This is a genomic window from Allobosea sp. TBD101 (genome assembly GCF_059817965.1).
The window spans coordinates 3,887,210-4,330,673 of the sequence record NZ_CM187543.1 but is presented as its reverse complement, the minus strand read 5'-3'; the positions used below and the strand labels follow the sequence as shown (position 1 = coordinate 4,330,673).

Annotated in this window: 430 protein-coding genes, 1 tRNA gene, 2 pseudogenes and 1 riboswitch (1 of these 434 only partly in view); of the genes and pseudogenes, 261 read left to right on the top strand and 172 right to left on the bottom strand. The window is 67.2% G+C overall.

The window, feature by feature from the left end:
* Positions 1-192: 192 nt before the first annotated feature.
* The 3 genes from zwf to eda are packed head-to-tail and all read left to right on the top strand — an operon-like array spanning position 193 to position 3,065.
* Positions 193-1,695 carry a glucose-6-phosphate dehydrogenase gene (zwf, locus tag AC6RIC_RS21130; protein ID WP_499733787.1) on the top strand — a complete coding sequence of 501 codons (1,503 nt, stop codon included), beginning with the start codon at positions 193-195 and terminating at the stop codon, positions 1,693-1,695.
* Positions 1,695-2,381 (top strand): 6-phosphogluconolactonase, encoded by a 687-nt coding sequence (locus tag AC6RIC_RS21125; RefSeq protein ID WP_499733786.1) that lies wholly within the window; start codon positions 1,695-1,697, stop codon positions 2,379-2,381. Before zwf ends, AC6RIC_RS21125 begins: the two co-directional genes overlap by 1 nt.
* A 39-nt stretch (positions 2,382-2,420) precedes the next feature.
* A complete protein-coding gene (eda, locus tag AC6RIC_RS21120) occupies positions 2,421-3,065 on the top strand; it encodes a bifunctional 4-hydroxy-2-oxoglutarate aldolase/2-dehydro-3-deoxy-phosphogluconate aldolase (protein ID WP_499733785.1) in 645 nt (214 codons plus the stop codon).
* Positions 3,066-3,405: 340 nt separating this feature from the next.
* Here eda and AC6RIC_RS21115 read toward each other — a convergent pair whose 3' ends face one another.
* Positions 3,406-4,512 carry an NAD(P)/FAD-dependent oxidoreductase gene (locus AC6RIC_RS21115; RefSeq protein ID WP_499733784.1) on the bottom strand — a complete coding sequence of 369 codons (1,107 nt, stop codon included), beginning with the start codon at positions 4,510-4,512 and terminating at the stop codon, positions 3,406-3,408.
* Between the two features lie 11 nt (positions 4,513-4,523).
* Complete coding sequence (locus AC6RIC_RS21110) at positions 4,524-5,696, bottom strand: M20 aminoacylase family protein (RefSeq protein WP_499733783.1); 1,173 nt, start codon at positions 5,694-5,696, stop codon at positions 4,524-4,526.
* Positions 5,697-6,279: 583 nt separating this feature from the next.
* Here AC6RIC_RS21110 and AC6RIC_RS21105 point away from each other — a divergent pair.
* Complete coding sequence (locus AC6RIC_RS21105; protein WP_488847500.1) at positions 6,280-6,672, top strand: hypothetical protein; 393 nt, start codon at positions 6,280-6,282, stop codon at positions 6,670-6,672.
* A gap of 17 nt (positions 6,673-6,689) precedes the next feature.
* Here AC6RIC_RS21105 and AC6RIC_RS21100 read toward each other — a convergent pair whose 3' ends face one another.
* From AC6RIC_RS21100 to AC6RIC_RS21090, 3 genes are all read right to left on the bottom strand, one after another.
* Entirely contained in the window at positions 6,690-7,211 is a 522-nt protein-coding gene (locus AC6RIC_RS21100) for a GNAT family N-acetyltransferase (RefSeq protein WP_499733782.1), read from the bottom strand.
* A gap of 31 nt (positions 7,212-7,242) precedes the next feature.
* Complete coding sequence (locus AC6RIC_RS21095) at positions 7,243-8,226, bottom strand: threonine ammonia-lyase (RefSeq protein ID WP_499733781.1); 984 nt, start codon at positions 8,224-8,226, stop codon at positions 7,243-7,245.
* A 111-nt stretch (positions 8,227-8,337) separates the two neighbouring features.
* Positions 8,338-9,594 (bottom strand): peptide ABC transporter permease, encoded by a 1,257-nt coding sequence (locus tag AC6RIC_RS21090; protein ID WP_499733780.1) that lies wholly within the window; start codon positions 9,592-9,594, stop codon positions 8,338-8,340.
* Positions 9,595-9,786: 192 nt separating this feature from the next.
* Between AC6RIC_RS21090 and AC6RIC_RS21085 the strand changes: the two genes are divergently transcribed.
* Complete coding sequence (locus tag AC6RIC_RS21085; protein WP_499733779.1) at positions 9,787-10,302, top strand: DUF2478 domain-containing protein; 516 nt, start codon at positions 9,787-9,789, stop codon at positions 10,300-10,302.
* 36 nt (positions 10,303-10,338) lie between these two features.
* Complete coding sequence (mobA, locus tag AC6RIC_RS21080) at positions 10,339-10,965, top strand: molybdenum cofactor guanylyltransferase MobA (protein ID WP_499733778.1); 627 nt, start codon at positions 10,339-10,341, stop codon at positions 10,963-10,965.
* A gap of 6 nt (positions 10,966-10,971) precedes the next feature.
* Here the strand turns inward: mobA and AC6RIC_RS21075 are convergent, their stop codons facing one another.
* From AC6RIC_RS21075 to AC6RIC_RS21065, 3 genes are all read right to left on the bottom strand, one after another.
* Positions 10,972-11,373 carry an SRPBCC family protein gene (locus AC6RIC_RS21075; RefSeq protein ID WP_499733777.1) on the bottom strand — a complete coding sequence of 134 codons (402 nt, stop codon included), beginning with the start codon at positions 11,371-11,373 and terminating at the stop codon, positions 10,972-10,974.
* A 234-nt stretch (positions 11,374-11,607) separates the two neighbouring features.
* A complete protein-coding gene (locus AC6RIC_RS21070) occupies positions 11,608-12,723 on the bottom strand; it encodes an Mrp/NBP35 family ATP-binding protein (protein ID WP_499733776.1) in 1,116 nt (371 codons plus the stop codon).
* 32 nt (positions 12,724-12,755) lie between these two features.
* A complete protein-coding gene (locus tag AC6RIC_RS21065) occupies positions 12,756-13,004 on the bottom strand; it encodes a sulfurtransferase TusA family protein (RefSeq protein ID WP_454657969.1) in 249 nt (82 codons plus the stop codon).
* A gap of 151 nt (positions 13,005-13,155) precedes the next feature.
* On the opposite strand from AC6RIC_RS21065, the gene AC6RIC_RS21060 reads away from it, so the two are divergent.
* A complete protein-coding gene (locus AC6RIC_RS21060; RefSeq protein ID WP_499736638.1) occupies positions 13,156-14,397 on the top strand; it encodes a molybdopterin molybdotransferase MoeA in 1,242 nt (413 codons plus the stop codon).
* A 98-nt stretch (positions 14,398-14,495) separates the two neighbouring features.
* On the opposite strand, the gene AC6RIC_RS21055 is transcribed toward AC6RIC_RS21060, so the two are convergent.
* The 3 genes from AC6RIC_RS21055 to AC6RIC_RS21045 all read right to left on the bottom strand — a co-directional run bounded on the left by AC6RIC_RS21055 (position 14,496) and on the right by AC6RIC_RS21045 (position 19,710).
* Positions 14,496-15,266, bottom strand: coding sequence for a TIGR02186 family protein (locus AC6RIC_RS21055; RefSeq protein WP_499733775.1), 771 nt, complete (start codon positions 15,264-15,266; stop codon positions 14,496-14,498).
* Entirely contained in the window at positions 15,263-16,192 is a 930-nt protein-coding gene (locus AC6RIC_RS21050) for a sulfite exporter TauE/SafE family protein (RefSeq protein WP_454657967.1), read from the bottom strand. Before AC6RIC_RS21050 ends, AC6RIC_RS21055 begins: the two co-directional genes overlap by 4 nt.
* Before the next feature lie 182 nt (positions 16,193-16,374).
* Positions 16,375-19,710: a hypothetical protein gene (locus tag AC6RIC_RS21045; protein WP_499733774.1), complete on the bottom strand. Its 3,336-nt coding sequence runs from the start codon at positions 19,708-19,710 to the stop codon at positions 16,375-16,377.
* A 355-nt stretch (positions 19,711-20,065) separates the two neighbouring features.
* Here AC6RIC_RS21045 and AC6RIC_RS21040 point away from each other — a divergent pair, with 355 nt between their 5' ends.
* The 4 genes from AC6RIC_RS21040 (at position 20,066) to AC6RIC_RS21025 (ending at position 26,311) form a co-directional block, all read left to right on the top strand.
* Positions 20,066-20,524, top strand: coding sequence for a MerR family transcriptional regulator (locus AC6RIC_RS21040; protein ID WP_454657965.1), 459 nt, complete (start codon positions 20,066-20,068; stop codon positions 20,522-20,524).
* Positions 20,525-20,736: 212 nt separating this feature from the next.
* Entirely contained in the window at positions 20,737-22,524 is a 1,788-nt protein-coding gene (locus tag AC6RIC_RS21035; RefSeq protein ID WP_499733773.1) for an acyl-CoA dehydrogenase C-terminal domain-containing protein, read from the top strand.
* Between the two features lie 219 nt (positions 22,525-22,743).
* Positions 22,744-23,952, top strand: a complete 1,209-nt coding sequence (locus AC6RIC_RS21030) for an acetyl-CoA C-acetyltransferase (protein WP_499733772.1) — start codon at positions 22,744-22,746, stop codon at positions 23,950-23,952.
* A 157-nt stretch (positions 23,953-24,109) separates the two neighbouring features.
* Positions 24,110-26,311, top strand: a complete 2,202-nt coding sequence (locus AC6RIC_RS21025) for a 3-hydroxyacyl-CoA dehydrogenase NAD-binding domain-containing protein (RefSeq protein ID WP_499733771.1) — start codon at positions 24,110-24,112, stop codon at positions 26,309-26,311.
* A 10-nt stretch (positions 26,312-26,321) separates the two neighbouring features.
* Here the strand turns inward: AC6RIC_RS21025 and AC6RIC_RS21020 are convergent, their stop codons facing one another.
* Positions 26,322-27,224 carry a LysR family transcriptional regulator gene (locus AC6RIC_RS21020; RefSeq protein WP_499733770.1) on the bottom strand — a complete coding sequence of 301 codons (903 nt, stop codon included), beginning with the start codon at positions 27,222-27,224 and terminating at the stop codon, positions 26,322-26,324.
* Positions 27,225-27,339: 115 nt separating this feature from the next.
* On the opposite strand from AC6RIC_RS21020, the gene AC6RIC_RS21015 reads away from it, so the two are divergent.
* Together AC6RIC_RS21015 and AC6RIC_RS21010 are read left to right on the top strand one after the other, a co-directional pair.
* Positions 27,340-28,113 carry an SDR family oxidoreductase gene (locus AC6RIC_RS21015; protein ID WP_499733769.1) on the top strand — a complete coding sequence of 258 codons (774 nt, stop codon included), beginning with the start codon at positions 27,340-27,342 and terminating at the stop codon, positions 28,111-28,113.
* Between the two features lie 79 nt (positions 28,114-28,192).
* Positions 28,193-28,687, top strand: coding sequence for a peptide deformylase (locus AC6RIC_RS21010; RefSeq protein ID WP_499733768.1), 495 nt, complete (start codon positions 28,193-28,195; stop codon positions 28,685-28,687).
* Between the two features lie 12 nt (positions 28,688-28,699).
* Here the strand turns inward: AC6RIC_RS21010 and AC6RIC_RS21005 are convergent, their stop codons facing one another.
* Both AC6RIC_RS21005 and aptA read right to left on the bottom strand, forming a co-directional pair.
* Positions 28,700-29,806 carry a serine hydrolase domain-containing protein gene (locus AC6RIC_RS21005; RefSeq protein WP_499733767.1) on the bottom strand — a complete coding sequence of 369 codons (1,107 nt, stop codon included), beginning with the start codon at positions 29,804-29,806 and terminating at the stop codon, positions 28,700-28,702.
* Between the two features lie 28 nt (positions 29,807-29,834).
* On the bottom strand, positions 29,835-31,175 hold the full coding sequence (gene aptA / locus AC6RIC_RS21000) for an omega-aminotransferase AptA (RefSeq protein ID WP_454657958.1): 1,341 nt from the start codon (positions 31,173-31,175) through the stop codon (positions 29,835-29,837).
* Between the two features lie 503 nt (positions 31,176-31,678).
* Here aptA and AC6RIC_RS20995 point away from each other — a divergent pair.
* From AC6RIC_RS20995 to AC6RIC_RS20985, 3 genes are all read left to right on the top strand, one after another.
* Positions 31,679-33,115: a tetratricopeptide repeat protein gene (locus AC6RIC_RS20995; RefSeq protein ID WP_499733766.1), complete on the top strand. Its 1,437-nt coding sequence runs from the start codon at positions 31,679-31,681 to the stop codon at positions 33,113-33,115.
* Between the two features lie 136 nt (positions 33,116-33,251).
* Positions 33,252-34,736 carry an EAL domain-containing protein gene (locus AC6RIC_RS20990; protein ID WP_499733765.1) on the top strand — a complete coding sequence of 495 codons (1,485 nt, stop codon included), beginning with the start codon at positions 33,252-33,254 and terminating at the stop codon, positions 34,734-34,736.
* 116 nt (positions 34,737-34,852) lie between these two features.
* Complete coding sequence (locus AC6RIC_RS20985) at positions 34,853-35,722, top strand: TIGR01459 family HAD-type hydrolase (RefSeq protein ID WP_499733764.1); 870 nt, start codon at positions 34,853-34,855, stop codon at positions 35,720-35,722.
* A gap of 125 nt (positions 35,723-35,847) precedes the next feature.
* Here AC6RIC_RS20985 and AC6RIC_RS20980 read toward each other — a convergent pair whose 3' ends face one another.
* Positions 35,848-36,234, bottom strand: a complete 387-nt coding sequence (locus AC6RIC_RS20980) for a response regulator (protein ID WP_454657954.1) — start codon at positions 36,232-36,234, stop codon at positions 35,848-35,850.
* A gap of 227 nt (positions 36,235-36,461) precedes the next feature.
* Between AC6RIC_RS20980 and AC6RIC_RS20975 the strand changes: the two genes are divergently transcribed.
* The 10 genes from AC6RIC_RS20975 to AC6RIC_RS20930 all read left to right on the top strand — a co-directional run bounded on the left by AC6RIC_RS20975 (position 36,462) and on the right by AC6RIC_RS20930 (position 48,876).
* Positions 36,462-36,917 carry a MaoC family dehydratase gene (locus AC6RIC_RS20975; protein WP_454657953.1) on the top strand — a complete coding sequence of 152 codons (456 nt, stop codon included), beginning with the start codon at positions 36,462-36,464 and terminating at the stop codon, positions 36,915-36,917.
* Positions 36,918-37,014: 97 nt separating this feature from the next.
* On the top strand, positions 37,015-37,998 hold the full coding sequence (locus AC6RIC_RS20970; RefSeq protein ID WP_499733763.1) for a bifunctional riboflavin kinase/FAD synthetase: 984 nt from the start codon (positions 37,015-37,017) through the stop codon (positions 37,996-37,998).
* 204 nt (positions 37,999-38,202) lie between these two features.
* Positions 38,203-41,235, top strand: a complete 3,033-nt coding sequence (gene ileS / locus AC6RIC_RS20965; protein WP_499733762.1) for an isoleucine--tRNA ligase — start codon at positions 38,203-38,205, stop codon at positions 41,233-41,235.
* Positions 41,235-41,717 carry a signal peptidase II gene (gene lspA, locus AC6RIC_RS20960; protein ID WP_499733761.1) on the top strand — a complete coding sequence of 161 codons (483 nt, stop codon included), beginning with the start codon at positions 41,235-41,237 and terminating at the stop codon, positions 41,715-41,717. Before ileS ends, lspA begins: the two co-directional genes overlap by 1 nt.
* Before the next feature lie 74 nt (positions 41,718-41,791).
* The gene (locus tag AC6RIC_RS20955; protein ID WP_454657949.1) at positions 41,792-42,436 is read left to right on the top strand and encodes a hypothetical protein; all 645 of its coding nucleotides are present in this window, start codon (positions 41,792-41,794) and stop codon (positions 42,434-42,436) included.
* A 129-nt stretch (positions 42,437-42,565) separates the two neighbouring features.
* Positions 42,566-43,855: a M16 family metallopeptidase gene (locus AC6RIC_RS20950; RefSeq protein WP_499733760.1), complete on the top strand. Its 1,290-nt coding sequence runs from the start codon at positions 42,566-42,568 to the stop codon at positions 43,853-43,855.
* A gap of 56 nt (positions 43,856-43,911) precedes the next feature.
* Positions 43,912-45,207, top strand: a complete 1,296-nt coding sequence (locus tag AC6RIC_RS20945; protein WP_499733759.1) for a M16 family metallopeptidase — start codon at positions 43,912-43,914, stop codon at positions 45,205-45,207.
* A gap of 38 nt (positions 45,208-45,245) precedes the next feature.
* Positions 45,246-46,571 carry a phosphoglucose isomerase-related protein gene (locus tag AC6RIC_RS20940; protein ID WP_499733758.1) on the top strand — a complete coding sequence of 442 codons (1,326 nt, stop codon included), beginning with the start codon at positions 45,246-45,248 and terminating at the stop codon, positions 46,569-46,571.
* A 185-nt stretch (positions 46,572-46,756) separates the two neighbouring features.
* Positions 46,757-48,562: a DNA mismatch repair endonuclease MutL gene (gene mutL, locus AC6RIC_RS20935; RefSeq protein ID WP_499733757.1), complete on the top strand. Its 1,806-nt coding sequence runs from the start codon at positions 46,757-46,759 to the stop codon at positions 48,560-48,562.
* A gap of 59 nt (positions 48,563-48,621) precedes the next feature.
* A complete protein-coding gene (locus tag AC6RIC_RS20930; RefSeq protein WP_499733756.1) occupies positions 48,622-48,876 on the top strand; it encodes a hypothetical protein in 255 nt (84 codons plus the stop codon).
* Between the two features lie 38 nt (positions 48,877-48,914).
* Here the strand turns inward: AC6RIC_RS20930 and phhA are convergent, their stop codons facing one another.
* From phhA to AC6RIC_RS20915, 3 genes are all read right to left on the bottom strand, one after another.
* Positions 48,915-49,790 (bottom strand): phenylalanine 4-monooxygenase, encoded by an 876-nt coding sequence (phhA, locus tag AC6RIC_RS20925; protein ID WP_499733755.1) that lies wholly within the window; start codon positions 49,788-49,790, stop codon positions 48,915-48,917.
* A gap of 271 nt (positions 49,791-50,061) precedes the next feature.
* Positions 50,062-50,625: a 16S rRNA (guanine(966)-N(2))-methyltransferase RsmD gene (gene rsmD / locus AC6RIC_RS20920; protein WP_499733754.1), complete on the bottom strand. Its 564-nt coding sequence runs from the start codon at positions 50,623-50,625 to the stop codon at positions 50,062-50,064.
* 3 nt (positions 50,626-50,628) lie between these two features.
* On the bottom strand, positions 50,629-52,785 hold the full coding sequence (locus tag AC6RIC_RS20915; protein ID WP_499733753.1) for a pseudouridine synthase: 2,157 nt from the start codon (positions 52,783-52,785) through the stop codon (positions 50,629-50,631).
* A gap of 123 nt (positions 52,786-52,908) precedes the next feature.
* Here AC6RIC_RS20915 and AC6RIC_RS20910 point away from each other — a divergent pair, with 123 nt between their 5' ends.
* Entirely contained in the window at positions 52,909-53,373 is a 465-nt protein-coding gene (locus AC6RIC_RS20910; RefSeq protein ID WP_499733752.1) for a nucleoside deaminase, read from the top strand.
* Positions 53,374-53,376: 3 nt separating this feature from the next.
* Here AC6RIC_RS20910 and AC6RIC_RS20905 read toward each other — a convergent pair whose 3' ends face one another.
* Positions 53,377-53,628, bottom strand: a complete 252-nt coding sequence (locus tag AC6RIC_RS20905) for a hypothetical protein (RefSeq protein ID WP_499733751.1) — start codon at positions 53,626-53,628, stop codon at positions 53,377-53,379.
* A gap of 100 nt (positions 53,629-53,728) precedes the next feature.
* Entirely contained in the window at positions 53,729-54,472 is a 744-nt protein-coding gene (locus AC6RIC_RS20900; RefSeq protein ID WP_499733750.1) for a sulfite exporter TauE/SafE family protein, read from the bottom strand.
* 105 nt (positions 54,473-54,577) lie between these two features.
* Between AC6RIC_RS20900 and AC6RIC_RS20895 the strand changes: the two genes are divergently transcribed.
* Positions 54,578-55,324, top strand: coding sequence for an ArsR/SmtB family transcription factor (locus tag AC6RIC_RS20895; protein ID WP_499733749.1), 747 nt, complete (start codon positions 54,578-54,580; stop codon positions 55,322-55,324).
* Here the strand turns inward: AC6RIC_RS20895 and AC6RIC_RS20890 are convergent.
* Genes AC6RIC_RS20890 through purD form a run of 3 tightly spaced genes read right to left on the bottom strand, consistent with a single transcriptional unit; the run spans position 55,284 to position 58,405 of the window.
* Positions 55,284-56,156: a patatin-like phospholipase family protein gene (locus AC6RIC_RS20890; RefSeq protein WP_499733748.1), complete on the bottom strand. Its 873-nt coding sequence runs from the start codon at positions 56,154-56,156 to the stop codon at positions 55,284-55,286. The two genes, AC6RIC_RS20895 and AC6RIC_RS20890, sit on opposite strands and share 41 nt — an antisense overlap.
* 23 nt (positions 56,157-56,179) lie before the next feature.
* Positions 56,180-57,094: an alpha/beta fold hydrolase gene (locus AC6RIC_RS20885; protein ID WP_454657937.1), complete on the bottom strand. Its 915-nt coding sequence runs from the start codon at positions 57,092-57,094 to the stop codon at positions 56,180-56,182.
* 33 nt (positions 57,095-57,127) lie between these two features.
* Positions 57,128-58,405 carry a phosphoribosylamine--glycine ligase gene (gene purD, locus AC6RIC_RS20880; RefSeq protein WP_454657936.1) on the bottom strand — a complete coding sequence of 426 codons (1,278 nt, stop codon included), beginning with the start codon at positions 58,403-58,405 and terminating at the stop codon, positions 57,128-57,130.
* 91 nt (positions 58,406-58,496) lie between these two features.
* Between purD and xseA the strand changes: the two genes are divergently transcribed.
* A complete protein-coding gene (xseA, locus tag AC6RIC_RS20875) occupies positions 58,497-60,092 on the top strand; it encodes an exodeoxyribonuclease VII large subunit (protein ID WP_499733747.1) in 1,596 nt (531 codons plus the stop codon).
* A gap of 154 nt (positions 60,093-60,246) precedes the next feature.
* Here xseA and AC6RIC_RS20870 read toward each other — a convergent pair whose 3' ends face one another.
* Complete coding sequence (locus tag AC6RIC_RS20870) at positions 60,247-61,059, bottom strand: dienelactone hydrolase family protein (RefSeq protein WP_499733746.1); 813 nt, start codon at positions 61,057-61,059, stop codon at positions 60,247-60,249.
* A gap of 110 nt (positions 61,060-61,169) precedes the next feature.
* Between AC6RIC_RS20870 and AC6RIC_RS20865 the strand changes: the two genes are divergently transcribed.
* Positions 61,170-61,391 (top strand): DUF2093 domain-containing protein, encoded by a 222-nt coding sequence (locus AC6RIC_RS20865; protein ID WP_454657933.1) that lies wholly within the window; start codon positions 61,170-61,172, stop codon positions 61,389-61,391.
* Between the two features lie 7 nt (positions 61,392-61,398).
* Here AC6RIC_RS20865 and lpxK read toward each other — a convergent pair whose 3' ends face one another.
* The 5 genes from lpxK to AC6RIC_RS20840 form a co-directional block, all read right to left on the bottom strand.
* Positions 61,399-62,406 carry a tetraacyldisaccharide 4'-kinase gene (lpxK, locus tag AC6RIC_RS20860; protein WP_499733745.1) on the bottom strand — a complete coding sequence of 336 codons (1,008 nt, stop codon included), beginning with the start codon at positions 62,404-62,406 and terminating at the stop codon, positions 61,399-61,401.
* Positions 62,406-63,710 carry a 3-deoxy-D-manno-octulosonic acid transferase gene (locus AC6RIC_RS20855; protein ID WP_499733744.1) on the bottom strand — a complete coding sequence of 435 codons (1,305 nt, stop codon included), beginning with the start codon at positions 63,708-63,710 and terminating at the stop codon, positions 62,406-62,408. Before AC6RIC_RS20855 ends, lpxK begins: the two co-directional genes overlap by 1 nt.
* Positions 63,707-64,444, bottom strand: a complete 738-nt coding sequence (locus AC6RIC_RS20850) for a lysophospholipid acyltransferase family protein (RefSeq protein WP_499733743.1) — start codon at positions 64,442-64,444, stop codon at positions 63,707-63,709. Before AC6RIC_RS20850 ends, AC6RIC_RS20855 begins: the two co-directional genes overlap by 4 nt.
* Positions 64,445-64,473: 29 nt before the next feature.
* Positions 64,474-64,716, bottom strand: coding sequence for a DUF4170 domain-containing protein (locus tag AC6RIC_RS20845; protein ID WP_257732430.1), 243 nt, complete (start codon positions 64,714-64,716; stop codon positions 64,474-64,476).
* Positions 64,717-64,806: 90 nt separating this feature from the next.
* Positions 64,807-65,634: a 3'(2'),5'-bisphosphate nucleotidase CysQ gene (locus AC6RIC_RS20840; RefSeq protein ID WP_499733742.1), complete on the bottom strand. Its 828-nt coding sequence runs from the start codon at positions 65,632-65,634 to the stop codon at positions 64,807-64,809.
* A gap of 249 nt (positions 65,635-65,883) precedes the next feature.
* Here AC6RIC_RS20840 and AC6RIC_RS20835 point away from each other — a divergent pair, with 249 nt between their 5' ends.
* Positions 65,884-66,405: a DUF6101 family protein gene (locus tag AC6RIC_RS20835; RefSeq protein ID WP_499733741.1), complete on the top strand. Its 522-nt coding sequence runs from the start codon at positions 65,884-65,886 to the stop codon at positions 66,403-66,405.
* Positions 66,406-66,408: 3 nt separating this feature from the next.
* Here AC6RIC_RS20835 and ubiA read toward each other — a convergent pair whose 3' ends face one another.
* Together ubiA and AC6RIC_RS20825 are read right to left on the bottom strand one after the other, a co-directional pair.
* Entirely contained in the window at positions 66,409-67,389 is a 981-nt protein-coding gene (gene ubiA / locus AC6RIC_RS20830; protein WP_454657927.1) for a 4-hydroxybenzoate octaprenyltransferase, read from the bottom strand.
* A gap of 16 nt (positions 67,390-67,405) precedes the next feature.
* A complete protein-coding gene (locus AC6RIC_RS20825) occupies positions 67,406-67,873 on the bottom strand; it encodes a hypothetical protein (protein WP_454657926.1) in 468 nt (155 codons plus the stop codon).
* Positions 67,874-68,079: 206 nt separating this feature from the next.
* Between AC6RIC_RS20825 and AC6RIC_RS20820 the strand changes: the two genes are divergently transcribed.
* The 3 genes from AC6RIC_RS20820 to AC6RIC_RS20810 all read left to right on the top strand — a co-directional run bounded on the left by AC6RIC_RS20820 (position 68,080) and on the right by AC6RIC_RS20810 (position 70,640).
* The gene (locus AC6RIC_RS20820; RefSeq protein WP_454657925.1) at positions 68,080-68,826 is read left to right on the top strand and encodes a 16S rRNA (uracil(1498)-N(3))-methyltransferase; all 747 of its coding nucleotides are present in this window, start codon (positions 68,080-68,082) and stop codon (positions 68,824-68,826) included.
* Positions 68,827-68,993: 167 nt separating this feature from the next.
* Positions 68,994-70,373 carry a glutamate--cysteine ligase gene (locus tag AC6RIC_RS20815; protein ID WP_499733740.1) on the top strand — a complete coding sequence of 460 codons (1,380 nt, stop codon included), beginning with the start codon at positions 68,994-68,996 and terminating at the stop codon, positions 70,371-70,373.
* Positions 70,374-70,463: 90 nt separating this feature from the next.
* Entirely contained in the window at positions 70,464-70,640 is a 177-nt protein-coding gene (locus AC6RIC_RS20810) for a Flp family type IVb pilin (protein WP_454657923.1), read from the top strand.
* Positions 70,641-70,699: 59 nt separating this feature from the next.
* On the opposite strand, the gene AC6RIC_RS20805 is transcribed toward AC6RIC_RS20810, so the two are convergent.
* Complete coding sequence (locus AC6RIC_RS20805) at positions 70,700-71,581, bottom strand: LysR substrate-binding domain-containing protein (protein ID WP_499733739.1); 882 nt, start codon at positions 71,579-71,581, stop codon at positions 70,700-70,702.
* 177 nt (positions 71,582-71,758) lie between these two features.
* On the opposite strand from AC6RIC_RS20805, the gene AC6RIC_RS20800 reads away from it, so the two are divergent.
* Complete coding sequence (locus AC6RIC_RS20800) at positions 71,759-72,121, top strand: DUF1127 domain-containing protein (protein ID WP_454657921.1); 363 nt, start codon at positions 71,759-71,761, stop codon at positions 72,119-72,121.
* Positions 72,122-72,207: 86 nt separating this feature from the next.
* Here the strand turns inward: AC6RIC_RS20800 and AC6RIC_RS20795 are convergent, their stop codons facing one another.
* The 3 genes from AC6RIC_RS20795 to AC6RIC_RS20785 are packed head-to-tail and all read right to left on the bottom strand — an operon-like array spanning position 72,208 to position 76,393.
* Positions 72,208-73,092: a DUF937 domain-containing protein gene (locus AC6RIC_RS20795; RefSeq protein ID WP_499733738.1), complete on the bottom strand. Its 885-nt coding sequence runs from the start codon at positions 73,090-73,092 to the stop codon at positions 72,208-72,210.
* 35 nt (positions 73,093-73,127) lie between these two features.
* Positions 73,128-74,531 carry an MATE family efflux transporter gene (locus tag AC6RIC_RS20790; protein WP_499733737.1) on the bottom strand — a complete coding sequence of 468 codons (1,404 nt, stop codon included), beginning with the start codon at positions 74,529-74,531 and terminating at the stop codon, positions 73,128-73,130.
* Positions 74,528-76,393 (bottom strand): monovalent cation:proton antiporter-2 (CPA2) family protein, encoded by a 1,866-nt coding sequence (locus AC6RIC_RS20785; protein WP_454657918.1) that lies wholly within the window; start codon positions 76,391-76,393, stop codon positions 74,528-74,530. Before AC6RIC_RS20785 ends, AC6RIC_RS20790 begins: the two co-directional genes overlap by 4 nt.
* Positions 76,394-76,574: 181 nt before the next feature.
* On the opposite strand from AC6RIC_RS20785, the gene ispH reads away from it, so the two are divergent.
* The 4 genes from ispH to AC6RIC_RS20765 all read left to right on the top strand — a co-directional run bounded on the left by ispH (position 76,575) and on the right by AC6RIC_RS20765 (position 79,975).
* Positions 76,575-77,564 carry a 4-hydroxy-3-methylbut-2-enyl diphosphate reductase gene (gene ispH, locus AC6RIC_RS20780; protein ID WP_499733736.1) on the top strand — a complete coding sequence of 330 codons (990 nt, stop codon included), beginning with the start codon at positions 76,575-76,577 and terminating at the stop codon, positions 77,562-77,564.
* A 21-nt stretch (positions 77,565-77,585) separates the two neighbouring features.
* Positions 77,586-78,551, top strand: a complete 966-nt coding sequence (locus AC6RIC_RS20775) for a homoserine kinase (RefSeq protein ID WP_499733735.1) — start codon at positions 77,586-77,588, stop codon at positions 78,549-78,551.
* The gene (gene rnhA, locus AC6RIC_RS20770) at positions 78,548-79,000 is read left to right on the top strand and encodes a ribonuclease HI (RefSeq protein WP_499733734.1); all 453 of its coding nucleotides are present in this window, start codon (positions 78,548-78,550) and stop codon (positions 78,998-79,000) included. Before AC6RIC_RS20775 ends, rnhA begins: the two co-directional genes overlap by 4 nt.
* Positions 79,001-79,072: 72 nt before the next feature.
* Positions 79,073-79,975, top strand: coding sequence for a M23 family metallopeptidase (locus tag AC6RIC_RS20765; RefSeq protein WP_499733733.1), 903 nt, complete (start codon positions 79,073-79,075; stop codon positions 79,973-79,975).
* A gap of 15 nt (positions 79,976-79,990) precedes the next feature.
* On the opposite strand, the gene AC6RIC_RS20760 is transcribed toward AC6RIC_RS20765, so the two are convergent.
* The 3 genes from AC6RIC_RS20760 to AC6RIC_RS20750 all read right to left on the bottom strand — a co-directional run bounded on the left by AC6RIC_RS20760 (position 79,991) and on the right by AC6RIC_RS20750 (position 81,550).
* On the bottom strand, positions 79,991-80,776 hold the full coding sequence (locus AC6RIC_RS20760) for a GNAT family N-acetyltransferase (protein WP_499733732.1): 786 nt from the start codon (positions 80,774-80,776) through the stop codon (positions 79,991-79,993).
* 20 nt (positions 80,777-80,796) lie between these two features.
* The gene (locus AC6RIC_RS20755) at positions 80,797-81,246 is read right to left on the bottom strand and encodes a GNAT family N-acetyltransferase (RefSeq protein WP_499733731.1); all 450 of its coding nucleotides are present in this window, start codon (positions 81,244-81,246) and stop codon (positions 80,797-80,799) included.
* A 73-nt stretch (positions 81,247-81,319) separates the two neighbouring features.
* Positions 81,320-81,550 (bottom strand): hypothetical protein, encoded by a 231-nt coding sequence (locus tag AC6RIC_RS20750; RefSeq protein ID WP_499733730.1) that lies wholly within the window; start codon positions 81,548-81,550, stop codon positions 81,320-81,322.
* A gap of 355 nt (positions 81,551-81,905) precedes the next feature.
* On the opposite strand from AC6RIC_RS20750, the gene AC6RIC_RS20745 reads away from it, so the two are divergent.
* The gene (locus tag AC6RIC_RS20745; protein ID WP_499733729.1) at positions 81,906-82,559 is read left to right on the top strand and encodes a histidine phosphatase family protein; all 654 of its coding nucleotides are present in this window, start codon (positions 81,906-81,908) and stop codon (positions 82,557-82,559) included.
* Between the two features lie 214 nt (positions 82,560-82,773).
* Here AC6RIC_RS20745 and AC6RIC_RS20740 read toward each other — a convergent pair whose 3' ends face one another.
* The gene (locus AC6RIC_RS20740) at positions 82,774-83,259 is read right to left on the bottom strand and encodes a peroxiredoxin (protein ID WP_499733728.1); all 486 of its coding nucleotides are present in this window, start codon (positions 83,257-83,259) and stop codon (positions 82,774-82,776) included.
* Between the two features lie 53 nt (positions 83,260-83,312).
* Positions 83,313-84,176 carry a protein-disulfide reductase DsbD domain-containing protein gene (locus tag AC6RIC_RS20735; RefSeq protein WP_499733727.1) on the bottom strand — a complete coding sequence of 288 codons (864 nt, stop codon included), beginning with the start codon at positions 84,174-84,176 and terminating at the stop codon, positions 83,313-83,315.
* A gap of 255 nt (positions 84,177-84,431) precedes the next feature.
* Between AC6RIC_RS20735 and AC6RIC_RS20730 the strand changes: the two genes are divergently transcribed.
* Positions 84,432-85,052 carry a YqgE/AlgH family protein gene (locus AC6RIC_RS20730; protein ID WP_499733726.1) on the top strand — a complete coding sequence of 207 codons (621 nt, stop codon included), beginning with the start codon at positions 84,432-84,434 and terminating at the stop codon, positions 85,050-85,052.
* A 185-nt stretch (positions 85,053-85,237) separates the two neighbouring features.
* Here the strand turns inward: AC6RIC_RS20730 and AC6RIC_RS20725 are convergent, their stop codons facing one another.
* From AC6RIC_RS20725 to coxB, 12 genes are all read right to left on the bottom strand, one after another.
* Complete coding sequence (locus AC6RIC_RS20725; protein ID WP_454659032.1) at positions 85,238-88,135, bottom strand: EAL domain-containing protein; 2,898 nt, start codon at positions 88,133-88,135, stop codon at positions 85,238-85,240.
* A 116-nt stretch (positions 88,136-88,251) separates the two neighbouring features.
* Positions 88,252-88,851, bottom strand: a complete 600-nt coding sequence (locus AC6RIC_RS20720; RefSeq protein ID WP_454657907.1) for a GNAT family N-acetyltransferase — start codon at positions 88,849-88,851, stop codon at positions 88,252-88,254.
* A 6-nt stretch (positions 88,852-88,857) separates the two neighbouring features.
* Positions 88,858-90,165 carry a M16 family metallopeptidase gene (locus AC6RIC_RS20715; protein ID WP_454659031.1) on the bottom strand — a complete coding sequence of 436 codons (1,308 nt, stop codon included), beginning with the start codon at positions 90,163-90,165 and terminating at the stop codon, positions 88,858-88,860.
* A gap of 29 nt (positions 90,166-90,194) precedes the next feature.
* Positions 90,195-91,610, bottom strand: a complete 1,416-nt coding sequence (gene thrC, locus AC6RIC_RS20710) for a threonine synthase (RefSeq protein ID WP_499733725.1) — start codon at positions 91,608-91,610, stop codon at positions 90,195-90,197.
* Between the two features lie 70 nt (positions 91,611-91,680).
* Complete coding sequence (locus tag AC6RIC_RS20705; RefSeq protein WP_499733724.1) at positions 91,681-92,448, bottom strand: SURF1 family protein; 768 nt, start codon at positions 92,446-92,448, stop codon at positions 91,681-91,683.
* Positions 92,445-92,819: a DUF983 domain-containing protein gene (locus AC6RIC_RS20700; RefSeq protein ID WP_454657904.1), complete on the bottom strand. Its 375-nt coding sequence runs from the start codon at positions 92,817-92,819 to the stop codon at positions 92,445-92,447. Before AC6RIC_RS20700 ends, AC6RIC_RS20705 begins: the two co-directional genes overlap by 4 nt.
* Before the next feature lie 78 nt (positions 92,820-92,897).
* Complete coding sequence (locus tag AC6RIC_RS20695) at positions 92,898-93,758, bottom strand: cytochrome c oxidase subunit 3 (protein ID WP_454657903.1); 861 nt, start codon at positions 93,756-93,758, stop codon at positions 92,898-92,900.
* Positions 93,759-93,812: 54 nt separating this feature from the next.
* Positions 93,813-94,424, bottom strand: a complete 612-nt coding sequence (locus tag AC6RIC_RS20690; RefSeq protein WP_499733723.1) for a cytochrome c oxidase assembly protein — start codon at positions 94,422-94,424, stop codon at positions 93,813-93,815.
* Entirely contained in the window at positions 94,424-94,597 is a 174-nt protein-coding gene (locus tag AC6RIC_RS20685) for a cytochrome c oxidase system small membrane protein (protein ID WP_454657901.1), read from the bottom strand. Before AC6RIC_RS20685 ends, AC6RIC_RS20690 begins: the two co-directional genes overlap by 1 nt.
* Positions 94,594-95,538, bottom strand: coding sequence for a heme o synthase (locus tag AC6RIC_RS20680; protein ID WP_499733722.1), 945 nt, complete (start codon positions 95,536-95,538; stop codon positions 94,594-94,596). The genes AC6RIC_RS20685 and AC6RIC_RS20680 overlap by 4 nt, the downstream gene beginning before the upstream one ends.
* Positions 95,539-95,779: 241 nt before the next feature.
* Positions 95,780-97,402 carry a cytochrome c oxidase subunit I gene (gene ctaD, locus AC6RIC_RS20675; protein WP_454657899.1) on the bottom strand — a complete coding sequence of 541 codons (1,623 nt, stop codon included), beginning with the start codon at positions 97,400-97,402 and terminating at the stop codon, positions 95,780-95,782.
* A 19-nt stretch (positions 97,403-97,421) separates the two neighbouring features.
* Positions 97,422-98,300, bottom strand: a complete 879-nt coding sequence (gene coxB, locus AC6RIC_RS20670; RefSeq protein ID WP_499733721.1) for a cytochrome c oxidase subunit II — start codon at positions 98,298-98,300, stop codon at positions 97,422-97,424.
* A 336-nt stretch (positions 98,301-98,636) separates the two neighbouring features.
* On the opposite strand from coxB, the gene AC6RIC_RS20665 reads away from it, so the two are divergent.
* From AC6RIC_RS20665 to AC6RIC_RS20635, 7 genes are all read left to right on the top strand, one after another.
* Positions 98,637-99,155 carry an invasion associated locus B family protein gene (locus AC6RIC_RS20665; protein WP_377846293.1) on the top strand — a complete coding sequence of 173 codons (519 nt, stop codon included), beginning with the start codon at positions 98,637-98,639 and terminating at the stop codon, positions 99,153-99,155.
* Positions 99,152-99,751, top strand: coding sequence for a hypothetical protein (locus tag AC6RIC_RS20660; protein WP_499733720.1), 600 nt, complete (start codon positions 99,152-99,154; stop codon positions 99,749-99,751). The genes AC6RIC_RS20665 and AC6RIC_RS20660 overlap by 4 nt, the downstream gene beginning before the upstream one ends.
* Positions 99,752-99,827: 76 nt before the next feature.
* Positions 99,828-99,918: riboswitch (glycine riboswitch) on the top strand.
* A 162-nt stretch (positions 99,919-100,080) separates the two neighbouring features.
* Entirely contained in the window at positions 100,081-101,235 is a 1,155-nt protein-coding gene (gcvT, locus tag AC6RIC_RS20655) for a glycine cleavage system aminomethyltransferase GcvT (protein ID WP_499733719.1), read from the top strand.
* Between the two features lie 35 nt (positions 101,236-101,270).
* Entirely contained in the window at positions 101,271-101,645 is a 375-nt protein-coding gene (gene gcvH / locus AC6RIC_RS20650) for a glycine cleavage system protein GcvH (protein ID WP_454657895.1), read from the top strand.
* A 160-nt stretch (positions 101,646-101,805) separates the two neighbouring features.
* Positions 101,806-103,146 carry an aminomethyl-transferring glycine dehydrogenase subunit GcvPA gene (gene gcvPA, locus AC6RIC_RS20645; RefSeq protein ID WP_499733718.1) on the top strand — a complete coding sequence of 447 codons (1,341 nt, stop codon included), beginning with the start codon at positions 101,806-101,808 and terminating at the stop codon, positions 103,144-103,146.
* Complete coding sequence (gene gcvPB, locus AC6RIC_RS20640) at positions 103,146-104,717, top strand: aminomethyl-transferring glycine dehydrogenase subunit GcvPB (protein ID WP_499733717.1); 1,572 nt, start codon at positions 103,146-103,148, stop codon at positions 104,715-104,717. Before gcvPA ends, gcvPB begins: the two co-directional genes overlap by 1 nt.
* A 125-nt stretch (positions 104,718-104,842) precedes the next feature.
* Complete coding sequence (locus AC6RIC_RS20635; protein WP_499733716.1) at positions 104,843-106,102, top strand: L,D-transpeptidase family protein; 1,260 nt, start codon at positions 104,843-104,845, stop codon at positions 106,100-106,102.
* 195 nt (positions 106,103-106,297) lie between these two features.
* Here the strand turns inward: AC6RIC_RS20635 and AC6RIC_RS20630 are convergent, their stop codons facing one another.
* The 9 genes from AC6RIC_RS20630 to AC6RIC_RS20590 all read right to left on the bottom strand — a co-directional run bounded on the left by AC6RIC_RS20630 (position 106,298) and on the right by AC6RIC_RS20590 (position 115,144).
* Complete coding sequence (locus AC6RIC_RS20630) at positions 106,298-107,104, bottom strand: dienelactone hydrolase family protein (RefSeq protein ID WP_499733715.1); 807 nt, start codon at positions 107,102-107,104, stop codon at positions 106,298-106,300.
* Between the two features lie 264 nt (positions 107,105-107,368).
* Complete coding sequence (locus AC6RIC_RS20625; protein ID WP_454657890.1) at positions 107,369-107,845, bottom strand: F0F1 ATP synthase subunit B family protein; 477 nt, start codon at positions 107,843-107,845, stop codon at positions 107,369-107,371.
* An 11-nt stretch (positions 107,846-107,856) separates the two neighbouring features.
* Complete coding sequence (locus AC6RIC_RS20620) at positions 107,857-108,426, bottom strand: F0F1 ATP synthase subunit B family protein (protein ID WP_454657889.1); 570 nt, start codon at positions 108,424-108,426, stop codon at positions 107,857-107,859.
* A gap of 132 nt (positions 108,427-108,558) precedes the next feature.
* Positions 108,559-108,786: a F0F1 ATP synthase subunit C gene (locus AC6RIC_RS20615; protein WP_038360954.1), complete on the bottom strand. Its 228-nt coding sequence runs from the start codon at positions 108,784-108,786 to the stop codon at positions 108,559-108,561.
* A 67-nt stretch (positions 108,787-108,853) separates the two neighbouring features.
* Positions 108,854-109,615 (bottom strand): F0F1 ATP synthase subunit A, encoded by a 762-nt coding sequence (locus AC6RIC_RS20610; RefSeq protein WP_454657888.1) that lies wholly within the window; start codon positions 109,613-109,615, stop codon positions 108,854-108,856.
* A gap of 43 nt (positions 109,616-109,658) precedes the next feature.
* The gene (locus tag AC6RIC_RS20605) at positions 109,659-110,009 is read right to left on the bottom strand and encodes an AtpZ/AtpI family protein (protein WP_265058296.1); all 351 of its coding nucleotides are present in this window, start codon (positions 110,007-110,009) and stop codon (positions 109,659-109,661) included.
* 285 nt (positions 110,010-110,294) lie between these two features.
* Positions 110,295-113,750, bottom strand: coding sequence for a chromosome segregation protein SMC (gene smc, locus AC6RIC_RS20600; protein WP_499733714.1), 3,456 nt, complete (start codon positions 113,748-113,750; stop codon positions 110,295-110,297).
* Positions 113,751-113,933: 183 nt separating this feature from the next.
* Positions 113,934-114,554, bottom strand: coding sequence for a DsbA family protein (locus AC6RIC_RS20595; protein WP_293811876.1), 621 nt, complete (start codon positions 114,552-114,554; stop codon positions 113,934-113,936).
* Between the two features lie 92 nt (positions 114,555-114,646).
* Positions 114,647-115,144: a DUF721 domain-containing protein gene (locus tag AC6RIC_RS20590; protein WP_454657885.1), complete on the bottom strand. Its 498-nt coding sequence runs from the start codon at positions 115,142-115,144 to the stop codon at positions 114,647-114,649.
* A gap of 254 nt (positions 115,145-115,398) precedes the next feature.
* Here AC6RIC_RS20590 and AC6RIC_RS20585 point away from each other — a divergent pair, with 254 nt between their 5' ends.
* Positions 115,399-116,175, top strand: coding sequence for a hypothetical protein (locus tag AC6RIC_RS20585; protein ID WP_499733713.1), 777 nt, complete (start codon positions 115,399-115,401; stop codon positions 116,173-116,175).
* A 224-nt stretch (positions 116,176-116,399) separates the two neighbouring features.
* On the opposite strand, the gene AC6RIC_RS20580 is transcribed toward AC6RIC_RS20585, so the two are convergent.
* Together AC6RIC_RS20580 and AC6RIC_RS20575 are read right to left on the bottom strand one after the other, a co-directional pair.
* Complete coding sequence (locus tag AC6RIC_RS20580) at positions 116,400-117,122, bottom strand: cytochrome c biogenesis CcdA family protein (protein ID WP_499733712.1); 723 nt, start codon at positions 117,120-117,122, stop codon at positions 116,400-116,402.
* Between the two features lie 9 nt (positions 117,123-117,131).
* A complete protein-coding gene (locus tag AC6RIC_RS20575; RefSeq protein WP_499733711.1) occupies positions 117,132-117,524 on the bottom strand; it encodes a thioredoxin family protein in 393 nt (130 codons plus the stop codon).
* A 222-nt stretch (positions 117,525-117,746) separates the two neighbouring features.
* On the opposite strand from AC6RIC_RS20575, the pseudogene mutY reads away from it, so the two are divergent.
* Positions 117,747-118,796: pseudogene (gene mutY, locus AC6RIC_RS20570) on the top strand (A/G-specific adenine glycosylase); the annotation flags it as partial.
* Positions 118,797-118,801: 5 nt separating this feature from the next.
* Here mutY and AC6RIC_RS20565 read toward each other — a convergent pair.
* The 4 genes from AC6RIC_RS20565 to AC6RIC_RS20550 form a co-directional block, all read right to left on the bottom strand.
* Positions 118,802-119,530, bottom strand: coding sequence for a peptidoglycan-binding protein (locus AC6RIC_RS20565; protein ID WP_454657880.1), 729 nt, complete (start codon positions 119,528-119,530; stop codon positions 118,802-118,804).
* Between the two features lie 103 nt (positions 119,531-119,633).
* On the bottom strand, positions 119,634-120,836 hold the full coding sequence (locus AC6RIC_RS20560) for a site-specific DNA-methyltransferase (RefSeq protein ID WP_454657879.1): 1,203 nt from the start codon (positions 120,834-120,836) through the stop codon (positions 119,634-119,636).
* 338 nt (positions 120,837-121,174) lie between these two features.
* Complete coding sequence (gene rnhB, locus AC6RIC_RS20555; RefSeq protein ID WP_454657878.1) at positions 121,175-121,786, bottom strand: ribonuclease HII; 612 nt, start codon at positions 121,784-121,786, stop codon at positions 121,175-121,177.
* Between the two features lie 80 nt (positions 121,787-121,866).
* A complete protein-coding gene (locus AC6RIC_RS20550) occupies positions 121,867-122,973 on the bottom strand; it encodes a PA0069 family radical SAM protein (protein ID WP_499736637.1) in 1,107 nt (368 codons plus the stop codon).
* A gap of 212 nt (positions 122,974-123,185) precedes the next feature.
* Here AC6RIC_RS20550 and AC6RIC_RS20545 point away from each other — a divergent pair, with 212 nt between their 5' ends.
* Positions 123,186-123,671: a hypothetical protein gene (locus tag AC6RIC_RS20545; protein WP_499733710.1), complete on the top strand. Its 486-nt coding sequence runs from the start codon at positions 123,186-123,188 to the stop codon at positions 123,669-123,671.
* A 150-nt stretch (positions 123,672-123,821) separates the two neighbouring features.
* A complete protein-coding gene (locus AC6RIC_RS20540; RefSeq protein WP_454657876.1) occupies positions 123,822-123,947 on the top strand; it encodes a hypothetical protein in 126 nt (41 codons plus the stop codon).
* A 133-nt stretch (positions 123,948-124,080) separates the two neighbouring features.
* On the opposite strand, the gene ypfJ is transcribed toward AC6RIC_RS20540, so the two are convergent.
* The 4 genes from ypfJ to AC6RIC_RS20520 form a co-directional block, all read right to left on the bottom strand.
* Positions 124,081-124,968 (bottom strand): KPN_02809 family neutral zinc metallopeptidase, encoded by an 888-nt coding sequence (gene ypfJ / locus AC6RIC_RS20535; RefSeq protein WP_454657875.1) that lies wholly within the window; start codon positions 124,966-124,968, stop codon positions 124,081-124,083.
* A 107-nt stretch (positions 124,969-125,075) separates the two neighbouring features.
* Positions 125,076-126,080, bottom strand: a complete 1,005-nt coding sequence (gene cydB, locus AC6RIC_RS20530) for a cytochrome d ubiquinol oxidase subunit II (protein WP_454657874.1) — start codon at positions 126,078-126,080, stop codon at positions 125,076-125,078.
* A gap of 11 nt (positions 126,081-126,091) precedes the next feature.
* Positions 126,092-127,522, bottom strand: coding sequence for a cytochrome ubiquinol oxidase subunit I (locus AC6RIC_RS20525; protein ID WP_499733709.1), 1,431 nt, complete (start codon positions 127,520-127,522; stop codon positions 126,092-126,094).
* Between the two features lie 115 nt (positions 127,523-127,637).
* Positions 127,638-128,462, bottom strand: coding sequence for a uracil-DNA glycosylase (locus AC6RIC_RS20520; protein WP_499733708.1), 825 nt, complete (start codon positions 128,460-128,462; stop codon positions 127,638-127,640).
* Positions 128,463-128,633: 171 nt separating this feature from the next.
* On the opposite strand from AC6RIC_RS20520, the gene AC6RIC_RS20515 reads away from it, so the two are divergent.
* From AC6RIC_RS20515 to AC6RIC_RS20505, 3 genes are all read left to right on the top strand, one after another.
* Positions 128,634-130,313 (top strand): electron transfer flavoprotein-ubiquinone oxidoreductase, encoded by a 1,680-nt coding sequence (locus AC6RIC_RS20515; RefSeq protein WP_499733707.1) that lies wholly within the window; start codon positions 128,634-128,636, stop codon positions 130,311-130,313.
* 662 nt (positions 130,314-130,975) lie between these two features.
* A complete protein-coding gene (locus AC6RIC_RS20510) occupies positions 130,976-132,742 on the top strand; it encodes a tetratricopeptide repeat protein (RefSeq protein ID WP_499733706.1) in 1,767 nt (588 codons plus the stop codon).
* 26 nt (positions 132,743-132,768) lie between these two features.
* The gene (locus AC6RIC_RS20505) at positions 132,769-133,644 is read left to right on the top strand and encodes a 4-(cytidine 5'-diphospho)-2-C-methyl-D-erythritol kinase (RefSeq protein WP_499733705.1); all 876 of its coding nucleotides are present in this window, start codon (positions 132,769-132,771) and stop codon (positions 133,642-133,644) included.
* Between the two features lie 19 nt (positions 133,645-133,663).
* On the opposite strand, the gene AC6RIC_RS20500 is transcribed toward AC6RIC_RS20505, so the two are convergent.
* Positions 133,664-134,245, bottom strand: coding sequence for an NUDIX domain-containing protein (locus AC6RIC_RS20500; RefSeq protein WP_499733704.1), 582 nt, complete (start codon positions 134,243-134,245; stop codon positions 133,664-133,666).
* Positions 134,246-134,255: 10 nt separating this feature from the next.
* Positions 134,256-135,272 (bottom strand): polyprenyl synthetase family protein, encoded by a 1,017-nt coding sequence (locus tag AC6RIC_RS20495; protein ID WP_499733703.1) that lies wholly within the window; start codon positions 135,270-135,272, stop codon positions 134,256-134,258.
* Positions 135,273-135,444: 172 nt separating this feature from the next.
* Here AC6RIC_RS20495 and AC6RIC_RS20490 point away from each other — a divergent pair, with 172 nt between their 5' ends.
* On the top strand, positions 135,445-135,669 hold the full coding sequence (locus tag AC6RIC_RS20490) for a putative signal transducing protein (protein ID WP_454657868.1): 225 nt from the start codon (positions 135,445-135,447) through the stop codon (positions 135,667-135,669).
* A complete protein-coding gene (locus tag AC6RIC_RS20485; RefSeq protein WP_499733702.1) occupies positions 135,662-136,447 on the top strand; it encodes a tRNA1(Val) (adenine(37)-N6)-methyltransferase in 786 nt (261 codons plus the stop codon). The genes AC6RIC_RS20490 and AC6RIC_RS20485 overlap by 8 nt, the downstream gene beginning before the upstream one ends.
* On the opposite strand, the gene AC6RIC_RS20480 is transcribed toward AC6RIC_RS20485, so the two are convergent.
* The 3 genes from AC6RIC_RS20480 to AC6RIC_RS20470 form a co-directional block, all read right to left on the bottom strand.
* A complete protein-coding gene (locus tag AC6RIC_RS20480) occupies positions 136,438-136,746 on the bottom strand; it encodes a hypothetical protein (protein WP_499733701.1) in 309 nt (102 codons plus the stop codon). The two genes, AC6RIC_RS20485 and AC6RIC_RS20480, sit on opposite strands and share 10 nt — an antisense overlap.
* 155 nt (positions 136,747-136,901) lie before the next feature.
* On the bottom strand, positions 136,902-137,186 hold the full coding sequence (locus AC6RIC_RS20475; protein WP_499733700.1) for a hypothetical protein: 285 nt from the start codon (positions 137,184-137,186) through the stop codon (positions 136,902-136,904).
* Between the two features lie 118 nt (positions 137,187-137,304).
* Positions 137,305-137,577: a hypothetical protein gene (locus tag AC6RIC_RS20470; RefSeq protein ID WP_454657864.1), complete on the bottom strand. Its 273-nt coding sequence runs from the start codon at positions 137,575-137,577 to the stop codon at positions 137,305-137,307.
* 256 nt (positions 137,578-137,833) lie between these two features.
* Between AC6RIC_RS20470 and AC6RIC_RS20465 the strand changes: the two genes are divergently transcribed.
* The 6 genes from AC6RIC_RS20465 to upp all read left to right on the top strand — a co-directional run bounded on the left by AC6RIC_RS20465 (position 137,834) and on the right by upp (position 144,864).
* A complete protein-coding gene (locus AC6RIC_RS20465) occupies positions 137,834-138,736 on the top strand; it encodes a glycine--tRNA ligase subunit alpha (protein WP_499736636.1) in 903 nt (300 codons plus the stop codon).
* Positions 138,736-141,057, top strand: coding sequence for a glycine--tRNA ligase subunit beta (gene glyS / locus AC6RIC_RS20460; protein ID WP_499733699.1), 2,322 nt, complete (start codon positions 138,736-138,738; stop codon positions 141,055-141,057). Before AC6RIC_RS20465 ends, glyS begins: the two co-directional genes overlap by 1 nt.
* Positions 141,058-141,399: 342 nt before the next feature.
* On the top strand, positions 141,400-141,561 hold the full coding sequence (locus AC6RIC_RS20455; RefSeq protein WP_176168593.1) for a Thivi_2564 family membrane protein: 162 nt from the start codon (positions 141,400-141,402) through the stop codon (positions 141,559-141,561).
* 102 nt (positions 141,562-141,663) lie between these two features.
* On the top strand, positions 141,664-142,926 hold the full coding sequence (locus AC6RIC_RS20450) for a GTP cyclohydrolase II (protein ID WP_499733698.1): 1,263 nt from the start codon (positions 141,664-141,666) through the stop codon (positions 142,924-142,926).
* A gap of 25 nt (positions 142,927-142,951) precedes the next feature.
* Complete coding sequence (locus AC6RIC_RS20445) at positions 142,952-144,169, top strand: URC4/urg3 family protein (RefSeq protein WP_499736635.1); 1,218 nt, start codon at positions 142,952-142,954, stop codon at positions 144,167-144,169.
* A gap of 53 nt (positions 144,170-144,222) precedes the next feature.
* Positions 144,223-144,864 carry a uracil phosphoribosyltransferase gene (upp, locus tag AC6RIC_RS20440; protein WP_257732500.1) on the top strand — a complete coding sequence of 214 codons (642 nt, stop codon included), beginning with the start codon at positions 144,223-144,225 and terminating at the stop codon, positions 144,862-144,864.
* 105 nt (positions 144,865-144,969) lie between these two features.
* Here upp and AC6RIC_RS20435 read toward each other — a convergent pair whose 3' ends face one another.
* The 7 genes from AC6RIC_RS20435 to AC6RIC_RS20405 form a co-directional block, all read right to left on the bottom strand.
* Complete coding sequence (locus tag AC6RIC_RS20435; RefSeq protein WP_377846360.1) at positions 144,970-145,401, bottom strand: DUF1236 domain-containing protein; 432 nt, start codon at positions 145,399-145,401, stop codon at positions 144,970-144,972.
* 242 nt (positions 145,402-145,643) lie between these two features.
* Positions 145,644-146,618, bottom strand: a complete 975-nt coding sequence (locus AC6RIC_RS20430; protein WP_454657859.1) for a tripartite tricarboxylate transporter substrate-binding protein — start codon at positions 146,616-146,618, stop codon at positions 145,644-145,646.
* 65 nt (positions 146,619-146,683) lie between these two features.
* Positions 146,684-148,183 carry a tripartite tricarboxylate transporter permease gene (locus AC6RIC_RS20425; RefSeq protein ID WP_499733697.1) on the bottom strand — a complete coding sequence of 500 codons (1,500 nt, stop codon included), beginning with the start codon at positions 148,181-148,183 and terminating at the stop codon, positions 146,684-146,686.
* Between the two features lie 3 nt (positions 148,184-148,186).
* Entirely contained in the window at positions 148,187-148,705 is a 519-nt protein-coding gene (locus tag AC6RIC_RS20420) for a tripartite tricarboxylate transporter TctB family protein (protein ID WP_454657857.1), read from the bottom strand.
* Positions 148,705-149,688, bottom strand: a complete 984-nt coding sequence (locus AC6RIC_RS20415; RefSeq protein ID WP_454657856.1) for a LysR family transcriptional regulator — start codon at positions 149,686-149,688, stop codon at positions 148,705-148,707. The genes AC6RIC_RS20420 and AC6RIC_RS20415 overlap by 1 nt, the downstream gene beginning before the upstream one ends.
* Before the next feature lie 181 nt (positions 149,689-149,869).
* A complete protein-coding gene (locus AC6RIC_RS20410) occupies positions 149,870-150,805 on the bottom strand; it encodes a DMT family transporter (protein WP_454657855.1) in 936 nt (311 codons plus the stop codon).
* Positions 150,806-150,896: 91 nt separating this feature from the next.
* On the bottom strand, positions 150,897-151,559 hold the full coding sequence (locus AC6RIC_RS20405; RefSeq protein WP_499733696.1) for a glutathione S-transferase family protein: 663 nt from the start codon (positions 151,557-151,559) through the stop codon (positions 150,897-150,899).
* A gap of 331 nt (positions 151,560-151,890) precedes the next feature.
* On the opposite strand from AC6RIC_RS20405, the gene mgtE reads away from it, so the two are divergent.
* Positions 151,891-153,258 carry a magnesium transporter gene (gene mgtE, locus AC6RIC_RS20400; RefSeq protein ID WP_454657853.1) on the top strand — a complete coding sequence of 456 codons (1,368 nt, stop codon included), beginning with the start codon at positions 151,891-151,893 and terminating at the stop codon, positions 153,256-153,258.
* A gap of 60 nt (positions 153,259-153,318) precedes the next feature.
* Here mgtE and AC6RIC_RS20395 read toward each other — a convergent pair whose 3' ends face one another.
* Positions 153,319-156,273 (bottom strand): sensor histidine kinase, encoded by a 2,955-nt coding sequence (locus tag AC6RIC_RS20395; RefSeq protein ID WP_499733695.1) that lies wholly within the window; start codon positions 156,271-156,273, stop codon positions 153,319-153,321.
* Between the two features lie 223 nt (positions 156,274-156,496).
* On the opposite strand from AC6RIC_RS20395, the gene AC6RIC_RS20390 reads away from it, so the two are divergent.
* From AC6RIC_RS20390 to AC6RIC_RS20370, 5 genes are all read left to right on the top strand, one after another.
* Positions 156,497-156,892: a phasin gene (locus tag AC6RIC_RS20390; protein ID WP_454657851.1), complete on the top strand. Its 396-nt coding sequence runs from the start codon at positions 156,497-156,499 to the stop codon at positions 156,890-156,892.
* A gap of 97 nt (positions 156,893-156,989) precedes the next feature.
* Positions 156,990-157,823 carry a phasin family protein gene (locus AC6RIC_RS20385; RefSeq protein ID WP_499733694.1) on the top strand — a complete coding sequence of 278 codons (834 nt, stop codon included), beginning with the start codon at positions 156,990-156,992 and terminating at the stop codon, positions 157,821-157,823.
* A gap of 151 nt (positions 157,824-157,974) precedes the next feature.
* Positions 157,975-158,051 (top strand) — tRNA-His (locus AC6RIC_RS20380).
* A gap of 188 nt (positions 158,052-158,239) precedes the next feature.
* Positions 158,240-158,668, top strand: coding sequence for an Hsp20 family protein (locus AC6RIC_RS20375; RefSeq protein WP_454657849.1), 429 nt, complete (start codon positions 158,240-158,242; stop codon positions 158,666-158,668).
* 111 nt (positions 158,669-158,779) lie between these two features.
* The gene (locus AC6RIC_RS20370; protein ID WP_061965588.1) at positions 158,780-159,046 is read left to right on the top strand and encodes a BQ00720 family protein; all 267 of its coding nucleotides are present in this window, start codon (positions 158,780-158,782) and stop codon (positions 159,044-159,046) included.
* An 18-nt stretch (positions 159,047-159,064) separates the two neighbouring features.
* On the opposite strand, the gene AC6RIC_RS20365 is transcribed toward AC6RIC_RS20370, so the two are convergent.
* Positions 159,065-159,841 carry an alpha/beta hydrolase gene (locus AC6RIC_RS20365; RefSeq protein WP_499733693.1) on the bottom strand — a complete coding sequence of 259 codons (777 nt, stop codon included), beginning with the start codon at positions 159,839-159,841 and terminating at the stop codon, positions 159,065-159,067.
* 106 nt (positions 159,842-159,947) lie between these two features.
* Here AC6RIC_RS20365 and AC6RIC_RS20360 point away from each other — a divergent pair, with 106 nt between their 5' ends.
* Positions 159,948-161,165 carry a glycosyltransferase family 4 protein gene (locus tag AC6RIC_RS20360; protein ID WP_499733692.1) on the top strand — a complete coding sequence of 406 codons (1,218 nt, stop codon included), beginning with the start codon at positions 159,948-159,950 and terminating at the stop codon, positions 161,163-161,165.
* A 91-nt stretch (positions 161,166-161,256) separates the two neighbouring features.
* Positions 161,257-161,826: a translation initiation factor IF-3 gene (gene infC, locus AC6RIC_RS20355; RefSeq protein WP_499733691.1), complete on the top strand. Its 570-nt coding sequence runs from the start codon at positions 161,257-161,259 to the stop codon at positions 161,824-161,826.
* Positions 161,827-161,886: 60 nt separating this feature from the next.
* On the opposite strand, the gene AC6RIC_RS20350 is transcribed toward infC, so the two are convergent.
* Entirely contained in the window at positions 161,887-162,483 is a 597-nt protein-coding gene (locus tag AC6RIC_RS20350) for a TetR/AcrR family transcriptional regulator (RefSeq protein ID WP_499733690.1), read from the bottom strand.
* 105 nt (positions 162,484-162,588) lie between these two features.
* Here AC6RIC_RS20350 and AC6RIC_RS20345 point away from each other — a divergent pair, with 105 nt between their 5' ends.
* The 3 genes from AC6RIC_RS20345 to rplT all read left to right on the top strand — a co-directional run bounded on the left by AC6RIC_RS20345 (position 162,589) and on the right by rplT (position 164,592).
* Positions 162,589-163,797, top strand: coding sequence for an MFS transporter (locus AC6RIC_RS20345; RefSeq protein ID WP_499733689.1), 1,209 nt, complete (start codon positions 162,589-162,591; stop codon positions 163,795-163,797).
* Between the two features lie 191 nt (positions 163,798-163,988).
* Complete coding sequence (rpmI, locus tag AC6RIC_RS20340; RefSeq protein ID WP_047575639.1) at positions 163,989-164,189, top strand: 50S ribosomal protein L35; 201 nt, start codon at positions 163,989-163,991, stop codon at positions 164,187-164,189.
* 28 nt (positions 164,190-164,217) lie between these two features.
* Positions 164,218-164,592, top strand: coding sequence for a 50S ribosomal protein L20 (rplT, locus tag AC6RIC_RS20335; RefSeq protein ID WP_454657843.1), 375 nt, complete (start codon positions 164,218-164,220; stop codon positions 164,590-164,592).
* A 175-nt stretch (positions 164,593-164,767) separates the two neighbouring features.
* Here rplT and AC6RIC_RS20330 read toward each other — a convergent pair whose 3' ends face one another.
* On the bottom strand, positions 164,768-165,487 hold the full coding sequence (locus tag AC6RIC_RS20330) for an LOG family protein (protein WP_454659026.1): 720 nt from the start codon (positions 165,485-165,487) through the stop codon (positions 164,768-164,770).
* Positions 165,488-165,627: 140 nt separating this feature from the next.
* Between AC6RIC_RS20330 and pheS the strand changes: the two genes are divergently transcribed.
* The 8 genes from pheS to AC6RIC_RS20290 all read left to right on the top strand — a co-directional run bounded on the left by pheS (position 165,628) and on the right by AC6RIC_RS20290 (position 174,490).
* Positions 165,628-166,710, top strand: coding sequence for a phenylalanine--tRNA ligase subunit alpha (pheS, locus tag AC6RIC_RS20325; RefSeq protein WP_499733688.1), 1,083 nt, complete (start codon positions 165,628-165,630; stop codon positions 166,708-166,710).
* Positions 166,711-166,738: 28 nt separating this feature from the next.
* Positions 166,739-167,920: a ceramide glucosyltransferase gene (locus AC6RIC_RS20320; RefSeq protein ID WP_499733687.1), complete on the top strand. Its 1,182-nt coding sequence runs from the start codon at positions 166,739-166,741 to the stop codon at positions 167,918-167,920.
* Positions 167,910-168,335 carry an ASCH domain-containing protein gene (locus AC6RIC_RS20315; RefSeq protein WP_499733686.1) on the top strand — a complete coding sequence of 142 codons (426 nt, stop codon included), beginning with the start codon at positions 167,910-167,912 and terminating at the stop codon, positions 168,333-168,335. The genes AC6RIC_RS20320 and AC6RIC_RS20315 overlap by 11 nt, the downstream gene beginning before the upstream one ends.
* Positions 168,332-170,755, top strand: coding sequence for a phenylalanine--tRNA ligase subunit beta (pheT, locus tag AC6RIC_RS20310; protein ID WP_499733685.1), 2,424 nt, complete (start codon positions 168,332-168,334; stop codon positions 170,753-170,755). The genes AC6RIC_RS20315 and pheT overlap by 4 nt, the downstream gene beginning before the upstream one ends.
* A 234-nt stretch (positions 170,756-170,989) precedes the next feature.
* On the top strand, positions 170,990-171,892 hold the full coding sequence (locus AC6RIC_RS20305) for an alpha/beta fold hydrolase (RefSeq protein WP_499733684.1): 903 nt from the start codon (positions 170,990-170,992) through the stop codon (positions 171,890-171,892).
* Positions 171,889-172,965 carry a tartrate dehydrogenase gene (locus AC6RIC_RS20300; RefSeq protein ID WP_499733683.1) on the top strand — a complete coding sequence of 359 codons (1,077 nt, stop codon included), beginning with the start codon at positions 171,889-171,891 and terminating at the stop codon, positions 172,963-172,965. The genes AC6RIC_RS20305 and AC6RIC_RS20300 overlap by 4 nt, the downstream gene beginning before the upstream one ends.
* A 50-nt stretch (positions 172,966-173,015) precedes the next feature.
* Complete coding sequence (locus tag AC6RIC_RS20295) at positions 173,016-173,720, top strand: TerC family protein (RefSeq protein ID WP_499733682.1); 705 nt, start codon at positions 173,016-173,018, stop codon at positions 173,718-173,720.
* A 26-nt stretch (positions 173,721-173,746) separates the two neighbouring features.
* Entirely contained in the window at positions 173,747-174,490 is a 744-nt protein-coding gene (locus AC6RIC_RS20290) for a TerC family protein (protein WP_454657835.1), read from the top strand.
* Here AC6RIC_RS20290 and AC6RIC_RS20285 read toward each other — a convergent pair.
* The gene (locus tag AC6RIC_RS20285; RefSeq protein WP_454657834.1) at positions 174,459-175,109 is read right to left on the bottom strand and encodes a 4'-phosphopantetheinyl transferase family protein; all 651 of its coding nucleotides are present in this window, start codon (positions 175,107-175,109) and stop codon (positions 174,459-174,461) included. The genes AC6RIC_RS20290 and AC6RIC_RS20285 overlap by 32 nt on opposite strands.
* Positions 175,110-175,222: 113 nt before the next feature.
* Here AC6RIC_RS20285 and AC6RIC_RS20280 point away from each other — a divergent pair, with 113 nt between their 5' ends.
* The 4 genes from AC6RIC_RS20280 (at position 175,223) to AC6RIC_RS20265 (ending at position 178,252) form a co-directional block, all read left to right on the top strand.
* Complete coding sequence (locus tag AC6RIC_RS20280; protein WP_499733681.1) at positions 175,223-175,954, top strand: AzlC family ABC transporter permease; 732 nt, start codon at positions 175,223-175,225, stop codon at positions 175,952-175,954.
* Positions 175,941-176,258, top strand: coding sequence for an AzlD family protein (locus tag AC6RIC_RS20275; protein WP_454657832.1), 318 nt, complete (start codon positions 175,941-175,943; stop codon positions 176,256-176,258). Before AC6RIC_RS20280 ends, AC6RIC_RS20275 begins: the two co-directional genes overlap by 14 nt.
* A 126-nt stretch (positions 176,259-176,384) precedes the next feature.
* Entirely contained in the window at positions 176,385-177,257 is an 873-nt protein-coding gene (locus tag AC6RIC_RS20270) for a branched-chain amino acid aminotransferase (RefSeq protein WP_291652406.1), read from the top strand.
* A 17-nt stretch (positions 177,258-177,274) separates the two neighbouring features.
* Positions 177,275-178,252: an NAD(P)H-dependent flavin oxidoreductase gene (locus AC6RIC_RS20265; RefSeq protein ID WP_499733680.1), complete on the top strand. Its 978-nt coding sequence runs from the start codon at positions 177,275-177,277 to the stop codon at positions 178,250-178,252.
* An 82-nt stretch (positions 178,253-178,334) separates the two neighbouring features.
* On the opposite strand, the gene murJ is transcribed toward AC6RIC_RS20265, so the two are convergent.
* Together murJ and AC6RIC_RS20255 are read right to left on the bottom strand one after the other, a co-directional pair.
* Positions 178,335-179,861 (bottom strand): murein biosynthesis integral membrane protein MurJ, encoded by a 1,527-nt coding sequence (gene murJ, locus AC6RIC_RS20260; RefSeq protein ID WP_499733679.1) that lies wholly within the window; start codon positions 179,859-179,861, stop codon positions 178,335-178,337.
* A 9-nt stretch (positions 179,862-179,870) separates the two neighbouring features.
* Complete coding sequence (locus tag AC6RIC_RS20255; RefSeq protein WP_454657829.1) at positions 179,871-180,830, bottom strand: glycosyltransferase family 2 protein; 960 nt, start codon at positions 180,828-180,830, stop codon at positions 179,871-179,873.
* Positions 180,831-181,095: 265 nt separating this feature from the next.
* Between AC6RIC_RS20255 and AC6RIC_RS20250 the strand changes: the two genes are divergently transcribed.
* Both AC6RIC_RS20250 and AC6RIC_RS20245 read left to right on the top strand, forming a co-directional pair.
* Positions 181,096-181,929 carry a ChbG/HpnK family deacetylase gene (locus tag AC6RIC_RS20250; protein ID WP_499733678.1) on the top strand — a complete coding sequence of 278 codons (834 nt, stop codon included), beginning with the start codon at positions 181,096-181,098 and terminating at the stop codon, positions 181,927-181,929.
* Between the two features lie 112 nt (positions 181,930-182,041).
* Positions 182,042-183,727 carry a methyl-accepting chemotaxis protein gene (locus AC6RIC_RS20245; RefSeq protein WP_499733677.1) on the top strand — a complete coding sequence of 562 codons (1,686 nt, stop codon included), beginning with the start codon at positions 182,042-182,044 and terminating at the stop codon, positions 183,725-183,727.
* 218 nt (positions 183,728-183,945) lie between these two features.
* Here AC6RIC_RS20245 and AC6RIC_RS20240 read toward each other — a convergent pair whose 3' ends face one another.
* The gene (locus tag AC6RIC_RS20240) at positions 183,946-184,542 is read right to left on the bottom strand and encodes a superoxide dismutase (RefSeq protein WP_454657826.1); all 597 of its coding nucleotides are present in this window, start codon (positions 184,540-184,542) and stop codon (positions 183,946-183,948) included.
* A 290-nt stretch (positions 184,543-184,832) separates the two neighbouring features.
* On the opposite strand from AC6RIC_RS20240, the gene AC6RIC_RS20235 reads away from it, so the two are divergent.
* Positions 184,833-186,215 (top strand): hypothetical protein, encoded by a 1,383-nt coding sequence (locus AC6RIC_RS20235; RefSeq protein ID WP_499733676.1) that lies wholly within the window; start codon positions 184,833-184,835, stop codon positions 186,213-186,215.
* Here the strand turns inward: AC6RIC_RS20235 and AC6RIC_RS20230 are convergent, their stop codons facing one another.
* Positions 186,216-188,387, bottom strand: a complete 2,172-nt coding sequence (locus AC6RIC_RS20230) for a S9 family peptidase (RefSeq protein WP_499733675.1) — start codon at positions 188,385-188,387, stop codon at positions 186,216-186,218.
* A 331-nt stretch (positions 188,388-188,718) separates the two neighbouring features.
* Between AC6RIC_RS20230 and AC6RIC_RS20225 the strand changes: the two genes are divergently transcribed.
* From AC6RIC_RS20225 to AC6RIC_RS20215, 3 genes are all read left to right on the top strand, one after another.
* A complete protein-coding gene (locus AC6RIC_RS20225) occupies positions 188,719-189,135 on the top strand; it encodes a Ros/MucR family transcriptional regulator (protein ID WP_454657823.1) in 417 nt (138 codons plus the stop codon).
* Positions 189,136-189,338: 203 nt separating this feature from the next.
* Positions 189,339-189,707 carry a helix-turn-helix domain-containing protein gene (locus tag AC6RIC_RS20220; RefSeq protein ID WP_499733674.1) on the top strand — a complete coding sequence of 123 codons (369 nt, stop codon included), beginning with the start codon at positions 189,339-189,341 and terminating at the stop codon, positions 189,705-189,707.
* The gene (locus tag AC6RIC_RS20215) at positions 189,704-190,498 is read left to right on the top strand and encodes a DUF6456 domain-containing protein (RefSeq protein WP_499733673.1); all 795 of its coding nucleotides are present in this window, start codon (positions 189,704-189,706) and stop codon (positions 190,496-190,498) included. Before AC6RIC_RS20220 ends, AC6RIC_RS20215 begins: the two co-directional genes overlap by 4 nt.
* Before the next feature lie 6 nt (positions 190,499-190,504).
* On the opposite strand, the gene AC6RIC_RS20210 is transcribed toward AC6RIC_RS20215, so the two are convergent.
* Together AC6RIC_RS20210 and AC6RIC_RS20205 are read right to left on the bottom strand one after the other, a co-directional pair.
* Positions 190,505-190,933 carry a SufE family protein gene (locus tag AC6RIC_RS20210; protein WP_499733672.1) on the bottom strand — a complete coding sequence of 143 codons (429 nt, stop codon included), beginning with the start codon at positions 190,931-190,933 and terminating at the stop codon, positions 190,505-190,507.
* Positions 190,934-190,973: 40 nt separating this feature from the next.
* Positions 190,974-191,243: a hypothetical protein gene (locus AC6RIC_RS20205; protein WP_499733671.1), complete on the bottom strand. Its 270-nt coding sequence runs from the start codon at positions 191,241-191,243 to the stop codon at positions 190,974-190,976.
* Positions 191,244-191,568: 325 nt separating this feature from the next.
* On the opposite strand from AC6RIC_RS20205, the gene AC6RIC_RS20200 reads away from it, so the two are divergent.
* Genes AC6RIC_RS20200 through AC6RIC_RS20190 form a run of 3 tightly spaced genes read left to right on the top strand, consistent with a single transcriptional unit; the run spans position 191,569 to position 194,301 of the window.
* Positions 191,569-193,377, top strand: a complete 1,809-nt coding sequence (locus tag AC6RIC_RS20200; RefSeq protein ID WP_499733670.1) for a PAS domain-containing sensor histidine kinase — start codon at positions 191,569-191,571, stop codon at positions 193,375-193,377.
* Between the two features lie 15 nt (positions 193,378-193,392).
* The gene (locus AC6RIC_RS20195) at positions 193,393-193,950 is read left to right on the top strand and encodes a hypothetical protein (protein ID WP_499733669.1); all 558 of its coding nucleotides are present in this window, start codon (positions 193,393-193,395) and stop codon (positions 193,948-193,950) included.
* A 15-nt stretch (positions 193,951-193,965) separates the two neighbouring features.
* Entirely contained in the window at positions 193,966-194,301 is a 336-nt protein-coding gene (locus AC6RIC_RS20190) for a DUF1491 family protein (protein WP_454657816.1), read from the top strand.
* A 24-nt stretch (positions 194,302-194,325) separates the two neighbouring features.
* Here the strand turns inward: AC6RIC_RS20190 and AC6RIC_RS20185 are convergent, their stop codons facing one another.
* Positions 194,326-195,459 (bottom strand): DUF2336 domain-containing protein, encoded by a 1,134-nt coding sequence (locus tag AC6RIC_RS20185; protein WP_499733668.1) that lies wholly within the window; start codon positions 195,457-195,459, stop codon positions 194,326-194,328.
* Between the two features lie 168 nt (positions 195,460-195,627).
* Here AC6RIC_RS20185 and AC6RIC_RS20180 point away from each other — a divergent pair, with 168 nt between their 5' ends.
* Entirely contained in the window at positions 195,628-195,837 is a 210-nt protein-coding gene (locus AC6RIC_RS20180) for a hypothetical protein (RefSeq protein WP_454657814.1), read from the top strand.
* Positions 195,834-196,595: a hypothetical protein gene (locus tag AC6RIC_RS20175; protein ID WP_499733667.1), complete on the top strand. Its 762-nt coding sequence runs from the start codon at positions 195,834-195,836 to the stop codon at positions 196,593-196,595. Before AC6RIC_RS20180 ends, AC6RIC_RS20175 begins: the two co-directional genes overlap by 4 nt.
* Positions 196,596-196,746: 151 nt before the next feature.
* On the opposite strand, the gene AC6RIC_RS20170 is transcribed toward AC6RIC_RS20175, so the two are convergent.
* The 3 genes from AC6RIC_RS20170 to AC6RIC_RS20160 form a co-directional block, all read right to left on the bottom strand.
* Complete coding sequence (locus AC6RIC_RS20170) at positions 196,747-197,379, bottom strand: DUF1254 domain-containing protein (RefSeq protein ID WP_499733666.1); 633 nt, start codon at positions 197,377-197,379, stop codon at positions 196,747-196,749.
* Positions 197,376-197,951: a DUF1214 domain-containing protein gene (locus tag AC6RIC_RS20165; protein WP_499733665.1), complete on the bottom strand. Its 576-nt coding sequence runs from the start codon at positions 197,949-197,951 to the stop codon at positions 197,376-197,378. Before AC6RIC_RS20165 ends, AC6RIC_RS20170 begins: the two co-directional genes overlap by 4 nt.
* 204 nt (positions 197,952-198,155) lie before the next feature.
* On the bottom strand, positions 198,156-200,378 hold the full coding sequence (locus AC6RIC_RS20160) for a transglycosylase domain-containing protein (protein ID WP_499733664.1): 2,223 nt from the start codon (positions 200,376-200,378) through the stop codon (positions 198,156-198,158).
* A gap of 239 nt (positions 200,379-200,617) precedes the next feature.
* Here AC6RIC_RS20160 and AC6RIC_RS20155 point away from each other — a divergent pair, with 239 nt between their 5' ends.
* The 7 genes from AC6RIC_RS20155 to AC6RIC_RS20125 all read left to right on the top strand — a co-directional run bounded on the left by AC6RIC_RS20155 (position 200,618) and on the right by AC6RIC_RS20125 (position 207,758).
* Positions 200,618-201,112 (top strand): YcgN family cysteine cluster protein, encoded by a 495-nt coding sequence (locus AC6RIC_RS20155; protein WP_499733663.1) that lies wholly within the window; start codon positions 200,618-200,620, stop codon positions 201,110-201,112.
* A 381-nt stretch (positions 201,113-201,493) separates the two neighbouring features.
* Positions 201,494-204,178: a pyruvate, phosphate dikinase gene (gene ppdK, locus AC6RIC_RS20150; RefSeq protein ID WP_499733662.1), complete on the top strand. Its 2,685-nt coding sequence runs from the start codon at positions 201,494-201,496 to the stop codon at positions 204,176-204,178.
* A gap of 9 nt (positions 204,179-204,187) precedes the next feature.
* Positions 204,188-204,898, top strand: a complete 711-nt coding sequence (locus AC6RIC_RS20145) for an HAD family hydrolase (RefSeq protein ID WP_454657807.1) — start codon at positions 204,188-204,190, stop codon at positions 204,896-204,898.
* A 229-nt stretch (positions 204,899-205,127) separates the two neighbouring features.
* Positions 205,128-205,337 carry a cold-shock protein gene (locus tag AC6RIC_RS20140; protein ID WP_454657806.1) on the top strand — a complete coding sequence of 70 codons (210 nt, stop codon included), beginning with the start codon at positions 205,128-205,130 and terminating at the stop codon, positions 205,335-205,337.
* A 281-nt stretch (positions 205,338-205,618) separates the two neighbouring features.
* Positions 205,619-207,133, top strand: a complete 1,515-nt coding sequence (locus AC6RIC_RS20135) for a DEAD/DEAH box helicase (RefSeq protein ID WP_454657805.1) — start codon at positions 205,619-205,621, stop codon at positions 207,131-207,133.
* An 80-nt stretch (positions 207,134-207,213) separates the two neighbouring features.
* Positions 207,214-207,483: a translation initiation factor IF-1 gene (gene infA / locus AC6RIC_RS20130; RefSeq protein ID WP_061964687.1), complete on the top strand. Its 270-nt coding sequence runs from the start codon at positions 207,214-207,216 to the stop codon at positions 207,481-207,483.
* Between the two features lie 8 nt (positions 207,484-207,491).
* Positions 207,492-207,758, top strand: coding sequence for a hypothetical protein (locus AC6RIC_RS20125; RefSeq protein WP_454657804.1), 267 nt, complete (start codon positions 207,492-207,494; stop codon positions 207,756-207,758).
* A 240-nt stretch (positions 207,759-207,998) separates the two neighbouring features.
* On the opposite strand, the gene AC6RIC_RS20120 is transcribed toward AC6RIC_RS20125, so the two are convergent.
* The 3 genes from AC6RIC_RS20120 to AC6RIC_RS20110 form a co-directional block, all read right to left on the bottom strand.
* Positions 207,999-208,592 (bottom strand): hypothetical protein, encoded by a 594-nt coding sequence (locus AC6RIC_RS20120; RefSeq protein ID WP_454657803.1) that lies wholly within the window; start codon positions 208,590-208,592, stop codon positions 207,999-208,001.
* A gap of 907 nt (positions 208,593-209,499) precedes the next feature.
* Positions 209,500-210,093, bottom strand: coding sequence for a hypothetical protein (locus tag AC6RIC_RS20115; RefSeq protein WP_499733661.1), 594 nt, complete (start codon positions 210,091-210,093; stop codon positions 209,500-209,502).
* Entirely contained in the window at positions 210,090-210,218 is a 129-nt protein-coding gene (locus tag AC6RIC_RS20110) for a hypothetical protein (protein ID WP_499733660.1), read from the bottom strand. The genes AC6RIC_RS20115 and AC6RIC_RS20110 overlap by 4 nt, the downstream gene beginning before the upstream one ends.
* Before the next feature lie 113 nt (positions 210,219-210,331).
* Between AC6RIC_RS20110 and AC6RIC_RS20105 the strand changes: the two genes are divergently transcribed.
* Positions 210,332-210,676 carry a hypothetical protein gene (locus AC6RIC_RS20105; protein WP_499733659.1) on the top strand — a complete coding sequence of 115 codons (345 nt, stop codon included), beginning with the start codon at positions 210,332-210,334 and terminating at the stop codon, positions 210,674-210,676.
* Positions 210,677-210,707: 31 nt separating this feature from the next.
* Here the strand turns inward: AC6RIC_RS20105 and AC6RIC_RS20100 are convergent, their stop codons facing one another.
* Genes AC6RIC_RS20100 through AC6RIC_RS20090 form a run of 3 tightly spaced genes read right to left on the bottom strand, consistent with a single transcriptional unit; the run spans position 210,708 to position 212,076 of the window.
* A complete protein-coding gene (locus tag AC6RIC_RS20100; protein WP_499733658.1) occupies positions 210,708-211,028 on the bottom strand; it encodes a signal recognition particle in 321 nt (106 codons plus the stop codon).
* Positions 211,028-211,372: a hypothetical protein gene (locus AC6RIC_RS20095; RefSeq protein ID WP_499733657.1), complete on the bottom strand. Its 345-nt coding sequence runs from the start codon at positions 211,370-211,372 to the stop codon at positions 211,028-211,030. The genes AC6RIC_RS20100 and AC6RIC_RS20095 overlap by 1 nt, the downstream gene beginning before the upstream one ends.
* 11 nt (positions 211,373-211,383) lie before the next feature.
* Positions 211,384-212,076 (bottom strand): S24 family peptidase, encoded by a 693-nt coding sequence (locus AC6RIC_RS20090; protein ID WP_499733656.1) that lies wholly within the window; start codon positions 212,074-212,076, stop codon positions 211,384-211,386.
* 133 nt (positions 212,077-212,209) lie between these two features.
* Between AC6RIC_RS20090 and AC6RIC_RS20085 the strand changes: the two genes are divergently transcribed.
* The 58 genes from AC6RIC_RS20085 (at position 212,210) to AC6RIC_RS19800 (ending at position 252,237) form a co-directional block, all read left to right on the top strand.
* Entirely contained in the window at positions 212,210-212,458 is a 249-nt protein-coding gene (locus AC6RIC_RS20085; protein WP_499733655.1) for a helix-turn-helix domain-containing protein, read from the top strand.
* Positions 212,455-213,375, top strand: coding sequence for a ParB/RepB/Spo0J family partition protein (locus AC6RIC_RS20080; RefSeq protein WP_499733654.1), 921 nt, complete (start codon positions 212,455-212,457; stop codon positions 213,373-213,375). Before AC6RIC_RS20085 ends, AC6RIC_RS20080 begins: the two co-directional genes overlap by 4 nt.
* Positions 213,372-213,638, top strand: a complete 267-nt coding sequence (locus AC6RIC_RS20075) for a hypothetical protein (protein WP_499733653.1) — start codon at positions 213,372-213,374, stop codon at positions 213,636-213,638. Before AC6RIC_RS20080 ends, AC6RIC_RS20075 begins: the two co-directional genes overlap by 4 nt.
* On the top strand, positions 213,635-215,806 hold the full coding sequence (locus tag AC6RIC_RS20070) for a transposase (RefSeq protein ID WP_499733652.1): 2,172 nt from the start codon (positions 213,635-213,637) through the stop codon (positions 215,804-215,806). The genes AC6RIC_RS20075 and AC6RIC_RS20070 overlap by 4 nt, the downstream gene beginning before the upstream one ends.
* 62 nt (positions 215,807-215,868) lie before the next feature.
* Positions 215,869-216,621: an AAA family ATPase gene (locus tag AC6RIC_RS20065; protein WP_499733651.1), complete on the top strand. Its 753-nt coding sequence runs from the start codon at positions 215,869-215,871 to the stop codon at positions 216,619-216,621.
* Positions 216,618-217,238, top strand: coding sequence for a hypothetical protein (locus tag AC6RIC_RS20060; protein ID WP_499733650.1), 621 nt, complete (start codon positions 216,618-216,620; stop codon positions 217,236-217,238). Before AC6RIC_RS20065 ends, AC6RIC_RS20060 begins: the two co-directional genes overlap by 4 nt.
* Positions 217,235-217,612 carry a transcriptional regulator gene (locus AC6RIC_RS20055; protein ID WP_499733649.1) on the top strand — a complete coding sequence of 126 codons (378 nt, stop codon included), beginning with the start codon at positions 217,235-217,237 and terminating at the stop codon, positions 217,610-217,612. The genes AC6RIC_RS20060 and AC6RIC_RS20055 overlap by 4 nt, the downstream gene beginning before the upstream one ends.
* Positions 217,612-217,830, top strand: coding sequence for a hypothetical protein (locus tag AC6RIC_RS20050; protein ID WP_499733648.1), 219 nt, complete (start codon positions 217,612-217,614; stop codon positions 217,828-217,830). The genes AC6RIC_RS20055 and AC6RIC_RS20050 overlap by 1 nt, the downstream gene beginning before the upstream one ends.
* 2 nt (positions 217,831-217,832) lie before the next feature.
* Entirely contained in the window at positions 217,833-218,255 is a 423-nt protein-coding gene (locus tag AC6RIC_RS20045; RefSeq protein WP_499733647.1) for a hypothetical protein, read from the top strand.
* A complete protein-coding gene (locus AC6RIC_RS20040; protein WP_499733646.1) occupies positions 218,252-218,761 on the top strand; it encodes a helix-turn-helix domain-containing protein in 510 nt (169 codons plus the stop codon). Before AC6RIC_RS20045 ends, AC6RIC_RS20040 begins: the two co-directional genes overlap by 4 nt.
* Positions 218,751-219,584, top strand: a complete 834-nt coding sequence (locus AC6RIC_RS20035) for a DUF3164 family protein (protein WP_499733645.1) — start codon at positions 218,751-218,753, stop codon at positions 219,582-219,584. The genes AC6RIC_RS20040 and AC6RIC_RS20035 overlap by 11 nt, the downstream gene beginning before the upstream one ends.
* A 7-nt stretch (positions 219,585-219,591) precedes the next feature.
* Positions 219,592-220,200: a hypothetical protein gene (locus AC6RIC_RS20030; protein WP_499733644.1), complete on the top strand. Its 609-nt coding sequence runs from the start codon at positions 219,592-219,594 to the stop codon at positions 220,198-220,200.
* A complete protein-coding gene (locus tag AC6RIC_RS20025) occupies positions 220,197-220,448 on the top strand; it encodes a hypothetical protein (RefSeq protein WP_499733643.1) in 252 nt (83 codons plus the stop codon). The genes AC6RIC_RS20030 and AC6RIC_RS20025 overlap by 4 nt, the downstream gene beginning before the upstream one ends.
* A complete protein-coding gene (locus AC6RIC_RS20020) occupies positions 220,445-220,705 on the top strand; it encodes a hypothetical protein (protein ID WP_499733642.1) in 261 nt (86 codons plus the stop codon). The genes AC6RIC_RS20025 and AC6RIC_RS20020 overlap by 4 nt, the downstream gene beginning before the upstream one ends.
* The gene (locus AC6RIC_RS20015; protein ID WP_499733641.1) at positions 220,702-221,526 is read left to right on the top strand and encodes a hypothetical protein; all 825 of its coding nucleotides are present in this window, start codon (positions 220,702-220,704) and stop codon (positions 221,524-221,526) included. Before AC6RIC_RS20020 ends, AC6RIC_RS20015 begins: the two co-directional genes overlap by 4 nt.
* Positions 221,516-221,893: a helix-turn-helix domain-containing protein gene (locus tag AC6RIC_RS20010; protein ID WP_499733640.1), complete on the top strand. Its 378-nt coding sequence runs from the start codon at positions 221,516-221,518 to the stop codon at positions 221,891-221,893. Before AC6RIC_RS20015 ends, AC6RIC_RS20010 begins: the two co-directional genes overlap by 11 nt.
* Positions 221,890-222,198 (top strand): hypothetical protein, encoded by a 309-nt coding sequence (locus AC6RIC_RS20005; protein WP_499733639.1) that lies wholly within the window; start codon positions 221,890-221,892, stop codon positions 222,196-222,198. The genes AC6RIC_RS20010 and AC6RIC_RS20005 overlap by 4 nt, the downstream gene beginning before the upstream one ends.
* Positions 222,195-222,872 (top strand): SAM-dependent DNA methyltransferase, encoded by a 678-nt coding sequence (locus AC6RIC_RS20000; RefSeq protein WP_499733638.1) that lies wholly within the window; start codon positions 222,195-222,197, stop codon positions 222,870-222,872. The genes AC6RIC_RS20005 and AC6RIC_RS20000 overlap by 4 nt, the downstream gene beginning before the upstream one ends.
* Positions 222,873-222,875: 3 nt before the next feature.
* Complete coding sequence (locus AC6RIC_RS19995) at positions 222,876-223,100, top strand: hypothetical protein (RefSeq protein WP_499733637.1); 225 nt, start codon at positions 222,876-222,878, stop codon at positions 223,098-223,100.
* Complete coding sequence (locus AC6RIC_RS19990; RefSeq protein ID WP_499733636.1) at positions 223,097-223,495, top strand: regulatory protein GemA; 399 nt, start codon at positions 223,097-223,099, stop codon at positions 223,493-223,495. The genes AC6RIC_RS19995 and AC6RIC_RS19990 overlap by 4 nt, the downstream gene beginning before the upstream one ends.
* The gene (locus AC6RIC_RS19985) at positions 223,492-223,728 is read left to right on the top strand and encodes a hypothetical protein (protein WP_499733635.1); all 237 of its coding nucleotides are present in this window, start codon (positions 223,492-223,494) and stop codon (positions 223,726-223,728) included. The genes AC6RIC_RS19990 and AC6RIC_RS19985 overlap by 4 nt, the downstream gene beginning before the upstream one ends.
* Positions 223,725-224,099: a hypothetical protein gene (locus AC6RIC_RS19980; RefSeq protein WP_499733634.1), complete on the top strand. Its 375-nt coding sequence runs from the start codon at positions 223,725-223,727 to the stop codon at positions 224,097-224,099. Before AC6RIC_RS19985 ends, AC6RIC_RS19980 begins: the two co-directional genes overlap by 4 nt.
* Before the next feature lie 91 nt (positions 224,100-224,190).
* Positions 224,191-224,415, top strand: coding sequence for a DUF7940 domain-containing protein (locus AC6RIC_RS19975; protein WP_499733633.1), 225 nt, complete (start codon positions 224,191-224,193; stop codon positions 224,413-224,415).
* Positions 224,412-224,894 carry a lysozyme gene (locus AC6RIC_RS19970; RefSeq protein ID WP_499733632.1) on the top strand — a complete coding sequence of 161 codons (483 nt, stop codon included), beginning with the start codon at positions 224,412-224,414 and terminating at the stop codon, positions 224,892-224,894. Before AC6RIC_RS19975 ends, AC6RIC_RS19970 begins: the two co-directional genes overlap by 4 nt.
* On the top strand, positions 224,894-225,277 hold the full coding sequence (locus AC6RIC_RS19965; RefSeq protein ID WP_499733631.1) for a hypothetical protein: 384 nt from the start codon (positions 224,894-224,896) through the stop codon (positions 225,275-225,277). Before AC6RIC_RS19970 ends, AC6RIC_RS19965 begins: the two co-directional genes overlap by 1 nt.
* 7 nt (positions 225,278-225,284) lie before the next feature.
* The gene (locus tag AC6RIC_RS19960; RefSeq protein ID WP_499733630.1) at positions 225,285-225,479 is read left to right on the top strand and encodes a hypothetical protein; all 195 of its coding nucleotides are present in this window, start codon (positions 225,285-225,287) and stop codon (positions 225,477-225,479) included.
* Positions 225,476-225,832, top strand: a complete 357-nt coding sequence (locus tag AC6RIC_RS19955; protein WP_499733629.1) for a DUF2730 family protein — start codon at positions 225,476-225,478, stop codon at positions 225,830-225,832. The genes AC6RIC_RS19960 and AC6RIC_RS19955 overlap by 4 nt, the downstream gene beginning before the upstream one ends.
* On the top strand, positions 225,829-226,128 hold the full coding sequence (locus AC6RIC_RS19950; RefSeq protein WP_499733628.1) for a VpaChn25_0724 family phage protein: 300 nt from the start codon (positions 225,829-225,831) through the stop codon (positions 226,126-226,128). The genes AC6RIC_RS19955 and AC6RIC_RS19950 overlap by 4 nt, the downstream gene beginning before the upstream one ends.
* Before the next feature lie 3 nt (positions 226,129-226,131).
* Positions 226,132-226,701: a phage protein Gp27 family protein gene (locus tag AC6RIC_RS19945; RefSeq protein WP_499733627.1), complete on the top strand. Its 570-nt coding sequence runs from the start codon at positions 226,132-226,134 to the stop codon at positions 226,699-226,701.
* Positions 226,698-228,398, top strand: a complete 1,701-nt coding sequence (locus tag AC6RIC_RS19940) for a hypothetical protein (protein WP_499733626.1) — start codon at positions 226,698-226,700, stop codon at positions 228,396-228,398. The genes AC6RIC_RS19945 and AC6RIC_RS19940 overlap by 4 nt, the downstream gene beginning before the upstream one ends.
* Positions 228,398-230,050, top strand: coding sequence for a DUF935 domain-containing protein (locus AC6RIC_RS19935; RefSeq protein WP_499733625.1), 1,653 nt, complete (start codon positions 228,398-228,400; stop codon positions 230,048-230,050). The genes AC6RIC_RS19940 and AC6RIC_RS19935 overlap by 1 nt, the downstream gene beginning before the upstream one ends.
* A gap of 132 nt (positions 230,051-230,182) precedes the next feature.
* On the top strand, positions 230,183-231,568 hold the full coding sequence (locus AC6RIC_RS19930) for a phage minor head protein (protein ID WP_499733624.1): 1,386 nt from the start codon (positions 230,183-230,185) through the stop codon (positions 231,566-231,568).
* Between the two features lie 16 nt (positions 231,569-231,584).
* Complete coding sequence (locus AC6RIC_RS19925) at positions 231,585-231,713, top strand: hypothetical protein (protein ID WP_499733623.1); 129 nt, start codon at positions 231,585-231,587, stop codon at positions 231,711-231,713.
* 9 nt (positions 231,714-231,722) lie between these two features.
* A complete protein-coding gene (locus AC6RIC_RS19920) occupies positions 231,723-232,262 on the top strand; it encodes a phage virion morphogenesis protein (protein ID WP_499733622.1) in 540 nt (179 codons plus the stop codon).
* Positions 232,263-232,329: 67 nt separating this feature from the next.
* Positions 232,330-233,430, top strand: coding sequence for a phage protease (locus AC6RIC_RS19915; RefSeq protein WP_499733621.1), 1,101 nt, complete (start codon positions 232,330-232,332; stop codon positions 233,428-233,430).
* 35 nt (positions 233,431-233,465) lie between these two features.
* The gene (locus AC6RIC_RS19910; RefSeq protein WP_499733620.1) at positions 233,466-233,879 is read left to right on the top strand and encodes a hypothetical protein; all 414 of its coding nucleotides are present in this window, start codon (positions 233,466-233,468) and stop codon (positions 233,877-233,879) included.
* A gap of 30 nt (positions 233,880-233,909) precedes the next feature.
* Complete coding sequence (locus AC6RIC_RS19905; protein ID WP_499733619.1) at positions 233,910-234,809, top strand: Mu-like prophage major head subunit gpT family protein; 900 nt, start codon at positions 233,910-233,912, stop codon at positions 234,807-234,809.
* A gap of 74 nt (positions 234,810-234,883) precedes the next feature.
* Positions 234,884-235,144 carry an HI1506-related protein gene (locus AC6RIC_RS19900; RefSeq protein ID WP_499733618.1) on the top strand — a complete coding sequence of 87 codons (261 nt, stop codon included), beginning with the start codon at positions 234,884-234,886 and terminating at the stop codon, positions 235,142-235,144.
* Between the two features lie 170 nt (positions 235,145-235,314).
* Positions 235,315-235,740 carry a gp436 family protein gene (locus AC6RIC_RS19895; protein WP_499733617.1) on the top strand — a complete coding sequence of 142 codons (426 nt, stop codon included), beginning with the start codon at positions 235,315-235,317 and terminating at the stop codon, positions 235,738-235,740.
* Entirely contained in the window at positions 235,737-236,312 is a 576-nt protein-coding gene (locus tag AC6RIC_RS19890) for a hypothetical protein (protein WP_499733616.1), read from the top strand. Before AC6RIC_RS19895 ends, AC6RIC_RS19890 begins: the two co-directional genes overlap by 4 nt.
* On the top strand, positions 236,309-236,560 hold the full coding sequence (locus AC6RIC_RS19885) for a DUF2635 domain-containing protein (RefSeq protein ID WP_499733615.1): 252 nt from the start codon (positions 236,309-236,311) through the stop codon (positions 236,558-236,560). The genes AC6RIC_RS19890 and AC6RIC_RS19885 overlap by 4 nt, the downstream gene beginning before the upstream one ends.
* Positions 236,561-236,572: 12 nt before the next feature.
* Positions 236,573-238,033, top strand: a complete 1,461-nt coding sequence (locus AC6RIC_RS19880; protein WP_499733614.1) for a phage tail sheath subtilisin-like domain-containing protein — start codon at positions 236,573-236,575, stop codon at positions 238,031-238,033.
* A 47-nt stretch (positions 238,034-238,080) separates the two neighbouring features.
* Positions 238,081-238,443 carry a phage tail tube protein gene (locus AC6RIC_RS19875; RefSeq protein WP_499733613.1) on the top strand — a complete coding sequence of 121 codons (363 nt, stop codon included), beginning with the start codon at positions 238,081-238,083 and terminating at the stop codon, positions 238,441-238,443.
* Complete coding sequence (locus AC6RIC_RS19870; RefSeq protein WP_499733612.1) at positions 238,440-238,853, top strand: hypothetical protein; 414 nt, start codon at positions 238,440-238,442, stop codon at positions 238,851-238,853. Before AC6RIC_RS19875 ends, AC6RIC_RS19870 begins: the two co-directional genes overlap by 4 nt.
* 161 nt (positions 238,854-239,014) lie before the next feature.
* Positions 239,015-241,036, top strand: a complete 2,022-nt coding sequence (locus AC6RIC_RS19865) for a phage tail tape measure protein (RefSeq protein ID WP_499733611.1) — start codon at positions 239,015-239,017, stop codon at positions 241,034-241,036.
* Between the two features lie 26 nt (positions 241,037-241,062).
* A complete protein-coding gene (locus tag AC6RIC_RS19860) occupies positions 241,063-242,400 on the top strand; it encodes a DNA circularization N-terminal domain-containing protein (RefSeq protein WP_499733610.1) in 1,338 nt (445 codons plus the stop codon).
* A complete protein-coding gene (locus AC6RIC_RS19855) occupies positions 242,397-243,641 on the top strand; it encodes a phage baseplate assembly protein (RefSeq protein WP_499733609.1) in 1,245 nt (414 codons plus the stop codon). The genes AC6RIC_RS19860 and AC6RIC_RS19855 overlap by 4 nt, the downstream gene beginning before the upstream one ends.
* A 7-nt stretch (positions 243,642-243,648) precedes the next feature.
* Complete coding sequence (locus tag AC6RIC_RS19850; protein ID WP_499733608.1) at positions 243,649-244,206, top strand: phage baseplate assembly protein domain-containing protein; 558 nt, start codon at positions 243,649-243,651, stop codon at positions 244,204-244,206.
* A 54-nt stretch (positions 244,207-244,260) separates the two neighbouring features.
* Positions 244,261-244,725: a phage GP46 family protein gene (locus AC6RIC_RS19845; RefSeq protein WP_499733607.1), complete on the top strand. Its 465-nt coding sequence runs from the start codon at positions 244,261-244,263 to the stop codon at positions 244,723-244,725.
* A complete protein-coding gene (locus AC6RIC_RS19840) occupies positions 244,725-245,825 on the top strand; it encodes a baseplate J/gp47 family protein (protein ID WP_499733606.1) in 1,101 nt (366 codons plus the stop codon). Before AC6RIC_RS19845 ends, AC6RIC_RS19840 begins: the two co-directional genes overlap by 1 nt.
* On the top strand, positions 245,822-246,424 hold the full coding sequence (locus AC6RIC_RS19835; protein ID WP_499733605.1) for a putative phage tail protein: 603 nt from the start codon (positions 245,822-245,824) through the stop codon (positions 246,422-246,424). Before AC6RIC_RS19840 ends, AC6RIC_RS19835 begins: the two co-directional genes overlap by 4 nt.
* Before the next feature lie 9 nt (positions 246,425-246,433).
* The gene (locus AC6RIC_RS19830) at positions 246,434-247,399 is read left to right on the top strand and encodes a hypothetical protein (protein WP_499733604.1); all 966 of its coding nucleotides are present in this window, start codon (positions 246,434-246,436) and stop codon (positions 247,397-247,399) included.
* Positions 247,399-247,908, top strand: a complete 510-nt coding sequence (locus AC6RIC_RS19825; protein ID WP_499733603.1) for a DUF4376 domain-containing protein — start codon at positions 247,399-247,401, stop codon at positions 247,906-247,908. The genes AC6RIC_RS19830 and AC6RIC_RS19825 overlap by 1 nt, the downstream gene beginning before the upstream one ends.
* Positions 247,905-248,411: a hypothetical protein gene (locus AC6RIC_RS19820; protein ID WP_499733602.1), complete on the top strand. Its 507-nt coding sequence runs from the start codon at positions 247,905-247,907 to the stop codon at positions 248,409-248,411. The genes AC6RIC_RS19825 and AC6RIC_RS19820 overlap by 4 nt, the downstream gene beginning before the upstream one ends.
* A 2-nt stretch (positions 248,412-248,413) precedes the next feature.
* On the top strand, positions 248,414-248,548 hold the full coding sequence (locus AC6RIC_RS19815) for a hypothetical protein (protein WP_499733601.1): 135 nt from the start codon (positions 248,414-248,416) through the stop codon (positions 248,546-248,548).
* Between the two features lie 10 nt (positions 248,549-248,558).
* Positions 248,559-248,876 (top strand): hypothetical protein, encoded by a 318-nt coding sequence (locus tag AC6RIC_RS19810; RefSeq protein WP_499733600.1) that lies wholly within the window; start codon positions 248,559-248,561, stop codon positions 248,874-248,876.
* Between the two features lie 4 nt (positions 248,877-248,880).
* Entirely contained in the window at positions 248,881-251,427 is a 2,547-nt protein-coding gene (locus AC6RIC_RS19805) for a hypothetical protein (RefSeq protein WP_499733599.1), read from the top strand.
* A gap of 87 nt (positions 251,428-251,514) precedes the next feature.
* Positions 251,515-252,237 (top strand): SOS response-associated peptidase, encoded by a 723-nt coding sequence (locus AC6RIC_RS19800; protein WP_499733598.1) that lies wholly within the window; start codon positions 251,515-251,517, stop codon positions 252,235-252,237.
* A 250-nt stretch (positions 252,238-252,487) separates the two neighbouring features.
* Here AC6RIC_RS19800 and AC6RIC_RS19795 read toward each other — a convergent pair whose 3' ends face one another.
* Positions 252,488-253,699 carry a cell wall hydrolase gene (locus AC6RIC_RS19795; RefSeq protein ID WP_499733597.1) on the bottom strand — a complete coding sequence of 404 codons (1,212 nt, stop codon included), beginning with the start codon at positions 253,697-253,699 and terminating at the stop codon, positions 252,488-252,490.
* Positions 253,700-254,114: 415 nt separating this feature from the next.
* On the opposite strand from AC6RIC_RS19795, the gene AC6RIC_RS19790 reads away from it, so the two are divergent.
* Positions 254,115-255,347: an MFS transporter gene (locus AC6RIC_RS19790; protein ID WP_499733596.1), complete on the top strand. Its 1,233-nt coding sequence runs from the start codon at positions 254,115-254,117 to the stop codon at positions 255,345-255,347.
* A 185-nt stretch (positions 255,348-255,532) separates the two neighbouring features.
* On the opposite strand, the gene AC6RIC_RS19785 is transcribed toward AC6RIC_RS19790, so the two are convergent.
* A complete protein-coding gene (locus AC6RIC_RS19785) occupies positions 255,533-256,432 on the bottom strand; it encodes a LysR family transcriptional regulator (protein ID WP_499733595.1) in 900 nt (299 codons plus the stop codon).
* Between the two features lie 217 nt (positions 256,433-256,649).
* The gene (locus AC6RIC_RS19780; RefSeq protein WP_499733594.1) at positions 256,650-257,630 is read right to left on the bottom strand and encodes an L-threonylcarbamoyladenylate synthase; all 981 of its coding nucleotides are present in this window, start codon (positions 257,628-257,630) and stop codon (positions 256,650-256,652) included.
* A gap of 175 nt (positions 257,631-257,805) precedes the next feature.
* Here AC6RIC_RS19780 and AC6RIC_RS19775 point away from each other — a divergent pair, with 175 nt between their 5' ends.
* On the top strand, positions 257,806-259,581 hold the full coding sequence (locus tag AC6RIC_RS19775; RefSeq protein ID WP_499733593.1) for an acyl-CoA dehydrogenase family protein: 1,776 nt from the start codon (positions 257,806-257,808) through the stop codon (positions 259,579-259,581).
* Between the two features lie 17 nt (positions 259,582-259,598).
* Here AC6RIC_RS19775 and AC6RIC_RS19770 read toward each other — a convergent pair whose 3' ends face one another.
* On the bottom strand, positions 259,599-260,390 hold the full coding sequence (locus AC6RIC_RS19770; protein WP_499733592.1) for a class I SAM-dependent methyltransferase: 792 nt from the start codon (positions 260,388-260,390) through the stop codon (positions 259,599-259,601).
* A gap of 242 nt (positions 260,391-260,632) precedes the next feature.
* On the opposite strand from AC6RIC_RS19770, the gene AC6RIC_RS19765 reads away from it, so the two are divergent.
* The 4 genes from AC6RIC_RS19765 to AC6RIC_RS19750 all read left to right on the top strand — a co-directional run bounded on the left by AC6RIC_RS19765 (position 260,633) and on the right by AC6RIC_RS19750 (position 265,254).
* Positions 260,633-261,505 carry an SDR family NAD(P)-dependent oxidoreductase gene (locus AC6RIC_RS19765; RefSeq protein WP_499733591.1) on the top strand — a complete coding sequence of 291 codons (873 nt, stop codon included), beginning with the start codon at positions 260,633-260,635 and terminating at the stop codon, positions 261,503-261,505.
* Complete coding sequence (locus tag AC6RIC_RS19760) at positions 261,489-262,349, top strand: SDR family oxidoreductase (RefSeq protein ID WP_499733590.1); 861 nt, start codon at positions 261,489-261,491, stop codon at positions 262,347-262,349. Before AC6RIC_RS19765 ends, AC6RIC_RS19760 begins: the two co-directional genes overlap by 17 nt.
* A 103-nt stretch (positions 262,350-262,452) precedes the next feature.
* Positions 262,453-263,442 carry a magnesium transporter CorA family protein gene (locus AC6RIC_RS19755; RefSeq protein WP_454657795.1) on the top strand — a complete coding sequence of 330 codons (990 nt, stop codon included), beginning with the start codon at positions 262,453-262,455 and terminating at the stop codon, positions 263,440-263,442.
* 33 nt (positions 263,443-263,475) lie between these two features.
* A complete protein-coding gene (locus AC6RIC_RS19750) occupies positions 263,476-265,254 on the top strand; it encodes an SLC13 family permease (protein WP_454657794.1) in 1,779 nt (592 codons plus the stop codon).
* A 55-nt stretch (positions 265,255-265,309) separates the two neighbouring features.
* On the opposite strand, the gene AC6RIC_RS19745 is transcribed toward AC6RIC_RS19750, so the two are convergent.
* A complete protein-coding gene (locus tag AC6RIC_RS19745; RefSeq protein ID WP_499733589.1) occupies positions 265,310-266,353 on the bottom strand; it encodes a magnesium and cobalt transport protein CorA in 1,044 nt (347 codons plus the stop codon).
* Between the two features lie 288 nt (positions 266,354-266,641).
* On the opposite strand from AC6RIC_RS19745, the gene AC6RIC_RS19740 reads away from it, so the two are divergent.
* Entirely contained in the window at positions 266,642-268,009 is a 1,368-nt protein-coding gene (locus AC6RIC_RS19740; RefSeq protein ID WP_499733588.1) for a dicarboxylate/amino acid:cation symporter, read from the top strand.
* Positions 268,010-268,037: 28 nt separating this feature from the next.
* Here AC6RIC_RS19740 and AC6RIC_RS19735 read toward each other — a convergent pair whose 3' ends face one another.
* Complete coding sequence (locus AC6RIC_RS19735; RefSeq protein ID WP_499733587.1) at positions 268,038-269,102, bottom strand: cysteine synthase A; 1,065 nt, start codon at positions 269,100-269,102, stop codon at positions 268,038-268,040.
* Positions 269,103-269,243: 141 nt separating this feature from the next.
* Between AC6RIC_RS19735 and AC6RIC_RS19730 the strand changes: the two genes are divergently transcribed.
* From AC6RIC_RS19730 to AC6RIC_RS19710, 5 genes are all read left to right on the top strand, one after another.
* Positions 269,244-270,482 carry a class I SAM-dependent RNA methyltransferase gene (locus AC6RIC_RS19730; protein ID WP_499733586.1) on the top strand — a complete coding sequence of 413 codons (1,239 nt, stop codon included), beginning with the start codon at positions 269,244-269,246 and terminating at the stop codon, positions 270,480-270,482.
* Positions 270,483-270,496: 14 nt separating this feature from the next.
* Positions 270,497-271,909, top strand: coding sequence for an FAD-binding oxidoreductase (locus tag AC6RIC_RS19725; RefSeq protein ID WP_454657789.1), 1,413 nt, complete (start codon positions 270,497-270,499; stop codon positions 271,907-271,909).
* Between the two features lie 169 nt (positions 271,910-272,078).
* Entirely contained in the window at positions 272,079-273,152 is a 1,074-nt protein-coding gene (locus AC6RIC_RS19720; protein ID WP_499733585.1) for an ABC transporter substrate-binding protein, read from the top strand.
* Positions 273,153-273,244: 92 nt separating this feature from the next.
* A complete protein-coding gene (locus AC6RIC_RS19715; RefSeq protein ID WP_499733584.1) occupies positions 273,245-274,045 on the top strand; it encodes an ABC transporter ATP-binding protein in 801 nt (266 codons plus the stop codon).
* Between the two features lie 25 nt (positions 274,046-274,070).
* Positions 274,071-274,847 carry an ABC transporter permease gene (locus AC6RIC_RS19710; RefSeq protein WP_499733583.1) on the top strand — a complete coding sequence of 259 codons (777 nt, stop codon included), beginning with the start codon at positions 274,071-274,073 and terminating at the stop codon, positions 274,845-274,847.
* Between the two features lie 135 nt (positions 274,848-274,982).
* Here AC6RIC_RS19710 and AC6RIC_RS19705 read toward each other — a convergent pair whose 3' ends face one another.
* Both AC6RIC_RS19705 and AC6RIC_RS19700 read right to left on the bottom strand, forming a co-directional pair.
* Entirely contained in the window at positions 274,983-276,578 is a 1,596-nt protein-coding gene (locus AC6RIC_RS19705) for a gamma-glutamyltransferase family protein (RefSeq protein WP_499733582.1), read from the bottom strand.
* A 51-nt stretch (positions 276,579-276,629) separates the two neighbouring features.
* Positions 276,630-277,397: an SOS response-associated peptidase gene (locus AC6RIC_RS19700; RefSeq protein ID WP_499733581.1), complete on the bottom strand. Its 768-nt coding sequence runs from the start codon at positions 277,395-277,397 to the stop codon at positions 276,630-276,632.
* A gap of 87 nt (positions 277,398-277,484) precedes the next feature.
* Between AC6RIC_RS19700 and AC6RIC_RS19695 the strand changes: the two genes are divergently transcribed.
* Complete coding sequence (locus AC6RIC_RS19695; protein ID WP_499733580.1) at positions 277,485-277,985, top strand: hypothetical protein; 501 nt, start codon at positions 277,485-277,487, stop codon at positions 277,983-277,985.
* Positions 277,986-278,015: 30 nt separating this feature from the next.
* Here the strand turns inward: AC6RIC_RS19695 and AC6RIC_RS19690 are convergent, their stop codons facing one another.
* Positions 278,016-278,738 (bottom strand): TlyA family RNA methyltransferase, encoded by a 723-nt coding sequence (locus AC6RIC_RS19690; RefSeq protein ID WP_499733579.1) that lies wholly within the window; start codon positions 278,736-278,738, stop codon positions 278,016-278,018.
* Positions 278,739-278,748: 10 nt separating this feature from the next.
* Positions 278,749-280,659 carry a 1-deoxy-D-xylulose-5-phosphate synthase gene (gene dxs / locus AC6RIC_RS19685; protein WP_499733578.1) on the bottom strand — a complete coding sequence of 637 codons (1,911 nt, stop codon included), beginning with the start codon at positions 280,657-280,659 and terminating at the stop codon, positions 278,749-278,751.
* A 181-nt stretch (positions 280,660-280,840) separates the two neighbouring features.
* Between dxs and AC6RIC_RS19680 the strand changes: the two genes are divergently transcribed.
* Positions 280,841-282,070 carry an MFS transporter gene (locus tag AC6RIC_RS19680; protein ID WP_499733577.1) on the top strand — a complete coding sequence of 410 codons (1,230 nt, stop codon included), beginning with the start codon at positions 280,841-280,843 and terminating at the stop codon, positions 282,068-282,070.
* A gap of 10 nt (positions 282,071-282,080) precedes the next feature.
* Here the strand turns inward: AC6RIC_RS19680 and AC6RIC_RS19675 are convergent, their stop codons facing one another.
* The 4 genes from AC6RIC_RS19675 to AC6RIC_RS19660 form a co-directional block, all read right to left on the bottom strand.
* On the bottom strand, positions 282,081-283,001 hold the full coding sequence (locus AC6RIC_RS19675) for a pirin family protein (protein WP_488849424.1): 921 nt from the start codon (positions 282,999-283,001) through the stop codon (positions 282,081-282,083).
* 167 nt (positions 283,002-283,168) lie between these two features.
* Positions 283,169-283,372, bottom strand: a complete 204-nt coding sequence (locus tag AC6RIC_RS19670) for an exodeoxyribonuclease VII small subunit (RefSeq protein ID WP_499736634.1) — start codon at positions 283,370-283,372, stop codon at positions 283,169-283,171.
* Between the two features lie 130 nt (positions 283,373-283,502).
* Entirely contained in the window at positions 283,503-283,967 is a 465-nt protein-coding gene (locus tag AC6RIC_RS19665) for an Lrp/AsnC family transcriptional regulator (protein WP_173049670.1), read from the bottom strand.
* Between the two features lie 414 nt (positions 283,968-284,381).
* Entirely contained in the window at positions 284,382-284,894 is a 513-nt protein-coding gene (locus AC6RIC_RS19660; protein ID WP_499733576.1) for a tyrosine phosphatase family protein, read from the bottom strand.
* 297 nt (positions 284,895-285,191) lie between these two features.
* Between AC6RIC_RS19660 and AC6RIC_RS19655 the strand changes: the two genes are divergently transcribed.
* Positions 285,192-285,485 (top strand): hypothetical protein, encoded by a 294-nt coding sequence (locus AC6RIC_RS19655; RefSeq protein WP_499733575.1) that lies wholly within the window; start codon positions 285,192-285,194, stop codon positions 285,483-285,485.
* A gap of 3 nt (positions 285,486-285,488) precedes the next feature.
* On the opposite strand, the gene AC6RIC_RS19650 is transcribed toward AC6RIC_RS19655, so the two are convergent.
* A complete protein-coding gene (locus AC6RIC_RS19650; protein ID WP_499733574.1) occupies positions 285,489-289,061 on the bottom strand; it encodes a hybrid sensor histidine kinase/response regulator in 3,573 nt (1,190 codons plus the stop codon).
* A 272-nt stretch (positions 289,062-289,333) separates the two neighbouring features.
* On the opposite strand from AC6RIC_RS19650, the gene mscL reads away from it, so the two are divergent.
* From mscL to AC6RIC_RS19630, 4 genes are all read left to right on the top strand, one after another.
* Complete coding sequence (gene mscL, locus AC6RIC_RS19645) at positions 289,334-289,753, top strand: large conductance mechanosensitive channel protein MscL (RefSeq protein WP_499733573.1); 420 nt, start codon at positions 289,334-289,336, stop codon at positions 289,751-289,753.
* Between the two features lie 124 nt (positions 289,754-289,877).
* On the top strand, positions 289,878-291,071 hold the full coding sequence (locus AC6RIC_RS19640) for a pyridoxal phosphate-dependent aminotransferase (RefSeq protein ID WP_454657774.1): 1,194 nt from the start codon (positions 289,878-289,880) through the stop codon (positions 291,069-291,071).
* A gap of 119 nt (positions 291,072-291,190) precedes the next feature.
* Positions 291,191-292,252, top strand: coding sequence for an AbrB family transcriptional regulator (locus AC6RIC_RS19635; protein WP_499733572.1), 1,062 nt, complete (start codon positions 291,191-291,193; stop codon positions 292,250-292,252).
* Between the two features lie 135 nt (positions 292,253-292,387).
* On the top strand, positions 292,388-293,770 hold the full coding sequence (locus tag AC6RIC_RS19630) for a protoporphyrinogen/coproporphyrinogen oxidase (RefSeq protein WP_499733571.1): 1,383 nt from the start codon (positions 292,388-292,390) through the stop codon (positions 293,768-293,770).
* Here AC6RIC_RS19630 and AC6RIC_RS19625 read toward each other — a convergent pair.
* Positions 293,754-294,689, bottom strand: a complete 936-nt coding sequence (locus AC6RIC_RS19625; protein ID WP_499733570.1) for an SMP-30/gluconolactonase/LRE family protein — start codon at positions 294,687-294,689, stop codon at positions 293,754-293,756. The two genes, AC6RIC_RS19630 and AC6RIC_RS19625, sit on opposite strands and share 17 nt — an antisense overlap.
* A gap of 59 nt (positions 294,690-294,748) precedes the next feature.
* On the bottom strand, positions 294,749-295,654 hold the full coding sequence (locus AC6RIC_RS19620; RefSeq protein ID WP_499733569.1) for a LysR family transcriptional regulator: 906 nt from the start codon (positions 295,652-295,654) through the stop codon (positions 294,749-294,751).
* A 137-nt stretch (positions 295,655-295,791) separates the two neighbouring features.
* On the opposite strand from AC6RIC_RS19620, the gene AC6RIC_RS19615 reads away from it, so the two are divergent.
* The 9 genes from AC6RIC_RS19615 (at position 295,792) to AC6RIC_RS19575 (ending at position 305,518) form a co-directional block, all read left to right on the top strand.
* Entirely contained in the window at positions 295,792-297,228 is a 1,437-nt protein-coding gene (locus AC6RIC_RS19615) for an FAD-linked oxidase C-terminal domain-containing protein (protein WP_499733568.1), read from the top strand.
* Positions 297,229-297,286: 58 nt separating this feature from the next.
* Positions 297,287-297,571 carry a GIY-YIG nuclease family protein gene (locus tag AC6RIC_RS19610; protein WP_454657768.1) on the top strand — a complete coding sequence of 95 codons (285 nt, stop codon included), beginning with the start codon at positions 297,287-297,289 and terminating at the stop codon, positions 297,569-297,571.
* 69 nt (positions 297,572-297,640) lie between these two features.
* Complete coding sequence (locus AC6RIC_RS19605) at positions 297,641-298,828, top strand: FAD-binding protein (RefSeq protein ID WP_499733567.1); 1,188 nt, start codon at positions 297,641-297,643, stop codon at positions 298,826-298,828.
* On the top strand, positions 298,828-299,463 hold the full coding sequence (locus tag AC6RIC_RS19600) for a DUF2585 domain-containing protein (RefSeq protein WP_454657766.1): 636 nt from the start codon (positions 298,828-298,830) through the stop codon (positions 299,461-299,463). Before AC6RIC_RS19605 ends, AC6RIC_RS19600 begins: the two co-directional genes overlap by 1 nt.
* Before the next feature lie 4 nt (positions 299,464-299,467).
* Entirely contained in the window at positions 299,468-300,841 is a 1,374-nt protein-coding gene (glcF, locus tag AC6RIC_RS19595; RefSeq protein ID WP_499733566.1) for a glycolate oxidase subunit GlcF, read from the top strand.
* A gap of 71 nt (positions 300,842-300,912) precedes the next feature.
* A complete protein-coding gene (gene hisS / locus AC6RIC_RS19590) occupies positions 300,913-302,487 on the top strand; it encodes a histidine--tRNA ligase (protein ID WP_499733565.1) in 1,575 nt (524 codons plus the stop codon).
* Between the two features lie 315 nt (positions 302,488-302,802).
* Entirely contained in the window at positions 302,803-303,915 is a 1,113-nt protein-coding gene (locus AC6RIC_RS19585; protein WP_499733564.1) for an ATP phosphoribosyltransferase regulatory subunit, read from the top strand.
* A 5-nt stretch (positions 303,916-303,920) separates the two neighbouring features.
* Entirely contained in the window at positions 303,921-304,898 is a 978-nt protein-coding gene (gene hisG, locus AC6RIC_RS19580) for an ATP phosphoribosyltransferase (RefSeq protein ID WP_499736633.1), read from the top strand.
* Between the two features lie 134 nt (positions 304,899-305,032).
* Positions 305,033-305,518, top strand: a complete 486-nt coding sequence (locus AC6RIC_RS19575; protein WP_499733563.1) for an META domain-containing protein — start codon at positions 305,033-305,035, stop codon at positions 305,516-305,518.
* 157 nt (positions 305,519-305,675) lie between these two features.
* Here AC6RIC_RS19575 and AC6RIC_RS19570 read toward each other — a convergent pair whose 3' ends face one another.
* From AC6RIC_RS19570 to groES, 5 genes are all read right to left on the bottom strand, one after another.
* Positions 305,676-307,769, bottom strand: a complete 2,094-nt coding sequence (locus AC6RIC_RS19570) for an ABC transporter ATP-binding protein/permease (RefSeq protein WP_499733562.1) — start codon at positions 307,767-307,769, stop codon at positions 305,676-305,678.
* A gap of 376 nt (positions 307,770-308,145) precedes the next feature.
* A complete protein-coding gene (locus AC6RIC_RS19565; protein ID WP_499733561.1) occupies positions 308,146-309,258 on the bottom strand; it encodes a branched-chain amino acid ABC transporter substrate-binding protein in 1,113 nt (370 codons plus the stop codon).
* Positions 309,259-309,433: 175 nt separating this feature from the next.
* Positions 309,434-310,348, bottom strand: coding sequence for a phosphate/phosphite/phosphonate ABC transporter substrate-binding protein (gene phnD / locus AC6RIC_RS19560; RefSeq protein WP_499733560.1), 915 nt, complete (start codon positions 310,346-310,348; stop codon positions 309,434-309,436).
* A gap of 150 nt (positions 310,349-310,498) precedes the next feature.
* Positions 310,499-312,136 carry a chaperonin GroEL gene (groL, locus tag AC6RIC_RS19555; RefSeq protein ID WP_454657758.1) on the bottom strand — a complete coding sequence of 546 codons (1,638 nt, stop codon included), beginning with the start codon at positions 312,134-312,136 and terminating at the stop codon, positions 310,499-310,501.
* A 54-nt stretch (positions 312,137-312,190) separates the two neighbouring features.
* Complete coding sequence (gene groES, locus AC6RIC_RS19550; RefSeq protein ID WP_047576256.1) at positions 312,191-312,478, bottom strand: co-chaperone GroES; 288 nt, start codon at positions 312,476-312,478, stop codon at positions 312,191-312,193.
* 229 nt (positions 312,479-312,707) lie between these two features.
* Between groES and AC6RIC_RS19545 the strand changes: the two genes are divergently transcribed.
* The 3 genes from AC6RIC_RS19545 (at position 312,708) to AC6RIC_RS19535 (ending at position 314,206) form a co-directional block, all read left to right on the top strand.
* Entirely contained in the window at positions 312,708-313,163 is a 456-nt protein-coding gene (locus AC6RIC_RS19545; RefSeq protein WP_454657757.1) for a MarR family winged helix-turn-helix transcriptional regulator, read from the top strand.
* A gap of 69 nt (positions 313,164-313,232) precedes the next feature.
* Entirely contained in the window at positions 313,233-313,715 is a 483-nt protein-coding gene (locus AC6RIC_RS19540; protein WP_454657756.1) for a PaaI family thioesterase, read from the top strand.
* 62 nt (positions 313,716-313,777) lie between these two features.
* Positions 313,778-314,206, top strand: coding sequence for a DUF1801 domain-containing protein (locus AC6RIC_RS19535; protein ID WP_454657755.1), 429 nt, complete (start codon positions 313,778-313,780; stop codon positions 314,204-314,206).
* Here the strand turns inward: AC6RIC_RS19535 and AC6RIC_RS19530 are convergent.
* Both AC6RIC_RS19530 and AC6RIC_RS19525 read right to left on the bottom strand, forming a co-directional pair.
* On the bottom strand, positions 314,193-315,035 hold the full coding sequence (locus tag AC6RIC_RS19530; RefSeq protein WP_488849411.1) for a DMT family transporter: 843 nt from the start codon (positions 315,033-315,035) through the stop codon (positions 314,193-314,195). The two genes, AC6RIC_RS19535 and AC6RIC_RS19530, sit on opposite strands and share 14 nt — an antisense overlap.
* On the bottom strand, positions 315,032-315,520 hold the full coding sequence (locus AC6RIC_RS19525) for a GNAT family N-acetyltransferase (RefSeq protein ID WP_454657753.1): 489 nt from the start codon (positions 315,518-315,520) through the stop codon (positions 315,032-315,034). Before AC6RIC_RS19525 ends, AC6RIC_RS19530 begins: the two co-directional genes overlap by 4 nt.
* A 223-nt stretch (positions 315,521-315,743) precedes the next feature.
* Here AC6RIC_RS19525 and AC6RIC_RS19520 point away from each other — a divergent pair, with 223 nt between their 5' ends.
* Positions 315,744-317,174: a lipopolysaccharide biosynthesis protein gene (locus AC6RIC_RS19520; RefSeq protein ID WP_499733559.1), complete on the top strand. Its 1,431-nt coding sequence runs from the start codon at positions 315,744-315,746 to the stop codon at positions 317,172-317,174.
* Between the two features lie 171 nt (positions 317,175-317,345).
* Complete coding sequence (locus AC6RIC_RS19515; protein ID WP_454657751.1) at positions 317,346-318,164, top strand: L,D-transpeptidase; 819 nt, start codon at positions 317,346-317,348, stop codon at positions 318,162-318,164.
* Positions 318,165-318,258: 94 nt separating this feature from the next.
* Here AC6RIC_RS19515 and AC6RIC_RS19510 read toward each other — a convergent pair whose 3' ends face one another.
* From AC6RIC_RS19510 to AC6RIC_RS19500, 3 genes are all read right to left on the bottom strand, one after another.
* On the bottom strand, positions 318,259-319,056 hold the full coding sequence (locus tag AC6RIC_RS19510) for a DUF2076 domain-containing protein (RefSeq protein WP_499733558.1): 798 nt from the start codon (positions 319,054-319,056) through the stop codon (positions 318,259-318,261).
* 154 nt (positions 319,057-319,210) lie between these two features.
* A complete protein-coding gene (locus tag AC6RIC_RS19505) occupies positions 319,211-319,972 on the bottom strand; it encodes a L,D-transpeptidase (RefSeq protein WP_499733557.1) in 762 nt (253 codons plus the stop codon).
* Between the two features lie 194 nt (positions 319,973-320,166).
* Positions 320,167-321,573, bottom strand: coding sequence for an MATE family efflux transporter (locus AC6RIC_RS19500; RefSeq protein WP_499733556.1), 1,407 nt, complete (start codon positions 321,571-321,573; stop codon positions 320,167-320,169).
* Positions 321,574-321,717: 144 nt separating this feature from the next.
* Here AC6RIC_RS19500 and AC6RIC_RS19495 point away from each other — a divergent pair, with 144 nt between their 5' ends.
* From AC6RIC_RS19495 to AC6RIC_RS19450, 10 genes are all read left to right on the top strand, one after another.
* Positions 321,718-322,947, top strand: a complete 1,230-nt coding sequence (locus tag AC6RIC_RS19495; protein ID WP_499733555.1) for a M20 family metallo-hydrolase — start codon at positions 321,718-321,720, stop codon at positions 322,945-322,947.
* A gap of 11 nt (positions 322,948-322,958) precedes the next feature.
* Entirely contained in the window at positions 322,959-324,371 is a 1,413-nt protein-coding gene (locus tag AC6RIC_RS19490) for an amidase (RefSeq protein ID WP_499733554.1), read from the top strand.
* A 216-nt stretch (positions 324,372-324,587) separates the two neighbouring features.
* Positions 324,588-326,183: an ABC transporter substrate-binding protein gene (locus AC6RIC_RS19485; protein ID WP_454657745.1), complete on the top strand. Its 1,596-nt coding sequence runs from the start codon at positions 324,588-324,590 to the stop codon at positions 326,181-326,183.
* Between the two features lie 134 nt (positions 326,184-326,317).
* Positions 326,318-327,259: an ABC transporter permease gene (locus AC6RIC_RS19480; RefSeq protein WP_454657744.1), complete on the top strand. Its 942-nt coding sequence runs from the start codon at positions 326,318-326,320 to the stop codon at positions 327,257-327,259.
* A 50-nt stretch (positions 327,260-327,309) separates the two neighbouring features.
* Positions 327,310-328,152: an ABC transporter permease gene (locus AC6RIC_RS19475; protein WP_454659022.1), complete on the top strand. Its 843-nt coding sequence runs from the start codon at positions 327,310-327,312 to the stop codon at positions 328,150-328,152.
* A 113-nt stretch (positions 328,153-328,265) separates the two neighbouring features.
* The gene (locus AC6RIC_RS19470) at positions 328,266-329,201 is read left to right on the top strand and encodes an N-carbamoyl-D-amino-acid hydrolase (protein ID WP_454657743.1); all 936 of its coding nucleotides are present in this window, start codon (positions 328,266-328,268) and stop codon (positions 329,199-329,201) included.
* A 22-nt stretch (positions 329,202-329,223) separates the two neighbouring features.
* Positions 329,224-330,387 (top strand): amidohydrolase/deacetylase family metallohydrolase, encoded by a 1,164-nt coding sequence (locus AC6RIC_RS19465; protein ID WP_499733553.1) that lies wholly within the window; start codon positions 329,224-329,226, stop codon positions 330,385-330,387.
* Between the two features lie 6 nt (positions 330,388-330,393).
* Complete coding sequence (locus tag AC6RIC_RS19460) at positions 330,394-330,903, top strand: GNAT family N-acetyltransferase (RefSeq protein ID WP_454657741.1); 510 nt, start codon at positions 330,394-330,396, stop codon at positions 330,901-330,903.
* Positions 330,904-330,952: 49 nt separating this feature from the next.
* Entirely contained in the window at positions 330,953-331,411 is a 459-nt protein-coding gene (locus AC6RIC_RS19455) for a RidA family protein (protein ID WP_454657740.1), read from the top strand.
* Positions 331,408-332,529 (top strand): alanine racemase, encoded by a 1,122-nt coding sequence (locus tag AC6RIC_RS19450; protein ID WP_499733552.1) that lies wholly within the window; start codon positions 331,408-331,410, stop codon positions 332,527-332,529. The genes AC6RIC_RS19455 and AC6RIC_RS19450 overlap by 4 nt, the downstream gene beginning before the upstream one ends.
* A gap of 109 nt (positions 332,530-332,638) precedes the next feature.
* On the opposite strand, the gene AC6RIC_RS19445 is transcribed toward AC6RIC_RS19450, so the two are convergent.
* From AC6RIC_RS19445 to AC6RIC_RS19420, 6 genes are all read right to left on the bottom strand, one after another.
* Positions 332,639-333,253 (bottom strand): hypothetical protein, encoded by a 615-nt coding sequence (locus tag AC6RIC_RS19445; protein WP_454657738.1) that lies wholly within the window; start codon positions 333,251-333,253, stop codon positions 332,639-332,641.
* An 83-nt stretch (positions 333,254-333,336) separates the two neighbouring features.
* Positions 333,337-334,065, bottom strand: a complete 729-nt coding sequence (locus AC6RIC_RS19440) for a DUF1028 domain-containing protein (protein WP_499733551.1) — start codon at positions 334,063-334,065, stop codon at positions 333,337-333,339.
* A 12-nt stretch (positions 334,066-334,077) separates the two neighbouring features.
* Positions 334,078-335,877 carry a gamma-glutamyltransferase family protein gene (locus AC6RIC_RS19435; protein WP_499733550.1) on the bottom strand — a complete coding sequence of 600 codons (1,800 nt, stop codon included), beginning with the start codon at positions 335,875-335,877 and terminating at the stop codon, positions 334,078-334,080.
* A 17-nt stretch (positions 335,878-335,894) separates the two neighbouring features.
* Positions 335,895-336,776 carry an ABC transporter permease gene (locus AC6RIC_RS19430; protein WP_499733549.1) on the bottom strand — a complete coding sequence of 294 codons (882 nt, stop codon included), beginning with the start codon at positions 336,774-336,776 and terminating at the stop codon, positions 335,895-335,897.
* Complete coding sequence (locus tag AC6RIC_RS19425; protein WP_454657734.1) at positions 336,776-337,720, bottom strand: ABC transporter permease; 945 nt, start codon at positions 337,718-337,720, stop codon at positions 336,776-336,778. Before AC6RIC_RS19425 ends, AC6RIC_RS19430 begins: the two co-directional genes overlap by 1 nt.
* Positions 337,721-337,865: 145 nt before the next feature.
* Positions 337,866-339,371 carry an ABC transporter substrate-binding protein gene (locus AC6RIC_RS19420; RefSeq protein WP_454657733.1) on the bottom strand — a complete coding sequence of 502 codons (1,506 nt, stop codon included), beginning with the start codon at positions 339,369-339,371 and terminating at the stop codon, positions 337,866-337,868.
* A 295-nt stretch (positions 339,372-339,666) separates the two neighbouring features.
* Here AC6RIC_RS19420 and otnK point away from each other — a divergent pair, with 295 nt between their 5' ends.
* The 3 genes from otnK (at position 339,667) to AC6RIC_RS19405 (ending at position 344,045) form a co-directional block, all read left to right on the top strand.
* Entirely contained in the window at positions 339,667-340,938 is a 1,272-nt protein-coding gene (gene otnK, locus AC6RIC_RS19415; protein WP_499733548.1) for a 3-oxo-tetronate kinase, read from the top strand.
* Between the two features lie 58 nt (positions 340,939-340,996).
* Positions 340,997-342,331 carry a malonyl-CoA decarboxylase gene (locus tag AC6RIC_RS19410; protein ID WP_499733547.1) on the top strand — a complete coding sequence of 445 codons (1,335 nt, stop codon included), beginning with the start codon at positions 340,997-340,999 and terminating at the stop codon, positions 342,329-342,331.
* Between the two features lie 220 nt (positions 342,332-342,551).
* Entirely contained in the window at positions 342,552-344,045 is a 1,494-nt protein-coding gene (locus AC6RIC_RS19405) for a malonate--CoA ligase (RefSeq protein ID WP_499736632.1), read from the top strand.
* Between the two features lie 143 nt (positions 344,046-344,188).
* On the opposite strand, the gene AC6RIC_RS19400 is transcribed toward AC6RIC_RS19405, so the two are convergent.
* Positions 344,189-344,953 carry an MBL fold metallo-hydrolase gene (locus AC6RIC_RS19400; protein WP_454657729.1) on the bottom strand — a complete coding sequence of 255 codons (765 nt, stop codon included), beginning with the start codon at positions 344,951-344,953 and terminating at the stop codon, positions 344,189-344,191.
* A 393-nt stretch (positions 344,954-345,346) separates the two neighbouring features.
* A complete protein-coding gene (locus AC6RIC_RS19395; protein WP_499733546.1) occupies positions 345,347-345,940 on the bottom strand; it encodes an NADPH-dependent FMN reductase in 594 nt (197 codons plus the stop codon).
* Positions 345,941-346,017: 77 nt separating this feature from the next.
* Between AC6RIC_RS19395 and soxR the strand changes: the two genes are divergently transcribed.
* On the top strand, positions 346,018-346,473 hold the full coding sequence (gene soxR / locus AC6RIC_RS19390) for a redox-sensitive transcriptional activator SoxR (RefSeq protein ID WP_454657727.1): 456 nt from the start codon (positions 346,018-346,020) through the stop codon (positions 346,471-346,473).
* 157 nt (positions 346,474-346,630) lie between these two features.
* Here the strand turns inward: soxR and AC6RIC_RS19385 are convergent, their stop codons facing one another.
* Positions 346,631-347,431, bottom strand: coding sequence for a creatininase family protein (locus AC6RIC_RS19385; RefSeq protein ID WP_499733545.1), 801 nt, complete (start codon positions 347,429-347,431; stop codon positions 346,631-346,633).
* A gap of 148 nt (positions 347,432-347,579) precedes the next feature.
* Here AC6RIC_RS19385 and AC6RIC_RS19380 point away from each other — a divergent pair, with 148 nt between their 5' ends.
* The 3 genes from AC6RIC_RS19380 (at position 347,580) to AC6RIC_RS19370 (ending at position 350,466) form a co-directional block, all read left to right on the top strand.
* On the top strand, positions 347,580-348,611 hold the full coding sequence (locus tag AC6RIC_RS19380) for an ABC transporter substrate-binding protein (RefSeq protein ID WP_499733544.1): 1,032 nt from the start codon (positions 347,580-347,582) through the stop codon (positions 348,609-348,611).
* 161 nt (positions 348,612-348,772) lie between these two features.
* Positions 348,773-349,594, top strand: a complete 822-nt coding sequence (locus AC6RIC_RS19375; RefSeq protein WP_499733543.1) for an ABC transporter ATP-binding protein — start codon at positions 348,773-348,775, stop codon at positions 349,592-349,594.
* Between the two features lie 59 nt (positions 349,595-349,653).
* A complete protein-coding gene (locus tag AC6RIC_RS19370; protein WP_499736631.1) occupies positions 349,654-350,466 on the top strand; it encodes an ABC transporter permease in 813 nt (270 codons plus the stop codon).
* Positions 350,467-350,484: 18 nt separating this feature from the next.
* On the opposite strand, the gene AC6RIC_RS19365 is transcribed toward AC6RIC_RS19370, so the two are convergent.
* Positions 350,485-351,327 (bottom strand): hypothetical protein, encoded by an 843-nt coding sequence (locus AC6RIC_RS19365; RefSeq protein ID WP_499733542.1) that lies wholly within the window; start codon positions 351,325-351,327, stop codon positions 350,485-350,487.
* A 312-nt stretch (positions 351,328-351,639) separates the two neighbouring features.
* Between AC6RIC_RS19365 and AC6RIC_RS19360 the strand changes: the two genes are divergently transcribed.
* The 5 genes from AC6RIC_RS19360 (at position 351,640) to AC6RIC_RS19340 (ending at position 356,277) form a co-directional block, all read left to right on the top strand.
* On the top strand, positions 351,640-352,785 hold the full coding sequence (locus AC6RIC_RS19360; RefSeq protein WP_454657722.1) for an MlaE family lipid ABC transporter permease subunit: 1,146 nt from the start codon (positions 351,640-351,642) through the stop codon (positions 352,783-352,785).
* Positions 352,786-352,787: 2 nt separating this feature from the next.
* Entirely contained in the window at positions 352,788-353,621 is an 834-nt protein-coding gene (locus AC6RIC_RS19355; protein WP_499733541.1) for an ABC transporter ATP-binding protein, read from the top strand.
* A 3-nt stretch (positions 353,622-353,624) separates the two neighbouring features.
* Positions 353,625-354,767 (top strand): MlaD family protein, encoded by a 1,143-nt coding sequence (locus tag AC6RIC_RS19350; RefSeq protein WP_454657720.1) that lies wholly within the window; start codon positions 353,625-353,627, stop codon positions 354,765-354,767.
* Between the two features lie 3 nt (positions 354,768-354,770).
* Positions 354,771-355,370 (top strand): ABC-type transport auxiliary lipoprotein family protein, encoded by a 600-nt coding sequence (locus tag AC6RIC_RS19345; RefSeq protein WP_454657719.1) that lies wholly within the window; start codon positions 354,771-354,773, stop codon positions 355,368-355,370.
* A 193-nt stretch (positions 355,371-355,563) separates the two neighbouring features.
* Positions 355,564-356,277: a DNA helicase gene (locus tag AC6RIC_RS19340; RefSeq protein ID WP_499733540.1), complete on the top strand. Its 714-nt coding sequence runs from the start codon at positions 355,564-355,566 to the stop codon at positions 356,275-356,277.
* Between the two features lie 247 nt (positions 356,278-356,524).
* On the opposite strand, the gene AC6RIC_RS19335 is transcribed toward AC6RIC_RS19340, so the two are convergent.
* The gene (locus AC6RIC_RS19335; protein ID WP_499733539.1) at positions 356,525-362,620 is read right to left on the bottom strand and encodes an apolipoprotein A-IV repeat region-like domain-containing protein; all 6,096 of its coding nucleotides are present in this window, start codon (positions 362,618-362,620) and stop codon (positions 356,525-356,527) included.
* A 262-nt stretch (positions 362,621-362,882) separates the two neighbouring features.
* Between AC6RIC_RS19335 and AC6RIC_RS19330 the strand changes: the two genes are divergently transcribed.
* The 3 genes from AC6RIC_RS19330 to AC6RIC_RS19320 all read left to right on the top strand — a co-directional run bounded on the left by AC6RIC_RS19330 (position 362,883) and on the right by AC6RIC_RS19320 (position 364,224).
* A complete protein-coding gene (locus tag AC6RIC_RS19330) occupies positions 362,883-363,221 on the top strand; it encodes an Hpt domain-containing protein (RefSeq protein ID WP_499733538.1) in 339 nt (112 codons plus the stop codon).
* An 85-nt stretch (positions 363,222-363,306) separates the two neighbouring features.
* Positions 363,307-363,627 (top strand): 2Fe-2S iron-sulfur cluster-binding protein, encoded by a 321-nt coding sequence (locus AC6RIC_RS19325; RefSeq protein WP_454657715.1) that lies wholly within the window; start codon positions 363,307-363,309, stop codon positions 363,625-363,627.
* A 174-nt stretch (positions 363,628-363,801) separates the two neighbouring features.
* Positions 363,802-364,224, top strand: a complete 423-nt coding sequence (locus AC6RIC_RS19320) for a universal stress protein (protein ID WP_454657714.1) — start codon at positions 363,802-363,804, stop codon at positions 364,222-364,224.
* Positions 364,225-364,227: 3 nt separating this feature from the next.
* Here the strand turns inward: AC6RIC_RS19320 and AC6RIC_RS19315 are convergent, their stop codons facing one another.
* The 10 genes from AC6RIC_RS19315 to xdhA all read right to left on the bottom strand — a co-directional run bounded on the left by AC6RIC_RS19315 (position 364,228) and on the right by xdhA (position 376,140).
* Positions 364,228-364,821, bottom strand: coding sequence for a hypothetical protein (locus tag AC6RIC_RS19315; protein WP_499733537.1), 594 nt, complete (start codon positions 364,819-364,821; stop codon positions 364,228-364,230).
* Positions 364,822-364,832: 11 nt separating this feature from the next.
* Complete coding sequence (locus AC6RIC_RS19310; RefSeq protein ID WP_454657712.1) at positions 364,833-366,008, bottom strand: vWA domain-containing protein; 1,176 nt, start codon at positions 366,006-366,008, stop codon at positions 364,833-364,835.
* Between the two features lie 83 nt (positions 366,009-366,091).
* Entirely contained in the window at positions 366,092-366,364 is a 273-nt protein-coding gene (locus AC6RIC_RS19305; RefSeq protein ID WP_055730639.1) for an HU family DNA-binding protein, read from the bottom strand.
* 320 nt (positions 366,365-366,684) lie between these two features.
* Entirely contained in the window at positions 366,685-367,764 is a 1,080-nt protein-coding gene (locus tag AC6RIC_RS19300) for a BMP family ABC transporter substrate-binding protein (protein WP_454657711.1), read from the bottom strand.
* A 30-nt stretch (positions 367,765-367,794) separates the two neighbouring features.
* Complete coding sequence (locus AC6RIC_RS19295; RefSeq protein WP_499733536.1) at positions 367,795-368,718, bottom strand: ABC transporter permease; 924 nt, start codon at positions 368,716-368,718, stop codon at positions 367,795-367,797.
* Positions 368,719-368,890: 172 nt separating this feature from the next.
* Positions 368,891-369,955, bottom strand: coding sequence for an ABC transporter permease (locus tag AC6RIC_RS19290; RefSeq protein WP_499733535.1), 1,065 nt, complete (start codon positions 369,953-369,955; stop codon positions 368,891-368,893).
* Positions 369,948-371,492 carry an ABC transporter ATP-binding protein gene (locus tag AC6RIC_RS19285; RefSeq protein ID WP_454657708.1) on the bottom strand — a complete coding sequence of 515 codons (1,545 nt, stop codon included), beginning with the start codon at positions 371,490-371,492 and terminating at the stop codon, positions 369,948-369,950. Before AC6RIC_RS19285 ends, AC6RIC_RS19290 begins: the two co-directional genes overlap by 8 nt.
* Complete coding sequence (gene xdhC, locus AC6RIC_RS19280; RefSeq protein ID WP_499733534.1) at positions 371,476-372,318, bottom strand: xanthine dehydrogenase accessory protein XdhC; 843 nt, start codon at positions 372,316-372,318, stop codon at positions 371,476-371,478. Before xdhC ends, AC6RIC_RS19285 begins: the two co-directional genes overlap by 17 nt.
* Positions 372,315-374,657 (bottom strand): xanthine dehydrogenase molybdopterin binding subunit, encoded by a 2,343-nt coding sequence (gene xdhB / locus AC6RIC_RS19275; protein ID WP_499733533.1) that lies wholly within the window; start codon positions 374,655-374,657, stop codon positions 372,315-372,317. The genes xdhC and xdhB overlap by 4 nt, the downstream gene beginning before the upstream one ends.
* On the bottom strand, positions 374,650-376,140 hold the full coding sequence (gene xdhA, locus AC6RIC_RS19270; RefSeq protein ID WP_499733532.1) for a xanthine dehydrogenase small subunit: 1,491 nt from the start codon (positions 376,138-376,140) through the stop codon (positions 374,650-374,652). Before xdhA ends, xdhB begins: the two co-directional genes overlap by 8 nt.
* A gap of 117 nt (positions 376,141-376,257) precedes the next feature.
* Between xdhA and guaD the strand changes: the two genes are divergently transcribed.
* Complete coding sequence (guaD, locus tag AC6RIC_RS19265) at positions 376,258-377,562, top strand: guanine deaminase (protein ID WP_499733531.1); 1,305 nt, start codon at positions 376,258-376,260, stop codon at positions 377,560-377,562.
* A gap of 134 nt (positions 377,563-377,696) precedes the next feature.
* Here the strand turns inward: guaD and AC6RIC_RS19260 are convergent, their stop codons facing one another.
* The 5 genes from AC6RIC_RS19260 to AC6RIC_RS19240 all read right to left on the bottom strand — a co-directional run bounded on the left by AC6RIC_RS19260 (position 377,697) and on the right by AC6RIC_RS19240 (position 384,040).
* Complete coding sequence (locus AC6RIC_RS19260) at positions 377,697-378,554, bottom strand: D-amino-acid transaminase (protein WP_499733530.1); 858 nt, start codon at positions 378,552-378,554, stop codon at positions 377,697-377,699.
* A 120-nt stretch (positions 378,555-378,674) separates the two neighbouring features.
* Complete coding sequence (locus AC6RIC_RS19255) at positions 378,675-380,270, bottom strand: peptide ABC transporter substrate-binding protein (RefSeq protein WP_348704757.1); 1,596 nt, start codon at positions 380,268-380,270, stop codon at positions 378,675-378,677.
* A gap of 140 nt (positions 380,271-380,410) precedes the next feature.
* Positions 380,411-382,711, bottom strand: a complete 2,301-nt coding sequence (locus tag AC6RIC_RS19250; RefSeq protein ID WP_499733529.1) for an NADP-dependent malic enzyme — start codon at positions 382,709-382,711, stop codon at positions 380,411-380,413.
* A 215-nt stretch (positions 382,712-382,926) separates the two neighbouring features.
* Positions 382,927-383,163, bottom strand: a complete 237-nt coding sequence (locus AC6RIC_RS19245; RefSeq protein WP_038361355.1) for an Lrp/AsnC ligand binding domain-containing protein — start codon at positions 383,161-383,163, stop codon at positions 382,927-382,929.
* A 52-nt stretch (positions 383,164-383,215) separates the two neighbouring features.
* On the bottom strand, positions 383,216-384,040 hold the full coding sequence (locus AC6RIC_RS19240; protein WP_499733528.1) for an alpha/beta hydrolase: 825 nt from the start codon (positions 384,038-384,040) through the stop codon (positions 383,216-383,218).
* A gap of 140 nt (positions 384,041-384,180) precedes the next feature.
* On the opposite strand from AC6RIC_RS19240, the gene AC6RIC_RS19235 reads away from it, so the two are divergent.
* Positions 384,181-385,176, top strand: a complete 996-nt coding sequence (locus AC6RIC_RS19235) for an asparaginase (protein ID WP_499733527.1) — start codon at positions 384,181-384,183, stop codon at positions 385,174-385,176.
* A gap of 7 nt (positions 385,177-385,183) precedes the next feature.
* Here AC6RIC_RS19235 and AC6RIC_RS19230 read toward each other — a convergent pair whose 3' ends face one another.
* The gene (locus AC6RIC_RS19230) at positions 385,184-386,554 is read right to left on the bottom strand and encodes a TIGR03808 family TAT-translocated repetitive protein (protein WP_499733526.1); all 1,371 of its coding nucleotides are present in this window, start codon (positions 386,552-386,554) and stop codon (positions 385,184-385,186) included.
* An 85-nt stretch (positions 386,555-386,639) separates the two neighbouring features.
* The gene (gene meaB, locus AC6RIC_RS19225; protein ID WP_499733525.1) at positions 386,640-387,626 is read right to left on the bottom strand and encodes a methylmalonyl Co-A mutase-associated GTPase MeaB; all 987 of its coding nucleotides are present in this window, start codon (positions 387,624-387,626) and stop codon (positions 386,640-386,642) included.
* A gap of 132 nt (positions 387,627-387,758) precedes the next feature.
* On the opposite strand from meaB, the gene AC6RIC_RS19220 reads away from it, so the two are divergent.
* The 3 genes from AC6RIC_RS19220 to AC6RIC_RS19210 all read left to right on the top strand — a co-directional run bounded on the left by AC6RIC_RS19220 (position 387,759) and on the right by AC6RIC_RS19210 (position 390,947).
* Positions 387,759-388,910 (top strand): alpha/beta hydrolase, encoded by a 1,152-nt coding sequence (locus tag AC6RIC_RS19220; RefSeq protein WP_454657697.1) that lies wholly within the window; start codon positions 387,759-387,761, stop codon positions 388,908-388,910.
* Positions 388,911-389,044: 134 nt separating this feature from the next.
* Positions 389,045-390,049, top strand: coding sequence for an alpha/beta hydrolase (locus tag AC6RIC_RS19215; RefSeq protein WP_454657696.1), 1,005 nt, complete (start codon positions 389,045-389,047; stop codon positions 390,047-390,049).
* Between the two features lie 13 nt (positions 390,050-390,062).
* Positions 390,063-390,947, top strand: coding sequence for an alpha/beta hydrolase family protein (locus AC6RIC_RS19210; RefSeq protein WP_499733524.1), 885 nt, complete (start codon positions 390,063-390,065; stop codon positions 390,945-390,947).
* Between the two features lie 6 nt (positions 390,948-390,953).
* Here the strand turns inward: AC6RIC_RS19210 and AC6RIC_RS19205 are convergent, their stop codons facing one another.
* On the bottom strand, positions 390,954-391,424 hold the full coding sequence (locus tag AC6RIC_RS19205; protein ID WP_377846710.1) for an Lrp/AsnC family transcriptional regulator: 471 nt from the start codon (positions 391,422-391,424) through the stop codon (positions 390,954-390,956).
* Between the two features lie 133 nt (positions 391,425-391,557).
* On the opposite strand from AC6RIC_RS19205, the gene AC6RIC_RS19200 reads away from it, so the two are divergent.
* Positions 391,558-392,841: a cystathionine gamma-synthase family protein gene (locus AC6RIC_RS19200; protein ID WP_499733523.1), complete on the top strand. Its 1,284-nt coding sequence runs from the start codon at positions 391,558-391,560 to the stop codon at positions 392,839-392,841.
* Positions 392,842-392,854: 13 nt separating this feature from the next.
* Here the strand turns inward: AC6RIC_RS19200 and AC6RIC_RS19195 are convergent, their stop codons facing one another.
* Positions 392,855-393,592 (bottom strand): DUF3750 domain-containing protein, encoded by a 738-nt coding sequence (locus tag AC6RIC_RS19195; protein ID WP_499733522.1) that lies wholly within the window; start codon positions 393,590-393,592, stop codon positions 392,855-392,857.
* 164 nt (positions 393,593-393,756) lie between these two features.
* Between AC6RIC_RS19195 and AC6RIC_RS19190 the strand changes: the two genes are divergently transcribed.
* The 5 genes from AC6RIC_RS19190 to AC6RIC_RS19170 all read left to right on the top strand — a co-directional run bounded on the left by AC6RIC_RS19190 (position 393,757) and on the right by AC6RIC_RS19170 (position 398,101).
* Positions 393,757-394,869, top strand: coding sequence for a polyamine ABC transporter substrate-binding protein (locus tag AC6RIC_RS19190; protein ID WP_454657692.1), 1,113 nt, complete (start codon positions 393,757-393,759; stop codon positions 394,867-394,869).
* 26 nt (positions 394,870-394,895) lie between these two features.
* Positions 394,896-396,050 carry an ABC transporter ATP-binding protein gene (locus AC6RIC_RS19185; RefSeq protein ID WP_499736630.1) on the top strand — a complete coding sequence of 385 codons (1,155 nt, stop codon included), beginning with the start codon at positions 394,896-394,898 and terminating at the stop codon, positions 396,048-396,050.
* Positions 396,047-396,949 carry an ABC transporter permease gene (locus tag AC6RIC_RS19180; RefSeq protein ID WP_499733521.1) on the top strand — a complete coding sequence of 301 codons (903 nt, stop codon included), beginning with the start codon at positions 396,047-396,049 and terminating at the stop codon, positions 396,947-396,949. Before AC6RIC_RS19185 ends, AC6RIC_RS19180 begins: the two co-directional genes overlap by 4 nt.
* Positions 396,946-397,734: an ABC transporter permease gene (locus AC6RIC_RS19175; protein ID WP_454657690.1), complete on the top strand. Its 789-nt coding sequence runs from the start codon at positions 396,946-396,948 to the stop codon at positions 397,732-397,734. Before AC6RIC_RS19180 ends, AC6RIC_RS19175 begins: the two co-directional genes overlap by 4 nt.
* 97 nt (positions 397,735-397,831) lie before the next feature.
* The gene (locus AC6RIC_RS19170; protein WP_454657689.1) at positions 397,832-398,101 is read left to right on the top strand and encodes a hypothetical protein; all 270 of its coding nucleotides are present in this window, start codon (positions 397,832-397,834) and stop codon (positions 398,099-398,101) included.
* 62 nt (positions 398,102-398,163) lie between these two features.
* Here the strand turns inward: AC6RIC_RS19170 and scpA are convergent, their stop codons facing one another.
* From scpA to AC6RIC_RS19150, 4 genes are all read right to left on the bottom strand, one after another.
* Positions 398,164-400,329 (bottom strand): methylmalonyl-CoA mutase, encoded by a 2,166-nt coding sequence (gene scpA / locus AC6RIC_RS19165; protein ID WP_499733520.1) that lies wholly within the window; start codon positions 400,327-400,329, stop codon positions 398,164-398,166.
* Complete coding sequence (gene thiD / locus AC6RIC_RS19160) at positions 400,326-401,150, bottom strand: bifunctional hydroxymethylpyrimidine kinase/phosphomethylpyrimidine kinase (protein ID WP_499733519.1); 825 nt, start codon at positions 401,148-401,150, stop codon at positions 400,326-400,328. The genes scpA and thiD overlap by 4 nt, the downstream gene beginning before the upstream one ends.
* 14 nt (positions 401,151-401,164) lie before the next feature.
* Entirely contained in the window at positions 401,165-403,138 is a 1,974-nt protein-coding gene (locus AC6RIC_RS19155; protein ID WP_499733518.1) for a methylmalonyl-CoA mutase family protein, read from the bottom strand.
* A 166-nt stretch (positions 403,139-403,304) separates the two neighbouring features.
* Positions 403,305-403,691, bottom strand: coding sequence for a DUF2267 domain-containing protein (locus AC6RIC_RS19150; RefSeq protein ID WP_499733517.1), 387 nt, complete (start codon positions 403,689-403,691; stop codon positions 403,305-403,307).
* Positions 403,692-403,850: 159 nt separating this feature from the next.
* Here AC6RIC_RS19150 and AC6RIC_RS19145 point away from each other — a divergent pair, with 159 nt between their 5' ends.
* Complete coding sequence (locus AC6RIC_RS19145) at positions 403,851-405,392, top strand: helicase HerA-like domain-containing protein (RefSeq protein ID WP_499733516.1); 1,542 nt, start codon at positions 403,851-403,853, stop codon at positions 405,390-405,392.
* Between the two features lie 248 nt (positions 405,393-405,640).
* Here AC6RIC_RS19145 and AC6RIC_RS19140 read toward each other — a convergent pair whose 3' ends face one another.
* Positions 405,641-406,984, bottom strand: coding sequence for an Nramp family divalent metal transporter (locus AC6RIC_RS19140; RefSeq protein WP_499733515.1), 1,344 nt, complete (start codon positions 406,982-406,984; stop codon positions 405,641-405,643).
* Positions 406,985-407,176: 192 nt separating this feature from the next.
* Between AC6RIC_RS19140 and AC6RIC_RS19135 the strand changes: the two genes are divergently transcribed.
* The 5 genes from AC6RIC_RS19135 (at position 407,177) to chrA (ending at position 412,090) form a co-directional block, all read left to right on the top strand.
* Positions 407,177-408,559 carry a M20/M25/M40 family metallo-hydrolase gene (locus tag AC6RIC_RS19135; protein ID WP_499733514.1) on the top strand — a complete coding sequence of 461 codons (1,383 nt, stop codon included), beginning with the start codon at positions 407,177-407,179 and terminating at the stop codon, positions 408,557-408,559.
* Positions 408,556-409,137 (top strand): LOG family protein, encoded by a 582-nt coding sequence (locus AC6RIC_RS19130; RefSeq protein ID WP_499733513.1) that lies wholly within the window; start codon positions 408,556-408,558, stop codon positions 409,135-409,137. Before AC6RIC_RS19135 ends, AC6RIC_RS19130 begins: the two co-directional genes overlap by 4 nt.
* 157 nt (positions 409,138-409,294) lie before the next feature.
* Positions 409,295-409,696 carry a hypothetical protein gene (locus tag AC6RIC_RS19125; protein ID WP_454657679.1) on the top strand — a complete coding sequence of 134 codons (402 nt, stop codon included), beginning with the start codon at positions 409,295-409,297 and terminating at the stop codon, positions 409,694-409,696.
* The gene (locus AC6RIC_RS19120; protein ID WP_499733512.1) at positions 409,674-410,825 is read left to right on the top strand and encodes a DNA-packaging protein; all 1,152 of its coding nucleotides are present in this window, start codon (positions 409,674-409,676) and stop codon (positions 410,823-410,825) included. The genes AC6RIC_RS19125 and AC6RIC_RS19120 overlap by 23 nt, the downstream gene beginning before the upstream one ends.
* A 26-nt stretch (positions 410,826-410,851) precedes the next feature.
* A complete protein-coding gene (gene chrA / locus AC6RIC_RS19115) occupies positions 410,852-412,090 on the top strand; it encodes a chromate efflux transporter (protein WP_499736629.1) in 1,239 nt (412 codons plus the stop codon).
* A 323-nt stretch (positions 412,091-412,413) separates the two neighbouring features.
* Here chrA and arsB read toward each other — a convergent pair whose 3' ends face one another.
* A complete protein-coding gene (arsB, locus tag AC6RIC_RS19110; RefSeq protein ID WP_499736628.1) occupies positions 412,414-413,439 on the bottom strand; it encodes an ACR3 family arsenite efflux transporter in 1,026 nt (341 codons plus the stop codon).
* Between arsB and AC6RIC_RS19105 the strand changes: the two are divergent.
* Positions 413,413-413,580 (top strand): annotated as a pseudogene (locus AC6RIC_RS19105) (phage major capsid protein); the annotation flags it as partial. The gene arsB and the pseudogene AC6RIC_RS19105 overlap by 27 nt on opposite strands.
* Before the next feature lie 131 nt (positions 413,581-413,711).
* Here AC6RIC_RS19105 and AC6RIC_RS19100 read toward each other — a convergent pair.
* A complete protein-coding gene (locus AC6RIC_RS19100) occupies positions 413,712-414,557 on the bottom strand; it encodes a S1 family peptidase (protein WP_499733511.1) in 846 nt (281 codons plus the stop codon).
* A 63-nt stretch (positions 414,558-414,620) separates the two neighbouring features.
* On the bottom strand, positions 414,621-415,397 hold the full coding sequence (locus AC6RIC_RS19095) for a S1 family peptidase (protein ID WP_499733510.1): 777 nt from the start codon (positions 415,395-415,397) through the stop codon (positions 414,621-414,623).
* A 114-nt stretch (positions 415,398-415,511) separates the two neighbouring features.
* Between AC6RIC_RS19095 and AC6RIC_RS19090 the strand changes: the two genes are divergently transcribed.
* The 22 genes from AC6RIC_RS19090 (at position 415,512) to AC6RIC_RS18985 (ending at position 437,534) form a co-directional block, all read left to right on the top strand.
* Positions 415,512-416,081: a head-tail connector protein gene (locus AC6RIC_RS19090; protein ID WP_499733509.1), complete on the top strand. Its 570-nt coding sequence runs from the start codon at positions 415,512-415,514 to the stop codon at positions 416,079-416,081.
* Positions 416,082-416,417, top strand: a complete 336-nt coding sequence (locus tag AC6RIC_RS19085; RefSeq protein ID WP_499733508.1) for a phage head closure protein — start codon at positions 416,082-416,084, stop codon at positions 416,415-416,417. It begins immediately after the preceding gene.
* Entirely contained in the window at positions 416,414-416,824 is a 411-nt protein-coding gene (locus AC6RIC_RS19080; RefSeq protein ID WP_499733507.1) for a DUF3168 domain-containing protein, read from the top strand. The genes AC6RIC_RS19085 and AC6RIC_RS19080 overlap by 4 nt, the downstream gene beginning before the upstream one ends.
* A gap of 19 nt (positions 416,825-416,843) precedes the next feature.
* Complete coding sequence (locus AC6RIC_RS19075; protein WP_499733506.1) at positions 416,844-417,254, top strand: phage major tail protein, TP901-1 family; 411 nt, start codon at positions 416,844-416,846, stop codon at positions 417,252-417,254.
* Between the two features lie 10 nt (positions 417,255-417,264).
* Complete coding sequence (locus tag AC6RIC_RS19070; RefSeq protein WP_499733505.1) at positions 417,265-417,609, top strand: gene transfer agent family protein; 345 nt, start codon at positions 417,265-417,267, stop codon at positions 417,607-417,609.
* 32 nt (positions 417,610-417,641) lie between these two features.
* Entirely contained in the window at positions 417,642-417,806 is a 165-nt protein-coding gene (locus tag AC6RIC_RS19065; RefSeq protein ID WP_499733504.1) for a phage tail assembly chaperone, read from the top strand.
* 36 nt (positions 417,807-417,842) lie between these two features.
* The gene (locus AC6RIC_RS19060) at positions 417,843-418,439 is read left to right on the top strand and encodes a phage tail tape measure protein (RefSeq protein WP_454657665.1); all 597 of its coding nucleotides are present in this window, start codon (positions 417,843-417,845) and stop codon (positions 418,437-418,439) included.
* An 11-nt stretch (positions 418,440-418,450) separates the two neighbouring features.
* Entirely contained in the window at positions 418,451-419,089 is a 639-nt protein-coding gene (locus tag AC6RIC_RS19055) for a phage distal tail protein, Rcc01695 family (RefSeq protein WP_499733503.1), read from the top strand.
* A 9-nt stretch (positions 419,090-419,098) separates the two neighbouring features.
* Entirely contained in the window at positions 419,099-419,980 is an 882-nt protein-coding gene (locus AC6RIC_RS19050; protein WP_499733502.1) for a phage/gene transfer agent baseplate hub protein, read from the top strand.
* The gene (locus tag AC6RIC_RS19045) at positions 419,977-420,408 is read left to right on the top strand and encodes an NlpC/P60 family protein (RefSeq protein ID WP_499733501.1); all 432 of its coding nucleotides are present in this window, start codon (positions 419,977-419,979) and stop codon (positions 420,406-420,408) included. The genes AC6RIC_RS19050 and AC6RIC_RS19045 overlap by 4 nt, the downstream gene beginning before the upstream one ends.
* Positions 420,408-424,331, top strand: coding sequence for a baseplate multidomain protein megatron (locus AC6RIC_RS19040; RefSeq protein WP_499733500.1), 3,924 nt, complete (start codon positions 420,408-420,410; stop codon positions 424,329-424,331). The genes AC6RIC_RS19045 and AC6RIC_RS19040 overlap by 1 nt, the downstream gene beginning before the upstream one ends.
* A gap of 63 nt (positions 424,332-424,394) precedes the next feature.
* Positions 424,395-424,718, top strand: coding sequence for a PepSY domain-containing protein (locus AC6RIC_RS19035; RefSeq protein WP_454657660.1), 324 nt, complete (start codon positions 424,395-424,397; stop codon positions 424,716-424,718).
* Positions 424,719-424,756: 38 nt separating this feature from the next.
* The gene (locus tag AC6RIC_RS19030) at positions 424,757-425,425 is read left to right on the top strand and encodes a response regulator transcription factor (RefSeq protein WP_499733499.1); all 669 of its coding nucleotides are present in this window, start codon (positions 424,757-424,759) and stop codon (positions 425,423-425,425) included.
* A gap of 9 nt (positions 425,426-425,434) precedes the next feature.
* Positions 425,435-426,817, top strand: coding sequence for an ATP-binding protein (locus tag AC6RIC_RS19025; protein ID WP_499733498.1), 1,383 nt, complete (start codon positions 425,435-425,437; stop codon positions 426,815-426,817).
* A gap of 67 nt (positions 426,818-426,884) precedes the next feature.
* The gene (gene ccmI, locus AC6RIC_RS19020) at positions 426,885-427,988 is read left to right on the top strand and encodes a c-type cytochrome biogenesis protein CcmI (RefSeq protein WP_499733497.1); all 1,104 of its coding nucleotides are present in this window, start codon (positions 426,885-426,887) and stop codon (positions 427,986-427,988) included.
* Positions 427,985-428,500 (top strand): cytochrome c maturation protein CcmE, encoded by a 516-nt coding sequence (ccmE, locus tag AC6RIC_RS19015; RefSeq protein ID WP_499733496.1) that lies wholly within the window; start codon positions 427,985-427,987, stop codon positions 428,498-428,500. Before ccmI ends, ccmE begins: the two co-directional genes overlap by 4 nt.
* Before the next feature lie 7 nt (positions 428,501-428,507).
* Positions 428,508-430,484 carry a heme lyase CcmF/NrfE family subunit gene (locus AC6RIC_RS19010; protein WP_499733495.1) on the top strand — a complete coding sequence of 659 codons (1,977 nt, stop codon included), beginning with the start codon at positions 428,508-428,510 and terminating at the stop codon, positions 430,482-430,484.
* Between the two features lie 4 nt (positions 430,485-430,488).
* A complete protein-coding gene (locus tag AC6RIC_RS19005) occupies positions 430,489-430,959 on the top strand; it encodes a cytochrome c-type biogenesis protein (protein WP_499733494.1) in 471 nt (156 codons plus the stop codon).
* 114 nt (positions 430,960-431,073) lie between these two features.
* Positions 431,074-432,246, top strand: a complete 1,173-nt coding sequence (locus AC6RIC_RS19000; protein WP_499733493.1) for a Do family serine endopeptidase — start codon at positions 431,074-431,076, stop codon at positions 432,244-432,246.
* Positions 432,247-432,369: 123 nt separating this feature from the next.
* Positions 432,370-433,050, top strand: coding sequence for a winged helix-turn-helix domain-containing protein (locus AC6RIC_RS18995; RefSeq protein ID WP_499733492.1), 681 nt, complete (start codon positions 432,370-432,372; stop codon positions 433,048-433,050).
* Positions 433,051-433,105: 55 nt separating this feature from the next.
* On the top strand, positions 433,106-434,563 hold the full coding sequence (locus AC6RIC_RS18990) for a sensor histidine kinase (protein WP_499736627.1): 1,458 nt from the start codon (positions 433,106-433,108) through the stop codon (positions 434,561-434,563).
* 16 nt (positions 434,564-434,579) lie between these two features.
* Positions 434,580-437,534 carry a bifunctional [glutamine synthetase] adenylyltransferase/[glutamine synthetase]-adenylyl-L-tyrosine phosphorylase gene (locus AC6RIC_RS18985; protein WP_499733491.1) on the top strand — a complete coding sequence of 985 codons (2,955 nt, stop codon included), beginning with the start codon at positions 434,580-434,582 and terminating at the stop codon, positions 437,532-437,534.
* Between the two features lie 3 nt (positions 437,535-437,537).
* On the opposite strand, the gene AC6RIC_RS18980 is transcribed toward AC6RIC_RS18985, so the two are convergent.
* The 3 genes from AC6RIC_RS18980 to AC6RIC_RS18970 all read right to left on the bottom strand — a co-directional run.
* On the bottom strand, positions 437,538-439,643 hold the full coding sequence (locus tag AC6RIC_RS18980) for a PAS domain-containing sensor histidine kinase (protein ID WP_499733490.1): 2,106 nt from the start codon (positions 439,641-439,643) through the stop codon (positions 437,538-437,540).
* Between the two features lie 584 nt (positions 439,644-440,227).
* Entirely contained in the window at positions 440,228-442,873 is a 2,646-nt protein-coding gene (pepN, locus tag AC6RIC_RS18975; RefSeq protein WP_499733489.1) for an aminopeptidase N, read from the bottom strand.
* Positions 442,874-443,044: 171 nt separating this feature from the next.
* A protein-coding gene (locus AC6RIC_RS18970) for a cation diffusion facilitator family transporter (RefSeq protein ID WP_499733488.1) crosses the window boundary here: on the bottom strand, positions 443,045-443,464 show its end. The gene runs 1,026 nt beyond the window's last position; the window shows 420 of its 1,446 coding nt (coding positions 1,027-1,446); its start codon lies beyond the right edge, outside the window — the gene reads right to left on this strand; its stop codon occupies positions 443,045-443,047.

The window sequence follows — 443,464 nt, the reverse complement described above, 5'->3', positions numbered from 1 at the left end:
CACTCTGGCCGCAGCCTTTCGGTACAGTGTATCCCGGTTGGCCGCTCCGTCATTGCGAGCGTAGCGAAGCAATCCAGGGGACTGGGTTGAACGGCTGCGGCCCAGTCCCCTGGATTGCTTCGTCGCTTGCGCTTCTCGCAATGACGGGCACCGCATTGCGAACCGGCACCGCCTGACGGAGTTGTGAGACCTATGGACGCCATCGTGGACAACGCGCTTCGGCCCGAGACCATTCCCGAGCGGACGCCGGTCCCGCCCTTCGATCTCGTGATCTTCGGCGCGAGCGGCGATCTCGCGCTGCGCAAGCTCTTTCCGGCGCTCGCCCAACGCAACCGCGAGGGCGTCCTGCCTGGCGAGAGCCGCATCCTCGCCATCGTCCGCAAGGAAGAGGATGTCGAGGGCCTGCCGAAGCAGATCGCCAAGCGCCTTGACGAGGAGGGCATCCCGAAGGATCAGGTCGAGCCCTTCCTGCGCCGCCTGACCATGGTGATGCTCGATGCGGTGAAGCCCGAGACCTATGGCGCGCTGAAGCAGGCCTTGGGAGAGAGCGAGCGCGTCCGCTCCTTCTACCTCTCGACCCCGCCCGATCTCTTCATTCCGATCTGCGAGAATCTCGCCAAGGCCGAGATCCTGACGCCGACCTCGCGCGTCATCCTGGAGAAGCCGCTTGGCCGCGACCTCGCCTCGGCGCGGGCGATCAACGATGCCGTCGCCCGTATCCTGCCGGAAAGCCGCACCTACCGGATCGACCATTATCTCGGCAAGGAGACGGTGCAGAACCTGCTCGTCCTGCGCTTCGCCAACACGCTGTTCGAGCGCTCCTGGTCGAGCCGCGACATCGACCATGTCCAGATCACCGTGGCCGAGACGGTCGGGCTGGAGCAGCGCGCCGGCTATTACGACAAGTCCGGGCATATGCGCGACATGGTCCAGAACCATCTCATGCAATTGCTGACCCTCTTCGCCATCGAGCCGCCGAACATGCTGGAGGCCGGTGCCGTCCGCGAGGAGAAGATCAAGGTGCTGAAGGCCCTGCGCCCCATCGTCGGGCCGGATGTCCAGCGCTACACGGTGCGCGGCCAGTACGGCGCCGGGCAGATCGACGGCCAGCGCGTGCGCGGCTATTCCGAGGAACTCGGCCACGGCTCGAACACCGAGACCTTCGTCGCCATCCGCTGCGAGGTCGACAACTGGCGCTGGGCCGGCGTGCCGATCTATCTGCGCACCGGCAAGCGCATGGCGCAGCGCTATTCCGAGATCGCCGTCACCTTCAAGCCGGTGCCGCATTCGATCTTCGGCGGCGGCTCCTGCGACCGGCTCGACGCCAACCGCCTCTTCATCCGCCTGCAGCCGAACGACGGTGTCCAGCTCCAGTTGATGATGAAGGTGCCGGGCTCCGGCCGGCTCAAGATCGTGCCGCGCCAGCTCGACCTGCGCTATTCCACCGCCTTCGACGAGCGCACGCCCGACGCCTATGAGCGCCTGCTGACCGACGTCATCCGCGGCGACCAGACGCTGTTCATGCACCGCGACGAGGTCGAGCAGGCCTGGACCTGGGTCGATCCGATCATCGCCGGCTGGCAGGACTACTATCCGCATCCGCATCGCTACGCCGCCGGCTCCTGGGGGCCGTCGCAGGCGATCGGCCTGATCGAGCGCGACGGCCGCTCCTGGGCCGATCCGGATCTGGTCTGATGGCCGGCCCGCTCGCCTGGCACCGCTTCGCCACACTCGCCGATGCATCGGAGGCTCTGGCGGAGGCAGTCGCGGTCCGGCTGAAGGAGCTGCTTGCGGGGCAGGGCAGGGCGCTTCTCGCCGTGCCCGGCGGCACGACTCCGGCGGGCTTCCTCGCCGCGCTCGGCCGGCATGATCTGGCCTGGGAACAGGTCACGCTGCTGCCGACCGACGAGCGTTTCGTCGCGGCCGACGATGCCGCCTCGAACGAGCGCATGATCCGGGCGCAGTTCGCGCCGCTGATCGCGGGGCGTGCGAGCTTCCTGTCCTTCCACGAGCATGGCAGCGATATCGAGGCCGCCGCCGCTCTGCTCGGCGCGAAGCTCGCGGAACTGCCGCCTATCGACCTGCTCGTCAGCGGCATGGGCGCGGACGGGCATGTCGCCTCGCTCTTCCCGGGCGCGGAGGCGACGTTTAACGCCGTGCCTGACAGCGGCATCGTCGTCGCCCGCCCACCGGGGTTGCCGCCGCGCCTGTCGCTCTCGCCCGCCCGCCTGCTCGGTGCCGGCTGGGCGAGCCTGCTCGTCTCCGGCGCCGTCAAGGAGGCGGTGCTCAAGGCCGCTCCAGGGCGCGCACAGCAGCCGCTGCCGGTCGATCTTCTGCTCGGCAGCGCGCGAGGGCTCGACGTCTACTGGGCGAAGGAGTAGAGCCGGATTTCCTGCTCAAATCGATTGAAAGACGAGACCATGGACGAGACTGCCGCGATTGCCCGGTTGAAGAGCTGCGGCGTGATCCCCGTCGTGGTGATCGAGGACGCCTCGCGCGCCGTCGATCTCGCTCATGCATTGGTTGCCGGTGGTATCGATGTCGTCGAGGTCACGCTGCGCCGCCCGGCCGCGATGGAAGCCCTCGCGGCCATCGCGAAATCGGTGCCGAAGGCTTTGGCGGTTGCCGGTACCGTCGTGACACCGGCCCAGGCCCAGCAGGTCAAGGATGCCGGCGCGCAGGCTGTGGTCAGCCCCGGCTTCAGCGAGAGCGTCGACGAGGCCCTGCGCAAGGCGGGCCTGCCCTGGCTGCCGGGCGTGGCGACCGCTTCGGATTGCATGCGCGCCGTTGCGGCTGGCCGCACCACCGCGAAATTCTTCCCGGCCGAGCAGGCCGGCGGCCCGCCGGCCTTGAAGGCGCTGTCCGGCCCGTTCCCGCAAATGACCTTCTGCCCGACCGGCGGTGTAGGCCTCAAGAATCTCGGTGATTATCTCGCCTTGCCGCAGGTCATCTGCGTCGGTGGCTCGTGGCTGGTCCCGGCCGATGCGATCGCCGCGGGTGACTGGAAGCGGATCGAGACGCTGGCGCGCGAGGCGAAGGAGGCGTTCCAGAAGGCGCGGGCGTAAGGGCGGGAAAAGAAGGGTGTCATCCCGTGCGCGCTGCAGCGTGTAACGCTGCTGCGCAGACACGGGACCGCGTGACGAGAAGGTGCCTCTTCCTGAGGACGGTCCCGCATCTGCGCAGCAGCACTACGTGCCGCAGCGCGTGCGGGATGACACCTTTACGCCGCAGGCTTCTCAAGAGCTTTCCTATGAGGCCCGCCGCCGGGTCATCCCGTGCGCGCTGCAGCGTGTAACGCTGCTGCGCAGACACGGGACCGCGTGACGAGAAGGCGCCTTTTCCTGATGACGGTCCCGCATCTGCGCAGCAGCACTGCGTGCCGCAGCGCGTGCGGGAAGACACCCTTCACGCCGCGAGCTTCTCCCGTACTATCTCCGCAATCGCGAGCGAGCTTGTGAGTCCCGGACTCTCGATGCCAAGCAGGTTGACCAGTTCCGCCACCCCATGCACCTCCGGCCCGTCGATGCGGAAATCCGGCATCGGCTCGGTCGGCCCGTGCAGCTTCGGCCGGATGCCGGCATAGTCCGCGACCAGCGCAGCATCCGGCAGTCCCGGCCAGTACGTCCGGATCGCCGCGTAGAATTTCTTCGCCCGCGCCGGATCGACGACCAGGTCCTGGTCGCTCTCGACCCATTCGACATCAGGCCCGAACTTCACCCGCCCGCCCATGTCGATCGTGGCGTGGATGCCCAGCCCCGCCGCCTCCGGCACGGGATAGACCAGATGGCTGAAGGGCTGCTTGCCCGTCAGCGCGAAATAATTGCCCTTGGCATAGTGCTGCACCGGCACATGCGCGGCCGGGAAGCCGTCGAGCAGGCCGAGCAGCTTCGGCGCGCCATGGCCGGCCGAATTGACCACGGTCCGAACGCTATAGGTCGCCGGATCGTCGCCGCCGAAATCGACGCTGAAGCCTTCCGCTTCGCGGCGCCAGCCGGTGATCGGCGTGTTCAGCGCAAGCGAACCGCCGGCCGCTTCGCATTCGCCGAGCAGCGACAGCATCAGCGCATGGCTGTCGACGACGCCCGTCTCGGGCGAGAGCAGCGCGATCTCGCAGCGCACCTCCGGCTCCATTGCCTTGGCCTCGGCGCCGGAGAGCCAGCGCAGCGTGTCGACGCCGGACGCCTTGGCGCGGGTCATGATCGTCTCCAGCGCCGGCTTCTGGGCTTCCGAGGTGGCGACGATCAGCTTGCCGCAAGCCTTGTGCGGCAGACTGCGCTCTTGCAGGTAGCGATAGAGCAGCTCACGGCCCGCGACACAGACGCGGGCCTTCAGGGAGCCGGGCGGATAATAGATCCCGGCATGGATGACCTCGGAATTGCGCGCCGAGGTCTGGGTGCCGATGCCCTCGGCAGCCTCGGCGATGACGACCTCGCGTCCGGCCAGCGCCAGCTCGCGGGCAACCGCGAGGCCGACGACGCCGGCCCCGATCACCAGACAATCGATGTCGCTCATCGCCTCAGCCGTCAACCGCGCTGCGGCATGGCGATCTCGATGAGGCTCGCCCAGTAGTTCACGCCCACCGGGATCGCCGCATCGTTGAACTCGTAGGCTGGGTTATGCAGGCCTGCCGAGTCGCCGTTGCCGATATTGATGAAGGCGCCGGGACGCTCCTCCAGCATGTAGGAGAAGTCTTCCGAGCCCATGGTCGGCGGCACCTCGGTGTTGATTGCATCCGAGCCGAAGGCCTCCTTCGTCACGCTGGTGGCGAAATCGGTCTGGCCGGAATGGTTGAAGGTCACCGGATAGCCGCGGCGATAATTGAGCTGGTACTTCATGCCGAAGGCCTTCATCACGCCCTCGACGATCTCGGTGATGCGCTTCTCGGCGAGATCGCGGGTCTCCGGCGTCAGCGTGCGCACCGAGCCCTTGATCTCCGCGGTCTGCGGAATGACGTTGAAGGCCTCGCCGGCATTGAGCGCCGTCACCGAGACGACGATCGAGTCGAGCGGGTCGGCATTGCGCGAGGCAACCGTCTGCAGCGCGGTCACGAGCGCGCAGGACGCGACGATCGGGTCGTTGACGCGATGCGGCGCGGCCGCATGGCCGCCGAGGCCCTCGATCTTGATGTGGAGCTGGTCGGCCGCGGCCATCGCAGGACCCTTGCGGATCTCGAACTTGCCGACCGGCACGCCCGGCTTGTTGTGCATGCCGTAGACTTCCTGGATGCCGAAGCGGGTGATCAGACCGTCGTCGATCATCGCCTTGGCGCCGGCGCCGCCCTCTTCGGCCGGCTGGAAGATCAGCACGGCGGTGCCGTCGAAGTCGCGGGTCTCGGTCAGGTATTTGGCGGCGCCGAGCAGCATGGCGGTATGGCCGTCATGGCCGCAGGCATGCATCTTGCCGGGCACGGTCGAGCGGTGCGGGAGATTGGTCTCCTCGTGGATCGGCAGCGCGTCCATGTCGGCCCGCATGGCGATGACCCGGCCGGAATCCTGGCCCTTGCCCTTGATGACGCCGACGACGCCGGTCTGGCCGACGCCGGTGGCGACTTCATCGACGCCCCATTCGCGCAGCTTGTCGGCGACGAGGCCGGCGGTCCGATGGACGTCGTACATCAGCTCGGGGTGGCGATGGATGTCGCGGCGGATCGCGGTGATTTCCGGGGTGAGCGCCGCGATGATGTCGGTCTTGGGCATCGTATCCTCTGAGATGGAATGGGGCGACCGCGCAGAAAGCGGGTGCCGTCGCACAGGCTAGCCCAGCCGCGCCCTGCCTGTCCAAGCCGGTGGCGCGCAGGGGATGGGCCTCGGCGGAATGGCGGGCGGGCGCGAAGGCCGATCCACCGGGGCATCCCGTGCGCGCTGCGGCATTCCATGCCGCTGCGCAGACACGGGACCGTTCTCAGGAAAGGGTGCCTTTTTGAGAGGCTGCGCGTAGAGGCGCCTCCTCGTCATGCGGTCCCGTGTCTGCGGAGCACCGCTGCGCGCTGCACCGCGCACGGGATGACAGCTCCCTTTCCCGGCGCCGTTCCAGGCCACCAGCCAGGGGGCATTGACGGCATGACCAAGAGCCATGAGCGATCTGGGTAGCGTTAGTACAATAACTCGAAAATGCACCAGCCACGATTTGGCCTTGCTTCACGATTAGAGACAGCGGCATCCGTTCGGGCCATCGAGCTTATCTGGCCTGATCCTTTCCAATTCCCCATTACATGTTTGGTAGATGATGCGTCGCTTGTCGTTGCTTGCGTTACTATGCGGTTTCTTGCCTGCTGCTGCCATGGCCGATGGTACGCCCGAGAAAATATCCTTTCAGCCGCAGGTCAAAGGCCTCGGTTGCCTGAAGCCCGAAACCAAGGCGATGATCGCCGAACTCGTCGCGAAGATCGGTCCGATCCAGATCACCTCGACCTGCGGCGGCCGCCATGCCCGGAACTCGCAGCACTACAGCGGCCGGGCGATCGATTTCCGGCCGATGGCGACGTCGTCGCGCAAGGCCGCGGCCGCGGCGCGCGCGATCGACAATGTCGGCGGTGTCGGCACTTATTCCAACGGTCTGGTCCATGCCGATGTCGGCCAGCGCGAGGCATCCTGGTACGGCCACAAGCGCAGCCGTTACGCCTCCGCCAGCAAGCGCAGCCGTTATGCGAGGCTCGCCCGCAACAGCAACTGACGAAACCCGCGCGCTCTCTAGCGGGGCGCGGTCGTGAGCCTGTGCCGATAGACCAGATCATTCGGATCGGGTCTGTCGGCCACGAGATCGCGGACCGCGCCGAGCCGCTCCGCCACGGCGACCGAGGCTGCGTTGTCCGGCGCGATATAACTCACCAGTTCGGAGACCTCGAGTGCCTGCGCGGCCCAGTCGCGTAAGGAGCGGGCGGCCTCGGTGGCGTAACCCTGCCCCTCGTTGCCCTCGTAGAGCAGCCAGCCCAGCTCCTTCTCCGGGAAGAGCGGGCCGTGGCTGATGCCGACCTGGCCGATGCAGAGGCCGTCCGTGCGCCGGTCGATCATCAGCCCGCCATGGCCGAACAAGCTCCAGCAGGCGATGTCATGGCAGAACAGGCCCCAGGCTTGTTTTCGTGACAGTGGCCCGCCGAACCCGCCGGAGCGGGGCGAGGCCAGGAGGGCGGCATAGGCTGGAAAATCCGCCTCTGTCATGGGGCGCAGCGCGAGGCGCTGCGTTTGCAGCGTCGGGATCGATCGGTCGTTCATGGCCGGTTCCGGAATGGCAGCGGGATCGGCGTCAGACGCCGAAGCTCGTGCGCCAGCTCGCGATATCCTCGAGCGCGACATTCGAGCCGCAGAGTACGAGGCAGACGCGCTCGCCCTGCTGGAAGCTGTCCTTGCGCGCCAACGCGGCGGCGACCACGCAGGCCGCTGCCGGCTCCAGCAGCACCCGCCCGTTCTGGAGCACCCAGACGAGCTCGCGGACGGCGTCCGCGTCGGGCACCACGATGATGTCCTCGAGGAACTGCCGTGCCGCTGCCATGGTGCGCTTCGTCGCGAAAGGAGCGCCGAGCGTGCGGGCGATCGAGGTCGGGCGGATCGCGACAGGTTCGCCGGCCGCCAGCGCCTGCGTCATCGTTGTGGCGCCCTCGGTCTCGACGCCGTGCAGGCGCACGGCCGGATCAAGGCCCTTGAGCGCCGTGCCGACACCGGCCGAAAAGCCGCCGCCGCCGACCGAGATGAAGACATGGTCGAGCCGTCCGCCAGCGTCGGCCGCCAGTTCAAGGCCGAGCGTGCCGTGCCCGGCGATGATGGCCGGGTCGTCATAGGAATGGACATGCGTCATGCCTTGCGTGGCATAATCCTCTGCCTTGGCGAAGGCGGCGAGGGAACCCTCGCAGAGCTCGACTTGCCCGCCGGCCTCTTCCGTCAGACGGATATTCAGCGCCGGCGTCGCCTTCGGCATCAGCACCAGCGCCCGCGTCCCGACGGCCTTCGCAACGAGCGACACGGCGATGGCATGGTTTCCGCCGGAGACGGTGACGACACCGCGCTTCAGTTCGACCTCGCCCAGCCCCATCAGCTTGTTGTAGCAGCCGCGAACCTTGAAGGAGCCTCCGAGCTGCAGGCTCTCGACCTTCACCCAGGTCTCGACGCCAAGCCGCGCCGAAAGCCCCGCGCTGTAGTAGGTCGGCGTGCGGCGGACCTTGCCGGCAATGCGCGCCGCGGCGGCCTGGACGTCGGCAAGGGTGACGTCGAATGCGGTGACGTCGAATGTCATGGGGCTCTGGTCCTCTGCCGGGGCGATTCCGATCCGGCGGCACGAGAGCGCGGCGGATGCCCGCCCGTCAAGCGTCGACGAACCCCGTGAGGGCGTGGCTGAAAGCTGCCGTCAGGGAGCGGGCGGCGGGCTCGCCTTCGGTCGCGTATGGTTGACCGGGCGCGTCGGCAGCGGCACGGCGGGCCGGTCGGTGCGATACTGGCCCCGCGCGATGGCGCCGAACAGCAGCATCACGGCGGTCAGCGTCATCAGCCACCACGGCAGCAGCGGCGCGAAGCCGAAGACGCTGAGCGCGAAGGCGGTGGTGAAGGCGGCGACGCCGCCGGCGGCGAGCGCCCCGGTCATGCGGCCGGCAGCGCGGATCGCGAAATAGAGGCAGGCGGCCGCGGCAGCAGCGCCGACCAGCCCGAGCTCATACCAGGTTTCGAACAGCAGCGTCGCCGGAGCGGGCTGCGGCAAGGTCCCGCTCATCTGCCCGCGGACCACGGTGTCGAGGCCGTGCCCGGTGATCAGCTCGATCGGCGATTGCCGGATCACGTCGGCCCAGATCGACAGCATCTGCGCGAAATCATCGGCGCTGTCGGGCAGGATCGTGACGAGCGGCGCCATCAGGAAGGGCAGGACCGGCGCGAACAGCATCAGCCCGGCGACGATCGCCGCGATGATCTGCGCCGCGCGCTCGGGGTTGGCCGTGACCGCGCCGAAGGCGACGGCGCCGAAGATCATCGCCAGAGTCTCGCCATCCTCGAACCGCGTCAGCGCCAGCAGCGTCACGACGAGCGCCAGCCCGAGCGCGCTGAGACCGCGTTCGCGCGACAGCAGCCAGGCCAGCGCCGGCCAGGCCATGATCAGAATGATCGAAACGCCGCGCTCGACGGCGCCGGGCGGCGTCTCGGCATGGCGCAGCGCCGCGACCGCGATCAGCCCGAGCGCGAAAATGCCGGCGCTGCCGGTACCCAGCGCGACGAGGTTGAGGTTCGAGGAGCGCATCCGCTCGGGCAGGGCGGAAAGGCCGACGAAGCCGAGCACGGCTGCGAGCAGCAGATTGGCGGCCTTCTCGGCGGCCGCTGCCGGGAACGGACTCCAGACCAGCGACAGGAAGGCCCATCCGATCAGGCCGATCAGGATCAGGCCGGGGCGGCTGACCAGAAGCGCCCGGAGCATGCCCACGAATCTGCGGGGGTCCTCGATCAGGGTCGCGATGATCAGCAGCACGACGCCGATCGGCACCAGCACGACGGCGGCCCGGCGTGAGACCAGCGCGGCCAGCGGCAGGACGAGCGCCAGCGTGCCGAAGCCGATGCGCCGCAGCAGCAGCGCGGCATCGGTGGCCGGGTCGAGCGGAGCTTGGGCGTTGTTGCGGATCATGCGTTCCGGCGGGTCCTGACAGCCTCTCGGCCTGCCCGGCCGCCCGGGATGAGCCGCCGTCACCCTAGCGGGCGCAAGCGCCCGCGACTGTAGGTGCGGCGCAACACTGTCGCGACATCTCTCCGGCGGGATCGCGGGGGGCGTGGCATCGTCGCCTCTGGTCGAGCGGCGGCGTTCGTGAGAGAAACCGGCATGACCATGCTGGCAGCCATCCCCTTTGCGAGCGGCTTTCCGATCGATGTCTTCATGCACGGCCTCGTCGGCCGGCTGAAGCGGCAGGGCCTGCGCCTCGGCGGCGTGGTCCAGCATAACGATGCCACCTGCGACGACCGCTGCATGGCGATGTCGCTGGAGGACGTCGCCAGCGGCCGGCGCTTCCCGATCAGCCAGGATCTCGGCGCCGGCGCCTCGGGCTGCCATCTCGATGCGGCCGGATTGGCCGCCGCCGCCGTTGCCTTCTCCGATGCACTGGCCGGAGGCGTCGATCTCGTGATCGTCAACCGCTTCGGCAAGCAGGAGGCTTTGGGCGAGGGCCTGCGCCAGGAGATCGCCGGCGCGCTGCTCGCCGGCTTGCCGCTCCTGATCGCCGTGCGCAGCGATTTCCTGCCCGCCTGGCGCGCATTCGCCGGCGACGACTGGCTCGAACTGCCGCCCGACGAGGAGGCCGTCGAGCACTGGGCGCAGGCAGTGACGGCCGTCGCGGCCTGAGGCCCGTGGGGTGATCTTCCCGGGCAGGGTGTCGGAATGACAGGGCGCGCGGAAACGCCGACCATCGGCCTGATCCTTGCGGGCGGCCTCGCCCGGCGGATGGGCGGCGGCGACAAGGCGCTGAAGCCGCTCGCCGGCCGGCCGATCCTTGCTCATGTCGTCGATCGCCTGCGCGGCCAATGCGATGGGCTCCTGCTCAATGCCAACGGCGATCCGGCTCGTCTGGCCGCATTCGGCCTGCCGGTCGTCGCCGATACGGTGCCGGATTTCGCCGGACCGCTCGCAGGTGTTCTGGCCGGGCTCGACTGGATCGCCGCGCATCGGCCGCAAACCTTTTGGCTGCTGAGCGTCGCGGCCGATACGCCCTTCATTCCGGGTGATCTCGCTGCACGATTGCATCATGTGCGCGTTGCCGCCGGCACGCCGCTCGCCTGCGCTGCCTCGGCTGGGCGGCAACACCACGCCATCGGTCTCTGGCCGGTCGCGTTGCGGGAGGATCTGCGCGAGGCATTGGCCGCGGGCGAGCGCAGGCTCGGCCGCTGGGCGCAAGGTCATGGCGTTGCCGTTGCCGAGTGGCCGGCAGAGCCGATCGATCCCTTCTTCAACGTCAACACGCCGGAGGACCTCGCCGAAGCTGAGCGCCTCGCGACGGGCGCGAACTGACGGCGCCTATCCCTCCAGCAGCGCCTTCAGCGTCGCGAGATCGCGGCTGACCATGGCGGCATCGCGCGCCATCTCGTCGTCTGACATGCCGTCGCGCTGGAACAGCGTGAAGACGAGCTCCGCCCCGTCGCCATTGGCAACGACCCGCATCGGATTGTGCATGGCCGGGCCGTGCTCGGGGATGACGGCATGGTCGAGCACGCCATGATTGTTCGGCTCGCTGAACAGGATGCGCATCGGCCCCATCGGCGTCTCGGCGCGCCAGGTCATGCCCTCGACCGGCACGAAGCTGTGGCCGAGGCCCTCGGCCCAGCGCGGGAAGTTCACGGGGTCGGCGAGGAAGGCGTAGACCTCCTCGACCGGGCGATCGATACCGATCCCGATATGGCGGGCACGATGGACGGCCATGTCTTTCGTCCTTTTCACATCAAAACGCGGGTCATCCCGGCCGAAGCGAAACGAAGAGCCGGGATCCACGCCTGAACCTTTGCCGGAAGCACTCCGGCATGGATCCCGGATCGGCGCCGCCATAGGCGGCTTGTCCGGGATGACCGCGCGGTTCCACGCAAAGTCGATAAATGATGAGAACAAAATAGGAACATTTATGGCGGCCTGTCAAGCCGCCCGTGCCGCGGTGCCGCTTTACTCGATCACGATGCGCGGCGCTGCCCGGACCGCGCCCCCGAGGCTGGCCTGCACCTGCCGCGCCAGCGCGACATAGGCCTTGGCATGGGCGCTCGACGGATCGCTCGCGACGATCGGCCGGCCGCCGTCCGAGGTCTCGCGGATCGGCATGGCCAGCGGGATCTCGCCGAGGAAGGGGATGCCGAGCCGCTCGGCCTCGTGACGGGCGCCGCCATGGGCGAAGATGTCGGAGCGATGTCCGCAGGCCGGGCAGGTGAAATAGCTCATGTTCTCGACGAGGCCGAGGATCGGCACCGCGACCTTCCTGAACATGGCGACGCCGCGGCGTGCGTCGAGCAAGGCGAGGTCCTGCGGCGTCGAGACGATGACGGCGCCGGCGAGCGGCACCTGCTGGGCCATGGTGAGCTGGGCGTCGCCGGTGCCCGGCGGCATGTCGACGACCAGCACGTCGAGCTCGCCCCAGGCGACCTCGCGCAGCATCTGGGTGATCGCCGAGATCACCATCGGCCCGCGCCATATCATCGGTGTTTCCTCATCGACGAGGAAACCGATCGACATCACCTTGAGGCCATAGGCTTCCATCGGCGCGAGCGTCCGGCCCGAGACGATCTGTGGCTTGCCGGTGATGCCGAAGATCTTCGGCATGGACGGCCCGTAGATGTCGGAATCGAGCACGCCGACCTTGAGGCCGAGCGTCGCGAGCGCCACCGCGAGATTGGCTGCGGTCGTCGACTTGCCGACGCCGCCCTTGCCGCTGGCCACCGCGATGATCTGCTTCACACCCGGCACGCCGGCAGGCTTCGGCGCGCCGCCCGGTCCGGGGCGCTGCGCCTGCTGGCGCGCCTGCATGCCGGCGGAGGGGGCGGCCTTGTCGGCGGTCAGCCCCACCAGAACCTGCGTCACGCCCGGCAGGCCGCCGACGGCGCTCTCGGCCGCCTTGCGCACCGGCTCCATCGCTGCGGCTTCCGTCGCGTCGATGCCGATGGCGAAGATCACCTTGCCGCCATCGACGAGGATGTCGCCGATGCGGCCGGAGGCGGCGAGGGATTGCCCGCTCGCCGGCAGCTTCACCAGTTCGAGCGCCCGCAGGACATCGGCTTGGGAGACGGTCACGTCGTTGGACTCCGTTGGCTGGTCTGTCGCGGCTAAGCCGCCTTGCGGATATGGAAGACGAGGGCGCCGTCCGCATCCCCCTGTTGCTCGATGATGTCGCCGGTTTCGCGGACGAGATTCGGCAGGTCGATGGCGGCCATTGGATCCGTGCAGTGCACGATGAGCAAGCTGCCGGCCGGTGCGGCAATCAGCGCCTTGCGCACGCGCAGCACCGGGAGCGGGCATTTCAGGCCGCGCAGGTCGAGCGGAATGGTGTCCAGGGTCGTGCCCGTCGTCGTCATGCTGCTTCATAGGACGGCAGTTCGGGAGCGGGCAACCGCCGCCGTGCCGCAGGGTGCTTGACCCCGTCTGCGGTGGCGACGATGAAGAATGATCGATCGGGAGGAAACGGGCGGCGATGCGCTCAGGCAGCCGAAGCAGGCGGGGACCGTGATGGCGCGGCTGGGCGGTGGCCGGACCGATTCCGGGCTCGTCACGCTTGATGCAGCGGCGGCCGATGCGGCCTCGCGCGTGCATCCGGTCGCCGGCACGGTCGAACTGCCGCTCGCCGAGGCCGACGGTCGTGTGCTGGCGCAAGCGCTGATCGCGCCGCGCGATCTCCCGCCCTTCGCCAATTCCGCGGTGGATGGCTATGCCATCCGCTTCGCCGATCTCGCGGCTGGAGCGGCGACCAGCGTGCCGGTGCTGGGCAGGACGATGGCCGGTGAGGTCCCCGCGAGATTGGAGAGAGGCGCCTGGCGCATCTTTACCGGCGCTCCGGTTCCCGCGGGCGCCGATACCATCGTGATGCAGGAGGATGTCGTCGCAAGCGATGGCGCGGTTATCCTGCCGGCGGGAATCAAGCGCGGCGCCAATCTGCGCCTGGCGGGCGAGGATGTCGCGCGCGGGCGGGAGGTGCTGCCGGCCGGCCGGCGCCTGCGCCCGCAGGATCTCGGGCTGCTGGCGGCGCTCGGGCTGGCTGACGTCACCGCGCGCCGCCGCCCGCGCGTCGCGCTGTTTTCCACCGGCGATGAACTCATCGAGCCCGGCCAGCCGCTTGGCCCCGGCGCGATCTACGACGCCAACCGGGCGATGTTGCGCGCGATGCTGACGCGTGCCGGTGCCGAGGTCGCCGATCTCGGCATCCTGCGCGACGAGGCAACGGGCCTCGAGCGGCGGCTGCGCGAGGCGGCGGCCGATTGCGATCTCGTCATCACCTCCGGCGGCGTCTCGGTCGGCGAGGCCGATCATGTCAGGGATGCTGTGCTCGCTTGCGGCGCGCTCGATCTCTGGCGGGTCGCGATCAAGCCGGGCAAGCCGATCGCGATCGGCAGCGTCGCCGGGACGCCCTTCGTCGGACTACCCGGCAATCCCGTCGCGGTCTTCGTCGGCTTCGCCTTCGTCGCCCGCCCGCTACTGGCCCGGCTCGCTGGCGAAACCTATGCTCCACCGACAGCCCGGCCGGTCCGGTTGGGCTTCGCCTGTGCCAGGAAGTCGGGCCGTCGCGAGTTCCTGCGGGTGTCGCTGGAGCAGGATGCCGAAGGCGGGATCATCGCGCGCAAGCATCCCGGCGAGGGAGCCGGCTCGCTCGCCTCGCTCGCGCAATCCGATGGGCTTGTCGTGTTGGCCGAGGACGTCGCGCGGGTCGAGGTGGGCGATTCTGCGCCCTTCCTGCCCTATGCGGAATTGCTCTAGAGCATTTTCGAGCGAAGTGGACACCGGTTCGCGTGAAGAAAATGCTATAAAACAAATACCTAGAGTAATTTCATGATTCGAAGAATTACGAAATTACTCTAGTCGCGCCGGAAGATCACGCTCGCCCCCCAGCCGAGGAACAGCGCCAGCAGCACCGTGGCAAGACCGTACAGGACGGCCCAGTCATAGGCGCCCTGAGCCAAGCGTTGCTCGATGCCGGTCTTGATCACCTCGAAATTGGTCTGCTGGCGCGCCAGCGGAACGCCGCCGGAATAGAGCACGATGTCGACGGTGTAGGAGCCGGTCGGGGCTGTCGCGGGGATGTCGACGGGCGCGCTGAACAGCGCGCTCGACAGGAAGGTGACGCCGCGCTCCTCGTAGCCGTAGAGGTCCTTGCTCTGCATGATCCGGACAAGGCTTTCGCGGAAGCGCCGCGCGCCGGGATCGAGATCGACCCAGCTGCCGGAGGGCCGTTCGGCATTGACGAGGCCGATCCGGTCGCGCTGCGCCGTCTCGTTGCTCATCATCTCTGCGATCGGCCGGTTGGTGGCGACATGCAGGAACACCGGGTTCTCGGGAAAGCGCCGTTGCGTCCGGTTGATCCAGATCGGGCCGAACTGCTCCTTTTCGCGCACCAGCAGCATGCGCCTGGGGCCGCGCACCGTGACGATGATGTCGTAGGGATCGCCGCGCGCGACCGTCCGTCCATCGCGCTCGACCAGTCCGAACACGGTGAGCTGGCTGCCGGTATAGTTCGAGGTGATCTGGATCTGGTGGCTCGACATCGCCGCGATCAGTGTTTCGGCGCGGGCGGCGCCGGTTGCGATACCGATCGCGAGAGCGGCGAGGAGTGCGGCGAGCCACCTCATCGTCCGCTCTCCGGCACGACCACCGAGAAGGGCTCGCTCGGCGGGATGAACAGCTCGATGGCGAAGCGCAGACCGACCGACAGGATCAGCAGCGCCAGCAGCAGGCGGAAGGATTCGACATTGAGGTTGCGCGCCGCCCGCCCGCCGAACTGCGCGCCGATCACGCCGCCGACCAGCAGCAGCACGGCCAGCACGATATCGACCGACTGGTTGGTGACGGCGTGGAGCACGGTCGCGCCGGTCATCGTCACCAGGATCTGGAACAGCGAGGTGCCGACCACCACGGCCGGCGGAATCCGGAAGAAGTAGATCAGGCCGGGCACGAGAATGAAGCCGCCGCCGACGCCGAGGACCGCGCCGATGAAGCCGATCACGATGGCGAGCAGGGCGATCGGGATCACGCTGCAATAGAGGCCTGAGCGATAGAAGCGCTGGCGGAAGGGCAGGCCCATCCACCAGGGATGCATGCCGCCGCGCCGCTTCAGCCGGGCCGGCTTGCCGGCCCGGACGCGCAGCATCGCGCGCAGCGCGTCGTAGAGCATCAGCCCGCCGATGATCGAGAACAGCGTGACATAGGACAGCGTGATGACGAGCTCGAGCTGGCCGAGCCGGCGCATGGCGTTGAAGAACAGCACGCCGAGCACGGTGCCGAGGATGCCGCCGCTGACCAGCACGCCGCCGAGCTTGAGGTCCAGCGCCTTGCGCCGGAGATAGGTGAGGACGCCGGTCATCGAGGAGCCCGCGACCTGCGCCGCGACCGTCGCGACGGCGACCGCCGGCGGGATGTCGAGGAAGATCAGCAGCGGCGTCAGCAGGAAGCCGCCGCCGACGCCGAATAGGCCGGAGATGAAGCCCACCGCGCCACTCAGGCCGAGAACCATCAGGACGCTGATCGGCAGCTCGGCGATCGGCAGGTAAATCTGCACGCTTACCCCTCGCAAGGCTGGCGCATGGACATGGACCTGCGCCTGATGGGTCCCAGACTACGCTGTCCGGGTTAAGACGAATTTCCGAAAGGAAAAGGCGGGCCGCTTCCGGCCCGCCTCAGGAAACGATCGTTCTTCCTGCCGCGTCAACACGTCGAAAGCATGACGTTGCGCAACGCGGCTCAGGTCCGGGACGGTTTGCCGGGCTTCGGCGCCGCTGCGGTCGGCTGGGGGTCCCAGCCCTTGGCGGGTGGCGTCACCTCGTTCGAGGCGGCGTCGAGCGTCTTGGGCTTCCAGCTCGCCGCCAGCCCCTTGGCCGCGGCGAGGTCCTCCGGCTTCAGGCGCTGGGCCACCTCGTCGCGCTTGCGGCCGGCATCCTCGTCGCCCTGGCCGGCCGCGACCGAGAACCAGAGGAAGGACTGGGCGAGATCGGTCGGGGCGCCGAGGCCGCGTCCGAGCAGAACGGCGAGATTGTACTGGCTGTCGCGGACGCCGAGCTCGGCGGCGCGGCGGAACCATTCGGTGGCCATGGCATAGTCCGGCTTGCCGGAAGCGCCTTCGGCATGGAGCACCGCGAGGTTATGCATGGCCTTGGCGTTGCCGCGCTCGGCGGCGCGTTGGTACCAGATCCGGGCGAGCGACAGGTCGCGCTGCGTGCCGATGCCCTTCTCGAACATGTTGCCGACGCGGAACTGGGCAGGCGCGAGGCCGGCGACCGCCGCACGCTCGAACAGGCGCAGCGCCAGCTTCGGGTCGCGCTGGTTGGCCGGGCCGTCGGCGGCCTTGGTCGCCAGCTCGTAGACGGCACGGGCATCGCCGTCCTGAGCCGCCTTGCGCAGGCCGGCACTGCCGAACCCGGCCGGCAGGTCGCCGATCCCGGTGACGAGCTGGGTCTGCTCGGCCGGTGCCGGCGGAGCCGCTTCAGTGGCTGCCGGAGTGGCGGGCGCGGCCGAAGCGGTGATGGATCGCTCGGGCGCGGCGTTGCTGGCGGGGGGCTGCGCATCCTGCGGGGCGGTGGGCAGCGCCGAGGACTGGTCCTTGGCGGGAGCCTGTGCCGGCGCGGCCGGTGCCTCGGGCTGGGCGGCGGGCGGCGTGATCAGGCTGCGCGCTTCGCTGTTGGCGGTCTTGGCGCCGCCGCCGCGCAACTGGGTCGTCACGAGATGTGCGGTGCCCATGGCGAGGATCAGCGCGGCGAGGCCGAGCAACAGGGGGCGCTTGCGCTTCTCCAGAATCTCCTTGAGGCGGCCGGGGCTCTTCGCCGACGGCTCCACGGCGGGCGAGGGCGTCGCGGCGGCGGCTTCGCTCGCGGCCTTGGCCGAGCGCCGCGCGGCGGCGATCAGGCTCTGGCGGACCGATTGCGGGTCCTGCGCACCGCCGATCGCAGTCTCGGGGCGCGGGCGTCCGGAGCCGGGCTCCAGCGGGATGTCGAAGGCCGTGCTCGCCGGCAAGGTCGGCTCGGTGCGGGCGGGCTCGCTTGCCGGAGCGCCGAAGCGGTCCTGCGCGGCGGCGCCGAGCGAGATGTTCGAGCCGTCGCGAGCCGGAACGGGATTGGAGCGGACGACGCCATCCCCGGAGCGCATCGCTGCGGCCAGCCCGTTCGTCTGGGGGCGCCGCTCGCCCTGCAATTCGGCTTCGAGGCTCGCGAGTCGCGACATGATCGCCTCGAGCGAGCCGTGGACGGCGCCGAGCGCGTTCCGCGTCTGGCTGTCGGACGAGACATGGGTGTCGCGCAGGCCCGTGACCAGGCTCGACAATTCGGCGATGCCCTGGCCGGACGCCGTGCTGGCGGCCTGAGTGAGAGCGGCGCGTTCGGCCGCCGTTTCCTCGCGCATGGTGCGCAGGTGCACGACGAGATCCTGCAGCGTGCGCTCCATGCCGTTTTCGGCGGAACGGGTCGCGGACGCCTCGTCGAGACGGCTGGCGATGCCGGAGATCTGCCGTTCGAGGGCATCGAAGGATTCGGCGTTCGCGCCGGGCGCGCCGGCCTCGTCGATCTTATCGGCGAGGTGGCGCAGCATCTGCTCGATCGGGTTGAGGTCGACCGAAGCCGGGCCCTCTCCGACCATCCGGGTCAGTTGGCTCGAGGCCGCGAGGCTCTCGATCCGGCCGGAAAGAGCCTCGATCTGCCGGGTGACGGCCGACGGCCCCTGTTCGGCCAGGACCTCGATCTGCTGCTGCAGCGAGTCGATGCGGCTGGCGAGGTAGTCGCTCTGCCGCGTCCCATGGGCCTCGTCGAGCTTCTGGGAGGCGATCGCGTCGAACTTGTGCGAGAGGGCGTCGATCTGGGTGCCCAGCGACGTCAGCAGGCTGGCGCCGGGGAAGTCGCCGCGCTGCGACAGTACGGCGCCGCGCACGTCGTCGATCGCGCTCGCCAGGCTGCGCAACTCGCTCATGTCGGGCTGGACGTCGCGCAGCCGGCCGATCTCGAAACCGAGCGTGGCGACCTGCTGGGAGAGGTCGTCGAGCTTGTGGTCCTGCGCGCCGGCGCCGAGCAGGTCGCGCAGTTCCGCGATGTCGCGCCGGACAGGGTCGAGATTGCTGACCTGGCCGCCGCGGGTCGCGAGCGCATCGACCTTGGCGGCGAGATGCGCGATTTCGAGCTGGAAGCGCTGATAGCTCTCGCCTGCCCGGTCCTGCGACAGCCGCGAGACTTCCGCCTCGATGCGGGTGAGGGGCTTGAGCAGGGGTTCGAACTGGTCGCGCCGATCGAGCCGGTCGAGGCGATCGGCCAGGAGACCGATCTTGGCCTCGATGGCGCTGGTGTCGACACGCACCGGGGCGGCAGGCCGCTGCGGTTGCGGCGGGCGGCGGCCGTCATAGGAGAGGCGCGAGCCGATCTCGCGCAAATCCTCGCGCAAGGCCGAGATGCGCTCGGGCGCGACCGCAGTCGGGCGGGCGGCCACGGCCTCGTCGGTATCGAGGAAGCGCTGGCGCGTGCGGATATCGGTGACGGCGGCGGCCAGCCCCTCGCGGCTGAAGGCGAGGCGGGGCGCCTGCTCGGCGCGGACCTGCTGGGCCTCGAGATCGCGGCGCTCGATCTCGGCGATGCGCTCGCCCATCGTCTTGATCGCGTCGGCGATGACGTTGGTGGCGCGCTCCTGCCGCTCGGCGGAGCCGCGCTCGCTCGACGACAGGCGGTCCTCGGTCTTCTCGATCCAGCGGGTGATCGAATCCAGCGCGCCAGCGGTCCGGGCATTGGCTTCGCGGGTCATGCTTTCGAGCGCGGCCGCCTGGCCGACGAGGCTGTCGATAGCCTCGCGTGACGGGGCTGGGGTGGGAGGGGCCTGACGCGGCGCTGTGTCGGTCCGGCCCTGTGACAGGCGGGCCAGCCGCTCGGACAGCGCGGCTATGTCGAGCTGCTCCGGTGCGGACGGAGCAGGGCCCACGTCGCTCTCGTCGCGAATCTTGTGGTCGAGCCATTCGCCCAGCGTCATGCCCGCCCGGCGGGCTGCCGCCTTTGCCGCATCGCGCGTCCGGGGATCGACGCCCTTCACGCTCCAGGGCAAGCTATTGGCCATGATCTCGCTCGCCTAAGGGGACCTTGTCTGCGGCAAGCGAGGCCCCCTGATGCCGTCGCCTTCCGCGCGAACCTCGGCTGATCGTGAAGATACCGTTGACGAAGCCACGAGGCCGATGCGCGTTCCCGACATTTGGCCGGCATGGTAAACAGCAGGTTAATAACCGGGGTCCCGATCGTTAATTTTCTCCGAATGCCCCATGGGAGGACGCCTTTCCGGGGCATGTAACGGTAACTTACCCCGCCAGGGCGACGTATTACCTGACGCTGCGGGAGGACCTTGCCTATCACTTGGGTATCGGTCGATGCCGTCAGAAGGTCGGCGATTCGATCCCATCGCAAGGATTGCAGCTTTCATGTCACGCCAAAGCTTGGCTATGGCGGGTTCCTCGATTCATGAAACCCGCTCCGCCGCCGCCTCTGCCGACGCCGACCAGACCGGCGATTTCACCATCAGCGACCTCGCCCGCGATTTCGGCGTGACGCTGCGCACGCTGCGCTTCTATGAAGCGCGCGGCCTTATCGCGCCGAGCCGCTCCGGGATGACGCGCATCTATTCGGCGCGCGACCGGGCCCGGCTCGCCCTGATCCTCAAGGGCAAGCAGCTCGGTTTCACGCTCGTCGAGATCCGCGCCATGCTCGCCAACGAGGACAAGAAGGGCGGGGCCGGCGATAAGGCGGCCTCCGTCGGCGGCCTTCAGCTCAGCCGCGAGCAGATCGTCGAGCAGCTTGAGCTGCTGCGCAGCCAGCGCGCCGAGATCGAGAGCGCGATCACCGAGCTCGAAGCCTCGCTTTCGCGGCTCGGCAAGGCCTGAGCGGCGGTTTTCCGGCGCAAGCTCAAGCGCGTCATCCCCAAAGCCCCGGCTCCGCCGGGGCTTTTTTTATGGCCGCGTCACGCTCCCGCCATCCCGAGGACCACAAAGTCGCAACGTTGCAGTTGCAACTTCGCTCAAATTGTTTATATATGAACTATCTTGATGCGGCGGCAGGGTTCAAGCGCCGCCTTTGCGACGAGAGGGAGGATCCGATGCCGGTCTACAAGGCGCCCGTCGACGACACGCTTTTCCTGCTCAACGACGTCTTCAACATCGAGCGCTACAACAACCTGCCGGGCTTCGCCGATGCGTCTGGGGACGTGATCGAGGCCGTGCTCGGCGAGGGCGCGAAGCTCTGCGAGGAAGTCCTCCAGCCGATCAATTATTCCGGCGACCAGGAAGGCTGCACCCGCCATCCCGACGGCAGCGTGACCACCCCGAAGGGTTTCAAGGAGGCCTATCAGGCCTATGCCGGCGGCGGCTGGATCGGCCTTGCCATGGACCCGGAATATGGCGGTCAGGGCCTGCCCTACACGCTCGGCGCCGTGATGAACGAATACGCCTCGGCTGCGAACATGGCTTTCGCCATGTATCCGGGCCTGACCATGGGCGCGATCGCCGCGCTCTACGTCCATGGCTCCGACGAGATCAAGCAGACCTACCTGCCGAAGATGATCGACGGCACCTGGTCGGGCACCATGAACCTGACCGAGCCGCATTGCGGCACCGATCTCGGCCTGCTCAAGACCAAGGCCGTGCCGAACGGTGACGGCTCCTACGCCATCTCCGGCACCAAGATCTTCATCTCTGCCGGCGAGCAGGACATCACCGAGAACATCGTCCACCTCGTGCTCGCCCGCATCGAGGGCGCGCCGGCCGGCGTGAAAGGCATTTCGCTCTTCGTCGTGCCGCGCAACAAGTTAAGCGGGGATGGCTCTGTCGGAGAGAACAACCACGTGTCCTGCGGCTCGATCGAGCACAAGATGGGCATCCACGGCAACGCGACCTGCGTCATGAACTATGACGGCGCCCAGGGCTGGCTGGTCGGAGCCGAGAACAAGGGCCTCAACGCCATGTTCGTGATGATGAATGAGGCTCGCCTCGGCGTCGCGATCCAGGGACTCGCCCAGTCCGAGGTCGCCTATCAGAACGCTGTCGCCTATGCGAAGGAGCGCCTGCAAGGCCGCGCGCTGACCGGCGCCAAGGAGCCGGCCAAGCCGGCCGACCCGATCATCGTCCACCCGGATGTGCGCCGCACGCTGATGTCGATCAAGGCCTTCAACGAGGCGGCCCGTGCCTTCGTGCTCTGGAACGCGCTGAAGTCCGACATCGCCCATCGCTCCGGCGATGCGGCCGAGCGCCAGGCGGCCGACGACCAGCTCGGCCTGATGACCCCGGTGCTCAAGGGCGTGCTCACCGATGTCGGCTTCGACAACGCGGTGAAGGCGCAGCAGATGTTCGGCGGCCACGGTTACATCGCCGAGACCGGCGTCGAGCAGTTCGTTCGGGATGCCCGCATCGCCATGATCTACGAGGGCGCCAATGGCGTGCAGGCGATGGATCTCGTCGGCCGCAAGCTCGGCCGCGACGGCGGCCGCGGCATCATGGCCTTCTTCAACGAGGTCGGCGGCTTCCTGAAGGAGAATGCCGAGGACGAAGCGCTGAAGCCGCTGCTCGGGCCGCTCCAGGTCTCGCTCGGTCATCTCCAGCAGGCGGCGATGTGGTTCATGAACAACGCCCTCGCCAAGCCAGACAATGCCGGCGCGGGCGCCTCCGATTTCATGCATCTGCTCGGTCTCGTCTCGCTCGGCTACATGTGGGTGAAGATGGCCAAGGCGGCGCAGGAGAAGCTCAAGGCCGGTGCCGACGAGCGCATGAGTGGCAAGCTCGTCACGGCCCGCTTCTTCATGGAGCGCACCTTGCCGGAAACCGCAGCCCATCTGGCGCGGATCACCTCCGGCGCGGACACCACCATGGCGCTCAGCGTCGAGCAGTTCTGACGGATTTTCCGAGCTGAACCCGTCATCCCGGACAAGCCGCGAAGCGGCGGCGATCCGGGATCCATCATCGAGCTCCGGCGCCCTTCGATGGATCCCGGATCTCCGCTTCGCTCCGTCCGGGATGACGGCGCGTTTCTTTCGATTACTCTGGGTTCGAAGCGGCTCAGTCTGACGCCGAGTGAAGAGCCGAAAACGACCGGCCACTCCGGGAGGAGCAACATGGCAGACGCATTCATCTACGATCACGTCCGGACGCCGCGCGGCAAGGGCAAGGCTGATGGCTCGCTTCACGAAGTCACGGCGATCGAGCTCGGCACCCAGGCCTTGCGCGCGATCAAGGACCGCAACGATCTCGATCCGCTCCTCGTCGAGGACGTGGTGATGGGTTGCGTAGACCCGGTCGGCGAGGCCGGCGCCGATATCGCCCGCACCGTCGCGCTCAAGGCCGGCTACGGCAAGGAAGTTCCGGGCGTCCAGATCAACCGCTTCTGCGCCTCGGGCCTCGACGCGGTGAACCTCGCCGCGGCACAGGTCATGTCCGGCCAGAAGGAGATGGCGATCGGCGGTGGAGTCGAGTCGATGTCGCGCGTCGGCATGGGCGCCTCGGGCTTCGGCATCGCTGTCGACCCCAGCGTCGCCATCGACACCTATTTCATGCCGCAGGGCGTCGCGGCCGATCTTATCGCGACCAAATACGGCTTCTCCCGCGACGATGTCGACGCCTTCGCGGTGCGCTCGCATCAGCGCGCCGCCAAGGCCTGGACCGAAGGCCGCTTCAAGAACTCGGTGATCCCCGTCACCGACGTCAACGGCCTCGTCATCCTCGACCGCGACGAGACGATCCGTCCCGGCACCGACATGCAGACGCTGGCCGCGCTCAAGGCCTCCTTCGTCCAGATGGGCGAGATGGGCGGCTTCGATGCCGTCGCGACCTCGGCGCACCCGGATGTCGAGTTCGTCAACCACGTCCACCATGCCGGCAATTCGTCGGGCATCGTCGATGGCGCGGCCGCCGTGCTCGTCGGCTCCAAGAAGGCCGGCAAGGTGGCCGGCCTGAAGCCGCGCGCCCGCATCAAGGCCTTCGCGACCGTCGGCTCCGACCTGGCGTTGATGCTGACCGGCCCGGTCGACGTCACCGAGCGCGTGCTGAAGAAGGCCGGCATGTCGATTGGGGATATCGACCTGTTCGAATTGAACGAGGCCTTCTCCTCGGTCGTGCTGCGCTACCAGCAGGCGCTCGACATCGACGACGCCATCCTGAACGTCAACGGCGGCGCCATCGCCATGGGCCACCCACTCGGCGCGACCGGCGCGATGGTGCTGGGTACCGTGCTCGACGAGCTGGAGCGGCAGGACAAGCAGACCGCTTTGGTGACGCTTTGCGTCGCCGTCGGCATGGGCGTCGCCACCATCATCGAGCGGGTGTGACAGGCGTCATCCCGTGCGCGCTGCGGCACGCAGTGCCGCTGCGCAGACACGGGACCGCGTGACGAGAGAACGCCCGAACACTGCCTTTTCCTGATGACGATCCCGGATCGCCGCGATGCGGCGTCCGGGATGACCCGACCCACCGGAGGGAACGTCCATGAACCTCACCAATTTCCGCTTCGAGACCGACGCCGACGGCATTGCCGTCGCGACCTGGGACATGCCGGGCCGCTCGATGAACGTCATCACCCCGCAGGTGATGGAAGAGCTCAACCAGATCGTCGACAAGGTCGCGGGCGATGAAGCCATCAAGGGCTGCGTCATCACCTCCGGCAAGGAGAGCTTCTCCGGCGGCGCCGACCTCACCATGCTCCAGGGCCTGCGCGATCTCTATGTGACGCTCGCCAAGGAGAAGGGCGAGGCGGTCGCGATGCAGAGCTTCTTCGACGAGAGCCGCAAGCTCAGCCAACTCTACCGCAAGCTCGAGACCTGCGGGAAACCCTTCGCCGCGGCGATCCATGGCGTCTGCCTCGGCGGCGCTTTCGAGCTCTCGCTCGCCTGCCAGTACCGCGTCGTCTCTGACGATGCCTCGACCCGCGTCGGCCTGCCCGAGATCAAGGTCGGGCTGTTTCCGGGCGCCGGCGGCACCCAGCGCGTGGCGCGCCTGATGCAGACCGGCGACGCGCTCCAGATGATGTTCAAGGGCGAGCAGGTGAAGGCATTGCCGGCGCGCAATTCCGGCCTCGTCCATGTCGTCGCTCCGCGTGCCGACATCGTCCAGAACGCCAAGGACTGGCTCAAGGCCAACCCGCAGGCGACTCAAGCCTGGGACCAGAAGGGCTTCAAGCTGCCCTCCAACAAGGTGCATTCGCCGGCCGGCATGCAGATCTGGCCGCCGGCCAGCGCGATCTATCGCCGCGAGACCAACGACAACTACCCGGCCGCACGCGCCATCCTCTGCGCGGTCTATGAGGGCTTGCAGCTCCCGATCGATCTCGGCCTCAAGGTCGAGAGCCGCTACTTCGCAAAAATTCTGCGGACGAAGGAGGCGGCCTCGATGATCCGCTCGCTCTTCGTCTCGATGCAGGAGCTCAACAAGGGCGCCCGCCGCCCGGCTGACGTGCCGCCGTCCAAGCTCAAGAAGGTCGGCGTCATCGGTGCCGGCTTCATGGGCGCCGGCATCGCCTATGTCACCGCCAATGCCGGCCTTGAGGTCGTGCTCGTCGACCGCGACATCGAGGCGGCTGAGAAGGGCAAGGCGTACTCGCACAAGCTGGTCTCCGACCAGATCATGAAGGGCCGCGCCAAGACCGCCGACCGCGACGCGCTGCTCGGCCGCATCAAGGCCTCGGCTGACTATGCCGATCTCAAGGGCTGCGACCTGATCGTCGAGGCGGTCTTCGAGGACCCGAAGGTCAAGGCCGAGGTCATCGCCAAGGTCGAGGCCGTGGTCGGTCCTCGCACCATCTTCGGCTCCAACACCTCGACGCTGCCGATCACCGGCCTCGCCGAGAACAGCCAGCGGCCGAGGAATTTCATCGGCATCCATTTCTTCTCGCCGGTCGAGAAGATGCTGCTGGTCGAGGTCATCATGGCCAAGAAGACCGGCAAGAAGGCGCTCGCCATGGCGCTGGACTTCGTCCGCGCCATCAAGAAGACGCCGATCGTCGTCAACGACGTCAGGGGCTTTTATGCCAATCGCTGCGTCGGCAACTACATCCGCGAAGGCCACCTCATGCTGATGGAGGGCGTGCCGCCGGCGATGATCGAGGCCGCCGGCAAGCAGGCCGGCATGCCGGTCGGCCCGCTCTCGCTCAATGACGAGGTTGCGGTCGATCTCGCCTACAAGGTGCTGAAGGCGACCCAGGCCCAGCTCGGCGAGGGCGCGGTCGATCCGGCGCAGGAGAAGCTGCTCGCCGACATGGTCGAGAAGCACGGCCGCCTTGGCCGCAAGAACAGGAAGGGCTTCTACGATTATCCGGAAGCCGGGCCGAAGCGGCTCTGGCCGGGTCTCGCCGAGCTCGTCGGCAAGCGGCTCGACCCCGAGAGCGTCGACATGGAGGAGCTGAAGCATCGCCTCCTGGTGACGCAGGCGCTCGAAGCCGCGAAGACCTATGAGGAAGGCGTCGTCACCGATCCGCGCGAGGCCGATGTCGGCTCGATCATTGGCTTCGGCTTCGCGCCTTACTCGGGCGGCACGCTGTCCTATATCGACAATATGGGCGCGGCCGGTTTCGTGAAGCTTTGCGAGAAGCTGGCCAAAGCCCATGGCGAGCGCTTCAAGCCGAACCGCCTGCTGAAGCGCATGGCCAAGACCGGCGAGAGCTTCTACGGCACAGCCGAGAAGAGGGTGGCCTGAGCCTTCCGGCTCACGCCGCTAATCTCGTGCGCAATAGCGCCACGAGCCAGTCCGCGAAGACCTGCAGCCGGCGCGACAGGTGCCGGCGGTGGGGATAGAGCAATGTCATCGGCATCGGCGCAGCCTGGTGCCGGGGCATCACCTCGACGAGCTCGCCCGCCGCGAGATGCTCGGCGACATCATAGGCTGGAATCTGGATCAGCCCGAGCCCGGCGAGGCAGCAGGCGATGTACGCCTCTGCGCTGTTGACGGTGACGCGGCCGGGCAGCGCGCGGCTGTAAACCGCGCCATCCTCCAGCCATTCCCAGGGTTCGATCCGCCCCGTCGACGGCGAGGCGTAGTTGACGGCCTTGTGTCCGTCGAGTTCGCCGGGATGTCCGGGCGTGCCATGGGCGGCGAGGTAGCTGGGAGTTGCGACATTGATCAGCGGCAATTCCCCGACCGCACGCGCGATCAGTCCTGAATCGCTCAAGGGACCGACGCGCAGCACGCAGTCGATGCCGTCCTCGATCAGGTTGCTTGCCCGGTCGGTGACGCTGAGGTCGATATCGATCTCGGGATAGCGGGCGAGGAAATCCGGCAGGGCCGGCGCGATGATCAGGCGCCCGATCCGGCCGGGCACATCGATCCTCAGGCGCCCGGCAGGGCTCGCCGTGCCATGACGGAACAGCGCCTCGGTTTCCTCGACATCGGCGACAAGCCTTGCGCAATGCTCGTAGAAGGCTGCGCCATCTTGCGTCGCCGAGACCCGCCGCGTCGTCCGGTGGAGAAGCCGCGTGCCGATCCGTTGTTCGAGGGTGGCGACCGCCGCCGAGACCGAGGAACGCGGCAGTCCGAGCGCCTTGGCAGCCTGGGTGAAACTCTCGCATTCGACGACGCGGGCATAGATGCGGAAGAGGTCGATGCGGTCCAAATCGGCGCTCCATATTGTTCGCGATTCTTGACCAGTGATGTCCTGATCAAAATCTTTATGGCCGATTTCGGGACGATATGTTGTGGCCATCGATTGCAGCGAACAGGAGCATGCGATGGCCGATCACGGCATCAAGGGTAAGACGGTCCTGATCGCCGGTGGCGCCAAGAATCTCGGCGGTCTGCTGGCGAAGGACCTGGCGGTGCAGGGCGCGAAGGCCGTCGCCATCCACTACAACAGTGCTCCGGCCAAGGCCGAGGCCGAGCAGACCCTCGCGGCGATCAAGGCTGCCGGTGCGGCGGCCCATGCCTTCCAGGCTGACCTGACCTCGGCGGCTGCGATGGAGAAGCTCTTTACCGACGCCAAGGCGGCGATGGGCTCGATCGACATTGCGGTCAACACGGTCGGCAAGGTGCTGAAGAAGCCGATGGTCGAAATCAGCGAGGCCGAGTTCGACGAGATGAGCGCGGTCAATTCGAAGACGGCGTTCTTCTTCCTCAAGGAGGCCGGGAAGCATGTCAGCGACAACGGCAAGGTCTGCACGCTGGTGACCTCGCTGCTCGGTGCCTACACGCCGTTCTATGCCAGCTATGCCGGCACCAAGGCCCCGGTCGAGCATTACACCCGCGCCGCCTCCAAGGAATTCGGCGCCCGCGGCATCTCGGTCACCGCGATCGGCCCCGGCCCGATGGATACGCCGTTCTTCTATCCCGCCGAAGGCGCCGATGCGGTCGCCTATCATAAGACGGCGGCGGCACTCTCGCCCTTTTCGAAGACCGGACTGACCGACATCGAGGATATCGTCCCCTGGGTCCGCTTCCTTGTCTCCGATGGCTGGTGGATGACGGGCCAGACCATCCTGGTGAATGGCGGCTACACGACGAAGTGAGAATGCCGCGCTGGGGTCGGGACCCGTGTTCCGTTAGGAAGCGGGAACCGAACAGGGATAGCGAAGACCGAGCCTACGTATGCCTCCACGTCCGATCCTGAGTTTTCCCGATCCGCGTCTGCGCGTGGCGGCGGCGCCCGTCATGCGCTTCGACGCCGATCTGCGCGAGCTTGCGGCCGATCTGCTCGACACGATGCGCGGCGCGCCCGGCATCGGCATCACCGCGCCGCATGTCGGTGTGTCGCTGCGGCTGGTCGTGCTGGAGCTGACGCCCGGCGACGTCCGGACCTATGCCAATCCGGTGCTGGACGGCGTCTCGCGGGAGACCATCCGCCATGTCGAGGGCAGCGTCTCGATGCCGGGCGTCACCGACGAACTGGAGCGCCACGCCCATGTCCGGGTGCGCTACCACGATCTCGACGGGGTGGAGCATGTCGAGGAGGCGAACGGCCTGCTGGCTGTCTGCCATCAGCACGAGATCGACCAGCTCGACGGCGTCTTCTGGATCGACCGCCTGTCGCGGCTCAAGCGCGACAGGCTGATCGCCCGCTACAACAAGCTCCGGCGCGTCTGAACGGCACGCCGCCTATTGGGCGAGGGCGCCGAAGACGAACTCGCTCGCCACGCGCAGCGGCAGCCGCGAATTGCCGGGGAGATTGTAGTTCCCCGCCGTCACGGCGATGACGATCTGCTGCTTGGGCGCGATGATGAGGCGTTGCCCGCCATTGCCTTCGGCGCCGTACCAGGCATTTCCGGCACGGTCGCGGCCGAGATACCATTGATAGCCGTAGCCGGTCCCGTCCTGTCGCTGCGCGCGCTGGGTGAGGGCCTGCTCCACCCAGTCGGCCGGTATGATCTGCCGGCCGCCATGGCTGCCCTTGTCGAGCAGAAGCTGCCCGATCGCGGCAAGGTCGCGCGGACGCAGGCGCAGGCCCGAGGCCGCGGCTTCCTCCTTCCCATCCATGCCGTTCGTCCAGACGAAATTGCCGATTCCGAGCGGCGCGAACAGGCGGCTCGAAGCATAGGCGCCGAGGCGCTGGCCGGAGCCCTTGGCGACGAGGTGGCCCAGCAGGGCCGTGGCGCCGCCGCTATAGGTCCAGGCCTCGCCGGGCGGGCGGGTAATCGGCTGCTCGAGGATGAAGCGGTAACGATCGGCCGCCCGCTCCATCGCGATCTCGCTGTTGCGCGGATCGGTGTAGGGCAGGCTCTCGTCCCAGGCGAGGCCCATGCTCATGGTCAGCACATGCTCGATCTTGATGCGCTGCCGGTCCGCATCGGCAGCGAGATCGCGATAATCCGGGAAGCTCGCCAGCACCGGCGCGTCCGGCTTCGGAACGTGTCCCTCGCCGAGCGCGATGCCGTAGATCAGCCCGACGATGCTCTTCGAGACCGAGCGGAGATCGTGGAGCTCGTCGGCGTTGAAGGCGACGGTGCCACGGCTGTCGCCCCAGATCTCGTCCGGACCGGTGAAGTAGTGCTCCATCGCGATCTTGCCGTGCCGGAGCACGACCAGCCCATGAAGCCCCTTCAGTTCGCCGTCGGCGAAGGCTTTCTCAAGGCGCTCGCTCGCATCGGGTTTGAAGCCCGCCTCGGTGAGAGACAGGGATTGCCATTGGCGAGCCGGCGCTTGCGCCGCGGCCGAGCGCGCCACGAGGGCCGCGCTCGCACCGGCAAGGAACGTGCGTCGATCCATGTCCAACAAATCCCAGCCTATCGCTGCCTCAGTTCGCGACCGCCCGGATCGCCCGGCGCAGCTTGTCGATCAGCTCTTCGATCTGGCTCTCCGAGATGATCAGCGGGGGCGAGAAGGCGATGGTGTCGGCGGCTGTCCGCACCATCAGGCCTTCTTCGCGGAAGAGGCGGTCCATCGCCTCGAAGGCTCGCTTGCCGACGCCATCGGCGCGCGGCGCGAGATCGACGGCGCCGACAATGCCGAGCGTGCGGATGTCGACGACGTTCGGTTCGCCCTTCAGGCTCATCACCGCGTCGGCCCAGGCGCCTTCCATCGCGCGCGCCCGCTCGAACAGGCCTTCGTCGCGGTAGATGTCGAGCGTCGCCAGGCAGGCGGCGGCCGCCAGCGGATGGCCCGAATAGGTGTAGCCGTGGAACAGCTCGATCACGTTGTCCGGCCCGCCCATGAAGGCGTCGTAGATGTGCTTGCGCACGATGACGCCGCCCATCGGTACCGTGCCGGAGGTCACGCCCTTGGCAAAGGTGATCATGTCCGGGATCACGCCGTAGCGCTCGGCGGCGAAGGCGAAGCCGAGGCGCCCGAAGCCGGTGATGACCTCGTCGAAGATCAGGAGGATGTTGTGCTTGTCGCAGATCTCGCGCAGGCGCTTGAGATAGCCCTTCGGCGGCGGCAGCGCGCCGGTGGAGCCCGCCATCGGCTCGACGATCACCGCGGCGATGGTCGAGGCGTCGTGCAGCGCGACGATGCGCTCGAGATCATCGGCGAAATGCGCGCCGTATTCCGGCTCGCCCTTGCTGAAGGCCTGCTTCTCGCGGTCATAGGTATGGGCGAGATGGTCGACGCCGGTGAGCAGCGAGCCGAAGAACTTGCGGTTGTTCGACATGCCGCCGACCGAGATGCCGCCGAAGCCGACGCCATGATAGCCGCGCTCGCGGCCGATCAGGCGGGTCTTGGCGGCCTTGCCGGTGACGTTCCAGTAGGCCAGCGCGATCTTGAGCGCGGAATCGCCGGCTTCCGAGCCCGAGCCCGCGAAGAAGACATGGTCGAGATCGCCCGGCGCCAGCGCCGCGATGCGGGCGGCTGCGGCGAAGACCTTGGGGTGGCCGTACTGGAAGGAGGGGGCGTAGTCGAGGTCTCGCGCCTGGGCCTGAATCGCCTGGATGATCGGTTCGCGGGCATGGCCGGCATTGCAGCACCACAGGCCCGCCGTGCCGTCCATGACCGGCTTGTTGTCGGGCGTGTAGTAGAACATGCCCTCGGCGCGCGCGACCATGCGCGGGTTCTTCTTGAACGACCGGTTGGCCGTGAACGGCATCCAGTAGGCTTCGAGATCGTTCGGCGTGGCGATGGCGGAGGATGCGGACGTCATTCGAAACCCCTGTGGATTAACCTTGGTTGAAGCTAGCAGGAGCAAGCCGCCTGTAAATCGCCATCATGGCCGAGGATGGCTGCGCCCAGCGGATGACGGCACGAACCTGCTTGTGGATGACGTTAGGTCGCCGATGGCGTACAATCCCCGCTTGAGGGGCACAATGAGAATGGACCCCGATGACGGAAGGCGTAGATGATCCTGGACGGCTGGATGTACGGGCCGCGGCGATCATTCGCGCGGGTCTCGACCGTGTCCTGGTTTCGGATGCCTTTCGGGCCGCTCCCCAGCTTTCGGCCTTTCTGAGCTTCGTCGTCGAGCGCACGGTCGAGGGGCGCGCGGCCGAGCTGAAGGGCTATACGATCGCGGTTGAGGGGCTCGGTCGCCCCGCCGATTTCAACCCGCAGCTCGATCCCATCGTTCGCGTCGAGGCCGGGCGGCTGCGGCGGGCCCTGGCACAGTACTATGCGGGCGACGGCCGCGGCGATCCCGTGCAGATATCGATGCCGGTCGGCGGCTATGTCCCGGTTTTCACCTGGTTCGGCGGGGAGGGGAACCGGGTTGCGACCGAATTCACCGATGAGGCGCCTGAACCGGACCGGCGCACGGCCCGCCGCTGGACACACCTGACCCTCGCCGCGCTCGCGCTGGGGCTGCTCGCGCTGGGTTGGTGGTATCTGGGGCCGGCGCGCGAGCCGATCCGGCCCGCGGCGGTGAAGCCTGCCGCGAGCGAGCAAGCTGCCGGCGCGCGGTCCGACGCCTTGGCGGGGCCTTCCCTGCTGCGCGTCGCGATTGCGATTCCCGATCGGCCTTCGGATCCCAGGCTGGCCGATGTCCTGCGCCGCTTCTCGGCATTGCTCGTCGATGCCATGGCCCGGTTCGACGATCTCGTGACGATCAAGACATTGCCGCCCGAAGCTGTTCTTTCGGACGAGGTCGACTACCTCCTGGAGATCGACGCCCAGGGCACCGACGGCGAGGCGGAAGGGCTGGGTCGCCTGCGCTCCGTGCGGGACGGGCGCATCGTCTGGACCGCGTCGTCGAGCCGGACGTCGCTGGCCGCGCTCCAGGAAGGTGATCTCGCCGAGATGGCGCGCCGGCTGGCGACGCGGCTGACGGAGCCTTTTGGCATCATTCCCGCCGACGCGCGCCAGTCCGCTCCGTCTCCCGCTATCCGCTGCATCCTGAAGGCTTTCGACGCGCGCCGTGTGATGCTGCCGGAGCTGCATCAGGCCGCGCGGCTTTGCCTTGCCCAGTTGGTGGAGCAGGATCCGGGTTTCTACCCGGGCTGGGCCCATCTTGCGATCATAACGCTCGGCGAGCACGGCACGGCCGCCGCCCCGCAGGGCGATGGTCCGCACAGCGACACTGACGCCTCGCGGCCTCCGCTCGACCGTTCTCTTGCGGCGGCGCTGACGGCTATCCGCCTCGCGCCCTCCGGAGCGCGGGCCTATCAGGCCATGATGAAGGTGCTGCTGCTGCGCGGCGCAACCGACGAGGCAATCCAGATGGGCCGCGAGGCGCAGGCCCGCAATCCCTATGATCCGGATATTCTGGCGGATGTCGGCGCGCTTTATGTCCGGCTCGATCGCCCGCTCGAAGGGCTCCCCCTGCTGGAGCGTGCGACGTCGCTGAGTGTCGCCCACTCGCCGCGCTACGACTTCTATGCATTCCTCGGCGCTTATCTGATCGGTGCGGGAAAGGCGTCTGAGAGCCATGCCGCAATGCTGGCCACGGATACGAGCCAGCTCAGCCTGCTCGGTCAGGCGCTCAAGGCGGCGGCTGACAACGATCCGGAGAAGCAGGCGAAGGCGATCGCTCAGCTCATCGAGAAAGCCCCGCTTTTCGGGCAGGATCCGCGCGCTTTCCTGCAGCGGAGAGCATTCGCCCCGTCGGTGATCGACAAGATTCTCTCCGCGCTCGGCCTGAGCAAGCCATAAGTCCCGCTGGGGTCGAGGGGCGGGTGTGGCGGGAATGAGGCGCGTCGCTCGCATAACCGCGCCGGCAAGGTTAATCTGCCGGCTGTTACCGTGATTCGTTCCCATTCCGATTCCCTGACATAGCGCGAGCGCTGCCGTGGCACCTGCCCGCCTGAAAGCCCTGCCTCCTCTTGCCGGCGCCGTGACCGGTCTGTCGGCCGGCGCTGCGGTCGCGATCCTGCTTCCCGGTGGACTTGGCGCGGCGCTCGGCCTGCTCGCGTCCGGAGCCGGGCTCATGCTGGCGATGCGGGCCTTCGAACACCGCGGCCTTGCCCGGCACGAGCAGGCCATGGCGGGTCTCGGCGAGGTCAAGGTCCGGCTCGCCACCAACGCCATTCGCCTGGATGCCCTGTCGCAGCGTGTCCAGCAGATGCCGATGCGCGACGCCGATGCCGCGCCTGCGCGCGCTGCGATTCATGAGCTGACGGCCGAGGTAGGCCTGCTCGGCGACCTGATTCATCAGGTCGCGACGACACTGGCCGACCATGAGACAGTCCTGGCCCGCCTGCCGGAACCTGCCGCTGGACTGCCCGCGCCGGTGCCCGAGGTGGTGCTCGATCCGGAAGCGGCACGCCGGGAGCGAGCCGAAAAGCTTGCCGCCGAACGGGCCGCTGCCGCCGCTGCGGCGCGGGAGGAAGCGGAAGCCGAACGTGCTGCCTTGATCGGCAAGGCCCTCGGCGAGGGTGCGCTCGAAGTCCATCTGCAGCCGATCGTCTCGCTGCCGCAGCGCCGGACCTGCGGCTATGAGGCGCTGGTGCGCCTGCGGCTGGACGAGAACACGCTGCTGCTGCCGCACGAATTCATCGAGACCGTCGAGACGCGGGGCTTCGGGCCGACGCTTGATGCGCTCGTCCTGACGCGGGCGCTGGCGATCGCCCGCCATCTCGGCGCGAAGGACGGCGGCATCTTCGTCTCCTGCAATTTCAGCAATGCGACCTGGAACTCGTCGCGCGCGCTGGCGGCCCTGACCCGCATCCTCGACAAGTACCGCGAGCATACGGGGCATCTGGTCATCGAGATGCCGCAGGCGGTGTTCCGCGCGCTTGACCCGACCAGTCTCGGCCTGCTCGGCGCCATGTCGGCGAACGGGGTGCGTTTCGCGCTCGATCAACTCGTCGACCTGCGCCTCGATCCGAGCGCCCTGTTCGATCGCGGCGTCCGCTATGTGAAGGCGCCGGCCGCGCTGCTGCAGGCCCATCTCGACGGCCGGATCCAGAGCGATATCGACGCGGGCGATCTCGCCACCCTGCTTGCACGCGTCTCGATCACCCTCGTCGCGGACCAGGTCGAGGACAATCCCGCAGCAGCCGACATGATCGAGCTCGGCGCCGCGATGGGGCAGGGGCAGGCCTTCTCGCCGCCGCGTCCGGTCAAGCCCGAAGTCTTCGCCGAGCCGGAACCCGCGCCTGCGCCACTGCCGGCGCCGGCCGCGCCCTCCCGGCCGCCGGAGAGCATCGTCGATCGGTTGCTCGGCCAGGATCGGGTTGCACAATCTCCAGCCGCCGTTTCCGAGCCGGCCCCGCAGGATGCGCGCCCGGAACGGCTGCCGTTCAGGGCCGTGCTGCGCCGCGCCAGCGCCTGACGCACGGCCGTTTCCTGCGCTCTCCGGTTCCGCTTCCGGCGAAACCCGTCTAGATCAGACCTTGTCGAGGGGCGAAGCTCGCCCGTCGCTGACAATCATCGCCGGAGATCGAGACAGTGTCGCCATCGGGGATCGCTTCCACCATTCCGCTTTCGGGTTTTTCCGAGGTCGCGGACCGCTTCGATCTCTGCCTGTGCGACGTCTGGGGCGTGGTCCATAACGGCGTTGCCGCCTATCGCGACGCGGTCGCGGCGCTGATGCGGATGCGTGAGCGCGGCATCAGCGTCGTCCTCGTCACCAATGCCCCGCGCCCGGCCGATGTCATCGTCGGCCAGCTCGATGGCTTCGCCGTGCCGCGCGAGGCCTGGGATGCGATCGTCACCTCCGGCGATGTCTGCCGCTCGCTGATTCGCGAGCGGGCGGGCGAGCCGATGTTCCGCCTCGGCCCCGATCGCGACCTGCCGCTGATCGCCGGGCTCGACGTGCGCGAAGTCTCCCCCGACGAAGCGGCCTATGTGCTCTGCACCGGCCTGTTCGACGACGAGAAGGACACGGCCGCGACCTATGCCGATCTGCTTGCCGGCTTCGCCGCGCGCGGGCTGCCGCTGATCTGTGCCAATCCCGACCTCGTGGTCGAGCGTGGCGGGCGCATCATTCCCTGCGCCGGTTCGGTCGCGCTCGCCTATGAGGAGATCGGGGGGCGGGCGATCTATGCCGGCAAGCCGCATCGGCCGATCTACGAGGCGGCAGTGGCGGCCGCTGAAAAGGCCCGGGGAGCCGCGATCTCCCGCGACAGGATCTGCGCGATCGGCGATGCGATCCGGACCGATATCGCCGGTGCCGACGCCTTCGGCGCGGCCGGCATCATGGTGCTGGCCGGCATCCATGCCCAGGATCTGATGGAAGCGTCATGGGAAGAGCGTCACGGCTGGTTCGGCCGGCAGACGCATCGCCCGGCCTATGCGATGCCGCATCTGGTCTGGTGAGGCCGATAAGGCGGTAAGCTGGCCGTCATTTTCGGGCGAAGCGAAGCGTAGACCCGAGAAGCACCTTCAGGATAGGACGTCCTCTCGTCCTGAGATGCTCGGACCAAGCCCGAACATGGCGGTGCTTACGCTGCCGCGCAGACCGACTCGATCTTGGTCTTCAGCGTCTGCGCGTTGAACGGCTTGACGATGTAGTTGCTGACGCCGGCCTTCTTCGCCGCGACGACGTTCTCGGTCTTCGATTCCGCTGTGACGATGATGAAGGGCGTTTCCGCCAGCGCCGTCTCCTCGCGAACCTTCTGGAGCAGCTCGAAGCCGCTCATCGGCTCCATGTTCCAGTCGGAGATCACGAGGCCGTATTTCTTGTCGCGCATCTTCGAGATGGCGGCCGTGCCGTCCGAAGCATCGTCGACGTTCTCGAAGCCGAGCTGCTTCAGCAGGTTGCGGATGATGCGGACCATCGTCTGGTAGTCGTCGACGACGAGGATCGGCATGGACGGGTCGAGAGCCATTCTGATGCTCCAGGCATGACGGTTGCGGTGCTGGAAGATACCAGCGCCGTGCCGCTCGCCTGAGTAGATAGCTGCCGCGCCTTGCGAAGCGGTTAATCCGATTGCGAACTAACGTAAGGGCAGGTTGGTGCGCCGCACCAAAGTCCAATTGCGCTGATGTTGCGGTTGCGAGATGCTTAACTCGATTGCAGACAGGAGGGCACAGGCCCACGGGCCGCGCGGGACCCATGACAGTTCAGCCGATATCTGGCGGGCTCTACACCGTCCACGCTTTCGAGGATCTGGCCATCGGCCGCAGCGAAAGCCTGATGCGGACCGTCATGGAGCGTGACGTCGCGCTCTTCGCCGAACTCTCGGGCGACGCCAACCCGATCCATCTCTGCGACCATTTCGCCGCCGGGACCAAGTTCGGCCAGCGAATCGCCCATGGCATGCTGACGGCGAGCCTCATATCCGCCTTGCTCGGCACGCGGTTGCCGGGGCCGGGCGCCGTCTATCTCTCGCAGACCCTGACCTTCCTGGCTCCGGTCAAGATCGGCGATGTCGTCACAGCCCGCGTCGAGGTCGTCGAGCTGGTGGCCGAGCGCCGCCGGGTGCGCTTCTTCTGCGAATGCCTCGTCGACGGCAAGGCGGTGATGGAGGGCGAGGCCTGGGTCGCCATGCCGCCGAAGCCGCGCGGCTGAGGCCTTTTCGCGATCCGGCGACCTTGACGCCCCGCCGGCCTTCGCCGCAAAGACGGTCAACGCCCGTGTTTCAAGGGCAGGTGGACGTTCCCGATTGATGCCATCCCAAGCCGATGAGCCTGACCGCCCCGAGCCGACGGCCGTGGTCCTCGACCTCGACAAGCCCGTTCCCGAAGCCTTGCGCGGCGCCGTCCTGGCGCTTGGCAATTTCGATGGCGTCCATCGCGGCCATGCTGAGCTGGCGCATCGCGCCGCGTCCCTCGCCGGCGAGCTCGGGAGCCGCCCGGCCGCCTTCACCTTCGAGCCGCATCCGCGCAGCGTCTTCCGGCCCGATGAGCCGGTCTTCAGGCTAACCGCGCCGCAGCTCAAGCTCGAAGGGTTGACGGAGGCAGGCTTTGCTCAGGTTTTCGTCCTGCCCTTCGACCGCGACATCGCGGCGATCCCCGCCGAAAGCTTCGTCGATGACCTGCTGATCGGCAGGCTCGGTGCCACCGGCCTCGTCTGCGGCTACGACTTTCATTTCGGCAAGGGCCGGACCGGCTCGCCCGAGATGCTGCAGGCCCACGGCCTCGCCGCCGGCATTCCGGTCGCGGTGGTGCCGCCTTTCAGCTGGAAGGGCGAGCCAGTCTCCTCGACGCTGATCCGCACGGCGCTGGAAACCGGCGATGTCGCGCACGCTGCCGAATTCCTTGGCCGGCCCTGGCTGGTGCGCGGGCTGATCGCCCATGGCGACAAGCGCGGGCGCGAACTCGGCTATCCCACGGCCAACATGCAGCTCGCTCGCGACTGCAGGCTGCGCCATGGCATCTACGCGGTCCGGATGAAGATCGACGGCATCTGGCATGACGGTGTCGCGAGCTTCGGCCGCCGCCCGACCTTCGACGATGGCGCGCCGCGGCTGGAAACCTTCGTCTTCGATTTCTCCGGCGATCTCTATGGCCAGCGCGTCGACGTCGCCTTAGTCGACTGGCTGCGCGGCGAGGAGAAGTTCGATACGCTCGAGGCCCTGATCGCCCAGATGGACGCCGACAGCGCCCGCGCACGCGACATTCTGGCGAAGACGCCGGCCTTCCTTCCTTGAGCCGCGCCTGCTAGAAGCCCTCCATGCCCGCAGAACGCGCCATGCTGATCGATTTTTCCCGGCGAATTACGGGCCCGGCTGCCGCCTCGCGCTAGACAAGCGCGGGCGCTTGCGCAGTCCGGGTTGAAGACCGCTTTTCCCGTTTCAAGAGTGGACGCCCGAGGCCCCTGACCGGCTCGCCGTCCCGACTGTCCGAGCCGGATGATGACCGACAAGACCAACACCGCCAAAGCCTCCGAGACCGCTGCCGACGGCGTCGACTATTCCCAGACGCTCTTCCTGCCCCAGACCGAGTTCCCGATGCGGGCCGGCCTGCCGCAGCGCGAGCCGGAGCTGCTCGCCCGCTGGGCCAAGATGGATCTCTACCGCAAACTGCGCGAAGCGGGGCAGGGGCGCGACAGATTCGTGCTCCACGATGGCCCTCCCTATGCCAACGGCAACATCCATATCGGCCATGCGCTGAACAAGGTGCTGAAGGACCTCGTCACGCGCTCGCAGCAGATGCTGGGCTATGATTCCAACTATGTCCCAGGCTGGGACTGCCACGGCCTGCCGATCGAATGGAAGATCGAGGAGCAGTACCGCGCCAAGGGGCTGAACAAGGACGACGTACCGGTCGTCGAGTTCCGTAGGGAGTGCCGCGCCTTCGCCGAGCACTGGGTCGATGTCCAGCGCGAGGAGTTCAAGCGCTTGGGCGTCGAGGGCGACTGGGCCAATCCCTACCTGACCATGGCCTACCCGGCCGAGGCGCAGATCGCCCGCGAGATCATGAAATTCGCCGAAACCGGCCAGCTCTATCGCGGCTCCAAGCCGGTGATGTGGTCGGTGGTCGAGAAGACCGCGCTGGCCGAGGCCGAGGTCGAGTACGAGGAGCATGTCAGCGACACGATCTTCGTGGCTTTTCCGGTGAAGATGGTCTTGGGTCTCGGGCCGGTTGCGGATCAGCTTCTAAATGCTTCTGTCGTCATCTGGACGACGACGCCTTGGACGATCCCCGGCAATCGCGCTATCGCCTATAGCCACAAAGTCGCCTATGGCCTCTACAAGGTAACGGCTGCGCCCGAGAGCAACTGGGCCAAGACCGGCGCGACTTATGTCCTTGCCAAAAACCTCGCTGAAAGCGTTTTCAAGGCAGCAAAGGTCGATGGCTTCGAGCTGGTTGCAGACCTAGATCCCACGGAACTCTTTCCGGTCGAGTGCGCCCATCCGCTGCGCGGCCGCGGCTACGATTTCGTCGTTCCCCTTCTCGACGGCGACCATGTCACGGATGATGCCGGTACCGGCTTCGTCCACACGGCGCCGAGTCATGGCCGCGAGGACTTTGACGTCTGGATGGCCAATGGCCGCCAGCTCACCGAGCGCGGCATCGAGACCCGCATCCCCTACACCGTCGACGCCGATGGCCGCTTCACCAAGGAAGCGCCGGGCTTCGAGGGCGCGCAGGTCATCACCGACAAGGGCGACAAGGGCAACGCCAATGACGTCGTGATCAAGGCGCTGGTCGAGGCCGGCAACATCATCGCGCGCGGCCGCCTGAAGCATCAGTATCCGCATTCCTGGCGCTCGAAGAAGCCGGTGATCTTCCGCAACACGCCGCAATGGTTCATCGCCATGGACAAGCCGATCGGCGAGGCCGGCGCGCCGGATGCGGCCGATCCGCAGCCGGTCGCGGGCGGCAATACCGACACGCTGCGCAACCGCGCGCTGAAGGCGATCAAGGAAACCGAGTGGGTGCCCGCCGCCGGCGAGAACCGCATCACCGGCATGATCGCCAATCGGCCGGACTGGGTCGTCTCGCGCCAGCGCGCCTGGGGCGTGCCGATCACCGTCTTCGTCCAGAAGGAAACGAAGGACATCCTGGTCGATGACCGCGTGAACGCGGCCATCGCCGAGGCCTTCGAGGCCGAGGGCGCGGATGCCTGGTTCACCGATCTCGACGGTGCCCGCTTCCTCAAGCCCTTCGGCTATGATCCGGCGCAGTACGAGCGCGTCACCGACGTGCTCGACGTCTGGTTCGATTCCGGCTCGACCCATGCCTTCACGCTGGAGAAGCGCGCCGACCTGCGCGCCCGCCGCCGTGGCGATGGCGGCAAGGACCGCGTGATGTATCTCGAAGGCTCGGACCAGCATCGCGGCTGGTTCCATTCGAGCCTGCTCGAGAGCTGCGGCACGCGCGGCCGGGCGCCCTACGACATCGTCCTCACCCATGGCTTCTGCCTGGACGAGAAGGGCGAGAAGATGTCGAAGTCGAAGGGCAACGTCACCGCTCCGCAGGACATCATCAAGGATAGCGGCGCCGATATCCTGCGCCTCTGGGTCGCGGCCGCCGATTATTCCGACGACCTGCGCATCGGCAAGGAAATCCTCAAGACCTTCGTCGAGACCTATCGCAAGCTGCGCAACACCATGCGCTGGATGCTCGGCACGCTCGCCCATTTCAGCGAAGATGTCCGCGTCTCCGATCAGCAGACCATGCCGGAGCTGGAGCGGCTGATGCTGCACCGCCTCGCCGAGATCGGGCCGCAGGTCGAGGAAGCCTATCGCACCTATGACTACAAGAAGGTCGTGTTCCTGCTCTCGCAGTTCATGAACACCGAGCTCTCGGCCTTCTATTTCGACGTGCGCAAGGACGCGCTCTACTGCGATCCGCTGTCGAGCCATGTCCGCAAGAGCGCGCTCACCGTCGTCGACCATCTCTTCCGCTGCCTGACGACCTGGCTCGCGCCGATCCTGGTCTTCACCGCCGAGGAAGCCTGGCTCGATCGTTACCCCGACCAGAAGGCGGGCGAGGGCTCGGTCCATCTCGAGCGCTTCGTCACGGCCAAGGCGAGCTGGCTCGATCCGGAGTTGGCCGAGCGCTGGGCCAAGATCCGCCGCGTGCGCCGCGTCGTCACCGGCGCGCTCGAGCTGGAGCGCGCGGCCAAGCGCCTGGGCTCCTCGCTGGAGGCGGCGCCGCAGGTCTTCGTCTCGGACGCCGACCTCTACGCGGCCCTGTCCGGCGCCGATCTCGCCGAGATCAGCATCACCTCGGGCATCCGCGTCGAAAGCGGCGAGGGGCCGGCCGATGCCTTCCGCCTCGCCGACGTGCCGGGCGTCGCGGTCGTGCCGCATCGCGCGGCCGGCATCAAATGCGCCCGGTCCTGGAAGTATTTTGATCCGGCGACGGCCGACAAGGCTTATCCCCAGGTCACGCCGCGCGATGCGAAGGCGTTGAAGGAGCTGGGAGTGCGCGCCTGATGACGTCCGCCCGTCGCCTCGGCCTCGTCGTCGTCCTGGTCGTCTTCATCGCCGATCAGCTCCTGAAGTCGTGGCTGCTCTACAGCGTCGGGCTGGCCGAGAACGGGCCGTACGATCTGACGTCCTTCCTGACGATCGTACTGGCCTGGAATCGCGGCATCTCCTACGGCCTGTTCCAGCAGGGCACCGATCTCGGCCGCTGGTTCCTCGTCGTCATCTCCTTTGTCGCGGCGATCTGGCTCTGGCGCTGGATGTGGCGCGAGCCACGGGTTTTCAGCGTGCTCAGCCTCGCGCTGATCATCGGCGGGGCGCTCGGCAATGGCGTCGATCGCGCCGTCTATGGCGCGGTCGTTGACTTCGTCCATTTCCACTGGGGCAGCTTCAGCTGGTATATCTTCAACATCGCCGACGTTGCGATCGTTGTCGGAGTGCTCGGCCTGCTATATGAGTCCTTCCGCCCAAGCGTGGAAAAAGCAGCTTAACGACGGTTTCGCCATTGTTTTGCCGTTCGTCTGGGGTTTGAGACGGGGCGAGATTGTCCGAAGGGAGTTTTGACATGGCCAAACGCATCCGCGTGGCTCATCTGCTCATCGCCGGCGGGCTTGTGCTCGGGGCGTCACCGGCCTTCGCGCAGGAAGGCTCGCTCATCTACAACTTCATGCAGGGCGTCTTCGGCAAGGGCGAGGGGGCCGACATCGACTATCGCGCCCGCGCTCCGCTGGTTGTCCCGCCGAATTCGACGCTGCCGCGCCCGCAGCAGGCGGCCAGCGAGCGCAACGCCGCCTGGCCGAACGATCCGGATGTCCAGCGCCGCAAGGATGCGGCCAATCCGGCGCCTTACGTGGAACCTCACGGCCTCCGGAACAACGCCCGCCTGTCGGCTGAGGAGATTCGCCAAGGTCGGACGACGCGTCAGTCGAGGGGACCTCTGTTTAGCGAAGACGACAGCAACTACAACAACATCATCAAGCCGATCGTGGTCGGTCGCGAGATGGCCGCGCGTCAGGCCAAGGTCGACGAGAACGCCGCCGCCTATGGCTCCGAGCCGCCGCGTCGCACGCTCGCGGAGCCGCCGGCAGGCTATCGTCGCCCGGCTGCGACGGCCGCCGTCGGCCCGGGTGCGCGTGGTCCGGTTGAAGATACGCAGGATCCCGGCATCCGCGAGTTCGCGGCCGGGCGTGGGCCGGTGATGCGGCCGTAGGCCGCCATCGGCGAGAGCGTGATCGTCTGCTGCGATCGCCCCTTGCCGAAGCAGGGTCGCCCGACCAAGTTGTCATGAAGGGCGGGCGCGTCGCGCTCGCCCTTTTTTCGATCAAGGAGACGGCATCAGGTGAACATCCATGCGCACCGGACCGACCAGGCGGAGCCGGTCGAATCCTTCCGGTTGGCCAATGGCCTCGATGTCGTGGTGGTCAGGGACCGGCGTGCCCCGGTCGTCACCCACATGGTCTGGTACCGCAACGGTTCGGCTGACGATCCGGCCGGCAAGTCGGGCATCGCGCATTTCCTCGAGCACCTGATGTTCAAGGGCACGAAAGCTTGGCCGGCCGGCGAGTTCTCCAAGATCGTCGCGGGTTACGGCGGTCAGGAGAACGCCTTCACCTCCTTCGACTACACCGCCTATTTCCAGCGCGTGCCGAAGGAGCATCTGCGCGCGATGATGGATTACGAGGCCGACCGGATGACCGGCCTCTCCTTCGACGAGAGCGTGGTCGCCCCCGAGCGCGACGTGGTGCTGGAGGAGCGGCGCATGCGCGTCGATTCCGATCCCGCCGCTCAGCTCGGCGAGGAATTCTCGGCGACGCTGTTCTTCCACCATCCCTACGGCACGCCGATCATCGGCTGGGAGCACGAGATCGAGCGCCTGAGCCGGGATGATGCCTTCGCTTATTACCAGCGCTTCTACACGCCCGAGAACGCGATCCTCGTCGTCGCCGGCGATACCGATGCCGCCGAGGTCCGCCGTCTCGCCGAGGAGACCTATGGCAGGATCGCGGCCCGCGGCGCGGCGCCCATCCGCTCCCGCCCGATCGAGCCGGAACCCCGCGCTTCGCGCCGCGTGCAGCTCAACGACCCGCGCGTGCAGCAGCCCTCTTTGCGGCGCGGCTGGCTGAGCCCGACCTATACGAGCGGCGAGCGCGACGAGGTGTTGGCGCTCGAACTCGTCGCCGAGATCCTCGGCGGGGGCACGACCTCGCGGCTCTATCGCAAGCTCTGCGTCGAGGACGAGCTGGCAGCCGGCGCCAGCGCCTATTTCATGGGCTCGATGGTCGACCGCGCCGCTTTCCAGATCTCTGCCAGCCCGCGCCCCGGCGTCGAGATGGCGGCAATGGAGGCAGGGCTGGATGCGGCGCTTGCCACCTTCCTGGCGGAAGGGCCGAGCGAACTGGAGCTGGCCCGTGCCCGTACCCGGCTGGTGGCGGAGACGGTCTTCGCCCGAGACAACCAGTCCTCGCTCGCCCGCATCTTCGGGGCAGCTCTGGCCGTGGGCGAGACCGTCGAGGACGTGCTCGCCTGGCCTGAGCGCATTGAGGCCATCGGCCGTGATGCCGTGATCGAGGCTGCGCGCCGCTATCTCAAGCCTGATCGCAGCGTCACCGGCCTGCTGCTGCCGGCCTGACGACGCCGTCTCTCGTTCGAACGGGCGGGCCTCGCGTCCCGCCGACAGGAAGCGACATGAACGCCCCGATTCCGACGCCGAAGCTCAACACGGCCGGCCCCGCCATCGCCGTCCAGACCGTCCGCTCGCCCGGCGGGGTCGAGGCTTGGCTGGTCGAAGAGCACAGCCTGCCGCTGATCGCGATCGATTTCGCCTTCGACGGCGGCGCCAGCCGCGATCCCGAGAATGCCGCCGGCAGCGCCTATCTGATCTCCGGCCTGCTCGACGAGGGCGCTGGCGATCTCGACGCCGAGGCCTTTCAGGGCCGCATGGCCGACCACGCCATCAGCCTCGGCTTCGACGCCCGCCGCGACGATTTCCACGGCTATCTCCAGACGCTCTCCACGCATCGCGACACGGCTTTCGACCTGCTCGGGCTGGCGCTCAACCAGCCGCGCTTCGATGCCGACGCCGTCGCCCGCGTCCGGGCCCAGATCATCGCCGGTTTGCAGCGCCAGGCGAAGAATCCCGAGGTGATGTGCCGCAACGCGCTCTATGCCGCCGCCTTCCCCGGGCATGCCTATAGCCGGCCCGAGAAGGGCGATATCGACAGCGTTTCCAGGCTGGAAGCTCCTGCGCTGAAGGCGCTGCGGCCCACGCTGATGGACCGTGCGGGCCTCAAGATCGTCGTGGTCGGGGATATCACCGCGGCCGAACTGGCCGGGCGGTTGGATGCACTCTTCGGTGAATTGCCCGTGGGCGAAGCGCGCCCGCGCCCCGCTCAGCCCCTGCCGATTCAGGGCCTCGGCCAGACCCATGTCATCGATCTCGACGTGCCGCAGACCGTGCTGCGCTTCGTCGGTCCCGGCCTGATGTGGGACGATCCGGATTTCATCGCCGCGAGCGTGCTCAACCACATCCTCGGCGGTTCGGCCTTCACCTCGCGCCTGTTCATGGAGGTGCGCGAGAAGCGCGGGCTTGCCTATGGCGTTTCCTCCAGCCTGATGCCGCTGCGCGAGAGCGCGATGCTGGTCGGCGGCACCGCCACCCGCAACGACCGCGCCGCGGAATCGATGAAGGTCATCCGTGAGGAGATGCTGAAGCTGGCCGAGGAAGGCCCGACCGAGCACGAGGTCGAGGAAGCCAAGCGCTACATCATCGGCTCCTATCCGCTGCGCTTCGACACCTCGCCGAAGATCGCGGGCGAATTGCTGGCTCTCGCGCTGCGCGGCGACACCCCGGATTTCCTCGCCCGCCGCAACGGCCTCTTCGCGGCGGTGACGCTCGCCGATGTCAGGCGCGTCGCGCAGCGCTTGTTCGGCAACTCCGAACTGCTCGTGCAGGCGGTTGGCAGGCCCGTCGCCCTGGTCTGAAATAGCCTTCGTCTTCTCGTCGATACGGATAGGTCTACATGCTCCAGCAAAGCTTCGATCTCGCGCTCGAGTCCAAGGTCGGCAAGGGTGGCATTCCCGATGCGGCCTTCGAGACGGCGCTGGCCGATCTCAAGCCCGCGCTGGCGAAGTTGCAGGCGCAGGCGAAGGACGGTTCGCTCCCGCTGCTGAAGCTGCCGAGCGACACCGCTGATCTCGGTCCCGTGAAGGCCGCTGCCGAGCGGTTGAAATCCGGCGGCACGACCGACGTGCTGGTGCTCGGCACCGGCGGTTCCAGCCTCGGCGGCCAGACCTTGGCGCAGCTCACCGGCTACGGCATTGCCGGTCTCTCGCAGTTCGCCTCCGGCGTGCGCGTCCATTTCATCGATAATCTCGACCCGGCGACCTATGCGGCGCTGCTCGCCAAGCTGCCGCTCAAGACGACCAAGTTCGTCGCCATTTCCAAATCGGGCGGCACCGGCGAGACGCTGCTGCAATCGATAGCCGCGATCGAGGCCTTGCGCGGCGCGCATCTCTCGGATCAGCAGATCGGCGCGCATTTCGAAGGGCTTTCCGAGCCGGCCAAGCCCGGAAAGCTGCATCCCCTGCGCGCGCTGCTCGAACCCTTCGGCACGCCTTTCCTCGAGCATCATACCGATGTCGGTGGCCGCTATTCCGTCCTGACTAATTGCGGCCTGCTGCCGGCCGCCGTGCTCGGTCTCGACATCGAGGCGCTCCGGCTCGGCGCCGGTCGCGCGGTGGCGCCGCTCTTCACCGGCAAGGATGTCCGCGAGACGCCGGCTGCGGTCGGCGCTGCGCTTCATCTTGCCGCGATGCGCTCGGGCAAGAACATCGCCGTGCTGATGCCCTATGCCGACAAGCTTGCTTTGCTCACTCGCTGGTGGATGCAGCTTTGGGCCGAGAGCCTCGGCAAGGACGGGCAGGGCACGCAGCCCGTCGGCGCGCTCGGCCCCGTCGACCAGCATTCGCAGCAGCAGCTCTATCTCGCCGGCCCCAAGGACAAGTTCTTCACGGTCATCACCACCAGCGTGAAGGGCAAGGGCCCGCAGATCGACGCCGCCCTGGCGGAGAAGATCGGCCAGGCCGATTTCGCCGGCAAGACGATCGGCGACCTCGTCGCGGCGCAAGGCATCGCCATGATCGACACCTTCGCCAAGAACGGCTGCGCGGTCCGCCGCTTCCATGTCGAGCGCATCGACGAGACCAGCCATGGCGAGATGCTGATGCATTTCATGCTGGAGACGATCCTGACCGGCTACGCCATGGGCGTGGATCCGTTCGACCAGCCGGCGGTGGAAGAGGCGAAGCTCCTGGCCAAGCGCTATCTTGCCGAAGGGCGGGCTTGAGTCGCAGGCGCGCCCGTTGTCATTCCGGGGCGGCTCGCAGAGCCGAACCCGGAACCCACGACTGGGCGAGCCCTTTCCAGGCTACCTGGGTCGTCTTGCCCAGCCGTGGGTTCCGGGTTCTTCGCTGACGCGAAGCCCCGGAATGACAAAGGTTGAGCGCTCCGCACCGTAACGACGAAGAAGCCATGACCGTCCGCCGCCTCGATCCCGTCCTGGTCGACCGCATCGCCGCTGGCGAGGTGATCGAGCGGCCGGCTGCCGCCGTGAAGGAGCTGGTCGAGAACGCGATCGATGCCGGCGCGCGATCGATCGCCGTCACCATCCAGGGCGGTGGACGCGAACTGATCCGCGTCGTCGATGACGGCGCCGGCATGACGCCGGAAGACCTCGAACTCGCCGTCGACCGCCATGCCACCTCGAAGCTCCCCGACGGCGATCTCTTCGCCATCGAAACGCTGGGCTTCCGCGGCGAGGCCTTGCCCTCGATCGGCTCGGTCGCAAGGCTCTCGATCGCGACGCGCCGGCGCGATGCCGCGCAAGGCTCGGGCCTCGTGGTCGAGGCCGGCGAGAAAGGCGTCGTCCGCCCCGTTGCCGCCGCGCCCGGCACGCGCATCGAGGTCAGCGACCTCTTCATCTTCACCCCGGCCCGCCTGAAATTCCTGAAGAGTGACCGGGCCGAGGCACAGGCCGTCTCCGAGATGCTTCGGCGCCTCGCCATCGCCCATCCGGAAATTCGCTTCTCGCTCGAAGGCGAGCATATCAGCGCCTTCGACTGGCCGGCCGAGCCGATCGGGGAGGAGGGTCTGCTGCGCCGTCTCGGCCGCGCGCTCGGCCGCGACTTTCCCGAGAACGCGCTGCGCATTGAAGCCGAGCGCGAGGGTTTCGGAATCTCCGGCTTCGCCGGTCTGCCGACCTTCCATCGCGGCACCTCGGCCGGCGTGCATCTTTCCGTCAACGGCCGGCCGGTGCGCGACAAGCTGCTGCTCTCAGCCGTGCGCGGCGCCTATGCCGATGTCGTCCCCTCGGACCGGCATCCCGTGCTCTTCCTCGATATCGGCTGCGATCCGCGCTCGGTCGACGTCAACGTCCACCCGGCCAAGAGCGAGGTGCGCTTCCGCGATCCCGCTCTGGTCCGCGGCCTCGTCGTCACCGGCCTGAAGGCGGCGCTCGCCGCCGCCGGCCACCGCGCGACTACGACGGGCGGCGCCCGCACGCTCGACGCCTTCCGCGCCGTGCTCTCGATGGGCGGCAGCAGCAACGCGATCCCGCGCCCCTCTTTCCCGCAGGCGTCCGCCTGGAGTGCTCCTTCCCCGATCCCGACGAGCTCCCCGCAATCCGGCTTCTCCGATTTCGCCGCGCCGTCCGCCGATGCCCGCGCGCATCTGGCCGAGCCCTCGGCCGATGCACTCGACCGGCCGCTCGGCGCCGCCCGCGCTCAGGTCCACGAAACCTATATCGTCGCCCAGACCCGCGAAGGCGTCGTCATCGTCGACCAGCACGCCGCCCATGAGCGCCTCGTCTATGAGCGCCTCAAGGCCGAGCGCGCCCGTAACGGCATCGCCCGCCAGCCGCTGCTGCTGCCCGAGGTGGTCGAGCTCGACCCCGTCGATGCCGACCGCCTGATCGCGGCGGGTAGCGAGCTCGAAGGCCTCGGCCTCGTGCTTGAATCCTTCGGCCCCGGCGCGGTTCTGGTGCGCGAGGCGCCGAGCCAGCTCGCCGGCGGCAATCTCCAGCGCCTCGTCCGCGATGTCGCCGATGCGCTCGCCGAACATGGCACGGCGGGTTCGCTGGAGCGCCGGCTCGACCATGTGCTCGCGACGATGGCCTGCCACAACTCGGTCCGCGCCGGCCGTCGCATGCGCCCCGAGGAGATGGACGCGCTGCTGCGCGAGATGGAGATCACGCCGAATTCCGGCCAGTGCAACCACGGCCGGCCGACCTATGTCGAATTGAAGCTCTCGGATATCGAGCGATTGTTCGGGAGAAGGTGAAGGAGGGGCGTCCGCTTTCGACCCATTGCGGAACCTCACGTGCAGATTAGGTAGCCCCTATGGATCATTGGAGCCAGTTCACACAATCTGCTGCCCGCGCGCTGATGAACCTCCAGCGCCGTGAAATCAGCATGGAGGAGGCGTACCGGTTCTTCGAGGCCAATTCCGCCTTGATCGCTGATGATGACGCTGTCCAGTCCATCATGAATGCAATCAGCGAGATCGACGGATTTCCGCGATGGTACGATGAGCTCTCGGAGCTTCTTGCCAGCCAGCCTACGCGAGATGCACTGGTGGTATGGTTGAAGGGCTAAGTCCGCTTCCGACCCAAGCCGGCAGCTCGGCTTCAATCTCACTTCAGCTTCGTCTTCGTTGTCGGGAAATCGCGCCAGAAATGGCCGCTGCCTTTCCGGACGACCGCGTCCTGCGGCAGGATCTCGAAGGGCGTGTGGGCCGGCTGGGCACGGAGTTCGTCGAAGCGGGTCGCGAAATCGCTGCGCCTGAGCAGGTCGAACAGCTGCTCGAAGCGGTCGATGACGAAATAGCTCGCCTGGAAATCGTCGATGTAATAGCCGGTGCGCAGCACGCGCTCGAGATCGAAGGCCAAGTGGTGGGCGGAGGGGTCGTCCACCACATATGTCGCCTCACCGAAGGACGAGACGATGCCGGCGCCGTAGATGCGGATGCCTTCGGGCTTGCGGATCAGCCCGAATTCGATGGTGTACCAGTTGAGGCGGGCGAGGAACTTCACCCCCTTGGTCTCGACCGCGACAAGCCCGATACGGCCATATTCGTTCATGTAGTCGGCATAGGCGGGGTTGGTCAGCAGCGGCACGTGGCCGAAGACATCATGGAAGATGTCGGGCTCCTCCAGATAGTCGAGCTGCTCGCGGCTGCGGATGAAGGTGCCTGCCGGAAACTGGCGGTTGGCCAGCATCTGGAAGAAGGGACGCGACGGGATGAGCCCCGGAACCGCCACGACCTCCCAACCGGTCAGCCGCCGCAGCCGTTCGTTCATGCGCGCGAAATCCGGCACGCCTTCGGGGCCTATGCCGAGCGCTGCAAGACCGTCGAGATATTCCTGGCAGACATGGCCCCTGAGGGTCCGCTGCTGACGCTCGAACAGCACGCGCCAGATGGCGTGGTCCTCGGGGGTGTAGCGCTCCCAGCCCTGGTCGATGATGCAGTCTTCGACGGTCTGCGCGTTCAGAAGAGCATGTCCGGACATCGCTTTCGCTCCTGAGAGCTGGCCCCGGCTCCAGCAACGAGGCTCCGTATCGCCATAACGTCCGACATGGGCTCGCAGATCCGGCAGCGCCGCAATTGAAGCTACAATACCCCCTTGGCGGCTGGGCGCGAAGCGCGCCCCCGGTCAGCCCCTGCGATGGCGCTTTTTTGAAAACGAAGTTGCCACGCCCCTTGAAGCGTGGCCGGGTTCGGAAGGTCTGCCTGCGGTCAGGCGCAGAACTGTCAGCCGGCCTGCCGTGCCGTATTGGGGCCTATTCCTTGACCCGTAGCACGATCACCTGCGTCTCGCCGTAACTCCGCCGCTCCAGCTCCTCGAAGCCCTCCGGCAGGCTGATCTCGGCATCCGCCGCCTCTTCCAGCACGATCAGCGCATCCGGCGCCAGCCAGCCGCCCTCGCGGGCCGAGACCAGCGCCTTTTCGCCCAGTCCCTTGCGATAGGGCGGGTCGCAGAAGACGAGGCCGAACGGCGCCATGCCGGTGATCGGGCCGAGCTTGGTCGCGTCGCGGCGGAAGATGCGGCTGAAGCCGGCGAGCCCGAGCGCCATCTGGTTCTCGCGGATGATGCCGCGCGCCTCGCTGCCGTCATCGACCATGAGCGCGAAGCCCGCGCCGCGCGACAAGGCCTCGAAGCCGAGCGCGCCCGTGCCGGCGAAGAGATCGAGCACGCGCGCGCCCTCGACCGCCTCGCCATAGGCATGGGCAAGCACGTTGAACAGGGATTCGCGCAGCCGGTCCGAGGTCGGCCGGATGCTGCCGATCCCCGGCTTCGGGCCGGCCAGAGGCCGGCCGCGCAGGCGTCCGCCGACGATCCGCATCGCTTAGCCGCGGTTGCCGCCACCGGGGCGGGGACCTTTGCCGCCGCCGCCGGGGCGCGGGCCTCGGCCGCCCGGACGCCCGCCGCCCGGCTTGCCGCCGAAGGGCCGTCCGCCGCCTGCCGGCCGCTCGGATGAACGGCCTCCGAAGCTCTTGCCACCCGGCTTGTCGCCGAAGCTGCGGCCACGAGGCCGGTCATCGCCCGGCCGGTCCGAAGACCGTCCGCCGAAGCTTTTGCCCCCGAAGCCCTTGCCGGCAGGCTTGTCACCGAAACTCCGGCCGCGCGGCCTCTCTTCGGATGAACGCTCGCGGAAGGCGCGGGCAGGGCGCTCAGCGCCGTCCCGAGGCGGGCGGTCAGGACGCTCGCCGCGCGGCGCGCGATCCTCCCACGGCCGGTCGCCGCCGCGGTCGCGTCCGTCGTCCTCGCGGCGCGGACGCCGCGCCGGCCGTTCATCGCCACCGGTGCGCGTGAGCGGGCGCGACGTACGCGCCTCGTCGCCGCCACGCTCTTCGCGACCGCGCTCCTGGCGCGGCATGCGGTCGGGCCTGCGCTTGCTCTCACGGGCGGGCGCGGCGCGCTCCTCCGCCACCGGCGCGCTGACGCGCTCGACCAGCACCCGCCGGCCCTTCGGGTCGGCGATCGGCGTGTCGCGGCGGCGCTTCACGTCGCCGGTGGCCTCGCGTTCCTGCCGCTCCAGCTTCGGGTCGGCGCCGCGGCGTGGCGGGGCCTTGCGTTCGCGCTGCGGCTCGGTCTCGGCATCGCGCCAGACCGTGCGGGTCCAAGGCTTGTCGCCGCGCAATTCGCGCACCGCCTCGCGGCGGGTCTCATGCTCATCCTCGGCCGGTTCGCGGCGGCGGCGCGGGCGGTCGTCGCCGCCCGGGGCCGGGCGCGGTGCGGCGGGCAGGGCGTCGCGACGCGGCGATTCGAAATCGGCACCGGCCTTGGCCGCGAGCTCGGTGCCGAGCTGGTCCTGCAGCACGCGCGAGCGAATCTCATCGACCTCCCCCTCTTCGAGCTCGCCGAGCTGGAACGGGCCGAAGGAGATGCGGATCAGCCGGTTCACCGTCAGCCCGAGATGCTCGAGCACGGTCTTGACCTCGCGGTTCTTGCCCTCGCGCAGATCGACGGTCAGCCAGGTGTTGAAGCCCTGCTGGCGCTCGAAGCGCGCGATCACCGGCCCGTAATGGACGTCATCGATGGTGACGCCGTCCTTCACCGTGTCGAGCACGTCCTGCGTCACCTCGCCGAAGGCGCGGACGCGGTAGCGGCGCAGCCAGCCGGTTTCCGGCAGCTCCAGCACCCGCGCCAGCCCGCCGTCATTGGTGAGCAGCAGCAGGCCTTCGGTGTTGATGTCGAGCCGGCCGATGGTCAGCACGCGCGGCAGGTCCTCCGGCAGCACGTCGAAGACGGTCGGCCGGCCTTCCGGGTCGAAATTGGTCGTCACCACGCCGCGGGGCTTGTGGTAAAGCCACAGCCTTGTGCGCTCGCGGGCCGGCAAGGGCTCGCCGTCGATCAGCACGATATCGGTCGGCTTCACGTCGCGGGCCGGGCTGTCCAGCACAGTGCCGTTCACGCTGACGCGGCCTTCCGCGATCATCGCCTCGCTGTCGCGGCGCGAGGCGACGCCGGCGCGCGCCATCACCTTGGCGATCCGCTCCGGTTCGTCGGCCGTGATCAGCTTGCGCTCGGGCGCATCCTCGCGTGGGCGGCGCGGACGATCGTCATGCCCTTCGAAACGCGGCCCGCGCGGACGCGAAAAGCGCTTCTCGCCGTCGCGGCCCTCGCCACGCGGCGGCCGGTCGCCCTGCGGCCTGTCGCGGCCGGCGAAGGGACGGTCGCCGGTGCGGCGCGGACGCTCCTCGCCCGAACGCTCGCGGAAGCCGCGACCTTCGCCCTCGGCCCTGGCGCGGACCGGGCGGTCGCCATCGAAGCGGCGCGGGCGCGGAGCCTCGCCCTCGGCAGGGCGCTCGAAGCGGCGGGCCGGGCGGTCATCGCCGCCCGAACGGCTGCGGAACGGCTTGCGTTCGCCATCGCGCGCGGGGCCGCGACCTTCGCCGCCTGAGCGGCCACCGAAGCCTTTGCCACCGGAGCCGGGTCCACGGCCGCCGGCGCCGCCGCCCTTGCGTGGGCCGCGGCCTCTGTTGTTGTCGTCGTCTTTCATGGTTGCTCCTGAGCCGGCCGGGCACAACCGCTTTGCGGGAAAGGCCTGGCTCGCTTATTCGCTATAACCGGCGCTTGTAGCAGAGGCTTTCCCTCGCTGCGAGCGCCAAAGCTGGGGTTCTTGATGTCGAAACCGCAATCACCCTCCGCGCTTGACGCGATGGCGCTCGCCTTCGACGAGGCGAAGGCGGCTGCCTTGCGTGGCGAGGTCCCGGTCGGCGCTGTGATCGTGCGTGAAGGAACGGTCCTCGGCCGCGCCGGCAACCGCACGCTGGAACTGAAGGACCCAACGGCGCATGCCGAAATGCTGGCGCTTCGGCTCGCCTGCGAGGTGATCGGCAGCGAGCGCCTGATCGGCTGCGATCTCTACGTCACGCTCGAGCCCTGCCCGATGTGCGCGGCGGCGATCTCGTTTTCCCGGATCAGGCGGCTCTATTTCGGAGCGGGCGATCCGAAGGGCGGCGCGGTCGAGAACGGCGTCAGGCTCTACGAGAGCCCGACCTGCCACCATGCGCCGGAGGTTTATGGTGGCCTGCGCGAGACCGAGGCCGCGGGGCTGCTCCGGGATTTCTTCCGCGAGCGGCGCTGACGCTCAGGTATCCGACGAGGCGATGCCGAACTTGGCTGCCAGCTGCGCGCGGTCCATGCAGGAGACGTCATAGGTCACCTGCCGGCCCTTGAATTCAGGGCGCTTGCCGAATTCCCTGGTCATCGTCCGGGCGACATCGTCGATTCGCGCCTCGCAAGCTTGCACCGTGGTGAAGCCCATTTCGCTGATGCGGCTGGTCGCGCAATGCGCCTCGCCCGCGACGCAGGCCATGATGACCATGGTGAAGGCATCCATGCTGGCGCTCCTGCTGCTGCCGCTCGAGGCTGCGCCCGTATGGTTAGTGCTTGGTTAAACTTGTGAGCCGGCCCCGCTTTGCCAAGCAAGGGCCGGACCATCAGCCGAGGCTGCGCCAGCAGAGATAGGCACCCAGCGCCAGCAAGCCGGCGAAGAAGCAGATCTTGAAGGTGGCCGGCGAGATGCGGCTGCGGATGAACTGCCCGCCGCCCATGCCGATCAGCGCCGGGACGAGCGCCAGCAGCGATTGCCAGGCGACCGTGCCGTTGAGCGCCCCGGCACCGATCAGGCCGAAGGAGAGCGCCAGCGTCGAGACGATGAAGGAGATGCCGAGCGCCTGCACCAGCTCGTCCTTGTCGAAGCCGAGCGCCTGCAGATAGGGCACGGCCGGCAGAACGAAGACGCCTGTGGCCGCCGTGACGACACCCGTCGTGAAGCCGATAACGGGGCCGAGCCAACCTTCCCAGCGTGCGGGAACGCGCAGCTTTGCAGCCTTCAGGCCGACAAGGGCGTAGAGCACGAGTGCCAAGCCCAACCAGAGCGTGGCGTTGCCGTCCTTCTGTTGCTGCAGCAGGCCGGCGCCAGCCCAGGTACCCAGGCAGATGGTCGCGAGCATCGGCCAGAGCCGATGCAGGGTCGAATGCAGTTTCGGCCCGGTCGCGATCTGCCAGCCATTGGTGACGAGATTGGGCACGACCAGCAGTGCCGCGGCTTGTGCCGGGGCCATCACGACGCCGAGGATGCCGACCGCGATGGTCGGCAAGCCCAGTCCGATGACGCCCTTGACGAAGCCGGCGAGCACGAAGGTCGCGGTGACGAAGAGGAGGAGGGTCGTGTTGTCCATGTCTTGCTTGTGGCATCGCTGACGGCGGCTGTCGCGGCCCGATGCTACGGCCGTCGCCGTAGCGTTCCCGCTTGCGATGCGAAGGCGATGGAGCATCATGCGGCCATGAGCATGCAAGGTCCCTATCTCGCGGAGATCGCCCACCTGATGGGCGACCCGGCCCGCGCCAACATGCTGCACGCGCTGATGGACGGCCGCGCGCTGACGGCGAAGGAACTCGCCTGGATCGCCGGCGTCGCGCCGCAGACCGCGAGCGGCCATCTCGCCAAGCTGATGCAGGGCAAGCTGATCGACGTCGCCGTGCAGGGGCGCCATCGCTATTACCGGCTGGCCGGTCCGGAGGTCGCGACGGCGCTGGAAGGCCTGATGGTGCTCGCCAATCTCGACGGCACCAGCCGGCGCCTGCCTTCGCGCGTCGGCGCGGAACTGAGTCAGGCCCGCACCTGCTACGACCATTTCGCCGGAAGGCTCGGTATCGGCATCCATGATGCGTTGATGGCGGGCGGCCATCTCGCCGCGAGCGAGGGCGGCTATGCGCTGACGGCCTCGGGCAAGGCGATCTTCAGGGCGCTGGGGCTCGATCCCGACGCCACGGCCAGGAGCCGCCGCGCCGCCTTGCGTCCCTGCCTCGACTGGAGCGAGCGCCGGCCGCATCTCGCCGGCCATCTCGCGGCCTCGCTTGCTTGCCGCTGCTTCGAGATGGATTGGGTCCGCCGCCGCAAGGATGGCCGCGCCGTGATCCTGACCGAGGCAGGGCGAGGGGTGTTGGAAGCCGTGCTTCCCGGCTTCCGCTGCGATGCTCCGGAGCCGGTCAGCCCTGCGCTTCGAGAGCCCGTTCCAGCGCTCGCTTGACCTCGTCCTTGGTCGGCTCGGATGCCGCGAGGATCGCCTTGGCCTTGAAGAAGTCCAGCCCACCGATGCGGTCGGCGCCGGCCCGGATCAGGACATCCGGCGGCTCCTGCTCGATCAGGCGCTGGACCAGCGTCCGCGTCAGGATCTGCGAGGCGCCGACGAGCGCCTCCATCGCCCCGGGAATGCGCGCCTCGCCGGGCTCGGTCATGGGCGCGCTGACATCGACCGCGACCACGATGCGACCGGGCGCCAGCAACTTCCGATAGGGCAGGGGATCGATGGCGCCGCCATCGATCAGCACGCGCCCACCGAGCGCGACCGGCCGGATCAGCCCCGGAATAGCAAGCGAGGCAGCAACCGCCGGCGTCAGTGGCCCGTCATGCAGCGTGACTTCGCTGTGGCGATGGTAGTCCGCGGCAACCGCTGTGAACGGGATCGTCAGCTCCTCGAAGTGATCGGGCACAGCTTCCGGCCAGAACAGGTCGAGCAGCCTTTCGCCGTCGATGAGCACGGGATTGCCGAGGCCACGCACGAGGTCGGCGAGTTTGCCGACGCGGCAGTCGAGCAGGCGCGCGATCACCCTTGCCCGGTCGCGGAAGGTCGCCAGCACATGCTCGCGCAGCTCCCGGCCGGAGAGCCCGGCGGCATAGGCCGCGCCGATGATGGCGCCGATCGAGCAGCCGGATATTCGCGCGGGCTTGAGGCCGAGCTCGTCGAACGCCTCGAGCACTGCGATATGGCTGAGACCCCGTGCTCCACCTGCTCCAAGCACGAGTGCAATCTCGGGCGCACTTCCGCTTGGCGGCGCTTCGGAGGGGCGGGAACGTGGCATGCCGATTGTTCCCCTGGACCGGCTCAGGCCGCAGCCCGCGCCAGGAACGGCTTAAGCGCCGCGAGCGTCGCCTGTGGGTTCTCCTCCGGCAGGAAATGGCCGCTGTCTATCGCCTGCCCTTCGGCCTGTGGCGCGAAAGTCTGGTGCCAGATGGCGAGCGGGCTTGCGCCCTTGGCCGGGATGCCGGCCTCGCCCCAGAGCACGAGCGTCGGACAGAGGATGCGCTTGCCCGCCGCGAGATCGGCCTTGTCGTGTTCGATATCGATGGTGGCGCCGGCGCGATAATCCTCGCAGGCGGCATGGCTGCGCGAGGGATCGCTGAAGGATTCCGCGTAGGATTGCATCGCCAGCGGGTCGAACAGGTCGAGAGTCTTCGCCCGGCTCCAGCTCGCGATGGTGCGGTCGAGCCAGCCGACCGGATCGGCCTTGAGCAGGTTCTCCGGGATCGGCTCGGGCTGGGCCAGGAAGGTCCAGTGATAGACCTGCATGGCGCGCGCCGCGTTCATGCCCTCCCACATCGAGACGGTCGGCAGGATGTCGAGCAGGACGAGACGCTCGACGCGGCCGGGATGGTCGAGCGCGAGGCGATAGGCGACGCGCGCGCCGCGATCATGGCCGATCACGCCGAAGCGGATATGGCCGAGCGCCTGCATCACCGCGACGATATCCTCGCCCATGCCGCGCTTGGTATAGGTCTCCCGGCCGCCATCGCCATGCGGCGCCGCCGACCAGCCATAGCCGCGCAGGTCGGGGCAGACGACGGTGTGCGTCTTGGCCAGCTCCGGCGCCAGCCGGTGCCATTCGGCATGGGTCTGCGGAAAGCCGTGGATCAGCACCAGCGGCGGGCCCTCGCCGCCGACGCGCGCGAAGACCTTGCCGACCGGCCCGTCGATCCAGTGCGCCTTGAAGCCGGGGAAGAGACTATCGATGTTCGCCATGCGCGGCAGCATAGCCCCCGTCACAGCGCTGTGTCAGCCTTGCTCGCGCTTGACCGCCTGCCAGCCGATGTCGCGGCGGCAGAAGCCGCCGGGCCAGTCGATCTTGTCGACGGCCTCATAGGCACGCTTCTGCGCCTCGCCGACACTCTTGCCGAGCGCGACCACGTTCAGCACGCGCCCGCCATTGGCGACGAGATCGCCATTCTTGAGTTTCGTGCCGGCGTGGAAGACGAGGACCTCATCCAGCGCCTCGGCCTTCTCGACGTCGCGGATGACGCTGCCGGTCTCCGGCTTGGCGGGATAGCCTTTGGCCGCGAGCACCACGGTCAGCGCCGCCTCGTCGCGCCAGCGCAGATCGACCTGGTCGAGCACGCCGTCGCAGGCGGCGAGCAGCGCCGGCACGATGTCGCTCTTCAGGCGCGGCATCAGCACCTCGCATTCGGGATCGCCGAAGCGTGTGTTGTACTCGATCAGCTTCGGCCCCTGCGCCGTGATCATCAGCCCGGCGAAGAGCACGCCCTGGAACGGCGTGCCGCGCTTCGCCATGCCGGCCAGTGTCGGCCGGATGATCTCGGCCATGACGCGCTCGGTCAGAGCGGGCGTCATCACGGGGGCCGGCGAATAGGCGCCCATGCCGCCGGTATTCGGGCCGGTATCGCCGTCGCCGACGCGCTTGTGGTCCTGTGCCGAGGCGAGCGCCAGCGCATGTGCGCCGTCGCAGAGCGCGAAGAAGCTCGCTTCCTCGCCGATCATCCATTCCTCGACCACGACCTCGGCCCCGGCCGCGCCGAAGCTGCCCGAGAACATCATGTCGATGGCTTCGTTCGCCTGATCCAGCGTCTCGGCCATGATCACGCCCTTGCCGGCGGCGAGGCCGTCGGCCTTGATCACGATCGGCGCGCCCTGCGTGGCGACGTAAGTCTTGGCGGAAGCCGCGTCGCTGAAGCGGCCGAAGCCGGCGGTCGGGATATTGAACTCGGCGCAGAGTTCCTTGGTGAAGCCCTTCGACCCCTCGAGCTGGGCGGCAGCCTTGGACGGGCCGAAGACCTTGATGCCCGCTGCCCTGAGATCGTCGGCGATGCCGGCGACGAGCGGCCCTTCCGGTCCGACGACCACGAGGTCGATGCCCTGCAACCGGCAGAAGGCGACGACGGCGGCATGGTCGGCGATATCGACCACGACATTCTCGCCGCAATGGGCGGTGCCGGGATTGCCCGGCGCGATGAACAGCGCGTCGCAGAGCGGCGAGGCCGAAATTGCCCAGGCGAGCGCATGCTCGCGGCCGCCCGAACCGATCAGAAGAATTTTCATGGCGCTCTCCGCTCCGTCACGGGCGCAATAGCGGCACCTAGCGCCATGGGCAACGCTTCTGCTGTCTCTTTCATCCCGCTATGGTCCGGCCATGACCAGCGAATCGCAGCAGACGACCGGCAATGCGCCCGAATGGAGCGTCTCGGACCTCTCCGGTGCGCTGAAGCGTACCATCGAGGACAATTTCGGCTTCGTGCGCGTGCGCGGCGAGATTTCCGGCTATCGTGGCCCGGTCGCCTCCGGCCATGTCTATTTCTCGCTGAAGGACACCAACGCCAAGATCGACGCGGTGATCTGGAAGGGCGTATTCGGCCGCCTCAAGACGCGCCCGCAGGAAGGGCTGGAGGTCGTCGCCACCGGCAAGATCACCACCTTCGCCGGCAAGTCGAGCTACCAGATCGTCATCGATTCGTTGGAGCTGGCCGGTGCCGGCGCGCTGATGGCGCTGCTGGAGGAGCGCCGCAAGCGGCTCGCGGCAGAGGGCCTTTTCGCCGAGGAGCGCAAGCAGCTCATCCCCTATCTGCCTTCGGTCATCGGTGTGGTGACCTCGCCGACCGGCGCGGTCATCCGCGACATCCTGCACCGCCTTGAGGATCGCTTCCCGCGCCATGTCCTGGTCTGGCCGGTGCGTGTGCAGGGCGAGACCAGCGCGGCCGAGGTCGCCAATGCCATCGCCGGCTTCAACGCTCTGCCGGTGGGAGGGCGCATTCCCCGGCCGGATGTAATCATCGTCGCGCGCGGCGGCGGCTCGCTCGAAGACCTGATGAGCTTCAACGAGGAGATCGTGGTCCGTGCCGCCGCAGCCTCGGAAATCCCGCTTGTCTCCGCCGTCGGCCACGAGACCGACTGGACGCTGATCGACCACGCCGCCGACCTGCGTGCGCCCACGCCGACGGGTGCCGCCGAGAAGGTCGTGCCGGTACGCGCCGAGTTGATGGGCTTCATTGCCGATCTCGCACGTCGCCATGCGGGGGCGATGCTCCGCCTGTCGGACCGCCGCCGCAGCGACTTGAGGGCTCTCGCCCGCGCCTTGCCGGGGCCGGAAGCCGTTCTGTCCGGCCCGCGTCAGCGGTTGGACCTCGCGGCAACGAGGCTGGCGCCAGCCCTTGCCCGCAATGCGCGCACGCATGAGCAGCAACTGCAGGCCCTGTCTCGCCGGCTGGACGCGCGCTCGCCGCGCGTTGCACTCGCCCGGTTGCGGGCACAGCTCGACAGCTTCGGGCGGGCGCTTGCCGCCGCGCGGGGCAATGCCGTGTCCGGCGAGCGCACCCGGATCGCCAACGCCCGAGACCGTCTAGCGACGCTGGAAACACGTGCTCGCAACGCTTTTGGCCAGAGCCTGGTCCAGCGCGGCGAACGCGCCGTCGGCTTGGCTCAGCGGGCTGAGCGAGCCTTCGGCCAGACCTTGCATCGGCGCGCTGACCGGCTCGCCTCGCTCTGGACGCTGATCCGCTCGCTCGGGCCGGAGGCGGTGCTGTCGCGCGGTTATGCCCTGATCCGCGACGAGGCCGGCGCATTGGTGCGCAGCGTCGAGGTCGCCCAGCCGGGCAGGGCGCTTTCGGTGCAACTGGCCGATGGCAGCTTCGGCGTCACCGTTTCGGGCGGCGAAGCCGGCGGAGCGAAGCCGTCAGCGCCGCGCCCCTTGCGCAAGGCGCCGGTGCCGGGATCGCAGGGCGATCTGTTCTAGAACCTGCTTGTTTTCCGCGCAAACAAGGCGTCATCCCGGGCTTGACCCGGGATACATGCTGGAGCGGACCCGATTGAGGTTCAGGAATGGATCCCGGATCTTCGCTTCGCTGCGTCCGGGATGACCCGCGTCGGTCAACGAAAGCCTATCGACTTCAAGGAGCGGTCAGGAAGGCCTTGACCCGCTTCAGCGCGTCCTCGCGTGCCGCCATATTGGTGCCGACCGTTGCCTTGCCGGTGCCGCTGGCGGAATAGGCGATATTCTCGCGTTCTCTTACCTCGAGGCGCGGATGGTCGAAATCGTGAAGGGCGCCGGGATAGAGCACGAGGCCGACCTGCTCGCCGCGTCCTTGAGCCGCCTTGGCGAGATGGCTGCAGGGCGCGGCCGGGGTCCAGTCGTCGGCATCACCCATCAGGATCAGCAGCGGGATGCGGGCGGAGAAGCTCGGCGATTCCGACTGGCTGCGGCAGCTCGGATAGAAGGCCGCGGCGCGCTTGAAATCCGGCTTGCCATCTGTCGGGGCCTGCTCCTTGCGGATCGCGGTCAGCACGGTCAGGCCGCCGCTCGACCAGCCGAGCAGGGCGATCGAGTCAGGCTTGATGTTGCCGCGCTGCTGCAGCCAGATCCGGGCCGCCGCGGCATCGGCGACGCGCTCGCGCCCGGCCCGCACCGTCAGGTCCTTCACGCCGCATTGCGAGCCGAGCCCGCGCGAGCCGTAGCTGTCCGGCATCAGCACGGCGAAGCCGGCGGCGGCGAGGCGCTCGCCCCAATCGGCATGCCGCATCGAGAGTTGGCCTTGAGCGCGCCACAAGCCGCCGCAACCATGCAGGGCGATCACCGCCGGGAAAGGCCCCTGGCCGGCCGGCAGATAGAAGAGACCCGTCAGCGTTCCCTGCTCGGAGGGAATGGCCACGCGCTCGTAGCCACCGGCGCGAGCAGCCGGTGTTGCGAGCAGCGCAAGGCTCATCAGGCACGCCATGAGGCGCAGGAGACTGGACATCGCCGACCAGAGGGTTATCACAAACCTCGGAGTATCCTGGCTTTCCGTTTCCCGATCAATGATTTGATGCAATTTTGATGAATATCAGCGAGCGTCTCCCGCCTCATGGCCCCGAAGCCGTCGTCGACTACCGCGCCGGCGACTTCCATGTCGTCAAACCGGGCGCCTTCGTGCGCTGCGCCGTGACGGGCGCGCCGATCCGTCTCGACGATCTCCGCTACTGGTCGATCGAATGGCAGGAAGCCTATTCATCGTCGGAAGCCGCGCTGCTCAGGCTGCGCCGCGCCGGCCGCGCCTGACGACAACTCAGCTCGCCTTGCCGAGGGCGGCAAGCAGGTCGCTGATCGCGGCCGGCTCCGCGAAAGCCAGCGTAACCGGCACCACGACCAGCACGTCGCGCGCATTCCCGGGCCAGAGCGGCGCGAGCTTGGTCCAGTCCTTCTCCGTCGTCGCGATCAACGCAGCGTGTTCCCGGGCGATCGCGAGCGCAGTCGCGACATCGCTTTCCAGATAGGCGTGGTGATCGCCATGGGCCTGTTCGGCCGCGATGATCGCCCCAGCATCCCGCAAGGTCGCAGCGAATTTTTCCGGCCGCCCGATCCCTGACAGCGCCACGACCTTCCCCCCGCGCAAGCGCTCGACGGCGGTAGCGGCGGGCTTGAGGGCGGCTGCGAGAACCGGCTTCTTCGCCGCTCGCGCGACGGCGGCGACGCGTTCTCCTGCATCCCCGCCACCGATCACGATGACGGCGTCTGCCTCGCTCATCTGCTCTGCAAGCGGAGCACGCAGCGGTCCGGCAGGAAGGCACAGGCCGTTGCCGGCTCCGCTCGACCCGTCGACCACCGCGAGTTTGAGATGCTTGACCAGCGACGGGTTCTGCAGCCCGTCATCCATCACGACGACGCTGGCGCCAAGCCCTCGCGCCAGCCTCGCGCCGGCCACCCGGTCGCGGGCGATGACCGTGCGGACATGGCGCGCCATCAGCAGCGGCTCGTCGCCGGTATCGGCCGCGCGATGCCGGTCGGGATCGACCTCGACCGGCCCGGCGAGCCGGCCGCCATAGCCGCGCATCAGCACGAAGGGCTTTTCGCCCCGTGCGTCCAGCAGGCGGGCGATGGTGATCGCCGTCGGCGTCTTGCCGGCGCCGCCGGCGATGAAGTTGCCGACGCAGATCACCGGAAGGCCGGCTTCGGTTCCGGGCTGCCGCATCCGCTGCAAGGTGATCCGGCCGTAGAGGAAGCCGAGCGGCTGGAGCAACCGGGCGAGCAGCGTTGGTGTCTCCCGCCACCAGAAGCGCGGGGCGCGCCGCAGCATCAGGGCGCGCTCTCGCGCTGGCCGATCGCGACCCGCATCAACAGGGGCTCGATTGCATGGAGCGTGCGGTTCAGCGCGCCGCCGAGTTCGGTCGCGGTCTGCGCGGCAGCGCGCGCCGCCTGCCGGGCCTCGGCCGGGTTGTTCAGCCAGCGATGGGCCGCCCCGGCCAGCGCCTGCGCATCGGCGACCGCGCGCGAGCCGCCGTCGCGGTCGAAGGCGGCGAAGATCTCAGCATTGTTATGGACATGCGGCCCGTGCAGCAGGGCGCAACCGAGCTTCGCCGGCTCGATCGGGTTATGCCCGCCAATGCCTTCGACCAGCGAGCCGCCGAGGAAGGCGACCTGCGACAAACGGTAGAACAGCCCGAGCTCGTTGACGGTATCCGCGACATAGAGATCGACATCGCGCTCGGGGCTGCCCCCAGTCGCGCGGCGCGAGACGGCGACGTCGTTCGCTTCCGCCAGCGCCTCGATCTCCGGGCCGCGTTGCGGGTGGCGCGGTGCGATGATGGTGAGCAGCTTCGGCAGATAGGGCTTGATCGCGAGATGGGCGGCGAGCACCAGCTCGTCCTCGCCGGGATGCGTGCTGGCGGCGATCCAGACCGGGCGGCCGGTCGTCTGGCCGTCGAGGATGGCGAGCGTGTCGGGGTCGGCCGGCGGGGCCGGCACGTCGAATTTCAAGTTGCCGCTGACGCTGACGCGCGGCGCGCCGAGCTGGGCCAGGCGCTCGGCATCGCCCTGCGACTGCGCGAGGCAGGCCTCGAAGCAGGAGAGCAGGAAGCGCGAGGTCTTCGGCATCTTGTACCAGCGCGCGAAGGAGCGCTCCGACATCCGGCCATTGACCATCACGACGGGGATATCGCGGCGCTGCGCCTCGATCAGCAAATTCGGCCAGATCTCGGATTCGCAGATCAGGCACAGGTCCGGGCGCCAGTGATCCATGAAGCGGCGCATGTAGCGGGGAACGTCGAGCGGGATGTATTGGTGGATCACGCCGCCCGGCAGCCTGGCCGCCATCAGCTTCGCCGAGGTGACGGTACCCGAGGTCACCAGCACAGCGAAGCCGCGCTTCTGCAGTTTGGCGATCAGGGGCAGCAGGGTCACGGTCTCGCCGACGCTGGCGCCGTGCAGCCAGACCAGCGGCTTGTTCGGCCGCTTGACACCCGCGTGGCCGCGCCGTTCGGCAAGCCGCGTGGCATCCTCCTTGCCGCGCCGCTGGCGCCAGAGCAGGAGCCCGGCTGCCGCGGGCTCCAGCAGGGAGGTCGCGTAGCGATAGCTGCGGAGGATCGCGCCCTTGCCACTCATGCCGGTGCCCCGGCAGTCAGCTGCTTTTCACGCAGGCCGGCGCCCGGATCGCTGCTGCCGACCAGCGCATAGCCGCGGGCATGGACGTCGTCGAGGCTGGCCTGAACCGCGAGGCGCGCCGCCTCCTGCGCCGCCTCGTCGGCGTCGCGCGCGACCAGGATCGGCTCGCCGACGACGATGGCGCAGCGCCCGAAGGGCAGGCCGATCGAGGCACGGTCCCAGCTGTTGAAATCGATGCGGCGGCTGGTGACCACGGCGACCGCGCGGATCGGCCGCCCGGAAGCCCGGGCCAAAGCGATGATGCCGGGGCCGACGATACGGGCGCGTTTCGGCACATCGGCCGTCAGCACCATGGTGTCGCCCGCCGCGAGCCTGCGGACCATCGCGAGGAAGGCGGCGGCGCCCCCCTTCTCGCGAACTTTCTTGCCGAGCGCGCCCGAGCCGCGGATCGCGCCGATGCCGAGCTCGCGTAGCGCCACGGCATTGAAGCCGCCATCGCCATGGCGCGAGACCAGCGAGCAGGCCGGCATCCAGTCCGGCCGGGCGAAGGGGATCATGATGTGCTGGCCGTGCCACATCGCGAAGATCAGCGGCAGGTCAGGCCGGACATGGTCGTAGATATCGGCAGGCTCGAAGACGATCCGGTTCGTGCGCTGCACGAGGCGCAGATAGCCGGCCAGCAGGCGACCGAGCGTTTCCTGCGCCACGCGTGTCTTGAGGATCGAAAAACCCATGGGTCCTGTCGTTCTAAGCCTGTCTTGGCTCAGCTCTTGGCGGTCTCGGGGTCGAGCAGCCGGTGAAGATGGACGATGAAATAGCGCGTCTGCGCCTGGTCGACGGTCTGCTGCGCCTTGGCCTTCCAGGCGGTGTGGGCCGTGGCATAGTTCGGGAAGACGCCGACGATGTCGAGCTTCGCCAGATCCTTGAAGGTAATGCCGTCGAGCGAGGCGAGTTCGCCACCCAGCACGAGGTGAAGAAGCTGTTTCTGTTCCGGTTCCGCGCTCATCGAACTCTCCTGCAGGGGCTGCTTGGCGCCCCCATAAGCCATCCCGGCGGTCCATGCGAGCGGGCCGCGCGGAAGCGTTGAAAAAAATCGTCAGACGGGCTGCGTCCGTCCGTCGCGCAGCCGCTCGATCGCGCCCTGCAAAGGCGTGGCAAGCCTGCCGTTGCTGGCCGCGAGCATGCCATGGACCGGCATCGCGCGATTGTACACGACCGGGCTCCCCTCGCCGTCGGTGAGCCGCCCGCCGGCCTCGCTCAGCACGAGATCGGCCGCAGCCAGATCCCAGTCACGGGCATCGGGCGAGATCAGGCCGGCATCGATGGTGCCGTCGGCGATGCGCGTCAGGCGCAGCGCCAGCGAGGGAATCCGGCCGACCGCCTCGAAGCTCTCGAACTGCGCAAGCGCATCGAGCATCGGCTTGGGGCCGGCGATGCGAGCGCCGGCCAGCGTGTTCGCGGATGAGGTCTGGATGATCTCGCCGTTGAGCGTCGCGCCGCCGCTGGCGAGCGCGTGGTAGGTGGCCTGGCAGGCCGGCGCATGGACGATGCCGAGGACGGGCGCGCCCTGGTCGAGCAGCGCGACGCAGACGGCCCAGTCCGGCGAGCCCTGCATGAAGGCGCGCGTGCCGTCGATCGGATCGACGACCCAGACGAAGCGGTGCGACAGCCGCTGCGCATCGTCGACCGTTTCCTCGGACAGCCAGGCGGCTTCCGGCAGCAGCTCGGACAACCGGATCCGCAGAAAGGTGTCGACGCCGATATCCGCTTCGGTGACGGGCGATCCGCCGCTCTTCGACCAGGTCCGCGCGGCCGTCGTCGCGCCCGGCCGGAACAGCTCCAGGGCGATCGTGCCGGCTTCCAGGCAGCTTTCACCGACGGCCTTCAGCAGCTCGGCCGCGATCGGTAGCGTGATGGCGTTCATGGCTTTCCTATCGGCCGTGAAAGTCGCTGTTTCAAGCCGAAAATGCGGCCACTGATCGAAAGATTCCGTCAAGCATCCGGCGGGAAAGGGCTCGTTTCGGGCCCGATCGGGGCGAAAACACCTTCCTTTAACCCAACCCTTTAAGCGCTCGGACACGGCTGGCGGCCATCCTCGCAGGGCAAGCACGAGAGCCCCGGCATCGACAGAGGGCTCCGTTGCAGCAGGGATTAGAGAGAGGCGTTATAACCGATGGCCAGCGTCACGCAGGCTGCCGGAGAGAGCGGTTTTGTGCCTGCTCTCTCCGGTGCTCCGACCACCACAGCGATCGTTTCCCGCAACCCGATGCCGGCCCGTCCGGTCGCTCCGGCGATCGAGCGCATCGGTTCGGTGCGGATTCTGCGCGGCAAGGCCAATTGGCGCGGCGTCGCGCTGCGGCTGGCCAATCCTGCCGGTGACGACGAGCGTTTCGAACTGGCCCTGACCGCCGGCGACGGCCGCTCAATCGTCGTGGCTTCCGTGGATCAGGACGACGCGGTTGCGCTCTGGCGGGATTTCGGCAGGACCAGTGGCCTGCCGCTCTTGCTCGAAGGGGCCGATGGCGTGGTGACGGAGCCCTATCCGCAGCTCGGCCGCGTCGCGCTGGGGGCGGTCCGCATCCGCCGCCGTCACGGCCTGCTCAACGGCCGCCGCCCGCGCTTCCTGACACGCCGCAAGACCGGACGTCTGCCCGAACTGCCGGTGATTGTCAGCGGCGACCGGATGACCGACTGATCCTCAGAATATCGAACGACTCATCGCATCGAGCGCGAACCCGGCCGCCAGCAGCAGGCCGGCGTCGCGATTCGAGCGGAATATCCTGAGTGCTTCGGGCGCTGTCGCGCCGTTGATGCGGGTAACCTGCCGGCCGAGATGCAGGACGAAGGCGGCGAAGCCGAGCCAGGCGGCCGGCCCGCCGCCAACCAGCCAGATCGCGATGCCCGTGAGCACGGCCGCCAGCGCGAAGCAGAGCGCCACGGCCTCGCGCGTATGGTCGCCGAAATAGCGTGCGCTCGAGCGGATGCCGGCGATGACGTCGTCTTCCAGATCCTGCATCGCGTAGATCGTGTCGTAACCGACCGTCCAGGCGATGGAGGCCGCGTAGATCAGGTACGCGGGTGCGTCGAGCCGGCCGAAAACGGCGCTCCAGCCCATCAAGCCGCCCCATGAGAAGGCGAGGCCGAGCACGAATTGCGGCATGTTCGTGATCCGCTTCATGAACGGATAGATCGCGACGATCACGAGCGAGGCGATGCCGAGCACGATCGTGAAGCGGTTGAATTGCAGCAGCACGACCAGACCGAGGAGCGCTTGCGCAACCATGAACAGGGCGGCTGCCTTCGCCGTCACCTGCCCGGACGGCAGAGGCCGGCCGCGTGTGCGCGCCACCTCGGCGTCGAGCTTGCGGTCGATGATGTCGTTGAAGGTGCAGCCCGCGCCGCGCATCAGCACCGCGCCGACAAAGAAGAGCAGGCAGTGCCAGGGATTGGGATAAGGCTGGCCGGCAGCGATGGCGGCAAGTCCCGCCGCCCACCAGCAGGGCATGAGCAGGAGCCACCAGCCGATCGGCCGCTCGATGCGGGCGAGTTTCAGGAACGGTCTGGTCGCGAAGGGAGCCCGCGTGTCGACCCAATGCCCTTTGAGCGCATCGGGCAAAGGTGCGTCAGGAAGCGGGGCGTCGCGCCCCGGCATCGTTCCTGCGGGTGTCGGCTCGGGCATGGCGCCGTGGCGCCGGTTAGAGCGCGCCCTGCGGGACGCGCATCCCGCCGCCGACGCCACTGGTGATGGAATCGGCGCCGCCGAACGGGCTGGAGCCCTGTGCCTGCTGCTGGGCGCGGCGCATCATCTGTGCCTGCTGCTTGACGGCGTTGCAGGCCTGGGTGCGGAAGCCGGCCACCTTCTTGTTGTCGGCCTGCATGCCTTCGATGAAGGTCGCGGGAATCTGGCACCAGTCCTGGTTGGCCGTGGCGAACTTGATCGCGGCGTCGCCGTTGCTGACGAGGCGGCCGAAGGAGCTGCAGGCTTCCTGCGGCGTCATCTTCTTCTTGGCCTTCTGGGCGGCCGACAGCCGCGACACGATCGATTGCCGCTCGGCGAGCAGCTTCTGGATCTGCTCGCAGCCCGAGGCCTGCGCATGTGCGGGGGCAGCCGCCAGGAACGGGGCCACGGCAAGGCCGAGCACCGCGATAACGCCTGAAGCCATCCAACGCCGCATGGTGTCCTTACTCCGGATTGCCGGCCCGCCCGGCCGATCGTTAGATACGTCCTTAACAGCAGGCGCTGTTAACGCCAACGACTCTTGCGAGTCCATGGGTGGCCTTCTGGGGTGCCGCGCCTGCTACATGGGGATTGTGGCGTTTTTCGCGCTGTCCTCACCGCTATCATCGAAGCCTGGAGGCGCCTGCGCTCATGTCCGTTCCCGATTTCGCCCGGCACCGGCTCTTCATCGACCAGCCTCTCGCTGCTGCCGCGATTCTCCCGCTCGAGCGCGAGCAGGCCAACTATCTGCTCAATGTCCTGCGTTTGCGGGCCGAGGGCACGGTGCTCGTCTTCAACGGGCGTGACGGCGAATGGCTGGCGCGCCTCGTGCCGGAAGGGCGCAAGCAGGCGAATCTGGAGCTTGTGCGCCAGACCAGGCCGCAGCCACCGGCATCCGACCTGCATTATCTGTTCGCCCCGTTGAAGCATGCACGGCTGGATTACATGGCGCAGAAGGCGGTGGAGATGGGGGCGGGCGTGCTGCAGCCCGTCCTGACCCGGCGCACTCAGGTTTCGCGATTGAACCTCGACCGGATGCGCGCCAATGCCGTCGAGGCGGCCGAACAATGCGGCATCCTGAGCCTGCCGCAGATCGAGCCGGAGCGGCCGCTCGAAGCCGCGCTCTCGGGCCTGGCGCCGGAACGGGTGCTGATCTTCTGCGATGAAGGCCTGGCGGAGGCGAGCCCGATCTCGGCACTGGCGGAGTGCAAGCCCGCGCCGCTTGCCGTCCTGATCGGACCCGAAGGTGGCTTCGACGAGGCCGAGAGGAACCTGATCCGCGCGCGGCCCAACACGCTGCCGATCTCGCTCGGCCCGCGCATCCTGCGGGCGGACACGGCCGCGGTAGCGGCCCTTGCACTGGTTCAGGCGGTTCTCGGCGACTGGCCTCGCGTCTGACGGAAGGATAGCAGGCCTGTCGCCAGCGCCGGTCGCCTTTGCACGAATGCACGGTTCCGGTCGTTGTGGAGCGCCCGGCGCTCGCCTATGTCTGTGCATCCTCTGCCGGCTTCCTCTGCACCTTCGGTGTCGGGGCCGGTCGTCTTGCCTCATCTGCCGGAGCGCCCATGGCTCGCGACGTGTCCGATTCGACCCCGGTCGATTCCAAGGCCGAACTGATTGCGTGGATCGCCGACGGCGAGAAACCGGCCTCGTCCTTCCGGATCGGCACCGAGCACGAGAAATTCCCGTTCTATCAAAGCGATCTCGCTCCCGTCCCCTATGAGGGGCGCGCCGGCGCCGGCGGCATCCGCGCCTTGCTGGAGGGCATGCAGCAGCGGCTCGGCTGGGAGCCGATCGTCGATGCCGGCCATATCATCGGCTTGGCCGGGCCGGATGGCGGCGGGGCGATCTCGCTGGAGCCGGGCGGACAGTTCGAATTGTCCGGCGCGCCGCTGGAGACGCTTCACGAGACGCAGGCCGAGCTTCAGGCCCATCTCGCCGACGTCAAGGCGGTGGCCGCTCCGTACGGCATCGGCTTCGTCGCGCTCGGCGCCTCGCCGCTCTGGACCCGCGCCGAGACGCCGGTGATGCCGAAGGGCCGCTACAAGATCATGGCGAACTACATGCCGAAGGTCGGCACGAGGGGCCTCGACATGATGTTCCGGACCTGTACCGTCCAGGTCAATCTCGATTTCGCCAGCGAAGCGGACATGGTCCGCAAGCTCAGGGTCTCGCTGGCGCTGCAGCCGCTCTCCACCGCGCTGTTCGCTTCCTCGCCCTTCCTCGAACGCAAGCTCAACGGCTTCCAGTCGATGCGCTCCGAGATCTGGCGCGATACCGACCTCGCCCGCTCCGGCATGCTCGCCTTCGCCTTCGACGAGGGCATGTCCTATGAGGGTTATGTCGACTGGGCGCTCGACGTGCCCATGTATTTCGTCAAGCGCGGCGACACCTATCACGACGTCGCCGGCGCATCTTTCCGCGACCTTTTGGCCGGACGCCTGCCGCAGTTGCCGGGCGAGAAGGCCACGATGTCCGATTGGGCCAACCATCTCTCGACGGTCTTCCCCGAAGTCAGGCTGAAGCGCTTCCTGGAGATGCGCGGCGCCGATGCCGGCCCGCCCGACATGCTCGCCGCGATGCCGGCCTTCTGGGTCGGGTTGCTCTATGATGCGACCGCGCTCGACGCGGCCTGGGACCTCGTCAAGAACTGGAGCGCTGCGGAGCGGCAGGCGCTGCGCGATGCGGTTCCGCGCGAAGGATTGGCCGCGACGATCGGCGGGCGCAAGCTCGGCGAGATCGCCGGCGAAGTGCTGGAACTGTCGCGGGCCGGTCTCGCCCGCCGGGCGCGCCTGAATGCCGCTGGCACGGATGAAAGCGCCTACCTCGCTCCCCTGCACGGGATCGTGGCGCGCGGGCAGACGCTCGCCCAGCATCTTGCGGCGCGCTATCGCGGCGAATGGGGCGGCACCGTCGAGCCGGTCTTCACCGAATTGGCGTTGTAGGCTCGAGCGTCCCGGAAAATCGTGATACCCGCCGCATTGCAGCGGGTAGATTAACGATTTGGCCGCAGTTTGCGGCGATAAACTAGCGGCATGGATCAGCTCCGCACCAGCTTTGCTGTTTTTCTTCGCGACGAACGCGGCGCGACGCTGATCGAGTACGGCTTTGTCGTCAGCCTGATTTCGTTGACGATCATCACGAGCGCCGTGCTCATCGGCGAGTCGGTCGTCCGCTTTTTCAAGTCCATGGCGGCCGGTTTCACGCCCTGAGGCCTGCGGGGCCGGCGCGTGAGCCGCTTCCCTTGCCTCGATGCCGGACCGGCCGGTGCCTATTCCGCCGCCGTCTTGAAGCTCGCGAGATTGTCGAGGCTTTGGATGATGTGCTCGGCCAGCGCATTCGAGAGCACTGACGGGTCGAAGCGGGTCCGCAGCAGCCCGATCTTGCATGAGGGCAAGGTGGCGAAGCCCTCGGACGGGCCGAGGATGCGCATGCCCGGCCTGACCGCGCTCTCCGGCAGGACCGAGATCGCGAGCCCGGCCAGCACGGCTGCGCCGACTGCCGTGGAATTCCAGCTCGCATAGAGCACGCGGAAGCGGCGCCCCTTCGATTCAAGCGCGTCGACCGCGGCCTGCCGCCAGTTGCAGGTCGGCCGCCCGAGCGCGAGCGGCAGCGGGTCCGTCTCATGCACGCTGTGGCGCGCCGAGGTGACCCAGAGCAGCGGCTCGATGCGGATGATCTCGCCCTGGCCGCGGCTCTCGACATGGGTGATGATCGCCAGGTCGATATCGCCGGTCGCGATCCGCTCGGCCAGCATCGGCGTCGGCTCGCAGACCACCGTAACCTCGGCGCGCGGATTCGAATGGGCGAAGCGCGCCAGGATTTCGGGCAGGTAGCGATCGGCATAATCGTCGGGCACGCCAAGGCGGATGCGACCCTTCAGGTCGGCATCGGCGAAGGAGGCGACGCATTCGAGATTGAGCCGCACGATCCGGCGGGCATAGTCGAGCAGGCGCTCGCCATCCTCGGTCAGCTTGGCATGGCGACCGTCGCGGCCGAACAGGGGTCGCCCGACCCGCTCCTCGAGCCGCTTCATCTGCATGGAAACGGCCGATTGCGTCTTGAAGACGATCTCGGCGGCGCGGGTAAAGGAACCGGTATCGGCGATCGCGACGAAGGTCTTGAGCTGATCGGCATCGAGCACATGGGCCATTGGCGATCCCCGTCACTGTCCATCAATATCAGTGTTGCGAGACATCATAACCATTCGTTTGGCTGATGACCAGAGCCTCGCTAAGGTCCGGGTGCACTCCAGATTTCCTGTCAATGGCGCGTCCGGGCGGGATGGAGAGGCTCAGATCCACGTTCCGCACCGCCAGAGGAGGCCGTCATGCTGCTCATGACTATCACTGCGAAGTCGCTCTCGTCCGTTTCGGCCGGCGTCACGCGTGTTGCCACCATCGGAGTGAACGGAACGATTCAACTCGTGCGCGCTCTCGTCCACCGCCGCGAAGTGATGCGTCTTTCCGCCGAGCTCGACGAGCGCGGGCTCAAGGATCTCGGCCTCGTCCGTTCGGATATCGACGGCGCACTGGCCACCTCCTGGCTGGAGGACCCGTCCGCCGTGCTGGCGGAGCGCTCGCGCTCCGCGTCGAGCATTGCCTCTGCGCGGCGGGAACACGCCCTGCGCCATGCCGGGTCGACGTCGATGCTGGCGAAGAAGGCCGATATTGCGGTTGCACGCTGCGCCTGACCCCTTGGCGTCAGCGTCCCTGCGGGCGGGAGCTTCGTGCTTCCGCCCTTTTTCATGTCTTCAGCAGATGAGGAGCTGAATCCGCCTCAGCGGCGGCCCTGTCCGCCGCCGAGCATGGCGTCGAGGATCGATTTCAGTGCGTTCTGATGGTCGTCCTGGATCTGGCGGCCGTGCTCGAACATCTGGTTGAGCGCGTCGAGGCCGATCGAACCCGGTCCGTTGGCCGAGGGTGAGGGCGCGGCCTCCTCGGGCTCGGGTTCCGGTGCGGGCGCGCGCCGCGGCGCGCTGCGTGGAGCGGGGGCAGGCGCGGGTTCGGGTTGCGACGCCATGCCGCCGAACATGCCGCCGAGAATCTGGCCGAGAGCACCGCCGAACGGGTCGGACGGAGACGCCTGCGGACTGGGCTGCGGCTGGCCGGCCTGGCCGAACATGCCCTTGAGGATCGCCTCGAACGGATTGGCCGGCATCTGCGGCTGCGGCGCCGGCTGCATGCCGGGCATCTGGCCGCGCATCATCTCGGCGAACTGGCCGAGGATGCCGCCCAGCCCCTCGTTGCTCGATGTCTTGGACAGGCCACCCATCAGCATCGCCGCGATGACCGGCAGCATCTGCTTCAGGATCGCCTGCGAGACGCCGCTGGTCGCGGCTGCCTGCGCGGCGATCGCCTGGCTGACCTCGCGCGAGCCGAAGAGTTGGCTGAGCACGTCGTTGCCGGCATTCTGGGCGCCGGCCGGAATGCCGTAGCCGCCGGCCTCGAAGAAGCGGGCATAGGGCGAGGCGGTCATCATCTGGGCCAGCGAGCCAAAGGCATAGGGGTCGCGCGTCTGCCGCTGAAGCCCCATCGAGAAGGCCGGCAGCAGGGCATCGAGCGCGGCCTGCGTCTGCTGTAGGCTCAGGCCATATTGCTGGGCAAGGTTCGGCAGCGCCTGGCCGTGCTGGGCCGACTGCATGATATCGAACAGGTTCATCATGGGCGCTTCTCCCCGGCCGGCCTTTGGCTCCGTACCTAGGGCGACGATAGCAGGGTGTCCTTGCCTGGCAAATCGGTTGCGGCCTGGCGCTGCGCGGCCCGCCGCTCCAGCCGGGTGATGCCGCGATAAGCGAAGACGAGCGCCAGCACGCCGAATGCGACGGCGCCGAGCGCCGAGCCGGCCATCGCGCCCTTCGGCCCGGCCAGATGCGCGCCGAGAACGGCAAGCGGCATTGTGCCCAGCGTGGCGCGGCCCCAGCTGAACAGTGTCGACAGGAACGGCATGCCGAGATTGTTGAAGGCGGCATTGGCGACGAAGAGCATGCCGACGAAGATCCACATCGGCCCGGCGATCAGGCAGAAGAACAGCACGAGCTCCGCCGTCAGCCCCGTTGCGTGGAAGGCGGAGACGATGGCGCCGCGAAAGCCGAAGAGCAGCGCCCAGGAAACGAGGACGGAGATGCCGGCGAAGATCGCTGCGTCGGTCAGGCCCCGGCGCATCCGGTCGAAGCGTCCGGCACCCCAGTTCTGGCCGAGGATCGGCCCGACCGCGCCCGACAGCGCGAAGAGCACGCCGAAGGCGACCGGGACCAGCCGGTCCATGATCGCGAGTGCCGCCACGGCTGCATCGCCGAAGCGCGCGACGACGCTGGCGAAGACCGCGTTGGCGATCGGGTTCGAGAGATTTGTCAGGATCGCCGGGCCGGCGATGGAGAAGGTCCGGGCGGCGTCCTGCCGGATGAAGGAGAGACGTGGGCGCTCGATCATGTCGTGGACGACAACGCAGCCGTGGAAGCCGATGGCGCAGATGATGATTCGCGCCAGCACGATGGCGATCGCGGCGCCGTCCGGCCCGAGCCCGAAGCCGAAGATCAGCAGCGGGTCGAGCCCTGCGGTGACGATGCCGCCGCCGAGCGTGACGAACATCGCTCGTTTCGCGTCACCGACCGCGCGCAGGATGCCGGAGAAGCCCATGCCGATCGCCATCAGGATGTTCGACGGCAGCACGATGGTGAGGAAGGAGAGGGCGACGGCATGCGATTGGTCGCGCGCGCCGAGCAGGCTGAGAAGCTTCGGCAGGAACGGCAGCGCCGCGAGCGACAGGACGAGCGCCACCAGCGCCGAAAGAGCCATGGTCGAGGCCGCGATGCGCCGCGCCGCCGGGCGATCGCCCGCGCCGACGCTGCGCGAGGTCAGCGCGGTCACGGCGATCATCAGCCCGACATTCACCGAGACCATCAGGTAGAGCACGATGGTGGCGAAGCCGACGCCGGCCGTCGCCTCCGGGCGGCCGAGCCAGGAGACATAGAGCAGCGACAGGAGGTCGACGACGAAGACCGCCATCAGACCGACCGAGCCCGTCGCGGTCATCACCGCGACATGGCGCATCAATGGGCCTTCGAGGAAGACGGCCTGTGGCCGGGCCGAGGCCTCGCTCATCGTTCGGGTTCTCCGACGCCGCCGACCGCGACCTCCGCCCCGCCGTCCTCGATGACGTGCCGCGTCTCGGCCGTGAGCGGCTTCGACTTGACCTTGGGCGGAACCAGCGGCTCCGGCGAGACGCGCGGCACGCGGTTGATCGCTGCGGTGAGCCCCTCGTGGAACTGGATCTCCATGCGCTGGGCGTCGCGGTCGCGGACATGGTCGATCACGAGATCGGCCTCGTCGCGGGTCAGGCCCAGCGTCTCCAGGGTGACGCGCCCGAAGCCCAGCGCCGATTCGAAGGTCTCGCGCATCTGGAAATCGACATTCGCCTTCATCAGTTCGATCGCATGGATGCGGTCATAGGCCCGCACATGCAGTCGTGCGCTCGGGAACTCGGCCTTGACCATCTCGACGATCCTGAGCGCCGCCTGCCTGTCGTCGACGCAGATGCAGATGACGCGGGCCTTGCCGGCGCCGGCCGCGCGCAGCACGTCGAGCCGCGTGCCGTCGCCATAATAAATCTTGAAGCCGAACTGCGCGGCCGAGCGGATGCGCTCGACATCGGAATCGATCACGGTCACGTCGATATGCTGGAGCAGCAGCGCCTGCGTCACGATCTGGCCGAAGCGGCCGAAGCCGATCACCATCACCGGGCTGTCGCCGACGCCGTCATAGTCCTCGTCCATCGTCGCAGGCTTGATGCGGGCCAGCAGCACCGCGTCGATCAGCTTGGCGACGATCGGGCCGAGCAGCATGCTGATCGCCGCGAGCGCCGTGACCATCGCCGCTTGCTGGGCGGTGAGCAGCCCGTTCGCGAGGCCGAGCGGCAAGAGCACGAAGGCGAATTCGCCGGCCGGCGAGAGCAGGGCGCCGGCCCGGACCGCTTCGAGCCAGGACGAGCAGGACAGCCGCAGGATCGAGGTGACGACCGCGATCTTGAACAGCACCAGCAGTGGCGCGGCGAGCGCCAGCAGCAGCCAGTTGTCGGCGACGAGCTTGAGGTCGAGCGACATGCCGACCGCCATGAAGAACAGGCCGAGCAGCACGCCGCGGAAGGGCTCGATATCGGCCTCCAGCTCATGCCGGAAATGCGAATCGGCCAGCATCACGCCGGCGAGGAAGGCGCCCATCGCCATCGAGAGCCCGACATGTTCCATGAGCAATGCCGCGCCCAGCACGATCAGCAGGGCGGCGGCCGTCATCACGTCCTTCGCGCCGGTATGGGCGAGGATGCGGAAGAACGGGTTCATGACATAGCGCCCGGCCAGCACGATCAGCACGAGTGCGAGGAGTGCAATGCCAAGGCTGGCGAGAGCCATCATCGGGCTGCCGGCTTCTTGTCCGCCCGTGGTCGCAAGCAGCGGCAGCAACGCCAGCACCGGCGCGATCGCCATATCCTGGAACAGCAGGATCGAGAAGGTGCGTCGGCCATAGGTCTCGTTGCCGTCGCCGCGCTCCTCCAGCAATTGCAGCGCGATCGAGGTCGCCGACAGCGCGAGCGCCACGCCGACGGCGACCGCGCCTGCCACCGACAGGCCGAAATACCAGCCGAACAGGCCGATGCCGCCGGCGCTGAGCGCCATCTGCGCGAGGCCGGAGCCGAGGATATCCTTGCGCATCGAATAGAGCCGCGAGGGCTGCAATTCGAGGCCGACGAGGAAGAGCAGCAGCACGACGCCGATCTCGGCCGTGCCGCGGATCGCGTCGGGGTCCTTGATCACGCCGAGGATCGAGGGACCGATCACGATGCCGGCCGCGAGATAGCCCAGCACCGCCGACTGACCGAGCTTGCGGAAGAGCGGAACGGCAATCACCGCCGCAGCGCAGAAGGTCAGGATCGGCGGCAGAAAGCTGACATGCGAGGCGGCGTCGGCCATGCGGAACTCGGGGCTTTGGAAACGGGCTTGGCGGTCCGGCGCGACGCGCGGCGTGGCGGGCCGTGGCTCTATCTAGGCTTTCGACGGCGATCCTGCGAGAGGCAATCGGCATGGCGGCCAAGCCTGCGTTGCTTCGCTTCCTTGACATCGCCCCCATCCCGCCGAAAGAAGACGCTGACCGATGGAGATTTCTTCGCGCGTGACCAAGCCGCCGCTCGACATCCTGCTCTGTGCCCCGCGCGGCTTCTGCGCCGGGGTGGTGCGCGCCATCGACGCCGTCGAGAAGGCGCTGAAGCTGCATGGCGCGCCGGTCTATGTCCGCCACGAGATCGTCCATAACAAATACGTCGTCGAATCCCTGAAGCGGAAGGGCGCGGTCTTCGTCGCCGAGCTCGACGAGGTGCCGGACGAGACGCGGCCGGTGATCTTCTCGGCCCATGGCGTCGCCAAGGCGGTGCCGGCGGCGGCGAAGGCGCGCAATCTCTTCGCCATCGACGCGACCTGCCCGCTGGTGACCAAAGTTCATCGCGAGGCCGAGGTCCATCACAAGCGCGGCCGCCATATCCTGCTTGTCGGCCATGCCGGCCACCCGGAAGTGATCGGCACCATGGGCCAGTTGCCCGAGGGCGCGATCACCCTGATCGAGACGCTTGAAGACGTCGCGACGCTTCAGGCGCCGGAAGGCCAGCCGCTCGCCTATGTCACCCAGACCACGCTCTCGGTCGACGACACCCGCGAGATCGTCGAGGCCTTGCAGGCCCGCTTCCCGGAGCTGATCGCCCCGCACAAGGAAGACATTTGCTACGCCACGACCAACCGCCAGGAGGCGGTGAAGCGCGTCGCGCCGCAGGTCGAGGGGCTGATCGTCGTCGGCTCGCCCAATTCCTCGAACTCGCAGCGCCTGCGCGAGGTCGCCGAGCGCGCCGGCTGCCCGGTCGCGCGGCTCGTGCTGCGCACCGACGAGATCGACTGGTCGGTCTTCGGGAACATCCGCAGCCTCGGCATCACCGCTGGCGCGAGCGCGCCCGAGGTGCTGGTCGAGGAGATCATCGACGCCTTCGCCGCGCGCTACGATGTCCGCGTCGAGACCGTCTCGACCGCCGATGAAAACGTCTTCTTCCCGCTGCCGCGTGAGTTGCGCGGCGAGGCGACGCCGGACGCGGCGGAATAATCCCAGCAGAAGAGTGCAAGCGTGGCCGTCTATACCGAAGTGCCCGATGACGAGCTGGCTGCCTTCGTGGCGCGCTACGGCATCGGCGATCTCCTCTCCGTCAAGGGCATCGCCGAGGGCGTCTCGAACTCGAACTTCCTGCTGCATACGACCAAGGCTTTCTACATCCTAACGCTCTACGAAGAGCGGGTGGACGAGACGGAGCTGCCCTTCTTCATCGGGCTGATGGATCATCTCGCGCGGCGCGGCCTGATCTGCCCGGTCCCGCTGCGCATGGATGATGGCGCGGCCGTCGGCCGTTTGGCCGGTCGCCCGGCGGCGATCGTCACCTTCCTCGACGGCCTCTCCGTCCGGCGCCCGAACGTGACGCATTGCGCCGAGCTCGGGCGCGGACTTGCCCAATTGCACGAGGCCGGCGCCGATTTCGGCATGGAGCGGGTCAATTCACTGTCGGTGCCGGGCTGGCGCCCGCTGGCCGAGCAGGCGGGGGCGGCGGCGGATACGGTTTCTCCGGGGCTGGCGCGGCGCGTCATGGCTGAGGTGGGGGTCCATGAGCGCTCGTGGCCGCAGGATCTGCCGCGCGGCGTGATCCATGCCGATCTCTTTCCGAACAATGTCTTCTTCATCAAGGACAAACTGTCCGGCCTGATCGACTTCTATTTCGCCTGCACCGATGCCTTCGCCTATGATCTGGCGATCTGCCTGAATTCCTGGTGTTTCGAGGCCGATGCCTCGTTCAACCTGACCAAGGGCCAGGCACTGCTCGCCGGCTATGAGAGCGTGCGGCCGCTGACCGCGGCGGAGGTCGAGGCGCTGCCGCAGCTCTGCCGCGGCTCGGCCCTGCGCTTTCTGGTGACGCGACTGGTTGACTGGCTGAACGTGCCGCCGGGCGCGCTGGTCAAGCCGCTCGACCCGCTCGAATACGACCGCAGGCTCGTCTTCCATCAGCGCATCACTGACGCCCGCGAATACGGGTTGAAGCGATGAGCGGCGAGACGGTCGAAGTCTGGACGGACGGCGCCTGTTCCGGGAATCCCGGCCCCGGCGGCTGGGGCGCGATCCTCACCTTCAACGGCGTCGAGAAGGAACTCTCCGGCGGCGAGGCGCAGACCACCAATAACCGCATGGAATTGATGGCGGCGATCGCCGCGCTGGAGGCACTGAAGCGCCCCGTCACGGTCGCGCTCCATACCGACAGCCAGTATCTGCGGCAGGGCATCACCGGCTGGATCCATGGCTGGAAGAAGAACGGCTGGAAGACGGCCGATCGCAAGCCGGTCAAGAACGCCGAACTCTGGCAGCGCCTCGAGGCGGCGCTCGGCCGCCACAAGATCGAGTGGAAATGGGTCAAGGGCCATGCCGGCGACGAGATGAACGAGCGCGCCGACGCCCTGGCGCGGGCGGGGATGGCGCCGTTCAAGAGCGGTGGTCGTTGAGGCCTCGTCGGCGCCCTCGATAGCGAGGCGGTTCGACCTGGCGCTTTCCGGACCGCTGCATAGTTACGGTCGATGATCGCCGTCGTCCTCCTGTTACTGCTTATCTGCCTTGCCGTTCCCGCCGCTTTGGCGTGGAGATTATGGCGTCTCCACGAACCGGGGCGCCTGGCATGGCTGATCGTGCTGGCCGAGACGGCGGTGTTCCTGTCTCTGGTTCTGCTGCTCGGGCGCTGGGACATGGCGGGTATGTGGAGCCGCGTCGTGCTCGTCGGAGCGGTTGGCGCAGCGGCGGTCGTCTCCCTGATGCGCCATGCCAGGCGGCCATGGCAGGCAACTGGGGCATTGCCGGTCTGGCATAGTCACGGTCACAGGCTGGTCTCGCTCGCATTGTCCGGGATGGCGCTCGTTTATGTCGTGAGCGGGCTGATCGCGCGGGATCGGCCGCATGCACTCGCGTTTCCGCTCGATGCTGGGCGCTTTGTCGTGGCCCAGGGCGGCGGTATCGGCATTCTCAACCATCACAGCGGCCATCGCGCCCAGCGCCATGCCGTCGATATCACTGCCCTGGGAGCCTCGGGCTTTCGGGCGTCGGGCCTGTTGCCTCACGACCCTGCGCGCTACGCCATTTTCGGCAAGCCTGTGATCAGCCCTTGTGATGGAACCGTTGCGGCGGCTGTCGACGGCCTGCCCGACCTGTCGCCGCCGCAGGCTGACCGCAACAACCCTGCTGGCAATCACGTCGTGCTGGCCTGCGGCGGGCTGCTGGTCGAGCTCGCTCATCTGCGCAAGGGAAGCGTTGTTGTCGCTGTCGGCAAGCCTGTCCGGATCGGCGATCCCATCGGCGAGGTTGGCAATTCGGGCAACAGCACCGAGCCGCATCTGCACATCCACGCCGTCGACGCGGTTTCCGGGAACGGTATCCAGATGTCCTTCGACGGGGTCGTTCCGGTGCGCAACAGCGTGTGGCAACGCTGAGGGCGGAATCGCCGCTCAAGGGCGTTCGTGCAGGTAATGGGTCAGCCGCAGGAGCGGTTTCATACCGAGCGCCTCGGCCAGCCGGATCGAGGCGGTATTATCCTCGTGGACCTGATAGCGGGCGATCAGCCCGCGCCGCGCCAGTTCGCCCAGTGCCGCGGCGACCACGCACGATCCAAGGCCGCGCCCGCGCTGGTCGGGCCGCGTGACCACGCCGCCGATCTCCCAGACGTTGCCATGGCTCTCGAAGGCGAGGCAGACGGAGAGCGGCTCGTCGCTTGAGCCGATTACGCATGTAAAGGCGCGTCCGCCGGCCAGAAGCGGCGAGAGCCAGTCCCGTTCATGATTCTGCATCCGGTAGAGCGCGTACATGGCGTCCGTGGCGCTGGTTGCGACGACAACTCCTTCACGACCGCTGGTGCGATCTGGCGATGTGAACGACAGGAAGCTGGTCTTGCGCACGAGCGGATAGCGCCGCTGGACGACATCATGCTCGGCCGCGCTGCCGAGCTTGAAGACGATGCCTCCATCGGCCGGAAGCTCGTTCAGCAGAGCTTCCGCCAGCGCGTTATCGTCGCTGCGGATGAGGGCGGCATGGGCGGCCGTCGGATAGGTCTTGCGGTCGTAATCGCTTGCTGCGGTGTCGAGCACGATAAGCGTTGCCATACCGGCCGACGAGAGACGCTGAAACGCCTGCGTATGCCGCGGGAAGGCTTGCAGATGCTTCAGCAGCACGACATTGGCGAGCGGCTCGGCACCGAGCCGCTCGATGATCTCACGCCTGTCCCGGACCGCGATCACGGTCGCTCCGGCCGGGTCTCTCAGCCCAGAGGCTGGCGGTAGACGATGAAGCCCGACTTGTCGGCGACCTTGTCGTAGAGCGCCTGTCCCTGCAGGTTGGATTCATGCGTCTGCCAGTAGACGCGGTAGCAGTTCTTCGCCCGCGCCATTTGGTTCACGGCCTCGATCAGCTTGCGGCCGACGCCGGTGCCGCGCGATTCCGGCACGGTGAACAGGTCCTGCAGATAGCAGATCGGCTTCTCGCTCCAGGTCGTGCGGTGGAGCACCCAGTTGACCATGCCGAGCGGCTTGTCGCCCTCGAAGGCGAGGAAGCCGCCCATCGGCTCCTCTCCGCCGGTCAGGCGCCCGAAGGTGATCGCGTCGATTTCCGGCGGCAGCGTCGCCTTGTAGAAGGTCAGGTATCCCCGCCAGAGCGGCGTCCAGGCCTCCCGGTCGGTCGCGGCAAGCGGGCGAATGGTAATCTCGGCCATCGGTATTCTCCTCCGATCCGGAAGCTAGCCGGGGCTTTGCAGCTTGTCTCATGACAAGCGCAGATCGGATCGATCAGTTGAGCTGGTCCGATGCCAGGAAGCGCTCGACAGCGCTGGCGCTCAGAGCCTGAGCGGGATCCTCCCTCCAAAGATCAAGAATGATGCCTGCCAGGCGGGCTCTCGCCCGCCTCTGCTGCTGGCCGCCGACGGTGTTCACGCTGTTCACCGCCATCCAGGCGGCGTCGAAGGCGCGCGCCAATTTTGCCAGCTCCGCAGGTTCGACAACTACGCCTTGAAACGGCATGTCCTCTCCCCATACGCCAGAGAAGTGGAGCAATTTAAGAGGCAGCGCACTCCCGGCAATGTCAAAAGCTAGGTCGGCTTCCGACCCGCTGCTGCCATCAGTGAATTGCATCACCCGCCAGCAGCGGACCGATCACGCTATTCTCGTTTGAAGGCGAATGAACTTCTTCCATTTCTCGTGCCGCTCCTTCCTGGAGCGCAGTTCTGTCGGTGCGAAAGAACGGTAACATCAGCGCTGGCTGTTGAGAAAATTATTTCCCATTCTCTGCAGTCCAGTCCTTGTAAACGCTGAGAGATTCGGGGGCCGAAAGATGGCCCGGAGGTTGCTGGGGCGAAGGAGCATAGGAGAGCCCAGATTGACCAAACTGCCCGAACTTCTCGTCATTCGACATGCTGAGACTGACTGGAATAGCCGTTCCATGCTGCAAGGTCACCGCGACAGTCCGCTCACGCTCAACGGCGTCAGGCAGGTGCTCGCTGTTGGCGAGACTCTCGCTCCCGAAATCACAACAGCGAGGCCGAAGCACTTCTGGTGCAGCCCTCTCGGAAGAGCTCAGCAGACCGCAGCCATTCTCGCCGGCTTGTGGTCTCTGCCATTCTGTACGTTCGACATGGCTTCAGCTCTCAGGGAGCGTTCCTATGGCGTTTGGGAGGGTATGAAGCAGGATGAGATCGCGGCAAGCCGGCCGGAGGAGCACGCCGCTCACCTGGCCGACCCGTGGAATTCTCGGATGGAAGGCGCTGAAACCAAGACCGAAGTGTACGACCGCCTTTTCGACTGGGTTCGCAACCTCAATGATGGTGTTCTTCATGTGGTCGTGACGCATAGTGGCTGTCTACGGATTTTGCGCGGGATCTACTCCGGAGCAAGCCGGCAACAGATGGACGAGTTTCGCGAGCCACAGACGGCGAGCTTTCTCTTGGGCGCCACTGAGAGGATGATCGAACCGACCGAGGCAACGCTTTCACGTCACGGATGCGAAGGGCTCGGCCGAACGGTCTGGATCTAGCGACGGTTCCAGGGACGAATTGCGCAGCAAAAGCCGGGCTCTGCTTCAATCCGAAGCGGGATGACATGCAAGGCGCGCACGAGGCGAAGAGCCTTCTGTCCATTCCTACCTCAATTGAGACCTTCGCCACGCCAAGCGCTTTGACGCGATAGCCCGACAGAAAAAGCCCGCGCAGCGGCTGCGCGGGCTCCAGTCCGTTTCCGTGCCCTCGGGCTCAGAGCTTGCCGAGCATCGCCTCGGCGCCGGAGGCCTCGGCCTTGCCGGCAGCTTCCTCGACGCTGAGCACCTTCACCACGCCGTCCTCGACCAGCATCGAATAGCGCTGCGAGCGGGTGCCGAGGCCGAAGCCCGAGCCGTCCAGCGAGAGGCCGATTTCCTTGGCGAAATCGGCATTGCCGTCCGAGAGGAACTCGATCACGCCGGCGCCGCCGGTCGCCTTCGACCAGGCATCCATGACGAAGACGTCGTTCACGCCGGTCACCATGATGGCGTCGACGCCCTTGGCCTTGATCTCGGCCGCCTTCTCCAGATAGCCGGGCAGGTGGTTGCGATGGCAGGTCGGGGTGAACGCGCCGGGCACGGCGAAGAGCACCACCTTCTTGCCACTGAACAGGTCGTCCGTCGTGCGCGCGGCCGGGCCGTCGGCGGTCATGACGCGGAACGTCGCCTGGGGAAGCTTGTCACCCACCTTGATGGTCATGAGCCTGTCTCTCCGTGAAGCCTGCGGCCAGAGGGGCCGCTCGGCTTGAGGGATTAGGGCTTTGAGGCGGGGATGTCGAGGTCGAGCCGCGTCTCGATCGGCCGGGGCGTGCCGCGCACGGTGAAGATCAGCGGAACCGGGCCGGCCACGCCCTTCGGCCGCTCGTCGATGCGGATCTGGGCGATGACGGTGCCGTCCGCCTGCGGCGTCAGGCGGGATTTGCCGAAGGACCACATGCCCGAGCCCTCGACGAAGATATCCTCGATCCGGCCCTCCGTCGGCGGTTGCAGGATCAGGCGCAGGCCCGGGTCGACCACGCTGTCATCGAGACCGGCCTCGACGATCGCGATCTTCTCCTTGTGGGCGCCCGGCTTGACTGGGACCGGCACGCGCGCCTCGAAGCTTTCGAGCCGGGGCGAGGACACGGTCGTCACGCCCGGCTCGAGCCACAGGCTCGCCTCGCCCTTGGCGGGAATGCAGATCTTCTCGCAGACCGCATAGTCGAGCTTGAGCACGACGAGGACCGGTCGCGACGGATCGACCGGCTGGACCGAGATCGGGATCACGACCTCGCCGACATAGCCGATGGAATAACCGGCCGAATCCTGGAAGCGCTCCGGCACCGGCCAGCGCACGTCGAGCCCGCCGATATTGGTCGAGCCCGACCAGTCGAAGGCCGGCGGCACGCCGAATTGCCCGGGGCTGCGCCAATAGGTCTTGTAGCCCGGTGACATCACGATCTCGACGCCGACGCGCTGCTTGCCGGTCGATGTCGTCGGCCCGGCGATAAGGCGCAGCTTGGCATGCTCGCTCGCGGACCACGGCGAGGTCGCGGCCTCGTTCGCCACGTCCTGCGCGTGGGCAGCGGGGCCGAGCGCCAGAGGCAGCAGGGCCAGCAGGGGAAGAATGCGGTTCACGGGCCCAGCCTTTACCGATTGCGAGCCTGAAAAGCGAACAAAACCTGTCTTCCTCCGCCCGTCGGCGCCTGAACGATCTCGCGGTAACCTCGCGCAGGAATGGGGCGCAATCGCGATAGCGGCGGCATTGTCCGACGTTGCCCCTCCGGCGCACGCGAACGTGATCCGAAATGCATCGAGGATTGCGGCCCGGGCTTGGGTCTGCGGGAGAGGGGCCAACCCAAGCCTTGCCGATAAGGCCCGACAGCATCTAGCATGGACCTCATGAAGATCGGCTCACAATCGCGCGTCGGCGGCCGCAGCTATCTCGATGGGCAGTGCCTGATCGCGATGCCGGGTATGGCCGATTCACGTTTCAGCCGCAGCGTCGTCTATGTCTGCGCCCATTCCGAGGACGGAGCGATGGGCATCATCGTCAACAAGCCGGCGGGCGATACGAAATTCCCGGAGCTGCTCGTCCAGCTCGACGTGATTCCCTCCGAGGAGGTGATCCGTTTGCCGAGCCGGGCCGAGCGCATGCAGGTGCTGCGCGGCGGGCCGGTCGAAACCAAGCGCGGCTTCGTTCTGCATACCGCCGACTTCTTCCTGGAGTCGGCGACCCTGCCGATCGACGAGGGCATCTGCCTGACCGCGACGCTGGATATCCTGCGTGCCATCGCCACTGGCGAGGGACCGGAGAGCGCGGTGCTGGCGCTGGGTTATGCGGGCTGGGCTGCGGGGCAACTGGAGGCCGAGATCCAGTCGAACGGCTGGCTGCACTGCGCCGCCGATCCCGAGCTGCTCTTCGACGAGAGTGTCGAGACCAAGTACCAGCGGGCGCTCGGCAAGATCGGCATCGACCCGGCATTTCTCTCGCGCGAGGCCGGGCACGCCTGAGGGCGCTCCCCTTGTCATTCCGGGGCGCGCTGCAAGCGCGAACCCGGAACCCACGACGGGGTGAGACATTTGATCCGTGGTTGCCGGCGGCTCACCCGGTCGTGGGTTCCGGGTTCTTCGCTGCGCAAAGCCCCGGAATGACAAGGGTGGAGCCTGGAACCTCTGCGGTCAGGTATCGATAGGCCTCAAGCCGCCTCGGTTGCCGCAGCCGCCGCGCCCATCAGGCGCCGGGCTTCCGCCGCCGTCATCGGCTGGCCGAAGATGTAGCCCTGCGCATATTGGCAGCCGAGCTGGTAGAGCTCGATGGCGTCCGACTCGCTCTCCGCACCCTCGGCGACGACATCCATGTGGAGGTCGGCGGCGAGCTGCACGATCGAGCGCAGGATCACCGGCGGGCGGCCATTGCCCATCTGGCGCACGAAGCTCTGGTCGATCTTGATCGTGTCGAACGGGAAGCGCTGCAGATAGGACAGCGAGGAATAGCCCGTCCCGAAATCGTCGAGCGAGAGGCCGGCGCCGAGATCGCGGATACGCTGCAGCATCTGCGCCGCATATTCCGGGTTCTCCATGACGAGGCTCTCGGTGATCTCGAGCTTGAGCGTGCCCGGCAGCACGCGGCGGCGCCCGAGCACGGTCTTCACGTCATGCAGCAGGTCGTGGCGCAGCAATTGCCGGCTGGAAACGTTGACGCTGGCGAAGATCGGCGGATCGACTTCGAGCGCCGCCTGCCAGGCCTCCAGCTCGCGCGCCGTCTTGTCCATGACATAGACACCGAGATCGACGATCAGCCCGGTTTCCTCGGCGATGGCGAGGAAATCCTGCGGCATCAGCCGGCCTTCGCGCGGATGGTCCCAGCGTACCAGCGCCTCGAAACCGGCGATGGTGCGGTCCTCAAGCCGGACGATCGGCTGGTACATGACCTGGATCTCGTTGCGCTCGATCGCCCGCCGCAGGTCGCTTTCGAGCGCGAGGCGGTCGTTGCGGTCGGTCCGCATCGCCGGCACGAAGACCTCGATCTTGTTGCCGCCCTGGCGCTTGGCATGGGCCATGGCGAGCTCGGCATTCTTCAGCGCGTCTTCCTTGCGCGAGGCCGGGGCCGGGTCGAATAGGGCGAGCCCGATCGAGGGCGTCAGCACGATCTCGCGCTCGGCATAGGTGATCGGGGTCGAGACGGCGCGGCGGACGAGCTCAGCCAAAGCCAGGATGCGCTCGGGATCACGCTCGGAGACGAGGATCATCGCGAAGGTGTCGCCGCCGATGCGGGCGAGCGTGTCCTGTGCCCGGAGCAGGCGCCCGAGGCGACGCGCCAGCGTCAGCAGGATCGAATCGCCGGCCGAGAAGCCGACGGACTCGTTGACCTGCTTGAAGCGGTCGACATCGATGACGAGCACGGTCGGGCGGATATTGTCGTCGGCGCGGGTGAAGCCGAAGATCGCGCCCAGCCGGTCCTGGAACAGCTTCCGGTTGGGCAGGCCGGTCAGGTTGTCATGGACGGCGTCGTGGAGCAGGCGCTCCTGCGCGGTGCGCTGCTCGGTGACATCGGCCAGCGTGCCGATGACGCGGATAACCTCGCCGTCGGAGCCGATCACCGGCCGCGCCTTGACGTTGATCCAGTGATAGGCGCCATTCGCGGAGCGCAGGCGCAGGTCGAGATTGAGCTTGCCGCGGCGCTGCTCCAGCACGGCGTCGAGCGTGACGCGGTAGCGGTCGCGATCGGCGACATGCATGTGCTCCAGCCAGCGCGCGGCCGAGCCTTCGAGCGCGCCCTTGGGCAGGCCGAGCAGCGTCTCGATCTGCGGGGAGACGAAGATCTTGTCGGAGCTGACATCCCAGTCGAAGACAAGGTCGCCCGAGCCGGAGAGCGCGAGCGCCCGGCGTTCCGTGTCGGAGACCAGCCCCTGCGAGATCGCGCCGCCGGCAAAGGCGTGCTGGATGACGGTGAAGCCGATCAGCAGCACGATCAGGACAAGGCCGCCCAACAAGGCAGGCGCCACCAGGTCGCGCTGGAACTGCCCGGTGACGGTGAAGCTCGCGGCAGTCACCCAGACGGCGAGCAGGAACCAGGTCGGGATCAGCATCACCGCGCGCTCGTAGCCATGCGTCGCCAGATGCACGACCAGGATGAAGCCGATCGCCGCCACAGCCGCGATCGAGATGCGCGCGATGCCGGACGCCATCGGCGCGTCGAAGACGGCAAGCCCGATCAGCCCGGCGAGGCCGAGGATCCAGAGCAGCGTCACATGGCCGTAGCGCACGTGCCAGCGCGACAGGTTGAGATAGGCGAAGAGGAATACGAGCAGCGTCGCCGCCAGCACGACCTCGGCACCCGCGCGGTAGATTCGCTCGATCGCCGGGGTCAGCGGGAAGAGCCGCTGGAAGAAGCCGAAATCGAGGCCCGCATAGGCCAGAACCGCCCAGGCCAGCGCCGCCGCCGCCGGGAAGATGACCGCGCCCTTGACGACGAAGATGATGGTCAGGAACAGCGCCAGCAGGCCCGCGATGCCGATGATGATGCCCTTGTAGAGCGTCAGGCCGTTGGTCTTCTGCCGGTAGGCCTCGGCTTCGTAGAGATAGAGCTGCGGCAGGTTCGGCGATTTGAGCTCGGCGACGAAGGTGACCGTCGTGCCGGGGTCGAGCGTGATCAGGAAGACGTCGGCATCGGGGCTGGGCTCGCGATCGGGCGAGAGGCCCTGGCTCGCCGTCACCGCTTCGATGCGCTTGTCGCCGAGATCGGGCCAGATCACGCCGGAGCCGATCAGCCGGTGGAATGGCGCGACCAGCAGGCGGTCGATCTGCTCGTCGGAATCGTTGGTGAGCGCGAAGACGATCCAGTCGGGGCGCGCGCCGGCTTCGCGGGCCTTGACGGCGATACGCCTGACGATGCCGTCCGGTCCCGGCGCGGTCGAGATCTGGATGACGTCGCCGTCGGATTTGTTGCGCTCGACGACATTGGTCAGATCGATCACGGGGGCGTCGACGGGAACGCGGACCGCCTCGACGGCCTGGGCCGGCAGGGCCGCGGCGCAGAACCACAGGACAAGGCCGGCCAGGGCGAGGCCGGCCCGGAAGATGCGCTCGGAAATGGACAAGCTGTGCTCGGCTATCAGGCGGGAAGCGATCGTTCGAAGTTTAACGAAAAGCCCTATCGGCCGCTCATGGCAAGGGCAAGGCGGAGCGGGGCTGTGGTCAACCGCCGCAGTCACGGTCTGCTTCCAGGCAAGGTATCGGTGGAGAGCACGGCATAGAGTAGGTGGTCGGCCCAGTTGCCGTTGATCTTGAGGTAGGCTCGCGCCAGTCCCTCGTGCTGGAAGCCGACACGCTCCAGCAGGCGCCGCGACGGCTCGTTACTGGGCAGGCAGGCGGCCTCGACGCGATGCAATGCGAGGTCGGAGAAGGCGAAGCGCACGGCGCCACGCACCGCTTCCGTCATATGCCCCTTGCCGGCATGGCGTCGGCCCATCCAGTAGCCGAGCGTGCACGCCTGCGCGACGCCGCGCCGGATCAGCCCGAGCGTCAGCCCGCCGATCAGGGTTTCCGTGCCGGTCTCGAAGATGAAGAGCGAATAGGCCTCGTCGGTCGAAATCTCGCGGGCGGCGCGCTTGGCACGCAGGCGGAACGAGGCGCGGGTGAGGTCGTCCTCGTTCCAGGTCGGCTCCCAGGGCGTCAGGAATTCGCGGCTTTCCATGCGCAACAGCGCCCAGGCCGCGTGGTCGCTGGCCTGGGGCGCGCGCAGATAGAGATTCGGCGTCCGGATCAGCGGGCGGCTCGGCAGCTCGCTCGGGAAACGGAAGAGCGCCATCGCCGGTCAGTCCGCCGCCCGGGCCGCATGACGCAGGCGCTTGGCCGGCGGCAGGCCATGGGTCGGGCCCACCGCCGCGATCGTCGGCTGGTGCCCCAGCAAGGAACGGCCGGCGGCGCGCACGTCATCCAGCGTGACCGCATCGAGCCGGGCCGCGAGCTCCTCGCGCGGGATCGCCCGGCCGAAGAGCAGCACCTGCCGCGCCATCTGCTCAAGCTTGCCGCCGGGGCTTTCGAGGGAGGCCAGCAAGCCGACCTTCATCTGGGCGCGGGCGCGGGCGACTTCCGCCTCGCTGACGTCTTCCGCCGCCTGACGCAGGCAACCGAGCGCGACCTCGATCAGTTCGCCCGCATCCTCAGGGGCCGTGCCGGCCCCGATGCCGAAGACGCCGCAATCGGAGAAGGGCCAGTGGAAGGCATCGATCGCGTAGGCCAGGCCGCGCTGCTCTCGCACCTCCTGGAACAGGCGCGACGACAGGCCGCCGCCGAGCACCGAGGCGAAGATCTGCAGCGCGTAATGCGCGCCGCCCTTGAACGGCAGGCCGGGCAGGCCGAGCACGAGATGGATCTGCTCCTCGTCGCTGCCGATGCGGGCCTCGCCGCCGCGATATTCGCCGGCTTCGCGCGGAACCGGCTTGGCGGGAGCAGCCGACAGCTTCGAAAGATGTTCCTTCGCCAGCGCGACCAGCTCGTCATGGTCGACCGCGCCGGAGGCCGCGAGCACCATGTTGCCGGCATGGTAGTTGCGGGCGAGATAGGCGCGGATCGCGTCGGGCGTGAAGCTCTTCACCGTCTTGGCGGTGCCGAGGATCGGCCGGCCGATCGGCTGGTCCGGGAAGGCCGCCTGCAGGAAGCGGTCATAGACGAGGTCGTCGGGCGTATCCTGGACCGCCGAGATCTCCTGCAGGATCACGCCCTTCTCGCGTTTCAATTCCTCCTCGGTCAGCGACGGCGAGGTGATGATGTCGGCAAGGATATCGACGGCGAGGCCGAGGTCCGAGCCGAGCACGCGGGCGGTGTAGCAGGTATATTCGACGGAGGTCGCGGCGTTGAGGTCGCCGCCGACGCTCTCGATCTCCTCGGCGATCTCCAGCGCGCTGCGCCGCGCCGTGCCCTTGAACGCCATATGCTCGAGCAGATGGGCGAGCCCGTGCTCATTCGCCAGCTCGTCGCGCGACCCGGCCCCGATCCAGATGCCGAGCGAGACGGTCGCGGCATGGTCCATGCGCTGCGAGACGATGCGCAGGCCAGACGGCAGCGTGGTCAGGGCGACATCGGGATCGTGAGGCCCGTCCGGCCGCGCGGGCGCTGCCAGCTCGTGCTCGTCCACCGGAGCGGTCGCGCTCACGCTGCCGCCCCGCTCACGGCCCGCGCGTGCTCGCGCACGAAGGTCTCGATCTTGCCGAGGTCGTTCGGCAGCAGCGTCACACGCTCCTTGCGCTCCATCAGGTCGGCGAGATGGGCCGGAAGCGCCGGCTCGATCCCGCTCGCGGCCTTCACCGCGGCCGGGAACTTGGCCGGATGGGCCGTGCCGAGCACGATCATCGGCGTCGCGGGATCGCGCTTCAGCGCCTGCCGCGCCGCGCCGACGCCGATGGCGGTATGCGGATCGAGCAGATAGCCGGCCTCGGTCCAGCTCTTCCTGATCTCGGCCGCGATCTGATCTTCGCTCTGCGCGGCGGCGTCGAACTCGCTGCGGATGCGCTGGAGCGGCTCGCCGGCGATCTCGAAGCGGCCGGATTGCTGCAGCGATTGCATCAGGCGGCGCACGGCAGCACCGTCACGGCCATGCGCTTCGAACAGCAGGCGCTCGAAATTCGAGGAGATCTGGATGTCCATCGAGGGCGAGGTCGTCGCCGCGACGCCGCGCATCTCATAGGCGCCGGTTTCGAGCGTGCGCGCCAGGATATCGTTGCTGTTGGTCGCGATGCCCAGCCGCTCGATCGGCAGGCCCATCTGCTTGGCGACCCAGCCGGCGAGAATGTCGCCGAAATTGCCGGTCGGGACCGTGAACGAGACCTTCCGGCCCGGCCCGCCGAGCGAGACGGCGGCGGTGAAGTAATAGACCACCTGCGCCGCGATGCGCGCCCAGTTGATCGAGTTGACGCCCGAGAGCCCGATCTCATCGCGGAAGGCGTGATGGTTGAACATCGCCTTCACGAGGTTCTGGCAGTCGTCGAACGTACCCTCGACCGCAATGGCATGGACGTTGTCGGCATCGACCGTGGTCATCTGCCGACGCTGCACGTCGGAGACGCGGCCTTGCGGGTAGAGGATGAAGACGTCGACGCTCTTCAGGCCCTTGAAGGCGTCGATGGCAGCGCCACCCGTGTCGCCCGAGGTTGCGCCGACGATGGTCGCGCGCTGGCCGCGCTGGCCGAGGACATGGTCCATCAGGCGGCCGAGCAATTGCATCGCCACGTCCTTGAAGGCGAGCGTCGGGCCGTGGAACAGCTCCAGCACGAAGAGATTGTCGCCGATCTGCGTCAGCGGGCAGACGGCCGGGTGGCGGAAGCCGGCATAGGCCTGGTGGATCATGTCCGAGAGCGCGCCGCTCTCGATATCGCCGTCGGCGAGCGCGCCGAGCACGCGCTCGGCGACCGCGGTGTAGGGCTTTCCGGCGAAGCCGGCGATCTCCGCGGCGGAGAGTTTGGGCCAGCTCTGCGGCAGATAGAGCCCGCCGTCGCGGGCAAGCCCGGTCAGGAGCGCATCGGAAAAGCTCAGCGCCGGGGCTTCACCCCGGGTGGAAACATGCAGCACGATCTTGGCCTCGGTGATCTCAGCCTGATGCTATAGGCCGGTCCGGCGCTTTGGGCAAAACCGTTGGCGCTCAGCCTGCCGCCGTGCCCTTCCGCGTTTGCCAGACCCAGGCCGCAAAGACCCCGAGCAGCGTCAGCGCCAGCCCGAACCAGGTCAGCGCATATTGCAGGTGGTTGTCGGGTATGCGGGCGATCAACTCGCGCACATCGACCCCGGCTGGCGGCGTCATGCCGTCGCCCTCGCGGGCGGCCTCCAGATAGAAGGGCGCGGGCGGCTGGCCGAGCGCGGCCGCGATCGCGGCCGGATCGCGCGTGTAGAATTCGCGGATCGCCGGCAGATCCTGCGGGGTGAAGCTGTTGCGGGCTTCGGGCGCCCGCAGGAAGCCCTTGATCGTGTCAGGGCCGCTCGCCGGGCCGATCTGGCCGAGCCGGCCTTCCGGCACGAAGCCGCGATTGACCAGGATGATACCGCCATCCTCGAGCTTGAACGCCTGGAAGATCCAGCGCCCGAAGCCGGAAAGTTGCCGGCTGCCGGGTGGGCCGGCGGCGATCGTGGTGCGCACGCCGGCGATGCGATCGTCGACATAGCTGCCCTTGGCGACGACATGGGTCAGGTCGAGCGCGGCGGCATCGAGCTTGGCCCAGTCGGCCTTGGGCGGCATCGGCGCAGGGGTCCCGGCGGCCTGTTCCTTGAGGCGGTCGATATAAGCGTGCTTCTCGGTCATGCGCTCGAGCTGCCAGGCACCGAGCGTGCACAGGACCAGCGTGCCGACGATGGTCAGCAGCGTCGGCAGCAGCAATCCGGGTTTGCGGGGAGCAGGGGACGACACGGCGGTCACGATTCGCGCCTGCCTTCCTCGGCCTTGTGGGCATATTGCAGGGCGACGGCGAGGCCCTTCATCGGCCTGAGCAGGCCGAGGCAGAGGATGACGGCCAGTGGCAGCCACAGCAGCATGTGCAGCCAGATCGGCGGCTCATAGGCGATTTCGACATAGAGCGCCGCGCCGAGCACGACAAAGCCGGCGATCAGCATGATGAACACGGCGGGGCCGTCGGCCGAATCGGCGAACTTGTAGTCGAGCCCGCAGGCATTGCAGCGCGGCTTGAGCTTGAGGAAACCGTCGAACAGCGCGCCCTCGCCACAGCGTGGACAGCGGCCTGCCAGACCCGTCGAGTAAGGGGAGGGAAGTTTGGGTTCAGGACCGGCCATTGCAGCCTCCGAAACAGGAAAGGCGGCCTCGCGGCCGCCTTTCAGACGTTGACCGCGAGAGCGCGGTAAGCGGTAGCGTCAGTGTCCGGCGGCAGGCGCGCCCGCGCCCCAGACATAGATCGCGGCGAACAGGAACAGCCAGACCACGTCGACGAAGTGCCAGTACCAGGCGGCGAACTCGAAGCCGAGATGCTGGTCCGGCTTGAAGTGGCCGAGATAGGCTCGGTACAGGCAGATCGCCAGGAAGATCGTGCCGATGATGACGTGGAAGCCGTGGAAGCCCGTCGCCATGAAGAAGGTGGAGCCGTAGATGTTGCCTTTGAAGGCGAACGTGGCGTGCGAATACTCGTAGCCCTGGCAGATCGTGAACAGCACGCCGAGGATGACGGTCAGCCACAGAGCCTGCTTCAGGCCGGCGCGATCGTTGTTGATCAGGGCGTAATGCGCCCAGGTCACGGTCGTGCCCGAGGTCAGCAGGATCAGCGTGTTGAGCAGCGGCAGGTGCCAGGGATCGAAGGTCTCGATGCCCTTCGGCGGCCAATGCCCGCCGGTGAAATCGTAGCGGAGATAGTTGATCTGCTCGCCGGAGAACAGGCTCGCGTCGAAATAGGCCCAGAACCAGGCGACGAAGAACATCACCTCGGAGGCGATGAACATGATCATGCCGTAGCGGTGATGGATCTGGACGACGCGGGTGTGGTGACCCTCGCGCTCGGCCTCGCGCACCACGTCCATCCACCAGGCGAGCATGGTGTAGAGCACGCCGAGCAGGCCGGCGCCGAAGACCAGCGGGCCGAGATGCATGCCGCCGACCGGCATCGCCTTCATCCACATCACCGCGCCGATCGCCATGATCGTCGCGCTGGCGGCGCCGACGAGCGGCCACGGGCTCGGATCGACGAGGTGGTAGTCGTGGTGCTTCGTATGGGCCCCGGCCATCGTATTCAGTCTCCGCGTACGGCTTTTTGTCCGCGCTTGTGGTCTAGCGTGGTTCTACAGTTTCGGATTGCCCGCGTCACCCTTGACGGGGCCGGCCTTGTCCTCCGCGACGGGCTGGCCCGACTTGGAGGCGAAATAGGTGTAGGACAGCGTGATGGCGTGAACCCCGTCGAGCTCGCGATTCCCAGCGATTTCGGGGTCGATATAGAACACCACCGGCGCTTCGAAGCTCTCGCCGGGCTTCAGCGTGTGCTCCGTGAAGCAGAAGCACTGGATCTTGACGAAATAGGCGGCGCCCTTCTCGGGTGCGACATTGTAGGTCGCGATGCCCGTGACGGTGCGGTCCGACCGATTCGTCATCTTGTAGAACACGGTCTGTGTCTCGCCGACCCTGACCTTGATCTCCGAGCTTTCCGCCTCGAATTTCCAGCCCAGGCCCGGCGCGACATTGGCGTCGAAACGCACGGCCATCGTCCGGTCGAGAATCTTGCCGGCGCCGGCCGTGCCGATCATTGGCGTGCCGCCGAAGCCGGTGACCTTGCAGAACAGGTCATAGAGCGGCACCGCCGCGAAGGACGCGCCGAGCATGCCGAAGGCGACGCCGAGGCAAACCAGCGCGGTGCGCGCCGGATTACCCTTGCGCTGCTGGGGAGCGGGCGCCGTCATCACAGCGGCCGGTTCAGGATCGCGGGGCCGGTCTTCACCAGCGTCACGACGAAAAAGAAGACCACGAGCCCGCCGAGCACGAGCGCCAACGCGATCGAGCGGCGGCGGCGTCGTGCCATGTCCTCGGGCGAGAACGGGGCGGGCGCAGGCGGACGGGGCTGTTGCTCGCTCATCCGATCACCTTCGGCAGGGCCCACATCAGCCCGAAACCGTTCTCGACGATCAGCACGGCGAACAGCAGGAAGAGATAGAGGATCGAGAAGCCGAACAGCGACCAGCAGGCTTTGGTCGCGGCCGGGCCTTCGCTGCGCAGCCAGACCTGGACCGACAGCGCGATCATGACGAGGCCGGTCGAGACCGAGACCGCGAGATAGAGCAGGCCGCCGAAGCCCATCAGCGCCGGCAGGACGGCGACCGGCGCCATGATCAGCGAATAGAGCACGATCTGCCGGCGGGTCGCGGCCGGGCCGGCGACATTCGGCATCATCGGGATGCCGGCGCGCGCGTAGTCGCCGGACTTCACCAGCGCCAGCGCCCAGAAATGCGGCGGCGTCCACAGGAAGATGATCGCGAACAGAACAACGGAATGCCAGCCGAAATCGCCGGTCATGACGGCCTCGCCGATCATCGGCGGGAAGGCGCCGGCGGCGCCGCCGATCACGATGTTCTGCGGCGTCCAGCGCTTCAGCCACATCGAATAGACGACGGCGTAGAAGAAGATGGTGAAGGCGAGCATCGCCGCGGCCAGCGCATTGGCGACGAGGCCGAGCACCAGCACCGAGCCGATCGACAGCGTCAGTCCGAAGGCCAGCGCCTCCGCGGGCAGGATCCGGCCCGACGGGATCGGCCGCTTGGCGGTGCGGCTCATCAGCGCGTCGATATCGGCGTCGTACCACATGTTGAGGCAGCCCGACGCGCCGGCGCCGACCGCGATCGCCAGCAGGGCGGCGATGGCGAGGACGGGATGCACCGAGCCCGGCGCGGTGGCCATGCCGGTCAGTGCCGTCACGATGACCAGCGACATCACGCGCGGCTTCAGCAGCGCGAAGAAATCGCGCGCCTCGCCGGTGGAGGCTGTCAGGCCATCGGTGCGGGTTTCGAACGCAGCAGACATCAGTCGAATCGTCTTCGTACTCTTGTGAACGGCGCCCGCGGGCGCAGGGTCTACGCGGCGGTGTTTGCCACCCGTCTCCGGAACGCCCCTCGGGGCGCTCGGGGGAAGGGCGGCGGCGGGCCGGTGAGGCCCGCCGCCTCGAGCATCTGACCGAAAAGTGGATCCCACTTTTCGGAAAAATCGGATGCTCCAGCAATCGGCGAGATCATCGCGCGTCCATCGACGCGCGATGATCGAAGTCTCAGTGGTCCGAGCCGGTGATGCGCGGCAGCGTCTCGAACTGGTGGAACGGCGGCGGCGAGGACAGGGTCCACTCCAGCGTCGTGGCACCTTCGCCCCACGGATTGTCGCCGGCGAGCTGCTTCTTCGTGAAGGCGACGATGACGCCGTAGAAGAAGATCAGCAGGCCGAAGGCGAAGATGTAGGAGCCGATCGACGACCAGAAGTGCCAGCCAGCGAAGGCGTCGGGATAGTCGACATAGTGACGCGGCATGCCGGCCAGGCCGAGGAAGTGCTGCGGGAAGAACAGCAGGTTCGCGCCGACGAAGGCGACCCAGAAGTGCAGCGTGCCGATCCAGTCCGGGATCACGTAGCCGCTCATCTTCGGGAACCAGTAGTAGAAGCCCGCGAAGATGCCGAACACGGCGCCGAGCGACAGCACGTAGTGGAAGTGGGCCACGACGTAGTAGGTCGCATGCAGCGAGCGGTCGACGCCGGCATTCGCCAGCACCACGCCGGTGACGCCGCCGACGGTGAACAGGAAGATGAAGCCCATCGCCCAGACCATCGGCGCGGTGAAGCGGATCGAGCCGCCCCACATCGTCGCGATCCACGAGAAGATCTTGATGCCGGTCGGCACCGCGATGACCATCGTCGCGAACACGAAATAGCGCTGCGTATTGAGCGACAGGCCGGCGGTGTACATGTGGTGCGCCCACACGATGAAGCCGACGACGCCGATCGCGACCATGGCGTAGGCCATGCCGAGATAGCCGAAGATCGGCTTCTTCGAGAAGGTCGAGATGATGTGGCTGACGATGCCGAAGGCCGGCAGAATCATGATGTACACTTCGGGGTGGCCGAAGAACCAGAACAGGTGCTGGTACAGGATCGGATCACCGCCGCCGGCCGGATCATAGAAGGTCGTGCCGAAATTGCGGTCCGTCAGCAGCATGGTGATCGCGCCGGCGAGAACCGGGAGCGAGAGCAGCAGCAGGAAGGCGGTGACCAGCACGCCCCAGGCGAACAGCGGCATGCGGTGCATGGTCATGCCCGGCGCGCGCATGTTCAGGATCGTGGTGATGAAGTTGATCGCGCCGAGGATCGAGGCGGCACCGGCCAGGTGCAGCGACAGGATGCCGAAATCGACCGACGGGCCGGGGTGGCCGGATGTCGAGAACGGCGGATAGACCGTCCAGCCCGTGCCGACGCCCTTCGCACCCGGAGCCCCCTCGACGAACATCGAGATGATCATCAGGATGAAGGCGGCGACCGTCAGCCAGAACGAGATGTTGTTCATGCGCGGGAAGGCCATGTCCGGCGCGCCGATCATCAGCGGCACGAACCAGTTGCCGAAACCGCCGATGACGGCGGGCATGACCATGAAGAAGATCATGATCAGGCCGTGGCCGGTGACGAAGACGTTGTAGCTCTGGCCGTTGGCGAAGATCTGCAGGCCGGGCTGCTGCAGCTCGATGCGCATCATGATCGAGAGGAAGCCGCCGACGAGGCCCGCCATGATCGAGAAGATCAGGTAGAGCGTGCCGATGTCCTTGTGGTTGGTCGACAGGAGCCAACGGCGCCATCCGGTCGGATTGGCGTGATGGGCCTCGTCATGGCCGTGGGCGTGAGCCGCTGTTGCCATTGTTCTTCTCCTCGGCGACTTACTTGGACGCGGCAGCGAACTTGCTGCCCGCGTCTTCGGCATTGGCGAATTTCTGCTTCGCTTCCGCGAGCCAGGCGGCGTAGCGCTCCTGGCTGACGACGCGGACGGCGATCGGCATGTAGGCGTGGTCCTGGCCGCAGATGAACGAGCACTGGCCGTAATAGATGCCTTCGCGCTCGGCCTTGAACCAGGTCTCGTTCAGGCGGCCGGGAATGGCGTCGATCTTGATGCCGAAGGACGGGACCGTGAATTTGTGGATGACGTCGGAGGCGGTCACCTGGACGCGGACGGTCTTGCCGACCGGGACGACGGCCTCGTTGTCGACGGCGAGCAGGCGCGGCGCTTCGGCGGCCTTGATCTTGTTGCTGGCGATCGCCTTGGCGCGATCCTCTTCGTTCAGCATCAGCGAATCGAAGGTGAAGCCGCCGTTCTCCTTGGGATACTCGTAGGTCCAGCGCCACTGGTTGCCGGTGACCTTCAGGGTCATGTCGGCCTGCGGCACCTCGAGCTGCAGCTTGAGCAGGCGGAAGGACGGGATCGCGATCACGACGAGGATGAGGACCGGGATGACGGTCCAGCACACTTCGAGCAGGGCGTTATGCGTGGTCTTGGAGGGGACCGGATTCGCCTTCTCGTTGAAGCGGAAGATGACATAGATCATCAGCGCCAGCACGAAGAGCGTGACGATCGTGATGATGATGTTCAGCCAGTCATGGAACCAGTGGATGAACTCGGCGACGGGCGTCACCGCCCCCTGCAGGTTCAGCTGCCAGGGGGAGGGCATGCCGGTGCCGGCGAGGGCCGGGACAGTCGCCAACGCGGCGACGGCAAGGGCCGTGGCGGCCGCTGTTGCAAAGGTCCTGCTCAGAAATCGCATTGATCCGACATGCTCCTCAATCGACTTGCATGGGAGCCGACCGGCTTGGCCCCACGCATGAAGGGGCGACCGCGAAGTCGCCTCATTCTTCGAGATTGCGATAAATCAAAGATCGCGCTTGCGCCAGTGGCACAATGAAGACTGCCCCCAATGACCGTGCGGCATAATCACGCGAGGCCTTGACGCGCGCGCCGAGCCGCCATGCCGCCTTGACAGGACCCACCCTGCATGGTCCCAACGCGTTTTATGTTGAGAGGCGGCGGGATTCTCTGGCGCGGTCGGCGTTTTGCCTGAATTCTGCGCTTCTGCTGCGGCTTCAAGTCCGGTTTGGAAGGGATGGCAGGGATGATGAGGATCATCGGAGCGCTCGGCGCCCTGGCGCTGGCGCTCATGGGGACGAGCCTCGCCGCCGGCTCCGCTTTCGCGCAGGGCGCGGTGCGCTCCACACATGGCGACTGGCAGATGCGTTGCGAGGTGCCGCCGGGCGCAAAGGCGGAACAATGCGCGCTCGTCCAGAACGTCGCGGCCGAGGATCGTCCCAATCTGACGCTCCTCGTCATCGTGCTGAAGACGGCGGACCAGAAGAGCCGGCTCCTGCGCGTCGTCGCCCCGCTCGGCGTGCTGTTGCCCTCCGGCCTCGGGCTCAAGATCGACGACAAGGATATCGGCCGCGCCGGCTTCGTGCGCTGCCTGACCACCGGTTGCGTGGCGGAGGTCGTCATGGACGACGCCCTGCTCGGCCAGCTCAAGGGCGGCAAAAGCGCGACTTTCATCGTATTCCAGACGCCGGAAGAGGGGGTGGGCGTGCCCGTCTCCCTCAATGGCTTCGGCCCGGGCGTGGAGGCGCTGCCGTGATCGATCAAACTCTTCGTCAGGGACGCTGGCTCGCTTTGCCGCTGTTGTGCCTTGGCCTTGCCGGCTGCGGATCGGGCTCGTCCTCGTCCGCGGGCAACACTGCGCTCAACGTCTTCATGTTCCAGTCCACGACGCCTCCGCCGGCGGATCAGCTGCCGAAGGACAGCGAGGAGGATCCTCTGATCTGCCCTGACGTCATCATCTCCGATGGCGGCGCTGCGATCCGTGCCCAATCCGGGCAGGATTCGAGCGGTCTGCGCTACCAGGTCTCGATCACCAACGTCGCGCGCCAGTGCACGCCGACCGGCAACGGCACCTTCCGCCTCAAGGTCGGCGTCGAGGGCAGGGTGCTGCTCGGCCCGGCCGGCAGTCCCGGCAGCTATGGCGGGACGCTGACGACCACGGTGATGCGCGGGGCCAGCACCATCGGCAAGCGCAGCGCGCGCGTCGGTGCTACGATTCCCTCCGGCCAGAGCGGCGCCGATTTCACCCATGTCGAGGAAGGCATCATGGTGCCGGCCGGCAAGGGCGACATCGAGATCTTCGTCGGCCTGGGCGGCGGCGGGCCTGCCGCGCCGGCGCGCCGGCGTCGCTGACAAAACTGCTTTGCCGTGAAAGACGACGGCGCGCCGATTGACTCAGTCGGCGCGTCTTGTATCTGTGCCCAAGCCGCATATCCCCGCGGGAGAGACCGGGCTTCGAGCCCGGCGCCGAAGGCGCAACCGCCCCGGAAACGCTCAGGCAAAAGGGCCGCTGGGGATTTGGCGCTCTGGAAAGCGGCGGGCAGCGATGCCCGCCCACCGACGGGTGTAACTTGTCCGATCCTTTGGGTCGGGTGGGGAAATCTCTCAGGTGCCGAGACAGAGGGGGCGCGTTCCGGACACTATCGTCCGGGGCTTGCGCTTGACTCTGGGAGGGGCATGCCATGGCTGCCGAGGCCAATACCGATACCGCTGGCGCGAGCGCGCCGCTGAAGACCCCGCTGCACGCGCGCCATGTTGCGCTGGGCGCCCGCATGGTGCCCTTCGCCGGCTACGACATGCCGGTGCAGTATCCGATGGGCATCCTGACCGAGCATAACTGGACGCGCGAGAAGGCCGGGCTCTTCGACGTCTCGCATATGGGCCAGTGCTTCCTGATCGGCCCCGATCACGAGACCACGGCCAGGGCGTTGGAAGCGCTGATCCCCGCCGATATCGTCAACCTCGCCCCCGGCAAGCAGCGCTATTCGCAGCTCCTCAACGAGGAGGGCGGTATCCTCGACGACCTGATGGTGACGCGCTCGATCGATCCCGATGAGGACGGTGCGCTCTATGTCGTCGTCAACGCCGCCTGCAAGGATGCCGACTACGCCCATATCGAGGCACGCCTGCCGGCCAATGTGAAGCTGGTCAAGGCCGAGCATCGCGGCCTGATCGCGCTGCAGGGACCGGGCGCGGCGGCCGCACTTGCCGCGATCGCGCCTGAAGCCGCCGAGATGGGCTTCATGACCTCGCGCACCATGAAGGTCGCCGGCATCAAGGCCAATGTCAGCCGCTCCGGCTATACCGGCGAGGATGGCTACGAGATCTCGGCTGCCGCCGACAGGATCGGCGAGATCTGGGACACGCTGCTGCTCGACGGCAACGTCAAGCCGATCGGCCTCGGCGCCCGCGATTCGCTGCGCCTCGAAGCGGGCCTGTGCCTCTATGGCCATGACATCGACACCACGACCTCGCCGATCGAGGCTGCGCTCAACTGGTCGATCCAGAAGCGCCGCCGCGAGGAGGGTGGTTTCCCCGGCGCCGCGCGCGTTCAGCGCGAGCTGGCGGAAGGCGTCTCGCGCATCCGCGTCGGCCTCAAGCCGGAAGGCCGCGCTCCGGCCCGCGAGGGCACCGAGATCGCGACGCCCGAGGGCGAGGTGATCGGCGTCGTGACCTCCGGCGGCTTCGGCCCGACGCTCAATGGCCCCTGCGCCATGGGCTACGTCGCCAAGGCCCATTCCGCGCCGGGCACGCAGCTCAATCTCATCGTGCGCGGCAAGCCGCTGCCGGCCGTCGTGGCGACGATGCCCTTCGTGCCGAACGGCTACAAGCGCTGAACCCTTTTCCAGACAACTGACGCCAGGAGGAAACCATGGCCGAGACCCGTTACAGCAAGGACCACGAATATATCCGCATCGAGGGTGACGTCGGCACCGTCGGCATCTCCGACTACGCCCAGTCGCAGCTTGGCGACGTCGTCTTCGTCGAGCTGCCGACCGTCGGCAAGGCGCTGACCAAGGGCGGCGAAGCCGCCGTGGTCGAGAGCGTCAAGGCCGCGTCGGAGGTCTACGCCCCGGTTTCCGGCGAGGTCGTCGCGGTCAATGGCGAGCTCGAAGCGGCGCCCGGCACCGTCAACGAGGATCCGGCCGGCAAGGGCTGGTTCCTGAAGATCAAGATCAAGGACGCCGGCGAGCTCGACGCCCTGATGAACGAGGCTGAGTACCAGGACTACGTGAAGTCGCTCTGACGAGGCGTCATCCCGCACGCGCTGCGGCACGAAGTGCTGCGGCGCAGATGCGGGACCGCCCTCAGGATAAGGCGCCTTCTCGTCGCACGGTCCCGTGTCTGCGCAGCGGCATTCCATGCCGCAGCGCGCACGGGATGACACCCCGAAACGGAATCACCCCATGCGCTATCTCCCGCTCACCGATACCGACCGCGAGGACATGCTCGCGCGGATCGGCGTCTCCGATGTCGACGCGCTGTTCAGCGATGTGCCGGCCGGCAAGCTGTTGAAGGCCCCGGTCGACCTGCCCCGCGCCAAGGGCGAGCTCGAGGTCGAGCGCATCCTCGGCAAGATGGCCGGCAAGAACACCGCCGCCTCCGCCGTTCCCTTCTTCGTCGGCGCCGGCGCCTATAAGCACCACGTCCCGGCGACGGTGGATCACCTGATCCAGCGCTCGGAATTCCTGACCAGCTACACGCCCTACCAGCCCGAGATCGCGCAGGGCACGCTGCAATATCTCTTCGAGTTCCAGACCCAGGTCGCCGCGCTGACCGGCATGGAGGTCGCCAACGCCTCGATGTATGACGGCTCGACCGGCACCGGCGAAGCCGTGCTGATGGCGCACCGCGTCACTAAGCGCCGCAAGGCGGTGCTCTCCGGCGGCCTGCATCCGCATTACACCGCGGTCGTCGAGACCCTCTCCGAGATGGCCAATGACGAGGTCGTGGCGCTGAAGCCCGACGTCGCGGCCAATGAGGACATCCTCTCCCAGATCGACGACAGCGTCTCCTGCGTCGTCGTCCAGTCGCCGGACGTGTTCGGCAACCTGCGCGATCTCAAGCCGATCGCCGAGAAGGCCCATGCCCATGGCGCGCTGCTGATCGCAGTCTTCACCGAGGTCGTCTCGCTCGGTGCCGTCGTGCCGCCGGGCGCGCAGGATGCCGACATCGTCGTCGGCGAGGGCCAGTCGATCGGCAATGCGCTGAACTTCGGCGGCCCCTATGTCGGCCTCTTCGCCGCCAAGTCGAAATATATCCGCCAGATGCCGGGCCGGCTCTGCGGCGAGACGGTCGATTCGACCGGCCAGCGAGGCTTCGTGCTGACGCTCTCGACCCGCGAGCAGCATATCCGCCGCGACAAGGCGACCTCGAACATCTGCACCAATTCGGGCCTCTGCGTGCTGGCCTTCACCATCCATATGACGCTGCTCGGCCAGACCGGTCTGGCCCGTCTCGCGGAAGTGAACCACGCCAATGCCGTGAAGCTCGCCGACGCTCTCGCGGGCGTCGAAGGCGTGACCGTGCTCAACGACAGCTTCTTCAACGAGTTCACCGTGAAGCTGAAGAAGCCAGCCGCCGAGGTCGTCGAAGTGCTCGCTGCCAAGGGCATCCTGGCCGGCGTTCCCGTCTCGCGGCTCCTGCCCAAGGCCGGGCTCGACGACCTGCTGATCATCGCCTCGACCGAGGTGAATACCGATGAAGACCGGGCGGCCCTCGTGGCGGCGCTCGTGGAGGTGCTGTGATGTTGAACCGTCAGGGACGTCCCACCCAGGCCGGCGAGGCCGCTCATGCCGAGCACGCCACCTTCACCGGCAACAAGGCACTCCAGCAGGTCGAGCCGCTGATCTTCGAGATCGGCCATCATGAGGCGACCGGCGTCGATATCGACAAGCCGGCGCCGTTCAAGTCGCGCCTCGGCAAGCATGCCCGCCAGGGCGAGATCGGCCTGCCCGGCCTCTCCGAGCCCGAGACGATGCGCCACTTCGTGCGCCTCAGCCAGAAGAACTACGGCATCGATACCGGGCTCTTCCCGCTCGGCTCCTGCACGATGAAGCATAATGCCCGCCTCAACGAGAAGGTGGCGCGTCTGCCGGGCTTCTCCGATGTGCATCCGCTCCAGCCGACCTCGACCGTGCACGGCGCGCTCGACCTGATGCTCGAGCTCGCCCGCTACCTGATGACGCTGACCGGCATGCCGGCCGTGGCGCTGTCGCCGAAGGCCGGCGCCCATGGCGAGGCCTGCGGCATGATGGCGATCAAGGCTGCGATCGCCGCCAAGGGCGAGGGCGCGACCCGTAATGTCGTGCTCGTGCCCGAATCGGCTCACGGCACCAATCCGGCGACGGCGGCCCTGATCGGCTTCTCGGTGAAGGCGGTTCCGGCCCGTCCGGACGGCACCGTCGCGGTCGAGGACGTCAAGGCCCTGCTCGGGCCGGACATCGCCGCGATCATGCTGACCAACCCGAACACCTGCGGCATCTTCGAGCCTCAGATCGTCGAGATCGCCGCGGCGATGCATGAGGCGGGCGCTTATTTCTACTGCGACGGCGCCAACTTCAACGCCATCGTCGGCAAGGCCCGTCCGGGCGATCTCGGCGTCGACGCGATGCACATCAACCTGCACAAGACCTTCTCGACGCCGCATGGCGGCGGCGGTCCGGGTGCCGGCCCGGTCGTGCTCTCCGAGCGCCTGGCGCCCTTCGCGCCGGTGCCCTTCATCCATGTCGAGAACGGCAAGCCGCATCTGATCGAGTCGCGCGGCGAAGCCCCGGCGGGCAACCAGCCCTTCGGCCGCATGACCGCCTTCCACGGCCAGATGGGCATGTATGTCCGTGCGCTCGCCTACATGCTCAGCCACGGTTCGGACGGCATGCGCCAGGCTTCGGAAGATGCGGTGCTGAACGCCAACTACATCCGCGCCGGACTCAGTGACCTGATGTCGCTGCCCTTCCCGGATCACCCGTCGATGCACGAGGTGTTGTTCGACGATGAATGGCTGAAGGGCTCGGGTGTCTCGACGCTCGATTTCGCCAAGGCGATGATCGACGAGGGCTACCATCCGATGACGGTCTATTTCCCGCTCGTCGTCCATGGCGCCATGCTGATCGAGCCGACCGAGTCGGAATCGAAGGCGGCGCTCGACCTCTTCATCGCGACGCTGCGCGACCTCGCCATCGCGGCCAAGGGGAACGACAAGGAGCGCTTCACCAGCGCTCCGCATCACGCTCCGATCCGCCGACTCGACGAGACCCGCGCCGCCCGTTCGCCGGTGCTGAAATGGGAAAAGCCGGCTCCGGCCAAGGCCGCCGAGTAAGGCGTTTTCGGCCATGCTGACGGCATTCGTCAGCATGGTGAAGGACGCTGGCAGCTTCTTAAGCATTCCTTGACCATGTCGCGGAATGATCCCCCGGTGCCGCTCTGTGCGGCCCGGGGGTTTTCATGTCTGCGCGTCCCTCCATCCTCGCTCTTGCGGCAGCTGCTTTGCTGGCCTCGACGGCGCTCGTGCGTGCCAATGAGCCGAGCTATGGCCCCAACACCTATGACCGCACGCTCGAGGCGCTGATCGCCCATGAGGACGTCGCCAATCGCGGCGGCTGGCCCAAGGTGCCGGCGAGCGCCACCTCCCTGAAGCCGGATTCGCAAGGCGCCGATGTCGCCGCGTTGAAGCAGCGCCTGCTCGCCAGCGGCGATCTCGCGCCCGAAGCCGTGGCAGGCGATGTCTATGATGCTAACGTGGTCGAGGCGGTGAAGCGCTTCCAGCGCCGCCATGGCCTGTCGGATCTCGGCACGGTCGGGCGCCTGACCCTGAAGGCGATGAACACGCCGGTCGAATCGCGCCTCAACCAGCTCACCGCGACGCTGGAGCGCCTCAAGGGCAACGGCTTCAACTTCGCCAGCCGCTATGTCGTGGTGAACATCCCCGGCGCCAGCGTCGAGGCAGTCGAGAACGGCACGGTCGCCCAGCGCCATCTCGCCATCGTCGGCCGGCCGGACCGGCCCTCGCCGGTGATCCAGGCCAATATCTCCTCGGTCAATCTGAACCCATATTGGACGGTGCCGATGTCGATCGTGAAGGCCGACATCATCCCGCATATGCGCAAGGATCCGACATTCATCGCGAAGTCGAACATGAAGCTGCTGGGGGCCGAGAACAAGGAAATCGACCCGGCCAGCGTCAATTGGGCGACCCTGAAGAACCCCTATTTCTACGTGCGTCAGGAACCGGGTCCGACGAACTCGCTCGGTCAGATGAAGATCGACATGCCCAACGGCGATGCGGTCTACATGCATGACACGCCGAAGAAGACGCTGTTCCGCAACGATGTGCGCTTCAACTCCTCCGGCTGCGCCCGCATCGAGGGCGTCCGCGACCTCGGAGCCTGGCTGCTCGAAGGCACGGAATGGAACCGCCAGTCGATCGAGGACGAGATCGCCAAGGGCGAGCGCAAGAACATCACGCTGAAGAAGCAGGTTCCGGTCGCCTGGGTCTATCTCACGGGTTGGCAGGGCGCGGACGGGCAGGTCCAGTTCCGCGACGACATCTACGGGCTCGACACGCCGCAGGGCATCGTCACCTCGACGATCCAGCCGCGTAAGCCCAAGCCCAAGACGGCCGTGGTGCCGCCGGCAAGGCCCGCCGCGGCGCGGATGACCGCTTCAGGCAATCCGCCGGCCGCGACGGCGACCGCCAGCAACTGACGCTTTATCGAGCACGACCCTTGTCATTCCGGGGCGCGCCGCAGGCGCGAACCCGGAACCCACGACTGGGTTGGGCATGGCGTGTTCGGTTGCGAGCGGCTCGCCCAGTCGTGGGTTCCGGGTTCTTCGCTCCGCGAAGCCCCGGAATGACAACGGTGGTGCCGACCTGGAAAGCTCTGCAACAATCCGGGCAACCTAAGGCCGCTTCAGGATCGCCATCACCGCGTCGATCGCATCAGTGCGCGCCTTCGGATCGCTGCCGATCGTGACCATGCCGTCGGGCCGCTGCGAATAGGCAGCCTTGCGTTCGCGCAGGGGCAGGCTCGGATGGTCGAAATCATGGTGGGCGCCGGGGAAGCCGACGAAACGGGCTCCACCGTTACGCGCAAGCTCCTCGCAAGGCGCAGCCGGCGTCCAGTCGTCGGCCAGGCCCTGGAAGATCGCGGTATCCGTCTGTGCCTGCCAGCCGCGCTTCAGGATGACGCGGCAGCCGGGATAGAAGGCGATGACATGGCGCAGGCGCTTCGCCTCGGATGCGCCGGCGACGCGCAGCGCCGTCGAGCCGCCATTCGACCAGCCGATCAGGGCGATGCGCTGCTTCATGGCGAAGCCTTGTTTTTCCAGCCAGTCGATGGCGGCGAAGGCATCGTGGGCGCGCCCGGCCGGCGTTAGCGAGCGCTCCCGGTCATTGCACAGCGCCTTGATGCCGCGAGGCCCGAAGCTGTCGACGAGGAGCACGGCAAAACCCGCACTGGTCAGGCGCTGCGACCAGTCGCTCTCGCGGGCGTTGATCTCGCCTGAGCCTCTGTAGAGCCCGGCGCAGCCATGCAGGCCGATCACGACCGGGAAGGGGCCCGTGCCGGCGGGGCGCGCCAGCCAACCCACGAGATCAAGCGAATCGCGTGAGGGAAAGCTCACCTTCTCAAAGGCGTTTGCGGCAGCCGTAGCTGCCACGAAGGGGAGGAGAGCAACGGCGAGCAGGCGGGCGAGGCGACCGATCATCCCAAAACTCCGTAGCTTGCAGGCACGCGATCAGGCTTGCGAAATAGTTCTCGGAACCACGCCGTCATCCCGGGCTTGACCCGGGATCCATCGAAGGGCTCAGGAGCCCTACGAAGGATCCCGGATCTCCGTTTCGCTGCGTCCGGGATGACGTTGTGCTCCGTTCGCGTCAACGGGCCCCGGTGAGGCACTGGCTTCCAGGGCAAATAAAAACGCCGCGTCCTTGCGGGCGCGGCGTCATCATATCGAGCAATCGGCTCCAGCTCAGTTGAGCTTGGCCTTGACCTCGGTCAGCCCGGCCGCGAAGGCGGCGTCGCCGGCCTTGCCGGCCATCTGGCCGCGCAGGATGGTCTCGGCGGCCTTGGTGGCAGCGTCCGCAGCCGCGGCGCGAACCTCGGCCTCGGCCTGGCTCTCGGCCTGGGCGATCTTCTCCTCGGCCGCCTTGGTGCGGCGGGCGACGAAGTCGGCCAGCTTGGCCTCGGCTTCCGCCGCGAGGCGCTTGGCCTCGTCATTGGCGGAGGAGACGATCTCGGCGGCTTCGGCCTCGGCGGCCTTGCGCTTGGCATCGTACTCCGCGAGCAGCTTCTCAGCCTCCTGACGCAGGCGACGGGCTTCCGCCAGCTCCTGCGCGACCTTCTCGCCGCGAGCGTCGAGTGCCTTCACGATCGCGCCCGGCACGCCGAACTTGACCAGAATGGCAAGGAAGATGACGAGCGCGACGCCGACCCAGAAAGTATCCATCTGAACTCTCCTCAGCCGCGCGTCAGGGCCTGGTCGACAGCCGCCGACGCCTCGCTGGCGCTGGGAGCCTGACCGGTCAGCTTGGTGACGATGGCGGCGGCGATATCGCTGCCGAGATCGCGAACGTTGCCCATCGCCTTGGTCTTGGTCTTGGCGATGGTCGCCTCGGCCTGCGCCATCTTGGCGGCAAGCTCAGCCTCGGTGGCGTGACGCTGGGCGTCGCTCGCCTTGGCACCAGCCTCGCGCGCCGTCTGGGCGATGCCCTGGGCGTTCTTGCGGGCCTCGCCGAGGGCCTTCTCATAGGCCTGCGCCATGTCCTCGGCCTTGCCCTGCATCTGCGTGGCCTGATCGAGGTCGCGACCGATCGTCTCGGCGCGCTCTTCCAGGATGGAGCCCAGGCGCGGCAGCGCGACCTTGGACATCAGCCAGTACAGGGCACCGAAGGTGACCGCGAGCCAGAACAGGTTGCTGGCGAAGTGCGTGGGGTCGAAGGGCGGGAAGGAGGCCTTCTCGCCGCTCAGGCCCGGAGTGGCAGCCTGCGCCGCACCCGCCAGCAGAGCAGCGAACGAGGCGACAGCCATCGGCCATCCTTTTCGCGCGAACCCTGAAGATCGAACCGGCATAGCGTGCCTTTCAGCGCTGAAAGATAGGAAACCGTCGCGCGTTTGGCCGGATGGCTCCGACGCGCGACGAGAAAGCGATCGACGAAAGCGTCAGACCACGAAGAGCAGAACGAGCGCGACGACGAACGCGAAGATGCCCAGACCTTCGGCGAGCGCCGCGCCGATGAAGGCGCGCGGGAACTGGCCGTCAGCCGCCGACGGGTTGCGGAGCGCGCCCGAGAGGAAGTTGCCGAAGATGGTGCCGACGCCGATGGCGGCGAGGCCCATGCCGAGCGAGGCGAGGCCGGCGCCGATGAACTTGGCTGCAACAGGATCCATGGTCTTATCTCCAGTGTGGAACTTTATGACAGGGTGGGATGAACTCTCGCGAGCGCTACCCCTGGCCTCAGTGGCCGGGGTGCAGCGCGTCGTTGAGATAGACGCAGGTCAGGATCGCGAAGACATAGGCCTGCAGGAAAGCGACGAGGAACTCCATCGCAGTCAGCGCAACCGCCAGCAGCAGCGGCAGCGGCGCGATGATGGTCGCAGCGCCACCCGCGGCGATGAGCGCGACGACGAAGCCGCCGAAGACCTTGAGCGCGATATGGCCGGCCAGCATGTTGCCGAACAGACGAAGCGACAGCGAAACCGGGCGCGACAGGAAGGACACGATCTCGATCAGCACGATGAAGGGCAGCAGCCAGCCGGGCACGCCTGACGGCACGAACAGGCCGAAGAAGTGGCTGCCATGCTTCACGATGCCGTAGATCACGACGACGCTGATGATGAGCACGGCGAAGGCAGCGGTGACGATGATCTGGCTGGTGACGGTGAACGAGCCGGGGATCATGCCGAGCATGTTGCTCGCCAGCACGAACATGAACAGCGAGAACACGAACGGGAAGAACTTCATGCCTTCCTTGCCCATCACGCCGGTCAGCGTGGAGGCGACGAATTCGTAGGTCATCTCGGCGAGCGACTGCAGGCGGCCGGGAACGACCGCACGCTGGCTCGAGCCGTAGATCATGAGCGCCGAGACGACGGCGAGCACGATCACCATCCACAGCGAGGTGTTGGTGAACGACAGGTTGATGCCGAGCGGCTTCAGCTCAACGAGATTCGTGATGTGGAATTGGTGGATCGGATCGATTCCGCCGCCGGCCGCCATGGTCTCGTTCCTCGTCGCGCGGCCGGGATAGGCCGCCTTTCGATCAATTCGCCTTCGGGCCGCCCTTCGACCCGGAGGTCGGACGCGAACCGAGCCGATAGACGGATCTGAAGCCCGCGATGGCTCCGATCACCAGGAAGGCGATCAGCAGGAACGGGGACGTTCCAAGCCATCGGTCGCCGAGGTACCCGATCAGGGCGCCTGCGATGATGCCACCTGCGAGATCCGTCGCGGCGCGAAAGCCTGAGGACATCGCACCCGCAAGGGCCTTGTCCTCTCCAACCGGGCTCGCGCCCGGCTTTTCGCTCTCTTCCGCCCGCTTGATCGCGGATTTCAGGGAGCCCAGTCTTGCGCGCAACTCCGAGTCTGAGGCGTTTGGGTCGGGTTCGGACATGGCCTTGGTTCTCCGTCTTGATCGCGTTTACGCCGCGATCCCGCGAAAAACCACTATAACCACGACCAAACCCGCGCATCGAGCCGTCGTCAGCACGGCCTCCTTTATTGGCAGCCCCCCGCGCTGTCAAGGCAGGCAGATAATGTCTAACGCATTGGAATATCTATAAATTCTGGCTAAGTGCGACAATCTCGCCGCATTGCGGGAGCGAATGTGGCATTTTTTCAGCGGGGCGCGGCCGTTCCCGGCCAGGTTTTTGGGGATGATCGGGCGGCAGGCGGCCGCTTATCCCGCGTCGCGAATGCGCTCGGCCGTCGCCAGGTCGACCGAGACCATCTGACTGACCCCACGCTCGGCCATGGTCACGCCGAAGAGCCGCTCCATCCGCGCCATGGTGATCGGGTTGTGCGTGATCAGGATGAAGCGGGTCTCGGTGTTGCGGGCCATGTCGACGAGCAGGTCGCAGTAGCGTTCGACATTGGCGTCGTCGAGCGGCGCGTCGACCTCGTCGAGCACGCAGATCGGCGAGGGATTGGTCAGGAACACCGCGAAGATCAGTGCGGTTGCGGTCAGCGCCTGCTCGCCGCCGGAAAGCAGCGTCATCACCTGCGGCTTCTTGCCGGGCGGGCGGGCGATGATCTCCAGCCCGGCATCGAGCGGGTCTTCCGAATCCACCAGCTTGAGCTCGGCCTCGCCGCCGCCGAACAGCACGCCGAACAGCCGCTGGAAATGGCCGTTGACGACGTCGAAGGCGGCGATCAGGCGCTCGCGGCCCTCGCGGTTGAGCGCGCCGATCGCCTGCCGCAGGCGGCGGATCGCCTCGGTGAGGTCGTCGCGCTCGCCCGAAAGCCCTTCGCGCTTGGCCTTCACCTCGGTCAGTTCGTCCTCGGCGCGCAGATTGACGGCGCCGAGCCGCTCGCGCTCGCCCTTGAGATTGGCAAGCCGCCGCTCGATCGCCTCCGGCTCGGGCAGCGCATCGCCCGGCTTGATTCCTGCGATCGTCTGCAAGCCGTCCAGCCCGGTCTCGAGCCCATCCTCGATCTGCCGGATGATGTCACCGAGGCGCTGGCGGGCGGCTTCCAGTCGCGCTTCGGCCGAGGCGCGGCGTTCGCGGGCGCCGGACAGGCCCTCAAGCGCGATGCGCGCCTGCCGGTCGGCCTCCGCCAGTGTGGTTTCGCCGGCAGCCAACCTGTCGGCGGCTTCCCGGCGGGCGCCTTCCGCCTGCTCGATCTCGGCGACGAGGCGCCGCCGCTCGGTCAGGAAGGTATCGGGGGCTTCGAGAAGCGTCTTCTGCTCGGCGCTGGCAGCCTCGATTCGGCGCTGCGTCTCCTCGGCGCTCTGGAGGCTGGCAGTCGTGCGCAGTTGCCAGGCCTTGATATCGGCGGCGATGGCCTCGCGGCGGCGCGCACGCAGATCCGCCTCCCGCGCCAGGGTCTGGACCCGGGCCCGCGCATCGGAGGCGGCGGTGCGCGCCTCGCCGAGCAGCACGCGGGCCTTGAGCAGGGTGTTCTCTAGCTCGGCGGAGGCGGGCAGGGCCGAAAGCCCGGTCTCCTGAGTCGCGGCCTGTTGCGATGTCTCGGACACGGTCTGGCCGAGGCGTTTGATCGCTTCCGCCAGCGTCGAGCGTTTTACCAGCGTCTCGGCTGCCTTGCGCTCGGCAACGGTCAGCTGCTCGCGGGCCTGATCGACGCCGCGTCGTGCCTGCTTCGCAGCCTCGATCGCGGCACTTTCGGCCTGCGCGGCCTGTCTTGCCGCCGCGCTCTCGGCCTCCAGAGACCGGCGCGCGGCCTCAGCAGCCTCTCGCGCCGCTTTCGCCTCGCGTTCGAGATCGGCAAGGCGATTCTTCTCGGAGAGGCGCCGCGCTGCGGGCGAGGGGGCGTCGGCGGCACTGGTGAAGCCGTCCCAGCGCCAGAGATCGCCCGCTTGCGACACCAGGATCTGGCCCTGTTTCAGGGAGCGCCGCAGAACCTCTCCGTCCGCGGGCATGACGACGCCGATCTGTGCCAGCCGCCGTCGCAGGGCCGCCGGTGCCCGTACATGGGCGAGCAGCGGTTCGGAGCCCACGGGCAAGGCAGCATCATCCTGGCCTTCGCCGGTATCGTCCCAGTGGGCCGGGGCGGTTGCTTCGGTCGAAGCGTCGAGATCGTCGCCCAGCGCAGCGCCGAGCGCGATCTCGTAACCCTTGGCGACGCTGACGGCTTCGAGCACCGCCGGCCAGCGGTCGCCTGCGGCCGGAGCAAGCAGCTTGCGCAACGTGCCGATCTCGGTGTCGAGGCGCTGCGCCCGGCGGTCGGCCTCGGCGAGAGGGGCGCGCTGCCCGGCCTCGCGCTCGCGCGCCGAGGCGACGGCATTGCGCGCCGTAACGACATCCGCGTCGGCGGATTTCAGCGCCTTCTCGGCCGCAGCCAGAGCTTCGCGCAGTTTGTCGAGCAGCGTCTTCGCATCGGAGGCATCGAGAACCTCCAGCTCGCGGCGCAGCTTGTCGCGCTCGGCCCCGGCGCGATCCTGCCGCTCGCGCGCTTCTCGTAGCGATCGTTCCAGCGCGCCGCGCCGCGCGGCAAGGTCTGACAGCGCGGCTTGCGCGGCGGCTTGCTCGGTTTCTGCGGCAGCGAGCGCCGCTTCCGCCGCGCGCTGCGCTGCCGTCGCCGCCTCAACGCCCGCTCCGGCGCCATCGCCTTCCCGGGTCAGCGCAGCGTCTTCTTCCGCGAGCCGTGCCAGACTCTCGGACGCATCGCGGCCGATCGTTTCCTGCCGTGACAGATCGGCCTGCAATTCGCTGAGGCGCTTGCCGAGTTCCTCGGTGCGCTGCCGGGCCCGCCTGTTCTCGGCTTCGAGTTCGTCCAGCCCGCGCTTCAATCGTACCAAGGCGGCGGCAGCCGTCGCCTCGCCCTCGCGCAGCGCCGGCAGTTCATGGGCGGCGACGGCCTGCCTTTTGGCGGCCTCGGCCTGGAGGCTGGTCTGGTCGGCGACGCCGCGCGCGGCCTCTTCCAGCACGTGCGCGGCCTGCGCTTCCTGGGCGCGGGCATCGTGCAGGGCGATGACGGCGAGCGTCGCCTCGGCCCGGCGGATATCGGCGGCAAGGCTGCGATAGCGCCCGGCTTGCCGCGCCTGCCGCTGCAGGGCGTCGATCTGCCCGTCGATCTCGCCGAGCACGTCTTCCAGCCGGGTCAGGTTGTCCTCGGCCCCGCGCAGGCGCAGTTCGGCCTCGTGGCGGCGGCTGTGCAGGCCGGCGATGCCGGCAGCGTCCTCGAGGATCCGGCGGCGCGATTGCGGCTTGGCCGAGATGATCTCGCTGATCTGCCCCTGCCGGACGAGGGCCGGCGAGCGTGCGCCGGTCGCCGCGTCGGCGAAGAGGAGCTGCACGTCCTTGGCCCGCACCTCCTTGCCGTTGATGCGATAGGTCGAGCCTTCCTCGCGCTCGATCCGGCGCGTGACCTCCAGCACATCGGCTTCGTTGAAGGCGGCCGGCGCCTTGCGGTCGCTGTTGTCGAGGGTGAGCGAGACCTCGGCCATGTTGCGGGCCGGGCGCTCGTTCGAGCCGCCGAAGATGACGTCGTCCATCCCCGAGCCGCGCATGTTCTTGAACGAGCTTTCGCCCATCACCCAGCGCAGGGCTTCGACGAGATTGGACTTGCCGCAGCCATTGGGACCGACGACGCCGGTCAGCCCCGGCTCGATCGGGAACTCCGTCGGCTCGACGAAAGTCTTGAAACCGGCGAGCTTGAGGCGCGTCAGATGCATGAAGCCACCGCGCAGGCCCGAAATGCCTCAGCCCTCATCCTGAGGAGCAGCCGGTTCGGCTGCGTCTCGAAGGATGCTCCAGAGCGCACTGGAACCATCCTTCGAGACGCCGCTCTGCGGCTCCTCAGGATGAGGGCTGAGACAAATGCCGCGCTTGGAGAGCGCGAGCGGAAAACCGCCGCCTCAATTGCCGAGGAGCGGCTCCAGGATCTTGTCGAATTCGGCGATCGTGAGCGCACCTGACCGCTTCTGCCCGTTGATGAAAAAGGTCGGCGTCGAATCCACGCCAGCCTTGGCCCCGCCATCCTTCACTACCGTGACGGCGTCATAGATATCCTGGCGCTTCAAGCAGGCTTCGAAGGATTCCTGTGTGAAACCGGCCTGCTTCACCAGCGACGAGAGGGCATCGACCGGCTTGTCGGTGAAAGCCCAGTTGCGCTGCTGCGCGAACAGCAGATCGGTCATCGGGACATATTTGTCGTTGCCGTTGCAGCGGGCGAGCATGAAGCCGGCCGTCGCCAGCGGGTCGAGCGGGAACTCGCGCAGGGTGAAGCGCACCTTGCCGGTGTCGATGTACTTCTTCTTGAGCTCCGGCCAGGTCGCGGCGTGGAAGGTCGCGCAATGCGAGCAGGTCAGCGAGGCATATTCGACGATGGTGACCTTGGCATCGGCCGGGCCGAGCCAGACGTCGCCCAGCGGGCCGGCATCGGGCAGCTTGGTCTGGGCCCGCGCGGCGGTGCCGCCGGCGAGCGCGGCAGCGGCGATGCCGGCTGCGCCGGTCAGGAGCTGTCGCCTGTTCGTCATCGTGAGATATCCTCGGAAAGGTCGAAAACGGTTGGAGCTATAGAGGTGATCGCGATTGTGGCAAGAGCGCATCGTGCCGCGTACCGCTCCGCTCACGAAGCCGTGTCGTCGCCTTGCGTTTTCGTGCGCAGCGCCACTGCCCGTCCGAGCCGGGCCAAGGCCTCGCGCAATCCTTCGTCCGCGACGCCTGCGACCTGAGCCTCGACGCGCGCCACGGTTTCTCCATCCAGCTTCGGTACCGGCTTCGCCACGACCGGCGCTGCGACCGGCCCCTGCTTGAGCACGAGCTTGCCGACGGCCCGCCAGCCCAGATGCGTATTGACGCGCTCGACCAGCAGCGGTCCGAGATGCTGCATCTCCAGCGCGAAGGCGCTCTCGACCCGCACCACCATCGTCGCCGGCTCGGAGGCCTCGCCCGGCGCCGGCCGCCGTCGCGGCCAGTCGATCTTGAGCGGTCGCGAACGCGCCGCCAGCCGCTCGCCGACGATCTCCGGCCAGAGCGAGACGATGGCGCGCCCCGCGAAACCCTGTGCGGCGAGCGCGGGCGCGATGCAGTCGTCGATCAGCTCTGCGAGTGGTTTGGCGGACATGGCTGCATTGTGGGCGCGGCGCTTGTGGGCTGCAAGCGGTTGCCTAGGAATGGGCTGCGCAATCGCCACCGGTCGGTGGCGCAGCGCGGTGAGGCGAATTCTGTCTTGAAGACGTTCCACCATACCGAAATGGCCGTCGAACGCGAACGATCCATCAGGATCGCGCCGCCGCGATAGGCCACCCGTAGCAAGACAGAAAGAAGATGATGTCGCTTTTTGCACGTGCCGGCCTGCTAGTGGCCCTTGCATTGACCATGCCGACCGCCGTTGCCGCTCAGGGCACGCGGGCTTTCGACGCCCCCGACGGCTCCTATACGTTCAGCTATCCCCAGAGTTTCACGCTGGATCACGAATTCGCCGATGGAACCGGCGATGTGACGGGTGTGACCGCATCCTCGTCTACGAATGGCGATGTCATCGTGACCTTCCTCGGCCCGCGTGACGCGGGCGATATCAAGGAGGCGAGCGAGGCAACGCGGCCGCAGATCACTGACGAATTCACCAAGGCGATCGCGCGTCTGCCCTCGATCACGCTCAGATCCTCGACCATGACCACGATGCTCGGTGGGCCCGCCGTCGACATGGTCTTCCAGAACGTTCGCATGCCCTTCAGCAAGGAGCGTCCGCAGATCAAGCGCTATGTCTTCACGATCGTGAACGGCAAGGCCTATAATTTCGAATGCATCTACCGGGCGGACAAGGCCGAGCAATTCGCGCCGGCCTGCGATCTCGCCGTCTCGACGGTCCGTTTGCAAGATGCTGCCGCGAAGGCGAAGCCTGCGGGCGCCAAGGATGATGTCGGGACCGCTCCTCCCACCGCCGGGGCCTGCACCAAGGAGGAACTCAACAGGCGTTCCATGCAGGTGATGGAGATCACCTCCAACATGATGATGAAGGATCAGTCGCCGGCGACGATCGAGCGCCTCAGGAAGGCTCATGAGGCGATAAGGGCGGTCGACGAGCGTGCCGGGCAGGCGCCTTCCGCGCGGGATTGCGGGGATATCGACGCGATTATCGCAACGCTGAAGTAGCAGCTCGCGAGGTGGGCGCCCAACCCTTCCACAGCATCGACCTCTCGCGTCAAACCCGCTGCATGGACATTCCTGTTCCCCTGCCTCGCGCCGCCGACCTTCTCGCCTGGTACGACCGACATCGCCGGGCGCTGCCCTGGCGCGCGAATGCGGCCGGCGGCCCGGTCCCTATCGGGTCTGGGCCGCCGGCTCGCAAGAGCTTCCCCGCGGGGGCGAGCCGCATCTCAGAAGCGCGTGGTTAGATTGACCAGCCAGGCCGGCGAGCGACTGACGAGTTCGGCTTCGATCGCCTTGTCGTAGCCGCTGACGATCAAGAGGCCGACGACGATCAGCACGATCCCCAACAGAATCTTCACCGTCTTACCGCCCTGGAGCATCTGCTGCCGCCAGCGCAACATTGCCTGGCGCGACATCAGGCCAAGCGCCATCAGGGGAATAGCCGCGCCGAAGCCGAACGCCGTCATGATCCCGGCGACCTGGCCAAGGCTTTCGCCTTGCGCGGCCAGCACGGACGCGGCTCCCAGCGTCGGGCCGACGCAAGGCGCCCATACGGCTCCAAGGAGCAGCCCGACACCGAACTGCCCGGAGATCCCCTGCGTGGAGAAGCCGGACAGATTACGCTCGGCCCAGTCGCTGACCGGGCCGCCGGCTGCGGCGAGGCGGACCTGAAGTGGCGGAATGGCGAGAACGCCGCCGACCGCGATCATCAGGATGGCTGCAGCGGTCCGGAAGACATCGGCATCGAGACCGAGGCCATAGCCGATCGTCGCGACAAACAGACCGACGGCGACGAAGGACAGAGCTACGCCCGCAGCAAGCGCCAGGGGCCCGAAGCGATGCTCGGTCGCCGCGCTGCCCAGCACGATCGGCAGGAGCGGCAACACGCATGGGGACAGGATCGAAAGAAGACCGGCCAGGAAGGCAAGGCCCAGGCTGCCGAGAACCATTGGACGTCTCTAGAGCGCTTTGACGAGCAGGGTTTCGATCGTCTTTCCGTTCGTGTCGCCGACCGAACGTCCGGCTTCGCGGGAGCCCTTGAAGACGATCAGCGTGCTTTGCATGCGCGCCCCGAACTGTTTGACAACATCCTTCTGGCCGTCGAAATCGACGCGAAACACGACGAGATCCTTGAGCCGCGGATTCTTGCGCAGATCGGAGATGATCGGGGCCTGTGCGCGGCAGGTCGGGCACCAATCGGCATGAATCTCGACGAGGATCGGCTTTCCGGCCTTCTGCGCCTCGCCGAAGGCTCCGGGCGTGTAGGGAATGTTCTCGGCGGCGTGGCTGGGAACAGATGAGACGAGGCCGGCGAAAGCCGCGACGGCGAGGAGATGACGGCGCGAGAGCATGAGCGGTTCCTGTCCTTGTGCTCGTGGGGTACTGCTGTGATTTCGCGACGAAGTGCTCCGAGGTTACGCTGGCGCGAAGCTGTTCACGGCGACGTGAACACAGCGCGTCTCGCCTTGGCCGTCGTGCTTCGTTGAAAGGCGAGGGCGTTGCCGATCCGCGGTGGTCGCGGTTCGCGATGAACAGGTGTGGATCCCGTCCTTGAAGGCTGTAGTTTGAACCTGATGAGCCTGGAAGCCGCCCCTCCCGCCCGCGCCGCCGCCCTTCTCGCCTGGTACGACCGCCATCGCCGGGCGCTGCCATGGCGCGCGAATGCGGGCGAGCGGCCCGATCCCTACCGGGTCTGGGCCTCCGAGATCATGCTGCAGCAGACCACGGTCACGGCGGTGAAGCCCTATTACGAGCGCTTCATGGCCCGCTTCCCGACTGTGAAGGCGCTCGCAGAGGCGCCGTCCGAGGAGGTCATGCAGGCCTGGGCCGGGCTCGGCTACTATTCCCGCGCCCGCAACCTCCATGCCTGCGCCAAGGCGGTGGTGGAGAACCATCGCGGCCGCTTCCCCGATACGGAGGAGGGGCTACGCGACCTGCCGGGCATCGGCGCCTATACGGCCGGCGCCGTCGCGGCGATCGCCTTCGACCGGCCGGCCGCAGCCGTCGACGGCAATGTCGAGCGCGTCATGACCCGGCTCTTCGCCATCGAGGACGAATTGCCCGGCGCCCGGCCCCTGATTCGAGAGCACGTGCTGGCGCTGCTGCCGCACGGCCGGCCGGGCGACTTCGCTCAGGCCCTGATGGATCTCGGCGCCACCATCTGCACGCCGCGCAATCCCGCCTGCAGCCTCTGCCCCTGGCGCGAGCCGTGCCGGGCGCGCATCGCCGGAACGCAGGAGGGTTTTCCCCGCAAGGCGAAGAAGAAGGCCGGCGTCACGCGCTATGGCGCGGCCTTCGTGCTGATCCGGCAGGATGGCGCGATCCTGCTGCGCACGCGGCCGGCCAAGGGCCTGCTCGGGGGCATGGCCGAGGTGCCGACCAGCGAATGGCGCGCCGATTACGAACTCGACGGTGCCGCGCAGGACGCGCCCTTGCCCTTGAGCTGGACGCAGGCGGCAGAGCCGGTCCGCCATGTCTTCACGCATTTCCCGTTGGAACTGACCGTGTTCACCGGCAGCGTTCCGGCTCGCACGCCGGCGCCGGCCGGCATGCGCTTCACTGGGCTCGCCGATCTCGCCAGCGAGCCGTTGCCGAGCCTGATGCTGAAGGTGGTCGAGCGCGCCGGGCTCTACAGCTCGAAGACGCGATAGGTCATCGTCGGCAATTCGACGGACCATTTGAAATAGCCCTTCGAATAGATCTTGCCGCGGTTCGGCGGCCAGGGATCGTGGATGCGCAGCGTCGTGCCGGTGCCGTCCGGATTGCCGTCGCCGCGCATGCCGACGATGACGATCATATGGCCGGGGCTGCCGCGTCCGGCCGTGTACTCGTCGACGCGCCAGAGCATGTCGAACATCAGCGGCCCGCGCGAAACGGCCTGCCTGAGCTGCTCGACCGACCAGGATTGCGGCGCGTTGCAGCGCAGCCCGTGAATGCGGCCATAGCGCTGGCCGGTGACGATCGCCTGGTCGCTTTCGGAGGAGTTCAAGAGCCCGCCATCGGAGGCGATCATATCCGGCGGCGTCTTGGCGATGATGATCGGCACGGTCGATTTCTTCATCATCGCCGTCGAAGTCGCCCAACAGGTCGTGTTGGTCGGCTGCGCGATGAAGGGGACGTTGTGCAGGATCGGCGCGAAGGCCTCGGTATCGTAGAGGCAGGCCTGGGTCGCAGGCCCCGCCTGGCCATCCTCGACCAGCCAGTTCTTGCGCTGGAAGGCGACGACCGCGTTATGTGTGAAGGTGCCGAACTGGCCGTCGGGCACGAGCTTGGGCACCGGCTTGAGCTTGGCGTTCAGCGCTTCCTGGAGCGCCTTGACCTCGGGTCCACGGGAGCCGTTCTTGAGGATCGTCGCCATGTCGCCGCCCCACTATGTCATGCGGGCGAACATGCGCTCGCGGGCGGCGGGCGTGCATCCTCTGAACGAATGACGGGAGGGCCGGGCGCTGGCGCCCGCCGGTTCAGGCAGCCGCCATCTGCGCCCTGATCTCGCCGCGCAGGGCATCGAGGACGGTCAATCCGCCATCGCGCTCGACATGCCAGAAGGTCCAGCCGTTGCAGGCCGGCAGGCCCTGGGCCAGCGCGCCGACCTTGTGGATCGAGCCGACCGCCGGGCCGAGCAGCAGCGTGCCGTCGGCCCGCACCGTGGCCTTGTAGCGGCGCTTCTCGTCGTGGACGGTCTCGCCCGCCTTCACCAGCCCGGCTTCGACCAGGCTGAGGAACGGCACGCGCGGCTCGCTCCGCTTGGAGGGGGCGGTCGAAAACGCTTCCGGCGCCAGCGGCGTCACCGCGGCGATGCGCTCGCGCGCCGCCTTGGCATAGACCGGATCGCGCTCGAGCCCGATGAAATGGCGGCCGAGTGCCTTGGCGACGGCGCCGGTCGTGCCCGTGCCGAAGAACGGGTCGAGGATGACGTCGCCGGGATTCGAGGCCGAGAGCAGCACGCGGGCGAGCAGCGCCTCCGGCTTCTGCGTCGGATGGACCTTCGCGCCGTTGTCGTCCTTCAGGCGTTCGTCGCCGGTGCAGAGGGGCAGATACCAGTCCGAGCGCATCTGCAGGTCGTCATTGCCGCCCTTCAGCGCTTCATAGTGGAAGGTGTATTTCGAGCTTTCGCCACGCGCAGCCCAGATCAGCGTCTCATGCGCGTTGGTGAAGCGCCGGCCGCGGAAATTCGGCATCGGATTGGCCTTGCGCCAGACGATGTCGTTCAGCATCCAGAAGCCGAGATCCTGCAGCGTCGCGCCGACGCGGAAGATGTTGTGGTAGCTGCCGATGACCCACAGCGCTCCGTCCGGCTTCAGGATGCGGCGCGCGGCCGACAGCCAGTCGCGGGTGAAGCGGTCGTAGTCGGAGAAGGAGGCGAACTTGTCCCAGTCGTCGTCGACGGCATCGACGAGGCTGTCGTCGGGCCGGCGCAGATCGCCGCCAAGCTGGAGATTATAGGGAGGATCGGCGAAGATCAGGTCGACGCTTGCCGGCGGCAGCGCGTTCATCGCCGCGACGCAGTCGCCGACGAGGATCTGATCGAGCGGCAGCTCCCGAGGGATGCCGATTTGTTCGGGAAGGCTCTTGGCCTTCATCCGAGCCCCCAGTGCAGGCCGTCCGGTACGCGAAACCTGAATCCGGACGGGAGCACTGGCGGTCCCGGTACGCAGAATACCCATGACGCCAAGACCGTTACGCAACTTCAACGAGGGCGATATTGGTCAGACAGGGTAAAGGTCGGGTTTCTGCTTTGAAAAAAATGCGTGTCATTCTGGGGCTGCAATTTTTGCCTAGCCCATTGTGAATCAAGCGAAATTCGTAAACGGCGGTTAACGTCTGGGGCTGCCGTTAGGGCAGTTTGCGAGGCCCATGTCACCCGCTTTGGTTCCGCGCTCGCCGTCATGCTCGGACTTGACGCGAGCATCTCGTGCAAGAGAGGTGTTGGAGCCTCTTCCGACCGGAGATTCTCGGGTCTGCGCTTCGCTCCGCCCGAGAATGACGCGCGGTGGAACGAGGTTCAGCGGAACCAGACGCCCTTCACCGGCGCGAAGGAATAGCGGTGCTCGGGGCAGGGGCCGTGCGCGGCAATCGCCTTGCGATGCGCAGGCGTGCCGTAGCCGACATGGCTGGAGAAGTCATAGGCGGGGTAGCGCTGGGACAGCCGCGCCATCATCCGATCACGCGTCACCTTGGCGATGATGGACGCCGCCGCGATCGAGGCGATCTGCCCGTCGCCCTGGATGATCGCCTCGCAGGAGCAGGCGAATTGCGGCGGGTCGTTACCGTCGACCAGGATATGCAATGGCGTCAGCGGCAGCGCCGCTACGGCCCGGCGCATCGCGAGCAGCGTCGCCTGGCGGATGTTGATGGCGTCGATCTCGACCGCCGTGACGCTGGCGACGGCGACGGCCAGAGCCCGTTCCATGATTTCGCCGAACAGCTCTTCGCGGATCGCGGCTGGAAGCTTCTTCGAATCGTCGAGTCCATCTGGCACTCGAGCCGGGTCGAGGATCACCGCAGCGGCAACCACGGGGCCCGCAAGCGGCCCGCGCCCGACCTCGTCGATGCCGGCGAGCGGCCACAGGCCTTGGGCGATGGCGGAGGTCTCGCGGCTGAAATCGGCGGGCATGGCGGGGTTATGCAGCAGGTCAGGTCGCCGGGCCAGAGCGGTGGAGGCGTGCTCCACCGCTGAGAGCCATGAACCGTTCCTCAAAACAGGCTCAGCTGCGCTTTCTCCTTCTCAGGCTTCACGAAAAGATCCGTCCGCAACCGGCGGCGCGTCGTGTTGAAGCCGATGCGCTCGGCAGCCATCTCGAAGCGCCGCCCGATCATCCAGGCATAGGGGCCGGAGCCGACCATGCGCTGGCCCCATTGCGAATCGTAATCCTTGCCGCCGCGCGTCGAGCGGATCAGCGACATCACATGCCGGAGCTTGTCGGGATGGTGCGTCAGCAGCCATTCCTGCACGATGTCGCGCACTTCGAGCGGCAGCCGGAGCAGGACGTAGCCGGCAGCCTCGGCGCCCGCCGCCTTCGCTGCGTCGAGGATGCGTTCGATCTCATGCTCGTTGATCGCCGGGATGATCGGCGCGACCAGCACCGTGACCGGAATGCCGGCCTCGGAGAGCTTGCGGATCGTCTCCAGCCGCTTGGCGGGCGAGGCGGCGCGCGGCTCCATGCCGCGTGCGGTCTTGGGATCGAGCGTCGTTACGGAAAGCGCGACCTTGACCAAACCCTTCTCCGCCATCGGCGCGAGAATATCGATGTCGCGCTGCACCAGCGCCGATTTCGTGACGATGCCGACCGGGTGGTTGAACTTCGCCAGCACCTCCAGGATCTGCCGCATGATCCTGAGCTTCTTCTCGATCGGCTGGTAGGCGTCGGTATTGGTACCGATCGCGATCGTGCGCGGTTGGTAGGATGGCGAGGAGAGTTCCTTCTCCAGCAGCGCCGCCGCATCGGGCTTGGCCGTCAGCTTGCTCTCGAAATCGAGCCCCGGCGACAGGCCGAGATAGGCATGGGTCGGCCGGGCGAAGCAGTAGACGCAGCCATGCTCGCAGCCGCGATAGGGGTTGATCGAGCGGTCGAAGGAGATATCGGGCGAGTCGTTGCGCGTGATGATGGTGCGCGCCTTCTCATAGGCGATCTCGGTCGAGAACGGCGGCAGCTCCTCCAGCGAGCCCCAGCCGTCGTCGTCGGCGACGCGTTGCTCGGCCTCGTAGCGGCCGCCCGGATTGATCGTGGCGCCGCGGCCGCGCCGCCTGTCGGGATCGATGCGGTGACCGGCATAGGCCATCGGGTCGGCCGGTGCGACCATGGGCGCCGAGACGCTCAGCTCCCTGTCGGCCCGCCGCAGGGGCTGGGCCGCCGGGAAGGGCCGGGAAGTGGGTCTGGCCTGTGGCATGGTTTTCGAACCGGGTCGCGCACCGGGAATCGGTGCCTTTTGGTCTCATGTAGAGTGAACATATAGAGAACAAAAGGCAAGCGGCGGGATTGTGGCATGCTGCGTTGCGGCATAGGGTTTTGCTCATGCTCACAGCCGTGATCCGCAGCGATGGTTCCCAGCAGGCGCTTGCCGCGACGCTTGCGGTGCTGATTCCGGCGGTCGCCGAGGGCTTTCTCGGCCATGCGGTCATCGTCGACACGACGGGCTCGCCCGAGACCGAGCGGGCGGCCGACGCGACCGGTGCCCGCTATCTGCGTGCCGACAAGAACAGCGCCTGGCGCAATGGCGCCGCCGGGGCCCGCGGCGATCGCCTCGTTCTGTTCGAGGCCGGCGATGTGCCGCAGGCCCATTGGGTCCAGGCGGTGGAGCGCCATTTGCTGCTCGCAGCGGGGAAGCCGGCCCTGATTCCGTCGCGCGGGGTTGCCGCATCGCTGCGCGAGCGGGTCGCCTTCTCTATGGGCGCGCGCGCGCTCGGGGCAGGGCTGGTCATGCCAAAGGCGATGGCGCTGGTCGGCCGTCTAGACCGGGCTCCGGTGCGACTGCCGGTCCAGCGGGAACGGGCGGGCTAGGCCGTTTCGGCAAGCTGCGATGTCCTGGATTCGTTATGCCTGGAATGCATGGCTGGGCGCATTTTTCTCGGAAACTTGTGCGATGCAGCATAAGTTCGTATGTAGACGATTGCCAAAGCACCTCCCTCAGACCCTCGAAAGGAGAGACCCATGCTTGAACGGCACGATCCCTGTTCTGCGTTCGAAGCCGAGCGCGACGAGGACAAGCGCGAGGAACAGCAGGAGGACGAGGATACGTTCTCGCCTCGCGTGCATCAGGAAGGATTCTGGAGCTGAAGGCTCCATGAAAACGAAGCGGAGGGCTGGATTTCAGCCCTCCGCGCCGAATGTTGGAAGTCGCGGGCCCGGTTCGGGCCCGTTCTGTTTCCGGGTCTTGCCGGAATGGCCGCCCGGGACAGCGGGTGTCGCGTCAGACCGGGTTCCGGAACGTATCGCAGCGCTGCATCGAGCCCGACTGGAAGCCGACATTGAACCAGCGCGTGCGCTGCGCCGAGGAGCCGTGCGTGAAGGAATCGGGCACGACCACGCCCCGCGACGCCTGCTGCAGCTTGTCGTCGCCGATCGCCGCAGCCGAGCGCAGCGCTTCCTCGATATCGCCCTGGTCGAGCCGGCCCATGGCCTGGATGTTGTGGGCCCAGACACCGGCGAAGCAGTCGGCCTGCAACTCGATCCGGACCGAGATCGCGTTCGCGTCGCGCTCGGAGGAGCGCTCGCGGAGCTGATTGGCCTTGGGCAGGATGCCGAGCAGGTTCTGAATGTGGTGGCCGACCTCGTGGCCGACGACATAGGCATAGGCGAAGTCGCCGCCGCCGCCGAGCTTGCGCTGCATCTCCTGGAAGAAGGAGGTGTCGAGATAGACCTTCTTGTCGACCGGGCAATAGAACGGCCCCATCGCCGATTGCGCGGTGCCGCAGCCCGAGCGATCGACGCCGGAGAACAGCACGAGCCGGGGGGGCTGATAGCGGGTATTGGCCTGCTGCGGCAGGATCTTCGACCAGACATCCTCGTTCTGCGCCAGAACGGCCGAGACGAAGCGGCCCATCTCGTCCTGTGGCGGGCCGGAGGACCGGCGCGTCTCCTGCGTCTGCGGGCGTCCGCCGATGCCGCCGATCAGTTCGGCGCCGCCGATGAGCAGGCGCGGGTCGATGCCGAGAGCCCAGCCGAGCAGGCCGAGCACCACCATCGTGCCGATGCCGACGCCGCCGCGTCCGCCGGGCATGCCGGCGAAGCCGCCGCCACCACCGCTGCCGCGCCGGTCCTCGAGATTGTCGGACTGGCGGTAATCTTCCCACTGCATGAAGGCATCCCTGGCGAAGCTCCCCCGCAATCTCGCCGGGAGATGCGGGGAACTCAAGTCGTCATTGCAGGCTGCTCCTGAACGCCCGGTGACTGCGGAGGTTCCGCTCAGTGGTAGCCGCTGTCGATCCTGACCTTGCCGCGGAAGGTCCAGTACACGAAGGCGGTATAGAACAGGATCATCGGCAGCAGGAAGGCGACGCCGATCAGCACGAAGATATGGGAGGACGGCGCGGCCGCCGCATCCCAGATCGTCACCGAGGGCGGTACGAGATAGGGGAAGTTCGAGATCGACAGCCCGAGGAAGCAGAGCAGGAAGATCGCGATGGTGAAGGCGAAGGGCGTGAATTCATGCGCGCCGTGGAGCCGCTTCCAGGCCATGTAGCCGCAGAACGCCGTCAGCACCGGGAAGGGCCATAGCAGGGCGAGATTGCCCGGCGTGAACCAGCGCTCGGCGATGCGCGGATGCGCGAGGGGCGTCCACAGCGAAACCAGCGCGGCGAAGCCCATCAGCGCCAGCAGCAACGTCCTGGCCTGCCGGCGTGCCCGCTCCGCGACCGGGCCTTCGGTCTTGAAGATCAGCCAGGTCGCGCCGAGCAGGGCATAGCCCACCACAACGCCGAGGCCGCACATCACGGTGAAGGGCGTCAGCCAGTCGAACGGGCCGCCGGCGAACTGGCCGTTCGCGACCGTGACGCCCTGGATCAGCCCGCCGAGGATCAGCCCCTGCGAGAAGGCGGCGACTGTGGAGCCGAGCCAGAAGGCGAGGTCCCAGCGGTGGTGATGCGGCTTGGCGACCCAGCGGAACTCGAAGGCGACGCCGCGGAAGATCAGCGCCAGCAGCATCAGGATGACCGGGATGTAGAAGGCGGGCATGATGATGGCATAGGCCTGCGGGAAGGCGACCCAGAGCCCGCCGCCGCCCAGCACCAGCCAGGTTTCGTTGCCGTCCCAGAACGGCGCGACCGAATTCATCATCTGGTCGCGCTCGCCCTCGTCCTTCGTCGTCGGGAAGAGGATGGCGATGCCGAGGTCGAAACCGTCGAGCACGACATAGAGCATCACGGCGGTGCCGATCAGCCCGGCCCAGATCACGGGGAGATACCATTCCATGGATTGTCTCCTCAGATCGCGGGCTGGATCTTGTCGTCGCCGGGCTTGCCGTCGCCGAAGATCGCGGCGGCCTCCCCCTGCGCCGCCTTGAGCGGACGCTGCGACGGCTGCTCCGGCGCATCCTCGCCGGATATCTCGTCCGGCCCCTTGTCGATCAGGCGGTTGATCAGCAGGATCCCGGCTGTGAAGACGACGGAATAGACGCAGACGAACAGGGCGAGCGAGATTGCGACCTGGAGCGTCGTGACCGGCGAGACGGCGTCGGCCGAGCGGATGATGCCCGTCGCCAGCCAGGGCTGGCGTCCGACCTCGGTCACGAACCATCCGGAGAGGATGGCGATGAAGCCGGCCGGCCAGGTGTATTGCGCGATCCAGAGCCAGCGCCGCGATTCGAAGACGGTGCCCTTGCGCCAGAGCCAGGCGCCGACCCAGCCGAACAGGATCATCAGCACGCCGATCCCGACCATCGCCCGGAAGGCGAAGAAGGGGATGAGCACGGGCGGGCGATCCTCGACCTTGAAATCCTTCAGGCTCGGGAAAAGCGCGTTCATGCTGCCATGGGTGACGAGGCTGGCGACGCCGGGGATCGAGATCTCGAACCGGTTGAGCTCGGCCTTCTCGTCGGGCCAGGCGAAGAGCACGAGCGCGCCGGGCTTCGACGAATCCCAGTGCGCCTCGATCGCGGCGAGCTTAGCCGGCTGGTAGGTCGCGGTGTCGCGGCCATGGAAATCGCCGATCACGGCCTGGAGCGGCGCGGTCAGGGCGATCATCAGGATCGCCATCCGCACCATCGTCTTGGCCGATTCGGTGCGGTGCCCGGCGAGCAGGTGTCGCGCCCCGGTCGCGAGCACGACGAAGGCAGTCGTCAGATAGGCGGCCGTCATCATATGGGCGAAGCGTAAGGGGAAAGTCGGATTGAAGACGATCTTCATCCAGTCGACGGGATAGGCGATGCCGTCGCGCACTTCATGGCCGGCCGGATACTGCATCCAGCTATTGGCCGAGAGGATCCAGAAGCCCGAGAGCGCCGTGCCGCCCGCGACGATGACGGCGGAAAGGAAATGCAGCCAGGGCGGTACGCGCTTCCAGCCGAACAGCATCACGCCGAGGAAGGAGGCCTCGAGGAAGAAGGCCGAGAGCACCTCGTAGCCGATCAATGGTCCGATGACGTTGCCGACCGCCGTCGAGAACCGGCTCCAGTTGGTGCCGAACTGGTAGGACAGCACGATGCCGGAGACCACGCCCATGGCGAAGGAGACTGCGAAGATCTTGGTCCAGAAGCGCGCGAGCAGATGGAATTTCGCATCGCCCGTCTTCAGCCACAGCCCGAGCAGCGTCGCGATATAGGCCGAAAGCCCGATCGTGAAGGCGGGAAAGACGATGTGGAAGGAAACCGTGAAGGCGAACTGGATGCGTGAGAGCAGGAATGCATCGATGACCATCGCAGAACTCCGTCGGCCGCGCTGCCAAGGCGCTGGGTTCCGCCCAAAGGGGCGCTTCTGGATGTGATCTAATGCAAGTCTGCCTTGTGCTGCGCCTGCGCGCAACGTCGCTGCGTCAATTCTTCCCGTCGAGCGCGGCCTTGAGCGCACGCAGGTCGCGCCAGGCGAGGCGCTTGTCGTGCGGGCGGCGCAGCAGATAGGCTGGGTGCAGGGTCGCGATCGCCCGGATGCGCCGCGCGCCGGTGTCGTATTCCACCCATTTCCCGCGCGAGCGCAGGATGCCGGTGAAGCCTAGCAGGCCTTGCGCCGAGGGGCCGCCAACGCAGACCAGGATGTCGGGATCGGCGAGTTCGATCTGGCGCTGGATGAAGGGCAGGCAGATCGCGACCTCCTGCGGCGTCGGCGTGCGGTTGCCCGGCGGGCGCCATGGCAGCAGGTTGGCGATATAGACGTCATCCTTCCGGCTCAGCCCGATGGCGGCGAGCATCCGGTCGAGCAACTGCCCGGAGCGCCCGACGAAGGGCAGGCCGATTCGGTCCTCGTCGGCGCCCGGCGCCTCGCCGACCATCATCACCCGGCCTTCAGGGTTGCCGTCGGCGAAGACGAGGTTCTTGGCGGTGGCCTTGAGCGCGCAGCCTTCGAACCCGGCCAATGCCGTCTTCAGCTCGTCGAGCGTACGTGCCTCGCGGGCGAGTGCTTTGGCGCTGACCGCCGCATCGTCCGGTGCCGTCGCTGCAGCCGCCATCGGCCGTGCCGGCGCAGCCGGGCGGCCGGGCAGGGCGCGCAGGCGCGGCTGTCCATTGCCCCCAGCGGGAACCGGATCGGCGAAATGGTTGCGCGGCGTCTCGTCGAGCGCCTCGGTCACGCCCATCTCGGCGTACCAGCTCAGCAACTCATAGGGATCGGGCGCGTCGGGGCCGACTGCATCGGACAGGCTCATTGGCGCATACTATACCGTGCAAGGCTGCTTCGCGAGCCGACGCAGTTGCAAAATGGAACGCGCGCTTGGATAGAGGGGTTCCAGACTGGACGAAAGCCGGCATTGAACGACCCGGCAAAATAGTTCATATATAAACTATCATGCGGCGCGGTCGCTGAGGCGGAGGGCAGGATGGATCTCAAGGAAGCGCAGAGCGAACCGCGCGAGAGCATGGACTATGACGTCGTCATCGTCGGTGCCGGCCCCGCGGGCCTGGCCGCCGCGATCCGGCTGAAGCAGCTCGACGAGAACATTTCCGTCGTCGTGGTCGAGAAGGGCGCCGAGGTCGGCGCCCATATCCTCTCCGGCGCGGTCATCGATCCGATCGGCCTCGACCGTTTGTTGCCGGATTGGCGCGAGGACCCCGATCGCCCCCTGACCACCGAGGTCAAGGAGGACATCTTCTATTTCCTGACGCAGCCGAACGGCATCCGCCTGCCGAATTTCGGCATGCCCTCGCTGATGAACAATCACGGCAACTTCGTCGGCTCGCTCGGGCTCGTCGCGAAGTTCCTGGGCGCGCGGGCCGAGGCGCTCGGCGTCGAGATCTATCCGGGCTTCGCCGCTGCCGAACTGCTCTTCAACGAGGACGGCTCTGTCGCCGGCATCGCCACCGGCGACATGGGTATCGCCAAGGACGGCACGGTCTCGGATCGCTTCACCCGCGGCATGGAGCTGCGTGGTCGCTATACGCTCCTGGGCGAGGGCGCGCGCGGTTCGCTCTCCAAGATTGCGATCAGGAAGTTTGCCCTCGATGAGGGTCGCGAGCCCCAGAAATACGGCATCGGCCTGAAGGAACTCTGGCAGGTCAAGCCGGAGAAATTCCACAAGGGCCGCGTCCAGCACTCCTTCGGCTGGCCGCTCGACAACAGCACGGGTGGCGGCTCCTTCCTCTACCATTTCGACGACAACCTGGTCTCGGTCGGCTTCGTCGTCCATCTGAACTACCAGAACCCGACGCTCTCGCCCTTCGACGAGTTCCAGCGCTTCAAGACGCATCCGCTGATCCGCGACACCTTCGAGGGCGCCAAGCGCATCGCCTACGGCTCGCGCGCGATCACCGAGGGCGGCTGGCAGTCCGTGCCGAAGCTGACTTTCCCAGGCGGCGCGCTGATCGGCTGCGCGGCGGGCTTCGTCAACGTGCCCCGCATCAAGGGCAGCCACAACGCCATCCTGTCGGGCATGCTGGCGGCGGAGAAGCTGGTGTCGGCGCTGCAGGCGGGGCGAAAGCATGATGAGGTCGTCGAGATCGAGGCGAGCTGGCGCGGCAGCGCCATCGGTAAGGACCTGAAGCGCGTCCGCAACGTCAAGCCGCTCTGGTCCAAGTTCGGCACCTTCCTGGGCATCGGGCTCGGCGGCATCGACATGTGGCTGAACCAGCTCTTCGGCTGGTCGCCCTTCGGCACGCTGAAGCATGGCAAGCCGGATTTCGCGATGCTGAAGCCACTCTCCGAAGTCACGCCAATCAGCTATCCGAAGCCGGACGGCAAGATCTCCTTCGACAAGCTCTCCTCGGTCTTCCTGTCCTCGACCAATCACGAGGAAGACCAGCCGGCGCATCTGAAGCTGACCGACCCGTCGGTCCCGATCTCGCAGAACCTGCCGCTCTATGGGGAGCCGGCGCGGCTCTACTGCCCGGCGGGCGTCTACGAGGTCGTTTATGAGAACGCCGAGACGAAGAGCAATCCACGCTTCGTGATCAACGCGCAGAACTGCGTCCACTGCAAGACCTGCGACATCAAGGACCCCGCCCAGAACATCACCTGGACGGTGCCGGAAGGCGGCGGCGGGCCCGGCTACGCGAATATGTGATCCTGCTCGGCTTGCCTCCGGTGCGGTCGACGGTCTGGTCGTTCTGAGTGGACGCTGCTCTTGTCATTCCGGGGCTTCGCGGAGCGAAGAACCCGGAACCCACGACTGGGTGAGCCGCCAACAAACGCGAATCGAGTGTCTCACGCGGTCGTGGGTTCCGGGTTCGCACCTACAGTGCGCCCCGGAATGACAATCGGCGTGCATGCCCATCCGCTGAAACAAAAAAGGGCGCGCCGGGAGGCGCGCCCTTTGTCGTCAGGCCTGGGGCCGATCAGCCCTTGCGGACGATCGGGGCGGCCGGCTTGGTCTCGGTCTTGGCGCAGCCGGCGACGAAGCCGCCGAGGAGCGCGACGGCGGCAACGCTCAGAATGATCTTCTTCATTGGAACAGTCCCAGTGGAATCGCTGCAATATCTGCAGACAAGGGCGAATATGGCCTGATATCCCTGCGCAATGGTGGCTGTTTTTCGGTGCCGACCCTTCCGTCATGCGGATTTCGGCGAGTGTTGCGCGGTTGCTACGAAACCGGCGCATTGAGTAGCTGGCCGGCTTGCCCGCCCGCCCGGAAACCGCCATCTTGGCGGCCTACGCGAAGTGATCACGGTCCGCTGGAAAAGTGCGCCCCGAGATGGTGAATCCGCGGACCGAGGGAGAATGGCAGTCGTGACATTTTTGAAGAAGGTGCGTGCCTCCGGCACGGCTGCTGCGCTGTCGCTGTTGATGTTCCTGCCAGCCGTGGCCGCCGCCCAGGGGGCGACGCAACCGCGTGCGGCCGACACGCTTGAGCCAGGTGACAGCCTGGAAGGCAACTATCTCGCGGCCATCGTCGCCGGCGCCTCGCGCGATCTCGGCGCGGCCTCCGTCTATCTGCGCGAAGCGATCAAGGAAGACCCGCAGAACAACGACCTGACCGAGCGCGCCTTCGTCGCCTTCCTGGCCGACGGCGCCATGCCGGACGCCTTCCGGGCCGCCGACAAGCTGATCCAGCAGGACCCGAGCAACGGCCTCGCTCAGCTCGTCATCGGCATCCGCTCGATCAAGCAGAAGAGCTACCAGACCGCGCGCAACCACCTCCAGCGCGGGGGCAGGGGCCGCGCGGCCGATATCACCGCGACGCTGCTCTCGGCATGGTCCTATCTCGGCTCGGGCAATTCCCGCCGCGCGATCGAGACGCTGGAGCGTCTCAAGGGCGAGCCGTCCTACAACCTCTTCCGCGATTATCACGCCGGGTTGATCCTCGATGCCGCCGGCCGCAAGGCCGATGCGGAGAAGCGGCTGAAATCGGCCTACGACGCCGAGAAGACCACGCTCCGGCTGGTCGACCTCTGGGCGCGCTTCCAGGCTCGCAGTGGCGATTTCAACGGCGCCGCCGAAACCTATGCCGCTTTCGACCGCCTGTTGCCGAATCACCCCGTCATCCGCGAGGGCATGGCGCTCGTCGGCAAGAAGGATGCGCCGCCGCGCCAGATTTCGACCCCGCAGCAGGGCGCTGCCGAGGTGCTCTACGGCCTCGCCAGCGCCGGGAACCGCCAGGGCGACGAGGCGGCCGCTCTGCTCTACTTGCGCATGGCGATCTATCTCGACCCCGGCCACGACCTCGCCATCCTGACGCTCGGCGACATCCTGGAGCGCGCCCGCCAGCCGGAGGACGCCGTCGCCGTCTACGACAAGATGCCGGCGACCTCGCCGCTGCGTCCGAATGCCGAGATCCAGGCCGGTCTGGCGCTGGAGAATCTCGGCAAGCCCGAAGAGGCCGTGAAGCATCTCGACAAGGTGATCGCGGAGCGCCCGGACGATGTCGACGCGCTCTCCGCGCTCGGCAACATCTATCGCTCGCGCAAGCAGTTCGCTGAGGCCTCAACGGCCTATGACAGGGCTATCGCAAAGCTTGCTTCGCCCGGCCGTGCCAACTGGGACCTGTTCTATTTCCGTGGCATCGCGCGCGAGCGCACCAACCGCTGGCCTGAGGCCGAGGCTGACCTGCGCAAGGCGCTGGAACTCCTGCCCGATCCGCTCGGCCGCGAGCGCGCGCTGGTGCTCAACTATCTCGGCTATTCGCTGGTCGACAAGCACCTCAAGCTCGACGAGGCGCTCGACATGCTGCGCCGTGCCGTCGAACTGCGCCCGCGCGACGGCTACATCATCGATTCGCTGGGCTGGGCCTATTACCGCCTCGGCCGCTACGAGGATGCCTCGCGCGAGATCGAGCGCGCCTCGGAGCTGCGCCCCTCCGATCCGGTGATCAACGACCATCTCGGCGACGTCTATTGGCGCACCGGCCGCCAGCTCGAGGCGAAGTTCCAGTGGAACCATGCCCGCGATCTCAAGCCCGAGCCCGAGGACCTGGAGAAGATCCTGCGCAAGATCGATCGCGGTCTTGAGGAGCCTTCGGCCAATGCGACCGAAGCCCCGAAGAAGGATGGCGGCTGACGCTGTCGAGTCGCCGGCCTGACGCCGTGGCCCCGCCGCTGACGACGCGCGCCCGCGCCAAGGTCAATCTCGACCTGCGCGTGCTCGGCCGGCGCGCCGACGGTTATCATGAGCTCGAAAGCCTCGTCGCTTTCGCTGGCGTGGGCGATACGCTCTCGCTCGATCCCGGTGCGCCACTCTCCCTCACGCTCGCCGGGCCGCGCGCCGAAGGGCTGTCCGCCGATGACAGCAACCTCGTCCTGCGCGCCGCCCGCGCGCTCGCTGCTGCGCGGCCGGGTCTGCATGTCGGGTGCTTCCATCTCGTCAAGCGCTTGCCGGTCGCCTCCGGGATCGGCGGCGGCTCGGCCGATGCGGCTGCGGCGCTACGCCTGCTCGCGCGCCTGAACGGCATCGCCCCGGCCGATCCGCTCCTGCGGGAGATCGCTGCGGGCGTCGGCGCCGACGTGCCGGTCTGCCTCGATTCGCGGGCGCGGCTGATGGCGGGGATCGGCGAGAAGCTTGGCCCGGTGCTCAGGTTGCCGCCGCTCTTCGCCGTGTTGGCCAATCCGGGCGTCGGTGTCGAGACGGTTCCGGTGTTCCGCGCGCTCGGGCTCAAGGCCGGCGAGACGTTGGCCGACGCGCGCGCGACGGAGCTTGTGGCGCCTGCATCGGCTGCGGAGCTGACGGGATATCTTGCATCGACGACGAACGATCTCGCCGCGCCGGCGCAGCGCGTCGCGCCGGTGATCGACGAGGTTCTGGAGCGTCTCGTGGCGCTGCCGGGTTGCCGGCTGGCGCGGATGTCGGGTTCCGGCGCGACCTGTTACGCGCTGTTCGACGATTGCACGGCCAGCGCTGCCGCGGCGAAGGCGCTGCAGCGCGAGCGCCCGGACTGGTGGATCAAGCCGACGCTGCTGGGGTGAGCCGGGTTTGTCGCGCGCTTCAGCGCGGCGGATCGAAGGCTTGCGGCAGCAGGCCTTGCATCACGAGCAGGCCGATGGCGGCGACCGTGATGGCGTCCCGGATCTGGCCGCTCTGGATCATGGCCATGACTTCGCAGGCCGGAAAGCGGCGGCAGATCAGGCCCTGCTCCTCATGGTCGAGATCGCGGGCCTGTTGGGTGAGCTGCCGGGCCAGGAAGATATGGCACCCCTGGTTCGAATAGCCGTAGCCTTCGAAGAGATAGCCGAGCTTGGCCATGTCAGCGGCTTGAAGACCGGTTTCCTCGCGCAGCTCGCCCTGGGCAACCGTCAGAGGATCGGCTTCCGGGTTCGACTCCCACGAGCCCTGCGGCACTTCCCAGAAGCGCCCTCCGACAGGGTAGCGATATTGCTCGACGAGATGGATGCTGCCATCCGGCTCGACGGGAACGATCGCCACGAAATCGGTCTTCTCGACGACACCGTAGATGCCATGCGAGCCGTCTTGCCGCCGGATGGCGTCCTCGCGCACGCTCATCCAGCGGTTCTGGTAGACGATCCGCGACGATAAGGTCTCGATTTCAGGCTCGTCACCTGATGCCATGCCGGCCCGCTCAGTGCGCCCGCGCGACGCAGAAATCGACGGCGGCGTTGAGCGCCTGTTTCATCGGCGAGGCCGGGAACAGGCCGAGAGCATCCTTGGCCATCCGGGCATAGTGCTCGGCGCGGGCGATGGTGTCGTCGAGCGCCTTGTGCCGGCGCATGATCGTCCGTGCCTCTTCCAGGTCGCCATCGCGAATCTCGCCGTCCTGCAGCGTGCGCTTCCAGAACGCACGCTCGACCTCGTCGCCGCGGCGGAAGGAGAGCACGACCGGCAGGGTGATCTTGCCCTCGCGAAAATCGTCGCCGGTATTCTTGCCGAGCTTGGCCGCGACGCCGCCATAGTCGAGCGCGTCGTCGATGAGCTGGAAGGCGATGCCGAGATTGAGGCCGTAGCTGCGGCAGGCGGCGGCATCGGCCTTGGAGGAGCCGGCGATCACCGGCCCGACCTCGCAGGCGGCGGCGAAGAGCTCGGCCGTCTTGCCGCGGATCACCGAGAGATATTCGTCCTCGGTCGTCTCCGTGTTCTTGGCGACCGAGAGCTGCAGCACCTCGCCTTCGGCGATCACCGAGGCGGCCGTCGACAGAATGTCGAGCGCGCGCAGCGAGCCGACCTCGACCATCATCTTGAAGGCCTGGCCGAGCAGGAAGTCGCCGACCAGCACGCTCGCCTCGTTGCCCCAGAGCATGCGGGCGGCGAGCTTGCCGCGGCGCATGTCGCTCTCGTCGACGACGTCGTCATGCAGCAGCGTCGCGGTGTGCATGAACTCGACGGAGGCCGCGAGCTTGACGTGGCCGTCGCCGGCATAGCCGCAGAGATCGGCCATGGCGAGCGTCAGCATCGGCCGCAAACGCTTGCCGCCCGAGGAGATCAGGTGGTTGGCGACCTCCGGGATCATCGTCACGTCGGACCCGGTGCGCGACAGGATCATCGCGTTGACGCGTTCCATGTCCGCGCGCGTCAGCGCGACCAGCGGCTCGATGCTCGCCTGATTCGATTCCCGTTCCTCGAGGGAGACGACGACGCCCACTGAAAACACTCCGGGTCAGATTCTCGCGCCGGGCGGCGCGCTTGTGCAATGCCACAACCGTCGCATGGGACGCCAGCCCCTGCAAACCGGCGTGACGCCGCACCTTTTCGTGAGCGGGGGCTGAAAGCGCTCGGCTCTTGCGCAGGGTGGGGTGCTTGGGCTCCATGGAGCCATGCACGAACTCATGCGCACCAATGATCTCATCCTGCTCGGAGCCGTCGAGGCCCTGCTGGCTTCGGCCAATCTCGATTGCCTGATCGCCGATCAGCATATCAGCTCGCTCGAGGGCATGATCGGCGCCTTCCCGCGCCGCTTGCTGGTGCGCGAGGCCGATCGCAGGCGCGCGCGTGCATTGCTGATCGAGGCCGGCTACGGCGCAGAACTGCGCGATGAGTGAGATCGAACCGGGCTCGGCGCTGGGCGAGATCGTCGAGGACAGGCTGCTCGATGGTCGTTTGAGGCTGCTTCAGCCGCGCAAGGGGCACCGCGCTGGCAGCGATGCGATTCTGTTGGCGGCGGCCCTGCCGGAATTGGGGCAGCGGGCCTTGCTCGATATTGGGGCCGGCGTCGGCACGATCGGCCTTGCTGCGGCCCTGCTGCAACCGGGCCTCCGCGTCACATTGCTGGAGCGCGATCCGGAGCTTGCAGCCCTGGCTGCACGCAATGCCGGGCTCAACGAGATGGCGGGACGCGTGACGGCCATCGCGGGCGATGTCACGGCGCGGGCCGCGATTCTCTCCGAACTCGGCTTGGCTGCCGCGTCATATGACGCCGTCGCGATGAACCCGCCCTTCTATCCGCCGGGCGGCAGCCGGGCCTCGCCTGTCCTCAATCGCAAGGCGGCCCATGTCGCCGAAGGGGCGCTCGCGCCCTGGCTGCGCACGGCCCGGCGCCTGCTTCGGCCGGGCGGGTATCTCGCGCTGATTCACCGGGTCGAGGCGCTGCCGGAGGTGCTGGCCGGTCTCGAAACCGGTTTCGGCGCGGTCGCGGTCCGCCCGATCCATGCCTTTGCCGACAGACCGGCGATCCGCATCATCGTCACGGCGATCCTGAACAGCAGAAAGCCGGCAACGCTGCTGCCGGCTTTCGTGATCAATGGCGCCGATGGCAGGCTGACCCCGTTCAGCGATGCGGTGCATCGCGGCCGCGAGCGCCTCGCGCCCGATTACCAGTAATAGGGGCGCGGGCCGTAGAAGCGCGGCGGGCCGTAATAGGGCCGCGGGCCGTAGTAGCGCGGCGGACCATAATAGCGCCGCGGCCCGTAATAGCGGGGTCCGTAATAACGCGGCGGCCCGTAATAGCGGCGCGGGCCGTAATAATACTGCGCCTGCTGGACCATGCCTTCGCTCGCGACCGCAGAAGCGGCTGCGATCGGCGCAGCCCCGATCGGGGTGGCGGAGGCGGGAGTGGCGGCGACGCCGGCCACGCCGAGCGCGCCGGCGGTCGCCATGGTGACGATCATTGTCCGAAACATGAAAACCTCCATGAGATGGCGTCGGCAGTCCCTGCCGTCGGATGAAAACGCCGCCCTTGAATTGAACACTAGGACCCCGAACCTGAACGGCAAAGGAGCGCGTCGTTCAGTTTGCCTTCAGCCAATGGCCGCATTGCGGCCATGCTTGGCGCCGCTCAGCGGCAGATGCGCACCGGGCGGACCACCCAGCGCCAGCCGTCCCAGACGCGACGCTCGGACCAGAAGCAGCGCGGGCGATGATAGGAAGGCCGCGCCCGGTAAGGACGGCGCGGTCCGTAGTACTGGGCCAACCGGACGAGGTCCTGCCCTGCCTGGGCGGATTGTCCTGCCGCAGCTGCGACCGGCGCAGCGGCGGGCGATGTCGCCATCAGGGCGCCGCCGCCGAGGACGACGGCCGTTGCTGCTGCGAGGATGGCTGCCCGGAACATCGTCGTCTCCATGGATCGCTCCAGCGGTCCAGCCGCTGGAGGCCCGTCGTCCTTCATCGCCTCAGGCCCTTGGGAGGTGAACGGCGCGATCCCGCGCCGTTCTGTCCGCCTTCAGCGATATGCACTGCCGTCAGCGGCAGACGCGCACGGTCCGCCGGATCCAGCGATAGCCGTTCCAGACGCGGCGGGACTCGGTCCAGCAGCGCGGGCGGTAGTGTGGGCGGCCCGGGCGGTAATGCGGGCGGCCGTAGTGCCAGGCCTGCTGGACGAGGCCGGTCTCGGCGCCGGCGGCAAAGGTCGTGCCGGCGGAAATCGGGGCCGCGGAGGCCGGGGCGCTGCTCATGGCGGCACCGAGCAAGGTTGCGGCGCCGAAGGCGGCGGCAATGATGCGGGTTGTCAACATGGGCTTACTCCTTGGTTTTGCAGCCGCCGGCCCGGCATCAAATGCTCGCCCCGAACATCGCGAACCGTGCGGTTGCCTTTGTCGATATCAGACCGGTTATGAACGAAACCTGTCCGCATCCGGTTCCGGCCCGCGCTTGACCCTGGCGGGTGCGAACCCTAATCACCGCAGCATTCCCTCGTTATCGGAAGGTTGCAGGCACTTGTCCGCCCCCGCGCCACTCTCGCATTCCGCCATCCCGGCTTCCTCCCCGGCGATGGACCCGACCCGCTCCTTCCAGGGGCTGCTGCTGACCTTGCAGCGCTTCTGGGCCGAGCGAGGTTGCGTGGTGCTGCAGCCCTATGACATGGAGGTCGGTGCCGGCACCTCCCATCCCGGCACGATGCTGCGTTCGCTTGGGCCGAAGCCCTGGCGGGCCGCCTATGTCCAGCCCTCGCGCCGGCCCAAGGACGGCCGCTATGGCGAGAACCCCAACCGGCTGCAGCATTATTATCAGTTCCAGGTCATCCTGAAGCCGAACCCGCCGAACCTCCAGGAGCTCTATCTCCAGTCGCTCGAAGCGATCGGCATCGACATGCTCCTGCACGACATCCGCTTCGTCGAGGACGACTGGGAGAACCCGACCCTGGGTGCCTGGGGCCTCGGCTGGGAATGCTGGTGCGACGGCATGGAAGTCAGCCAGTTCACCTATTTCCAGCAGGTGGCCGGCATCGAATGCGCGCCAGTCTCCGGCGAGCTGACCTACGGCCTCGAACGCCTCGCCTGCTATCTGCAGAACGTCGAGAGCATCATGGAGCTCAACTTCAACGGGCTCGAGGGCGACGAGAAGGTCAACTATCGCGATGTCTTCCTGCAGGCCGAACAGGAATATTCCCGCTACAATTTCGAACACGCCGATACCGATGCCCTGTTCAGGCGCTTCGCCGAGGCGGAGGCCGAATGCCGCGCCCTCCTGCAAAAGGGCGAGGCCGGCGACCGGCACCTCATGGTCCAGCCGGCTTACGACCAGTGCCTCAAGGCCGGCCATACCTTCAACCTGCTCGATGCGCGCGGCGTGATCTCGGTCACCGAGCGGCAGAGCTACATCCTGCGCGTGCGCGAGCTCGCCAAGGCCTGCGGCGCGGCCTGGTTGAAGACCGACGGCGGGGGAGCGAACTGATGCCCGATCTTCTGCTCGAACTCTTCTCGGAAGAAATTCCCGCGCGCATGCAGCGCAAGGCGGCCGACGACCTCAGGAAGCTCGTCACCGATGCGCTGGTCGAGCGCGGTCTCGTTTACGAAGGCGCCAAGGCCTTCGCGACGCCGCGCCGGCTGGCGCTGCATATCGCCGGTCTCCCCGTTCGCGGCCGCGACGTGCGCGAGGAGCGCAAGGGTCCGCGCGTCGGCGCGCCCGAAGCCGCCGTGCAGGGCTTCCTCAAGGCTGCCGGGCTGACTTCGCTCGATCAGGCGACCATCGTCAGCGACCCGAAGAAGGGCGACAGCTACGTCGCCATCATCGAGAAGCCCGGCCAGGAGACGGTCGCGGCCATCGCCGAGATCGTCCCGGCCGTGATCCGCGCCTTCCCCTGGCCGAAATCGATGCGCTGGGGCAAGGCCTCGGCCGCTGGCGCCAGCCTGCGCTGGGTCCGCCCGCTGCATTCGATCCTCTGCACCTTCGGCGCCGCCGAGACCGAGGACCCGGAGGTCGTGCCCTTCGAGGTCGACGGCATCGTCTCGGGCAACGTCACCTATGGCCACCGCTTCCATGCGCCCGGCCCGATCACAGTGAAGCGGCTCGACGACTATGTGACCTCGCTCGAGAAGGCGAAGGTCGTGCTCGATGCCGACCGGCGCAAGGAGATCATCCTCACCGACGCCCGCAACCTCGCCTTCGCGCAGGGGCTCGACCTCGTCGAGGACGAGGGCCTGCTGGAGGAGGTCGCCGGCCTCGTCGAATGGCCGGTCGTGCTGATGGGCTCCTTCGAGGAGCGCTTCCTCGACATCCCCGGCGAGGCGATCCGCGCCACCATCCGCGCCAACCAGAAATGCTTCGTGCTGCGCGACCCCGTGACCGGGAATATCGCCAACCGCTTCCTGCTGACCGCGAACCTCGCGGCCAGCGATGGCGGCGTGGCGATCACCGCCGGCAATGGCCGCGTCGTGCGCGCGCGCCTCTCGGACGCCGCCTATTTCTGGCAGACCGATCGCGGCGCGCTGCCTGATCTCGATACCCTCAAGGACAGCGCCGAAAAGCTCGGGCTCGATCTGGCCAAGCCGCTCGACCAGCGCATGGCCAAGCTCGACAAGCTCGGCGTCGTTTTCCACGCCAAGCTCGGCACGCAAGGCGAGCGCGTCCAGCGCATCGCGGCGCTGGCGAGGGAACTGGCGCCGATCGTCGGCGCCGACCCCGAGAAGGCCGAGCGCGCCGCCAAACTCGCCAAGGCCGACCTCCCGACCGAGATGGTCGGCGAGTTCCCGGAACTGCAGGGCCTGATGGGCCGGAAATATGCCGAGCTGCAGGGCGAGGACGCTTCGGTCGCAGCGGCGGTCGAGGAGCACTACAAGCCGGTCGGCCCGTCCGACCGCGTTCCGACCGATCCGGTTTCGGTCGCCGTAGCGCTGGCCGACAAGCTCGACACGCTCGTCGGCTTCTGGGCCATCGACGAGAAGCCGACCGGGAGCAAGGACCCGTACGCGCTGCGCCGCGCGGCGCTGGGCGTGATCCGGCTGGTGGTTGAGAATGGGGTGAAGTTTGAGATTGGGGTCACCGTAGCGCGTCATCTGCGCCGAATGGTCCATGCAGCAAATCTTAAGCAACGCTCCGCTGATTTTCGTCTTGCTGAGCGTCTTTCGCCCAATTTGAAAATGGCTGTAGTGACGGAGCTGATCCATTCGGCGAAACTAGTGAATAAAGAAGTTTCTCAAGAGGAGAAAGATTGGGCGGTTGCAACGCTGCAAGACCTCCTCACATTTTTCCATGACCGTCTAAAGGTCACCTTGCGGGATCAAGGTGCAAGGCATGACCTCGTGGATGCCGTTTTGGGCGATGGAGACGCGATAGGTTCCGACGACCTGCTCCTCATCACCCGCCGCGTCGCCGCGCTCGGCCGCTTCCTCGATACCGAGGACGGCCGGAACCTGCTCGCGGGCTACAAGCGCGCCGCCAATATCCTCAAGGCCGAGGAGAAGAAGGACGGGGAGGGCGCCTTCGCCGACGCTCCGGACCTGCACCTCATCGCCGATGCCGGCCTGATCGAGGAGAAGGCGCTCGCCGTCGCGCTGGCGCAGGCGACGCCGAAGGCCGAGGCTGCGGTCGCTGCCGAGGATTACGAGGGCGCCATGGCCGCGCTCGCCGAAATCCGCCCGGCGGTCGATGCCTTCTTCGACAAGGTCACGGTCAACGATCCCGACCCGGCCCTGCGCGCCAACCGCCTGAAGCTGCTCAACCAGCTCCGCCAGGCGACGCGCGCCGTCGCGGATTTCGACCGCATCGCCGGATAAGGCCAGGATAGCGCGGGGAACCCTCTCACGGAGGGAGAGGGCAGGGTGAGGGGTAGGCCGTTGGACGCTTTGGCCGAGCACTCACCACGGCTGCGGTTGGCCCCGCGCCAGACTGGTCCAAGGGCCTACGCCTCACCCCTCCCCTCTCCTTACAGGAGAGGGGTTTTCTGTTGCGGCTCCCGCGTACTACCTAATAGCCGCCTTGCCCCCTTTCGCCGGAAAACCCGCCTCCGGAACCTATTCCCGCCCTGCGACGTTCTTTCGCCGGGGCTGACAGGCCGCGAATGCGTCGCGGTTGGGCTCCGGGGGGCCGGCTACCGGCCGAGACAAAGGGCTGAAAGCATGGGCATTCTGATTTCGCTGCTGATCACCGTTCTCGTCATCGGCCTCGTGCTCTACCTCGTGCGGATGCTGCCGCTCGACGGGCAGATCAAGAACGTCGTCCAGATCATCGTGATCGTGATCGGCATCATCTCGCTGCTGCGCTATCTCGCTGTTTTCTAAGGCGATTGACGGCGCCATCGCGCTGGTTCAGACTTCATGAGGTCCAGAGGGCCCCGGACGATCCCGTCCCGGGGCCTTCTTCCGTTTCAGGACGTGACCGCGATGAACGCGCCGAACCGCAACGGCCATATCAGGCTGACCTCCCATCCCGAGCCGGGCAGCGCCGCCGCGCGCTTTCCGATCCGATGGGGCGCTCCCACCGCCGCCGAGCGCGGCCCGATCATCGCCTCCACGACCAATCCCGCCGACCGCAACGTCATCGGCGCCCATGGTGGCTCCTATTCGGTCTATCGGGCGCTGGCGATCTCGGCCCGCGCGATGAACCCGCAGCAGCGCCCGGACCTGACCAATACCTACCCGACGGCGGAGATCCTGCCCCAGCCGCAATGGGCAGCCCCGAAGAAGATCGTCTCGCTCGATCCGTTCGGGCACACGGTCGCGCAGGATTTCGGTCGGCTGATCGGCGAGGGCATCGATATCCGCCCCTCGATCGCGATCACCAAGGCCAGGCTCAACCTGCCCGAGATCCTCGCCGCGATGGGTGCGCATCGCCTCGCCGCGGACGGTCATATCCTGCACGCTTCCGGCGATATCAGCGTCACCAAGATCGCGGTCGATCCGGTCTGGTACCTGCCGGGCATCGCCGAGCGCTTCGGCGCGACCGAAAGCGACCTGCGCCGCACGCTCTTCGAGCAGACCGGCGGCATGTATCCCGAGCTGGTGACGCGGCCGGACCTCAAGGTCTTCCTGCCGCCGATCGGCTCGATCACCGCCTATGTCATGGGCGAGGCTTCGCGGCTTGCCGATCCGAAGGCGCGCATCGCCTGCCGCGTCCATGACGAATGCAACGGCTCGGACGTCTTCGGCTCCGATATCTGCACCTGCCGGCCCTATCTCACGCATGGCATCGAGGAATGCGTGAAGGAGGCCCAGAGTGGCGGCGTCGGCCTCATCGTCTACAACCGCAAGGAGGGCCGGGCGCTCGGCGAGGTCACCAAGTTCCTCGTCTACAACGCCCGCAAGCGCCAGGAGGGCGGCGATTCCGCCGCGACCTATTTCGAGCGCACCGAATGCGTCGCCGGCGTGCAGGATGCCCGCTTCCAGCAGCTCATGCCGGATGTGCTGCACTGGCTCGGCGTCACCCATATCGACCGGCTGATGTCGATGTCGAACATGAAATACGATGCCATGGTCGAGAGCGGCATCACCATCGGCGAGCGCGTCGCGATCCCGCCCGAATTGGTCCCGCCCGATGCTTCCGTCGAGATCGAGGCCAAGAAGGCCGCAGGCTATTACTCGCCCGACGGTGCGCCCGGCGACAACGCCCTGAAATCGACGGTCGGCCGCGACCTCGACAAGTTCTGATTCCGTCACGCTTACCGAGTTGATGATGCCCGACCGCGATCCCGAGGCGTTCCGCGCCCTGTTGAAACCCGCTGCCGTACGCGAGCGCGCGCAGGAGATGCTGGAGCTCGGGCTCGCCGGCCAACTCCTCCATTTCAGCGTTCATCCCGAACGGCTCGAAGCCTGCGCCGATTATGTGCTGGAGACGATCCGCGCGAACTATCCGACCCTCGACATCCCCTTCCATGCGCGCTGGCGCCATTTCAGCGTCGATGGCGCGGATCGCTGGCAGAAGCTCGACCAGGCCGCAGGCTTCGCCAATCCCGCCGCGCGCGGCCGCGCCGCCTATGATCTCGCGGTGGTCAGCGTTCTGCTCGATGCGGGTGCCGGTCCCGACTGGCGCTATCGCGACGCCGCGACCGGCCGCGAGATCGGCCGTTCGGAAGGGCTGGCGCTCGCCTCGCTCGACATGTTCGCCGCTGGCCTGTTCTCCAGCGATCCCGCGTCTCCCCTGCAGGCCGATGCAGCTGGCATGAAACGGCTCGATGCGGCGGCGCTGGCGCACGGCTTCCAGGCCGGGCCGGGCAATCCGCTGCTCGCGCTCGAAGGCCGCGCGGCCCTGCTCAACCGCCTTGGCGAGGAACTGGAGCGGCAGGGCTTGTCGCGACCCGGAGCGCTGTTCGATCGCTTCGCTGCGGCGGCCGAGACCGGCACGCTGCGGGCGCCGCATATGCTGGGCGAGGTGCTCGGCACCTTCGGCGGCATCTGGCCGTCGCGCCTGACGCTGGCCGGCGTGGCGCTCGGTGACACCTGGCGTCATCCGCTGATCGCGGCGGGTAAGCCGACCGAGGGGCTGGTACCCTTCCACAAGCTCTCGCAATGGCTGACCTATTCGCTGATCGAGCCGCTGCAATGGGCCGGCATCGCGGTCGTCGATATCGATGAGATGACCGGCCTGCCGGAATACCGCAATGGCGGGCTTTTCCTCGATAGCGGCGTCATCGCATTGAAGGATGAGACGGACCGGACGAAGGCCCACGAGGTCTCGTCGCCACTCGTGGTGGAATGGCGGGCGCTGACCGTCGCCCTGCTCGACGAAGTCGGAGGGCTGATCCGTCAGCGCTTCGGCCGCTCGCGCGAGGAACTCCCGCTCGCCAAGGTGCTCGAAGGCGGGACCTGGGCGGCCGGGCGCCGGATCGCGCGCGAAAAGCGTGTGGATGGCGGCCCGCCCTTGACCATCGTCAGCGATGGCACGGTATTTTGAGGGTAAGCCAAGGTTCGAGAGCCAAGTCCGAGAGATAGAGGGGTAACCGGCGTATGACTTCGAGCCAGGACGGCGTCACCGTCGTCGACCATCCGCTGGTCCAGCACAAGCTCACGCTGATGCGCGAGAAGGATCGCTCGACCAAGAGCTTCCGCCAGCTCCTCAACGAGATCGGCATGCTGCTCTGCTACGAGGTGACGCGCGACCTGCCGACCGAGCTGATCGAGATCGAGACGCCGCTGCAGAAGTCGATGCAGCCGGTCATCTCCGGCAAGAAGATGGTCTTCGCGCCGATCCTGCGCGCCGGCGTCGGCTTCCTCGACGGCATGCTGGAACTCGTGCCCGCAGCCCGCGTCGCCCATATCGGGCTCTATCGCGATCCCGACACGCTCCAGGCCGTCGAGTACTATTTCAAGGCGCCGTCCGACATCGCCGACCGCATGATCGTGGTGATGGACCCGATGCTGGCAACGGCGAACTCCGCCGTCGCGGCGGTCGAGCGCCTGAAGGAGCGCGGCGCCAAGGACCTGCGTTTCGTCTGTCTGCTGGCCTCGCCGGAGGGTATCGCCCGCTTGCGCGGCGCCCATCCCGATGTCCGCATCTGGACGGCGGCGATCGACGAACGCTTGAACGATCACGGCTATATCGTTCCCGGTCTCGGCGATGCCGGCGACCGGATGTTCGGCACGCGCTGAACTCTCCCCGACGCAAAGCGGCCCGCCCCGTTTCCGGAGCGGGCCTGGCCTGAGAGACAGGCGTGTCTGGGGTTGAAAGCGCCGGTCTTTCGGATCGTGGCGGCGTTACTCGATGATCTGCACGATGCGACGCGTCTGCGGCTCGACGATAACCGTGCGGTCATTCACGACCGTATAGCGATAGTTCGAGGCGTTCGGCGCGTAATCGGCCGGCAGCTGATGGTAGACGACGCCCTGCTGCGGCAGCACCGTGCCGACGGCGACCGGCTCGGCATAGGTGTAGGACGGGACGCGCTGCTGGACGACGTAGGTGCGGAACTTCGGCTCGGCCGCATCGCCGACGATCGCGCCGACCACGGCGCCGCCGACACCGCCGACCACCGCGCCGACCGGGCCGCCGACAACCGCGCCACCGACCGCGCCGGCCGCGGCACCGCTGGTCGCACCGCCGACCGCGCCACCCGAGGGCTGGCTCTGGGCGAAGGCGACCGCCGGGGTGATGGCCAGGGCGGCAACAAGAGCAAGCTTCTTGAACATGGTATGTCTCCTTTCGAAGCGAACCTTCGGCGAGGACAACCGCAACGTGTCGGAACAGTTCCCGGAAATCGGGTCACGAGATATTAATGGTCGGAAACAGATCGAAGAAATTCTTTCCGAAACAGAGGTTTGGCAGGTCATGATAATGGCCTGACCTGGCGCTTGCCTTGCGAGATCAATGTCGGAAACGAAAACGGCGGACCCGAAGGCCCGCCGCATTATCGTCTGAACGCGCTGGAAGCTTACTGCTTCGGCGCGGCCGAGAGCGCCGGTGTCAGCTTGTCGGCGTCGCGCTTGATCAGGGCTGCGAAGCCGGCGGGTGTCCTCTCCTCGGCCGTCGGCAGCACGGTGCCGAGATCGAGCAGGCGCTTCTTGGTGCCCTCGTCGTTGAGCGCCTTGTTCAGCGCGTCGACCAGCTTGTCCACGGCCTCCTTCGGCATGCCCTTCGGGCCGGCGATGCCGTTCCAGGCCTCGATCTGGTAGTCGGGCAGGCCGGCTTCCTTGGTGGTGGGCACATCCGGCAGCGCCGGCGAGCGCTGGGCCGAGGCGATGGCATAGGCCTTGATCGTGTTGGCGCGAACCTGCTCGGCGACCGAGACGATCTGGTCGCACATGAAGTCGACCTGGCCGGAGACGAGGTCGTTCAGGGCAGGACCCGTGCCGCGATAGGCGACGGCGTTGATCTTCGGCGTGCCGAGGATGCCCTTGAGCAGGGTACAGGTCGTCCATGAGACCGAGCCGAGGCCGGCATGGGCTTCGTTGAACTTGTCCGGGTTGGCCTTCACGGCGGCGACGAAGGCCTTGAGATCGGGCGCCTCGAGGTTCTTGCGGGCGACGATCAGGATCGGTGTGCCGCCGGCGAGGCCGATCGTCTGCATGCCGTTGATCGGGTCGTATTTCAGGCCGGGATAGGTGGCGGGCGCCGCCGAGAAGGTGCCGAGATGCCCCATCGCGATGGTGTAGCCGTCGGGCGCGGCGGTCACGGCGCGGGTGATGCCGGTGGTGCCGCCGGCGCCGGCGACGTTTTCGATCACGATCTGCTGGCCGAGCGTCTTCGACATGTTGTCGGCGACGATGCGGGCGATGATGTCGGTCGGGCCGCCGGCCGCGAAGGGCACGATCATGGTGATCGGCTTCGTCGGATAGCCCTGCGCCTGTGCGCCACCGGCGAAAGCCAGCGTGGCGGCCGCGGCAAGGCCGAGAACGAGCTTCTTCATGCGTATTCCTCCCTGGGATTAGCTTGAGATGAAACTGGGGGGCTGCCGCCGGGGCGGCAACCCCGTCATTCGGTGAAGACTTCCTCGCGCTTCTTCGAGATCGAGGGCAGAAGCGCGATGACGAGCACAAGCACGGCCACCGCCAGCAGCCCGGCCGAAATCGGCCGCTCGACAAAGGTCCAGAACGAGCCGCGCGAGATGATCAGCGCCTGCCGGAGCTTCTCCTCCATCAGCTTGCCGAGCACGAAGCCGAGCAGCAGCGGCGCCGGTTCGAAGCCGAGCTTGATCAGGAGATAGCCGAACAGGCCGAACAGCGCCGTGAAGGCGACGTCGAGCGGCTGGTTGTTCACCGAGTAGATGCCGATGCAGCAGAAGATCAGGATCGCCGGGAACATCAGCCGGTAGGGCACCTGCAGCAGCCGCACCCAGAGGCCGACCAGCGGCAGGTTGATGATCAGCAGCATCAGGTTACCAACCCACATCGAGGCGATCATGCCCCAGAACAGCTCGGGGTTGCGGGTCATGACCTGCGGGCCGGGGATGATGCCGTGGATCGTCATCGCGCCGACCATCAGCGCCATCACCGCATTCGGCGGAATGCCGAGCGTGAGCAGCGGGATGAAGGCGGTCTGCGCGCCGGCATTATTGGCCGATTCCGGCCCCGCCACGCCCTCGATCGCGCCCTTGCCGAAGCGCGAGGGGTCCTTGGCGATCTTCTTTTCCATGGTGTAGCTGGCGAAGGGGCCGAGCACCGCGCCGTTGCCCGGCAGGATGCCCAGGATGCCGCCGATCGCGGTGCCGCGCAGCACCGGCGCGGTCGCCTGCTTGATATCGTTCCAGTCCGGCAGGAGTCGGCCGATCTTGCCCTTGACGACGTCGCGCGCCTCGGGGCTCTCGAGATTGCGCAGCACCTCGGCGAAGCCGAACACGCCCATCGCCAGCACCGAGAAGTCGATGCCGTCGGAGAGCGAGGCGATGCCGAAGGTCAGGCGCTCCTGCCCGGTTTCGAGGTCGGTGCCGACGGTCGAGAACAGCAGGCCGAGCATGATCATGCAGAAGGCCTTGAGGATCGAGCCGCGCGCCAGCACGACCGCGAAGCACAGGCCCATCACCATCAGCGAGAAATATTCGGCCGGTCCGAACAGCAGCGCCATCTTGGTCAGCGGCGCGCCGAGCGCGGCGATGATCAGGGTCGCGACGCAGCCCGCGAAGAAGGAGCCCATCGCCGCGGTGCCGAGCGCGATGCCGGCGCGGCCCTGCTTGGCCATCTGGTGGCCGTCCAGTGTGGTGACGACCGAGGTCGCCTCGCCGGGAATGTTGACCAGGATCGCCGTGGTCGAGCCGCCGTACTGCGCGCCGTAATAGATGCCGGCGAGCATGATCAGCGCGCCGGTCGGATCGAGCCCGAAGGTGATCGGCAGCAGGATCGAGATCGTCGCGATCGGCCCGACGCCGGGCAGCACGCCGATCAGCGTGCCGACGAGGCAGCCGGCGAAGCAGAGCGCGATGTTCTTCATCGTCAGAGCGACGCCGAAGCCCAGCGCGAGATTGGAGAACATATCCATCGGTCAGATCCCCAGCAGCCAGGGCGCGAGCGGGATCGGCAGCGACAGCGCGTATTTGAACAGCAGGATGCAGCCGGCGGACATCGCGATCGCGAAGATCAGGAGTTCCTTGATCTTGCGGTCGTCCGCGGCGAGACCGGCGAAGAAGATCAGGAGCGGACCGGAGACCAGCAGGCCGAGCGCGGGAACGCGGATCGGGCCGAACTCGAAGCCGCGGATGGTCAGCGCGAACAGGCAGGCGCCGCCGAGCGCGAAGAAGATGCCCTTCCACGACCAGCCCGATAGCTTCTCGCCGTTGTAGCGCAGCGAAGCGAGCGCCAGCATCACGCCGAGCGCGCCGCAGATCACCGCGAAGGCCTTGGGCAGCATGCCGGGTCCGAGCTGGCGCAGCGTGCCGGCCGGCAGCTCCCAGGAGAAGACGAAGGCGCCGAGCGCAATCAGGATCATGAACAGGCCGCCGGCCAGGTCCTGCGACGATCTTATGCGCAGACCCTGCGCCCGCTCCATCTGGTTCAAACTCATCAGGAACCTCCGATTGGCGGCCCGGTGCGGGCGGTTCGTTGCTGCGGTTTCGGTGGGACGAAGGGCAGGACGTGGCGGTCGTCGAGCAGCGTCACGCTTTCCCTGAGGATCGCGAGGAAATCGTCGCGGGAGGGCAGCTTCTGCTGCGGCCGCCAGGAGACGCCGACCAGGGCGCCCGCCGGCGGCGGGTCGAGCATCGCGCCGCGCAGGCGTCGCATCGTCACGCCGGGGAAGGACAAGCGGGAGACCCAGTCCGGTGCGAGCGCCATGCCGAGCCCGGCGGCGACCGCCGACATCATCGCCGGCTTTTCGGTGGCCTCGATCGTCACGTTCGGAACCGCGCCGACGCTCTCGAAATAGGCCATGACCAGATCGTAGGCATAAGGCCGCAGGCGCTTAGAGGGCACGACGAAGGGCTCGCCGACGAGGTCCAGCATGGTCAGGTGCTCGCGGGCGGCGAGTGGATGGTTCTCGTTCAGCACCACGACCGGCCGCTCGACCCGTAGAATCTCGAAGGCACAATCGGTCGGCTTTCGCGGCGGGCGGGTGAGCGCCATGTCGAGCTTGCCGGTTTCCAGCATCTGGATCAGGGCGGTGGTGATCGCCTCGACGAACTTGATCTCGACGCCGGGAAAGCGGGCGCGGAAGGTCACCAGAGCTTCCGGCACGAAGCTCGACGAAGCCGCGTCGATCGCACCGACGCGCAACACCTTGCCGGAGGCAAGCGAGGCCTCGCGCACGGCGCGCGAGGCATGCTCCATCTTGACGAGGATGCCCTTGGCTTCTTCCAGCATGATCAGCCCGGCGCGCGTCATCGCGACCTGCCGGGTGGTGCGGGTCAAAAGGGCGACGCCGAGTTCGTCTTCGAGGGCGCTGATCTGGCGCGATAGCGCAGGAGGCGCAACGCCGAGCCGCTCGGCCGCGCGGCCGAAGTGCAGCTCTTCTGCCACCGCGATGAAGCATCGCAGTTGCCGCACATCCATAAGCCGTCCCCTGTCCCGTGTATCGCTTGCCGCGATATCTCTATCGGTGGCCGTGGCCAATAGCGGTTCCGGCCAAGGTGTCGACCTTACAGAAATTCATAATCTTTAGGCAACAAAGCCTTTCGGCTGAGCACGGGACAAGGCGCTCAGCCGTTGAAGGCTCCGGAGAATGCGTGTGGGGTCAGGAGGTCGGAGCCGGACTCGCCCGCGCAATACGCATGATGCGGCCGTCGATGAGGGCTAGTCCGACGAAGATCGCAGCCATGCCTGCGAAATGGCGCGGCAGCAGATCCTCCCCCAGCAGCCCCGAGCCAAGCAGGATGGCACTGACCGGGATCAGGAAGGTGACCAGCATGACATTGCTCGGCCCGGCGGTGCGCATGATCCGGAAGAACAGGAGATAGGCCAGCGCCGTCGAGATCAGCGCCAGTCCGACGAGAGCGAGAAATGCCGTCTGGGACGGTACCGGCAGCGTCCAGGGCGGATGCATCACGAAGACGATCGGGATCATCATCAGCGTCGAGGCCGAGAGCTGGCCGGTGGCAGCGACCAGCGGCGACACCCCGCGGAAGCGCCGGCCGAGCAGGCCGGAGAAGGCGTAGGAGACCGCGGCGAGGACGCAGGCGATCTGCGCCGCCAGATTGGAGCCGAGCCCGCTGATCGCGTCCGGCCCCATCAGGATGGCGACGCCGATCAGGCCGGCCAGCACGCCGCCGAGTTTCAGCCCGGTCGCTTTCTCGTTGCCGAAGCAGTGCATCACCAGCACCGCGAAGATCGGCGTGGTCGCGTTCAGGATCGAGGCGAGGCCGCTCGCGATCTGCTGCTGGCCCCAGAGAAACAGGCTGAACGGGATCAGGTTGTTGAGGATGCCCATCCCGAAGAAGGCGAGCCAGAGTTCACGCCCCACCGCCATCGACTGCCCGGCGATTCGTACGGCGAGCAGCAGCGCCAGCGCGGCGAGGCCGACGCGCACCTGCACCACGGCGAAGGGCGGCCATTCCGCCACGGTGAGCTTGTTGAAGAAGAACGAGCCTCCCCACAACACCGACAGGATGATCAGCAGGAGCCATTCGAGCAGGCCCATGCGCAGCGCGGGAGCGGGTGTCGGCTGTGTCATGGCGGAAGCTCTGCTCTTTGGCCGGGTCATTCCGCGTCAGTAGGTGGCCGGGCGAGACCCGGCCACCCGTATTCTGTGGAGGCTCTTCCGCTCAGGCGGCCTCGGCGTCGCGCGCCTGCCACATCGCCTGGAAGGCGGGCCGTGCCTGGCAGGCGTCGAGCCAGGCCTTCACCCCCGGATGGGCGTCGAAGAGCTGGGTCGCGGGCTTGGCGTAGCGGAAGATCTCCGCGACGTTGATGTCGGCGACGGTGAAGCGGTTGCCCATCACATAGCCGCCGTTCTCGGCCAGCGTCTTTTCGAGCACGCCGAAGGGGCCGGGCAGGGCGGCGAGAGCAGCCTCGACCAGCTCCGGCTTGCGCTTCTCCGGCGGATAGGCCGCGAGGTGGAACTGCAGGTTGAGCGCGTGGGTCTCGCATTCGGTCGCGGCCCAGAGCGACCACATCACCGCAAGCCCTTCCTCCTGCGCGTCCTTGGGAGCGAGCGGGCCGCCATGCTTGCGCGCGAGATAGAGGTTGATCGCCAGCGATTCGTGCAGCTTGAAGCCGTTGTCGTCGATGCTGGGGATATGGCCGTTCGGGTTGATCTTCAGGAAGTCGGCGCTGCGGGTATGCAGCGGCACGCCGGGCGCGTTCGGGTCCGGCAGGCGATAGGCCTGGATCACCGGCACATGCGTGAAGGCCAGGCCGAGCTCGTTGGCGAGCCAGATGTTGCGCGAGGCGCGCGAGCGGTAACAGCCATAGATGGTCAGGGACATCGGCGGGATCCAGCGAGAGAGTGCGGAACGGAGGACGCGCCCGGCAGAGGCCGGCGCGTCGCGGCGACAATAGGCCGAGCGCCTGGCATCGGCCAATGCCAATCATCGCGGCGCGCGGAGCAAAAAACCGTTTGACGCGCGCGCCTTGCGGGTGCATTGGCCTCCTGCTTCCGGCCTCTGCGGCCGGCTGCTCACAGGAAATCCCGACCCGATGCCCAGCGACAGTCCCAGCCGACAGTCGAAGCCGTCCGCTGCCGCCTCGCGCGCCTGACCGGGTTTCCCGGCTCGCCTGCGATCCGGCCACGACGGCCCGATCGCAAGGAACAGAGCCATGAATGATACCGCCGCCACCACGGACCTCCTTGCCGTGACGCTGGCCCAGACGCTGGCACAGGAACACGTCGCCGACATCGTCGAGACGCTGAACGACCAGGACGACGCGACCATCGCGCATGTCCTGGCCGAACTGCCGTTCGAACGCGCCGTCGAGGTGCTGGATCAGCCCGAACTCACGGCAGCAGCCGACGCCGTGGCGCTGCTGCCGGACCAACGCGCCGGTGCGCTGCTCTCCGCCATGTCGGCGGACCGCGCGGCCGACGTCTTCCAGGAGTTCGACGAGGAGGTTCGACAACGACTGAGCGGCCGCATCGACCGCCAGACCCGGTCCGACCTCAAGAAGCTGCTGGCCTATCCCGAGCACAGCGCGGGCTCGATCATGACGACCGAGTTCGTCAGCGTGCCCTCGAACTGGACGGTGCAGCAGACGCTCGACCATATCCGCCGCGTCGAGCGCTCGCGCGAGACGGTCTACGCGATCTACGTGCTCGATTCGGTGACCCGCAAGCTGGTGCGTGCCGTCTCGCTGCGCCGCCTGATCAGTGGCGATCCGGAGGCGCCGGTCGAGTCGGTCGTGCCCGCGCACAAGCCGATCTGCGTCACCGCCGAGGTCGATCGCGAGGAGGTCGCCCGCCTCATCACCAAGTACGACCTGCTGTCCGTTCCCGTCGTCGATGCGGATGAGCAGATCATCGGCATCGTCACCTTCGACGACGTCATCGACGCGATGATCGCCGAGACCACCGAGGACGTGCAGAAGCTCGGCGGCATGGAGGCGCTGGACCAGCCCTATAACGAGATCGGCTTCGTTGCGATGATCCGCAAGCGCGCCGGCTGGCTCTCGATCCTGCTGGTCGGCGAGATGCTGACGGCCTCCGTCATGCAGTTCTTCGAGGGCGAGCTGGAGAAGGCGCTGGTACTGACGCTCTTCATTCCGCTGATCATGAGCTCGGGCGGCAATTCCGGTTCGCAGGCGACGTCACTGATCATCCGGGCGCTGGCGCTCCGCGAGGTCACGCTGAAGGACTGGTGGCGGATCGCGCTGCGCGAATTGCCGACCGGCCTCACGCTCGGCAGCATTCTCGGCCTGATCGGCGTCGTTCGGATCGTCGCGTGGCAATGGCTCGGCCTCTACGATTACGGGCCGCACTGGATCCTGATCGCGGCGACGGTTGGCGGCGCGCTCGTCGGCATCGTCACCTTCGGCTCACTCGCCGGTTCGATGCTGCCTTTCGCGTTGAAGCGGCTCGGCTTCGATCCCGCCAGCGCCTCGGCGCCCTTCGTCGCGACGCTGGTCGATGTCACCGGCCTGGTGATCTATTTCGGCGTCGCCGCCGCGATCCTGACCGGGACGCTGCTCTGACCAAAAGAAAAAGCCCGGAGCGGTAGCTCCGGGCTTTTTCGGATCAGCATCGCTGTTCGATCAGCTCGCCAGCACGCGCTGCGGCGGGAAGGTGATCTCGACCAGCGTGCCCTCTTTCTTGACGCTGGTGATCGCCATCGCGGCGCGGTTGGCTTCGACCAGCGCCTTGGTCAGCGGCAGGCCGAGCCCGGTGCCGCCGGCACGCCGCGTCGTCGGCACCTGGCGGAAGGGTTCGAGCGCGAGGCGAAGCTCGTCGTCGTCCATGCCGATGCCGGTATCGCGGACCCTGAGGATAGCCTCGCCCTGGTCGCCGAGCGCCGTTGAGATGATGACCTGCCCGCCGGCATCGGTGAACTTCACCGCGTTCGAGAGCAGGTTGATCGCGATCTGGCGGATCGAGCGCTCGTCGGCGACGACGGGCGGCAGCTTCGGCGAGAGCCCCGAGCGCAGCACGACGCGGCCGCGCTGCGCCTCCGGCTGGAGCAGCGACACGGTCGACAGCGCGATCTCGTTCAGGTTGACGCTGACGAAGTCGAGATCGAGCTTGCCGGCCTCGATCTTGGCAAGGTCGAGCAGGTCGTTGACGAGGCTGATGACGTAGCCGCCCGACTGGTGGATGTCGCGCAGGTATTCCTTGTAGCGCTCGTTGGCGATCGGCCCGAAGCGCTCCTCCGCCATCACCTCGGCGAAGCCGATGATCGCGTTGAGCGGCGTGCGGATTTCGTGGCTGATCTTGGCGAGCACGTCGGATTTCTGGGCGCTCGCCGTCTCCGCCGCCTTGCGCGCCTCGACCAGCTCGCCCTCGGTCTTCTTCCAGGCGGTCAGGTCGCGCAGCACGGCGCAGAAGCGCGGCTCGCTGCCATGGGCGATCTGGCCCATCGTCATGAACAGCGCGATCTTGCCGCCCTGCCGCACGCGGCCCTGCACCTCGCGGCCATCGTTGAGCACCGAGGCGACGCCGCCGCCCTTCAGCCCTTCAAGATAGTCGAGCGCCGGCGCATGGCTCTCGCCTGCGAAGAGCAGGGTGAACAATTCGCCGGTGACCTCGCGCTGATCATAGCCGAACAGCGCCTCGGCCGCCTTGTTCAGCGAGAGGATGCGCCCGCGATCGTCGACGGTGACGACGCCGTCCGTCGCGGTGTCGAGCATGGCGGTGAGTTCGCCGATACGGGCATCGCGCGCATCGGCATCGAGCCGGAGCGCCTCGACCCGGGCCGCCGATTCGGCCTCCTCAGCCGCGAACTCGGCCGCAAGCTCGGCTTCCTCGGCCTCTTCCGGCGTCAGCGCCGGCACTTCGCTGCCGTCGCCATTGGGATGGCGGAAGGCCATCAGCGTCGCCGGCTCGTCCTGCCAGCTCACGCTCGACAGCACGGCATCGACATGGACCAGATGGCCGAGGCGGTCGATCAGCGTCATCGTGCCGCCATCGGTGCGCGTGGCCTCCTTGATCAGGCGGCTGACCTTGCCGCCGGCCTTGAGGTCGGCGAGATCGGCATAATCAAGCAGTTCGAGCAGCGTGCGGTTGGCATAGAGCGCCTCGTCGCCGCGATTGACGAGGACGGCGATCGGCAGCCGGTCGAGCACGTCGGCATGGGAGTTGCGCTGCCGGGCGGGGGCAAGGCCTGTGTCCGCCTCCGCGGCCATCTTCGCGGCCGATGCCTCGTCCTTCTCCTTGACCTGCAATGGCGCGACCGGCGGCAGGCGCGGCGCGCTCGGCTCGTCGTCGCCGGCAAGCCGCGCGCCCAGCGCCTTGGCGATCTCGCGGAAGGCGTTGCGCTCGGCCGAGCTCAGATGCGGCTTCGACGGTTCGAGAACCGGCCGGATCGCGGTGAGGTGGCCGTTGCGCAGCGGTACGATCTTGCCGGCCAGCGAATCGGGCTCGGGCGCTTCGGAAACGGGTTCCGCCGAAGCCTCTTCCGGCGGCGGCTCGGGAACGTGCGAGGCGGTTTCTTCCGCGCCCTCGTCATTATCCTCGGGCAGCTCGTCCCTCTCAAGCGTGCTGACGACCGGCGCTTTCGCGTCGATCGGGCCGGGTGAGGCAAAGGCCGTCGAATCTTCGGCGATGGGCGACGCAGCCGGAGGCGTGTCGCTCATGGCGGCGAGATTGGCGGCAGGCAGCAGCGCATCGTCCTGCGCGGTCTCGGCGACAGGCGGAACCTGCTCCGCCTGTCTGTTGGCATCGCCACCCGGCGCCGCAGTTTCCGGGAAGGGGCGGCGCTCGTTGAGCCGGGCGATGCCGAAACCACGGAAGCCGGCAAGCTGGCGCGCGGCATCGAGCACCGGCACGCCCGAGATCTCGACCGGTGCGGCCTCGCCGGGCGAATCGGTGCGCCAGAGCACGCTATGGCTGCTCCAGGTCGTGGCCTTGGCGAATCGCTCGATCAGGCCGCCATCGCTGTCGGCAAGGGTGGTGCCGGGCAGGTCCTGCCAGCGCTGGCCGATCAGCCCGGCCGCCGCCGCTTGCCCGGTCAGGACAGCGATATTGTCGGAGAGCTTGGTCAGCCTGCCCTCGCGGTCACTCTGCCAGAGGAAGCGGACCATGGCCGGCTTGGCGGGGGAGGGCGCCTCTTCGCGGGGCGGCGCCGCAACGGCAGCCGGAGCGGCGATAGGGGCACGTTCGGAAGGAGCTGTCTGAGGAACCGAGACGCCGAGGCGGCGCAGTTCGGAAGCCTGCACGGCGAGCGCCAGCGCAGAGCGTCCATTGGCGAGCGAAACCAGCTTGCTGCCGCAGGTGACCGGCACCGCGGCGAAACTCGCAGTCAGGCGCAGGCGCTCGAGGCGGATACCGTTGACCGAGGCCAGGCCGCCGGCCAGCAGGTTCAGGCGCTGCCGCGTCGGTGCCGGCAGGTTCGTCTGTCCGCCGAGCAGCGCTTGCGCGGCGGCGTTGACCAGATACGGCTGCTCGGTGGCCGGGTCCCAGAGCAGCAGGGCTCCGCCGGCGGCAAAGGCTGCAAGGGCGGCGTCTTCAGCCGCCGCCACGCTCCACTTCGCCCAGTCCTCTCCGGCCTCGTTCATGCCTGCCCGCTCGTTCGATCGCGCCTGTTATGCCTAACAAAGCCTTAATAGACCCCAAACGGCGGCAAATCCATGGAGCCGAAGATCGCTCTCCCGCTTCTCATCGAAACAGCGTTAACATGGCGGCTGTCACCGAATGTCACGTTGTTGTCATTGCGGTGCAACAATGATATTGCAGTGCACAATGATCTAGGGATGGATCGCCACACGACAGGAGGATTCGATGAACGGCAAGCTGCCTTATGAAGTGCCCACAGAAATGCGCGAGTTCGCCGAGCGCAGCGTCGAGCAGGCCCGCAAGGCGTTCGACGGATTCATGGGCGCTGCCCATAAGGCTGTCGACAATGCCCATGGTTCGGCCGAGAGCGCCCGCGCCAACACTCAGGACGCGACCCGCAAGGCCATCGCCTATGCCGAGAACAATGTCGCGGCCGCGTTCGATTTCGCCCAGAAGCTGGTGAAGTCGAAGGACCTGACCGAGGTGATGCAGCATCAGTCCGACTTCCTGAAGTCGCAGGTCGCCGCGCTCCAGGATCAGCTCAAGGACCTCGGCACCGCCGCGCAGGATGCCGCGACCAAGGCCGCCGAGACCGTCAGCAAGGCGACCAAGGGTCGCTGAAGCCTGATCGATCGGGCGCGCCCCGGGGGCGCCACATCATAGTTCGGCCGGGCCACGGAGCCCGGCCTTCGCTGTTTGCCGCCGAAGGAGAGCTGTCATGGTCAAGCCTGCTCCGACCCGGACCAAGTCCAAGGTTCCGGTCAGCCTGTCCCCGGTCAAGGCGCTGACGCCCGCGCCCGCCGCGATGCCGCCATCCGCCGTGGAACCCGAGAAGCCGAAGGCCCCCGCGCAGCCCGTTGCTGCCGCTCCTGCCAAGCCGGCGCCTGTCAAGATTGCGGCCTCTGCGCCGTCGCCGACTCCCGCCGCGGCAGCCGAGCCGGCTCCCGTCAGCAAGCCCGCCCTCGCGAGCGCTCCGAAAAAGGCGGCGCCGGTCAAGGTCCGGGTCGAGAAGCCTGCGACCAAGGTTGCCGGGCCGAAGCTGGCCGCGAAGGTCGCCAAGCCTGCCGTCGCGGTGTCCGGGCCGGTGATCGCCGAAACGAAGCCGGCGCTGGCCAAGCCTGCCGTATCCGAATCGGCTCCCGCCAAGGCCGCCGTCGCCAAGCCGGAGCCTGTTCGGCCCGCGCCGGTCGCCCCGGTTGCGAAGCCGGCGGAGCCCGCGCCGGCCGCCAAGGCGCCGCCGCCGCAGCCCGCCTCCCTCGATTCGCTGCCTCTGCCGCGCCCGCCCGAGGCCGCTGCCGTCGTCACGGCGACGGCGATGAGCCAGGCGCTCACCATGGCGCGCGCCTTCGGTGCCCTGCAGGCCCGCATGCTCGATCATGCCTGTGCCGAGCTGGAGGCGACACTCGGCGATGCGCAGTCGCTCGCGCGCACCCACAGCGCCTCGGAGGCGATCGCCTTGCAGGCCAAGGCGGTGCGCCGCAGCTACGAGTCCTATGCCGAGCACCTGAAGGAGCTGGCGCGCACCGCCAACGCGGCCCTGCGCAAGGACTGATCGAGCGGCCGGATTCGGCGCGCGCGAAGGCCGCGCCGAAATTCCGCAGCCGGAGTTGAATTACGCGGTTGCAAAAGCGGAGAGTCGGCACTAGGGTCCGCGCCGCTGACGACCCCCGCCACGGCGGCCGGTCGCGAAGCCCTCGGTACGGGCAGCCATAGCTCAGTTGGTTAGAGCGCTAGATTGTGGATCTAGAGGTCCCCCGTTCAAGCCGGGGTGGCTGTACCATTCCTTTCCCGGACATCGTCGGACATCCCCGCCCCCTTCCGGGTTGCCGGCTCAGTGCCGCTCCCCTTGAAGCGACCTCTGCGCTTCGCCATATCTTGTTCAAGCGGGAGGGTTCGCCTCTCGCCTGCGGGATGCTGCCCGGCGGCGGGTCCCGATGATTGTGAGGCGCCTTTCGAGGGCCTGGAGTGATGACGCGTCCACCTAGCCTGTCCCATCCGTTCCTGCTCGGCTTCGACGATATCGAGCGTGCGCTCGATCGCGTCGCCAAGGGCGCGAGCGAGGGTTATCCGCCCTACAATATCGAGCGGCTGCCCCGGACGGAGGATGAGCCCGACCGCCTGCGCATCACGCTGGCCGTCGCGGGCTTCGCGCGGGAGCAGCTCGAGATCACGCTGGAAGAGAGCCAGCTGACGATCCGGGGGCGCCAGAGCGACGACAAGAATCGCCAGTTCCTGCACCGCGGCATCGCCGCTCGCCAGTTCCAGCGGAGCTTCCTGCTGGCCGACGGCATGCAGGTCCTCGGCGCCGATCTGTCGAACGGCCTGCTCGCGATTGATCTCATCAGGCCGGAACCGGAACGGCTCATCCGGCGTATCGATATCATGAGCCGGGAGTAGAGGGCGGAAACCCGTCCAGCTTTTGAAGGGTGCGTCAGCGGTTTTCGCATCTGTTCATAATTGAAGGCGCAGTATCAGAACCGCATTCGCACTGCTCTGAAGGAGGGCGCGATGAAACAGGACAGCAATCTTATCCAGACCAACCCGCTCACCCCCGCGGAATTCGCCGCGCTCGGTGCTGGCGAGGTTGCTTACATCAAGTCGATGAGCTCCGACGAGCTGATGCGGATTTTCCCGCAGGCTCCCAAGATCGAGTCCGGCTTGCAGCTCTTCACCCTGCTCTCGGCCGACGGCGCACCGATCCTCGTGACGGATTCGCGCGAGGCCGCCACGGCCAATGCCTGGGAGCATGATCTGCGGATGGTCAGCGTCCACTGACGCTGGCCAGCCCGATCTTCAGGGCGCGGTCGCGATCCCGGCGACCGCCGATTGCAGCCTCACGATATCGTCCGGCGTGGACAGGCGGTGATCGCCGTCCTTGATCAGCGTCAGCACGACCGGATCGCCGCTGAGATGCTCGACGAGCTTCAGCGCCTGGCGCCAGGGCACGTCGGGATCGCGCATGCCTTGCAGGATATGCACCGGGCAGCCGGCCTTGATCTCGCCGCCGAACATCAGGTGGCGGCGGCCGTCCTCGATCAGGGCGCGGGTGATCGGGGTCGGTTCGGGTGAGTACTCCGAAGGCCGCAGCCAGACGCCTTCATCAAGGATCGTCCGGCGGATCGAATCGGGCATCTGCGCCCACATCAGATCCTCGGAGAAATCGACGGCCGGCGCGATCAGGACGAGGCCCGCAGGCTGCAACGGCGTACCGACTAGGCGGCGCGCCGCGAGCAGCGCGATCCAGCCGCCCATCGAGGAACCCACCAGGATCGGACGCTGGCGGCACTGGCTTTCGATCGCCGCAACCGCGTCGCCGAGCCAGTCCGACAGGGTGAAGTTGCCGAAGTCGCCATCACTCTCGCCATGGCCGCCATAGTCGAAGCGCAGGCAGGTCCGGCCTGCGTCGCGCGCCCATTCGGCCAGCGCTTCGGCCTTGGTCGCGCGCATGTCGGAACGGAAGCCGCCGAGCCAGACCACCGGCGCGCCGGTTCCCTCCTGCAGGAGATAGGCGAGGCGGCGCTTTGAGGGGCCGTCTCCGACCTCGAGCCATTGCGGCGGCTGGCGCTCCAAGGCAAATCTCCTGTGGCGAATCATCCGGCCGCGGCGATTAGAGGCTGCGGCAGTCAACCGATGGGGGCATATTCGCCCCGTTAAAGAAATTCCAGACCGAGAGCGAATGTCCTTCAAGCCGGGTGCCCATCTTTCTCTGCCTTCGACCGAAACGCATCCGCTGGCGGGGCGGACGATCCTGCAGATCATTCCCGAGCTGGAAGCCGGCGGAGCCGAACGCACTGCCGTCGACATCGCCAAGGGGCTGACCGATGCCGGCGCCCGCGCGCTGGTCGCCACCGAGGGCGGGCGCCTCGTCGCCGAATTGCAGGCCAAGGGCGGGGTCTGGCTGCCGTTTCCGGCCGCCTCCAAGAACCCGGTCGCGATGCTCTTCAACATCCGCAAGCTCGCGCGGCTCTGCAAGCAGGAGGGGGTGGAGCTGATCCATGCCCGCTCGCGCGCCCCGGCCTGGGTCGCGCTCGGCGCGGCGCGGCTGCTGAAGCTGCCTTTCGTCACCACCTATCACGGCTCCTATAACAGCCGCTCTGCGGTGAAGACGCTCTATAACTCGGTGATGGCGCGCGGCGATGTCGTCATCGCCAATTCCCACTACACGGCGGGCCTGATCCAGGCGAAGCATCCGGTGGCGGGTGACCGGGTCAGGGTCGTGAATCGCGGCACCAATTTCTCGGCCTTCGCGCCTGCGGCGGTCGGTGCCGAGCGGGTGCAGGCCCTGCGCAAGGCCTGGGGCGTCGAGCCTCACCAGCGCATCGTGCTGCTGCCCGGCCGTCTGACCAACTGGAAGGGCCAGCGCGTGCTGATCGAGGCGGCGCGCATCATGCGCGACGGCGGCGATACCGACACGGCCTTCATCCTCGCCGGCGATGCGCAGGGCAGGGACGGCTATGTCCGGGAACTCGATGCGCTGATCGCCAAGGCCGGGCTGGAAGGCCGCGTGAAGCGCGTCGGCCACTGCACCGACATGCCGGCGGCGATGCTCTCGGCAGCCGTCGTCGCCGTGCCCTCGACCGATCCGGAAGCCTTCGGTCGCGTCGCGGTCGAAGCGCAGGCGATGGGCACGCCCGTCGTGGTCTCGGATCTCGGTGCCGTGCCCGAGACGGTGCTGGCGCCGCCGCAGACCGCGCCGAGCGAGCGCACCGGCTGGCATGTGCCTCCGGGCGATGCCGCGGCTCTTGCGGCCGGATTGAACGAGGCGCTGGCTTTGCGCCCTTCCGCCCGCGATGCGCTGGCGCGGCGGGCGCGGGTCCATGTCGAGCGGAACTTCTCACTCGAAGCGATGGTCGCGGAAACCCTCGACGTCTATTGCGCGTTGCTGGAGCGCTGACCGGCTTCTGCGGTGGGAGATGCCCGCCATCGCGGTGTCATGCATTGACATCGCCCGTCTTTGTGCAATGTGTCTGCAACAACGGCGCGAAGTGCGCCAAGTACAGGAGAATACCCCCATTCGTCGTCCCTACCGCGCTGCCCCGACCCCGACCAAGGAAGGTCCCCGCTCGAACCGCGATATCCGCGGAGTTCGCGAGGTTCAGCTCATCGACGATACCGGCGCCAACCGTGGCGTGGTCTCGTTCTTCGATGCGTTGAAGCTTGCCGAGGATGCCGGCCTCGACCTCGTCGAGATCGCCCCGAACTCTGTTCCGCCGGTCTGCAAGATCCTCGATTATGGTCGCTTCCGCTTTCTGGAGCAGAAGAAGGCCTCGGAGGCGCGCAAGAAGCAGCGCACCATCGAGATCAAGGAAATCAAGCTGCGCCCCGGCATCGACAAGCACGACTACGACGTGAAGATGAAGGCCATGCACGGCTTCTTCGAGGAAGGCGACAAGGTGAAGGTCACCCTGCGTTTCCGCGGCCGCGAGATGGCGCATCAGGATCTCGGCGTGAAGGTGCTGGAGCGCGTCAAGGTCGATACCGCCGAGATTGCCAAGGTCGAGAGCGACTGGCAGCTCGAAGGCCGCCAGATGGTGATGGTGCTCGCGCCGCGCTGAGGCGCGCGTCATCCACGATCGCTTACGGATCGAGAAAAAGGGCGCCGCTGGCGCCCTTTTTCATTTCGCTTTTTTCAGCAGCCCGTCGAGCATCGCGTCAAAGGCATCGGTCGCGCCTTTGAGCGCGGCTTCCGGGTTGGGCGTATGGGCGATCCACTGTGCTGCGTGCTGGGTCGCACCGAAGATCAGTGTCGCCACCGCTTCGGGATCGAGCGGTGCCAGAACGCCCTCGGCGACGAGCGCGTCGAGGCCTTGGGCCATCATGCGGATGCAGTCGTTCTGGATCGGCCAGCTCCAGGGATCGCCAAGTACGGCCGGGCCGTCGCGCAACATGATGCGTTGCGTTTCCGGCTCCAGCGACATCGCGAGATAGGCGGCGCATTCGTCGCGGAAGCCGGTCCAGCGATCCCCGGCCCTGGCCGAGACGGCGCGCAATCGCACCGTCATCTCCGCGTCGATCTGGTCGATCACGGCGGCGAATAGCCCCTTCTTGTCGCCGAAATGGTGATAGAGCGCGCCGCGCGTCAGCCCTGCTGCAGCGGTCATCTCGTCCATCGAGGCCGCCGCATAGCCCACCGTGCCGAAGGCCGCGCGCGCGGCGGCGATCAGGCTGGCGCGGGTTTCCGCGATCATGTCGGCACGAAGTCTGCGGGCCATCATATCCTCATCACATACGCCTTGTATGTTAATTGACATACGAGGCGTATGCAATTACGCGTTCACTGACATACGCGGCGTATGCCGCATTGCACGGTCTGAATCATGCCTAACCCCTATCGCGAAATCTTCCAGGTGCCTGGCGCCTTCGCCTTTTCCTCGGCCGGTTTCATCGCCCGCCTGCCGGCCTCGATGGTCGGGCTCGGCATCGTCACCATGCTGTCGGAGCGGCGCGGGGAATATGCGATCGCGGGCGCCGTCGCCGCGACCTTCGCGCTCGCGAGCGCGCTGATCACCCCGCAGGTCTCGCGCCTTGTCGATCGTTACGGCCAGCGTCGCGTGCTGCTGCCGGCCGCAGCTGCCGGGGCGCTCGCGCTTGGCGGCCTGATGGTCGCGACCTGGACGGGCGCGCCGAGCTGGCTGCTCTTCGTCTTCGCGCTGCTGGCCGGCCTGATGCCGAGCATCGGTGCAATGGTCAGGGCGCGCTGGACCGAGTTCTATCGCGACACCCCGCAATTGCGCACGGCCTTTGCCTTCGAATCGGTGGTCGACGAGGTCATCTTCATTATCGGGCCGATCGTCGCGATCGGGCTGAGCGTCGGGCTCTTTCCCGAGGCCGGGCCGCTTGCCGCCCTGATCTTCCTCGTCGTCGGCGTGCCCTTGCTCTGCGCGCAGCGGCGCACCGAGCCGCCCGTCCGTGCGCGTGTCGTCGGCACGGACACCTCGGTCATCCGCGTCGGGGGCGTCCAGATCATTGTGCTCGTGATGATCGCGATCGGTGCGATCTTCGGAACGGCCGAGATCACTGCCGTCGCGTTCGCGGAGGCGCAGGGACAGAAGGCGGCGGCGAGCCTGCCTCTCGCCGTCTATGCGACGGGTTCGCTCATCGTTGGCCTCGTCTTTGGCACGATGAGGCTCAAGGCTTCGCTCGCCATGCAGTTCCTCGCCGCGATCGCGCTGGCGGCGGCGACCACCTTGCCGCTGCTGGCGGTAACCGGGCTCTACTCGCTGGCGCTGGTCTTCTTCATGGCGGGCGCGGCGGTTTCGCCGACCATCATCATCGCCATGGGCCTGGTCGAGCGTCTGGTGCCGCCGCGCCAGCTCACCGAGGGCATGACCTGGGCCATCACCGGCATCAATATCGGCATGGCGGCCGGCGCCTCGGCCGCCGGCATCCTGATCGACATCCATGGCGCCCATAGCGGCTTCTGGGTCTCAGTCGGGGCGGGCGTCGCCGCGCTGCTGGTCGTGCTCGTCGGCTACAGCCGCCTGCTCGGCGCGCGGGCGGAGGCCCTGGTCTGCGAAGCCGCCTGAGGATAAGAGCGGGGCACCTTGCGCGGCATTGCCGGCTTCGCACTTGCAAAAGCCGTTGATTTCTGCGATAGGCCCGGCCTTCGATCGCCCGGCTGATAAGGGCTGCCGTGGCGATCGTGCTTTGCTTCCTGAAAGCAAGACATTGGCAACGCGTTCAAAAGACGCGCAGCCACGACCATTGAGGAGCTCAAATGCCCAAGATCAAGACCAAATCGGCCGCCAAAAAGCGGTTCAAGATCACCGGAACCGGCAAGGTGCTCTACGCCCAGGCCGGCAAGCGTCACGGGATGATCAAGCGGACCAACAAGCAGATCCGCAATCACCGCGGCACCACGACCCTCTTCGAGGGCGATGCTGCCAACGTGAAGAAGTTCTTCCTTCCCAACGGCTGACGCCACCTGACATTCCGGAGATCATGACATGGCTCGCGTGAAACGGGGCGTTACCGCCCACGCCAAGCACAAGAAGACGTTCAAGGCCGCCAAGGGCTTCTATGGCCGCCGCAAGAATACGATCCGCGCCGCCAAGGCGGCCGTCGATCGCTCGATGCAGTACGCCTATCGCGACCGCAAGAACAAGAAGCGCACGTTCCGCGCGCTCTGGATTCAGCGTCTCAACGCTGCGGTGCGCGAGCACGGCCTGACCTATTCGGTCTTCATCGGCGGCCTGATCAAGTCGGGCATCGAGCTGGACCGCAAGACCCTGTCGGCCATGGCCATCGACGACGCAGCCTCGTTCGCTGCCGTGGTCGAGACGGTCAAGGGCGTGCTGGGCGCCGAGGCCAAGGCTGCCTGAGCAGTCTTGCAGTGCTGAATTGGAAAAGGCCGGCGGTGACGCTGGCCTTTTTCTTTGGGTTGCTCCTCCGTCATGCTCGCCCTTGTGGCGAGCATCCACGTCTTGAGCACGAGCTTCGACCAGCGAAGACGTGGATGGTCGGGACAAGCCCGACCATGACGATGCGATGGGTGCCCTACGTCTGCACGCTGCCGTTCTTCGGCTGGTTCCAGCCGTCGCCGGCGCCTTCGGCGATCCGGTCGTAAGCCTCCTCCGGCGAATCCGCGTAAGCGAACAGCTTCAGGTCGTCGGGCCGGATGAAGCCGGCCTCGGCCATGCGCTCGAGATTGAGCAGGCCCTTCCAGTAGCCGGAATCGTAGAGCACGATCGGTACCGGCCCCATCTTGCCGGTCTGGACCAGCGTCATGATCTCGAAGAGTTCGTCGAGCGTGCCGAAGCCGCCGGGGAAGACGACCAGTGCCGAGGCGCGCATCGCCAGATGCATCTTCCGCATCGCGAAATAGTGGAACAGGAAGGTCAGGTCCGGGGTCGACCAGGCATTCGGCTCCTGCTCGTGCGGCAGGGTGATATTGAAGCCGATCGAGATCGCGCCGGCTTCCGTCGCGCCGCGATTGGCCGCTTCCATGATGCCCGGCCCACCGCCCGTGGCGATGACGTGATGGCGCCCGGCCTCGCCATCGCGCAGCGCGCCCCCGCGCTCCGAGGCGATGCGGCCGAAGGTGCGGGCGGCCTCGTACCAGGGATTGCCCTCGCGCACCCGGGCCGAGCCGAAGACGACGATGGTCGAGACGACGCCGCGGGCCCTCAGGCTGTCTTCTGCCTTCTGGTATTCCAGCATGAAGCGCGCGCCGCGCATCGAATCGCCGAGGATGAAATCCGGGTCGAGCGCGGCCATCCGGTAAGAGGGCGATTCCTTCTGGCGGGTATTGTCGGGCAAGGCAGCCTCCTCAAGTCGTCGCTTCGCTCTGGCATAACCCGGCCGTTCCCGCTAGAACGCGCCCGTTCCCACGCCTTCAAACGCTTGCGACTGAATTCATGACCGATATCGCCACCCTGGAACGCGACGTCCTCGCCGCGATCGATTCTGCCGCCGATGAAGCCGCCATCGAGGATGTGCGCATCGGCGCCCTCGGCAAGTCGGGCTCGATCTCGGGCCTGCTCAAGACCTTGGGCAGCATGACGCCGGACGAACGCAAGGAGAAGGGGCCCCAGATCAACGGCCTGCGCGACCGCGTGCAGGGCGCGATTGCGGCCCGCAAGGAAGCGCTCGGCGAGGCTGCTCTCGAAGCCCGGCTCGCCTCCGAGCGCGTCGACGTGTCGCTGCCGGTGCAGGACGGCCCGGAGGCGCGGGGTCGCATCCACCCGATCAGCCAGGTCATCGACGAGATCACCGCGATCTTCGGCGACATGGGCTTCGCGATTGCCGAAGGGCCGGATGTCGAGACCGACGATCTCAACTTCACCAAGCTGAACTTCCCGGTCGGCCATCCCGCCCGCGAGATGCACGACACCTTCTTCTTCGCGCCCGATGAGAACGGCGAGCGCAAGCTCCTGCGCACCCACACCTCGCCGGTTCAGGTCCGCACCATGCTGGCGCAGCAGCCGCCGATCCGCGTGATCTGCCCGGGCCGGACCTATCGCAACGATTCCGACCAGACCCACACCCCGATGTTCCATCAGGTCGAGGGGCTCGTCATCGACAAGTCCGCCAATCTCGGCCACCTCAAGTGGATCCTGGAGGAGTTCTGCAAGTCCTTCTTCGAGATCGACGACGTGAAGATGCGCTTCCGCCCGTCCTTCTTCCCCTTCACCGAGCCCTCGATGGAGGTCGACATCCAGTGCTCGCGCAAGGGCGGCGAAATCCGCTTCGGCGAGGGCGACGACTGGCTGGAAATCCTCGGCTGCGGCATGGTCCACCCGAACGTGCTGAAGAATTGCGGGCTCGACCCGGAGGTCTATCAGGGCTTCGCCTGGGGCATGGGCATCGATCGCATTGCCATGCTGAAATACGGCATGCCGGACTTGCGCCCCTTCTTCGAGGCGGATGTGCGCTGGCTCGCCCATTACGGCTTCCGCCCGCTCGACCTGCCGACGCTGACGGGCGGTCTCTCCTCATGACGGCATCGACCGGGCAGGGGAGGGCGCGATGACGCCTGCGGGCTGGGCGGCGGCGATCGCCGTGCTGCTGGTCGTGATGAACCTGGTCAGCCAGGCCATCGCGCTCTGGCGGCTGCGCCGGCCCCTGCAGCGCTCGGCCTTGCTCGACGAATTGCCGCCGGTCACGATCGTCCGCCCGGTGCGCGGCATCGAGGCCTTCAGCCGCGAGACGGCGGTCTCGGGGCTGGAGCTCGACTATCCCCGCTACAGCACGATCTTCTGCGTCGCCGATGCCCATGACCCGATCATCCCGCTGATCGAGGAATTGGTCGGCATCTACGGCGCCGAGAAGGTTCGCCTGATCGTCGGCGACGTGCCGGTCAGCGCCAACCCCAAGCTCAACAACTGCGTGCGCGGCTGGGAGGCGGCTCCGACTGACTGGGTCATCCTCGCCGATTCCAACGTGCTGATGCCCAAGGATTACATTCAGCGCATGCTGGCCGCCTGGCAGCCCACGACCGGCCTCGTCTGTTCGACGCCGGCCGGCTCCCGGCCTCTGTGCATTGGCGCCGAAGTCGAATGCGCCTTCCTCAACGCCTTCCAGGCGCGCTGGCAATATGTCGGCGAGGCGCTGGGCCTCGGCTTCGCGCAGGGCAAGTCGATGCTCTGGAACAAGCCCTTCCTCGACGCCAATGGCGGCATCGCCGCGCTCGGTGCCGAGATCGCCGAGGATGCGGCCTCGACCAAGCTGGTGCGCAATACCGGCCGGCAGGTCCATCTCGTCGGCCAGCCCTTCGAGCAGCCGCTTGGCCGGCGCCGACTGAGGGACGTCGTGCAGCGCCAGTTCCGCTGGGCGCGTCTGCGGCGCGTGACCTTCCTGCCCTTCTTCGCGCTGGAGATCCTCTCCACGCCTTTCCTTGCCGCCGTGCTCGCTGCTTCCGGCGCATCCGCGCTGGGGCTGTCGGCCTGGCTCGCGCCGCTCCTCGTCCTGCTCGTCTGGTATGTCGGCGATATCGTGCTGTCCGCCAGCGTCGGCTGGTTCCTGAACTGGCGTACGCCGCTCGCCATGCTGGCACGCGACATCGCCTTCCCCGGCATCTGGGCCTATGCCTTCGTCGGCGGCGAGGTGAGCTGGCGCGGCAATGCCATGAAGATCCGCACGGACGGCGCCAACAAGCTCAACGATGCGCGGCCGGCGGCGTCGGCACAGGCGGGGCACGATGGACGCTGACCTCGTCGCCTCCCTGCCCGAGCGCTATCGCGGCTGCCCGAGCTTTTCCTTCGGCGACAGCCCGGAACTCGCGAACGAACTCGCGGCGCTGGTCATCAGCGGCCGCAAGATCGCGACGGTGAACACGCTCGGGGCGCCCGATTGCCCCAAGCTCAACGAGCTCTGGATCGTGCTCGATGGCGCCGGGCGGCCGGTCTGCGTCATCGAGACGATCGAGCTCATCCCGCGACGCTTCGACGAAGTTGACGAGGCCTTCGCCTTCGACGAAGGGGAGGGCGACCGCTCCTTGGCCTTCTGGCGGGACGCCCACGAATCCTATTTCCGGCGCATCGGTGTCTTCAGCCCCGACATGCCCTTGCTTTGCGAACGCTTCCGTCTGGTGGAAGTGCTCGCCCCGATGGACGCAGACGCATGAAGTTCACGATCTCCTGGCTCAAAGAGCATCTCGACACCGACGCCTCCGTTGCGGAGATCGCCGAGACCTTGACCCGCGTCGGCCTCGAGGTCGAGGCGATCGAGGATCGCGCCGCCGCGCTGTCGGCCTTCACCATCGCCTACGTCATCGAGGCGAAGCAGCACCCGAACGCCGATCGCCTGCGCGTCTGCATGGTCGATACCGGCGCGGGCGAGCCCGTGCAGGTCGTCTGCGGCGCGCCGAACGCCCGCACCGGCATGAAGGGCGTGTTCTCGCCGCCGGGCAGCTACATCCCCGGCAAGAAGGTCACGCTCGGCAAGGGCGTGATCCGCGGCATCGAATCGAACGGCATGCTGGTCTCGGAAGCCGAGCTCGAGCTCTCCGAGGATCATGACGGCATCATCGAACTGCCGGCGGATGCTCCGGTCGGCCAGCCCTACGCCCTTTATGCCGGGCTCGACGACGCCGTGATCGAGATCGCGGTGACGCCGAACCGGGCCGATGCGCTCGGCGTTGCCGGTATCGCCCGCGACCTCGCCGCCGCCGGCATCGGCAAGCTCAAATCGAAGGCCATCCAGCCGATCCCTGGCTCCTTCCCGTGCCCGGTCAAGGTCACGCTCGACTTCGCTGGCGAGGACAAGAAGCTCTGCCCGGCCTTCGCGCTGCGCCTCGTGCGCGGCGTCAGGAACGGCCCCTCGCCGGACTGGCTGCAGGCGCGCCTGCGCGCTGTCGGCCTGCGTCCGATCAACGCGCTGGTCGACATCACCAATTTCATGACGCTCGACCGCAACCGGCCGCTGCACGTCTTCGACGCCGCCAAGGTGAAGGGCAATCTCACCGTCCGCCGCGCCAAGGCTGGCGAGACGATCCTCGCCCTCGACGGCAAGACCTATACGCTGACCGACGAGCAGGTCGTGATCGCCGACGAGCACGGCGTTGAATCGCTCGCCGGCATCATGGGCGGCGAGGCCTCGGGCTCAAGCGAGACCACCACCGATGTGCTGATCGAGAGCGCGCTCTGGGACCCGCTCAATGTCGCCCGCTCCGGCCGCGCGCTCGGCATCAATTCGGATGCGCGCTATCGCTTCGAGCGTGGCGTCGATCCCGATTTCGCCCGGCCGGGCCTCGATCTCGCAACCGCGCTGGTGATCGAACTCTGCGGCGGCGAAGCTTCCGAGATGGAATTCGTCGGCGAGTTGCCCGGCAGCCCGGCCGTGATCGATTTCCCCTGGTCCGAGGTCAAACGCCTGACCGGGCTCGACCTGCCGCAGGCGGAGATGCAGGCGGCTCTCATCTCGCTCGGCTTCGACGTCTCTGGCGCGGGTGACCGAGTGAAGGTGGCGCCGCCGTCCTGGCGCGCCGATGTCGGCGGCAAGGCCGATCTTGTCGAGGAGATCGTCCGCATCGCCGGGCTCGACCGCGTCGCCTCGACGCCGCTGCCGCGCATCAAGGGCGAGGTCGTCAAGCCGGTGCTCACCGTGCTGCAGAAGCGCACCCGCACCGCCAAGCGCACGCTCGCCGCGCGCGGCCTCGTCGAGGCCGTGACCTGGTCCTTCATCTCGCATGATCAGGCCAAGCTCTTCGGCGGCGGTTCGCCGAAGCTGGCGCTTGCCAACCCGATCGCCGCCGATCTCTCGGATATGCGCCCCTCGCTGCTGCCGGGGCTGATCCGCGCCGCGCAGAGCAATGCCGATCGCGGCTTCCCGGATGTCGCGCTGTTCGAGGTCGGTCAGGTCTTCAAGAGCGACGAGCCGGAAGGCCAGCTCATCGCCGCGAGCGGTCTGCGCCGCGGCACCGCCCGCCTCGACGGCACCGGCCGTCACTGGGATGGCGGCGCGAAGAATGTCGATGTCTTCGATGCCAAGGCGGATGTGCTCGGCCTGCTCTCTGGGCTCGGCATTCCGACCGGCGGTCTCCAGATCGTCGCGGGTGGCCCGGCCTGGGCGCATCCCGGCCGCTCGGCCACGCTCCAGTTCGGCCCCAAGGGCGTGATCGGCGCCTTCGGCGAGGTTCATCCCAAGATCCTCAAGGCGCTCGACGTGAAGGGGCCGCTGGTCGCCTTCGAGATCCATCTCGACGCGCTGCCGCTGCCCAAGGCCAAGCCGACCAAGGTCAAGCCGAAGCTCGTGCTCTCCGACTTCCAGCCGGTGACGCGCGATTTCGCCTTCATCGTCGACAAGGCGGTGGCGGCCGGCGACATGGTCAAGACGGCGCAGGGCGCCGACCGCGCGCTGATCGCCAATGTCGGCGTCTTCGACCTCTATGAAGGCGCGGGCGTCGAGGCCGGCAAGAAGTCGGTCGCGCTGGCGGTGACGCTGCAGCCGACCGAGAAGACGCTGACCGAGGCCGAGATCGAGGCCGTCGGCAGCAAGATCGTCGCCGAGATCGGCAAGCGCTACGGCGCGACGCTCCGCGGCTGATATCGTCTTGTCGTCATGGTCGGGCTTGTCCCGACCATCCACATCTTCCTTGGTCGAGGACGGTGTTCAAGACGTGGATGCTCGCCACAGGGGCGAGCATGACGGGTCGGCTCGCCCGCATTCGTCAGCCAGAAGCCGCTTCTCACCATTTATCGATATTATGTAATAATCCGTGCGCGAAATCCCTAAGCTATCGGGGTATGCGCTGACGCATTCTTGCATTCCTGCGGTTCTATGTTTCTCACCGAACGTCCCGTCACGGACAATCTGTTCCCCGGTTTTCGTCTGCTCGACGTCGCGACGTCGGGCCCGCGGATTCGCGCGCGGATCGGCGGTGAGGGGCCGCCACTCCTGCTGCTGCACGGCTATCCGCAGACGCATGTGATGTGGCGCCGGATCGCCCCGCTGCTCGCGCCGCACTTCACCCTGATCTGCCCGGACCTGCGCGGCTACGGCGATTCCGACAAGCCGCCGAGCGACGCCGGGCACGCGCCTTACGCGAAGCGCGCGATGGCGCAGGACATGGCCGAGGTGATGAGCGTGCTGGGGCACGAGCGCTTCTTCGTCGGCTCGCATGACCGCGGCGCCCGCGTCGCGCATCGTCTGGCGCTCGACCATGGCGAGCGCGTCCTGAAGCTCGCCACCCTCGACATCGCGCCGACGCGCGAGATGTATCGCGACACGACCGACGCTTTCGCCCGCGCCTACTGGCACTGGTTCTTCCTGATCCAGCCGGCCCCGATGCCGGAACGCATGATCGAGAGCGATCCGGATTTCTACTGGACGAGCCGGCGCGCCTCCGACATGCGCCTGTTCGAGCCGGAGGCACTTGCCGAATACCTGCGCTGCTTCCGCGATCCCGCCATGATCCATGCCAGCTGCGAGGATTATCGCGCCGCCGCGACGATCGACATCGCCCATGACGATGCCGATGGCGGCCGGAAGCTCGCCTGCCCGCTGCTGGCGCTCTGGGGCGAGCGCGGCGTCATCGGCAAGTGCTTCGACCCTCTGGCCTTGTGGCGCGAGCGTGCGCAGGATGTGCGCGGCCGGGCTCTGCCCGGCGGACATTATCTGGCGGAGGAGGTCCCCGATCTCGTCGCCGCCGAGTTCAGGGCTTTCTTCGGAGAAACCGCATGACCGGGACCAACCGCGTTTACCGCATCGCCGTGATCGCCGGTGACGGCATCGGCAAGGAAGTCATGCCCGAGGGCCTGCGCGTGCTGGAGACCGCCTCGAAGAAATACGGCTTCGAGCTGCGCCTCGACTCGTTCGATTTCTCCTCCTGCGACTACTACGCCAAGCACGGCAAGATGCTGCCGGACGACTGGAAAGAGAAGATCGGCGGCCATGACGCAATCTATTTCGGCGCCGTCGGCATGCCCCAGCAGGTGCCGGACCATATCTCGCTCTGGGGTTCGCTGCTGCTGTTCCGGCGCGAGTTCGACCAATACGTCAACCTGCGCCCCGTCCGCCTGATGCCTGGCGTGCCCGGCCCGCTCGTGGGTCGCAAGCCCGGCGATATCGACTTCTTCGTCGTGCGCGAGAACACCGAGGGCGAGTATTCCTCGGTCGGCGGCCGGATGTATGCCGGCACCGAGCGTGAGATCGTCATCCAGGAAACGGTGATGAGCCGCGTCGGCGTCGACCGCGTGCTGAAATACGCCTTCGATCTGGCGCAGCGCCGCCCGCGCAAGAAGCTGACCTCCGCCACCAAGTCGAACGGCATCTCGATCACCATGCCCTACTGGGACGAACGGGTGAAGGAGATGGCGAAGAGCTATCCGGGCGTCGCCGTCGACCAGTACCATATCGACATCCTGACCGCGCATTTCGTGCTCAATCCGGACCGTTTCGACGTCGTCGTCGCCTCCAACCTGTTCGGCGACATCCTTTCCGATCTCGGCCCGGCCTGCACGGGCACGATCGGCATCGCGCCCTCCGGCAACATCAACCCGACCGGCGACCATCCCTCGCTGTTCGAGCCGGTTCACGGTTCGGCGCCGGATATCGCCGGGCAGGGCATCGCCAATCCCGTCGGCATGATCTGGTCCGGCGCGATGATGCTCGACCATCTCGGCGAGCACGAGGCCGCGAAGGGCATCGAGGCCGCGATCGAGCGCGCGCTCGGCGACGCCCGGACCCGCACGCGCGATCTCGGTGGCTCGCTCGGCACGGAAGCCGCCGGCAAGGCCGTCGAGCAGGCGCTTTAGGACGGTCGGCTGGGCGTCATGCGCAATATGTATTCAAAGGTTTGATGATCATGGATTTGTCGTCGGTTTCGATCGTCGACCCGCTTGTCTGGGGCAAGCTGGCCGAGATCATCCTGCTCAACATCGTGCTCTCGGGTGACAACGCCGTCGTCATCGCGCTGGCTTGCCGGGCGCTGGCACCGGCGCAGCGCACCAAGGGCATCGCGCTCGGCGCCGGTGTCGCGGTCGTGCTGCGCGTGCTCTTCACCGTGCTGATTGCCTCGCTCCTGAACACGCCCCTCCTGCGCATCGTCGGCGCGGGCCTTCTGATCTGGATCGCGGTCAAGCTGATCGTCGAGGACGAGGGCCAGGACGAGGATTCGATAACCGCCAGCAGCAAGCTCTGGAAGGCGGTGCAGACCGTCGCGATCGCCGACATCGTCATGAGCCTCGACAATGTGCTGGCCATCGCCGCCGTTGCCAAGGATTCAATTCCCCTGCTAATCGCCGGCTTGGTCATCTCGATCCCGCTGATCGTGCTCGGCGCTTCGCTGATCACCAGCTTGCTGACTCGCTTCCCGGTCCTGGTCTGGGCCGGCGCGGCGCTGCTGGGCTGGGTCGCGGGCGAGATGTTCGAGAGCGATCCCTGGCTGATCGCCCGCTTCGGCGAAGAACTGCTGCACAAGCTCGAATACCCGGCCGCGATCCTGGGCGCGTTGCTCGTGCTCGGCCTCGGCTACCTCATCAAATCACGCCGGCCCGATCCGGCTCTCTGACAAACTGCAAAGGGACAACCTGACCGATGGATTTCGCATCTTCCGCCTTCTGGACTTCGCTGCTCCAGATCATCTGGATCGATCTGCTGCTTTCGGGCGACAACGCGGTCGTGATCGCGCTCGCCGTGCGCTCGCTGCCGGAGAAGCAGCGCAAGGTCGGCATCTGGCTCGGCGCCGCTGCGGCGGTGGGCTTGCGCATCATCTTCGCGGTGGTTGTCAGCTACCTCCTGAACATCCCGTTCCTGAAGGTCGTCGGCGCGCTGCTCCTGTTCTGGATCGCCATCAAGCTCGCCAAGGGTGAGGAAGAGGCGCATGGCGAGGTCGCAGCCAGCGACAATCTCTGGAAGGCGGTACGCACCATCGCCATCGCCGACGCGGTGATGAGCCTCGACAACGTGCTCGCGATCGCTGCCGCGGCGCGTGGCCATTTCGAGCTGTTCGTGTTCGGCCTGCTGCTGACGATCCCGCTCATCATCTTCGGCGCCCGCATGCTCTCGACCATTCTCGAACGCTTCCCGATCTTGATCTGGCTCGGTGCGGCCCTGCTCGGCTGGATCGCCGGCGAGATGCTGCTCAGCGACATGGCGGTGATGCAGTGGCTTCAGGTGCACATGCCGAATTGGGTCCAGACCGTGCCGGTCTCCGACACCAACCCGGCCGGTCTCCTGCCTGCGAAGGTGCCGTTCTATACGGCGGCGGTGCTCGGTGCGGCTTTCGTCTGCATCGTCGGCTACGCCCTCAAGAAGAAGCCGATCGATCAGCTGGGCTGATGCGTTCAGCCTGACGGGTCACGACAATTGCGGCGGCCATGATCTCATGGCCGCCGTTTTTCATGGCGCGCAGAGCGCCGGCGATGTCGGCAGGTGCGGAGGCGTCGGTCACCCGAAAGGCTGTCTCCGACAGGAGCGATACCGCGAAACTCTCCGGCGCCCTGCGAAAGCCCGATCCCAGCGCCTTCACATAGGCTTCCTTCGCAGCCCAGAGGCGGGCGAAGTTCCGGGCTTGTTGGGCAGCGCCCGCTGCTGCGAGGGCGCTGCGCTCATCGGGATGCAACAGGTCGAGCGGCGGCGCGGTCCGCTCGTCGACCTGCTCCACGTCGACCCCCAGCGGCTGGCATGCCAGGCCGACGGCGACGACGCCGGCCCGCGTCGCCAGCGAGAGATGGAGACCGGTCTCTCGGGGGAGATCGAGAAACGGACGTCCGGCCGCGTCGTGCGCGATGGCGACATCGCCCTCGCGGCAGCCGAGCTGGCGCGCCAGGATCGACCGCGCCATGCCACGTCTGAGCGCCGAGCGCTCCGTCAGGTTGTGCGGATTGGCATCCGTCCGGACGAGCCAGATCGCGGGAAGGGCAGGGGCGATGGCGTCGGCATCGTCGAACCAGTGCATCGCCCATCTGTAATGCTCCTGCCGAAGGCTGTCGCGCCCTGCGCGGAATTCATGCAGCCGCACCGTTCGCGCGCGTTGACCTTCGCGCGGGCTTTCCCGCTTTTGGAAGGATCATGTCAGACGAACCGAACACGCCACCGGTTAACCCGGAAGCGCCGATCACCGCTGCGGGTATGATGCTCGGACTGCGCAAGGTCTCCGTGCTGATGCCGGGTATCGTCGTCTTCGCCGTCGCCTTCGGCGCGGCCGCGTCGGCCAAGGGACTGTCCTTCTTCCAGACCATGCTGATGAGCGGCTTCGTCTATGCGGGCGTCGCCCAGCTCGTCTCGCTGGAACTCTGGCGCCCCGAATGGAGCTGGGGCGCCATTGCCGGCATCGCCGTGGTCACCGCGACCGTCAATGCGCGTATGGTGCTGCAGGGCGCCTCGCTGCAGCCTTGGTTCGCGAAATATCCGAAGACGCTCAACGCCTTCCATCTGTTCTTCTTCACCGATGCCAACTGGCTGATCGGCACGCGCTACCGGGCCGAGGGCGGGCGCGATCTCGGCGTGCTGGTCGGTGCGGGGCTCGCGCTCTGGCTGGTCTGGGTGATCGCGACCGGCGGCGGCTATATGCTCGGCGCGCTGGTGAGCGATCCGCGCCGTTACGGCATCGACCTGGTCATGCCGATCTTCTTCGCCGCGATGATCGTGCCGCTCTGGCGCGGTCGGCGCGGCATGGTGCCATGGGCCGTCGCCGGCCTCGTCGCGCTGGTCACGGCGCGTCTCGTCGACGGCTATGCCTTCATCATCGTCGGCTCGCTCGCCGGCGCGGTCACGGGGGCGTTCAGCGATGACGCTGCCTGATCCCGGCGCCTGGGGCGCGATCATCGCCATCACAGCGATGGCGGCCGCGACCTATCTCTGCCGCATCTCCGGCGTGGCGCTGATGAGCATCATCCCGCTGACCCCGCATGTCCGGCGCGGGCTTGCGGCGCTGCCCGGCTCGATCGTGGTGGCGACGGTGCTGCCCCTGATCGAGCGATTGGGTTGGGCTGCGGCGGTCGCGCTGCTGGCCGCCGTCGGCACCATGATCCTGCGGCGCAGCGAATTGCTGGCGCTGCTGGTCGGCATGGCGGCGATCTCGGGCCTGCGCGCGCTGGGCTACTGATCCATCACGCGGGCCGATTGCTTCCATCACATCACGTCATCCCGATATGCATTGCCGCATGTTGACGGCGAGCGGTGGGGGGAGGACGGTGCGGCTGAGTTAAATCGCCTACAATGGAGCGCCGTCATGGCATGGTATTCTCAGACGTGGACCTGGTTCGATGGCGCCTGGCATGAGGGCAACCCCGGCATCGTCGGTCCGCGCAGCCATGTGCTCTGGCAGAGCTCCTCGGTCTTCGACGGCGGCCGCTATTTCGACGGCGTCGCGCCCGATATCGACCTGCATGCCGCCCGCGTGAACCGCTCGGCGACGGCGCTCGGCCTGAAGCCGACCGTCGAGGCGGATTTCATCGTCGGGAAGATGTTCGAGGGCGTCAAGAAATTCGCTCCCGGCACGGCGATTTACGTCAAGCCGATGTACTGGGGCGAGGCGGACGGCCCGTCCACCATCATGCCCGATCCCGAATCGACCCAGTTCGCGCTCTGCCTGTTCGAGGCGGCGATGCCGCAGCCGACCGCCGGCTTCTCGGTGACCAAGGGCGCCTTCCGCCGCCCGAGCTACGAGACCGCCCCGACGGACGCCAAGGCCGGCTGCCTCTACCCGAACAATGCCCGCGTGCTGAAGGTGGCCAAGGCCGCCGGCTTCGACAACGCGCTGGTGCTCGACATGCAAGGCAATGTCGCGGAGACCGCGACCTCGAATATCTTCCTTGCCAAGGACGGCGTCGTGAAGACCCCCGTTCCGAACGGCACCTTCCTGAACGGCATCACCCGCCAGCGCGTCATCAAGCTGATGCGCGAGAGCGGCATTCCGGTCGAGGAATGCAGCCTGCGTTACGAGGATTTCGAGCAGGCCGACGAGATATTCATGTCCGGCAACTATTCCAAGTGCATGCCGGTGACCCGCATCGACAACCGCACGCTCCAGCCCGGCCCGCTCTTCCGCCGCGCCCGCGAGCTCTACATGGACTACGCTCACAGCAAGCCGAAGGCGGCCTGAGCCGAAAGGCCTGATCCATGGCGCGCCTCGCTACGCGATTGACCGAACGCCTCGGCATCGCCCATCCCATCCTGTCGGCGCCGATGGCGCTGGCAGGCGGCGGGGCACTCGCCGCTGCGGTCACCCGTGCCGGCGGCCTCGGCCTCATCGGTGGGGGCTATGGCGACGCCGGTTGGATCGAGCAGCAGTTCGCGGCAGCCGGCAATACCCAGGTCGGCTGCGGCTTCATCACCTGGTCGATGGCGAAAAAGCCTGAGCTTCTGACGCAGGCGCTGGCGCACAAGCCGGCAGCGCTGATGCTCTCCTTCGGCGATCCGCGCCCCTTCGCCACCGAGATCGCGGCGGCGGGCGTGCCCTTGATCTGCCAGTGCCAGACGCTTGCCCATGTCCGGGACGCCATCGAGGCGGGCGCGACCATCATCGTCGCGCAAGGTTCCGAAGCCGGCGGGCATGGTGCCACTCGTGCGACGTTGCCCTTCGTGCCGGAAGCGGTCGACCTGATCGCCCGGGAAAGCCCCGATACACTGCTCGTTGCCGCTGGCGGCATCGCCGATGGCCGCGGGCTCGCTGCGGCCCTGATGCTTGGCGCCGATGGCGTGCTGGCCGGCACGCGCTTCTGGGCGAGCCGTGAAGCGATGGTGCACGAGCGCCATCACGCGGTGGCCGTCGCCGCGACCGGCGACCAGACCGTGCGCTCCTCGCTGCCCGATATCGCCCGCCAGCTCGACTGGCCGAAGCCCTTCGATATCCGCGTCTCGGACAATGCCTTCATCGCGAAATGGGCCGGGCGCGACGCCGCTCTGAAGGACGCCATCGCAGCCGAGGGGCCGGCCTATCGCGAAGCTTTCATGGCCGGCGATCCCGACAAGGCCGCCGTCATCTTCGGCGAGGCCGCCGGCTTGATCACGGATATTCCCGGCGCTGGCGAGATCGTCGAGCGCATGGTTGCCGAAGCCGTGGCCCTGCTCGGCGGAGCAGGGGGCTTCGTCGCCTGATCGTCCCTTGGGAACTGCCCTTTGTCATTCCGGGTTCGCCCTTCGGGCGCCCCGGAATGACAGAGGGCACAGGCTGTCCGCTTCAGTGCAACAACCTGAGCAGCCCCGTCACCTTGAGCAAGCCGCCGGCCAGCACGGCGTAAAGCACGGCCGCAATCCCGGACACGAGAAGCACCGCCATCAAGATCGGTTCGAAGGGCAGGGCCGCCGTCAGCTTGAGCGCCGTCGGTTTCCCCCACCAGGCCAGCAGGCCGCAGAGCGCCGCCGCCCCGCAGATGATCGCCGCGTAGCCCGGCAGGCGCCGGTCGAGCTCGGTCAAGCCGCGTCGCCGCGCCAGCACGAACAGCGCGATCAGATTGACCCAGGCGCCGGCGGCGGTCGCGAGCGCCAGGCCCGGCGCGCCCCAGTCGCGCCAGAGCAGGAGCTTCAGCGCGAGATTGCACGCGATGGCCGCGAGCGAGACAAGCATCGGTGTCGTCGTGTCGCCGCGCGCCTGGAAAGCCGAGACCTGCGTGCGGATCATCACGATCGCCGGTAAGCCGAGCGCATAGGCGAAGAGCACGGCACCGGCCGCCGCGCTCGCCGGCGCATCGAAGGCGCCGCGTTGGAACAGGCCGGCGACCATCAGTTCCGGTACGGCGACGAAGGCGGCGACGAAGGGCGCACTGGCGGCGAGCGAGATCGCGATGGCGCGGTTCTGCGCGCGGTTGGCGGCGGCCTCGTCGCCCCGCGCGACGGCGCGGCTCATCGCCGAAAGCGCGACGGTGCCGACAGCGATCGCGATCAGCCCGAGCGGCAACTGGTAGAGCCTCTCGGCATAGTAGAGCGCCGCATAGCCGCCGCGGGGCAGCAGCGAGGCGATGATGGTGTCGGCGAAGATCGCGATCTGCACGCCGGCCGAGCCTATCACGGCCGGGCCGAAAGCCTTCAGGAAACGCCGGACCCCGGCATCCCGCCGTGGCCGCACCAGCTTGCTCGAAACGCCGGCCCGCTTGGCAGCGACATAGAGCAGGCCCCATTGCGCCACGCCTGAGATCGCAACCCCCCAGGCGGCGGCATGGGCTGCGCTCGGAAACAGGAAGGGCACGGCCAGCGCGGCGATGACGAAGAGGTTGAACAGGATCGGCGCGGCGGCGAAGGCGGCATAGCGCTCGACGGCGTTGAGCGTTGCCCCGAGGAACGTGACCATGGTCACGAACAGCAGATAGGGGAAGGTGATCCGCGTCAGCGCGACCGCAAGCTCGAACACCGCCGGGTCCTTGCTGAAACCCGGCGCCAGCAACGTCACCAGCCAGGGCATCAGGGGCAGCGCCAGCGCCAGCAGCGCGACCTGCACGATCAGCAGCACTGTGAAGAGCCGGTCGGCGAAGAGATTGGCCGCCTCCTGCCCCTGCTTCTCGGCAACATGGGCATAGGTCGGCACATAGGCCTGGTTGAAGGCGCCTTCGCCGAAGATGGCGCGGAAATGGTTGGGCAGGCGCAGCGCAACCGAGAACGCATCCATCGTTGCGCCGGCGCCGAGCACGGCGGCGAGCACGATGTCGCGCGCGAACCCGGTGATCCGCGAGATCAGCGTGTAGCCGCCGACCGACAGGATGTTTCTGAGCATGGAGGTGATCTAGCGGATCAGCGGCGGCAGGGCGTCGCCGCGCGGATGTTCGACAGTGCGGGCGTCGAAGCCGACGCGCTCGCCGATCAGGTAGAGCGGCCGGCGCTTCACCTCGGCGAAGATGCGCCCGACATACTCTCCGATCATGCCGAGCGAGACGAGCTGGATTCCCGAGAAGAACATGATCGAGACGATCAGCGAGGGGAAGCCGGGCAGGTCGGTGCCGAAGAGCAGTGTCCGCAGCATGAAGTAGAGCGCCGAGAACGTCGCAATCACAGCGATGACCGCCCCCGACCATGTCGCGATCTTCAGCGGCACGGTCGAGAATGAGGAGAGGCCGTCGAAGGCGAAGGAGAACAGTTTGCGATATTTGAACTTGGACTGGCCGTGCTCGCGCTCCGCGACCTGGAAGGGCACGCCGATCGAACGGAAGCCGACCCAGGCATAGAGGCCCTTCGAGAACCGGGCGCGTTCCGGCAGCGCCCGCAGGGCATCGACGGCCTTGCGGTCGAGCAGGCGGAAATCTCCGGCGCCTTCCGGCAGCGGCGTTTCGCCGAAATAGCCGAAGATGCGGTAAAACAGCTTGGCGAAACCGCGCTTCATCCGGGTTTCACCTTCGCGGTCGGTGCGCTGGCCGTAGACGTTGAGATAGCCTTCGCGCCATCTGGCGAGGAAGGCGGGGATGGTTTCCGGCGGATGCTGGAGATCGGCGTCCATGATGATGACGGCATCGCCCAGCGCATGGTCGAGCCCCGCAGCGATCGCGATTTCCTTGCCGAAATTGCGGCTGAAGGAGACGGCGTTGATTCGCGGGTCGGCCAGGTTGAGGTCGCGGATCACCGCCAGCGTCTCGTCGCGGCTGCCATCGTCGACGAAGACGACCTCCCAGGATTCGACTTTCCCGTTGAGAGTCGTCCGCAGTCGCTCGACGAGCAGGGGCAGATTATCGGCCTCGTTGTGCACGGGCACGACGATGGAAAGCTCTGGCCAGCGCGAAGCCCGAGGCACAGGTTGAACCGGCTGAGACCCGATATCCGACACGAACGACCTTTCAATTGCGGGCGCATTCGCCTCTCGGGGCGATGCGCGACGCACAGAACCGCAAAGCTTGCCGGGCGACAAGCCCGCGCGGCAAAACGGCCTTGGTAAAACGCGCGGCTTCATGGCGGCGCGTTTCCATCATGACGGCGTCGCGCTATAGCGCGAACCCGGTCAACGAGGGACAATACGCGCGATGGCGAAGGGCTTTATCCTGTGCGCCGATGATTTCGCCATGACGGAGGGCGTCAGCCGCGCGATTCTCGACCTCCTCCGGCAAGGCAAGTTGACCGCAACGGGTGCGATGACCAATCGCCCGCATTGGCGCCGGCTCGCACCGGAACTCGCTGCTTTCACCGGCAAGGCCGATCTCGGCCTGCATCTCAACCTGACCTGCGCCGCGCCGCTCTCGGCGATGCCGCGGCTCGCACCCGGCGGCACCTTTCCGAGCCTGAAGGATGTCGCGCGCGCTGCCGCCACCTCTCCGGCCGTGCGCAAGGAGATTGCAGCCGAGATCGCGCGCCAGCTGGACGCTTTCGAGGAGGCGCTGGGCCGGCCGCCGGATTTCGTCGACGGACACCAGCATGTCCATGTGCTGCCCGGCGTGCGCCGCGCATTGCTGGATAGCCTCGCACGACGTTATCCCGCGGGCGCCCTCTATGTCCGCGACACTGCGGATCGCCCGGCTGCGATTCGCGCGCGAGGCGTGGCGGTGGGCAAGGCGCTCGTCATTGCCGGCCTCGCCACCGGCTTCCGCGGTGCGGCGCTGAAGCGGGGCCTACGCGTCAACCGGGGTTTCTCCGGCGTGGCGCCGTTCGATCCGCAACGGGATTTCGCTGCGGACCTCGCCGGTTTCCTGATCGAGCCGGGCCCGTGCCATCTGGTGATGTGCCATCCGGGCTTTGTCGATGACGAGTTGGCCACGCTCGACCCGGTGGTGGCCTCGCGGCCTGTCGAGCATGCGGCCATCGCCGCCTTCGTGCCTCCACCCGGCCTGCCGTTGAGCCGCTTCTCTGCTTTGGATGCTTGATCGCCCGCCGCGCGCGCAAGCGATTTGTTTACCGGGATCGGCCATTGTGACAGCGGGTTGGGGGCGCCGCTCTTCGCAGCAGCATGCGCCGGTTTCGGAGATGATCGGCTCGATGAAGATGTTCAGGCGCGCAGCCGGAGCGGGAGAGCCGGCGCAGCCGGGCGGGCAGAGCCTGGGTTCCCTCAGCCGGCAGATCGCAACGGCGGCCGTGGCGATTGTCGCCATTGCCATCGTCTTCGTGGTGATGGCGATCGCCCGCTACAATGAGACCCGCACGCGTGCCGATCTCGACCAGAAGGTCACGGCGCTGACCCTGATGGTGGTCAACGCCTCGCCGTCCCTGATCCTGTCGCGGGACAACAGCACGCTCGGAGATCTTCTCTCCTCGTTGCAGCGCGACCCCGATTTCGATGCCGGTATCGTTGGCGACGATCTCGTTGCCCTGGCCTCCGCCGGGCGCACGATGGAGGCGCGCCTGTCGCTCACGCCGCGCTGGCTCGCCAATGCGATCGGCGAGGAGCCGTGGAAAGCACTGGAGACGCGCATCGAGATCGATATCGAGGACGACGTCTACCTGACGAAGATCCATGCCGTGCGCGTCGGCACCCAGAATATGCAGATCGGCTATGTCGCTCTGCGCTTCGACAAGACGCGTCTCGTGGCGCGCGCCGCCTGGGAGCAGTTCGTGACGATCGGGCTCGGCCTGGTCATCCTGCTGGTGCTCGGCCCGCTGCTCTGGTTCTCGCTGTCGCGGGCGATGCGCCCCCTGCGCAGCATGACCAAGGCGATCGTCAGCATCTCCGACGGCAATCTCTCGACACCGATCGACGCGCTGGGCCGGCGCGACGAGATCGGCGCGATCGCGCGGGCGCTCGGCGTCCTCAAGATCCGCCTCGCCGAACGGGCGACGCTGGAGGAGAAGCAGAGCGTGGCCGAGGTCGAGAGGGTCGCGCGCCAGCAGGGCGTCGACCATGCGATCACCTCGTTCCGCAGCGAGGTTGGCCTGGCGCTCGAAGCCTTCAAGAACAATGCGGAGCGCATGCGCGAGGCTTCGGACGGTCTCGCCCGCGTCGCCGCGGAATCCTCCGAGCGTGCGGCGCGCGCGGCCGACAACGCCCATGGCGCCTCGGGCAATGTCGAGAACGCCGCGCAGGCGGCCGAAGAGATGGGCGCGGCCATCCGCGAGGTCGAGTTCCAGGTGCGCCGTGTCCGGACCGAGATCGTCGAGGCGGCGTCCGTCTCGCGCGATACGGCCGGCTCCGTGCGGGCGCTCGACGAAACCGCCCGCGCCATCGGCGAGGTCGTCAACCTGATCCGCGACATCGCCGCGCAGACCAACCTGCTCGCCCTCAATGCCACCATCGAGGCGGCGCGTGCCGGCGAGGCAGGCCGCGGCTTCGCCGTGGTGGCCAACGAGGTCAAGTCGCTGGCGGCGCAGACCGCCGATGCGACTGACCGCATCGTGGCGCAGGTCGCCGCGATCCAGGGCGCGACGGGTCAGGTCGTCGGTTCGATCCAGAACATCGCCGAGCGCATGAACGCCATCGAGAAGTTCGCAAACTCGGTTGCCACCTCGATCGAGCAGCAGGCCATTGCGACCGGCGAAATCGCCAGCGGCGTCGCCATGGCGAGCACCTCGGCGCTCTCGGTGTCGAGCGATCTCAGCGTGCTCGCCGACAGCGTCGAGGAGACCGGTCGCTCGGCGGAGCAGGTGCGCGGCGCGGCCGGCGAGGTCGCCGACCAGGCGCAGCGCCTTGACTCGACCGTCGATCAGTTCCTGCGCAACGTCGCCGCCTGAGCACCGGTCCGGCAGGTTATAGGGCGCGGGTCATCCCGTGCGCGGTGCAGCGCGAAGCGATGCGCCGCAGACACGGGACCGTGAGACGAGAAGGCGCCTCTTCGTGATGACGGTCCCGCATGCGCAGCGGCACTTCGCGCCGCAGCGCATGCGGGAAGACACCCACAAACAAAAAACGGGGCCGTGAGGCCCCGTTTTCGTTTCCGGCAACCTGCCGATTACTTGGCAGCGTCGAAGCGCTCGGCCACGTAGTCCCAGTTCACCAGGCTCTCGAGGAAGGCCTTGAGATAGTCGGGGCGACGGTTGCGGTAGTCGATGTAGTAGGAGTGCTCCCAGACGTCGACGCCGAGGATCGGGGTCGCGCCATGGACGAGCGGGCTCTCGCCGTTCGGGGTTTTGCTGACGGCGAGCTTGCCGCCCTTGACCTCGAGCCAGGCCCAGCCCGAGCCGAACTGGCCGACGCCGGCGGCGACGAAGTCTTCCTTGAATTTCTCGACCGAGCCGAACGAGTCGACGATCGCCTTCTCCAGCGCGCCCGGGATCTTGCCGCCGCCATTCGGCTTCATCCACTTCCAGAAGTGAAGGTGGTTGTAGTGCTGGCCAGCGTTGTTGAAGACGGCGGGGTTCTTGCCGTAGGAGCCCTTGACGATCTCCTCCAGCGACTTGCCCTCGAACTCCGTGCCCTTGATGGCATTGTTGCCGTTGGTCACATAGGCGAGGTGGTGCTTGTCGTGATGGTACTCGAGCGTCTCCTTCGACATGAAGGGCTGGAGCGCATCATGGGCGTAGGGAAGGTCGGGAAGGGTAAAGGACATGAGGCCTCTCCTTGGGCTGTGAAATCGCTTGAAATGAGAATGGCCTGCCGTTGGGGCAGGCGAGGCCGTGGAGACCTTGCCATTCCCCGCGATAGTTAAGCGCCCGCGCGCCGGTCGACAACTGCTCCGGTTGCGAAAAGCATATGTCTTCTCGACAGGTCGCCACAATCGCGCCAGATTTCTCTCCCTTAGCGGTCTGGATTGGAAACTCTCCCTTATTCAATACGTTAGATAGTGACGCGACGGTCGCCTCAGCCCAGAGCTGTCACGGCCCTGCCAAGGATACCGAATTGATCGCGATTTTTACCGTTCTGGGTCTGCTTCTGTTCGGCGGTGGCGCCTACGCCATCTATGACGGCTGGCCTTATATGGTGCTGGAGCGTGGCTTCACGCAGGTCATCATCGGCTCGATCGCAAGCGGCGTTGGTCTGATCATGCTTTCGCTCGCCTGGGTCCTGAAGGAAGTCCGCGCAACCCGGCGCGCGCTGATCGAGGCGATCGAGCTTCGGGCGCAGGCGCCGCTTCCGGCCGCCGCCGTTGAGCAGGCGCCGTTTGCCGTGCCGGCGCGGCCCGAAGCCACGGTCTTCTCGCGTTCCGTGGCTCCGGCTGCGATCGGCGCGGTCGCGGGCGCTGCGGCAACGGGCATCGTGGCGCAGGCCCTCGCGGTATCCGACGACGAGCGCACGCCGGCTCCTGCCGAGGCGCCGGCCTCATCCGGAGACAGGGATTTGTTCGGCGCGCTCGTCGCGCAGAAACTGGAGGAACCGGAGCCCGCCGTCGAGGACGCGCCCGAGACGGCTGCCGAACCCGTGGCGGAAAGCGCCGGGCCATTGCCCGACATGTTCGAAGAGGCGCCGTCGACCGTGGCGGCGCCGGAGCCTCTCGAGTATCCTGCGGCATTCGAAGCGGAAGGGCATGAGTCGGCCGAGCCGGTTACCGCGAAGGTCCAGCCCACCGCCGAGGAGGAAGCTCCCGCTGGACATGACGAGCCGGAATCCTTCGAGGCCTCGCTTCCGGAGCAGCCGGTCGCGGAACGTGAGGCCATCCCGGACGAACCCGCAGAGGCGCCGGCTGCCGACGAGGACGAGCTCGACGAGTTCAGCGCGCTGCGCGCGAGCCTGGTGGGCCATCTCAACGAGCCGGAGCCCGAAACCGGCCGCATCGAGCCATCCTTCTCCCCGGAACCGGATCCGTTCGCCGCGGCGGAGTCCTGGATGGACAAAGCCTCGCCGCGCCGCGAGCCCTGGCTCGATACGCCGCCGGCCGAAGCGCTGGCCCCGGTGCAAGAGACCGCTCCGCTCTGGCCGCCGCGAACCGAGGCTCATGCCTTCGATGAGCGGGCCGAGCCCGAGGCCATCGGCGCCGAAGCTGAAACGTTTGCCTACCCGGTCGAAGCGCCTGTTCATGAGGAGCCGGACACCCCGCACGTGGAAGCGTTGCCCGAGCCTGCCACAGTCGACGAGCCGCAGGCCGAGGAGCCTCCGGCCCCTGCTGACAGCCGAGCGGCGTCCGACGAGGGCATCGTCGGTGCCTATCAGGTCGGCGACGCGCATTTCACCATCTATGCCGATGGCTCGATCTGCGCCCGCACGCCCGAGGGCGAGTACAGCTTCGGCTCGATGGACGAGCTCAAGGTCTATCTCGCCAGCGAGAAGAGCCGGCTCGGCGTCTGATCAGGCGCCTTTCGCCGCATCCCAGCCTTCGCCGACGGTATGGATGGCGAAGGCATAAGCCAGGGCGGTCTCCTTCAGCGAGTCGAAGCGCCCGGCCGAACCGGCATGGCCAGCTTCCATGTTGGTATGCAGCAGGATGGGGCCGCCGCCGGTCATCGTGGCGCGTAAGCGTGCGACCCATTTCGCCGGCTCCCAGTAGGTCACGCGCGGATCGGTCAGCCCGGCCATGGCGAGGATCGGCGGATAATTCTGCGCCGTGACATTGTCGTAGGGCGAGTAGCTGCGGATGGTCTCGAAGGCCTTCACGTCGCGGATCGGGTCGCCCCATTCCGGCCATTCCGGCGGCGTCAGCGGCAGGGTGTCGTCGAGGATCGTGTTGAGCACGTCGACGAAGGGCACTTCCGCGACGATGCCGGCGAAGAGCTCCGGCGCCATGTTGGCGACGGCCCCCATCAGCATGCCGCCGGCACTGCCGCCCTCGGCGACGATGCGCCCGCGCGTCGTGAAGCCGGCATCGGCCAGCGCGCCTGCGGCGGCGATGAAATCGGTGAAGGTGTTGCTCTTGTTCTCGCGCTTGCCGTCGAGATACCAGCGCCAGCCCTTGTCCGTGCCGCCGCGCACATGGGCGATGGCATAGACGAAGCCACGATCGACCAGGCTGAGCGGCCGCGTCCGGAACGAGGCCGACATCGCCGAACCGTAGGAGCCGTAGCCGTAGAGCAGGCAGGGCGCCCTGCCGTCGAGCGCGAGGTCGGCCCGGTGCAGGATCGAGATCGGCACGCGCGCGCCGTCCGGCGCCGTGGCGAAGATGCGGCGCACCTTGTAGCTGGCCGGATCATGCCCGGAGGGCACGTCCTGCCGCTTCAGCAAGGTCCGTTCGCCGGTAATCAGGTTGTAATCATAGGTTTCTGCCGGCCGTGCCATCGAGGCATAGATGAAGCGCAGCGTATCGGTCTCGAATTCGTAGCCCGCATCCATGCCGAGCCCATAGGCTTCCTCGTCGAAGGCGATGTTGCTCTCCACGCCATCGGCGAGGTGGCGGATGACGATGCGCGGCAGCCCGTCCTCGCGCTCCAGCCGGATCAGGCGCCCCTTCAGGCAGACATGGTCGAGGATGAGGCGGCCCGGTTTGTGCGCGATCAGGTCGCGCCAGTTCGCCGGATCAGGCGCATCGACGGGGGCCGTGACGATCTTGAAGTCCTCGGCGCCGTCGGCATTGGTCAGGATCACGAAGACGTCGCCGTGATGCTCCAGGCTGTACTGGCGCCCCGGCTCGCGCTCTGCGACGAGCACCGGCTTCGCCTCCGGGCGGTCGAGATCGAGGATGCGCGTTTCCGATGTCTCGTGATCGCCGATGGTGATCAGCAGGAAGCGGCCGGACTGGGTCTTGTCGATATCGACGAACATGCCGGCATCGGCTTCGTCATGCAGCAAGTCGTCCGCCTCGGCAGGCGTGCCGAGGCGATGGCGCTTCACCCGTGACGGGCGATGGTCGTCGTCGAGCGCGACATAGAAGAACGAGCGGGAATCGCGTGCCCAGATGATCTCGCCGGTCGTGTCCTTGACGAGGTCGGGCAGGTCGTTGCCGCTCTCCAGGTCCTTGACGTGGATACTGTGCAGTTCCGAGCCCGCTTCGTCGGCGCTCCACGCGAGCAGGCGATGATCCGGGCTATGCGCGGCGTCGCCGAGATCGAAGAAATCCTTGTCCTCGGCCAACGCATCGGCGTCGAGCATGATCTGCTCGCCCGCCCGGCCGCTCTTGCCCGCCATGCTGCGGGGCTTGCGGCAGATCAGCGGATGCTCGGCACCCTTGCGATAGCGTGAATAGTACAGGAAGGGGCCATCCGGCTGCGGAACGCTCGAATCGTCTTCCTTGATCCGGCCGCGCATTTCCTTGACCAGTTCTTTCTGCAAGGCCCGGGTCGGCGCCATCAGCGCCTTGCAATAGGTGTTCTCGGCTTCGAGATAGTTGCGGATGTCGGCGGGCAGGACGTCGGGCTCGCGCAGCACGTCTTTCCAGTTGATGGCGCGCAGCCAGCCATAGTCGTCGCGCAGCGTGACCCCGTGGACCTGCATCTCCGTCGTGCGAATCTCGGCCTTTGGCGGCAACGGCGCAGGTTTGCGCCGGAGTGCTGCGGTGCTCGAGGAGCGAGGGGCCTGATCCTGACGCATGGCGATCTCCGGCATGGGGAGCCGACAGGTAGAGGCGGCGGCAACAGCTTGCAAGACAGTGCGGGGCGCCCCGGCTTTGAATTTTTCTGCTCAGTGCATTGCAGCATCCCATGGATGAATTGTTGAGCTTTGCATTCATGAATTGTTGGGAATTGCTGGCTTGCACGAATAAACAGTATCGACTAAACGCATATTGTGATCAGTCCGCGTTATCCGATTCTGAGCCGATGGTGCTTGACCCATTATTGGCAATATTGATCAGGCTATCGGATACGAGGCGGTGGACGATCAGCGCAGAACGCTACCAAGAACGATAAGGAGAGACATCGCCATGGCTGATAATGAGGGCGCTGATTTCATTGAGCTGACGGCGGATATCGTTTCCGCTTACGTCTCCAACAATTCGGTGCCGGCCTCCGACCTGCCGGCTCTGATCAGCGAAGTACACTCGGCGTTGAGCCGCGTGATCGGCGGCGCTGCACCGGTGGTGCAGGTCGAGGCTCCCAAGCCTGCCATTCCCGTCAAGAAGTCGATTACGGCCGATTACCTGATCTGCCTGGAAGACGGAAAGAAGTTCAAGTCGCTGAAGCGGCACCTGCGCACGCAGTACAACATGTCGCCCGAGCAGTATCGCGAGAAGTGGGGCCTGCCGCCGGACTATCCGATGGTCGCGCCGAACTATGCCGAGGCACGCTCTCAGCTTGCGAAGAAGATGGGCCTGGGCCAGCAGCGCCGCAAGCGCCGCTGAGCAACTGGCCGGCGCCGAATGGACGCGCCACCCTGAAGAAAAAAGCCGCCGATGATCTCGGCGGCTTTTTTCTTGCGCATCTCGCGCGCACGGCAGCGGCGGGGATAAAACCGGGTCCGGGCTTGTCAGTCGAGTTATAAGAATATAATCCTATTAGCGCGAGGCTTCCCGGAAAGGCGGGTGGCGCTGGATAGGAACATAACATGAACATATCGCGTGACCAATCGCAACCGATCCTGCGAGCGACCGCCGGGGCGCGACTGGCGGAAGTGGCGACCGTCGCCGCGATCCGCATTCCCCTGGTCGGTCTGCGGGCTGCGAGCCGGGGCCGGAAACCGATCGCGCTGGCCCGGCAGACGGCGATGTATCTGGCTCATGTCGCCTTCGGGCTCAGTCTCACCCGCGTCGGCATCTGTTTCGGCCGGGACCGCACGACCGTGCGCCACGCCTGCGCGCTGATCGAGGATCGCCGCGACGATCCAGCCCTCGAATTCGGTCTGGCCGCTCTGGAGGCCGCGCTTCTGGCGGCGATGGCGAGGCTGGTCGAACCGCCTGCGGAGGCCTGCCGATGACCGCCGGGATCGCAGGCAATGAGGGCGCTCGCCTTCTGAAGCACCTTGCCGGGCCTGGATGCTACGGCCTGGTTTCGCCCTTGGGCTGCGGCCGCATCGCGCTGTTCCGGACGGTGAACGGCACGAGCCTGGGCGCCGGCTATGTTGCTGCGGAAACGGTGCAGGCCCTCGAGGCCGAGGGGCGCGTGTCCTGGGCGCGGGACGAAAAGCCGGCACGGCTCGGGCTCGCTCCATCCGTTTCGGGCGCTTCGGCTGTAGAGAAGGCGCGATCCGGGGCTGCAGTGCGGTCTGCTCCCGTCGTGGACGACCGCGAAAGCCCGCTGCTCTGGCTGTATCGCCGCCCCGGAAAAGACGGCAGGCCGCAGATCAGCAGCGAGGAATTCGCGGCGGGCGAGCGCTTCCGGGCCGATATCACCCTGGCCGGCATGTTGCCGCGCGTGACGATGAACTGGGACGCGGCGCTCTCGCCGGAGCCGGCCGTAACCGGGCCGCGCGATGTCGCAGGCTCCTCCGACACCGCGCTCGCGGCGCGTCAGCGTGTCAGGCTGGCTTGCGACAGGCTGGGGCCTGAGCTGTCAGGTCTCGCGATCGATATCTGCGGCTTTCTCAAGGGGCTCGATCTCGTCGAGAAGGAGCGTCGCTGGCCGCCGCGCTCGGCCAAGGTCGTGCTGCGGGTCGCGCTGGCGGCACTGGTGACGCATTACGGCCTTGACCGCCGTGCCCGGCAGCAGGGAATGCGGAGCTGGCAGGCGGCCGATGCCCGGCCGCACGAATTCCCGGCATCCGGCTGAAAGCGCTCAGGCGGCGACTGCAGCCTGAGCGTCGCGCTTGATCCGGTCGATCATGGCCCGCACGCCGTTCGAGCGCTGCGGCGTGAGATGGGCGGCAAGGCCGAGGCGCTCATAGATGGCGAAGGCATCGGTCGCGAGGATGTCGGAAGCCTCCCGCCCGGAGAAGATCGCCAGCGCCAGCGCCACCAGCCCGCGCACGATATGGGCGTCGCTGTCGCCGACGAAGCGAAGCCGGGTCTGCGGGCCGCTACCGCCTGCGCGATGGGATACGAGCCAGACCTGGCTGGCGCAGCCGCGCACCTTGTTGGCGTCGATATGCGCGTCATCGGGCAGGGGCTCCAGGCTCTTGCCGAGTTCGATGAGATAGCGATAGCGATCGTCCCACTCGTCGAGCAGTTCGAAATTCGCGACGATGTCGTCGAGGCTTGTGGTCATGTCCGGCCTCTTCCCGCGATTGCGGGGGAGCGTCAAGCATTCAGCGCTGAGGCGTCGGCTTACCGATCACGGCCGTCGCCGCGGCGTTCAGGATGCGCTCGCGCAGGACCGGGTCCATCCCTGCCAGGATTTCGGCGGCCTCGCGCGCGGCCGTCAGGCTGCCAGCCACGCTGCGCGCCTCGGTCCGGATGGTCTCTGCGGCCTGCCGTACGGCCTGAGGCGGGGCGTCGTCGGCCGGTTTGCCACTGTGCACCGGCGAATTCACGGCGATCAGGCCGATGATCGCGATCTTGCGCAGCAGGTGGGCCATCTCTGTCTCCGTCGCTGGCGCCTTCCTGTGCGCCGCGACGACAACCTAGCCCGGGATCTCGAAAAATCGCGTCATTCCAAACGCTCAAATGCGAGTCGAATACCGCAGGTGATCTTCAGTTTCCATTCACCTTGCCGCGAACATCGCCGGCCGTCGGAAAATCGATCGCATTTGAGATAACTATATGAAAAATATTAGAAAAATCTAACAGGTCGATCTGGCGGGCGCTTTCGTCCGCCTTCGCCTTAAGCCCCGCTTAAACCGACCATGGCGAGATGCGCCAAGCGGATGGGGGTATCCGCGAGAGTAAGGCGTTGCGTTCCGTATGGCGATCACGGCACTGAGGACACAGGCGGCGGCACTGGTGCATGCATCGGTGCAGTCGAACCCGGCGGAAAGGCAGCGTCACGAACGTTTCGTTCTGTCGCGCCTGCTCGTCGGCGCAGGCATGCTCGGCCTCGCTCCGGCCTATCTGGCCTGGCGCGGCGCACCCGGCGCCTTCGAGGCCGCCATGATCGTCGCCGCCGCGCTTGCGGTTTTCTCCGTCGCGCTGGTTGCCCGCACTGGCCGTCTCGATGCGGCGCATGCGCTGTCCTCCGCTGCGCTCTCTCTCTTCATCGTGGCGCTGGCCGGCGCGACCGGTGGCATGTCCTCGCCCCTGCTGCTCTGGCTGGCGGTCGTGCCGGTCGAGGCGGCGCTTTTCGGTTCGCGCGGCTTCATGCTGCGGGCCGGCTGGATCGCAGTGGGCGCGCTGTTCGCCGCCATCGGATTGCAGTCGCTCGGTCTGTTCGCCGAAGCCTCGCCATGGACAGGTGAAGCGATGCCGCTTCTGGCGATATCCGCGCTCGTCCAGGCTCTGGTGGTGACGGCTGTCCTGCTGCGCCGGCGCCATGCCGAGGAGCGCGTGCAGCGCGTCTCGGATGCGCGCTCGCAGCTTCTGCTCGATCATGTCGGCGATCTCGTCACCTGGCACGATGCCGGCGGTGCGGTCGTCTTCGCCAATGCCGCGGCGCGCACGCTGGCCGGCGCCGACCCGCGCGAACTGCTCGGGCGCGGCTTGTTCGAGCGCGTCCACATCGCCGACCGGCCGCTTTTCCTGAAAGCCCTGAGCGATGCCGCTCATGGCGAGGAGGGGGTGACCGCCTGTTTCCGGACGCTCTTCGTGCCGTGCGAGGGCGCCGGCGAGAGCCGCCTACCGGTTTCGCTCTGGCTGGAGATGCAGGCCTGCCGTGTCGCGGGTGCCGCTGCCGCGGACGGTGCCGCCGTCGTCTGCGTGATGCGCGACGTGACGGCGCGTCGCGCCACCGAGGAAGCTCGCGAGCGCGGCCATGCCGAGGCGCTGCGCGCGAACGACGTCAAGGGCCAGTTCCTGGCGACGGTGAGCCATGAATTGCGCACGCCGCTCAATGCGATCATCGGCTTTTCCGAGATGCTGAGCGCCGAGGACAATGGCTGGCTCGATGCGCAGAAGCGCCTGGAATACGCGCGCATCATCCACGCTTCCGGCCATCACCTGCTCGATGTCGTCAACACATTGCTCGACATCTCGAAGATCGAGAGCGGCGCCATGACCATCGAGCGCGAGCCGCTCGACCTTGCCGCGATGGCGCAAGACTGCTGCACGCTGATGGCGCTGCGGGCCGAAACCGGCGGCATCGCGCTGGAGCGCGTGGTCGGCCCGGGCCTCCCGGCGGTGGAAGGCGATCGGCGTGCGTTGAAGCAGGTCGTGCTCAACCTGCTCTCGAACGCCATCAAGTTCACCCCGGCCGGAGGGCGCGTGACGCTCGCCGTCGTGCGCGACGGCGACACGATCGACCTCTCCGTCTCCGATACCGGCATCGGCATCGCCGCCGCCGACCTGCCCCGGCTGGGCGATCCCTTCTTCCAGGCCAAGGGCGCCTATGACCGGGCCCATGAAGGCACCGGCCTCGGCCTGTCCGTGGTGCGCGGCCTCGTTGGCCTGCATGGCGGCCGCCTGACGGTCGAGAGCGCGCCGGGCATCGGCACGCGTGTCTCCGTCCGCTTGCCGGTTGGCGGCATGCAGGGCGTCGAACAGCCTGCCAAGATCGTGACTTTCGCCCGAGCTCCCCGCCGGGGTCTCGACACCAAAGAACCTCTCCGCCTGACCGCCTGAAGACGAGCTGACGCAATGTCCGTGACCATGGCCGCCCGCGCCCATTCCGGCGCCTCCCTGTCCGCTCCGGTGCGCCGCGCCCAGCCGGCGCGCCGCAAGACATCCTGGCTCGGCCGGGTCGCCCGCATTGCCGGGCAGCGGCCGGGCAGGGCGCTGGTCCTGCTGGCTTTCGGCATCGTCTCCGTCGCCATCGTCGCCAATGCGCTGATGTTCCAGAAGGCGCGCCATCCGGCTCCGATGCTCTCCGCTCCCGCGCCGGTCTCGCAGTCGCGGGCCGCCGCCGAGCGCCGCGCCGAGCCTGCGCCTGCTCCGGTCGTCGAGGCACCGGCGGCACAGCCGATCCGGCCGCCGGCGCGCCCGACCGATCTTTCGCAGACGCAGGCCGCCCGTGAGGCGCAGCCCCGTCCGCCGGCTGCCGTCCCGGCTGCGCCGCGCGCCGCCGCCCCGGCTCCTGCGCCCCGCGCTGCCGCCGCTCCCGCGCGTGATCCGATCGCGGATCTGATCAATGGTGACCTGCGCCCGCCGGCGGATGTCAGGTCCGCCAACCGTTCCGCCGCAACACCGCGTACCTGATCGGCGGCGCCGGAGATGGCGCGCCTGACCAGCGACTTCTGGGTTTCGGCTTATCTGCGGCAGGCAGCTTTCGACGGCCTCGTTGCCGTGCTGCGCCGCCGCGGCGCGCGCGAGGCGGGCGCCATCTTCGTCAAGCTCGACCGGCTCGACGGCACTGCCGCGCTCTACGGCCCGGCACCGCAGGCGCTGGCCGAGGACGATGGCGAGCGTCGCTTCCAGCTCCTGCTCGATGCCGATCCGCTGGCGATCGAGGACCGTGTCGAGCGTGAATTGCGCTTCGATGGCGATCTCTGGCTGGTCGAGATCGAGAACCGCGCCGGCGACCCGAGACTCGCGCTCGTCGAGGCCTGATACGGCCTGCCTGAGCGCGCCTGCTCAGCCGCGCTCGCGCTTCGCCCCGATCTTTCCGAGGACGTCCGACATCGCCGGTTGCGCTTCCGGCCGGACATGGCCGGCGCGCGATGGCGTGCCGCTCGGATCCATCGCCGGCAGGTGCTGGCCCCGCCGCTGCGGCGTGGCTACCCCCGTGCCGGCGATATGCATCGCCAGGCGGAAGGCGATGGCGGGCCTTACCGAGCGCATCAGCGTGACCAGTGCGAAGATGCGCTCGACCGAATGGGCGGCATCGTCGCCGAGCCGGATCAGGAAGCGCGTCGCTTCCTCGATCGTGGTGCCGCTCGCGGTCAGCGCGAGCGCCGCAAGATCCCGCGACGCGTCGCCGGCCATCGCAGCCGCAAGAGCTTTGCCGCCGCCGAGATGGTCGGCGATGGCGGAGAAGGCGGCGTCACGATCCTCGGCGGCAAGGTCGAGCCAGCCGGCAAAAGCCGGACCGGACAGGGCCGGGCGCCTGTCGCTGGGGTGCAGTGCTTCGCGCGCCATCAGCGATTCGAGGATCGCAAGGCGTCGTTCCGCACCGGCATGCAGGAAAAGCGGCGCGAGTTCCATGTTGGACAGGTCGGGACGAGCGAGCAGGCCGGGCCGATAGGCGGGCTCGATTCGCGCCCGCGCGATCAGCAGGTCTACGGCGGCGCGCGGCATCGGGGCGTTGTGATTGGCGATCAGGGCGAGGTCGAGCTCGCGCCGTTCGTTCGCGACGAGCATGGTGACGGCCTGGGCGGTGAGGTCGGACCGAACGGCCAGCGCCGCGCGCATCGCCTCGTCTCCGGTCTCGACGAGACGCTCGATCTCCGCTTCCGGAACGGGCATCCCATGGCGCAAAAGCGCGGCCAGCACGAGCCCGCCCTTGGCGGCGAGTCCGGCGAGAACCGGCGCGGGCGTATGGGCCCAGCCGGCGAGCTTGCGCGCCAGGATGAGGGCGGTCGCCTCGTCGATGCCGGGCAGCAGCGCCTCGGCCATCTCGCTGAAGGCAGCCAGATCGCCGGAAGAGGGGCGCGGCGTCGAGAGCAGGAGATCGGCTTTGACCCGCAACGAGATCGGGCTGAGGTCGAGCCCGCCCTCACGCGCCAGGCGCGCGAGATCGGCGAGTTCCTTGGAAACGGATGCGGGCATGGCAGGCTCGGGCTGGAAAACCGATGGTGGAGCAGCATTAATCCCCGACCGTTAAGGCTGCGTTAACCATGTCCGGGCCTGATGGGCTTGCGGGGCCTGCGACCTGGTGCTGCCCGCACCTCGCCGATTCTCGCGTTGCAACTCTGGCGCTGGATAAGGAGGCGCATCATGGCCGTCGTCATCCCCTTTGCGCCGCAGCGGCGCCCGCAGCCGGCTTCGGCATGCTCCCTCCCGCCGCAGACGGCAGACATCTTGTTCTTCACGGGCGTCCGCTACGAGCGCGCGCCCGAGGCCCGGCCGCCGGCCGCGAAGGCCTCCACCGGCACACGGCCGCGCAAGGTCGCTGCGCGGAAAAGCGCCCGCAGGCAGCCTGCGTGACACAAGGGCCGTCCAAGCTGCTGCTCGCCATGCTGGCGGCCGTGGCCGTTTCGGCCTGCACCGCCACGACCGGCGATCTCGGCCGGCCGCGGCCGACGGTGTGGTCGCAATTGATCGCGCCCGAAACCGGCTTCTGGTCCGCGACCGCGCGCGGCGAACAGGCATCCTATTTCCGCCTGACCGACGACGAGGAGCAGATGCGCGACCGCGCCTGGCGCTTCGTTATGCCGTCCAGTCCCAACAGCGTCTTCCAGGGTGAAGTTTCCAATCTCGCCCATGCCCGCATCATGCCTGTCGCGGCCCAGTCGACCGATTTTTCCGACTACTTCCGCGGGTTGACCTCGATATCCTTCGCCTCGCAGGCCTCGCGCTACAACCGGCTGGCCGAGGATGCCAATGCCGACCGCCTGCTGATCGGTCCGTTCCGCGCCAACGCGGGGCGCGTCGTGAACATGGACCGGGTCCGGATACGGGCCGCCGAGGGTTCCCCCGATGTGCCCGTCGACAAGCAGGCTCCTGCTTATGCGCGCGTCGTCGAGAACGAGGGGCTGGTCTTCTGGGTCTGCGAACGCGTCGATTTCCGCATCCGAAGCTACCGCTACGCGCTGGCCAATCTCGTCGTCGAGATGCCGTCGCGCGAAGCCGTGAAGGCCGAGCGTGCGATCATGGCGCTGGAGATGGAAGCCAAGCCGCTCTGCCAGATGCAGCTCAACGGCGCCTTCGGCGAAGGCAAGCGCCCGGTCGTCTACAAGGGGTAAGAGCTGCGTGATGACTCGCGGAAACGCGCCGTCATCCCGGGCTTGACCCGGGATCCATTCCGGAGCGCCGGCGATCGAGGTTCAGGCATGGATCCCGGATCTCCGCTGCGCTACGCCCGGGATGACACGCGCCTGAAAATCGAAAACCGCTTCAATTCGCCAGCCCGCAGGCGACGCCCGTCGCGAGCGCCTCCGCATCGGCCCTGTCCGAGGGCAGGCGCAGCAGCACGCGGGCGACGATCAGGCCCTGTTCGGTATCGGAGACGATGCGCAGCTCGCGGCTGGTTTCGCCCTCTTCGTCGGCGGCGATGCGCTCGTCGCGCTGCGCTTCGGTCATCACCAGGAACTCGAGCGTGCCGCGGATCGCAGCCCGGTCGGTGATGGCATAGAGCACGCCGCCGCCCTGGCGATGCAGCGTCAGGCCGAGCAGCAACGTGCCGGTGCGGGCGACAATCCGCATCGGCCCAGTCGAGAGATCGTAGCTGCAGATGGCGGTGACGACATTGGGATCGGCTTCTCGCAGGGCAGGCAGGCCGCGGGCATTGCCGGGGGAGGGGGCGATTTCGGCATGACCTTCGGTGCCGAGCTCGCGATAGGCATGGGCGGCGTCGCGCTGCGAGAGCGCCGGGATCGCCAGCACGGTGACGATATGCACGATCGCCGCGAGGATGAGCCCGGCCAGCGTCGCCATGACGAAGCGCGTGAACCCCGCGCGCAGGCGCTGCCGCCAGCCGGCGAAGAGCGCGCCGCGTCGTTCCGGTGGATCGTGGCTGACGGCGCTCATCGGCAGTCGACGCGGGTGATGCGCGGCAGGTTGCCGGCCCGCGTCTCGCCGGTTTGGCTGGAGATCGGCGTATCGTAGAGCCGCAGGCGGATCTGGAAGCGCCCGCTCGCCGGCAGCGGCAGCCAGTTGCCGGCCTCCGGCGTGGACGAGGCGAGAATGGCCAGGCCGCCATCCTCGGGGCGGACGATCTCCGAATCGGTAAAGCTCGTGCGCTCCAGCGGCAGGCGGAAAGGCAGGCCGTCACCATCGCTGATGCCGATGGTCCAGCCGCGCGCCGTCGGCGTCGCGCCGGAGAGCCTGTAGCGGCAGCGCCCGTCCAGTGCTTGCCCTGCACCGTCCCGCTCGGCGATCAGCTCAAGCCCCTCGCCGGAGCCGAACGGCAGATGGACGCCGCGGGCGAGATAGGCGCGCATATAGGGGTCGACCTCGCGGCTGCCGCTGCGTGGCCAAGCCGTCCAGGCGCCGACCTCGACCCGGCCGATCGCGGAACGTCCGGCCACCGCCCAATGGGCGGAGCCGAGGCCAAGTCCGGCACCGAGCGCGAGGATATAGGCGAGGTCGAGAATCCGCACGCTGTCCTTCCGCCTGGGGGCCGCTGATTGTCTACAGAAACACACCGTCATCCCGGGCTTGACCCGGAATCCATTCCGGAGCGCTTCCGGTCAAGGTTCGGGCATGGATCCCGGATCTCCGCTACGCTCCGTCCAGGATGACCCACGCCTCCATGACAAGGGAGAGTTGACCGTCCGCACCCGCTATCGTCAACCGCCTGCGCTTCAACGCACCCGCGGTTCGTTGCCCGCGATCTCGCGGATGCCGACCTGCACGGGGCGGCTCGCGACGCGCCGCGGCTCCACGGATTTGAACATCGACCCGACCGCCGAGAGCACCTCGAAGGACTGGCGCGGCATATGGCCGGCGCCGGGGCCGGATGCTGGGCCGGCAGGCGTCGTGGTGGTGCCGGCCTTGGCGACCGCTGCTCCCTTGGGATCGGCCGCCGGCACGCCCGGAATCGGCTTCAGCTCCAGCCCCTGATGGGCGAACTGCATGATCTCTTTCCAGGTCATCGCGGGCAGCGAGCCGCCGGTCATGTTCGCGGTCTCGGCCGAATTGTCGTTGCCGAACCAGACCGCGCCGACGAGATTGCCGGAATAGCCGACATACCAGGCGTCCTTGTAGCCGTTGGTGGTGCCGGTCTTGCCGGCGGTGACGACGCCGTCGAGTGCGGCGCGCCGGCCCGTGCCCTCGGTCGGCACCTTGGAGAGCATGAAGTTCATGTCCTGCGCCACCTGCGGGCTCAGCACCTGCTTCGGTTCCGGCTCGTCGCGGTCGTGACGGTAGATCACCTCGCCCTGCGAATTGGCGATCTCGATCGCGGCATAGGGCTTGGCCCGGCGCCCGCCATTGGCGAGGGCGGAATAGCCGGCGGCCATGTCGATGACGGTGACCTCGCCCGCGCCGATCGGCAGCGAGACGGTGTCGGTGAGTGGCGTGGTCAGGCCCATGGCATGGGCCGTCTCGATGATCTTCTTGCGGCCGATGGTGGCTGCGCGTGCCTCATGCGTCTCGCCGGTGGCGCGGCCGATGGCGATCGACATCTGGACGGGGATGGTATTGATCGACTTCGCCAGCGCGACCGTTAGCGGCATCGAGCCGGCATAGGAGCGTCCGTAATTGTTCGGGCACCAGTTGCCGATGCAGACCGGCCGGTCGGTGACGATCGTGCTCGGCTTGTAGAGCCCGGCCGAGAGCGCGGCGGCATAGACGAAGGGTTTGAACGAGGAACCCGGCTGGCGCTGGCCGGCGGTCGCCCGGTTGAACTGGCTCGCGCCGTAGTCACGGCCGCCGACGATGGCGCGCACGGCACCGTCCGGGTCCATCACGACGGTTGCCGCCTGCCTCACCCGATAGGCCGGGCCATGCTGGCGCAGGATCGTCTCGATTGCCTCGTCGGCGCGTTGCTGGATCGCGGAATCATGCGGCGTCTTCACCGTCAGCACGCGGTCGGCGCCGAGCTTGCCTTCTGAAGCGAGCTCCTTCATCGCCTCGAAGGCCCAGTCGAGATAGTAGTCGGGGCTGGAATCGCGCTTGCGGTCGATCGGCGTTGCCGGGTTGCGCTTGGCGCTGTCGACCTGGCCGGCCGTCATGAAGCCGGCATCGACCATGGCGTTGAGCACGTCGTTGGCGCGCGCGCGGGCGGCCGGCAGGTTGACGTGAGGAGCATATTTCGTCGGCGCCTTGAACAGGCCGGCGAGCATCGCGGCCTCGGCCAGCGAAACGTCCCTTACGGACTTGCCGAAATAGTACTCCGCCGCCGCCGCCGCGCCGAAAGTGCCGCCGCCCATATAGGCGCGGTCGAGATAGAGCTTGAGGATCTCGTTCTTGGTCAGCCGCGTCTCCAGCCACAGCGCCAGGAAGGCTTCCTTGATCTTGCGATCGAGCGAGCGCTCGTTGTTGAGGAAGAGGTTCTTGGCGAGCTGCTGGGTGAGGGACGAGCCACCCTGGACGACGCCGGACGCGCGCGTATTGACCAGCAGCGCCCGCGAGGTGCCGATCAGGTCGATGCCGAAATGGTCGTAGAAGCGCCGGTCCTCGGTGGCGAGCACGGCCTTGAGCAGATGGTCCGGCATCTCCTCCAGCTTCAGCGAATCGTCGTGCCGTGCACCGCGATGGCCGATCGGCGCGCCGTAGCGGTCGAGGAAGGTGACGGCGAAGACCTGGTTCCTGAGGGCCTCGTCATTGCCGATCCGAAAGGCCGGCAGGGCCAGAGCCAGTACGAAGATGGCGCCAACGATGCCGATATTCAGGCCCTCGCTGGCGAACTCGACGGCGAGGCGCTTGCCGCCGGTGACGGTCAGGCGGTCGGCGACGCTGCGGATGCGCTCATGGATTTCGCCGGCACGGCGCCCGGCGCCCCACAGGCCGGCGTCCAGCCATGAATCGGCGGCCAGCGCGAAGCGCTTCAGCCGCGTCCTCCAGCCCGCCTTCCTGAACTCCATGGCCGTTCCCGGCTTCCCGAATGGCCCCGACGATAAGTCCTGCCGCGTGCTTGCTGTCTTGGCAACAGGAGAGCGCCCGGTAATGGAGACATAGGCGTGCCCCGCGCCCGGATAAGAGGCGAGGTGGTAAATTCCATCGGGGCGAGCAGGACATGCGCCGGGGCGGTTGTCCCGTTTCGATACGCAAGCCGAGCGGGAATGGCCTTCCATCTTCGCGCCGGCGGGCGCATAAGCCTGCCATGACGCAGATCCCGCCGAAACAGCAGCCGTTCTGGCTGACGACGCCGCTGGAGGCGATGTCGACGGAGCAATGGGAATCGCTCTGCGACGGCTGCGGCCGCTGCTGCCTCGTCAAGCTCGAGGACGAGGATACCGGGCGCATCTTCGCCACCGATGTCGGCTGCCGCCTGTTCGAGGCCGGCACCTGCCGCTGCCGGGATTATCCGAACCGTTCGCAGAAGGTGCCGGACTGCGTGACGTTGACGCCGGAGGAGGTGCGCACGCTGCCCTGGCTGCCGCCGACCTGCGGCTATCGCCTCATTGCCGAAGGCAAGGACCTGCCCTGGTGGCATCCGCTGGTCTCGGGCGATCCCGAGACGGTGGTCGCGTCCGGCGTCTCCGTGCGCGGCCGAGTCTTCGCCAATGAGGACGAGGTGCCCGAGGAGGAGGTCGCAGAGCGCGTCGTCAACTGGCCGCTGCGCTGGCCCCGGGCTGCACGGGGGAAGGGCGCCTAGCTAGTGTGGGCCATCGCTGGATCGATCCGGGTCGGAACCAACCTTGTCATTCCGGGGCTTCGCGCAGCGAAGAACCCGGAACCCACGACTGGGTGGGTCTTGAATTACGCAGCATCGACTGTCTCACCCGGTCGTGGGTTCCGGGTTCGCGCCTGCGGCGCGCCCCGGAAGGACAAGGGAAGATGGCTCGAAGCCGCTGCGATCGGGTGCTATTGCGCTGCATCAGTCGATGCTGCACACGCTCATTGATTGTTCATGTCGTTTTGGGCATGAGCGCCTCATCCCAGCGGTCGATGACCATGAGTCATTGGCGGCACGCACACGAAATTTTCGCGCCGGCGCGGCGTTTGCCTCGTCCGGTTGAACAGAAGAGGCTATGTGATGGCAGGCGGGAAGTGGGTTTACACCTTCGGCGACGGCAAGGCCGAGGGTGAGGCGGGAATGAAGAACCTGCTCGGCGGCAAGGGTGCGAACCTCGCCGAGATGAGCAATCTGGGCCTGCCCGTTCCGCCCGGCTTCACCATCACCACCGAGGTCTGCACGGCCTATTACGACAACGGCAGGAGCTTCCCGGCCGAGCTCGACGGGCAGGTCAAGGCCGCGCTCGCCGGCATGGCCAAGCTCACGGGTAAGACCTTCGGCGACCCCGCCAATCCGCTTCTCGTCTCGGTCCGTTCCGGCGCGCGCGCCTCGATGCCGGGCATGATGGACACTGTCCTCAATCTCGGCCTCAACGACGAGACGGTCGAGGCCGTCGCCAAGGCCTCGGGCGACGAACGCTTCGCCTGGGACAGCTATCGCCGCTTCATCACCATGTATTCCAATGTCGTGCTCGACGTGGACCACGGCCTCTTCGAGGAGGCGCTGGAGGACTACAAGGAGCGCAAGGGCCTCCATCTCGATACCGACCTCAAGGCCGCCGACTGGAAGGTGCTGGTCGGCAAGTACAAGGAGATCGTGAAGAAGGAGCTGGGCTCCGACTTCCCGCAGGAGCCGGAAAAGCAGCTCTGGGGCGCTGTCGGCGCCGTGTTCTCCTCCTGGATGAATAACCGCGCCATCAAGTATCGCGAGCTGAACAGCATTCCCGCGAGCTGGGGCACGGCGGTCAACGTCCAGTCGATGGTGTTCGGCAATATGGGCGACACCTCGGCGACCGGCGTCGCCTTCACCCGCAATCCCTCGACCGGCGAGAACGCGCTCTACGGCGAGTTCCTGATCAACGCCCAGGGCGAGGACGTCGTCGCCGGCATCCGCACCCCCCAGGACATCACAGAGGCCGCCAGGAAGGAGGCCGGCTCCGACAAGCCCTCGATGGAACGGGAGATGCCGGAGGCCTATGCCGAGCTTTGCCGCATCTACGGCATCCTCGAGAAGCATTATCGCGACATGCAGGACATGGAGTTCACCATCCAGGAGGGCAAGCTCTGGATGCTGCAGACCCGGTCCGGCAAGCGCACCGCCAAGGCGGCGCTCAGGATCGCGGTCGAGCTCGCCAGCGAAGGCCTGATTACGCAGGAGGAGGCGGTCGGCCGCGTCGAGCCCGGCGCGCTCGATCAGCTCCTGCATCCGACCATCGATCCCAAGGCCGAGCGCCGCGTGCTGACCGTTGGCCTGCCGGCCTCGCCCGGCGCCGCCGCCGGCGAGATCGTCTTCAATTCCGATGATGCCGAGGCTGCGAAGAAGGCGGGCAAGAAGGTCATCCTCGTCCGCGTCGAGACCTCGCCCGAGGACATCCACGGCATGCACGCTGCCGAGGGTATCCTGACCTCGCGAGGCGGCATGACCTCGCATGCCGCGGTCGTAGCGCGCGGCATGGGCAAGCCCTGCGTCTCCGGCGCCGGCCAGATCCGCATCGACTACGCCAAGGGCACACTCACGGTCGGGCCGACCACGTTGAAGGCCGGCGATTTCGTCACCATCGACGGCGGCAGTGGCCAGGTGCTGCTCGGCGAGATCAAGATGCAGAAGCCGGAGCTCTCCGGCGAGTTCGCGACGCTGATGGGTTGGGCCGACAAGGTCCGGCGCCTCAAGGTCCGCGCCAATGCCGAGACCCCGGAGGACGCCAGGACCGCCCGCGAGTTCGGCGCCGAGGGCATCGGGCTCTGCCGCACCGAACACATGTTCTTCGACGAGGGCCGCATTCAGGCGGTGCGCGAGATGATCCTCGCCCAGGACGACAAGGGCCGTCGCGCCGCCCTCGCCAAGCTCCTGCCGGTGCAGCGCCAGGACTTCGTCCAGCTCTTCACCATCATGAGCGGCCTGCCGGTGACGATCCGCCTGCTCGATCCGCCGCTGCACGAGTTCCTGCCGCAGGGCGACAAGGAGATCGGCGAGGTCGCGGCCGCGCTCGGCGTCACGTCGGACGCGCTGCGCCAGCGCGCTGCCGAGCTGCACGAGTTCAACCCGATGCTCGGCTTCCGCGGCTGCCGCCTGGCGGTCGCCTTCCCCGAGATCGCCGAGATGCAGGCGCGCGCCATCTTCGAGGCCGCCGTCATCGCCGCCAAGGAGACCGGCAAGCCGGTGATCCCCGAGGTGATGGTGCCGCTCGTCATGGGCAAGCCGGAGCTCGATCTGGTCAAGGGCCGCATCGATGCGATGGCCAAGGCCGTGATCGAAGAGAGCGGCACGAAGATCGACTATCAGGTCGGCACCATGATCGAATTGCCGCGCGCCGCCTTGCGCGCCGCCGAGATCGCGGAGAGTGCCGAGTTCTTCTCCTTCGGCACCAACGACCTGACCCAGACGACGCTCGGCATCAGCCGCGACGACGCCTCCTCCTTCCTCGGCTCCTACACCGCCAAGGGCCTGCTCGATGCCGACCCCTTCGTCACTATCGATCAGGACGGTGTCGGCGAATTGGTGAAGCTCGCCGCCGAACGCGGCCGCAAGACGCGTTCCGGCATCAAGCTCGGCATCTGCGGCGAGCATGGCGGCGACCCCGCCTCGATCGGCTTCTGCGAGAGCGTCGGGCTCGACTACGTCTCCTGCTCGCCCTTCCGCGTGCCGATCGCCCGCCTCGCCGCCGCACAGGCGGCGCTCGGCGCGATCAAGCCGAAGGATGGCTGAGAACCGGTCATGGCATCGAAGCTGACCACCATCGGCTTCGATGCCGACGACACGCTCTGGCAGAACGAGCAGTTCTTCCGGATGACGGAGGATCGCTTCGTCGCGCTGCTTGGCGAGCATGGCGAGGCGGCCGAGATTTCCGGGCGCCTGCTCGAAGCCGAGAAGCGCAATCTCGGTTTCTACGGCTTCGGTATCAAGGGCTTCGTGCTCTCGATGATTGAGACGGCGATCGAGATCACGCGCGGGCAGGTCCCGGCTGCCGTGATCGGAGAGATCCTCGCTGCCGGGCGCGAGATGGCGGCTCATCCGGTCGAGACGTTGCCGCATGTCCAGGAGACGCTTGCGGTACTCTCCGGCGATTACCGGCTGGTGCTGATCACCAAGGGTGATCTCTTCGACCAGGAGCGCAAGCTCGCCCAGTCCGGTCTCGGCGACTTCTTCCACGCGGTCGAGATCGTCAGCGACAAGAAGCCGGAGACCTACGGCCGCATCTTCGCCCGTCATGGCGACGGGGCAGGGCGGGCGATGATGGTCGGAAACTCCCTGAAATCCGACATCCTGCCCGCGCTGGAGGCCGGTTCCTGGGCTGTCCATGTTCCGCATGAACTGACCTGGGTGCTGGAACATGCCGAGGAGCCGGCGGGGCATGATCGCTATCGCAGGATCGGCGATCTCGGCGGGCTCACTGAAATCCTGCGGGAGCTCGGCCCAGCCAAGTGATTGCGGCGGGCCTGGGAGGCCCTTGCTGGACGGTTCTTGCATTTCGTGCTATCCGCACCGATGTATGACGAGATGCGGCCGGGTTCTGGCCAATCCTCCGCGCGGGTAATCCGGTCGGCGGGCACGATTCAGATCCACCACACATCGCTACAAGACCACTGCAAGGCGTCCGCGCGTCGAGCTCTGGGTCGCAACGATACGCGGATCTGAAACGTAAGGATTCCATGCCATGGAAAAAGGCACCGTGAAGTGGTTCAACTCCACCAAGGGTTACGGCTTCATCACCCCTGAGAACGGCGGCCAGGACGTGTTCGTCCACATCTCCGCTGTCGAGCGCGCGGGTCTCCGCGAGCTGCGCGACGGCCAGGTCGTCTCCTACGAACTCGTTGCCGATCGCAAGACCGGCAAGACCTCGGCCGGCAACCTCGTCGTCGCCTGAGCTGATACCGATCGACCGGGAGAGCCCGGATCATCGCGCGTCCGATAGGACGCGGCCACGATGATCGATCTCTTAGTTATCGCATCGAAGTTCTCCGAAAAGTGGAACCCACTTTTCGGTCCGGTGCTATAGCGGCCCCGGTCCACGACAAGCCTGCCGGCGCTGTGGCTAGCGGTTCGCCGGCAGGTCCGACTATTTTTGAATTCAGGCCGGATGCGAGCCTGCGGCGCAGCCGAAACCCACATGCGCCCCTCGCATCGCGGCGTCCGGAAAGATCCTTCTTGACCAAGTTTACCGATCTCGGCCTCGCCGAGCCCCTTCTCAAGGCGCTCGCGGCCGAGGGCTATGAAACGCCGACGCCGATCCAGGCGCAGGCGATCCCCCATATTCTGCAGGGCCGCGACCTCCTCGGTGCCGCCCAGACCGGCACCGGCAAGACGGCTGCCTTCTCGCTGCCGATGCTGCATCGGCTGCTCGCCAAGCCGCGCCAGATGCCGGCCCGCTCGGTGCGCGCGCTCATCCTGTCGCCGACGCGTGAGCTCTCGGCCCAGATCGAAGCCAGCATCCGCACCTACGCCCGCTACACCTCGCTGAAATCGACGGTGATCTTCGGCGGCGTGCCCGTCGGCAAGCAGATCCGCGCGCTCGGCGAAAAGGTCGATATCCTCGTTGCTACGCCCGGCCGGTTGCTCGACCTCGTCGACCAGCGCGCCGTCTCGCTGCGCGAGATCGAGTTCCTCGTCCTCGACGAGGCCGATCAGATGCTCGACCTCGGCTTCATCCATGCGCTGCGCCGCATCGCGACCCTGATCCCGAAGGAGCGCCACACGCTGCTCTTCTCGGCGACCATGCCGAAGCCGATCCGCGAGATCGCCTCCGCCTACCTGACCGATCCGGTCGAGGTCGCTGTGGCACCGGTCGCGACCACCGCCGAGAAGATCGACCAGCGCGTCATCTTCACGGAAGCTCACGACAAGCCGGCGCTGCTGGCGAAGACGCTGAACGTGCCCGAGCTGGAGCGCGCCATCGTCTTCACCCGCACCAAGCACGGCGCCGACAAGGTCGTGCGCCAGCTCGGCACGTCCGGCATCGAGGCGGCCGCGATCCACGGCAACAAGAGCCAGAGCCAGCGCGAGCGGGCGCTCGGCGCCTTCCGCGACGGTTCGCTCCGCATCCTCGTCGCGACCGACATCGCCGCGCGCGGCATCGATGTCGACGGCATCAGCCATGTTGTGAATTTCGACCTGCCGAACGTGCCCGAGACCTATGTCCACCGCATCGGCCGCACGGCACGCGCTGGCGCGTCGGGCCTCGCCATCGCCTTCTGCACGCCGGAAGAGCGCGGCGATCTCGCTGCCATCGAGAAGCTGACCAAGGTCGCGATCACTCCGATCGGCGCCGTTCCTTACTGGGACGGCCGCACGCCGAAGAAGCCGCCGCAGAACCAGCGCGGTGGCGGGCGTGGCCAGCAGCAGAACGGTGGCGGACGTGGCGGTCCAGGCCGCCCGCAGGGCCAGCAGGCTCGTCCGCAGGGCCAGCAGGCTCGCCCGCAAGGGCAGCAGCAGCCGCGCGGCGGCAAGCCCGGCGAGGGCGGCCAGCGCAACCAGCCTGCCAATGGCGGCCAGCGTCAGGAGCGTCACGAGCGCCCCCGTCATCCCGAGCGCGGCCCGCGTCCTGAGCAGGCGGCGCAGCGAAAAGACGGCGTTTCCGCAAAAGAAGGGCTTGGCGGCGTCGCGTTCTTGCAGCAAAGAACACAGCAACCACGCACCAACGGCGCCCGGCGGCGCGCGCGCTGACGCGCGATCGACCAGAACCAGGGGCGAGCCTCTTTGAAGATGGCTCGCCCACGCGCCCTAGGGCTCACGAAGGACGACAGATGGCGAAAGAAGAACTGCTTGAATTCGACGGCACCGTGGTCGAAGTGCTCCCGGACGGCAACTACCGGGTGAAGCTCGACAACGAGCACATCATCCTGGCCTATGCGGCCGGCAAGATGAAGAAGAACCGCATCCGCACCATCGCGGGCGACCGTGTCATCGTCGAGATGTCGCCTTACGATCTCGATCGCGGCCGCATCAACTTCCGTCAGAAGACGGCTGGTCCGGCTCCGGGCGGTCCGCCGCGCCAGAACTTCCGCCGGCGCTGATAAGAGCGATGCGCCCGTCGCGAAGCGAGCTGCTGTTCGTCGCGCTGGGCGCCGCTCTCGGCGCTGTCGTCGCCTGGGCGGTTCGGGCCGGCCTCATCGCCCCGGACGGAGCCCTGCCGCCCTTCGCCATCGTGCTGTTCGGGCTGGGGATCGTCGAATTGCTCGTCGGCTTTGCGACGGGGCGCCCTCCGGGCTCATTGGTCGGCATGCCCGTCCGCTTCCTCGCCTTCGCGGTCGGTGTCTGCATCCTGCTGCTCGGCGGCAGGATCGCCTGAAGGGCGAGCCACACCTCTCCCCGTGCGTCGTGCTCCGGCTTGACCCGGGCATCGCGTGACCGAGGACGCTCCGGCGCCGCTGTCTTCTCGACATCCTCGGATTTGCGCTCCGCTGCGCCCGAGAGTGGCGCGATCCTTCCATCAGAAAACCGCCCAAGAAAAAACCCCGGCGCGAGGCCGGGGTGAAAGTGGTCGTTCCGTGGTAAAAAAGGGTCTGCGTGAAACTCTGTCCCGGTCCGCTCAGTAGCGGGAGCGGGACCAATACTGCGAGCCGGGGCTGACCATCACCTGGCGCTGCCGTGTCTCGTAGACGGCGGGGATCTCTTCCCGCACCACCTGGGTCGGACGCACCATCACCTGGCGCTGACGCTGTGTGTAGACGGCCGGGACCGTCTCGTAATCGATGGTGGCCGGAGAAACCTCGACGCGGCGGCTCTGGTAGCCGTAGCGGGCGGGCACATCCACCCAGCAGCCGACCGTGTTGCCATAAGCGTCGCGGGTCACTTCCCAGCGGCGGGTGGCGGCCGAGATCATCACCTTTTCGGTCACCGTCTCGTAGACGGCGGCGCGGTGGTGCGGGATGCGGCGCTCAGGGGCGATCATCACGTTGTCGGTGACCGTCTCGTATTCGGCCGGGACGACGCGGCGCTGAACCTGGGCCGGACGGACCTGGTAGGTTTCGTTGATCGAGCCGTAGACCGGCGGCGTATTCACGAGGTTGTAGCAGGCGGAGCCGCGGCAGCCGCCACCGGCCTGGGCGACCGAGGCGCCGAGCACGAGCGCGGCTGCGAGGCTGGAAGCGGCGATGACCCCTGAGGAAAGCGAGCGCACCATGTTGGACCTGACCTGTCGGTTTCGGCGCCAGGCGCCGTTCGTTGGGGACAGGAAGCCTGCTGGAAGTGATGAACGCAAGGTAAACGCTAAAACAAGGTAAAATTAACCAATTCGGTGCTGGCGCGCGTATTCACGCAGATTGCACTCAAGCTAATGAGAACGTTCTATTTTTAGAGATTTGAATGCCGGCTGTCCAAGCAGCGGAGAAGGCCTGTCTTCTTAACGGCTGGGATCGCTGCTGGAAGCACATCCCTTGCTGCCGAACCCTTCGAACGCAGGATGCGGGCCGCGCAGAGTTCGCTACGACATATGCGAGGCGCGGCTCGGCTCATGCCGAAGCCCGCCGGCCGGTTCGATGCCGGGCAGGATCGTCGGGCGCACCTTCCGGAAGGTTACATGGGCGATATCAAGGACAACGCGTTCATCGCGCTCTATCTGGGCCTGACTGCGGTCGTGACGCTCGGCTGGGTCGGCGTCGTCGGTTACGGCGTCTGGCATTTCCTGTTCGGGTAGCGGTCGCGCCGGCCTGCCGCTTCAGGGAGGATGAGACCGCAGGCGTTCTGCCGCGTGTGACACGAACAATCACATGGCAATGAGGCGGGATTAACCGGGACTATCCGGGATCAGGCGGAAAGCGGCGGCGCTGCAAGCACTTAGGCGGGGCGCAGCGCGGCATTCATTGCCATTTGATCCTTCGCGGATTTCGAGGCCCGAAAGCCAGAAAGGCAGAAGGCCAGAAATCGCGGCTGCCGCTAACCCCTTGAAATCCCGTCCCGGCGCCGCGCGGAACTGTCACGATTTGCCCCGATTGCGCAGGTCGGCATGACAGTTGCGAAAAGCCTCGCGTTTTCAATCCCATGGCTCAAGAGAACGGGCATCATGCCCATTCTCGAACTGTCATGCTGAATCAGCGCTGCCGGAACCGTTCCACCGCCCGCCGCGCCAGCTCGTCTTCATCCTCCGCCACGAGCGCGTAGCTCGCGACGAGGTAGGCCATGCGTGCTCGTTCGAGCTCGTGCTTCTCCTCCGGGATCGACGGAGCGACCTCGGCCCAGGCCTTGTCGAGCGCGCCCTGCGCCCGCGCGACATCGGCGGGATCATTGAATGTCGAGAACGGAATTTTCCAGGCCTCCTTGAACGGTCTGGTTGTATCAATCGCCTTCCCGCCGGTCACCATTTCGATGGCATAGAGCGACGCTTTGGCGCGGCGCTCCAGCTCCTTGCTGCCGGGCTGGTCGAGGGCGAGGCCGTAGGGGCTGACAGGCTTGTCGACGCGCCGGCCGCCGCAATCCATCGCGAAGGCATCGGCAGTCCGCGCATCGAGGAAGCACCAGCTCATGAGGCCGCCTTTGTTCGTCGTCACATGGTCGAACCAGGCGGCCCAGCGATACATGATGGCGGCAGCGGCGTGCAGGCCGCCGAGCGGCACGACGATCTCGACCTGGAAGGGATGCGTACGATCGCGCTGCTTGTCGGTGATCTCGCCCTTGCGCCTGGTCACGGCCAGCCCCGGAGCATGAAGCCGATGGCCAGGCCGAAGGCGATGCAGCCCAGATAGAACAGGGCCTCCCAGCGGCCCTGGCGCGTCCGACGCTCATACTCCTCCTGGTTGTCCCCGCTGTTCACCGCCACCTCCGCTCCTGACTCCCGGTGTCATAGAACGCTCTTGAGAACGAAACAAGAACGCGCTTCGATGAGGCTGCCCCAGCGGAAGACTGGGGCGCCAACAGGAGAAAGTCATGAGTAAGGCGAGCCCGGAGCGGGAAACCGTCGCACATCTCACCTATTTCGTCGTCCAGCCCTACAAAGCCGTGAAGGGCTCAAAGGGCAAGATTGCAGCGGAGGAGCCGATCCCGGCGCGGGATCATGACCACGCCATGCGCATGTTCGAACGGTTCAAGGCCGTGCGCGTCGGCGTCGTCGCCTTCCACCGTACGGGGGATCCGGCGACGGGCGAGTACGAGGATGCGGTGATCATCGCCCGTCACGGGACGTTGCCGGCCGAGGTCGACGGCATGAGGGAAGCCACGGACGTCCCGGCCGACAACTGGGATCTCTCGGCTCACGACTTGAAGGTGGCTTGAAAAGGAGGGGCGGCCGACGCGGCCGCCCCGCTCATTTAATGAAGCCGTAGGACTTGGCGACCCTGCGGATCTGGGTGCAATGCGCTGTCTTCGCAGAGGCGCTCATGCTCTTGAGCTGATAGCCGACGCCGCTCGTCTGCAGGTTAAGCTGGCCGGAAAACGCCATGTCGTCGGCGCGGACCTTCTTCTCGATGAAGGCGGCAATCGCGGCTTGGTCGTAAGACAGACTGCACGCCTCCTCGGAGGCGAGCACCGAGCCGAGCTCGTGGGCGAGCTGCATTGATTTGAAGTCCTGCGCGGCGGCGGGCGCGATTAGTAGAATCGCGCCAGTCAGAAAGGCGAGACGCCGCATCACGCCACCGCCGAGGTCGGGCGCTTGCCGAACAGCGCGAGGATACCGCCGATCAACGCCAGCACCATAAAGACCGCGACGAACGTGCCTCCCAAGATGGCCCCTGCAATAGCGCAGACGATTAGCAGCATGCCGGGCCAGCGAGATGTCGCCCCCATGCAGATTGCGCCGAGCACGATCGTCAGGAACGAGAAGGCCACACCTCCCCAACCAAGCTTGACGACAAGTTGGGCGTCCTTCGCCTCAAGAGCGGAGCCCATGCCGCCGACACCCAGCGTCACAAATGCAGCGATGACACCGAAAATTCCGGCGATCAGCGCGATAATTCCCCCTGCCTTCTTCATTGCAGCCCTCCCTAGATTTTTCCACCTGCCCAGACGATCTTGCCCGCGATCCTAAGCGCTTCCGCCTCCGGCGCGGCCAAAGTCTCGGATTCATAGCGCTCATTGTCGCTGATCAACACGATCTTGCCTTCCCAGCCGCGGCCGATGCGCTTGATGCGGACATCCTTGCCGTCGATCAACGAATAGACACCTTCGACGCGCGGGGTCTGGAAACGGGTGTCCAACAGGCAGATCGACCCGTCGCGGATGGTGGGCTCCATGCTATCGCCGCCGAGATCGAGCAAGCGAGCGTAGCTTTCAGGCACGCCAAGCTCGTCGAGCCAGCGCTTCGGGAACGGAACGTAGTCGATCGTCTCGGGGAACGGGTTTTCGATGCCGGGTCCCGCACTCGCAACGACATCGAGTCGCGGGATATGCACCACATCGCTCATGAAGTCGGCCGCAGGCCCTGGCTTAGGCTCTGATGAGCGATCTATCGTCAGAATTGCGGCGTCGGATTCCCCAAAAATGAGGAAGTCGGCCGTTACCCCGCATGCGCGCGCAATTTGGCCGAGGCGAGTTGCCGGTACGTCGGATTCGCCTCGGCAATAGCGATCCAGAGACGCCAGCGGGAAACCGATGATCGGCGCTGCAGCCTCTCGGGTCGAGAACTTACGCTTGATCGCATCGTCAATTCTGATCGCCATCCCTGCGCGGTCGTTCATCAATTTTGCTGCCTGCTGAGGATGATCCTCAGATTTGAGTTGACATTGCCTCTCATATCTGACGATAACATCACAAGTGCCGTCTACATGTGTGGTTAACACAGCAAATTCGGCGTTGCGAGACAGGACACCTATGGCGAGCAATTGGACCAAGCAGGCGATCATTTTCGCGCTCCGCGAGCGGGGGACCACCGCTGCGCAGTTGGCCGAAGACGCCGGTCTCAGCCGCTTCACGGTCTATGGCGGCATGGAACGTCCGGCACCGAAGGTTCAGGCGCTCATTTCTGAGGCCTTGGATTTGCCGCTGCACGAGATCTGGCCGCAGTTCTACGACGAGAACGGCAATCGCATCGGTCTCATCCGCGCCAAGAGGGCGGCATGACCTTCCAGCCGTCGCCAGCCGTCTTTTCCGGCCTCCTTGCCGAGCTTCCCCGCTCCCCTGTCTTTCGGGTGAGGATCGACAATATCGACGTCTCTGATCGGCTCCGGCCGGTCGATGCGGCTCATGCGCAGGTTATCGCGGCCTCGCTCTCGCTGCTCGGCCAGCAACAGGCGGTCATCGTGCGTCGTCACGCCTCGCCTAAAACAGCGTTCAAGCTCGTCGTCGGCGCGCATCGCCTTGCTGGCGGACAGCAGATCGGTTGGGCCGAGGTCGACGCGATCGAGATCCAGTGCGACGACGACCAGGCGCGCCTAATCGAGATCGACGAAAACTTGGCCCGGGTCGAACTCAGCAAGCTCGACCGCGCCATTTTCCTGGTCGAGCGCAAGCGGGCCTATGAGGCGCTGCACCCTGATACGGCGCATGGCAAGGCCAAAAAACCCAAGAAAAACAGAGGCGAAGGAAAAGTGGCCAACTTGGCCACTTTTGAGGGCTTCGCGAAGGACATCGAGCGGCAGGTTGATCTGTCCGCGCGTGCGGTCCGCCGCGCCACACAGATCGCGGCCGCCCTTGCCCCCGAAGCGGTCAATCTGATCCGGGGCTCACAGCTCTCGCGGAACCAGTCGCAGTTGCAGGCCTTGGCGGCGCTTCCCGCCGAGCAGCAGATCGCTATCGCGACGGTCGTGGCCGAGAAGCCATTCCTGTCTTTCTCCAACGCTCGTTTCGCCGCCGGCCTCGCTCCTAAGGGTGGCGCCGTGCGCGAGGCTGACCAGCTGCTGGCTCGCCTTGAAGCGCTGCTCGGCCGCCAGTGGTCGCTCGCCCAGCTTCGGGACGCAAAGGCGATGGTGCAGGCGAAGATCGACGCCGCCGAGGCAGGGCAGAAGCCCGCCCGCGCGAAGAAGGGCGGTGCGGAATGAGCCAGACCGTTTCGGAGTGCAATGTCGAGATCGCCCGGTTGATCGCCGATGGGGCTAGCCCCGAGCGGGTTTCCGGTGCCCGCGAGCGCCGAGCCGTAGCCGAGCGCCGCGACGAGCGGCGTAGGCTGGTGGCTCTGATCGACCGCCTCGACGACTGCGGAGAGCGTCGGCGCGGCGCTCGGCTGAGTGGGGAAGAGGTCCGGCTGCTGCTCGACGAAATCTATCTCCTGAAAGGCCTGATCATCACCGGGGTCCGCCCGTGAAACTCTGGCTGACCTCTTCCGAAATCGCCGAGCTCGCGCTGCCGGGCATGCCGACGACCCGTCAGAACGTGGTCGAGCTCGCCAAGCGCGAGGATTGGGAACGCTTCTCGGCATACTGCCGTCAGCGCGCCGGCCGCGGCGGCGGGCTGGAATATCACGTCAACCTGCTGCCGGTGGCGGCCCGCACCGCCATTTACGGGGCCGCAGCACCGTCCCCAACTGGCGGCGAGGCGCTGCAGCAGGCGCCGGAGCCCGCGCCCGGCACGACCGGCAAGGCCATTTTGCAACTGGATGCACGCCTCGCCGTGCTCGCGGCGATGAAAGCCTTCGTCCGCGCCTCCGAGCTGAAGCAGACGCTCGCGATCAGCTATTTCGTCGACCTCTACAACCTCGGGAAGATCGACATTCCGGGCTGGGCCGCGCAGCTCCTGCCGCGCCTTGCCACGCGCACGGTGCTCCGCTGGCTCTCGGCCTCGCGGGAAGGCGAAACCGAGCGGCTGGCAGTCGACAAGGGCGCTGCGCGACGCGGTCAAGGCGTGCTTGACAGCGCTTTCGACGGCGAGATCAAGCATTTCGTGCTCGGCGTCCATTCGTTCAACGAGCTCTATTCCGCCCGCCAGCTCCACGAGACGGTCCAGCAGGAATTCGGCGCCCGTCTCGTCGCTGCCGGCCTGTCGCTGCCAGGGCTGCGCGCCTTCGAGGTCCGCTTTGGCGCCTGGAAGCAGGAATACGCGGCCGGCCTGCTGCGAATGATGGACCCGGATGGCTTCCGCTCAAAGATGCGGGTGTCCGGCTCCTACGCCTATCTCGCGCCGCATCTGAACGCGTTCTGGCAGATCGACGCTTCGCCAGTCGATGCGCTCTGCGTCGACGGTCGCCATGCGATCTATGTCTGCATCGACGTTTGGTCGCGCCGCCTCATCCTGTTCATCTCGAAAACCCCGCGCGCCGAGGCCGTGCAACTGCTGATGCGCAAGGCGATCCTCGCCTGGGGCGTGCCGGATGCGGTGAAGACAGATAACGGCTCGGATTTCGTGGCTCGCGCCACCGTGCGCCTGTTCGCCAAGCTGCAAGTCGAGGCGATCCGCTCCGATGCCTTCAGCCCTCACCAGAAGGGCTTCGTAGAGCGCCACATCCGCACCTTCCAGAGCGATTGCGCGACGATGCTGCCGGGTTTCATCGGCCACAATGTCGCCCATCGCAAACGGATCGAAGGACGCAAGGCTTTCAGCCAGCGCCTCGGCCAGACCGAGAACGACGCGTTCAACGTCACCATGACGGGAGAAGAGCTGCAGCAGCTCGTCGACCAGTGGGCGGACACGATCTACGCCCAGCGCGAGCACGGTGGCCTCAACAGGGTATCGCCCTTCGCCCGCGCCGCCTCCTCACGCCATCCGATCCGCACCGTCGATGCCGATGCGCTCGCAACCCTGCTGATGCAGGCGCCGGCCGGCGACGGCTATCGCACCGTGGGCAAGAACGGCGTCCGGATCGGCGATTTCCATTATCTGGCGCCCGGCGTCCTGGTCGGAACCCGCGTCTTCGTCGCGCTCGACCCGGCTGACAAGGGCACGATCTGGCTCTTCGCCGATGACAGCCGCGCCGAGCTCATCGGCCGCGCCACCAATGCCGAGCTCGCGGGCGTCGATCCGGCTCAGCTTCTGGCCGAGACCCGCGCCGCGCAGAAGCGGATCATCGACGAGCAGACCGACGCGATCCGCAAGCAGACGAAGCGCCGGGTCACCGAGCGCACGGTGCTGGAGAACCGGCTCGCGCTCGCCGCACAGGAGAATGGCAACCTCGTCGCCTTCCCGCCGCGCTCGGAGAACCATACCACGCCGGCGCTGGACACCGCTTCCGAGGTGGCGGCCCTGCGTCGTGGCGAGGCCCCAGCAGTGGCGCCCTTGTCCGAGGTGGCGGCAGCACGGCACCGGGAGCTCCTGGAGGAGGCGGCGATGCCTGCCGCCCCGGCGAAGGTCACGCCGCTGCGCCAGCAGGAGACACCGCGCCAGCGCTTCCGCCGCGCCCTCGACATCGAGGCGGCCATCACCGCCGGCGATCCGGTCGAGACGGCCGATGCCGTCTGGCTCGGCTCCTACCAGACCAGTGCCGAATACCGGGCCGAGAAGGCCCTGCGCGAAGAATTTGGAGAGGCGGCGTTGCGTTAGGCCCCGCCCAAAAAAAGAGCCCCGGCGAACCGGGGCTGAACAGTCATCACGAGGAAAGATACATGAGCAACGGAACTTCGCACAAGCCCAAGGGAACGCTGGCCCCGCTCAAGAACGTGGCGGCCATGCTCACCTTGGCCGAGCGGCTGATCGAGCGGCCGCCGCATCTGCCTGGCCTCGGCGTCTTCAACGGTTATTCCGGCTACGGAAAGACCTTCGCCGCCATCTACCTTCAGAACAAGAAGGACGCGCTGCGGGTCGAGATCGGCGACAGCTGGACTCGGCTGACCCTGATCCGCGCGATCATGAAGGAGCTCGGCGTTCACGATCCCAAGGGGACCGTGCCGAAGCTCACCGAGATGGCGATCGAGCGGCTCGCGCTGCCCGGTCACCCGCCGCTGCTGATCGACGAAGCCGACAAGGCTGTCGACAAGGGCTTCATCGAGATCATCCGCGAGATCCACGAGGCGACGCAGGTGCCGATCATCCTGATCGGCGAGGAGGAGTTGCCCTCCAAGCTGCAGCGCTCGGAGCGCACCCATAACCGCGTCCTCGAATGGGTCGCCGCCCAGCCTTGCGATATCGAGGATACCGCCTTGCTGGCGCGTCTCTTCGTGCCGGAAGGGCTGAAATATTCAGAGGACTTCCTGGAGCGCAACCGGCGCAAGTCGACCGGCCGTGCCCGCCGCATCACCGTGAACCTCGAAAAGGCGGTGGAATGGGCGCGCGTCCATAATCAGGGCAATCTCGACGCGTTTCCCGATGCCGAATTCTACACCGGCGAGCCCCCGGCTCGCGGTCGGAGGGCGGCATGAAGCGCGTCCTGCCGAGCGACGGCCTCTCCGGGCCGCAGCACTACTGGAAGATGATGGTCGAGCTCTCGGCGAAGGGTGGCTTCACCATCGCCGACGTCCACAAGCTCACCAATGGCTGCGCGCTGCGCACCGTGAAGGCCTATGTCCTCTTCTGCGCCAAGCAGGGGCACGCGCTGCCGGTCGGTGAGCGGCCGACGATCAAGAACCGGACTGCGACGATCTACACCGTGAAGGATCGTCGCCTGCCGGCGCCGATCCAGCGCCGCGCCAGTTTCGAGGACAGCCGCGGCCGCGGCCGCCAGCAGCTCTGGACCGCGATCCGTGCCCTCAAGCTCTTCTCCGTTCGCGAGCTCGCCATCGCGGCTACGACTTCCGATGTGCCGGTGTCAGAGAAGCTGGCGCGCGGCTACGTCGGGGTGCTCGCGAAGGCGGGCTACGTCGCCGAGGTTGGGCATCGCACGCGTTCAGGCCAGCAGGCGCGCTGGAAGCTGATGCCGGCCTTCAACACCGGCCCGCTCTCCCCGGCGACGATCGAGCGCGGCGCCGTGCTCTACGATCGCAATCTCGGGCGGTCCATTAACCTTAACAGCTCGGAAATCGTCGGGAGGGCCGCATGAGCACCCCTCGCAACGACCAGATCGCGAAGGCACAGGCCGCCTGGGGGGAGGCCATCCCGGCCGAGGTTCTCATCCTCGCCGAGGCCTGCAAGGCCCGGACCTCCCGCGCCATCGCCCAGCAGCTCGGATATTCCGACGCGGTGATCAGCCATGTCCTGGCGAACAAGTATCCCGGCGACCTGCCCAAGGTCTTCCTCAAGATCCGTGGCGCCCTGATGGGCGAGACCGTCATGTGCCCGATCCTCGACGAGATCGGCCGCGATCGCTGCCTGACCGAACAGGCCAAGCCCTTCGCCGCCACGAATTCCACTCGCGCGCGGCTGTTTCACGCCTGCCGCACCTGTCCCAATCGCCAGCAGAAGGACGCCGCCTGATGCTTCAATCCGCTTTCAAACTCCTTTGCGCTGGGATGGCCGTCCTCGGCCCGTTCGCCGCCGGCAGTATCCAGAGCTACGTCGCCAACAGCGAGGCCTCCGCCTTCTTCATGTGCGCCGGCGTGCTGCTCGGCATCGCCGGCCTGGTCGGCTTCGCCGGCGTCGAGCGTGACGAGCAGCGGGCGCATGATCGCGCCCGCTTCGGCCGGAAGCTCTGATCATGGCGGCGAGCTCTCTCCCCCTCGATCTGCGTTTCCTGGCGGCCCATCTCGATCGGTCCGCACGATCGGGCGTCGGCCTCTCCGCCGACCAGTGCGAGCGCATGGCGGATCTCGTGCGCCAGTCGGCCAAGGAAGCCGACCTGGTCGTCGGCCAGGCCGAGCTGATGCCGGAGCTCGAAGACGAACTCCACGCCGTCGCATTCGATCTCGATCGCGCCGCCCCGCCTTCGATCGAGCCGGGGTATCAGGCGGCGTTGCGGGAGCAGCAGCGCGAACTCCAGCGCCAGCTGGATGGCGGCGGGCCGGTGCAGGTCTCGCGTCCCGGCCTCGCCGCCCTCGCCACGCGCATCGGCGACACGAATGTCGTGGTCATGCCGATCGCGCCGCGGCCGCGCCCGCTCGGCGGTGGAGACGCCGCATGAGCGAGCGTCACGTCACCTTCGACATGATCCTGCAGGCGGTCTCCGCCACCACTGGCGAGCCTGTCACGGTCCTGTTGTCGGATCTTCGCAACGACGAGGTCTCGCAGGCGCGCTGGGCGGCCTGGTGGCTGGCGCGCCAGCTCACCACGCTGAGCAATGCCACGCTCGGCCGGCTGACCGGCATGCGCGAGCGCTCCACCGTCGATCATGGCGTCGAGCGTGCTGCGGCTCTGCGCCAAGCGGATCCGGAGTTCCGGCTGGCGACGGATACCGTCCTCGCCACGCTGCGCCTCTTGGAGCGGCGCGGCCTGCTTGCCTACGCCGCCTCCTGCGACCCGTTGCAGGCGGCCCGGCGCGTGCTCTCCGCGCCGGAGCGCGAGGCGGCCCGCGTCTCGATCTACGAAATCATCGGCATGTCGCGCCTGGTCGTCGAGCTCCTCGGCCCCAGCGATGCGCCCACGCCGTCCCCGCTTTCCCCCGACATGGAGACTTCCGATGCTGCCTGAAACCGACACGGCGCGCCTGGAGCGCGGCCGCATACTTTACCAGGCCATGCGTGAGCATACTCGCCTGCCGTCTCCCGGACCGGCTTGGCGGGAGCTGGATGGCGAGAGCGCAAAGGACTGGGCGGATGTCGCAGAGCGCGTCTTCGTCGAGGCAGGCTTGACCGCGCTCGCCGAGGACGTCCTGGACGAACGGGCGGCTATGAAGGCCGGCGTCGTCGAGATCGGCGGCGAGAAATTCATGCGCGATGCCAGGCGCAACCTGATGGCCTACGGGACGATCAAGGCCCAGCGCGTTCTCGAAGACGAGATGGTGCGCAAGGTGATGTTCTTCGCCCGCGACCTCTCCGATCAGATCAAGCGCTTCAAGGGACACACCTTCGAGGATCTGGCGGCCTTCCAGTCTCTGCTGGAGCAGCAATACGGTGTGCCGCCCAGCACGGGTAAGGGCAACTGCAGCTACACCTCCTTCGACGACACGATGAAGGTCGAGGTGAAGATCGCCGACCAGATCGCGTTCGGCCCGGAGCTTCAGGCAGCCAAGCGCCTGGTAGATGAGTGCCTGAAGGAATGGGGCGCTGACAGCCACGAGGCCCTCCGCTCCCTGGTAAATCGCGTCTTCAGTGTCGAGAAGGAAGGCCAGATCAACCGTGGCGAACTGTTCTCCATGCTCGCCATGGAGATCGCCGACGAGCGCTGGCAGCGCGCCATGGACGCGATCCGGGACTCGATCCGCGTCATCGGCACGAAGGCCTATCTCCGCTTCCGGATCCGCGACGAGGATGGCGCCTGGTCGACGGTGACGATCGACCTCGCGGCCGCGTGAGGGCGCCATGAGCAGCCTCGCTATCGTCAAGATCGTCGGCGAACCGTTCCTCTCGCGGGCTCGCGAGTATCGCGCGCAGATGGTCGCCTTCACGAAGGCTTACGTGGACTTCGCGCACGCGATAGGTGCGACCGGCCTTCCGAACGGTTTCCCCGGAGAACGACTGCGCGGGCTCTTCTTCGAGAAGAATGCTCCGCCGGCGGGCTGGACCAAGCCAGACCGGAAGGGCTTGGCCACGCCGAAGCGCGGGTCAGCCGCTGCGGAGGAATTTGCCGGGCTGCCAGAGAAGCCGAGCAACCGCTTCGTCTTCGCTGACGCCGTCGTGAATAACCTGTCCTGGGAAGCTCCCAACGGGGGCTGGGGCTCGGGCGGCATCGGTTTCATGATCGAAGCGGCGTCGATCGGGTGGGTCGGCGATGATCTGATCGCTCGCATACCGCATGCTGGTCGCGCTGCTGCCGAGCACTTGGCTCGTCATCCTGATCACACCATCCGCCACGGTGCCTCGGATTGGGTGATCCCTGACGGCCTCGTTGAGATCACTCAGGCGGAGCTCGATCTGCTCGATGCGCAGCATCGGGTTGCTCGGGAGAAGGCGGAGGCGTCCCCGACATGATCGAGCCCATCCTCCATATCCGCCGCAACACCGGCAGCGGCGTTCTGGCGCCCGTGCTGGCCGTGGTCGCGATCGTCTCGATCTTCGGCTTCGCTGTCTGGACGAGTACGTCGCTGCTCGGCGCCTTCTTCTTCGCTCTCCTGATCGCCTTGGCGGCTGGCGAGATTGCGGAGCGCGCCGAGCAATACGGCTCGATCGACGAGGCGCGGCGCCGGCTCGACGAGCTGGAGAAGGAGGGGCGCCGGTGAGCATCCTCCTCTCCAAGGCCGTCTCAGGCCAATGCCGCTGGATCGTCTGCGATGCAGTCGACGGCAGCCGCGACCTGTTCGGAGGGCGACGCGTCTGCGGCGCGGCGGTGTCCTGGCCGACGAGCTACTGCCTGCTTCATCGGCTGGATGTCTACCAACGCACAGAGGGCGTCTCGGCGCCTCCGCAGGAATTCGCGGTGCTGCGCCGCCAGCCCGAGCCCGAAACCCTTCCCGAACTGACGGAGATATTCGGATGAGCCTGCGCACTGTGGAACCCATGCAGCTGCCCGAGGGCTGGACACCGGCGGAGCGCGAGGCCTTTGTGCCGCGCTTCGAGTGGATCGCTCCCACCTCGCTGCTGATCGACCCGAAGTACCAGCGCAATCTCACCGAGGCCTCCGTGCGGCTGATCCATCGGATCGCGGCCGGCTGGTCCTGGCGGCGCTTCAAGCCCCCCATCGTGGCCGAGACGGATGCCGGCCTGCATATTCTGGACGGCCAGCACACCGCGATCGGAGCCGCTAGCCACGGCGGCATCCCCAAAATCCCGGTGATGATCGTCGAGGGCGCTGACCAACTAGAGCGGGCGCGAGCCTTCCTTGGCCACAACCGTGATCGCGTGGGTCTGACCGCTCTCAGCTTATTTCATGCTGCGGTCGCCGCCGGCGACGAGAGCGCCCAAACTGTCATGCAGGTTTGCAGCCGCGCTGGCGTCACCGTGCTTCGCAGCGTTCGCCCCCAGGGCATCTTCGAGATTGGTGAGACGGTCGCAGTCGCAGCGCTCGCGGGCCTGTGTCGCAGGCGTACCGCTATGCAAGCCCGCATCGTCCTGGAGACCCTAGCGCAGGCTCGTCTCGCGCCAATCACCTCCGATGCCATCAAGGCCGCCGAGGAACTTCTCCATGGCTCGACTTATGCCGGCGAGATCGCGACCGACGATCTGAAGGCGACGCTGATTGGGCGCTGGCCGGACATGCAGCGCAAGGCCGCGGATCTCGCTCTGGCCAAGTCCCTGCCGAAATGGCGAGCGCTGGCGATCTCGCTCTACCAGAACACGAGGAAGCGCCGTGCAGCCTGACGCCGAGCTTCTGGCGCTGAGAGAGCGCAATGAATGGCTGGAAGAGCGCGTGGCGTTCCTCGAACGGCTGCTCGTGCCCGTTGTCGCGCTGCCGCTCGAATGGGGCCTGACGGTCGCCGAGGGCCGGCTCGTCTCGGCCCTCTATGCCCGCATCGAATGCACCAAGGATCAGATCATGGCGGCCATGTACCGCAATGACGGCCGCGACGAGCCGTTGGAGAAGATCGTGGACGTCTATGTCTGCAAGGTCCGCGCGAAGATGCGCCCGTTCCGCGCCAGCATCGTCACGCGCTGGGGGCATGGCTACGCCTTGGACGTGGACGCGCGCGCGGCAATCGACAAGCTCAACCTGAAGGTGGCGGCGTGACCGCCCCCGCCATCCCGCTCGTCCAGCAGATCGAGGAGGTGAAATTCGCCGTCGTTCGGCAGCGCAGCCTCATGACCGGCGCCAAGATCCGCGAACTGCGCAAGCCGGCAATCGCCGAGCACGGGCTGCTGAAGCTGGAGACGGCTGTCCGCACGCTCGAAACGCTGGCGGTGAACGCCGACGAGATCCGCGCATTCCTGAAGTTGCCCGCCGAGGCGCGGAAGGCGGTAATGGCTTGGGGCGAAACCATCGCCGAGAGCCAGATACTGGCGGGGAACAGTACCGGCGAAGGCGGTGCGGCATGATCCAGCGCGCCTTCGCCTTCTCACCCGCCGTCGCCGCGCAGCGCGTTGAGCCGGCGGACTCGCTAGACTTCTTCCCGACGCCGCCTTGGGCGACACGCGCCTTCATCCAACATGTCGCCTTGCCGGTGCTCGGCGCGCGGATCTGCGACGTCGTCCAGGATCCCGCCTGCGGCGAGGGGCACATGGCCGCGCCGCTCGGTGAAACCTTCATCAACGTCGAGGCCTTCGACATCCACCCTTACGGATTCGGCGCCCAGCGGGACTTCTTGAATCCCGACGTCGATATCGACGAACCGGCGGCCTGGTACTTCACGAATCCGCCGTTCAATCTGGCCGTGGAATTCGCGCGTGTTGCTTTGGCGCTCGCCCGCCGCGGCGTCGCGCTGCTCGTCCGGACGCAGTGGCTGCACACGATCGAGCGCTATGAGCTCTTCCGCGAATTCCCGCCGTTCCTGATCGCCTACTATGTCGAGCGCGTGCCGATGCATCGCGGTCGCTGGGAGCCGGCCGGCGATACTGCGACGGATTATTGCTGGGTCTGCTGGAAGCATGGCGCTGAGCCGCGCGCGCCGCTCTGGATCCCGCCTGGCCGCCGCACCGTCTTTTCCTTTCCGACCGACGCGGCCCGCTTCGCCCGGCCCGCACCGGCGCCGCTCCTCGATGGGAGCGCCTGACCCATGCCGCGCTTCTTCGCCCCGCGCCCAGCACCTTCCGACGCCAGCGCCATCTCGGCACTGCTGGCGAAGGACGAGCTGCGCCGGCTCGACGAGAAGCGCGAGCGGCTGAAGCAGATCATCGCCGATATCGTCCCGCGGCGATCGACCGTCATTGAAGGCCAGTTGAAGCAGCTGACGAAACGCCGCGTCGCCCTCCTGGCCGCCATTGCGAGGACTCGCCGATGAGCACCCATCCCGCGATGCTGAAGAAGATCCAGATCGCTCGGCGCGAGCTCAATTTGCAGGAGCCGGAATATCGCGGCCTGCTCGTCCGCATCACCGGCACGGACAGCTCCCGCGAGCTCAGCGACAGGCAGGCCAACGCGGTGATCGCGGAGTTCAAGCGCCTCGGCTGGCAGCCGAAGGAGTCGACCAGGCCGCGCGCCGATCGCGACGATACCCGCAAGCTCTATGCGCTCTGGGGCGCACTCCATGCCGGACCGCTCGACCGCGACGCGCTGCGCGCCTGGGTGCTCGGCCGCTTCAAGGTCGCCGCACCGGAATTCCTGAAGCCGCCGCAGACTCGCGAGGCGATCGAACAGCTGAAGGCCTGGCAGAAGCGGGTGAGGAAGCCGGCATGATCCACGTCACCGATCACGCCTTCGTCCGTTTCCTCGAGCGCTCCGGCGCCCTCGATGTCGAGCAGCTGCGCAGCCTCATCTCCGGGTCGCTGGAGCGCGGCCGCAAGATGGCCGAACGCGCCGGCACGGCCAACTTCGTCATCGTGGTCGACGGCCTGCGTTACGTCGTCGAAGGCGGCAACCTGGTCACCGTCATTGCCGATGATCGCCACCCGCGAAAGCGCCGGCGATGAACAACCTTCCGCCGCCGACAGATGACGTCGCGCGCCTGGTCGAGCTGATCGGCGAGGACGCGGCCTTGCGCCTCCTGGAAGCGCGCGGCGGCACGCGCGTCTATGTCAGCGCGGTCGAAGGCGATGCGGAATCGCTCGTCGGCATCATCGGCCTTGACGCGGCGCAGAAGATGCGGGCGAATTACGGCGCGACGCGCGTCAAGCTGCCGGTCGGCCGGCAATGGCGGGTGCTCTGTTACAAGGCGCAGGGCCTGTCCCGCCCCAAGATCGCGCTGCGGGCCGGCTGCTCGGAAACGACGGTCGACGATATCATCAAGCGCTATGGGCGCCCGGCCTCGGCCCAGCTCGATCTCTTCTCCAAAGCCGGTTAGGGCACCGATCTCGGGGCCTGTCTGCTTGACGCCGCCCCCCGCATCTTCGGTCTGATTTCCGGGCGCGTGCCCGGGCGCCGGAGCAGCCCCGTTGAAACTCGTCTGGAACTGGAAGCGCGTGCTGAAGCACGCCTGGTCGATCCGCTTCATCGTGCTGGCGGGCCTGCTGTCCGGCGCCGAGATCGCACTGCCGCTCGTCCAGGAGATCTTGCCGGTCTCTCGCGGCGTCTTCGCCGGCCTGTCCTTCGCCGCCACCGCAGGCGCCTTCATCGCCCGCCTGATCGCGCAGGAGACGGTCTCGGGGGCTGAGGCATGAGCTCGGTCCTGACGCTCCGCCCGCGCACCCGCCTGCAGAAGGGCACGGCCGCGGCCGCGCTCGCCATCACCCTCGTCGGCGGCTTCGAGGGCCTGCGCCAGACCGCCTATCGCGACGTCGTCGGCGTCGCGACCATCTGCTACGGCGAGACCCGCGGCGTGAAAATGGGCATGACGGCCACCAAGGCCGAATGCGACGCCATGCTTCTGAAGGGCCTGCAGGAATTCGAGCAGGGCGTGCTCTCCTGCACCAAGGTCGAGATGCCGGTGCGCCGTCAGGTCGCGATGGTGTCCTTCGCCTACAATGTCGGCATCGGCGCCTATTGCGGCTCCAGCGTGGTCCGCCTCCTCAACGCCGGTCAGCCTCGCGCCGCCTGCGATGCCCTGGTCAAGTGGAATAAGGCCGGCGGCGTCGTCTTCCCGGGCCTCACCCGGCGGCGCCAGGCCGAGCGCCAGCTCTGCCTCTCGGAGGCGGCGTGATGTTGGCCGCCTGGGCTCTCAAGAACTGGAGGCCGCTTGCTGCTCTCTTCCTTCTGGTCGCGCTGCTGGCGCTGGCTGCGCTGGGCTTCTGGCGCGGCCTTGTGGAGATTGGCCGTCTTCAGACGGAGGCTGCTGCTGGAGCCCGGAAGGAACGGGATACGCACTGGCAGGCCGAGATCGCGAAGGCGAACACGGCAGCGGCCAATGCCAGGGCGGACCAGGCGCTGGCTTCGGCCCGCGCCGAGAGCGCCGCCCGAGACGCTGAAACCCGCTTTCAAGAGCAGTTGAAGGAACTGGAGAAGAACGATGCGGCGCTTGCTGGCGGCGCTGATCTTGTGCTCCGGCGCGATCGCGTCCGGGTGCTCGACGGCGCCCGACCCTGAGCCGACCGTGAAGGTCGAGTTCATCCGGCCGGAGCTTCCGGCCATTGCCCGCCAGCGCTGCCCCGACCCGGCCGCCCTGCCGGACCGCGACATGACCGCTTCCGAGGTCACCAATAGCTGGGGGCGCGATCGCGCCAACCTGCGCATCTGCGAGACCAGGCGAGCGGCGGCCGTTGCGGCCGTGGATGGAGCGAGGCCGTGAACGACGTGCTGAATTTCCTGCAATCCTATGGCGGCGTGCTCTCGCTGCTCGGCTCGCTCGTCATCGTGCTGCTGTCGACGAAGTTCGTCACCAAGGTCGACCACGACCGCGCGACGGAATCGCTCGACAGCAAGTTCAACCGCGCCATCGACAAGGCCGACAAGATCGAGGACCGCGTGGCGGCGCTGGAAAACGAGTTCCGCCACCTCCCGGATCGCGGCTCGGTCCACACCATCCAGCTTTCGCTCTCGGAACTGCGTGGCGAGATGCGCGCCATGGGCGAGCAGCTCAAGCCGGTCGCCGCGATCTCCGAACGCTTGCAGGAATTCTTGCTGGAGCAGGCCAAGCGATGAGCTTCGACAATCTCGTCAGGCAGGAAGCCCGTCTCATCATCCTGCGCGCCCTGGAAGAGCAGTCGGACGGCCGGCTCAATTCCGAACTGCTGCGCGTCACGCTGGAAACCTACGGCATCGCCAAGAGCCGGGACTGGGTCCATGACGAGCTCAACTGGCTGGCCTCGATGTCGGCGGTCACCGTCGTCACCGCCGGCACCGTGCGTGTCGCCCAGCTCACCGCCAAGGGCTCGGACCATGTCGGCCGGCGCCTCGTCATCGAAGGCGTCAAGCGCCCGTCGCGTCCGGAGGCCTGAGCCATGGCCGGCATCCGCAACCGGCTCGCCTCCATGGACCTGGTGCCCGACGAAGCCCAGGACGATATCGTCTGGGCGATCGGCGAGCTCAACCAGCGCCAGCGTACCCAGGCGGATATCCTCTTCGAGCTCAACGACCGGCTGGCGACCAAGGGCGTCGACCCGATCAGCTCCTCGGCCTTCAACCGCAAGGCGGTGAAGCTGCGCGCCGTGCAGATCCGGCTCGACGAAGCCCGGCACATCTTCACCGGCATCGCCGACCAGTTCACGCCGGAGAAGGTCGACGACAACAACATCGTGCTCGGCGAATTCATCAAGATGCTCGTCTTCGAGCTCACCCAGGCCGATGCCGCCCAGCGCTCGCCGAAGGAGGCGATGGAGCTCGCCCGCGCCTTCCACGACACGGTGAAGGGTCAGGCCATGTCCTCGGTCCGGCGCGGCAAGCTCCAGGATGAGTATCGGCAGAAAACGGCAGCCGCCTTCAGCGCCGTCGCCAAGAAAGCCGGTCTGTCGAAGGAGCGCGTGACCGAGCTGCGCGATGAGTTCCTCAACCTGGCGGACAAGCCGAAATGAGCGCGCTGCCGCAAGCCGAAGAGCTCGCGATCGGCCGCGCGATCACGAAGGAGGAATGGGAGCGGCTCCGCAAGGAATCGCTTTATGGCCTCCCGCCCGAGCTCCAGGAGCTGCCGCGCTCCGAGCTTCTTCTGGAGTACCAGAAGCGCTCGATCCGCGAGCGCCTCCTTCACGAGGTCACCTTCATCGAGAAGAGCCGCCGCACCGGCCTCACCTGGGCCTTCGCGTCGGATGCGGTCCTGGTCTCGGCGGCCGAGCATGCCGCCGGCGGCATGGACACCTTCTATATCGGCTACAATCTGGAGATGGCGCAGGAGTTCATCGACGTCTGCGGCATGTGGGCGAAGCTGTTCTCGAAAGCCGCGGTCGAAAGCGGCGAGTTCCTGTTCGAGGATTACAACCCCGCGACCGACGAAACCCGCCAGATCAAGGCCTTTCGGATCCGCTTCGCCTCCGGCTACGAGATCGTGGCCCTGCCGTCGCGCCCGCGCTCGCTGCGCGGCAAGCAGGGCTATGTCATCGTCGACGAGGCCGCCTTCCATGACGATCTCGCCGAGCTGCTGAAGGCGGCCATGGCGCTGCTGATCTGGGGCGGCATGGTCGTGGTGATCTCGACCCATGACGGCGAGATGAATCCCTTCAACCAGTATGTGAAGGACATCCGCTCCGGCGCCTTCGACTACGGCCTGGTCCGCATCGACTTCGACGACGCGTTGCGCGACGGGCTCTATCAGCGGATCTGCCAGCGCAAGGGCGAGGCCTGGACGCCGGAGGGCGAGGCCACCTGGCGCGACGGCATCATCCGCCACTACGGCGCCGGCGCCGACGAGGAGCTCTTCTGCATCCCGTCCGAGGGCTCGGGCGTCTGGCTGCTTCCGGCGGTCGTCGAGGCCAACATGAAGGCCGAGGCGAAGGTGCTGCGCTGGGAGATGCCCAGTTCCTTCGCGGCCGAGCCGAAGCACCTGCGGCGCTCGGCGGCCGAGGCCTGGCTGGCGGCGGTCGTCGAGCCGGAGCTGCATCGCCTCCTGCCGGACTGCCAGAGTTTCCTCGGCCAGGATTTCGGCCGCATCGGCGACCTCTCGCTGATCTGGCCGGTGCAGATGACGAAGAGCATGCACCGGCATTGCCCGTTCACGATCGAGCTCCGGAACATCCCCTTCGACGAACAGGAGTTCGTGCTGTGGTGGCTGATCGACCGGTTGCCGCGCTTCGCCGGCGCCGCCCTCGATGCCGGCGGCAATGGCGCGGCCCATGCCGAGCGCACCGCCCAGAAATACGGGATGGAGCGGATCGCCCAGGTCAAGTTCACCGTCGACTGGTATCGCGAGAACATGCCGCCGATGAAGGCGACGCTGGAAGCCGGCGGCATGGACATCCCGAAGGACCACGAGACTGGCAACGACTTCCGGTTGGTCAAGATGATCGACGGTGTCGCCCGCGTGCCGAAGGCCCGTACGACCGAGAAGGGCGAAGGCGCCGCGGACGGCAAGAAGCGGACCCGCCACGGTGACGCGGCGATCGCGGCGGCGCTGGCGCATTTCGCCTCGCTGATGGTGATCATCTCCTACAGCTACCAGGCGGTCGCCGGCTCCAGCCCGGTGGCGCTCGACGGCCCGCGTGGCATGGGCGCCGGCCGCCACCATGACGATGATGAACCGCGCAGCACGCTGTTGCCGCGCCTGCGCAGGAGCCTGTGATGGCCCGGGTGTCCAAGCTGCTGGGGCCGGACGGCCGGCCGATCGACTACGAGGACATGTTCGGCCCGCCCAAGGCCGGCCCGACGCTCACCGGCGTCCGCACGCCGGTCTCCGGCCATCCGGCCGATGGCCTGACGCCGACGCGGCTGGCCTCGATCCATCGCGCCGCCGCGACCGGAAACCCGCTCGCCTGGCTGGAGCTCGCTGAGGACATCGAGGAGCGCGACCCGCATTATCTGGCTGTGCTCGGCACGCGCCGCCGGCAGGTCTCCCAGCTCCCGATCACGATCGAGGCGGCGAGCGACGATGGCGAGTATGTCCGCCATGCCGATTTCCTGCGCGAATGGCTGAAGGAGGGCGTGCTTGAGCTCGCGCTGTTCGACATGCTGGACGCTATCGGCAAGGGCTTCTCGGTCCTGGAGATCGAGTGGGAATCGACGCCGGAGGCCGTTCTGCCCAAGCGCCTCGACTGGCGGCCGCAGCGCTGGTTCGATTTCGACCTGGTCGACGGCGAGACCGTGGTGCTGGCCGAGGGCGTCACCCGCGAGCCGCTCTCGCCGCATAAGTTCATCGTCCACAAGCACAGGGCCAAGAGCGGCCTGACGATCCGGTCCGGCCTCGCCCGCGTTGTCTCCTGGTCGTGGATGTTCAAGGCGTTCACGGTGAAGGACTGGGCGACCTTCGCGCAAAACTACGGCATGCCGACGCGGGTCGGCAAGTTCGACCGGGCGGCGTCGGACGCGGACAAGGAGGTGCTCTGGCGTGCCGTCGCCAACATCGCCGGCGACTGCGCCGCGATCATCCCGAAGGAGATGGAGATCGAGTTCGTCTCGGTCGACAAGGGCACGGGCACGCCCGGTCAGCTCTTCGAGCGGAAGGCTGACTGGCACGACAGGCAGGTCTCGAAGGCGGTCCTGGGCCAGACTACGACCACGGATGCGGTCTCCGGCGGCCATGCCGTCTCGCAGGAACATCGTCTGGTCCAGGAGGATATCGAGCGCGCCGACGCCAAGCTCTGCTCGGCCTCGCTGACGGTGCAGCTCGTGCCGCTGATCATCGCCCTGAACTTCGGCCCGCAGGCGAAATACCCGCGGGTCAACATCGGCCGGCCCGATGAAGTGCCGTTGAACGATGTCGTCAACGCGCTCGACAAGCTCGGCCCGCAAGGTCTCACGGTCGAGGCGAGCGAGCTGCGCGACCGGCTCGGCTTCTCGGATCCGGCCAAGCCCCGGAAGGACGGCAAGGCCGCCGAGCTCATCGGCGGCCGGCCGCCGCCGCCACCCGCTCCGGATCCCGCCCTCGACAAGCTCGGCGCCCTGCCGCCGCCGGCGGGCAAGCCCGCGTCGCTCGACACGCTGCGCCATATCGTCTCCCGCCACGCCAGCGCCCCGGAGCCGGACCTGGTCGAGAAGCTGACCGAGCAGCTCGTCGAGGATGCGGCCGGCGCCATGGCCGGTCTCACGGCCGAGATCCGCGCCCAGTTCGACGCCGCTACCGACATGCAGGATCTCGCGCAGCGCCTGGCGCTGATGCAGCTCGATCCGAAGGCGCTTGCCGAGGCGATGGGGCGCGGCCTGGCGCTGGCGAACATGGCGGGACGCGCCGCGCTCCTGGAGGAGATCGGAGGCAATCCCGGTGACCGTCTCGGCTGAAGGGGTGACCCGGCACCGCCAATGGCCCGCCTATCGCCCGCAGGTGCTTCAATTTCAGTTTCAAAAAATTCTGCCTCGCTCGGGAGCCGCGGCGGCTCGCGGCCGTCCTGAGCCATTTATGGGGCTCGCCCCTTGACCGGCTTCAGCACGACCTCTGCCGCGCTCGATCTGCCCTTCGAGGAGGCGATCGCGTTCTTGCAGCAGAAGGCCAGCGTCACGTCCACGGGCTGGACCGACGTCTGGCAGAAGGCGAACGCGAAAAGCTTCACGGTGGCCGGCGCGACGACCGATGCGCTGGTCGCCGATTTCCGCGCGGAGATCCTGAAGGCGCTTGAGCAAGGCACCACGCTCCAGGATTTCCGCGGCCGCTTCGGCGAGATCGTCCGCAAGCATGGCTGGGAGCACACCGGCCGCCCGGGTTGGCGCTCACGGGTCATCTACGAAACCAACCTGTCGATGGCCTATTCGGCCGGGCGCTATGTGCAGCAGACCGAGCCCGAGACGCTGCTGGCCTTCCCGTACTGGCAATATGTGCATAGCGGCGCCCGCCACCCCCGCAAGCAGCACCTGGCCTGGAACGGCACCGTGCTGCGGGCCGACGATCCGTTCTGGGACTGGGCCTATCCGCCGAATGGCTGGGGCTGCGGCTGCCGCGTTCGCCCGGTCAGTGAAGCCGGTTTGAAGCGGCAGGGGCGCACCGGCGTCGACCAGGCGCCGGAACGCATTCCGATGCAGATGGTCTCGAAGAAGACCGGCGAGGTGCTGAAAGGCTCGGAAGGCGTCGATTTTGGCTTCGACTACAACCCGGGCAAGACCTGGAAGGAAAGCCCGCCGGCGGCCGTGCGCGGACTGGCGCCGCAGCCGGGGTCAGTGCCCTCGGCGCCGCCGATGCGGTTCGATGCGCCGCCGATGCCGCGCAACCCGATCGAGCTCGCCGAGGCCGATCGCAGCATGACCGGCGCTTATGCCGACTGGGCCGCGAAGCTAACGCCGGCCCAGCGCAGCTCGCTCGCCGATTACAAGGGCTCCGGCTACCGCGACATGAACCGCCATCTCCGCGGCGGGGCCGGCACGACGCCAACCTACATCGTCGACCAGGTCCGTCATCTCGACGCCGCCCTGGCGCAGGCGGCGGCCCCGCGTGACATGCGCCTGGCGCGCGGCCTCGGCCGGGACGATCCGCTGCGCAATCTCAAGCCGGGCCGCAGCTTCCAATACCGCCAGTTCTCCTCGTTCTCACTGCAGGAGGAGATCGCCACCGCCTTCGGCAAGGGCGATCCCGCGGTGGTTGTTGAGGCCCGGGTCCCGAAAGGCTATAGTGGCATCGCCTATGTGCATACGGTGCCCGTGGTAAAGCACCATGAGTACGAGTTCATCTTCCGGCCAGGCACCCGCTTCCGGGTGATGGACCGGACCGAAACCGCGAATGAGGTCAGGATCGTTGTTGAACCGATCGCCGAACCAGGACGTCGAGCGCGCCTCGCTCCTCGCCGAGCTCGTCAAGGTGACGGGCCGTGAGGACCTGCCCGCGCTCATGTCCGGCGAGACGATCGAGACGATCCGCGATCACCTCGAAAGCCGGCGCCAGGCCGAAGCCGACATTCGCCGCCACGGCCGCCTCGGCGCGGCCTGGACCGACGACAGGGCCGTCGTCGAAGACTGAGATCTCCGCATGAGCGGGATCCAGCTCATCACCCGCATGGACGTTTCCCAGGCGCAGAGCGCCTTCGGCCGCCTTGCCATGGCGGTTTCCGATACGACGCCGATCATGCGGGCGATCGGCACCGGCCTGGTCACCTCGACGCAGGATCGCATGGACGATGGCGTCGGTCCGGATGGCGGAGCCTGGGCTTCGCTCAATCCGACCTATGCCGCCGGCAAGAAGGGGCCGGGCATCCTGCGCGAGGCCGGCATGCGCGGCGGCTTGCAGGGCTCGATCACCTTCAATGCCGGCCGCGACCAGGTCGCGGTCGGTTCGAACAAGATCTATGCCGCGATCCACCAGGAGGGCGGCGTCATCACGCCCAAGGGCTCCGGCCGGCTCGTCTTCCGCCTCGGCAACCGCGTCGTGCATGCCCGCTCGGTCACGATCCCGGCGCGGCCCTATCTCGGCATCAGCCGCGACGATCGGGAGATGATCGTCGACGTCGTCACCGGCGCCCTTGATCGCGCCATCGGTTCCGGGTCATCATCCCCGACGCGCATCCGCTGATCCGCCCGCAGCAGGCCCCGAATTCGGGGCCTGTTTCGTTATAGGCGCCGCCGCCAGATTGGCGGGGATGACGACGTTCGTTTCCTCCCTTCACTTCCAGATCCCGGCGGCAGCCGGTGTGCCCGAATGGGTTCACCTGATGCCCGCCGGGTCTTTTTCCGGTGAGGACGGACGTGGGCCTTTCACACTCCAGGATGCCGAGAATGTAATCCGCAATTCCATGGCCGCCGGCCGCCTCGCGATCGACGAGAACCACGCGATCGACCTCGCCGGCCCGAAGGGGCAGCCGGCGCCGGCGCGCGGCTGGATTGTCGAGTTGCAGGCTCGGTCGGATGGGATTTGGGGCCGCGTCGAATGGACCGGCACCGGCACTGTCCTGATGCAGGACAAAGCCTATCGCGGCATCTCGCCGGTGTTCTCGGCGCTGAAGGATGGCGGCCGCGTGGTGCGCCTTCTCAGGGCGTCTCTGACCAACACCCCCAACCTGACCCTGACCACTCTTCATTCCCGGAGCGATTCCATGGATTTCATCGCCAAGCTGCGCCAGGCGCTCGGCCTTCCTGCCGATGCTGCCGAGGACACGATGCTGACCTCGGTCTCGGCGCATGCGCTCGCCGGCTCCACCCTGGGCAAAGTCACGACCGCGCTCGGCCTCGCTGCCGACGCCAAGTCCGACGACATCGTAGCCGGCGCCACTGCCAAGGCTGCGGATGCGGGCAAGCTCGCGGCCATTTCGGCTCACTGCAAGGCGGCCGGCCTGGATCTCGACAAGCTCACCCCGACCGAGCTGCAGACCCAGCTCATGTCGCGCAACGGCTCCGAGGCCGAATTGCGCCAGACCGTGATCTCGCTGCAGTCGCAGCTCACCGCGCTCTCGGCCGACCAGGCGAAGGAGAAGGCGACCACCTTCATCGACAGCGCGATCGCGGCCGGCAAGCCGATCAAACCGATGCGCGACCACTACATTTCGCGCCACCAGAAGGACGCCGCGGCCGTCGAGGCCGAGGTCAATGCGCTCGTCTCGATCAATTCCGGCGGCATCGTCAACCCGCCGAAGCCGGCGGACGGCGCGTTGAGCGCCGATGAGGCGGCCGTCGCCCAGATGATGGGCATCGACCCCAAGGAATTCCTCAAGAGCAAGGCGGAGCTGGAGACGGCCTCGCTCTGAGGCCTCTCGATCGCTGCCGAACGGAGCACTGACCGATGACCGCACTGACCGCCGACCGCAACACCCCGATCCGCCAGCCCGAGCTGCTCGAACGCCCGGCCGCCGCGGCGAAGAAGTATTTCGCCGGCGCGCTCGTCGCGCTCGATGCCAACGGCCGGCTCGTTCCGGGTGCGGTCGCGACCACGCTGAAGGCGATCGGCCGCTGCGAAGCCTTCGTCGACAACTCGGCCGGCGCCGATGACGCCGTCACGGTCAAGGCGCGTCGCGGCAACTTCCGCTGGGCGAATTCCTCGGCCGGGGACGCGATCACCGCCGCCGATATCGGCTCGGATTGCTACATCGTCGACGATCAGACGGTGGCGAAGACCAATGGCACCAACACCCGCTCGGTCGCCGGCAAGATCACGGATGTCGACGCGCTCGGCGTCTGGGTCCGCTCCGGCCTCTGACGGCCGTCTTCCTTCACAGAGGCCAGCTCCATGCAGATCAACCAGCAATCGATCCGAACCTTGAACATCGGCTTCAACGCCGCGTTCAAAACCGGCCAGGACGGCCAGGCGGCCTCCCAGTTCGACAAGATCGCCACCACGGTTCCCTCGACCACGCGCGAGCAGGACTACGGCTGGCTCGGCAAGATGCCGAATGTCCGGGAATGGCTGGGCGATCGCGTCGTCCACAACATCAGCCAGGGCGGCTACTCGATCCGCAACAAGTCCTACGAGCTGACGATCTCCGTCAGCCGCGACGATATCGAGGACGACAATATCGGCATCTACACGCCGATGTTTACCGAGCTCGGCGCGTCCTCCGGATCGCATTACGACCAGCTCTGCTTCGGCCTCCTGAAGGCCGGCTTCAGCACGGCCTGCTACGACAAGCAGTATTTCTTCGACACCGACCATCCGGTGATCGCCGAGGACGGCCAGACCATCCTCTCGGTCGCCAACACCGATGGCGGCTCGGGCTCGCCCTGGTTCCTGATCGACGACACCCGCGTGCTGAAGCCGATCATCCTGCAGAAGCGCAAGGCCTGGAACCTCGTCAGCATGGACAAGGAGACCGACAAGAACGTCTTCGACAAGAAGGAGTTCGTGTACGGCACCGACGCCCGGCACAATGTCGGTTTCGGCTTCTGGCAGTTCGCCTGGGGCTCGAAGCAGACGCTCGACGCCGCGCATTACGAGACCGCGCGTTCCGCGCTCTCATCGATGAAGGGCGATCATGGCCGTCCGCTCGGCGTGAAGCCCCGTCTGCTCCTCGTTCCGCCGAATCTCGAAGGCGCGGCGAACCGGCTCATCAACAACGACCATCTGCCGAACGGCGCCACCAACGAGTGGAAGGGCACCGCCACGGTCATGGTCTGCCCCTGGCTCGCCTGATCGGCGCGGCGCCTTCTCACGAGCCGCCGGCGGCGCCGGCGGTTCCAGAGAGAGCGTTCACCTGGAGAGTTTCGATGTCCGACGAAGAGAAGGCGGCCGAGGCCGAAGCGGCCAAGAGCGTGCCGGAGATCCGCATCATCAATCGCGCCCATGAGGGCTTTCGCCGCGGCGGCATCGCCCATCCGGCGGATGCCCGCTATCCGGCCACGGACTTCACGGCCGAGCAGCTCCTCGCCTTCGACGCCGAGCCCATGCTGACCGTGATCCTCCCGCCCGAGGGCGAAGCGGCGCTTGCGGACCTGAAGGAGCGCGTGACGCGCAAGGCCAGGCGCTAGCCCGGAATTCCGAGCGAAAGGCTCCGAGGGCAACGGCATCCAAGCGCCTCGTATGGCCCGGATGTGTCGGGAGAGCTGAGTAGGCGTCTGCCGGCGCGAACCCGGCGGCTGTAGGGGACTGCTTCCCCCGAGGCGGTGAGAAGCCGCCACCAGTTTTAACGGGGATCCCGATGGCCTACGCCACCGTCCAGGACATGATCGGCCGCTTCGGCGAGACGGAGATGCTGCGGCTCTCCTCCGTCGATGGCGAGCTGCCGGAGACGGTGAACGAAGCGCCGGTGGAGCAGGCAATCGCCGATGCGGACGGCATCATCGATAGCTATTTGCGCAAGCGCTATCTCGTGCCGCTGGCGCTCGCGCCGCAGGTCATCACCCGCGCCTCGTGCATCCTCGCTCGCTACGACCTCTGCGTCGGCGGCGATCGGGAGCCGGCCGACCAGGTCAAGAACGACCGCAAGGACATCGTCGCCTGGCTGACGCAGATCGCGGCCGGCACCGTCACGCTCGACGGCGTCGCGCCCTCCCAGCCCAGCAGCGTCGGACGGACACAGGACCGCGAGCGCATGTTCGGCCGTTTCGGGGAGCGCGGGCTGTGAGCGCCGTCGATCCGATCAGCGCCTCCTTCACCGCGATCGAGGCGCGGCTGCGCACCGTCTTCCTGCCCAAGGTCTGGGATTTCCACATCGTCCCCGATCCGATGAACATCACCGAGTTCAAGGCGATCGTCCGCAAGACGCCGGGTCTGGCGCTCGGCTGGCGCCAGTTCAATCCCACCGATCAGAAGGTCGGCCGCCGCTTCCAGGGCGCGCTCGGTCTGCGTCTCACTGTCCTGGTAAAGAACCCGAACAAGGGGAAGCCACGCTTCCTAGGCGATAGCGCCGGCCCTGGCCTGTTTCCGGCCATGACCGGGGCGATGATGCTGCTCAACGGCTTCACCGTGCCGGATCTCGGTACATTTTCAATCACCGCGGCCGCCCAGGCTTATGCCGAGGGATATGACGACCACGACATCGCGATCGCCACGCTCGACATCGCCTCGACCGTCGTCATCGGCGACATCGAGGGCGATCTCGCCGCCGCTCCGGAATTCCTTCGCATGCTTTCCGCCTTCGAGCCCTGGCCGGAGGGCCAGGACCCGGACGCGATCACTGACGTGAGGCAGCCATGACCGACGCCCGCAAGTACCTGAAGGCAGCCGAGGGCCGCACCGTGCGCCGCGAGGACGGCACGCCCTGGCCGGAGGCCGGCGACTGGGCCGAGCTCTCGCTGTTCGTCCGACGGCGGATCGAGGACCGCGACCTGGTCGAGGCGGAGCCGCCGGCGGCCGTCGAGGTCGACGCTCCCGCGCCCGCTGGAGACCCGCCTCCGCCGCCGCTCGCTCCCGAGGGCTCCAAGCCCGCGAAGCCGTCGAAGTAAGGACCCGTCGCGATGATCAACCTCAACGAGATCCCGTATGACTGGCGCGTTCCCGGCACCTATGTCGAGGCGCGCCCGAACTACCGGAACATGGGCCTGGTCGCCTTCCCGACGCGCGTCGTCGCCTTCGTCCAGAAGCTGGCGGCGGGCTCGGCCGTCGCAGGTCAGCTCTACGAAATCACCCGGCCGGAGGATGCGACGGTGCTGTTCGGCGCCGGCTCGATCGGCCAGGACGTGGTCGCGGCCTTCAAGCAGGTGAACAAGACGACGCGCTTCTACGCGATCGCGCTGGCCGATAACGGCGCCGGCGTGAAGGCGACGAAGACCATGACCTTCACCGGCTCCGGCGCCGGCACGATCCCGATCTACGTCAAGAACCGCCGCGTCCGCTTCGCTGCGACCGCCGCGATGACGGTGTCGCAGCTCGCCGCCGCCGCGGTTGTCGCGATCAATGCCGATGCCAGCATGCCCGTGGTCGCCACCTCGGCCGCCGGCGTCGTCACGCTCACCGCCAAGCATGCTGGCGAGTGCGGCAACGCCATCGATGTCCGCATGCGCAAGTTCCCCGACGAGATTCTGCCGGGCACGATCGCGGTCGCGATCGCCGCCGGCGTCGCCGGCTCCGGCAATCCGGACGTGACCACGCTGCTCACGGCGATCGCCAACGAGTGGTTCACCGATTTCATCATGCCCTGGGACGATGCCGCCAATCTCGCGGCGCTGACCGCCGAGCTCGCGGCGCGCTTCCAGGCGATGGGCAAGAAGGACGGCCATGCCTATGTCGGCCATGCCGGCACCTATGGCCAGCTCGGGACGAAGGGCGCGCTGACCAACTCGCCCTATCTCTCGCCGATCGGCGCCAAGAACGCGATGTCGGCGCCCTGGGAATGGGCGGCCGCGCTCGCCGGCATCGGCTCGTTCCACCTGACCAACGACCCGGCCCGCCAGTTGCGCTCGCTCCCGCTCACCGGCATCGCCGGGCCGGATTCGATCGACTGCTTCACCGAGACCGAGCGCGACCTCCTGCTGCGCCAGGGCATCTCGACCTGGACGCGCCTGGCGGACGGCACGATCGTGCTGGAGCGGGTCATCACGGCCTACAAGACGACGACGCTCGGCGCGCCGGACACCGCCTATCTCGACATCATGGTCCCGAAGACCCTGACGCGGATCCGCTACGACTGGGCGACCTATGTCACGCTGCTCTATCCACGCCACAAGCTCGCCGACGACGACAGCCCGGCCGCCAACAACAACGACGCGGTGGTGACGCCGCGCCGGATGGCCGGCTCCTGGGCGACGCGCTGCAAGCTCTATGAGCGCCAGGCCTGGATCGAGGACGTCAACCGCACCGTCTCGGAAAGCGTCTTCGAGCGCGACGAGACCGACAAGAACCGCCTGAACGCCCAGCAGCAGATCCGCATCATCGGCAACCTGATGGTGCTTGCCGCGGCGCTCGAATTCCAGGTCTGACCGGCCGTCTGAACCGGCGCTTCAACGCGCCTTGAAAGGAACATCCGATGGCGCAGACGCTCGGCATCATCGACATCGTCTGGAAGGGCCGGAACGTCCCGGTCGAGAAGGGTGCCAAGCTGAAGCTAGGCGGCCTGAAGAACAACGCTGTGGTGTACGGCCGCAAGGTCGGCCGCGCCCAGGAATACGAGGGCTCGGAGATCGAGGCGACGACCGCGCTGGAGCGCGGCCAGCGCATGAAGGATCTCTACACCTCCGAGGAAGGCGAGCTGCAGGTCATCTGCGATACCGGGCAGACCTATGTCTGGCCGGACGCCTTCCTGACCGACAATCGCGAAATGACCGGCGGCGAGGGCGGAAAGGTCGCCTTGAAATGGGCCGCCGGTGACTACGAAGAGGTGCTCGCGTGAAGCCGGAATCCAATACCGCCCTCGTGATCGAGGATGCCGAGGACGCCGGCGCTCCCGTCGCCGGCGTCGTCGTGGATGACGATGCCGCCGAGGCGAAGAAGGCGACCCTGCCGGAGCGCGCCGTCCGGAACGACGACGGCACGATCACGCTGCCGCTGATCAAGCCGGTGATGCTGACCATCAAGAACGCCGGCGGCCAGCGCGAGGAAACCTACTCAGCGCTGACCTTCCGCGAGATGACCGGCCTGAACCTGCGCATGATCGCCATGGCTCCGCCGGAGAAGCAGACCGTGGTCGCGCTCGCCCAAGCGACCGGCATCAAGCAGCACCGCATGGACCCGCTTTTCGACAACATGCTTGCAAGGGACGTCACGGCCGCAGCTGCCGTGATCTCGTTTCTGCAGGAGTGAGTGGCCGGACGACTGGCACCTCATCATCGGCAGCGTCGCCCGCTATTACGGCGGCGGCTTCGACAAGGCCGAGCGACTGACGCTTCGCGAGCTCCGCTGGCAGTTCAACATCGCCGCCGAGCTCGAACGTCAGGCGGCGGAGGCCGCGAAGGGATAGGGCGATGGCCGATCCGAACATGAAGGTCTCGGTCCTCGTCCAGCTCGTCGACCGGCTGACGGCGCCTCTCCGCGGCCTCACCCGCGGGATCTCGGCCACCGCCACGGCGGTCGGCAATCTCGGCCGCAAGATCGGCGTCATCGGCGGCGCGCTTGCCGCGTTGTCGTTCGCCGCGCCGATCCAGCAGGCCGCGGCTTGGGATGCCCAGCTGCGCGACATTGCGATCACCGCCGGCAAAACCGGTGCGGCAGCTGAGACCATGATCGGAGATCTGTCGAAGCAGTACCAGAAGCTCGCATTCGATACCGGCCAGACCTCGATGGATGTTGCCAAAGGCGCGAAGACGCTGATCTCGGCGGGCATGAACTCAACCCTGATCGACAAGCTGATGCCGACCATCGCAAAAGTTGCGACCGCTACCGGCGCCACGATCGAGGACACGGCGAAGACGGCATTCTCGCTGAGCGAATCGTTGAAAGTGCCGGCGGATCAGATGGAGGCGATGCTGGGCAAACTCGTTGTTGCCGGTAAGCTCGGGCGGTTCGAGTTTGCGAACATGGCGCGCGAATTCCCAGAGCTCTCGGCTCAGATGGCCAAGTTCGGCGTCACCGGCGCCGAGGCTGTCGAAACGCTCGGCGCCAGTCTGCAGATCGCCATGCTCGGGACGGCCGATCCCAGCCAGGCCGCTACGAACCTCAACAACTTCCTCACGAAGATCAACGCGCCCGAGGCGATCAAGAAGTTCGAGAAGGAGCTGAAGGTCGATGTCACCGGCGTCATGACGAACGCCGCGGCGAAGGGCATCAACCCGATCGAAGCCGTCCTTCAGAAGATGATGGATAAGCTGAAGCCGCAGCAGGCCGAGATCGACAAGATCATGAAGAAGGCCGGAGTCAACGACAAGGAACGCGAAAAGCAGATCCGAACGCTGCTCGAAGGCACGAAGGTCGGCAAGCTCTACGCCGACATGCAGGTGCTCGGGTTCCTGCTGCCCTTCATGCAGGCCGTCGACAAATACAAGGACTTCAAGCGCCAGCTTAAGGAAGCGGGAACCGACGTCATCATCGACGACTTCGCCACCCGCATGAAGGGGCTTGAGCCTCAACTCAAGCAGTTTGGAGTGCTGACCGGGTCTCTTGCCAACAGGATTGGCTTGGCCTTCGCATCGAACCTGCCCACGGCAATCAAATGGCTGCAGCAACTCCTCCACTGGATCGATCAGATCGACAAGAAATGGCCCGGTCTGATCAATGGCGTGTTGTCCTGGACGGGGGCGCTTCTCGCGCTCGGTGCTGCTATCGCAGTTCTTACGCCGGTCGTCAGCGCGCTGGCCGCCGTATTGGCGTTGCTCCTCTCGCCGATCGGCCTCATCATCATCGGCCTCGCGGCGCTGGCCGCCGGCGCGCTCTATGTCTGGCAGAACTGGTCGACGATCGGTCCGCAGCTCGCCCAGATCTGGACCAACGTCGCCGAGGCCATCACGAGTTGGCCTGCCCGCGCCTGGACCGCGATGGTCGAATTCGGCGCGATGATCTCCCGGGCCGGATCCCAGGCAGGCCAGCAGCTCGTCGATGCATTGATGAAGGTCGACCTTCTTTCGGTCGGGTCGTACCTGGCCAAGGCCTTGGTTGATGGCTTCGCTCGCGGGATCGACGCGCTCATCGCATTGTGTGCCGGTCTCCCGGGACGGATCATCTCGGCTATCGGCAGCATCGATCTCTCGAAGATCATCAAGCTTCCCTCTTGGCTTGGCGGCGGAGCGACCCCGGGCACGCCCGGCGGCTCCGGCGTCGACCCGATGGGCAACCCGACCGGCACGATCACGCCTGGCTCGGCGCCGGGCGGCATCGGCGGCTCGGCCGGCTTCACCCGCACCGCCGGCGGCCCGGCCGCCAACAGCAACACCAATGTCGGCGGCCGCATCGTCGTCGAGGCAGCCGAGGGCTCGCGCATCGTCAATGTCCAGTCGGAGAACCCGGCCGTGCCGATCACGCCGAACCGCGGCAGCATGCTGGGGAGAGCTTAAGTGAAAGTCCTGGCGGGGCCTGCCTGATGGCGCTCTTCGACGATGTCGACGGCCTGCTGCCCGGGTTGATGCCGGCGGCCTGGCGCGGCCAGCGCTTCTGGGTGATCAACGCCCAGCATTCGGTCGGCCGCCGCATTCACCAGGTGCTGTTTCCCGGGCTCGACCTGAAGACCCATGACGATACCGGCCCGCTCGATGGGCCGATCCGGATCTCCGGTCTCGTCATCGGCGACGACTATGTCGCCCAGGCGCAGGCCCTGCACGCCGCCTTCCGGGCGCCGGGCCCGGCGACCCTGATCCATCCCTGGCGCGGGCCGATCCGCTGCGTCCTGTTGCGCCCGGCCTCGATCGAATTCGACGTCTCGGAGCTGCGCGTCGCCCGCATCGATGCCGAATTCGATCCGGTCACGGCCGGCGCCGGCTTCCTCGCCACGCTCGGCCCGTTGTTGGCGGCGGCCGGCGGCCTGGCCGGGGCCGCCGTCTCGCTGGCTCGCCTGGCGCTCTCGGCCTCGCCCCTTGCCGCCGCGACCTATGCGCTGGCGGTCGGCGCGAGCTCGTCGGCGATCGCGATCGCCGCCGGCTGGGCCGGCCAGGCGCAGCGGGCCGCCTCGCTCCTGCCGGCCATCGCCACGGCCGAGGCGGCGATCGCAGCCGGCGTTGCCTTGTCCTCGCGGATCGAGACGGCATCGGCCTTAGCCGCGGCGCCCGCCGCCCTGTTTGCCGGCCTCTCGGTCGCGTATCGGCCGCAGCCGGCCAGCGGTATCGGCCCCGGCCCGGAGGCGCTCGCCCCGCCGGCGGCGGATCCGCGCGCCGGCGCCACGCTCCTGATGGCGATCGCCAGCGATATCGGCCGGCGCCTGCGCCCGGCCGAGGAGGTGCCGCTGATCGGCCTGGCGCCGGTGCCTCTCACGGAATTGCCGACCGCCGCCCCGCAGCGCGCCGTCCTGGTCGCGGCCGAATCCGGCGCGCTGGCGGAGGCTGCCCGCCTCGTCGTTCAAATCCCCTTCAACTCCCGTCAGGACGCGCAAGTCGTCACCGCGATGCTCGACGATCGCCTGCGCCGCTGCCAGCGCAGTGCGGCCGAGCTCGCCGGCAGCCAGGTCGCGCCGGCGGCAGCCCTGTGGCGCGCGCTCGGCGAATTGCGCAGTCGGCTTGCCATGGATCTGTCGGAAGCGATCGGCCGCTTGCCCTCGGTCGAGCGCGTCGAGGTGCCGCCCGGCCAGGCCTCGGCGCTGCTGCTGGCGCAGCACCTCGCCGGCGACGATCCCGCCGCCGTCATCGCCTTCGCCACCGATATCGTCCGGCGCAATCGCCTGCGCCATCCGGCCCTGCTCGGCCCCGGCCCGATCGAGGTGCTCCGGTGATCCAGATCGAGCCGACCCGCCGGATCACGCTCTCGATCGACGGGCAGGAATTCAGCCAGTTCGTCCGCGCCGATCTCTGCCATGACCTCTCCGAGCTCTCGGCTTCGTTCGAACTCACCTGTCGCGATGAATTGCGGGCGATGCAGGCCTGGGACTACGCCGCCGCGGTCGATGCCACCGGCCTGATCGACTGGGGCAAGAAGGTCACGATCTCGATCGACGGCGAGGTCTGGCTGATCGGCTGGATTGACGATGTCATGCCCGACGCCTCGGTCGGCCAGTCTGCCACCGTCATCACCGGCCGGGACGTGACCGGCGACCTGGTAGACTGCCCGCCGGATCCGCGCGGCAAGCACGAGTATCGCGACATCACGCTGACCGAGCTGGCCGAGAAGCTCTGCGCGCCCTTCGGCATCAAGGTCCGCTGCGACACGGACGTCTCGCCCAAATTCGACAAATGCACCGTGGAAGCGGGCGAGACGGTCCTCTCCATCCTGTCGAAATACGCCAAGCAGCGCGGCGTCCTGATCACCACCGATCGCGTGGGCACGCTCGTCATCACCCGCTCCGGCCAGGAGCGAGCCGCCAGCGAGATCCGCTTCCCCGGAAACGTCACGCGGCTGCGCGGCTCCTTCTCGGCCCGGGAGCGCTTCAGCGACTATTTCGTCAAGGGGCAGAGCGAGAAGAACGGCGGCCGCCGGGCCAAGACGGCGGCGCTCGACGCCTCGGCCGAGCCACTCGAGGAGGCCCCTACGCAGCCGGCGCCGGCGAGCGACGATCCGCAGGACCAGCCGGAAGGCGCCGGAACGGCCGTCATGGGCCATGCCCGGGATCCCGAGGTGACGCGCTGGCGGCCCTTCATCGCCATGGCCCGGACCAAGGCCACGGCCCTCGATGCCCAGCGCCAGGCCGAATGGGAGATGCGGACGCGCCGCGGCAAGGGCGACAAGGAGGATTATTCCTGGCCGGATTTCCAGGCCGCCGGCGGGCTGTGGAAGCCCAACACCATCGCCGCCGTCATGGACGCCTATTCCAACATAGACCGCGACATGCTCGTCGCCGGTATCCGCGTCGCCTATGGCGATCGCGGCCATCAGACCAAGCTGCGCATGACCGGGCCGGAGGCTTACGACCTTCTGCCTGAGAACGACCGCCGCGCCGATCGCGGCACTGGCAAGTCCAAGGGCAAGGCGAGCTCCGCCAAGGGCGGCAAGCTCGACGGCACCGCAAACCCGCTGTGAGGCACCCATGGATGTGAAGGAGATCGTCCATGCCTTCCGCGGCATCGTCGCCCGGGCGAAGGTGCGCTCGACCAATGACAAAGGCGGCAGCCAGACCGCGAGCGTCACCACGCATCGCCATGTCGACCGCACCGATGTCGAGGTCGCCCAGCCCTTCGGCCTGGTCTCGCGGGCGCCCGCCGGCGGACTGATGATCGTCTTTGCGGTCGGCGGCGACCAGGGCGATCTCGTCGGCTTGCCGGTCGCGGCCGCCGGCTCCCGCCTCGGCAATCTCGCCGAGGGCGAAGCAGCCCTGCACAACCTCAAGGGCGACCGCGTCCATATCAAAGCCGACGGGACGATCGAGCTCCTGACCACGAAGAAGGTCTTCGTGAAGGTCAAGGACACCACGGTGGAGGTGACGGAGGACCGCGTCGTCGCCAAGGTCGGGACCGATTCCCGCACCGTCGTCCGGCCGACCTACAGCAAGATCCGCAAGGGTGACCATTACGTGTTGGTCGACAATGCCGGCGTCTGGTGCTCGATCCCGCCCGTGGTCGGTCCGGATCCCGAACCGGACGTCTGAGGCCCCGAGTTCGGGGCCTGCCCAGGCCCGCGCGCGCGCGTCACTTTCGGCGCCATGTCCTCGTTCCTCGACGCAGCTCTGGTCTATGACCCGGCAACGCGCCGCGCCGATCTGGCGCTGGGCGACGACTGCGATCTCCTGCTCGACGAAACCGCGCTGACGCCGATGCTGATCTCGCTCGGCACCGATCGCCGGGCCGAGCCCGATGACGAGCTCCCGAGCGGCATCGATGCGCTGAACGCTGCGAACTCCTTCGTCACCCGCCGCGGCTGGGTCGGCGATGCGCTCGATCGGCTCGGCCGCAAGATCGGCTGCCGGATCTGGCTGCTCGATCGCGCCAAGCAGACCGAGACCACGCGCCGCTTCGCCCAGTTCTGGGCGGAGGAGGCCCTGGCCTGGGCGCAGACCGAGCTCGGCCAGGCGGCCGCGGTCAGTGCCGCCTGGGTCAGGCCCGGCCTGCTCGGCCTGCGCTGCTCCGTCGCCGGCCAGGTCGTCGAACGCCAGATCCGGGTGCGCTGATGCCGTTCCCGCTCCCGACCCCCGACGAGATCCTCGGCCGCGCCGAGGCCGAGATGGAGGCGGCGCTGATCGCGCTGCGCCCCGACAAGCCTCCGGCCGCGATCGCACGCGCGGTCCGCTCGGAGAAGGGCCTGATCGCGGCCCATCTGCGCACTGACGCGAACGGTCTCTTCGAAACCCATCTGCATCTGCGCTGGTGGGGCGACCAGTACATGCCGGACACGGCCGAGCGCGAGGCTCTGATCCGCCACGCATCGATCTGGGGCGTGTTCATGCGGCCGGCGACCAAGGCAGTCGGATACGCCGTGTTCACGGGAACGCCGGGTCTGGCGGTGCCGGTCGGCCTGCAATTGCGGACGCCGGGCGGCGGCCTGGCCGAGACCTCGGCCCCCGGGGTTGTCGCCGGCGACGGCACGGTCACGCTTGCCCTGGTCGCAACGGAGGGCGGGCCGGAGGCCAATACCGCCGGGGGAGCCGTCCTGCCGATTGTGACGGCGCTCGCCGGCCTCGATCCGCAGAGCGCCACCCTCGATGTCGGGGGGCTTGCTGGCGGCGCGACCGAGGAGACACCCGAATCGCTGCTGGCGCGGCTGCTGGCGGAGATTCGGGAGCCCGGCCATGGCGGCGCGGGGTTCGACTATCCCAACTGGGTCTTCGCCGCGTTCGCGGCCTCGAAGGTCAAGGCCTTCCCGAACTGGGTCGGCTATGGCACGGTCGGCGTCGTCGTCGCTATGGGCACGGCCACGGTACCGGTCGAACCGACGCCTGCCGAAATCGACGCGATTGCCGCCCATCTCGAGACGCAGCGTCCGGTGACCGCCGAGGTCATCGTCATGAGCTATCTGCCGAAGGTCCAGCCCTACACGATCAAGCTGACACCTGACACTGCGCCCAATCGCGCCGCTGTCGCTGCCGCCCTCGATGAGTTCCACGCCCGCGAAGCCGAGATCGGCGGGACCTTGGCGCATTCGCGGATCTCGGAGGCCATCTCTGCCGCCAATGGCGAATACGCCCATGTTCTGACCGTGCCGGCTGGCGACGTCGTCTGCGCGCCGCGCGAGCTCGCCAGCCGCGGCGCGATCACCTGGGTGGCGCCATGAGCCGGACGAAGGACCAGGCCCAGGCCGACATCGTCAGCCTCGCACCGCGCGGCTGGGTCTGGCCGCATTGCGCGCAAGGCGCCCCGCCAAGCCTGTTTGAAACGCTGTTCAAAGCCAGCGCCGCCGGCACCGCTGCCGTCGAGCTGACGGCTGAACAGATGATGGAGGAGATCGATCCGCGGACCGCAACGTTCCTCCTGCCGGATTTCGAGCGCGTGCTGGGGCCGGATCCGTGCGGCCGCGATCCGTCGACCATGTCGCTCGAACAGCGCCGGCAGCTGGCGCATCAGCGCTGGACGGCTCGGGGCGGCGCCTCGATCCCGTATTTCACGGAGCTCGCTGCTAGGCGCGGCGTCGCCATCACCATCCTCGAGAACCGCACCACGCAGGCCGATGCCGCCCAGGCCGGCGACGAGCTGATCGAAAGCCCCGAGCAATTCGCCTGGACGATCGAGCTCGCGCTGCTCGGAGAGATCGTCGCGAAGGTCGACGAAGCCCAGGCGGGTGATCTGCTGCTCGATATCATCCTGTCCGACGTCGAATGCGACATCCGGCGCGCCAAACCGGCGCATACCGAAGTCGCCTTCCGTTACATCTGAGGCCCATCCATGGACCGTATCCTAGGCGCCAACACCATCGACCTCGGCGGCGGCCGTCGCGGCTTTCGGGGCAAGGACACGGTCGCAGGGATTCCCGGCACCGAGCTTGCGGCCACCTGGCACAACGCCATCCAGGAAGAGATCGTCGGTCTGATCGATCTGGGTCCCGAGGATCCGTCCAACGCGGAAACCCAGCAACTCGGCAGGCTTATCCAGTCAGGGCTCCTGAACTATGCAATTGCCGGCGGCTCGGCCAATGCCTGGACCGCCGATCTCCCGCTCGCTCCGCTCGCCTACCTGGCGGGCATGCCCCTAACAATTGTCGCGCCGGCGACGAACACCGACACCACCGTCAATTGCAATGTCGAAGGTCTCGGCAACCGGCGGATCAAGAGGCTGAACGGCACTGATCCGGCAATCGGCGATTTGGTTGGCGGCCAGCCCTACAGGATGCTCGTCCATGGGGCTAACCTCGTCATCACATCGATGCTGCCTAGCGAAATCGGTGCAGCCCTGACCGGCGAAGGCGGCCGCATCCTCAACTATCGGGTGTACACGACGACGGCGCGCTCGGTACTGACCGGTGCGCTCAACCCCGGCATCGTGCTGTGGTCGCAGACCTTTCCGAAGTTGAAGGACGCGACCCGCCTCGTCTTCGAGGCCTCGCCATCGCTCCGGCTCAATTCGAATGCCTCGACGACCTATGCCCGCGCCCGGCTCAATTCTGATGCCGGCACCGACCGGCTGCAAAACCATTACCTCTTCGCCAACAACGACCCGGACAACTACCAGCCGGTCCAGTTCAACAAGTTCTCGTGGACCGGGATCAACAAGGGCGACGTCCTGATCGAGTTCCGCGTCGGCCAGCAACAGACCAATACCGGGACGATCATCGTCAATCCGTCGAGCGCGGACGGCACCGGCTGGGTCAACGGCTATTCTTCCATCTTCACCGTCTATGAGGTCGAAAACTGATGATGGGCCTGGACCGACCCGAAGTCCGCGCGCTGATCGCGCTCGGCGCCGAGACCGTCATCGAGGCCACCGACGGTTCGATTTCGCATCTTCCGGTGGATCTCGATCTGTCCGGCTACGATGCGGCTCTGGCGGCGGCCGGCGCGGCGATCGCGGCCGAAGCCAGGGGCAAGCTCGTCGCTTATGCTGCTGACCTGCGCTGGCAGCGCGAGCAGGTGGGCGGAAGCTGGAACGGCTGGCCGCTCCATACCGATGACCGCAGCCAGGGCAAGATTCTCTCCGAGCTCCAGGCGATCGTGCAGGGCGTCAGGATCGACGGCGATGGCTGGAAATTCGCGGATGGGCAGTTCCGCCCGGTCTCGAACGCCGACTTCCCTGCGCTGGCGATCGCCGCTCGCGAGCACGTGCGCAATCTCTTCGTGATCGAGGCCGGCGTGCTGATGGCCATCGAGGCCGGCACCGTCTCGACGGCGGAAGAGATCGAGGCCGCCTTTGAGGTGACGCCGTGACCGCGCTGATCGTCCTCGTCGCCTGCGCCGTCCTGAATCGCCTGCGCGGTGATGACCGCTGGAAGCCCGACTGGCTTCCGGGACGCGCCTTATTCTATGTCGCGCCGGCGATCGGCGCCGTTGCCCTGCTGGCGCAACCCTGGCCGGTAGCGCTGGCCTTCGCCGCCGCCTATGCCTTCTGGGCTGTCTGGGGCTGGGGCCATGTCCTGATGCGGGTTGGCGGTCATCGGCCGGACCGATCGCCGGATTTGGTCGAAGCGGTGCTGCTTGCTATGCCCGGCTCGCTCCTGCCGGTATTCGCGCGGATGCTCTTCGTCCTGCCCGGGATCATCGCTATCGCCTGGCTGACCGGCCGGCCGGAGTTCTGGCTGGCGGCGCCGACCTTCGCGGCCATCGCCACGGTCGGCTATCACGTCCTCTTCCGCCCCCTGAACGCCATGGACTGGCTGCGCGCCGAGCTCGCCGTGGGCGCGCTCTGGGGCGTCCTCATCATCGGAGCCTGACCATGCGCGCCCTGACCCTGCTCGTCCTCGCCCTGGCGCTCACCGCCTGCGCCGCTCGCCGCGATGGCCATGATGGCATGGACGGCGCCGGCGTGGCCGCTCTCGTTCGCCACACGCTGAACCAACCGAACCGCTGAAGGAGCGCCCATGACCACCGCGCGCGCAGATCTCGTCACGCTCCAGAGTGCCATCGCTGCCAACGGCCAGACGATCAGCTCGGTCCAGACGATCGGGGCCGGCTTCACGCAAGCCGCGCTCGCCGGCGCCCAGGAGCTCGTCGCCGCGGCCGCCGCCGGCACGGCCGACCGCGTCTTCCTGGTCTATGCGCTCGGCGGCCAGATCTGGGTGGCGAAGGGCAATGACGCGACGGCCGAGCCGCGCGCCCTCGTCGTCCAGGATGGCTGCCTGCCGGTCACGCTGAAGGCCGGCGAGGCGCTCAAGGTCGCTCCGGCGGCGCTGAGCTGATCCGATGCGCTTCCAGTTGGCGCAGGCAGGCTTGAGGCCAGAGCGGTTCGGCAAGGCGACTTGCCGCCTTGGCACGGGTGGTGGTGCCGGCGCTGCGCCTGCTGACTACATCGTCAGCAACGATGCCGAGTTCAGCGCAGCCAATACGGCGGCGACGGCTGGCAAGATCATCGAACTGGCTGACGGCTCTACGTTTGGCGATCTGACTGTCACAAAGGCCGGCATTACGGTTCGCGGTGCTTCAGTCGCCGGTCACGTCATGCGGTCGATCTACGTCAACGCGGCGCAGAACGTTTCCCTGCTCAAGCTGCGGGTCCAGCCGAATGCAGCGCCGCCAGCATGGGGAAGCCAGCCGCCGCCCTTGATCGCCGCCAACGGGAACGTCAACGGCCTCTTGGTCGACGGCTGCGACGTTCGCGGCGGCGATTGGGCGCGGGATTTCATCGCGTTCGATCCCACTGCCGACGCCACCACCTATCCGCAGTTTGGATCGTCGGGTAGCTTCTCGGCGCAGAACAACTTCTTCCAGGCGTGGTACGGCTTCGGTTCGGTCAAAGGCGCGGGCTCGACCATCACCGGCTCGATCACGATCCAGAACAGTACGTTCGCCGACATGTGGGGGCTCATCAAGTTCAACCACATCGGTAATGGCGGCTCGATCACGATCCGCAAGAACAAGCTCCTCCGCCCCTATGGCGACTTCATCTCGTTCGGCTACACCGCTGCCGCGACCTCAGCAAACGGTCCTGTCGACATTTCCGGCAATGTCTTCGCCGACATGTTCTGCCAGCCGCAGGACAACGCCAACCCGCACGGCGATATGGTCCAGATTTTCGCGGCGCAGCCTGGCTATAACTTTCCGATTGCGGGTCTCCTTCTGGCTGGCAATATCGCCCTCCAGAGGCCTGGGGCGCGCGGCCAGCCGCAGCGCGTCTTTATGTCGGACATCAATGACGGATACCCGTTCCTCGCGCCGCGCCTCATCGACAACTTGCTGTCGTCGCGCATCACATCGAAGGGTATCCAGTTCCGCGAAGCCAACACGGGAGCGGCGTGGGCATACATCTTCCGCAACACCCTCCTAACCAACCCTCGCAACAACGCGCCGATCCAAAACGAACTCGTCACGAACTCCGTCTCCGGCGTTACCGCAGAGAACGGAACCACCCTTTCAACGATCGACATCAACGGCGATACCACTTACCCGGATCATCAGTTCATTGATGGCAACTTCGCTGAGGCTTTGATCGCAGTCGGCGGCGCGGCTGGCGCGCTCGGCAACGTCATCACGGGGCGGGGTAATAATACCGCCTCCTACGGCACATGGTTCGATGCCAATGATGCGACATGGGATGGCGCTGATACCGAGGACGAGATCGTTGCAGCTCTGCGCCCGAAGGTGGCCTTTGCGCCGCTCGGAGCCGTGCGCCCGACTGATACTGCCGCCACACTACTAGACCGCTGGGGCGTGCCTGCGAACCGGCCATGGTCTGATCTCCCGAGCTTTGTCGCGTTCGCGCCTGTCGCCGGGGCCACGATTTCGACGGTCTACACTTCGGAGTGGAGCTTCGTTCACTGCTTTGAGAACCGCGCGATCACGGTTCCTGCTGGCGTCAGATATCGCACGGCCGACGACAAGAACGGGACGAACGCGACTGCATGGACGTCGACCGCCAGCACTATAACAGATGGTCGATACCTTCAGCTCGAAGTGACCAGCAGCGCGAGTGGGTCGACCGCCGTCAACGCCAATGTCACCATCGGCGGCGAGACGTTCACTTGGAGCGTCGCGACCGCATCGAGCGCTGTCTTCCCGGTCGTCGCCTTCGCGCATACCGATCCTGACAGGTTCGCGGTCGCTTCGGCCGGAGCGCTGGATACAGTCGATAGCCCGACCGGAACGCTGTTCATCCCGAAGCTCAAGATCGCGGCTGCGCCAGCTTCAAACGTTAGCCTCTACAACTCTGTCGCCGGGACCGCCGTTATTATCGCGCAGGTTCTGACGACTGGCTTCATTCGCGTCACTTTGCGCAATAACGCCGGGACGACCCTCGGCGTCATCAATACCAGCGTCAGCGTCTGCGATAATATCGAGCGTGATGTTTTCATCGCGTGGGATACCTCGCAAGCTCTCGCCGCGAACGGGGCGAAGGTCTTCCTCGACGGCACGGACAGGACAGGCTCAATCACATCTTGGGCCGGCACGGGTTCGGTTGGCTATACTCGCACGCTCGGAAGCGTTCAAATGGGCCTCGGCGGTATCGTCGCGGGGTCAAGCACGGCGAACCTCAGCGGCCAGTGGGGCGGTTTCGTTCTCAATACTCAGGTTCGCGCCGACATCACCGACCCGACTGTTCGGACGCTTTTTACCGCCGATCACATCGGGTCTGACGGCAGCGGGCCGTTTGGCGCTCCGTCTCGCGTCTGTGCTATCGGCAACGCTGCACAGTGGAACGACGCGGGCGGCATCAATCGCGGCACTGGCGCGAAATACATCGCGATTTCTCCGGCTGCCGTCACGGATGTCGGAGCGGGGACGCCGTGGCCCTGATCTAAACCCATCACCCTTTGTAAAGGGGCTGGCCTTCAAGGCCGTTTCAACGCAGCTTCGGGTATCAATCGATCCCATGAGCAGCCCATGTGCGGCCGATTCAGCCAAGCCTATACCTGGGGCGAGATCTACGCGTTCAGCCAGCCGCTAACCACGCCGGAATCGCCGCCCCGGAACGTCCAGGCCCGCTACAATATCGGGCCGACCACGCTGATTGACATCGTTGTACGCACGCCGGCCGGCCCCCAGATCTGGAAGGTCCGCTGGGGCCTGATCCCGCCCTGGCACAAAGGCACGGCGAAGCAGATCAAGCCCCATATCAATTCGCGCATCGAGGGCGTCGACACGAACGGACTGTTCAAGCGCGCCTACGTCAAGAACCGCTGCATCATCCCAGCCAGCGGCTTCTACGAGTGGACCGGCGACGACAGGAACAAGACGCCGCACTACATCAGTGCCCGGGACGGCGCGATCCTCGCCTTCGCCGGCATCTGGGAGCGCTGGCGCGATGAGAACGGCGAGGAGATCATCAGCGCCAGCATCATCACCCGGGACGCCGACCAGTGGATGTCGAAGATCCACCACCGCATGCCGGCGATGCTCCATCCCAACGACTTCGAAGCCTGGCTGGACGGTTCGGCCGGCAAAGAGGTGCTGATGCGCCCGCCGCCCGAGCTCCAGGAGTGGATCGTCGACCGGCGGATGAACAAGACGGGAGTCGGCGACGATGACCCGGCTACGGCCACACCGGCTGAGGAAGAGGCTCCGCCGCCGCCTCCTGAGCCGCCGCCACAAGGGAGCCTGTTCTAGCCGAGCAGCGAGCGGATCGGTTCGGTTAGCCAGTCAGGTGGCAAGCTCTGCAGCATGAAGTGCAGCAGCTCGCGCCAGATCCAGGAGGGGACGTTCCTAAGCATGGGGGCCTCGTCGGGTACGTGATCCGAAGATCCTCCCCACCAATGGTTGAGGCCGAAACCGCCCGTATCCGGGGCGTGTCAGAAACTCAATCTGTTGCCATTTGATTGTTCGCGCGTTGCCATTTGAAAGTTCGCGCTACACCGCGTCAGGTCTGTCCGGGCCGCAGCTGATAGAAGACGTGCTGGCCGATCGTGTCCATCTTCCTGAGCTTCTTCGCCCAGTACGGCCGCACGTAATTGGCGTGATAATGGGTCGAGGCGCCGACTTCCGGCAGATAGGTCGTGCCGTCATAGACCTCGCGCGCGATCCTGACCGCGTCGCGCCAGGAAGCCGGCTCGGTGATGCGCAGCGACTTGCCCTCGCAGGTGAAGGTGAACTGGCAGGCCAGGTAGCGGTTGCTGTTCTGGTAGACCACGCCGCAGACGCTGCTCGGATAGAGCCCGCTCTTCACGCGGTTGAGCACGACCTGCGCCACCGCCGCCTGCCCCTGGAGCGACTCGGAACGGGCTTCGAAATAGACGGCTTCCGCGAGGCAGCGCTGTTCTTTCGCCATGCTCTCCGGCGCGATCAGCTTGGTGTAGTCCTGCTTCACGCCGGGCTCGGCCAGGCGCAGGTCGCGATTGGCTGGCGCCGACGCGAGCGCGATCCGCCCGCGCTGCTGCTGCGGCGCGGAGTGGGCGGGCAGGGCCGACGGCGTCAGCGTGCCGATGATCGAGCCGACGAGCGGCGTCGAGGATGAAACCTGGCTTGCCTGCGGCACCGAGGGCGACGAGCCGTCGATGCTTTCCAGATGGAGTTCAGCCTGGCGCGCCGAGGTGATCTTGGGCTTCAGCGGCGAGACAGGCGAGGAATCCGACAGGGCCGGATCGGTGAGGCCCTCGTCATTGGCGTAGGGCTCGAAGCCGGTTTGCGGCCCGTCGACGGCTTCGGCCGCGCGCATGGCGTCGATCGAGAAGCCGCCGGAGATGAGCTTGGGTTGCGTGTCCCCGAAGACGACGCGCTCCAGTTCGATGGAGGGATGCTCGGTGAGGCCCGGCCGCAGGCTCGGCAGCATGTCGCCTTTGGCGGTGCGGTCGACCTCGGGAAAGGCCGCGGCGGCGGAGCGCTTCATGTCTTCGCGCGGCGCGCGCGGGTCGACGACGATGCGGCGCTCCGGATCCTCGAACGAGAGCTTGGCCTGTGTGACGGCGGAGGTCAGGGCGAGGCCGGGCAGCCGGAAGGCGCTGGCCGCGACCAGCATCGAGGGACCTTCCGCGAGTTCGGAGACAGGGCCCGGAGCGACGCGGGGAATCGCGCTCGACGGCAGGCCGGTCGGCCCGAAATTCTGGCCGGCGGAGGCAGTGAAGGACACGAGCATGCCGACGGACAGGGCCCAGGGCGCGACGGTGCTCGCGGCCCATTTGATGCCGAGGGGGGGCGCCTTCCGCCCATGCCTGTGCACACGCCAATGACTCAAAGCGACACACCCGTCCCGATCGCACGGAACGAAAAACGCAGTCGGTACTCGCGCGCCTTCGTTGGAATCCGTTATCACCTCGGTAAGGTTGAGCGCCGGTTAACAGCGGCGGAGAATCGCGCGCCATGACGGTGCGAGGGCGCACGACTCCTCATCGTCTGGGCATCGCCGAGCGGCTTTCTACCATACGGGGAAAGCGAGAACGCGTCTTGCCTTTCATGCGTCGCCGTGATGCGAGGTTTCACGAAATCGCGTTGGTTGCCGTCTGAGCAGGGCGCTAACGTGTAGCCACACATTCGAGGCTTCGGAGACAGCCATGACGTCCACGCCAGCGCGCAGCTACGCTCCGGAGATCATCGTCGCCGCCGGTTGCCTTATCGCGCTCATCACCTTCGGCCCGCGTGCCAGCGCCGGCTTGTTCCAGATCCCGATGACGATCCAGTTCAACTGGGGCCGCGACATCTTCGGCCTGGCGCTGGCGATCCAGAACCTGCTCTGGGGTCTCGGCGCGCCCTTCGCGGGCGCCATCGCCGATCGCTACGGCACGGCGCGTGTGCTCTGCGTCGGCGCGCTTCTCTACGCTGGCGGCCTCGTCATGATGGCCTATGCGACGACGCCGCTGCAGCTCCATTTCGGCGCCGGCGTGCTGATCGGCTTCGGCCTCTCGGCCTGCTCGTTCAATCTCGTGCTCGCCGCCTTCGGCAAGCTCCTGCCGGAGCAGTGGCGGCCGATGGCCTTCGGCGCCGGCACGGCCGCCGGCTCCTTCGGCCAATTCCTGTTCCCGCCGATCGGCAACATCCTGATCGACACGCTGGGCTGGCAGCAGGCGCTCATCGTCTTCGCCTTCACGCTGCTGCCGATCCTGCCGATCTCGATCGTCATGGCGACGCGCAAGACCGGCGCCGCGGCAGGGGCCGCCGCGGCCAACGTGCCGAACCAGACCATCGTGCAGGCGCTGAGCGAGGCCTTCAAGCATCGCAGCTATGTCCTGCTCGTGCTCGGCTTCTTCACCTGCGGCTTCCAGCTCGCCTTCATCACCGTACATATGCCGGCCTATCTCAAGGATGCCGGCCTGCCGGCCTGGGTCGGTGGCTGGACGCTGGCCGTCATCGGTCTCGCCAATGCCGTGGGCTCGCTCTCCTCGGGCTGGCTCTCGACGCGAATGCCGAAGCGCCATCTCCTCGCCTGGATCTACCTCGGACGAGCCGTGGCGATCGCCGCCTTCATCCTGCTGCCGCCGAGCCCGACCACCGCGATCACCTTCGGTATCGTGATCGGCCTGTTCTGGCTCTCGACCGTGCCGCCGACCTCTTCGCTGGTCATGCTGATGTTCGGCACCAAGTACATGGCGATGCTCTACGGCTTCGCCTTCTTCTCGCACCAGGTCGGCGGTTTTCTGGGCGTCTGGCTCGGCGGCGTGCTCTACGAATCGATGGGCAACTATCAGTTCGTCTGGTGGCTCTCGGTCGCGCTCGGCGTCGCGTCGGCCCTGATCAACCTGCCGATCGTCGAGCGGCCGGTGCACAGGCCGGCAGCGCAGCCCGCCTGAGCGGGAAGACGTTTCCTCGCGCGGCCGATGGCGTCGATGCCGTCGGCTCGCAGGCACTGGCGAGCCTGTTCCCGGTGACGAAATACGGCGGCGTCATCGCTGCCTGCGGGCTGCGCGGGGCATGGAACTGCCGCCCCTGATCGGGCCCCCGCATCCTGCGCGGCGTCGTCGAGATGGGCTGAAGCCTACCCCTCGAACAGCGTCCGCTGCCGCGTGAGTTCGTTGCTGCAGAAATCCATGAAGGCGCGCACGCGCGGCACATGCCGGATATCGGGATGGGTCAGCACCCACAAGCCCGTGGCAAAATCCGGATTGGGCGGCAGTAAACGCATCAGGTCCGGCCGCTGGTCGGCGATGAAGCAGGGCAGCGGCCCGATGCCGAGGCCCTGCGCCACCGCCTCCGCGATCCCCAGCACGGCCGAACTCTTCAGCGCGATCCGCTCCGGCGCGACATGCTCGCGCACGAAGCGGGCGGCCTTCACATGCGAGAGCTGGTCGCCGAGTGCGACCCAGTCGCGCTGGTAGAGCAGGGCGGGGCTGGCTTCCTCTTCGGGCGTGATCCCGTCCGCGGCGCGGCCATAGATCGCCCAGGCGATGGTGGCGATGCGGCGGCCGACCAGCGTCTCGCCCGGCGTGTCGCTGGCGCGGATCGCGATATCGGCATCGCGCTTCGACAGATTGAGCGCCTGGTTGCCGATGACGACATCGAGCCGGATCAGCGGATGCGCCTTGCGAAAGGCGGCGAAGATCGGCAGCAGCACGTTCTGATAGAGCGTATCGGTCGTGGTGATCCGTAATTCGCCGGAGGGCGCGACGTCCCGCCCGGCGAGGCGCCGGGCGAAGGCGGTGACGTCCTCGTCCATCCGGCTTGCCAGCGCAGCCATCTCGGCGCCTGCGACCGTCGCGACATAGCCGGTCTTGCGCCGCTCGAAGAGCGGCAGGCCGACGAGCTCCTCGATCTGGCCGAGCCGCCGGAACACGGTCGAATGATTGACCGAGAGCGCCGCCGCCGCCCCGGTCAGCCCGTCATGATCCGCAATGGCCTTGATCAGCCGGAAATCGTCCCAGGCGAGCTTGGCATTCATCGGCAAGGCATCCTCCTGCGCGCACGCAAGCCGATATCTTGCAGTGATGCAAGTTGGAGGAATTCAAATTCGGGAGAGCGAACCATCTCCGAGCCTCATTCTGAGGAGCGCCGCAGGCGCGTCTCGAAGGATGCTTCAGGAGGCTCTGGTGACATCTGGAGCATCCTTCGAGACGCGAGCCTTCGGCTCGCTCCTCAGGATGAGGGCTATGAGGCCGTCAGCGCGGTGCCGCAGCGCGCCGCAGCCGGTCGTTGATCGCCTCACCGAGTCCATGCTCGGGAATGCGGGCGACGGCGATGGTTCTCCGCCCCATTTCGTCGAGCCGGCGCATGTAGCCGAAGAGATGGGCGGCGGCCTCGCGCAGGTCGCCGCTCGGGCTGAGATTGAGCGAGGCCGGATGCTCATGCGTCTCGGGACCGAAGCCGAGCCAGGCCTCGCCATCGTCCGGAGCGTCGGCATCAAGCCTCACGCGTGCCGCAGGCGCATAATGCGAGGCGAGCATGCCGGGCGAGATCGGCGCATGGCCGGCATCGCCCGCAATCACCAGCGGCCGGCCGATCACGTGCTCGATCGCCTCGCGCGGCACCCCGCCGGGGCGCAGCAGCCGCGGCGCGCCGTCGAGGCAGGCGACGATGGTCGATTCGACGCCGACCTCCGTCGGGCCGGCATCGAGGACAGCGTCGATACGGCCTTCCAGATCGGCCAGAACATGCGCAGCGCTGGTCGCGCTGATCCGGCCGGAGCGATTGGCGGAAGGTGCCGCGATCGGCCGCCCGGCCGCTTCCAGCACGGCATGCGCGACCGGATGCGCCGGAACGCGCAGTGCGACCGAAGGAAGCCCCGCCCGCGCGAGGTCGCTCACCGTGCAGCCTGACGAGGCTGGAACGACAAGCGTCAGCGGCCCCGGCCAGAAGGCTTGCGCCAGCGCCAGCGCATTCGCATCGAAGAGGCCCTGCCGGCGCGCGCTCGCCAGATCGGGCAGATGCGAGATCAGCGGGTTGAAGCTCGGCCGCTCCTTGGCCGCATAGATGCCGGCAACGGCCGTGCCCGAGGTCGCGTCGGCCGCGAGCCCGTAGACCGTTTCGGTCGGCATCGCGACGAGCCCGCCCGCACGCAGCAGTGCCGCAGCCTCAGCGATGCCGGACGCATCGGGGACGAGGAGCTTCGTATGGCGCGGAGCGGGCAGGGAGTGATTCACGGCGAGATTGACCGATGATGGTTTATATATAAACTAACTGACGGGTGCGACACGGGACGAAGGTCGCGCTCGCTTGCGCGTGGCTTAGGCGATAGTTCCTCGCTACCATCGCGGCAACGGCAAATGCAGGCTGCGGCCGCCTTTCGGGCGGGCGCGAGCCTCAGGGAGACGACCTATGAGCTATCGCGCCCCGGTTTCGGACATGCTCTCCACCATGCGCCACGTCGCGGGGCTCGACCGGCTGATTGCCGACGGGCTAGCGCCGGAGCTCGAAGGCGGCGTCGCCGAAGCCGTGCTCGACGAGGCCGCGAAATTCGCCGCCGACGTCATCGCGCCGCTGAACCGCGTCGGCGATCTCAACGGCTCGAAGCTGAAGGACGGCGCGGTTACCACGCCGCCGGGCTGGAAGGAGGCCTACAAGGCCTGGGCCGAGGCCGGCTGGAACGCGCTGCCGGCACCGGAAGCCTATGGCGGGCAGGGCCTGCCGGCTTTGCTGCAATCGGCCTGCATCGAGATGTGGAACTCGGCCGCCTTCGCCTTCGCGCTCGGTCCGCTGCTGACGGTCGGCGCGATCGAGGCGCTCCATGCCCATGGCTCCGACCATCTCAAGGAGACCTATCTCGCCAAGCTCGTCTCCGGCGAGTGGATGGGCACGATGAACCTGACCGAGCCGCAGGCCGGCTCCGACCTCAATGCGCTGCGCAGCAAGGCCGAGCGCGTCGGTGACGGCACCTATCGCATCACCGGCCAGAAGATCTTCATCACCTATGGCGAGCACGACCTGACCGAGAACATCATCCATCTCGTGCTGGCGCGCCTGCCCGACGCCCCTCCCGGCACGCGCGGCATCTCGCTCTTCCTCGTGCCGAAGTTCATGGTCAATGCCGATGGTTCGCTCGGCGCCCATAACGACCTGCGCTGCTCCGGCATCGAGCACAAGCTCGGCATCCATGCCTCGCCGACCTGCTCGATGGCCTTCGGCGACAATGACGGCGCGATCGGCTGGCTGATCGGCGAGGAGAACCGCGGCCTCGCCTGCATGTTCACGATGATGAACAATGCTCGCCTCAACGTCGCGCTGCAGGGCGTCGCCATTGCCGAGCGCGCCTATCAGCAGGCGCTCGCCTTCGCCCATGAGCGCAAGCAGGGCGCAGCGCTCGATGCGCCCAAGGGCGCGCCGATGAGCCCGATCGTCGTCCACCCGGACGTGCGCCGCATGCTGATGGACATGCGCGCCAAGACGCAAGGTGCCCGCGCCATCTCCTATCAGGTCGCGGAGGCGCTCGACCGCTCGCATCGCGAGACCGACGAGGCCAGGCGCAAGGCCGCTTCCGAGCGCGCTGCGATCCTGACACCGATCGCCAAGGCCTATGCCACCGATATCGGCATCGACGTCGCCTCGACCGGCGTGCAGGTCCATGGCGGCATGGGTTTCATCGAGGAGACCGGCGCCGCCCAGCATCTGCGCGATGCCCGCATCGCCGCGATCTACGAGGGCACCAACGGCATCCAGGCCATCGACCTCGTCACCCGCAAGCTGCCGCTATCCGGCGGCGACGCGGTGCATGCCCTCATCAACGAGATGCGCGGCATCGTCTCCGAGGTCGAGCGCGCCAACAATCCGGGCTTCGGCCATGCCGCCGCCCGCCTCGGTGCTGCCGTCGATTCGCTGGAGCGAGCCACGGAATGGATGCTCGGTGCGCTCGGCAGCAAGCCTGCCGACGCGCTAGCCGGGGCCACGCCCTATCTCAAGCTCTTCGCGCTGGCGCAGGGCGGCACGGGACTGGCCAGGAAGGCGCTTGCCACGCGCTCCGAAGCGGATGGCACCGCCGACCTCGCCACGGCCCGCTTCTATGCCGAATGCATTGTGACCGAGGCGCCGGCCCTCGAACTCGCGGTGACGGAGGGCGCCGGCGCCATCGCCGACGCGGCCGCGGTCTTCGCCGCGTGAGCGCAGCCGCGCCCCGTTCAGGCTGCGCCCTTGCGGGCGCGGATATGCAGGAACAGCGGGACGATGTGCGTGTCGGCGAGATAGGGGATGGTCCGCGCCGTCTCGGCATCGACATGCGGCTCGGCCATGTGCTCGATGGTCAGCCCGGCTGCGACGATCATCGCCACCCATTCGCTCAGCGTGCGGTGGAAGCGCGGCACCCGGAACGGCTCGACGCTGGCCTTGACCTCGGTCGGGGCGGCGCCGAAGCGCCAGGTCTCGATCTCGCCGTCGACGCCGTCGAAATAGCGGCCGACCTCGATCGCGCGGATGTTGCCGTCATCGTCGCGCAACACCTTGCGATAGGGCGGAGCAAAGCAGGGGTGGAGAATAGAGAACTGCAAAAAGCCGCCCGGCTTCAGCACGCGCGCGGCTTCCGCCAGCGCCTTGTCCTGAAACGGCATGTCCATCAGCGACATGAAGGCCGTTGCGAAGTCGAACTGTTCGTCCGGGAAGGGCAGGGCGGTGCCGTCCCCGAACCGGTAGTCGATGCCGAGCGGCTTCGCGGCTTCCGCCTCCTGCGCGTGACGCAGGAAGGTCGGTGCGATGTCGACGGCGATCATGCGCCCGCCGGCTTCGGCCAGCTTGCGCGTGTTCGAGCCTTCGCCGCAGCCGATATCGAGGCCATCGAGCCCCGCGATATCTGGCAGGTTAGCGAAGAAGACGGGGCTGTTCAGCGCGTCGCGATAGAGGTCGTAGCCGGCCCGCGCGTGCCGGGTCCATGTCTCGGCATTGGCCTCCCAGCAAGCGGCGACATCGGTGCTGTCCATGGTGCTGCTCCGTTGCGAGGGGAGCGGGGCTATAGAGCAGCGGGTGGCGAGTGGCTAGCGGATTTCCTGTCCCCCTCCACGAGTCATCCCGGGCGCAGCGAAGCGGAGACCCGGGATCCATGCCGGAGCGCTCCCCGCAAAGGTTCAGGCATGGATCCCGGATCGGCGCCGCCGATGCGGCTTGTCCGGGGTGACCCTGGAGGGATGAGGCGGATTGGCCCATCAGGGCCGAGAGTGTTGGCATGACCGTCTCTCTCTCCGGCCGCATCTGCCTCGCCGCGGGTGCCTCGCGCGGCCTCGGACGCGGTATCGCCAAGGCCTTGGGCGAGGCCGGCGCGACCGTCATCGTAACCGGCCGCTCCAGCGAGGCCGGGCCGCGCACCGACCAGCGTTCCGAAACCTTCGAGGACGCCGCTCGCGAGGTCGAGGCGGCCGGCGGCAAGGGCTATCCCTATCGCTGCGACCATACCAGCGAGCGTGATGTCGACGGGCTCGTCGCCTGGACCTTGCGCCGCTTCGGCCGGCTCGATTGCGTCGTCGACGCGGTCTGGGGCGGCAATGAAGGCTATGACGGCGAGCGCTACCCCGACGGTTCCGGCTTCGGCACGCCGTTCTGGCGCCGACCGGTGGCAAGGCTGGGCGAAAGCTTCGAGAGCGGCGTCTATGCGCAGCTTTTGCTGGCGCGGGCGGTGGCGCCGGCCATGGTGCAGGCCCGCTCTGGCCTCATCGTCACGCTGAGCTTCGACATGGCGGGCGCCTATCTCGGCGATGTCTTCTACGACCTCGCCAAGGCGACGATGAACCGGTTGAGCTTCGCGATGGCGGAGGAGCTGAAGCCCTTCGGCGTCACCGCACTGGGCCTGTCGCCCGGCCACGTCCTGACCGAGCGCGTTCGCGACGCGGGGCTCGGCGACCAGACCACCGAAACGCCACTCTATGCCGGCCGCGCCGTCGCGGCACTGGCGGCTGATGCCGATGTCATGCGCCATTCCGGCAAGGTTCTCCATGTCGCCGATCTGGCGCGCGCCTATGGCTTCACCGACCGGGATGGCTCGCAGCCGGCCCGCTACGTCATCGACAATCAGGAGGGAGGCGGCGATGTCGCTCAAGGGTAAGACGCTTTTCATCACCGGCGGCTCGCGCGGCATCGGTCTCGCCATCGCGCTCCGGGCGGCGCGGGACGGCGCCAACGTCACCATCGCCGCCAAGACGGCCGAGCCGCATCCCAAGCTCCCCGGCACGATCTACACTTCGGCCGCCGAGATCGAGGCGGCCGGCGGCAAATGCTTGCCGCTGATGGTCGATGTCCGCGACGAGCAGAGCGTCGCCGAGGCGATCGCCAAGACCGCCGAGACCTTCGGCGGGATCGACATCGTCGTGAACAATGCCAGCGCGATCCAGCTCAGCAACACCCAGATGACCGACATGAAGCGCTTCGATCTGATGCACCAGATCAACACGCGCGGCACCTTCATGGTCTCGAAATATGCCATTCCCCATCTGGAGAAGGCGCAGAACCCGCATATCCTGATGCTGTCGCCGCCGCTCGACATGAAGACGCAGTGGTTCGCGCCGCATCTGGCCTATTCTATCGCGAAATACGGCATGAGCCTGTGCGTGCTCGGCCTCGCCGGTGAGCTGGCGCGCCAGGGCATCGCGGTCAACGCGCTCTGGCCGCGCACCACCATCGCGACGGCGGCTGTCCAAAACCTGCTCGGCGGCGACAAGATGGTGCAGGCGAGCCGCACGCCCGAGATCCTCGCCGACGCCGCCCACATGATCTTCTCGAAGCCCTCCCGCGAATTCTCGGGCCATTTCCTGATCGACGACAGCTTCATGGCCGGCGAGGGCGTCACCGATTTCACCCCGTACCGCGTCGACCCCTCGGTGCCGCTGATGCCGGATTTCTTCGTGCCGGCCGACAGCCTGCCGCCGCAGGGCGTGAAGGGTGGGGTCTGACGGCTCGGCAACGCTTCGATCCGGGCCGTCATCGGTTTGACACGCGGCTCGGATCGGAGTTCCTGCCGGTTTCCATCCCGACCGTGCAGCGAGATTCGCGCCCATGCTGACGATCCACGGCTCGTGCCCCGACACGCGCGACAAGCTCCGCCCCGGCAAGCTCGACGCCTACGGGGACTTTCCCGACGACGTGGTCTGGATCGACCTGCTCAATCCGACGCCGGAGGAGGACAAGCGAGTCGAGAAGCATCTGGGCATCTCGATCCCGACGCGTGAGGAGATGCACGATCTCGAGCCGTCCGAGATCATCTATACCGAGAACGGCGCGCGCTACATGACCGCGCGGATCATCTGCCAATCCGACACCATCGTCCCGCTGCTGGCGGATGTGACCTTCATCCTCACCGACAAGGCGCTGGTCACGGTACGCTATGACGAGCCGGGCGCCTTCAACATCTTCCTCAACCGCGCGACCAAGCCGGGAGGCTGCGGCCAACAGCCGGAAGCGGTGCTGGACGGGCTGATCGAGGCGATCGTCGACCGCGCCGCCGAGGTGCTGCGCGGCGTCGGCGACAAGATCGACATCGCCTCGCGCCGCGTCTTCGCCGGGCGTGGCCAGGATGTCGAGCGCGGCGGCGTCTATCAGGTCGTGATCCAGAAGATCGGCCAGTACGAGCACATCATCTCCAACGTCCGCGAGAGCATGGTTTCGGTTGAGCGCGTACTGCTCTTCCTCTCGGCCAACTATACCCGGCCGAAGAAGGCGCAGACCGGCTTCTCGGCCGAATGGCGCTCCGCGGTGCGTGACGTGCAGGCCATCGAGGAGCACGCAGCCTTCCTGTCGAACAAGCTGCAGTTCATGATGGACGCCACGCTCGGCCTCGTCTCGATCGAGCAGAACAAGATCATCAAGCTGTTCTCGGTCGTCTCCGTCGCGCTGATGCCGCCGACGTTGATCGCCTCGATCTACGGCATGAACTTCAAGACGATGCCGGAGTTGGAGTGGCAGTGGGGCTATCCGCTCGCGGTCGGCCTGATGATCCTGTTCGCGATCCTGCCCTACCTGTTCTTCCGCTGGAAGAAGTGGCTGTGAGGCGCTGACCGCGCGCGATACGTTGAAGGTCGGATGACCCAGCCGCAGATTCTCTCCGTTCTTCTCGTCGCCGGCATGATGGCCGCCTTCCTGTGGGGGCGGCTGCGCTACGATATCGTCGCGATGCTCGCGCTGCTCACCGCTGTCGCGCTCGGGCTGGTGCCGGCGGCGGATGCCTTCAAGGGCTTCTCGGACGACATCGTCATCATCGTCGGCAGCGCGCTGGTCCTCAGCGCTGCGGTCGCACGCTCGCGCATCATCGAGCGATTGTTCTCCAAGCTGGGCACGGGCCTGACCTCGACGCAGCTGCAGGTGCCGCTCCTCGTCTTCGTCGTCGCCGTGATGTCGGCGATCATCAAGAATATCGGCGCGCTCGCGATGATGCTGCCGATCGCCTACCAGCTCGCCCGCAAGAGCGGGAAATCGCCCTCGGTCTTCCTGATGCCGATGGCCTTCGCCTCGCTGCTCGGCGGTATCGTCACGCTGGTCGGCACCTCGCCGAACGTCATCGTCTCCCGCGTCCGGCAGGAGCTCGGCGGCGAGCCCTTCCGGATGTTCGATTTCGCCCCGGTCGGGATCGTTGTGGCCGTTGCCGGCTGCCTTTTCCTCAGCGTCGGTTATCGCCTGCTGCCGCGCAACCGCCGCGGCGCCGTCTCGCTCGACCAGGCGATCGACATCAAGGACTACCTGACCGAGGCCAGGCTCCGAAAGAAATCACCGCTCGCCGGCAAGACGGTCGCCGATCTCAAGGTCATCGGCGGCGGCGGGATCGAGATCGTCTCGATCCTGCGCAACGAGCGCCGTGTGCAGGCGCCGCTCCCCGACGCCTCCCTGCAGGCCGGCGACATCATTCTGCTGCGCGGCGATGCCGCCGTGCTGGAGCGGGTCGTCGCAGAAGGCGGGCTCGATCTCGCCGGCAAGGACCGCCCGACGCAGAAGCAGGACGCGCTCGACCCCGACCGCATCGCCGAGGCGATCATCGGCCCGGACTCGACGCTGATCGGCCAGTCGGCCGGCGATATCGCTCTGCATAGCCGCTTCGGCGTCAACATGATCGCGATCAGCCGCTCCGGCGAGCGCTTCAGCCAGCGGCTGCGCGACATCCGTCTGCGGGCGGGCGACATCGTCGTCATCCAGGGCGACGAGAAGCTGCTGCCGGAAAAGCTCTCCGAACTTGGCCTCCTGCCGCTGGCCGACCGGCTGGTGCCGTTGGGCTCGACACGCCGCGTCGTCCTGACCGTGACGATCGTGCTGGCGGCGATCATAGCGCTCGCGGCCGGGCTCGCGCCGGTGCCGCTCGTCTTCTTCGCCGCCGCCGTGCTGCTGATCGCGTTCCGCTGCGTGCCGCTGCGCGAGGCCTATCAGAGCATCGATGCGCCGATCCTGCTGATGCTGGCGGCGCTGATCCCGGTCTCCGATTCCCTGCGGACGACCGGCGCGACCGATCTCTTCGCCTCCTGGCTCGCGATGATCGGCGGCGGCTTGCCGGGCTGGGCCTCGGTCGCCCTCATTCTTGTCGCGGCGATGGCGGTGACGCCGTTCCTGAACAACGCCGCGACGGTGCTGGTGATGGCGCCGATCGGCGCGGGTTTCGCGAAAAACCTCGGCTACAATCCCGACGCCTTCCTGATGGCGGTGGCGATCGGCGCGGCCTGCGACTTCCTCACGCCGATCGGCCACCAGTGCAACACGCTGGTGATGGGGCCGGGCGGCTATCGCTTCAGCGATTATGCAAGACTCGGCGCGCCGTTGTCGCTGCTGGTCATCCTGCTTGCGGTGCCGATGATCCTGCTGGTCTGGCCGCTGCGCTGAAGCATTTTCGAGCGAAGTGGATACCGGTTCGCGTGAAGAAAATGCGGTATGGCAGCTACAGCCAGCCGTTCTGCTTGAAACGCCAATACAGGATCGAGCAGGTGCAGACGATCAGCGCCAGCACGGAATAATAGCCGTAATACATCTTGAGTTCCGGCATGTTCTCGAAATTCATGCCGTAGATGCCTGCCACCGCCGTCGGCACCGCCAGGATGGCGGCCCAGGATGCCAGGCGCTTGGTGATCAGGCTCTCCTGGCTTTGTCCGACCAGAAGGCTCGCCTCGAAGGCGAAGGCCAGCACCTCGCGCAGGCTGTCGATCTTCTCCTGCACGGTGCGGACATGGTCGGTCACGTCGCGGAACATCGGGGCGAGCGTCGGCCGGACCTGCGGCACCGTGCCGTTCATCAGGCGCTGGCAGACATCGACCAAGGGCGCCACCGCATTGCGCAGGCGCAGCAGGTCGCGCCTGAGCATGTAGAGCCGCTCGATATCGGAGCGCCCCATCGGCTTAGCCAGGATCTTGTCCTCGATCTCCTCGACCTCGTCATGGATCGCTTCCAGCACCGGCATGTAGTTGTCGACGATGAAATCGAGGATCGCGTAGAGGATGAAATCCTCGCCCTTGGCCAGCGAGGTCGGGCAGGTCTCCCAATGCTGCCGCACCGACTTGTACGAGGTCGAGGCGCCGTGCCGGACGCTGACGATATAGCCGCGCCCGACGAAGATATGGGTCTCGCCGAAGGCGATGCGCCCGTCGATCAACTGGGCGGTGCGGGCGACCACGAAGAGCGCGTCGCCATATTGCTCAAGCTTGGGCCGCTGATGCGCGTTAGTAGCGTCCTCGACCGCGAGCGGGTGCAGGTTGAACTGCTGCTGCACGCAGCGCAGCAGCGCGGGCTCCGGCTCGAACAGGCCGATCCAGACGACATGGTCGTCCTTGCGCGCCCATTCGCCGGCTTCCGTCACCGGGATATCGGCGACGCGCACCCCATGGACATAGACGCCTGAGGCGATGACGCCGTCCGGAGGTGGATGGTCCTGCTCGGGCAGCGCTTCCCGCGCGGCGGAGGGGCTGAGCCGAACTTCCGAGACTGACATGCGACCACCTCGCCGATCGCTGGATCATCGACGTGCAGGCTAGAACTGTTCGATCTCCGTGGAAATCACTTTTCCGGCAAACGAGAGCGTTGCCGCGAGGCGATTGGGGCCTGATGAGAACACCGTTCTCGGCGTCGTCGGCTTCATCCTCGCGATGTGCTCCAAAAGAGAATATTTTTATCGCAATTTGCGTGAATTACAAAAATATCTGCTTTTGCGGAGGTCGATCCTGAGAGTGTATAGGAACATTCATCTACGGCCGTGGGCCGAGCTAGAAGAGATCCTGTCATGACCACCGCAATTCCCCGGACCGGCACAGCCGGAGCCGGTTCAAAACCGTTCTATGCCAGCTTCGGCTTCCAGGTCCTGGCCGCCATGGTGATCGGCCTCGTGCTCGGCTGGGTCGCACGCAACATGGGCCCGGTCGCGCCGGGCCAGCCGAATTGGCTGACCGTCACGCTCTCGACCACCGGCTCGATCTTCGTGCAGCTGCTGCAGGCGCTGGTGCCACCCCTGATCTTCACCGCGATCGTCGCCTCGATCAGCAATCTCCGCCAGCTCTCGAATGCCGCCGCGCTGGTCTGGCAGACGCTGCTCTGGTTCGCGATTACCGCCTTCATCGCCGTGCTGATCGGCATCGCGCTCGGCCTTATCATCCAGCCCGGCATCAATGCCGGCGTGGCCGCCGCCAGCGCCAAGGCGCCGGGCTCCGTCGGTTCCTGGCTCGACTTCCTGAAGGGCCTCGTGCCCGCCAACATGTTCGGCCTGCAGGCGACGACGCGCGTCGAAGGCAGTGGCGCGATCACGCGCCTCGGCTTCAACGTGCTGCAATTGCTGGTGATCTCGATCGTCGTCGGCGTCGCGGCGCTGAAGGTCGGCGAGCGCGCCAACAGCTTTCTGGCGCTGAACGAGTCCTTCCTGGCGATCGTCCGCAAGGTCCTGTGGTGGGTGATCCGGCTGACGCCGATCGGCACCATCGGCCTGCTCGGCAATGCCGTGGCGCAGTACGGCTGGCAGACGCTGGAGCAGCTCTCCTGGTACGCCTTCGCCGTCTATCTCGGTCTCGCGATCGTGCTGCTCGTCGTCTACCCCGCGCTGCTCGTGTTGCACGGCCTGTCGCCGGCGCGCTTCTTCGCGGGTGCTTGGCCGGCGATCCAGCTCGCCTTCGTCTCGCGCTCCTCGATCGGCACCTTGCCGGTGACCGAGGCCGTGACCGAGAAGAGCCTCGGCGTGCCCCGCGAATACGCTGCCTTCGCCGTACCGCTCGGCGCGACCACGAAGATGGACGGCTGCGCCGCGATCTACCCGGCGATCTCCGCGATCTTCGTCGCGCAGTTCTACGGCGTGCCGCTCGGCATCCAGGAATATGTCCTGATCGCCTTCGTCTCGGTCATCGGCTCGGCCGCGACCGCCGGCCTCACCGGCGCAACGGTGATGCTGACGCTGACGCTCTCGACGCTCGGCCTGCCGCTGGCCGGTGTCGGCCTGCTGCTCGCGATCGACCCGATCCTCGACATGGGCCGCACGGCGGTGAACGTTGCCGGTCAGGCGCTGGTGCCCACTCTCGTCGCCAAGCGGCAGGGCATGCTCGATCAGGCGCAGTACGACCGCGCCGGCGATATCGAGGCGATCGACGCGACGCCGCGCGCGGCGTGATCACGAATGGCCTGAGGCGGTTGCCGCCTCAGGCCATCACCTTGCTGACGGCTTGCTTGAGCGCCGAACCGTCCCGCTCCAGCCAGCCGGGAACCGGCAGGTTCTTCGAGCGCAGGAAGTCCGGGTTGAACAGCTTCGACTGGTAGCGCGTGCCGTAGTCGCAGAGCACCGTCACGATGGTGTGGCCCGGCCCCATCTGCTTGGCCAGCCGGATCGCGCCGGCGACATTGATGCCCGACGAGCCGCCGAGGCAGAGGCCCTCCTGCTCCAGCAGATCGAAGACGATCTGCACCGCTTCCGCATCCGGGATCTGGAAGGCGACATCGACCGGCGCATCCACCAGATTGGCGGTGATCCGGCCCTGGCCGATACCCTCGGTGATCGAGGAGCCCTCGGCCTTGAGCACGCCCGCCGTGTAGTAGGAATAGAGCGCCGCCCCCATTGGATCGGCCAGCCCGATCGTCACCTTGGGGTTGCGCGCCTTCAGGGCCATGCCGACGCCGGCCAGCGTCCCGCCCGAGCCGACCGCGCAGATGAAGCCGTCGATCTGGCCCGCCGTCTGGTCCCAGATTTCCGGGCCGGTCGTGTCGAGATGGCCCTGCCGGTTGGCGACATTGTCGAACTGGTTGGCCCAGACCGCGCCGTTGGGCTCGGTCTTCGCCAGCTCCTCGGCGAGGCGACCGGAGACCTTCACATAGTTGTTCGGGTTGGCGTAGGGCGCGGCCGGCACCTCGACCAGCGTCGCGCCGGCCAGCCGCAGCATGTCCTTCTTTTCCTGCGACTGCGTCTCCGGGATGACGATGACCGAGCGATAGCCCAGCGCATTGCCGACGAGCGCGATGCCGATGCCGGTATTGCCCGCCGTGCCCTCGACGATGACGCCGCCCGGCTTCAACTGCCCCTTCGCCTCGGCGTCGCGGATGATGGCGAGCGCGGCCCGGTCCTTCACCGACTGGCCGGGATTCATGAACTCGGCCTTGCCGAGGATGGTGCAGCCGGTTTCCGCAGAGGCGCGCTCGAGCTTGATGAGCGGGGTGTTGCCGATGGCTTCGATGACGCCATCCTTCATGTCGATCTTCGCGCGGATAGTCATGGCAGGATTTCCCAATGTCTCTCCAACCTGATAGGCGAAAGCCTCTCAGCGGTCATCAGTGAGCGGGCCTTTCGCCCCGAGTTCGGAACAATGCCAGTCGCCAAGTCGCAAGCGGGAGAAATTTCTTCTCCGAAGCTCGCCATGAATGAAGTTCTCACCGTCGATCGCCTCGGCCAGAAGGGCGACGGCATCGTGCAGGCTGCCTCTGGCAGCATCTTCATTCCCTATGCGTTGCCGGGCGAAACCGTGCGTGCCGTGGTCGATGGCGAGCGCGGCCAGCTCGTCGAGATCATCGCACCGTCTGAATCTCGCATCGCCGCGATCTGCCCGCTCTTCACCCGCTGCGGCGGCTGCGCGGCCCAGCACATGGCACCCGGCCTCTATCGCGAATGGAAGCGCCAGCAGGTCGTGACCGCCCTGAGCCGTGCCGGCATCGAGGCGCCGGTCGGCGATCTCGTGGACGCCCATGGCGCAGGCCGCCGCCGCGTCACTTTCCATGCCCGCCGGCAGGGCGAGGCGATGGTGGTCGGCTTCATGGCGGCACGCAGCCACGATCTGATTTCGGTCGAAGCCTGTCCGGTGCTGGCGCCGGGGCTCGATCGCGCGCCGGCCGTCGCCCTGATGCTGGCGAACCGCATGGGCAGCGCGAACAAGCCGCTCGATATCCAGGTCACCGCCTCTGAAGCCGGGCTCGATGTCGATATCCGCGGCCATGGCCCGCTTGGCGACAAGCTCAGGCTCGCCCTGACGCAGCTTGCCGAACGCCTCGACCTCGCCCGGCTCTCCAACCATGGCGAGATCGTCGTCGAGCGCCGGCCGCCCTTGCAGCGCATGGGCAAGGCGCTGGTCGCGCCGGCCGCCGGTGGCTTCCTGCAGGCGACGGGCGCGGGCGAGGACGTGCTGGCTGGGCTCGTCATGGCGGCGCTGCCTAAAGGCAAGCGTGCCGCCGATCTCTTCGCCGGCTGTGGCCCGTTCAGCTTCCGCATTGCGGAGAAGATGCAGGTGCTGGCCATCGAGAGCGACAAGGCGGCGATGCTGGCGCTCGCCAAGGGCGCCGGTGCGACGCAAGGGTTGAAGCCGATCGCGACCGAGACGCGCGACCTGTTCCGACGCCCGCTGCTTGAGCATGAGCTCAACGGTTTCGACGTCGTCGTACTTGATCCGCCGCGGGCCGGTGCGGAGGCGCAGGTCAAGCGACTGGCGGCGTCCAAGGTCAAGGACGTGATCTACGTCTCCTGCGATCCGGCGAGCTTCGCGCGCGACGCCGCGACCCTCGTTGCGGGCGGCTATGCGCTGGAGGCCGTGACGCCGGTCGACCAGTTCCGCTATTCCGCTCATGTCGAGCTCGTCGGCGTGTTCCGGCGGGGCAGGAAGGGCTAGGGCAGGGCTTCAGGATGAGCGCAATTCTCGATCGCATGGCCGCTATCGTCGGCGCGAAGAACGTCATCACCGATGCCGACGCGATGGTGCCCTATCTCAAGGAATGGCGCGATCTCTTCCGCGGCAAGGCGCAAGGCATCGTGCGCCCCGGCTCGACCGCCGAGGTCGCCGAGCTGGTGAAGCTCGCGGCCGAGACCGGCACGGTGCTGGTGCCGCAAGGCGGCAATACCGGCCTCGTCGGCGGCCAGATCCCGATCTCCGAGGGCAAGGAGGTCATCCTGTCGCTGCAGCGCCTCGATAAGATCCGCGCCGTCGACACCGATGGCGACACGATGATCGTCGAGGCCGGCGTTACCCTGAAGCGCGCGCAGGACGCGGCGGAGGCGGCGGGCCGGCTCTTCCCGCTCTCGCTGGCGTCGGAAGGCTCCTGCACCATCGGCGGCAATCTCTCGACCAATGCCGGCGGCACCGCCGTGCTGGCCTATGGCAATGCCCGCGAGCTCTGCATGGGGCTGGAGGTCGTGCTGCCGGACGGGCGCATCTGGAACGGCCTGCGCCAGCTCCGCAAGGACAATACCGGCTACGACCTGAAGAACCTCTTCATCGGCGCCGAAGGCACGCTCGGCATCATCACGGCGGCGGTGCTGAAGCTCTTCCCCGCGCCGGCGGCGCGCGCCACCGCCTTCCTCGCCGTGCCCGATCCGGCGGCGGCGCTCGAACTGCTGAACGCCGCCAAGGCCGGCGCCGGCGGCACGCTTACCACTTTCGAATTGATGCCGCGCATCGGCATGGATTTCGTCCTGCGCCACGCTTCCGGCACGCGCGATCCGCTCTCCGAGCCGTCGCCCTGGTATGTGCTGATGGAAGTCTCCGCCCAGCAGGCCTCGGGGCTCGACGAGCATGTCGAGGCCTTCCTCGGCGAAGCGCTGGAGAAAGGCATCGTGACGGATGCGGCCTTGGCGGGTTCTCTGGCCCAGCGCGCCGATTTCTGGAAGCTGCGCGAGATGCTCTCGGAAGTGCAGACCTATGAGGGCGGCTCGATCAAGCACGACGTCTCCGTGCCGATCCATGCGACGCCGGAGTTCCTGGCCCGCGCCATCGCGGCGGTGGAGGCGATGGTGCCGGGCTGCCGACCTGTGCCCTTCGGCCACCTCGGCGACGGCAACATCCATTTCAACGTCAGCCAGCCGGTCGGCGCCGACAAGGCCGGCTTCCTCGCGCGCTGGAGCGAGATGAACGAGGCGGTCCACGCCATCGTTGCCGAGCTCCACGGCTCGATCTCGGCCGAGCACGGCATCGGCCGCCTGAAGCGCGACCTGCTGCCCGGCGTGAAGGACCCCGTCGAACTCGACCTGATGCGCACGCTGAAGCGCACGCTCGACCCGAAGCGGATTCTCAATCCGGGCGCGGTGCTGGCGCAGGATTGATCCGCAGGTCGGAAGCTTGACCGTCCAATCGGCAGCCTGCACCGCGGAAGGCTGCCGCCGGAGGCCCCTGCTCAAAAATTTGGCAGGAGGGCCTTTCCGCTCGATTGACCGCTTTTGGCGGCATCTCTAGCCTTCGCCCTCATAACGATAACATGAGGGGTTGGCTGCCATGATCGGCGTGACGCGGATGCTGTCGAATTGTGCCCGCAAGAGGGGCAGGGGGCCGACGCGCCGCGCGCTCGCCGCGCTGGCTCTCGCCGGAGCGGCTGCGATGGCCGGTGCGCTGCCCGCCGCCGCCCAGACGCCGCTCAAGTTCACGCTCGACTGGGTCTTCCAGGGCCCGACCTCGCCCTTCCTCGTCGCGCTCGACAAGGGCTACTACAAGGCCGAGGGGCTCGACGTCACCATGGACCCCGGCCAGGGCTCGGCCGGCGCGGTCCAGCGCGTCGCTACCGGCGCCTACGATATCGGCTTCGCCGACGTGAACTCGCTGATCGAGTACAACGCGAAGAACGCCGGCAAGGAAATCCTCTGCGTCTTCATGGCCTATGACTTCCCGCCCTTCGGCGTCCACGCCCTGAAGAAGAGCGGCATCACCAAGCCCACCGACCTCGCCGGCAAGAAGCTCGGTGCGCCGGTCTTCGACGCCTCGTTCCGTCTCTTCCCAGCCTTCGCCAAGAAGAACGGCATCGACGCGGCATCCGTCCAGCACGTCAACCTGACCCCGCAATTGCGCGAGCAGTCGCTGGTGCAGGGCACGGTCGACTTCATCTCCGGCCACTATTTCTCGTCGATCCTCGACCTGAAGGCGCGCGGCGTGAAGCCGGAGGATGTCGTCTCCTTCAACTACTCCGACTACAAGATGGACGTTTACGGCAACGGTATCATCGTCTCGCCAGCGCTGGCCGCCAAGCCGGAAGCGGTAACCGGCTTCCTGCGCGCCACCGCGAAGGCCTGGCGTGAGGTCGCCGCCAACCCGGCCATCGGCATCGCCGCCGCCAAGAAGCGCGACCCGCTGATCGACGAGAAGCTGGAGGCCGAGCGCCTCGACATGTCGCTCAGGCTCAATGTGCTCACCCCCTTCGTGAAGGCGAACGGAATGGGCGATGTCGAGCCGGCGCGCTTCGCCCGCTCGGTCAAGGATGTCGCCGAGGCCTTCGGCCTGCCGTCCGCGCCCGAGCCTGACAAGGTCTTCACGGCAAAGTTCCTGCCGCCGAAGGCGGAGCGGATGCTCGGCCCCTGACCGTTCCGCCGTCGTGGCCGGGTCAGGCCCGGCCATCGCGCCCAAGCCTTTCCTCCCCGAGCTTCTCGGGGCAAGCCCGAGACGACGCCCGGATGGCTGAAACACACGAAGGTTCCCTCGTCGAACTGCGGCAGGTCAGCCTCGCCTATGGCAGCGGGTCCAACCGCATGCAGGCGCTGGAGGATGCGACGCTCTCCATCGCCAAGGGCGAGTTCATCGCCGTGGTCGGCCCGTCCGGCTGTGGCAAGTCGACCCTGATGAAGCTCGTCACCGGGCTGCTGCCGCCGACCGGGGGAGAGGTCCGCGTGCACGGGCAAGTGGTGAAGGGGCCGATCCGCGGCGTCGGCATGGCCTTCCAGGCGCCGACGCTGATGCCCTGGCGCACGACGCTCGACAACATCCTGCTGCCGCTGGAGGTGGTCGAGCCGCACAAGCGCCGCTTCCGCGCCAACAAGGCTGAGTATGTGGCGCGCGGCGAGGCGCTGCTGGCTTCGGTCGGCCTTGGCGGCTTCGGCGACAAATACCCCTGGCAGCTCTCGGGTGGCATGCAGCAGCGCTCCAGCCTGTGCCGAGCGCTCGTCCACGAGCCCGATATCCTGATGCTCGACGAGCCCTTCGGCGCGCTCGACGCCTTCACGCGCGAGGAGCTCTGGGGCGTGATGCAGAAGCTCTGGATGGAGCGCCGCTTCACGGCGGTTCTGGTCACGCACGACCTGCGCGAGGCAGTCTATCTCGCCGACACCGTCTATGTGATGAGCCGGCGGCCTGGAAAGATCGTCAAGATCCGCAAGATCGAATTGCCGCGCCCGCGCACGCTGGAGGCGACCTTCACGGTCGAGTTCGTCGACATCGTCCACGAACTGCGCGAGCGCATCCATATGGAGCATGCCTGATGCGGCCCCCGGCGGGACAAGGATCATGACGGAGCCTCAGAAACGCATCCTGCTCCTCGCCATGCCCTGGCTTGCCATGGGCGGGCTGCTGCTGCTCTGGGAGATCGCCTGCATCGTCTTCGACGTGCCGGAAATCCTGGCGCCGCGCCCGAGCCGCATCATCGAGACGATGGTCCTGCGCTGGGACATCCTGCTGCGCTTCTGCCTGGAGACGCTCTGGACGACGCTGATCGGCTTCGCGCTGGCGATCGGCTTCGGCCTGCTGCTTGGCCTCGCCGTTGGCGCATCGCCCTTCGTCTATTCGGGCCTGTACCCGCTGCTGATCGCCTTTAATGCGATCCCGAAGGTTGCGATCGTGCCGATCCTGATGATCTGGGTCGGCGTCGGCGCTTTGCCGGCGGTGATCACCGCCTTCGTCATCTCCTTCTTCCCGATCGTCGTGAACGTCGCCACGGGCCTCGCCACCATCGAGCCCGAGATGCGCGACGTGATGCGCTCGCTCGGCGCCAGCCAATGGGAAATCCTGACCAAGGTCGGCGTGCCCCGCGCGATGCCCTATCTCTTCGCCAGCCTGAAGGTCGCGGTGACGCTGGCCTTCGTCGGCTCGGTGCTGTCCGAGACGGTCGGCGGCAATCGCGGCATCGGCTTCCTGATGCTTTCGGCGGGCGCGCGCAACGACGCGCCGACGACCTTCGCCGGGCTCTTCTCCATCGCCATCATGGGCATCGCGCTCTATGCGTTCTGTGCCCTGGTCGAGCGGCGGATGACCCGCTGGGCCTTCCGCGGCGAGATCGTCGCCTGACTCTTCAGCCCTCATCCTGAGGAGCCGCGAAGCGGCGTCTCGAAGGATGCTCCAGATGTCTCCCGAGCCTGCTGGAACATCCTTTGAGATGCGCTTCTGCAAAGCGCTCCTCAGGATGAGGGCTTCAGAAGGGCGCTACGGCGTCGCGACGTACCCATCGCGGCGCGGGTCGGCGGCGCCGGTGAAGACGCCGGTCGCCGGATCGACCGCCACCGCCTGCATGCCGCCGCAGCGCATCGTCCAGCCGACATCGAAGGCGCGCGCCTCGTGCCCGCGCCTGACCAGCTCGGCGATCGTTTCCGGCGTGATGCGGTTCTCGATCTCGACGAGGCGACCGTCCCAGAGCCGCGCTCGCGGTGCCTCGATCGCCTCCTGGAGTGGCAGGCCGTAAACGAGGTGCTGGACCATGGCCTGAGCCTGCGTCTGCATGATGCCGTAGCTGCCGGGCGTGCCGAGCGCGAGCACCGGCTTGCCGTCGCGGGTCGAGAGCGTGGGCGACATGCACATCGGCAGGTCGTCGCCGGGCTTGGAGCGGTTCGGGCTGCCGGGCTGGACATCGGCCCAGTACAGGAAGTTGTTGAAGCAGAGCCCCGTGCCGGGCACGACGACACCGCTGCCGAAGGGGCTGCCGAGGCTCTGCGTGATGCAGATCAGGTTGCCTTCACTGTCGGCGACCGAGAGCGACGTCGTATGCGCCGGGTCTTCCTTGTCTTGCGGCACCCATTGCTCGGTCGGGCCGGTCACCGGCTTGCCGTCGGTCAGGCGCTGGCGCAGCCGTGCGACCGACGCATCCGACATGATCTCGGCGAGCTTCTCCGGCGAGGGGTTGTTATGGGCGATGCGCTCGCCCGCCGCGAGGCGGATCGCGCGATAGACGAGATCGAGATGGTCCGCCCCGTCCCGCGGCTTCGACGCAAGATCGATCCCGTCGAGCAGGCGCAAGGTCAGCAGGAACTGGAAGCCCTCGCAGGGCGGCGGCGGCACATGCACCGACAGCCCCTTGAAGCTCGCCGCCATCGGCTCGCGCCAGACCGTCTTCACGGCGGCGAGGTCGGCCATGGTCAGCGAGCCGCCGAGCGCCTGCAGATGCGCGATGACTTTCTCGCCGAGCGCCCCGCGATAGAAATGCTCCGGTCCCTTCTCGGCGATCTCGCCCAGTGTCTTCGCGAGGTCCGACTGGACGAGCACCGAACCGAGATGCATCGGGCCGTTGGGCTGGTAGTTCTTCGACCATGCCGGATAGAGCGCGGGAATCTTCTCCAGGAGCGGGTCGTTCTCCTCGAACTCCGCCGCGCCGAACTCGGCCAGCGCGAAGCCGTCCCGCGCCAAGGCGATCGCCGGCGCGAAGACCTCGGCCAGCGATTTGCGGCCATAGGTCTTCACCAGCTCGCACCAGCCGGCGAGATTGCCGGGCGAGGCGACGGCGAGTGCGCCGCGCTCCAGATCGGTGCGCTTGCTGAAGCGGTCCGCCTGGAAGCTCGCCGGGATCGGCGGCACGAAATCGAGCACGCGCACCCGTTTTTCGGCTGCGACCCACATCGTCGACAGGCCCATGCCGGCAAGCCCGGACATGAAGGGCTCGACCACGTTGAGCGCGGCAGCCGTGGCGGCCGCGGCATCGAAGGCGTTACCACCTTGCGCGAGCAGCCTTGCGCCGGCCTGTGCCGCCAAAGGATGGGCCGCGGCGACCATGCCGTGGCGGGAGGTCATGGTAGGGCGGCGGCCGTGCATCTTCGTGTCTCCTCGTCGTCTTCTGGCGACGATCAGAGCACGAATCCGGCGCTAGAACAGGCTGCCTTGCCCGTCATCCGTGGGAGGCCGGGTCGCTTTGCGCGCATGGCGCTTCGGCTCCTCGGGCGGCTCCCGTTGCGGAAGCTCGGCCAGCGGCAACTGGACCTCGGCGGCGTCATTGGCGACCTTGTTGACGGCATTGCCGATCGCCACAGCCTCCAGCAGATCGTCCGGCGGCGGTCTCAGCAGGCGCCCGGTCTGTTCCGACGTAGCTTGCGGGTCGAGCCAGGCCTGGTAGTCGCTGGGATCGAGGATGATCGGGCTGCGGTGATGGATCGGAGCCATCGTGCCGTTGGCTGTTCCCGTCATCATCGCGACGGTGTCGATCTCGGAGCCATCAGGCGAATGCCATGTCTCCCACAGCGCGGCGAAGGCGAAGAGGCCGCGATCCGGCTTGCGGAACAGGAAAGCCTCACTCTGGGCCTGCTTGCCGGTTCCGCTGCGCCGCCATTCGTAGAAGGCATCGGCCGGCAGCAGGCAGCGCCGCCGCGTCAGGGCATTGCGGAAGGAGGGCTTCTCGGCGGCGCTCTCCATGCGGATATTGATGACGAGCGGGAAATCCTTGAGGTCCTTGACCCAGCCGGGAATGAAACCCCAGCGCATCAGCAGGAACTGCGGCGCTCCGTCATGAGGTCGGATCACCGGCACGGGCTGCGTCGGCGCGATATTGTAGCGCGGCGGGAAGTTCGGCTGCTCGCGGTAGCCGAAGGCATCGCGCATCGCCTCGGGAGGCAGGGTGATCGCATAGCGTCCGCACATGCAGGCTGTTTACGTCAAGACGAGCGCTTGGAAGCAACACTTTATTTGCGGTTGCACCAACATAGTCGCGCCGGTTTGGGGTAGCGGATGAGCGTCATCGCGACGGAGATGCTGGCTGGAACGGCGGCCGAACGGCTCGACGCCGGTGTCCTCCCGCGCCTGTCGACCGATTTCCTCAATCGCTACAGCGAAGCCCTGATGCTGATCGAGATGGTCGCGATGGATGACAGCATCCTCGCCGATCTTCAGGCTTGGCAGGCTGTCGGCTATCGCGAGCATTTCGCCGCATCGGCCCTGCGCTGTGCCGCTTCGGCTCTCGCCGCCTATGACGACCTGAACCCGAACAGGGCCCGGTCTTTCGACGAGGCCTGCCATGCGATGACGCGGTTGGTGCGCACGGTGACGGCGCTGCTCGCGGAAACGCCGCCTCAGCCCGAGCTGCCAATTATCGTCGAGGTCGCCAGCGAGGCTCTGCGTCGGCAGATCGCCCGTGCGACGCAATTCATCAACGCGAATGGCACGATCGACATCGCGGCATTCGAGGATGCCGTGTTGCAGACGCAGATCGACGCCTTGCTCGCACGCTGATCGGGCATTCGTCGCAGCATCGGAATGATGCTAGCGCCGCGCTCCGACCAGAAATTCGCGGTTGCCGTCGCCGCCCTCGATCGGAGAGGGGATCGGCCCTTCAACTGCAAAACCGAGCGCCTTCAGCGTCGCGACGATCTCATCGCAAACCTGAAGCTGGATCGCCTCGTCGCGGACGATGCCTTTCTTGAGCGCGGCGCGGCCGGCTTCGAACTGCGGCTTGATCAGCGCCGCGATACCGGCCTGCGGCGCGAGCAGGTTGGCGACCGCGGGCAGCACGAGCTTGAGCGAGATGAAGCTGACATCGATCGCAGCAAGGCTCGGCCGTTCCGGCAGGGCTTCGACGGCCAGCGTGCGGATATCCTGTCCCTCGAAGCTGGTGACGCGCGGATCGGTCCGCAGCGAATGATGCAGCTGGTCGCGTCCGACATCGACGGCGACGACATGGCGCGCGCCGCGCTTCAGGAGCAGGTCGGTGAAGCCGCCGGTCGAGGAGCCGACATCGAGGCAGGCGAGCCCCTTTGGATCGAAGCCGAAGGCATTGAGCGCGCCCGCCAGTTTCAGCCCACCACGCGAGACGTAAGGGTGCGGTGCCTGCGCGGTCAGTTCCGCGTCGTCGGCCACCATTTCCGAGGCCTTGCGCACCGGAGTGCCATTGACGGTGACGAGCCCGGCTGCGATCGCGGCCTGCGCCCGTGCCCGACTCTCGAAGAAGCCGCGCTCGACGAGCAGCTGGTCGGCCCGGCTCTTCATGCCCCAGCCGTCAGGCCAGCTTCACCGCGCTGGGCCGACCCAGTGCAGTCTCGACGGCCTTGACGATGCCGGCGGCATCGAGCCCGGCGGCGGCATACATCGCGTCCGGCTTGTCATGGTCCTGGAACGTATCGGGCAGCGTCAGGCTCCTGACCTTCAGGCCGGCATCGAGCGCGCCGTTCTGCGCGAGCAAATGCAGGACATGGCTGCCGAAGCCGCCGACCGAGCCTTCCTCGACCGTGACGAGAACCTCATGCTCGCGGGCGAGCTTCAGGATCATGATCTCGTCGAGCGGTTTGGCAAAGCGGGCATCGGCGACCGTCGTCGACAGGCCGCGCTGCGCCAAGAGCTCGGCGGCCTTGAGGCATTCGGCAAGGCGTGTCCCGAGCGAGAGCAGGGCGATCCGGGTGCCCTCGCGGACGATGCGGCCCTTCCCGATCTCGAGGGGTACGCCGACATCGGGGATCTCGACGCCGACCCCTTCGCCGCGCGGATAGCGGAAGGCGATCGGCCCTTCGTCATAGGCGGCTGCGGTCGCGACCATATGGGTCAGTTCGGCCTCGTCGGCCGCCGCCATCACCACCATGTCCGGCAGGCAGGCGAGATAGGCGACATCGAAGGAGCCGGCATGGGTCGCGCCGTCGGCGCCGACGAGCCCGGCGCGGTCGAGTGCGAAGCGCACGGGCAGCTTCTGAATCGCCACGTCATGCACGATCTGGTCGTAGGCGCGCTGCATGAAGGTCGAGTAGATCGCGACGAAGGGCTTGTAGCCCTCGGTCGCGAGGCCGGCGGCGAAGGTCACGGCATGTTGCTCGGCGATGCCGACATCGAAGGTGCGAGCTGGGAACTCCTTGCCGAAAGCGTCGAGTCCGGTGCCGGACGGCATCGCGGCGGTGACGGCGACGACCTTGTCATCCTCGCGCGCCTGCTTGATCAGGGCCTGGGCGAAGACATTGGTGTAGCTCGGCGCGTTCGCCGGCGCCTTGGCCTGCTGGCCGGTGACGGGGTCGAACTTGACCACGCCATGGTACTTGTCGGCGCTGGCCTCGGCCGGGGCGTAGCCCTTGCCCTTCTGCGTCACGACATGGACGAGGATCGGCCCGTTCCCGGCGTCGCGGACATTGCGCAGCACCGGCAGCAGGTGGTCGAGATTATGCCCGTCGATCGGCCCGACATAGTAGAAGCCGAGCTCCTCGAACATCGTCCCGCCGGTCCAGAAGCCGCGGGCATATTCCTCGGTGCGCTTGGCTTTGTCGTGGAAGAAGCGCGGCAGCTTCTCGGCGAGCTGCTTGGCGACCTCGCGGATCGAGCGATAGGTCCGCCCCGAGACGAGCCGCGCCAGATAGGCCGACATCGCGCCGACCGGCGGGGCGATCGACATGTCGTTGTCGTTGAGGATGACGATGAGGCGCGAGCCGAGCGCGCCGGCATTGTTCATCGCCTCATAGGCCATGCCGGCCGACATGGCGCCATCGCCGATCACGGCGATGACGTTGTTCTGATCGCCCTTGAGATCGCGCCCGACGGCCATGCCGAGCCCGGCCGAGATCGAGGTCGAGGAATGCGCCGCGCCGAACGGGTCGTAGTCGCTCTCGGCGCGCTTGGTGAAGCCGGACAGCCCGCCCGGCTGGCGCAAGGTGCGGATGCGCTCGCGCCGCCCGGTCAGGATCTTGTGTGGATAGGCCTGGTGGCCGACATCCCAGATCAATCGGTCGCGCGGCGTGTCGAAGACATGGTGCAGCGCCACGGTCAGCTCGACCACGCCGAGCCCGGCGCCGAGATGGCCGCCGGTGACGGAGACGGCGTCGATCGTCTCGAGCCGGAGCTCGTCGGCGACCTGCCGCAGCTCGGCGTCGTCGAGGGCCCGCAGATCGGCGGGGTCATGGATCGTGTCGAGGAGCGGCGTGGCGGGACGGGGCACGAGGCTGTCTGATCCTTCGCTGGGATGCCCTCGAAATAGAGCCTGCGCGGCGCGCTTGCAAACCGCAGTTGCGCTTTCGACCAAATCGACGGCACGGGCGCCGTCTTGCCACGAAACGGGTGGTTCCGACGCCGGCAACGGATTTCAGTGCGTTCACGACCGCTTCCGAGGATATCAGACCATGCAACCGACCGCTGCCACGCCCTTGCCTACGGCATTCCGCCGCATCGGCTGGTCCAATCTCTTCGCCCAGTTTTCCGAGCAGATCGCGCTGGCGGCGGCACCCTTGGCCGCGGTGCTGCTGCTGGCGGCGGGGCCGGCCGAGACCGGCTGGCTGCAGACGGCGCAGACCTTGCCCTTCCTCCTGTTGTCCATTCCCGCCGGTTTGATGGTCGACCGCGCCTCCCGGCGCCGGCTCATGGTCGGCACCGAGGTGTTGCGCGCGGTGTCCCTGCTGGCGATCCCGCTGCTGCTGGCGGCCGGGAGCCTCAACCTGACCTGGCTCGCCTTGATCGGCGCGCTCGGGGCTATCGGCACGGTCTGCTACAGCGTGGCGGCTCCGGCCTTCGTTCCCTCGGTGGTGCCGCGTGAGCGGCTGGCCGATGCCAATCGCTGGCTGGAGCTGGCCCGCAGCGCCGCCTATGCCGGTGGACCGGCGCTGGGCGGGGCGCTCGTCGGCTGGATCGGCGTCTCCACCGCTTATGGGCTGGCGGCCGGGCTCTCGATCCTCGCCGCGATGCTGCTGGCCGGCCTGCCGAAGGACGAGGCGCCGTCAGGCCCCCGGCGCGACCTGTTGCACGATCTGAAGGAAGGCGCCCGCTTCGTCGCCGGCCATGACCTGCTCCGGCCGATCCTGATGACGGCGGTGTTCTTCAACGTCTCCTGGTTCATCTTCCAGGCGGTCTATGTCGCCTATGCCGTCCAGAATCTGGGGCTGAGCGCCACGCAAGTCGGCATCTCGCTCGGCATCTACGGCGCGGGCATGATCGTCGGCGCCATCCTCGCGCCCGCCATTGCGAAGCAGGTCACGTTCGGGACGCTGATCCTGCTAGGCCCCTTCGCCGGGCTTTGCGCGGCGGGCGTGATGTTCGCGACGCTCTGGCTGCCCTCGGCCTATCTCGTCGCGGCGAGCTTCTTCCTGTTCGGCGTCGGGCCGATCATCTGGACGATCTCGACCATGACATTGCGGCAGGCGGTGACGCCGAACGCCATGCTCGGCCGCGTCTCCGCCCTGATCATGACGGCGACTTTCGGCGCGCGGCCGATCGGCGCCGCGATCGGTGCCTCCGTGGCGGCAAACCTCGGCATCGCCGCGTGCCTGGGCCTCGCGGCCACAGGCTTCCTGATCCAATTGCTGGTGATCGGCTTCTCGCGGGTGCCGAAGCTCAGGGACATTTCCGAGGCGGTCTGAATGGGCCGGCTCAGCCCTCGGGCAGCGGGATGAACTCGCTCTCGTCGCCGGGCACGGTGTCGAAGCGGCCGGTCTTCCATTCGTGCTTGGCCTGCTCGATACGCTCCTTCGAGGAGGAGACGAAGTTCCACCAGATATTGCGCGGGCCGTCCATCGGCTCGCCGCCGACGATCATGACGCGGGCCTGGTCGATGGCGAGGATCGAGATGCGGTCGCCCGGCTTGAAGACGAGGAGCTGGCCGGCGCCGAACTCGTCGCCGGCGATGTCGATCTTGCCGGAGACGATATAGATCGCGCGCTCGTCATAGTCGGGATCGAGCGGCAGGATCGCGCCGGGCGAGAGCACGGCCTCGGCATAGAGCGCGTCCCACGGGAACTTCACCGGTGAGGTCTGGCCATAGGCCGAGCCCATGATCAGGCTGATGCGCTTGCCGCCCTCGACGATGCGCGGCAGCTCGCCTGCGCCATGGTGCTTGAACTCGGGCGCGACCTCCTCATGGGTCTTCGGCAGGGCGAGCCAGGCCTGGATGCCGTAGAGCTTCGGGCCGGTAGCGCGGGCTTCCATGCCGGTGCGCTCGGAATGGACGATGCCGCGCCCGGCCGTCATCAGGTTCACCGCGCCGGGCTTGATCGCCAGTGCCGTGCCCAGCGAGTCGCGATGCATGATCTCGCCGTCGAACAGATAGGTCACGGTCGAGAGCCCGATATGCGGATGCGGCCGGACGTCGAGGCCTTCGCCGAGATGGAACTCGGCCGGGCCCATCTGGTCGAAGAAGATGAAGGGGCCGACCATGCGCTGGCCGATGGCGGGCAGCGCCCGGCGGACCTGAAAGCCACCGAGGTCATGGGAGCGGGGGACGATCACCTTCTCGATCGCCTCGCAGGAGCGGGCATCGCCCAGGATCGGGTCGTCGGCGGGGAGCTGCGACATGAGGGCCTCCTTGGTCGAGGCTGAACCTGAGCCGGACGCGGCTCACAGGCAAGCGCCCGGTCGCAACCGGTGGCTGGCAAAAATGCAATGCCGCGGCACTTGGAGCGCCGCGGTATTGCGTGATGATCTTGTCGCTGTCGTTCCGGCGCCGAAGGCGCCCCGGCGGCTCAGTTCTCGACGTCGAGCGGGGCAGCGCCCGTCGGCTTGCCATCGGTGCCGAGCGTGATGCGCTCGATCCGGGCTTCCGCCTGCTTCAGCAGCGCGTCGCAGCGCGCCTTCAGCGCTTCGCCGCGCGTATAGATCGCGATCGATTCCTCGAGCGGAACGTCACCGCGCTCCAGCCGCGCCACGATGCCTTCGAGCTCCTTCATCGCCGCCTCGAAGGGCAGGGCGGCGACATCGGCGTTGGTCTTCTCTTCGCTCACGGCCTGATTCCTCTTTGCGGGTGAGCTTATCGGCTGGCGCGCGTCCGGCTGCAACCCGTCTCGCGGCGCTGCTGACTCAGACCGGCAGGGCGGAGGTCTTCTTGATCGTGCGCAGCGTCAGCGTCGACTGCACGCGGGTGACGCCCGGCAATTGCGTGATGATATCGGTATGGATGCGCTCGAAATCGGCGCTGTCGCGGTAGATCACCCGCATCAGATAGTCATGCGCGCCGGCCAGCAGATGGCATTCGAGAATCTCGGGCAGGCTCTGCACCGCCTGCTCGAAGCTCTCCAGCGAGGCGCGGCCCTGCTGGTCGAGCGTGACGAAGACGAAGGCCGTGCCGGGAAAGCCCGCGATCTTGTCGTCGAGCATCATCGCATAGCCGCGGATCAGGCCGCTTTCCTCGAGCTGCCGCACGCGGCGCAGGCAGGCCGAGGGCGACAGATGCACCTTCTCGGCGAGGTCCGAATTGGTGATGCGTCCGTCCTGCTGGAGAATCCGCAGGATGGAGCGGTCGCGCGAGTCGAGCTCGATCGTCATGGTCACGGGCAAGAGCCTCTAACAGAATCCGGAGGGGTCTCGACGCCGGCAATTCGTCCGCTCCGCCAGGAGCGGGGTGAAGCCGATACCGTTGGTATCGGCAAGCGCCGCGACGCCGCGGGCGGTCGAATTCCCGGCGCCGAAGGTGGGCTTTGGAGGGCCGCCTGCGGCGTCGGACCGACTTGCCGATATCGGCAGATATCGGCTGCGCGCTCCTCCTGGCATGCGGTTCCTCCAAAGCCCATCGAGACCCCTCCGGATTCTGTTAGAGGCTCTTTGGCCTCCCGCGCGATGCATCGTCGCAAAATTCACCCGATGCAAGCAATCTTCTGCAGCGAAGCGGCGAGGGTGCCGTAGCAATCACAGCCGGGGCGGGAAATGCGCGCAGGAAGCTGCGTGGCCCGAAGCTGGAGTTCAGGCGAGCGGCATGGCGAAGGGCGTGCCTTCGAAGGCATCGGCGCCGCGCCCGATTCGCTGGATTGCGCGGGTCATCCGGCCGCGCCGCCCGAGCGTCGCATCGGCCAGCGCGATGAGCCGGGCATTCGGCGTGGCGGAAGGGGCCGCGCTGCGCAAAGCGTCAGCCACCTCGTCTTCATCACGCTCCGGCCCAAGTGTGCAGGCTGCGATATAGGCCGCTGCCGTCGAGCGGCTGATCCCGGCCCAGCAATGGATCACCATCGGCTCTGCGCGATCCCACTCCCGCAGGAAGGCGATGAGGCGATGCATGTGCTCCTGGCCGGCGAGGACATGGCCGTCGAGCGCCTGACTAATGTCGGACATCCCCAGGAAGAGATGTCGCTCGGGCGCAATCCCGGCCGGCCGCGCGACCTCCGTGCCGACATTGATCAGCGTCACCAGATGCCGGGCACGGACGGCAGCAACGGTCTCATCCAGCCGCGACAGCGGGGAAACGTGAAGGGTGGGCAAGGTCCAGCTCCGCAACGACAGGCGACGATAGCATGATCGACATCGCCGGCATCTCCATGACATGGAGGCGCAGTTCCGATCGATCTCGCGCCGAAAAACTCCCCATGAATCTCTGGTTTCGCCTGATCTGGCTCCTGCTGACGACGCGTTTCCGCCCGCGGCTCGACCTGCCTGGCGAGGCCTCGGTGCTGCCTTTCCGGGTCTGGTTCCACGATCTCGACACCAGCCTGCATATGAACAACGGCCGCTACTGGACGCTGATGGATCTCGGCCGGCACGACCCGCTTCCGCCGCGAGATGCGGCTGTTCCGCCCGTTCCGGGTCGAGACGACGATCCTGTGCTGGAGCGAGGGCTGGCTGGTCATGCAGCATCGCATGCTGATGCAGGGCCGGGACGGCACCGAGATCGTCGCGGCGGTCGCGCTGGTTCGGGCCGCGCTCTATGACAAGAAGGCGCGCGCCTATGTCCCGGTCGCGCGGCTGCTCGGCGAGATCGGCGTCACCGCGGAGAGCCCGCAGCCGAGCCCGGAGGTCGCGGCCTTCCTCGCCTCCGAGGATGCCATGCGCAGCGCCGCCTCGGCTACCACCTGAGCCCTACTCCGCCGCCAGCCGCGTCGCCCGCCATTGCGCCAGCAGCGCGCGGAGCGCAGCCGGCTTCAGCGGCTTGTTGAGCAGATGCACGTCGAGCGCGTTCGCCGCCTCGCGCACATGCGGCGTCCGGTCGGCGGTGAGCAGGATCGCCGGCATTGGCGTGCGGGCACGGGAACGCAGCGCGCTGATCGCGGTCAGGCCGTTGCCGTGGTCAAGATGGTAGTCGGCGATCAGCACATCCGGCTCGCCCTTGCTGCCGACATGCGGCAGCGCCTCGTCCAGGCTGGCGGCGATCGTGACGCGGCAGCCCCAGCCTTCGAGCAGACGCTTCATGCCGTCGAGGATGGCGGGCTCGTTGTCGACGACCAGAAGCCGCATGCCTGCGAGCTGGCCTGCCGGCGCATTGCGCGGGGCAGCCGCAGTCGTCATCGGCGGCAGCGGCGCGGCGCGCGGGACCGAGACCGAGAAGCGCGTGCCGCGTCCGGGCGCCGAATCGAGCGTCAGGCCATGGTCGAGCGCACGCGCGATGCGCTGCACGATCGAGAGCCCGAGGCCGAGGCCGCGCGCCACCTTCGCGCCCTGGTCGAGCCGTTGGAACTCGCGGAAGACAGTCTTCTGCTTGCTTTGGGGGATGCCGAGCCCTGTATCGATCACCTCGACGGCGACCTGATTGCCACGGCGCCGGCAGCCGATCAGCACCTTGCCGTTCGGCGTGTATTTGATCGCGTTCGAGATCAGGTTCTGCAGCAGCCGGCGCAGCAGGCGCCGATCTGAGCGCAGCGTCAGGCTGGTCGGCATGAAGACGAGCTTCAGGCCCTTCTCCTGGGCGCTCGGTTCGAATTCGCGCTGGAGCTGGCGCATCAGCTCGTCCAGCCGGAAGGATGACAGCTCCGGCTTGAGAGCGCCGCCATCGAGCCGCGATATCTCCAGAAGCGCGGTCAGGATCTCCTCGACAGCGTCGAGCGAGGCGTCGATATTCTCGGCGAGTTCCGGCTGGCCGCCGCTGCGATCACGCTCGACCAGCGAGGTCGCGTAGAGGCGCGCGGCGTTGAGCGGCTGCAGGATGTCGTGGCTGGCGGCGGCGAGGAAGCGCGTCTTTGAGGCGTTGGCGGCCTCGGCCTCGGCCTTGGCGCGCTGGAGTTCGGCATTGACGTGCAGCAGTTCCTCGGTGCGCTCGGCGACGCGGCGTTCGAGGCCCTCGTTCGCGCGTTCGAGCTCCTCCTCGCCGGCGACGGTGTCGGTGATGTCGGTATAGGTCGTGACGAAGCCGCCATCAGGCAGGGCGTTGGTGCGGACCTCGATGACCTTCTTCGACGGGTAGAGCTTCAGACGCACGGGCTCGCGGTCGTTGATGAAGCTCTCCAGCCGCGCCGCCATCAATTCGTCGCGTGCGCCGGTGCCATAGGCGCCGCGCGCCGCGTTGTAGCGCACGATCTCGTCGAGCCCCGTGCCGAAGCGGACCAGCGAGGCCGGCAGGTCGTAGAGCTGGATGAAGGCCTGGTTCCAGGCGAGCAGCCTGAGGTCCCGGTCGAGCACGGTGATGCCCTGGCCGGCATGGTCGAGACCGTGCTGGAGGATGTCGCGGTTGTACTGGAGCGCGGCCGAGGCGTCGTCGAGCAGCTTGAAGGCGGCCTCGGTCGAGAGGTTGCGCCGCTTCAGCAGCAGCGACAGCACGAGCCGCGAGGAGGCCGCGCCGATCGCCGAGGAGAGCAGGTGCTCGCCGAAGCGCAGCAGGTGAATATCGGCCTGGCGCCCGCTTTCCGAGGCCTCGCCGCGGCCGCTGTTGAAACCCTCGAAGGCGCGCTGGGTGCGTTCCGCCCCGAGATAGCGCGCGATCGTCGATTGCAGCTCGCCCTCGGTGATGGTGGTGCGCCAGAGCGAGAAGGACTGGGCCATCGTCGTCGGCTGCGATTCGACGAAGGCATTGGCCTGCAGCCGCTCCATCGCATTGGCGGGCCGGAGCAGCGAGAAGCCGATATAGGCGAGGATGTTGAAGCTCAGGCTCCAGAACACGCCATGCGGCAGTGCCGGCCATTCAAGCCCGAACAACCCCTCCGGCCGGAAGATGCCGGCGCCGAACGGGCCATGCGCGACGATTTCGCTCCACCAGCCGCCGGGCAGGGCGAGGCTCGGCATCAGCAGCGTATAGGCCCAGACCAGCGTCCCGACCGTCAGACCGGCCACGGCGCCCAGCGCCGTGCCGCGCCGCCAGAACAGGCCGCCGAAGAAGGCCGGCGCGATCTGCGCCGTCGCCGCGAAGGAGAGCAGGCCGATCGAGACCAGCGCCGCCTCGCCCGAGGCGCGGTAATAGAGATAGCCGAGCAGGATCACGACGAAGATGCTCAGCCGGCGGATGATCACCACCTGCGAGCCGAGATCGCCGCCAAGATTGCTGTTGCTGGCGCCCCGCCTGCCAAAGAATCGGACCGCCCGGCCCGGATCGCTCAGGCCCCGCCGGCCGCGCAGCAGGAGCGGCATCACGAGATGGTTGGAGATCATGATCGCGAGCGCGACCGAGGCGACGATCACCATCGCCGTCGCCGCCGAAAGGCCGCCGACGAAGACCAGGAGCGCGATCACCCCGGCCTCTCGCTGCAACGGCAGCAGCAGCACGGTCATGTCGCGGTCGACGCCGCTGCCGGGGATCAGGATCTCGCCCGCCGCCGCCAGCGGCAGCACGAACAGGTTGATCAGCACGAGATAGAGCGGGAACATCCACGCGGCGCGGCGCACGTCGCGCACGTCGCGGTTCTCGACGATCGTCATGTGGAACTGCCGCGCCAGCAGGAGCGCGGCGCAGCTCGACAGCAGCGTGAGCGTCAGGAAGTTCGGCCAGCTCGAGGTGCGCTCCCAGATCGGCGGGACCCTGTTGGCGGGATGGGCCGCCTGCGCCAGCAGGTCGCCGGCGCCGCCGAACAGCCCGTAGACGATGAAAAAGCCGAGCACGAGGAAGGCGACGAGCTTGATCAGCGATTCCACCGCGATCGCCAGCACGAGCCCATCCTGGTGTTCGGTTGCATCGATATGGCGGGTGCCGAAGGCGCAGGCGAAGCCGGCGAGCACGATCGCGACGAGGAAGGGCAGGTCGCTCAGCATCGGCACGTCCGGCGTCGGCGGATGGCCGCCGGTCGCCGCGAGGAAGACCGAGAGCGAGTTCGCGACGGCCTTCAACTGCAGCGAGATATAGGGCAGCGCCCCGATCACCGCGACGATGCAGACCAGCGCCGCGACGCGTTCGCTCTTGCCGTAGCGGGCGCCGACGAAATCGGCGATCGAGGTGATGTTCTGCGACTTGGCGATGCCGACGATGCGGCCGACGAAGCGGTGGCCCAGCCCGATCACGAGGATCGGCCCGACATAGATGCCGAGGAAATCGAACCCCGCGCGGCTGGCGAAGCCGACCGAGCCGTAGAAGGTCCAGGAGGTGCAGTAGACGCCGAGCGCCAGCGCATAGATCGTCGTCCGCGCCCGGCCGGTCATCAGCTTGCGTCCGGAGGTGTCGGCCATATGCGCGACGGCGAAGAGCCCGCACAGATAGGCGAGCGCGACCAGCACCACGGACCAGGCGGGGATCATGCCGTCCTCGCGGATGTCGTATGCGAACGAGGTCGGGGTGCAGGCGTCATGGAATTCCGCTTCTTGGTTTTCCGTAGAGTATCGGAGGGCCTGCCAGCTCGCCATAGGCCATTGGCGCAAGCCTTCGTGCCGGATTCATCCCCAGCTCTTTGGGTTTCAGGTGCCCCAGGGTCGGCTTCGGCGTGTTTTCGGGCTTTCCCTGTTCTGTGCGGCTGGTCTAGCGTCCGGGGCAGGCTGTTGGGGTAGCCTTGCCGATTCTCAAGGGGTGCAGCATGTTGGAAGAATTCAAGAAATTCGCCCTGAAGGGCAATGTCGTCGACCTCGCCATCGGTGTCATCATCGGCGCGGCCTTCAGCAAGATCGTCGACTCCCTCGTCGCCGACATCATCATGCCCTTCATCGGCGCGCTCGGCGGCGTCGATTTCTCGAACTATTTCATCGGCCTCAACAGCGCCGTCACGTCGCCGATCCTTTCGGAAGCCAAGAAGCAGGGCGCGGTCCTCGCCTATGGCAACTTCGTCACGGTCGGCATCAACTTCCTGATCATCGCCATGGTCCTCTTCATGGTCGTCAAGGGCATCAACAAGCTGCAGAAGCAGCAGCCGGCGAAGGAAGAGGCTCCCCCGGCCAAGCCCGACGACGTCGTCCTGCTCGGTGAGATCCGCGACCTGCTCAAGCAGAAACAGACCTGATCCCTTACCCCCGCGCGGCCGTGATTCATCACGGCCGCCGATCGACCCGATCTCGCGATTTCATGCCTCGCCGCGCCGCGATCGGCTAAAGGTGAGCCACCGTATTTTCGCGAGGCCGACCCCGATGAACAGCGCCATCCTGCCGGGCAGCACCCTGCTTGCCGAGCTTCGCCCCGAGGCCCGGAATGCGCCGGAAAGCGGCATCGTCGAGGTGGTCAATCACGGCCGCCTCAAGCCAGGCCTGATCCCGCTCTGGGTCGGCGAGGGCGACCTTTCGACCCCGGCGTTCATCTCGGATGCGGCCGCGCGCTCGCTTGCGGCGGGCGAGACCTTCTACACCTGGCAGCGCGGCATCCCGGAATTGCGGGAGGCTCTCGCCCGCTATCACCAGCGCCTTTACGGCCGCGCGTTCTCGCCCGAGAGCTTCTACGTCACCGGCTCGGGCATGCAGTCGGTCCAGATCGCGGTGCGGATGATCGCCGGCCCCGGCGACGAAATCCTCATCCCGACCCCGGCCTGGCCGAATTTCGGCGCAGCGGTCGGCGTCAGCGGCGCCAGCACCGTCTGCGTGCCGATGGATTACAAGCAAGGCCAGTTCACCCTCGATCTCGACCGGCTCGCGGCGGCGATCACGCCGCGCACCCGCGGCATCCTGGTGAACTCTCCGTCCAACCCGACCGGTTGGACCGCGACCCGGGCCGAGCAGGAGGCGCTGCTGGCGCTCTCGCGCAAGCACGGCATCTGGATCGTCGCCGACGAGATCTATGGCCGCTTCATCTATGACGGTTCGGAGCGCGCGCCCTCCTTCCACGACATTATGGAGGCGGAGGACCGCGTCATCTTCGTCCAGACCTTCTCGAAGAACTGGGCCATGACCGGCTGGCGCATCGGCTGGATCGAGGTGCCCGTCGCCTTCGGGCAGGTCGTCGAGAACCTGATCCAGTACTCGACCTCCGGCTCGCCGGTCTTCGTCCAGCGCGGCGCCATCGCTGCCCTCGACGAGGGCGAGGGCTTCGTCGCCGAGCAGATCGCGCGCGCCGCCGAAGGCCGCCGGATCGTGTTCGAGGGGCTGAAGGCGACGAACCGCGTCACGCTTTCGGCGCCGGTCGGGGCGTTCTACCAGTTCTTCTCGGTTGATGGCCGCGAGGATTCCCGCAAGCTCGCGCTCGATCTGGTCGACAGCGCCAATGTCGGTCTCGCGCCCGGCACCGCCTTCGGTCCCGGCGGCGAGACGGGCCTGCGCCTCTGCTTCGCCCGCAAGTCCAGCGATCTGGTCGAGGCCGTCGCGCGCCTGCAGAAGGCTTTGGCCGCCGGCTGAGTCCAAGGCAGGCGGCGCAACGCCGCCTTGCATCCGGCGGGCAGCAGGTCGGTTGACCCGCTGCCGCGCCATCGCCATGAACGCCCGGCGCCGCCTGTTCCCGGCGCGGCGGGAACGCGATGAAACCGTTCGGCTACCCCACGAACCGGCTGGTCATTCTCTGGCGGGAAATCCTGGTCATCGCGCTCGCGGCCATCGGGGGCGGGGCCTTTGCGCTGCTCGGCATGCCCGCAGCCTGGCTGTCCGGATCGATGCTGATCAGCGCGGTCGTCGCGTTGATGCGCCCGCTGCCGAACCTGCGCCGGCCCTGGTTCGATTCCACCATGGTTCTCTCCGGCGTGATCATCGGCTCGGCCGCGACGCCCGAGGCGCTGGCGGCAGCGGCGCGCTATCCCGCCTCGCTGATCATCCTCCTCGTCGGCGTTACCGTGATCATGCTCGCAACCGGGGCCTATCTGCGCCATGTCGCGCGCTGGCCCTGGATCGATGCCCTGCTCGCCGCTGCGCCCGGCGCCTTGTCGACAGTGCTCGCGGTGGCGCAGGCGAAGGGCGCCAATATCGGGCGGATCTCCGTCGTCCAGCTGTTTCGCCTGTTGGTGCTGGTCGCGCTCCTGCCCAGCGTGATGCAATTGAGTGGCGCTGCTGCCAGCATGCCGGCAGCCGCCCTTCAAGAGGTCGATGCCGGCACCATGTTCGGCGTGACCATGTCCGGACTGGCGCTGGGCCTCCTCTTCGAGCGGCTCGGGCTCTCCGCGCCATTGATGTTCGGCGCGACCTTCGCCAGCGCAGCCCTGCACGGTAGCGGCCTTGTCGAGGGTGCGTTGCCCATGCCGATCCAGATCGCCGTGCAGATATTGCTTGGTACCACCATGGGCGGGCGCATCGCCCATATCCCGCGCAATGAGCTGAAGGGGCTGTTTCCGCTCGCCATCGGCGGCTTCGCCGTCTCGATTGGCGTCGCCTTCCTGTTCGCCTGGCCGGCTGCCTGGCTCGCCGGTGTCTCCTTTGCCAGCGGCATGGCGGCCTTCGCGCCAGGTGGCCTGGAGGCGATGGCGATGCTAGCCTTCGCGATGGGGCTCGATACGCTCTATGTCGGCGCGCATCATCTCGTACGCTTCGTCGTCATCGGCCTGGCGATGCCGCTCGTGCTCAGCCGCATGAGGAACGCGCCGCCGCGCTGACCGTCTGGGCCGGTTAAGCTTAAAGATCCATTATACTTCGGGTCCGTGATTGCGGCTTCCTCGCAAATCCGAATTCATTCGCTCCTGCTAAGTACTTAGCCGTCGACGGAGGTCGATGGCAGCGGAGCGACCGCCATGAACATCGCCGTGCAGGCGCCGACCGTCTGGCGCCGTCCCGCCAAGCCCGTCGCGGTCATCGGCGCCGGCATTGCCGGTCTTACCGCAGCCTATGAGCTGGAACGTCGCGGCATCCGCGCCACGGTCTTCGAAAGCGGCCGCGCTGTCGGGGGCATGGCCTCATCCTTCAAGGATGCCGAAGGTTATACTTACGATTTCGGCGCGCATTTCGTCAGCAACTGCCTGGCCGATGCAATGGGGGCGAGCGGCATCTCGAGAACCGTCTGTCATTACGGCGAGGCGGTCGCGCTGGGCGGCAGGAGCTACAGCTACCCCTTCGGGCTCGCGCTCTCGCCCCGCTACGTGGCGAGCGCCGTTTCCGCCCGTCTTCATCCCCGGCCGGTCGAAAGCGCGGCCGACTGGTTCCGCAATGCCTATGGCGAGGCGCTCGCCGAGGATGTCGCGATACCGCTTGCCGAAGCCTGGTCGGGCGCGCGGGCTCACGAACTCTCGCCTGCCGTCGGCCATAAGCTCGCGGCTGGTGTGATGAAGACCTTCATGCTGAAGGCGGCCTCGCGGCTTTCGGGCAGGGCGGTCTGCAACGGCTATTCGCACGAGATGCCGGAAAGCCCGCGCGTCTATCATGTCTATCCCGAGGGCGGCGTCGCCAAGCTGCTGGAGCCGACGGTTGCGCGCCTCAGCGACAGCATCGCGCTCGAATCGAAGGTCGAGCGTGTCTACGTCGAGAACGGCAAGGTCGTGGCGGTGAAGGTCAATGGCCGCGAGATCGGTGTCTCCGCCGTGGTCAGCACGGCCCCGGTCCATGTCCTGCCCAGGCTCGTCGAGGGCACCGACGCGCTCGATGAACTCGCCGGCTTCCGCTACCGCCCGATGATCTTCGTCAACCTGCGGTTCGAGGGCCGCAACCTCCTGCCCGACACGATGCTCTGGGTGCCGGATCGCACGCAGCCCTTCTTCCGGGTCACCGAAGCACCGTTCTCCATGCCTTGGCTCGCGCCGGAGGGGCGCACGCAACTGACCTTCGATATCGGCTGCGAGGTCGGAGATTCCTGGTGGACGATGTCGGACGAGAAACTGGCGCAGGCCTGCCTGGACGGCCTGTGCCGCATCTATCCGCATCTGCGCGAGCGCTATATCGGCGCGGGCGGCATGCTGAAGACGCCCTTGGCCTATCCCGTCTATCTCTCGCGCTACGAGGAGCGCCGCCAGGGTTTCGCTGAAAGCACGGGCGTCGACGGCCTCTACAGCATCGGCCGCAACGGCGAGTTCGCCCATCTCCTGATGGAGGACATCTACTGGCGCACGCTGAAGCGCATGCGCGATGTCGCCGATTACGTCGGGCGGGACGTTGGAGCAGGCGTCGCTAGGTCGGCCGCGTAGCTCCGTTCGTATGCGTCATGACCGCGTAGAGCGAGGTCGTGCCGCAGATGAACAGGCGGTTGAGTTTCGGGCCGCCCCAGCAGACATTGGCGGTGATCTCCGGAATATGGACCTTGCCGATCAGCGTGCCGTCCGGGTGGTAGATGTGGACGCCGTCGGCGGCGCTGGTCCAGATCCGACCCTCGACATCGAGGCGGAAGCCGTCGAACAGCCCGGCGGTGCAGATGGCGAACACCTCTGACGTTCCGAGCGTGACGCCATCCGCGCCCACTCTGAAGCTGCGGATATGCCGCGGCCCGTTCTCGGGATCGTGGCTCCCGCCGGTATCGGCGATGTAGAGGATGCTCTCGTCCGGCGAGAAGGCGAGGCCGTTGGGCTTGACGAAATCATCGGCGACGATGGCGATCTCGCCGGTTTGGCCGTCGATCCGGTAGACATTGCAGGCACCGATCTCGCCGGGCGCCTTGTCGCCCTCGTAGTCGCTGAGGATGCCGTAATCGGGGTCGGTGAACCAGATCGAGCCATCCGACTTCACCACGGCGTCGTTCGGAGAGTTCAGTCGCTTGCCGCCGAAATGGCTGGCCAGCACGGTGACCGAGCCGTCATGCTCGGTGCGCGTCACCTGCCGCCCGCCATGCTCGCAGGTGACGAGCCGGCCTTCGCGGTCGATCGTGTTGCCGTTGGAATTGCGCGCCGGCTGGCGGAAGGTGCCGACCTGTCCGCCCAGCGCGTCGTAGCGCAGCATACGGTCGTTCGGGATGTCCGACCAGACCAGCGTGTTATGGGCCGGGAACCAGGCCGGTCCCTCAGACCAGCGTGCGCCCGTCCAGAGGCGCTCGACGCGGGCTGAGCCCGGAATGACGCGATGGAACCGCGGATCGAGGACCGTAACCCCCGTGCCTTCGAGCAGGCCGAACATGCAAACCTCCCTGAAATCCTTGCCGGAGCATCTCCGCCCGCGCGGGGCAGGGCAATGCCCTAGAGCGCAAGCCCCGCATCCCAATAGGGCGTGGCGCCATAGAGTTCGCCGAGATAGTCGACGAAGGCGCGCACCTTCTGCTCCATGTGCCGGCGGCTCGGGTAGACTGCATAGATCGCGACACGCGAGCCGACCGCATAGGCCGGCAGGACCCGCTGTAGCGTCCCGGATTTGAGCTCCGGCCCGACATCCCAGGTCGAGCGCAGGGCGATGCCGACGCCGCCCAGCAAGGCCTCGCGCACGACCTCGCTCGAGTTGGTGCGCAAGGGGCCGTTGACCCGCACCGAGACCGGTCCCTCAGGCCCGTCGAGCCGCCAGTGGTCGGCGTTATGGGCGATCAGGGTATGGCGCGACAGGTCAGCGATCTCGTTTGGCGTGCCGTGCTCCGCCAGATAGCCCGGCGTCGCGCAGAGCACCCGGTGGTTGCGGGCGAGGCGCTTGGCGACGAGGCTGGAATCCTGCAGGTCGGCGATGCGGATCGCCAGGTCGAAGCCTTCGCCCACGACATCGACGAAGGCGTCGCTGAGCACGAGCTCGACCGTCACCAGCGGATTGGCGTCGAGGAAGCGCTTGAGATGCGGCGCGACATGCATCCGGCCGAAGGAAGTCGGCGCCGAGACGCGCAGCGTCCCGCGCACCTGTCCGGCGCCGCTCGATACCCAGGATTCGGCCTCCTCGATCGAGGACAGGATCGAGACGACGCGCTCGTAGAAGCCTTGTCCGGCCTCGGTGAGGGCAAGCTGCCGCGTCGTGCGCTGGAGCAGGCGCACGCCGAGCCGCTCCTCCAGCCGGCGGATGCGCTTCGAGATCACCGCCGGCGACAGGTTAAGCTGCCGGCCGGCCGCCGACATGCTCTTGGTCGTCACCACATGTGCGAACACGTCGAGATCGCCAAACCGGTCCATCGCTACGCCACCTTTTCCAATCTGGAAATAATGGCTGGCTTTGGCCACGCTGCAAGTGCCATTGAATTGATCTAATCTGCCGCGCAGACAAATGCCCGTCAGTGGTGTGGATGAGTCGTCGAGAGTGGAGGGGAAAGATGAGCGCGATAGCCTTTCCGGTGCCGGATGCCGGCATTCTCGCCCGTCGCGAATCGATCATCGCCGGCCTCGCGCGCCTTGTCTCGCCGCAGGCGCTGATCACCAGCGACGATGAGCGCCGCCCCTACGAGACCGATGCGCTGACCGCCTATCGGCGCATGCCGCTCGCCGTCGTTCTGCCATCGACCACGCAGGAGGTCGCCGCTGTCCTGCGCTATTGCCGGGAGCAGGGCGTGCCGGTGGTGCCGCGCGGCTCTGGCACCTCGCTCGCGGGCGGCGCGATCCCGCAGGAGGACGCGGTGGTCGTCGGCGTCTCCAAGATGAACCGCATCCTCGCGATCGACTATGCCAACCGTGTCGCGCGGGTCGAGGCCGGCGTCACCAATCTCGCGGTCACCGGCGCGGTGTCGGCTGAAGGCTTCTTCTATGCGCCCGATCCGTCGTCGCAGCTCGCCTGCTCGATCGGCGGCAATATCGGCATGAATTCGGGCGGGGCGCACTGCCTGAAATACGGGGTCACCACCAACAACGTGCTCGGCGTGACCATGGTCCTGCTCGACGGCAGCATTGTGGAGATCGGCGGCGCCCATCTCGATGCCCCCGGCTATGACCTGCTCGGGCTGATCAACGGCTCGGAAGGCCAGCTCGGGATCATCACTGAGGCGACGGTGCGCATCCTGCGCACGGCCGAGGGTGCGCGTCCCGTGCTGTTCGGCTTCCCGACCAGCGAGCAGGCGGGCTCGGCCGTGGCTGCGATCATCGGCGCCGGCATCATCCCGGTCGCGATGGAGTTCATGGACAAGCCGGCGATCGAGATCTGCGAGGCCTTCGCCAAGGCCGGCTACCCGATGGATGTCGAGGCGCTGCTGATCATCGAGGTCGAGGGTTCCGACGAGGAGATGGACGCCCAGCTCGCCCGCATTGTCGCGATAGCGCGGGAGCACGGGGTGAGCACCGTCAAGGAATCGAAATCGGCGATGGAGGCGGCGGCGATCTGGAAGGGCCGCAAATCCGCCTTCGGCGCCACCGGCCGCATCGCCGACTATATCTGCATGGACGGCACCATCCCGACGGGCCAATTGCCTTATGTGCTGAAGCGCATGGACGAGATCGTGAAAGGCTATGGCCTGCGCGTCGCCAATGTCTTCCATGCCGGCGACGGCAATCTCCATCCGTTGATCCTCTACAACTGCAACGATCCGGTCGAGGCGCAGAAGGCGGAGGATGCCGGCATGGACATCCTCAAGCTCTGCGTCGAGGTCGGCGGCTGCCTCACCGGCGAGCACGGCGTCGGCATCGAGAAGCGCGACCTGATGACCTTCCAGTTCAATCCGGAAGACCTCGCCCAGCAGATGCGGGTGAGGGCGGTGTTCGACGAAAGCTGGCTGCTCAACCCGGCGAAGGTGTTCCCGCTGGAAGGCAGGGTGGCGGCGTAGCTTTGTCATTCCGGGGCTCGCGCAGCGAGAACCCGGAACCCACGACTGGGTGAGAGGGATGCCGTACTTCGTCTATCTCCTCGCCCGAAAGAAGGACGGCACGCTCTATCTGGGTATCACCAATGATCTTGCGAGGCGCGTTCAAGAACACAAGGCGAAGCAGAATATTGGCTTTACCTCGCGATACGACGTTGATCGACTTGTCTGGTACGAAGAATTCGAATGGGTCCACGAAGCCATCGATCGGGAGAAGGCACTGAAGAAATGGCGCCGCGCCTGGAAGATCAAATTGATCGAGGACATCAATCCCGAATGGACGGATCTCTATGAAGGGCTGGCTTGAACGGGGGCACCCTGTCGTGGGTTCCGGGTTCTTCGCTGCGCGAAGCCCCGGAATGACAAAGGGCAGCGCATGATCGTCCACACTCCCACCACCGAGGCGCAGGCCTGCGCCGTCGTGAAGTCGGTCATCGACAGCGCCGTGCCGCTCACGCTGCGGGGCGGCGGCACGCGCTCTGGCCTCGGACGCCCGGCCCAGGCCGCGAGCACGCTGTCCAGCGTCGGCTTGACCGGCATCACGCTCTACGAGCCGGCCGAGATGGTCATCGCGGCCCGCGCCGGCACGCCGCTCGCACTCGTGCAGGAAACCCTCGCCGAGCGCGGCCAGATGCTGCCCTTCGAGCCGATGGACCACCGCGCCCTCTATGGCAGCGAGGGCGAGCCGACGATCGGCGCCATCGCCGCCTGCAACATCTCTGGCCCGCGCCGGATCAATGCCGGCGCCGCCCGTGACTCTCTGATCGGGGTCAGGCTGGTCAATGGCCGCGGCGAGATGATCAAGTCCGGCGGGCGGGTGATGAAGAACGTCACTGGCCTCGATCTGGTGAAGCTCCTCAGCGGCTGCCACGGCACGCTCGGCTTCCTCACCGAAGTCACATTCCGCGTGCTGCCGCGGCCGGAACGCATCGTCACGCTGCAATGGCGCGGCCTCTCCGACGAAGTGGGTGTTGCGCTGCTGGCGAAGGCGCTGGGCTCGCCCTTCGAACCGATGGCGGCGGCGCATCTCCCGGCCCGGATCGCTGGCGAGGAGGCGCTGACCCTGTTGCGTCTGGAGAATTTCTCGGACTCGATCGACTACCGTGCCGGTGAACTCGCGCTGCTGCTCGGCGACTATGGCACGCCCGATCGGCTGGAAGGAAAAGCCCCGACCGCACTCTGGAGCGATATCCGCGATGCGGCCTTCTTCGCCGGCAGCGATGACGCGGTCTGGCGGCTCTCGCTCGCTCCGACCAACGGCCCGACGGCCGCCGCCGCGATCAGGCGGATGATCCCGGCCGCACGCTGCTTCTACGACTGGGGCGGCGGACTGGTCTGGCTGGCAGTTCCCGCCTATGGCGATGCCGGCGCCGCCGCGATCCGCGCCGCGCTGAAGCCGCTCGGCGGCCATGCCACGCTGGTCCGCGCGTCCGATGCGATCCGCGCCGCCGTCGACGTGTTCCAGCCGCTGGCAGAGCCGCTGATGCGGGTGACCGCCGGCATCAAGAAAAGCTTCGATCCCGCCGGCATCTTCGAGCCCGGCCGGATCTATGCGGGGATCTGATGACGCTCGCTGACACGCTTTCCGCCGAAACCCGCGATGGCCGCGCAAGCTGGGCATCCAACCGGCTCGGCCCCGTCGCGCTCGTGTTCGTGGCCGCGCTGCTGATCGCGGGCGTCGCCGCGATCCTGCTCTGGATGGGTCGCGAGCCGATCTGCAAATGCGGGGCGATCAAGTTCTGGCAAGGCACGGTGGTTTCTTCCGAGAACTCCCAGCACATCGCCGACTGGTACACCTTCTCGCATATCATCCACGGCTTCCTGTTCTACGGCCTGTTCTGGCTGATCCGTCGCATCACCGGCCTGCCGATCGCCTTCGGCCTCGCGCTCCTGCTCTCGATCCTGCTCGAAGGCGCCTGGGAAATCGCCGAGAACACCGACGCCGTGATCAACCACTACCGCTCGGCGACGATCTCGCTCGACTATTACGGCGACAGCGTCCTGAACTCGGTCAGCGATACCCTCTCGATGGTGCTGGGCTTCCTGATCGCCCGGCTCGTACCGGTCTGGCTGACGGTGACCAGCGCGCTGGCGATGGAACTCATTGTCGGCTGGCTGATCCGCGACAACCTCACCCTCAACGTCATCATGCTGCTCTGGCCGATGGACTGGATCAAAGCCTGGCAGGGCGGGGCCTGAATCGATGCAGACGAACTTCACTCCCGAGCGCCTTGCTTCCGACCCGCGTATGCCGGCTTCGGAGAAGATCCTGCGGACCTGCGTGCATTGCGGCTTCTGCACCGCGACCTGCCCGACCTATCTGCTGCTCGGCGACGAGCTCGATTCGCCGCGCGGGCGCATCTACCTGATCAAGGACATGCTGGAGAACGGCAAGCCCGCCACCGAAGAGGTGGTGAAGCATGTCGACCGCTGCCTCTCCTGCCTCTCCTGCATGTCGACCTGCCCCTCGGGCGTGCATTACATGCACCTCGTCGATCACGCCCGCGCCCATATCGAGGAGACCTATACCCGCTCCTGGCATGACAGGTTGTTGCGCAAGGTGCTGGCGGCGATATTGCCCTATCCCGGCCGTTTCCGCGCCGCGATGCTGATGGCGCTGGTCGGCAAGCCGTTCGCGCCCGTGCTGGGCGTCATCCCGGTCGTCGGTTCGCGCCTGAAGGCGATGCTGGCTCTGGCGCCCGCGCGCCTGCCGACACGCTCCGCCATGGAAGGCCCGCATAGCTTCCCGCCGCCGACCGAGCGCAAGAAGCGCGTCGCGCTGCTCTCCGGCTGCGCCCAGCCGGTGCTCGATCCCGCCATCAACGAGGCGACGATCCGCCTGCTCAACCGCCATGGCGTCGAGGTCGTGCTGCCGAAGGGGGAGGGCTGCTGCGGCGCGCTCGTCCATCATATGGGGCAGGAGCACGATGCCCTGTCCTTCGCACGCAAGAACATCGACGCCTGGATGGCGGAGGTCGATGGTGAGGGGCTCGACGCGATCCTGATCACCGCTTCCGGCTGCGGCACCACGATCAAGGATTACGGCTTCATGTTCCGCAACGAGCCGGCCTATGCTGAGAAGGCGGCGAAGGTCTCAGGCTTGGCGAAGGACGTAACCGAGTTCCTGGAGACGCTGGAACTCGTTCCAATCCGCGACGTCGCGATGCCGATCGCCTATCACTCCGCCTGCTCGATGCAGCACGGCCAGCAGCTCAAGGATGGGCCGAAGCGCCTGTTGTCGAGCGCCGGCTTCAAGGTCAAGGAGGTGCCGGAGGGCCATATCTGCTGCGGCTCGGCCGGCGTCTACAACATCCTCCAGCCCGAGATCGCGGGGAAGCTGCGCGAGCGCAAGATCGGCAATATCGAGCGGACGAAGCCGATGCTGGTCGCGACCGGTAACATCGGCTGCATGACCCAGCTCGCAAAGGGTTTTTCGGACAAGGGCTCAGGCGTGCCGGTGGTTCACACCGCCGAGTTGCTGGATTGGGCGACCGGCGGGCCATTGCCGGAGAAGCTGGCGCGGGCGGGGATCGAGGATAGGCCTTTAAGGGCGGCGCGGCTGGCGGCTGCCGAGTAGTCGAGCTTGCCCCTCGCGCCCGTACGGTCTAACCCGCAGTCAACTTTCCGTTGATTGTCCGAGCTCGCCCCATGTCCGCCGACAAGACCGCCCCTGCCAAGCTGAAGGCCCGCCAGCCGCGCGGCTTCGTCGATCGTGGCCCGGCCGATGTCGCCGCCACCGAGCGCATGCTCTCCGTCATCCGCGAGAGCTTCTCGGTCTATGGCTTCGATCCCGTCGAGACGCCCTTCGTCGAATACACCGACGCGCTCGGCAAATTCCTGCCGGATCAGGACCGGCCGAACGAGGGCGTCTTCTCCTTCCAGGACGATGACGAGCAGTGGCTCTCGCTGCGCTACGACCTGACGGCACCGCTCGCCCGTTATGTCGCCGAGAATTTCGACGCCCTCCCGAAGCCCTATCGCAGCTATCGCGTCGGCTACGTCTTCCGCAACGAGAAGCCGGGGCCGGGCCGCTTCCGCCAGTTCATGCAGTTCGACGCCGATATCGTCGGCTCCGGCACCGTCGCGGGCGATGCCGAGATCTGCATGCTCGCTGCCGACACGATGGAGAAGCTCGGCATCAAGCGCGGCGACTATGTCGTGAAGGTCAATAACCGCAAGGTGCTCGACGGCGTGATGGATGCGGCCGGGATCGACCCCGCCGCGCGCCTGACCGTGCTGCGCGCGATCGACAAGGCCGACAAGTTCCCGCTCGAAGAGGTCCGCAAGCTTCTCGGCGAAGGCCGCAAGGACGAGAGCGGCGACTTCACCAAGGGCGCAGGGCTCACCGACGCGCAGGCCGACCGCATCCTGCGCTATCTTGAGCTCGGCCAGAAGCTCGCCGAACTGGGCAAGACGAATGCTCAGGACAGCGAAGGCTCCGCCAAGCTCTCGGCTGCAGCGATCTCTGACCTGGGCAGCCTCGTCGAGGGCGCGGAGAACGGTCAGGCCGGCATCGCGGAACTGGAGCAGATCCGCGAGCTGATCACGGCGGCGGGCTATCTCGGGCGGATCATCATCGACCCCTCCGTCGTCCGTGGCCTCGAATACTATACCGGCCCGGTCTACGAGGTTGAGCTGACCTTCCCCGTCACCAACGACGACGGCCAGGTCGTGCGGTTCGGCTCGGTTGCGGGCGGTGGGCGCTATGACGGCCTCGTCGGTCGCTTCCGACCCGAGCCCGTGCCGGCGACCGGCTTCTCGATCGGCGTCTCCCGGCTGTTCTCGGCGCTGAAGGCGGTGAAGTCGCCGATCGTCGACAGCCGCAACGAACTCCCGCTCGTCGTCGTCACGGCGATGGACAACAAGTCGCCGGAATTCATGCCGGGCTATCAGGCGATGGTCTCGGCCCTGCGCCGGGCCAAGGATGCGGACGGCAAGCCGCTCCTGCGCGCGGACCTCTATCTCGGCGCCTCCGGCTTCAACGCGCAGATGAAATATGCCGATCGTCGCGGCGCGATCTGCGCGGTTATTCAAGGCTCGTCCGAACGCGAGGCCGGGACCGTCGTCATCAAGGACCTGATCCTCGGCGCCGAGCTCGCCGCCGCCAGCCGAGACGTCAAGGATTCCGCGGAGCACAAGGCCAAACAGGCTGAAGCCCAGTTCGCCGTGCCGGTCGCCGAACTGGTCGAGGGCGTGAAGCGGGTGCTGGCGCGACATTCGTGAGCGCCCTTCTCCCCTTGCGGGAGAAGGTGCCGGCAGGCGGATGAGGGGTCGCGCTGTGATCCATTGTCGGCGCCTGTTCCGGCCACGATGCTCGAAGCGTCGCGCGACCCCTCATCCGTCTCGGCTTCGCCGAGCCACCTTCTCCCGCAAGGGGAGAAGGGAAGGGACGCGAAACTCCGTTCACCCATTTCCCTCAAATCCCTCGAAAATTCGCGGCGTCGCTGCTAGAGCATCGGACCGAAAAGTGGCGTTCCCTTTTCGGAGCCATCCGATGCTGATTTCCGGCGCGGCGCTCGCAACAGGACAGGACGAGCCGTGCCCGCAAGCCGCGCCAGCATCGAGACCGTGATCGCGCTCTTCGCCGGCGAGGGCTATGAGCATGCCGAGCCGGCGATCCTGCAGCCGGCCGACGTCTTCCTCGATCTCTCCGGCGAGGATATCCGCCGCCGTATCTTCATGACGCAGGATGCCGACGGCCGCGACTGGTGCCTGCGCCCCGAATACACCATCCCCGTCGCGCTCGATCACATCGCCTCGGGCCGGGCGGAGCCGGCGGCCTATGCCTATGCCGGCCCGGTCTTCCGCATGCGCTCCGGTGAGCCGGGCGAGTTCCTGCAGGCGGGGCTTGAATCCTTCGGCCGTGACGATTTCACCGCCACTGACGCCGAGATCATGGCATTGACCATCGAGGCGACAGCCATGCTCGGCCTCGCCGAGCCGCGCATCGTCATGGGCGATGTCGCCGTGCTTGGCGCGCTGCTCGACGGCCTTGCTGTACCGCAAGGCGCCCGTCGTCGGCTGGTCCGCGCCGTGGTGCAGGGCAAGGGCACCGATGCGGTCGATGCGCTCGATCCCCCGGCCACCGATGGCGATGCCGCCCATGCCGGCCTGCTCAAGGCGCTCGAAGGGCAGGACCCCAAGGCCGCCCGCGCTTTCGTCGAGGATGTGCTCTCGATCGCCGGCATCTCGACCGTGGGCGGACGCTCCGCCGCCGATATCGCCGAGCGCTTCCTGGCGCGCGCCGCCGAGCGTGAGAACCCGGTCAATGGCGACGTCAAGGCGCTGCTGGCGCAGGTGCTCGCGGTCTCCGGCGATCCGGACGCGGCCTCGGCCTCGCTGCGTGGCCTTGCCGATCAGGCCTCGCTCGATATCGGCCGGCAGCTCGACGCCTTCGACGAGCGCACCGGCTTCCTGGCCGCGCGCGGCGTCGATATCGGCGCCATCCGGTTCTCGGCCGGCTTCGCCCGCAATCTCGACTACTACACCGGCTTCATCTTCGAGCTTCACGACACGGCCCGCGGCGACGGCAAGCCCGTTGCCGGCGGCGGCCGCTACGACAACGTCCTCGGCCGCCTCGGCGCGCGCCAGCCACTTCCCGCTGTCGGCGCCTCGCTCTGGCTCGACCGCCTGACGGGAGACGCCGCATGAGCCAGATGCCGGACAACGACGCCCCGCTCGTCCTCGCCGTGCCCTCGAAGGGCCGCCTGCAGGAGAATGCCACCGCCTTCTTCGGCCGCGCCGGGCTGAAATTCGTCAAGTCGCGCGGCGAGCGCGACTATCGCGGTGCGATTGCCGGCGTCGATGGCGCTGAAGTCGCCTTCCTCTCAGCCTCCGAGATCGTGGCGCAGCTCTCCTCCGGTGCCGCCCATATCGGCATCACCGGCGAGGATCTCGTTCGCGAGCAGCTCTCGGATGCCGATGCGGCGGTCGAGATGCTGACGCCGCTCGGCTTCGGCCAAGCCAATGTCGTCGTCGCCGTGCCGCAGGCCTGGATCGACGTGCGCAACATGGCCGATCTCGACGACGTCGCCTCGGCCATGCGGGCGCGTCACGGCAAGAAGCTGCGCGTCGCGACCAAATACGTGCACCTGACCCGCCGCTTCTTCGCGCAGCACGGTCTCGCCGATTACCGCATCGTCGAAAGCCTCGGCGCGACCGAGGGCGCGCCGGCTGCCGGCACGGCCGAGATCGTCGTGGACATCACCACGACCGGTGCGACGCTCTCCGCCAATGCGCTGAAGGTCCTCGACGACGGCGTGATGCTGGCCTCCGAGGCCAATCTCGTCGCCTCGATGCAGGCCCCGTGGGGGGCGCGGGCGAAGGCCGCGGCCAAGACCATCCTGTCGCGGATCGCGGCGGAGGAGGAGGGGCGTACGCTCCGTGAGGTCCGCGCGCGGCTCGATCTCGCTCCGGATGTGCTCGCCGCGCTGGAGGAACGCTTCGGCGCGCGCCTGCCGTTCGGTGCGCCGGCCTCTGGAACGCCGCTGACGCTGCACTGCCCGGACAAGGCGGTCTTTGCGCTGGTCGAGCATCTCGATGGCCTCGGCGCCGACGATGTCACCGTCAGTGCGCCGGCCTATGTCTTCCGCCGCGCGAACCGGTTGCTGGAGCGTTTGAACGCCCGCATCTGATGCTGCACGGCAGCATCGGAATGACGGGATCGCCCGCGCTTCAGCCTTGATCCCGAACCAATTGGCCTCTAGGCGTGTTAACCGGTTTGGCGGCACGCCTCGCTGCCGTGCGAGTGAATGCAGGTAAGACGATCATGATTCGACGCCTTGGCCTCGCGGCCGTTCTTGCGGCCCTGGCCGTGCCGATGCTGATGCCGGGCGAAGCGGCGGCGCAGCGCCGAGGGCCGGCGATTTCAGCCGAAGAGAGAGCCGGCAACACCACGCCGATCCCGACGCCGCAGCAGGAGAAGACCTTCCCGCTCGGGGCGAGCTGGAGTGTCGTAGCGTTGAACGGCAAGCCGGTCCAGGACCGGCGCGCGACCCTGATGATCGACCAGAACCTGCGCGGCACCGGCTTTGCCGGCTGCAATACCTTCTCGGCCTCCGCCTACCCCTTGCGCCAGCAGGGGCTCGCAGTCGGTCCGATCGCCATCACCAAGCGCGCCTGCGACAAGGGCCTGCTCGATTTCGAAAAGGCGTTCCTGACGGCGCTGCGCGCGGCCCAGAAATGGGATCTGGTCAATGGCCGTCTCGTCCTGAAGGGTGGGGCCGGAGAATTGACGCTCAGCCGCTCGCTCTGACAGGCGCGCTTCCGCCCCTTGGGGGGCGAGGTTTCTTGCGGGATGATGGAAAAAGGGTCGCGCGAGCGACCCTTTCTTGTTTCGCCGATGTGGTGCTCGCTGCATCCGGGAGCGGCATATGCGCTGCCGCCCGATCCGGAGGGCCGAAGGCCGCGGTTCAGGCCGCCGGCGCTTTTGCTGTCGGGGTCGGCGTGAAGGTGCCGTCCGCATTCGGCTCCATGGTGACGAGGGCATCGTGCATGGCGCGCAGCGTCGCGCGATGGCCGATCGAGACGATGCAGGTCTGCGGCAATTCGTGGTCGATCGTCGCGTAGATCTCGCCTTCCAGCTTCTCGTCGAGCGAGGCCGTCGCCTCGTCGAGGAAGAGCCAGTCCGGCTTGCTCAGGAGTGCGCGCGCGACGGCGAGCCGTTGCTGCTCACCACCCGAGAGCCGCTGCCCCCAGAGATCGACCTCGTCGAGCTTCTCAGCGAGATGGCCGAGCTTGACCTTCTCCATCGCGGCGCGGGTCGCGGCGTCGTCATAGGCGCCTTCCTCGGCCGGGTAGGCGAGCGCCGCCCGGAGCGAGCCCTGCGGTAGATAGGGCCGCTGCGGCAGCAGCATGATCTCGGCGTTGGCGGGAATGCCGACCTTGCCGTCGCCGAAGGGCCAGATGCCGGCGATGGCGCGGAACAGCGTCGACTTGCCGGAGCCGGAAGGGCCGATCAGCAGCGTCGAGCGCGCGGTACCGAGATCGAGCGCGCCGAGCTTCACGATCGGCTTGCCGTTCGGCAGGAGGAGGGTGGCGTCGCGGATATGCAGGCTCTCGTCGCGCGAGGTTTCGCGGCCGAGCGCCTCTTCGCTGATCGAGCCGTGCTGCGCCTCAGCGATTGCCGCTTCGAAGGAGGTGAGGCGGTTGATCGAGGCGAGGTAGGAGGCGATCGAGGAGTAGCTGTTGATGATGAAGGACAGCGCCGTCTGCACCCTGTCGAAGGCGCCGGCGACCTGCATCATGACGCCGAGCGTGATCGTGCCGGCGAAATAATACGGCGCCAGAATGATGTAGGGCAGGACGACGCTGAGCTGGTTGTAGGACAGCGTGAAGCTGGTCAGTTTCAGCCGGCGCCAGACCAGCCGGTAGAAGTTCTCGACGATGTCGCGGAAGCGCTGGGCCAGCTGACCGCGCTCTGTCGGTTCGCCGACCATCAGCGCGATCTGCTCGGAATATTCGCGCAGGCGCGCCAGCGAGAAGCGGAAATTCGCCTCGCGCTTCTCCTGCTCGAATTCGAGGCGGATCAGGGGGCGGCCGATGATATGGGTCAGCCATGTCGCCGCAGCCGCATAGAAGAATGCCACCCAGAAAATGTAGCCCGGAACGGCGAAGGAGGTACCCGGCAAGGTGAAGGCGACGGGGATGTTCCAAAGGATGATCGAGAACGAGACCAGCGTGGAAACCTGCGAGAGCAGGGGCAGCGCGAAGCCGTAGGTCTGGTTGACGAAGGAGCGCGTGTCTTCGGCGATACGCTGGTCGGGGTTGTCGACGGTACCGGCGAGCGCGATTCGGTAATGCGTCGCATGGTCGAGCCACGCTTTCGTATACTCGTTCGCCATGAACTGCCGCCAGCGGATCAGGATCGTATAGTTGGCGAACAGCTCGACGAGGTTCGAGATGACCCAGAGCAGGGCCCAGACACAGAACACATAGAAGAGCTGGTACCAGAACGCGGCGGCGTCCTTGTTCTGCAGCGCGTCGTACATGTCGCGGTTAAAGAAGGAGAGGCGCAGCGTGATGCCGACCTGCGTCTGGTTCAGCACGATCAGGAAGACGAAGAGCGAGACCGCAAGCGTGCCGAGCCGGATGCTGAACGGCCCGATCGGCCAAAGGTTGGCGGTGGTGATCTCATCGGATTCGAAATAGGGCGAGGCCAATCGCGCAATGCGCGCGATCACCGGCACGAAGGAGATCGCGTAGATCAGGACCGCGAAGACGCCGACCGTCGTGGGCAGGCTGGTCGGGACGGGCGGGATGCCGAGCGCTGCCGGCCACCAGCCCAGATGGGCCGCGATCGCGGATGCGCCGAATACAAGATACTCGATCGCGAAGACGCTGGAGAAGATCCGCAGGAAGAAGGGCAGGGCCGGCGAGCGGAAGGTGACGACCGCCAGCAGCAGGCCGACGACGCCCATGCCGATCACACCGGCCGATCCGGCCTGCTGGCCGACGACCAGCGTGGCGGCCGCCAGCGCGGCGACGAGAATGCTCAACAAGCGCATAGATGGGAATCCTGGCGGGAGACGGTGAAAGCCACGATTCGGACCATGTCGCAGCGGGAGTGGCCTTTCAATGGCGGCGCGACAGTATGAGCAAATTGTCATCTCGCGGAGAGGCGGTGGCGAGGAGCGCAAAGGCCCTGAGAACCGGCTTCCAGAAAAAGGGCGCGGTCATCCCGGGCGACCGAAGGGAGACCCGGGATCCATGCCGGAAGCTTTATCGGAAAGGCTCCGGCATGGGTCCCGGATCGGTGCCGCTTCGCGGCTTGTCCGGGATGACCCGCGCTCTTGCAATGGACCGCGCGTCGAGCCGAAACGAAGCGCCCCGGGCGAGCGGGCTCGTCCGGGGCGCGAAGCTGGAAGGGTCGGCTTTAGCCGATCACAGCGCGGCGATGATCTTGCCGGCGTCCCACTTGTACATCGAGAAGCTCGGCGAGCTCAGGTCGCCGGTCTTGCCGTAGGTCAGCGTGCCGATCGCCGTCTTGACCGGCATGCCGGACTGCAGGGCCTTGGCGGCGCCGTTCGCGTCGCCCGGCTTGCCGGCCTTCTCGATCGCAGCCTTGAGCACCTCGACGGCCGCATAGGCGTTGAGCGTGAAGGCTTCCGGCGGGATGCCCTTCTCCTTCAGCGCCGCGACGGCCTGGGCCGAGTCGGGGTTCTTCAGCGCGTCGGTCGCGTTGGTGAAGAGCGTGCCGGTAGCATGGTCGCCACCGATCGCCGCGTACTCGGTATTGGACAGGCCCTCGCCGCCGATGATCGTCGCCTTGACGCCGGCATCGGCGAGCTGGCGCGCGAGCAGGCCGCCCTCGGGATGGTAGCCGCCGAAATAGATAGCCTCGACATTCGCGGCCTTCAGGCGCGTCACCACGGCAGAGAGATCCTTGTCGCCGGGATTGACGGTCAGCGCCGCCACTTCCTTGAGCCCGCCGGCATTGATACCCTTCTGGAAGGCGTCGGCCAGGCCCTTGCCGTAGGTGCCCTTGTCGTGGACGATCGCGATCTTCTTGTCCTTGAGGTTCTTCAGGACGTAAGTCGCGGCGATGTCGGCCTGCTGGTCGTCGCGGCCGCAGGTGCGGAAGACGTTCGTCAGGCCGCGCGTCGTCAGCGCCGGCGAGGTCGCGGTCGGCGTCACCATCAGCACGCCGCTCTCCGAAAACACGTCCGAGACCGCCATGGCGACGCCGGAAGTCACCGGTCCGACCACGAACTTGACCTTGTCGCCGACCAGCAGGTTAGCGGAGGAGACGCCCTGCTTCGGGTCGCCGGCATCGTCGGCGAGCTTCAGCACGAGCTTCTCGCCGAGCACGCCGCCGGCCTTGTTGATCACGTCGACCGCGGTCTGGGCGCCGTTCTTGACCTGGTCGCCATAGGCGGCGACCGGGCCGGTCAGCGGCGCGACGAGGCCGATGGTGATGTCGGCCTGTGCGGTCTGGGCGGAGAGGAAGAGCGCGGCAGCCAGCGCGGCGCCCGACAGAAATTGTGACTTGTTCATCTGCATCTCCTTACGGCATGCAACTTTAGCGCGCGATCCCGTTGGGGGTCGCTTCTCGCCTGTATAGGCCAGGATGTCGGCGGAGGCACTGCCTGCGCTTTCATCAGCCAAGGCGGAAAATGCATGGCGATGCAGCAATGGGCGCCGGAAGCTGTGAAGATGGTCCTGTCTGGCCTCAGCCGCTGCGGGCCTTGCGCTGGGCCTCCAGCTCCTCGGTGACGGCGATCACGTCGAGATAATCCTCGTGGCGGGCCGGCGCATAGCGCGAGACATGGCCGTCGGTAAAACTCTTCCACGCCTCCGGAGCGGCCTCTTTCATCGCGTTCATGGCGGCGACGAAATCGTCCTTCAGCCCCTGCGGCAGGTTGGCGCGGGTCGAGAATGGGCTGGCCGGGATCAGCGGCGATGTCCAGATCACGCGGGTCGAGCCGGCCGAAATCATCCCGCGATCGGCGAGCCTTTGCGCGACGCCGTGCTCTGCATTTGTCTGGTGGGTCGCGACGATGTCGAACTGGCCGCGCACCAGCGCCAGCACCGAATTGTCATGGCCGCCGGAGAAGACCGTGCCGCTGAAATGGGTTTTCGGGTCGATGCCCTGCTTGCGCAGGAAATAGGAGGGGAAGGCGTAGCCGGAGGTCGAGTTCGGGTCGGCGAAGGCCATCACCTTGCCCTTGAGATCCGCAAGGCTCCGGTAGGGGCTCTCCGACCGCACCAGCAACACGGAATAATAGCCTTCCTGCCCGTGGTTATCGACGTCGCGCAGCAGCGGCTGGAGCTTGTCGCCGAGCACACGGCGCCCGAGCGCGTAGACCGCCGGTCCGAAGCGGGCGAAATCGACCTGGTCGGCGCGCATCGCTTCGACAAGGCCGGCGTAGTCCGAGACCCGGAAGAAGCGCACGGGTACGCCGAGCCGCTGTGACAGGTAGTCGACCATCGGCTGGGTCCGGGCGATGGCGCCGGCCTCGTTCTCGGCGGAGGAGACGCCGAAGCGGACCTCCTTGATGTTCTGCCGCCAGTCGGAAGCCTGCGCGAAGGCGGGGGCGATGCTGCCGGCGGCGAGGCCGGCAAGAACGTAACGGCGTGTCGGCATGGCTGTCTCCGCGCGACGGGGAACGAGATAGCGCCTCGATGAGCTGCGGTGACGACGGCTGGATGGCGGGCGGATGACAGTGCCGTGAAACGAGAAAAGGCCCGGCTTGCGCCGGGCCTTTCCTTGTAGCTTTCGAGAAGCCGGACTTCCTCAGAAGTCCATGCCGCCCATGCCGCCGCCGCCCATCGGGGGCATCGGGGCGTCCTTCTTCGGCAGGTCAGCGACCATCGCCTCGGTGGTGATCAGCAGGCCAGCGATCGAAGCCGCGTCCTGGATCGCCGTGCGGACGACCTTGGTCGGGTCGATGATGCCGGCCTTGACCAGATCGCCGTACTCGCCGGTCTGGGCGTTGTAGCCGAAGGTGTATTCCTTCGACTCGAGCAGCTTGCCGACCACGACCGCGCCGTCATCGCCGGCGTTGTCGACGATCTGGCGGGCCGGAGCGGCGATCGCCTTGCGGACGATCTCGACGCCGGTCTTCTGGTCGTCGTTCTGGGTCTTGATGCCCTTGACCGAGGACAGGGCGCGCAGGAGCGCAACGCCACCGCCCGGAAGGATGCCTTCTTCCACCGCAGCGCGGGTGGCGTTCAGGGCGTCGTCGACGCGGTCCTTCTTCTCCTTGACCTCGACCTCGGTCGCGCCGCCGACGCGGATGACCGCGACGCCGCCGGCGAGCTTGGCCAGACGCTCCTGGAGCTTCTCACGGTCGTAGTCCGAGGAGGTCTCCTCGATCTGGGCCTTGATCTGGCCGACGCGAGCCTCGATGTCCTTCTTCTTGCCGGCGCCGTCGATGATCGTGGTGTTCTCCTTCTCGATGCGCACGCGCTTGGCGCGGCCGAGCATGTTGAGCGTCACGGTCTCGAGCTTGATGCCGAGGTCTTCCGAGATCATCTGGCCGGCGGTCAGGATCGAGATGTCCTCGAGCATGGCCTTGCGGCGATCACCGAAGCCCGGAGCCTTGACGGCCGCGACCTTCAGGCCGCCACGGAGCTTGTTGACGACGAGCGTGGCCAGAGCCTCGCCCTCGACGTCCTCGGCGATGATGAGGAGCGGCTTGCCGGTCTGAACGACGGCCTCGAGGATCGGCAGCATCGCCTGCAGCGAGGACAGCTTCTTCTCGAAGACGAGGATGTAGGGGTCGTCCAGCTCCGCGATCATCTTCTCGGAGTTGGTGATGAAGTACGGCGAGAGGTAGCCGCGGTCGAACTGCATGCCCTCGACGACGTCGAGCTCGGTGTCGGCGGTCTTGGCTTCCTCGACGGTGATGACACCCTCGTTGCCGACCTTCTGCATGGCCTTCGAGATCATCTCGCCGACCGACGAGTCGCCGTTGGCCGAGATGGTGCCGACCTGCGCGACTTCCGCGTTCGAGGTGACCTTCTTCGAGTTCTTCTTGAGGTCGGCGACGATGGCCTCGACGGCCAGATCGATGCCGCGCTTCAGGTCCATCGGGTTCATGCCGGCCGCAACCGACTTGGCGCCTTCACGAACGATCGCCTGGGCGAGAACGGTGGCGGTGGTGGTGCCGTCGCCGGCATGGTCGTTCTGGCGCGAAGCGACTTCGCGGACCATCTGGGCGCCCATGTTCTCGAACTTGTCGGAAAGTTCGATCTCCTTGGCGACGGTGACGCCGTCCTTGGTGATGCGCGGAGCGCCGAACGACTTCTCGATCACGACGTTGCGGCCCTTCGGACCCAGCGTGACCTTCACGGCATTGGCGAGGACATCCACGCCGCGCAGCATCTTGTCGCGGGCTTCAGTGCCGAATTTGACGTCTTTGGCAGCCATGAGAGCTACTCCTTGGACTGGAATTGGGAAGGTAGGAAAGCGGTCAGGCGGCTATCAGCCGACGACGCCCATGATGTCGGATTCCTTCATGATCAGGAGATCCTGGCCATCGATCTTGACCTCGGTGCCCGACCACTTGCCGAACAGGACGCGGTCGCCCTTCTTGACGTCGAGAGCGACGAGCTTGCCGGCTTCGTCACGCGCGCCGGAACCGACGGCGATGACCTCGCCCTCCTGGGGCTTTTCCTTGGCGGTCTCGGGGATGATGATGCCACCCTTGGTCTTTTCCTCGCTGTCGAGGCGGCGGACCACGACGCGGTCATGCAAAGGACGGAACTTCATGGTTCTGTCTTCCTCTCGGTCTTATTCGTTTCGGGGGCCGCTGAAGGGCTCCCGGGGGAGGCTGTTAGCAGTCACCAAGTGAGAGTGCTAACAGATGCCAGCGGAGATAGGCGCGGGGGTACGGAGAGTCAAGGAAGCACCCGGCGATAAAGTGAACGGCGGCGGATGCGGTGTCGCAGGTCGCTTCAGGCCTGCTGGCAGCAGCGCTTGAACACGCTAACATGGCGGAATGACGACGCCCTCGCCCGACCCGCGCCTCGACGCCATCGCCCGCTCCTGCGTGGCGCTGCACGTCCGCATGACCGCACGCGCCGTGACGCGGGCCTATGACGAGGCGATGCGCCCGAGCGGTCTCAAGATCACGCAGTTCGTGCTGCTCTCGGCGCTCTCAACCGGGCAATGGAAATCGGTCACGGAGTTGGCTGAACGCTTCGCGCTGGAGCGAACCTCGCTGACGCGCAACCTCCAGCTTCTCGCGGCCGAGGGCATGGTCGAACCGGTGGAGTGTCGCGGCCGGGCCTCGGTCTATGCGGTGACGGAGAAGGGCAGGGCTGCGATCGAGGCCGCGATCCCGTACTGGCGGATGGCGCAGGACAAGATCGAGGGCGGCTTCGGCGAGGAGCGCTGGCGTGAGACCCGCGACGGCCTCAAGGCCTTGCGCCGGGCCGCGCGCGGCGAGCGCTGAAGTCACGAAGGCTGGTTGACCACCGCTCGTCCATATCTCTATCGTGCAGATACACGAATGGAGATCGGCATGAAGCGCGCGGTTGGGGTGGTGTCTCGCGAGGAACTCGTCGCGGGTGATGGCTTGAGCTTCTTGCGCGGGATCATCGCCGGCACCAATCCGGCGCCGCCCTTCGCCGACGCCATGGATTTCGAGCTGGTCGAGGCCGATGAGGGCAGAGTGGTCTTCGTCGGGACGCCATCGCCGCGCTTCTTCAACCCGCTCGGCACGATCCATGGCGGCTGGACGGCGACGATCCTCGATTCCGCCATGGCCTGCGCCGCCCATGCCACGCTGAAGCCGGGCGAGGGCTACACCACGCTGGAGATGAAGCTGAACTATGTCCGCCCGGTCATGCCGGATAGCGGCCCGGTGCGCTGCGAGGGCAAGCTGATCCATCGCGGCAATACGGTGGTCACGACGGAGGGCAAGCTGGTCGATGCGCGCGGCAAGCTGCTCGCGCATGGCACCGAGACCTGCCTGGTGCTGCCGGGCAAGCGCGCAGAGGGCTGAGCGGCCACTGGGCTGCCTCCTACCGTCGCGCTATTGGAGAATGGTCTCCTAGGAGCTGCCCGATGCCCGTCGTTCCGTTCCATGCCCCGGATGTCGAGGCGCGGTATCAGTCCTTTCCGGCACCACTGCGCGGTCCGCTGCTCGATCTGCGCCAGCGCATCTTCGGCGTTGCAGCCGCGACGCCCGCAATTGGCGCTCTCGCCGAAACCCTGAAATGGAACGAGCCGGCCTATCATCCCGTCAGGCCGCGGATCGGCACGACGATCCGCCTCGGTCCGCTGCGGAACGAGCCTGAGGCCTACGCGCTCTTCGTTCATTGCCAGACCAGCTTGGCGGACACCTTCCGGCAGCTCTATCCCGACCTCTTGCAGGTGGACGGCGAGCGGGCACTGGTCTTCCGTCTGGGCGAGCCTGTCCCGGCCGAGGCCCTCGACCACTGCATCGCGCTCGCGCTGACCTATCACCTCAAGGGCGAAATCAGCGCCGGCTGACGGCGATGGCGCCCGCGACGATCAGCAATGCGCCGAGATAGGTCGTGTAGAGCGGCACCTCGCCGAACACGAAGAAGCCGAGCAGGCTCGCCCAGATCAGCGCCGTGTACTCGATCGGGGCCAGGCGCGAGGCAGCGGCGCGCGCATAGGCCGAGGTCAGCGTGAGGTGGCCTGCAACGCCCAATGCTCCCGCGAAGAGATAGGCCGCGAGATCCGCCAGTGTCATCGGCACGAAGGCAAGCGCTGCCGGGATGGCGAGACACACCGCCGGCCCGACATTCTGGAAGGCGACGATGACGGTCGGATGCTCCCTGACCGCGATGCGCCGGAGCAGGATCAGGTTGAAGGCATAGCTGACCGCCGAGAACAGCGCGGCCGCGACGCCGAGCCCGGCGCCGCTGACATGGCCCTGCAGCCGCGGCCAGACCATCACCAGCATGCCGGCGATCCCGAAGCCGAGGGCCTGCAGGATGCGCCTGTCGATCTTCTCCTTGAGCAGCAGCCCGCCGAGCAGCGCGACGAAGACCGGTGCGAGGAAGGAGAGGGTCAAGGCCTCCGCCAGCGGCAGCACCGAGACCGAATAGAAGAAGCTGCCGGCGGTGACCACGACCAGCGGGACCCGCGCGAGATTGCCGACGAGGCTGGCCTGCGTTGGTCGCGGCGGCCGGGCGATGGCGAGCACGATGAGCGCGCAGATGCCGCCCATCAGGAAGCGCATGAACAGCGCCACGATGAAGGGGTGCTGCTGCATCTGGCCCTTGATCACCCCGTCCATGGCGGTGAGCAGGGCGATGCCGAGTGCGGCCCGGAGGGCTACGGAGAGGGTCATGAGCCGCGAAGCGACTTGCGGAAATGATACTCCCAGCTTTCCGAGACATCGCCCAGATAGCGCTCGCCCGGCCAGCGCGCGAAGCCGAGCTTCTCGTAGAAGCGATGGCCACGCGCGAAACGGGTATCCGACCACAGCACCATCTCGCCGAAGCCGCCCTGTTCCGCGAAGTCCAGCGCCTTGGCGAACAGTGCCTGCGCCAGTCCAGCGCCGCGGAAGGCGGGGTCGACATAGACCTTGGCGAGCTCGACGGCGTTCTGCTCGGGCACCGGGGTGACACCAAGCGAGCCGGCGATACGCCCGTCCGGCCCATCCACGATCCAGAGCACGCCGCCCTTGGCTGCGAAATAGGAAGCCGGCCGGCGCAATTCGGGCAACTCGTCCTCGACGAAGACGCAGCCCGGATACTCGGCGAAACTCGCCGCAATGAGGGCGGAGAGGGGGCCGGAATCGTCGTCGCGGGCAAGCCGGATAGGCGGGGTCATGGTACTTGCCTTAGGGTCAAATTCTGCCGTCGTACAGATGCGGAAACGGCATCGGGTAATGCCGTGGCGGCAGGGCACGGGCGACGGAGGACCGGGTGCCGCGACCGCCCCCTTGGAAAACCCGCCGTGTCCGGCTACCCCGATCCCGGAAGGCGCGCGCTTGGCTTGAGTCGGGCGCTTCCATCCTGGCCTCATGTGGATCGGACGGATTGGCGAAGGCACGATGACCGTTCTTCTGCCCTTCATCGTCAATGCCGGGCTGAACTTCGTCCTCGGGCTGCTCGTCGCCCTGTTCCTCGGCCCGGAGGCCTTCGGGCTCTACGCCATCGGCGCCGCCACTGTCGTGCTCGTCAACACGGCGCTGCTCGACTGGCTGAAGCTCTCGGTCGTCCGCTTCTATTCGCTCCAGAGTCGCGAGAGTGATCCCGGCATCCGGGCGACGCTCGACCTGCTCTTTGCCGGCGTCAGCCTGTCGCTTTGCGCGCTTCTCGCCGCCGCGATGCTCGCAGGCGTCGATGCCAGGTTGCCGGCGGCGCTGCTGATGGTCTCGGTCGCGGGCGGCATCGCTGCCGGCTGGTTCGACTATCACGCGGCCATCGCCCGCGCCCGCTTCCTCGATGCGGCCTATGCCCGGCTCGTCCTCGTCCGGAGCGTTGCGGCTCTGATCTTGATGGTCGGCGGCGCCTGGTGGACCCGTGATCCGGCCATTGTCCTGCTCGGCGGCGTGCTCAGCGCGGTTGCTGCTGTTCTCGCCAATCGCGGCCGGCTGGCCGATGCGAGACCGGTATCGGGCGCGCTGCGGAGCGATTTGATGCGCAATTTCGCGCGCTACGCCCTGCCGCTGGTCGCGGGCAATGCGGTCTATGCGACGATCCCGCTCCTCAACCGCGCGATTCTCGCCGAGAGCCACGGCTTTGCCGAGGCTGGCTATTTCTCGCTGGCCTCGGATATCGGCCTGCGGCTCTTCCCCGTGCTGGCCTCGATGCTGGAGATCGTGCTGCTGCGCGAAGTCATCCGCCTCGACGAGACGCGCGGACGCGTCGCGGCGCAGAAGCGCATCGCCCGCAACATGGTCGTCGTGGTCGCCTGCGTGCTGCCGGTGGCACTCGGCTTCTGGCTGATCCTGCCATCCTTTGAACGTCTCTTCGTCCCGCAAGGTTTCCGCGGCCATTTCGCAGGGCATATGGCACTGCTCCTGCCGGGTTTCGCCGCTATTGCACTGTTCCAGGCTGCGCTCGCGCCGGTCTTTCTGCTGGCGAAACGCACGCTCATCGCCGCGCTCGCCGCCCTGGCGGGGCTCATCGTCGATCTCGCCATCATCTTCGCGCTGCCGGGCGCACTTGAGCCGGCGACGGTCGCGGTCGCGCAGAGCGCGGCCTATCTGACGGCGCTGCTGGTCACGGCGGTGGTGGCGTTGCGCGCGCTTCCGGCCTTGCCGCCGCTGCGCGAAATCGCTTGCATCCTCGTCGCCGGTGCCGTGATGGGGCTCGCGATCTGGCCGCTGCGCGGCACGCTTCCGGCGGCGCTGGAGCTGTCGCTCCAGATCGGGCTCGGCGGGTTGGTGTATGCGGCGGTGATCCTGGCCTGCGATGTCGGCCGCTGGCGTACCGGCCTGAAGCTGCGCTGGCTCGCCCGGCGCTCCGTGCGCCGGTGAGGCTGGAGCCGACAAGGTTTCCTTCACCCTGTCGCTTGACCGCTCGCTAAGGTTAATTCCGCGAATTATGCGGTTTAAGGCCGATTTCAGCGCCTGAGAGTCAACGATTCACCATTCCTTTGAGGGCGCGCCGCAGGCTTTCCGGCAGTCGATGTCGAGAGTGCCTGAGTCATGCGTCGCAAGATATTCCTTCCGCTCCTCGCCGCGGCCGGAGCCCTGGCCCTGGCCGGGCCGGCCCTCGCGCAGGGCTATCGCCAGAATTACGGCTATGCCGCGCCGAACGACCCGATGGCGTCCGGCGGCGGGCGCGGCAATTATGGCGGTGGTTTCATCGAGATGCTGATGACCGGTCGCGATCCGACGCCGGCAGGCCGTGGCGGCGCGGTCTATAACCGCCCCGGCGGCTATGCCTATGGCCAGCGCATGCAGCCGCAAGGCGGCTACGAGACCGACCCGTTCGAGGCGGCGCGCCAGCCGCGCGCCGGCCGCCGCATGGCCGCGCTCGGCGAGCCTGTCGAGCCGCAGCAGGGCATCCAGCACATCGTCGATCCGCGCTTCCGCAAGCAGGAAGTCGCCTATGACGGCCCGCACAAGCCGGGCACGATCATCATCGACACGCCGCAGCGCTTCCTCTTCCTGGTGCAGCCGGGTGGCCGGGCGATGCGCTACGGCATCGGCGTCGGCCGGCCCGGCTTCTCCTGGGCTGGCATGAAGACGATCACCCGCAAGGCGGAATGGCCGAGCTGGACGCCGCCGGCCGAGATGCTGAAGCGCCGGCCCGATCTGCCGCGCTTCATGAGCGGAGGCCCCGACAACCCGATGGGCGCGCGCGCCATGTATCTGGGATCGACGCTCTACCGCATCCACGGCACCAATGAGCCGAACACGATCGGGCAGGCGGTGTCCTCGGGCTGCATCCGCATGACCAATGACGACGTCACCGATCTCTACGAGCGCGTTCGCGTCGGTGCGAAGGTGCTGGTGATCTGAGGCCAAGCCTCATCCGCGGCGAATGAAAAACGGCGGCCTCGCATCGCGGGCCGCCGTTTTCATGTCTCAGCCAGTCAAGGGCGAGGGGGCGTCCTCAGACCCAGCTGTCGTCGTCCCCGCCGCCATCGTCGAAGCCGGGATCGGCGTCGTCATGGCTCGCGTTCTGGTAATTGGCCTCGCCGTCATAGCCCTGGCCGTAGCCGCGATCCTGTGCGGTCTGGTCGGCCGCGGGCTGGGCGCTGGCGCTCTGGTCCGCCGCCTGCTGCGGCGCAGCCGGTGTCGAGCCGGAGCTCGCGCCGGTGTCGCTCGCGGTCTGGGCTGCGGGTTTGCTGCCTCCGCCGAAGGCGTTGGTCAGCACGTTGCCGAGCATCATGCCGCCCGCGACGCCGGCTGCCGTGGTCAGTGCGCTCGCCATGAAGCCGCCGCCACGCGATGGCTGCTGAGGCTGGTTGCTCCACGGGCCCGGCTGGCCCTGTGCCTGCATCGGCATGGCCTGACCGGGAGCGCCTTGCGACTGCGGCTGGGTGTTCCAGGCACCGGACGGTGCGGAAGCGTCGGCGCGCGGCGGCACGGGTGGAACCGAGCCGGTGCGCGGTACCGATCCGCCGCCGAAGATGCCGGACAGGAACCCGCCAGCCTGCGGCTGGGCTGCCTCGCTGGCGCGCGTCTGTGCCGCGCGCAATTGCGCCTGCAGGCTCTCAACCTGCTGGTTCAGGTTGGCGAGCGCCTGCTCCTGCACATAGACCGCCTGGGCCATGGCATAGGGGGCATAGGGCTGCTCGCGCAGGCGTTCCGCGATGAAATTCTCAGCCTCGGGGTCGCGGGGCTGGTTGGCCGCCTGCCGAAGGCGGTCGAAAATCCCGGCGATCACGTCGCGTTCTTGCGGCGTCATCGTCATCTCCTCTCGTTGCGCGGCGCGGTTGCGCCGCGCTCAAGAGGTGGGATCGGCCTGTGACGGTATCAAGGCGGCGCCCCGGGGAAACGCATCGGCCCGAAAGGTGTGTTCCACCTTTCGGGCCGATGCGATGATAAATATCAGGTCGGCGTCAGATGCTGCCGAAATCGTCGTCCGGCGGCGGCATCTCGTCGACCTCGGTCGGCGCCTGCAGCGTGCCGCGGTTCAGCACCACGACGGTCGTGCCGCTCGGGACGCGGTTGTAGAGGTCGATGATGTCCTGGTTGAACAGGCGGATGCAGCCGGACGAGACCGACTTGCCGATCGACCACGGCTCGGAGGTGCCATGGATGCGATAGAGCGTGTCGCGGCCGCCCTGGTAAAGATAGAGCGCGCGGGCGCCGAGCGGGTTCTCGATGCCGCCGGCCATGCCGCCGGCCCAAGGGCGGTTCCGCTCCGGCTCGCGGGCGATCATCGCCGGGGTCGGGGTCCAGCGCGGCCACTGCGCCTTGCGGGCGACCGTGGCGCGGCCACGCCAGGACATGCCCTGCTTGCCGACGCCGATGCCGTAACGGACGGCGCGACCGCCTTCCATCACGAGGTACAGATAGCGGGCGTCGGTGTCGATGACGATCGTGCCGGGCTGCTCGCGGGTCTGGTAGGAGACGATGCGGCGCAGGAACTGCGGCTCGACCTCGGAGAGATCCGTCGCGGGCAGCGGGTGCTTCTCATCCGGCCGCTCGCCATACATCGCCAGATATTCGGCGCTGATATGCGGCCCCTGATACGCAGCGGTCTGGACGGGCTGCTGGCGCTGGCTGACGCAGGCCGCCAGGAAGAGCGGGCTGAGAGCCGCGAAGACGCGGCGGGTCGGCCGGGCGAGGAGAGAGGCGGACGGACGGACGGGGGACATCGACGGACAACTCGGCGTTATAGGCATGAATGAACGGCGGAACGGCGCGGTGGTTCCATGCGCCGTTGATGACCCCCGTTCAAGGTGGCCGAGATGGCCTTGGGGTGAACAGGAGATGGCCAAATTGTGTCCGTGCAACGCTGTTGCCGTTCGGCAACAGGCGGGTGAGCGGCTCGGGCGAACCTGCTCGCGGCTCAGGTTGCTTCGTGTAGTCCCCACTTGAGCAGGCCCAGCCTTTCGCGGGCCCACCAGCGCCAGAGCATCATCACCGAGACCACGGTCAGCCCGATCGCCAGCCCGATCCAGATGCCGCGGCCGGCGAGTGGCGTCAGGAAACCCAGTGCGGCCGAAAGCGGCAGGCCGATGCCCCAGTAACCGATGCCGGCGAGGATCATCGGCAGGCGCGTATCGCCGAGTCCGCGCAGGATCGAGGAGCCGATGACCTGCGCGCCATCGACGATCTGGAACACGGCGGCGTAGAACAGGAAGAGCATCGCCAGCTCTGCGACCGCTTCCGCGCCGGGCTTGGAGCGGTCGAGGAAGGGCGCGACCAGCCATTCCGGTACGACCGCCATCAGCAGGGCCGTAAATGTCATGAAGCTCAGCGCGAGGATCAGGGCCATCGTGCCGGCTCTGCGGATGCCCTCCTTGTCGCCGGCGCCGAAAGCGCGACCGACGCGGACGGTACCCGCCTGGCCGATGCCGAGGGGCACCATGAAAGTCAGCGAGGCGATCTGGATCGCGATGGCATGGGCAGCCAGCGAGGATGCGCCGATCAGCCCCATCAGGAAGGCGGCGCCGTTGAAGATGACGACCTCAAAGGCGAGCGTCAGGCCGATCGGTAGGCCGAGGCGCCAGAAGGCGCGGTAGCGCGGCCAGTCGGGCACCCAGAAGCGGCCGAGCAGATGATAGCGCCGGAAGCGCCTGTCGAGCGAGACGACGAGCGCAAGCCCCGCGAACATCAGCGCCGATGACAGGGCCGTCGCCAGTCCCGAGCCGGGCAGGCCGAGCGCCGGGAAGCCGAGCCGCCCAAACATCAGGCACCAGTTGGCGAAGGCATTGAACACCAGCGCGAACAGCACGACGATGAAGGCCCAGCGCGGCCGCAGGAGCGCGGCGACGAAGCCACGCAGGCACAGATAGAGGAAGAAGGGCAGCAGCCCCCATTGCAGCGTGTGGACATAGGACGCGGCGGCCTTGGACAGGACGGGGTCCTGCCCCATCGCCCTCAGGATGAACTCGGCCTGCCAGAGGAAGAGCCACATCGGCCCGACCATGGTGGCGGCGGCCCAGAAGCCCTGCCGGACCGTGCGACGCAGGTCACGCACCGCATGCTTGTTGCGGCCGAGCTCGATCGCGATCATCGGCGAGACCGCGCCCATCACGCCGATGCCGAAGATCAGGACGGCATTGTAGAGATTGGTGCCGAGCGCGCCGGCCGCCAGCGCGTCCGGGCCGAGATGGCCCATCATGATGACGTCGGTCGCCGTCATCGCCGTCTGCGCGACATTGGTCAGCACCATCGGCCAGCTCAGGGCCAGCATGGCGCGCGCCTCGGTGAGCCAGGAGTGATGCGGACGGGATTCGGCGATCTCGGACATGGGGCGCCGCTTCTACCGCCGATCGGAGTATCGAAATAGCCGTTGCCACGCGCTCCACCGTCCGGAGCCGATGCGCTGGACGCGGGTCGACAAGCGCCGCCGCGGTCTGCATCTTGCCTCGCAGACGATGGAGGGCCTGAGGCGATGAGCACCAATCTGAGGATCGACGGCGCGAGGCTGACCTCACGGCTGGCAGAACTCTCGAAGATCGGCGCCACGCCGGAAGGCGGCTGCCGGCGCCTCGCCCTGACCGACGAGGACAGGCAGGGGCGCGACTGGCTCGTCGCCCAGATGAAGGCGCTCGGCCTCGATACCCGCGTCGACGCCATCGGCAATATCGTCGGCATTCTCAAGGGGCTTGAGGACGGCCCGGCCGTCATCATGGGCTCGCATATCGACACGGTCGGCACCGGCGGGCGCTTCGACGGTGCGCTCGGCGTCGTCGCGGGCGTCGAGGTTCTCGCGGCTTTGCGCGATGCCGGCCTGACGCCGAAGCGAGACATGGCGGTGATCGCCTTCACCAACGAGGAGGGCGCGCGCTTCCACCCCGACATGCTCGGCTCCTATGTCTGGGCCGGTGGCATGAGTGTCGAGGCGGCGCACAGGGAGGTCGATTCCGACGGCATCGGGCTCGGCGCCGAACTGAAGCGCATCGGTTATGAGGGCGCGGAGAAGCCGGGCTTCCTGCCGGCGCACGCTTATATCGAGATGCATATCGAGCAGGGGCCGATCCTTGAGAACGAAGGCGGCGGGCTCGGCGCGGTCACCGGCATCCAGGGCATCTGCTGGCTGGAACTGACTCTGAAGGGCCGCCCGAGCCACGCCGGCACGACGCCGATGGCCTATCGCAAGGACCCCGGCCTTGCCGCCGCGCGCATCAATATCTTCGCCAACGAACTGACCAAGACCATCCCCAACCAGCTCGCCAATAGCGGCGTCATCCGCGTCCAGCCCGGCAACGTCAACGTCGTGCCCGAGACGGTGGTGATGACGCTCGACCTGCGCAACCCGCTCGATGCGCCGCTGGCTCAGGCAGAGGCGGCGGTGCGAGCCTTCTGCGCCGAACTCGCCGAGCGCGACGGCATCGAGATCTCCTTCCGCGACCTCGCCCGCTTCCCCGCGACGCCCTTCGCCGAGGAGATCATTGCCGAGGTCGAGCGCAGCGCCGGCGAGTTCGGCTTGGCCGTCCGCCGCATGATCTCCGGCGCGGGCCACGACGCGCAGATGATGGCGCGGCTCTGCCCGACGGCGATGGTGTTCATCCCCTCGATCGGTGGTCTCTCGCACAATCCGGCCGAGTTCAGCACCGATGACGACATGGTCGCCGGCGCCAACATCCTACTCACCACCGCCTGGCGCGTCGCCAACGCCTGAGAGGTCCCCGTATGTCGTCGATCGCCTCGCTTTCCGCCGCCGAACTCGGCCCGCTCTACGCCAGCAAGCAGCTGTCTCCCGTCGAGGTCGCGAAGGATACGCTCGCCCGCATCGAGCGCTTCGAGCCCGCGGTCAACGCCTTCGCGGTCCGTGACGAGGCGTTGACGCTCGCCATGGCCGAGGCCTCGCAGGCACGCTGGCTGAACGGCGAGGCGATCGGCCCGCTCGACGGCGTGCCGGTGACGATCAAGGACAATCTCGGCGTCGCGGGCTGGTCGATGCAGCGCGGCTCGGCCATCGCCTCGGATGCGCCCTTCGCCGAGGATTCGCCGATCACGGCAAGGCTGCGCGAGGCCGGAACGGTCTTCCTCGGCAAGACCACCATGCCGGAATATGGCTGGAAGGGCGTCGGCGATTCCCCGCTGACCGGTATAACCCGCAATCCCTGGAACACTGGCACGGGGCCGGGCGGCTCCTCCTCCGGCGCCGCGGTCTGCGCCGCGCTCAATCTCGGCTGTCTCCATATGGGTACGGACGGGGCAGGCTCGATCCGTATCCCCGCCGCCTTCACCGGCGTCGTCGGCCTGAAGCCGAGCTATGGCCGCGTGCCGGCCTGGCCGATCTCGGTCATGGGTTTCCTCGCCCATCTCGGGCCGCTGACCCGTACCGTCACGGATACCGCGCTCGCGATGAAGGTGATCGGGCAGCCCGATGCGCGCGACATGACTGCGCTGACGGACCGCCCGCCGGATTATGTCGACGGGCTCAAGGGCAGCATGCGGGGCCTGCGCGTCGCCTGGTCGCCGCGTCTCGGCCAGGACGTGACCGTCGATCCCGAGATCGCCGCCCTGACGGCCGCCGCCGCCCAGGCCTTCGCCGAACTCGGCGCGACGGTGGAGGAGGTCGATCCCGGCTTCGATGATCCCATCGAGATTCTGATGACGCTCTGGTCCTCCGGCGCGGCGCTGGCCTTGAAGAGCATCGATACGGCCGGCCGCAAGCAGATGGACCCGGGCCTCGTCGCGGTGGCGGAGCAGGGCGAGCGCATCCCGGCCTCGGCCTATGTCGACGCGCTCCTGAACCGGCGCAACGCGTTGGCCTACAAGATGGCGCAGTTCCACCAGCGCTACGACCTGCTGCTGACGCCGACCCTGCCGCTGCCGGCCTTCGCGGTCGGGCGCGATACGCCCGAACATGGCGCTTATGGCGACGACTGGACGCGCTGGACCCCCTTCACCTATCCCTTCAACATCACTGAGCAGCCGGCGGTCTCGGTGCCTTGCGGCCTGACGAAAGCAGGGCTGCCCGCGGGCCTCCAGATCGTCGGGGCCTTCGGCAAGGATGCGCTCGTGCTGCGGGCGGCGGCGGCCTTCGAACAGGCGCGGCCCTTCGCGCGGGTCGATGAGCCGGTCAAACCGATTTAGGCGCGAATATTTTTCGCTTTTCCCGGAACGGGCCGAAAAAGCCCGTCCGGAGCCGAAACACCGGGTTCTCCCCCCCAGAAGTTCCGTCTGGCACGAACCGTGCAGGCGGTTGGACAGCCCTGATCGGGTGCTGAGGCGTGTTGTCAGGCGGAGTTTTTCTGCCCAAACTCGCGCCAAGGCAGCCCGTTCAGAGGCGCCGCTTCAGGGGAGAGCATGATGGATCGCAGGACGTTTCTGAAATCCGCGACGGGCGCCGGCATGGCTGCCGCGACCGGCGGGCTGGCGATGCCGGCCCTCGCGCAAAGTCCAACCAAGACGCTACGCTTCGTACCGCAGGCCAATCTCGCCAATTTCGACCCGATCTGGGGAACGCAATACGTCGTCCGCAACGCCGCGGCGCTGGTCTGGGACACGCTCTACGGCATCGATTCCAAGTTCCAGCCGCAGCGCCAGATGGTCGAGAGCGAGGAGGTTTCCTCCGACGGCCTGAACTGGACCTTCAAGCTGCGCTCCGGCCTCAAGTTCCATGACGGCACGCCGGTCACCTCCAAGGACGTGGTCGCCAGCCTCGTGCGCTGGTCGGCGCGCGATCCGATGGGCCTGATGCTCCGGGCCATACAGGTAGAGCTCGCGCCCGTCGATGAGCTAACCTGGAAATGGTCGCTGAAGCAGCCCTTCCCGAAGATGCTGCTGGCGCTGGCCAAGAACAACGCGCCCTGTTCCTTCGTGATGCCCGAGCGCATCGCCAAGACCGACCCGTTCACGCAGATCACCGAATATATCGGCTCCGGGCCGATGAAGTTCATGCGCAGCGACTGGGTGCCGGGCGCCAAGGCGGTGTTCGAGAAATTCGCCGACTACAAGCCCCGCTCCGAAAAGGCGGACTGGCTCGCCGGCGGCAAGAACATCCTCGTCGACCGGATCGAATGGGTCATCATGCCCGATCCGGCGACCGCCGCTGCCGCCCTCCAGAACGGCGAGGTCGACTGGTGGGAGACTCCGCTCGCCGATCTCGTGCCGGTGCTGAAGGGCCACAAGGACATCAATGTCGATATCGGCGATCCCCTGGGCAATGTCGGCGCCTTCCGCATGAACCACCTGTTCCCGCCCTTCAACAACGTGAAGGTGCGTCAGGCCGTGCTGACGGCGCTGAACCAGGAAGACTACATGCGCGCCGTCGTCGGCGATGACGACAAGCTCTGGAAGCCGCTGCCGGGCTTCTTCACCCCGGGCACGCCGCTCTACACCGAGGAAGGCGGCGACATCCTGAAGAAGCGCAATGTCGCCGAAGCCAAGAAGCTCCTCGCCGAGGCCGGCTACAAGGGCGAGCCGGTGGTCTGCGTCGTCGCGCAGGACATGGCCGCGACCAAGTCGATGGGCGACGTCACCGCCTCGCTGCTCAAGAGCATCGGCATGAACGTCGACTTCGTCGCCACCGACTGGGGCACGGTCGGTTCCCGCCGCGCCCAGAAGACGCCTCCGGGCCAGGGCGGCTGGAGCATGTTCCACACCTGGCACGCCGGCGCCGACTGCACCAATCCCGCCGCCTACACAGCGATTCGCGCCAATGGCGACAAGGCCTGGTTCGGCTGGCCGGACGTGCCTTCGGTCGAGACCGAGGTGACCAACTGGTTCAACGCCAAAGACCTCGCCGAGGAGAAGGCGGCACTGGCTCGGCTCAACAAGGCGGCGGTCGAGAACGTCGTCTTCGCGCCGACCGGCTTCTACCTCAGCTACCAGGCCTGGCGGAAGAACGTCACCGGCGTGGTCAGCGGGCCGCTGCCGTTCTTCTGGGACGTCAAGAAGGGCTGATCGCCTCGCGCGGAGCGGCAAGGCCGCTCCGCCTTTGCGGAGTCCGCTCGGCTCTGCTGCCTCGCTTCGTCGCGACCTGGAAGAAGTCCGGGCCGCGGCTCCTGGATTCGCCGTGAACGAGGTCCGACTGCCCTATGCTTGCTTTCGTCGTCAGGCGCATCGTCACGACCATCCCCGTGATGGCCTTCGTGGCGCTGTTCGTCTTTTCGTTGCTCTATGTCGCGCCCGGCGATCCCGCCGCCATCATCGCCGGTGACCAGGCGTCGCCGGCCGATGTCGAGCGCATCCGCGCCAGCCTCGGCCTGGACCGACCCTATCTGGTCCGTTTCGCCGAATGGTCCTTCCGCGTGATCCAGGGCGATCTCGGCACCTCGATCTTCACCAACCTCCCGGTGACGCAGCTCATCGCGCAGCGCATCGAGCCGACGCTCTCCCTGATGGTGTTGACGCTGATCTTCGCCGTCGTGGTCGCGGTGCCGATGGGCGTGGTCGCGGCCTGGAAGGCCGGAAGCTGGGTCGACAAGGCGGCGATGGGCTTCGCCGTGCTCGGCTTCTCGGTGCCGGTCTTCGTCGTCGGCTACCTGCTCGCCTATTTCTTCGCGCTCAAGCTCGACTGGCTGCCGGTGCAGGGCTACACGCCGTTCTCGCAGGGCTTCTGGCCCTGGCTCAGGAACCTGATCCTGCCGGCCGTCACGCTCGGTCTCGTCTACATCGCGCTGATCGCGCGCATCACCCGCGCGACCATGCTCGAGGTGCTGCAGCAGGACTATGTCCGCACCGCCCAGGCCAAGGGCGTGACGCAGAAGGACGTGCTCTTCCTGCATTCGCTGAAGAACGCCGCGGTGCCGATCGTCACCATCATCGGCATCGGCATCGCGCTCTTGATCGGCGGCGCCGTCGTCACCGAGAGCGTCTTCGCCATTCCCGGCCTCGGCCGGCTCACGGTCGATGCCATCCTGCGGCGCGACTACCCCGTCATCCAGGGCGTCGTGCTCATGTTCAGCCTGGTCTACGTGCTCGTGAACCTGCTGATCGACCTGACCTATACCCTCGTCGACCCGAGGATCCGCTATTGACCGCTTCATCGACCCTCGCGGCGCCTGCCGCCGAACCGGCAAAGGCTGAACTGAGCCGCGCCGCCCGCTTCCGCCGCTATCTGCGTCGCCATCCTTCGGTGGCGATCGGCGGCGGGCTCCTGATCCTGATGGCGCTGATCGGCATTTTCGCGCCGCTGCTCTGGACCACCGACCCGACCGCGATCGCGCCGTCGCGGCGTACCCGCGTACCGTCCGAGCTCTACTGGTTCGGCACCGACATGCTCGGCCGCGACGTCTATTCGCGCGTGGTTTACGGCGCTCGCGTGTCGCTGCTCGTGGGCTTCAGCGTCGCGGTCCTGTCCTCGATCATCGGGCTCACCATCGGCCTCTTCGCCGGCTTCGTGCGCTGGGCCGACGGCATCATCATGCGCATCATCGACGGCATGATGTCGATCCCGCCGATCCTGCTCGCCATCGCCCTGATGGCGCTCACGCGCGGCTCGATCCAGAACGTGATCATCGCCATCACCGTCGCCGAGATTCCGCGCGTGGCGCGCCTCGTGCGCGGCGTCGTGCTGTCCTTGCGCGAGCAGCCCTATGTCGAGGCGGCGGTGGCCAACGGTGCGCGCGTGCCGCGTATCATCTGGCGCCATATCCTGCCCAACACCTTCGCACCGATGAGCGTCCAGGCGACCTATATCTGCGCCAGCGCCATGATCGTCGAGGCGATCCTGTCCTTCATCGGCGCGGGCGTGCCGCCGGCGACGCCATCCTGGGGCAACATCATGGCCGAGGGCAGAGCGCTCTGGCAGGTTCGGCCGCACATCATCCTGTTCCCGGCCGTGTTCCTCTCGATCACCGTGCTTGCGGTGAACCTGCTCGGCGACGGCCTGCGCGACTCGCTCGATCCGCGGCTCGCCAAGACTCTCTGAGGGCCTGCCCCGCAGCTGGGACAACCCACGCCCCGCATTGCCGGCGCTTGACGCGCCGGCTCAGTGCTTGAAAGCCTTGCCCTTGAGGGTGAACCTCATCCGGAGCCTATGACGTGACCCGAATCCTGACCGTCGCCGCCGCCCAGCTCGGCCCCATCCAGCGCGATGAGAGCCGCGCCTCGGCGGTTGCCCGCATGATCGAGCTGATGCGGCAGGCGAAGAGCCACGGCGCCGATCTCGTCGTCTACCCGGAAGCTGCGCTCACCGCCTTCTTCCCGCATTGGTGGATCGACGACGAAGCCGAGATCGACAGCCATTTCGAAAGCGCCATGCCCTCGAATGAGACGGCGCCGCTCTTCGAGGAGAGCAAGCGCCTCGGCATCGGCTTCCACCTCGGCTATTGCGAGCTCGCCTTCGAGCAGGGCCGCAAGCGCCGCTTCAACACCGCGATCCTCGTCGACAAGTCGGGCGCGATCGTCGGCAAGTACCGCAAAATCCATCTGCCGGGCCATCCGGAGCACCGCCCCGCCGCGCCCTTCCAGAACCTGGAGAAGCGCTATTTCGAGACCGGCGAGCTCGGCTGGCCGGTCTGGCGGACGATGGACGCCAATATCGGCATGATGATCTGCAACGACCGCCGCTGGCCGGAGAGCTATCGCTCGATGGGCCTGCAGGACGTCGAACTGATCGTGCTCGGCTACAACACGCCCAAGCACAACCCGCCGGCGCCGGACCATGACCGGCTCGGCAACTTCCACAATCAGCTCGTGATGCAGGCGGGCGCCTACCAGAACGCCACCTGGGTCGTCGGCGTCGCCAAGGCGGGGCTGGAGGCCGGCGTCGACCAGATCGGCGGCTCCTGCATCATCGCGCCGACCGGCGAAGTGGTGGCGCAGGCCGTGACCGAGGGCGATGAACTCGTCGTCGCCCGTTGCGACATGGACCTCGGCAAGAGCTACAAGGCCTCGACCTTCAATTTCGCCCGGCATCGCGAGCCTCAGGCCTACGGCCTGATCGTCGAGCGCAAGGGCGCCGTCTCCCCGATTTGATCAGCCTCCAGAGGACAAAAAAGTGACCCACGATCTCATCCTGAAGGGCGGTCGCGTCATCGACCCCTCCCAGAAGCATGACGGCATCCTCGATGTCGCCTTCACGGACGGCAAGGTGTCCGGCTTCGGCAAGGACCTGAAGGGCGCCAAGGAGATCCGCGACGTCTCCGGCTACATCGTCTCGCCCGGCCTGATCGACCTGCACACCCATGTCTACTGGGGCGGCACCTCGCTCGGCATCGACGCCGACGAGTTCTGCCGGCTCTCCGGTGTCACCACCTCGGTCGATACCGGCTCGGCCGGCCCCGGCAACTGGCCGGGCTTCCGCAAGCATGTCATCGAGCAGAGCCAGGCCCGCATCCTCGCCTATCTCCACGTCTCGCATGCCGGCATCTACGGCTTCGACCACCGCGTCATGGTCGGCGAGAGCGGCGACCTGCGCCTGATGAACCCTATCGACTGCGCCGAGGTCGCCGACAAGAACCGCGACCTGATCGTCGGCATCAAGGTCCGCGTCGGCCTGCATGCTTCCGGTACGTCCGGCACCGTGCCGCTGAACATCGCGCTGCAGGTCGCCAACGAGGTCGGCATGCCCTTGATGTGCCATATCGACCATCCGCCGCCGTCCTATGAGGAAGTCATCGGCATGCTGCGGCCGGGCGACGTGCTGACCCACGCCTTCCGCCCCTTCCCGAACGCGCCCGCGACTGCGCAGGGCACGGTGAAGCCCGAGGTGCTGGCCGCCCGCAAGCGCGGCGTCATCTTCGATATCGGCCACGGCAAGGGCTCGTTCTCGTTCAAGACCACCCGCGCCATGCTCGCCAATGGCTTCGAGCCGGACGTGATCTCGTCTGACGTGCACAAGCTCTGCATCGACGGCCCGGCCTATGACCAGGTCACCACGATGTCGAAATTCCTCTGCATGGGCATGACCCTGAACAATGTCATCGCGGCCTCGACCGTGAATGCCGCCATGGCGCTGAAGCGCCCGGAATACGGTTCGCTCAAGGTCGGTTCGCTCGGCGACGCGACGATCCTGACGGTCAAGGAAGGTAAGTTCGACTATGTTGACGTCGTCGGCGAGCACCTGATCGGCGACCGCAAGATCGCCTCCGAGGGCGTCGTGCTCAAGGGCAAGTGGTGGCACCCGAAGCGGACCAGCAAATTCCCGAAGGTCGCGGCGTAAGCGTTCATGTCCAGTGAAACGGGTTGGCGCCGCATGGCGCCGGCCGACCTGACGGCCGTGATGGCGATCGCGGCCGTCGTGCACCCGGATTATCCCGAGGACGAGGCGGTCTTCGCCGAGCGGCTGCGCCTGGCGCCGGAGGGCTGCCATGTGCTGGCCGGCGAAGATGGCGCGTTGCACGGATATCTCGTCAGCCATCCCTGGCCGGCGGGTACGGTCCCGGCCCTGAATTCCCTGCTCGGCGCCATCCCGGACGATGTCGCGAACTGGTATCTTCACGATCTCGCCTTGCTGCCGGCCGGGCGTGGCAGCGGGGCGGCGGGCGCGATCGTCACCGAGATCGCCCGTCATGCCGCCGAAACCGGGCATACGAGCCTGGCGCTGGTCGCAGTCAACGATTCGACCGGCTTCTGGCGGCGGCAAGGCTTTCGCGAGGTGCATGACCCCGCGCTTGATCGCAAGCTTGCGAGCTATGACGATGCGGCCCGCTATATGCGCCGTGAACTGACGAACTGAGACAGGCCGGTGCGACAGATGCCGGCTGGACTTTGAGGAGAGGAACGCCATGAGCGCCGAAGACAAGCTGAAGGAGCTGGGGCTGACCCTGCCAGACGTGCCGACGCCGGTCGCGACCTATGTCAGCTTCAAGCAGGTCGGCGATATGGTCTATCTCTCGGGCCAGGGGCCGAAGCGGGCCGACGGCACCTATCCGACCGGAAAGGTCGGCGCCGATGTCACGGTCGAGCAGGCTTATGAGCACGCCAAGCAGACCGGCCTCGGGCTGCTCGCGGCGATGAAGAAGGCGGTCGGCTCCCTCGACAAGGTCGAGGTGGTCAAGCTGCTCGGCATGGTCAATGCGGTGCCGGATTTCTCGGATCATCCCAAGGTCATCAATGGCTGCTCGGACCTGTTCGTCGCCGTGCTCGGCGATCGCGGCCGCCATGCCCGCTCGGCCGTCGGCATGGGCTCGCTGCCGAACCGCATGACCGTCGAGATCGAGGTCATCGTGAAGGTGCACCCATGAGCGTCACCGCGACCACCTCCCGCGCCGTCGACCAGCCGGCCGCTACCCCGCTTGCCGCCGAGATCGCCCGCGTCTACGGCACGCCCGCCGTGGTGATCGATCTCGACAAGGTCGATGCCAATATCGCCCGCCTCCAGGCCACTTGCGACGCCGCCGGTCTCGCCAACCGCCCGCATATCAAGACGCACAAGTCGCCCGAGCTGGCCCGCCTCCAGATCGAGGCCGGCGCACGCGGCATTACCTGCCAGAAACTCGGCGAGGCCGAGGTCATGGCCGATGGCGGCATCGACGACATCCTGATCAGCTACAACATCATCGGCGAAGAAAAGCTGGGGCGTCTGGGAGCCCTGCAAAGACGCGTCCGCATGATCGTCGCTGCCGACAACCCCGTCACCATCTCCGGCCTGCCGCGCGCGGCCGAGATCGCCGGCCGCGACCTGGAAGTGGTCATCGAATGCGATACCGGCCGCAAGCGCGCCGGCGTCGAGACCCCCGGCGAGGCGGTGGAGCTCGCCAAGATGGTCGCGGCTTCGCCCGGCCTGCGCTTCGCCGGCTTCCTGATGTACCCGCCGGAGGACGGCTGGGACCGCACGCAGGTCTTCCTCGACACGGCCAATGCGGGCCTGCGCGATGCCGGCCTCAAGGCCGACATCGTCTCGACCGGTGGTTCGCCCAATCTGCCCCATATCGGCAAGCTGAAGGGCTCGACCGAGCACCGCTCGGGCACCTCGATCTTCAACGACCGCATGCAGATCGCGGCCGGCGTGGCGACGCTCGAGGATTGCGCGCTCATGGTCTACGCGACGGTGGTGAGCCGGGCCGGCGCGGACCGCGGCATCCTCGATTCAGGCTCGAAGACGCTGACCAGCGACAAGGGCAATCTCGACGGCCACGGCTATATCCTCGAATACCCGGCCGCGCGGATCGCGCAGTTCGCCGAGGAACACGGCTTCCTCGACCTCTCGGCCTCGAACAAGCGCCCGCTGGTCGGCGAGGTCGTGCGTGTGGTGCCGAACCATGTCTGCGTCGTCGTCAACATGGTCGACCGTCTGATCACCGTGCGCGGCGACAAGCTGATCGGTGAACTGCCGGTCGCGGCCCGTGGACGCCTGACCTGAGCCCATCCGTCATGGTCGGGCTTGTCCCGACCATCCACGTCTTCGCTGGTCGAAGGCCGTGATCAAGGACGTGGATGCTCGCCACAAGGGCGAGCATGACGGGCGCGTTTCAATTCTGCAGGACCTTCGATCCCTTGATCGTGACATTGCCGGACGCCTTGGCTTCGAGGCGTCCGGACGCGTTGAGCGCGATATCTCGCCCTTGCAGCTGGACGCTGCCGTCTTTCTTCATGCTCAGCCTGGCATCGCCGCTTTTCAGTGAAGCGGCGTCCGCGCTTTCGATCGCAAGCGTCTTGCCGACATGGACGGCCATGTCCTTCCCGATGCTCATCGCCATGTCCTTGCCGGCCGTGATGGCGAAGTTTTGCCCGCTATCGATATCGCAGCCCACCGCCGCGCTCACGTTGAAGCTCCGTGTTTCGAACGACGCTTCATGACCGCTGCTGACGCGCAGGCGGTTGCCGATGACCATGGTGGCATTGGCGCCTGAGGTCACGGAAAGATTGACCCCGGCCGTCATTGCCATCACCCCGCCCGCGGTCAGGGTCATCACGCTGCCGGCGGTGAAAGCAATGCCCATCCCGCAATTGACGGTCAGCGAACCCGGCGCGTTGATGACGACATTGCCGCCGCGATCCGCCGAAATCGCTTGCAGCAGCGCTGCGACCTGCGCCTCCAGCGTGGCGATGCGCTTCTGGAGGGCTTCGGTATCCGGATCGGCCATCGCATTCTCCGCTCGTCGGCATGACAGAATGACGAAGCGTCAGCCTATCACGCGCCGGGCGCCGCGAGAATGCCGGGCACTGATCAGCTTTCCGGGTGCCGGGCGTTCCAGGTGGCAGCGTATTCCGTGCAGAGCCGGTCGAGCTCGGCGCGGTCGGTGACGCCGGCTGGGCGGCCGCGCGAGGGCGAAGCCTGCTGGAACGGCACCGAGCGCTGATGCGCGACACGCCAGAGCCGCCGCAGCTCCTTCAACGGGTCGGCATGGTCGTCGACGCGGATGTCGAGGCTGGGCACGGGCTCGCCGCTCCAGACGCGGATCGCGGCGGATTGCTTGCCGCGCTTGTCACCGCCGGCCTTCTCGCCGGCCTCCAGCGCCACCAGCAAGCGCTCGTCGAAATCGAGCGCTGAGGCGGCGATGTAAGCCTTCAGCGTCTGCTGCACGACCTCGGGCCCGGCGAGCATGTTGCCGGCGACCGAGACCTGCGGTCCATCGACGGCACCGCACCAGTCGATGCAGGCCGTGCCCGTATGCGAGGCGGTCTTGCCGTCGCGGTCGATGACATGGAGCTGGCGATGGGCGCGGCCCTCGTCGGCTGCCGTCAGCGTCGCGATGATCTCGACCGCTGAACGGCCCTCCTGCAGGAGCCGAAGGCCGTCCACCCCGTAGAGCGGATTGACGAAGGCTTGCGTGGCGATCGCTCCGATCCGCCCGCCGCCATAGGGCACGCGGGCACCGACGGCGAAGGCGCAGGTCGAGACGGCGACGCCATAGGCGCCGGTAGCGGCGTCGCGGGCGACGATGGACCAGGTCATGTAGTCAGCTCCTCATCGCCCCGCAGCATAGGCCTGCATCAGACGCGGCGTCGCGGCGGCGCGCAAGAGGCCGTCATCGCCGCGTTCTGCCGCAGTCAGCCGCCCGACCGTCCAGGCCGGGGCCTTCTCCACGGCATGGCCCCTGCGCTCCAGCTCGGCGAGGGCCGCAGTGCCGATGCTCTCCTCGATCATCATATGGCCCGGCCGCGACGAGCGCGGGTAGAAGGAGGAGGGGAAATGCTGCGTGTGGAACAGCGGCAGGTCGATCGCTTCCTGCAGGTTGAGGCCGTGATGCACGCGGCGCAGGAACAGGCCGAGCTGCCACTGCTCCTGCTGGTCGCCGCCCGGCGTGCCAAAGGCGAGACGGGGCTTGCCGTGCTCGAAGGCGATCGAGGGCGTCAGCGTCGTGCGCGGCCGCTTGCCGGGCGCGAGCGAGGAGGGCAGGCCTTCTTCCAGCCAGAACATCTGGGCGCGGGAATTGAGCGGGAAGCCGAGCTCCGGGATGACCGGCGAGGATTGCAGCCAGCCGCCCGAAGGCGTCGCCGCGATCATGTTGCCCCATTTGTCGATGACGTCGATATGGACGGTGTCGCCCTTGCGCCCGGCCGCGACCATCGAGGCCATCGTCGGCTCGCCGACGCTGGCACCACCCTGGGTCGGCTGCGCGATGGCGCCGAGCGCCTTCATCGCATGCGCGACCTGCGCCTCGTAGCCGGAGACGACGCCCGGCCGCAGCTCCAGCGAGGCGCGCTCGCCGATCAGCCCGCGCCGCCCGGCCGCGTAATCCTCGGAGAGCAGCGTCGCCAGCGGCACCTTCACGAAATCCGGGTCGCCGTAATAGGCCTCGCGATCGGCGAAGGCGAGCTTCATCGCCTCGACGACATGGTGGACGAACTCGGGGCTGGCCGGCCCCATCCCGGCGAGATCGACGCCCTCCAGGATCTTCAGCGTCTGCAGGAAGGCCGGGCCCTGGCCCCAGGGCCCGATCTTGAAGACCTCCCAGCCGTGATAGGTCACCGAGGTCGGCGTCTCATAGGTCGGCTTGTAGTTCGCCATGTCCTGCGCGGTCAGCAGGCCCTTGTTGCGGCGGCCGGAGGAATCCATCACCTCCTGCGTGCGGCAGAAGCGATCCATCGCCTCGGCGACGAAGCCCTTGTACCAGGCGTCATAGGCGCCCTGGATCTGCTCCTGGCGGTCGCTGCCCTTGGCTTCCGCCTCGGCGAGGATGCGCTTGTAGGTCTCGGCCGCGGCCTTGTTGGCGAAGAGCTTGCGCGCCTCCGGAACATTGCCGCCCGGCAGGTAGACGTCGCCCGATGTCGCCCACTCGTTGCTGAAGAGGTCGGTCAGCTCGCGGATCGAATCCGAGACGCGCGGCAGCATCGGATGGCCGTTCTCGAAATAGCCGATCGCGGGTTCGAGAACGTCGCGCAGCTTCAGCCGGCCATGGTCGCGCAGCAGCGTCATCCAGCCGCCGAAGGCGCCGGGGATGACGGTGGCGAGCAGGCCGGAACCGGGGATCAGGTCGAGGCCGAGCGCCTTGTAGGCCGCGATGGTCGCGGCCTGCGGGGCGGGACCCTGTGCGCAGAGCGTCTCGACCTTCCCGGTTTCAGCCGAATAGAACACGGCGGGCATGTCGCCGGCCGGACCGACGAGATGCGGCTCCACCACCTGCAGCACGAAGGCCGCGGCGGCGCAGGCGTCGAAGGCGTTGCCGCCCTTTTCCAGCATCGCCATGCCGGACGCGGTCGCGAGCCAGTGCGTCGAGGTGACGACACCGAAGGTGCCGAGGATTTCGGGGCGGGTGGTGAACATGGGCGTATCCCTGAAGCCTAGTTTTCTTTCGGGTCGAGCGCGTCGCGCAGGCCGTCGCCGAGCAGGTTGAAGCCGAGCACGGCGAGGAAAATGCAGATGCCCGGCGCCACCGACATCCACGGCGCCTGCTCCATGAAGTTCTTGGCGACGTTGAGCATCTGCCCCCAGGATGGCGCCGGCGGCTGCTGGCCGAGGCCGAGGAAGGAGAGGGCGGCCTCCAGGATGATCGCCTGCGCCATGAACAATGTCGATTGCACCACGATGGGGGACAGGGTGTTGGGCAGCACATGGCGGAACATCAATCGAAGGTCTCGTGCCCCGACCGCCCGCGCACCCTCGACGAAATCCTCCGCTTTCACGCTCATCACCTGGCCTCGGATCAGCCGGATGAAGATCGGTACCGCCGAGAGGCCGATCGCGATCATCGCATTGGTCAGCGACGGGCCGAGCACGGCGGCGAAGGCGATGGCGAGGATCAGGAACGGGCAGGCGAGCAGGGCCTCGGTAACGCGCGAGATCACGATGTCGATCCAGCCGCCATACCAGCCGGCGAGCAGGCCGAAGGGCAGGCCGATCGCCACCGCGATCAGGACCGAGACGATGCCGGCGAGCAGCGAAGCCTGCGCACCGAAGAACAATCGCGAGACCTGATCGCGCCCGAGCTCGTCCGTGCCGAACCAGTACAGTTCCGAGGGGGGCTTTCGGATGGCGAGGAAGTTCGACTTGAACGGGTCGGCCAATGGCAGCACCGGCGCCAGCACCGCCATCAGCAGGAAGACCAGCACGATGCTGCCGCCGATCAGCGCCGACCTGTTGCGGATCAGTCGGGCGAGCACGCCGGGGCGGGCGCTGACGCCGCTCGCGGCGCCTGTCGAGGAGATGGAATCGAGCGATGCCATCAGCCGGCCCTCAGACGCGGATTGACGAGGACGTAGAGGATATCGGCGATGAGGTTCATCAGGATGAAGCCGATGGCCGTGCACAGCACCACGCCCTGCACCACGCCATAGTCGCGGTTGAACACGGCATCGACGATCAGCTTGCCGAAGCCGGGGATGGTGAAGACCTGCTCGGTCAGCACCGCGCCCGCCAGCAATTCGCCGAAGAGCAGGGTCGTCAGGGTGATGATCGGCATCAGCGCGTTGCGCAGGGCATGGCGATGCACGACCGCATCTTCGTCGAGCCCCTTGGCGCGGGCGGTACGGACATAGTCCGAGCGCAGCACCTCCAGCATCGCCGAGCGGGTATGGCGCATCAGGAAGGCGGCGAGCCCGTTGCCGAGCACGAAGGCCGGCATGATCAGGCGCTTGATCGCCTCCCACGGGTGCTCGAAGATCGATTCATAGCCCGAGGCCGGCAGCCATTTCAGGTGCACCGAGACCAGCAGGATCAGCATGATCCCGAACCAGAAATTCGGGATCGACAGCCCCGACAGCGCGACCGCGCTGGCGGAGTAGTCGACCACCGTGCCCTTGCGCCGCGCCGCCAGGATGCCGATCGGGATGCCGATGCAGATCGCGACGAGGATCGAGGCCGTGGCGAGCTGGATCGTCACCGGCAGCTTCTGCAGGATCAGGTTGAGCACCGGCTCGCCCGTGCGCAGCGAGCGGCCGAAATCGCCCTGCACGACCTGTCCGAGCCAGGCGAAGAACTGGACGAAGATCGGATCGTCCATCCGGTAGATCTCGCGCAGCCGCGCGATCACCTCGGGGTCGCGTTCCTCGCCGGCGATGACGAGGAAGGGGTCGCCCGGCAGCGCGCGCTGCAGGGCGAAGACGAAGAGCGATACCAGGAACAGCGTCGGGATCGCGATCAGGATGCGGCGGAGGATCAGGGTGAACATGATGCGCTCGAACCTGCTCCGTCATCCCGGATGTAGCGAAGCGGAACTCCGGGATCCATTGTAGAGAACTGCGCTCTACGATGGATCCCGGGTCGACCTTCGGCCGCCCGGGATGACGGCGCGATTGTGAAGCCGAAAGCTCCCCTCACGAGCGCTTCATTCCCGCCAGCCGGATGATGCCGTCGGGATTGATCGCGAAGCCCTGCAGGTTGGAGCGCATCGCGAAGAACACAGTCTGGTTATAGAGATAAACGATCGGCAATTCGTCCTGCAGGATCTTCTGCGCGGCGTCGTAGCGCTTCTTGCGTTCGGCCGGCTCGTAGATCGTGCGGGCTTCGTCCAGCAACTTGTCCACCTCCGCATTGGCGTATTTGCCGTCGTTCTGGTTGCCCTTCGAATGCGCGAAGGGGTGGATGTTGCCGTCCGGGTCGATGCGGCCGGACCAGCCGACGCGGCTCATCTGGAACTTGCCCTGCTGCTGGTCGCGCAGCTGGCTGGCGAATTCGGTCGAGCGGATCTGGATGTCGATGCCGGCTTCCTGCGCCATCGCCTGGATCACCTGGCCGAGCTGGGCGTCGACCGGGTTGTTGGTGACGAAGAGTTCGACCGAGACCTTGGACTGTCCGGCTTCCTTGAGCAGCGCCTTGGCCTTGGCGAGATCGCGGGCGGGAACGGGCAGGTCGGCGCTGACGTAGAAATTGCCGGGGTTGAACGGCTGGTTCGACGGCGCATAGAGCCCCTCGAACACGACCTGGCTCAGCACCTTGCGATCGATCGACAGCGAGAGCGCCTGGCGCACGCGCTTGTCCTTGCCCATCGGCTGGTTGGCGGCCTCGCCATTGTTCGTGTTGATGGTGATGCCCTGGTAGCCGAGATTGGCGATGCTCTCGATCTTCAGGGACTTGTCCGATTGGGCCGATTTCACATCGGTCGGGGCCAGCCGCTCCAGCATGTCGAGCTCGCCCGAGCGCAGATTGGCGAGGCGAACCGTCGTGTCGGGGATCGAGCGATAGAGCACGCGGTCGAAATTGTACTTGTCGGCCTCCCAGTGCTCTTTGAATTTTTCGAGCACGATGCGGTCGTTCTGCACGCGCTCGACGAACTTGTAGGGGCCGGAGCAGACCGGCTTCGCCGCGACATCGCCCGAGAGGGTCTTGGGCGAGAGCATCATGCCGGCGCGGTCGGTGAGCTGCGAGAGTAGCGTCGCGTCCGGGCGCTTCAGCTTCAGCACCAGCGTGGTGGCATCGGGCGCCTCGACGCTCTCGACCGATGCAAGCTCGGCCCTGCGCAGCGAATCGGGCAGGGTGCGGGCGCGGTCGAGATTGGCCTTGGCGGCCTCGGCGTTGAAGGCCTCGCCATCGTGGAACTTCGCATCGCTGCGCAGCTTCATCGTCAGCGTCAGCCCATCGGCCGAGAAATTCCACTCCGTCGCCAGCCGCGGCACCAGCTTCAGCTCCGGCGTGATGTCGACCAGCCGGTCGCACAGCCCCATGAAAACGATGCGGCCGACGAAGGTGCGCGCCTTGTGCGGGTCCAGCATGTCGGGGTCTTCCTGCAGGCCGATGCGCAGGGTGGATGGCGACTGGGCCAGGGCCGGCAACGTCGCGAGTGCGAGCGCGGCAGCGGAGATCGCAACCTTCAAAAGCTTCATGATTTCCCCTCGTTCCGGACGGTTGTCGGCGAACGTTCCCGCCGCGTCGGCAGCGGGTCGTCCTGCTCAATTCGTTCCTTGTGGCACTAACCTGACTCAGAACGAGGCCGGCGTCGATGATGCGCCGCATCAATTCGCAGGCAGCGCTGCCTGCCCTGTGGGCAGGCGCGGCCTGGCGGTAAGCGGGTTCCATGTCCGGGGCGGACATGCACGATGCGGCGATGGCGGTCGCCACCCCTTTCGGCAGGGGCTAGAACGGCGATCGCAAGGCAAGGCCCGCGTGGGGCAGGGGAGAATGAGCATGCTGCTGGGCGTGATCGCCGACGACATGACGGGTGCGACCGATGTCGCGCTGATGCTGAACCGGGCGGGCATGCGCACCGTTCAGGTCATCGGCGTGCCTCCGGCCGGCTCCGCCCTGCCTGAGGCCGATGCCGTCGTCGTCGCGCTGAAATCGCGGACCAACCCGGTCGCCGATGCCGTCGCGGATTCGCTCGCCGCCTGCGAGGCGCTGCTCAAGGGCGGCGCGCGCCAGATTCTGTTCAAATACTGCTCGACCTTCGATTCGACGGCCGAGGGCAATATCGGGCCGGTGGCGAATGCTCTGGCGGAGCGGCTGGGCGCCAAGCTCGCCATCGTCTGCCCGGCTTTCCCGGCGAATGGCCGCTCGATCTATCAGGGCTATCTCTTCGTCGGGGCCGTGCCGCTGCATGAAAGCTCGATGAAGGACCACCCGCTGACGCCGATGCGGGATTCCAGCCTGATGCGATTGATGTCGGCACAGGCGAAGACCGAGACCGGCCTCGTCGACTACGCCACCGTGCTCGCCGGTCCGGCCGCCGTGAAGGCGCGCCTCGCGAAGTTGCAGGCCGACGGCATCCGCTATGCCGTCACCGACGCGCTGACAAATGAGGACCTGATGACGCTCGGCCATGCCGTGTCCGAGCATGTCCTGCTGACCGGAGGCTCGGGCATCGCCATGGGCCTGCCGCAGAATTTCCGCCGCGCCGGGCTTCTGCCGGAGCGTCCCGGCCCGCAGGATCTGAAGGCGCCGGCCGGTCGCGCCGGCATCATCTCCGGCAGCTGCTCGACCGCGACGCGCGGCCAGATCAAGGCGGCGCTGGAGGCAGGCTATCCCGCGCTCAAGGTCGATCCGCTGGCGCTGGCCGATGGCAGCCAGGACGCCGCCGGCCTTGCCGCATGGGCCTTGGCGCAGCCGGCCGACAAGCCGTTCCTCGTCTACTCCAGCGACGATCCGTCGGAGGTCGCGGCCGTGCAGGACAAGCTCGGCCGCGATAGGGCTGGAGCCATCGTCGAGGAGGCCTTTGCCGAACTGGCGCGCCGGCTTTCCGAGGGCGGCGTGACGCGGCTTCTCGTCGCTGGCGGCGAGACTTCAGGCGCGACTGTGCTGGGCTTGAGTATCCGCACGCTGGAGATTGGCCCCGAAATCGACCCCGGCGTGCCCTGGACCCGCGTCGTCGACGGGCCGGAGATGGTCGTCGCGCTGAAGTCCGGCAATTTCGGCACGCCGGATTTCTTCCTGAAGGCCTGGAGCCTGCTGCGCTGATGCCCGATTTGCCTGCGCTGAATCTCGTATAGGATCAGCCTGCGAACTGGGAGCCGGCATGGACATGGCATTTCTGGGCGAACTTCTGACCAGCGTGGCGGATCGCGGCCGCGCGCTGATCGGCTTCGAGCGTTTCCTGGGGAGCCGCTCGCGCCCGATCGACAAGCTCTGCGAGGACCTGCTCTCCGGCCGCGGCGAGGCCTCGGGCATGGCGCTGGCGCAAGCTGTGCTGGAAGCCTGGCAGGGGCTCGACAAGCCCGGTCGGCTCGCCTTCTTCAATATGCTGCAGGAGCGCTTCGGCCCCGATCACGACCGCCTCGATGCGGCGATCGAGGCCTATCGCGCCAAGCCGGATGCCGCGACGATCTCGGCGCTTCATCTCGCGGCCGAGCCGCGGCGGCAGGAGCTGTTGCGCCGCCTCAACCTCGCGCCCGAAGGCACGCATGTGCTGGTGCGCATGCGCGAGGCGCTGTTCGAGGCCATGGCGGCGGAGCCGGAGCTGAAGGGCATCGATGACGATTTCCGCCATCTCTTCGGCTCCTGGTTCAACCGCGGCTTCCTTGTCCTGCGTCGCATCGACTGGCGCACGCCCGCCAACGTGCTGGAGAAGATCATCCGCTACGAGGCGGTGCACGAAATCCAGGGCTGGGACGATCTGAGGCGCCGGCTGGAGCCGGCGGACCGGCGCTGCTTCGCCTTCTTCCATCCGCAGCTCGTCGACGATCCCCTGATCTTCGTCGAGGTCGCGCTGACCGGCGGTATCCCGCGCAGCATCGGCGAGGTGCTGGAGCCCGAGCGCGCGATCCTGCCCGCGCAGCAGGCGACGACGGCGGTGTTCTACTCGATCTCGAACTGCCAGGAGGGTTTGCGCGGCATCTCCTTCGGCAATTTCCTGATCAAGCAGGTGGCCGAAGACCTGAAGCGCGAACTGCCGGGGCTCGATACCTTCGTCACGCTCTCGCCGGTGCCCGGCTTCGCGCGCTGGCTTGCCGATATTGCCAAGGAGCCCGGCGATCTCGTCCTCACCAATGAGGAGCGCTCAGAAATGGCCCGCCCGGCCGGCGAGACGATCTCGCTCGACGATGCCACGAAGGCGCGCCGCGACAAGCTGCTCGGCCAGATGATGGCGCAGTACATGCTGCGGGCACGCACCAGCTCGGGCCGCGTCATCGATCCCGTCGCTCGATTCCATCTTGGCAACGGCGCGCGGCTGGAGCGGATCAATGTCGGCGGCAATCTCTCGGCGCGGGGCCTGCGTGAGTCCCATGGCGTGATGGTCAATTACCGCTACGACCTCGACGACATCGAGACCAATCACGAGGCCTTCGCCACCCGCAACACGGTGGTGGCCTCCTCCGGCGTGCGCAAGCTGCTGCGCCCGGCGGCGAGTTGAGTGTTGTGCAAATCCCCTCAGCCCTCATCCTGAGGAGCCGCGACAGCGGCGTCTCGAAGGATGCTCCAGACGGTTCGGGAGCCTTTTGGAGCATCCTTCGAGACGCAGCCTCCGGCTGCTCCTCAGGATGAGGGCTGCATTGTAGACGACATCGATACGGAAACGCCTGAAAGGACCCGAAATCATGGGCAACCACCTCTTCGACCTGATCCGCTCGCGCATGCCGGCGCCCGACGCGCCCTTCGCGCTGCTCGATGACGGCCGGCGTTTCTCCTATGGCGACATGGTCGCGGTGTCCGCGCACTTCGCGAACGCCCTCGTCGGGCTTGGCGTGAAGCCGGGCGATCGCGTCGCCGTCCAGGTCGAGAAGAGCTTCGAGGCGCTGATGCTCTATCTCGGAACGGTCCGGGCGGGTGCGATCTTCCTGCCGCTTAACACCGCCTATACCCCGGCCGAGATCGAGTATTTCCTGGGCGATGCCGAGCCAGCCGTCTTCGTCTGCGATCCCGCCAAGGCTGAGGCCCTGCGTCCCTATGCCGAGAAGGCCGGCGCGAAGCTGGAGACACTCGGCATCGGCTCTGGGAGCCTGCTCGACAAGGCGAATGCGGCTCCGATGACTTTTGCCGACGTCGCGCGCGGGCCGGACGATCTCGCCGCGATCCTCTACACCTCCGGCACGACCGGCCGCTCCAAGGGCGCGATGCTCAGCCACGACAACCTGTCGTCCAATGCGCTGGCGCTGGTCGATTACTGGCGCTTCACGAAGGGCGACGTGCTGCTCCACGCCCTGCCGATCTTCCATACCCACGGCCTCTTCGTCGCGACGAACGTGATCCTCTTGTCCGGCGCCTCGATGATCCTGCTGCCCAAGTTCGATCCCGAGCAGGTCTTCAAATATCTGCCGCAGGCGACGAGCATGATGGGCGTGCCGACCTTCTATGTCCGCCTGCTGCAGGATGCCCGCCTGACCAAGGAGGCGACGAAGCACATGCGTCTCTTCGTCTCCGGCTCGGCGCCGCTGCTGGCCGAGACGCATCGCGAATGGCGCGAGAAGACCGGCCACGCCATCCTCGAGCGCTACGGCATGACCGAGACCAACATGAACACCTCGAACCCCTATGAGGGGGACCGGGTGGCCGGCACGGTCGGCTTCCCGCTGCCGGGGGTCTCGGCCCGCGTCACCGATCCCGAGACCGGTAAGGAGATCGCCCGCGACGAGATCGGCATGATCGAGGTCAAGGGCCCCAACGTCTTCAAGGGCTACTGGCGCAACCCGGAGAAGACCAAGGCCGAGTTCAGGGCCGACGGCTTCTTCATCACCGGCGACCTCGGCAAGATCGACCCGGCCGGCTACGTCCATATCGTCGGGCGCGGCAAGGACCTGATCATCACCGGCGGCTACAACGTCTACCCCAAGGAAGTCGAGACCGAGATCGACGAGATGCCGGGCGTGATCGAGAGCGCCGTCATCGGTTGCCCGCATCCCGATTTCGGCGAGGGCGTCACGGCCGTCGTGGTCTGCAAGCCCGGCGCCGATGTCACCGCGAAGGGCATCGCCGCGGCGCTGGAGCAGCGGCTTGCCAAGTTCAAGCAGCCGAAGCAGGTCTTCGTCGTAGCGGAACTGCCGCGCAACACCATGGGCAAGGTCCAGAAGAACCTGCTGCGCGAGCAGTACAAGGATATCTACGCCAAGCAGCTGAAGGCGGGTGAGTAAGCCTCTCTACCTTCATCGCGTGTCACCCCGGCCGGAGCGAAGCGAAGGGCCGGGATCCATGCCTGAACCTGTGCCGGAGGTGCTCCGGCATGGATCCCGGGTCTCCCTTTGGTCGCCCGGGATGACGGCGCGTTTGAGTGGGCTCACACCAGCGCCGGCACGCCGAGTTCGATCATTTCGCCATCGGCGGGGATGCGCAGGCGCCGCGTATCGACGCCGCGTTCCTTCGCCGCCTTGCGGAGAGCGGTGCGGCTGATTGTGGCGTGATCGAGCGCCTCCATATGCGTCGCGATCACGGTCGCCAGCGGAAAGGCCTCGGCGAGGTCGAGCGTCTGCTCATCGTCCATCACGATCAGCGTGTTGTCCCACATCGCCCCGCAGGAATGCGTGACGATCACGTCCGGCCCCGTCGCCGTCGCGGCATCGCGCAGCGGCGGATAGAGCACGCTGTCGCCGCACCAGTAGAGCGTCGGCTCGCCCGGCGCCTCGAAGCTCAGGCCCATCACCGGCCCCATCTTGTCGGCGACGGCCCCGGTTCCGTGCTGGGCCGGATGTCGCTTCAGGATGATCGGCCCCAACCTGACGTAGCAGTCGATCGCCGTGATTGAGGAGAAACCCGCCTGCGCGATCGCGGCCTCGTCGCCGGGCTGGCAGATGACGGGCAGGTCCTTTGGCAGGCTCTCCTTGGCGACCTCGTCGAAATGGTCGGCATGCAGGTGCGAGACGATCACCGTGTCGACGCCCGTGATGATGTCCTCGATCGGCTCGGGCAGCTCGACCATTGGGTTCTCCGAGCGCCCGGTGAAGGAACGGCGGCTATGGCGCGGGCCGAAATCCGGGTCGATCAGGAAAGTCCTGCCGCCATAGGTGAGCTTCAGCGTCGCGTTGCGGAGAAGTTTGAGCTTCATATCCGTCGGCTCCTCCTGCATCGGACCGAAGAATGGGGACCATTTTTCGAAAAAACCGATGCGGTAACAAAGAGTTAGATCGTCGCTTTGCGTCCGCGAGGACGCGCGATGATCTAGTCTCGGGAGGAGCATTGTTCCGCATCCCGCCACGAGGAGACCAGTTCGGATTTGTGAAGCTCTTTCCACGTTCGCGTGACGTATCAGCTTGGTTTGGAACGATCGCGAGCCCGTGTCCTGAGAGCTTGCTTTAAAATATGCGGGTCATCCCGGGTGACCGCAGGGAGACCCGGGATCCATTCCGGAACCTTTTTCGGACGGGCTCCGGAATGGATCCCGGATCTCCGCTTTGCTCCGTCCGGGATGACCGCGCTTTTGGCTTGATCAGACAGTCTGTCACGCCGCCGCGAACTGTCCGTAGGGCACGCTCTCGCGCGCCTTGCGCAGCGCGCTCGCCCACCAATGGAGCTGCGCCAGCATCGTCGCCATCGCCTGTTCCGCGCGGTCGGCATCGAGCAGGGTGCCCTCCGCATCGAAGCGGCTCCAGACATCGGCGAAGGCGACGCCGTCGCGGATCGGCGCGGCGTGCAGTTCCCCGAAGACGAGGCGCAATTGCTCGACGGCGCGCAGGCCCCCCGAGATGCCGCCATAGGAGACGAAGCCCACGGGCTTGCCGCGCCACTCCTGCCCGACGGCGTCGATCAGGAATTTCAGGATCGCCGGGTAGCCGCGGTTGTATTCCGGCGTCACGACGACGAAGCCGTCGGCCCAGCCGATGATGCTCCTGAGCTCTTCAAGCGCTGGGTGCTTGCCGCTGACATGGCGCGGCGGCAGGTCGATCTCGCCGGGGTCGACGACCGCGAGGTCGAAGGGGCCGTCGCCCGCGATCTGGGAGATCGCCCAGCCGGCGACCTTGTCGCAGAAGCGGCCTTCGCGGCTGCTGCCATAGATCAGGGCGAGCCTGATCCGCGTATCGACCTTCTGGTGCATGGAGGCGCTCCGGTTTGCATCACGGGAGCGCGGCTTATAGAACCTCAAGTAAGGTTAAGGTCAAGAGGCGTATTCCGATGTCCCAGCAGGCGCGTTTGCCGGGCGAACTCAGTGTCGGCGATGTCGCCCGCCGCAGCGGCCTTGCCGTCTCGGCATTGCATTTCTATGAGGCGGAAGGGCTGATCCGCAGCCATCGCACGCAGGGCAACCAGCGCCGCTATGCCCGCGAGGTGCTGCGCCGGGTCGCGATCATCAAGGTGGCGCAGCGCGCCGGCATTCCGCTGAAGACCATCCGCGAGGCCTTCAAGGCGCTGCCACAGGAGCGCACGCCGACCGTGGCGGACTGGACGCGGCTTTCATCCGCCTGGAAGCAGGAGCTGGAGCGCCGCATCGACCGGCTGACACGGTTGCGCGACCACCTGAACGGCTGCATCGGCTGCGGCTGTCTCTCGGTGCGGGATTGCCCGCTGCACAACCCGTTCGACCGCCTGGCCGAGGAGGGGCCGGGGCCGCGCCTCCTCGATCCCGAGTGAGGGGCGGGAGGGGAAATGTCGCTTGTTACAAGCGCACCGTCATCCCGGACAAGCTGCGCAGCAGCGCCGATCCGGGATCCATCGTAGGGCTCTGCGCTCTATGATGGATCCCGGGTCAAGCCCGGGATGACCCGGTGGGGTGGTCGAGCTCTATCGATCAATCCGCCTTGTAGAGCGTGTCGAGCGGCATGCGTGCGACATCGGCCATGAGCGCGACGAAGCCCTTCGCCTGCAATGCGGCCGTTGCCTTGCCTTTCTTGGCAGTCGCGAGGGTCGCGTCGCCTGCGGCACCGGCCCGGTTCACATCCTGCGCCATCCAGGCGAAGGCATGCGGACCGGTCGGGCGCAGGTGGGCATAGCCTTCCTCGGCCATGGTCACCGTATGCGGCTTGAACAGCGCGGCCTTGCTCATGTCGACGAGGTCGGGCCGGAAATGCAGCATCAGCGAGGTCTCGACATCGCCGCCATGAATGCCGTGGCGGACATCCAGCTCTCCATAGAGCCCTTCAGGCAGGCCGAAGGATGTCCAGGCGGTGCAGACGGCGAGCATGCCGTGGTCGACGCGCAGCTCCCGCGCCACGATCTTCATCGGATCGACATTGCCGCCATGCGAGGTGACCAGCACGAGCTTGCGCAGGCCCGCCCGCTTCACGCTCTCGCCGATCTCCAGCCAGGAGCGGATCGCGCACTCCCAGCCGATCGTCACGGTGCCCGGCGAATGCAGGTGCTCGTTCGACTTGCAGACGGCCTGCGTCGGCAGGACGAGAACGTCGAGATCGACTGGCACCAGCGGCATTGCCTCGGCCAGCATCCCGTTCATCACGGTGGTGTCGACCGAGACCGGCAGATGCGGGCCGTGCTGCTCGATCGCCGCCAGCGGCAGCACCGCGACGGTGCGGTCAGGCGAAAGCGTGGCGAAGTCGGAGCTCTTCAGGTCGCCCCAGAAACGTGCGGTCATGATCAGGCCTGTCAGGAGCCGGCTTGATCGCCTTGTTTCTGTGCAGAAACCCGACGGCCCGGCGTTGCATTGTCCCGTCGTCCTATCGCATGGGATAAGGAGACGGGCCAGTGGCCGGGCCGGCCGCAGCGCGAGGGGAGAGAGCGAGATGACGACGATGAAATATCGTGTGAACCGGCGTGCCGCACTCGGGCTGATCGGCGGCTCCACCGCCTCCCTGCTGATCCCTGTGCCGGGCGCGCGCGTCAACGCGCAGACGCTCGACAAGGTCAGCTACCAGACCAACTGGCGCGCCCAGACCGAGCATGGCGGCTTCTATCTCGCGGCGACCAACGGCATCTACAAGAAATACGGCCTCGACGTGGAGATCCGTCCCGGCGGCCCGCAGCAGAACCCGACCCAGCTCCTGCTCGGCGGCCGCGTCGACATGATCATGGGCAACTCGCTGGAGGCGCTCAGCTTCGCGCATGAGAACCTGCCCTTCCTCTGCATCGCCTCGATCTTCCAGAAGGACCCGCAGGTCCTGATCTCGCATCCGGGCCAGGGCAACGACACGCTCGCCGATCTGAAGGGCAAGCCGATCCTGATCGCGGTGCAGGCCCGCGTCGGCTTCTGGCCCTTCCTGAAGCTGAAGTTCGGTTTCCAGGACGAGCAGATTCGTCCCTACACCTTCAACATGGCGCCGTTCCTGGCCGACAAGAAGCTGACGCAGCAGGGGTTCCTGTCTTCCGAGCCGTTCGTCATCCGCAAGGCGGGCGTCGAGCCGGTCGTGCATCTCCTCGCCGATGCCGGCTTCGAGAACTACAACACCACGATCACGATCTCCCGGAAGATGGTCCAGGAGAAGAAGGAGCTGGTGCAGCGCTTCACCGACGCCACGCTGGAAGGCTGGGCCGAGTACATGAAGGGCGGCCCCGGCAACGCCGCCGCCAATGCCCGGATCCTGAAGGATAATCCCGACATGGATCAGGAGAAGATCGACTATGCGCTCAAGGTGATGAACGATCGCGGCATCGTCGTCTCCGGCGACGCCAAGACGCTCGGCATCGGCGCGATGACCGATGCGCGCTGGGCGAGCTTCTACAAGACGATGAGCGAGGCCGGCGTCGTCCCGGCCGGCGTCGACGTGAAGAAGGCTTACAGCCTCGACTTCGTCAACAAGGGCATCGGCAAGGGCTGATTCAGGCCTCTGCGAAAAAAAAACGGGTCATCCCGGACAAGCCGCGATAGCGGCGCCGATCCGGGATACATGCCTGAACCGTTCCGGCATGGACCTCGGGTCTTCCTTCGGTCGCCCGGGATGACGCGGCGTTATTGGTATCGAGATCGGATCATCAGGCTTTGGACACAGCCTATCTAAGCACACCCCCAGGCAAGGAGAGCGCCGGCACCCCGCTGGTGGCGATCCGGCACGTTTCGAAGCAATTCGCCAACGGCACGCTCGCCGTTCGCGATGTCGATCTGGAGCTCGGGGCAGGGCAGTTCATCAGCCTGCTCGGCCCCTCCGGCTGCGGAAAGTCGACGCTGCTGCGCATGATCGCCGGCCTTGGCGCGCCGACGACCGGTTCCATCACCTGGCCGGGCGAGACCGGCGAGGCGCAGGGTAGCGCCGGCCATGGCGCACGCGATCTCGGCTTCGTCTTCCAGGATCCGACGCTGATGCCCTGGGCCAACGCGCTCGCCAACGTCATGCTGCCGCTGAAGCTCAAGGACGTGCCAAGGGCCGAGGCCGAGGCGCGCGCCGCCGAGATGCTGGCGCTGGTCGGGCTCAAGGGTTTCGAGACATCCTATCCGCGCGAATTGTCCGGCGGCATGAAGATGCGCGTCTCGATTGCGCGTGCGCTGGTGATGCGGCCGAAGATCCTGCTGATGGACGAGCCCTTCGCGGCGCTCGACGAGATCACGCGCCATCGCCTCAACGACGACCTGCTGGCGCTGTGGGAGCGCGAGCGCTTCACCGCCGTCTTCGTCACCCATTCGGTCTTCGAGTCCGTCTATCTCTCGCAGCGCATCGTGGTGATGGCGGCGCGCCCCGGCCGGGTCATGGCCGATCTTTCGGTCGATGCCGCCTACCCGCGCGACGACCTGTTCCGGACCTCCGGCGAATATGCCCATCTCTGCCGCGTCGCCTCCACCAAGCTCAAGGAGGCGATCGGCCAATGAGCGCGCCCGTCGAAACACTGAGCCCGGACGGCACCGACGCGCAGGCGCTGCCCGTCGTGATGGCCGAGACCCGCATCCTCGGCCTGCCTGCCAGCGTCTGGCCGCGCATCCTCGCGCCGCTGGTCATCGGCGTCGCTGTGCTGGGGCTCTGGGAGTTCGCCGTTCGCTGGAACGAGATCCCGCATTATGTCCTGCCTGGGCCGATCCTCGTGGGACAGACGCTGGTCGCGGATTGGGGCACGCTGTCCGGGTCGCTCTGGGTCACCTTGAAGATTACCTTCATGGCGTTGGCCGCCGCGGTCGTCGTCGGCGTGACGCTCGCCGTGCTGTTCAGCCAGTCGAAATGGCTGGAGATGGCGCTTTTGCCCTATGCCGTCATCCTGCAGGTCACGCCGATCGTCGCCATCGCCCCGCTGATCATCATCTGGGCCAACGACATCGACCTGTCGCTCCTGATCTGTGCCTGGATCGTCGCCTTCTTCCCGATCCTGTCGAACACGATCCTCGGGTTGAACTCGGCCGACCACAATCTCGTCAACCTGTTCGAACTCTACGGGGCCTCGCGCTGGCAGACGATGCGCTATCTCAAGCTGCCGGCGGCGCTACCTTATTTTCTGGCTGGCTTGAAGATTTCGGGCGGCCTCGCGCTGATCGGCGCGGTCGTGGCGGAGTTCGTCGCAGGGACCGGCGGCAGCGCTTCGGGGCTGGCCTATCGCATCCTGGAAGCAGGCTACCAGCTCAAGATTCCGCGTGTCTTCGCGGCGCTGGTGATGATCTCGCTGTCAGGCATCGCGATCTTCCTGGCGACCAGCCTGATCTCGCATCTTCTGCTGCACCGCTGGCACGAAAGCGCCATCCGCCGCGAGAACTGAGCGGCCCGCCCGGCGAAGCTAGACGAAATAGGCGAGCTTGCGCTCGGCCGGCAGCGCGTCGATCTCGCGCAAGGCCGTTTCCGAGGGGCTCGCACCCAGGCGCGCGGGCTCCGGCAGTGCGGCATCGGCTTCGTCGAACACGATATCGTCGTCGAGCAGGTGGACGGTCGCGAAACGCGCTTCGGAGGCGGCGTCCTTGAATTCCAGAGGAACCGGCTCTTGGCCGTCGGTCGCGATGTCGAGATCGTCGTAGTGGCGCGGCGCGGCGGAGGGAGGCGGCACCGTCATCGCAGCCATCGACTCGAAGTTCACGCTGCTCTCGCGCGAAACCTCGCCGAAGGCCCGCAGGCTGGAATCCAGCATCGCGATGGTGTCGGCGATCTTGTCGATGCGCTGGACCACGCTGTCGACCACCCCGATCGCCGTCGAGATATCGGCGGCACGGTGATCGAGCGCATCGCAGGCTTCCGTATCCGCTCCGGTTTCGCGCAGCGCCCAGGCGGCCTCCTGGATGCTCTCGGTCGCGGCGAGCACAGAGCCGGCGGCCTTCTCGATCTGGGCGGCGAGCCCGGACGAGCGCGCTTCGGCCTTGCCGCTGATGCGTTCGAGATCCGTGCGCAGGTCGCTGATCAGCGCGGCTGCCTCGATCAGATTGGCTTCCCGGCTGGTCTCCTGCACGCCGAGGCCGACGACCCGTTCGATCCTCTGGATGGCGCCGAGCAGTTGCAGCGTGTCCGCCTGCCGGTTGCGCTTGGCGTACTCGACCATGAACCAGCGACCGCGCGCCGTTTCCATCACCGCGGCTTCGATCGCCACATAGTCGGCCTGGCTCAGCGGTGTCAGCGAGCGCGCGTCGCCCATGACGAATCTGCCTTCGAAAGGACCGGCCGAATCAGGAGGCGGTCGTGACGTTACAATCCGAGCCTGCCTTGCGATTTCTTAAGGAATTGCTGCTTTCGCCCCGAACTGGAACAAATCGCCGGAGAAGGCGCGGTTCCCGAGCCTTTCGCGGCATTGGCGGCGCAGCGGAAAGCACTGGATTGCCCGAAACTTGCCAAGCTCGCGCAGCACGGCAATACAGGGCAGGGGTGGAGGCTGGTGTGGCCCGCGATACGCGGTCGCGCAAATGCTGCATGGCCGTTTCGGCCAGGGGAACAAGGACCTCACGGCGATATGGCGAGCCTCGATTACGCCGAACCGCAGGCGACTATCCGCGATGACGCGGGCGCGCTCGCGGTGGCGCTCTCGGGCTCATGGAGCGCCGACCGCGCCCCGCGCATCGAGGAGCTGATCGGCGAGATCACCGAGCGCCTCCCTGCAACCTCCGGCGCCCGGATCGATCTCTCCGACGTGACGCGGCTCGATACGCTCGGCGCCTATGTCCTCAACCGCCTGAAGGCCCGGCAGGAGCGTGACGGCGTCGAAATCGAACTCGTCAGCAGCAGGCCGGAGCACGGCATCCTCCTGGCCGAAGTCCAGGTCCATGACGACGATCCGCCGAAGCCGCACCGGCATGTCGGTGTCGTCGACATTCTCGTCGATATCGGGGAGGGCGTCGTGCGTTTCGGCCGCGACATGGTCGGCGGTGCCATGTTCCTCGGCGAGGTCGTGGTCGGCTCGGTCAGTGTCGTGCTCGGCCCGCGCAAGTTCCGGGGGCCGTCGCTGATAAACCAGATCGAGCTGATCGCCTTCAACGGCGCGCCGATCATCATGCTGATCTCGTTCCTGGTCGGCTGCATCGTCGCGCAGCAGGGCATCTTCCAGCTTCAGCAATTCGGCGCCTCCGCCTTCGTGGTGAACCTGACCGGCATCCTGATCCTGCGCGAACTCGCGGTGTTGCTGACCTCGATCATGATCGCCGGCCGCTCGGGCTCGGCCTTCACCGCCGAGATCGGCTCGATGAAGATGCGCGAGGAGATCGATGCGCTGCGCGTGATGGGCCTCGATCCGATCGAGGTTCTGGTGGTGCCGCGCATCCTCGCGCTCATCATCTCGCTGCCGATCCTCACCTTCATCTCGGCGATGGCCGGGTTGGTCGGAGCCGGGCTCGTGTCGTGGCTCTACGGCGGCATCGGCGTCGACACTTTCCTCGCCCGCCTGCAATCGGTCATCACCTGGAAGCATTTCGCCGTTGGCCTGATCAAGGCGCCCTTCATGGCCTTCGTGATCGGGCTGATCGCCTCGATCGAGGGGCTCGCGGTCAAGGGCTCGGCGGAATCGCTCGGCCGGCAGGTCACGGCCTCGGTGGTGAAGGCGATCTTCATGGTCATCGTCGTCGACGGGCTCTTCGCCATATTCTTCGCCTCGATCGAGTTCTGACGATGACGCTGCGGGACGCTTCTCATCCTCACCATCGGACGCAGGCTCCCGGCGAACCCGAGGCCGTCATCCGCGTCCGTGACCTCAAGGTCGCCTTCGGCGACAAGGTGATCATGGACGGGCTCGATCTCGACGTGATGCGCGGCGAGATACTCGGCTTCGTCGGGGGCTCCGGACAGGGCAAGTCGGTGCTGACGCGCACGATCCTCGGCCTCGTCCGCAAGCGGCGGGGTACGATCGAGGTCTTCGGCGAGGATGTCGACGATCTCAACCAGCAGCAGCGCCGCGTGCTCGAGCGGCGCTTCGGCGTCATGTTCCAGCAGGGCGCGCTGTTCTCGGCCCTGACCGTGAAGCAGAACATTCAGGTGCCGATGCGCGAGTACCTCCAGCTCTCGCCGGACCTGCTCGACGAACTGGCGATGGTGAAGCTCGATCTGGTCGGCCTGCCGCGGGACGCCGCCGACAAGGCGCCTTCCGAGCTTTCTGGCGGCATGATCAAGCGGGCGGCTCTGGCCCGCGCGCTCGCGCTCGATCCCGAGATCGTCTTTCTGGACGAGCCGACATCGGGGCTGGACCCGATCGGCGCCGCCGAATTCGACGATCTGATCATGACCCTGAAGCAGACGCTGGGCCTCACCGTCTTCATGGTAACCCACGACCTCGACAGCCTGTATCATGCCTGCGACCGAATCGCCGCTCTGGCGGACAAGAAGGTGATCGCGGTCGGCCCGCTGGCGGCGATGCTGGCGTCCGACCATCCATGGTTGAAGGCCTATTTCGGCGGGGAGCGCGCCATGGCCAGGCTGCCGGCGGGAGAGCAGGGACAAAACGGCTAGACGATGGAATCGCGCGCCAATTATGCACTCGTCGGTCTGTTCACGCTCGCGGTCCTCGCGGCGGCTTTCGGCTTCGTCTACTGGTTCAACAGTGGTGGGGCGGGAAGCAAGGAGAATATCCGCGTCATCTTCACCGGCACGGTGACTGGGCTTGGCCGCGGATCAAGTGTGCTGTTCAACGGCCTGCGCGTCGGCGAGGTCACCAATATCGAACTCCAGCCGGACGACCCGCGCCGCATCTACGCCGTAATCCAGGTCGCCAACACGACGCCCTTGCGCGAGGACACGCGCGCGCGCATCGAGGCTCAGGGCTTGGCTGGCGTGGTCGCGCTCCAGCTCATCGGCGGCGATCCCACGGCGCCGGTCCTGAAGGCCAAGCCCGGCGAGCCGATGCCGACGATCATCGCCGAGCGCTCGGAGCTGCAGGACATCATCGAGACCGTGCGCAACGTCGCGCAGAAGGCCGATGGCATGCTCACCTCGCTCGATGGGCTGATCAAGCAGAACGCCACGCCGATCAACAACACCGTCCGCAATGTCGAGAAGTTCTCGCAGGCGCTCGGCAACAATGCCGATGGCATCGACAAGCTGATGGCGAGTTTCGGCAGCATTGCCGAGACGATCCAGCCGCTTTCGCAGAAGCTGCAATCGCTGAGCGAGGAGCTGACCGCGGTGGTGCGTTCGGTCGATCGCAACCGGATCGCCAGCATCGTCGACAATGTCGACAAGTTCACCGGCGCGCTCGGCGGCTCGAGTGCCGATGTCGCCAAGGCAGTCAAGGACGCAGCTTCGATTACGGCCAAGCTGGACAAGGCGGCAGACCAGATAGAAGGCGTGCTGAAGGCCGCCACGGGCTTCCTTGAATCCGGATCGGGTCCCGATGGCCGCACCGCCTTCCAGGAGGTCGCCGATGCCGCCAAGTCGATCCGGACGCTGGCCGATAATCTCGACAAGCGCACGGCCGAGATCACCGCCGGCATCAGCCGCTTCACCGGGCCGGGCCTGCGCGATGTCGAGTCGCTGGCATCGGATGGCAAGAGGACCTTGACGGAACTCAACCGCACTTTGCGGAATTTTGAACGCAACCCGCAGCAGTTCATTTTCGGCGGCAAGCCGCCGCTTCCCCAGTACAACGGATCCCGCTAGCCCATGACGACCGAGGTTCAGCTTCCTCCGGCCCGCCGGGCTCGCCGCTTTCTCCCCGTCCTGGCCGTGGCCGCGCTGCTTGCCGGCTGCGGCGGCGGAGCGACGCCGACCACCTTCGATCTCTCGGCACCCGGCGGGCTCGGTAAGGTCGGCGGCTCGCGGGCCATCATGGTGGTGGCCGAGCCGACGGCGGTCCAGGCGCTCGATTCCGATCGCGTCATCGTCCGGGATTCGAGCGGCGCGCTCTCCTTCGTCGGCGGCGCGCAATGGGCGGACCGGGTTCCGGCGCTGGTGCAGGCCCGCCTGATCCAGACCTTCGAGAATGCCGGCCGGGTCGGCTCGGTCTCCGGTCCGGGGCAGCGCATCTCCCCCGACGTGCAGCTCAACACCAATATCCGCAGCTTCAACATCGATGCGGCGACGAGCACGGCGGTGGTCGAGATCACTGCCCGGATCGTCGGCGACCGGACCGGACAGATCCAGCGGGCGCGCCTGTTCGCGGCGCGTGTGCCGGCCGGCGCGGTCGACGGACCGGGGGCAACCCAGGCGCTCGACCGGGCGCTGTCGCAGGTGCTGGTCGAGATCGTGCGCTGGGCGCGCTGAGCGCGTCCGGCTGTCGCTGGTGATTTTCTTCGGCCCGCGGCTGCGCTAGGCTGTGATTCTGGCTCGGCCCGAGCCTCCCCCCTCCAGCCGGGGAAGCATCATCATGCAGGGCATTCCGACGACATGACCGACTGTCCGGGCATCACGCATGAGGAGGGATTGCGCCAGCTGCTCGCGATAGGAGGTTCACGTCATGAGTTTGTCGGCCCCGATCCATCAGTTGAAGCGCAAGGCCAGGCTTATGAGCCGGGCGGAACGCATACCGTTGCACGCCGCACTCGATCGCATCGCGGCAGAGGAAGGCTATCGCAGCTGGAGCCTGCTCACGGCAAAGCAGCCGGGAATGACATCGGTTCGCGCCTTTTGGTCCCTGCTGGAGCCGGGGGATCTCGCCCTGGTCGCCGGGCGGCCGGGGCAGGGCAAGACCTTGGCGAGCCTCGCGCTTCTGGCGGAAGCCATGCGGGCCGGGCGTCGCGGCGTGTTCCTGACGCTCGAATACACGCCGGCCGACGTGCTGTCCCGGCTGCGGGCGATCAACATCGAGCCGAATGACTTCGCTGGCTTGTTCGACTGCGACTGTTCCGATGCCATCAGCGCTGACTATATCGTCGCAAGGCTGGCAGATGCGCCGCGCGGCACCGTCGCGGTGATCGATTATCTGCAACTGCTCGACCAGCGCCGCGACACGCCGGAACTGGAGCTGCAGGTGAGGGCGCTGAAAGCCTTTGCACGAGAGGAGGGTTTGATCCTCGTCTTCATCTCGCAGATCGACCGCGCCTACGAGGGGGCCGGCAAGCCATTCCCCGAGATCGCGGATGTGCGGTTGCCCAATCCGCTCGACCTCTCGCTGTTCGACAGGAGCTGCTTCGTGAGCCGGGGCGAGGCGCGCTTCCGGGCGGCGGCTTAGAGCGTGCTGATTTGAGACGGAACCACGCCGTCATCCCGGGCTTGACCCGGGATCCATGCCGGAACGCTTCCGATCAAGGTTCAGGCATGGATCCCGGCTCTTCGCTTCGCTCCGGCCGGGATGACCCGAGTTACCATGGGAAATCAGCGCGCCCTAGGCACGTAGCCGGCCCCGGTGCAGCAACCTGTAACGGAAAGGCCGCCCTCTCGGGCGGCCTTTCGCGTCTCAGTTGCTGGAAGCTGCGTGCTTACTCGAAGCGCCCGCTGGCATGGGCCAGCATCGTGTAGACCTTGCCGGTCTCCGAGGTCAGGTAGGTCTTGGCCACCATCGAGTCGCGGTCGTCCTTGGCGGCTTCGCCGAGCAGGCGCTCGAACTCCTCGATATAGCGGTCGACCGTATCCTTGAATTCGGCGTCGCGGCGATACTTGCGGCGCATCTCGTCGAAGGTCTGCTGGCCCTGCAGCGTGTAGAGCCGGCGGGTGAAGACGTTGCGCTCGCCGCGCTTGTAGCGATCCCACAGTTCCACGGCCGCGTCATGGTCGATCATCCGCGCGATGTCGACGGAGAGCGAGTCGAGCTTCTCGATCGAATGGGACGTCGGCTTGCTCGGCTCCGGCTGCTTGTCCTCGCGCGAGGCGCGGGTCAGCAGGTCCGAGAGCCAGCCAGCCTTCGCCGGCTGCTGCTGGGCCGGCTCCGGCTGGCGGCGCGGGGCCTCCTGCACCGTGGCCGGGCGGGTCGGCGCGGTCGCGGTCTCGATCCGGACGGTCGCGCGCGGCACGGCGGGTTGCGCGGGCTCGCTCGCCGCATCGATGGACGGCCGCAGCAGCGGCTCCTCCGCGACGGGCGCAGGCTGCGGAGCCGGCGTGAACGCCTGGGCGGGCCGTGCCGGGGCAACCGGGGCAGGGGCGGCTGCAGCCGCGACTGGGCGCCGGCTGGCGACATGGTCGATCGGCAGCGAAACGTCGCCGCGGCGGCCGGACCGCGTCACGATCTCGGTGAGATCGTTCAGTGCCTTGATCTGCTCGGCCACGACCCGGCGCATGGCCGAGGTCGATTCCTGGGCTTCCGCCGGCAGTTCGAGCACGCCGCGCTTCAGTTCGGCGCGGGTGGCTTCCAGCTCGCGCTGGATGTCGCCGGTGATGCCGCGCATGTCCTGCGCCGCCTTCTGGAAGCGCTCGGTCACCTTGGTGATCTCGCCGCCGATCTCGGTCGAGACCTGGGCATAGGCCGCGCGCAGGGCTTCCGCCGTGCGCTCGCGCTCCTGGCCGGTGGCCGAGCGGATCGTCTCGAATTGCTGGGCGATCGCGTTGGTCGTCGATTCCGCCGAGTCGGACAGGACAGTGCCGATCTGGCGGGCGCGCGCTTCGGCCGTGCTGAGCGAGTCGTCGATCAGCGCGGCGAAGGAGCGGGTGATCGACTCGACATCGTCGGTGCGGTTGGCGATCAGCCCGTGCAGCTGCTCCAGCGCATCGCGGCGCTCGGCCAGCGCCTTGCCGACGCGGCCCTCGATCTGCTCCAGTCGGCCGGCGACGGCGTTGAGCGCCGCGCTGCTGGCCTGCGTCACGTCATTGAGGGACGTGCCGCGATCGTCGAGCTGGCCGATCAGCGCGGTCGTCTCGCGCAGCGTGCCTTCCGAGAAGCTCTTCAGCTCGGCGATCTGCGCCGTGACCTGCTGCGAGGCCGAGCCGGCCTCCGCCATCACGGTGCCGATCACAGTCTGCAATTCGCCGACGCGGGTCGACAGGCTGTTCTCGACGGCGGCGAGGTTCTTGTTCGCGCCGTTGACGATCTGCTGCATCAGCTTGTTGGCCTCGCCGAGGCGTCCGAGCATGCCGCCGAGCTCCTCGCGCAGCTGCTCGTTGGTGCCGACCAGCGCCTCGATCGACTGGCGCGAACCGGCCTCGAGCGTCTCGCGCAGCGCGTTGGACGAAGCCTCGACCGCGTTGGCGATGACCGCGCCGCGATCGCGCAGGCCGGCGACGATGGCGTTGCCGCGGCTTTCGAGCGCGCGCACCACCGTCTCGCCGACCGTGGCGAACTCGGCGGCGAGAGCCTCGCCGCGCTCGTTCAGCGCCTCGACGGCACCGTTGCCCTTGGCGTCGAACACGGCGCGCAGGGTCTCCACCCGCTCGTCGAGTGACTGGGTGAGGGTCTCGCCCTGGCGGCCGATGAGCTCGATGAGGCCGTGGCCCTTGGCGTCGAACGCGGCGCGCATGGCATCGGTCCGCTCGTCCAGCGAATTGGCGATCGCCGTGCCCTGGCGTTCCAACGCCGTGACGATGCCGGCGCCCTGGCCCTCGAAGATCGCGCGCAGTTGCTCGGCGCGCTGATCGAGCGCACCCGAGATGGCGTCGCCGCGACGGCCGAGCGCCGCGACGATGCCGAGCCCGCGATCGTCGAACAGCGTGCGCAGCTGCTCGGCGCGCTCGGTGAGTGCGGCGGCGATCGCCTCGCTCTGGCCGGCGAGCGCCGAGACCATGCCGCCGCCCTGGTCGTCGAACAGCGCGCGCAATTCCTGCGCCCGCTCGGCCAGCACCGTAGCGATGGCCTCCGAACGACCCTGCAGCGTGGCGGCGATCTCGTCGCCGCGCGTGTCGAGGGTGTGAGACACCGTGTCGAGCCGGCCGACGACGCGCTCCTCGAAGCGCGCGACGCTCTGGTCGAGCGTGTCGGCGATCTGGAGGGCGCGGCCGCCGAGCGTCGCGTTGATCGTGTCGGCCTTGTCGCTGAGCGTGCGGGTGAGCGACTCGCTCTTGGAGGTGACGACCTCGCCGATCTCGTCGGCCTTGGCGGCAAGCGCCTTGGTAACCTCGCGTCCGCCTTCGGCCAGCACGCGGGCGATGTCGACCGTGCGCTCGACCAGCGCCTCGTTGAGGGCTGTGGCGCGCGAGCCGAGGCTGCCGTCGATGCGGGCGATCAGGCTGTCGAGCGTGCCGGCGATCTCGGCGCTCTTGGTGCCCGAGCGGTCTTCGAACAGCTTGATCTGGCTCTCCATCGCCTCCGCCGCCTCGCGGGTGCGGTTGGCGAGGAGCTCGGCTGCTTCCAGCGCGCGCGTTCCGGCCTTGTCAGCCAGCATGACGCTGTCTTCGGAGATCAGCTTCTCGACCTGCGCGATGCCGGTATGGAGCGCGGCCGTGAGCTGTTGCGCATCGCCGGAGATCTTGGCGGTCAGCATGCCGCCCTGGACGACGATGAGGTCCTCGAACGCGCCAAGGCGCGCGGCGAGCGCGGTCTCGACGTCGCGGCCCTGCGTATCGAACAGCGTCGAGAACGCTGCAAGACGCCCGCCGAGCGCGGCCTCGATCTCGTGCCCGCGCTCGTCGAAGAGCTTGGTCAGCGCATCGTGGCGCAGAGCCAGTGCCTCGTTCAGCGCCTGCGCACGGCCTTCGACCGAACGCAGCATCGACTCGGCATTGGCCGAGAGCGCCTCGTTGACACGCCCGCCCTGCTGGGTCAGCGCCAGCACGATCTCGCGGCCGGTGCCGGCAAGCATGGTGCGCGCCTCCTCGGCATGGACGGTGAAGGTGTCGCGCAACCCTTGCGTCGCTTCGGAGACGCGGTCGGCGACATGGCGACCGTCGACATTGATCGTCTCGGTGAGGGTACGGGTCGCCTCGGTCATGCGGCGTGCCAGATCCTCGCTCTGCTCGCCGAGCAGGGTGTGGACCTCGCGGCCAGTGTCGACGAGATCGCGCACCATCGTCTCGCGCTGCTCGCCGAGCAAGGCGCCGACCTTCTCCCCGGTCTCGCTGATGCTGGCGAGGAAGCCCGTCTGCTGCTGTTCGAGCGCATTCTGGGCAGCTTCGATGCTGCCGGTGATGCGGGACGCCAGAACGGCGCCGCGCTCGTCGAGCTGCTGGTCGATGCCGGCGCCGGTCTCGGCGAGGCGGGTGATCAGCGCGTTCGAGCGCTCCGCCAGGATGCCGTGCACCGAGCGGCCGACATCGGCGACGCGGCTGGCCAGCGCTTGGCTCTCGCTGCCGAGCAGGTCCTTGATCTCGAGTCCGGCCTGCGAAACCTTCACGGTCATCGCGCCGGCCTGCTCCTCGAGCAGGGCGCTGACGCGCATGCCGGTATCGGAGAGGCCGGAGATCAGGCGTTCGCTCTCGCTGCCGACGACGGCGCTGACATCCTGCCCGGCCTGAGTCAGGCGGCTGACGAGCAGTTCGCTTTCGTCGCGCAGGCGGGTTTCGACGGTGTTGACCGCGCCGGAGACACTGGCGACCAGGGCTTCGCTACGCTCCGAGAGGAGCTTGGCGACATCGACGCCGGCATTGGAGACGCGCGCGACGGTCGCGTCGCTCTGTTCGCCCATCAGGCGGGCAAGGTCGTTGCTGGCGCCGGAGACGCTGGCGACGGCTGCTTCGCTGCGCTCCGCCAGGACGCGGGCCAGCTCGGTGCTGGCCTCCGACACGCGGCCGACGACGCTGTCGCTCTGCTGGCCGACGAGGTCGGCGAGCTCGCTGCCGGCGCTGGAGACGCGGTCGACGAGCTTCTCGGCCTGCTGGTCGAGCAGGGTATGGACGGTCTGGCCGGTTTCGTTGAGGCGGTCGACGAGCTTGCTGCCCTGCTCGGTGAAGAGCCCGTTCACCTGGCCCGCGACATCGGTGATGCGGCCGGTGAGGGTGTCGCCATGCTGCGCGACGGACTCGCTGAGGGACTGGCTGGCGTCGTTGACGCGCAGGATGATCGCTTCGCTGCGCTCGCGCAGCACGTCGTCGACGGTACGGGCGGTGTCGTTGAGGCGATTGACCAGCGTGTCGCCATGCGTGCCGATGAGGCCGTGGACGCTCTCGCCGACCTCGGTGAGGCGGTTGGCGATGGCTTCGTTCTGGCGGTTGAGCAGGCTGTTGACCCCGCGCCCGACCTCGGCGAGGCGCGTCGTGACGCTCTCGCCCTCGTCGGAGAGGGCGCTGCGCAGGGCTTCGCCGGATTCCGCCAGGCGCGCCTGCAGGGCCTCGCTCTGGCTCTCGATCAGCGCGACCATGTTGCGGCTGCTGACCTCGAAGCGCTCGGCCGCTTCCGTGCCGCGCGCCGAGATGTCGCGAGCGAGGGTCTCGCCGGTGTTCTTGAGCAGTTCGTTGACCGTCTCGACGCGGCCGGTGAGGGTTTCGGCGACCTGGTTGCCGGTCTCGCTGATGGCGCGGGTGACGTCCTGGGCGCCGGTGGTCAGGCCCTCGGTGAGGACGGCTCCGGTGCGCTCCAGCGAACTCGCGATTTCCTTGGCGCGGCCGTCGAGCATGTCCGACAGGTTGCCGCTGGCGCCGGCCAGGCGCTCGGAGACTTCGCCGGAGGTGATCTGCAGGCGCTCGACGAGGTCGTGGCTGCGGCCGCTGATCTCCTCGATCATCTTCTCGCCGGCGCGGCCGAGCGCCTGCGTGATCTGGTCGCCCTTGGCGCCGAGCGAGCCGGTGACGCGGTCGCCGGCCTGCGAGACAGCTTCCGCGATGGTGCGGCTGGCGCTGTCGAGATCTTTGGCGAGCCCGTCATGGGCGCCGCTGATGGCGAGCTTGACGCGCTCGGCATTGCCGACCACGGCCTCGCGCTGGGTGACAAGCTCGTCGATCAGTGAGCGCAGGCGGATCTCGTTGTCTGCATAGGCGCGCTCCAGCGTCGAAATCTCGCCGCGGACGATGGTTTCAAGCTCGCCGGCGCGTGCGACTGCGCGTTCGATGCCGTCGCCCATGGCGGCGACCTCGCGGCGGATGGTCTGGCTGAGGGAGAGGACGGAATCCGCCCCAGCGACCTCGGGCTCGGCCAGACGCAGCGCGACCTCGGTCATGGCGCGCGAGATCAGGCGCATTTCCTGGGTGCGGCGATAGAGCGCCGCCAGGACGAAGAAGAACACGACCGGCGCGCCGATCGAGAGCGCGAGCAAGGTCCATTCGCCGATGCCGAAGCTGGCGACGGGCTCGGGCAGGCCGTTGCTGAACGAGCCGTAGCGGCCGAGCAGGACGAAGGCGGCGCCACCGAGCCAGGCGAGCGAGGCGAGCGCGGCGAACCAGTAGGGCCTGCTTGAGGGGCGCACGGCGAAGGCCTGGACGAGCGAGCTGGAATCCCGGCGGTCGTCATTGGCGACGCGGCTGGTATCGGGCGCGATCGCGGCGCGCGGCGGCGCAGGCTGCTGCTGGGCGGGGGCAGCAGGAACCGGCGGAGGCGACGCCGGGGCCGGCTCGACGCGCGGCAGTTCGAGCTTCAGGTCGTTCTCGCTGGTCGTGGGCAGCCGGGGCTCGGTCTCGACAGGCGTGTCAGTGCCGTCCTTGGGCTGGTCAAGGCGCAGCGCCTCTTCGATCGCCGACATCGCAGCTTCAGTGGGGTCCTGGAGCTTCTTGGGTCGATTCATCGTTGCCGCCTCGCCACGCTACTGAACATGGGCGCATACGGTGATCTCCGCCGCCCCATGCCGCCTCTGGCCGGGTGAACGGAGACACTGCGCCCATCATTTACCAATTGGAAGGGTAGTGGACCCCTGGACCCTTGGAAACCCATTTGACTGCGCGATTCACAAACGTCGTTAACGCCTCGTTTACCATCCGGGCGCTTCCTGAAGGGCAAGAGACCGGCCGATGCGGCCATTTGATGACCAGTTTCCAAGAGTTCCCGACATGACCGAGAAGGCCATCGATTTCGCCTATCTTTCTCGCCAGACCGCCGGAGATCATGAGCTTGAGCGCGAATTGCTCACGCTTTTCGCCCAGCAATGTGTCGTCCATCTGCGCGCCATCCACGGCAGCGCGGACCGGCAGGCGCGGATGGATGCGGCCCACACCCTGAAGGGCGCGGCCCGCGCCGTCGGTGCCTGGCAGGTCGCCGAGGCGGCCGACCGGATCGAGGAGGGCCTTGCCGGGCCGGAGCAGAAGGCGAGCGAGAGCGCGCTCGATGCGCTCGCCCTGGCTGCGGCCGAGGCGAGGGCGGTCATCGCGCGCTTCGATTGCGCCGCCTGAGCAGGGGGCTGCGGCGCGAAACCCCGTTCCGTGCCGCTTTGAAATGCTCTAAGCGGAGGCCGTCATCGCGCCGCCGGAGTCCTTCATGCCCAATATCACCTTCATCGACGCTCAGGGCGAGAGCCGCACCGTCGAGGCCGAAACCGGCTCGACCGTGATGGAGACGGCAATCCGCAACGCGATCCCCGGCATCGAGGCGGAATGCGGCGGCGCCTGCGCTTGCGCGACCTGCCATGTCTATGTCGACGATGCCTGGACCGCGGCCGTCGGCCCTGCCGAGCATATGGAAGAGGACATGCTGGACTTCGCCTTCGATGTCCGCCCCAGCTCGCGCCTCTCCTGCCAGATCCGCATCCGCGACGACCTCGATGGGCTCGTCGTCCGTACCCCGGCGCGCCAGGGCTGAAGCGCTTTCCGACGGCTTTCACGTCATTGCTTCGTCGCTGCGCTCGCAATGACGGAAAGGCCGAGGATACGGGAAGGAGCGCGTCGCTGCGCCGCATCCCGCATTTTGCGCTGGATCATGGCGCGCTTACTGGCAAACTTCATAGTGGTTGCATAACTAGCCTAGGAGGATGCGATGTACAGATCGATCATGGTCCCCGTAGATCTCGCCGAGGCCGAACTCGCCCAGCCGGCGATCGCGGCAGCCGTATCCTTCGCCAAGATTTCGGGTGGACGAGTACGGCTTGTTTATGTCCGCTCGCTCATTCCGATCACCTATATGGAATTCGTGCCGGCGGATTTCGATACCGAGCAGCAGGAGGACGCCGAGGCGAAGCTCGCCGAGATCGCGGCGAAGATCGATCTCCCGGCCGAGCAGGTCTCGGCCAAGGTGCTGATCGGCTCCGTCCATGGCGAGGTGCTGGCGGAGGCCGACGCCGGCGGCATCGACCTCATCGTCATCGGCTCGCACGAGCCCGGCATGCTGGCCTATGTCATCGGCTCGAACGCCTCGGCCATCGTGCGCCGGGCAAAATGCTCGGTGCTGGTCGTCCGCTGATCCTCAGCCCGTCCCGCCCGGGACGAGGCTGTCGGGCACCTCGCCGGTCGCTAGTTCGCGCGGCCGGTTGAGGCTGACCAGAGGCCAGACCTGCCAGAACGAGGCGGCAATCAGCAGCACGCCGAGCAGGCCGGCATTGGTCGCGCCCTGCTGGAAGGCGCGCAGCGTGAAGGCCGTCAGCATCAGGAGCGAGAGTGCACCGACTGCGGCGACGCCGAGCCAGATCGGCTTCGGCCGGCCGGCGATGAAGCGGGCTTTGGGATTGGCCCGCGCGATCGCCGCCGACAGCGCAGTGACGAAGCGGTGATAGCGCGGGTCGTCGCGGTCGAGATCGGTCAGTGAGCGCCAGGACAGGTTGCCGAAGGTCACGGTCCGGCCGTCGCTGAGCCGGAGCTGCGTCTTGTAACCCTTCGACGAGATGTTGCCGGGCGCATAGACGAAGCGCACCTGCTCGACCGCGCTCAAGCGGATGCTGTCGACCCGGCGGGTCCGGTCGACCTCGAGCGTGTCGCCCTCCAGCTTGTAGGCGATCTCGAAGCCGACGGGCTTCGGGCGCTGGCGCCAGCTCGGGGCAGGGCCGTCGTCGTCTTCGTTCATGACAGTATTGATCACCGCGCCAGAACCTTCATCGCGCCATCGAGCCCGTCGAGCGTCAGCGGGAACATGCGCCCGCCCATCAGGCCGCCGATCTGGCGGATCGACTGGGTGTAGTTCCAGAGGTTTTGCTGCACGGGGTTGAGCCAGACGGATTTCGGGAATTTGGTCGCCAATCGCTCCATCCAGACCTCGCCGGCTTCCTCGTTCCAATGCTCGACCGAGCCGCCGGGCATTGCGATCTCGTAGGGGCTCATCGAGGCGTCGCCGATGAAGACGAGGCGATAGTCGGAGGGGTAGGTCCGGAGCACGTCCCAGGTCGCGATCTGCTGGTCGTGGCGCCGACGGTTCTCCTTCCAGACCCGCTCATAAGGGCAGTTGTGGAAGTAGAAATGCTCGAAATGCTTGAACTCGGCCCGTGCCGCCGAGAACAGCTCCTCGGCCAGCTCGATATGCCAGTCCATCGACCCGCCGACATCGAGGAAGAGCAGCACCTTCACGGCGTTGCGGCGCTCGGGCCGAAGCTGGACGTCGAGATAACCGTGCTTGGCCGTCTCTGAAATCGTGGTGTCGAGGTCGAGTTCTTCGGCTGCGCCGGTGCGGGCGAAGCGGCGCAGGCGCCGAAGCGCGATCCGCATGTTGCGCACGCCGAGCTCGCGCGTATCGTCGAAATCCTTGAACTCACGCTTGTCCCAGACCTTCACCGCGCGGAAATTACGGTTCTTGTCCTGGCCGATGCGGATGCCTTCGGGATTGTAGCCATAGGCGCCATAGGGCGAGGTGCCGGCGGTGCCGATCCATTTATTGCCGCCCTGATGGCGGCCCTTCTGCTCTTCCAGGCGCTGCTTCAGCGTCTCCCAGAGCTTCTCCCAGCCCATCGCATCGATCTGGGCCTTCTCTTCGTCGGTCAGGAATTTTTCGGCGAGCTTGCGCAGCCATTCCTCGGGAATGCCGGATTCCTCGATCGCCTGCTGCAGCGTCTCCATGCCCTTGAAGACCTGGGCGAAGACGCGGTCGAACTTGTCGAGATGGCGCTCGTCCTTCACCAGCGTGGCGCGGGCGAGATAATAGAACTCGTCGACGCGGTGCTCGGCGAGATCGGCCTCCACCCCTTCGAGCAGCGTCAGATATTCGCGCAGGGTCACGGGGACCTTGGCGGCGCGCAGATCGGTGAAGAGGCGAAGGAACATGCCGCTAATGTGTGGGCATGGGGCGCCGGGTCAAGCAGCGTCCGCGTTTCAGGCGCGAACGCCGCTCGATCCCGATGATGGCCTTACGCCACCGCGTCGGCGAGGTCCTTGGTGACCTTGAACTTCACGACGGTCTTGGCGGGCACCTTGATGGTTGCGCCGGTCGAGGGGTTGCGGGCCTCGCGGGCTTCACGCTTGGCAGCAGAGAGCTTGCCGATGCCGCCGAGAGTGACGTCGTCGCCCTTCTTCAGGGTCTTGGCGACGGTCGCGCCGAGCGAGGCCAGGATGGCCGAGACGTCGGCCTTGGTCTTGCCGGTCTCGTCGGCGATGGCGGCGATCAGTTCGTTCTTGGTCATGAATTCCTCCTTGAGAAGGTGGTTCAGGCGTCGCGTGCAGGATGACGGCCGTTCATGCCCGTTTCCGACACGAGCGACCGCGACACATGGGTGCCATTCGCGGCGCGCAACTCACGCAGTTGCCACGGCTAACGCGGAAAGACGATGCCCGCGGCGGTAGATACGCACAGGAAACGGCTTCGTTCCATCGGATTTAGGCGGGAACGAGCCCGATTTAGAGCCATGACAGGCTTCTGCGGTCGAATTGACCATTCGTCAGGCGCCGGGGGCGGCGAATCGCTGCGGCGGCTCGGGGAGCCGCCGCAGCGAAGGCGTGAAGATCAGGCCTGGATGCCGTCGACGTACCAGTCCATCTTCGAGAGCATCTCGTCGCTGGCCTTTTCACCGGCCTTGAGGCGCACCACGCCCTTCTGGTCCTTGAGCTCGCCGGTGAACGGATGGAGCGTGCCGGCGATGATGCCCTTGGTGACCTCGTCGGCGGCGGCGCGGGCGGCGGGCGTGACGGCGTCGTTATACGGCGCGATCTTGACCATGCCGTCCTTGAGCCCGTGCCAGACGGCGCCGCTCTTCCAGTTGCCGTCCATCACGTCCTTGACGCGCTTGATGTAGTAGCCCGACCAGTCGTCGACGATGGCCGAGAGATGGGCCTTCGGCGCGAAGGACTTCATGTCCGAGGCCTGGCCGAAGGCGAAGACGCCGCGCTGCTCGGCCGCCTGGAGCGGGGCGGCGGAATCGGTGTGCTGGGTGATCATGTCGGCGCCCTGATCGATCAGCGCCTTGGCGGCGTCGGCTTCCTTGGCGGGGTCGTACCAGGTCGAGCACCACACGACCTTGGTCTTGAAGTTCGGGTTCACCTTGCGGGCGGCGAGGTGGAAGGCGTTGATGCCCATCACCACTTCCGGGATCGGGAAGGAGGCGACATAGCCCGCCTGGCCGGTCTTCGACATATGGCCGGCGATGGTGCCGATCACGGCGCGGCCCTCGTAGAAGCGCGCATCGTAGGTCGCGACGTTCTCGGCGCGCATATAGCCGGTGGCGTGCTCGAAATAAATCTTCGGGAACTGCTTGGCGACCTGGATCGTCGGGTTCATGAAGCCGAAGGAAGTCGTGAAGATCAGCTGGTTGCCGGCCTGGGCGAGCTGGCGGATGGCGCGCGCCGCGTCCGGCCCCTCGGCGACGTTCTCGATGAAGCTCGTCTTGATCTTGGCGCCGTATTCCTTCTCCAGCGCGAGCCGGCCCTGATTATGCGTCCAGGTGTAGCCGTGGTCGCCGATCGGGCCGACATAGACGAAGCCGACGCCGAGCGGGGCCTGCGCCGAGGCGCCGCGGCCGAGGATCGGCAAGGTGGAGGCGGCTGCCGCACCGAAGGTCAGCCGGCGGCGGGTGATGATGCTGGTCATTACGAGAACTCCCCGTTGTAAGTTGCGGCGTCAGGACGCCGAGAAGGGTTTGCCGAGGCAGGCGGGCGCGTCGAGCCGGCCGGTCTTCCGTCCTAGCGACATCATGGTCAGAACTGCAATGGTCGCAAGGTAGGGGGCCATCGCCAGCACCTCCGGCGCGAGCCAGGTGACGCCGGCGGCCTTGAGCTGCAATTCGAGCGTCATCACGGCGCCGAAGAGATAGGCCCCGAGCAGCAGGCGACCCGGCCTCCAGGCCGAGAACACGACCAGCGCCAGCGCGATCCAGCCGCGTCCGGCGGTCAGGCGGTCCGCCCACATCGGTGTCAGCGCCAGCGAGAAATAGGCGCCGCCGAGCCCCGCCAGCGCACCGCCGAAGGCGACGGCAGCGTAGCGGATGGCGACGACGGGATAGCCGATCGCATGGGCTGAGGCATCGTTCTCGCCGACGGCGCGCAGGATCAGCCCCGGCCGCGTCCGGCGCAGGAACCAGCTCACCCCTGCGACGAGGGCGAGCGAGAGATAGACGAGGATGTCGTGGCCGAAGATCACGCGCAGGATCGGATGCTCCGACAACGCCGCCGGAAAGACCGGCTGGAGCCGCGCGATCGTGCGCCCGACGAAGCCCGCCCCGATCAGCGACGACGCGCCGATGCCGAAGATCGTTAGCGCCAGCCCCGTCGCGACCTGATTGGCCATCAGCGAGAGCGCGAGAACGGCGAAGATCATCGAGGCGGCGACGCCGGCGAAGGCGGCCGCGACGAGGCCGATGCCGGTGCTGCCGGTCGAGAAGGCAACGGCGAAGCCCGCGACGGCGCCGCAGAGCATCATGCCTTCGACCCCGAGATTGAGCACACCCGCCTTTTCGGCGATGAGCTCGCCCAGCGCGGCCAGTAGCAGCGGCGTCGAGGCCGCGATCAGGGTCATCAGGATGGAGACGAGCATCGCGGAGGTCATGTCGCCGCCTCGCCCTTTGTCATTCCGGGGCGTGCCGCAGGCACGAACCCGGAACCCACGACCGGGTGAAAGCTTGTGATCATGCGTTTGGAAGGTCTCGCCCAGTCGTGGGTTCCGGGTTCTTCGCTGCGCGAAGCCCCGGAATGACAGGGGTGGGTGCGCATCGAAGCCATCACGTCGCCCTCCGCTTGAAGGCGATCCGCCAGCGCACCAGCACGTCGGTGGCGAGCAGCATGAACAGCAACGTCGCCTGGAACAGACCGGTCGCCGCCTGCGGCAGCCTGACTGTCGATTGCGCGATCTCGCCGCCGACATAGGTTCCCGCCAGCACGATGCCGCCGAAGACGATGCCGAGCGGGTTCAGCCGCCCGAGGAAGGCGACGATGATCGCCGTGAAGCCGTAGCCGACCGGGAATTGCGGCGTGAGCTGGCCGAAGGGGCCGGCTGCCTCGAACAGCCCGGCGAGGCCGGCGAGCGCGCCGCTGATCAGCAGCGTCGCCCAGGTCGTACGCGCCGCGCTGAAGCCGCCATGGCGCGCGGCTGCGGGCGCCAGGCCGACGACCTTGATCGCGTAGCCCGCCGTCGTTTTCTCCATCAGCAGCCAGGCGATGACCGCGAGGACGAGCGCGGCGGGGATGCCGAGATGGACGAGCGTCCCTTCCAGCACCGTCGGCAGCGTCTGGTCGGCGGTGAACATCCGGGTCTGCGGGAAATTGAAGCCGCCGGGGTCTTTCCAGGGGCCGCGCACGAGGAAATACAGGAACTGCACGGCGACATAGGTCAGCATCAGGCTGGTCAGGATTTCGCTGACCTGCAATTTCACCCGCAGGAAGGCAGGGATCGCGGCCCAGGCCATGCCGCCGAGGATGCCGGCCAGCACCATGGCGGGCAGGATCCACCATCCCGTCATGTCATGGGTCAGGAGGGCGACGCCGGTGCCGGCGATGGCGCCCATGACGTATTGCCCCTCGGCGCCGATGTTCCAGACATTGGCACGGAAGCCGATGGCGAGGCCAAGCGCGATCATCACGAGCGGCGCGCCCTTGACCCCGATATCGCCCCAGCGTTGCGGCTCAAGGAAGGGCGTCAGGAAGATGCTCTCGACGGCGTGGAAGCCGTCATAACCCATGGCGGTGAAGACGATCACGCCCGTGAGCATGGTGAGCCCGATCGCGATCAGCGGGCTTGCGAGCAGCATCAGCGTGCTCGGCTCGCGGCGACGACGCCACTCAAGCATGGGCCGCCTCCGCGCCATGGACGCCGCCCATCATCAGGCCGATCTCGTCGATGCCGAGGCTGGCAACCGGGCGCGGGGCCGAGAGCCGGCCCTCGTTGATGACGCAGAGCCTGTCGGCGAGCTCCAGCAATTCATCGAGATCCTGCGAGATCACCACCACGGCCGAGCCCTTGGCGGCGAGATCGACAAGCTCTTGCCGGATCGCGGCGGCAGCACCGGCATCGACGCCCCAGGTCGGCTGCGAGACGACGAGTACGGCGGGCTGCTGCCCGATCTCGCGGCCCATGATGAATTTCTGCAAATTGCCGCCCGAGAGCGAGCGGGCCAGCGCCGCGTTGCCGGTGGTCCGAACGTCGAAAAGTTTGATCACGCCATCGGCGAAACGCTTCACGCTAGCGCGGCTGATGAAGCCATGCGGCGCCAGCGGCAGGCGATGGCGCGCCGTCAGGATGCTATTGTCCGAGAGCGAGAAATCCGGCACGGCGGCATGGCCGTTGCGCTCCTCCGGCACGCAGGCGAGGCCAAGCGCCCGGCGCGCCCCTGCGCCTTCCAGACCGACGGCTTTCCCGTCGAGCCTGATCGCTTCGGCATGGGCCGCGAGCTTTTCGCCCGAAAGCGCGGTCAGAAGTTCAGCCTGTCCATTGCCGGCGACACCGGCGATGCCGAGGATCTCGCCGGCCCGCGCCTCGAAGGAAACGCTCTCCAGATCGGTGCCGAAGGGTGGCTCCCCGGGGAGCGACAGACCCTTGATCTCCAGCCGGACCGCACCGGTGCCGGTTGCCTTGCCGTGCTCGATCTTGCGCAGTTCCGCGCCGATCATCAGCTCGGCCATGCGCTTGGTGGTCTCGATCTTGGGGTCGCAGGTCGCGACGACGTGCCCGCCGCGCAGGATCGTGGCGCTGTCGCAGAGCGCTTTGATCTCGTGCAGCTTGTGCGAGATGTAGAGGATCGAGCAGCCCTCGGCCGCGATCTGGCGCAAAGTCGCGAACAGGCGCTCGACCTCCTGCGGCGTCAGCACCGAGGTCGGCTCGTCCATGATCAAGAGCTTCGGCTTCTGCAGCAGGCAGCGAACGATCTCGATGCGTTGGCGCTCGCCGACCGAGAGCGTATGGACCTCGCGCTCGGGGTCGAGCGGCAGCGAATAGGATTGCAGGATGGCGGCGACGCGCTGCTTCAGCTCGTCGCGATCGACGGCTTCGTCGAGCCCGAGCGCGATGTTCTCGATCACCGTCATCGCGTCGAACAGCGAGAAATGCTGGAAGACCATGCCGATGCCGAGCTTGCGCGCGGCCTTGGGCGAGGGGATCGAAACCGGCGAGCCGTTCCAGGAGATGGTGCCTTCGTCGGCCTGCTGGACGCCGTAGATGATCTTGACCAGCGTCGACTTGCCAGCGCCGTTCTCGCCAAGCAGGGCGTGGATTTCGCCGGGTTGGACGCTCAGGCTGATGTCTTCATTGGCTTTGACGCCGGGAAAGCTCTTCGAGATATGGGCGAGCGCCAGCCGCGGCGGCACTTCCTGCTCACGCGGCTGATTCATGTCGCGAACGTCTCCCTTTCGCCGGCTCCCGGCGGCCAAGCAAGCAACGCACCAGCTCGGCTGCCGTCAAGGCCGCGATCACCTCCGGGCGCTTGTCGTCCACATCCGAACCGCCGATCGGGCAGGTGAGGCGGTCGAGCGCCGTACGCCGGCCGCCTGCGCGCAGGAAACCGGCCTCGAAGCGGGCGCGCTTGGTGGCCGAGCCGATCATGCCGACATAAGTCGCATCGCCGCGCGCCAGAGCCGCCTCCGTCAGCCGGTAGTCGAGTGCGTGGCTGTGCGAGAGCACGACGAAGGCGGCCTTGGCCGGCGCGCTCGCGACCGCATCGACGGGATCGGCCATGCGGATGCAGGTGACCGCGGCTGGCAGCCCGCTCATGACGTCATCGCGGTCGTCGATCAGCGAGACCGATAAGGGCAGGGGCGCCAGTGCATGCGCCAGCGCGCGGCCGGTATGGCCGGCGCCGAAGATCAGGACCGGTGGCCGCGCCGCGGCTTCTGCCTTCTCGCGGGTGCCGAACAGCGCGATCTCGGCCGCGCCGGCATGGCGCAGCGACACGCGCACCCGCCCGCCGCAGCATTGCCCCATCTGCGGGCCGAGCGGAATGTCGAGCAACTGATCCTCGGCGCCGTCGCTCAGCATATGCCGGGCGAGGTCGATGCAGTGGAGTTCGAGCTGCCCGCCGCCGATGGTGCCAGCGATAGCGCCGGGGCTCACCGCCATGCAAGCTCCGGCCTCGCGCGGCGTCGAGCCTTCCGCGACTTCGATGCGGACGAGAACGATGCCGTCGCGCTGATGAGCTGTGAGGAAAGCGGCGAGGGTCATCGTCCCGCCTCAGCCCTGACGCGCTCGACTGCATCCAGCACGCGCTCCGGCGTCGCGGGCGCATCGAGGCGCGGGCAGATGCGGTGATCGCCGACGCTCGCCACCGCATCCGACAGCGCGTGCAGAACCGAGATCGCCAGCATCAAGGGCGGCTCGCCCACCGCCTTGGAGCGGTGGATCGTCGGCTCGCGGTTCGGCGCATTGTCCAGCAGATGGACGTTGAAGATGCGCGGACGGTCCGAGGCGACGGGGATCTTGTAGGTCGAGGGCGCATGGGTCCAGAGGCGGCCCTTCCTGTCCCAGACCAGCTCTTCGGTCGTGAGCCAGCCCATGCCCTGTACGAAGCCGCCCTCGATCTGGCCCTTGTCAATCGCCGGGTTCAGCGACTGCCCGCAATCATGCAGGATATCGACCCGCTCGACCTTGTATTCGCCTGTCAGCGTATCGATGGCGACCTCGGCTGCCGCGGCGCCATAGGCGAAATAATAGAAGGGGTGGCCGCGCCCGGCCTTGCGGTCCCAATGGATTTTCGGCGTCGCGTAGAAGCCCGTCGCCGAAAGCTGGACGCGAGCCATATAGGCGGCCGCGATCAGCTCCTTGAAGGCGATCTCGCGGGTGCCGATCTTCACGCGGCCGGGCAGGAAGGCGATGTCCTCTGCCTCGACCTGCCAGTGCTTCGCGGCAAACTCCGTCAGCCGCTTCTTGATCGTCTCGCAGGCATCGAGCGCTGCCATCCCATTGAGATCGGAGCCCGACGAGGCGGCGGTCGCCGATGTGTTCGGCACCTTGCCGGTCGTTGTCGCGGTGATCTTGATCTGGTCGAGCCCGATGCCGAAGGCATGCGCCACGACCTGCGCCACCTTGACGTAGAGTCCTTGCCCCATCTCGGTGCCGCCATGGTTCAGCGCGACCGTGCCGTCGGTATAGACATGCACCAGCGCCCCGGCCTGGTTGAACCAGGTCGCGGTGAAGGAGATGCCGAACTTCACCGGCGTCAGCGCGATGCCGCGCTTGATGATCGGGCTCGTCTTGTTGGCCTTGCGGATCGCGGCCTTGCGGGCCTGGTAGTCGCAGCGCCGCTCCAGCTCGGCGATGACATCCGCCGCGATATTGTCCTCGACCGTCTGGTGATAGGGCGTGACGTCGCGGCCGGCGCCGCCATAGAGATTGCGCCGGCGCACCTCCAGCGGGTCGAGCCCGGTGGCGAAGGCGACCTCCTCGATGAAGCGCTCGGCCCCGACCATGCCTTGCGGGCCGCCGAAGCCGCGGAAGGCGGTGTTCGAGCAGGTATTGGTGAAGAGCGGCTCGGAGCGGGCGCGCACCGCCGGATAGAAATAGCAATTATCCATGTGGAACAGGGCGCGGTCGGTCACCGGCCCCGACAGGTCGGCGTTCCAGCCGCAGCGCGCCGCATAGACGGTATCGAGCGCATGGATGCGGCCCTCGTCGTCGAAGCCGATCTCATAGTCGCAGACGAAATCATGGCGCTTGCCCGTGATCGCCATGTCGTCGTCGCGGTCGGGCCGGAGCTTGACCGGGCGTTTCAGCTTGTGGGCGCAAATCGCGGCGACGCAGGCGAAGAGATTGGCCTGCGTCTCCTTGCCGCCGAAGCCGCCGCCCATGCGCCGCACCTCGACCGTCACCGCATGCGAGCCGACGCCGAGCACGGCCGCGACCATGTGCTGGACCTCGCTCGGATGCTGGGTCGAGACCAGCACGGCCATGTCCTCGTCCTCGCCGGGGATCGCGAGCGCGATCTGGCTCTCGAGGTAGAAATGCTCCTGCCCACCGATCGTCATTGAACCCTGCAGCCGGCGCGGGCTTACGCCCAGGGCTGCCGCGACATCGCCGCGTTCCAGCTTGAGCGGGGCGGTGACCAGCTTGCCGCCGGCCTCGCGTGCCGCAGCGATGTCGATCAGCGGCGCTTCTTCGGCATACTCCGCCTTCGCCAATGCCGCGGCCTGTCGGGCCTGCTCGCGCGTCTCTGCCACAACCGCAAAGAGCGGCTGGCCGTGGAACAGGACGGCATCGGTCGCGAAGACCGGCTCGTCATGCAGATGCGTCGAGGAGATGTCGTTGGCGCCGGGGATATCCGCGGCTGTCAGCACGACAGCGACACCCGGCGCGGCACGGACCGCGGCGAGATCGAGGGAGAGTAGCCGGCCATGAGCGATTGTGCTCGTACCGAGATAGGCGTGCAGCAGGCCTTCGGGCGCGGCGATGTCGTCGATATAGAGCGCTTCGCCCGCGACATGCTTGGGCGCGGAATCATGGATGCGGGAGCTGCCGACCGGGCCGCTCTCCAGTCCGATATCGAGCTTGCGGCGCGCGTCAGCCATGGGCGGCCTCCGCCAGCAGGCCGGCGACCCGCGTTTGCATCCCGGCTTGGGTCGTCTCGATCAGGAAACGGCGCAGCAGGTTGCCGGCGATCGTCAGCCGATAATGCGCCGAGGCGCGCATGTCGTCGAGCGGCGAGAAATCCTGCGGGAGGGTTGCGATGGCCGCCGTGACCGCCTCTTCGCTCCAGTGTTGACCAACCAGGGCCGCTTCGGCTGCCGCCGCGCGCTTCGGGACGCCAGCCATGCCGCCATAGGCGAGGCGGGCTTCGCTGATCCGCCCATCGCTGCCGAGCGTCAGCTTGAAGGCGCCGCAGACGGCGGAAATGTCCTCGTCGAAACGCTTCGAGACCTTGGAGGTATTGAACAGCATGCCCTCCGCCAGCTTCGGCACCAGCACGGCCTCGACGAATTCGCCCCGGCGCCGGTCCTGCTTGCGGTACTCGATGAAGAAGCTTTCGAGCGGAACGCTCCGGCGCTCGATTCCGGTTTCGCCGCGCCGCGCCAGCACCAGCGTCGCATCCAGCGCGATCAGCGCTGGCGGCAGGTCTCCGATCGGCGAGCCGTTGGCGATGTTGCCGCCGACCGTGCCGGCATTGCGCACCTGCTCGCCGCCGAAGCGCCGCATCAACTCGTCGAGCTGTGGGGAGAGGGCGGCCAGTGCCGTGCGGACGTCGATATGACCAGCCATCGCGCCGAAGCGGAGATGGTCGCCTTCGTCGGTGATGGCGCGCAACGCTTCGATCCGCCCGAGAGAAATCACCGGGTCGAGCCGCTTCATCGCCTTGGTGACCCAGAGCCCGACATCGGTCGCGCCGGCAATCAGCGTCGCCTGCGGATGGGCCGCGACGAGTTCAGCCAAAGCCTCGACCGTTGCTGGCGCATAGAACCGGCCGCCGTCTCCTTGCAAGGCCAGCGTCTCGTCATCGCTCAAGGCCGTGAGCCGCGTCGCAACGGCCTCGCGCTCCAGCAGGAAGCGATCCGCCTCGCGCGGCGCGATCTCGTCCATGCGGCGGCCGGCGGCGATGATCGGCTCGTAGCCGGTGCAGCGGCAGAGGTTGCCGGCGAGCACATCCTCGATGCGGCCGACGCTTGGCTCCGCCTCGTTCAGCCGGAGCGCCAGCAGTGACATCACGAAGCCCGGCGTGCAGAAACCGCATTGCGAGCCGTGGCACTCCACCATTGCCTGCTGGACCGGGTGAAGGGCGCCGTCCACGCCCTTCAGATGCTCGACGGTGAGCAACTGGCAGCCGTCCAGCGTCGGCAGGAAGCGAATGCAGGCATTGATCGCCTCGTAGCGCAGCAGGCCGCGATCGAGCCGCCCGACAACGACGGTGCAGGCGCCGCAATCGCCCTCGGCACAGCCTTCCTTGGTGCCGGTCATGCGCTGGTTGAGGCGCAGCCAGTCGAGCACGGTCAAGGTCGGATCGCAGCGATCGATCTCGACCAGCCTGTCGCCGAGCAGGAAGCGCAAGCTTTCACGCATCACGCCCGCTTCCTTCGCAAAGCCAAATCATGCCTGCAGATTAGGCATGATCCGCGCTTGGCCGGAAGCTTCGATTTGGTGCAGATGTGATGTGGAATTGTGCCGGAGCTGCCCGACGTGACTGCATCCACCGTTCTGCGTGGCCTGCGCGGCCGCCTGCTCTGGTTCGTCGATGACCCGCACACGGCTGGCGAGGCCGCGCATCGCTTCATCGCGGATGGTTTGCTCATCATCGAGAACGGGCTGGTCAAGGCGGCGGGCGAGGCGCGTGACCTGCTGCGGACACTGCCGGCTGATGCCGAGATCGTCGACCATCGCCCGCATCTGATCATGCCGGGCTTCATCGACGCCCATATCCACATGCCGCAGACGCAGGTCGTCGCCTCCTATGGCGCGCAACTGATGGAATGGCTGAACAAATACACCTTCGTCGAGGAACAGAAGCTCGGCGAACAGGGCCATGCCGAGAAGCTTTCACGCTTCTTCCTCGACGAGTTGCTGGCCAACGGTACGACCACGGCGGCGGTTTATTGCTCGGTCCATCCGCAATCGGCCGAGGCCTTCTTCACGGAATCGCAGCGCCGCAATACCCGCATGATCGCCGGCAAGGTCATGATGGACCGCAACGCGCCGGAAGCGCTGACCGACACGGCCGAGAGCAGCTATCGCGATTCGAAGGCGCTGATCGCGCGCTGGCACGGCAGGGGCCGGCAACTCTACGCGATCACGCCGCGCTTCGCGATCACCTCGACGCCGGAGCAGATGGCGGCGGCAGGGAGGCTCGCGGCCGAGCATCCCGATTGCCATGTCCAGACCCATATCGACGAGAACCGGGCCGAGATCGCCTTCGCCTGCGAGCTTTATCCGGAAGCGGCTGATTATGCCGATATCTATCGGCGCTACGGCCTGCTCGGCCCGAAAAGTTTGATGGGCCACTGCATTCACATGATCCATAACGAATGGCAGGCCTTTGCCGAGACGGGCGCGGTCGCGGTGTTCTGCCCGACCTCGAACCTGTTCCTTGGCTCAGGGCTTTTCGACTGGGCCCATGCCCGGCAGCGCGGGGTGAAGGTCGCGGTTGCCACGGATATCGGCGGTGGCACGTCCTATTCGATGCTCAGGACCATGGCCGAGGCCTACAAGGTGCTGCATTTGCAGGGGCAGTCGCTTTCCGCTTTCGCGGCACTGCATGCGATCACGCGCGGCAATGCGATTGCGCTCGGACTCGATCATGTGATCGGGGGCTTCGAGCCCGGTCGCGAGGCAGATGTCGTGGTGCTCGATACGGCTGCGACGCGGGCGATGGCGCATCGCATGGAGACGGTGCGCGATCTCGCAGAGGAACTCTTCGTGCTCGTCACGCTCGGCGACGAGCGCAATGTCGCCGCGACCTATGTGATGGGGGAGCGGGCGGGTCTGTAAAGACCTTTCCACCACCTCAAGGTCATCCCGGGCGCAGCGAAGCGCAGACCCGGGATCCATGCCGGAACGGTTCAGGCATGGATCCCGGATCGGCGCCGCTCACGCGGCTTGTCCGGGATGGCCCGCGTAGGGGCTCAGCCCAGCACGCCACCCTTGCGGGCGTAGTCGATATAGATATCACGCAGGCGCTGCGCGGTCGGGCCGGGCGCGCCGTTATGGATCGTGTGGCCGTCGATCGTGGTCACCGGCATGACGAGGCTGGTCGCGGAGGTGATGAAGGCCTCCTCGGCGTCAAGCGCCTCTTCCAGCGTGAACTCGCGCTCCTCGAAGGTGAAGCCGGATTCCGCGAGATAGGCCAGCACGGCCTTGCGGGTGATGCCCGGCAGCACCTTGTGCGAGAGCGGGCGCGAGATCAGCGTCTTGCCCTTGACGATCCAGGCGGTGGAGGAGGCGCCCTCGGTCACCACGCCGTCCTCGACCAGCCAGGCCTCCTGCGCGCCGCTTTCCAGCGCGAACTGCTTGGCGAGCACGGGGGCGAGCAGGTTGACGCTCTTGATGTCGCGGCGCGCCCAGCGCAGGTCCGGCGTCGAGACGACCTTGATGCCGGTCTTGGCGCCCGGCGCGTTCACGAAGTTACGGGCCTGGGTGAACATCACCAGCGTCGGCTGGACATCCTTCGGGAAGGGGAAGTCGCGATCGGCCGCGCCGCGCGAGACCTGCAGGTAGATGCCGCCCTCGTCGAGGTTGTTGCGCTTGATCAGCTCTTCATGGATCGCGACGAGCTCGGCCTTCGACCAGGGCAGGCCGAGGCGGATCTCTCCGCAGGAGCGCTCGAGCCGGGTCAGATGCGCCTCGCAATCGACGAGCTTGCCACCGATCACTGCCGAAACTTCGTAGATGCCGTCGCCGAAGATGAAGCCGCGGTCGAAAACAGAGATCTTGGCCTCTTCCTCGGGAAGATAGGCGCCATTGACGTAGACGATGCGGCTCATCGATGCGGACTCGCTGATTGGAAGGGAACGCGGATCCTTCCTAGCGAAGCTTGGCGCCGGTTGCGAGCCTCAAGGCGGGGAAACGGCCCGGCGTCTGGTGCAGGGCCGGCCGAGAGGGCTTCATGCCTTCAGGCTCAGGAACCGCGTCGGGATCGCGCCGCGCAGGTTCTGCTCGAAGCCGATAAGCTTCGGCGAGACCAGGTTCTTGGTCGAGTAATGCAGCACAGGAATCCAGGGCTCCTCGCGGATGACGATGCTGTCGGCCTCGCGCAGGATCGTGGCGCGCCGGGCGAGGTCGAGTTCCTCGGTCGCGAGTTTCATCAGCGCGTCGAACTGGGGGTTCCTGTACTTGCCGATGTTGAAGCCGGCATTGTCGCTCTCGAACAGGAACAGGAAGTTCTGCGGATCGGAATAGTCGCCGACCCAGCCATAGCGGGCGACGTCGAAATCGCCGCCGTCACGCAAATAGGCGAAATGCGTCCGGAAATCGGTCTCGACGAAGCGGGTTTCGACGCCGATGGCGCGCCATTGCTCGGCGATCGCTTCCGCCGTGCGGCGGTTATTGTCTGTGGTATTGAAGCGGAACTCGATTTGGAGCGGGACGCTGCCGAAGCCGGCTGCGGCGAGCAGACGTTTCGCCTCTTCCTCGCGTTCCAGCACCGAGGCATGGCGGAAATCGAGTTCGGCGCGCTCGCCGTAGTTGCCGATATGCGGGGGGATCACGCCATAGGCCGGCAGCATCGTGCCGCCCCAGATGCGGTCGGCGATGAATTCGCGATCGACCTGCAAGGAGAGCGCGCGCCTGACACGCTCGTCGTCAAAGGGTGGCTTGGCGCTGTTGATGATCAGGAAATAGGTCGCGAGATAGGGACCGATCCTGACCTGATCACCGAGCTTCTCCTTCAGGGCCTTGAACTGGTCGGCCGGGATGTCGGTGGTGAGATGCAGATCGCCAGCCTGGAAGCGCCGCGCCGCCGCCGCGAGGTTGGAGGCCGGGTAGAAGATCACCGTATCGATCTTCACATCGGCGGCTGCGTGGAAATGTGGGTTCCGGTCGAGCCGGATATGCGAGTTCGGCGCCAGCTCCTTGAGCATGTAAGGGCCGTTCGTGATCCAGTTCTCCGGCCGCGCCGGCTCCTGCGCCGCCATGGCCACGCTGGCCTGGTGCATCGGCAGGGCGCTCTGATGGGTCAGGAGTTCGAGCAGATAGGGCGTCGGCTGCTCCAGCGCGATCTCCAGCGTGCCCTCGTCTGGAGCGCTGACGCCGAGCGCTTCGATTGATGAGCCGGCGGTCGCTTTGTGGATCGCCTGGGCATTGCGGATCGGGAACAGCAGGTTGGCGTATTTCGCGCCGGTCTCGGGATTGATGATGCGCCGGAGGGAGTAGACGAAATCCGAGGCCCTGACCGGGTCGCCATTCGACCATTTCGCGTTGTCGCGCAGCCTGAAGCGCCAAGTCTTGCCGTCCGGACTCATCGTCCAGCTCTCGGCGACGCCGGGCGCGACCTCGCCCTTCATGTCGTGGATGACGAGCCCTTCGCGCAGGTCGCGCAGCAGATGGGCTTCGGCGACGGTTGAGGTCTTGTGCGGATCAAGCGTCTCCGGATCGCCGTCATTGCCGCGGTGGAAGACGATGCGGCCCTGGGCGGCTGCGCGTGTTGCGGCCAGGATGGCAGCGAGCGCCAAGGGGGCATGGCGGCGCGTGACGTCGAGCATGGCAACCTCCCTCAGCCGGGCGCCGTTGCGAGCGATGCCCGACGGGGGAAGTAGACCCCGTTACGTCGAGTCTGCCAAGCACGAAAACGACGATGGGGCCGTGGTTTTCGCGCCGTGATTGTCAGGAGCTGGCTACAGGCTCAGCGGCTGGCCGCTTCCGCCGCGCTCTCCTGCGCCTCGACCACCGCGACGGCGGTCATGTTGACCACGCCGCGGGCCGTCACCGAGCCGGTGAGGATATGCGCGGGCTTGGCCGTGCCGATCAGGATCGGCCCGACCGGCAGCGCATCCGCCATCACCTTGGCGAACTGGTAGGAGATGTTGGCCGCGTCGAGATTGGGGAAGATCAGGACGTTGGCCATGTCCTTCAGTGTCGAGGAGGGCAGGACGCGCTCGCGGATCAGCGGCACGAGAGCGGTATCGGCCTCCATCTCGCCGTCGCATTCGAGATGCGGCGCCCGTTCGCGGATCAGCTTCAGCGCCTTGCGCATCTTGAGCGAGGAGGGCGTATCGGCCGCACCGAAATCGGAATGCGACAGCAGCGCGATCTTCGGATCGATGCCGAAGCGCTGGACATGGCTCGCCGCCAGCACGGTCATGTCGGCGATCTCCTCCGCCGTCGGGTCGTGTTTCACATGGGTGTCCGACATGAAGAAGGCGCCCTTGTTGGTGATGATCAGGGTCATCGCCGCAAGGTCGCAGACGTCCGGCGCCAGCCCGATGATGTCCTTGATATGCCGCAGGCGCGACATGAACCGGCCTTCGAGGCCCGAGATCATCGCATCGGCCTCGCCGCGGGCGACGGCGAGCGCCGCGATCACCGTGTTGTTGGTGCGCACCAGCGAGCGCGCCGCCTCGGGCGTGATACCGCGCCGGCCGGCAATGTCGAGATAGGTCTGGACATAGTCGCGATAGCGCGGGTCGTCCTCGGGGTTCACCACCTCGAAATCGACGCCGGGCTTGAGCGTAAGGCCGAAGCGCTGGATGCGCGTCTCGATCACGCTCGGGCGGCCGATCAGGATCGGGATGGCGAGCCCTTCCTCCAGCGCGACCTGGGCGGCGCGCAGCACGCGCTCGTCCTCGCCCTCGGCATAGATCACGCGCTTGGGATCGGCCTTCGCCTTCTGGAACAGCGGCTTCATCAGGAAGCCGGAGCGGAAGACGAAGCGCGAGAGCTGCTCGCGATAGGCCTCGATGTCGAGCAGCGGCTTGCGGGCGACACCGGTCGCCATCGCGGCCTCGGCGACGGCCGGGGCGATGCGCATGATCAGGCGCGGATCGAACGGGTTCGGGATGAGCGAATTCGCACCGAAGGTCGAGGCCTCGCCGCCATAGGCGCGCGCCGCGATGTCGGAGGTCGCCTCGCGGGCGAGCGAGGCGATGGCGCGCACGGCGGCGAGCTTCATCGCCTCGTTGATCGTCGTCGCCTGCACGTCGAGCGCGCCGCGGAAGATGTAGGGGAAGCAGAGGACGTTGTTGACCTGGTTCGGATAGTCCGAGCGGCCGGTGCAGATCATCGCGTCGGGGCGAACGGCGAGCGCGTCTTCCGGGGTGATCTCGGGATTGGGATTGGCGAGTGCCAGAATCAGCGGCCTCTGTGCCATCTGCTTGGCCATCTCGGGCTTGAGCACGCCGGCGGCGGAGAGGCCGAGGAAGATGTCTGCGCCGCCGATGACGTCGCTGAGCGTCCGGGCGTCGGTCTCCTGCGCATAGACCTCCTTCCAGCGGTCCATCAGCGTGTTGCGGCCCTTGTAGACCACGCCGTCGATATCGGTGACCCAGATGTTCTTACGCTGCGCGCCGAGCTCGACCAGCAGGTTGGTGCAGGCGAGCGCGGCGGCGCCCGCGCCGGAGACGACGATCTTGACGTCGGCGATCTTCTTGCCCGCGAGGTCTAGCCCGTTCAGGACGGCGGCTCCGACGATGATCGCCGTGCCGTGCTGGTCGTCATGGAAGACCGGGATGTTCATCCGGGCCTTGAGCTGCTCCTCGATCTCGAAGCATTCCGGCCCCTTGATATCCTCGAGATTGATGCCGCCGAAGGTCGGCTCCAGCGCGGCGACCACCTCGACGAATTTCTCGATGTTCTTCTGCTCGACCTCGATGTCGAAGCAGTCGATGCCGGCGAATTTCTTGAAGAGGACGGCCTTGCCCTCCATCACTGGCTTGGAGGCGAGCGGGCCGATATCGCCGAGGCCGAGCACGGCCGTGCCGTTGGTGATGACGGCGACGAGGTTCTGGCGCGAGGTCAGCTCGGCGGCTTCGGAGGGATCATCGACGATCGCTTCGCAGGCAGCGGCGACGCCGGGGGAATAGGCTAGTGCCAGATCGCGCTGGTTGCCGAGCGGCTTGGTCGCCTGGATCTCGAGCTTACCGGGCCGGGGCTGGCGATGATAGACGAGCGCGCCCGAGCGCAGATCGGAGGAGAGCGTGCTTTTCATGGCGCGATGGTCCCTGCAGTCAGAGGGATGCTGGTCGCGCGAAAGCCCCCATGCCGTCAAGCCGTCGGGATGCCGCTAGCAGTTTCGCCGGATTCGAAAGGAAGGCGCAGGCGCGAACTTGAAGCAATCTGGCAAGATGCTGAATCGGCATGCGAGAAATCGCACGCAAGCGCCGGAAACGATTCGCCAAATTCTCCGCGCCGTCGCCGCGAAGGTCAGAACGCCTTGAAGGTGATGATCGTATGGGTGTCGGCGATCTCGGGGATCGACTGCACCTTCTGCGCGACGAAATGGCCGATATCGACATCGGCTGCGACATGGAACTTGGCCAGGATGTCGTAATTGCCGGCGGTCGAGTAGATCTCGGAGGCGATCTCGCGATCGGCCAGTTCGCTGGCGACCTCGTAGGTCTTGCCGAGCTTGCATTTGATCTCGACGAAGAAGGTCTGCATCGCGCGCTCCGAAACTCTGTCGGGTCTGGATAGAATCGTCTGGGCAGAAAGATCAAGCGCCCGCGAGCGCGGCGATCCGTCGTGTCATCGCGCTCTCGGGATCGGTCAGTCCGGCGATCACGGTGAAATGGTTGGCGCCGGGGATTTCCTCATAGCGTGTCGTTACACCCTCCAGCCCCCAGACGTCTGTGAGCCGGCGGCTCTGCCGGTGGTACTCTTCGCTCTCGGCGCCGCCGACCACAGCATCCATCGTCAAACGCGAGGGGGCCGGCCAGAACAGCGGGCTCTCGAGTTCCGCGGCGGCCAGGTCGAGATTCAGCGCCTTGTTGATGCTGGTCTCGACGAGAGGCTTCAGGTTGTAGAGGCCGGAGATGCCATAGGCCGCCGGCACGAGCTGGTCCGGCAGGTCGGGATCGACATTCTTCCAGTCGGTGGCGAGCGTGCAGGCGCTGAGATGGCCGCCGGCGGAATGTCCGGAAGCGACGACAGGCAGGCCGAAGCGTCGCCACAGCGCCGCTGCCGCCTGCTGCAATTCCCAGACGATATGGCCGAGATGGACCTGCGGGCAGAGGTCGTAGCCGACGACTGCGACCGGCAGGCCGAGCTGGTTCAACCCGCGCGCCATATGCGAGAAATAGCTGCGGTCGAGCGCCTGCCAGTAGCCGCCATGGATGAACATCACCAATGCGTTGCCACGGATCGTCTCGGGCTTGAACAGGTCGTAGGCTTGGCGCTCGCCCTCGCCATAGGAGACATCGAGCTCGCACAGGGCCTCGCTGCGATAGGCGGCGGCATCGGCCTGCCAGCCGGCGATGATGCCGGGATGTTCCGGCACGCGGGCGCGGTTGTTGTACTCGGTCTCGTAGTCCGGCGACATCGGTCTTCCATCGCTGAAGGGCGTGGGTCGGTTGGGCCGCACCGTGGCAGCCCGGCGCGCTTCGCGCCAGCGCTTTTGACAGGACCCCGGTCCGGCGCCAAAAGGCGGCAAGCCCGGATGAATGGGCAACGGAGGTCGCCATGGAAAACCCTGTTCTCGCCGAGGTCACGCGCGGCAATGTCGTCGAATCGCGTCATCGCGGCGCGGCGATCGTCGTCGATGCCGATGGCGGCGTGGTCTTCTCGGCCGGCGATGTCGCGCGCCCGGTCTTCCCGCGCTCGGCCGTCAAGGCGATCCAGGGCCTGCCGCTGATTGAGAGCGGCGCCGCCGACCGCTACGGGCTGACCGAGGCCGAGATCGCGCTCGCCGTCTCCTCGCATTCCGGCGAACCGCTCCATGCCGAGACCTCGCTTTCGATGCTGCGCAAGGCCGGCCGCGATGCCGGTTGCCTCGAATGCGGCGCGCATTGGCCGTCGAACGAGCTCGTGTCCCGCGCCCTGGCGAAATCGGGCGCCGAGCCGAGCGCGCTCAACAACAACTGCTCCGGCAAGCATGCCGGCTTTGTCTGCCTGTCCTGCAACATGGACGAGGACCCGACCGGCTATGTGAAGGCTGCCCATCCCGTGCAGCAGGCCGTGCGCGGCGCGCTGGAAGCGGTGACCGGCGCCGCCCATAGCGCCGATCGGATGGGCATCGATGGCTGCTCGATCCCGTCCTATGCCGTGCCGCTTTCGGCGCTGGCCCTGGGCTTCGCTCGCTTCGGCACCGGTAGGGGCTTCGGGCCGGAACGGGCGAAGGCGGCGGCGCGCATCCGGGCTGCGGCTGCGGCCCATCCCTTCATGGTCGCCGGCACCGGCCGCTACGACACGCGGTTGATGGGCTTGCTCGGCGCGCGCGCCTTTACCAAAACCGGGGCCGAGGGCGTCTATTGCGCGTCCCTGCCGGAACTGGGCTACGGCATCGCCCTGAAATGCGATGACGGCGCCGGCCGCGCCGCCGAGATCGCGCTCGGCGCCTTGATCGCGCGCTTCCTGCCGATGGATGACGCCACGCAGGTCGCCTTCGCGCCGCTGCGCGAGACCGTCCTGAGGAACTGGAACGGCATCGAGGTCGGCCGCATCCGCGCGCCAGCCTGAGCTGGGCTCAACGCACCGCGTTGTTCGCCACCACGATCCCCGAGGCTCTGGCATCGGGGGCTTTCGTCAGGTCGCCGGTAACGGGTTTGCCGTATTCGGTGCCGATCACGGCGCCGTCGCGGGCCTCGGCGATGATGTTGTTGGCAACGAGCGCGTTGCGCTCCTTCGGCACCAGCGAGACCGAGACGCCGATCCCGGTCTTGCGGATGACGTTGCCGGTGGCGGCGAGGTTGCGCATGCCCCAGGACCAGCCGAGCGCGATGCCGATATCGCTGGCCTCCTCGATGACGTTGCCGGTCACGGCTGCTTCCGCCTCGACATGGATGCCGTAGCCGCCGACCGGATCCTTGCTATAGGGCACGGCCTTGCGCGTCGCCCGGCGGATGATGTTGTTGGCGCAGACCGCCAGGCGCCCGCCATGGTCCAGATTGGTCATGGTGGCGCCGGCCGCGCAGTCCTCGACGAGGTTGTTGGCGATGATCGCGCCCTCGAAGGCGAATTCGCTGTAGAGGCCGACTTCGCCGCAGCGCCGCCCCCGGTTGCCGAGCATCTGGACGCCCGAGCCGGAATTGTTGCGGATGAAGGTCATCGCGCAGTCGCGCAACTGGTTGCCCTCGATGATCACGCCGCCGGCACGGAAGACGCTGATGCCGTTGCCGTTCTGCCCGCTGCCGCCGGCATCGGTGCGGATGCGCTGGACATGGTTGCCGCGCACGATGGAGCCATCATCGCCCGGCTGGTTGCGCCAGATCTGAATGCCGTTATTGCCGCAATCCTCGACCCGGTTCTGCTCGATGGTGAGCCCCTTCGAATCGATCGCGAACAGGGCGGCATCCCGCATCTCGCGGAAATGGTTCGCCGCGACGCGCCCGCCGCAGCGATCGAGCGTCAGTCCGACCGAGCCGGCCTTGGCGAAGGCACAGCCAGAGATCACGAGTTCGCCGACATTCTCGGCCGCGAGCAGGCCGCTGCGCTGGGCGGCGGGAATGTCGAGCCCGTCGAAACTCAGGCCGGAAAGCTCGGCCCGGCTGAGATTGCGGGCGATCAGCACGGGCTGGCCATTGGCGGTGACGAGATGCGTTTCGCCGGGTACGCCGACGATCCGGGCATTCTCGGGCAGGGCGACGCCGCCGATCCGGTAGCGGCCCGGAGGCAGCAGGAGCGGCGCACCGCGCCCAGCGGCTTGCTTCAGCGCAGCCTGCAATTGCCGCGACTGATCCTCGCTCGCGCCGGGACGCAGGCCGAGCTGGCCGGCATCGAGCCCGAGATGGCCGAGCGGCCCGGCAGTCGCGCCGCGGGATTGGGCGTGGGCGGGCAGAACGACCGAGGCCGTGCCGAAAAGGCCCATCGCCAGAACGTTGCGTCGGGAAAGCACCATGGAAGCTCCTGCTCCGCCGGCGCGGATCAAGCCGCGTGCCAGCTCCATCTGTGCCGATCTGAAACCGACGCTCCCGGTGTGGAGCTTACAGTCCGAGAGCCTGCGCGATCTCGTCCGCGGCCGATGTCGGGGGCAGGCGGCCCTCCGCGACCGCGGCTTCCAGTTCAGGGGTGCGAGCCTTGAGAGCGGGATCGTGCCGGAGCTTCGCCTGCAGCCGGTCCTGCACCATCGCCCACATCCATTTCACGTCCTGCCGGCGGCGCTTCTCTGCGATCAAGCCCTTGGCCTCGAAGCGGGCGCGGTGATCCTCGACCTTCGACCAGAGCGCATCGAGGCCGAGCCCGGTCAGCCCCGAGATCGTCACGACCGGCGTGCTCCACAGCGCCGAGGTCGGCGCCAGGATATGTAGCGCGGCCTTGTACTGGGCGGCTGCGGCGCGGGCAGGCGTCGCGCCATCGCCATCGGCCTTGTTGACCGCGATCATGTCGGCGAGCTCGATGATGCCCTTCTTGATCCCCTGCAATTCGTCGCCGGCATTGGGCAGCATCAGCACGAGGAAGAAGTCGGTGAGATCGGCGACCGCGGTCTCCGACTGCCCGACGCCGACAGTTTCGACCAGGATCACGTCAAAGCCGGCGGCCTCGCAGAGCAGCATCGTCTCGCGCGTCTTGGCGGCGACGCCGCCGAGCGTGCCCGAGGAGGGGGAGGGGCGGATATAGGCGTTTGGATCGACCGCGAGCCGGGCCATCCGCGTCTTGTCGCCAAGGATCGAGCCGCCGGTGCGGGTCGAGGAGGGGTCGACGGCGAGCACCGCGACCTTGTGGCCCTTGCCGGTGAGGTAAGTGCCCAGCGCATCGATCGTGGTCGACTTGCCGACGCCGGGCACGCCGGTGATCCCGACCCGGATGGCGCGGCCGGTATGCGGGAGCAGCCGCTGGATCAGGGCCTGCGCCTGCTCGCGATGGTCGGCGCGGCGCGATTCCGCCAGCGTGATCGCACGGGCCAGCGCGGCGCGCTCGCCGGCGAGGATGGCTTCGCCGAGTGGATCGGCTGGAGAGCTGTTGTCGACCATGTCGCCAGTTAGCAAGTCGCGGGAGCGGGCGACAAGGCGTCCTCGCGCGTCACTTGCTTCATCACTGTGTCATGTCGGCATCTTGTGAATTCGCCGTTGCGATGAGACGAGTTGGCAATGATGTGCGTGGCGATGCGGCTTCGTGTTTTCCTGTTGGCCTTGTTCCTGCCGCTGGCGCTCGCAGCCTGCGGCACGCCGCGCGTGCTGGAGCTGAGCGAAGCTCCGAAGGCGGATGTCGCGGGGACCGTCCAGATCTACGTCGCGACGACGCGCGAGGTCTCGGCGCAGCCGGTCTATTTCAGCGGCGAGCGCGGGCCCAAGCTCTCCTTCGCCCGTCTCGACATCACCGTGCCGCGCAGCCACAAGGCCGGGGACCTAGAGCTGCCCGATTCGGGGCCGGGCGACCCCGCCAAGCATTTCACTGCGACCTATATCCAGAAGCTCGATCTCGCACCGATCGTCTCCGACGTGCGCAAGGAACTGCAGCGGCGGCCGCCCTCCCAGCGCGACATTCTGATCTTCGTCCACGGCTACAACACCAATTTCGCGGATGCGGCCTATCGCTTCGCCCAGATCGTCTATGATTCCGGTTTCAAGGGCGTGCCGGTGCTGTTCACCTGGCCGTCGCGCGGTCAGTTGCTGGCCTATCCCTACGATCGCGAAAGCGCCTTCTATTCGCGCGATTTCCTCGAACTGAACCTGCGCGCCATCGCTCGCGATCTCGGCGCTTCGCGCATGGACATCCTCGCCCATTCCATGGGGACGCTCCTGACGCTGGAGACGCTACGCCAGGCCGCGATCCGCGGCGACGGCAGTTTCGGCGGCAAGCTGCGCGACGTGATGCTCGCTGCGCCAGATGTCGATCTCGACGTGTTCAAGATGCAGATGCGCGCGATCCGCCGGCCGCTGACGGTCTTCGTCTCGGCTGACGATCGAGCGCTCGACTTCTCCCGGCGCTTTGCCGGTGACAAGACGCGGCTGGGCGCGGTGTCGAGCAAGGATACCGAGACGATCGCGGATCTGGAGAAGCTCGGCGTGCGGCTGATCGATCTGTCCGAGGTCTCCTCCGGGGACAGCCTCAACCACGCGAAATTCGCATCGTCGCCGAAGGTGGTGCAGCTCATCGGCCAGAGGCTGCAGCAGGATCGAGGCATCGGCTTCGCCGGGCCGCGCTTCGGTGACAGGCTTGGCGATGTCGCCGGCGGCGTCATGGGTACGGTCGGCTCGACCGTCGGGCTCGTCGTCACCGCGCCGATCCAGATCATTTCCGGCGCGGCGCAGTGATGTCGCCTCCGCGCAACGCCCCGGCCGCTTCTGATCGGAAGCTGATCGCTTGCCCCATTCTGGCCGCCTTGGCCTGCCTTTAGAGGTATGGCTGCCAGTTCGGCCCCTCACATTCTGACCGGATACCTGTCTCAATGCCCGTTACAAGGCGCGCCTTTTCATGCCGTTCGCTGGCCCTCGCCGCGTTCCTGCCGCTCGGCCTCGCCGCCTGCGCGCAGAGCGAGGCGAGCGTATCGCCGTTTTCCGAACCCGAGCGCGCCGATACCTCGGCGCTCGGCAAGGACCCGCGCTTGCTCGTCATGACGACGCGCCGGTCGACCGGCAACGCCACGCCGTTCTTCAACACGGATCGCGGCCCGCTCACCTTTGCCGAGGCGCGGCTGTCGCCGCCCGGGCGCGGCATCGCGGGTCGTGTTTCCTCGGCGGTAAGCGGTGACTGGGCCGTGCTCGGGATTTCGCGTGAGACCTCGGGGAACGCGCCACGAGCCTTCTCGGACGCCGTGAACGGGCGCGACGTCCTGCTCTACATCCACGGCTTCAACGAGACCTTCGAGACCGCCGCGCGCAGCGCCGGCCAGCTCTCCCATTCGCTGGAATTCCAGGGCCGGACCGCCCTGTTCACCTGGCCTTCGGGCGGCAAGCTCTTCGATTACGCCTATGATCGCGAGAGCGCGCTCTGGTCGCGCGACGGCTTCGTCCAGTCTTTGCAGGCGCTCGTCGCCAACCCCACCGTCGGCCGCATCCACATCGTCGCCCATTCCATGGGCACTTTCCTGACCCTGGAAGGCCTGCGCGAGCTGCGCGATTCCCAGGAGATCTACGCCCGGATCGGCTCGGTCGTGCTGGCCTCGCCGGACGTCGATATCGACGCCTTCGAGCAGACGGTGAAGAAGCTCGGCCCGCTGGCCCAGCGCATGACCGTGATCATCGACCCCGGCGACCGGGCGCTTGCCGTCTCCGCCCGCATCGCCGGCGGCGTCGCGCGCGCCGGCGCGGCGGACCGTTCGCGGCTGGAGGCTTTGGGAGTACGCGTCGCCGACACCTCCGGCCGGGGCTGGAGCATGCTGCGGCACGATCTCTTCCTTTCGAACAGCGAAGTCACGCAGGTCGTGCGCCGCGCCATGGATCGCGGCGGCTAGAGGAGCGAGCGGAATGGCGCGGTTGCGTTGGGGACTGACGGCCGTCGTGCTGGCGCTGGGCCTCGGCCTGTCCGTCGCTTCTGCCGAAACGCCGGCGCTCTTCGCCGGGACCGGTCCGGCTGAGGGCAGCTATGCCGACCCGTTGTCCGTTGCCATCGCGGTTTCGAGCTATGCGCCGCCGGCCTGCGCGGCCAAGCCTTGCCCCCTGCTGATCGCGGTCCATGGCATGGGTCGCAACGCGAAAGGCGCGCGCGATGCCTGGAAAGCCGCTGCCGACCGGGCCGGGTTCCTCGTTCTGGCCCCGCGCTTCGACAAGGAGCAGTTTCCCAGCCGCCGGTTCCAGCAAGGTGACGTCCGTAGTGAATCCGACAAGACGAAATGGACTTTCGGCCTGATCGAAAGGCTGTTCGACGCCGCTCGCGCCAGCGGCCGTGTTGCGGGCGACAGCTATACGATCTTCGGGCATTCGGCCGGCGCCCAGTTCGTGCACCGCATGATCATGCTGATGCCGGAGGCTCGCATCGCGACGGCAGCCGTGGCGAATGCCGGCTACTACACGCTGCCGGCTCTCGCCGGCGAGCGCGCCTACCCCTATTCGCTCAAGGGCACGCCGGTCACCGATGCCACGCTGGCCCGGGCGCTCGCCAAGCCGATGCTGGTTATGCTGGGTGATCAGGACATCGATCCCGATCACCACCAGCTCAACAAGTCACGCGGCGCCGAGGAGCAGGGTGCGACGCGCTTCGCCCGCGGCGAGCACTTCATGGCTGCGGCCCGCGACGAAGCGCGCCGTCTCGGCATTGCGCTTCGCTGGCGCGAGGTTGTCGTGCCGGGCGTGGCGCATCACCAGGGCGGCATGGTGAAGGCTGCGGCTGCGGAACTGTTCGACGCCCGTTGAGAGCCTTTAGACCGGCGGCAGGCCGGAGCGCTTCTTGATCGTCGCCAGCGCGAAATTGGATTCGACCGACTGGATGCATTTCAGCCGCGTCGCCTTCTGCTTCAGGAAGCGCTCATAGCCCTCGATGCCGTCGGTGACGACGCGCAGCAGGTAATCCTGAGAGCCGGTCATCAGATAGCACTCGGCGACCTCGCTCCAGCTTTCGACCGCCTTCTCGAACTCAGCGATCTGCTCCTGATTCTGCTGGGTCAGCCGCACCGAGACGAAGACGCTGAAGGGCAGCCCGTAGGCCTTGGGGTCGACGACAGCGGTGTAGCCCTGGATGACGCCGGTCTCCTCCAGCCGCTTCAGGCGCCGGAGGCATGGCGTCGGCGAGAGCCCGACCCGCTGCGACAGGTCCTGGTTGGTGATGCGCCCGTCCTCACGCAGAACGGCGAGAATCCGGCGGTCGATGCTATCTAGCACGATATGCTCCATCCCTGACAAAATTGAGCAGAAAGCTGCTCGTGGCACATTAGGATGATGCTGATCGGCCAAGCAATGGCGCGCTGATGGGAATAATCTGGTGTCAGAAACCGGCCTGCGCCGCAGGATCGCAAGGGAGACGGCCATGAGCGAAGACAACTACCACAAGGACCGGATCGCCAACCGCAAGCTCCATCCCGAGACGCTGATGATGGGCTTCGGTTATTCGCCGGCCATGTCGGAAGGCTCGCTGAAGCCGCCGGTCTTCCTGACCTCGACCTTCGTTTTCCAGAATGCCCAGCAGGGCAAGGACTTCTTCGATTTCACCTCCGGCCGGCGCCAGCCCAAGCCCGGCGAGAAGCCCGGCCTCGTCTATTCGCGCTTCAACCATCCCAATATGGAGATCCTCGAGGATCGCCTGGCGATCTGGGACGAGGCCGAGAAATGCGCCGTCTTCGCCTCGGGCATGGCGGCGATCGCGACGACCTGCTTCGCCTTCCTGCGGCCGGGCGACACGATCCTGCATTCGCGCCCGCTCTATGGCGGTACCGAGACGCTGCTGAAGAACCAGATGGGCGCCTTCGGCGTTACGCCCTTCGGCTTCACCGATGGTCTCGACATCGCGCAGATGCGTGACGTGGCCAAGGCGGCAGCCGCCAAGGGGCGCGTCGCGATGATCCTGGTCGAAACCCCGGCCAACCCGACCAACGGCCTCGTCGACCTCGCCGCCTGCAAGATGATCGCGGATGAGCTGGAGAAGTCGCAGGGCCACCGCCCGCCCGTCGTCGTCGACAACACCATGCTCGGCCCGAAATACCAGAAGCCGCTGAAGCAGGGCGCCGATCTCTCGCTGCTCTCGCTGACCAAATATGTCGGCGGCCATTCCGACCTCGTCGGCGGCTCGATCAGCGGCTCCGAGGCGCTGGTGCGGCAGGTGAAGGCCTGGCGCGGCTCGCTGGGTACGCAGCTCGATCCCAATTCCTGCTGGATGCTGATGCGCTCGCTGGAGACGCTCGACATCCGCATGAGCCGCGCCAACGAGAACGCCAAGCTCGTGGCGGAATACCTGGAGAGCCACCGCAAGGTCGCCAGGGTCCACTATCTCGGCAATCTCAAGGACGGCGACCCGCGCAAGGCCGTCTTCGACCGCCAGTGCACGGCGGCGGGCTCGACCTTCGCCTTCGACGTCAAGGGCGGCGAGAAGGAGGCCTTCGCGCTGCTCGACAACCTCCAGATCATGAAGCTCGCGGTCAGCCTCGGCGGCACCGAGACGCTGGTCTCGCATCCCGCCGCGATGACCCATTCCGGCGTTGCCCGTGAAATGCGCGAGGAGATCGGCCTCACCGATGCGCTGATCCGCATCTCCGTCGGAATCGAGAATATCGAGGACCTGATCTCGGATCTGGCGCAGGCCTTCGAGGCGGTTTGAACGCTTCTGTGCCCTAAACCCCGACCCGTCCCCAGCCCGGCAGCTTCAGCGCCGGGCTGCGCAGGTCGAGCCCGGCGACGAGGCCGAGCAGGTTGATCTCGATGCCTTCGACCCAGCCGACGGTGACGCCGGCAAGCCCATAGAGCGACGCCTGGATGCCGGTGCGGCTCGCGGTCAGCCCGGCGAAGAGGCCGTCGGCGCGCCAGTCCTTGCCGAGTGCGGTCGGCGGCAGCGCTTGCCGAAGCTCGGGCACCTCGGCCAGGACATGCTGGACGAAGCTGTTCGAGTTCGGTCCCGGCCATGCGAGATAGCTGCCGGGGCTGGAATAGGCGTAAGCGGCCACGGCCGCACGGATGCGTGGGATCAGTTGCTCGGCGGCCTCGCCGCGGATCTCGGTGACCGGTTCCGGCATGTTGCCGAACCAGCGCCCATCGGCGTCGCGGTGATTGACCCGAAGCGGGGCGCCCCAGCCGACGACATCAAAGCGCGTATAGGCGCTGGCGCCACGCTCCTTCACCACCACCCAGGAATGATGGGCGAAGATGCCGCGCCAGCGGCCGACGCGCGCGGCGAAGACATGCACCGTCGCTTCCGCAGCATCCGAGGCCGCGGGCAGGAGCTTGGCGCTGGTCCAGTCGGCGCGCTGCCAGTTCGGCGCACGCTCCTGCCAGGCCCACCAGCCGGCGTGGCTTGCGAGCGGCAGCAGGAAGGCGATCGCAAAGAACAGCAGGAAACGGCGGAGCAGACGCATGCGGTACGGTATGTGCATGGCGGCGTGGGCCGGCAAGGCTGTCGCCGTTCACGCTTGCGTCAGGCGCAGCTTGCCTGTGCGCGGGTGTTCGGTTGCACCCGATGGCGGTTGATGCCGGGGGGAAAGCTGGTAGCGTGCGCGCGCCAACACGATGGAGGGGCGGATTGGGTAGGACGACGAAGCGACTGACCGAGGCGATTGCCGCTTGCGCGATCGGACTGGGACTTCTGGCCGCGCCAGTGGCCGCGCAGGACAAGCAACTGCGCATCTTCAACTGGTCTGATTATGTCGATCCGGAGGTGCTCGACGCCTTCAAGAAGGAAACCGGCATCACCGTCGTCTACGACACCTTCGATCAGATGGAGACGGTGGAGACCAAGCTTCTGGCCGGCAAGACCGGCTACGACCTGATCGTCGTCACCGCCTCCTTCCTGCCGCGCCATATCCCGATCGGGCTCTATCAGCCGGTCGAGAAGGACAAGGCGCCGAACCTCAAGAACATCTGGCCGGAGATCCAGACGCGGCTCTCAAAGTATGATTCCGGCAACAAATACGCCGTGAACTACATGTGGGGCACGACCGGGATCGGCTATAACACCGCCAAGATCAAGGAACGGCTCGGCCCCGATGCCGTGATCGATTCCTGGAAGATCGTCTTCGAGCCCGACCAGCTCAAGAAGCTCTCGAACTGCGGCGTGCACGTGCTCGACGCGGTCGAGGAGATGTTCCCGGCGGCCCTGCGCTATCTCGGCCTCAATCCGGATTCCAAGAACGAGGCCGATCTCAACAAGGCCGGCGAACTCCTGCGCAAGATCCGCCCGCATATCCAGAAGTTCCACTCCTCGGAATACATCAACGCGCTCGCGAACGGTGATATCTGCCTGGCCGTGGGCTATTCCGGCGACATCCTCCAGGCCAAGAAGCGCGCCGAGGAAGCCAAGAACGGCGTCCAGATCGCTTATTCCATCCCGAAGGAAGGCGCATTGATGTGGTTCGACTCCTTCGTGATCCCGAAGGATGCCGGCAATGTCGACGCGGCGATGAAGTTCATCGACTTCGTCAACAAGCCGGAGATGGCCGCAAAGAACTCGGACTTCATCCAGTATGCCAACGGCAACCTCGCCTCAAAGCCGTTCCTGTCGGCGGCGGTACGCGACAATCCCGGCATCTATCCGTCGGACGAAGTGATGGGGCGGCTCTACACGATCACGCCCTATGACCAAAAGTCCCAGCGGCTGGTGAATCGGCTCTGGACCCGCGTCAAGACCGGCAAGTGACCGGCTCCGGACAGGTCGCGAGCACCATGAAGAAGACCTCGCCCGGCAGCGTGCGCCGGGCCTTCCAGCCCTGGAACGACCCGGCGGCGAAGCCGCTGGTCCAGTTCCAGGGCGTGACCAAGCGCTTCGGCGACGTCACCGCGGTGGGCGATCTCTCGCTCGCGCTTTATCCGCGCGAGTTCTTCGCGCTGCTTGGGCCTTCCGGCTGCGGCAAGACCACGCTGATGCGCATGCTCGCCGGCTTTGAGACGCCGGACGAAGGCAGGATTCTGCTCGATGGGCAGGACATCACTGCCATCCCGCCGCATCTGCGGCCGATCAACATGATGTTCCAGTCCTACGCGCTGTTCCCGCATCTCAGCGTGGCCGGCAACATCGCCTACGGGCTGAAGCGCGAGGGTTTGCCGCGCGCCGAGATCGACCGGCGCGTCGAGGAGATGCTGGCGCTGGTCAAGCTTTCGGGCTTGGGCGGGCGCAAGCCGCATCAGCTCTCCGGCGGCCAGCGCCAGCGCGTCGCGCTTGCCCGCTCGCTGGCCAAGCGGCCGAAGCTGCTGCTGCTCGACGAGCCGATGGCGGCGCTCGACAAGAAGCTGCGCGAGCAGACCCAGTTCGAGTTGATGGACCTGCAGAGCGAGCTCGGGCTCACCTTCATGGTCGTCACCCATGACCAGGATGAGGCGATGACCATGGCCGACCGCATGGCGGTGATGGACCATGGCAAGCTCGTCCAGATCGGCCCGCCCGACGTGATCTACGAGGCGCCTGCGAACCGCCATGTCGCCGAGTTCGTGGGCGATATCAACATCTTCGAGGGTCGGATCGCGACCGTCCAGGGCGAGTTGGTCCGGGCCGAGATACCGCATGTCGGCACCATCGAGCTCGACGAGGAGGCGCCGGCCCTGGAGCCGGGTGACTCTCTCGTCGTTGGCATCCGGCCGGAGAAGATCGAGATCGCCCATGACGAGCCCACTCAGGCCGTCAACAAGGTTGCCGGCGAGATCTGGGATATCGGCTATCTCGGCGACTTCACGATGATCCAGGTGATGCTCGGCGGCGAGGGCGGTCAATTGGTCAAGGTCGCGCTGGCCAACCGCACGCGCCGGCTGGCCCGGCCCTTCGCCTGGGACGACAAGGTCTGGCTCTCCTGGGATGTCGAGGCCGGCGTGGTACTGCCGCCATGAGCGCGGTCGCTTCGCTGCAGTGGCTGCGCCGCCTCGTCGTGGCCGTGCCGTATCTCTGGCTCACGTTGTTCTTCCTCGTCCCCTTCGGCATCGTGCTGCGCATGGCCTTCTCGCAGGCAGCGACGGCCCTGCCGCCCTATGCGCCGCATTGGGAAGGCCTTGCCCGGCTCGGCGAATTCCTCTCCCAGCTCGATCTCGCGAACTTCAGCCTGCTCGGCGACGATGCGCTCTACTGGCAGAGCTATCTCTACTCCCTGCGCATCGCGGCGCTGACCACACTCTTCGCGCTGGCGATCGGCTATCCGCTGGCTTATGCGATGGCCTCGGCGCCCGCACGTTGGCGCGGCATCCTGCTCGTCTTCGTCATCCTGCCGTTCTGGACCTCGTTCCTGATCCGGGTCTATGCCTGGATCGGCATCCTCAGGCCGGACGGTCTGCTCGATGCGTCGCTCAGCCTGCTCGGCTTCGAGGCCGAGCCGCTGCGCCTGCTCAACACCGAGACGGCCGTGCTGCTCGGCATGGTCTACTCCTACTTGCCCTTCATGGTGCTGCCGCTCTTCGCTACGCTGGAGAAGCTCGATCGCGGCCTGCTGGAGGCGGCCGCCGATCTCGGCGCCACCCCGGTCACGGCCTTCCTGACGGTGACCTTGCCGCTGTCGCTGCCGGGCATCCTCGCCGGCTCCGCACTGGTCTTCATCCCCGCCGTCGGCGAGTTCGTCATCCCCGACCTGCTTGGCGGCCCGGATACCGTGATGATCGGCAAGGTGCTGTGGAACGAGTTCTTCTCGAACCGCGACTGGCCGTTGGCCTCGGCCGTGGCGGTGGTACTGCTCGTCGTGCTGGTGCTGCCGCTCGTCTTGGCTCAGCGCGCGCGCCTGCGCCGGGAGGGGGCGGCATGAGCCGGCTCGGTCCCGGACTGATCCTCGCGCTGATCGTCGGCTTCGCCTTCCTCTACCTGCCGATCGTGACGTTGATCGCCTACTCCTTCAACGCCTCGCGGCTGGTGACGGTCTGGGGCGGCTTCTCGACACATTGGTATGGCGCGCTGATGCAGAATGGGCCGCTGCTCGACGCAGCCTGGCTCTCGATCCGCCTCGGCTTCGTCTCGGCCACCCTGGCGACGATCCTAGGAACGCTGGCGGCGCTCGCGCTGGCGCGCCATGGCCGCTTCATCGGACGCACGATGTTCTCCGGCATGGTGCTGGCGCCGCTCGTTATGCCCGAGGTGGTGACGGGCCTGTCGCTGCTGTTGCTCTTCGTCGCCGCCGATGTCGAGCGCGGCTTCTGGACCGTGACGATCGCCCACGCGACCTTCAGCCTCGGCTTTGCCTGCATCGTCGTGCAGTCGCGGCTCGTCGGCTTCGACCGCTCGCTGGAAGAGGCAGCTCAGGATTTGGGGGCCACGCCCTTCGTCACCTTCTGGACCGTAACCTTGCCGCTGATCTGGCCGGCGGTGGCGGCGGCCTGGATGCTGGCCTTCACGCTCTCGCTCGACGACCTCGTCATCGCAAGCTTCACCACGGGGCCGGGCGCGACCACGCTGCCGATGCGGCTCTATTCGGCGGTCAAGCTCGGCGTCTCGCCGGAGATCAATGCCGCCTGCACGATCATGATCGGGGCGGTCGCCGTCGTCGTGATTGCCGCCTCGATCTTGCTGAAGCGCGAGCAATTGTCCGGCAGCTAAACGGTGGCTGAACGGCGCTCTCAAAGCCCGTTCAGCCACGCCATGCGAATGTCCGATCCGTGGCAGGGAGTCCCCTGCCGGAACAGGACATGAGACCATGTTTGGCAATCGCGCCCGGATCGGTTTGGCAGCGCTCGCGCTCAGCGGCGCTATGCTTACAGCCTCGGCATTCGCCGGAGCAGGCGAGGCTCAGGCCTTCGGCGGCTATGAACGCTCCTACGATCGCCCGGCTTACGGCTATGGCTGGCGCCCGGCGCCGCCCGCCGTCCACGGCTTCTGGGGCCAGCGGCGCTGGCATCGTTATTCCGACGGTTATGGCATGCGGCCGCCTCCGCCGCGCTACGGTTATGGTTACGGCTGGCGGTAAGTGTCGCCACGTCGGTCGTGATCATGGGGCGGGCGCTGCCGGCTGGCAGCGCCCGCCTTCTTTTATTCCGCTGCCGTCCGCTGGGCGTAGCCGAGGCGCTGGTTGAGCTCTTCCAGCAGCTTTTCGGCGGCGTCTGCAATGACGGTGCCGGGCGGGAAGATCGCCGAGGCGCCGGCCTCGATCAGCGCGTCGAAATCCTGCGGCGGGATGACGCCGCCGACGACGATCATGATGTCGGGCCGGCCGGCCTTGGCGAGAGCGGCCTTCAATTCCGGCACCAGCGTGAGATGTCCGGCCGCGAGCGAGGAGACGCCGACGATATGGACGTCGTTCTCGACCGCCTGCCGCGCCGCCTCGTCTGGCGTCGCGAAGAGCGGGCCGATATCGACGTCGAAGCCGAGATCGGCGAAGGCCGAGGCGATGACCCTCTGGCCGCGATCATGCCCGTCCTGGCCCATCTTGGCGACGAGGATGCGCGGGCGGCGGCCATCCGCCTCCTCGAACGCCTCGCACATCAACTGGACGCGCGTCACGGCTGGGTTCATCTCGCCGACCTCCCGCTTGTAGACGCCGGAGATCGCCTTGATCTCGGCCCGGTGGCGCCCGAAGACCTGCTCCATCGCCATGGAGATCTCGCCGACGGTTGCCTTGGCGCGGGCGGCCTTGACCGCGAGGTCGAGCAGGTTGCCGTTGCCGGCGGCGCCATTGGTCAGCGCGGTCAGCGCCGCCTGCACCTCGGTCTCGTTGCGCTCGGCCTTGAGGCGCCTGAGCTTGTCGAGCTGCTGGGCGCGCACCGCGGCATTGTCGACCTTGAGCACGTCGATCGTCGCCTCATTGTCGGGCTTGTAGCAGTTGACGCCGATGATCTTCTGAAGGCCGCCGTCTATGCGGGCCTGCGTCTTGGCGGCGGCCTCCTCGATGCGCAGCTTCGGGATGCCGGCCTCGATGGCCTTGGCCATGCCGCCGAGCTTCTCAACCTCCTGGATATGGCCCCAGGCTTTCTCCGCCAGCTCCGCTGTCAGCCGCTCGACATAGTAAGAACCGCCCCAGGGATCGATGATCCGGGTCGTGCCGCTTTCCTGCTGCAGCAGGATCTGGGTGTTGCGGGCGATGCGGGCCGAGAAATCGGTCGGCAGCGCCAAAGCCTCGTCGAGGGCATTGGTGTGCAGCGACTGGGTATGGCCTTGGGTCGCCGCCATCGCCTCGATCATCGTGCGCGGCACGTTGTTGAACACGTCCTGCGCCGTCAGCGACCAGCCCGAGGTCTGGCAATGGGTGCGCAAGGGAAGGGACTTCTCGTTCTGCGCGCCGAAGTCCTTGACCAGCTTCGCCCAGATCAGCCGGGCGGCCCGCATCTTGGCGACTTCCATGAAGAAGTTCATGCCGATCGCCCAGAAGAAGGACAGGCGCGGCGCGAAGACGTCGACGGACAGGCCCGCGCGCTGGCCGGCGCGGATATATTCGACGCCGTCGGCCAATGTGTAGCCGAGCTCGAGGTCCTGCGTCGCCCCGGCCTCCTGCATGTGGTAGCCGGAGATCGAGATCGAGTTGAACTTCGGCATGTTGGCCGAGGTGAAGGCGAAGATGTCGCCGATGATCCGCATCGAGGGCGAGGGCGGGTAGATATAGGTGTTGCGGACCATGAACTCCTTGAGGATGTCGTTCTGGATGGTCCCCGAGAGCTTGGCCTGCGGCACGGCCTGTTCTTCCGCTGCGACGATATAGAGCGCCAGCACCGGCAGCACGGCGCCGTTCATCGTCATCGACACGCTCATCTGGTCGAGGGGGATGCCGGAGAACAGCGTGCGCATGTCGTAGATCGAGTCGATCGCGACGCCGGCCATGCCGACATCGCCGGCGACGCGCGGATGGTCGGAATCGTAGCCGCGATGGGTCGCGAGGTCGAAGGCGACCGAGAGCCCCTTCTGTCCGGCGGCGAGGTTGCGCCGGTAGAAGGCGTTCGAATCCTCGGCCGTCGAGAAGCCGGCATATTGCCGGATCGTCCAGGGCTGGTTGACATACATCGTCGGGTAAGGGCCGCGCAGATAAGGCGCGATGCCGGGCAGCGTCTCGACGAAGGGCAGGCCGTCGCGGTCGGCGGCCGTGTAAACCGGCTTGACCGGGATGTCCTCGGGCGTCTGCCAGGCTTCGCCCGTCGGCAGCGAGCCGGTGGCAGGGCGAGCACCGGTGGCAAAGGCGAGCTTCGTGAAATCCGGGATCGCGGTCATGACTGGCTCCCGTCGGTCCTGTCCCACCAATGGTGGAAATGATGCACCGGTCCGTGGCCGTGGCCAACCGCGATCTGATCGGCGGCGGCGATGGCGGCGGAGATATAGGTCTTGGCGTGGCCGACAGCCTCCGCCAGTGCCTGCCCCTTGGCGAGATTGGCGGCGATGGCGGAGGAGAGCGTGCAGCCCGTGCCGTGCGTGTTGCGCGTCGCGAGGCGCGGTGCGTTGAAGCGCTGGCGCGCGCCACCTGCAAGCAACAGGAGGTCGCTGCTGATCTCGCCGGTACCGTGGCCGCCCTTGACCAGGACATTGGCCGCGCCGAGCGCTGCGAGCTTCTCGGCCTGATCGTCCATGGCCTCATCAGTCTCGGCCATGCTCGTGCCGAGCAGGGCAGCGGCTTCCGGCAGGTTCGGCGTGATCAGGGTCGCGAGCGGGAAGAGATGCGTGCGGATCGCCTCGACCGCCGCGCTTTCCAGCAGCCGCGCGCCGGAGGCCGCGATCATCACGGGGTCGAGCACGACGTTCTTCGCACTGTGACGCTTCAGCCCGGCCGCGACGGTCTCGATCAGCTCGGCCGTCGCCAGCATGCCGATCTTGACGGCGTTGACGTCGAGGTCCTCGAAGACGGCATCCATCTGCTGGGCGACGAAGTCGCGCGGCACGGCATGGATGCCGCTGACGCCCTTGGTGTTCTGCGCGGTCAGCGCCACGATCACGCTGGCGCCATAGACCTGATGCGCCGCGAAGGTCTTGAGATCGGCCTGGATGCCGGCGCCGCCGCTCGAATCCGAACCGGCGATGGTGAGGGCGATGGCAGTCAAACTCTTGTCTCCGGTCAGGCGCCTGTGATGGCCTGCGCTCGCGCGAGCGTCTCGACCACGTCGCAGCCCATGTAGATGAACGAGGTCACGCCCGCCTTGTTCAAGGCTTCGGTCTCGGCCGGGCGGCCGGCGAGCCAGACGGTGGCGCCGGCTTTGGCTAGCGCCTCGGCCGCCGCAGGACCCTCTGCGGCATAGGCTGAATCGGAACCGCACAAGCAGGCGAGCTTCGCACCGGACGCACGGAAGGCGCCCACGAGAGCGTCGAGATCGGTGGCGCCATCCTTGGCGAAGCCGTCGCCGCTCGGCGCTGCGAGGCCGCCGGCCTCGAATAGGTTGCGGGCGAAGCCGGCGCGGGCCGTGAAATCGGCGATCGGACCGAGCGTCGCCAGGAAGACGACCGGGCGCTTGGGCTGGGCATCGGCCTTGTCGCGCAAAGCCTCGAACGGTTCCGACAGCCGCAGCGAGGGCAGGGGATCGGCACGCAGGCCAGTGGCGGGCGCGGCCAGCGCATCGGCCCGGCCGGCGCCATCGACGAAGGAGCGGATGATCTCCCCCTGGTTGCGCTCGGCGAGGCTGCCTTGCACGCGCTTTCCGTCGAGCTTGACCGGCGCGATGGCGAGCGCAGTCGCCGTCTCCTCGCGGATATTGGGGAATTCGCTGGTGCCGGTGATCGGCTCGCGGCGCGTCGCCACCGCCTTGGCGCGAGCGGTTCGCTGCTCGGCGAGCGTCTTCTGGAGATGGCGGTCGACCAGTGATGCGACGATGCCGCCGAGATCGCCGCTGCGTTGCCGTTCGATCTCCTGGAAGGCCTGCCAGCCCTGCTCGCAAAGCGTCTGCGTCAGCGCTTCAAAGCCGCCGGCGCCGGCCGCGGGATCGGCGACGCGCCAGAGATTGCTCTCTTCGAGCAGGATGAGCTGGGTGTTGCGGGCGACGCGGCGCGCGAAGGCATCGGGCAAGCCGAGCGCGGCGGTGAAGGGCTGGACGGCGATCGAATCGGCGCCGCCGACCCCGGCCGCGAAGGCCGCGACGGTGCCGCGCAGCAGGTTGACGTTCGGGTCGCGCTTCGTCAGCGAGCGCCACGCCGTTTCGGCATGGATGCGGACCGGCTTCGGCGACAGGCCGCAGGCCTGCTGGATGCGGCTCCAGAGCAGGCGCGCGGCACGGAACTTCGCCACGGTCAGGAATTCGTCGGTATCCGCGACCAGCGTGAAGGCCAGCGTATCGCGCGCCTCGGACAGGTGCAGGCCTTGCGCCTCGAGCGTACGCAGATAGGTGACAGCCGTGGCGAGCGCCGCGCCGAGCTCTTGCGCCTCGCTGGCGCCAGCCTCGTGATAGGGCCGGCTGTCGACCTCGATGAAGGGGCCGGTGAAGCCGCGCTCCTTCAGGGTGCGGATCGTTGCCGCGAGCCGGCGGCCGAGTTCCGGCCATGCGGCCACGAGCGAGCCGCGGCTGGCGAAGACGCCGATCGGATCGAGGCCGAACGAGACGGAGACCTCGCTTGCCGCATGGCCGCGCTTTTCGATCAGGGCGGCCAGCAGCAAGGCGTTGATGCGGCCTTGCGGGGCGGGGTCGAGACGCAGGCGAATGAGGTCCAGCATCACGCCCTGGAGCGCGGCATCGAGCGTCGTCACGTCGTCGGCGACAAGGCCGTAGCCGCGTGCCGCCAGCGCCCCGGCGAAGCTGATGGTGAGCGTGTCGGCGCCCCCCTCGAGATCGGCGAGAGCCAGCGTCTGCGCTGCGTCCGGTTGCGGATGGTCGAGCCGGGCGGCGACATGCCAGCGCCCTGTCTCGGCGCGTAGGGCGCGAGCGGGCGTAGCGGCGGCAGGATAGAGCGGCTCGATGCGGATGCCGTCGGCGGTACGGCCAACGAGCTTCTTCTCGAAATCGCCGCCCTTCAGGACCTTGTCGACCGCCGCGCGCCACGCGTCATGAGACGGCGCCGCGAAAGCGTCGAGATAGGGAAGGTCGGATGGGGCAGCCGAGTTCATGCGCGCCGATACTCCTCTTCCGCACAGTGTGCAGCCGTGGAGCGCTGATTGCCATGGGCGCGCGCGCACCGCCATCCCTACTTCGTCGCAAGGCGAGTGCGAGAATGCAAAAACGCCGCGGCGCCATCCTGAGACAGTGCCGCGGCGTTCGGATGGTTCGGCGAGCTTAGACGAACTGGCCGAGGCCCGGGATCGCGCCGACGATCGCGCCCATCGCGTCCTCCCCGGCCTTCTCGCGGCCCACCGCGAACATCTCCTTCGAGACGCTCTGGATCTGGCCCATGGAAAGGCCGGCGCTCATGAGCTGGCCGCCGAGCGCCATCACGCCGCCACCGCCGCCCATCAGGCCGCCGATCGCGCCGAGCATGCCGCCCTTGGCGCCGCCTTCGGCATCGGCCAGCGCCTGCGCGCCCGGCAAAGCCGCCATCAGCTGGCCGATCTCGGCGGCCGGGCCTTCCTTCTGCAGGAATGCGAGAATGATGCCGACGCCCTTGCGGGCGAGCTCTTCGTTGATGCCGGCGGCCGCAGCCACGCGCGTCAGCAGTTCTTCCATGGTTCCAAAACCCCTCGCCAAAACGGCTTCCGCACGAAGCCTTCGAAAAATAGTTTACATATTTACGATCTGATTTCCAACGGTCATTGGGCTTCCGCCTTCTGCGTCGTTTGGTTACACCCTTGCCGGACCGGCACGAAACCTCATGGGCGAATTTCAATGGCGAATGATGGCGCGATTCTGATCGGCAAGAGCGGCAAGCCTGAAAACCTCCTGCTCAAGCTCGCCAATCGCCATGGGCTGGTGACCGGGGCGACCGGCACCGGCAAGACCGTGACGCTGCAGGTGATGGCCGAAGGCTTCGCTCGCAATGGCGTCCCGGTCTTCGCGGCCGACATCAAGGGCGATCTCTCCGGCATCGTGGCGCCCGGCGATTCCAAGCCGCCCTTCGTCAACCGGGCCAAGGAGCTCGGCCTGAAATACGAGCCGGACCAGTTCACCACCGTGTTCTGGGACGTGTTCGGCGAGCAGGGCCACCCGGTTCGCGCTACCATCTCCGAGATGGGGCCGCTGCTGCTGGCGCGCCTGCTCGACCTCAACGATACGCAGGAGGGCGTGCTCAACATCGCCTTCCGCATCGCCGACGAGCAGAAGCTGCTGCTCCTCGACCTCAAGGACCTGCGCGCGATCCTGACCTTCATCGCCGAGAACGCGCAGGAACTGACCACCAAATACGGCAACGTCACCTCGGCGTCGGTCGGCACGATCCAGCGCGCGCTGCTCGTGCTCGAGAACCAGAAGGGTGATCTGTTCTTCGGCGAGCCGGCGCTCGACATCAACGACCTGATGAGGACGGATCGCGACGGCCGCGGCGTCGTCAATATCCTCGCCGCCGACAAGCTGATGAACAATCCGCGGCTTTACGCGACCTTCCTGCTCTGGCTGCTTTCGGAGCTGTTCGAGCAGCTCCCGGAGGTCGGCGATCTCGACAAGCCCAAGCTCGTCTTCTTCTTCGACGAGGCGCATCTGCTGTTCAACGGCGCACCCAAGGCGCTGCTGACCGCGGTCGAGCAGGTCGTGCGCCTGATCCGTTCCAAGGGCGTCGGCGTCTATTTCGTGACGCAGAACCCGCTCGATATCCCCGATACGGTGCTGGCCCAGCTCGGCAACCGTGTCCAGCACGCATTGCGCGCCTTCACGCCCCGCGACCAGAAGGCGGTGCGCGCCGCGGCCGAGACCTTCCGCCAGAACCCGAAGATCAAGACCGAGGAGGCGATCAGCCAGCTCGCCGTCGGCGAGGCGCTGATCTCGATGCTCGAAGGCAAGGGCTCGCCCGAGATGGTCGAGCGCGCCCTGATCGCGCCGCCGATGGCGCAGGTCGGCCCCTGCTCGCCGCAGCAGCGCCAGCAGGCGATCAATGCATCGCCCGAGAAGGGCAAGTACGAGACCATGGTCGATCGCGAGTCGGCCTATGAAGAGCTGATGAAGCGCAAGAACCTCAACCCGGACGGTTCGCCGGTCGAGGCCTCGACGAATGGCGGGGGCGGCGGCATCCTCGACACGATCGGCGGCTGGCTCGGCGGCGGCGCTCCCCAGCAGCGTCCGAAGACCGGGCCGGGCACGCGCGGCGGCGCGTTGCCGCAGAGCATGACCGAGAAGATCATCACCTCGGCGGCGCGGTCGGCTGCGACTTCGATCGGCCGGCAGGTCGGCACCGCGATCCTGCGCGGCATTCTGGGCTCGATGTCGGGAAAGCGCTAGAGCGCAGAACCCCGCCGTCTTTCCGGGGCTTCGCGCAGCGAAGAACCCGGAACCCATGAACACGACCTTTCCGTCATGGTCGGGCTTGTCCCGACCATCCACGTCTTCGCGGGACGAAGGCCGTGCTCAAGACGTGGATGCTCGCCACAAGGGCGAGCACGACGCTGACTGGAATAACAGAGTGGTCATGGGTTCCGGGCTCATGCTTGCGGCATGCTCCCGGAATGACGGCGCGTATGCTCGATGTGTCACGCCCCCGTGACGAAATCGATGATCAACTTGATGTTCAGCACGATGATGATCGCGGCGATGATGGCAGCGGTCAGAGTCAGCCAGCGCGGGGCGACGAGCGCGCCCATCTTCGCCTTTGACGCCGTGAACATCACCAGCGGCACCACCGCGAAGGGCAGTTGCAGGCTGAGCACGACCTGGCTCAGGATCAGGAGCTTCGCCGTCTGGCTCTCGCCATAGATCAGCGTCACGGCGATGGCCGGGACGATCGCGACGAGGCGCGTCACCAGCCGCCGCATCCAAGCCGGCAGCCGGATGCGCAGGAAGCCCTCCATCACGATCTGCCCGGCCATGGTCGCGGTCACCGTCGAATTCAGGCCACAGCAGAGCAGGGCGATGGCGAAGAGCGACGGCGCGATCGAAGCGCCGAGCAGGGGCTGCAGGAGCTCCTGCGCCCGGCCGAGCTCGGCGACATCGGTGTGCCCGGCCTTGTGGAAGGTCGCAGCGGCCAGGATCAGGATTGAGGCGTTGATGAAGAGTGCGAAGCAGAGCGCGATGGTGGAGTCGATCGTCGCGAATTTCAGGGCCTCGCGCTTCTCCGGCAGAGTCTCGCCATAGGCGCGGGTCTGCACGATGCCGGAATGCAGGTAGAGGTTATGCGGCATCACCGTCGCGCCGATGATGCCGAGTGCGATGTAGAGCATGTTCGGGTTGGTCACGATTTCGGTCGTCGGCGCGAAGCCGCGGATGACCTCGCCCCAGTTCGGATCGGCCAGCGCGATCTGGATGCCGAAGCATACCGCGATGACGCCAAGCAGGGTGATGATGAAGGCCTCGATCCAGCGAAAGCCGCGGGTCTGCAGCCAGAGGATGACGAAGACGTCGAAGGCGGTGATCAACACGCCGATTTCGAGCGGGACGCCGAAAAGCAGGTTGAGGCCGATCGCGGTGCCGATCACCTCGGCGAGGTCGGTCGCGCAGATCGCGAGTTCGGCGAGCAGCCAGAGCGGCAAGGCCATATAGGGCGGATAGGCGTCCCGGCAGGCCTGGGCGAGGTCGCGCCCGGTGGCGATGGCGAGCCGCGCGCAGAGCGATTGCAGGATGATCGCCATCAGGTTCGAGACCAGCGCGACGACGAGCAGCGTGTAGCCGTACTGGGCGCCGCCGGCGAGCGATGTTGCCCAGTTGCCGGGGTCCATATAGCCGACGGCAACGAGATAGCCCGGCCCGAAGAAGGCGAGGAACTTGCGCCAGTTCGAGGAGGTCGGCGTCACCTTGATAGTGCGAAAGACATCCGTCAGCGACGGCTCGCCCCGCGATCGAAGCCAGATCGACGAGGATTCCGGGGCGCCCTGCGACATGACGATGCCTTGCTGCAACTGGATTGCAATAAGGGGTATCGGCTTGCAGCAGGTCTGTCAAATTAGTTGCGAACGATTGGCAACTAGAGGTGACTGAGAGGAGCGAGCCTGCCCGTCATGCGCGAATAGGAGCTGACGCCCGCACCTGGGCTTGCCATGATGACGTCATCTGAATCGCATCCGATGGCTGCCATGACCAAGCTTCCCGCCATTCTCGCCCGTCTCGACGATGGGCTCGACGCATCGCTCGATCGCCTCTCAACCTGGCTCGAAATCCCCTCGATCGGCACCGATCCGGCCTACAATGCACAGACCCGCGCTGCCGCCGAATGGCTGCGGGCCGATCTGGAAACGCTCGGCTTCAAGGCGGAACTGCGCGAGACCGGCGGGCACCCCGTCGTCCTCGCCCATCGCCCCAAGCCCGGCGCGCCGCATGCGCTGTTCTACGGCCATTACGACGTCCAGCCGGTCGATCCCGTCAGCCTCTGGGACACCGATCCGTTCAAGCCAGTGGTCCGCGAGCTGGAGCCCGGTCGCAAGATCATCTCGGCGCGGGGTGCCTGCGACGACAAGGGCCAGGTGATGACCTTCATCGAGGCCGTGCGCGCGACGCTGGCCGAGACCGGCGACCTGCCGATCGGCCTGACCATCCTCGTCGAGGGCGAGGAGGAATCCGGCTCCGTCAACCTGCCCGGCTATATCAAGGCCAATGCCGCCGAGCTGAAGGCGGACTATGCGCTGGTCTGCGACACCGGCATGTGGGACCGCGAGACGCCGCTGATCACCTCGACCCTGCGCGGTATGGTCTATCAGGAGGTGACGCTGACGGCCGCCGACCGCGACCTGCATTCCGGCCTTTTCGGTGGCGCGGCGGCCAACCCGATCCATCTCCTCGCGCGCATCCTCGGCGAGATCCATGACGAGACCGGCCGCATCACCATTCCCGGTTTCTACGAGGGCGTGCACGAGCCGACCAACGCCCAGAAGGCGGAATGGGCCGATCTCAACCTGACGGAGAAGGAATTCCTCGGGCAGATCGGTCTGAAGCATTCCATCGGCGAAAAGGGCCGGATGCTGATCGAGCAGATTCAGTCGCGCCCGACCTGCGACGTCAACGGCATCTGGGGCGGCTATACCGGCGAGGGCAGCAAGACGGTCATTCCAGGCCAAGCCTCGGCCAAGGTCTCGTTCCGCCTCGTCGGCGACCAGGACCCGGCCAAGATCGCAGCCGCCTTCCATCAGTTCATCCGCGAGCGCCTGCCCGACGATGTGACCGCCGAATTCATCAGCCATTCCGGCTCGCCTGCGCTCGCCGTGCCGGTGGATTCTCCGGTGCTCCAGAAGGCGCGCGTCGCGCTCGCCGATGAATGGGGCGGCCGTGTCGTCTCGATCGGCAGCGGCGGCTCGATCCCCGTCGGTGGCGATTTCAAGCGTACCCTCGGCATCGACACGCTCTTCGTCGGCTTCGGCCTCGACGACGACCGGGTCCATTCGCCCAACGAGAAATACGACCTGTCCTCCTTCCACAAGGGCCAGCGCTCCTGGGCCCGCATCTTGCAAGCTCTCGGTTCATGAAATCCGTCTGTGTCTTCTGCGGCTCCAATCCCGGCAATGACCCCGTCTATGCAGCGGGCGCCCGCGCCATGGGAGCCGAGGTCGCCCGGCGCGGCCTGACGCTGGTCTATGGCGGCGGTGCGGTCGGCCTGATGGGCATCGTCGCCAATGCGGCGATGGAGGCCGGCGGGCAGGTGCACGGCGTCATTCCCCAGGCGCTGAAGGACAAGGAAGTCGGCCATGTCGGGCTGACCCGGCTCGAGGTCGTCGACACCATGCACACCCGTAAGGCGCGCATGGCCGAGCTCTCGGACGGCTTCATCGCCATGCCCGGCGGGATCGGCACCTTCGAGGAATTGTTCGAGATCTGGACCTGGGGCCAGCTTGGCATCCACGCCAAGCCGCTCGGCCTGCTCAATGTCGCCGGATTCTACGATCCGCTCGCGACCTTCCTCGACCGCACCGTCGAGGCCGGTTTCCTGAAGCAGAGCCACCGGGCGATGGCAATGACCGATACCGAGCCGGCGACCTTGCTCGATCGGATGCAGAACTATGTCCCGGCCGCGACCTACAAGTGGATCGAGAAGGAGCAGGCCTGATTTTCGGTCTGCCACCCCTCAGGATTGTAGGAATTTTATCCTTGACATCGTGGCGCTGATCCGGTAGAGATCAGGAACGCTCACGAAATCTGCCCGAACGAAGCCGCCGCGCTCTCCAGCCGGCGGCTTTCTCGTGCCTGTCATCGGGAAGGACGCGATGGCCGAAGAGAACGAGATGACGTCGCAACCGGCTGCCGAGCCCAAGTCGAAACGGAAGGCGGTCTCACGCAAGGCGGTGGTGGGGCAGCTCTGGCGCGCTGCCAAACGCCAGATCGATACCCATGAGGAGCACCTCGCCGACCTGCCGAAAGGCGCGACCGCGAGCGAGGCCGACGCCAAGGCGCTCGCCGTGCTCGCCCGCACCGTGCGCGAGCTGGTCGCGATCGAGGAGCCCCCGGCAGCAAGGAAGGACAAGCGCTCGGATGACCCTTCCGCTGCCGACGATCTGCGACATGTCGCACTGCTCCGTCAGGATCTTGCTCGACGTCTTGAGGCCCTTGCCGCTCAGGACGCGGGTGAGGATTCTCAAGAAGCTGATGCCGACGGCGACGGCGGATGACGTCGAGCTCATTCGCAGCACCTGGGAGATCTGGGCACGCCCCGATCAATTGCCGCCAGAGCCGCTGAAGCCGATCTGGCTGGTCCTGGGCGGACGCGGCGCCGGCAAGACCCGCACCGGCGCCGAATGGGTCAAGGGCATGGCGCTGGGCCATCCGCCCTTCACGGATCTGCCAACGGAACGGATCGCCCTCGTCGGAGAAACCCAAGCGCAGGTTCGCGACGTGATGATCGAGGGCGTCTCCGGGTTGCTCTCGATCCATAACCGCTGGGAGCGGCCGATCTGGCAGCCTTCGCTGCGCCGGCTGCAATGGACGAACGGCGCGATCGCGCAGGTCTTCACCGCCGAAGACCCGGAAGGGTTGCGTGGTCCGCAATTCGGCGCCGCCTGGTCCGACGAACTGGCGAAATGGCCGAACCTTGGGGAGTGCTGGGATATGCTGCAATTCGGCCTGCGCCTTGGCGACCATCCCCGCCAGGTCGTGACAACGACGCCGCGTCCGCTGCCCTTGGTGAAGCGCCTGCTGGTCGAGCCGCATGTCGCGGTGAGCCGGGCGCGCACGCAGGACAACCGCTACAACCTCGCCGCCGAGTTCGTCCGTACTGTCACGCAGACCTATGGCGGGACGCGGCTCGGCCGGCAGGAACTCGACGGCGAGATCGTCGAGGAGAGCCCGGACGCGCTCTGGACACGAGCCATGATCGAGGCTGCCCGCGAGCGCGAGAAACCGGCGTTCGCCCGGATCGCGGTCGCGGTCGATCCGCCCGCCACCTCGTCGCAGCGGGCCGACCGTTGCGGCCTCATCGTCGCCGGCGTCGACCATGACGGCATCGGCCATGTGCTGGAGGACGCGACATTGGCCGGCGCGCGGCCGCAGGAATGGGCGGAGAGGGCGGTCGCGCTCTATCGTCGCCATGAAGCGGACGCGCTGGTGGTCGAGGTCAACCAGGGCGGCGAGATGGTCGAGAGCGTCATCAGCCTCTTCGGCTTGAACTCGGGAGCCGCGCTGGCGACGGTTGTAGGGGTGCTGGTCGAGGTGCCCGTGATGCTGTCGGTCGTGCGGATCGTGAAGTCGTCACGTGGATGGTATGAGGGAGAGACTATCTCTGCTTCGACGAAACAGGCGTGATGCCTTCCTACGACCGCGAGCGACTTATGAACGCCCCTAACTTGGCACGCCCTGAGCCCTCCTCACCTGAAACAATCCGCCCGGCCGGAACGCCCGTTGAAGTCCTCCGCGTCTTTTTGAAGCTCGGCCTAACCTCCTTTGGCGGCCCTGTGGCCCACCTCGGCTACTTCAGGAACGAACTCGTCGTGAAGCGGAAATGGCTAGACGAAGCTGCCTATGCCGACCTTGTGGCTCTCTGCCAGTTTCTGCCCGGCCCGGCCTCCAGCCAAGTGGGCTATGCCTTGGGGCTCCTTAGAGCCGGCCCGATAGGCGCCTTGGCGGCATGGTGCGCCTTCACCTTGCCTTCCGCCCTCCTTCTTGTGCTCTTCGCATCGGGCGTTTCCGCGTTCAGCAGTCCGCTCGGTGCGGGACTGATCCACGGTCTCAAGCTGGTGGCGGTCGCAGTCGTGGCTCAGGCCGTGTGGGGTATGGCGCGTTCGCTAACCCCGGATCGGCCGAGGGCCGGCATCGCCCTTGCTGCAATCCTTGTCGTGGTCTTTGCTGCCGGGTCAGTTGGCCAGATCGCAGCCATCGCCATGGGTGCCATAGCCGGCCTATGGCTTTGCCGCGACGGAAAACCCGGTCAAGGATTCCACGGTGCCTTCAGGGTCTCGAAGTCCGCCGGTATAGTGGCGCTGGTCATTTTCTTCCTGTTGCTGGCGGGCTTGCCCCTCGCCACGATGGCAACGGGCTCTCATAGTGTCGGGCTTTTCGACGCCTTCTTTCGCGCGGGTGCGCTCGTCTTTGGCGGTGGCCACGTAGTCCTCCCACTGCTCGAAACCGCCGTAGTCAAGCCGGGTTGGATCACACCAGATGGCTTCCTTGCAGGCTACGGCGTAGCTCAGGCCGTACCGGGACCCCTTTTCACCTTCGCCGCTTATCTCGGGGCAGCCATGCAGCCTCAACCCAACGGGCTGATCGGCGCCGCCATCTGCTTGGTTGCCATCTTCCTTCCGGGGCTCCTGCTGGTCACATCGGCTCTTCCCTTCTGGAGCGCATTCCGAGCCCGACCGGCAGCACAGGCAGCAATGCGGGGGGCGAATGCATCAGTGGTCGGCATTCTCGGCGCCGCCCTCTACAGCCCGGTTTGGACCAGCGCCGTGGTGAACCCGAGAGATTTCGCTGTGGCGGCGGTAGCCTTCGCCCTGCTGACGGTGTGGCAGGTTTCTCCGTGGATTGTGGTCGTGTTGACGGCGGCCAGCGGCGTCGGCCTTGCGCTGCTCTGACCCATACTGAACTCCTCCCATACACGGGCGCCACCAGATGGCTCGACGCCGGCTCTAAAGGTGCAGTCACTGCACTTTTCCTATGCGAGGCGTTCGGCCGCACCGCTCAGGCTTGCGGCGCGTCGCGCTGACTTTTATTTCCGCTCCTGTCTGTCGGGGGACGGACGCAACTAATCGGAACATCGAATGGCCGGCCTATGCCGTGCTCCGGGGTGCGGCAAGTCCGCAACCCGCTACGGGCACTTCTGCACGACCCACAAAAGCCGCTGGAGACGCCATGGAGACGTCGGGCAGGTCGGCATCACCAAGGAGGTCCTGAAGCCCTACACGGACCTCGTCAGGGCCAGAATCGAGAAGAACGCAGGCAACCCCACATGGACCACCTGCGATGACCGCTGGCAGGCTGTAGTGGCCCACGCGAGGGGCATCATAGGGGACGCCGACAGGGGCGTCGCAGGGAGCCGCAACGAGCGGATGGCCGCCGCCACTGACAACTCGAAGAAGTTGCTCGCGCCGATCAGTGCGGCTGGAGCAGCCACGCACCACGCCACCCCGAGCTTCCGGCTCAGCCAGTAGGCCAGCCCCGCATTTAGGTAGACCTGAATGATGATGGGAACCGCGAGGAGGCCGATGACCACCGGCTGGGCCAGGATTTGTTCTCCCTGAAACCCGAAGAGCAGCACGAGGGTGGCCAGTAGGGCTGCGAGGGAGGCCGGCTGGAGGATGCCTAGTGTCCGCTGAAGTGCGCCCGCGCCCAAGGCCGCTAGGGCCCTTCTCCAGACCTGAGCGACCACGACGGGGACGACGATATAGAGGGCGACCGACAGCAGTAACGTCGACCACGGCACGGTGATGGAGGCGACCCCGAGCAGCAGACCCACCAGCGGGGCGAACAGGACGACCATCAGGAGGTCGTTCAGGGCGACTTGGCTGAGCGTGAAGTGGGGCTCCCCCTCGCACAAGTTCGACCAGACGAAGACCATGGCCGTGCAGGGCGCCGCCGCGAGCAGGATCAGGCCCGCGATGTAGCTCTGGATTTGATCGGCGGGCAGCATTGGCGCGAATAGGTGGCCGATGAAGAACGCCCCCAGCAACGCCATGGAGAAGGGCTTCACGGCCCAGTTAACGAAGAGGGTGACCCCCACGCCACGCCAGTGCCTCCGAACCTCCCCGAGGGCGCCGAAGTCGATCTTGAGCAGCATCGGCACGATCATCAGCCAGATCAGCACCGCGACCAGCAGGTTGACGTTGGCGACTTCGAGACCCGCCACGGCCGCGAAGGCGGAGGGGAATGCATGGCCGAGGCCGACACCGACGACGATGCACAGGGCGACTTCCGGCGCGGCTATCTCGTCGTCGACCGGGCCGGCGTCCGCATCCTGCGCGATCCCTATTCCGCCAAGCCCTATGTGTTGTTCTACACGACCAAGCGCGTCGGCGGCGGCGTGCAGGATTTCGCGGCGATCAAGGGGCTGAAGTTCGCGGTCTGAGCCGTTGGCCGCGCGGTCTCCGTCATGGTCGGGCTTGTCCCGACCATCTACGTGTTCGCTGGTCGAAGGTCGCGTTCAAGACGTGGATGCTCGCCACAAGGGCGAGCATGACGGCCCGGTCCGCGGAACAATCAGCGCGAAAACCACCAACTGAAGGCGGCGCGTGGTTCGGCAGCCTGCTCCGGCGGCGCTTCGCTGCCGAGCGCACGTAGCCGCGCAGTGCCTTCGGTGATCCAGCCGCGATAATCGCTGACCGGGGTGATCGCGGTGAAGCCGCCGCAGATCCGGCGCGCCTGCGTTTTCAGCGGCCCGCTGGACCAGCTGACGATGCCGACGAGGTCGCGCGATCGGGTCCCGTTGCCGCGCAGCACCGGCCCGCCGGAATCGCCGCGGCAGGCGCCGGCTCCCGGCGTCTCGCCGCGGTTCTCGGCGTCGACCGCGACCTTGACGGTGTTCTGCGTAGTGTAGTTGCCAGCATTGACCAGCTGCGTCTCGCGCAGGCGTCGGGCTGTGCGCTTGTTGTTCTCCGCCGACAGCCCGTAGCCGGCCATGGTGATGGTCTCGCCCTGCCAGAGCCCGCTGCCGAGTGTCAAAGGCTCGATGTCACGCGGCAGCGGCTGCGCCAGGCGCAGCAGGGCGAGGTCGGTGCCGGGCTGGGTGCGGGGCGTCGTCCCCGGCACGAAGCTCGGATGCGGCAGGACCGCGACCACCATCTGGCGGCGGGCCCGGAAGCGGGTGTCCAGACTGACGACGCTGATCGAGCCGCCGCCCATCAGGCAATGCGCCGCGGTGAGCACGATCTCGGGCGCGATCACCGCTCCCGTGCAGAGTTCGCCGCGGCTCGTCTCGACGCGGACGGTCGAGGCGCGGGCGCCGAGCGCATCGCGCGAATCGACGCCGCCGACCACGGCGAGCGCCGGCTGAGCGGCACTGACGGCCAGAAAGCAGGCAAGAGCGAGTGACGAGCGCGAGATCATGAAACGAACCAATGGACCGATCGATCAATCTAGGCTGTGGCGCGGCACAGTCCAGCCCCTCCGTCAGCGGCCGCGCGTCCAGCGGGCGCTTTGGCCCCATTTCGACAGGGTGGAATCGATCCAGCCGCGCTGCGGCGCGACCAGAACGCCCTGGCTGAGCAGTCCGCATTGGCGCCCGGAGGGGCCGGTCGACCAGCTCGTGACCGCGACGATGCCGTCATTGCCGAAGATCGGCCCGCCGGAATCGCCCTGGCAGGCGCCGGCGCCCGGTCGCTTGCCGCCACCGGCGTCGTCGGCTGCCCAGAGCAGGATGCGGCCGGGGCCATAAGGCTCGACGGTGGTCAGTGCCGCCGAACGATAGGTGCCCGTGCTGCGAGCTTCGCCCTCGCGGGAGACGCCGTAGCCGGCGAGCGTGACGCTGCTGCCGGCGCGCGGCAGCGAGCCGTCGACGAGCCCGGCCGCGCTGAACCGGCCGGGCAGGGGCTCCGCCAGGCGGACCAGCGCGAGGTCGATCGTGCGGCGGCGGCTGCGGATCGCGCCGGCATCGAATTCCGGATGCATCGCGACCGCTGACGGCACGACGAGGACGGGCTCTCCGCCCTCCCGCCAGTGAACCCGGAGTTCGGTGCCGCCGGCAGCGCAATGGGCGGCGGTCAGGATGGCGCGTGCCGACAGGACGATGCCGGTGCAGACCCCGCCGCGGGCGTTGAGCACCATCAGCGTCGAGCTGGCAGCAGGTCCGCCCTCCTGCCCGGCCACGACGGCCCGCGCCGGCAGGCTCCCGAAGCTTCCGAAAGCGCAGGCGAGGCCGATGGCGGCGATTCCGTTGGCGATGTGCATCGGGAGCTCCTCTCCGAGAGGGCGCTCAATAGCGCGCCCGGCGCCGCAGATGAACCCTTTCGACTGCGGCTTCGCGGTCGAGCCCATGAAATCCAACGAATGAAGGGAGCGCCTATGACGCCGCTCGCCCTGGGCCCGCCGGTGATGGAGCCGGTGACGCTCACTGAAGCTCGCCAGTTCCTGCGCCTCGATCAGACCGATGAGGACAGTTTACTTGCCACTCTGATCACGGCCGCAAGACTGATGATCGAGGCCGCGTCGGGTCGCTGCCTGATCGAGCAGCCCTGGCGCATGGTGCTCGATCGCTGGCCGGCGGGCGGCGAGATTCGCCTGCCGCTCTCGCCGCTGCTGCGGATCGAGGCCGCGCGCGTCTATGACGTATTGGGTTCGGCTCAGGCCGTCGCGGTCGCCTCCCTGACCCTGGACAAGGCTGCCGATCCGCCGGTCATCCGCCTGACGGGCGAGGTGCCGGAGATCGGCCGCGCCCATGGCGCGATCGAGATCGATATCGCCGTTGGCTTCGGGGCAACGGCTGCGGCCGTGCCGGCGCCGCTGCGGCAGGCCGTGCTGCGCCTCGCCGCCCGCTGGTTCGAGCAGCGCGGCGACGTCGCCGGGCGCGACGCACAGGCGTTGCCGCTCGCCATTGCCGCGCTGGTCGCGCCGTTTCGCCGTGGGAGGCTCTGAATGGCGCAGGAACCTTCCGCCATCGGCCGGATGCGGCGCCGGCTCGTGCTGGAGGGGCCGGTGGCCGCGCCGGACGGGCTGGGCGGCGCGACGCAGGTGTTCGAGACCGTCGCTGCGCTCTGGGCTCAGATCGAGTGGATATCCGGCACCGAGGCCTGGCGTCAGGGCCGGCCGGAGCAGTCGCGCAACTATCGCATCACCATGCGCTGGCGCGGCGATGTCGATGCGGGCAGGCGCCTGCGCGACGGCGATCGCCTGTTCGACATCCGCTCCGCCGCAGATCCCGATGGCGCACGCCGCCGGCTGATCTGTTTGGTCGAGGAGGTGACGCCATGAGCGATGCCATCCTGGCCCTTCGTGCCGCCGTACAGGCGCGCCTCGTCGCGAATGCAGCTTTGACCACGCTGATTGGCCCCGACCGCATCTTCGATGAGGCGCCACGCGCGGCGCGCGGGATCTATGTCGTTCATGGCGAGGTCGAGGCGCGCGACTGGTCGACCGGCAGCGACCGGGGCTGCGAGCAGGAGTTCGCGCTCGTCGTCTGGGCCGCGCAAAGCGGCTCGTCGCGCCAGGCGCTGGAAGCCGCCGGCCTGATCGTCACAGCGCTCGATCAGGTCGGCCTCACTCTGGACGGGCACGCGCTCATCAATCTGCGTTGGCTGTCGAGCCGGCTCGCCCGCGAGACCCGCAACGGGTTGCCTCAGGTGACGATCCGCTTCCGCGCCGCCATCGAAACGCTCTAGCTGACAAAGGAGAAGCCGCATGGCGGCACAGAAGGGCAAGGACCTGCTGCTCAAGGCGGGGGATGGTGCCGGCGGCTTCGTCACGGTCGCCGGCCTAAGGGCGCGGCAGATCGCGTTCAACGCCGAGACCGTCGACGTGACGCATTCGGAATCGGCCGGGCGCTGGCGCGAATTGCTGGCGGGAGCCGGCGTGCGCCGCGCCAACATCAGCGGCGCCGGCATCTTCAAGGACGAGGCGTCGGATGCACTCGTCCGCCAGACGTTTTTCGACGGGACGATCCGCGACTGGCAGATCGTCGTCCCCGATTTCGGCACGATCTCGGGGCCGTTCCAGCTCACGGGCCTGGAATATCGCGGCGACCATGCCGGAGAGGTCACCTTCGACCTGTCGCTGGAATCCGCCGGGCTTCTGGCCTTCGCGGCGCTCTGAGGGGACAGCCATGGTCAATCATCATCGCGGCGAGACCGCGCTCATGGTCGCCGGTGAAACCTTGCCGATGCGCCTGACGCTCGGCGCGCTTGCTGAGCTCGAACACGCCTTCGCCGTCGACAGCCTCCCCGCGCTGGGCGAACGCTTCGTCGACGGCAGGCTCTCCGCCCGCGACATCATCCGCATCATCGCTGCCGGCCTGCGCGGAGCGGGCCAGGCGATCCGCGACGAGGATGTCGCGGAGCTCTCCTTCGATGGCGGCCTGAATGGTGCCATCAAGGCGGCGATCGCACTGCTCGAGGCGACCTTCGGCGAGGGTGGTGACGCAGCCCGCCCTCCGCAGCCGTCGGCGTAGGCGCGCCGGCGGGTTTTCCCTGGGACGAGGTGATGGCCTTCGGGCTCGGCCGGCTGGCCTGGCCGCCCGATCGCTTCTGGGCGGCGACGCCGCGCGAGATCGCAGCGGCGTTACGGGCTCATCAGGACCGTTCCCGAGGCTCCGCGCCGGAACGTCCGGCGCTCGCTGCTCTGATGGCTGTTTTCCCCGATGCCTGAGGCGGCAATTCCAACCAATCTATCGAGGAGATGGCCATGACGGATGACGATGGTTTGGAGTCGGGAGGACGCCTCTCGGACCTCAAGACGATGGACCGGCTGACCCAGTCACTGAGCCGCTCTTCGGAAAGCTTCGGCAAGTCGATCGTCGGCGCCTTCTCGCGCGGCGTGGTCGAGGGCAAGCGCTTCGAGGACGTGCTGCGCAGCGTCGGCCGCTCGATGACCGACAGCCTGCTCAAGACGGCGCTGAAACCGCTGCAGACCGGTCTGTCGAGCCTGCTCGGGAGCAGCATCAAGGGTCTGACCGGCCTGTTCGGAGGCATCGGCTTCGGAGGCTCTGGCGGCAGCATTCCGGTCGCGCCCTTCGCCGAAGGCGGCATCGTCGCCTCGCCGTCCTATTTCCCGACCGGGCGGGGGCTCGGCTTGATGGGTGAGCGCGGCGCCGAGGCGATCATGCCGCTCGCCCGCGGTCCCGACGGGCGCCTCGGCGTGCGCGCCGGCAGCGGACAGAGCCGGCCGCTCAATGTCGTCGTGCAGGTCTCGACCCCCGATGCCGACAGCTTCCGTCGCTCGGAGGCACAGGTCTCCGCGGCGATCGCCCGCGCGGTCGCGCGTGGGCGGCGCGCTCTTTGAGGGAGGGGCGGATGCCGGATTTCCATGAGGTTCGCTTCCCGCTCGATGTCGCACGCGGCGCGCGCGGCGGGCCGGAGCGCCAGACCCAGATCGTGACGCTCGCCTCCGGGCGGGAGGTGCGCAACAGCCGCTGGGCGCATTCGCGCCGCCGCTACGATGCCGGGCTCGGCATCCGCAATCTCGATGCGCTGGCAGCGGTGGTGAGCTTCTTCGAGGAGCGTCGCGGCCGGCTCTATGGCTTTCGCTGGCATGACCAGCTTGACTGGAAGAGCTGCCGGCCCTCGCAGCAGCCGGCTGCGACCGACCAGGTCATCGGGGTCGGCGATGGCGTCGCGACCGGCTTCCAACTCTGCAAGGCCTATGGGACGGGTGCGTCCGCCTATAGCCGCGAGATCATCAAGCCCTGCGCCGGCACGGTCCGGGTCGCCATGGATGGCGTCGAGCTGGCTGGTGGTGCCTTCTCCTGCAACCTGTCGACCGGGCAGGTCTCCTTCGCCGCCGGATCGATCCCGCCGCCGGCCGCCGTCCTGACTGCCGGCTTCGCCTTCGACGTGCCTGTCCGCTTCGACACCGATGCGATCGAGGTCGATCTCTCCGCCTTCGCGGCCGGCGAGATCCCGCGCGTCCCCGTGATCGAGATCATTCCGTGAGGTCTGCCCATGCGCGACATTCCATCCGGTCTCGCCGCCCATATCGCGGCGACTGCGACCACGCTTTGCCATTGCTGGAGCCTGACGCGCCGTGACGGACTCGTGCTCGGCTTTACCGACCATGATCGCAAGCTGTCCTTCGACGGCGTCGACTTCGCCGCGACCGCCGGGCTGGAAGCGGCGGAAAGCGCGGCGGAGCTGGGCTTCGCCATTGGAGGTGGCGAGGTTGCCGGCGCCTTCGCCGCCCTCGGCCTGAACGAGGCCGATCTGGCGCGCGGGCTCTATGACGATGCGCGCGTGCGCGTCTGGCTGCTCAATTGGGCCGATCCTGGTCAGCGGATTTTGCTGGAGGAGGGTTTCGTCGGCGAGATCAAGCGCGGGGAAGCAAGCTTCACCGCCGAGATCCGCAGCTTTGCCAAGGCCTTCGACGAGGAGCGCGGCCGGCTCTACATGCGCTCGTGTTCGGCCGATCTCGGCGACGCGCGTTGTGGACTCGCGCTTGTCGCGGCGGAAGCGGAGGTCGTTGAGAGCGACGGCCGCCTCTCGCTCTCGGCCGAGGGCATGGCATCTTATGCGGATGGCCATTTTACCGGCGGTCGGCTCCTCTTTACCAGCGGTGCCAACGCAGGCTTCGCCACCGAGGTGAAGCGGCACGGCCGCGAGGGCGCGCAGGCACTGTTCCAGCTCTGGCAGGCGCCGGCTGCGCCGATCGCCCTGGGCGACGGATTCAGGGTCACGCCGGGTTGCGACAAGAGCTTCGCGACCTGTCGCGCCAAATTCGGCAACGGCGTCAATTTCCGCGGCTTCCCGCATATGCCGACGACGGACTTCATCATCGGCGGCGTCCGCCCCGGCGACGGCGGGCTCGATGGCGGGAGCCTGTTCCGATGAGGCGCGACGAGATCGTCGACGCTGCGCGGCTCTGGCTGGGCACGCCCTATCATCATCAGGCCTCGCTGCGCGGCGTCGGCTGCGATTGCCTCGGGCTGGTGCGCGGCGTCTGGCGCGACCTTTGCGGCGACGAGCCGGAAACGCCGCCACCCTATTCGCCGAGCTGGGCCGAAAGCCTGCGGCAGGAGACGTTGGCGCTGGCTGCCGAGCGCCACCTGCAGCCGCACACTCTTTCGGACGTGCGGCCGGGTGACGTGCTGCTCTTCCGCTGGCGCGAGCATCTGCCAGCCAAGCATTGCGCGATTCTCGCAGGCCCGGACCGCATCATCCATGCCCATGACGGCGCGGCCGTCGCCGAGGTCGCCTTCACGCCCTGGTGGCGGCGCCATCTCAGCCACGCCTTTTCCTTCCCCGGAGTGACCGACTGATGGCGACGCTTCTTCTCCAGGTTGCCGGCGCTGCCCTTGGGTCGGCCCTTGGCGGGCCGGTCGGCGGCGTCATCGGCCAGGCCTTGGGTGGGCTTGCCGGCGCCAGCATCGATCAGGCCTGGCTCGGCGGCGCCGGTGGCGGGAACAAGATCGTCGAAGGCCCGCGCCTCAAGGAGGTCAATGGCCTCGCCGCGACGGAGGGGGCGGCGATCCCCCGCCTCTACGGCCGGGCGCGGCTGGGCGGCCAATTGATCTGGGCGACGCGCTTCGAGGAGGAGGTCAGGGTCTCGATCACGCGTACCAAGGGCGGCGGCAAGGGCGGCAGCCGTGCGAAGAAGACCTTCGAGACGACCTATAGCTACCATGCCAATCTCGCGATCGGCCTGTGCGAAGGGCCGATCGCCTTCATCCGGCGCATCTGGGTCGATGGGCGCGAGCTCGATGTCCAGACCGTGCAGATGCGCGTGCATCACGGCTACGAGACGCAGGAGCCCGATCCGCTGATCACGGCGAAGGAGGCAGGCGAGGCCCCGGCCTATCGCGGGCTTGCCTATGTCGTGTTCGAGCGCTTTCCGCTGGCCGACTACGGCAACCGCGTGCCGCAATTCGATTTTGAGGTCGTGCGCGCCGTCGACGGGCTGGGTGGTATGATCCGCGCGGTGGCGCTGACGCCGGGTGCGGGCGAGTTCGTCTATGATACCCGCCCGGTCAGCCACGAGCCCGAGCCCGGCGTCACTGAAAGCCTGACGCGACACCAGCTGTATAGCGGCAACGATGCCGATACGGCGCTGCGCTATCTCACGGCGCTCTGCCCCAATCTGCGCCGCGTGTCGCTGGTCGTGTCCTGGTTCGGCGACGATCTGCGTGTCGGGTCTTGCAGTGTCACTCCCCGCGTCGAGATCCCGCACAAGCCGACGGTCGGAGCGCAATGGTCGGTGGTGGGGCTGTCACGGTCCTCCGCCCGTGCCGTCAGCCAGGTTGGTGGCCGGCCGGCTTTCGGCGGCACGCCCTCGGACGAGAGTGTCATCGCGTTGATCCGGCGCCTGCGCTTCGATTACGGGCTGGAGGTCGTGCTCTACCCCTTCCTGATGATGGACATCCCGGCCGGAAGCGCGTTGCCGGATCCCTATTCCGGCGCCGCCAGCCAGCCGCGCTATCCCTGGCGCGGCCGCATCACCTGCGATCCCGCGCCGGGTCGGCCGGGCAGCCCGGAAGGCAGCGCTGCGGTTGCGGCACAGGTCGCATCCTTCGTCGGCACCGTTGCACCGGCCGATATGGCGCTAGCGGGCTCCAGCGTCGCCTGCGCCAAGCCGGACGAGTGGTCCTATCGCCGGCTCGTCATGCATTGCGCGGTGCTGGCGCAGGCAGCCGGCGGCGTCGACGGCTTCGTGGTCGGTTCCGAGATGGTCGGGCTGACGCATCTGCGTGGCGCATCCGGCTATCCGATGGTCGACCAGCTCGTTGCCATCGCGCAGGACGTCAAGTCCATGCTGCCGGGCGCCACGCTGACCTATGCCGCCGACTGGACCGAGTATGGCGCGGATGTCCGCGGCGATGGCGACAGTGTCGATTTTCCGCTCGATCCGCTCTGGGCTTCTCCCGCCATCGGCGCGATCGGCATCGATTTCTATCCGCCGCTCTCGGACTGGCGCGATTCCGGCAGCCATGCCGATGCCGCGATCGCGCGCGGCCCGGCCGATCTCGCTTATCTGCGCCAGCGCCTCACCGCCGGCGAAGCTTATGACTGGCACTACGCCGACGAGGCCGGCCGGGCCGCGCAGACGCGCCTGCCGATCACCGATGGCGCCTATGGCAAGCCCTGGATCTTTCGGCCCAAGGATCTTCGGGGCTGGTGGAGCCAGGCTCATATCCGCCGCGTGGGCGGCGTCGAGACGACCGCGACTCCGTTCGTGCCGGGCGGAAAGCCGATCTGGCTGACCGAGATCGGCGTGCCTGCGGTCGACAAGGGCGCCAACGCACCCAACATGTTCCCCGATCCCAAATCGGACGAGGGCGGCTATCCGCCGTTTTCGAGCGGCGCGCGCGACGATCTCGTGCAGGCGCGCGCCCTCGAGGCGATCATTTCGGGCTTCGATCCGGCGCGGGTCGGGTTCGACCCCGCACGCAATCCGGTCCATCCGGTCAGCGGTATCCGCATGGTCGATCCCAACCGGATTTTCGTCTGGACCTGGGATATGCGGCCGTTCCCCGCCTTTCCGGATCTCTCCGGCATCTGGGCCGATGGGGCGAATTTCGAAACCGGCCATTGGCTGAATGGGCGTCTGGAAGGCACGCCGGTCGACCGGCTCGTCGCGAAGCTTCTGGCCGATTTCGGCCTGCCGCTTGCGGATCGGGTCACCGTCGATGGCTTCGTCGACGGCTATGTGCTGGATCGGCCGCTTTCGGCGCGGCAGGCGCTGGAGCCGCTGGCCCAGAGCTTCGGTTTCGACGCGATCATGAGCGCTGGGGCTCTGCGCTTCGAGGGCAGGGGCGGCAAGGTCGCTCGCCTGCTTGGACCCGACGATCTCGTCCCAGACCGCGATGGCGAGCCGTTCACGCTCCGCCGCAGCCAGGAGACCGAACTGCCGCTCGAACTGCGCCTCGGCTTCAGCGACAGCGAGGCTGATTACCGAAGCGCCGCCGCACGCTCGCGCCGGTTGGCGGGAGCGGCTCGTCGCGAGGTCGCGGTCGAAACCGCGATCGTGACCCGCTCCGCTGAAGGGCGGCGCCTGGCGGACCAGCGACTGCAGGAAGCCTGGGCCGGGCGCGAAACCCTCGAATGCGAGTTGTCTCCACGCTGCATCGCGCTCGAGCCCGGCGATGTCCTGTCCGTTCCGGCCGAGGCCGGCACCCGCCTGTTCCGCGTCACGCGTATCGCAGACGGCACGACACGACGTGTCAGCGCCCGCGCCGTCGAACCGGCGATCTATGTGGCGGTTGGAGCGAGCGGCGGGACGCGGCCGCCGCGACTGCCGCCCGCTCTGCCCGGCCGCCCGCTGGCGGTGCCGCTGGCCCTGCCGATCGTCACCGTGCAACCGCCGCCTCTGCTGTCGCTCGCTGCTTTCGCCGCGCCCTGGCCGGGTGGCCTTGCGATATGGAGCGCTGACGAGGCCGGGCAGTTTGCGCTGGATGGCTTCGTCGAGGCGCCTTCGATCGTTGGCGAGACCTTGACGGCACTGCCGCCGGGGCCGTTCTGGCGGACGGATCGGCACGCTGTGCTGGAGGTCAGGCTGCGCGGCGGCGTGCTGTCTTCCGTTTCGCCGGAGGCAGCGTTGGCCGGCGCGAATGCGCTCGCTCTGGTGGGAGCGGACGGCATCGTCGAAATCGCCACGGCTTCGCAGGTCGAACTGATCGGACCACAGCGCTTCCGCTTGTCCAGCCTGATTCGTGGAATCGGCGGCAGCGAGAGTGCGGCGGCGCGCACTCTTCCGGCCGGTTCTCGCGTCGTCGTGCTGGATGGTGCCGCCGTCGCTTTGACGAGCGATCTGGCCCATCTCGGCCGGACGCAGCGCTATCGCATCGGCCCGGCCCGCGACGATGTCGGCGATGCCACGATGGTGGAATTCGTGGCCCCGATCGCCGGGGAGGCGCTTGTCCCGCTATCGCCCGTCCGGCCGAAGGCGATCAGGACCGGGGCCGGTATCGACATCGACTGGCTAAGGCGGACGCGAATCGATGGCGATTCCTGGGACCTGGTGGAGGTGCCACTCGGAGAAGAGGGAGAGCGTTACGTCCTCGCTGTCCTCGACGGCGAGACGCCGCTTCGTACCGAAATCGTGAACGCACCGGCATGGACCTATCCGGCTGCGCAGGAGCTCGCCGATTTCGGTGCGCCGCAGCAGGAAATCGGACTCTCGCTCCGGCAGCTCAGCGCCACGGTCGGCCGCGGCCGCGAATGGCGTGGACGGATTTCGGTGCGTTGATCTACTGTGAGTTGTGAACGAGGCGATGCATTCATGGCGCATTCAGGCGGATGGGACTAGCCCATGTCGATGATGCCGGTCGAACCGATCCTTGCCTTTGCGCTTATCGCCTCCTCGCCGATGCCGGTGATCCGCGTCGACGACGCGACGCCGATCTCATGCCTGTCCTCCGAGGAGACGCGAGATGCCGTCGCCGAGGGGCGCGTGATGCAGCCGGCCGAGGCCTCGCGCCATGCCCGCCATGCCGCTCCGGGCGAGGTCGTCCGCATCAGGCTCTGTCGCCAGGGCGAGGAATTCGTCTATGTGGTGACGACGCTGAAGCGTGACGGTCGCGTCGCGAGGGTGACGCTGGAAGGACAATCCGGCAAGATCGCCACCATCCGCTGACAGCCGTTGCGGCTACCCCTAACTGGAGCGACCCTACCGTGAGATTGCTCGTCGTCGAGGACGACAAGGACCTCAACCGCCAGATCGTGACCGCGCTCGAGAATGCCGGCTATGCCGTCGACAAGGCTTTCGACGGCGAGGAGGGTCTCTATCTCGGCGAGACCGAGCCCTACGACGCGGTGATTCTCGATCTCGGCCTGCCGAAGGTCGATGGCGTCGCCGTGCTGCAGGGCTGGCGCCGCGCCGGCAAGACCATGCCGGTGCTGATCCTGACCGCGCGCGACCGCTGGAGCGACAAGGTCTCGGGCTTCGATGCCGGCGCGGACGACTATGTCGTCAAGCCCTTCCATATCGAGGAATTGCTGGCGCGCGTCCGGGCGCTGCTGCGCCGCGCCGCCGGCCACGCCACCTCGGAACTGGTCTGCGGCCCCGTCCGGCTTGACACCCGCGCGAGCCGCGTCGTCGTCGACGGCAATCCGGTCAAGCTGACCTCGCATGAATACCGGCTGCTTTCCTACCTGATGCACCATCAGGGGCGGGTGGTGTCGCGCACCGAACTGGTCGAGCATCTCTACGATCAGGATTTCGACCGCGATTCCAATACGATCGAGGTCTTCGTCGGCCGTCTGCGCAAGAAGCTCGGCGTCGATGTCATCGAGACCGTCCGGGGGCTCGGCTATATCGCCGCCGCTCCGGAAAAGGTCTGATCGCGGGCGATGCCGCTCAAATCCCATCGCTATTCGCTGGGAACGCGGCTGTTCTTCTCGGCGGCCGTCTGCTGCGTGCTGATCCTGGTGCTGGCCGGCGTCGGCCTGACCACCTTTTATCGCCGCTCGGCCGAGCGCGGCTTCGACGAGCGGCTCTCGGTCTATATCAAGCAGCTGGTCGCCGACCTCGCCGCGCCGCCCGAGACCGAGCGCCAGACGATCGGCGATCTCGGCGAGCCGCGCTTCGACCTGCCGCTGACCGGCTGGTACTGGCAGATCACCAGGCTCGACGGCGAGCGGCCGAATGTCCGCGCCTCGCGCTCGCTGGTCGGCGGGCAACTGCCCAAACTGCTCGACCAATCGATCGCGCCGAACAGTCGTGGCCTGCGCGAAAGCTATGTTTCCGGTCCGGACGACCGCCGCCTGCGCATCCTGGAGCGCGAGATCGATGTCGGCGAGGACGGGCGCTTCACTGTCGCCGTCGCAGCGCCGGCTGATGAAATCGAGGGCGATATCCAGGATTTCCGCTTCGCGCTGGCGATGACCTTCCTGCTGCTCGGCATCGCCCTGGTCGCTTCCACGCTTGTGCAGGTCCGTTTCGGCCTGCGCCCGCTGGTGCGCCTGCGCTCCGCTGTCGGCGCCGTGCGAACGGGCGAAAATCCGCGGATCGTCGGGCAGTATCCGCCCGATCTCGCGCCGCTCGCGAGCGAGCTCAACCAGCTCATCGATGCCAATCACGAGATTCTCGATCGCGCCCGCACCCAGGTCGGCAACCTCGCGCACGCACTGAAGACACCGCTCAGCGTGATGATGAACGAGGCCGGCACGAGCGGCGGCGACGGCCAGTTGCCCCAGACCGTCCGTGCGCAGGCCGCGATCATGCGCGACCAAGTGCAATATTATCTCGACCGGGCCCGGGCGGCGGCGCTTTCGGGCGCGCTCGGCGGCGTGACCGAGATCGCGCCCTCGCTCGATGCCTTGCTGCGCACCTTCACCAAGATCTCGCAGGGCAAGGGCATCTCCGGTTCGCATGCGATTCCGCCCAACCTGCGCTTCCGCGGCGAGAAGCAGGATCTGGAGGAAATGCTCGGCAATCTCCTTGATAACGCCTTCAAATGGGCGGGGTCGACCGTCGAGGTTTCCCTTGCCAGCGAAAAGGCTGCCGATACCGAGCGGATCGCGCTGCTGATCGACGATGACGGCCCCGGTCTGCCGGAGGGCGCTATGGCCGAAGTCCTGAAACGGGGGCGCCGGCTCGACGAGACCACGCCGGGCTCTGGCCTCGGCCTCTCCATCGTCGTCGACCTCGCCAAGCTTTATGGCGGCGGCCTGACTCTGCAACGCTCGCCGCTGGGCGGCTTGAGGGCGCGGCTGGAACTGCCTTCGGTTTAGAAGAATTCTTTGCCGCGTGACCCTTTGTCACCATGAACCCGAGCGGATGATTGGCTAAGAACGCGGCATGATGATCTGGGCCATCTTTGCAGCGATGACGGGAGCAGCGATCTTCGCCTTGCTCTGGCCGCTCGGCCATGGCCGGGTGCAGGGCTTTGCCGATGTTTCGGATGCCCGCAGCCTGTACCGCTCCCAGCTCAAGGAGATCGACCGCGATCTCGCGCGCAAGCTGATCGGCGAAGAGGAGGCGCAGGCCGCCCGCACCGAAGCTGCGCGCCGGCTCTTGCGCGCTGCTGGCGATGAAACCGGGCCTGCTGGCGAGACCGAGCCTTCGCTGCGCCGCCGTCGAGCGAGTTCCGCCCTGATGCTTTCGGTCGTGCCGCTGCTCGCCCTGCTGATCTACGGTCTCTACGGCTCTCCCGGCCAACCCGATCAGCCGCTGGCGGCGCGATTGGAGAAGGCCGGGCCGCAGCAGGATTTCGCCCTCGTGCTCGCGCGCATGGAAGCCCATCTCTCCGCCAATCCGGGGGATGCGAAGGGCTGGTCGCTGCTCGCGCCGATCTATCTGCGCCAGGGTCGCTACGAGGAGGCTGCGAAAGCCTTCGCCGCCGCGGTCCGATCCGGCAAGCCCGATGCCGATCTCTTCGCCGGGCTGGGCGAGGCCCGCATCATGGAAGCCGGCGGCGTCGTGACCGCCGCGGCGCGCGAAGCGCTGGGCGAGGCCGTCAAGCTCGATCCGAAAAGCCCGCGGGCGCGCTATTATCTCGCTCTGGCCAAGGAGCAGGATGGTGACGGCGAGGGCGCACAGGCCGCGCTCTCTCAGCTCCTCGCCGAAGCGCCCGCCGATGCCGACTGGACCGGAGCCGTCCGCGCCCGGTTGGAGCGGATGCAGGCCGATGCCGGCCGCCAGGCGGTCGCAGCCCTTCCCGAAGCCGAGCGCCAGCAGGCGATCAAGGCGATGGTCGACGGGCTTGCCGAGCGGCTGAGCACTGGGGGCGGCAGCGTGTCCGAGTGGAGCCGCCTGATCCGCGCCCGCGCCGTCCTTGGGGACAAGCCCGCGGCGCTCCAAGCCGTCAAGACCGCGCGCGAGCGGCTGGCCGAGGACAAGACCGCGCTTGCGGCCATCGACGCTCTCGCCGATGAATTGGCCTTGAAGGAGGCCGCGCCATGACGATCGCACAGCCGACGCAGCCGCTTCCGGCGAAACGCCGCTTCACCCGCAAGCAGCGCAGGCTGACGCTGATCGCGGCGGCCGGCACCGTGCTGTTCCTCGCAGCCGGCCTCGTCCTCTTCGCGATGCGCGATACGATCGTCTTCTTCTACGGTCCGACCGAGATCGCCGAGAAGGGCGTGCAGCCCGGTACCCGCATGCGCCTGGGCGGGCTGGTCGAGACCGGCTCGGTCCAGCGTGGCACTGGCCGGCGCATCTCCTTCGGCGTCACCGACGGCAAGACCTCGATCAAGGTCGGCTATGACGGCCTGCTGCCCGATCTCTTCCGGGAAGGGCAGGGCGTCGTCACCGAGGGTGTCTTCGAGGGCGCCGGGCGCTTCAAGGCGGATTCGGTGCTGGCGAAGCATGACGAGACCTATATGCCGCGCGAGGTCGCCGACGCGCTGAAGAAGCAGGGGCATTGGCAGGCAGGCGGTACCAGCACGCCGGCTGCCGCCCCGGCAAAGCCGTGAGCCGAGCATGATCGTCGAAATCGGCCATTACGCGCTGGCGCTCGCGCTCGGTGTTTCCGTCATCCAGGCGGTCGTGCCGTTCTGGGGCGTGCTCCGGCAGGATCGCACGCTGGCCTCTGTCGGCAGCAGCGCGGCGCTGGTCTCGTTCGCGCTGGTCGCCCTGTCCTTCGCTGCTCTGGTGACATCCTATGTCCGCTCCGATTTCTCGGTCGGCAATGTCGTCGCCAATTCCCACTCGGCCCAGCCGCTGATCTACAAATTCACCTCCGTCTGGGGCAACCATGAAGGCTCGATGCTGCTCTGGGTGCTGATCCTGACGCTGTTCGGGGCGCTGGTCGCACTCTCGCGCCGCTCGCTGCCGCCGCGCCTGCGGGCCGGGACGCTCGCCGCACAGGGGCTGGTTGCGGTGGCCTTCCTCGCCTTCACCCTGCTGACCTCGAACCCGTTCCAGCGGCTGTCGCCGGTGCCGGCCGAGGGGCAGGATCTCAACCCGATTCTGCAGGACCTCGGCCTCGCGATCCATCCGCCGCTGCTCTATGTCGGCTATGTCGGCTTCTCGATCACCTATGCCTTCGCGGTCGCCGCACTGATCGACGGGCGCATCGATGCGATGTGGGCGCGCGCGGTTCGCCCCTGGACGCTCCTGGCCTGGACTTTCCTGACGCTCGGCATCGCGATGGGCTCCTACTGGGCCTATTACGAGCTCGGCTGGGGCGGCTGGTGGTTCTGGGACCCGGTCGAGAACGCCTCCTTCATGCCCTGGCTTGCCGGAACGGCCCTGATCCACTCGACCGTGGTGATGGAGAAGCGCGACGCGCTGAAGGTCTGGACGATCCTGCTCGCGATCCTGACCTTCTCGCTCTCGCTGCTCGGCACCTTCATCGTCCGCTCGGGCGTGCTGACCTCGGTCCATTCCTTCGCCACCGATCCGGCGCGCGGCCTCTTCATTCTCCTCATCCTGATCTTCTTCGTCGGCGGCTCGTTGGCGCTCTTCGCCTGGCGGGCGCCGCTGCTGCGGCAGGGCGGTCTGTTCGCGCCGGTCTCCCGGGAGAGCGCGCTCGTCGTCAACAACGTCTTCCTGGCGACAGCCTGCGCCACCGTCTTCGTCGGCACGCTCTATCCGCTGCTGCTGGAGATGGTGACCGGCGACAAGATCTCGGTCGGCCCGCCCTTCTACAACGCGACCTTCGTGCCGGTGATGGTTCCGCTGCTGCTGCTCCTGCCGATCGGCCAGTCGCTGGCCTGGAAGCGTGGCGACCTGCTCGGCGCGGCACAGCGCAATGCCTTTGCCTTCGGCATCGCGGTGCTGGCGGCGCTCGCGCTGCTCTTCTTCACCCGCGGCGGGCCGGTTCTGGCGCCGCTCGGTATCGGCTTGGGCGTCTTCCTCGTCCTTGCTGCCGGCTTCGATCTCGGCGAGCGCATCGTCGCGCGTGCCAGCGGTTGGCGCGCGATGCTGTCGCGGGCCCGCGGCCTGCCGCGCTCTGCCTGGGGCACGGCTTTCGCTCATGCCGGCATCGGCCTGAGCATCATCGGCATCGCCGCGCAGGCCTGGAGCACCGAGGCGATCACGGTCCTGAAGCCCGGCGAGCGCCTGACCAGTGGCCGCTACACCATCGTGCTGGAAGCCATCTCACCGCGGACCGGCCCGAATTTCCGGGCCGAGGTCGCCCGCTTCCAGGTTTTCTCGGGCGATCGCGAACTGATGCCGGTCGAAGCATCCAAGCGCGTCTACACGGCCCGCTCGATGCCGACGACCGAGGCCGGAATCCGGACCGACGGCCTGAGCCAGGCCTATGTCAGCCTTGGCGAGGCGCAGGATGGTGGCGTCGCGGTTCGCCTCTATGACAAGCCGTTGATCCTGCTGATCTGGATCGGCTCGCTCGTCATGGCGCTCGGCGGCGGGCTTTCACTGACCGACCGACGCTTCCGGCTCGCGGCGCCGAAACGCGCCGCGCCGGCGGCTGCCGTGCAGCCGGCGGAGTAGGCCGATGCGGCGGATCGTCCTCATCCTCGGCCTGATGCTGCTGGTGGCGCCCGGTGCCCGCGCCGTGCAGCCCGACGAGGTCCTGCCCAATCAGGCGCTGGAACAGCGAGCGCGCAACATCTCCGGCGGCCTGCGTTGCCTCGTCTGCCAGAATCAATCGATCGACGATTCCGACGCGCCGCTCGCCCGCGACCTGCGCATTCTGGTCAGAGAGCGGCTGGTCGCCGGCGACGACGACAAGGCCGTGGTCGATTTCGTTGTCGCGCGCTACGGCGATTTCGTCCTGCTACGCCCGCCGTTCAATGCGCGGACGCTGCTGCTCTGGGGCGCGCCGTTCCTCATCCTGTTCGCCGGTGTGGCCTTCGTCTGGCGGCGCGGGCGGCAACGGATGGGCGAGGAGACTGTCGCGTCGGTGCCGCTGACAGATGAGGAGCGCAGGCGCGTCGATAGGCTGTTGCGGGACGAGCAGGGCTGAACCGCGCAACCTTACGAAACCGTCATCTTCAGGCCAAAGCCGCGTAAGGCGGCGGGCGTCATGGTCTTCCTCATGAGCAGGGACAGAACCCTGTCACTCCATGAGGTTCCCGCCATGACGACACAGACCGAAAATCGCAAGTCCATCCTGAAGCGCGGCGCCCTTCTCGCCGGCACCGCCATTCTCGGCATTGGCCTCGCCGCCGGCATCGCCGACAGCGCGCTGATGCAGAACCACAATGCCATCGCGCAGCCGATCCAGCTTTCCGGCGCGCAGACGGCGCTCCCCTCCTTCGCCGACCTCGTCGAGAAGGTGAAGCCGGCCGTCGTCTCCGTCCGCGTGAAGGCGCAGGTCGCCTCCGCCGGTGACGAGCAGAGCCTTGACGACATTCCTCCGCAGCTGCGCCGCTTCTTCCGGGAGCGCGGCGAGGGCGCCATGCCGAACCGGCCGCAGCCGCGCCAGAGCATGTCCCAGGGCTCCGGCTTCTTCGTCAGCCAGGACGGCTATGTCGTGACCAACAACCACGTCGTCGAGAACGCGGTCGAGGTCCAGTTGGTCACCGATTCCGGCAAGACGCTGGAAGCCAAGGTGGTCGGCACCGATCCGCGCACCGATCTCGCCCTGCTCAAGGTCAAGGACAGCGGCAACTATCCTTACGTCCAGCTCGCCGACGCCAAGGCGCGGATCGGCGACTGGGTGCTGGCGATCGGCAATCCCTTCGGCTTGGGCGGCACGGTCACGGCCGGCATCGTCTCGGCGCAGGGCCGCGATATCGGGTCGGGACCCTATGACGACTTCATCCAGATCGATGCACCGATCAACCGCGGCAATTCGGGCGGCCCGACCTTCAACCAGGCCGGCGAGGTCGTCGGCGTCAACACTGCGATCTACTCGCCTTCCGGCGGCAATGTCGGCATCGCCTTCGCGATCCCGGCCTCCACCGTCAAGCAGGTGGTCGAATCGCTGAAGAAGGACGGCACGGTGGCGCGCGGCTTCATCGGCGTGCAGATCCAGCCGGTCACGACCGAGATGGCCGACGCCATTGGCCTGAAGGATGCCAAGGGCGCGCTTGTCGCCGAGGCGCAGGGCAACGGCCCCGCAGCCAAGGCCGGCATCCGCCGCGGCGACACCATCACCGCCGTCAACGGCGAGGCGATCAAGGATGCCCGCGAGCTGTCGCGCAAGATCGCGACCTTCGCGCCGGGCACCAAGACGACGATCACCGTCTTCCGCGAAGGCAAGTCGCGTGACGTGACCTTCGAGGTCGGCCGCCAGCCGGCAGCCTGAATGTAGTCGGCAGGTCCCTCGGTTCCCTGTCGCCCCAGCCCAGGGACTTTGCCCTCGCGGCGGCAGGCCGGATGCGTATCATCCAGCCTGCCGTTCTCGCGTTTGATAAGCTAGAGTTGGTTCATGCGACTCCTGATCGTCGAAGATGACGCCGAGGCTGCGGCCTATCTGACCAAGGCATTCCGCGAGGTCGGCCATGTCGCCGACCATGCCGCGGACGGGCTGGAGGGCTATGCCATGGCCGAGGGGGGCGGGTATGACGTGCTGGTCGTCGACCGCATGCTGCCGCGCCTCGACGGGCTCTCGCTGATCCGTTCGCTGCGCGAACAGAAGGACGACACGCCTGCGCTGATCCTCTCGGCGCTCGCCCAGGTCGACGACCGGGTGAAGGGCCTGCGTGCCGGCGGCGACGACTACCTGCCCAAGCCCTACGCCTTCTCGGAGCTGCTCGCTCGCGTCGAGGTGCTCGCCCGCCGCCGGGGCGCCCCCGCCTCAGAACCCACGACCTATCGCGTCGGTGAACTGGTGCTCGACCGGCTCGCCCATCGCGTCACTCGCGCCGGGCAGGAGATCGTCCTGCAGCCGCGCGAGTTCCGCCTGCTCGAATATCTCATGAAGCATGCCGGGCAGGTCGTGACCCGCACGATGCTGCTGGAGAACGTCTGGGACTATCATTTCGATCCCCAGACCAATGTCATCGACGTGCATGTCAGCCGCCTGCGCGCCAAGGTCGACAAGGGCTTCGAGCAGCCGATGATCCACACCATCCGCGGCGCGGGATACATGGTCCGTGACTCCCGCTGACGAAAGGGTTTTCTCAAGCCAAACGGGCTCCGGGCCGAAGAAGCGCCAGAAGTTCCTGCCGACGCTGTTCCGCACGACCGCCTTCAAGCTGACGGCGGCCTATCTCGTCATCTTCGCGCTCTTCGCCGCCTTCGTGCTGGGTTACGTCGCCTGGAACGCCAAGCGCCTGCTCGACGACCAGATCCGCTCGACCATCGATGCCGAGATCCAGGGCCTGGCCGAGCAGCAGCGCCAGGGCGGCATCCGCCGTATCGTCAACATCGTCGATCGTCGTTCGCGGGCGCCCGGTGCCTCGCTCTATCTCGTCACCACGCCGGTCGGCGAGCGCATCGCCGGCAATGTCGAGGCGATCCCGCCCGGCACGCTCGACCGCACCGGCGAGAGCGAGATCGAATATGCCCGCTCCAGCGAGACAGTCGACCGGCCGAGCCATGCGCTCGTGCGCGTCTACTTCCTGCCGGCCGGGTTCCGCCTGCTCGTCGGCCGCGACCTCGAGGAGCGCGAGCGTCTCGGCACCGTCATCCGCCGCGCTGCCGGCTGGTCGCTGGCGCTGGTCTTCGTCCTCGGCTGCTTCGCGAGCTGGTTCGTGGCGCGGCGCGTGCTGAAGCGCATCGACGGCATGACCGAGACCGCGCACGGCATCATGGCGGGCGACCTGAAAGGCCGGCTCGCCATCACCGGCACCGGCGACGAGCTCGACCGGCTCGCGCTCAACCTCAATGCCATGCTCGATCGCATCGGCGAGCTGATGGCCGGGATGCAGCAGGTCACCGACAACATCGCCCACGACCTCAAGACGCCGCTGACCCGCCTGCGCAACCGCGCCGAGGAGGCTCTGCGCACGGCACAGTCGCCGGACGAATTGCGGGCTGCGCTCGATGGTGCGATCGAGGAGGCGGACAACCTGATCCGCGTCTTCAATGCTCTTCTGATGATCGCCCGCCTGGAGGCCGGCCGCGCCAGCGAGAACATGGGTGAGCTCGACCTGTCCGAGATCGTCTCCGGCCTCGCCGAGCTCTACGAGCCGCTGGCCGAAGAGGCGGAGTTGACGCTGACCTGCGAGGTCGCGCCCGGTCTCAAAGTCCAGGGCAACCGCGAGCTGATCGGCCAGGCCCTGAATAACCTCATCGACAACGCTCTGAAATACGGCGCCCCGGAGCAGGGTGGCGACGGCACAGTGGCGGTCTCGGCCCGGCAGATCGGCGATCAGGTCGAGCTTTCTGTGGCCGATCACGGCCCCGGCATCCCGGAGGTCGATCGCGGCCGTGTCCTCGATCGCTTCGTCCGGCTTGATGCCAGCCGCAGCAAGCCGGGCTTCGGCCTCGGCCTGTCGCTGGTGGCCGGCGTGGTGCGCCTGCACGGCGGTCAGCTCCGGCTGGAGGACAATGCGCCGGGCCTGCGCGTGGTCATCCTGCTGCCGGCCGGCAGCCCGAAGCCTGTGGACACGCCGGCCCTGACGGAGCCTGTCGCCTCGACAGCGGCGCCAAACCCTGCTGGCCTGCCGTCTCTTTGAGGCAGGACGGTGAGCAATGGCGGAACGGCTCTGTGACAGGCTTGCGGCTGCGCCGGTCCTGCCGGCGAAGGCCAAGGCCGAAGCGCTGCTGAAGCGCGAGCTGATCGAGCGGCTGCATGACGAGGAAGTGGCCGGGGCGTTGAGCGCGCGTCTGGCGGAACAACCCCTGAGCGCCGCGCTGGTCGCCGGCATCCTCGCTCATTCGCCCTTCCTGACGCAGATCATGCGTTTCGATCCGTCAGGGCTGCTGGCCAGCCTGACGGAAGCGCCGGAGACCCGTCGCGACGTGCTGCTGGCTGGCATCGCGGCCTTTGCCGGGGCGGGCTGCGAAACCGCCGATCTGATGCGCGAATTGCGCCGCTTCCGCCGCTCGATGGCGCTGCTGATCGCGCTCGCCGATATCGGTGGCGTCTGGGATGTCGAGACCGTGACGGCCGCGCTCACCGCGACCGCCGATACGGCGACGCGCCTCGCCACCAACCATGTCCTGCGCCAAGCCGCCGATCTCGGCCGGATCAACCTCGCCGATCCCACCGATCCCGGCCTCGGCTCCGGCCTCGTCGTGCTGGCGCTCGGCAAGCATGGTGCCGGCGAGCTGAACTATTCCTCCGACATTGACATCGTCGTCTTCTTCGATCCCGAGGCCGCGGAAGCGGCCGGCGTCGGCGAGCCCTCGAGCTTCTTCGTCAAACTGACCCAGCAGATCGCGCGCATCATCCAGGAGCGCACGCCCGACGGCTATGTCTTCCGCGTCGACCTGCGCCTGCGGCCGGACCCGGCCTCGACCCATGTCGCGGTCTCGCTGCCCTCGGCCTATTCCTATTACGAGACGGTGGGGCAGAACTGGGAACGCGCCGCCATGATCAAGGCCCGGCCCATCGCCGGGGATATCGAGCTGGGCCGCCGTTTTCTTGGGGACCTCGCGCCCTTCATCTGGCGCAAGTATTTCGACTTCGCCACCATCGCCGACATCCACGCGATGAAGCGCCAGATCCAGACGGTGAAGGGCCACGAGACCATCGCGGTCGCCGGCCATAACGTGAAGCTCGGGCGCGGCGGCATCCGTGAGATCGAGTTCTTCGTGCAGACGCAGCAACTCGTCTTCGGCGGAAGGCGGCCGGCCCTGCGCGGTGCGCGCACGCTCGACATGCTCAAGGAGCTGACGGAGGAGGGTTGGATCACGCCGCCGGCCCGCGACGAGCTCTCCGAATCCTATCGCTGGCTGCGCACCATCGAGCACCGCCTGCAGATGCAGGCCGACGAGCAGACGCAGACGCTGCCCAAGGCGGCGGGCGAACTCGAAGCCTTCGCCCGTTTCTGCGGCTATCCCTCGACGGCTGCCTTCGGCAAGGCGCTGACCACTCATGCGAAGCGCGTCGAGAGCCATTACGCCCTGCTGTTCGAGGAAGGGCCTAGCCTCGCCTCCGAGGCCGGGACGCTCAGCTTCACCGGTTCGGAGACAGATCCCGAGACCATCGAGACGCTCGGCAAGCTTGGCTTCCGCGATGGCGCGGCCGCTGCGGAAACCGTGCGTGGCTGGCATTTCGGCCGCCGCGCCGCTGTCACCAGCGCCCGCGCCCGCGAGGTGTTGACGGAACTGACGCCGGCCTTGCTCGTCGCGCTCGGCCGTACCGCCGATCCCGACGGCGCGCTCGCTCATCTCGACAACGCCTTCGTCCGTATGCCGGCGGCGATCGAACTGCTGACGCTGCTGCGCTCGCATGATTCCCTACTGACGCTCTTCGCCGAAATCCTCGGCAGCGCGCCGCGCCTCGCCAAGGTCGCGGCCCTGCACCCGCATGTCCTCGACGGCGTCATTGATCCCGCCTTCGGGCAGGCGGTGCTCGATGTCGAGGCGCTGGAGCGCCGCATCCGCAACTATGTCGGTTCCCCGCCGCCCAGCGTCGAGGACGGGCTCGACCGCCTGCGTGACGCTGCCAGGCAGGAGAATTTCCTCGTCGGAGCCCGGTTGCTCTCCGGCGTCTATCCGGCGCAAGGAGCGGGGCAGGCCTATTGCGTGGTTGCCGAAGCCTGCCTGCGCGTCGCCTTCGCCGATACCCGACGGTCCTTCACGGAAGATCATGGCGCGATCGAGGGCGCAGAGACGGTGGTGCTTGCCCTCGGCCGGCTCGGTGCCGGCGAGCTCACGCCCTCATCCGATCTCGACCTGATCCTGCTTTATGATCGGCCGGAGGACGCCGGCTCCAGCGATGGCGCCCGCAGCCTCGATCCGGTCACCTGGCATGTCCGCTTCACCCAGCGCCTCGTCGCGGCGCTGACTGTGCCGACGCGGCGCGGCACGCTCTATCAGGTCGACATGCGCCTGCGCCCGACCGGCAACAAGAGCCCGGCCGCGACCCAGTTCGCGGGCTTCGAGGCCTATCATGCCGGGGAGGCCGAGATCTGGGAGGAGATGGCGCTGACCCGCGCCCGCGTCGTCGCCGGCGATGCCGGTCTGGCCAAGCGCATCGAGGCCTCGATCCGCGCGATCCTCTCGCGCAAGCGCGAGCCGGCCAAGGTCGCCACGGCTGTCTCCGAGATGCGCGCGCTGATCGCCAGGGAGAAGGGCGAGAAGGACCCGTGGGACCTGAAGCTCGCGGCCGGCGGCATCACCGATCTCGACTTCCTCGCCCAGTTTTTCGTGCTGGCCTATGCCAGCAAGCATCCCGGCCTGATCGTCAACGACACGGCCTCGGTCTTCGTCGCCGCCAAGGCTGCCGGCCTGCTTTCGGATGGCGATGCCTCTGTGCTGCTGGAGGCGCATCGCCTGATCGGTGACGTCCAGCTCTGGCAGCGCTTCACAGTCGAGGAGGCGTTCGATCCCAAGGCCGTGCCGCCCCGGGTGCTGCGTCGCATCGCGACGGCGGTCGGGCGGCCGGATGCGAAGGTTCTGAAGGCGGAGCTGGACGAGGTCCGCTCCAGCGTGCGGGCGATCTTCACCCGCATCTTGTCCCAGGCGAAGGCTGGGTGAGCCCTATGCTGCCTGGGCGGTCACGCGATGGGCGCCGCCGTCGAGCGGCAGGTGGACCATGACGATGGTGCCGGCGCCCATCGCCGAGCGCAGGCGCAGCGAGCCGCCATGCAGCTCGGTGAGCGAGCGGGCGATGGCGAGGCCGAGCCCCGAGCCCTTGTAGCTGCGGACGAGATCGCCCTCGACCTGCTCGAACGGGCGGCCGACGCGGTCGATCTTCTCCTTGGGGATGCCGATGCCGGTATCCTCGATGAAGATGTTGAGCGCACCGGGGACATGGCGGGTGCGCACCGCGATCCGTCCGCCTTCCGGCGTGAACTTGGCGGCGTTGTCGAGCAGGTTGCCGAGGATCTGGTAGAGCGCGTGCGGATCGGCTTCGAGATGGGTGTCGAGCGGGCCTTCGATGGCCAGCACGAGCTGCTTGCGTTCGACTTCCGGCTGGACCTTCTGCAGCGCCTGGTCGAGCACCGGGCCGAGCGCGATCTCGGTCTTCTCCAGCCGGACCCGGCCGGATTCGATGCGCGACATGTCGAGGATGTCGTCGATGATGCCCAGGAGGTAGCCGCCGCTGGTGCGGATGTCGCGGACATAGTCGGTATATTTCTCGCCGAGCGGGCCGAACATGCCGTTCTCCATGATCTCGGAGAAGCCGATGATGGCGTTGAGCGGCGTGCGCAGCTCATGGCTCATATTGGCGAGGAACTCGGACTTGGCGCGGTTGGCGCCTTCGGCGGCGGCCTTCTGCTCGAGATAGCGCTCGGCGAGATCGGCGAGCTGCTGCGCCTGGGCTTCGAGCTTCTGGCGGGAGGCCTTGAGATCGGTGACATGCATCAGGAGCTGGTGCTCGGACTGGGTCAGCCGCTCTTCCTGCTGCTTGAGCTTGGTGATGTCGGTGCCGACCGAGACCGAGCCGCCATCCTTGGTGCGGCGGCCGTTGATCTGCAGCCAGCGGCCGTCCGAGAGGCGGGCCTCGTAGGAGGCGCCGGCATTGCCGCGCTGGACCCGCAGCGGCTCGCGGTCGATCTGCGGCTGGGCGGAAAGCTCCATGATCTCGTCGTAGGAGACGCCCGATTGCAGGGCGTCGGTCGGGAGCTGGTGGAGCTGCTGATACTTGGCGTTGCAGAGCACGAGGCGATTGTCGGCATCCCAGAGCACGAAGGCTTCCGAGATCGCCTCGACGGCATCGCGCAGGCGGGCGTCCGAGGTCGCGGTGCGCTCGGCCATGCGGCGTTGCTCGGAGATGTCGACGACGATGCCGACGAGATGGCGGGAGCGCGTGCGGCGGTCGATCACCAGCTCGGCGCGGGCCTTGAGCCAGATCCATTCGCCCGAGGCGGAGCGGACGCGGAACTCGCGGTCGAGATGATCGGCCTCGCCGCGGCTGATCGCGTCGGCCAGCGCATAGAGATCGACGTCTTCCTGGTTGATGAAGCTCGAGACCTCGCCGAAGGACATGTACTCGCCGGTGCGGTCATAGCCGAGCAGAGCATACATCGAATCCGACCAGTAGATGCGGCCGCGCGCGAGATCCCAGTCCCACAGGCCGCAATGGCCGCGGTTGAGCGCGGTGTCGATGCGCTCGCGGACGCAGTCGCAATCCTGGTCGGCGGCGCTCGCCCGCTTCGACTGGAGCATGAAGGCGAGCGTGGTGACGCCGAGGATGAGGCCGGCGGCACCGAACAGGAGGATCAGGCCGGAGCGGCGGAGCTGCCAGACCGAGAGCGCGCGGGAGACCGGCTGCAGCACTGCGACCTGCCCGAGGGGGGCGGCGAGGTTGCGCACGCTGGCGAAGACATCGGCGCCGCTCGGCAAGGTGATGCGCATCACGCCGGCGCGGTCACCGAACACGGTGAGCGGCTGGGTCTGGCCGAGGAAGTCGACGAGGGTGCGTTGCGTCTGGCCGATCACCGGCTCGCTGGCGATGACGCGGCCATCGGCGCCGCTGACATGGACGAAGCGGCCATGGGCTGCGAGGTGGCGAGCGGTCAGCGCTGCCAGGACCGTGGCCGGCTCCTTGCCCGCCAGCGTGGCGGTGTCGAGCTCACGGGCAATCAGCGCCGAGACCAGGTCCATGTCGCCGGCCGCGTCGATGAGGGCGTCGTCGCGCATGGCCGATGTCTGGATCAGCGCGCCGGCGCCGAGAATGATGAGGAAAAGTCCCACAAACGCAGGGATTGCGGTGCGGAAGGTGGGTTCGAAGCTTTCGAAGCGATGATACAGAGGGTGCGTCAGCGAACGCGCTACACCCAGAATCGTATCGGCGCGCACAGGTGCGCAGCCCGCGTTGGCACGCGACATGCCCGGTCCCCCTTCGGAACTTTACCGTCAGTAAGATCGGGAGACGTGCCGCATCCCCGCGAATCACTGTCAGTTGAATCCGGGCGCCTCGGTTTGTCTAGCCCTGAGTTGAGTCAGGAGTGCCGAATTCTCCTTTAGGTTGCAGTGCTTATGGCGATGAATCCTGCGCGGGTAATGAAACGTTAACGTTTTGGACAGGTCGCCGTTAACCATTCCGCGGAACGCCTGTGAAGCTTGGCCCGGAAGGCTGTCGTGACGCCTCAGCCCTCATCCTGAGGAGCCGCAGGCTGCGTCTCGAAGGATGCTCCAGATGGTTCCGGAGCCTCCCGGAACATCCTTCGAGACGCAGCCTGCGGCTGCTCCTCAGGATGAGGGCTGCGGATGGTGTCAGCTTCTCAGGCGAGCGCTCTTTCGGCGATGTCGGCGACGTCCCGCGACAGGTTCGGCAGGCGTGCGACGGTGCCCAAAGCCTCCTGCGCGAGGCGCTTGCGGCCGGGCTCCAGCATACGCCAGCTCTTGAACGAGCCGAGCAGCCGGGAGGCGACCTGCGGATTGGTCTTGTCGAGCGCGACGACGATATCGGCGACGAACTCGTAGCCCGCACCATCGGCCCGGTTGAACTGGGTGAGATTGGCCGCGAAGCCGCCGATCAGCGCCCGCACGCGGTTGGGATTGCCGAGCGAGAAGGCCGGGTGCTGCATCAGCCGCTTGACCCGCTCCAGCGTGCCGGGCTCGGCGATCAGCGCCTGGGCCATTAGCCATTTGTCGAGCACCAGCGGCTCGCCGGCATAGGCCTCGGCGAAGCGCCTGATCAGGGCTTCCCGGCGCTCACCGGGGATCAGCGTCATCGCAGCCAGCGCGGCGAGCCGATCGGTCAGGTTATCGCCCCCAGTGAACTGCCCTTCGCAGAGATCGGCGGCCTCGGTCGGGGCAGCCAGTGCTGCCAGCCCGAGCAATTCGTTGCGCAGCGCCCGCCGCCCGGCCGAGGCCGCATCGGGGCGATAGGCGCCGCTCGCAGCGAGCGCCCCGCGTAGCCCAGGCAATTCGCCGAGCAATGCCTTGCCGATCGCGCCCGACAGCTTGCGATGGGCGGCGAAGATCGCGTCGGGATCGACATCCCCGCCGATCTCGCGGGCGATGTCGGCCGGCGCGGGCAGGCGCAGCACCTGCGCGGCGAAGGCGGGATCGGACAGCGCATCGGCCTTGAGGAAGACCTGCAGAGCCTCACCGAGCTTGCTGGCGGTCGTTGTCAGCACGTTGGCGTCGGCGCCGGGTTTGCCGGCGGCCACGAGCACGCGTGTGGCAACGCTCTGGAGCGACTGCCAGCGGTTGAAGGAATCGCTGTCGGCCGAGAATAGCCGCAGCAGGTCGCTATCGCTCAAATCGAGGTCGAGCCGCGCCGGGGCCGAGAAGCCGCGCATCAGCGAGGGGATCGGCGCCTCGGGAACATCCTCGAAGGTGATCGAGAGGGAAGCCTGGTCGAGCACGATGAGCCCGTCGCCGGCATAGGCGTTCGAGGCCGTCTTCAGCGGCAGGTCGCCCTTGGCGCCGACGAGGCCGAGCTTGATCGGGAGAACGACCGGCTGCTTCTCAGTTTGGCCGGGCGTCGGCGGCGTGCTCTGCGCCAGATCGAGCGTGTAGCGTTTGGCAGCCGCGTCATAGCGGCCCGACGCCACGATGGTCGGCGTGCCCGCCTGCTCGTACCAGCGGGCGAAATGGTCGAGGTTCTGGCCCGAGGTCTCGGCGAAGCAGGCGAGGAATTCCTCGATCGTCGCGGCCGTGCCGTCGCAGCGCTCGAAATAGAGGTCCATGCCGCGCTTGAAGGCGTCGTCGCCGATCAGCACCTTGAGCATGCGGATGACTTCCGCGCCTTTCTCATAGACCGTCGGCGTGTAGAAGTTGTTGATTTCCTTGTAGGCGCGCGGCCTGACCGGATGGGCGAGGGGGCCGGCATCCTCCGAGAACTGGGTCGAGCGCAGCGTGCGGACATCGGCGATGCGCTTCACCGGGCGCGAGCGTTCGTCGGACGAGAATTCCTGGTCGCGGAAGACGGTGAGGCCCTCCTTCAGGCAGAGCTGGAACCAGTCGCGGCAGGTGATGCGGTTGCCGGTCCAGTTGTGGAAATACTCATGCGCGATGATCGCCTCGATCGAGGCATAGTCGCCGTCGGTCGCGGTCTGCGGATCGGCGAGGACGTATTTGTCGTTGAAGATGTTGAGGCCCTTGTTCTCCATCGCCCCCATGTTGAAATCGGACACGGCGACGACGTTGAACACGTCGAGATCGTAATTGCGGCCGAAGACCTGCTCGTCCCAGCGCATGCAGCGCACCAGCGAATCCAGCGCCCAGCCGGCGCGATCGGCCTTGCCCGGCTCGACATAGACGGCGAGCTCGACCTTGTGGCCGTCGGCGGTGACGTAATCCTGCCGGACATGGTCCAGCGCCCCGCCGACCAGCGCGAAGAGATAGGCGGGCTTCGGGTGCGGGTCATGCCAGACGGCAAAATGCCGGTCGCCGCCGGGCAGTTCCGCCGCCGCGACGAGATTGCCGTTGGAGAGCAGCACCGGCGCTTCCGCCTTCGCCGCCTCGAGCCTGACGGTGTAGACGCTCATCACGTCCGGCCGGTCGAGGAAATAGGTGATGCGGCGGAAGCCGTCCGCCTCGCACTGCGTGCAATAGACCTTCGAGGAGCGATAGAGCCCCATCAGCTTGGTATTGGCGGATGGATCGAGCTCGGTCTCGATCGTCAGCGTGAAGTCATGCGGCGGCGGATTCGGGAGCGTCAGTGCCTGCGGCGTCACGGTGTAGGCAGAGGCATCGAGCGGCTTGCCGTCGATGGCCAGCGATTTCAGGACGAGTTCGTCGCCGTCGAGCCTGAGCGGCGCGCCGGGCTGCCCTTCCGGATTGGGGCGCAGTGCCAGCAGGGCCCGCACCCGCGTCTTCTGCGGATGCAAGCTGACGTCGAGATCGACCGTGTCGATCAGCCAGTCGCTGGGGCGGTAATCCTCGAGGCGGATCAGCGGAGCATCTTCGGTACGCATGGAAGCCCTGATGGCGAGAGTCAGGGTGCGTATGTAGGGCGTTTCATCTTGGGAGGGAAACACCCGTCATTCCGGGCTTGATCCGGAATCCATTGAAGAGCGCATTGCCCTGCGATGGATTCCGGATCGGCGCCGCTGGCGCGGCTTGTCCGGAATGACGCGGGTGGAGCGTTACGACGCGGTCGGAACCGCCGGCTCCGCATGGCTCACCAGCCGGCAGACCTGCGGCCGTGCGAGGCGCACCGCGCGCTCGATCGCGTCGACGGCGTCGTGTACGGCGGCAACATTGAGCGTGGGGTCGACGCGGCAATGGTAATTGACCACCAGCCCCTTGGCGGTCTGGCGCACACGCACGCTGTGGATGTCGTGGATCGGTCCGGAAACCTTCGCGGCCTCGCCCGCAAGCGCCTTGCCGATGTCCTCGACGGTTTCCCAGGCGGCGTTGTGGCCGGAAGGCTGGCCGGTCTCCATCGGCTCGATATGGGTCTCGACCTCGGTCTCGCCCCCGAATTCCGCCCGGATCGCGCTTTCCAGCCGGGTCGCGATCTCATGCGCCTCGCCGAGCGGCAGGCCCTGGTCGACCTCCATGTC

What these genes read in the sequence shown, in the direction of transcription:
- zwf (WP_499733787.1), top strand. Translation starts at nt 193, where the DNA reads ATGGACGCCATCGTGGACAACGCGCTTCGGCCCGAGACCATTCCCGAG.
- AC6RIC_RS21125 (WP_499733786.1), top strand. Translation starts at nt 1,695, where the DNA reads ATGGCCGGCCCGCTCGCCTGGCACCGCTTCGCCACACTCGCCGATGCA.
- eda (WP_499733785.1), top strand. Translation starts at nt 2,421, where the DNA reads ATGGACGAGACTGCCGCGATTGCCCGGTTGAAGAGCTGCGGCGTGATC.
- AC6RIC_RS21115 (WP_499733784.1), bottom strand. Translation starts at nt 4,512, where the DNA reads ATGAGCGACATCGATTGTCTGGTGATCGGGGCCGGCGTCGTCGGCCTC.
- AC6RIC_RS21110 (WP_499733783.1), bottom strand. Translation starts at nt 5,696, where the DNA reads ATGCCCAAGACCGACATCATCGCGGCGCTCACCCCGGAAATCACCGCG.
- AC6RIC_RS21105 (WP_488847500.1), top strand. Translation starts at nt 6,280, where the DNA reads ATGGCCGATGGTACGCCCGAGAAAATATCCTTTCAGCCGCAGGTCAAA.
- AC6RIC_RS21100 (WP_499733782.1), bottom strand. Translation starts at nt 7,211, where the DNA reads ATGAACGACCGATCGATCCCGACGCTGCAAACGCAGCGCCTCGCGCTG.
- AC6RIC_RS21095 (WP_499733781.1), bottom strand. Translation starts at nt 8,226, where the DNA reads ATGACATTCGACGTCACCGCATTCGACGTCACCCTTGCCGACGTCCAG.
- AC6RIC_RS21090 (WP_499733780.1), bottom strand. Translation starts at nt 9,594, where the DNA reads ATGATCCGCAACAACGCCCAAGCTCCGCTCGACCCGGCCACCGATGCC.
- AC6RIC_RS21085 (WP_499733779.1), top strand. Translation starts at nt 9,787, where the DNA reads ATGACCATGCTGGCAGCCATCCCCTTTGCGAGCGGCTTTCCGATCGAT.
- mobA (WP_499733778.1), top strand. Translation starts at nt 10,339, where the DNA reads ATGACAGGGCGCGCGGAAACGCCGACCATCGGCCTGATCCTTGCGGGC.
- AC6RIC_RS21075 (WP_499733777.1), bottom strand. Translation starts at nt 11,373, where the DNA reads ATGGCCGTCCATCGTGCCCGCCATATCGGGATCGGTATCGATCGCCCG.
- AC6RIC_RS21065 (WP_454657969.1), bottom strand. Translation starts at nt 13,004, where the DNA reads ATGACGACGACGGGCACGACCCTGGACACCATTCCGCTCGACCTGCGC.
- AC6RIC_RS21060 (WP_499736638.1), top strand. Translation starts at nt 13,156, where the DNA reads ATGGCGCGGCTGGGCGGTGGCCGGACCGATTCCGGGCTCGTCACGCTT.
- AC6RIC_RS21055 (WP_499733775.1), bottom strand. Translation starts at nt 15,266, where the DNA reads ATGAGGTGGCTCGCCGCACTCCTCGCCGCTCTCGCGATCGGTATCGCA.
- AC6RIC_RS21045 (WP_499733774.1), bottom strand. Translation starts at nt 19,710, where the DNA reads ATGGCCAATAGCTTGCCCTGGAGCGTGAAGGGCGTCGATCCCCGGACG.
- AC6RIC_RS21040 (WP_454657965.1), top strand. Translation starts at nt 20,066, where the DNA reads ATGTCACGCCAAAGCTTGGCTATGGCGGGTTCCTCGATTCATGAAACC.
- AC6RIC_RS21035 (WP_499733773.1), top strand. Translation starts at nt 20,737, where the DNA reads ATGCCGGTCTACAAGGCGCCCGTCGACGACACGCTTTTCCTGCTCAAC.
- AC6RIC_RS21030 (WP_499733772.1), top strand. Translation starts at nt 22,744, where the DNA reads ATGGCAGACGCATTCATCTACGATCACGTCCGGACGCCGCGCGGCAAG.
- AC6RIC_RS21025 (WP_499733771.1), top strand. Translation starts at nt 24,110, where the DNA reads ATGAACCTCACCAATTTCCGCTTCGAGACCGACGCCGACGGCATTGCC.
- AC6RIC_RS21015 (WP_499733769.1), top strand. Translation starts at nt 27,340, where the DNA reads ATGGCCGATCACGGCATCAAGGGTAAGACGGTCCTGATCGCCGGTGGC.
- AC6RIC_RS21010 (WP_499733768.1), top strand. Translation starts at nt 28,193, where the DNA reads ATGCCTCCACGTCCGATCCTGAGTTTTCCCGATCCGCGTCTGCGCGTG.
- AC6RIC_RS21005 (WP_499733767.1), bottom strand. Translation starts at nt 29,806, where the DNA reads ATGGATCGACGCACGTTCCTTGCCGGTGCGAGCGCGGCCCTCGTGGCG.
- aptA (WP_454657958.1), bottom strand. Translation starts at nt 31,175, where the DNA reads ATGACGTCCGCATCCTCCGCCATCGCCACGCCGAACGATCTCGAAGCC.
- AC6RIC_RS20995 (WP_499733766.1), top strand. Translation starts at nt 31,679, where the DNA reads ATGCCGGTCGGCGGCTATGTCCCGGTTTTCACCTGGTTCGGCGGGGAG.
- AC6RIC_RS20980 (WP_454657954.1), bottom strand. Translation starts at nt 36,234, where the DNA reads ATGGCTCTCGACCCGTCCATGCCGATCCTCGTCGTCGACGACTACCAG.
- AC6RIC_RS20975 (WP_454657953.1), top strand. Translation starts at nt 36,462, where the DNA reads ATGACAGTTCAGCCGATATCTGGCGGGCTCTACACCGTCCACGCTTTC.
- AC6RIC_RS20970 (WP_499733763.1), top strand. Translation starts at nt 37,015, where the DNA reads ATGCCATCCCAAGCCGATGAGCCTGACCGCCCCGAGCCGACGGCCGTG.
- ileS (WP_499733762.1), top strand. Translation starts at nt 38,203, where the DNA reads ATGACCGACAAGACCAACACCGCCAAAGCCTCCGAGACCGCTGCCGAC.
- lspA (WP_499733761.1), top strand. Translation starts at nt 41,235, where the DNA reads ATGACGTCCGCCCGTCGCCTCGGCCTCGTCGTCGTCCTGGTCGTCTTC.
- AC6RIC_RS20955 (WP_454657949.1), top strand. Translation starts at nt 41,792, where the DNA reads ATGGCCAAACGCATCCGCGTGGCTCATCTGCTCATCGCCGGCGGGCTT.
- AC6RIC_RS20945 (WP_499733759.1), top strand. Translation starts at nt 43,912, where the DNA reads ATGAACGCCCCGATTCCGACGCCGAAGCTCAACACGGCCGGCCCCGCC.
- AC6RIC_RS20940 (WP_499733758.1), top strand. Translation starts at nt 45,246, where the DNA reads ATGCTCCAGCAAAGCTTCGATCTCGCGCTCGAGTCCAAGGTCGGCAAG.
- mutL (WP_499733757.1), top strand. Translation starts at nt 46,757, where the DNA reads ATGACCGTCCGCCGCCTCGATCCCGTCCTGGTCGACCGCATCGCCGCT.
- AC6RIC_RS20930 (WP_499733756.1), top strand. Translation starts at nt 48,622, where the DNA reads ATGGATCATTGGAGCCAGTTCACACAATCTGCTGCCCGCGCGCTGATG.
- phhA (WP_499733755.1), bottom strand. Translation starts at nt 49,790, where the DNA reads ATGTCCGGACATGCTCTTCTGAACGCGCAGACCGTCGAAGACTGCATC.
- rsmD (WP_499733754.1), bottom strand. Translation starts at nt 50,625, where the DNA reads ATGCGGATCGTCGGCGGACGCCTGCGCGGCCGGCCTCTGGCCGGCCCG.
- AC6RIC_RS20915 (WP_499733753.1), bottom strand. Translation starts at nt 52,785, where the DNA reads ATGAAAGACGACGACAACAACAGAGGCCGCGGCCCACGCAAGGGCGGC.
- AC6RIC_RS20910 (WP_499733752.1), top strand. Translation starts at nt 52,909, where the DNA reads ATGTCGAAACCGCAATCACCCTCCGCGCTTGACGCGATGGCGCTCGCC.
- AC6RIC_RS20905 (WP_499733751.1), bottom strand. Translation starts at nt 53,628, where the DNA reads ATGGATGCCTTCACCATGGTCATCATGGCCTGCGTCGCGGGCGAGGCG.
- AC6RIC_RS20900 (WP_499733750.1), bottom strand. Translation starts at nt 54,472, where the DNA reads ATGGACAACACGACCCTCCTCCTCTTCGTCACCGCGACCTTCGTGCTC.
- AC6RIC_RS20895 (WP_499733749.1), top strand. Translation starts at nt 54,578, where the DNA reads ATGAGCATGCAAGGTCCCTATCTCGCGGAGATCGCCCACCTGATGGGC.
- AC6RIC_RS20890 (WP_499733748.1), bottom strand. Translation starts at nt 56,156, where the DNA reads ATGCCACGTTCCCGCCCCTCCGAAGCGCCGCCAAGCGGAAGTGCGCCC.
- AC6RIC_RS20885 (WP_454657937.1), bottom strand. Translation starts at nt 57,094, where the DNA reads ATGGCGAACATCGATAGTCTCTTCCCCGGCTTCAAGGCGCACTGGATC.
- purD (WP_454657936.1), bottom strand. Translation starts at nt 58,405, where the DNA reads ATGAAAATTCTTCTGATCGGTTCGGGCGGCCGCGAGCATGCGCTCGCC.
- xseA (WP_499733747.1), top strand. Translation starts at nt 58,497, where the DNA reads ATGACCAGCGAATCGCAGCAGACGACCGGCAATGCGCCCGAATGGAGC.
- AC6RIC_RS20870 (WP_499733746.1), bottom strand. Translation starts at nt 61,059, where the DNA reads ATGAGCCTTGCGCTGCTCGCAACACCGGCTGCTCGCGCCGGTGGCTAC.
- AC6RIC_RS20865 (WP_454657933.1), top strand. Translation starts at nt 61,170, where the DNA reads ATGAATATCAGCGAGCGTCTCCCGCCTCATGGCCCCGAAGCCGTCGTC.
- lpxK (WP_499733745.1), bottom strand. Translation starts at nt 62,406, where the DNA reads ATGCTGCGGCGCGCCCCGCGCTTCTGGTGGCGGGAGACACCAACGCTG.
- AC6RIC_RS20855 (WP_499733744.1), bottom strand. Translation starts at nt 63,710, where the DNA reads ATGAGTGGCAAGGGCGCGATCCTCCGCAGCTATCGCTACGCGACCTCC.
- AC6RIC_RS20850 (WP_499733743.1), bottom strand. Translation starts at nt 64,444, where the DNA reads ATGGGTTTTTCGATCCTCAAGACACGCGTGGCGCAGGAAACGCTCGGT.
- AC6RIC_RS20845 (WP_257732430.1), bottom strand. Translation starts at nt 64,716, where the DNA reads ATGAGCGCGGAACCGGAACAGAAACAGCTTCTTCACCTCGTGCTGGGT.
- AC6RIC_RS20840 (WP_499733742.1), bottom strand. Translation starts at nt 65,634, where the DNA reads ATGAACGCCATCACGCTACCGATCGCGGCCGAGCTGCTGAAGGCCGTC.
- AC6RIC_RS20835 (WP_499733741.1), top strand. Translation starts at nt 65,884, where the DNA reads ATGGCCAGCGTCACGCAGGCTGCCGGAGAGAGCGGTTTTGTGCCTGCT.
- ubiA (WP_454657927.1), bottom strand. Translation starts at nt 67,389, where the DNA reads ATGCCCGAGCCGACACCCGCAGGAACGATGCCGGGGCGCGACGCCCCG.
- AC6RIC_RS20825 (WP_454657926.1), bottom strand. Translation starts at nt 67,873, where the DNA reads ATGGCTTCAGGCGTTATCGCGGTGCTCGGCCTTGCCGTGGCCCCGTTC.
- AC6RIC_RS20820 (WP_454657925.1), top strand. Translation starts at nt 68,080, where the DNA reads ATGTCCGTTCCCGATTTCGCCCGGCACCGGCTCTTCATCGACCAGCCT.
- AC6RIC_RS20815 (WP_499733740.1), top strand. Translation starts at nt 68,994, where the DNA reads ATGGCTCGCGACGTGTCCGATTCGACCCCGGTCGATTCCAAGGCCGAA.
- AC6RIC_RS20810 (WP_454657923.1), top strand. Translation starts at nt 70,464, where the DNA reads ATGGATCAGCTCCGCACCAGCTTTGCTGTTTTTCTTCGCGACGAACGC.
- AC6RIC_RS20805 (WP_499733739.1), bottom strand. Translation starts at nt 71,581, where the DNA reads ATGGCCCATGTGCTCGATGCCGATCAGCTCAAGACCTTCGTCGCGATC.
- AC6RIC_RS20800 (WP_454657921.1), top strand. Translation starts at nt 71,759, where the DNA reads ATGCTGCTCATGACTATCACTGCGAAGTCGCTCTCGTCCGTTTCGGCC.
- AC6RIC_RS20795 (WP_499733738.1), bottom strand. Translation starts at nt 73,092, where the DNA reads ATGATGAACCTGTTCGATATCATGCAGTCGGCCCAGCACGGCCAGGCG.
- AC6RIC_RS20790 (WP_499733737.1), bottom strand. Translation starts at nt 74,531, where the DNA reads ATGAGCGAGGCCTCGGCCCGGCCACAGGCCGTCTTCCTCGAAGGCCCA.
- AC6RIC_RS20785 (WP_454657918.1), bottom strand. Translation starts at nt 76,393, where the DNA reads ATGGCCGACGCCGCCTCGCATGTCAGCTTTCTGCCGCCGATCCTGACC.
- ispH (WP_499733736.1), top strand. Translation starts at nt 76,575, where the DNA reads ATGGAGATTTCTTCGCGCGTGACCAAGCCGCCGCTCGACATCCTGCTC.
- rnhA (WP_499733734.1), top strand. Translation starts at nt 78,548, where the DNA reads ATGAGCGGCGAGACGGTCGAAGTCTGGACGGACGGCGCCTGTTCCGGG.
- AC6RIC_RS20765 (WP_499733733.1), top strand. Translation starts at nt 79,073, where the DNA reads ATGATCGCCGTCGTCCTCCTGTTACTGCTTATCTGCCTTGCCGTTCCC.
- AC6RIC_RS20755 (WP_499733731.1), bottom strand. Translation starts at nt 81,246, where the DNA reads ATGGCCGAGATTACCATTCGCCCGCTTGCCGCGACCGACCGGGAGGCC.
- AC6RIC_RS20750 (WP_499733730.1), bottom strand. Translation starts at nt 81,550, where the DNA reads ATGCCGTTTCAAGGCGTAGTTGTCGAACCTGCGGAGCTGGCAAAATTG.
- AC6RIC_RS20740 (WP_499733728.1), bottom strand. Translation starts at nt 83,259, where the DNA reads ATGACCATCAAGGTGGGTGACAAGCTTCCCCAGGCGACGTTCCGCGTC.
- AC6RIC_RS20730 (WP_499733726.1), top strand. Translation starts at nt 84,432, where the DNA reads ATGGACCTCATGAAGATCGGCTCACAATCGCGCGTCGGCGGCCGCAGC.
- AC6RIC_RS20720 (WP_454657907.1), bottom strand. Translation starts at nt 88,851, where the DNA reads ATGGCGCTCTTCCGTTTCCCGAGCGAGCTGCCGAGCCGCCCGCTGATC.
- AC6RIC_RS20700 (WP_454657904.1), bottom strand. Translation starts at nt 92,819, where the DNA reads ATGGCCGGTCCTGAACCCAAACTTCCCTCCCCTTACTCGACGGGTCTG.
- AC6RIC_RS20695 (WP_454657903.1), bottom strand. Translation starts at nt 93,758, where the DNA reads ATGGCCGGGGCCCATACGAAGCACCACGACTACCACCTCGTCGATCCG.
- AC6RIC_RS20690 (WP_499733723.1), bottom strand. Translation starts at nt 94,424, where the DNA reads ATGACGGCGCCCGCTCCCCAGCAGCGCAAGGGTAATCCGGCGCGCACC.
- AC6RIC_RS20685 (WP_454657901.1), bottom strand. Translation starts at nt 94,597, where the DNA reads ATGAGCGAGCAACAGCCCCGTCCGCCTGCGCCCGCCCCGTTCTCGCCC.
- AC6RIC_RS20680 (WP_499733722.1), bottom strand. Translation starts at nt 95,538, where the DNA reads ATGTCTGCTGCGTTCGAAACCCGCACCGATGGCCTGACAGCCTCCACC.
- ctaD (WP_454657899.1), bottom strand. Translation starts at nt 97,402, where the DNA reads ATGGCAACAGCGGCTCACGCCCACGGCCATGACGAGGCCCATCACGCC.
- coxB (WP_499733721.1), bottom strand. Translation starts at nt 98,300, where the DNA reads ATGCGATTTCTGAGCAGGACCTTTGCAACAGCGGCCGCCACGGCCCTT.
- AC6RIC_RS20665 (WP_377846293.1), top strand. Translation starts at nt 98,637, where the DNA reads ATGGCAGGGATGATGAGGATCATCGGAGCGCTCGGCGCCCTGGCGCTG.
- gcvT (WP_499733719.1), top strand. Translation starts at nt 100,081, where the DNA reads ATGGCTGCCGAGGCCAATACCGATACCGCTGGCGCGAGCGCGCCGCTG.
- gcvH (WP_454657895.1), top strand. Translation starts at nt 101,271, where the DNA reads ATGGCCGAGACCCGTTACAGCAAGGACCACGAATATATCCGCATCGAG.
- gcvPA (WP_499733718.1), top strand. Translation starts at nt 101,806, where the DNA reads ATGCGCTATCTCCCGCTCACCGATACCGACCGCGAGGACATGCTCGCG.
- gcvPB (WP_499733717.1), top strand. Translation starts at nt 103,146, where the DNA reads ATGTTGAACCGTCAGGGACGTCCCACCCAGGCCGGCGAGGCCGCTCAT.
- AC6RIC_RS20635 (WP_499733716.1), top strand. Translation starts at nt 104,843, where the DNA reads ATGTCTGCGCGTCCCTCCATCCTCGCTCTTGCGGCAGCTGCTTTGCTG.
- AC6RIC_RS20630 (WP_499733715.1), bottom strand. Translation starts at nt 107,104, where the DNA reads ATGATCGGTCGCCTCGCCCGCCTGCTCGCCGTTGCTCTCCTCCCCTTC.
- AC6RIC_RS20625 (WP_454657890.1), bottom strand. Translation starts at nt 107,845, where the DNA reads ATGGATACTTTCTGGGTCGGCGTCGCGCTCGTCATCTTCCTTGCCATT.
- AC6RIC_RS20620 (WP_454657889.1), bottom strand. Translation starts at nt 108,426, where the DNA reads ATGGCTGTCGCCTCGTTCGCTGCTCTGCTGGCGGGTGCGGCGCAGGCT.
- AC6RIC_RS20615 (WP_038360954.1), bottom strand. Translation starts at nt 108,786, where the DNA reads ATGGATCCTGTTGCAGCCAAGTTCATCGGCGCCGGCCTCGCCTCGCTC.
- AC6RIC_RS20610 (WP_454657888.1), bottom strand. Translation starts at nt 109,615, where the DNA reads ATGGCGGCCGGCGGCGGAATCGATCCGATCCACCAATTCCACATCACG.
- AC6RIC_RS20605 (WP_265058296.1), bottom strand. Translation starts at nt 110,009, where the DNA reads ATGTCCGAACCCGACCCAAACGCCTCAGACTCGGAGTTGCGCGCAAGA.
- smc (WP_499733714.1), bottom strand. Translation starts at nt 113,750, where the DNA reads ATGCATCTGACGCGCCTCAAGCTCGCCGGTTTCAAGACTTTCGTCGAG.
- AC6RIC_RS20595 (WP_293811876.1), bottom strand. Translation starts at nt 114,554, where the DNA reads ATGACGAACAGGCGACAGCTCCTGACCGGCGCAGCCGGCATCGCCGCT.
- AC6RIC_RS20590 (WP_454657885.1), bottom strand. Translation starts at nt 115,144, where the DNA reads ATGTCCGCCAAACCACTCGCAGAGCTGATCGACGACTGCATCGCGCCC.
- AC6RIC_RS20585 (WP_499733713.1), top strand. Translation starts at nt 115,399, where the DNA reads ATGCCGACCGCCGTTGCCGCTCAGGGCACGCGGGCTTTCGACGCCCCC.
- AC6RIC_RS20580 (WP_499733712.1), bottom strand. Translation starts at nt 117,122, where the DNA reads ATGGTTCTCGGCAGCCTGGGCCTTGCCTTCCTGGCCGGTCTTCTTTCG.
- AC6RIC_RS20575 (WP_499733711.1), bottom strand. Translation starts at nt 117,524, where the DNA reads ATGCTCTCGCGCCGTCATCTCCTCGCCGTCGCGGCTTTCGCCGGCCTC.
- AC6RIC_RS20565 (WP_454657880.1), bottom strand. Translation starts at nt 119,530, where the DNA reads ATGGCGACGATCCTCAAGAACGGCTCCCGTGGACCCGAGGTCAAGGCG.
- AC6RIC_RS20560 (WP_454657879.1), bottom strand. Translation starts at nt 120,836, where the DNA reads ATGGGTATTCTGCGTACCGGGACCGCCAGTGCTCCCGTCCGGATTCAG.
- rnhB (WP_454657878.1), bottom strand. Translation starts at nt 121,786, where the DNA reads ATGCCCGCCGATTTCAGCCGCGAGACCTCCGCCATCGCCCAAGGCCTG.
- AC6RIC_RS20550 (WP_499736637.1), bottom strand. Translation starts at nt 122,973, where the DNA reads ATGGTCGCACCGGCCGACCCGATGGCCTATGCCGGTCACCGCATCGAT.
- AC6RIC_RS20545 (WP_499733710.1), top strand. Translation starts at nt 123,186, where the DNA reads ATGCTCACAGCCGTGATCCGCAGCGATGGTTCCCAGCAGGCGCTTGCC.
- AC6RIC_RS20540 (WP_454657876.1), top strand. Translation starts at nt 123,822, where the DNA reads ATGCTTGAACGGCACGATCCCTGTTCTGCGTTCGAAGCCGAGCGCGAC.
- ypfJ (WP_454657875.1), bottom strand. Translation starts at nt 124,968, where the DNA reads ATGCAGTGGGAAGATTACCGCCAGTCCGACAATCTCGAGGACCGGCGC.
- cydB (WP_454657874.1), bottom strand. Translation starts at nt 126,080, where the DNA reads ATGGAATGGTATCTCCCCGTGATCTGGGCCGGGCTGATCGGCACCGCC.
- AC6RIC_RS20525 (WP_499733709.1), bottom strand. Translation starts at nt 127,522, where the DNA reads ATGGTCATCGATGCATTCCTGCTCTCACGCATCCAGTTCGCCTTCACG.
- AC6RIC_RS20520 (WP_499733708.1), bottom strand. Translation starts at nt 128,462, where the DNA reads ATGAGCCTGTCCGATGCAGTCGGCCCCGACGCGCCCGATCCCTATGAG.
- AC6RIC_RS20515 (WP_499733707.1), top strand. Translation starts at nt 128,634, where the DNA reads ATGGATCTCAAGGAAGCGCAGAGCGAACCGCGCGAGAGCATGGACTAT.
- AC6RIC_RS20500 (WP_499733704.1), bottom strand. Translation starts at nt 134,245, where the DNA reads ATGGCATCAGGTGACGAGCCTGAAATCGAGACCTTATCGTCGCGGATC.
- AC6RIC_RS20490 (WP_454657868.1), top strand. Translation starts at nt 135,445, where the DNA reads ATGCACGAACTCATGCGCACCAATGATCTCATCCTGCTCGGAGCCGTC.
- AC6RIC_RS20485 (WP_499733702.1), top strand. Translation starts at nt 135,662, where the DNA reads ATGAGTGAGATCGAACCGGGCTCGGCGCTGGGCGAGATCGTCGAGGAC.
- AC6RIC_RS20480 (WP_499733701.1), bottom strand. Translation starts at nt 136,746, where the DNA reads ATGTTTCGGACAATGATCGTCACCATGGCGACCGCCGGCGCGCTCGGC.
- AC6RIC_RS20475 (WP_499733700.1), bottom strand. Translation starts at nt 137,186, where the DNA reads ATGGAGACGACGATGTTCCGGGCAGCCATCCTCGCAGCAGCAACGGCC.
- AC6RIC_RS20470 (WP_454657864.1), bottom strand. Translation starts at nt 137,577, where the DNA reads ATGTTGACAACCCGCATCATTGCCGCCGCCTTCGGCGCCGCAACCTTG.
- AC6RIC_RS20465 (WP_499736636.1), top strand. Translation starts at nt 137,834, where the DNA reads ATGGACCCGACCCGCTCCTTCCAGGGGCTGCTGCTGACCTTGCAGCGC.
- glyS (WP_499733699.1), top strand. Translation starts at nt 138,736, where the DNA reads ATGCCCGATCTTCTGCTCGAACTCTTCTCGGAAGAAATTCCCGCGCGC.
- AC6RIC_RS20455 (WP_176168593.1), top strand. Translation starts at nt 141,400, where the DNA reads ATGGGCATTCTGATTTCGCTGCTGATCACCGTTCTCGTCATCGGCCTC.
- AC6RIC_RS20450 (WP_499733698.1), top strand. Translation starts at nt 141,664, where the DNA reads ATGAACGCGCCGAACCGCAACGGCCATATCAGGCTGACCTCCCATCCC.
- AC6RIC_RS20445 (WP_499736635.1), top strand. Translation starts at nt 142,952, where the DNA reads ATGCCCGACCGCGATCCCGAGGCGTTCCGCGCCCTGTTGAAACCCGCT.
- upp (WP_257732500.1), top strand. Translation starts at nt 144,223, where the DNA reads ATGACTTCGAGCCAGGACGGCGTCACCGTCGTCGACCATCCGCTGGTC.
- AC6RIC_RS20435 (WP_377846360.1), bottom strand. Translation starts at nt 145,401, where the DNA reads ATGTTCAAGAAGCTTGCTCTTGTTGCCGCCCTGGCCATCACCCCGGCG.
- AC6RIC_RS20430 (WP_454657859.1), bottom strand. Translation starts at nt 146,618, where the DNA reads ATGAAGAAGCTCGTTCTCGGCCTTGCCGCGGCCGCCACGCTGGCTTTC.
- AC6RIC_RS20425 (WP_499733697.1), bottom strand. Translation starts at nt 148,183, where the DNA reads ATGGATATGTTCTCCAATCTCGCGCTGGGCTTCGGCGTCGCTCTGACG.
- AC6RIC_RS20420 (WP_454657857.1), bottom strand. Translation starts at nt 148,705, where the DNA reads ATGAGTTTGAACCAGATGGAGCGGGCGCAGGGTCTGCGCATAAGATCG.
- AC6RIC_RS20415 (WP_454657856.1), bottom strand. Translation starts at nt 149,688, where the DNA reads ATGGATGTGCGGCAACTGCGATGCTTCATCGCGGTGGCAGAAGAGCTG.
- AC6RIC_RS20410 (WP_454657855.1), bottom strand. Translation starts at nt 150,805, where the DNA reads ATGACACAGCCGACACCCGCTCCCGCGCTGCGCATGGGCCTGCTCGAA.
- AC6RIC_RS20405 (WP_499733696.1), bottom strand. Translation starts at nt 151,559, where the DNA reads ATGTCCCTGACCATCTATGGCTGTTACCGCTCGCGCGCCTCGCGCAAC.
- mgtE (WP_454657853.1), top strand. Translation starts at nt 151,891, where the DNA reads ATGAATGATACCGCCGCCACCACGGACCTCCTTGCCGTGACGCTGGCC.
- AC6RIC_RS20395 (WP_499733695.1), bottom strand. Translation starts at nt 156,273, where the DNA reads ATGAACGAGGCCGGAGAGGACTGGGCGAAGTGGAGCGTGGCGGCGGCT.
- AC6RIC_RS20390 (WP_454657851.1), top strand. Translation starts at nt 156,497, where the DNA reads ATGAACGGCAAGCTGCCTTATGAAGTGCCCACAGAAATGCGCGAGTTC.
- AC6RIC_RS20385 (WP_499733694.1), top strand. Translation starts at nt 156,990, where the DNA reads ATGGTCAAGCCTGCTCCGACCCGGACCAAGTCCAAGGTTCCGGTCAGC.
- AC6RIC_RS20375 (WP_454657849.1), top strand. Translation starts at nt 158,240, where the DNA reads ATGACGCGTCCACCTAGCCTGTCCCATCCGTTCCTGCTCGGCTTCGAC.
- AC6RIC_RS20370 (WP_061965588.1), top strand. Translation starts at nt 158,780, where the DNA reads ATGAAACAGGACAGCAATCTTATCCAGACCAACCCGCTCACCCCCGCG.
- AC6RIC_RS20360 (WP_499733692.1), top strand. Translation starts at nt 159,948, where the DNA reads ATGTCCTTCAAGCCGGGTGCCCATCTTTCTCTGCCTTCGACCGAAACG.
- AC6RIC_RS20350 (WP_499733690.1), bottom strand. Translation starts at nt 162,483, where the DNA reads ATGGCCCGCAGACTTCGTGCCGACATGATCGCGGAAACCCGCGCCAGC.
- AC6RIC_RS20345 (WP_499733689.1), top strand. Translation starts at nt 162,589, where the DNA reads ATGCCTAACCCCTATCGCGAAATCTTCCAGGTGCCTGGCGCCTTCGCC.
- rpmI (WP_047575639.1), top strand. Translation starts at nt 163,989, where the DNA reads ATGCCCAAGATCAAGACCAAATCGGCCGCCAAAAAGCGGTTCAAGATC.
- rplT (WP_454657843.1), top strand. Translation starts at nt 164,218, where the DNA reads ATGGCTCGCGTGAAACGGGGCGTTACCGCCCACGCCAAGCACAAGAAG.
- AC6RIC_RS20330 (WP_454659026.1), bottom strand. Translation starts at nt 165,487, where the DNA reads ATGGCCGCGCTCGACCCGGATTTCATCCTCGGCGATTCGATGCGCGGC.
- pheS (WP_499733688.1), top strand. Translation starts at nt 165,628, where the DNA reads ATGACCGATATCGCCACCCTGGAACGCGACGTCCTCGCCGCGATCGAT.
- AC6RIC_RS20320 (WP_499733687.1), top strand. Translation starts at nt 166,739, where the DNA reads ATGACGCCTGCGGGCTGGGCGGCGGCGATCGCCGTGCTGCTGGTCGTG.
- AC6RIC_RS20315 (WP_499733686.1), top strand. Translation starts at nt 167,910, where the DNA reads ATGGACGCTGACCTCGTCGCCTCCCTGCCCGAGCGCTATCGCGGCTGC.
- pheT (WP_499733685.1), top strand. Translation starts at nt 168,332, where the DNA reads ATGAAGTTCACGATCTCCTGGCTCAAAGAGCATCTCGACACCGACGCC.
- AC6RIC_RS20305 (WP_499733684.1), top strand. Translation starts at nt 170,990, where the DNA reads ATGTTTCTCACCGAACGTCCCGTCACGGACAATCTGTTCCCCGGTTTT.
- AC6RIC_RS20300 (WP_499733683.1), top strand. Translation starts at nt 171,889, where the DNA reads ATGACCGGGACCAACCGCGTTTACCGCATCGCCGTGATCGCCGGTGAC.
- AC6RIC_RS20295 (WP_499733682.1), top strand. Translation starts at nt 173,016, where the DNA reads ATGGATTTGTCGTCGGTTTCGATCGTCGACCCGCTTGTCTGGGGCAAG.
- AC6RIC_RS20290 (WP_454657835.1), top strand. Translation starts at nt 173,747, where the DNA reads ATGGATTTCGCATCTTCCGCCTTCTGGACTTCGCTGCTCCAGATCATC.
- AC6RIC_RS20285 (WP_454657834.1), bottom strand. Translation starts at nt 175,109, where the DNA reads ATGCACTGGTTCGACGATGCCGACGCCATCGCCCCTGCCCTTCCCGCG.
- AC6RIC_RS20280 (WP_499733681.1), top strand. Translation starts at nt 175,223, where the DNA reads ATGTCAGACGAACCGAACACGCCACCGGTTAACCCGGAAGCGCCGATC.
- AC6RIC_RS20275 (WP_454657832.1), top strand. Translation starts at nt 175,941, where the DNA reads ATGACGCTGCCTGATCCCGGCGCCTGGGGCGCGATCATCGCCATCACA.
- AC6RIC_RS20270 (WP_291652406.1), top strand. Translation starts at nt 176,385, where the DNA reads ATGGCATGGTATTCTCAGACGTGGACCTGGTTCGATGGCGCCTGGCAT.
- AC6RIC_RS20265 (WP_499733680.1), top strand. Translation starts at nt 177,275, where the DNA reads ATGGCGCGCCTCGCTACGCGATTGACCGAACGCCTCGGCATCGCCCAT.
- murJ (WP_499733679.1), bottom strand. Translation starts at nt 179,861, where the DNA reads ATGCTCAGAAACATCCTGTCGGTCGGCGGCTACACGCTGATCTCGCGG.
- AC6RIC_RS20250 (WP_499733678.1), top strand. Translation starts at nt 181,096, where the DNA reads ATGGCGAAGGGCTTTATCCTGTGCGCCGATGATTTCGCCATGACGGAG.
- AC6RIC_RS20245 (WP_499733677.1), top strand. Translation starts at nt 182,042, where the DNA reads ATGAAGATGTTCAGGCGCGCAGCCGGAGCGGGAGAGCCGGCGCAGCCG.
- AC6RIC_RS20240 (WP_454657826.1), bottom strand. Translation starts at nt 184,542, where the DNA reads ATGTCCTTTACCCTTCCCGACCTTCCCTACGCCCATGATGCGCTCCAG.
- AC6RIC_RS20230 (WP_499733675.1), bottom strand. Translation starts at nt 188,387, where the DNA reads ATGCGTCAGGATCAGGCCCCTCGCTCCTCGAGCACCGCAGCACTCCGG.
- AC6RIC_RS20225 (WP_454657823.1), top strand. Translation starts at nt 188,719, where the DNA reads ATGGCTGATAATGAGGGCGCTGATTTCATTGAGCTGACGGCGGATATC.
- AC6RIC_RS20220 (WP_499733674.1), top strand. Translation starts at nt 189,339, where the DNA reads ATGAACATATCGCGTGACCAATCGCAACCGATCCTGCGAGCGACCGCC.
- AC6RIC_RS20215 (WP_499733673.1), top strand. Translation starts at nt 189,704, where the DNA reads ATGACCGCCGGGATCGCAGGCAATGAGGGCGCTCGCCTTCTGAAGCAC.
- AC6RIC_RS20210 (WP_499733672.1), bottom strand. Translation starts at nt 190,933, where the DNA reads ATGACCACAAGCCTCGACGACATCGTCGCGAATTTCGAACTGCTCGAC.
- AC6RIC_RS20205 (WP_499733671.1), bottom strand. Translation starts at nt 191,243, where the DNA reads ATGGCCCACCTGCTGCGCAAGATCGCGATCATCGGCCTGATCGCCGTG.
- AC6RIC_RS20200 (WP_499733670.1), top strand. Translation starts at nt 191,569, where the DNA reads ATGGCGATCACGGCACTGAGGACACAGGCGGCGGCACTGGTGCATGCA.
- AC6RIC_RS20195 (WP_499733669.1), top strand. Translation starts at nt 193,393, where the DNA reads ATGTCCGTGACCATGGCCGCCCGCGCCCATTCCGGCGCCTCCCTGTCC.
- AC6RIC_RS20190 (WP_454657816.1), top strand. Translation starts at nt 193,966, where the DNA reads ATGGCGCGCCTGACCAGCGACTTCTGGGTTTCGGCTTATCTGCGGCAG.
- AC6RIC_RS20185 (WP_499733668.1), bottom strand. Translation starts at nt 195,459, where the DNA reads ATGCCCGCATCCGTTTCCAAGGAACTCGCCGATCTCGCGCGCCTGGCG.
- AC6RIC_RS20180 (WP_454657814.1), top strand. Translation starts at nt 195,628, where the DNA reads ATGGCCGTCGTCATCCCCTTTGCGCCGCAGCGGCGCCCGCAGCCGGCT.
- AC6RIC_RS20170 (WP_499733666.1), bottom strand. Translation starts at nt 197,379, where the DNA reads ATGAGCGCCGTCAGCCACGATCCACCGGAACGACGCGGCGCGCTCTTC.
- AC6RIC_RS20160 (WP_499733664.1), bottom strand. Translation starts at nt 200,378, where the DNA reads ATGGAGTTCAGGAAGGCGGGCTGGAGGACGCGGCTGAAGCGCTTCGCG.
- AC6RIC_RS20155 (WP_499733663.1), top strand. Translation starts at nt 200,618, where the DNA reads ATGACGCAGATCCCGCCGAAACAGCAGCCGTTCTGGCTGACGACGCCG.
- ppdK (WP_499733662.1), top strand. Translation starts at nt 201,494, where the DNA reads ATGGCAGGCGGGAAGTGGGTTTACACCTTCGGCGACGGCAAGGCCGAG.
- AC6RIC_RS20145 (WP_454657807.1), top strand. Translation starts at nt 204,188, where the DNA reads ATGGCATCGAAGCTGACCACCATCGGCTTCGATGCCGACGACACGCTC.
- AC6RIC_RS20140 (WP_454657806.1), top strand. Translation starts at nt 205,128, where the DNA reads ATGGAAAAAGGCACCGTGAAGTGGTTCAACTCCACCAAGGGTTACGGC.
- infA (WP_061964687.1), top strand. Translation starts at nt 207,214, where the DNA reads ATGGCGAAAGAAGAACTGCTTGAATTCGACGGCACCGTGGTCGAAGTG.
- AC6RIC_RS20125 (WP_454657804.1), top strand. Translation starts at nt 207,492, where the DNA reads ATGCGCCCGTCGCGAAGCGAGCTGCTGTTCGTCGCGCTGGGCGCCGCT.
- AC6RIC_RS20120 (WP_454657803.1), bottom strand. Translation starts at nt 208,592, where the DNA reads ATGGTGCGCTCGCTTTCCTCAGGGGTCATCGCCGCTTCCAGCCTCGCA.
- AC6RIC_RS20105 (WP_499733659.1), top strand. Translation starts at nt 210,332, where the DNA reads ATGAGTAAGGCGAGCCCGGAGCGGGAAACCGTCGCACATCTCACCTAT.
- AC6RIC_RS20100 (WP_499733658.1), bottom strand. Translation starts at nt 211,028, where the DNA reads ATGCGGCGTCTCGCCTTTCTGACTGGCGCGATTCTACTAATCGCGCCC.
- AC6RIC_RS20095 (WP_499733657.1), bottom strand. Translation starts at nt 211,372, where the DNA reads ATGAAGAAGGCAGGGGGAATTATCGCGCTGATCGCCGGAATTTTCGGT.
- AC6RIC_RS20090 (WP_499733656.1), bottom strand. Translation starts at nt 212,076, where the DNA reads ATGAACGACCGCGCAGGGATGGCGATCAGAATTGACGATGCGATCAAG.
- AC6RIC_RS20085 (WP_499733655.1), top strand. Translation starts at nt 212,210, where the DNA reads ATGGCGAGCAATTGGACCAAGCAGGCGATCATTTTCGCGCTCCGCGAG.
- AC6RIC_RS20080 (WP_499733654.1), top strand. Translation starts at nt 212,455, where the DNA reads ATGACCTTCCAGCCGTCGCCAGCCGTCTTTTCCGGCCTCCTTGCCGAG.
- AC6RIC_RS20075 (WP_499733653.1), top strand. Translation starts at nt 213,372, where the DNA reads ATGAGCCAGACCGTTTCGGAGTGCAATGTCGAGATCGCCCGGTTGATC.
- AC6RIC_RS20065 (WP_499733651.1), top strand. Translation starts at nt 215,869, where the DNA reads ATGAGCAACGGAACTTCGCACAAGCCCAAGGGAACGCTGGCCCCGCTC.
- AC6RIC_RS20060 (WP_499733650.1), top strand. Translation starts at nt 216,618, where the DNA reads ATGAAGCGCGTCCTGCCGAGCGACGGCCTCTCCGGGCCGCAGCACTAC.
- AC6RIC_RS20055 (WP_499733649.1), top strand. Translation starts at nt 217,235, where the DNA reads ATGAGCACCCCTCGCAACGACCAGATCGCGAAGGCACAGGCCGCCTGG.
- AC6RIC_RS20050 (WP_499733648.1), top strand. Translation starts at nt 217,612, where the DNA reads ATGCTTCAATCCGCTTTCAAACTCCTTTGCGCTGGGATGGCCGTCCTC.
- AC6RIC_RS20045 (WP_499733647.1), top strand. Translation starts at nt 217,833, where the DNA reads ATGGCGGCGAGCTCTCTCCCCCTCGATCTGCGTTTCCTGGCGGCCCAT.
- AC6RIC_RS20040 (WP_499733646.1), top strand. Translation starts at nt 218,252, where the DNA reads ATGAGCGAGCGTCACGTCACCTTCGACATGATCCTGCAGGCGGTCTCC.
- AC6RIC_RS20035 (WP_499733645.1), top strand. Translation starts at nt 218,751, where the DNA reads ATGCTGCCTGAAACCGACACGGCGCGCCTGGAGCGCGGCCGCATACTT.
- AC6RIC_RS20030 (WP_499733644.1), top strand. Translation starts at nt 219,592, where the DNA reads ATGAGCAGCCTCGCTATCGTCAAGATCGTCGGCGAACCGTTCCTCTCG.
- AC6RIC_RS20025 (WP_499733643.1), top strand. Translation starts at nt 220,197, where the DNA reads ATGATCGAGCCCATCCTCCATATCCGCCGCAACACCGGCAGCGGCGTT.
- AC6RIC_RS20015 (WP_499733641.1), top strand. Translation starts at nt 220,702, where the DNA reads ATGAGCCTGCGCACTGTGGAACCCATGCAGCTGCCCGAGGGCTGGACA.
- AC6RIC_RS20000 (WP_499733638.1), top strand. Translation starts at nt 222,195, where the DNA reads ATGATCCAGCGCGCCTTCGCCTTCTCACCCGCCGTCGCCGCGCAGCGC.
- AC6RIC_RS19995 (WP_499733637.1), top strand. Translation starts at nt 222,876, where the DNA reads ATGCCGCGCTTCTTCGCCCCGCGCCCAGCACCTTCCGACGCCAGCGCC.
- AC6RIC_RS19990 (WP_499733636.1), top strand. Translation starts at nt 223,097, where the DNA reads ATGAGCACCCATCCCGCGATGCTGAAGAAGATCCAGATCGCTCGGCGC.
- AC6RIC_RS19985 (WP_499733635.1), top strand. Translation starts at nt 223,492, where the DNA reads ATGATCCACGTCACCGATCACGCCTTCGTCCGTTTCCTCGAGCGCTCC.
- AC6RIC_RS19980 (WP_499733634.1), top strand. Translation starts at nt 223,725, where the DNA reads ATGAACAACCTTCCGCCGCCGACAGATGACGTCGCGCGCCTGGTCGAG.
- AC6RIC_RS19970 (WP_499733632.1), top strand. Translation starts at nt 224,412, where the DNA reads ATGAGCTCGGTCCTGACGCTCCGCCCGCGCACCCGCCTGCAGAAGGGC.
- AC6RIC_RS19965 (WP_499733631.1), top strand. Translation starts at nt 224,894, where the DNA reads ATGTTGGCCGCCTGGGCTCTCAAGAACTGGAGGCCGCTTGCTGCTCTC.
- AC6RIC_RS19950 (WP_499733628.1), top strand. Translation starts at nt 225,829, where the DNA reads ATGAGCTTCGACAATCTCGTCAGGCAGGAAGCCCGTCTCATCATCCTG.
- AC6RIC_RS19945 (WP_499733627.1), top strand. Translation starts at nt 226,132, where the DNA reads ATGGCCGGCATCCGCAACCGGCTCGCCTCCATGGACCTGGTGCCCGAC.
- AC6RIC_RS19940 (WP_499733626.1), top strand. Translation starts at nt 226,698, where the DNA reads ATGAGCGCGCTGCCGCAAGCCGAAGAGCTCGCGATCGGCCGCGCGATC.
- AC6RIC_RS19935 (WP_499733625.1), top strand. Translation starts at nt 228,398, where the DNA reads ATGGCCCGGGTGTCCAAGCTGCTGGGGCCGGACGGCCGGCCGATCGAC.
- AC6RIC_RS19925 (WP_499733623.1), top strand. Translation starts at nt 231,585, where the DNA reads ATGTCCGGCGAGACGATCGAGACGATCCGCGATCACCTCGAAAGCCGG.
- AC6RIC_RS19920 (WP_499733622.1), top strand. Translation starts at nt 231,723, where the DNA reads ATGAGCGGGATCCAGCTCATCACCCGCATGGACGTTTCCCAGGCGCAG.
- AC6RIC_RS19915 (WP_499733621.1), top strand. Translation starts at nt 232,330, where the DNA reads ATGACGACGTTCGTTTCCTCCCTTCACTTCCAGATCCCGGCGGCAGCC.
- AC6RIC_RS19910 (WP_499733620.1), top strand. Translation starts at nt 233,466, where the DNA reads ATGACCGCACTGACCGCCGACCGCAACACCCCGATCCGCCAGCCCGAG.
- AC6RIC_RS19905 (WP_499733619.1), top strand. Translation starts at nt 233,910, where the DNA reads ATGCAGATCAACCAGCAATCGATCCGAACCTTGAACATCGGCTTCAAC.
- AC6RIC_RS19900 (WP_499733618.1), top strand. Translation starts at nt 234,884, where the DNA reads ATGTCCGACGAAGAGAAGGCGGCCGAGGCCGAAGCGGCCAAGAGCGTG.
- AC6RIC_RS19895 (WP_499733617.1), top strand. Translation starts at nt 235,315, where the DNA reads ATGGCCTACGCCACCGTCCAGGACATGATCGGCCGCTTCGGCGAGACG.
- AC6RIC_RS19885 (WP_499733615.1), top strand. Translation starts at nt 236,309, where the DNA reads ATGACCGACGCCCGCAAGTACCTGAAGGCAGCCGAGGGCCGCACCGTG.
- AC6RIC_RS19880 (WP_499733614.1), top strand. Translation starts at nt 236,573, where the DNA reads ATGATCAACCTCAACGAGATCCCGTATGACTGGCGCGTTCCCGGCACC.
- AC6RIC_RS19875 (WP_499733613.1), top strand. Translation starts at nt 238,081, where the DNA reads ATGGCGCAGACGCTCGGCATCATCGACATCGTCTGGAAGGGCCGGAAC.
- AC6RIC_RS19865 (WP_499733611.1), top strand. Translation starts at nt 239,015, where the DNA reads ATGGCCGATCCGAACATGAAGGTCTCGGTCCTCGTCCAGCTCGTCGAC.
- AC6RIC_RS19860 (WP_499733610.1), top strand. Translation starts at nt 241,063, where the DNA reads ATGGCGCTCTTCGACGATGTCGACGGCCTGCTGCCCGGGTTGATGCCG.
- AC6RIC_RS19850 (WP_499733608.1), top strand. Translation starts at nt 243,649, where the DNA reads ATGGATGTGAAGGAGATCGTCCATGCCTTCCGCGGCATCGTCGCCCGG.
- AC6RIC_RS19845 (WP_499733607.1), top strand. Translation starts at nt 244,261, where the DNA reads ATGTCCTCGTTCCTCGACGCAGCTCTGGTCTATGACCCGGCAACGCGC.
- AC6RIC_RS19840 (WP_499733606.1), top strand. Translation starts at nt 244,725, where the DNA reads ATGCCGTTCCCGCTCCCGACCCCCGACGAGATCCTCGGCCGCGCCGAG.
- AC6RIC_RS19835 (WP_499733605.1), top strand. Translation starts at nt 245,822, where the DNA reads ATGAGCCGGACGAAGGACCAGGCCCAGGCCGACATCGTCAGCCTCGCA.
- AC6RIC_RS19830 (WP_499733604.1), top strand. Translation starts at nt 246,434, where the DNA reads ATGGACCGTATCCTAGGCGCCAACACCATCGACCTCGGCGGCGGCCGT.
- AC6RIC_RS19825 (WP_499733603.1), top strand. Translation starts at nt 247,399, where the DNA reads ATGATGGGCCTGGACCGACCCGAAGTCCGCGCGCTGATCGCGCTCGGC.
- AC6RIC_RS19815 (WP_499733601.1), top strand. Translation starts at nt 248,414, where the DNA reads ATGCGCGCCCTGACCCTGCTCGTCCTCGCCCTGGCGCTCACCGCCTGC.
- AC6RIC_RS19810 (WP_499733600.1), top strand. Translation starts at nt 248,559, where the DNA reads ATGACCACCGCGCGCGCAGATCTCGTCACGCTCCAGAGTGCCATCGCT.
- AC6RIC_RS19805 (WP_499733599.1), top strand. Translation starts at nt 248,881, where the DNA reads ATGCGCTTCCAGTTGGCGCAGGCAGGCTTGAGGCCAGAGCGGTTCGGC.
- AC6RIC_RS19800 (WP_499733598.1), top strand. Translation starts at nt 251,515, where the DNA reads ATGTGCGGCCGATTCAGCCAAGCCTATACCTGGGGCGAGATCTACGCG.
- AC6RIC_RS19795 (WP_499733597.1), bottom strand. Translation starts at nt 253,699, where the DNA reads ATGCTCGTGTCCTTCACTGCCTCCGCCGGCCAGAATTTCGGGCCGACC.
- AC6RIC_RS19790 (WP_499733596.1), top strand. Translation starts at nt 254,115, where the DNA reads ATGACGTCCACGCCAGCGCGCAGCTACGCTCCGGAGATCATCGTCGCC.
- AC6RIC_RS19785 (WP_499733595.1), bottom strand. Translation starts at nt 256,432, where the DNA reads ATGAATGCCAAGCTCGCCTGGGACGATTTCCGGCTGATCAAGGCCATT.
- AC6RIC_RS19775 (WP_499733593.1), top strand. Translation starts at nt 257,806, where the DNA reads ATGAGCTATCGCGCCCCGGTTTCGGACATGCTCTCCACCATGCGCCAC.
- AC6RIC_RS19770 (WP_499733592.1), bottom strand. Translation starts at nt 260,390, where the DNA reads ATGGACAGCACCGATGTCGCCGCTTGCTGGGAGGCCAATGCCGAGACA.
- AC6RIC_RS19765 (WP_499733591.1), top strand. Translation starts at nt 260,633, where the DNA reads ATGACCGTCTCTCTCTCCGGCCGCATCTGCCTCGCCGCGGGTGCCTCG.
- AC6RIC_RS19760 (WP_499733590.1), top strand. Translation starts at nt 261,489, where the DNA reads ATGTCGCTCAAGGGTAAGACGCTTTTCATCACCGGCGGCTCGCGCGGC.
- AC6RIC_RS19755 (WP_454657795.1), top strand. Translation starts at nt 262,453, where the DNA reads ATGCTGACGATCCACGGCTCGTGCCCCGACACGCGCGACAAGCTCCGC.
- AC6RIC_RS19750 (WP_454657794.1), top strand. Translation starts at nt 263,476, where the DNA reads ATGACCCAGCCGCAGATTCTCTCCGTTCTTCTCGTCGCCGGCATGATG.
- AC6RIC_RS19745 (WP_499733589.1), bottom strand. Translation starts at nt 266,353, where the DNA reads ATGTCAGTCTCGGAAGTTCGGCTCAGCCCCTCCGCCGCGCGGGAAGCG.
- AC6RIC_RS19740 (WP_499733588.1), top strand. Translation starts at nt 266,642, where the DNA reads ATGACCACCGCAATTCCCCGGACCGGCACAGCCGGAGCCGGTTCAAAA.
- AC6RIC_RS19735 (WP_499733587.1), bottom strand. Translation starts at nt 269,102, where the DNA reads ATGACTATCCGCGCGAAGATCGACATGAAGGATGGCGTCATCGAAGCC.
- AC6RIC_RS19730 (WP_499733586.1), top strand. Translation starts at nt 269,244, where the DNA reads ATGAATGAAGTTCTCACCGTCGATCGCCTCGGCCAGAAGGGCGACGGC.
- AC6RIC_RS19725 (WP_454657789.1), top strand. Translation starts at nt 270,497, where the DNA reads ATGAGCGCAATTCTCGATCGCATGGCCGCTATCGTCGGCGCGAAGAAC.
- AC6RIC_RS19720 (WP_499733585.1), top strand. Translation starts at nt 272,079, where the DNA reads ATGATCGGCGTGACGCGGATGCTGTCGAATTGTGCCCGCAAGAGGGGC.
- AC6RIC_RS19715 (WP_499733584.1), top strand. Translation starts at nt 273,245, where the DNA reads ATGGCTGAAACACACGAAGGTTCCCTCGTCGAACTGCGGCAGGTCAGC.
- AC6RIC_RS19710 (WP_499733583.1), top strand. Translation starts at nt 274,071, where the DNA reads ATGACGGAGCCTCAGAAACGCATCCTGCTCCTCGCCATGCCCTGGCTT.
- AC6RIC_RS19705 (WP_499733582.1), bottom strand. Translation starts at nt 276,578, where the DNA reads ATGCACGGCCGCCGCCCTACCATGACCTCCCGCCACGGCATGGTCGCC.
- AC6RIC_RS19700 (WP_499733581.1), bottom strand. Translation starts at nt 277,397, where the DNA reads ATGTGCGGACGCTATGCGATCACCCTGCCTCCCGAGGCGATGCGCGAT.
- AC6RIC_RS19695 (WP_499733580.1), top strand. Translation starts at nt 277,485, where the DNA reads ATGAGCGTCATCGCGACGGAGATGCTGGCTGGAACGGCGGCCGAACGG.
- AC6RIC_RS19690 (WP_499733579.1), bottom strand. Translation starts at nt 278,738, where the DNA reads ATGAAGAGCCGGGCCGACCAGCTGCTCGTCGAGCGCGGCTTCTTCGAG.
- AC6RIC_RS19680 (WP_499733577.1), top strand. Translation starts at nt 280,841, where the DNA reads ATGCAACCGACCGCTGCCACGCCCTTGCCTACGGCATTCCGCCGCATC.
- AC6RIC_RS19675 (WP_488849424.1), bottom strand. Translation starts at nt 283,001, where the DNA reads ATGTCGCAGCTCCCCGCCGACGACCCGATCCTGGGCGATGCCCGCTCC.
- AC6RIC_RS19670 (WP_499736634.1), bottom strand. Translation starts at nt 283,372, where the DNA reads ATGAAGGAGCTCGAAGGCATCGTGGCGCGGCTGGAGCGCGGTGACGTT.
- AC6RIC_RS19665 (WP_173049670.1), bottom strand. Translation starts at nt 283,967, where the DNA reads ATGACGATCGAGCTCGACTCGCGCGACCGCTCCATCCTGCGGATTCTC.
- AC6RIC_RS19655 (WP_499733575.1), top strand. Translation starts at nt 285,192, where the DNA reads ATGCGGCTGTTCCGCCCGTTCCGGGTCGAGACGACGATCCTGTGCTGG.
- AC6RIC_RS19650 (WP_499733574.1), bottom strand. Translation starts at nt 289,061, where the DNA reads ATGATCCCCGCCTGGTCCGTGGTGCTGGTCGCGCTCGCCTATCTGTGC.
- mscL (WP_499733573.1), top strand. Translation starts at nt 289,334, where the DNA reads ATGTTGGAAGAATTCAAGAAATTCGCCCTGAAGGGCAATGTCGTCGAC.
- AC6RIC_RS19640 (WP_454657774.1), top strand. Translation starts at nt 289,878, where the DNA reads ATGAACAGCGCCATCCTGCCGGGCAGCACCCTGCTTGCCGAGCTTCGC.
- AC6RIC_RS19635 (WP_499733572.1), top strand. Translation starts at nt 291,191, where the DNA reads ATGAAACCGTTCGGCTACCCCACGAACCGGCTGGTCATTCTCTGGCGG.
- AC6RIC_RS19630 (WP_499733571.1), top strand. Translation starts at nt 292,388, where the DNA reads ATGAACATCGCCGTGCAGGCGCCGACCGTCTGGCGCCGTCCCGCCAAG.
- AC6RIC_RS19625 (WP_499733570.1), bottom strand. Translation starts at nt 294,689, where the DNA reads ATGTTCGGCCTGCTCGAAGGCACGGGGGTTACGGTCCTCGATCCGCGG.
- AC6RIC_RS19620 (WP_499733569.1), bottom strand. Translation starts at nt 295,654, where the DNA reads ATGGACCGGTTTGGCGATCTCGACGTGTTCGCACATGTGGTGACGACC.
- AC6RIC_RS19615 (WP_499733568.1), top strand. Translation starts at nt 295,792, where the DNA reads ATGAGCGCGATAGCCTTTCCGGTGCCGGATGCCGGCATTCTCGCCCGT.
- AC6RIC_RS19610 (WP_454657768.1), top strand. Translation starts at nt 297,287, where the DNA reads ATGCCGTACTTCGTCTATCTCCTCGCCCGAAAGAAGGACGGCACGCTC.
- AC6RIC_RS19605 (WP_499733567.1), top strand. Translation starts at nt 297,641, where the DNA reads ATGATCGTCCACACTCCCACCACCGAGGCGCAGGCCTGCGCCGTCGTG.
- AC6RIC_RS19600 (WP_454657766.1), top strand. Translation starts at nt 298,828, where the DNA reads ATGACGCTCGCTGACACGCTTTCCGCCGAAACCCGCGATGGCCGCGCA.
- glcF (WP_499733566.1), top strand. Translation starts at nt 299,468, where the DNA reads ATGCAGACGAACTTCACTCCCGAGCGCCTTGCTTCCGACCCGCGTATG.
- hisS (WP_499733565.1), top strand. Translation starts at nt 300,913, where the DNA reads ATGTCCGCCGACAAGACCGCCCCTGCCAAGCTGAAGGCCCGCCAGCCG.
- hisG (WP_499736633.1), top strand. Translation starts at nt 303,921, where the DNA reads ATGCCGGACAACGACGCCCCGCTCGTCCTCGCCGTGCCCTCGAAGGGC.
- AC6RIC_RS19575 (WP_499733563.1), top strand. Translation starts at nt 305,033, where the DNA reads ATGATTCGACGCCTTGGCCTCGCGGCCGTTCTTGCGGCCCTGGCCGTG.
- AC6RIC_RS19570 (WP_499733562.1), bottom strand. Translation starts at nt 307,769, where the DNA reads ATGCGCTTGTTGAGCATTCTCGTCGCCGCGCTGGCGGCCGCCACGCTG.
- AC6RIC_RS19565 (WP_499733561.1), bottom strand. Translation starts at nt 309,258, where the DNA reads ATGAACAAGTCACAATTTCTGTCGGGCGCCGCGCTGGCTGCCGCGCTC.
- phnD (WP_499733560.1), bottom strand. Translation starts at nt 310,348, where the DNA reads ATGCCGACACGCCGTTACGTTCTTGCCGGCCTCGCCGCCGGCAGCATC.
- groL (WP_454657758.1), bottom strand. Translation starts at nt 312,136, where the DNA reads ATGGCTGCCAAAGACGTCAAATTCGGCACTGAAGCCCGCGACAAGATG.
- groES (WP_047576256.1), bottom strand. Translation starts at nt 312,478, where the DNA reads ATGAAGTTCCGTCCTTTGCATGACCGCGTCGTGGTCCGCCGCCTCGAC.
- AC6RIC_RS19545 (WP_454657757.1), top strand. Translation starts at nt 312,708, where the DNA reads ATGACGACGCCCTCGCCCGACCCGCGCCTCGACGCCATCGCCCGCTCC.
- AC6RIC_RS19540 (WP_454657756.1), top strand. Translation starts at nt 313,233, where the DNA reads ATGAAGCGCGCGGTTGGGGTGGTGTCTCGCGAGGAACTCGTCGCGGGT.
- AC6RIC_RS19535 (WP_454657755.1), top strand. Translation starts at nt 313,778, where the DNA reads ATGCCCGTCGTTCCGTTCCATGCCCCGGATGTCGAGGCGCGGTATCAG.
- AC6RIC_RS19530 (WP_488849411.1), bottom strand. Translation starts at nt 315,035, where the DNA reads ATGACCCTCTCCGTAGCCCTCCGGGCCGCACTCGGCATCGCCCTGCTC.
- AC6RIC_RS19525 (WP_454657753.1), bottom strand. Translation starts at nt 315,520, where the DNA reads ATGACCCCGCCTATCCGGCTTGCCCGCGACGACGATTCCGGCCCCCTC.
- AC6RIC_RS19520 (WP_499733559.1), top strand. Translation starts at nt 315,744, where the DNA reads ATGACCGTTCTTCTGCCCTTCATCGTCAATGCCGGGCTGAACTTCGTC.
- AC6RIC_RS19515 (WP_454657751.1), top strand. Translation starts at nt 317,346, where the DNA reads ATGCGTCGCAAGATATTCCTTCCGCTCCTCGCCGCGGCCGGAGCCCTG.
- AC6RIC_RS19510 (WP_499733558.1), bottom strand. Translation starts at nt 319,056, where the DNA reads ATGACGCCGCAAGAACGCGACGTGATCGCCGGGATTTTCGACCGCCTT.
- AC6RIC_RS19505 (WP_499733557.1), bottom strand. Translation starts at nt 319,972, where the DNA reads ATGTCCCCCGTCCGTCCGTCCGCCTCTCTCCTCGCCCGGCCGACCCGC.
- AC6RIC_RS19500 (WP_499733556.1), bottom strand. Translation starts at nt 321,573, where the DNA reads ATGTCCGAGATCGCCGAATCCCGTCCGCATCACTCCTGGCTCACCGAG.
- AC6RIC_RS19495 (WP_499733555.1), top strand. Translation starts at nt 321,718, where the DNA reads ATGAGCACCAATCTGAGGATCGACGGCGCGAGGCTGACCTCACGGCTG.
- AC6RIC_RS19490 (WP_499733554.1), top strand. Translation starts at nt 322,959, where the DNA reads ATGTCGTCGATCGCCTCGCTTTCCGCCGCCGAACTCGGCCCGCTCTAC.
- AC6RIC_RS19485 (WP_454657745.1), top strand. Translation starts at nt 324,588, where the DNA reads ATGGATCGCAGGACGTTTCTGAAATCCGCGACGGGCGCCGGCATGGCT.
- AC6RIC_RS19480 (WP_454657744.1), top strand. Translation starts at nt 326,318, where the DNA reads ATGCTTGCTTTCGTCGTCAGGCGCATCGTCACGACCATCCCCGTGATG.
- AC6RIC_RS19460 (WP_454657741.1), top strand. Translation starts at nt 330,394, where the DNA reads ATGTCCAGTGAAACGGGTTGGCGCCGCATGGCGCCGGCCGACCTGACG.
- AC6RIC_RS19455 (WP_454657740.1), top strand. Translation starts at nt 330,953, where the DNA reads ATGAGCGCCGAAGACAAGCTGAAGGAGCTGGGGCTGACCCTGCCAGAC.
- AC6RIC_RS19450 (WP_499733552.1), top strand. Translation starts at nt 331,408, where the DNA reads ATGAGCGTCACCGCGACCACCTCCCGCGCCGTCGACCAGCCGGCCGCT.
- AC6RIC_RS19445 (WP_454657738.1), bottom strand. Translation starts at nt 333,253, where the DNA reads ATGGCCGATCCGGATACCGAAGCCCTCCAGAAGCGCATCGCCACGCTG.
- AC6RIC_RS19440 (WP_499733551.1), bottom strand. Translation starts at nt 334,065, where the DNA reads ATGACCTGGTCCATCGTCGCCCGCGACGCCGCTACCGGCGCCTATGGC.
- AC6RIC_RS19435 (WP_499733550.1), bottom strand. Translation starts at nt 335,877, where the DNA reads ATGTTCACCACCCGCCCCGAAATCCTCGGCACCTTCGGTGTCGTCACC.
- AC6RIC_RS19430 (WP_499733549.1), bottom strand. Translation starts at nt 336,776, where the DNA reads ATGGCATCGCTCGATTCCATCTCCTCGACAGGCGCCGCGAGCGGCGTC.
- AC6RIC_RS19425 (WP_454657734.1), bottom strand. Translation starts at nt 337,720, where the DNA reads ATGTTCACCCTGATCCTCCGCCGCATCCTGATCGCGATCCCGACGCTG.
- AC6RIC_RS19420 (WP_454657733.1), bottom strand. Translation starts at nt 339,371, where the DNA reads ATGAAGCTTTTGAAGGTTGCGATCTCCGCTGCCGCGCTCGCACTCGCG.
- otnK (WP_499733548.1), top strand. Translation starts at nt 339,667, where the DNA reads ATGAGCATGCTGCTGGGCGTGATCGCCGACGACATGACGGGTGCGACC.
- AC6RIC_RS19410 (WP_499733547.1), top strand. Translation starts at nt 340,997, where the DNA reads ATGGACATGGCATTTCTGGGCGAACTTCTGACCAGCGTGGCGGATCGC.
- AC6RIC_RS19405 (WP_499736632.1), top strand. Translation starts at nt 342,552, where the DNA reads ATGCCGGCGCCCGACGCGCCCTTCGCGCTGCTCGATGACGGCCGGCGT.
- AC6RIC_RS19400 (WP_454657729.1), bottom strand. Translation starts at nt 344,953, where the DNA reads ATGAAGCTCAAACTTCTCCGCAACGCGACGCTGAAGCTCACCTATGGC.
- AC6RIC_RS19395 (WP_499733546.1), bottom strand. Translation starts at nt 345,940, where the DNA reads ATGCACCAGAAGGTCGATACGCGGATCAGGCTCGCCCTGATCTATGGC.
- soxR (WP_454657727.1), top strand. Translation starts at nt 346,018, where the DNA reads ATGTCCCAGCAGGCGCGTTTGCCGGGCGAACTCAGTGTCGGCGATGTC.
- AC6RIC_RS19385 (WP_499733545.1), bottom strand. Translation starts at nt 347,431, where the DNA reads ATGACCGCACGTTTCTGGGGCGACCTGAAGAGCTCCGACTTCGCCACG.
- AC6RIC_RS19380 (WP_499733544.1), top strand. Translation starts at nt 347,580, where the DNA reads ATGACGACGATGAAATATCGTGTGAACCGGCGTGCCGCACTCGGGCTG.
- AC6RIC_RS19370 (WP_499736631.1), top strand. Translation starts at nt 349,654, where the DNA reads ATGGCCGAGACCCGCATCCTCGGCCTGCCTGCCAGCGTCTGGCCGCGC.
- AC6RIC_RS19365 (WP_499733542.1), bottom strand. Translation starts at nt 351,327, where the DNA reads ATGGGCGACGCGCGCTCGCTGACACCGCTGAGCCAGGCCGACTATGTG.
- AC6RIC_RS19360 (WP_454657722.1), top strand. Translation starts at nt 351,640, where the DNA reads ATGGCGAGCCTCGATTACGCCGAACCGCAGGCGACTATCCGCGATGAC.
- AC6RIC_RS19355 (WP_499733541.1), top strand. Translation starts at nt 352,788, where the DNA reads ATGACGCTGCGGGACGCTTCTCATCCTCACCATCGGACGCAGGCTCCC.
- AC6RIC_RS19350 (WP_454657720.1), top strand. Translation starts at nt 353,625, where the DNA reads ATGGAATCGCGCGCCAATTATGCACTCGTCGGTCTGTTCACGCTCGCG.
- AC6RIC_RS19345 (WP_454657719.1), top strand. Translation starts at nt 354,771, where the DNA reads ATGACGACCGAGGTTCAGCTTCCTCCGGCCCGCCGGGCTCGCCGCTTT.
- AC6RIC_RS19340 (WP_499733540.1), top strand. Translation starts at nt 355,564, where the DNA reads ATGAGTTTGTCGGCCCCGATCCATCAGTTGAAGCGCAAGGCCAGGCTT.
- AC6RIC_RS19335 (WP_499733539.1), bottom strand. Translation starts at nt 362,620, where the DNA reads ATGAATCGACCCAAGAAGCTCCAGGACCCCACTGAAGCTGCGATGTCG.
- AC6RIC_RS19330 (WP_499733538.1), top strand. Translation starts at nt 362,883, where the DNA reads ATGACCGAGAAGGCCATCGATTTCGCCTATCTTTCTCGCCAGACCGCC.
- AC6RIC_RS19325 (WP_454657715.1), top strand. Translation starts at nt 363,307, where the DNA reads ATGCCCAATATCACCTTCATCGACGCTCAGGGCGAGAGCCGCACCGTC.
- AC6RIC_RS19320 (WP_454657714.1), top strand. Translation starts at nt 363,802, where the DNA reads ATGTACAGATCGATCATGGTCCCCGTAGATCTCGCCGAGGCCGAACTC.
- AC6RIC_RS19315 (WP_499733537.1), bottom strand. Translation starts at nt 364,821, where the DNA reads ATGAACGAAGACGACGACGGCCCTGCCCCGAGCTGGCGCCAGCGCCCG.
- AC6RIC_RS19310 (WP_454657712.1), bottom strand. Translation starts at nt 366,008, where the DNA reads ATGTTCCTTCGCCTCTTCACCGATCTGCGCGCCGCCAAGGTCCCCGTG.
- AC6RIC_RS19305 (WP_055730639.1), bottom strand. Translation starts at nt 366,364, where the DNA reads ATGACCAAGAACGAACTGATCGCCGCCATCGCCGACGAGACCGGCAAG.
- AC6RIC_RS19300 (WP_454657711.1), bottom strand. Translation starts at nt 367,764, where the DNA reads ATGACCAGCATCATCACCCGCCGCCGGCTGACCTTCGGTGCGGCAGCC.
- AC6RIC_RS19295 (WP_499733536.1), bottom strand. Translation starts at nt 368,718, where the DNA reads ATGACCTCCGCGATGCTCGTCTCCATCCTGATGACCCTGATCGCGGCC.
- AC6RIC_RS19290 (WP_499733535.1), bottom strand. Translation starts at nt 369,955, where the DNA reads ATGCTTGAGTGGCGTCGTCGCCGCGAGCCGAGCACGCTGATGCTGCTC.
- AC6RIC_RS19285 (WP_454657708.1), bottom strand. Translation starts at nt 371,492, where the DNA reads ATGAATCAGCCGCGTGAGCAGGAAGTGCCGCCGCGGCTGGCGCTCGCC.
- xdhC (WP_499733534.1), bottom strand. Translation starts at nt 372,318, where the DNA reads ATGACCCTCGCCGCTTTCCTCACAGCTCATCAGCGCGACGGCATCGTT.
- xdhB (WP_499733533.1), bottom strand. Translation starts at nt 374,657, where the DNA reads ATGGCTGACGCGCGCCGCAAGCTCGATATCGGACTGGAGAGCGGCCCG.
- xdhA (WP_499733532.1), bottom strand. Translation starts at nt 376,140, where the DNA reads ATGCGTGAAAGCTTGCGCTTCCTGCTCGGCGACAGGCTGGTCGAGATC.
- AC6RIC_RS19260 (WP_499733530.1), bottom strand. Translation starts at nt 378,554, where the DNA reads ATGAGCCGCATCGTCTACGTCAATGGCGCCTATCTTCCCGAGGAAGAG.
- AC6RIC_RS19255 (WP_348704757.1), bottom strand. Translation starts at nt 380,270, where the DNA reads ATGCTCGACGTCACGCGCCGCCATGCCCCCTTGGCGCTCGCTGCCATC.
- AC6RIC_RS19250 (WP_499733529.1), bottom strand. Translation starts at nt 382,711, where the DNA reads ATGAAAAGCACGCTCTCCTCCGATCTGCGCTCGGGCGCGCTCGTCTAT.
- AC6RIC_RS19245 (WP_038361355.1), bottom strand. Translation starts at nt 383,163, where the DNA reads ATGCAGACCTTCTTCGTCGAGATCAAATGCAAGCTCGGCAAGACCTAC.
- AC6RIC_RS19240 (WP_499733528.1), bottom strand. Translation starts at nt 384,040, where the DNA reads ATGTCGCCGGACTACGAGACCGAGTACAACAACCGCGCCCGCGTGCCG.
- AC6RIC_RS19235 (WP_499733527.1), top strand. Translation starts at nt 384,181, where the DNA reads ATGGAAAACCCTGTTCTCGCCGAGGTCACGCGCGGCAATGTCGTCGAA.
- AC6RIC_RS19230 (WP_499733526.1), bottom strand. Translation starts at nt 386,554, where the DNA reads ATGGTGCTTTCCCGACGCAACGTTCTGGCGATGGGCCTTTTCGGCACG.
- meaB (WP_499733525.1), bottom strand. Translation starts at nt 387,626, where the DNA reads ATGGTCGACAACAGCTCTCCAGCCGATCCACTCGGCGAAGCCATCCTC.
- AC6RIC_RS19220 (WP_454657697.1), top strand. Translation starts at nt 387,759, where the DNA reads ATGCGGCTTCGTGTTTTCCTGTTGGCCTTGTTCCTGCCGCTGGCGCTC.
- AC6RIC_RS19215 (WP_454657696.1), top strand. Translation starts at nt 389,045, where the DNA reads ATGCCCGTTACAAGGCGCGCCTTTTCATGCCGTTCGCTGGCCCTCGCC.
- AC6RIC_RS19210 (WP_499733524.1), top strand. Translation starts at nt 390,063, where the DNA reads ATGGCGCGGTTGCGTTGGGGACTGACGGCCGTCGTGCTGGCGCTGGGC.
- AC6RIC_RS19205 (WP_377846710.1), bottom strand. Translation starts at nt 391,424, where the DNA reads ATGGAGCATATCGTGCTAGATAGCATCGACCGCCGGATTCTCGCCGTT.
- AC6RIC_RS19200 (WP_499733523.1), top strand. Translation starts at nt 391,558, where the DNA reads ATGAGCGAAGACAACTACCACAAGGACCGGATCGCCAACCGCAAGCTC.
- AC6RIC_RS19195 (WP_499733522.1), bottom strand. Translation starts at nt 393,592, where the DNA reads ATGCGTCTGCTCCGCCGTTTCCTGCTGTTCTTTGCGATCGCCTTCCTG.
- AC6RIC_RS19185 (WP_499736630.1), top strand. Translation starts at nt 394,896, where the DNA reads ATGAAGAAGACCTCGCCCGGCAGCGTGCGCCGGGCCTTCCAGCCCTGG.
- AC6RIC_RS19180 (WP_499733521.1), top strand. Translation starts at nt 396,047, where the DNA reads ATGAGCGCGGTCGCTTCGCTGCAGTGGCTGCGCCGCCTCGTCGTGGCC.
- AC6RIC_RS19175 (WP_454657690.1), top strand. Translation starts at nt 396,946, where the DNA reads ATGAGCCGGCTCGGTCCCGGACTGATCCTCGCGCTGATCGTCGGCTTC.
- AC6RIC_RS19170 (WP_454657689.1), top strand. Translation starts at nt 397,832, where the DNA reads ATGTTTGGCAATCGCGCCCGGATCGGTTTGGCAGCGCTCGCGCTCAGC.
- scpA (WP_499733520.1), bottom strand. Translation starts at nt 400,329, where the DNA reads ATGACCGCGATCCCGGATTTCACGAAGCTCGCCTTTGCCACCGGTGCT.
- AC6RIC_RS19155 (WP_499733518.1), bottom strand. Translation starts at nt 403,138, where the DNA reads ATGAACTCGGCTGCCCCATCCGACCTTCCCTATCTCGACGCTTTCGCG.
- AC6RIC_RS19150 (WP_499733517.1), bottom strand. Translation starts at nt 403,691, where the DNA reads ATGGAAGAACTGCTGACGCGCGTGGCTGCGGCCGCCGGCATCAACGAA.
- AC6RIC_RS19145 (WP_499733516.1), top strand. Translation starts at nt 403,851, where the DNA reads ATGGCGAATGATGGCGCGATTCTGATCGGCAAGAGCGGCAAGCCTGAA.
- AC6RIC_RS19140 (WP_499733515.1), bottom strand. Translation starts at nt 406,984, where the DNA reads ATGTCGCAGGGCGCCCCGGAATCCTCGTCGATCTGGCTTCGATCGCGG.
- AC6RIC_RS19135 (WP_499733514.1), top strand. Translation starts at nt 407,177, where the DNA reads ATGACCAAGCTTCCCGCCATTCTCGCCCGTCTCGACGATGGGCTCGAC.
- AC6RIC_RS19130 (WP_499733513.1), top strand. Translation starts at nt 408,556, where the DNA reads ATGAAATCCGTCTGTGTCTTCTGCGGCTCCAATCCCGGCAATGACCCC.
- AC6RIC_RS19125 (WP_454657679.1), top strand. Translation starts at nt 409,295, where the DNA reads ATGGCCGAAGAGAACGAGATGACGTCGCAACCGGCTGCCGAGCCCAAG.
- AC6RIC_RS19120 (WP_499733512.1), top strand. Translation starts at nt 409,674, where the DNA reads ATGCCGACGGCGACGGCGGATGACGTCGAGCTCATTCGCAGCACCTGG.
- chrA (WP_499736629.1), top strand. Translation starts at nt 410,852, where the DNA reads ATGAACGCCCCTAACTTGGCACGCCCTGAGCCCTCCTCACCTGAAACA.
- AC6RIC_RS19100 (WP_499733511.1), bottom strand. Translation starts at nt 414,557, where the DNA reads ATGATCTCGCGCTCGTCACTCGCTCTTGCCTGCTTTCTGGCCGTCAGT.
- AC6RIC_RS19095 (WP_499733510.1), bottom strand. Translation starts at nt 415,397, where the DNA reads ATGCACATCGCCAACGGAATCGCCGCCATCGGCCTCGCCTGCGCTTTC.
- AC6RIC_RS19090 (WP_499733509.1), top strand. Translation starts at nt 415,512, where the DNA reads ATGACGCCGCTCGCCCTGGGCCCGCCGGTGATGGAGCCGGTGACGCTC.
- AC6RIC_RS19085 (WP_499733508.1), top strand. Translation starts at nt 416,082, where the DNA reads ATGGCGCAGGAACCTTCCGCCATCGGCCGGATGCGGCGCCGGCTCGTG.
- AC6RIC_RS19080 (WP_499733507.1), top strand. Translation starts at nt 416,414, where the DNA reads ATGAGCGATGCCATCCTGGCCCTTCGTGCCGCCGTACAGGCGCGCCTC.
- AC6RIC_RS19075 (WP_499733506.1), top strand. Translation starts at nt 416,844, where the DNA reads ATGGCGGCACAGAAGGGCAAGGACCTGCTGCTCAAGGCGGGGGATGGT.
- AC6RIC_RS19070 (WP_499733505.1), top strand. Translation starts at nt 417,265, where the DNA reads ATGGTCAATCATCATCGCGGCGAGACCGCGCTCATGGTCGCCGGTGAA.
- AC6RIC_RS19065 (WP_499733504.1), top strand. Translation starts at nt 417,642, where the DNA reads ATGGCCTTCGGGCTCGGCCGGCTGGCCTGGCCGCCCGATCGCTTCTGG.
- AC6RIC_RS19060 (WP_454657665.1), top strand. Translation starts at nt 417,843, where the DNA reads ATGACGGATGACGATGGTTTGGAGTCGGGAGGACGCCTCTCGGACCTC.
- AC6RIC_RS19055 (WP_499733503.1), top strand. Translation starts at nt 418,451, where the DNA reads ATGCCGGATTTCCATGAGGTTCGCTTCCCGCTCGATGTCGCACGCGGC.
- AC6RIC_RS19050 (WP_499733502.1), top strand. Translation starts at nt 419,099, where the DNA reads ATGCGCGACATTCCATCCGGTCTCGCCGCCCATATCGCGGCGACTGCG.
- AC6RIC_RS19045 (WP_499733501.1), top strand. Translation starts at nt 419,977, where the DNA reads ATGAGGCGCGACGAGATCGTCGACGCTGCGCGGCTCTGGCTGGGCACG.
- AC6RIC_RS19040 (WP_499733500.1), top strand. Translation starts at nt 420,408, where the DNA reads ATGGCGACGCTTCTTCTCCAGGTTGCCGGCGCTGCCCTTGGGTCGGCC.
- AC6RIC_RS19035 (WP_454657660.1), top strand. Translation starts at nt 424,395, where the DNA reads ATGTCGATGATGCCGGTCGAACCGATCCTTGCCTTTGCGCTTATCGCC.
- AC6RIC_RS19025 (WP_499733498.1), top strand. Translation starts at nt 425,435, where the DNA reads ATGCCGCTCAAATCCCATCGCTATTCGCTGGGAACGCGGCTGTTCTTC.
- ccmI (WP_499733497.1), top strand. Translation starts at nt 426,885, where the DNA reads ATGATGATCTGGGCCATCTTTGCAGCGATGACGGGAGCAGCGATCTTC.
- ccmE (WP_499733496.1), top strand. Translation starts at nt 427,985, where the DNA reads ATGACGATCGCACAGCCGACGCAGCCGCTTCCGGCGAAACGCCGCTTC.
- AC6RIC_RS19010 (WP_499733495.1), top strand. Translation starts at nt 428,508, where the DNA reads ATGATCGTCGAAATCGGCCATTACGCGCTGGCGCTCGCGCTCGGTGTT.
- AC6RIC_RS19005 (WP_499733494.1), top strand. Translation starts at nt 430,489, where the DNA reads ATGCGGCGGATCGTCCTCATCCTCGGCCTGATGCTGCTGGTGGCGCCC.
- AC6RIC_RS19000 (WP_499733493.1), top strand. Translation starts at nt 431,074, where the DNA reads ATGACGACACAGACCGAAAATCGCAAGTCCATCCTGAAGCGCGGCGCC.
- AC6RIC_RS18995 (WP_499733492.1), top strand. Translation starts at nt 432,370, where the DNA reads ATGCGACTCCTGATCGTCGAAGATGACGCCGAGGCTGCGGCCTATCTG.
- AC6RIC_RS18985 (WP_499733491.1), top strand. Translation starts at nt 434,580, where the DNA reads ATGGCGGAACGGCTCTGTGACAGGCTTGCGGCTGCGCCGGTCCTGCCG.
- AC6RIC_RS18980 (WP_499733490.1), bottom strand. Translation starts at nt 439,643, where the DNA reads ATGCGCGACGACGCCCTCATCGACGCGGCCGGCGACATGGACCTGGTC.
- pepN (WP_499733489.1), bottom strand. Translation starts at nt 442,873, where the DNA reads ATGCGTACCGAAGATGCTCCGCTGATCCGCCTCGAGGATTACCGCCCC.